374 protein-coding genes, 20 tRNA genes, 1 other RNA gene, 1 pseudogene, 1 CRISPR repeat array, 2 riboswitches and 1 other annotated feature (2 of these 400 only partly in view) are annotated in these 461,373 nt (G+C 41.8%); of the genes and pseudogenes, 70 read left to right on the forward strand and 326 right to left on the reverse strand.

All coding sequences use genetic code 11. The features are described 5' to 3' along the window. The 9 genes from PYS60_RS03900 to yihA all read right to left on the reverse strand — a co-directional run. Window positions 1-388: the 5' portion of a site-2 protease family protein gene (locus PYS60_RS03900; RefSeq protein WP_315567859.1), read on the reverse strand. It extends 347 nt beyond the left edge of the window; only the first 388 of its 735 coding nucleotides appear in the window; its start codon is at window positions 386-388; its stop codon lies beyond the left edge, outside the window. Window positions 389-424: 36 nt separating this feature from the next. After that, the gene (gene ileS, locus PYS60_RS03905; RefSeq protein WP_315567860.1) at window positions 425-3,571 is read right to left on the reverse strand and encodes an isoleucine--tRNA ligase; all 3,147 of its coding nucleotides are present in this window, start codon (window positions 3,569-3,571) and stop codon (window positions 425-427) included. A 100-nt stretch (window positions 3,572-3,671) separates the two neighbouring features. After that, window positions 3,672-4,070, reverse strand: coding sequence for a methylglyoxal synthase (locus tag PYS60_RS03910; RefSeq protein ID WP_315567861.1), 399 nt, complete (start codon window positions 4,068-4,070; stop codon window positions 3,672-3,674). A gap of 168 nt (window positions 4,071-4,238) precedes the next feature. Next, a complete protein-coding gene (gene radC / locus PYS60_RS03915) occupies window positions 4,239-4,940 on the reverse strand; it encodes a RadC family protein (protein ID WP_315567862.1) in 702 nt (233 codons plus the stop codon). Window positions 4,941-5,109: 169 nt separating this feature from the next. Continuing rightward, window positions 5,110-6,510 (reverse strand): asparagine--tRNA ligase, encoded by a 1,401-nt coding sequence (asnS, locus tag PYS60_RS03920; protein WP_315567863.1) that lies wholly within the window; start codon window positions 6,508-6,510, stop codon window positions 5,110-5,112. Window positions 6,511-6,545: 35 nt separating this feature from the next. Continuing rightward, window positions 6,546-7,073 carry an SEC-C metal-binding domain-containing protein gene (locus tag PYS60_RS03925; RefSeq protein ID WP_315567864.1) on the reverse strand — a complete coding sequence of 176 codons (528 nt, stop codon included), beginning with the start codon at window positions 7,071-7,073 and terminating at the stop codon, window positions 6,546-6,548. Window positions 7,074-7,118: 45 nt separating this feature from the next. Continuing rightward, entirely contained in the window at window positions 7,119-8,192 is a 1,074-nt protein-coding gene (holA, locus tag PYS60_RS03930) for a DNA polymerase III subunit delta (protein WP_315567865.1), read from the reverse strand. A 50-nt stretch (window positions 8,193-8,242) separates the two neighbouring features. Beyond that, window positions 8,243-10,018: a ComEC/Rec2 family competence protein gene (locus PYS60_RS03935; protein WP_315567867.1), complete on the reverse strand. Its 1,776-nt coding sequence runs from the start codon at window positions 10,016-10,018 to the stop codon at window positions 8,243-8,245. Window positions 10,019-10,096: 78 nt separating this feature from the next. Continuing rightward, window positions 10,097-10,711, reverse strand: coding sequence for a ribosome biogenesis GTP-binding protein YihA/YsxC (yihA, locus tag PYS60_RS03940; RefSeq protein ID WP_315567868.1), 615 nt, complete (start codon window positions 10,709-10,711; stop codon window positions 10,097-10,099). A 176-nt stretch (window positions 10,712-10,887) separates the two neighbouring features. Between yihA and PYS60_RS03945 the strand changes: the two genes are divergently transcribed. Both PYS60_RS03945 and prs read left to right on the forward strand, forming a co-directional pair. Further along, complete coding sequence (locus PYS60_RS03945) at window positions 10,888-12,105, forward strand: ribose-phosphate pyrophosphokinase (RefSeq protein WP_315567870.1); 1,218 nt, start codon at window positions 10,888-10,890, stop codon at window positions 12,103-12,105. Between the two features lie 15 nt (window positions 12,106-12,120). Further along, window positions 12,121-13,344 (forward strand): ribose-phosphate diphosphokinase, encoded by a 1,224-nt coding sequence (gene prs, locus PYS60_RS03950; RefSeq protein ID WP_315567872.1) that lies wholly within the window; start codon window positions 12,121-12,123, stop codon window positions 13,342-13,344. A gap of 58 nt (window positions 13,345-13,402) precedes the next feature. On the opposite strand, the gene PYS60_RS03955 is transcribed toward prs, so the two are convergent. From PYS60_RS03955 to PYS60_RS04010, 12 genes are all read right to left on the reverse strand, one after another. Next, on the reverse strand, window positions 13,403-13,843 hold the full coding sequence (locus PYS60_RS03955) for a hypothetical protein (protein ID WP_315567873.1): 441 nt from the start codon (window positions 13,841-13,843) through the stop codon (window positions 13,403-13,405). A gap of 197 nt (window positions 13,844-14,040) precedes the next feature. Beyond that, window positions 14,041-15,687, reverse strand: coding sequence for a DUF4091 domain-containing protein (locus PYS60_RS03960; RefSeq protein ID WP_315567875.1), 1,647 nt, complete (start codon window positions 15,685-15,687; stop codon window positions 14,041-14,043). A gap of 30 nt (window positions 15,688-15,717) precedes the next feature. After that, window positions 15,718-17,223 carry a glycoside hydrolase family 31 protein gene (locus PYS60_RS03965; protein ID WP_315567876.1) on the reverse strand — a complete coding sequence of 502 codons (1,506 nt, stop codon included), beginning with the start codon at window positions 17,221-17,223 and terminating at the stop codon, window positions 15,718-15,720. Between the two features lie 62 nt (window positions 17,224-17,285). Beyond that, complete coding sequence (locus tag PYS60_RS03970; RefSeq protein ID WP_315567878.1) at window positions 17,286-18,119, reverse strand: carbohydrate ABC transporter permease; 834 nt, start codon at window positions 18,117-18,119, stop codon at window positions 17,286-17,288. Next, window positions 18,116-19,015, reverse strand: coding sequence for a carbohydrate ABC transporter permease (locus PYS60_RS03975; protein WP_315567880.1), 900 nt, complete (start codon window positions 19,013-19,015; stop codon window positions 18,116-18,118). The genes PYS60_RS03970 and PYS60_RS03975 overlap by 4 nt, the downstream gene beginning before the upstream one ends. Before the next feature lie 97 nt (window positions 19,016-19,112). Next, entirely contained in the window at window positions 19,113-20,426 is a 1,314-nt protein-coding gene (locus tag PYS60_RS03980; protein ID WP_315567882.1) for an ABC transporter substrate-binding protein, read from the reverse strand. Window positions 20,427-20,556: 130 nt separating this feature from the next. After that, complete coding sequence (locus PYS60_RS03985; RefSeq protein WP_315567884.1) at window positions 20,557-21,906, reverse strand: glycoside hydrolase family 16 protein; 1,350 nt, start codon at window positions 21,904-21,906, stop codon at window positions 20,557-20,559. A 128-nt stretch (window positions 21,907-22,034) separates the two neighbouring features. Continuing rightward, on the reverse strand, window positions 22,035-22,448 hold the full coding sequence (locus PYS60_RS03990) for an EamA family transporter (protein WP_315567886.1): 414 nt from the start codon (window positions 22,446-22,448) through the stop codon (window positions 22,035-22,037). A gap of 9 nt (window positions 22,449-22,457) precedes the next feature. Further along, on the reverse strand, window positions 22,458-23,270 hold the full coding sequence (locus tag PYS60_RS03995) for a CPBP family intramembrane glutamic endopeptidase (protein WP_315567887.1): 813 nt from the start codon (window positions 23,268-23,270) through the stop codon (window positions 22,458-22,460). 551 nt (window positions 23,271-23,821) lie between these two features. Further along, entirely contained in the window at window positions 23,822-25,246 is a 1,425-nt protein-coding gene (locus PYS60_RS04000) for an SEFIR domain-containing protein (protein WP_315567888.1), read from the reverse strand. Window positions 25,247-25,307: 61 nt separating this feature from the next. Next, window positions 25,308-27,290, reverse strand: a complete 1,983-nt coding sequence (locus PYS60_RS04005; protein WP_315567889.1) for an AlwI family type II restriction endonuclease — start codon at window positions 27,288-27,290, stop codon at window positions 25,308-25,310. Further along, window positions 27,291-29,561, reverse strand: coding sequence for a Dam family site-specific DNA-(adenine-N6)-methyltransferase (locus PYS60_RS04010; RefSeq protein ID WP_315567891.1), 2,271 nt, complete (start codon window positions 29,559-29,561; stop codon window positions 27,291-27,293). It lies immediately after the preceding gene. 363 nt (window positions 29,562-29,924) lie between these two features. On the opposite strand from PYS60_RS04010, the gene PYS60_RS04015 reads away from it, so the two are divergent. Continuing rightward, window positions 29,925-30,299 carry a DUF2513 domain-containing protein gene (locus PYS60_RS04015; RefSeq protein WP_315567893.1) on the forward strand — a complete coding sequence of 125 codons (375 nt, stop codon included), beginning with the start codon at window positions 29,925-29,927 and terminating at the stop codon, window positions 30,297-30,299. 160 nt (window positions 30,300-30,459) lie between these two features. Here PYS60_RS04015 and guaA read toward each other — a convergent pair whose 3' ends face one another. Further along, a complete protein-coding gene (gene guaA / locus PYS60_RS04020; protein ID WP_315570834.1) occupies window positions 30,460-32,001 on the reverse strand; it encodes a glutamine-hydrolyzing GMP synthase in 1,542 nt (513 codons plus the stop codon). Window positions 32,002-32,136: 135 nt separating this feature from the next. Between guaA and PYS60_RS04025 the strand changes: the two genes are divergently transcribed. Together PYS60_RS04025 and PYS60_RS04030 are read left to right on the forward strand one after the other, a co-directional pair. Next, window positions 32,137-33,054, forward strand: a complete 918-nt coding sequence (locus PYS60_RS04025; RefSeq protein ID WP_315567894.1) for an undecaprenyl-diphosphate phosphatase — start codon at window positions 32,137-32,139, stop codon at window positions 33,052-33,054. Between the two features lie 81 nt (window positions 33,055-33,135). Beyond that, window positions 33,136-33,672, forward strand: coding sequence for a hypothetical protein (locus tag PYS60_RS04030; RefSeq protein WP_315567896.1), 537 nt, complete (start codon window positions 33,136-33,138; stop codon window positions 33,670-33,672). A gap of 798 nt (window positions 33,673-34,470) precedes the next feature. On the opposite strand, the gene PYS60_RS04035 is transcribed toward PYS60_RS04030, so the two are convergent. Further along, a complete protein-coding gene (locus tag PYS60_RS04035) occupies window positions 34,471-34,680 on the reverse strand; it encodes a hypothetical protein (protein WP_315567900.1) in 210 nt (69 codons plus the stop codon). A gap of 265 nt (window positions 34,681-34,945) precedes the next feature. Here PYS60_RS04035 and PYS60_RS04040 point away from each other — a divergent pair, with 265 nt between their 5' ends. Next, entirely contained in the window at window positions 34,946-35,143 is a 198-nt protein-coding gene (locus PYS60_RS04040) for a large ribosomal subunit protein bL28 (RefSeq protein ID WP_288798645.1), read from the forward strand. A gap of 159 nt (window positions 35,144-35,302) precedes the next feature. Here the strand turns inward: PYS60_RS04040 and PYS60_RS04045 are convergent, their stop codons facing one another. Further along, window positions 35,303-36,613 (reverse strand): NCS2 family permease, encoded by a 1,311-nt coding sequence (locus tag PYS60_RS04045; RefSeq protein WP_315570836.1) that lies wholly within the window; start codon window positions 36,611-36,613, stop codon window positions 35,303-35,305. Window positions 36,614-37,175: 562 nt separating this feature from the next. On the opposite strand from PYS60_RS04045, the gene PYS60_RS04050 reads away from it, so the two are divergent. Continuing rightward, window positions 37,176-37,248 (forward strand) — tRNA-Pro (locus PYS60_RS04050). A 124-nt stretch (window positions 37,249-37,372) separates the two neighbouring features. Here PYS60_RS04050 and PYS60_RS04055 read toward each other — a convergent pair. Then, complete coding sequence (locus PYS60_RS04055; RefSeq protein WP_315567901.1) at window positions 37,373-39,553, reverse strand: helix-turn-helix transcriptional regulator; 2,181 nt, start codon at window positions 39,551-39,553, stop codon at window positions 37,373-37,375. Window positions 39,554-39,828: 275 nt separating this feature from the next. Between PYS60_RS04055 and PYS60_RS04060 the strand changes: the two genes are divergently transcribed. The 5 genes from PYS60_RS04060 to PYS60_RS04080 all read left to right on the forward strand — a co-directional run bounded on the left by PYS60_RS04060 (window position 39,829) and on the right by PYS60_RS04080 (window position 45,273). Continuing rightward, the gene (locus PYS60_RS04060) at window positions 39,829-40,872 is read left to right on the forward strand and encodes an ABC transporter substrate-binding protein (protein ID WP_288798652.1); all 1,044 of its coding nucleotides are present in this window, start codon (window positions 39,829-39,831) and stop codon (window positions 40,870-40,872) included. Window positions 40,873-40,949: 77 nt separating this feature from the next. Then, window positions 40,950-42,044 (forward strand): ABC transporter ATP-binding protein, encoded by a 1,095-nt coding sequence (locus PYS60_RS04065; protein ID WP_315567903.1) that lies wholly within the window; start codon window positions 40,950-40,952, stop codon window positions 42,042-42,044. A gap of 9 nt (window positions 42,045-42,053) precedes the next feature. Then, window positions 42,054-43,796: an ABC transporter permease gene (locus PYS60_RS04070; protein ID WP_315567905.1), complete on the forward strand. Its 1,743-nt coding sequence runs from the start codon at window positions 42,054-42,056 to the stop codon at window positions 43,794-43,796. Then, window positions 43,796-44,935, forward strand: coding sequence for an ABC transporter ATP-binding protein (locus PYS60_RS04075; protein ID WP_315567908.1), 1,140 nt, complete (start codon window positions 43,796-43,798; stop codon window positions 44,933-44,935). The genes PYS60_RS04070 and PYS60_RS04075 overlap by 1 nt, the downstream gene beginning before the upstream one ends. A 98-nt stretch (window positions 44,936-45,033) precedes the next feature. Then, complete coding sequence (locus PYS60_RS04080) at window positions 45,034-45,273, forward strand: transposase (protein WP_315567909.1); 240 nt, start codon at window positions 45,034-45,036, stop codon at window positions 45,271-45,273. Window positions 45,274-45,395: 122 nt separating this feature from the next. Here PYS60_RS04080 and PYS60_RS04085 read toward each other — a convergent pair whose 3' ends face one another. The 25 genes from PYS60_RS04085 to PYS60_RS04205 form a co-directional block, all read right to left on the reverse strand. Further along, on the reverse strand, window positions 45,396-46,346 hold the full coding sequence (locus PYS60_RS04085; protein WP_315567910.1) for a TPM domain-containing protein: 951 nt from the start codon (window positions 46,344-46,346) through the stop codon (window positions 45,396-45,398). Between the two features lie 20 nt (window positions 46,347-46,366). After that, a complete protein-coding gene (locus tag PYS60_RS04090) occupies window positions 46,367-46,930 on the reverse strand; it encodes a LemA family protein (protein WP_315567911.1) in 564 nt (187 codons plus the stop codon). A 58-nt stretch (window positions 46,931-46,988) separates the two neighbouring features. Next, window positions 46,989-47,399 (reverse strand): holo-ACP synthase, encoded by a 411-nt coding sequence (gene acpS / locus PYS60_RS04095; RefSeq protein WP_315567918.1) that lies wholly within the window; start codon window positions 47,397-47,399, stop codon window positions 46,989-46,991. A 97-nt stretch (window positions 47,400-47,496) separates the two neighbouring features. Continuing rightward, the gene (locus tag PYS60_RS04100) at window positions 47,497-48,576 is read right to left on the reverse strand and encodes a P-loop NTPase family protein (RefSeq protein WP_315567919.1); all 1,080 of its coding nucleotides are present in this window, start codon (window positions 48,574-48,576) and stop codon (window positions 47,497-47,499) included. Between the two features lie 15 nt (window positions 48,577-48,591). Beyond that, on the reverse strand, window positions 48,592-49,749 hold the full coding sequence (locus PYS60_RS04105; protein ID WP_315567922.1) for a DnaD domain-containing protein: 1,158 nt from the start codon (window positions 49,747-49,749) through the stop codon (window positions 48,592-48,594). A gap of 256 nt (window positions 49,750-50,005) precedes the next feature. Further along, window positions 50,006-50,290, reverse strand: a complete 285-nt coding sequence (locus tag PYS60_RS04110; RefSeq protein ID WP_315567923.1) for a hypothetical protein — start codon at window positions 50,288-50,290, stop codon at window positions 50,006-50,008. 4 nt (window positions 50,291-50,294) lie between these two features. Next, window positions 50,295-50,825, reverse strand: coding sequence for a hypothetical protein (locus PYS60_RS04115; RefSeq protein ID WP_315567925.1), 531 nt, complete (start codon window positions 50,823-50,825; stop codon window positions 50,295-50,297). 431 nt (window positions 50,826-51,256) lie between these two features. Continuing rightward, window positions 51,257-51,409: a hypothetical protein gene (locus PYS60_RS04120; RefSeq protein ID WP_315567927.1), complete on the reverse strand. Its 153-nt coding sequence runs from the start codon at window positions 51,407-51,409 to the stop codon at window positions 51,257-51,259. 527 nt (window positions 51,410-51,936) lie between these two features. Further along, window positions 51,937-53,721, reverse strand: coding sequence for a pyruvate oxidase (spxB, locus tag PYS60_RS04125; RefSeq protein ID WP_315567929.1), 1,785 nt, complete (start codon window positions 53,719-53,721; stop codon window positions 51,937-51,939). Between the two features lie 220 nt (window positions 53,722-53,941). Then, entirely contained in the window at window positions 53,942-54,655 is a 714-nt protein-coding gene (locus PYS60_RS04130) for a Spy0128 family protein (RefSeq protein WP_315567930.1), read from the reverse strand. After that, a complete protein-coding gene (srtB, locus tag PYS60_RS04135; protein WP_315567932.1) occupies window positions 54,642-55,688 on the reverse strand; it encodes a class B sortase in 1,047 nt (348 codons plus the stop codon). The genes PYS60_RS04130 and srtB overlap by 14 nt, the downstream gene beginning before the upstream one ends. 16 nt (window positions 55,689-55,704) lie before the next feature. Continuing rightward, window positions 55,705-56,919, reverse strand: a complete 1,215-nt coding sequence (locus PYS60_RS04140; protein ID WP_315567934.1) for a QVPTGV class sortase B protein-sorting domain-containing protein — start codon at window positions 56,917-56,919, stop codon at window positions 55,705-55,707. Window positions 56,920-56,954: 35 nt separating this feature from the next. Then, entirely contained in the window at window positions 56,955-57,497 is a 543-nt protein-coding gene (gene lepB, locus PYS60_RS04145; protein ID WP_315570838.1) for a signal peptidase I, read from the reverse strand. Next, on the reverse strand, window positions 57,497-59,605 hold the full coding sequence (locus tag PYS60_RS04150) for a hypothetical protein (protein WP_315567936.1): 2,109 nt from the start codon (window positions 59,603-59,605) through the stop codon (window positions 57,497-57,499). Before PYS60_RS04150 ends, lepB begins: the two co-directional genes overlap by 1 nt. A 191-nt stretch (window positions 59,606-59,796) precedes the next feature. Then, window positions 59,797-60,169, reverse strand: a transfer-messenger RNA (tmRNA) gene (gene ssrA, locus PYS60_RS04155). Between the two features lie 70 nt (window positions 60,170-60,239). After that, window positions 60,240-61,592 (reverse strand): amidohydrolase family protein, encoded by a 1,353-nt coding sequence (locus PYS60_RS04160; RefSeq protein ID WP_315567937.1) that lies wholly within the window; start codon window positions 61,590-61,592, stop codon window positions 60,240-60,242. A gap of 8 nt (window positions 61,593-61,600) precedes the next feature. Further along, a complete protein-coding gene (gene secA, locus PYS60_RS04165) occupies window positions 61,601-64,516 on the reverse strand; it encodes a preprotein translocase subunit SecA (RefSeq protein WP_315570840.1) in 2,916 nt (971 codons plus the stop codon). Window positions 64,517-64,660: 144 nt separating this feature from the next. Beyond that, complete coding sequence (locus tag PYS60_RS04170; protein ID WP_315567939.1) at window positions 64,661-67,546, reverse strand: hypothetical protein; 2,886 nt, start codon at window positions 67,544-67,546, stop codon at window positions 64,661-64,663. A gap of 59 nt (window positions 67,547-67,605) precedes the next feature. Then, a complete protein-coding gene (locus PYS60_RS04175) occupies window positions 67,606-68,655 on the reverse strand; it encodes a hypothetical protein (protein WP_315567940.1) in 1,050 nt (349 codons plus the stop codon). 1 nt (window position 68,656) lies between these two features. Beyond that, window positions 68,657-70,180, reverse strand: a complete 1,524-nt coding sequence (locus tag PYS60_RS04180) for a DUF5702 domain-containing protein (RefSeq protein ID WP_315567941.1) — start codon at window positions 70,178-70,180, stop codon at window positions 68,657-68,659. 1 nt (window position 70,181) lies between these two features. Continuing rightward, window positions 70,182-70,508, reverse strand: coding sequence for a hypothetical protein (locus PYS60_RS04185; RefSeq protein ID WP_315567942.1), 327 nt, complete (start codon window positions 70,506-70,508; stop codon window positions 70,182-70,184). A 246-nt stretch (window positions 70,509-70,754) separates the two neighbouring features. Beyond that, on the reverse strand, window positions 70,755-73,169 hold the full coding sequence (gene pheT / locus PYS60_RS04190; protein WP_315567943.1) for a phenylalanine--tRNA ligase subunit beta: 2,415 nt from the start codon (window positions 73,167-73,169) through the stop codon (window positions 70,755-70,757). Window positions 73,170-73,184: 15 nt separating this feature from the next. Next, window positions 73,185-74,219 (reverse strand): phenylalanine--tRNA ligase subunit alpha, encoded by a 1,035-nt coding sequence (gene pheS, locus PYS60_RS04195; RefSeq protein ID WP_315567944.1) that lies wholly within the window; start codon window positions 74,217-74,219, stop codon window positions 73,185-73,187. A 112-nt stretch (window positions 74,220-74,331) separates the two neighbouring features. Next, the gene (gene pip / locus PYS60_RS04200) at window positions 74,332-75,279 is read right to left on the reverse strand and encodes a prolyl aminopeptidase (RefSeq protein ID WP_315567946.1); all 948 of its coding nucleotides are present in this window, start codon (window positions 75,277-75,279) and stop codon (window positions 74,332-74,334) included. Window positions 75,280-75,318: 39 nt separating this feature from the next. Beyond that, entirely contained in the window at window positions 75,319-77,277 is a 1,959-nt protein-coding gene (locus PYS60_RS04205; RefSeq protein WP_315567947.1) for a transketolase family protein, read from the reverse strand. Window positions 77,278-77,446: 169 nt separating this feature from the next. On the opposite strand from PYS60_RS04205, the gene PYS60_RS04210 reads away from it, so the two are divergent. Further along, window positions 77,447-77,851: a pyridoxamine 5'-phosphate oxidase family protein gene (locus PYS60_RS04210; protein ID WP_315567949.1), complete on the forward strand. Its 405-nt coding sequence runs from the start codon at window positions 77,447-77,449 to the stop codon at window positions 77,849-77,851. A 124-nt stretch (window positions 77,852-77,975) separates the two neighbouring features. Here PYS60_RS04210 and PYS60_RS04215 read toward each other — a convergent pair whose 3' ends face one another. Beyond that, complete coding sequence (locus PYS60_RS04215) at window positions 77,976-79,670, reverse strand: C39 family peptidase (RefSeq protein WP_315567951.1); 1,695 nt, start codon at window positions 79,668-79,670, stop codon at window positions 77,976-77,978. A 171-nt stretch (window positions 79,671-79,841) separates the two neighbouring features. Then, window positions 79,842-79,914 (reverse strand) — tRNA-Thr (locus PYS60_RS04220). A 191-nt stretch (window positions 79,915-80,105) separates the two neighbouring features. Here PYS60_RS04220 and PYS60_RS04225 point away from each other — a divergent pair. The 5 genes from PYS60_RS04225 to PYS60_RS04245 all read left to right on the forward strand — a co-directional run bounded on the left by PYS60_RS04225 (window position 80,106) and on the right by PYS60_RS04245 (window position 84,395). Then, complete coding sequence (locus PYS60_RS04225) at window positions 80,106-81,035, forward strand: ATP-binding cassette domain-containing protein (RefSeq protein ID WP_315567952.1); 930 nt, start codon at window positions 80,106-80,108, stop codon at window positions 81,033-81,035. 85 nt (window positions 81,036-81,120) lie between these two features. After that, on the forward strand, window positions 81,121-81,900 hold the full coding sequence (locus tag PYS60_RS04230; protein ID WP_315567953.1) for a hypothetical protein: 780 nt from the start codon (window positions 81,121-81,123) through the stop codon (window positions 81,898-81,900). Between the two features lie 2 nt (window positions 81,901-81,902). Further along, entirely contained in the window at window positions 81,903-82,901 is a 999-nt protein-coding gene (locus PYS60_RS04235; RefSeq protein ID WP_315567954.1) for a sensor histidine kinase, read from the forward strand. Further along, the gene (locus PYS60_RS04240; protein WP_315567955.1) at window positions 82,894-83,568 is read left to right on the forward strand and encodes a response regulator transcription factor; all 675 of its coding nucleotides are present in this window, start codon (window positions 82,894-82,896) and stop codon (window positions 83,566-83,568) included. The genes PYS60_RS04235 and PYS60_RS04240 overlap by 8 nt, the downstream gene beginning before the upstream one ends. Before the next feature lie 53 nt (window positions 83,569-83,621). Beyond that, window positions 83,622-84,395, forward strand: a complete 774-nt coding sequence (locus PYS60_RS04245) for a Crp/Fnr family transcriptional regulator (protein ID WP_315567956.1) — start codon at window positions 83,622-83,624, stop codon at window positions 84,393-84,395. Between the two features lie 82 nt (window positions 84,396-84,477). Here the strand turns inward: PYS60_RS04245 and PYS60_RS04250 are convergent, their stop codons facing one another. After that, window positions 84,478-85,398 carry a carbon-nitrogen hydrolase family protein gene (locus PYS60_RS04250; RefSeq protein ID WP_315567957.1) on the reverse strand — a complete coding sequence of 307 codons (921 nt, stop codon included), beginning with the start codon at window positions 85,396-85,398 and terminating at the stop codon, window positions 84,478-84,480. Between the two features lie 52 nt (window positions 85,399-85,450). On the opposite strand from PYS60_RS04250, the gene PYS60_RS04255 reads away from it, so the two are divergent. Then, window positions 85,451-86,884 carry a C69 family dipeptidase gene (locus tag PYS60_RS04255; protein ID WP_315567958.1) on the forward strand — a complete coding sequence of 478 codons (1,434 nt, stop codon included), beginning with the start codon at window positions 85,451-85,453 and terminating at the stop codon, window positions 86,882-86,884. Window positions 86,885-87,028: 144 nt separating this feature from the next. Here PYS60_RS04255 and nagB read toward each other — a convergent pair whose 3' ends face one another. The 8 genes from nagB to PYS60_RS04295 form a co-directional block, all read right to left on the reverse strand. Continuing rightward, window positions 87,029-87,730 carry a glucosamine-6-phosphate deaminase gene (nagB, locus tag PYS60_RS04260; RefSeq protein WP_315567959.1) on the reverse strand — a complete coding sequence of 234 codons (702 nt, stop codon included), beginning with the start codon at window positions 87,728-87,730 and terminating at the stop codon, window positions 87,029-87,031. 77 nt (window positions 87,731-87,807) lie between these two features. Next, the gene (locus PYS60_RS04265; RefSeq protein WP_315567960.1) at window positions 87,808-88,596 is read right to left on the reverse strand and encodes a type III pantothenate kinase; all 789 of its coding nucleotides are present in this window, start codon (window positions 88,594-88,596) and stop codon (window positions 87,808-87,810) included. Window positions 88,597-88,598: 2 nt separating this feature from the next. Next, window positions 88,599-89,876 (reverse strand): bifunctional phosphopantothenoylcysteine decarboxylase/phosphopantothenate--cysteine ligase CoaBC, encoded by a 1,278-nt coding sequence (gene coaBC, locus PYS60_RS04270; RefSeq protein ID WP_315567962.1) that lies wholly within the window; start codon window positions 89,874-89,876, stop codon window positions 88,599-88,601. 31 nt (window positions 89,877-89,907) lie between these two features. After that, a complete protein-coding gene (locus tag PYS60_RS04275; protein WP_315567963.1) occupies window positions 89,908-90,537 on the reverse strand; it encodes an ECF transporter S component in 630 nt (209 codons plus the stop codon). A 211-nt stretch (window positions 90,538-90,748) separates the two neighbouring features. Next, window positions 90,749-91,735 carry a GMP reductase gene (locus PYS60_RS04280; RefSeq protein ID WP_315567965.1) on the reverse strand — a complete coding sequence of 329 codons (987 nt, stop codon included), beginning with the start codon at window positions 91,733-91,735 and terminating at the stop codon, window positions 90,749-90,751. 66 nt (window positions 91,736-91,801) lie between these two features. Beyond that, on the reverse strand, window positions 91,802-92,740 hold the full coding sequence (locus PYS60_RS04285; protein ID WP_315567967.1) for a nucleoside hydrolase: 939 nt from the start codon (window positions 92,738-92,740) through the stop codon (window positions 91,802-91,804). An 18-nt stretch (window positions 92,741-92,758) separates the two neighbouring features. Beyond that, window positions 92,759-93,754, reverse strand: coding sequence for a nucleoside hydrolase (locus PYS60_RS04290; protein WP_315567968.1), 996 nt, complete (start codon window positions 93,752-93,754; stop codon window positions 92,759-92,761). 92 nt (window positions 93,755-93,846) lie between these two features. Next, a complete protein-coding gene (locus PYS60_RS04295; protein WP_315567969.1) occupies window positions 93,847-94,752 on the reverse strand; it encodes a ribokinase in 906 nt (301 codons plus the stop codon). Window positions 94,753-95,007: 255 nt separating this feature from the next. Between PYS60_RS04295 and PYS60_RS04300 the strand changes: the two genes are divergently transcribed. Together PYS60_RS04300 and PYS60_RS04305 are read left to right on the forward strand one after the other, a co-directional pair. Next, window positions 95,008-95,607: an N-acetyltransferase gene (locus PYS60_RS04300; protein WP_315567970.1), complete on the forward strand. Its 600-nt coding sequence runs from the start codon at window positions 95,008-95,010 to the stop codon at window positions 95,605-95,607. A 213-nt stretch (window positions 95,608-95,820) separates the two neighbouring features. Further along, window positions 95,821-97,470, forward strand: coding sequence for a phospho-sugar mutase (locus PYS60_RS04305; RefSeq protein WP_315567971.1), 1,650 nt, complete (start codon window positions 95,821-95,823; stop codon window positions 97,468-97,470). A 3-nt stretch (window positions 97,471-97,473) separates the two neighbouring features. On the opposite strand, the gene PYS60_RS04310 is transcribed toward PYS60_RS04305, so the two are convergent. The 6 genes from PYS60_RS04310 to PYS60_RS04335 all read right to left on the reverse strand — a co-directional run bounded on the left by PYS60_RS04310 (window position 97,474) and on the right by PYS60_RS04335 (window position 105,855). Further along, window positions 97,474-99,444: a radical SAM protein gene (locus tag PYS60_RS04310; RefSeq protein WP_315567972.1), complete on the reverse strand. Its 1,971-nt coding sequence runs from the start codon at window positions 99,442-99,444 to the stop codon at window positions 97,474-97,476. Between the two features lies 1 nt (window position 99,445). Further along, the gene (locus PYS60_RS04315) at window positions 99,446-100,687 is read right to left on the reverse strand and encodes a DUF3810 domain-containing protein (RefSeq protein WP_315567973.1); all 1,242 of its coding nucleotides are present in this window, start codon (window positions 100,685-100,687) and stop codon (window positions 99,446-99,448) included. Between the two features lie 92 nt (window positions 100,688-100,779). Then, entirely contained in the window at window positions 100,780-101,886 is a 1,107-nt protein-coding gene (locus PYS60_RS04320; RefSeq protein ID WP_315567974.1) for a glycosyltransferase family 2 protein, read from the reverse strand. Window positions 101,887-101,900: 14 nt separating this feature from the next. Then, window positions 101,901-102,332 carry a cell division protein SepF gene (locus tag PYS60_RS04325; protein WP_315567976.1) on the reverse strand — a complete coding sequence of 144 codons (432 nt, stop codon included), beginning with the start codon at window positions 102,330-102,332 and terminating at the stop codon, window positions 101,901-101,903. A 30-nt stretch (window positions 102,333-102,362) separates the two neighbouring features. Continuing rightward, complete coding sequence (locus tag PYS60_RS04330; protein ID WP_315567978.1) at window positions 102,363-104,495, reverse strand: HlyD family efflux transporter periplasmic adaptor subunit; 2,133 nt, start codon at window positions 104,493-104,495, stop codon at window positions 102,363-102,365. A gap of 79 nt (window positions 104,496-104,574) precedes the next feature. Then, window positions 104,575-105,855: a methionine gamma-lyase family protein gene (locus PYS60_RS04335; protein WP_390866555.1), complete on the reverse strand. Its 1,281-nt coding sequence runs from the start codon at window positions 105,853-105,855 to the stop codon at window positions 104,575-104,577. Between the two features lie 235 nt (window positions 105,856-106,090). Between PYS60_RS04335 and PYS60_RS04340 the strand changes: the two genes are divergently transcribed. Next, window positions 106,091-106,174, forward strand: a tRNA-Leu gene (locus tag PYS60_RS04340). Window positions 106,175-106,571: 397 nt separating this feature from the next. On the opposite strand, the gene glnA is transcribed toward PYS60_RS04340, so the two are convergent. From glnA to PYS60_RS04420, 16 genes are all read right to left on the reverse strand, one after another. Beyond that, window positions 106,572-107,909, reverse strand: a complete 1,338-nt coding sequence (glnA, locus tag PYS60_RS04345; protein WP_315567982.1) for a type I glutamate--ammonia ligase — start codon at window positions 107,907-107,909, stop codon at window positions 106,572-106,574. A gap of 103 nt (window positions 107,910-108,012) precedes the next feature. Further along, entirely contained in the window at window positions 108,013-109,263 is a 1,251-nt protein-coding gene (locus PYS60_RS04350; RefSeq protein WP_315567983.1) for a hypothetical protein, read from the reverse strand. Window positions 109,264-109,406: 143 nt separating this feature from the next. Further along, complete coding sequence (locus tag PYS60_RS04355) at window positions 109,407-110,396, reverse strand: tRNA (adenine(22)-N(1))-methyltransferase TrmK (protein ID WP_315567985.1); 990 nt, start codon at window positions 110,394-110,396, stop codon at window positions 109,407-109,409. Between the two features lie 10 nt (window positions 110,397-110,406). Next, entirely contained in the window at window positions 110,407-111,558 is a 1,152-nt protein-coding gene (gene rpoD, locus PYS60_RS04360; protein WP_390866556.1) for an RNA polymerase sigma factor RpoD, read from the reverse strand. Window positions 111,559-112,044: 486 nt separating this feature from the next. Beyond that, window positions 112,045-113,916, reverse strand: a complete 1,872-nt coding sequence (gene dnaG / locus PYS60_RS04365; RefSeq protein ID WP_315567987.1) for a DNA primase — start codon at window positions 113,914-113,916, stop codon at window positions 112,045-112,047. A 60-nt stretch (window positions 113,917-113,976) separates the two neighbouring features. After that, window positions 113,977-115,470: a thioether cross-link-forming SCIFF peptide maturase gene (gene scfB / locus PYS60_RS04370; protein WP_315567989.1), complete on the reverse strand. Its 1,494-nt coding sequence runs from the start codon at window positions 115,468-115,470 to the stop codon at window positions 113,977-113,979. Window positions 115,471-115,609: 139 nt separating this feature from the next. Next, the gene (gene scfA / locus PYS60_RS04375; protein ID WP_315567990.1) at window positions 115,610-115,756 is read right to left on the reverse strand and encodes a six-cysteine ranthipeptide SCIFF; all 147 of its coding nucleotides are present in this window, start codon (window positions 115,754-115,756) and stop codon (window positions 115,610-115,612) included. A gap of 17 nt (window positions 115,757-115,773) precedes the next feature. Next, window positions 115,774-116,121 (reverse strand): preprotein translocase subunit YajC, encoded by a 348-nt coding sequence (yajC, locus tag PYS60_RS04380; RefSeq protein ID WP_315567991.1) that lies wholly within the window; start codon window positions 116,119-116,121, stop codon window positions 115,774-115,776. A 120-nt stretch (window positions 116,122-116,241) separates the two neighbouring features. Further along, a complete protein-coding gene (tgt, locus tag PYS60_RS04385; RefSeq protein WP_315567993.1) occupies window positions 116,242-117,429 on the reverse strand; it encodes a tRNA guanosine(34) transglycosylase Tgt in 1,188 nt (395 codons plus the stop codon). 13 nt (window positions 117,430-117,442) lie between these two features. Then, on the reverse strand, window positions 117,443-118,495 hold the full coding sequence (gene queA, locus PYS60_RS04390; RefSeq protein WP_315567994.1) for a tRNA preQ1(34) S-adenosylmethionine ribosyltransferase-isomerase QueA: 1,053 nt from the start codon (window positions 118,493-118,495) through the stop codon (window positions 117,443-117,445). A 114-nt stretch (window positions 118,496-118,609) separates the two neighbouring features. Beyond that, complete coding sequence (trmFO, locus tag PYS60_RS04395; protein ID WP_315567995.1) at window positions 118,610-120,034, reverse strand: methylenetetrahydrofolate--tRNA-(uracil(54)-C(5))-methyltransferase (FADH(2)-oxidizing) TrmFO; 1,425 nt, start codon at window positions 120,032-120,034, stop codon at window positions 118,610-118,612. After that, window positions 120,031-122,304 carry a type I DNA topoisomerase gene (gene topA / locus PYS60_RS04400; RefSeq protein WP_315567996.1) on the reverse strand — a complete coding sequence of 758 codons (2,274 nt, stop codon included), beginning with the start codon at window positions 122,302-122,304 and terminating at the stop codon, window positions 120,031-120,033. Before topA ends, trmFO begins: the two co-directional genes overlap by 4 nt. A 168-nt stretch (window positions 122,305-122,472) precedes the next feature. Then, window positions 122,473-123,789: a DNA-processing protein DprA gene (gene dprA / locus PYS60_RS04405; protein WP_315567998.1), complete on the reverse strand. Its 1,317-nt coding sequence runs from the start codon at window positions 123,787-123,789 to the stop codon at window positions 122,473-122,475. Beyond that, the gene (locus PYS60_RS04410; RefSeq protein ID WP_315567999.1) at window positions 123,776-125,494 is read right to left on the reverse strand and encodes a magnesium chelatase domain-containing protein; all 1,719 of its coding nucleotides are present in this window, start codon (window positions 125,492-125,494) and stop codon (window positions 123,776-123,778) included. Before PYS60_RS04410 ends, dprA begins: the two co-directional genes overlap by 14 nt. A gap of 278 nt (window positions 125,495-125,772) precedes the next feature. Next, entirely contained in the window at window positions 125,773-126,870 is a 1,098-nt protein-coding gene (ychF, locus tag PYS60_RS04415; RefSeq protein WP_315568000.1) for a redox-regulated ATPase YchF, read from the reverse strand. A gap of 113 nt (window positions 126,871-126,983) precedes the next feature. Continuing rightward, window positions 126,984-127,057: transfer RNA gene (locus PYS60_RS04420), tRNA-Arg, on the reverse strand. A gap of 166 nt (window positions 127,058-127,223) precedes the next feature. On the opposite strand from PYS60_RS04420, the gene ung reads away from it, so the two are divergent. Further along, window positions 127,224-127,868 (forward strand): uracil-DNA glycosylase, encoded by a 645-nt coding sequence (gene ung / locus PYS60_RS04425; RefSeq protein ID WP_315568002.1) that lies wholly within the window; start codon window positions 127,224-127,226, stop codon window positions 127,866-127,868. A 51-nt stretch (window positions 127,869-127,919) separates the two neighbouring features. Here the strand turns inward: ung and PYS60_RS04430 are convergent, their stop codons facing one another. Both PYS60_RS04430 and PYS60_RS04435 read right to left on the reverse strand, forming a co-directional pair. Beyond that, window positions 127,920-128,537 (reverse strand): serine hydrolase, encoded by a 618-nt coding sequence (locus PYS60_RS04430; RefSeq protein ID WP_315568003.1) that lies wholly within the window; start codon window positions 128,535-128,537, stop codon window positions 127,920-127,922. A 470-nt stretch (window positions 128,538-129,007) separates the two neighbouring features. Further along, window positions 129,008-129,796, reverse strand: a complete 789-nt coding sequence (locus tag PYS60_RS04435; protein WP_315568004.1) for a hypothetical protein — start codon at window positions 129,794-129,796, stop codon at window positions 129,008-129,010. Between the two features lie 640 nt (window positions 129,797-130,436). Here PYS60_RS04435 and PYS60_RS04440 point away from each other — a divergent pair. Further along, the gene (locus tag PYS60_RS04440) at window positions 130,437-130,796 is read left to right on the forward strand and encodes a uracil-DNA glycosylase (protein WP_315568005.1); all 360 of its coding nucleotides are present in this window, start codon (window positions 130,437-130,439) and stop codon (window positions 130,794-130,796) included. 8 nt (window positions 130,797-130,804) lie between these two features. Here PYS60_RS04440 and PYS60_RS04445 read toward each other — a convergent pair whose 3' ends face one another. The 36 genes from PYS60_RS04445 to PYS60_RS04620 form a co-directional block, all read right to left on the reverse strand. Next, entirely contained in the window at window positions 130,805-131,770 is a 966-nt protein-coding gene (locus PYS60_RS04445) for a serine hydrolase domain-containing protein (protein ID WP_315568006.1), read from the reverse strand. 55 nt (window positions 131,771-131,825) lie between these two features. Further along, complete coding sequence (locus tag PYS60_RS04450; protein WP_315568007.1) at window positions 131,826-132,626, reverse strand: metal ABC transporter permease; 801 nt, start codon at window positions 132,624-132,626, stop codon at window positions 131,826-131,828. After that, window positions 132,620-133,291 carry a metal ABC transporter ATP-binding protein gene (locus tag PYS60_RS04455; RefSeq protein ID WP_315568008.1) on the reverse strand — a complete coding sequence of 224 codons (672 nt, stop codon included), beginning with the start codon at window positions 133,289-133,291 and terminating at the stop codon, window positions 132,620-132,622. The genes PYS60_RS04450 and PYS60_RS04455 overlap by 7 nt, the downstream gene beginning before the upstream one ends. Further along, entirely contained in the window at window positions 133,272-134,606 is a 1,335-nt protein-coding gene (locus tag PYS60_RS04460; RefSeq protein ID WP_315568009.1) for a metal ABC transporter substrate-binding protein, read from the reverse strand. Before PYS60_RS04460 ends, PYS60_RS04455 begins: the two co-directional genes overlap by 20 nt. Window positions 134,607-134,734: 128 nt before the next feature. Next, complete coding sequence (locus tag PYS60_RS04465; protein ID WP_315568010.1) at window positions 134,735-135,436, reverse strand: ZinT/AdcA family metal-binding protein; 702 nt, start codon at window positions 135,434-135,436, stop codon at window positions 134,735-134,737. A gap of 318 nt (window positions 135,437-135,754) precedes the next feature. Further along, window positions 135,755-138,490: an ATP-dependent Clp protease ATP-binding subunit gene (locus PYS60_RS04470; RefSeq protein WP_315568013.1), complete on the reverse strand. Its 2,736-nt coding sequence runs from the start codon at window positions 138,488-138,490 to the stop codon at window positions 135,755-135,757. A gap of 66 nt (window positions 138,491-138,556) precedes the next feature. Next, entirely contained in the window at window positions 138,557-141,457 is a 2,901-nt protein-coding gene (gene uvrA, locus PYS60_RS04475) for an excinuclease ABC subunit UvrA (RefSeq protein WP_315568014.1), read from the reverse strand. Window positions 141,458-141,504: 47 nt separating this feature from the next. Further along, window positions 141,505-141,930 (reverse strand): Holliday junction resolvase RuvX, encoded by a 426-nt coding sequence (gene ruvX, locus PYS60_RS04480; RefSeq protein ID WP_315568016.1) that lies wholly within the window; start codon window positions 141,928-141,930, stop codon window positions 141,505-141,507. Beyond that, window positions 141,927-142,190 carry an IreB family regulatory phosphoprotein gene (locus PYS60_RS04485; RefSeq protein WP_315568017.1) on the reverse strand — a complete coding sequence of 88 codons (264 nt, stop codon included), beginning with the start codon at window positions 142,188-142,190 and terminating at the stop codon, window positions 141,927-141,929. Before PYS60_RS04485 ends, ruvX begins: the two co-directional genes overlap by 4 nt. 153 nt (window positions 142,191-142,343) lie before the next feature. Beyond that, a complete protein-coding gene (gene mtaB / locus PYS60_RS04490) occupies window positions 142,344-143,768 on the reverse strand; it encodes a tRNA (N(6)-L-threonylcarbamoyladenosine(37)-C(2))-methylthiotransferase MtaB (protein ID WP_315568019.1) in 1,425 nt (474 codons plus the stop codon). 47 nt (window positions 143,769-143,815) lie between these two features. Further along, window positions 143,816-145,552 (reverse strand): ribonuclease R family protein, encoded by a 1,737-nt coding sequence (locus PYS60_RS04495; RefSeq protein WP_315568021.1) that lies wholly within the window; start codon window positions 145,550-145,552, stop codon window positions 143,816-143,818. A gap of 73 nt (window positions 145,553-145,625) precedes the next feature. Then, window positions 145,626-145,856, reverse strand: a complete 231-nt coding sequence (gene secG / locus PYS60_RS04500) for a preprotein translocase subunit SecG (RefSeq protein ID WP_315568023.1) — start codon at window positions 145,854-145,856, stop codon at window positions 145,626-145,628. Between the two features lie 71 nt (window positions 145,857-145,927). Next, a complete protein-coding gene (locus tag PYS60_RS04505; RefSeq protein WP_315568025.1) occupies window positions 145,928-148,732 on the reverse strand; it encodes a cation-translocating P-type ATPase in 2,805 nt (934 codons plus the stop codon). Window positions 148,733-148,857: 125 nt separating this feature from the next. Continuing rightward, window positions 148,858-150,132: a serine--tRNA ligase gene (gene serS / locus PYS60_RS04510; protein ID WP_315568026.1), complete on the reverse strand. Its 1,275-nt coding sequence runs from the start codon at window positions 150,130-150,132 to the stop codon at window positions 148,858-148,860. Between the two features lie 70 nt (window positions 150,133-150,202). After that, entirely contained in the window at window positions 150,203-150,733 is a 531-nt protein-coding gene (locus tag PYS60_RS04515) for a tRNA (cytidine(34)-2'-O)-methyltransferase (RefSeq protein ID WP_315568028.1), read from the reverse strand. A 19-nt stretch (window positions 150,734-150,752) separates the two neighbouring features. After that, a complete protein-coding gene (gene whiA / locus PYS60_RS04520; RefSeq protein WP_315568030.1) occupies window positions 150,753-151,862 on the reverse strand; it encodes a DNA-binding protein WhiA in 1,110 nt (369 codons plus the stop codon). Window positions 151,863-151,867: 5 nt separating this feature from the next. Beyond that, the gene (gene murB, locus PYS60_RS04525) at window positions 151,868-152,983 is read right to left on the reverse strand and encodes a UDP-N-acetylmuramate dehydrogenase (protein ID WP_315568032.1); all 1,116 of its coding nucleotides are present in this window, start codon (window positions 152,981-152,983) and stop codon (window positions 151,868-151,870) included. An 18-nt stretch (window positions 152,984-153,001) separates the two neighbouring features. Continuing rightward, window positions 153,002-153,937, reverse strand: a complete 936-nt coding sequence (gene hprK / locus PYS60_RS04530; RefSeq protein WP_315568034.1) for an HPr(Ser) kinase/phosphatase — start codon at window positions 153,935-153,937, stop codon at window positions 153,002-153,004. A 23-nt stretch (window positions 153,938-153,960) separates the two neighbouring features. Then, window positions 153,961-155,166, reverse strand: a complete 1,206-nt coding sequence (locus PYS60_RS04535) for a hypothetical protein (protein ID WP_315568036.1) — start codon at window positions 155,164-155,166, stop codon at window positions 153,961-153,963. A gap of 142 nt (window positions 155,167-155,308) precedes the next feature. Beyond that, window positions 155,309-160,165, reverse strand: coding sequence for a hypothetical protein (locus PYS60_RS04540; RefSeq protein ID WP_315568038.1), 4,857 nt, complete (start codon window positions 160,163-160,165; stop codon window positions 155,309-155,311). Between the two features lie 213 nt (window positions 160,166-160,378). Beyond that, window positions 160,379-160,450 (reverse strand) — tRNA-Cys (locus PYS60_RS04545). Between the two features lie 16 nt (window positions 160,451-160,466). Next, window positions 160,467-160,538: transfer RNA gene (locus PYS60_RS04550), tRNA-Gly, on the reverse strand. Between the two features lie 48 nt (window positions 160,539-160,586). Next, window positions 160,587-160,658, reverse strand: a tRNA-Glu gene (locus PYS60_RS04555). A 7-nt stretch (window positions 160,659-160,665) separates the two neighbouring features. Continuing rightward, window positions 160,666-160,739, reverse strand: a tRNA-Met gene (locus tag PYS60_RS04560). Window positions 160,740-160,875: 136 nt separating this feature from the next. Beyond that, the gene (gene rplL / locus PYS60_RS04565) at window positions 160,876-161,256 is read right to left on the reverse strand and encodes a 50S ribosomal protein L7/L12 (RefSeq protein WP_315568040.1); all 381 of its coding nucleotides are present in this window, start codon (window positions 161,254-161,256) and stop codon (window positions 160,876-160,878) included. 24 nt (window positions 161,257-161,280) lie between these two features. Then, complete coding sequence (gene rplJ, locus PYS60_RS04570) at window positions 161,281-161,808, reverse strand: 50S ribosomal protein L10 (RefSeq protein WP_315568042.1); 528 nt, start codon at window positions 161,806-161,808, stop codon at window positions 161,281-161,283. Window positions 161,809-161,819: 11 nt separating this feature from the next. Beyond that, window positions 161,820-161,945, reverse strand: a sequence feature (ribosomal protein L10 leader region). Window positions 161,946-162,017: 72 nt separating this feature from the next. Then, window positions 162,018-162,704 (reverse strand): 50S ribosomal protein L1, encoded by a 687-nt coding sequence (gene rplA / locus PYS60_RS04575; protein ID WP_315568044.1) that lies wholly within the window; start codon window positions 162,702-162,704, stop codon window positions 162,018-162,020. A gap of 5 nt (window positions 162,705-162,709) precedes the next feature. Then, a complete protein-coding gene (rplK, locus tag PYS60_RS04580; protein WP_315568046.1) occupies window positions 162,710-163,150 on the reverse strand; it encodes a 50S ribosomal protein L11 in 441 nt (146 codons plus the stop codon). A 61-nt stretch (window positions 163,151-163,211) separates the two neighbouring features. Further along, window positions 163,212-163,850: a transcription termination/antitermination protein NusG gene (gene nusG, locus PYS60_RS04585; RefSeq protein ID WP_315568048.1), complete on the reverse strand. Its 639-nt coding sequence runs from the start codon at window positions 163,848-163,850 to the stop codon at window positions 163,212-163,214. Beyond that, complete coding sequence (gene secE / locus PYS60_RS04590) at window positions 163,847-164,203, reverse strand: preprotein translocase subunit SecE (protein WP_315568049.1); 357 nt, start codon at window positions 164,201-164,203, stop codon at window positions 163,847-163,849. The genes nusG and secE overlap by 4 nt, the downstream gene beginning before the upstream one ends. 22 nt (window positions 164,204-164,225) lie before the next feature. Next, entirely contained in the window at window positions 164,226-164,390 is a 165-nt protein-coding gene (rpmG, locus tag PYS60_RS04595) for a 50S ribosomal protein L33 (protein ID WP_315568050.1), read from the reverse strand. A 121-nt stretch (window positions 164,391-164,511) separates the two neighbouring features. Then, a tRNA-Ser gene (locus tag PYS60_RS04600) sits at window positions 164,512-164,601 on the reverse strand. 93 nt (window positions 164,602-164,694) lie between these two features. After that, on the reverse strand, window positions 164,695-164,961 hold the full coding sequence (locus tag PYS60_RS04605) for a hypothetical protein (RefSeq protein ID WP_315568052.1): 267 nt from the start codon (window positions 164,959-164,961) through the stop codon (window positions 164,695-164,697). 178 nt (window positions 164,962-165,139) lie between these two features. Beyond that, the gene (locus tag PYS60_RS04610; protein WP_315568054.1) at window positions 165,140-165,379 is read right to left on the reverse strand and encodes a hypothetical protein; all 240 of its coding nucleotides are present in this window, start codon (window positions 165,377-165,379) and stop codon (window positions 165,140-165,142) included. Between the two features lie 25 nt (window positions 165,380-165,404). After that, on the reverse strand, window positions 165,405-167,078 hold the full coding sequence (murD, locus tag PYS60_RS04615) for a UDP-N-acetylmuramoyl-L-alanine--D-glutamate ligase (RefSeq protein ID WP_315568055.1): 1,674 nt from the start codon (window positions 167,076-167,078) through the stop codon (window positions 165,405-165,407). Next, window positions 167,071-168,651 (reverse strand): hypothetical protein, encoded by a 1,581-nt coding sequence (locus PYS60_RS04620; RefSeq protein WP_315568056.1) that lies wholly within the window; start codon window positions 168,649-168,651, stop codon window positions 167,071-167,073. The genes murD and PYS60_RS04620 overlap by 8 nt, the downstream gene beginning before the upstream one ends. 232 nt (window positions 168,652-168,883) lie before the next feature. On the opposite strand from PYS60_RS04620, the gene PYS60_RS04625 reads away from it, so the two are divergent. Together PYS60_RS04625 and PYS60_RS04630 are read left to right on the forward strand one after the other, a co-directional pair. Beyond that, window positions 168,884-168,957 (forward strand) — tRNA-Ile (locus PYS60_RS04625). Window positions 168,958-168,974: 17 nt separating this feature from the next. Then, window positions 168,975-169,056: transfer RNA gene (locus PYS60_RS04630), tRNA-Tyr, on the forward strand. Window positions 169,057-169,230: 174 nt separating this feature from the next. On the opposite strand, the gene PYS60_RS04635 is transcribed toward PYS60_RS04630, so the two are convergent. The 14 genes from PYS60_RS04635 to rny all read right to left on the reverse strand — a co-directional run bounded on the left by PYS60_RS04635 (window position 169,231) and on the right by rny (window position 183,812). Further along, window positions 169,231-170,397 carry a hypothetical protein gene (locus tag PYS60_RS04635; RefSeq protein ID WP_315568058.1) on the reverse strand — a complete coding sequence of 389 codons (1,167 nt, stop codon included), beginning with the start codon at window positions 170,395-170,397 and terminating at the stop codon, window positions 169,231-169,233. A 167-nt stretch (window positions 170,398-170,564) separates the two neighbouring features. Continuing rightward, window positions 170,565-170,637: transfer RNA gene (locus PYS60_RS04640), tRNA-Lys, on the reverse strand. Window positions 170,638-170,639: 2 nt separating this feature from the next. Beyond that, a tRNA-Gln gene (locus PYS60_RS04645) sits at window positions 170,640-170,712 on the reverse strand. 7 nt (window positions 170,713-170,719) lie between these two features. Next, a tRNA-His gene (locus PYS60_RS04650) sits at window positions 170,720-170,794 on the reverse strand. 206 nt (window positions 170,795-171,000) lie between these two features. After that, entirely contained in the window at window positions 171,001-173,145 is a 2,145-nt protein-coding gene (locus tag PYS60_RS04655) for a hypothetical protein (RefSeq protein WP_315568060.1), read from the reverse strand. A 161-nt stretch (window positions 173,146-173,306) separates the two neighbouring features. Then, a complete protein-coding gene (gene rsmG, locus PYS60_RS04660) occupies window positions 173,307-174,344 on the reverse strand; it encodes a 16S rRNA (guanine(527)-N(7))-methyltransferase RsmG (RefSeq protein ID WP_315568062.1) in 1,038 nt (345 codons plus the stop codon). Beyond that, entirely contained in the window at window positions 174,319-176,304 is a 1,986-nt protein-coding gene (gene mnmG, locus PYS60_RS04665) for a tRNA uridine-5-carboxymethylaminomethyl(34) synthesis enzyme MnmG (RefSeq protein ID WP_315568064.1), read from the reverse strand. Before mnmG ends, rsmG begins: the two co-directional genes overlap by 26 nt. A gap of 42 nt (window positions 176,305-176,346) precedes the next feature. Next, a complete protein-coding gene (gene mnmE / locus PYS60_RS04670; protein ID WP_315568065.1) occupies window positions 176,347-177,825 on the reverse strand; it encodes a tRNA uridine-5-carboxymethylaminomethyl(34) synthesis GTPase MnmE in 1,479 nt (492 codons plus the stop codon). Window positions 177,826-177,901: 76 nt separating this feature from the next. Then, a complete protein-coding gene (gene jag, locus PYS60_RS04675; RefSeq protein WP_315568066.1) occupies window positions 177,902-178,681 on the reverse strand; it encodes an RNA-binding cell elongation regulator Jag/EloR in 780 nt (259 codons plus the stop codon). A 34-nt stretch (window positions 178,682-178,715) separates the two neighbouring features. Continuing rightward, entirely contained in the window at window positions 178,716-179,747 is a 1,032-nt protein-coding gene (locus PYS60_RS04680; protein ID WP_315568069.1) for a YidC/Oxa1 family membrane protein insertase, read from the reverse strand. Window positions 179,748-179,770: 23 nt separating this feature from the next. Next, on the reverse strand, window positions 179,771-180,148 hold the full coding sequence (gene rnpA / locus PYS60_RS04685) for a ribonuclease P protein component (RefSeq protein ID WP_315568070.1): 378 nt from the start codon (window positions 180,146-180,148) through the stop codon (window positions 179,771-179,773). Window positions 180,149-180,220: 72 nt separating this feature from the next. After that, window positions 180,221-180,358: a 50S ribosomal protein L34 gene (gene rpmH / locus PYS60_RS04690; RefSeq protein ID WP_315568072.1), complete on the reverse strand. Its 138-nt coding sequence runs from the start codon at window positions 180,356-180,358 to the stop codon at window positions 180,221-180,223. Window positions 180,359-180,527: 169 nt separating this feature from the next. Continuing rightward, on the reverse strand, window positions 180,528-181,979 hold the full coding sequence (locus PYS60_RS04695; protein ID WP_390866516.1) for an APC family permease: 1,452 nt from the start codon (window positions 181,977-181,979) through the stop codon (window positions 180,528-180,530). A gap of 276 nt (window positions 181,980-182,255) precedes the next feature. Continuing rightward, complete coding sequence (gene rny, locus PYS60_RS04700) at window positions 182,256-183,812, reverse strand: ribonuclease Y (protein WP_390866517.1); 1,557 nt, start codon at window positions 183,810-183,812, stop codon at window positions 182,256-182,258. 247 nt (window positions 183,813-184,059) lie between these two features. Here rny and PYS60_RS04705 point away from each other — a divergent pair, with 247 nt between their 5' ends. Next, window positions 184,060-185,460 carry a pseudouridine synthase gene (locus PYS60_RS04705; RefSeq protein ID WP_315568074.1) on the forward strand — a complete coding sequence of 467 codons (1,401 nt, stop codon included), beginning with the start codon at window positions 184,060-184,062 and terminating at the stop codon, window positions 185,458-185,460. A gap of 16 nt (window positions 185,461-185,476) precedes the next feature. Here the strand turns inward: PYS60_RS04705 and PYS60_RS04710 are convergent, their stop codons facing one another. From PYS60_RS04710 to PYS60_RS04795, 18 genes are all read right to left on the reverse strand, one after another. Beyond that, complete coding sequence (locus PYS60_RS04710) at window positions 185,477-187,273, reverse strand: DNA repair protein RecN (RefSeq protein WP_315568077.1); 1,797 nt, start codon at window positions 187,271-187,273, stop codon at window positions 185,477-185,479. A 1-nt stretch (window position 187,274) separates the two neighbouring features. Further along, on the reverse strand, window positions 187,275-187,745 hold the full coding sequence (locus PYS60_RS04715) for an arginine repressor (RefSeq protein ID WP_315568078.1): 471 nt from the start codon (window positions 187,743-187,745) through the stop codon (window positions 187,275-187,277). A gap of 10 nt (window positions 187,746-187,755) precedes the next feature. Beyond that, window positions 187,756-188,667, reverse strand: a complete 912-nt coding sequence (locus tag PYS60_RS04720) for an NAD(+)/NADH kinase (protein WP_315568080.1) — start codon at window positions 188,665-188,667, stop codon at window positions 187,756-187,758. Between the two features lie 110 nt (window positions 188,668-188,777). Then, window positions 188,778-190,925: a 1-deoxy-D-xylulose-5-phosphate synthase gene (gene dxs / locus PYS60_RS04725; protein ID WP_315568082.1), complete on the reverse strand. Its 2,148-nt coding sequence runs from the start codon at window positions 190,923-190,925 to the stop codon at window positions 188,778-188,780. A gap of 5 nt (window positions 190,926-190,930) precedes the next feature. Then, window positions 190,931-191,962: a polyprenyl synthetase family protein gene (locus PYS60_RS04730; protein WP_315568083.1), complete on the reverse strand. Its 1,032-nt coding sequence runs from the start codon at window positions 191,960-191,962 to the stop codon at window positions 190,931-190,933. Next, window positions 191,931-192,179 carry an exodeoxyribonuclease VII small subunit gene (gene xseB, locus PYS60_RS04735; protein ID WP_315568085.1) on the reverse strand — a complete coding sequence of 83 codons (249 nt, stop codon included), beginning with the start codon at window positions 192,177-192,179 and terminating at the stop codon, window positions 191,931-191,933. Before xseB ends, PYS60_RS04730 begins: the two co-directional genes overlap by 32 nt. Window positions 192,180-192,182: 3 nt before the next feature. Next, window positions 192,183-193,493, reverse strand: coding sequence for an exodeoxyribonuclease VII large subunit (gene xseA, locus PYS60_RS04740; protein ID WP_315568087.1), 1,311 nt, complete (start codon window positions 193,491-193,493; stop codon window positions 192,183-192,185). 64 nt (window positions 193,494-193,557) lie between these two features. After that, on the reverse strand, window positions 193,558-194,082 hold the full coding sequence (gene nusB / locus PYS60_RS04745; protein ID WP_315568089.1) for a transcription antitermination factor NusB: 525 nt from the start codon (window positions 194,080-194,082) through the stop codon (window positions 193,558-193,560). A 74-nt stretch (window positions 194,083-194,156) separates the two neighbouring features. After that, on the reverse strand, window positions 194,157-194,393 hold the full coding sequence (locus PYS60_RS04750) for a DUF2273 domain-containing protein (protein WP_315568090.1): 237 nt from the start codon (window positions 194,391-194,393) through the stop codon (window positions 194,157-194,159). Between the two features lie 17 nt (window positions 194,394-194,410). Beyond that, on the reverse strand, window positions 194,411-194,968 hold the full coding sequence (locus PYS60_RS04755) for an Asp23/Gls24 family envelope stress response protein (protein WP_315568092.1): 558 nt from the start codon (window positions 194,966-194,968) through the stop codon (window positions 194,411-194,413). Between the two features lie 18 nt (window positions 194,969-194,986). Beyond that, the gene (locus PYS60_RS04760; protein ID WP_315568094.1) at window positions 194,987-195,394 is read right to left on the reverse strand and encodes an Asp23/Gls24 family envelope stress response protein; all 408 of its coding nucleotides are present in this window, start codon (window positions 195,392-195,394) and stop codon (window positions 194,987-194,989) included. 101 nt (window positions 195,395-195,495) lie between these two features. Further along, window positions 195,496-196,053, reverse strand: a complete 558-nt coding sequence (gene efp, locus PYS60_RS04765) for an elongation factor P (protein WP_315568096.1) — start codon at window positions 196,051-196,053, stop codon at window positions 195,496-195,498. A gap of 82 nt (window positions 196,054-196,135) precedes the next feature. Next, window positions 196,136-196,732, reverse strand: coding sequence for a YqeG family HAD IIIA-type phosphatase (locus tag PYS60_RS04770; protein WP_315568098.1), 597 nt, complete (start codon window positions 196,730-196,732; stop codon window positions 196,136-196,138). 52 nt (window positions 196,733-196,784) lie between these two features. Continuing rightward, window positions 196,785-197,774: a hypothetical protein gene (locus PYS60_RS04775; protein ID WP_315568099.1), complete on the reverse strand. Its 990-nt coding sequence runs from the start codon at window positions 197,772-197,774 to the stop codon at window positions 196,785-196,787. Between the two features lie 227 nt (window positions 197,775-198,001). Then, window positions 198,002-198,074: transfer RNA gene (locus tag PYS60_RS04780), tRNA-Phe, on the reverse strand. A gap of 29 nt (window positions 198,075-198,103) precedes the next feature. Continuing rightward, window positions 198,104-198,177 (reverse strand) — tRNA-Asp (locus tag PYS60_RS04785). 148 nt (window positions 198,178-198,325) lie between these two features. Continuing rightward, on the reverse strand, window positions 198,326-200,452 hold the full coding sequence (gene pulA, locus PYS60_RS04790) for a type I pullulanase (protein WP_315568100.1): 2,127 nt from the start codon (window positions 200,450-200,452) through the stop codon (window positions 198,326-198,328). A 150-nt stretch (window positions 200,453-200,602) separates the two neighbouring features. Beyond that, entirely contained in the window at window positions 200,603-203,017 is a 2,415-nt protein-coding gene (locus PYS60_RS04795; protein WP_315568101.1) for a glycogen/starch/alpha-glucan phosphorylase, read from the reverse strand. A 226-nt stretch (window positions 203,018-203,243) separates the two neighbouring features. On the opposite strand from PYS60_RS04795, the gene PYS60_RS04800 reads away from it, so the two are divergent. Together PYS60_RS04800 and PYS60_RS04805 are read left to right on the forward strand one after the other, a co-directional pair. After that, a tRNA-Leu gene (locus tag PYS60_RS04800) sits at window positions 203,244-203,325 on the forward strand. Window positions 203,326-203,333: 8 nt separating this feature from the next. Continuing rightward, a tRNA-Val gene (locus tag PYS60_RS04805) sits at window positions 203,334-203,406 on the forward strand. 181 nt (window positions 203,407-203,587) lie between these two features. Here PYS60_RS04805 and PYS60_RS04810 read toward each other — a convergent pair. The 12 genes from PYS60_RS04810 to PYS60_RS04865 form a co-directional block, all read right to left on the reverse strand. Then, the gene (locus tag PYS60_RS04810) at window positions 203,588-204,541 is read right to left on the reverse strand and encodes an Abi family protein (protein ID WP_315568103.1); all 954 of its coding nucleotides are present in this window, start codon (window positions 204,539-204,541) and stop codon (window positions 203,588-203,590) included. 336 nt (window positions 204,542-204,877) lie between these two features. After that, a complete protein-coding gene (locus PYS60_RS04815; RefSeq protein WP_315568105.1) occupies window positions 204,878-205,738 on the reverse strand; it encodes a sugar ABC transporter permease in 861 nt (286 codons plus the stop codon). After that, entirely contained in the window at window positions 205,735-207,141 is a 1,407-nt protein-coding gene (locus PYS60_RS04820; protein ID WP_315568107.1) for a carbohydrate ABC transporter permease, read from the reverse strand. The genes PYS60_RS04815 and PYS60_RS04820 overlap by 4 nt, the downstream gene beginning before the upstream one ends. 57 nt (window positions 207,142-207,198) lie before the next feature. Then, window positions 207,199-208,482 carry an extracellular solute-binding protein gene (locus tag PYS60_RS04825; RefSeq protein ID WP_315568108.1) on the reverse strand — a complete coding sequence of 428 codons (1,284 nt, stop codon included), beginning with the start codon at window positions 208,480-208,482 and terminating at the stop codon, window positions 207,199-207,201. Window positions 208,483-208,675: 193 nt separating this feature from the next. Then, complete coding sequence (locus PYS60_RS04830; RefSeq protein WP_315568109.1) at window positions 208,676-211,537, reverse strand: FtsX-like permease family protein; 2,862 nt, start codon at window positions 211,535-211,537, stop codon at window positions 208,676-208,678. Further along, on the reverse strand, window positions 211,537-212,256 hold the full coding sequence (locus PYS60_RS04835; protein ID WP_315568111.1) for an ABC transporter ATP-binding protein: 720 nt from the start codon (window positions 212,254-212,256) through the stop codon (window positions 211,537-211,539). Before PYS60_RS04835 ends, PYS60_RS04830 begins: the two co-directional genes overlap by 1 nt. Before the next feature lie 161 nt (window positions 212,257-212,417). Further along, window positions 212,418-212,984 carry a hypothetical protein gene (locus tag PYS60_RS04840; protein ID WP_315568113.1) on the reverse strand — a complete coding sequence of 189 codons (567 nt, stop codon included), beginning with the start codon at window positions 212,982-212,984 and terminating at the stop codon, window positions 212,418-212,420. Continuing rightward, on the reverse strand, window positions 212,960-214,075 hold the full coding sequence (locus PYS60_RS04845; RefSeq protein WP_315568115.1) for a papain-like cysteine protease family protein: 1,116 nt from the start codon (window positions 214,073-214,075) through the stop codon (window positions 212,960-212,962). The genes PYS60_RS04840 and PYS60_RS04845 overlap by 25 nt, the downstream gene beginning before the upstream one ends. A gap of 354 nt (window positions 214,076-214,429) precedes the next feature. Further along, entirely contained in the window at window positions 214,430-215,728 is a 1,299-nt protein-coding gene (gene purB, locus PYS60_RS04850) for an adenylosuccinate lyase (protein ID WP_315568117.1), read from the reverse strand. Continuing rightward, on the reverse strand, window positions 215,725-217,020 hold the full coding sequence (locus PYS60_RS04855; RefSeq protein ID WP_315568119.1) for an adenylosuccinate synthase: 1,296 nt from the start codon (window positions 217,018-217,020) through the stop codon (window positions 215,725-215,727). The genes purB and PYS60_RS04855 overlap by 4 nt, the downstream gene beginning before the upstream one ends. Before the next feature lie 184 nt (window positions 217,021-217,204). Beyond that, complete coding sequence (locus PYS60_RS04860; RefSeq protein ID WP_315568121.1) at window positions 217,205-217,630, reverse strand: flavodoxin domain-containing protein; 426 nt, start codon at window positions 217,628-217,630, stop codon at window positions 217,205-217,207. Between the two features lie 63 nt (window positions 217,631-217,693). Beyond that, window positions 217,694-217,775: transfer RNA gene (locus PYS60_RS04865), tRNA-Leu, on the reverse strand. A gap of 247 nt (window positions 217,776-218,022) precedes the next feature. Between PYS60_RS04865 and PYS60_RS04870 the strand changes: the two genes are divergently transcribed. Continuing rightward, window positions 218,023-220,137 carry an ATP-dependent DNA helicase gene (locus tag PYS60_RS04870; protein ID WP_315568123.1) on the forward strand — a complete coding sequence of 705 codons (2,115 nt, stop codon included), beginning with the start codon at window positions 218,023-218,025 and terminating at the stop codon, window positions 220,135-220,137. 1 nt (window position 220,138) lies between these two features. Here PYS60_RS04870 and PYS60_RS04875 read toward each other — a convergent pair whose 3' ends face one another. The 9 genes from PYS60_RS04875 to tpiA all read right to left on the reverse strand — a co-directional run bounded on the left by PYS60_RS04875 (window position 220,139) and on the right by tpiA (window position 235,959). Continuing rightward, complete coding sequence (locus PYS60_RS04875) at window positions 220,139-221,752, reverse strand: peptide chain release factor 3 (RefSeq protein WP_390866519.1); 1,614 nt, start codon at window positions 221,750-221,752, stop codon at window positions 220,139-220,141. A 47-nt stretch (window positions 221,753-221,799) separates the two neighbouring features. After that, complete coding sequence (locus PYS60_RS04880; RefSeq protein WP_315568125.1) at window positions 221,800-223,602, reverse strand: DUF815 domain-containing protein; 1,803 nt, start codon at window positions 223,600-223,602, stop codon at window positions 221,800-221,802. Between the two features lie 123 nt (window positions 223,603-223,725). Then, on the reverse strand, window positions 223,726-225,240 hold the full coding sequence (locus PYS60_RS04885; RefSeq protein WP_315568127.1) for a putative glycoside hydrolase: 1,515 nt from the start codon (window positions 225,238-225,240) through the stop codon (window positions 223,726-223,728). Window positions 225,241-225,244: 4 nt separating this feature from the next. Continuing rightward, a complete protein-coding gene (locus PYS60_RS04890) occupies window positions 225,245-226,624 on the reverse strand; it encodes a hypothetical protein (protein ID WP_315568128.1) in 1,380 nt (459 codons plus the stop codon). A gap of 22 nt (window positions 226,625-226,646) precedes the next feature. Continuing rightward, window positions 226,647-228,281: a coiled-coil domain-containing protein gene (locus tag PYS60_RS04895; RefSeq protein ID WP_315568129.1), complete on the reverse strand. Its 1,635-nt coding sequence runs from the start codon at window positions 228,279-228,281 to the stop codon at window positions 226,647-226,649. Window positions 228,282-228,403: 122 nt separating this feature from the next. Beyond that, complete coding sequence (locus PYS60_RS04900) at window positions 228,404-229,156, reverse strand: GntR family transcriptional regulator (RefSeq protein ID WP_315568131.1); 753 nt, start codon at window positions 229,154-229,156, stop codon at window positions 228,404-228,406. Between the two features lie 137 nt (window positions 229,157-229,293). Then, window positions 229,294-229,959: a GntR family transcriptional regulator gene (locus PYS60_RS04905; protein ID WP_315568133.1), complete on the reverse strand. Its 666-nt coding sequence runs from the start codon at window positions 229,957-229,959 to the stop codon at window positions 229,294-229,296. Between the two features lie 117 nt (window positions 229,960-230,076). Further along, on the reverse strand, window positions 230,077-233,715 hold the full coding sequence (gene nifJ, locus PYS60_RS04910) for a pyruvate:ferredoxin (flavodoxin) oxidoreductase (RefSeq protein ID WP_315568135.1): 3,639 nt from the start codon (window positions 233,713-233,715) through the stop codon (window positions 230,077-230,079). Window positions 233,716-234,006: 291 nt separating this feature from the next. Further along, window positions 234,007-235,959 (reverse strand): triose-phosphate isomerase, encoded by a 1,953-nt coding sequence (gene tpiA / locus PYS60_RS04915; RefSeq protein WP_315568137.1) that lies wholly within the window; start codon window positions 235,957-235,959, stop codon window positions 234,007-234,009. A 198-nt stretch (window positions 235,960-236,157) separates the two neighbouring features. Here tpiA and PYS60_RS04920 point away from each other — a divergent pair, with 198 nt between their 5' ends. Together PYS60_RS04920 and PYS60_RS04925 are read left to right on the forward strand one after the other, a co-directional pair. Further along, window positions 236,158-236,808 (forward strand): hypothetical protein, encoded by a 651-nt coding sequence (locus PYS60_RS04920; protein WP_315568139.1) that lies wholly within the window; start codon window positions 236,158-236,160, stop codon window positions 236,806-236,808. Between the two features lie 87 nt (window positions 236,809-236,895). After that, complete coding sequence (locus PYS60_RS04925; RefSeq protein ID WP_315568140.1) at window positions 236,896-237,627, forward strand: lysophospholipid acyltransferase family protein; 732 nt, start codon at window positions 236,896-236,898, stop codon at window positions 237,625-237,627. Between the two features lie 17 nt (window positions 237,628-237,644). Here PYS60_RS04925 and PYS60_RS04930 read toward each other — a convergent pair whose 3' ends face one another. The 16 genes from PYS60_RS04930 to trmB form a co-directional block, all read right to left on the reverse strand. Beyond that, entirely contained in the window at window positions 237,645-238,226 is a 582-nt protein-coding gene (locus tag PYS60_RS04930; RefSeq protein WP_315568141.1) for a GNAT family N-acetyltransferase, read from the reverse strand. Window positions 238,227-238,241: 15 nt separating this feature from the next. After that, the gene (gene tsaB, locus PYS60_RS04935) at window positions 238,242-238,964 is read right to left on the reverse strand and encodes a tRNA (adenosine(37)-N6)-threonylcarbamoyltransferase complex dimerization subunit type 1 TsaB (RefSeq protein ID WP_315568142.1); all 723 of its coding nucleotides are present in this window, start codon (window positions 238,962-238,964) and stop codon (window positions 238,242-238,244) included. Further along, complete coding sequence (gene tsaE, locus PYS60_RS04940; RefSeq protein WP_315568144.1) at window positions 238,961-239,515, reverse strand: tRNA (adenosine(37)-N6)-threonylcarbamoyltransferase complex ATPase subunit type 1 TsaE; 555 nt, start codon at window positions 239,513-239,515, stop codon at window positions 238,961-238,963. The genes tsaB and tsaE overlap by 4 nt, the downstream gene beginning before the upstream one ends. A gap of 1 nt (window position 239,516) precedes the next feature. After that, on the reverse strand, window positions 239,517-242,582 hold the full coding sequence (locus tag PYS60_RS04945; RefSeq protein WP_315568146.1) for a YfhO family protein: 3,066 nt from the start codon (window positions 242,580-242,582) through the stop codon (window positions 239,517-239,519). Window positions 242,583-242,588: 6 nt separating this feature from the next. Beyond that, window positions 242,589-243,617 carry a 16S rRNA (cytidine(1402)-2'-O)-methyltransferase gene (gene rsmI / locus PYS60_RS04950; RefSeq protein WP_315568148.1) on the reverse strand — a complete coding sequence of 343 codons (1,029 nt, stop codon included), beginning with the start codon at window positions 243,615-243,617 and terminating at the stop codon, window positions 242,589-242,591. 63 nt (window positions 243,618-243,680) lie between these two features. Further along, on the reverse strand, window positions 243,681-244,736 hold the full coding sequence (locus PYS60_RS04955) for a PSP1 domain-containing protein (RefSeq protein WP_315568149.1): 1,056 nt from the start codon (window positions 244,734-244,736) through the stop codon (window positions 243,681-243,683). A gap of 48 nt (window positions 244,737-244,784) precedes the next feature. Continuing rightward, a complete protein-coding gene (locus PYS60_RS04960) occupies window positions 244,785-245,735 on the reverse strand; it encodes a hypothetical protein (RefSeq protein WP_315568151.1) in 951 nt (316 codons plus the stop codon). Window positions 245,736-245,743: 8 nt separating this feature from the next. Continuing rightward, a complete protein-coding gene (locus tag PYS60_RS04965; protein WP_315568153.1) occupies window positions 245,744-246,100 on the reverse strand; it encodes a cyclic-di-AMP receptor in 357 nt (118 codons plus the stop codon). 89 nt (window positions 246,101-246,189) lie between these two features. Next, window positions 246,190-246,834, reverse strand: a complete 645-nt coding sequence (tmk, locus tag PYS60_RS04970) for a dTMP kinase (protein ID WP_315568155.1) — start codon at window positions 246,832-246,834, stop codon at window positions 246,190-246,192. A gap of 18 nt (window positions 246,835-246,852) precedes the next feature. Continuing rightward, window positions 246,853-247,275 (reverse strand): hypothetical protein, encoded by a 423-nt coding sequence (locus PYS60_RS04975; RefSeq protein ID WP_315568157.1) that lies wholly within the window; start codon window positions 247,273-247,275, stop codon window positions 246,853-246,855. Window positions 247,276-247,323: 48 nt separating this feature from the next. Continuing rightward, window positions 247,324-248,268 carry a hypothetical protein gene (locus tag PYS60_RS04980; RefSeq protein ID WP_315568159.1) on the reverse strand — a complete coding sequence of 315 codons (945 nt, stop codon included), beginning with the start codon at window positions 248,266-248,268 and terminating at the stop codon, window positions 247,324-247,326. A gap of 104 nt (window positions 248,269-248,372) precedes the next feature. Next, window positions 248,373-248,948 carry an energy-coupled thiamine transporter ThiT gene (locus tag PYS60_RS04985; RefSeq protein ID WP_315568160.1) on the reverse strand — a complete coding sequence of 192 codons (576 nt, stop codon included), beginning with the start codon at window positions 248,946-248,948 and terminating at the stop codon, window positions 248,373-248,375. Between the two features lie 98 nt (window positions 248,949-249,046). After that, window positions 249,047-249,143: riboswitch (TPP riboswitch) on the reverse strand. A 163-nt stretch (window positions 249,144-249,306) separates the two neighbouring features. Then, window positions 249,307-251,166, reverse strand: a complete 1,860-nt coding sequence (gene proS, locus PYS60_RS04990) for a proline--tRNA ligase (RefSeq protein ID WP_315568162.1) — start codon at window positions 251,164-251,166, stop codon at window positions 249,307-249,309. 102 nt (window positions 251,167-251,268) lie between these two features. Then, window positions 251,269-251,691: a 30S ribosomal protein S9 gene (gene rpsI / locus PYS60_RS04995; RefSeq protein ID WP_315568164.1), complete on the reverse strand. Its 423-nt coding sequence runs from the start codon at window positions 251,689-251,691 to the stop codon at window positions 251,269-251,271. A 16-nt stretch (window positions 251,692-251,707) separates the two neighbouring features. Continuing rightward, entirely contained in the window at window positions 251,708-252,136 is a 429-nt protein-coding gene (rplM, locus tag PYS60_RS05000) for a 50S ribosomal protein L13 (protein WP_315568165.1), read from the reverse strand. Between the two features lie 138 nt (window positions 252,137-252,274). Continuing rightward, window positions 252,275-253,102 (reverse strand): tRNA (guanosine(46)-N7)-methyltransferase TrmB, encoded by an 828-nt coding sequence (gene trmB / locus PYS60_RS05005; RefSeq protein WP_315568167.1) that lies wholly within the window; start codon window positions 253,100-253,102, stop codon window positions 252,275-252,277. Between the two features lie 819 nt (window positions 253,103-253,921). Here trmB and PYS60_RS05010 point away from each other — a divergent pair. Beyond that, window positions 253,922-253,993 (forward strand) — tRNA-Arg (locus tag PYS60_RS05010). Window positions 253,994-254,176: 183 nt separating this feature from the next. Here the strand turns inward: PYS60_RS05010 and PYS60_RS05015 are convergent. The 4 genes from PYS60_RS05015 to PYS60_RS05030 all read right to left on the reverse strand — a co-directional run bounded on the left by PYS60_RS05015 (window position 254,177) and on the right by PYS60_RS05030 (window position 258,702). Next, window positions 254,177-256,180: a prolipoprotein diacylglyceryl transferase gene (locus tag PYS60_RS05015; protein ID WP_315568169.1), complete on the reverse strand. Its 2,004-nt coding sequence runs from the start codon at window positions 256,178-256,180 to the stop codon at window positions 254,177-254,179. 94 nt (window positions 256,181-256,274) lie between these two features. Next, window positions 256,275-257,075, reverse strand: coding sequence for a metal ABC transporter permease (locus PYS60_RS05020; RefSeq protein WP_315568171.1), 801 nt, complete (start codon window positions 257,073-257,075; stop codon window positions 256,275-256,277). Further along, on the reverse strand, window positions 257,072-257,749 hold the full coding sequence (locus tag PYS60_RS05025; RefSeq protein WP_315568172.1) for a metal ABC transporter ATP-binding protein: 678 nt from the start codon (window positions 257,747-257,749) through the stop codon (window positions 257,072-257,074). The genes PYS60_RS05020 and PYS60_RS05025 overlap by 4 nt, the downstream gene beginning before the upstream one ends. A 23-nt stretch (window positions 257,750-257,772) precedes the next feature. Continuing rightward, on the reverse strand, window positions 257,773-258,702 hold the full coding sequence (locus PYS60_RS05030; protein WP_315568174.1) for a metal ABC transporter solute-binding protein, Zn/Mn family: 930 nt from the start codon (window positions 258,700-258,702) through the stop codon (window positions 257,773-257,775). A gap of 290 nt (window positions 258,703-258,992) precedes the next feature. Here PYS60_RS05030 and PYS60_RS05035 point away from each other — a divergent pair, with 290 nt between their 5' ends. After that, on the forward strand, window positions 258,993-259,778 hold the full coding sequence (locus PYS60_RS05035; RefSeq protein ID WP_315568175.1) for a TrmH family RNA methyltransferase: 786 nt from the start codon (window positions 258,993-258,995) through the stop codon (window positions 259,776-259,778). Between the two features lie 34 nt (window positions 259,779-259,812). Here the strand turns inward: PYS60_RS05035 and PYS60_RS05040 are convergent, their stop codons facing one another. From PYS60_RS05040 to PYS60_RS05070, 7 genes are all read right to left on the reverse strand, one after another. After that, window positions 259,813-260,424, reverse strand: a complete 612-nt coding sequence (locus PYS60_RS05040) for an inorganic diphosphatase (protein WP_315568176.1) — start codon at window positions 260,422-260,424, stop codon at window positions 259,813-259,815. 85 nt (window positions 260,425-260,509) lie between these two features. Beyond that, complete coding sequence (locus PYS60_RS05045; RefSeq protein WP_315568177.1) at window positions 260,510-261,031, reverse strand: dihydrofolate reductase; 522 nt, start codon at window positions 261,029-261,031, stop codon at window positions 260,510-260,512. A gap of 44 nt (window positions 261,032-261,075) precedes the next feature. Beyond that, complete coding sequence (thyA, locus tag PYS60_RS05050; protein ID WP_315568178.1) at window positions 261,076-261,909, reverse strand: thymidylate synthase; 834 nt, start codon at window positions 261,907-261,909, stop codon at window positions 261,076-261,078. A gap of 99 nt (window positions 261,910-262,008) precedes the next feature. Then, window positions 262,009-263,490, reverse strand: a complete 1,482-nt coding sequence (locus PYS60_RS05055) for a DUF1846 domain-containing protein (RefSeq protein ID WP_315568179.1) — start codon at window positions 263,488-263,490, stop codon at window positions 262,009-262,011. A 98-nt stretch (window positions 263,491-263,588) separates the two neighbouring features. Next, window positions 263,589-267,215, reverse strand: a complete 3,627-nt coding sequence (gene mfd / locus PYS60_RS05060) for a transcription-repair coupling factor (protein ID WP_315568180.1) — start codon at window positions 267,213-267,215, stop codon at window positions 263,589-263,591. After that, a complete protein-coding gene (pth, locus tag PYS60_RS05065; protein ID WP_315568181.1) occupies window positions 267,215-267,847 on the reverse strand; it encodes an aminoacyl-tRNA hydrolase in 633 nt (210 codons plus the stop codon). Before pth ends, mfd begins: the two co-directional genes overlap by 1 nt. After that, window positions 267,841-269,115: an NTP transferase domain-containing protein gene (locus tag PYS60_RS05070; RefSeq protein ID WP_315570850.1), complete on the reverse strand. Its 1,275-nt coding sequence runs from the start codon at window positions 269,113-269,115 to the stop codon at window positions 267,841-267,843. The genes pth and PYS60_RS05070 overlap by 7 nt, the downstream gene beginning before the upstream one ends. A gap of 319 nt (window positions 269,116-269,434) precedes the next feature. On the opposite strand from PYS60_RS05070, the gene PYS60_RS05075 reads away from it, so the two are divergent. Continuing rightward, a complete protein-coding gene (locus tag PYS60_RS05075; RefSeq protein ID WP_315568183.1) occupies window positions 269,435-270,964 on the forward strand; it encodes an LTA synthase family protein in 1,530 nt (509 codons plus the stop codon). 13 nt (window positions 270,965-270,977) lie between these two features. On the opposite strand, the gene PYS60_RS05080 is transcribed toward PYS60_RS05075, so the two are convergent. The 5 genes from PYS60_RS05080 to PYS60_RS05100 all read right to left on the reverse strand — a co-directional run bounded on the left by PYS60_RS05080 (window position 270,978) and on the right by PYS60_RS05100 (window position 275,841). Continuing rightward, complete coding sequence (locus PYS60_RS05080) at window positions 270,978-272,405, reverse strand: metal ABC transporter permease (RefSeq protein WP_315568185.1); 1,428 nt, start codon at window positions 272,403-272,405, stop codon at window positions 270,978-270,980. Window position 272,406: 1 nt separating this feature from the next. Next, entirely contained in the window at window positions 272,407-273,135 is a 729-nt protein-coding gene (locus PYS60_RS05085; RefSeq protein ID WP_315568187.1) for an ATP-binding cassette domain-containing protein, read from the reverse strand. A gap of 2 nt (window positions 273,136-273,137) precedes the next feature. Further along, window positions 273,138-274,469 carry a metal ABC transporter substrate-binding protein gene (locus tag PYS60_RS05090; protein ID WP_315568189.1) on the reverse strand — a complete coding sequence of 444 codons (1,332 nt, stop codon included), beginning with the start codon at window positions 274,467-274,469 and terminating at the stop codon, window positions 273,138-273,140. Between the two features lie 27 nt (window positions 274,470-274,496). Continuing rightward, entirely contained in the window at window positions 274,497-274,916 is a 420-nt protein-coding gene (locus PYS60_RS05095; protein ID WP_315568190.1) for a Fur family transcriptional regulator, read from the reverse strand. Window positions 274,917-275,091: 175 nt separating this feature from the next. Next, window positions 275,092-275,841 carry a YoaK family protein gene (locus PYS60_RS05100; protein WP_315568193.1) on the reverse strand — a complete coding sequence of 250 codons (750 nt, stop codon included), beginning with the start codon at window positions 275,839-275,841 and terminating at the stop codon, window positions 275,092-275,094. A 244-nt stretch (window positions 275,842-276,085) separates the two neighbouring features. Between PYS60_RS05100 and PYS60_RS05105 the strand changes: the two genes are divergently transcribed. Further along, on the forward strand, window positions 276,086-277,666 hold the full coding sequence (locus PYS60_RS05105; protein WP_315568194.1) for an aminotransferase class V-fold PLP-dependent enzyme: 1,581 nt from the start codon (window positions 276,086-276,088) through the stop codon (window positions 277,664-277,666). A 101-nt stretch (window positions 277,667-277,767) separates the two neighbouring features. Here PYS60_RS05105 and PYS60_RS05110 read toward each other — a convergent pair whose 3' ends face one another. The 3 genes from PYS60_RS05110 to PYS60_RS05120 form a co-directional block, all read right to left on the reverse strand. Continuing rightward, window positions 277,768-279,228, reverse strand: a complete 1,461-nt coding sequence (locus PYS60_RS05110) for a leucyl aminopeptidase (protein WP_315568196.1) — start codon at window positions 279,226-279,228, stop codon at window positions 277,768-277,770. A 156-nt stretch (window positions 279,229-279,384) separates the two neighbouring features. Next, window positions 279,385-281,037 (reverse strand): ATP-binding cassette domain-containing protein, encoded by a 1,653-nt coding sequence (locus tag PYS60_RS05115; protein ID WP_315568198.1) that lies wholly within the window; start codon window positions 281,035-281,037, stop codon window positions 279,385-279,387. A 170-nt stretch (window positions 281,038-281,207) separates the two neighbouring features. Beyond that, window positions 281,208-282,695, reverse strand: coding sequence for a carbon starvation CstA family protein (locus tag PYS60_RS05120; RefSeq protein ID WP_315568199.1), 1,488 nt, complete (start codon window positions 282,693-282,695; stop codon window positions 281,208-281,210). Window positions 282,696-283,118: 423 nt separating this feature from the next. Here PYS60_RS05120 and tyrS point away from each other — a divergent pair, with 423 nt between their 5' ends. The 3 genes from tyrS to PYS60_RS05135 all read left to right on the forward strand — a co-directional run bounded on the left by tyrS (window position 283,119) and on the right by PYS60_RS05135 (window position 285,604). Further along, the gene (gene tyrS, locus PYS60_RS05125; RefSeq protein WP_315568201.1) at window positions 283,119-284,396 is read left to right on the forward strand and encodes a tyrosine--tRNA ligase; all 1,278 of its coding nucleotides are present in this window, start codon (window positions 283,119-283,121) and stop codon (window positions 284,394-284,396) included. A gap of 180 nt (window positions 284,397-284,576) precedes the next feature. Beyond that, window positions 284,577-284,996, forward strand: coding sequence for a hypothetical protein (locus PYS60_RS05130; RefSeq protein WP_315568202.1), 420 nt, complete (start codon window positions 284,577-284,579; stop codon window positions 284,994-284,996). Window positions 284,997-285,124: 128 nt separating this feature from the next. Next, window positions 285,125-285,604, forward strand: a complete 480-nt coding sequence (locus PYS60_RS05135; protein ID WP_315568203.1) for a DUF4364 family protein — start codon at window positions 285,125-285,127, stop codon at window positions 285,602-285,604. 18 nt (window positions 285,605-285,622) lie between these two features. On the opposite strand, the gene PYS60_RS05140 is transcribed toward PYS60_RS05135, so the two are convergent. The 5 genes from PYS60_RS05140 to rplU all read right to left on the reverse strand — a co-directional run bounded on the left by PYS60_RS05140 (window position 285,623) and on the right by rplU (window position 288,385). Then, window positions 285,623-285,922 carry a YhbY family RNA-binding protein gene (locus PYS60_RS05140; RefSeq protein WP_315568204.1) on the reverse strand — a complete coding sequence of 100 codons (300 nt, stop codon included), beginning with the start codon at window positions 285,920-285,922 and terminating at the stop codon, window positions 285,623-285,625. A 21-nt stretch (window positions 285,923-285,943) separates the two neighbouring features. Next, window positions 285,944-287,221: a GTPase ObgE gene (obgE, locus tag PYS60_RS05145; RefSeq protein ID WP_315568206.1), complete on the reverse strand. Its 1,278-nt coding sequence runs from the start codon at window positions 287,219-287,221 to the stop codon at window positions 285,944-285,946. Window positions 287,222-287,320: 99 nt separating this feature from the next. Continuing rightward, a complete protein-coding gene (gene rpmA / locus PYS60_RS05150) occupies window positions 287,321-287,605 on the reverse strand; it encodes a 50S ribosomal protein L27 (protein WP_315570852.1) in 285 nt (94 codons plus the stop codon). 7 nt (window positions 287,606-287,612) lie between these two features. Beyond that, complete coding sequence (locus tag PYS60_RS05155) at window positions 287,613-288,065, reverse strand: ribosomal-processing cysteine protease Prp (protein ID WP_315568207.1); 453 nt, start codon at window positions 288,063-288,065, stop codon at window positions 287,613-287,615. Between the two features lie 14 nt (window positions 288,066-288,079). Further along, complete coding sequence (gene rplU / locus PYS60_RS05160) at window positions 288,080-288,385, reverse strand: 50S ribosomal protein L21 (RefSeq protein ID WP_315568209.1); 306 nt, start codon at window positions 288,383-288,385, stop codon at window positions 288,080-288,082. 228 nt (window positions 288,386-288,613) lie between these two features. On the opposite strand from rplU, the gene PYS60_RS05165 reads away from it, so the two are divergent. Beyond that, on the forward strand, window positions 288,614-288,937 hold the full coding sequence (locus PYS60_RS05165; RefSeq protein WP_315568210.1) for a hypothetical protein: 324 nt from the start codon (window positions 288,614-288,616) through the stop codon (window positions 288,935-288,937). A gap of 281 nt (window positions 288,938-289,218) precedes the next feature. Here the strand turns inward: PYS60_RS05165 and PYS60_RS05170 are convergent, their stop codons facing one another. The 10 genes from PYS60_RS05170 to PYS60_RS05215 form a co-directional block, all read right to left on the reverse strand. Next, complete coding sequence (locus PYS60_RS05170; protein WP_315568212.1) at window positions 289,219-289,659, reverse strand: hypothetical protein; 441 nt, start codon at window positions 289,657-289,659, stop codon at window positions 289,219-289,221. Further along, complete coding sequence (locus PYS60_RS05175) at window positions 289,660-290,340, reverse strand: hypothetical protein (RefSeq protein ID WP_315568213.1); 681 nt, start codon at window positions 290,338-290,340, stop codon at window positions 289,660-289,662. It abuts the gene before it with no gap. 214 nt (window positions 290,341-290,554) lie between these two features. Beyond that, on the reverse strand, window positions 290,555-290,713 hold the full coding sequence (locus PYS60_RS05180) for a hypothetical protein (protein ID WP_315568215.1): 159 nt from the start codon (window positions 290,711-290,713) through the stop codon (window positions 290,555-290,557). 620 nt (window positions 290,714-291,333) lie between these two features. Beyond that, entirely contained in the window at window positions 291,334-292,665 is a 1,332-nt protein-coding gene (locus PYS60_RS05185) for a sensor histidine kinase (RefSeq protein ID WP_315568217.1), read from the reverse strand. Further along, window positions 292,662-293,330 (reverse strand): response regulator transcription factor, encoded by a 669-nt coding sequence (locus PYS60_RS05190; RefSeq protein ID WP_315568218.1) that lies wholly within the window; start codon window positions 293,328-293,330, stop codon window positions 292,662-292,664. The genes PYS60_RS05185 and PYS60_RS05190 overlap by 4 nt, the downstream gene beginning before the upstream one ends. 29 nt (window positions 293,331-293,359) lie before the next feature. Next, complete coding sequence (gene phoU, locus PYS60_RS05195) at window positions 293,360-294,025, reverse strand: phosphate signaling complex protein PhoU (protein WP_315568219.1); 666 nt, start codon at window positions 294,023-294,025, stop codon at window positions 293,360-293,362. 34 nt (window positions 294,026-294,059) lie between these two features. Continuing rightward, on the reverse strand, window positions 294,060-294,818 hold the full coding sequence (gene pstB / locus PYS60_RS05200; RefSeq protein WP_315568221.1) for a phosphate ABC transporter ATP-binding protein PstB: 759 nt from the start codon (window positions 294,816-294,818) through the stop codon (window positions 294,060-294,062). Between the two features lie 4 nt (window positions 294,819-294,822). Further along, the gene (pstA, locus tag PYS60_RS05205; protein WP_315568223.1) at window positions 294,823-295,689 is read right to left on the reverse strand and encodes a phosphate ABC transporter permease PstA; all 867 of its coding nucleotides are present in this window, start codon (window positions 295,687-295,689) and stop codon (window positions 294,823-294,825) included. Further along, window positions 295,686-296,579 carry a phosphate ABC transporter permease subunit PstC gene (gene pstC / locus PYS60_RS05210; RefSeq protein WP_315568224.1) on the reverse strand — a complete coding sequence of 298 codons (894 nt, stop codon included), beginning with the start codon at window positions 296,577-296,579 and terminating at the stop codon, window positions 295,686-295,688. The genes pstA and pstC overlap by 4 nt, the downstream gene beginning before the upstream one ends. A gap of 13 nt (window positions 296,580-296,592) precedes the next feature. Next, window positions 296,593-297,429, reverse strand: coding sequence for a phosphate ABC transporter substrate-binding protein (locus PYS60_RS05215; RefSeq protein WP_315568226.1), 837 nt, complete (start codon window positions 297,427-297,429; stop codon window positions 296,593-296,595). Between the two features lie 223 nt (window positions 297,430-297,652). Here PYS60_RS05215 and PYS60_RS05220 point away from each other — a divergent pair, with 223 nt between their 5' ends. After that, complete coding sequence (locus PYS60_RS05220) at window positions 297,653-299,104, forward strand: leucine-rich repeat domain-containing protein (protein WP_315568228.1); 1,452 nt, start codon at window positions 297,653-297,655, stop codon at window positions 299,102-299,104. A 193-nt stretch (window positions 299,105-299,297) separates the two neighbouring features. Further along, entirely contained in the window at window positions 299,298-300,911 is a 1,614-nt protein-coding gene (locus PYS60_RS05225; RefSeq protein WP_315568230.1) for a CTP synthase, read from the forward strand. Between the two features lie 95 nt (window positions 300,912-301,006). On the opposite strand, the gene PYS60_RS05230 is transcribed toward PYS60_RS05225, so the two are convergent. The 4 genes from PYS60_RS05230 to PYS60_RS05245 form a co-directional block, all read right to left on the reverse strand. Then, window positions 301,007-301,957: a DUF7916 family protein gene (locus tag PYS60_RS05230; RefSeq protein ID WP_315568231.1), complete on the reverse strand. Its 951-nt coding sequence runs from the start codon at window positions 301,955-301,957 to the stop codon at window positions 301,007-301,009. A 17-nt stretch (window positions 301,958-301,974) separates the two neighbouring features. Further along, window positions 301,975-302,550, reverse strand: a complete 576-nt coding sequence (locus tag PYS60_RS05235) for a xanthine phosphoribosyltransferase (RefSeq protein ID WP_315568233.1) — start codon at window positions 302,548-302,550, stop codon at window positions 301,975-301,977. A 74-nt stretch (window positions 302,551-302,624) separates the two neighbouring features. Next, the gene (locus PYS60_RS05240) at window positions 302,625-303,767 is read right to left on the reverse strand and encodes a class II fructose-bisphosphate aldolase (protein WP_315568235.1); all 1,143 of its coding nucleotides are present in this window, start codon (window positions 303,765-303,767) and stop codon (window positions 302,625-302,627) included. A gap of 108 nt (window positions 303,768-303,875) precedes the next feature. After that, window positions 303,876-305,888: an ABC transporter permease gene (locus PYS60_RS05245; RefSeq protein WP_315568237.1), complete on the reverse strand. Its 2,013-nt coding sequence runs from the start codon at window positions 305,886-305,888 to the stop codon at window positions 303,876-303,878. A gap of 307 nt (window positions 305,889-306,195) precedes the next feature. On the opposite strand from PYS60_RS05245, the gene nadE reads away from it, so the two are divergent. Beyond that, a complete protein-coding gene (nadE, locus tag PYS60_RS05250) occupies window positions 306,196-308,280 on the forward strand; it encodes an NAD(+) synthase (RefSeq protein WP_315568239.1) in 2,085 nt (694 codons plus the stop codon). Between the two features lie 23 nt (window positions 308,281-308,303). Here the strand turns inward: nadE and PYS60_RS05255 are convergent, their stop codons facing one another. Together PYS60_RS05255 and PYS60_RS05260 are read right to left on the reverse strand one after the other, a co-directional pair. Then, window positions 308,304-309,737, reverse strand: a complete 1,434-nt coding sequence (locus PYS60_RS05255; RefSeq protein WP_315568241.1) for a hypothetical protein — start codon at window positions 309,735-309,737, stop codon at window positions 308,304-308,306. A 24-nt stretch (window positions 309,738-309,761) separates the two neighbouring features. Beyond that, complete coding sequence (locus PYS60_RS05260) at window positions 309,762-310,814, reverse strand: asparaginase (RefSeq protein ID WP_315568243.1); 1,053 nt, start codon at window positions 310,812-310,814, stop codon at window positions 309,762-309,764. Between the two features lie 144 nt (window positions 310,815-310,958). Between PYS60_RS05260 and PYS60_RS05265 the strand changes: the two genes are divergently transcribed. The 3 genes from PYS60_RS05265 (at window position 310,959) to PYS60_RS05275 (ending at window position 315,074) form a co-directional block, all read left to right on the forward strand. Beyond that, a complete protein-coding gene (locus PYS60_RS05265; protein ID WP_315568244.1) occupies window positions 310,959-312,056 on the forward strand; it encodes a mechanosensitive ion channel family protein in 1,098 nt (365 codons plus the stop codon). A gap of 255 nt (window positions 312,057-312,311) precedes the next feature. Then, window positions 312,312-313,670, forward strand: coding sequence for a uracil-xanthine permease family protein (locus tag PYS60_RS05270; protein ID WP_315568245.1), 1,359 nt, complete (start codon window positions 312,312-312,314; stop codon window positions 313,668-313,670). Window positions 313,671-313,740: 70 nt separating this feature from the next. Continuing rightward, window positions 313,741-313,810, forward strand: a riboswitch (Fluoride riboswitch). A 49-nt stretch (window positions 313,811-313,859) separates the two neighbouring features. Continuing rightward, on the forward strand, window positions 313,860-315,074 hold the full coding sequence (locus PYS60_RS05275) for a cation:proton antiporter domain-containing protein (protein WP_315568246.1): 1,215 nt from the start codon (window positions 313,860-313,862) through the stop codon (window positions 315,072-315,074). 18 nt (window positions 315,075-315,092) lie between these two features. Here the strand turns inward: PYS60_RS05275 and PYS60_RS05280 are convergent, their stop codons facing one another. The 5 genes from PYS60_RS05280 to PYS60_RS05300 all read right to left on the reverse strand — a co-directional run bounded on the left by PYS60_RS05280 (window position 315,093) and on the right by PYS60_RS05300 (window position 319,508). Continuing rightward, window positions 315,093-315,257, reverse strand: a complete 165-nt coding sequence (locus tag PYS60_RS05280) for a hypothetical protein (protein WP_390866520.1) — start codon at window positions 315,255-315,257, stop codon at window positions 315,093-315,095. Between the two features lie 80 nt (window positions 315,258-315,337). Next, on the reverse strand, window positions 315,338-316,510 hold the full coding sequence (locus PYS60_RS05285; RefSeq protein WP_315568248.1) for a DUF819 family protein: 1,173 nt from the start codon (window positions 316,508-316,510) through the stop codon (window positions 315,338-315,340). A 68-nt stretch (window positions 316,511-316,578) separates the two neighbouring features. Continuing rightward, window positions 316,579-317,211 (reverse strand): hypothetical protein, encoded by a 633-nt coding sequence (locus PYS60_RS05290; RefSeq protein ID WP_315568250.1) that lies wholly within the window; start codon window positions 317,209-317,211, stop codon window positions 316,579-316,581. An 11-nt stretch (window positions 317,212-317,222) separates the two neighbouring features. Further along, window positions 317,223-317,777, reverse strand: a complete 555-nt coding sequence (locus PYS60_RS05295; RefSeq protein ID WP_315568251.1) for an LOG family protein — start codon at window positions 317,775-317,777, stop codon at window positions 317,223-317,225. A 99-nt stretch (window positions 317,778-317,876) separates the two neighbouring features. Continuing rightward, window positions 317,877-319,508 (reverse strand): DUF438 domain-containing protein, encoded by a 1,632-nt coding sequence (locus tag PYS60_RS05300; RefSeq protein ID WP_315568253.1) that lies wholly within the window; start codon window positions 319,506-319,508, stop codon window positions 317,877-317,879. A gap of 242 nt (window positions 319,509-319,750) precedes the next feature. Between PYS60_RS05300 and PYS60_RS05305 the strand changes: the two genes are divergently transcribed. Further along, window positions 319,751-320,971, forward strand: a complete 1,221-nt coding sequence (locus PYS60_RS05305) for an arginine deiminase (RefSeq protein WP_315568254.1) — start codon at window positions 319,751-319,753, stop codon at window positions 320,969-320,971. A 111-nt stretch (window positions 320,972-321,082) separates the two neighbouring features. Here PYS60_RS05305 and PYS60_RS05310 read toward each other — a convergent pair whose 3' ends face one another. The 8 genes from PYS60_RS05310 to PYS60_RS05345 form a co-directional block, all read right to left on the reverse strand. Continuing rightward, on the reverse strand, window positions 321,083-321,892 hold the full coding sequence (locus PYS60_RS05310; protein ID WP_315568255.1) for a Cof-type HAD-IIB family hydrolase: 810 nt from the start codon (window positions 321,890-321,892) through the stop codon (window positions 321,083-321,085). Between the two features lie 21 nt (window positions 321,893-321,913). Then, window positions 321,914-323,272 (reverse strand): sensor histidine kinase, encoded by a 1,359-nt coding sequence (locus PYS60_RS05315; protein ID WP_315568257.1) that lies wholly within the window; start codon window positions 323,270-323,272, stop codon window positions 321,914-321,916. 4 nt (window positions 323,273-323,276) lie between these two features. Next, a complete protein-coding gene (locus PYS60_RS05320; RefSeq protein WP_315568258.1) occupies window positions 323,277-323,933 on the reverse strand; it encodes a response regulator transcription factor in 657 nt (218 codons plus the stop codon). 139 nt (window positions 323,934-324,072) lie between these two features. Then, a complete protein-coding gene (locus tag PYS60_RS05325; RefSeq protein WP_315568259.1) occupies window positions 324,073-325,446 on the reverse strand; it encodes an ABC transporter permease in 1,374 nt (457 codons plus the stop codon). Window positions 325,447-325,457: 11 nt separating this feature from the next. After that, on the reverse strand, window positions 325,458-326,102 hold the full coding sequence (locus PYS60_RS05330; protein WP_315568261.1) for an ATP-binding cassette domain-containing protein: 645 nt from the start codon (window positions 326,100-326,102) through the stop codon (window positions 325,458-325,460). Between the two features lie 13 nt (window positions 326,103-326,115). Next, window positions 326,116-327,447, reverse strand: coding sequence for an ABC transporter permease (locus PYS60_RS05335; protein WP_315568262.1), 1,332 nt, complete (start codon window positions 327,445-327,447; stop codon window positions 326,116-326,118). A 175-nt stretch (window positions 327,448-327,622) separates the two neighbouring features. After that, entirely contained in the window at window positions 327,623-328,192 is a 570-nt protein-coding gene (locus PYS60_RS05340; protein WP_315568264.1) for a TetR/AcrR family transcriptional regulator, read from the reverse strand. A gap of 70 nt (window positions 328,193-328,262) precedes the next feature. After that, entirely contained in the window at window positions 328,263-328,685 is a 423-nt protein-coding gene (locus tag PYS60_RS05345; RefSeq protein ID WP_315568266.1) for a bis(5'-nucleosyl)-tetraphosphatase, read from the reverse strand. A 548-nt stretch (window positions 328,686-329,233) separates the two neighbouring features. On the opposite strand from PYS60_RS05345, the gene PYS60_RS05350 reads away from it, so the two are divergent. Both PYS60_RS05350 and PYS60_RS05355 read left to right on the forward strand, forming a co-directional pair. Next, window positions 329,234-330,394: an RNA-guided endonuclease InsQ/TnpB family protein gene (locus PYS60_RS05350; protein ID WP_390866557.1), complete on the forward strand. Its 1,161-nt coding sequence runs from the start codon at window positions 329,234-329,236 to the stop codon at window positions 330,392-330,394. A gap of 192 nt (window positions 330,395-330,586) precedes the next feature. Further along, window positions 330,587-331,441: an NAD(P)-dependent oxidoreductase gene (locus tag PYS60_RS05355; RefSeq protein WP_315568269.1), complete on the forward strand. Its 855-nt coding sequence runs from the start codon at window positions 330,587-330,589 to the stop codon at window positions 331,439-331,441. A 301-nt stretch (window positions 331,442-331,742) separates the two neighbouring features. Here the strand turns inward: PYS60_RS05355 and PYS60_RS05360 are convergent, their stop codons facing one another. From PYS60_RS05360 to PYS60_RS05390, 7 genes are all read right to left on the reverse strand, one after another. Continuing rightward, a complete protein-coding gene (locus PYS60_RS05360; protein ID WP_315568270.1) occupies window positions 331,743-332,177 on the reverse strand; it encodes an RbsD/FucU family protein in 435 nt (144 codons plus the stop codon). A gap of 12 nt (window positions 332,178-332,189) precedes the next feature. After that, complete coding sequence (locus PYS60_RS05365) at window positions 332,190-333,338, reverse strand: ABC transporter substrate-binding protein (RefSeq protein ID WP_390866521.1); 1,149 nt, start codon at window positions 333,336-333,338, stop codon at window positions 332,190-332,192. Window positions 333,339-333,431: 93 nt separating this feature from the next. Next, the gene (locus PYS60_RS05370) at window positions 333,432-334,412 is read right to left on the reverse strand and encodes an ABC transporter permease (RefSeq protein ID WP_315568272.1); all 981 of its coding nucleotides are present in this window, start codon (window positions 334,410-334,412) and stop codon (window positions 333,432-333,434) included. Window positions 334,413-334,416: 4 nt separating this feature from the next. Next, window positions 334,417-335,916: a sugar ABC transporter ATP-binding protein gene (locus PYS60_RS05375; protein ID WP_315568274.1), complete on the reverse strand. Its 1,500-nt coding sequence runs from the start codon at window positions 335,914-335,916 to the stop codon at window positions 334,417-334,419. A 27-nt stretch (window positions 335,917-335,943) separates the two neighbouring features. Beyond that, entirely contained in the window at window positions 335,944-336,594 is a 651-nt protein-coding gene (locus tag PYS60_RS05380) for an L-fuculose-phosphate aldolase (protein ID WP_315568276.1), read from the reverse strand. Between the two features lie 71 nt (window positions 336,595-336,665). Further along, a complete protein-coding gene (locus tag PYS60_RS05385) occupies window positions 336,666-338,447 on the reverse strand; it encodes an L-fucose isomerase (RefSeq protein ID WP_315568277.1) in 1,782 nt (593 codons plus the stop codon). A 46-nt stretch (window positions 338,448-338,493) separates the two neighbouring features. Continuing rightward, the gene (locus PYS60_RS05390) at window positions 338,494-339,960 is read right to left on the reverse strand and encodes a rhamnulokinase (RefSeq protein ID WP_315568279.1); all 1,467 of its coding nucleotides are present in this window, start codon (window positions 339,958-339,960) and stop codon (window positions 338,494-338,496) included. Between the two features lie 284 nt (window positions 339,961-340,244). Here PYS60_RS05390 and PYS60_RS05395 point away from each other — a divergent pair, with 284 nt between their 5' ends. Next, the gene (locus PYS60_RS05395) at window positions 340,245-341,003 is read left to right on the forward strand and encodes a DeoR/GlpR family DNA-binding transcription regulator (RefSeq protein ID WP_315568281.1); all 759 of its coding nucleotides are present in this window, start codon (window positions 340,245-340,247) and stop codon (window positions 341,001-341,003) included. 369 nt (window positions 341,004-341,372) lie between these two features. Here PYS60_RS05395 and PYS60_RS05400 read toward each other — a convergent pair whose 3' ends face one another. From PYS60_RS05400 to PYS60_RS05440, 9 genes are all read right to left on the reverse strand, one after another. Further along, a complete protein-coding gene (locus PYS60_RS05400) occupies window positions 341,373-342,236 on the reverse strand; it encodes an ROK family protein (RefSeq protein ID WP_315568282.1) in 864 nt (287 codons plus the stop codon). A gap of 24 nt (window positions 342,237-342,260) precedes the next feature. Continuing rightward, complete coding sequence (locus tag PYS60_RS05405; protein ID WP_315568284.1) at window positions 342,261-343,514, reverse strand: alpha-L-fucosidase; 1,254 nt, start codon at window positions 343,512-343,514, stop codon at window positions 342,261-342,263. A gap of 72 nt (window positions 343,515-343,586) precedes the next feature. Beyond that, window positions 343,587-344,495, reverse strand: a complete 909-nt coding sequence (locus PYS60_RS05410) for a carbohydrate ABC transporter permease (protein ID WP_315568285.1) — start codon at window positions 344,493-344,495, stop codon at window positions 343,587-343,589. Between the two features lie 10 nt (window positions 344,496-344,505). Further along, on the reverse strand, window positions 344,506-345,315 hold the full coding sequence (locus tag PYS60_RS05415; RefSeq protein ID WP_315568287.1) for an ABC transporter permease: 810 nt from the start codon (window positions 345,313-345,315) through the stop codon (window positions 344,506-344,508). 186 nt (window positions 345,316-345,501) lie between these two features. Continuing rightward, window positions 345,502-347,181, reverse strand: a complete 1,680-nt coding sequence (locus tag PYS60_RS05420; protein WP_315568288.1) for an extracellular solute-binding protein — start codon at window positions 347,179-347,181, stop codon at window positions 345,502-345,504. A 309-nt stretch (window positions 347,182-347,490) separates the two neighbouring features. Further along, a complete protein-coding gene (locus PYS60_RS05425; protein WP_315568290.1) occupies window positions 347,491-348,618 on the reverse strand; it encodes a M20/M25/M40 family metallo-hydrolase in 1,128 nt (375 codons plus the stop codon). A 32-nt stretch (window positions 348,619-348,650) separates the two neighbouring features. After that, a complete protein-coding gene (locus PYS60_RS05430) occupies window positions 348,651-349,319 on the reverse strand; it encodes a hypothetical protein (RefSeq protein ID WP_315568291.1) in 669 nt (222 codons plus the stop codon). Window positions 349,320-349,331: 12 nt separating this feature from the next. Continuing rightward, a complete protein-coding gene (locus PYS60_RS05435) occupies window positions 349,332-350,033 on the reverse strand; it encodes a DUF5058 family protein (protein ID WP_315568293.1) in 702 nt (233 codons plus the stop codon). A 96-nt stretch (window positions 350,034-350,129) separates the two neighbouring features. After that, window positions 350,130-351,332 (reverse strand): M20 metallopeptidase family protein, encoded by a 1,203-nt coding sequence (locus PYS60_RS05440; RefSeq protein ID WP_315568294.1) that lies wholly within the window; start codon window positions 351,330-351,332, stop codon window positions 350,130-350,132. A gap of 204 nt (window positions 351,333-351,536) precedes the next feature. Between PYS60_RS05440 and PYS60_RS05445 the strand changes: the two genes are divergently transcribed. Further along, a complete protein-coding gene (locus PYS60_RS05445) occupies window positions 351,537-352,742 on the forward strand; it encodes a MarR family transcriptional regulator (RefSeq protein ID WP_315568296.1) in 1,206 nt (401 codons plus the stop codon). A gap of 99 nt (window positions 352,743-352,841) precedes the next feature. Here the strand turns inward: PYS60_RS05445 and PYS60_RS05450 are convergent, their stop codons facing one another. The 5 genes from PYS60_RS05450 to PYS60_RS05470 form a co-directional block, all read right to left on the reverse strand. Next, window positions 352,842-356,843, reverse strand: a complete 4,002-nt coding sequence (locus tag PYS60_RS05450) for a prealbumin-like fold domain-containing protein (RefSeq protein ID WP_315568297.1) — start codon at window positions 356,841-356,843, stop codon at window positions 352,842-352,844. 244 nt (window positions 356,844-357,087) lie between these two features. Beyond that, window positions 357,088-358,827: a glycoside hydrolase family 13 protein gene (locus PYS60_RS05455; protein ID WP_315568299.1), complete on the reverse strand. Its 1,740-nt coding sequence runs from the start codon at window positions 358,825-358,827 to the stop codon at window positions 357,088-357,090. Between the two features lie 27 nt (window positions 358,828-358,854). Further along, on the reverse strand, window positions 358,855-359,691 hold the full coding sequence (locus PYS60_RS05460) for a sugar ABC transporter permease (protein WP_315568300.1): 837 nt from the start codon (window positions 359,689-359,691) through the stop codon (window positions 358,855-358,857). Next, window positions 359,692-360,588, reverse strand: coding sequence for a carbohydrate ABC transporter permease (locus tag PYS60_RS05465; protein ID WP_315568302.1), 897 nt, complete (start codon window positions 360,586-360,588; stop codon window positions 359,692-359,694). A gap of 75 nt (window positions 360,589-360,663) precedes the next feature. After that, window positions 360,664-361,923 (reverse strand): extracellular solute-binding protein, encoded by a 1,260-nt coding sequence (locus tag PYS60_RS05470; RefSeq protein WP_315568304.1) that lies wholly within the window; start codon window positions 361,921-361,923, stop codon window positions 360,664-360,666. Between the two features lie 225 nt (window positions 361,924-362,148). Here PYS60_RS05470 and PYS60_RS05475 point away from each other — a divergent pair, with 225 nt between their 5' ends. Together PYS60_RS05475 and PYS60_RS05480 are read left to right on the forward strand one after the other, a co-directional pair. Next, window positions 362,149-363,147 carry a LacI family DNA-binding transcriptional regulator gene (locus tag PYS60_RS05475; protein WP_315568305.1) on the forward strand — a complete coding sequence of 333 codons (999 nt, stop codon included), beginning with the start codon at window positions 362,149-362,151 and terminating at the stop codon, window positions 363,145-363,147. A gap of 143 nt (window positions 363,148-363,290) precedes the next feature. Next, window positions 363,291-364,844: an ABC-F family ATP-binding cassette domain-containing protein gene (locus tag PYS60_RS05480; RefSeq protein ID WP_315568306.1), complete on the forward strand. Its 1,554-nt coding sequence runs from the start codon at window positions 363,291-363,293 to the stop codon at window positions 364,842-364,844. A 100-nt stretch (window positions 364,845-364,944) separates the two neighbouring features. Here PYS60_RS05480 and PYS60_RS05485 read toward each other — a convergent pair whose 3' ends face one another. Continuing rightward, on the reverse strand, window positions 364,945-367,317 hold the full coding sequence (locus PYS60_RS05485) for a hypothetical protein (protein ID WP_315568308.1): 2,373 nt from the start codon (window positions 367,315-367,317) through the stop codon (window positions 364,945-364,947). Between the two features lie 270 nt (window positions 367,318-367,587). On the opposite strand from PYS60_RS05485, the gene PYS60_RS05490 reads away from it, so the two are divergent. The 3 genes from PYS60_RS05490 to PYS60_RS05500 all read left to right on the forward strand — a co-directional run bounded on the left by PYS60_RS05490 (window position 367,588) and on the right by PYS60_RS05500 (window position 371,135). Next, a complete protein-coding gene (locus PYS60_RS05490; protein WP_315568309.1) occupies window positions 367,588-368,784 on the forward strand; it encodes an MFS transporter in 1,197 nt (398 codons plus the stop codon). Window positions 368,785-368,858: 74 nt separating this feature from the next. Then, window positions 368,859-370,169: a ClC family H(+)/Cl(-) exchange transporter gene (locus PYS60_RS05495; protein WP_315568311.1), complete on the forward strand. Its 1,311-nt coding sequence runs from the start codon at window positions 368,859-368,861 to the stop codon at window positions 370,167-370,169. 57 nt (window positions 370,170-370,226) lie between these two features. Beyond that, a complete protein-coding gene (locus tag PYS60_RS05500; RefSeq protein ID WP_315568313.1) occupies window positions 370,227-371,135 on the forward strand; it encodes an ROK family protein in 909 nt (302 codons plus the stop codon). A gap of 210 nt (window positions 371,136-371,345) precedes the next feature. Here PYS60_RS05500 and PYS60_RS05505 read toward each other — a convergent pair whose 3' ends face one another. The 11 genes from PYS60_RS05505 to PYS60_RS05555 all read right to left on the reverse strand — a co-directional run bounded on the left by PYS60_RS05505 (window position 371,346) and on the right by PYS60_RS05555 (window position 388,343). Beyond that, window positions 371,346-373,088 carry an ABC transporter permease gene (locus PYS60_RS05505; protein WP_315568314.1) on the reverse strand — a complete coding sequence of 581 codons (1,743 nt, stop codon included), beginning with the start codon at window positions 373,086-373,088 and terminating at the stop codon, window positions 371,346-371,348. Then, window positions 373,085-374,113 carry an ABC transporter ATP-binding protein gene (locus PYS60_RS05510; protein WP_315568316.1) on the reverse strand — a complete coding sequence of 343 codons (1,029 nt, stop codon included), beginning with the start codon at window positions 374,111-374,113 and terminating at the stop codon, window positions 373,085-373,087. Before PYS60_RS05510 ends, PYS60_RS05505 begins: the two co-directional genes overlap by 4 nt. A gap of 59 nt (window positions 374,114-374,172) precedes the next feature. After that, a complete protein-coding gene (locus PYS60_RS05515) occupies window positions 374,173-375,261 on the reverse strand; it encodes an extracellular solute-binding protein (protein WP_315568318.1) in 1,089 nt (362 codons plus the stop codon). A gap of 221 nt (window positions 375,262-375,482) precedes the next feature. Then, on the reverse strand, window positions 375,483-376,889 hold the full coding sequence (locus tag PYS60_RS05520; protein ID WP_315568320.1) for an extracellular solute-binding protein: 1,407 nt from the start codon (window positions 376,887-376,889) through the stop codon (window positions 375,483-375,485). A gap of 221 nt (window positions 376,890-377,110) precedes the next feature. Continuing rightward, window positions 377,111-378,493: a hypothetical protein gene (locus PYS60_RS05525; protein WP_315568322.1), complete on the reverse strand. Its 1,383-nt coding sequence runs from the start codon at window positions 378,491-378,493 to the stop codon at window positions 377,111-377,113. A gap of 311 nt (window positions 378,494-378,804) precedes the next feature. Then, window positions 378,805-379,671 (reverse strand): nucleotidyl transferase AbiEii/AbiGii toxin family protein, encoded by an 867-nt coding sequence (locus tag PYS60_RS05530; RefSeq protein WP_315568323.1) that lies wholly within the window; start codon window positions 379,669-379,671, stop codon window positions 378,805-378,807. Next, window positions 379,671-380,264 (reverse strand): type IV toxin-antitoxin system AbiEi family antitoxin domain-containing protein, encoded by a 594-nt coding sequence (locus PYS60_RS05535; protein WP_315568324.1) that lies wholly within the window; start codon window positions 380,262-380,264, stop codon window positions 379,671-379,673. The genes PYS60_RS05530 and PYS60_RS05535 overlap by 1 nt, the downstream gene beginning before the upstream one ends. Window positions 380,265-380,671: 407 nt before the next feature. After that, window positions 380,672-381,934, reverse strand: coding sequence for a GntP family permease (locus tag PYS60_RS05540; RefSeq protein ID WP_315568326.1), 1,263 nt, complete (start codon window positions 381,932-381,934; stop codon window positions 380,672-380,674). An 8-nt stretch (window positions 381,935-381,942) separates the two neighbouring features. Further along, on the reverse strand, window positions 381,943-383,079 hold the full coding sequence (locus PYS60_RS05545; protein ID WP_315568327.1) for a glycerate kinase: 1,137 nt from the start codon (window positions 383,077-383,079) through the stop codon (window positions 381,943-381,945). 291 nt (window positions 383,080-383,370) lie between these two features. Continuing rightward, complete coding sequence (locus PYS60_RS05550; RefSeq protein ID WP_315568329.1) at window positions 383,371-387,756, reverse strand: G5 domain-containing protein; 4,386 nt, start codon at window positions 387,754-387,756, stop codon at window positions 383,371-383,373. A gap of 344 nt (window positions 387,757-388,100) precedes the next feature. Beyond that, a complete protein-coding gene (locus PYS60_RS05555) occupies window positions 388,101-388,343 on the reverse strand; it encodes a type II toxin-antitoxin system Phd/YefM family antitoxin (protein ID WP_315568330.1) in 243 nt (80 codons plus the stop codon). A gap of 253 nt (window positions 388,344-388,596) precedes the next feature. On the opposite strand from PYS60_RS05555, the gene PYS60_RS05560 reads away from it, so the two are divergent. Continuing rightward, window positions 388,597-389,322 (forward strand): MerR family transcriptional regulator, encoded by a 726-nt coding sequence (locus tag PYS60_RS05560; protein ID WP_315568332.1) that lies wholly within the window; start codon window positions 388,597-388,599, stop codon window positions 389,320-389,322. Window positions 389,323-389,792: 470 nt separating this feature from the next. On the opposite strand, the gene PYS60_RS05565 is transcribed toward PYS60_RS05560, so the two are convergent. Next, the gene (locus PYS60_RS05565) at window positions 389,793-390,179 is read right to left on the reverse strand and encodes a heavy metal-binding domain-containing protein (protein ID WP_315568333.1); all 387 of its coding nucleotides are present in this window, start codon (window positions 390,177-390,179) and stop codon (window positions 389,793-389,795) included. Window positions 390,180-390,850: 671 nt separating this feature from the next. Between PYS60_RS05565 and PYS60_RS05570 the strand changes: the two genes are divergently transcribed. Next, window positions 390,851-391,483, forward strand: coding sequence for a helix-turn-helix domain-containing protein (locus PYS60_RS05570; RefSeq protein ID WP_315568334.1), 633 nt, complete (start codon window positions 390,851-390,853; stop codon window positions 391,481-391,483). 307 nt (window positions 391,484-391,790) lie between these two features. Here the strand turns inward: PYS60_RS05570 and PYS60_RS05575 are convergent, their stop codons facing one another. The 3 genes from PYS60_RS05575 to PYS60_RS05585 all read right to left on the reverse strand — a co-directional run bounded on the left by PYS60_RS05575 (window position 391,791) and on the right by PYS60_RS05585 (window position 392,988). Continuing rightward, a complete protein-coding gene (locus PYS60_RS05575) occupies window positions 391,791-392,117 on the reverse strand; it encodes a type II toxin-antitoxin system RelE/ParE family toxin (protein WP_035512692.1) in 327 nt (108 codons plus the stop codon). Further along, the gene (locus PYS60_RS05580) at window positions 392,114-392,419 is read right to left on the reverse strand and encodes a type II toxin-antitoxin system RelB/DinJ family antitoxin (protein WP_315568336.1); all 306 of its coding nucleotides are present in this window, start codon (window positions 392,417-392,419) and stop codon (window positions 392,114-392,116) included. The genes PYS60_RS05575 and PYS60_RS05580 overlap by 4 nt, the downstream gene beginning before the upstream one ends. A 311-nt stretch (window positions 392,420-392,730) precedes the next feature. Next, complete coding sequence (locus PYS60_RS05585) at window positions 392,731-392,988, reverse strand: type II toxin-antitoxin system RelB/DinJ family antitoxin (RefSeq protein WP_315570856.1); 258 nt, start codon at window positions 392,986-392,988, stop codon at window positions 392,731-392,733. 175 nt (window positions 392,989-393,163) lie between these two features. Between PYS60_RS05585 and PYS60_RS05590 the strand changes: the two genes are divergently transcribed. After that, the gene (locus PYS60_RS05590; RefSeq protein WP_315568338.1) at window positions 393,164-394,378 is read left to right on the forward strand and encodes an ATP-binding protein; all 1,215 of its coding nucleotides are present in this window, start codon (window positions 393,164-393,166) and stop codon (window positions 394,376-394,378) included. Window positions 394,379-394,676: 298 nt separating this feature from the next. After that, complete coding sequence (locus PYS60_RS05595) at window positions 394,677-395,795, forward strand: CdaR family transcriptional regulator (protein ID WP_315568340.1); 1,119 nt, start codon at window positions 394,677-394,679, stop codon at window positions 395,793-395,795. A 288-nt stretch (window positions 395,796-396,083) separates the two neighbouring features. On the opposite strand, the gene PYS60_RS05600 is transcribed toward PYS60_RS05595, so the two are convergent. The 9 genes from PYS60_RS05600 to cas9 form a co-directional block, all read right to left on the reverse strand. Beyond that, window positions 396,084-396,980, reverse strand: a complete 897-nt coding sequence (locus PYS60_RS05600; protein WP_315568341.1) for a DMT family transporter — start codon at window positions 396,978-396,980, stop codon at window positions 396,084-396,086. Window positions 396,981-397,168: 188 nt separating this feature from the next. Then, on the reverse strand, window positions 397,169-397,792 hold the full coding sequence (locus tag PYS60_RS05605) for an NUDIX hydrolase N-terminal domain-containing protein (RefSeq protein WP_315568343.1): 624 nt from the start codon (window positions 397,790-397,792) through the stop codon (window positions 397,169-397,171). Between the two features lie 508 nt (window positions 397,793-398,300). Next, complete coding sequence (locus tag PYS60_RS05610; RefSeq protein WP_315568344.1) at window positions 398,301-398,828, reverse strand: hypothetical protein; 528 nt, start codon at window positions 398,826-398,828, stop codon at window positions 398,301-398,303. Window positions 398,829-399,470: 642 nt separating this feature from the next. Then, window positions 399,471-399,983 (reverse strand): hypothetical protein, encoded by a 513-nt coding sequence (locus PYS60_RS05615; RefSeq protein WP_315568346.1) that lies wholly within the window; start codon window positions 399,981-399,983, stop codon window positions 399,471-399,473. A gap of 120 nt (window positions 399,984-400,103) precedes the next feature. Continuing rightward, window positions 400,104-400,811 (reverse strand): hypothetical protein, encoded by a 708-nt coding sequence (locus PYS60_RS05620; RefSeq protein WP_315568347.1) that lies wholly within the window; start codon window positions 400,809-400,811, stop codon window positions 400,104-400,106. A 1,024-nt stretch (window positions 400,812-401,835) separates the two neighbouring features. Continuing rightward, window positions 401,836-402,597: a CRISPR direct-repeat array (repeat unit 36 nt; unit sequence GTTTTAGTTCCATTCAAAACAACACTACTCTAAAAC). Between the two features lie 90 nt (window positions 402,598-402,687). After that, window positions 402,688-403,347, reverse strand: coding sequence for a type II-A CRISPR-associated protein Csn2 (csn2, locus tag PYS60_RS05625; RefSeq protein WP_315568348.1), 660 nt, complete (start codon window positions 403,345-403,347; stop codon window positions 402,688-402,690). Beyond that, a complete protein-coding gene (gene cas2, locus PYS60_RS05630; RefSeq protein WP_315568350.1) occupies window positions 403,340-403,660 on the reverse strand; it encodes a CRISPR-associated endonuclease Cas2 in 321 nt (106 codons plus the stop codon). The genes csn2 and cas2 overlap by 8 nt, the downstream gene beginning before the upstream one ends. Window positions 403,661-403,664: 4 nt before the next feature. Further along, window positions 403,665-404,537: a type II CRISPR-associated endonuclease Cas1 gene (gene cas1 / locus PYS60_RS05635; protein WP_315568351.1), complete on the reverse strand. Its 873-nt coding sequence runs from the start codon at window positions 404,535-404,537 to the stop codon at window positions 403,665-403,667. Then, window positions 404,537-408,586, reverse strand: a complete 4,050-nt coding sequence (gene cas9 / locus PYS60_RS05640) for a type II CRISPR RNA-guided endonuclease Cas9 (protein ID WP_315568352.1) — start codon at window positions 408,584-408,586, stop codon at window positions 404,537-404,539. The genes cas1 and cas9 overlap by 1 nt, the downstream gene beginning before the upstream one ends. Window positions 408,587-408,913: 327 nt before the next feature. Here cas9 and PYS60_RS05645 point away from each other — a divergent pair. Next, window positions 408,914-409,105, forward strand: a pseudogene (locus PYS60_RS05645) (type I restriction enzyme endonuclease domain-containing protein); the annotation flags it as partial. A gap of 210 nt (window positions 409,106-409,315) precedes the next feature. On the opposite strand, the gene PYS60_RS05650 reads toward PYS60_RS05645, so the two are convergent. From PYS60_RS05650 to alsB, 10 genes are all read right to left on the reverse strand, one after another. Continuing rightward, on the reverse strand, window positions 409,316-409,918 hold the full coding sequence (locus PYS60_RS05650; RefSeq protein ID WP_315568353.1) for a hypothetical protein: 603 nt from the start codon (window positions 409,916-409,918) through the stop codon (window positions 409,316-409,318). A gap of 590 nt (window positions 409,919-410,508) precedes the next feature. Beyond that, a complete protein-coding gene (locus PYS60_RS05655; protein ID WP_315568355.1) occupies window positions 410,509-412,758 on the reverse strand; it encodes a S8 family peptidase in 2,250 nt (749 codons plus the stop codon). Between the two features lie 6 nt (window positions 412,759-412,764). Beyond that, window positions 412,765-413,802 carry an ATP-binding protein gene (locus PYS60_RS05660; protein WP_315568356.1) on the reverse strand — a complete coding sequence of 346 codons (1,038 nt, stop codon included), beginning with the start codon at window positions 413,800-413,802 and terminating at the stop codon, window positions 412,765-412,767. A 265-nt stretch (window positions 413,803-414,067) separates the two neighbouring features. Then, window positions 414,068-414,256 carry a hypothetical protein gene (locus PYS60_RS05665; RefSeq protein WP_315568358.1) on the reverse strand — a complete coding sequence of 63 codons (189 nt, stop codon included), beginning with the start codon at window positions 414,254-414,256 and terminating at the stop codon, window positions 414,068-414,070. Window positions 414,257-414,552: 296 nt separating this feature from the next. After that, window positions 414,553-415,011: a ribose 5-phosphate isomerase B gene (gene rpiB / locus PYS60_RS05670; RefSeq protein ID WP_315568360.1), complete on the reverse strand. Its 459-nt coding sequence runs from the start codon at window positions 415,009-415,011 to the stop codon at window positions 414,553-414,555. Window positions 415,012-415,026: 15 nt separating this feature from the next. Further along, complete coding sequence (alsK, locus tag PYS60_RS05675; RefSeq protein WP_315568362.1) at window positions 415,027-415,953, reverse strand: allose kinase; 927 nt, start codon at window positions 415,951-415,953, stop codon at window positions 415,027-415,029. 17 nt (window positions 415,954-415,970) lie between these two features. After that, window positions 415,971-416,654: a D-allulose 6-phosphate 3-epimerase gene (gene alsE / locus PYS60_RS05680; protein WP_315568364.1), complete on the reverse strand. Its 684-nt coding sequence runs from the start codon at window positions 416,652-416,654 to the stop codon at window positions 415,971-415,973. A 26-nt stretch (window positions 416,655-416,680) separates the two neighbouring features. After that, on the reverse strand, window positions 416,681-417,661 hold the full coding sequence (gene alsC / locus PYS60_RS05685) for a D-allose ABC transporter permease (RefSeq protein ID WP_315568365.1): 981 nt from the start codon (window positions 417,659-417,661) through the stop codon (window positions 416,681-416,683). Window positions 417,662-417,670: 9 nt separating this feature from the next. Next, window positions 417,671-419,188: a sugar ABC transporter ATP-binding protein gene (locus PYS60_RS05690; RefSeq protein WP_315568367.1), complete on the reverse strand. Its 1,518-nt coding sequence runs from the start codon at window positions 419,186-419,188 to the stop codon at window positions 417,671-417,673. Window positions 419,189-419,271: 83 nt separating this feature from the next. Then, window positions 419,272-420,291, reverse strand: a complete 1,020-nt coding sequence (gene alsB, locus PYS60_RS05695) for a D-allose transporter substrate-binding protein (RefSeq protein WP_315568369.1) — start codon at window positions 420,289-420,291, stop codon at window positions 419,272-419,274. Between the two features lie 217 nt (window positions 420,292-420,508). Between alsB and PYS60_RS05700 the strand changes: the two genes are divergently transcribed. After that, complete coding sequence (locus PYS60_RS05700; RefSeq protein ID WP_315568371.1) at window positions 420,509-421,501, forward strand: LacI family DNA-binding transcriptional regulator; 993 nt, start codon at window positions 420,509-420,511, stop codon at window positions 421,499-421,501. 62 nt (window positions 421,502-421,563) lie between these two features. Here PYS60_RS05700 and lsrF read toward each other — a convergent pair whose 3' ends face one another. The 5 genes from lsrF to PYS60_RS05725 are packed head-to-tail and all read right to left on the reverse strand — an operon-like array spanning window position 421,564 to window position 427,199. Beyond that, the gene (gene lsrF, locus PYS60_RS05705; protein ID WP_315568372.1) at window positions 421,564-422,436 is read right to left on the reverse strand and encodes a 3-hydroxy-5-phosphonooxypentane-2,4-dione thiolase; all 873 of its coding nucleotides are present in this window, start codon (window positions 422,434-422,436) and stop codon (window positions 421,564-421,566) included. A 35-nt stretch (window positions 422,437-422,471) separates the two neighbouring features. Continuing rightward, window positions 422,472-423,629, reverse strand: coding sequence for a substrate-binding domain-containing protein (locus PYS60_RS05710; protein ID WP_315568374.1), 1,158 nt, complete (start codon window positions 423,627-423,629; stop codon window positions 422,472-422,474). A 19-nt stretch (window positions 423,630-423,648) separates the two neighbouring features. Then, complete coding sequence (locus PYS60_RS05715; protein ID WP_315568375.1) at window positions 423,649-424,653, reverse strand: ABC transporter permease; 1,005 nt, start codon at window positions 424,651-424,653, stop codon at window positions 423,649-423,651. After that, the gene (locus PYS60_RS05720; RefSeq protein WP_315568377.1) at window positions 424,653-425,651 is read right to left on the reverse strand and encodes an ABC transporter permease; all 999 of its coding nucleotides are present in this window, start codon (window positions 425,649-425,651) and stop codon (window positions 424,653-424,655) included. Before PYS60_RS05720 ends, PYS60_RS05715 begins: the two co-directional genes overlap by 1 nt. 9 nt (window positions 425,652-425,660) lie before the next feature. Then, window positions 425,661-427,199 (reverse strand): sugar ABC transporter ATP-binding protein, encoded by a 1,539-nt coding sequence (locus tag PYS60_RS05725; RefSeq protein WP_315568378.1) that lies wholly within the window; start codon window positions 427,197-427,199, stop codon window positions 425,661-425,663. Between the two features lie 265 nt (window positions 427,200-427,464). Here PYS60_RS05725 and PYS60_RS05730 point away from each other — a divergent pair, with 265 nt between their 5' ends. The 3 genes from PYS60_RS05730 to PYS60_RS05740 are packed head-to-tail and all read left to right on the forward strand — an operon-like array spanning window position 427,465 to window position 430,392. Continuing rightward, entirely contained in the window at window positions 427,465-428,391 is a 927-nt protein-coding gene (locus tag PYS60_RS05730) for a sugar-binding transcriptional regulator (protein ID WP_315568380.1), read from the forward strand. An 11-nt stretch (window positions 428,392-428,402) separates the two neighbouring features. Continuing rightward, window positions 428,403-429,983 (forward strand): autoinducer-2 kinase, encoded by a 1,581-nt coding sequence (gene lsrK, locus PYS60_RS05735; RefSeq protein WP_315568382.1) that lies wholly within the window; start codon window positions 428,403-428,405, stop codon window positions 429,981-429,983. Between the two features lie 52 nt (window positions 429,984-430,035). After that, on the forward strand, window positions 430,036-430,392 hold the full coding sequence (locus PYS60_RS05740; RefSeq protein WP_315568383.1) for a cupin domain-containing protein: 357 nt from the start codon (window positions 430,036-430,038) through the stop codon (window positions 430,390-430,392). Window positions 430,393-430,575: 183 nt separating this feature from the next. Here PYS60_RS05740 and PYS60_RS05745 read toward each other — a convergent pair whose 3' ends face one another. The 4 genes from PYS60_RS05745 to PYS60_RS05760 form a co-directional block, all read right to left on the reverse strand. Then, entirely contained in the window at window positions 430,576-431,967 is a 1,392-nt protein-coding gene (locus PYS60_RS05745) for an APC family permease (protein WP_315568384.1), read from the reverse strand. A 17-nt stretch (window positions 431,968-431,984) separates the two neighbouring features. After that, window positions 431,985-432,719: a gamma-glutamyl-gamma-aminobutyrate hydrolase family protein gene (locus tag PYS60_RS05750; protein ID WP_315568385.1), complete on the reverse strand. Its 735-nt coding sequence runs from the start codon at window positions 432,717-432,719 to the stop codon at window positions 431,985-431,987. Next, the gene (locus tag PYS60_RS05755; protein ID WP_315568387.1) at window positions 432,716-433,003 is read right to left on the reverse strand and encodes a hypothetical protein; all 288 of its coding nucleotides are present in this window, start codon (window positions 433,001-433,003) and stop codon (window positions 432,716-432,718) included. The genes PYS60_RS05750 and PYS60_RS05755 overlap by 4 nt, the downstream gene beginning before the upstream one ends. Window positions 433,004-433,412: 409 nt before the next feature. Then, the gene (locus PYS60_RS05760; protein WP_315568388.1) at window positions 433,413-433,661 is read right to left on the reverse strand and encodes a type II toxin-antitoxin system Phd/YefM family antitoxin; all 249 of its coding nucleotides are present in this window, start codon (window positions 433,659-433,661) and stop codon (window positions 433,413-433,415) included. Window positions 433,662-433,839: 178 nt separating this feature from the next. Between PYS60_RS05760 and relB the strand changes: the two genes are divergently transcribed. Both relB and PYS60_RS05770 read left to right on the forward strand, forming a co-directional pair. Further along, window positions 433,840-434,064 carry a type II toxin-antitoxin system RelB family antitoxin gene (relB, locus tag PYS60_RS05765; RefSeq protein WP_315568390.1) on the forward strand — a complete coding sequence of 75 codons (225 nt, stop codon included), beginning with the start codon at window positions 433,840-433,842 and terminating at the stop codon, window positions 434,062-434,064. Beyond that, complete coding sequence (locus tag PYS60_RS05770; protein ID WP_315568392.1) at window positions 434,061-434,333, forward strand: type II toxin-antitoxin system RelE family toxin; 273 nt, start codon at window positions 434,061-434,063, stop codon at window positions 434,331-434,333. The genes relB and PYS60_RS05770 overlap by 4 nt, the downstream gene beginning before the upstream one ends. Window positions 434,334-434,394: 61 nt before the next feature. Here the strand turns inward: PYS60_RS05770 and PYS60_RS05775 are convergent, their stop codons facing one another. The 5 genes from PYS60_RS05775 to PYS60_RS05795 all read right to left on the reverse strand — a co-directional run bounded on the left by PYS60_RS05775 (window position 434,395) and on the right by PYS60_RS05795 (window position 439,885). Beyond that, window positions 434,395-434,559: a hypothetical protein gene (locus tag PYS60_RS05775; protein ID WP_315568394.1), complete on the reverse strand. Its 165-nt coding sequence runs from the start codon at window positions 434,557-434,559 to the stop codon at window positions 434,395-434,397. Next, entirely contained in the window at window positions 434,560-436,788 is a 2,229-nt protein-coding gene (locus tag PYS60_RS05780) for an alpha-galactosidase (RefSeq protein ID WP_315568395.1), read from the reverse strand. It lies immediately after the preceding gene. Between the two features lie 47 nt (window positions 436,789-436,835). After that, complete coding sequence (locus PYS60_RS05785; RefSeq protein ID WP_390866524.1) at window positions 436,836-437,684, reverse strand: carbohydrate ABC transporter permease; 849 nt, start codon at window positions 437,682-437,684, stop codon at window positions 436,836-436,838. Then, window positions 437,674-438,324 carry a carbohydrate ABC transporter permease gene (locus PYS60_RS05790; protein WP_315568397.1) on the reverse strand — a complete coding sequence of 217 codons (651 nt, stop codon included), beginning with the start codon at window positions 438,322-438,324 and terminating at the stop codon, window positions 437,674-437,676. Before PYS60_RS05790 ends, PYS60_RS05785 begins: the two co-directional genes overlap by 11 nt. A 301-nt stretch (window positions 438,325-438,625) precedes the next feature. Then, window positions 438,626-439,885, reverse strand: coding sequence for an ABC transporter substrate-binding protein (locus PYS60_RS05795; RefSeq protein ID WP_288798993.1), 1,260 nt, complete (start codon window positions 439,883-439,885; stop codon window positions 438,626-438,628). Between the two features lie 266 nt (window positions 439,886-440,151). Between PYS60_RS05795 and PYS60_RS05800 the strand changes: the two genes are divergently transcribed. Continuing rightward, the gene (locus PYS60_RS05800; protein ID WP_315568399.1) at window positions 440,152-441,042 is read left to right on the forward strand and encodes an AraC family transcriptional regulator; all 891 of its coding nucleotides are present in this window, start codon (window positions 440,152-440,154) and stop codon (window positions 441,040-441,042) included. Window positions 441,043-441,163: 121 nt separating this feature from the next. Here PYS60_RS05800 and PYS60_RS05805 read toward each other — a convergent pair whose 3' ends face one another. The 5 genes from PYS60_RS05805 to PYS60_RS05825 all read right to left on the reverse strand — a co-directional run bounded on the left by PYS60_RS05805 (window position 441,164) and on the right by PYS60_RS05825 (window position 445,740). Beyond that, window positions 441,164-441,460, reverse strand: a complete 297-nt coding sequence (locus PYS60_RS05805) for a M20/M25/M40 family metallo-hydrolase (RefSeq protein ID WP_315568400.1) — start codon at window positions 441,458-441,460, stop codon at window positions 441,164-441,166. A gap of 233 nt (window positions 441,461-441,693) precedes the next feature. Next, window positions 441,694-442,935: an SLC13 family permease gene (locus PYS60_RS05810; RefSeq protein ID WP_315568402.1), complete on the reverse strand. Its 1,242-nt coding sequence runs from the start codon at window positions 442,933-442,935 to the stop codon at window positions 441,694-441,696. A gap of 46 nt (window positions 442,936-442,981) precedes the next feature. Then, window positions 442,982-444,010, reverse strand: a complete 1,029-nt coding sequence (locus PYS60_RS05815; protein WP_315568404.1) for a uroporphyrinogen decarboxylase family protein — start codon at window positions 444,008-444,010, stop codon at window positions 442,982-442,984. A gap of 13 nt (window positions 444,011-444,023) precedes the next feature. Next, window positions 444,024-445,163, reverse strand: coding sequence for a trans-sulfuration enzyme family protein (locus PYS60_RS05820; RefSeq protein ID WP_315568406.1), 1,140 nt, complete (start codon window positions 445,161-445,163; stop codon window positions 444,024-444,026). A 196-nt stretch (window positions 445,164-445,359) separates the two neighbouring features. Then, entirely contained in the window at window positions 445,360-445,740 is a 381-nt protein-coding gene (locus PYS60_RS05825; RefSeq protein WP_315568408.1) for a RidA family protein, read from the reverse strand. A 532-nt stretch (window positions 445,741-446,272) separates the two neighbouring features. Between PYS60_RS05825 and PYS60_RS05830 the strand changes: the two genes are divergently transcribed. After that, window positions 446,273-446,911, forward strand: coding sequence for a helix-turn-helix transcriptional regulator (locus PYS60_RS05830; protein ID WP_315568409.1), 639 nt, complete (start codon window positions 446,273-446,275; stop codon window positions 446,909-446,911). Window positions 446,912-447,059: 148 nt separating this feature from the next. On the opposite strand, the gene PYS60_RS05835 is transcribed toward PYS60_RS05830, so the two are convergent. The 4 genes from PYS60_RS05835 to PYS60_RS05850 form a co-directional block, all read right to left on the reverse strand. Then, window positions 447,060-452,441: an InlB B-repeat-containing protein gene (locus PYS60_RS05835; RefSeq protein WP_315568410.1), complete on the reverse strand. Its 5,382-nt coding sequence runs from the start codon at window positions 452,439-452,441 to the stop codon at window positions 447,060-447,062. Between the two features lie 41 nt (window positions 452,442-452,482). After that, a complete protein-coding gene (locus tag PYS60_RS05840) occupies window positions 452,483-454,084 on the reverse strand; it encodes a potassium/proton antiporter (RefSeq protein WP_315568412.1) in 1,602 nt (533 codons plus the stop codon). An 18-nt stretch (window positions 454,085-454,102) separates the two neighbouring features. Further along, window positions 454,103-455,290, reverse strand: a complete 1,188-nt coding sequence (locus tag PYS60_RS05845) for an amidohydrolase (protein WP_315568414.1) — start codon at window positions 455,288-455,290, stop codon at window positions 454,103-454,105. A gap of 316 nt (window positions 455,291-455,606) precedes the next feature. Further along, the gene (locus PYS60_RS05850) at window positions 455,607-456,263 is read right to left on the reverse strand and encodes a hypothetical protein (RefSeq protein ID WP_315568415.1); all 657 of its coding nucleotides are present in this window, start codon (window positions 456,261-456,263) and stop codon (window positions 455,607-455,609) included. A gap of 252 nt (window positions 456,264-456,515) precedes the next feature. Here PYS60_RS05850 and PYS60_RS05855 point away from each other — a divergent pair, with 252 nt between their 5' ends. Then, window positions 456,516-457,607 carry a hypothetical protein gene (locus tag PYS60_RS05855; RefSeq protein WP_315568416.1) on the forward strand — a complete coding sequence of 364 codons (1,092 nt, stop codon included), beginning with the start codon at window positions 456,516-456,518 and terminating at the stop codon, window positions 457,605-457,607. A gap of 116 nt (window positions 457,608-457,723) precedes the next feature. Here the strand turns inward: PYS60_RS05855 and pyrE are convergent, their stop codons facing one another. The 4 genes from pyrE to PYS60_RS05875 all read right to left on the reverse strand — a co-directional run. After that, complete coding sequence (pyrE, locus tag PYS60_RS05860; RefSeq protein WP_315568417.1) at window positions 457,724-458,308, reverse strand: orotate phosphoribosyltransferase; 585 nt, start codon at window positions 458,306-458,308, stop codon at window positions 457,724-457,726. Window positions 458,309-458,500: 192 nt separating this feature from the next. Continuing rightward, window positions 458,501-459,652, reverse strand: a complete 1,152-nt coding sequence (locus PYS60_RS05865; protein ID WP_390866558.1) for an RNA-guided endonuclease InsQ/TnpB family protein — start codon at window positions 459,650-459,652, stop codon at window positions 458,501-458,503. 222 nt (window positions 459,653-459,874) lie between these two features. Further along, complete coding sequence (locus PYS60_RS05870) at window positions 459,875-460,774, reverse strand: dihydroorotate dehydrogenase (RefSeq protein WP_315568420.1); 900 nt, start codon at window positions 460,772-460,774, stop codon at window positions 459,875-459,877. Next, window positions 460,771-461,373, reverse strand: the 3' portion of a protein-coding gene (locus tag PYS60_RS05875; protein ID WP_315568421.1) for a dihydroorotate dehydrogenase electron transfer subunit. 189 nt of this gene lie beyond the right edge of the window; 603 of the gene's 792 nt are visible here — the last part of the coding sequence; its start codon lies beyond the right edge, outside the window; it ends in the stop codon at window positions 460,771-460,773. Before PYS60_RS05875 ends, PYS60_RS05870 begins: the two co-directional genes overlap by 4 nt.

Genomic DNA, 461,373 nt, shown 5'->3' on the forward strand with positions numbered 1-461,373 from the left:
CTAAGCAAAAATTGACAAATATACCGGCTAACGATACAACCAAATTCGCCCCTCGACGATTATACTTCGGCGAAAAATTAGCCGGATTAATCGGTACGGGCTTAGCCCAGCCTACAGGCGCAAACATAATCATAAGTAAACCAAAAGGATCAAAATGAGCCAGGGGGTTCAAAGTTAAACGTCCGGCATTATAAGCAGTCATATCACCGTAGTGATATGCTGCCAAGCCGTGACCGAGCTCATGTAAAACAATTGAGATTATCAATACGAATATTCTACAAGCCGTATCCAACATACCGCCTGTATGAAATACCGTACCCATAAACAAAGGCAAAATAAGCCATGCCGAATAATGGTGCGTAAACGGTAGGTTGTAATTATCTCTCATAAAATCTCCTATATGTTAGTCTCGTTTGCTTTGCAGCTAATTGGGCATTACCTCAATATCCAAGCTGACAAGATGACCGTTAAGATCGAATTTCTCCTTTAAATCGGAAGTATTGTCCTGTTGCAGTACAGACGCTTGAATTTCAAACATAATCTGCTGCCGGTACGTTTGCAACATCGCTTCTACTTCGTTGTCGGAATTATATAACAGCTTAATTTTGTCCGTTACATTATAATCGCGTTGTTTACGCAAATTCTGCACTTTGGAAACAAACTCACGATACAAACCGGCCTGCAGCAATTCCGGGGTCAAATGCAAGTCCAGTGAAACGGTCATATTCCCTTCACTTACAGTAGCATAATCAGCTTTTTGCTTTGTTTCAATCAACAAATCATCTTTTCCGAGTTCTTCTTCTTTCCCGTTAACGAGTAACAATATTTTCCCGTTCTTTTGTAATTCCGCATAAGCTTCACTACCGTTCAAAGAAGCCAGAGCCTGCTTCACTTCGTTCAAATTTTTACCGAAGCGACGACCTAAAGTTCTTAACTGCGGCTTAAAAGCATAATCAATAAAAGATGTCGCATCCTGACTGAAAACAATATTACGGATGTTCAACTCATCTTCAATTTGCTCGATAGCCGCTTTACTGACAGACGTATCATGCAAACCGACAACAGTCATACTTGACAAAGGTTGACGATTTTTAACTTTTGAGATATTACGTGCAGCACGACCGAGATTAACCAGCTGTCGTACCAGTTGCATTTCTTGTTCCAATTCGGAGTCGATCAAATTTTCGTCCGCCTCAGGATAAGTTGCCAAATGTACTGATTCAGGGTATGTTCCTTCTTCTTTCGGAGCATACAGAACATGCCAGATTTCGTCAGCCAGGAAAGGCGTAAACGGTGCCAGCAGACGACTTAATGTCTGCAATACTGTGAATAAAGTCTGATATGCAGCCAATTTCGACTCATCTTCAGCACTGGCCCAGAAACGTCCGCGATTACGTCTGACGTACCAGTTACTCAATTCATCGACATATTCCTGAATCAATCTTGTTGCCGGCGTCAATTGATATTCATCCATCAACTTATTGACTTTTTTCACCAACGTATTCAGTCTGCTGATAGCCCAACGGTCAATTGCCGGTAAATCGGTGATTTTTTTCACATTAAAAGGATTGTACTGATCAATCTCCGCATACAAAGCATAAAATGCAACTGTATTCCACAGGGTGCTCATAAATTTACCTTGTAATTCCGTCACAGTCTCCAAACTGAATCTGCTCGGTAACCAAGGATTGGAATTGGCATAAAAATACCAACGTACGGCATCCGCTCCCGGTCCGTCCAAAATAGATTGCGGCGCTACAACGTTACCTTTATGTTTACTCATTTTTATACCGTCTTTATCCAGCACCAGGCCTAAACAAATGACGTTTTTATAAGGACTTTGATCCCACAATAAGGTGGCAATAGCCAACAAAGAATAAAACCAACCGCGCGTCTGATCCTGAGCTTCGGAAATAAAATCAGCCGGAAAGTGTTCTTCAAAGAACTCTTTATTTTCAAACGGATAGTGGTACTGCGCGAAGAACATCGCACCGGAATCGAACCAAGTATCTATAACTTCCTTAACTCGGGTCATCTCCCGGCCGCATTCCTGACAACGTAATTTTATCTCATCAATGAAAGGTTTATGCAATTCTATGTCATCCGGACAGGAAACGGCAAGCTTTTTCAGCTCTGCAATGCTGCCGACACAATAGCGATGATGGGCGGGACATTCCCAAATAGGCAAAGGTGTACCCCAATAACGCTCTCTCGACAAAGCCCAGTCTATGACATTCTCCAGGAAATTACCGAAACGACCATCTCTGACATTTTCCGGCAACCAGTTAACACGAGAATTATTTTGCAACAATTTCTCTTTAACTTTAGTCATAGCGATAAACCAACCGCTGCGAGCATAATAAATTAAAGGAGTATCACAACGCCAACAATGCGGATAATTATGCTCAAAAGGCAGGACCTGATACAACAGACCGTTTTTACGCAAATCGTTAATAATCATTTCATCCGCTTTTTTACAGAATACACCCGCATAAGGGCCGCATTCAGAGGTTAATTGACCTTTAAGATCAACAAATTGAATTGTCGGTAAATCGGACATCCGACCGATTTGCGCATCATCTTCACCGAAAGCAGGAGCAATATGGACTATACCTGTACCGTCGGTAACAGTAACATAATCACCCAAAACCACATACCAGGCTTTTTTACCGGTAGACGCAACAAAATCGCGGGCGAAATCAAAAAGCGGCTCGTATTCGATGCCGGCCAAGTCTTTGCCGCTGTATCGTTGACAAATCTTATATTGCTGATCGCCTAAAACAGCAGCAAGTCTCGCTTCTGCTAAATATAAATACTCTTCTCCCGTTTGGACTTTAACATAATCAATTTCGGGATTGACACACAAAGCGGCATTGGAAGGTAAAGTCCAGGGAGTGGTTGTCCACGCCAGAATATAAGTGTTATCTTCTCCTTTAACTTTAAAACGCACAAATACGGAATTTTCTTTCACATCTTTATATCCCTGTGCCACCTCATGACTTGACAAAGATGTTCCGCAGCGAGGACAATAGGGCAATATTTTATGACCTTTATATAAAAGTCCCTTTTGCCATATTTGTTGCAAAAGCCACCATTCAGATTCGATGTAATAATTATGATAATTTATGTACGGATGTTCCATATCCGCAGAATAAGCTACTCTCTCGGACATGTGTTGCCACTCGTCTTTATAGCGCCAAACACTTTCTTTACACTTCTGAATAAAATCAGCTACACCGTAAGCCTCTATTTGACTTTTACCGTCAAGATTAAGTTCTTTTTCAACTTCCAGTTCAACCGGCAATCCGTGCGTATCCCAACCGGCTTTGAAAGCAACATTATACCCCTGCATCCTTTTGCGCCGTGGAATGCAATCCTTAATAGAGCGCGTCAAAATGTGACCGATATGCGGTTTACCGTTGGCTGTTGGCGGGCCGTCATATACCGTAAAATGAGGTCCTGTAGGATTTAATGCTTGAATTTTTTCCGCCAATTTTTGCTCTTGCCAGATTGCTAAGCGTTTTTCTTCTCTCTTAGCAAAAGACATATCGGCACTTAATTTTGGATACATAGCTATACCTTCCTCTAAATAAATATCTAAGCAGTTATTATAAAAAAAAGCTGAGCAAATGTCTATTTGCTCAGCCGGTAAAATACAAAAAAGTAAATACTCAATGCACCAATTCACGCCAATCCAAATCGCCGCGGTCTATAGCCAAAATTAAAATTTCGGCCGTAGCAATGTTAGACGCATAAGGAATAGTATTAACATCGCAAATATCAAGTAAACTTCTGCTATATTTATTGTATTCCGTACTTTGCTGTCTCGTATCGCGCAAATGAATAACCGCATCAATTTCGTTATAACCGACTCGTTGTGTTATTTGCCCCAATCCTCCGACTAAATCACTGGGAACCCCCGTGACATTCAACCCGACATTCTCCTCCAATAACCGAGCCAAATTCAAAGTAGACAAGAGTTGGTGCCGTTTCAACAATTGTTTATACGCTATACAGAAGTTAATTAATAATTCATTCTTGCGATTATCCGCCAACAGAACTATTCTCACTCTCTCTACCTCACAATCATTATTTGTGTACAGAATAAGCCTATTGACTTGTTAATTCAACTAACAAAACGCCGAAATTTAGCAAAAATTTTATACAAATTGCACAAATCTGCCCCGGCTGTCCAATTTTCGCACTGAAAAGCAAATAAAAAACACTTTCACCGAAATCTACGGTAAAACAAACAGCTCACCGAAATCCGATCGCATACTCGTATAACCCTTCGAAGTTACAACTAAATGGTCATGCAAAATAACGTCAATCTGTGCCAAACTTAGAACCAATCTGCGAGTAGCACATTTATCCGCCTCGCTCGGTGCAGCATCACCGCTTGGATGATTGTGCACAATTATAGCACTGTGACAATTGTAACGCAAAGCCTGACGTAGAATATCATGATTTTCAAATTTCACGCTATACAGCGAACCATCTTTGATTACACACTCACGCAGGAGCGAATTATGACAATCAAGCAAAAGCAGCAACAATCTTTCCGTTGTTAAAGAGGTAATATGCCAAACATATTTATAAACAGCTTCCGGCGAAGATAAGTTCCGTATAGACGGCTGCGTGTCGGCACTGTTAATTCTCTTGGCCAGCTCAATACAGGCACACAATCTTGCGGCTTTTGCCGTACCTATACCTTTAATTTCACGAAAATCCTGACTTTCCAAAGATGCTAATTGACGCAAATTTCTCCCGATCATTTCATGTCTCAGCAAATCTTCGGCTAAATCCAAACTAGATTTTCCCTTGTGACCGTTTTGCAATATAATTGCCAGCAATTCTTCGGTAGTCAGCTTGGAAGCTCCGTTGATCATCAGTTTCTCATAAGGTCTTTCGCATTCGAGCATTGCAGATTCACTAAACATTTTGTATTCACCTCCTACAAAATATTATGCAGAAACAGACAGCTCTCGAAATAACCGTTTTTCGACAAAAATACAAAATTTATTCGTTAAAAATCCCTTCTTACTTTTAGACTTTTAAGCAGGAAGGGATTAAATTACAAACGATCAGAAATTAATTCAATTATTAAAATCAATACATGGCATTACCGGCTGTACGCGGGAAAAGTTCCACATCTCTAATATTGGCAACTCCCGTCAAATACATCAGGATACGTTCAAAGCCCAAGCCGTAACCTGCATGCGGTGCCGAACCGTAACGCCGCAACTCGTTGTACCAGGCATATTCCTCGACATTCAAGCCTTTTTGTGCATACGCCTGCAAAAGCTTCTCCATTCTCTCTTCACGTTGCGAACCGCCGACAATTTCACCTACACCGGGAACCAGACAATCAAATGCCGCCACGGTCTTACCGTCGTCATTTTGGCGCATATAGAAGGCCTTAATAGCTGCAGGATAGTCGGTAACGAATACCGGTGACTTGAAAACTTCTTCAGCTAAATAACGCTCGTGTTCCGTTTGAATATCGCTTCCCCAAGTAACGGGATACTTAAATTTACGCTTGGATTTTTGCAGCAAATCAATAGCTTCCGTATAAGTAACACGGGCAAAATCGCTATTAAGTACATGATTAAGGCGTTCGATTAATTCTTTATCCACAAACTTATTCAGCATTGCAATTTCTGAAGGGCAACGTGTTAAAACCTGCTTGATAATGTGTTTCAGCATCGCTTCCGCCAGATTCATCGCATCGTTAATATCGGCAAAACTGATTTCAGGTTCAATCATCCAAAATTCAGCGGCATGACGTGTGGTATTGGAATTTTCCGCTCTGAAAGTCGGACCGAAAGTATAGACATTTTTGAAGCACTGGGCAAAAGCCTCCGCATGCAGTTGACCTGTAACTGTTAAAAAAGTTTTTTTGGCAAAAAAGTCCTGACTGTAATCAACTTCACCTGTCGCAGTTTTGGGAACATTGTTCAAATCCAACGTCGTAACTTGAAACATTTCTCCCGCACCTTCAGCATCATTTGAGGTGATTACCGGAGTGTGCACATAGAGGAAATCACGATTATGGAAAAATTCGTGAATCGCGTAAGCCGCTTCACTTCTGATACGGAAAATCGCCTGCAAAAGGTTCGTCCGCATTCGTAAATGCGGAATTGTCCTTAAATATTCCACCGTATGACGCTTAGGTTGCAAAGGGAAATCAGCCGGACAATCACCTACCAGAATCAACTCCGTAACTTGCATTTCCAAGGGCTGCTTAGCTGCCGGAGTCAGAACGATCTTTCCCTTAGCCGTATAAGCTGTACCTGTACCTTGATGTACCAGTTCATCATAATTTGAAACATTGTCACGATTAACCACTAACTGTAAAGGTTCCTGATAACTGCCGTCCTGCAAAGAAATAAAAGCGAAGGCTTTCTGATCACGAATAGTTTTAGCCCAACCGCTTACTACTACCTCTTTATCTGCAAAATCGGCCGGTTGTAACATTAATTGTTTAATCTCAACATTATACTTCAGCATATAATAAACCTCCCGGGTAAATGCTGCACTGAAATTTACATTTCTTTGTCGTGCTTATGCATACAACAATTTTTATATTTTTTGCCTGAATTACAGTAGCAGGGATCATTTCTGCCGATTTTGTCGCTTACGGCAATATTGTCGCGGCGATAATTTTTGGCAATTTCTTCACGTTCGGCTGCCGGGATCACGTTGTCCCACGCGTCCAATTTGTAAAGCCAGTTAGCTTTAGCAGCATGCATATTATAGTAAAGTTTTCGGTAATCAATCTGCAAATCAAGTTCAGTTGTTTCTGTCAAACTCTTCATATCGACAGCTTGTTGCAAGCTTGTATTGATACCCTCGATAAATCCTGCAAAAATATCAAGTTTCTTGCCGAAACCCAATTTGCTGCACAACTCATTTACTGTGCCCTTGGTGAATTTACCGTTATCAGGATATGCAGACAAAATCTGCTCGTAAGCTTTTTGTTCCAGCTCATAGTATTCTTTCATGTAGCTTTGATACTTACCCATATCGCTGATATCTTCACTTTTTTTCGTCCACTCATCATAAAAAGACATATATCTACCTCGATAATCAATAGTGCTTAAATATTAAGCGTATTTTCAATTTTCTGCAAATTTAATCGGCAAATCCGTTTGAAAAATTTTCGCCAGCAAAAAATCAAGGACGGCATCTTCCGCTAAAATTCCATTTTTGTAGGCAAAATCGCAATCGGCGCAAAACATAATTAATTGTTGCAAATCCTGATTGGCAAACATTCCCGCCTGTTCCTGCAGTTTACGCAACTTCCAGGCATTTATACCGCCGGTTGCATTATTCTTCACCAGGAATAATTCCCGCATATGCCGGGCAATCAGTAATAAGATTACCGGAACCGGCTCCCTGTTCCGACGTAAAGCATTAAGTTTGCTCAGTGCCGCCGATAAATTTTTGTTTCCCAAAGCATCAAGGAAATCAAATACATTAGCCTGCAAATCAGCTTGTAATAATGAATCAATCGTTTTCACATCAATCGTGGTGACCCTATTAGCTGTACAATACAATTGCAATTTGTTGATTTCACTTTGTAAGCGCGCCAGACTGTTTTCACATCTCGAAGGTAATGAATTTAAAGCATCACGAGTAATTGACAAGTTTCTTTGTGTCAAACTCTTCTGTACCCAAGCTGTTAAAGTCGCTTCATCAAGTAATTCAAAATTATATAACCCGACGCCGGACAGTTTCTGCCAAGCTTTGGTCTGTTTCAATCTCACGTCAATTTTATCTTCTATAAACAGGCACAGAAGCGGGCAGTCCGATTGCAGTAATTCTACGAACTCGGCAAAATGTTTTTGTTGCTCATTCGTCAAAGCTCGGGCGAATAAATCGGACTTCTTAACCAGCATAATGCGCCGTTCCAGGAAAAACGGCGGCATGCGACATTCACTCAAAAAGCTCGGCCAATCGAGATTACTCAGATTATTATCGCAATCAAACACATGAACATCCGGCTGCTCACGCCAATCTTCCGGTAATTTCAGAAATTTTCTCAATTCCTGCCGAAAAGTTTGTACAAGGAAGGTTTCCGGCCCGCTTAATACATACGCCGTTTTCACATTGCCGCTATGAAGTTCCTGCAACGCCTGCTTGTATATAACCAAACTGTCTGTACAATTATTTTTACTTTTCCTAATCATGTTTTAAGTCTACCATATTCTTGTGTAATTTAGTGCTATTTCCCCGACAATTATGCGCAAAAAGCCAATGAGAAAATCAAACCGCCGAAGGTAATTATCAGATAGCGCAGCCAATGCTCTTTCTCAGCTCTTATTGTACTTTTCAGATAATAACGATAATAAGTGAAAAGCAGCAGAACTAAAGCGGCTGCAATAATATATTTTCGTTCCGGCAGAGATAAAGTGAAAGAATTCACCCAATGTAAATTCAATCTTAAGTAGTGCAACAAATGTTGAAAAATTGCAGGTATAAAATAAAGATTTTGCCGGCAAAAAACAAAAAGCAGCAAATAAATTAAGGACAGCATCTGAAACAGCAGGCATAACAGCGTCATTTGCGGCAGAATTATTATATTTCCCAAAATGAAAGCCAACGTAAGTTTACTCTCCAATAATCCGCAATAAGAATATACAGTTTGTACACAAGCTAAGCAGAAAAGTGAAGCAATTAATTTGTTGAATAACGGTTGCAGGCAATCCCGCACAGCGCGCGGCGAAAAGATCACAGTCAAATCTTTCTCCCGTAGCTTGCGGGAATCTTCTTCCTCTGTTTTTTTATTTTGTATTTTCTGCCAATACGGCAAAAACAGGTAAATACTCAAACAGGCTGTCAGACTGAGGTGAAAGCTGAAATTATTAATAAGGTAAGGTCGCCACAGCATCAGTAAACCGTTGCCGTAAAAAAGTAATCTTATTCTACTGTAATTGCGTCGGCAAACTTTAGTAACTTCAGCCAGACACAGTTGAATTACGGCTCGCCAAAATGCTACTTGCGTCCAATAAAAGCAGGCAAATAAAGTTAATATTAAAGTTGTCAGTATTCTTCTTTGACTCCAGCGAATATTAACAGCTTCCACGATTAAGCATATTACTAATAATACGAGATGAGCATGTTGACCGGAAGCAACTAAAACATGGATTATTCCGGCCTGCTTGAATGCCGTTTTATCGCCCTTAGATAAATAAGTACCCTCAGCCCAACATACAGCCTGCAAAAGTCCGGCATCGGCAGATGATAAGGAATGTGCGAGTAATTTGTACCAAGCAGTATGAAAATTTTGCAAGCGATAAACTGCCTGTTTTAATCGCCAATAAAAAGGTAGTCTTTTTTGTATTTTGCTGATTTTTCTAACGGATATTTTGGCATAAATTCCCTGCCCGGCTAAATAATCTTTCTCGGCAAATTTGAAGGTGTTTTGCGGAATACTCATTTTACCGTTAAGCCGAAGTAAGGTCCCGGCAGCTATATCTTCCTGTCTTTTCCCTTGTATCAGGTCAACGGGTAAATCCAGTTTTAGCCGTAAACCGTCGAGACTTTCAGCCTGAACCGTGTAAAGTCTGCCCGCCTCGTTTAATAAATTTTCAGTTACCACGTCTATTTCCGTCTCATAATCCGTGTTTTCACTTGCCGCTTGGAAATTGGATACATACATGCGATAAATTTTTTGTTGTTTCCAATAATTGTTTTGATATAGGAAAGATAAAATCAGAAATACGGCTATATTGCCGGCAATACTGATAACAAAATTGTTTTTTTCCGTTCGTTTCTGCTCTCTTCCGGTGCAAGGTCTTTGCCGCTGCCGATAAGCAAATAAACTCATCGCAACTGATAAGGTCAGAATTAATGAAGCTGATAATAAACTTATTTTCGAGTTTCCGCTCCGAATAAAAGTCCGTGTCAGTTCATAATATGCAATCAGAGCAAAAAGCAGAGGGATACGCACCGCTTTCATATATAAAGCAGTACAATAATCTATAAAAATTTTCCATCCGCCTGCATTCCACATGTCGCAATTATAGAGAAAATGCCGGCAGATAAAGTTCCTGAATTCGAACAAAAATTCAAATTAATTCGTTAATTCAACTTACAAATTACAATCGGCTACAATCTTTCTGATGTAGCTTAATAACGGTTCCAAGGTTTCTTTTTGTAAGGAAGAAACAATAAACAGAGCCTGCTGCTGCGCATAATCGGGCAATACACGTCTTATTGCCTGTAAAGCTTTTTGCTGTTCGGCTCGACTGAGTTTGTCCGCTTTATTAAGTAAAATTGCATAAGGCAAGCCCTTAAAATCCAACCATTGCAGCATTGCCATGTCCATATTTGTCGGCAAATGGCGAATATCCAAAAGGACTAAAATACAGGCAAACGGTCGTTCCGATTCTAAATAATTATCGGTAAGTGAAGAAAACTCCGCCTGCTTGTCCCGACCGGCAGCACTATATCCGTATCCGGGCAGATCAGTCAGATAAAATTTCACTTCCATATCATTAACTTGAAAATAATTTACCGCTTGTGTTTTTCCCTGCTTCCGGCTCACTTTAGCTAAAGAATTTCTACCTGTTAAAGCATTAATCAGACTGGATTTACCCGCATTCGATCTGCCTGCCAAAACAATTTCCGGCAACAAAGGCATATCAGCTTCTTCCAATTTATAAACCGACTTGACAAATTGACACTTTTCCAAAACCTTCAGCATATATCTTCTCTCTGCTACAAAATAAAACTTATCTCAATCAATGATAACATATTTACTCTCCCTGAATCAGGGCGGAATTGCGAATTTTTATCAATTTTAAGTTTTTTTACTCGTTGTTCCATGCAATCTGGGCTATAATATAAGCATTATGTTGAGAACATAAAGGAGTTAACGGCATGCCGGAAGAAAAAGCAAAAGCAAAGCAGTACTTTACTTATGATCAATACGGAGACAATATTATGGTTCCTGTCGGTCCCTTGATTGTTATTCCGATTGGTGCATCAAAATTTTGTGAACAGGTAAATGCTTGGTTGTATGATCGCAGACAAGCTTACTTTACCGGTGGAGCTAACCGGGAAATTTTGCAGGAACCGGGTTTTTTAAGAGAAAACTACTTAATGCTTCCCCGTAATTTACGTTTGGAAACCGGTGAAGGCAGAATTCACCTGATCAATACCGTTCGCGGACATGATGTTTTTATTGTTTGCGATGTTATGAACTATTCGGAAACCTATGAATTCTACGGTTCCGAGAAGGCTATTACGCCGGATGAACATTATCAGGATTTGAAGAGAATTATTCTGGCCTGTTCCGGTAAAGCTCGCAGAATTAACGTAATTATGCCTTTCCTGTATGAGAGCAGACAGCATCGTAAAAACGGCAGAGAATCTTTGGATGCAGCTTATATGCTGGAAGAGCTGCAAAATTTAGGCGTAAATAATGTTATTACTTTTGATGCGCACGATCCGAGAGTTGCTAACGCCGTGCCGCTTCTCAGTTTTGAAAGTATTCCCACTACCTACCAAACTTTGAAACGTTTGTGTAAATCCTATCCTGATTTAGAGTTCAAGCGTGATAAACTGATGATCATCAGTCCGGATGAAGGCGGTGTCGATCGTGCTATGTATTACGCTTCGATGCTCGGCTTGGATTTTGCCGCTTTCTATAAGCGCCGTGATTACAGTCAGGTCGTTAACGGTCGCAATCCTATTATTGCCCACGAATTTTTAGGTGATAACGTCGAAAATATGGATATTCTGATCGTCGACGATATGATTTCCAGCGGTGATTCCATGTTGGATATAGGTAGAGAATTGAAGAAAAGAAAGGCCGGAAGAATTTTCTGTGCAGCAACTTTCGGACTCTTCACTTCCGGTTTGGAAAGATTTGATCAAGCACATGCTGAAGGAATATGTGATGCGGTATTAACAAGCAATCTTATTTATTTGCCGCCCGAATTGTTGGCTAAGCCCTGGTTCTGTCAGGTAGATTGCAGTAAATTTGTCGCACTTTTGATTGACGCTTTGAACCACGATTCTTCCTTAGGAGCTTTGGTGGATCAGACGCAAAAAATTGATCGTCTTCTGGCAAAATACAATAAAAAAGCCAACTGAGTATAAGGAGCATTTATGTCACTTTTATTTGATGATGATAATTATTCCCTTTATAACCAAAACCGCAGCGTCCGTATGGGTGTAGTCGGACCTTTGGCCTTGATTGCCACTCGCGGCAATGAATCTTACGTTAATAAAGTTAATGATGAACTGTACAGAATAAGACGTAAACAAGTAGAAGAAAGACCGGAAGTCTTATTAACGGCACCCGGTTTTCTACGTAAAGATTATCAGACTGAAACCAAGTTTGTCCGTTTTTCTTCCGGTGAAGCTAAATGCAGTATTGAACAAACTTTGCGCGGACATGATGTTTTCATTATTGCCGATGTTCTGAATCACGGTGTTACTTACAATATGCGCGGGTTGACTGTTCCTATGTCTCCTGATGAACATTTACAGGATATCAAGCGCGCTATTTTGGCAATCGGCAACAAAGCTCAGCGTATAAACGTCGTAATGCCGTATCTTTATCAGTCAAAGCAAGTTTTGCGTTTGAGCCGTGCCGCTCTGGATTGTGCTCAGATGTTGAAAGAGTTGATTAATCTCAATGTGCATTCGATTATTACTTTTGAACCGCACGAGCCGCGTATTGAAAATGCTATTCCGCAAATAGGCTTGGAACGTATTCCCTGTTCGTATTTACTTTTAAGAACACTTTTGGAAGGTGAAAGTAATTTATCTGTTGATAAAAAGGATTTGGCGATTATCAGTCCGGATGAAGCTGCGATGAAACGCGGTATATTCTACTCCTCTATTTTAGGCGTCCAAATGTCCACTTTCTATCGGCAAAGAGATTATACCGGCGGTAAAAATAACAAAAACGGTGATTATCCGGTTTCTAAATATCGTTTCTTAGGTGAAAATCTTGCCGGTAAAAATGTTTTAATCGTCGATGATATGATTATCAGCGGTGAAACAATGTTGAAAACGGCTTACCGCCTGCGGCAGGAGCAAAAAGTCAAAGATATTTACTGTTTGGCGACCTTCCCGATTATGACCAAAGGTGTCAAGGACTTTTGTCAGGCTTATAAAGATGGCGTAATCAAAGGATTGTACAGTACCGACTTGATTTATCACACACCGGAACTGAAGGAGCAGATCTGGTATCACGAGGCTGATACGACCAAATTCGTCGCTTCTCTGATTGACTGTATTAATCATAATGCTTCAATCTCCAAGCTGATCGATCAAACAGCTTCCATTAACGAATTATTGGAAAAGCGACGCCATAAAATTTAATTATTCATCAATTGACTGTTAGAGGTGCTTACATCGCAATTTCGTTGTAAGCACTTTTTTAACCGTTATTTCTTTTGCTGCCTCTTATGCAAACAATTTGCATATAATTGAATCCGAAAATTATTCCGGCCAAAAGTAAAGCTGTCCCCAAACCTGTATAGAAAAAAGCAATAAAGCGTTGCGGGACTGCAGAATTTGCTCGCAAAACTATACCTAAGGTCATCATTATTGCCATAATACTAAAAGATTTAACATCAAAAAATTTAAGGAAGAATTGTTTTTCTCCGGTCAATTCTCCGATTCTCTTCGTATGCTTTTGCACAAGCTTGGAAAAAATCAGAAAATAAAACAGAATGAATATCAGCGCACTCAATGTATAATTCTCCCAGGTTAGATAGTCGGTATAAGCAATAATTCCCAAACGCATTATATTGATACCGGCAATGCTCCAAACCGAACAAGCTAATAATAAGAGCGTTTGTTTTTTTACTTTCAACATATTTTTCCTCCGTCTACGAATATCCCTGTTTCCTGTCACACCTTAATTTCCCGCAAAATTGATTCTACGGCTAAATTGAACAACTGCAGCCGTTTAGACGCTATAAAATATCATAACGTCGAGTAAATCGAACTTTGTTCAATTTCAATTATAAAAGTTGTCGCCCCGCTGTCAAGCGAAACGGCACTTAAATAATTTCAGTTTTTCTGTTCCAGCGCTTGTAATAATTGCTCATATAAATCGGCAATTTTATGCGGATCGGATTCATAAGTACAGTTATTCGTAAAGGCCTGATCCAACAGTTTACGAAACACAAACGGATCTTTCAGTTCCAGTAATTGGAACAAAGCTACATCTTCCACACCCCGCCTTTGCGCCTCTAAACGCATACTGATATTAACTTCATTTACAGTCGGATAAACAATAAAAGCGTCTCCACAAGGAAAATTAGTCCCAATACCGGTATGATTAGGACAACTTGTAGCTTGAAAAGGATCCATATTATCCGGGAACTGATTTAAGCCCCAATGTAAAAAGCCGCTCAAATGATTTTTGGCACAACCCCAAAATAGTAAACGATTTCTAATTAAGGGCGAATCCAAAAAACGGTTCAACCAGTAACCTTCCGGACCGCAACAAACATATACCCAGACTTTTTCACCTAAACTGATTAATTGATCAAATTCCTTTTTTTGTCGTTCATAACCGACAGTTCCCGGGACCCAAATATCAATACCGCCGCGAAAAGCAGCCGAATCAACCGCTTCAATAATTTCTACTCCGGGCAAATACTTGCGCAAAATAGAGGCTGCTAAATAATATTGGCGTCTACGCGCCTGCAAACAGTTTTCATCCCGATAATGAATATCCGGTTCATCGTGAATATGAAAGAAAATATTCTCCGTCCAACCGTGTTTATGCAAATAAGCTGCTAAAGCTTGAACAAATCGTACTGTAAATTTATAGCCTTCCAAGCTGTCAAAATTTAAATTTTCAGCTAAAGCACACTTAAAATCAGCTGTATACATATCGGGCAACTTATTCGGCAAATTACCGCGATCTAAAAGAACACCCATTTCTAAATTGACCAAACCGCGTTGCAAAAAGACTTTGATGCGTTCAGTTAAATGCTCAAAATTAAAAAGACACTTTTCCCGATCAACTACACATTGCTCATCGAACTGCAAATAAAATGTATTTTGATGCAAACGGCGCATAACTCGGGCATATTTATCTAAAATCGCCAAATAAGCTTGAGTGTTTTGTTCTACCTTATGCATGCGGACAATCGCCTTTTCAGAAAACCAGTTAGTAAAATTGAACGTATTTTCAGGCACTGTAACGTTATAAACTCGCACCTCCAAATGAAGTTCATAATGCAAATTTTCAGCTTCTGCTACTAATTTCAGCGGATAAGTACCGGCTGTAAGGCCATTTTCAACTTTAAGACAAATGTATACCGCCGCCCTGCCGTCTGCACAAGCGATTCTGCCGTCAGGACTTTTAAGTAAGCAATCATAAACCTTAAAAGGAGCCAAACGGGTAGCATAATCCGGCTTTTTTTCAAGTTTGTCGGTTAAAACCATTGCTCCGCCCTGCTTTTCCCCGTCTCCCGTATTGTATTCAACCGGAATTGCCCGCATTTGATAATATTCCACGGTAAAATCGGCGCTTGCAACCCGGAATTGCACGAATTTTTCAGCAGAAGGCAGAATAATTTGCAGCGAAGAATAGTTATTCAAAGCCATGGCTAAATGCATTTCAGTCGGTAAAGGTCCGAGTTTACTGTCCGGATAAAGAAATACATCAGCAGCACTTACTAAACCTATATTATTTTTTTCCATAATTTTTCTCGCAATTTCAACTCTAAAATTTCAACTTTGATAAGACAATCTTTCCAGAATACATAGATGACGATAATCAGCCGGCAAAACAATATTTTGACAGCCTTCATACACAGTTGCATCATAACGCCATTTACCGGGAGGTAATGTTAAGCGAATTTCTTTCTGATTCGGCTTATCCGTCGGGGCAATCAAATACTTATCGCCCAACATAAAATAATTTGTGACTTTACCTAATCCGGCATTGGGAAAAACATACTCCAGCAACCTTAAAACAGGTTCTTTCGTCACTCTTGCTCGAGCAATAAGTTGTGCCAGATAAGGCCACAATTCACGCCTTTGATCTAATAATTCAAGGACTGAACGGTTAGTCTCCGTCCCCAAAATTTCTGCCGGCAAAAGTGAAAATTGTACATTAGGAAATAATATGGCGATTTGACAATGCGCTAAAAACAAGGCGCGATCATGTTTGATGCCGGACTGTAAATCTTTAATTTCGCCGCCACCGATCATATCTGCCGCTATAAAAGGATGTCCGCCCAAACCTAAGGCTAAAGCCGCCGGTACCAGAGACTGTACCCCGTTTTCCCCGAAACTGTGACGTTTATCTGCCAAACGCTCAAACAAGTTCAATCCGGCGCCGTTAAACTCCGCCCTAAGCTCGTTGTAATTGTAACTTGAGGCGAATTCCGCCCATAAGTAACTTTGCTTATCCGGTTCATGTTCCGCTAAATAGTACATACTATCACCGCCGTCGAACTTAAAGCCGTCAACACCCAGCGCCTGTAAGCGCTCCAATTTTGTTCTTAAATATTCAATTGCTTCACGCTTACGCAAATCCAAGCAGGCTGAACTTTCATTCCACCATTGCAAAGAATAAATTTCGGAGTTTCGCCGTAACAATAAATCTTTTTGCAGGCAATCAGCATATGCAGTCGTATTAAAGCTGACATACGGACAAAGCCAAAGCATCACTTTAAAGCCTAAAGCATGTAATTGCTGCAGCAATAATTCCGGTTGGGGAAATTTTTTCCGGTCAAATTGCCAACTGCCATATGTATCACACCATTTGTCATCAATAATAATTGTTCCCTCGGGTAAACCGGAAGCAATAATTTTTCGAGCATAATCAAGGACTTTTTCAGCGGTTACCTCAAAAGGTGCATACATCCATGTATTATAAATCGGATATTCGAACAAATAATCGGCAACTGTTATGGGAGCGGCAGCAAAAAAATTTTTTACTGCATATAAATAGGCTCCGCGTAAATCTTTTTGCCCGCTGACAAACTTTAAATCAGCATCATCGCCGGCTGTTACTTCAATCTCGCCGCAATGGAAACGAATTCTGAAGCCTGCGGCAGCATAAATCAGACGTCCTTTACTGCTAAGCAGTAAAGGCTGCATCTGATTCGGTGTAGGATTATTTTCTAAAGTAAGTACGCAATCACTTTCCTCAGTATAAGGCATTTGTAAGCCGTAAGAACTGACAGCCGGGTACCATAATTCTTCCGGCAAGAATTCAATATTATGCATAACTTATCCTTTCAATTGCAAGTATAATTAGCCCCAACCAACTGTAAGAACTGTATCACAATTTAACCCTTAACCGACCCTTGAGTAACTCCGTTTATAATCAGGCGTTGCATCAATATATAGATAATAGTCAATGGTAAAATACCTAATATCAGCATCGGGAACAAACTTGCCCAATCTGTAGAAAATTGTCCGACATTACGATACACTTCCTGCAGAATAACATCTTTGGAACGTGAATGTAAAAACAAGGAAGGATTCAAATAGTCGTTCCAAGTTCCAAGCATAACAATAATACTGACAGTAGCAATAATAGGTTTCAGGAGCGGTATAACAATTCTGAACAGAACGGCATATACACCGCAACCGTCAATACGCGCAGCTTCTTCAATCTCTTTGGGAATAGCGGCAACGATAAATGACTTTATTAAAAAAATTGAGCTTATAGTACTGGAAGCAGCTCCAATCAAAATAACCGAAAAAAGATTATTAACCAAGCCTAAAGCACTTATCATCCGATACAAACCCGACAATCCCATCTGTACCGGTATCATCATACCTATCAGGAAAAACAAATAAATACCGTTGTTAAATTTACTTTCACGTCTGGCCAACGTATAGGCTGCAAAAACACTGACTGTAACATTGATTAAAACAGTCATAACAGCAATAAATACAGTATTGAACAAAGCCCGAGGAAATTGCATCTTATAAAAGGCTTTAACATAGCCGGCAAAACTGAAAGATGTCGGTAAAGCTAAAGGATGCGCTGCAACCTCCGCTCCGGTCTTGAACGTTGAAACTACCAAGTAATATACCGGTATCATCCATAAAACAATCAAAATAAACAGAAATACAAAAATAATCCTGTTGACAAATTTCTCGCGTTTCATCATGACACCTCTCTTTCCCACTTTTTAAGCAGGCCTAACAATATTAAGGTAAACAGCATGACAATCAAGAAGAAAACGACACCGAAAGCCGCTGCCAGACTATAATTACCATCGTTAAAACCGAATTGAATCATAGCACTGATAATTGTTTGAGTAGAATATCCCGGACCGCCTCCGGTCATAGCATGCACAATATCAAATACCTTTAATCCGCCAATCAAAGAACTGATAGTAACAACCGTAACTCCGGGATACAGCAAAGGTAATGTAATACGACGGAATATTTGCAGAGAATCGGCACCGTCTATTTTGGCAGCTTCTATCATATCTTCCGGAATAGTTTGCAAATTAGCTAAATAAATTACAACTGCCCAACCGACCCACTGCCAAACTTGCGTAAAAATAATAGACGCAAAACCGTTCTTGCTGCTGAGAAAACCTATGGGATTCAAGCCGATTTTTAATAATAGTTGATTTATTAATCCTGTATCACTCGGGCCTAAAATCACTTGCCACAAAAATCCCATTACTAAAGGCGAAAACATAGCCGGCAAAAAGAAAGCGGCGCGGAAAAAATTTGACCCTTTAATTTTACGATTCAACAACACTGCTAAAGGAATAGCGATCAACGACTGAAAAAAAGTCATAAAAAAGGCGTACTTAATAGAATTTAATAAAGCCAATCTTAATTCAGCCATTTTCAGAACCGTTAAATAATTTCTAAAACCGACTATCACATAATCAATAACATGGAAGCGATTATAATTGGTAATACTGAAATAAAAAGTACTGAAAAAAGGCACTACTACAAATAACACATAGAGTATCAAAGCCGGTAACAGCAAAGCTTCAATCAGCAATTTTTCTTTGAAAGTCCGCGAGAATAATTTCTTATGCATCTTACTTCCTCTTTATTCAAAAAAGAAGGTATTATCTACCTTCTTTTCTAAAATTAATTAATGAATTAAAGTTAAATGTTCAATTCGGACCGAAAGACTACTTCTTTTGTGCCATAATCTCTTCAACTTTTTGATCCATTTGTTTCATGACATCGGCAACACTGCCGTTACCTTGAACAACTTCCTGTAAGCCTTTACCCAACACTTCGTTGTAATCAGCTTTCCAAACAAACCACGGGCAGTAAACGCTACCTTTGTTCAAAACTTCTTTAACACCGCTGAACTCTTCAGGCAACTTAATATTTGCGCCTTCCAGGAACGAACCGCTACCCGGTGAACCGGCGCATAAAGCTTGCTGGCCTTCAGGTGTAGCCATCAATTCAAGGACTTTCAACGCGGCTTCTTTATGCTTGGAGTTAGCATTAACACCGTAAGTTACACCCGGACCGCCAATCAAGTATTCATTACCTGCTTTTGTGCCGACAAAAGGCATCATATCAAATTTCAAATTGGGATTAGCTTCTTTGATGGCCTTAACTGACCAAGGACCTGACTCCCACATAGCCGCTTTACCTTGAGCAAATTGTTTCAAAGCCGTATCATAATCAACTTGCAACATCTCCGGCACAATATAACCGCCTTTGATATACTTATCTGCCCAAATTTTAACGATTTTTTCCAATTCGGAACCGCTGAATTTAGCTTTGCCTTCACGAATTTGTACGTCAAAGTCACGGCCGGCGTCAGTTTGTAAGTAATCTACGGTTGCTAAACCTAACGGGCTTTTAGCCAAAGGTTCCCAAGACTTGTTACCCCAAGCTTGCGGTACAACACCTGCAGCTTTGAGTTTTTTATGTACTTCCATCATTTCATCAAATGTCTTCGGAATAGCTATACCATGTTTCTTGAAAATTTCTTTGTTATAAAAGATGCCTTCAAACCATGAAATACCCGGTACACCGTAAACTTTTCCCTGATAAGAAATAGCATTAAGAGCTGCTTTGGAATATTTTTTTATGAAAGGTTTATCAGTCAAATCCAGCAAATAACCGGCACGGATATGTTCCGTCAATTCGCCGGAAGGCATAATATCAGGGCCTTCTCCGGCTTGTAATTGAGTTGCCAGTGTTCCCTTAAATTGATCAACTGAGACAAAGTTAAATTCAATTTCGATATTAGGCAATTTTTCTTTAGCCAGTTTCAAGAAATCTGCTACTGTCTCTTCCTTGTTCCAGTACATCATCCGTAACTTAACTTTTTCGGAACTGCCGGTTTTAGACTCTGTTTTGCCTGCAGCTGTCTGTTTGTTATCAACTTTCTTAGAATTGGAATCAGTTGACTTTTGGGGACCTGCACAACCGACGAGCATCGCAGTTGCCAGTATTATTCCTGCTAATTTCTGCATTTTCATAAAGAATACCTCCATGTATGACTTATTCTATCATAAATATTATGCAAAATAAACACCTTAACCGCTGATTTCAATTCAAAGTTTGTGCAATTTGTATAATACAGTCTTATTTCTTATTCATCTTTTATTTTTATGAAAATTGCAATTCATTTATAGCAAAATGTTTCCATTGCAAATTAGCCGCTAAAACCTTAACCCTAACATGTTTGCTCCTAATTTTATGAGCAAACTTAAATTCCAGGCATTCAGTTTCGCCGTCATTTTTCAACCAATTAAACCCCTTAATTTGACCGATTTCTTTCCACATTCCGGTAGCAGCATCAAAATATTCTATCTGTAAATCTTTTACTCCCTGTCCTTGACCGTAACGAGTATATAATTTCATCTTTTCCAACGTTTGCGTTTGCTTGAAATCTGCATAAATAGTTGCAGGAAATTCAGGATTATCCGCACTTTGCAAAGTAGTAGCAAAATTATTATCATTCAAATGTCCCGGTTGATGATACCAATTCCAAGTAAAATCTCCGCCGAAAATAGCACTAAAGCTCGGAACTTTTTGAGCTGAAATTTCAGCCGATTTTTCCTCTGCTAGATCAGCCGCAACCATCTCATCTGTTTTGTAGACTCTAAAATAATCAATATCAAAGCTCTTGGGATACGGCTGTTTTTCATCTACCGCTCCCTGCCAGGAAAATAATCCGCCCCAAGATTGATATATTCCCAACAACGTATACATCTTATAATCGGGTGATTGCTTGGAACTGCGTACCTTTTTTCCGTCAAAATACCAATTCATACCATTTTTAGTCCACTCGAAACCGTAAATATGGTAATCTCTGCTGACATCCGTATTAACCCAATAATTAAGGCTTTGTTTTTTTATCACAGTATCATACCACGGATGAATGGTAACCCAAACTTTGCTTTTAGCCGGATGAATATCTTTTCCCAAAATTTCAAAAATATCAACTTCTGCCGATTTATCATATTGCCTCTGATCACCAATCATCCACCAGGCACTATGTATACCTCCGCCGCTTTGAGCTTTGGCTCTTAATTCAAAGTAACCGTATTTGGTTGCATAATTGTCCACAGCCGGGAAATGATTGCTTATAGGAAGAGAGCTATCCCAAATATGTAAGCCGTCTTTCATCCCGGTTTGAATACTGCTTATTTGTTGTTTGGTGCCCGGACGCCAGCCCGGCTGATTTTGATCAATCAACAATTTAATGTGTCCATCTGCAATTATATAATTTGCCTTTACTAAATTTAATTGTGACCAATGAGGCAAATAAATATCACTGAATAATGATTGATCTAATTGATTCTCATTAAATTCAGCTTGCTTAACTAAATGCCATTTTTCAGCACCTTCCGGCAAAAAAGGATGTTCTTCTGTCGCCGAAATATTTCCGGCCCAAGAAAATAAAATGATACCTGTCAACAATAATCCTGCTAATTCAGCTCCGATACTTTTCATGAAATCTACCTTTTACACAAATTTATAAGTAAAAAGTAGCATGATTTGCAGCGTATTGTCAATAAAAATTATAGAACGTGCTCTTACCGCGTTCTGCCTCCACCTTTGCCGGCCCCCTACACCTCGCTTCAAAGTATAAGCAAAAACGTGCCGGCAATTATTAAAGCACAGGCTAATAATGATTTGCCGCTGAATGGCTCGTGCAAAAAAAGGAAAGCTAAAATCAAAGTAATAACAATGCTCAACTTATCTATCGGCACAACTTTCGCTGCTTCTCCCATTTGCAAAGCCCGATAATAACATAACCATGAGGCGCCTGTAGCTAAGCCGGAAAGAATAAGAAATAACCAACTTTTAGTGCTTATTGCCTGTATTCCGCTCTGTGCTCCGGTAATAAAAACCATCACCCAAGCCATAATCAATACCACAATTGTCCTAATTGCCGTCGCCAAATTAGAATTAACACCGTTAATACCGACTTTGGCCAAAATAGCCGTTAACGCAGCGAAGATTGCTGATAATAAGGCAAATATAAACCACATAAATTCAGCTTAAGCCGTCCTTCCGGTTAAATATTCCTTGTCCGCTTGCCGAAGTGTCCTTAATGAATAAATCCCTGTTATTAAAAAAATCAGATAGATAGCGATGCCGATTGCGCTTAAGCCCTGATCAAAGATCGGTACCATCGCAATAGCGTTATTTGTCATGTGAACTAAGATCGAGGCCTTGATTGACCGGGTTTTATAATATACATATGCCAGAACCAGCCCTATAAAAAAAGTGTTTGCTGTTTGTACGATATTAAAATGATAATAGGCGAAGACGATGGCCGTTAAAATTATGCACGACTTTGCCGAAACGTACTTCGTCAATTTCTCAAATAGAAAACCTCTAAATAAAAGTTCCTCAACTATAGGAGCACCTATGATTGTGACAAAAAGGACCACGGCTTGACCCCAAATCGTATCTGCCGCCAGTACTTTCTCTAACGAATCGATAGCGTCCATTACCACTTCACTGCCTTTGAAAGCTGCAACAATACAATTAGTGAAGAGCAAGCCGAAGCCGGCAACCCCAACTCCTATTCCGCTGATAAGCAAAGGATTTTTGATCTTTTCGTCTTTTATAAACGGCTCCGCGCTTTTCCTGTTTTTTATGTTTATATAAATGTATAATATTACAAATTTAACTATCTGAGCTGCCAACAAACCGTAAACTGTATCTTTGATATCTGCTAAATCCCCTTTTAATTTCACTATTAAAATCACAGTTCCGGCTCCTGCTGCAGCATCTATAACTACATTTATAAATAAAAAAGCCACTATTAGAAGGAAGGACTTAAATCTTCTTTTGAATTTTTCCATAGCTCCACCGTTATTCCAAGTCTCTATAATTATTCTTAAGATGCGTAAAACTTCTACGCCGAGAAGTTTTATTTTCTCTCAATGGTTACAATAGCATATTTTTTTCTATTTTTGCTTGTTCTTATCCTCGATTTTATGATTTTTTAATTTTTAGTATAAAAATAGTATCAAAAAGATACCACGGTAATGATAACCTCTGTATTAGTTCAAGGCATAAAAAGACCGCAGCTTGAAACTACGGTCTAGTTTTCATCCAATCATAAACTCGGTTACAGTTTCTAACGCCTTATAACCGTCCAATTTATAAAAGTTATTAATTTTTGGAGTAAATCCCCCACGCCGGGAAGTGTTATTCCCACTCAACATGTTCATTGATATTGTTTTGTATAAATGGCATAAAATCAAGTTTTTTATTGTCGGATTTAGCCTTATTATCCAATTTATTTCTGTTTCTCCGATTTTTTGCAAGCATATTGCAAGCACAAAGCTATTACTTAGTATTCCAATAACCTGTCTTGTTTAGTATTATCTATATGCTATACACAGTAAGGCTAATTTCTTGTTCCCAACTCTTCTGTCTTCATATAATTCCAGAAATTTTTTGCCTTTTCAAAACAACTATTATAACGATACTCCTTCAAGTCTCCATTATGGAACTTTTCCTCCACGCTCTTGTATTGTTTCTTAAACGCATCAATTGATTCAAAATCAAGAATGAACAACAGGTTTTCCAAATATTCCTTTGACACCAACCTTTTTGAATAAGTTGCAAATAGTCCCCTATACTCATCGGTATTATAAACATATGTTAAGGGAAACCATGCCCAGTTTTTATCATAATTTGAAATCAAAAGTGACGCACTGTGACAAAGCAAATCTCCCGAAACAAACTCCTCTTTATTGCATATTTCTACATTAATATTTTCAATCCATAGTTCTGCAGTTCCACAATAATAATTCTTATCATCTCTTTTACATACTGCGTTATTCAAAACATCGTTATAGCAATAAAAGCAGTTATAACTATCAGCGTCCTGATTAAAATTTGAAGTGCCTGCAAAATATGTCTTATTCAGAAGATATCTCAAAGCTTCATTTGCATTCTTTTTAAGATAATACGATACTGAATATATGAAACCCTCATGCACAAACGTCCCTTTCAAGTTGGCATAATTTATTTGCAGTCTTCGTATTTCATACATTAATTCTTCTAGAAATTTCGCTATATGTTTATACCCCTCCTGAACATATTCAGAACTTTTAACTAGAATAAGAAATTCGTCTCTGAAGGGTATTAGTTCAAGATAGCATGTAATAACATCTTTTTTGGTATAATCATATTCCAAAATCTGTTTTTTTAGTTCTTCCAGATTCTCAGCAAACTTATTTTTCTTTAAGGTTTCACTTGCCGATCCCCGAAAAAAATTGCTTGTCACTCTGGACTTATATGACACTTTAGGTATCTCCTCTAACCAAACTGGCGGTTTTCCTAATTCTGGCTCCTTATATGTGTCTATCCCATATAGTGTACGCACCATTCTCCGATACTCAGTATCATAAGTATCTGGCGACGATAAATCAAAGTGCAAAAGTCCCCTTAAATACTGTGGCTTACACACGTTGCCTTCATCATCTCTCTCGAATACAATCGGTATGAATTTTCTCTGTTCTACCTTGTTGTATACTTCCGATGATATAATCTGTGTTTCTGTACCTACGCCACCGGCTCTTTCATTTGCTTTCTTTGCATAAATTGGATCTATAAGAATCAGTACATTGGTAATACTCTCATCTAAAACACTTTTTTCCATGAATTTAAAGGTATCATTGCCTTCTTTTAGCTGCCATTTATCAAAAATAACATCTACACCATCTCCTTTAAGATTTGCAGCTAAAGCAATAACCTTCTCATCATGTTCCTTTGATCCCCAAGCATATGAAATAAAAATCTTAGGATGTTCAATTCTATTCTTCATCTGTATCAATTCCCATTTATTTCTTTCAAAATAAGTATTCTTTATCACTATTTTATAATCACTATGCTTTATACTCCTCAGTAGCCTCTCTTATCATCCCATCATGCCAATTTACCGTTTCTAATGGCATTTCATGGTACTTATCAAATACTTCATACAGATACTTATATTTAACTTTTTTCTCAATTATCTTCTTGAGAGAATCTGTATCCATTGAAATAATCTTCATACCTGTGATAGTTTCTTCATCTCTAGTATATGGAATTATCTTTCTATACCTAAAATCCGAGATCACATTTTTATCTAAGTATGTGCTTACAAATAGGCTATAATCAAATGGATTATTAAATCTAATTCTATAGTCTCCTAAATGTCTTGAAACAGGCTCCATTTCCATTCTTCTTTGGTTTGTTCCATCTGCAAGGGTTGCTTCAAGTAGCAGAGAATGCTTTGGATAAGAAGTGCATGCCTCATATTCATATATAATATCTGCATAGCCCCCTGCCGCATGTGTCTTTGGCAGCAAATTTGCTTCTAATGATAATTTCATAAAATCTAAAATATTTCCCTGTCTTTCGCTTACCTTGTACCATATAATTCCTAAAATATATTCAAAAATAGTAGGTATTGCAGCCTCATCTGTAACAAGTTCTTCAATTCTCTTATCATCACGTTTTTCAAAACAATTTAGCAACTCTACAAGTACAGCATCATTAAATTTCTTATCAATTAATATATTGAATCTTCTATATCTTTCATCATTTACGTAAGTTGCTGCTTGTTCCGGACTCTTTATGGTGATTCCCAAATCTTTACTTAATACAGCATACACTTTGCTCATGTCTAACTCGAAAGCTCTTGATATAGTTTCTAAAGGAACATCTACACTGAGATTATCATCTCTACTAAAAGTTTCTTTATACAGAACATCAATAATCTCTTTAAAATAGTATTTTGGAATCATGTCCAACTTAACCATTCGATCTTCAAAGATTAGTATATCTGTAACATTGAAATATCTTCTATTTAGATCAAAATAATCAGATAGGGTTGCCATTGCCTTAAAAACATGTAAGTATTTGAAAAATACCTCTTTTAATTCTTTTTCATTTGCACAGTTTAAAAATGGGCATTGATTATTAATTGAAGTTTTCCCATTCTTCCTTATAACTCCTATATTTGTAGTTTTAAAAATTAAATTTCTCCACAATATTCCAGGCTTTTGATTTATATTCTTTGCAGAATTCAGTAGCAATTCATAATCGCTTTTCCCCTCAAGGAATATACTCTTTATAGACTGATATAATTTATAATATGGTTTATCATAATTTCTACTTTTGCGATTCATTCCAATTAAACATATCAAGTTTTCATCAACATCCGAAGTAATAAATTCTTCCCTAGCAAGTTTATAATTGTCCATTTGCATAAGTCTTTTGTAAATTATTTCTTCAAGATTAATTTGTCCTTGTCGATATAATTTTATATCCGAAACAATTTGCTTTGCGCTTTCGTCATCTCTAATTAGCGGAACAAAATAAGTAAATTCCTCGTAGCTTAAAAATTCAAGTTCAGTAAGACATTTTACAACCGCAATAAATGGTCTAACAATCTTCCCGCTTACATCTATATTTGTTTTTAATAGCTGTTTCAGATAAACAAAACTATCCCTGTTAATATTAAATGCATTATCAGTTTCAAAAATTCCGCTACTTGTTATTTTAAGCAACTCTCTTCCTGCTTCTGTAATCAATCTATCCTCTGTGATTAGACCAATATCAACTAAACCGGATGTTTTTTCTCTCGCATCTTTATCTTTTCTTTTCGCATCACCTGTTAAAAAGGCTTTGCTTTTCATAAAGTCATAATATTTTTCTTGCAATTCATTATTCCAATTCCAACTTGATTTTTTTATAACTTCATTATAAAACGCATCAAGAAGCAGCAATTGTGCCTCAATTTTTAAATTTAATTTTGCCGTTCTAAAGCTTGTAGTCCCTATAACCCAGCAAAAACTTTGATATGAAATGTTTATATTAGCCATCTACTCATTCCTCCAATCCACAGAATAGTTAGTAATTAAAACTTCTTCAGATATACTGTTTTTATCTTTTCTATGATAATTACTGTTTGAATAACTTTTATTTAAGTAATTGCAATAATATCCTTTGCTTTCAATCCAGTTATATAAAATATTGTTTCTTTTATTTTTGCTTTCTAAAACATTAGACAACGCAAAACTAAAGCCTTTTTCATTAGCTTGATCTAAAAATTCAAGCAAAGCTTTTTCATCTAAGTCAGTCCACATCCCATTTTCGTTATATGTTGCATTTGTAATTAAATAAGGAGGATCACAATAAATAAAAGTCTCCCGAGAAAAATCATCTAATGAAATATCCCTAAAATTCTTTTTCAAAAACTGAATGTCCTTGCTTTTCAATTCCTCGGAAAATAACACAAGTTTACTTCTCATCTTAGAATTGAAATCTCTCTTTCCAACAGGAAGATTAAACAAACATTTTCGATTAAAGCGAATTTGATTATTAAAAGAGAAAACCATCAATACATATAACATTGAATAATCTGTTTCTCCTGCAACGACCTTAGCATTAAAATCATCTCTTAGCTTGAGAAAGCTTTCCTTATTGTATCCGGCTAATCCTTTACTACTATTACAATCATAATAGGAGTAACCATATAACGCTGTATTGGATAAGTGATATTCATCAATAATCTTATCTATTTGCTTTAATAAAACATCAGTATCGGTGTCTTTTATAAATTTAATTAAGTCCATCAATTTCTCATTTGAATCATTAAAAATAACTTTTGAAGAAGAGGAATTTATCCCAACATTCCCTCCACCAGCAAATAAATCCAAAAATACTTCTTTTTCATTAAATAAAGGTTGCAGCTGTTCCAATAGTTTAAATTTCCCACCAATATAATTAAAAGGGCAGGATATATTCATTTTCTTTTTTTCTTTGCTAAATACTTCGCATAAAAACAATCTTTCTTTATTATCTTGTATATCTGATTTCCCAGTTGAAAAACTCTTATAATCCGATTCAAATACCGTTACTTTTCCCTTTTTGCTAAGAATTTTCATAATATCTTCATCCGATATTTTCGCATTGGATCTATCATTTCCCTTGTCTGACATATTGTTATATGAAAGCAAAATATATTTTGCATCAGCATTTTCAATAAGCTCCTCAAATGCTTTTGTAGCTGCAATCATACAATAATCACTTTTAAGCGAAGTTCTATCCATCTTTCTTGCAACACCATAAACTTTAGGTTTTTTCCATCGTGCCACATTTTCAAGTAAATGATATGCATCACAATATTGTCTTGAGTTATATGGAGGATCTAAGTACAATAAATCTCCCTTAATATTTTTAATTAGTTCATTTGCATCTAGGTTATAACAAACATTATTGGAGTTAATGGATTTTTCGGGCAACAAAACATTCAATACTAAAGTTTTTTCAAAATCGACATTTTTTCTATATGCATCGTAATGTCCAACCGTATTTGCAATCTTATCCATCGCATATAACAAGGATGTAATCAAAATCGCATATTCCTTGAAATTTATTTCCTTGTTTTTATACTTTATCTCAATATCTTCTCTTATATATCCTATTTTGCTGCAATCATCAGCAGAAAAAAAAGTATCTGCAAAATTCTCTCGCATATAGTTCTTTTCTTTTGTTTTTATTTGATTGTATTCATATATTAATTCGATTATTTTTTTATCTGAGTATTTTTCATACCCAAACCACGCATAGTTGGAAATATAATTGCTATACAACAAGTCATTTGTAATAAGCATTTTATCCTTAAAAGTATTAGAGACTGCTCCAGTTCCACTAAATATGTCAATGACAATATTTACACCCTTGCAATTTTCGTCAACTGTCTTTCTTATAAAATCGGAAAGAGAATATTTATTTCCTAAATATCGTCTATTGTTTATGAATGACTGCTTTAATCCTAATTTAGATATTAAAAAATCTGTGTTATCTTTATTTTGTAAACCATCTATATGCAAAAATCTTTTTATAATCTCAACTGTATTTTCATCCCAAAAGTACCTTCCTGTATCACTTCTTGGGATCAAAATATTTTCTTTATCTATCAATTTATATAAATATGACTTAGAAATATCTAATTCTTTTATTACATCAGTAACATTAAGACATGCCATCTTTATTTCTCCTTGCCACATTTTAATCCATTTAGTAGACATTATAGCATATTTCACCCATTTTTTCTGTATTTTTATTGAAAAATCAGATGCTAATTGCATCAAAAAATGAAGAGCATCAAATATATATCGCTATAGTTCCATATCATTACTCATACTATGGCTCTGCTCAACGGTAATGATAAAGAACACTCTTTTAATGCTGACGTATGCAATATCTTAAAAAAGTTGTCTGATAATCTGTTCGACCTATAAGCCTTACTCCATTACAAAAGAACAGTTTGATTCTATGAAAAATAAGTCCGTAGAGTATTACACTCTACCACTTACAGAGAAAGAATTTGAAGAACTTTCAAGAGATGAAATTCTAAAAAAGAGAATTGAGATTTGAAAGAAAATAATTTACTATAAGAACGGAATCGTTAAAATGACAAAATTTTATAACTCATGTAGGAGGTACTAAGTTTGAAAAGAGATATGGACTTATGTAGAAAAATTTTATTTAAAATTGAAGAACAATATATTGATACTGCGTTATTAAATCTTCAACTAGAGAACTACGACAATTTACAAATTGCTTATCATTGTAAAATTTTAAAAGAAGCTGGATTGGTTGATTACTATAATGCTCAGTATGCTGATAACTCATTATACTTTTTTTCAGTTGGTTCATTAACTTGGGAAGGACATGATTTTTTGGATAAAATTAGAGAAGATACTACGTGGAATAATGTCAAGAAGATAATTAAAGATAAAGCTCTGCCATTTACATTAGAAGTTGCTAAAACCATCGCCACAGATTTGTTGGCAGTTTCGATGAAAGCAGCATTAAACTTATAAATGATAAAAAAGCAAAAAGCAACTAAGATTTTTCTCTTAGTTGCTTTTTGTATTCCTTGAAAATTATTATTCAAGTGACTAATTTCTAAAATCTGCAAGCATTTTGCAAGCACAACACTCACTAAACGGCTATTTATAAGGCTTTAGAGCCTGTTTTTTACTATTCCCATTCAATCGTTGCCGGCGGTTTACCGGTAACATCGTAAACGACACGATTAATGCCCTTAACTTCATTGACTATCCGATAACTGACCTTCTCCAACAATTCCCACGGCAAGCGTGCCCATTCACCGGTCATGAAATCATTAGTGATAACAGCACGTAAAGCCACCGTATAATCATAGGTACGCGAATCACCCATAACACCGACTGATTTCAACGGAGTTAAAACGGCAAAATATTGAGAAATAGTTTTGTGCAAATTAAAATTGGCAACCTCTTCTCGGAAAATCGCATCGGCATTACGCAGAATTTCCAACTTCTCTGGCGTAATTTCACCTAAAAGTCTAACGGCTAAGCCGGGACCGGGGAAAGGCTGACGCCAGACAAGATTCTCCGGCATTCCCAAGGCCAGACCGACCTGTCTCACTTCATCTTTGAACAACGTACGCAAAGGCTCGACGATAGCCTTGAACTTAATATTGTCGGGCAAACCTCCGACATTGTGGTGACTCTTGATAACTGCAGCTTTATCGGTGCCGCTTTCGATCACATCCGGATAAATTGTACCCTGTACCAAATAATCTACATCTTGATAATCTTGAGCAACTTCTTCAAATACTCTAATAAATTCTTCACCGATAATTTTCCGTTTCTGCTCCGGATCGGCAACTCCCTGCAGACGAGTCAAAAAACGTTCCGCAGCATCAATACGTCTGACATCCATATCATATGTACGGTGAAAAACCTCTTCGACTTCTTCCGCTTCATTCTTGCGCAATAAACCGTGATCAACAAATATACATGTCAAATTTTTACCGATAGCTTTGTGGACCAGCAAAGCGGCAACGGAAGAATCTACACCGCCGCTGAAAGCACAAAGTACTTTGGCATCGCCTAAAGTTTGCTTAAGTTTTCTGATCATGCTCTCGGCAAAATCGGTCATCTTCCATTTTCCTTGGACATGGCAAACTTCATAAAGGAAATTGTGAATCATATCTTTACCGGCAAGTGTATGTTCCACTTCCGGATGGAATTGCACTCCGTATAAATTGTCTTTCTCGTTATAATACGCAGCTATCGGGCAGGAATCAGAGCTGGCGGCGGCAACGAAATTTTCCGGTAATTCCGCAATTTGGTCACGATGGCTCATCCAAACTTGCGTCGGCGAGGTAATATTATGAAAAATTTTACCGGCTTGTTGAGTTTTAATCTGAATAAAGCGCTTGCCGTATTCTCCTTGCGGAGCTTGCAGGACTTTTCCGCCTTTGACGTGACATATCCACTGGGCGCCGTAACAAATACCCAGAACCGGTATGCCCAAATCCAGGATGTGCGGATCGGCTTCAAAACGATTATGCTCATAAACTGAATTAGGACCGCCGCTTAAGATAATACCGGTATAGTTACCGGCTTTGATATCTTCAGGTTTGGTGTCAGCCGGCAGAATCTCTCCATAAACTCCAGCTTCTCTTACTCTTCTGGCAATTAACTGTTTATATTGCCCGCCTAAATCCAAAATCAGAATTTTTTCCTGCAGCAACTGACCGTCGGTTAAATCCAAATTCAAAATTTGTTTGCTCATCTCAATTCCTTTTCTCACATAAAATTAGATTCAAACTATCTCATATCTGCTATTATATCAAATAGTCGATTTAATTTGAGCAGGGAAAGTACTATGGATTTTATTTATTTAATTAAAATTATTATTTTGAGTATCGTTGAAGGTCTGACGGAATTTTTGCCCGTTTCTTCTACCGGTCATTTGATTATTGCTTCCAATTTATTGAAATTGCCTGATAATCATTTCATGAAATTATTGTTGATTGTTATTCAGCTGGCGGCCATCTTAGCCGTGGTATTACTGTATTTTCATAAGCTTTGGCAGGTTTTTCTGGATTTGTTACGCGGCAAAAAGGCGGCCGTCAATTTTTGGTTAAAATGGATTTTAGCTTCCGTCCCCTTCGTAATTTTAGCTTTAGCTCTGAATAAATATATTGAGCGTTATCTGTTCAATAATTTCACAGTAGCGCTGGCTTTAATCGTCGGCGGATTGTTGTTATATTTCGGAGAAAATTATCAGGTGCAAAATCCCACCGTCAGTAAAATCGACGATATTACTTATAGACAGGCTTTTCTTATCGGCTGCTGGCAATGTTTGGCATTATTCCCCGGTTTTTCCCGTTCAGCTTCTACTATTATCGGCGGCTGGCTTGTCGGTTTAAGGACGAAATTGGCAGCGGAATTCTCCTTTTTTCTCGCTATTCCTCTCATGTTCGGCGCAAGTGCTTACAGCTTCTACAAATTTCACAAAATTCAACAAAATCTGTCTAGTTTAGGTGAAACGCTCTTGGCAGAGAAAGCTGTCGGCTTACCTTTTTTGCACGTCGGGCGGGAGCACTTTGCAGCTATAAACAGTGCAACATGGCAATATATTTATCTCTTTATTGCTTGCGTTGTTTCTTTTATCGTCGCTTTAATTGTAGTTAAGGCATTTTTGAAGTATTTGGCTAAAAACAGTCTGAAGCATATGGCGTTGTACAGAATTACCGTCGGTATAATTTTAGTTTTGTTCTGGTTGGCCAATTTGCGTTAAAGCTGCGTTAAAGCTGCCATTCGCCGTTAATTTAACGTGCCGCTCCGATCAGGGAATTATTCATTATGAAAGGTTGATTTTATGAAATTAATAAAATGTTGTTCTTTGCTTTTGACTGCCGCCCTTTGTTTATCTGTCGTCGCCTGTCATCAATCTGCTGTAAAAAGTAATGTAAGTTGTTCCAAGACTGCCACCCCGCAAACATCTGTCAGTCAGCATAAAACTTTGTCCGTATCTACATCGGCAAAGGTGGACTTCGATAAATTATTGCACGATTTACAGGCTCTGCATCCGGGAACTGCGGGCAGCAGTTTGCAAATTGCCGCAACTACAGTTACTTGGATGAATAAGTTAGCCGTTGACGGCAGCAATGATCAAGAATTGGCAAAAAAATTTTTGCTTTTTGCCCGTTCTCTCAAACAGGATGCGCAAAAAGAATTTATCCGTTCATGGCAATTGCTACGAGATTTTTCCGATCAGATAATAAAAAAGGATAAGACAATTCAGGGATTATGGGAAGATGCCGGTGTTAAACTGCAAGAAAAGTGGATAAACATTAAAGCTTGGCAGAAATTGGTGCGGGCAATTGATGCTGCGGTTAAAGAGTTGACAACATAAACAACTTATGCGGATTTCCTATCACCTTTATTTCTGTTATCTATAATTTCTAAACAAAGCTTATTTAATTCCGTATTTGCTTTAACATTTAATCTATAGCGTATACGTTGGTTATTACTTGTAACAGCAATTTCAATATTCGGCGAAAATTCCAACACTAATCCTAACTATAAAAAACTGACTAATAGTTCTATTTTTAACTCTTAGTCAGTTTTAATTTAATACTTAATTATTTTTTTAAAAATAACAAAAAATATAATTAGGCAGATTATAATAATGAATATCTTAAAATATTTATTATTTATTAACGCATATCTTTTTATAGTATCATGCAAAATTAAAGCCATACACAACGCTAAAAAAAATATTAAATAGTTCCACCATTTCATAGGCTTTTACCTTGGATAACACTTGTATGTTAATATCCAGCTTATTTCTACAATAACACCTTCACCACTCTTATTAGCATTATAATCAACTGTATCAGCTAAGGAATAAGCCCATACGGCTGTTAGTCCTCTGAGGATTAATATTTTTCATACTTAACATCTCCTCTCTTTTTTATATTAACTACTTACAACATAAGCAGTTATATTCTCCATTATCATCTAAATCAAACAACTATTAAGTTCTATAAGGCTTATATTATTGTCTTGAAACTCCCCCTATACGCATTGCTAACTCACTTTGTGCCATCTTTAATTCTTTTCGTCTTTGCTTTATTCTGTTATTCAATCTTTTAGCCCCTATGTTTTTTATAATATAGCATATCTATATAAATTTTGCAATCTATAGATTTCACGAAAATGAGTAAAGTTGGAATCCGAGTAATGGTTTGCCGACATTACCGTGAATAACAGCTGAATTTCCGATATTTTGCAGACTCCTTTTTAATTGCTGCACACGTCTAATGGAAATATTCAAGCGATTAGCCGCACGTTCGTTGGTAATGTTGCCGTCCAAACAGGATTTAAGGACATGTAAACGAGTTAATTCTTTTTGAGACATAGATAATCTTTCCATCCTTGTATTTTAATCTAACTAACTAATTTGTTTCTAATCCTTCCCGGCAATTGTTCGTTACACGGGAGGGTGAAATTTTAATTGGTTAGTTACAGGGGTGAAATTATCACAGATTAATAGCATAAAGAGTTGAATTTAATTGACAATTATAAGTAAATGCGCTAGAATCATCAAGTGTCTATTGTGCAGGAACGAGCTGTACAGAATTAAGCATTCCTTGTGAATAGCTCAATTTGGGAGGTGAAAACCAATGGCAAAATGCAATATTTGTGAAAAGGGTATGAACTTTGGACGTAAGATTTCCATCACACGTTCTCAGGTTTCTCGTCGCGCCTTGGCCCAACAAAAGCCAAATGTTCGCAAGGTACGTGTTATCGAAGGTAATACTCCTAAAACCCGATATGTTTGCACATCATGCTTGCGTAACGGTGCTGTAGTACGTGCTTAGTATCTTAAGTAAAAACGGCTTACAGCTTGTGAAAGCTCTATCTCAACGATAGAGCTTTTATTTTTCTCTTCTTCCCGCTGTAAAATTTGCAATAAATAAAATAAAAGCCTCTTTCACAGAGAAAGAGGCTGCATTTACAGACGGATACCGTCAATAACATTAACCCAATAAAGGTTGCAGTAAGGGCCAGAAAATTCTGACGGCAAAAAGTAAAGATAAGATATACATCAGCAGCGAAACTTCTTTGCCTTTACCGGACAGGACTTTCAAAACGACATAGGAAATCATACCGAATGAAATACCCTCGGCAATAGAATAGGAAAAAGGCATCATCAGCATCGTAATGTAGGCCGGAATTGATTCAGTAAAATCGGAAAAATTAATTTCTTTAATCGGTGTCAACATGAACAAGCCGACAATTACCAAAGCTGAGGCTGTGGCTTGCGGCGGTACGATAGAAATCAAAGGGAAAAAGAATAAAGAAACTACAAACCAGAAAGCTGTTGAAACGGAAGTTAAACCGGTACGACCGCCATCTGCAACGCCGGCTGCCGATTCCACGAAAGTTGTAATTGTACTTGTACCGCACAGAGCACCGACAGTTGTACCGGCAGCATCAGCAAATAAAGCATTTCCGACTTTGGGTAATCTTCCCTTTTCATCTATCAATCCGGCTTTAGTAGCCACACCGGCCAGCGTACCTACTGTATCGAAAATATCAACAAAAAGGAATGTAAACATTACGCTGAACATTTCCCATGTGAAAACGTGTTCCCATTGTAACTGCAGGGCTACCGGAGCCATGCTCGGCGGCAAAGAGAAAATACTTGTCGGCAACTGTACAACACCTAAAATCAAGGCCAATACAGTTGAACTGACAATACCGGCAAATAAAGCGCCTTTGATATTTTTAGCTGTCAATAAAGCGGCAACAAGTAAGCCAAAGAAAAAGACGGCTGATTGCGGCGTTAATAAATTGCCTAAACCTAAAACCGTCCCTTTGCCCGTACCTACTATTCCGGCTGAATTCAAACCGATTAGTGCTATAAAAAGTCCTATTCCGCACGACACTGCTTTTTTCAACGTTATAGGAATAGCTTCAAAGATGAATTCGCGTACTTTGAATAGTGACAGCAGCAAGAAAATAATTCCTTCCAGGAAGACTGCCGTTAATGCAAAGCGCCAATCTTTCCCCATGCCTAAGCAAATGGAATAAGTAAAGAATGCGTTCAGTCCCATGCCCGGAGCTAAGGCGAAAGGTAAATTCGCCATAAGTGCCATCATCAAAGTTGCGACAACGGAAGCGATAATTGTTGCGGTAAAGACTCCGCCCTTATCCATACCCGTTGCTGACAACATATTAGGATTAACAATGAGGATATAGCTCATCGTCATAAAGGTTGTAAGACCGGCTACAAGTTCGGTCCTTACGGATGTGTTTCGAGCCTTAAGTTGAAAAAATTTATCCAACCGGCTTTCATTAGTCACATTATTCATCGAAAACCTCCTATGTATGATGAAAATTAATCGCAAATTTATTCTAGCATAGGCACCTAATCACACTTCCCTCTTTCGAAACTATTATGGAAGTTAGTGTTCTTTTACCAAAATTAAGTAATTTTATCTCCTGTTTTTCGTCGCTTTTTTGTCTTTTTATCAGTTTACAGGCTTTTAGCTGTGTAAATAGGCAATTTTTTTGTCTGTTTATGTCTCAAGCTGCTGATTTGTTATCGTTATTGAGGATAAATCGCTCCTTTTGTTGTTTTGTTCTCGGGTGTAGAATAATTCGGCGTTTGCTCTGATTTTCTTCTTATTTTATAATTAATTTTGTACACCCTTTTGCACTTGGCTTGCAATTGGCAGTTTTATGTTCTTTATTATCCGCTTTCAAGCAGTCTTGCAAATGGTATTTGCAAAAGCTGTAAAGTGCAATAAGGCTGATAAATTAAATAAATTTCTTGCATTTTAACAACAAAGTCACGAATTCGGGCTTTGCAAGTGACGTAATATATGTTAAAATACTTCTTGCTGTCGGGGTGTAGCGCAGGTGGTAGCGCGCATGGTTCGGGACTATGAGGCCGGAGGTTCGAATCCTCTCACTCCGATAAATTAAGCGATCGGCTGTAAAGTCGGTCGCTTTTTTGCTATATTGTCTGTATTTTGCACTAATTCTTCAATAGCAAAAGATGCTGCCATTTTGCCGGTAACAACTTGTCCGAAAGTTTTTATTCAGGGTTTTGTTCCCGTGTTTTGTTCATTTTTCCAATTGTCATCCTTAAACTCACCCGGCGTTATGCCATAGAACTTTTTGAAAAGAGCATAAAAATACGAACTATTTTCAATACCTATTTTTTCGCATATTTGTTTGTTTATAAGATCGGTGTTTTTGAGCAAATAGGCCGCTTGTTGCAATCTTTCACGTGTTATATAAGCACTAATCGTTATATTTCTTGCCTCTTTAAATAATTTACCCAAATATGTCGGATTAAGATTGAAATGTCCGGCTACCATTTTCAAAGAAAGATTATAATCGCTTAAATTGTCTTTTATGTATCTCTCAACTTGTTGAGATAATTCCTGCACTTGATCTAAATGCTGCATCTGCTTAGCTTCACGATAATCAATAAGATACGGTAAAAATAATTTTTCCAAATCCTGGGCTCCAAAATCAGTCTCCAACAATTCATTCAGAGCGGATGACAAAATTTTATCTGCAATATTCGACCTTTTTTCCAATTGTGCTGCCAAATTCTGCCATACATATATCATTGCTGCCCATCTTAAATCTGTATTATTGTTATTAAATTCCTGCCATAATTCAGCTATACTTTTTTCCTTGCTGCAAACACCTGATAAAAGAGTAGAAACTGACACTAAATTGTGCGTGTCTTTGCTTAAACGTTTTAAGTCTTTTTCTTGGCGCAAATAACAGGTTTTAATGCGATTCAATTGTTGCATCTCAATAAGATGGGCCGCCGACTTGGCTAAATCAATTGAATTATTAATATTACCAACCAGTATTGTAGGAAATTTTGCCAATACATGTTCTATTTCCTTTGGTATTTTATAGTTGTTATGATTACTTACAGCTAGGGCAACAGCGGCATCCGTTGCATCTACTTTATCAGACTGAATAAGAATAAAAGATTGTTTGCTGAAATTTATAGACACCATGTGTTCGTTGCAACTACTTAAAACTGAATAAATATTTTTATTTTCCTGTATATTTGGCAGTAACAGCAAAAAGCAATAATCTTCGGTAAACGGTAATTGCAATTTTTGTGCTTCCTCAACAAATTGAAAATCACTGTTTTTCTCAAACTCTCCTGTTAATAATAATTGCAGAAACTGCTGTTGTCGCATTTTTCTCAGAATACAGGCAGGACTTAGGTTTTTATGCTCACCTAACGATACTTCTTCTACCGCTTCTGCAAAAGGATTAATCACATAATGCCACAAGCATATGTGTAAAAGTATAAATGTAAATAGAATTAGTATTGCCAACTTTATTGTTCTTTTTTTCAAAGCGATTACATCGGCGAACAAATCTTGTTCCGGTAAATAATAAGTCAGTTGTAAATCTAAAATGTTATTGTAAGTTTTGTAGCATAAATAAGCGTTATTAAAAATCACTTGCCGACCAAAAACATTTTCTGCCAGTTTTAAATTATCTTTACTGACAGCTTTTTCAAAATTCTTATTGTTTTGAAATTTATTACCATAAATAATGATTGTTTTATCGTCGCTGTTCTTAATACAGACAGCTTGAAACGGATTAGATTTGATAATATTTTTTAAATATTGCATATCAACATTTACCATTAAAGCTGCATCATCCTCCAACATTGTAAACGTAAAAACATAATCGCATTTATTGTTTCCTGCTTGATGTTTAGGTCGCAAAGCTGCTAAGATCCGCCTGTGCTCAACGGCAGTGCTGTTCTTCAATTTACGCAATAATTCGACAGCTTCTGTATCTTGGAAATCTTGCAATTTTTCCCTTGCTGAAAAATTATCATCACTTGAAAGTACGCCATAGTGTCGACTATAAACATAAGCTGAAATCAAATTTTCCGCACCTGTAACAAAGGCGTTCAATTCCCGCATTGCCATAATCTTATCAATAGGAGAAATGGCATCATAGTGTCTGAGTTTAATATTTAGAGGTGAATTGAATAATTGTAAAATAGAATTAGTTATTTGGCGGTTATAAGAAGCCAACAAATTATCCTGTTGTTGAATAATTTCCTTATATAATCTTTCTTCTCTTTCTCTTCTTATATAGCCGAATTGCATATAATTAAATATAGCTATTCCTAAAATTACAGCATAATTTAAGACAAGAAACAGTGCGAAACCGATAAGTACTACTCTTTTCCTTATAGTGCTTAAGTGTGACTTCATATTCATAGTCAGTTATTACTCCTTGTCGGTTAATTATCCCGCTTAATCGAATTCGGGCTTAAATAAAAATTTTCTTCTTTAATATTATGAAACAAAATTATACAAAAAACTTAGTGCAAAAGTGTGTAAATTTAGGAAATAAGCATAAATATTAGAATTTTGCACTCGTTAATTTAGGGCAAATTGACTATACTGAGGCCAATTCAGTTGGATTTTTTGTGTGAATAGCACAAAAGTAGCTCTCAACTACAATTATGCTCATTATGAGTAAGGAGGCATTTATGAAACCCAAAAAGTTAATCGCTTTAGCGTTGTTAACAACTTTATGTATAGGCACATTGTACAGTTGCAGTAACGGATCAAATACTAAAGTCGAAAACAATACTGAACAGAAACAGAACACAAAAAAAGTTATGCTTTACTCTTCTTTAAAAGAAAAGCAGCTGGCCGCAATTAAAAATGCTTTTATGAAAAAGCATCCGGAAATTGCGATGGATTATTATGCTGCAGGTACCGGTAAAGTTTTGACTAAAATTGCTACCGAGCAGCAATCAGGGCAGATAGCAAGCGATTTAATTTGGGTAGGTGATCCTTCCAATTATCTGACTTTTAAAGAAAAAGGCATGTTGGAAAGCTATAAATCTAAAGAAGCTTCTAATATCGCCGATAAATTCAAAGATAAAGACAATACGTTTATTGGTGCACGTCTAGTTGTTATGGGCTTTTCCTACAACAGTAATTCTGTTAAGGGTGATATGATTCCCAAATCTTGGAACGATTTAATTAAGCCGGAATTCAAAGGACAATTAGTTATGTCGGATCCGGCAGAAGCAGGAACAACTATGTATGCCATTTCAGCTTTAGCTAATCATAAAGACTACGGCTGGCAATATTTTGAAAAGTTGAAAGCTAATAAGATGGAACTGGAATCAGGCACAACTTCAACAATTAACAAAGTCGGTTCCGGTGCTTACAAGGTTTGCGTCGGCGTCGATTATGTTACAAGGACTTTGGAAAAACAAGGTTCTCCGATTAAATTCTCTTATCCCGAGAAAGATTTAATTGTAGTTTCCTCTCCTATTGCCATTCTTAAAGGTGCTCCGCACATGGAAGAAGCTAAGTTGCTTTATGATTTTATTTTGTCGGAAGAAGGCCAAAAGATTCTGGCCGATACACAAGCTACACCTGTCCGTAACGGCCTGTCTGTAGGTGACGGCGCCCTTGATGCTGCTGAAATAGCACAAAGAATGTTGGATATTGACGATCAAAGTGTATCTAAGCAAAAACAGGAAATTTTGGATAAATTCGATAAATTATTCAAATAATAATTTGTTTAATCCGAGCCTGATATATCTTCAGGCTCTTTTTATACTTTGAATCAAAATTAGGAAAGGTTAAATTTATGGCATCTGTCAGTTTTGAAAACGTCAGCTTCAATTATGGCGATAAAACAATTTTTCATAATCTTTCATTAAATGTGAAGGATGGAGAAATTATGGGTATTGTCGGGCCTTCAAGTTGTGGCAAAACGACATTAATTCGCTGCTTGGCCGGTTTATTAAATCCCACAGCGGGAGAAATAAAAATAGATGAGCAGGTTGTTTTCAGCAAAAGTAAGCGTATTTGTATTAAACCCGAAAAAAGGAATATAGGTATGGTATTCCAGGATTACGCTGTCTGGCCGCATATGTCGGTCCGGAAAAATATTGAATATCCGCTTATTAAACACAAAATTAAAGCCGATACAAGAAGCAAAATAATAGAACACGCCCTACAACAGGTAAGAATGCAGTCTTATGCCAACTATATGCCTGTGCAGCTTTCAGGTGGTCAGCAACAACGTGTGGCTATTGCCAGAGCTTTGGTCGGATCAAGAGATTTGATTATAATGGATGAACCGATTACCAATCTTGATGCTAAATTAAGAGAGGAAATGATCGGTGAAATCAGGCAAATTCAAAGAGATTCGGGAACAACAATTATTTACATAACCCATGATCAGGAAGCTGCTTTGAAATTATGTGATCGCATAGCTATTATGCAGAAAGACGGACAAATTGTTCAAATTGCCGGTGATGAAGAAATTATTAAAAAGCCGGCTAACCGTTTTGTTTTCGAATTTATCGGTGTTTCCAATTTTATTCCCTTAAAGATGACAGCAGATAAAGTCTATATTCTTAACGGTCAACAAGAAATTCTATGGAAAGACGCACCGATGGACAAAATTAAAAATCAATGTCAATCATCGCTCATAGATATGGGAATAAGGCCGCTTGATATTATTTTTGACACTGAATCGGAAATCAAAGCTGTAATTAAAAGTGCTGTCTTCCTGGGCAATCAATTCAACTATTTTGTGCAATTGGGCAATTTGGAATTACGTGTACAACTAAATGCTCTGGATGCTATTAAGCAAAAGGTATATCAGGAAGGCGATTTTGTAGGTTTGCGGTTTTGCCAAGCAGTTTATTATGCTGCAGCCGTAAAAACTGACTAGGAGAAATATATGAAAAATTTTTTGAGATCTATTAAAGCATCATTACATCGCTCCGATCTTGATAAAATAGAAGGTCGACGTTTCAGCTTGGATATGGTTTTAACCCTGTTAAGCTTTGTCTTTTTATTCATTGTTGTTGTTCTACCGATGGCAATGATCATAATCAACGTATTTTTCAGTGGTGGAAAATTTGATTTATCAATGTTCCTCAGGGTTATTATTGATAAAGAAAATATTAAAGCTATGCTCAACACTTTAATTATCGCATTAGCTGTTACTGCCTCCGGTACAATAGTAGGTTTATTTTTCGCTTGGTTGTTGGGACGCAGTGATATTCCATTAAAATCGCTGATGCGTTCTTTATTCAGCATTCCTTATATGTTTCCGCCATTTTTCGGCGCTATGGCCTGGGATTTGCTTTTATCCCCGCGTGGCGGCTATTTTAATACCTGGTATATGCAATTTACCGGCGCCGATACAGCTTTATTCAACATAAATTCTCTGGGTGGTATTATCTTTGTTGAGATGTCATATTATTTTCCCTTTGTCTTTATGCAAGTTGTCAGTGCTTTAGAAAGAATGGATCCGACTTTGGAGGAATCTGCGCGTATAGCCGGAGCTAAACAAGGATATGTAATTGCAAAAATTACTTTACCATTGGTTAAACCTGCTATTGCCTCCGGAGCTCTGCTGATTTTGACTTCTTCCCTGTCTCATTTCGGTGTACCTTCAATTTTAGGTTTTTCGCAAAAAATTTATACCTTACCTACACGAATTTACGACTTAATTAATCGTTCTTCCGGTGATTTTCAAGGTATCAGAGAGGGAGCGGCTTTATCAGTCTTATTAGTTGCTGTCGTAATGCTGGCTTTGGTTTTGCAAAAACAGGTCTTAAAAGCCGGAAGTTACGATATTATCAAAGGTAAATCCATGCGACCTATGCTTATTAAATTACGCGGCAGCAAATGGCCTTTATTGCTTATTGCTATGTCTTTTCTATTGGTTGTTGTTGTCATTCCTTTAATTATGATTTTCCTGGTCGGTATGCTGAAAGCTTACGGTCTGCCGTTAACTTTAGCCAATTTTACTTTGTCCAATTACAAAGAAGTGTTGTTTAACAATAAGATGGTTTCAGATTCCATCACCAACTCCCTTATTCTTTCTATTTCGGCCGGCGTTATTTGTATGACCTTAGGTGTTATGATCGCCTATGTCATTACTAAAATTAAGCCTCGCGGTAAAACCGTTCTGGAAATAATTTCCGTTCTACCTTATTCTATCCCCGGCATAGTTTTGGCTATCGGTGTTATTCTAGCTTGGTCAGGTAAATTGTATTTCAATTTCTATAATACTATTTGGATTATATTAATTGCTTATCTTGCCCGTTATTTAGCCTTCTCTATGAAAAGTGCTTCTGCTTCTTTACAACAAGTGCACTATTCCCTCGAGGATGCTGCACGAAATTGCGGCGCCAGTCATTTTGAAGCACTGACCGATATTACTTTGCCTTTAATAAGACCGGCAATGGTTTCGGGCTTCTTCTTAATTTTCTTACCGGCAATGCGTGAATTAACTACCTCCGTACTCCTGTACGGTCCTTTTACCAGGACATTGGGTGTCGCTATTTATTCTCTTAAGAGTGACGGTTATATCGTACAAGCTTCCGCTTTGGCCGGTGTGGCTATCATTATTATTTTCATTTGCAACGCTATCGTGCGCTACATTACCAAAGATCGTAGAGGTAACAACTAATGGCAAAAGAAATTATTTTAAAAAATGTCAGCAAGCAATTTACAACTAAAAGTTTAGGAACTGTTACAGCCGTTGAAAACTTCAATTTGGAAATTGAAGAAGGCGAATGTTTTGCCTTTTTAGGTCCTTCAGGTTGTGGTAAGACAACTACTTTGCGAATGATAGCCGGTTTTGAAGATTTATCGGATGGAGAAATTTCGCTATCAGGGAGAGTTGTTTCCAGCAAAGAAAAGCATTTGTATATTCCGCCTGAGGAAAGAAAATTGGGGATGGTTTTCCAAGCCTTTGCCGTCTGGCCACATATGAACGTCTTTGAAAATGTCGCTTTTCCTCTACGAGTGCAAAAAAGGCCGCAGGCAGAAATTAATGAACGGGTCAAAGAAGCTCTTAAACATACCGGTCTTGACGGTTCAGCGAATGAATATCCCTCCAATTTATCAGGAGGACAACAGCAACGAATCGCTCTTGCACGAGCTATTGTAACCAATCCTAAAATTATGCTTTTGGATGAACCCTTGTCCAATCTGGATCCTCAATTAAGAGAAAGTATGCGTTTTGAAATTAAAGCTTTGCAGAAAAAGTTTAATTTTACGATTATTTTTGTGACGCACGACCAAGCGGAAGCTATGGCTTTATCGGACAGGATGTTGGTTATGGATATGGGCAAAGTTGAACAAATCGGTACACCAACTGAATTGTATAATAAGCCGATTAATAGATTTGTCCATTCTTTTTTAGGTGAATCGAGCTTTATAAAAGTTAATGTTGCAGGTAATGATTTAAATGTTGAAGGTGATCGACAATTGTTACATTTACCAATTGATCCGCTTATGTTGAAAAAAGGTCAAAGTAAAGGACATTTGCTTTTAGCGACAAGGCCCAATACTATTGCATTGCTCTCGCCTGAACAGGGAGATGCCGTTTCAGGATGTCTCCATGGAACAATTGAACAGCGGATATTCTTAACCAACTTTACTGAATATATTGTCAAAGTCGGTACAGAAAAATTGAAAGTGCAAACTCCACATCGCATCGAATTTATGCCCGGTGATTGTTGCTGTCTGGATCTGCCACAAGCTATGTGGTATGAAGACGATGATCAACAGGAAGCGATAAGAAATCAGAGACAAATAATTTAATTTTCAAAAGTGATTAAATAAAAGCGACCATACATATAAGGTTGTACCGACCCCCAAAAGTTAGACCAAAATCTAAAGATTGGGAGGTCGGTATTTTTATGGCAAAACATAGTTTCGAATTCAAGAAGAAAATTGTTTTAGAATATTTGGATGGGAAAGGTGGGTTAAAATATCTTTCTAAAAAATATGGACTTGGCTCTGACTCACAGTTACGCAAATGGATTAATGCATACAAAGAGTTTGGCGATGTTGCGATTATCTCTCATAAAACTTACTATTTGTCTTTCAGCAAGAAGCCGCTTATTTTATTCAGCAAAATATTCTACCCCATGGTATAGCTACTTGGGTAATTAGCCGCTTCTGCTTTTTAGTTAAAATTTTCAGACCTTCGCCGCTTGCTATAAATCTATAAAGCTATAAATAAAGGGAATTCAGCTTCCAACAATCCGGCTTTTCCACTTCATCTGCTTGCGCCGCCGCCGCTGAACCCGCCGCCGCCACCGCTGAAACCGCCACCGCTGAAGCCTCCGCCGCCGCTACTTCGACCCATCCCCTCCAAAACGGCTGAAACAAGGCCTATCAGACCACCTTGATTACGGGCATAGCGGCTACGATACGGCGAGCCGAATAAAATGCAATAAATCAGCATCTTCACCGTCATATTCCGACTTGCAGCCGCCGACTTCAAGCAGCGGAATATAACTGCACAGATAACAAGTATGCCCAAAAATTTCAGGCAAGCTAAAAGCCACTGCAACCACAGCGGCTGCTTATTGTAGATAACCTCAGGCGCAGGAAAAGTCAAATCTTCCTGCAAGGCCTTACCGCCGTGCCTGAAATCAGCCATGGGGGCATTAAATTTCAAACTTGCCGGTAAATGCAAATTATAATAACGATAAAGCTCACGGCAGACAGCATTAAAACCGGCAAGTGCAGCCTTGTCCCATTGACGCTTATCCTTATATTTGACAACATAATCATCCAATATTCTTCCGGCTTTGCCGTCATTAATTACACCTTCTAAGCCTTTACCGACTTCCAAACGTACATGCGGCTCGCCGGTAGTAAACAACAAAAGAATACCGTTATTCAAATTTCGATCGCCAATCTGCCACTTATTAGCAATATTGATACTATATTTTTCCAAGCTGTCATTTTGCGTATCCGGTACGGAAACTACAACTACCTGTGCTCGAGTTTGCTTGTACAGCTCCAGTGCTTCCGAGACAATATGCTTAATTGTCGTATCATGCCAAACATGGCTATAATCGGCAGCATAGAACAACTTGGTCGCTTGCGGATAAACAGTTTGCTCGCGGCGATAGGATCTAAGAAAGAATACCGAAACACAAATTGCGCTCAGTACAATCGCAATTATCAACGTACGTAAACGCCGCATCAGCACTTGCATAATACTGTTCTCCCGATTTCTTATTTAGAAAAATCAACTTGCGGTGTTTGAGCCGCCTGCTTATCCGCCTGATAATACTGTACGGTTTTGAAACCGAAAATTTTGGCAAAAATTATGTTCGGGAATGTTTGCACCGACATATTGTTGATCTTGGCTGCCTTATTATATTCATCCCGGGCATAAGCTAAACGGTTTTCTGTGCCGGCCAACTCGTCCATTAATTGTGTGAATAATTTATCGCTTTTAAGTTGCGGATAATTCTCAACAACAGCTAACAAAGAACCCAATGCCTGTTTAATCTCACCGTCAGCCTGTGCTTTTTCCGGCATGGATTTGGCTTGCAGTAATTTCTCCCGTGCTTCATCAACCCGAGCAAAAACTGCTTCTTCATGTTTTGTATAGCCTTTAACACTTTTAACTAAATTAGGAATTAAATCGCTTCTTCTCTGTAACTGCGTATCAATGCTCGCCGCTTTTTCAGTAACAATTTGACTTTTACCTACCAGTGAATTATACGAAAAAACGCCTGCCAAGAGCAGAACAACCACTACAGCTGCAATTGTTGTTTTCAACTTTTTATTCATAAGTACCTCTTCCACTTCACTGCACCAATTTTCACCGAAAGCAGTTATTTGTATTATTTTACCACTCAAGCACAACTTGAGCTACCGCATATTCGCTTGTATCGCTCAAACTTAAGCTGATATTCAATTTACTTTCAGCTTGATAATTCGGTAAAGAATGCGCCTGTAATAAACAAGTGTAAAAATCGCTCGTTAAGTCAAAAACTACATCGCCTCTTTCATTGCTGCGCACTTGTATATATTTCCAGGACATTCCTGCCTGCAAGCCTAATTTAACTGCCTTGAGTAAAGCTTCTTTGGCGGCGAATCGTTTAGCCAGAAAGCTAATTTTTTTCGCCGGCAAATTTATCGCCTGCCAGATTGCAAGTTCATTTGCACCTAAAACTTTTTGAGCCAACGCCTCGCCTACACGCATATAAGCGCGCTGGATATCTCTTATTTCCACTAAATCAATACCGCAACTGATCATCTTCGCCTCGTCTTATTCTCCGCTATTTTTATATTTCAGCAATCTTATAAAATTCTGTCGCAAAAATACTTGTTAACAGCTTAAATTCTGCTTAAGCTTAATGAAATAATCTCAAATCATTAGTCTTAAAAGACACCGGTTCGGTATCCTGAAACAAGCGAGAAAAGATTCTTTCACCGTAAGCTTCCTGCAACTCATTCGGGCTATAATTGGTAGTAACAATTAAGTGTTGTCGCTGCGGCACGTTATTTAAAAAGCTCAATAAATGCTTGGGTGATACGGTATTAATGCTCAAATCGTCAATAACAATTAAATCTGCCTGTTGCATAACGGCAAAGCAGGTATTGTTGTAATCTTTTTGTCTGCTGTCGGGATTGAAAGAAGCTGCCAGCAAATCTCTTTTGACATACAAGTCCCCCAATTTTTCTGAATCCAGATAAAGCGCCAATATGGCCTCTTGCATTAAATAAGACGCAATTTTAGCCGCATAATAACTTTTGCCGGAGCCGGCAACTCCATATAAAATAATGTTGTGTTTCAAATTGTGCTTGGACGAAGATGAAGACAAAGCTAAAGGCGAAGGCGAAATCGAAGAATTGGCAGTTTCAGCAAGAATTGCCTGCGCAAATTTGGCGGCATATTTGTAGTTTGTGCGATAATTAGCTATTTCAGCTTGAAAATCCGCCGGGGAATTGGCTCGGGCATAAATGCTGATATCCGTTTGATCCGGTTGTTGCGCCTTAAAGCTAAGCGGCAGCCGATAAAGTCCCAGTTCCTGCAAATAAGCTGCTAGTTGTGCCGGCAAACAATATTTACAGGCCTGTTTATTCGCTAAAACTCCTGTGTCTTGACAATAAGCACAATAATAAATGCGATAATTATGTTTTTGGCAATAATTCAGCATTTCAGCTTGTAAAAAAGCCTGTAATTCGGCTTCTTTAAGAGCATAAGCTTCTTTAATCCGCTGATATTCCTGATCGGCACTTAAATCTTTATCATCCAGGCCGGCAGTCTTATGCATCGCCTGCAACAAAGAATTGCGCAAGTCAAGTAATTGTGAACGTCGCTTCTTCAACTCATCATTATGCGCATATAAATACTCTTCCAATCCTGATTTACGCACTTCAGCCTGATTGCTGCGTGTCTGATAGATATTTTGCAGGTAGTTCAGTTTCATAGCCAATTCTCACTTTTAATCATAATCTATATTATTTTTCGAGCCTTGCAACAACTTGCGGTAAAAATCATCATCATATTGGCGTTCGGTATATTTATCCTTTTGAATTCGCGATTGAAATCCGGATAAATTGGAATGCCTCCTGCCTGCCTGTTTCATCTTATAAGACTCTTCTCCCTGCTTGATTTCTGCCAAAGTTTTGTACCCGGATTTGTGCCAGCGGGTGATAATAGCATCAAACCAATTCAAAGTCGGATTGGTAGTTTCGCTGCTTTTACTAAGTAAATAAGTGACAATTTCGTCATTATAGCCATACTCATCGTACCATTTATTGATCAGAAGTATTTCCGCCTGTGTTAAGGTTCGTCTTTGTAAAGCCTGTTTAACTAACGGTTCACGTTCTTTAATTTTTTCTTTTCTGCTTACCCAAGCATCATAGGCTGCTGCTGTCAGCACTTGTTCTTTGGCCAATTCCTTAGTTAAATTCAGTACCTGTTCTTTATAAAGTTTATTTTCACTGTGCAATGTTGCAAAAATCAAATAAATCAACTCATTATCAAGTTTGTACTCATAATGCATTTTATCAATAAGGCTAATCCAGGAATAGGAACTGAACCCTACGAGGAAGCTGCGATTAATCGACTGTACCAGCTCATTGTAGCTGTCATCTTCAGGTAAACTTGCAGTCGGCGGTGATATTGGCTGAGGATCTGCACTTGACTCGCAGGCTGCTTCGCCACCTTTATTGCAAGTGAGCAAAAACTGCAACAATTCATAATTATCAGGGTCACAGCCTTTGGCCGGCAACAAATTACTACGATTAATCGCTTCTTTGGCCTGCGGGTTCAAATCGGCTACACCCTGTTGCCAAAGTTTTTCCAACAGACTGAAATTATCATGTACCTCAGGACTGATAAGCCATGTAGTCTGATTATAAAAATTATGTTTCAGCAGCTGTTCGCTTAATAATTCACTTTTTGCCGCTGCTAATTCCTGCTGATATTGGCGCCGATTGACAAATTGATTGGGCGGATCCAACTCAAAGTCATGTTCCTGCAGCTGATAAGAAGATCTCAGCGTACAAGTCAGCAAAAGGTGCAAATATAATTTCCAAGCTAGAGGACTTAGAAGTGGCAAATAATGCTGCATAAACTGATTGGAAAATTGTAACATAAGCTCCTCCTTGCACCTTTGAATACTTATTGTAACACACAAGGCACTTACAGTTAAAAACCGGCACACAATATGTGTCGGTTTCTCGCCTAGATCATTCGCCTTCTGCAAGCTTACTATTATGCGTCCGTGACTTGCAAAATCAAAGCCTTTCCCGCTTGAGCTGATCTGTAATCATCTTTTGTGCTTATACCTTGTAAAATCGCTACATTAGACAAATTGGTTAAGCGAGTTTCTTGAGCATCTGTATTTACAACTAATCTAATTTTATGAAATCAACTACCTCTCCCAGCCACTTTTTTTCAGCCTTTAGAGTTATATCAAATTTATTCAATACGCTAATATCTTCAGAGTTGTATTCTACAATAAACCCTAAATTTTCCGGATCAAATTTTTTTGAAGTATACAGAACAGATATTACTTTGTTATTATTCAAAATTTTTCTAATAGTATAATCGTTATTAGTAAAATACTCAAAAAAAGTTTTATACGCTATATCTTTTTTGGCCAACGGTTTCAATTTATCATTAAATATATACATCCTATTACTGTCCGTGATAATATATATTGTTATTGTGTATATATGAAAAAATTATTTTTTCGTTTTCAAATAAATATTCAGTTGTTTCGTATGTTTTGCAATTCAAAACGCCAATTGCTGATTGTGCCTCTTTTTGAGGAAAATTATTCAAGTCATTATTGCCATAAGTAACCAAATTATTATTATGATCTATCAGTTGTCTACCGGATGAAGTAAAAGCATTTTTAAAATTTACTCTTTTTTCTATTTTTCCACTGTCTTTATCTATAATTGTAATGCCATTTTTTTGGTCATTTTCACTATAAGACTCCACAAAAATTTTGTTGAATTTATCTGCTGCATTATTTAAATATTGATTTTCTAATAAACAGTGCTTTTTTTCACCTTCATAAGAATAAATTATACTACTTAAATATTTGCTATTAACGCTTCCAATGTTAATCGTTTCAATAAGTGTTTTCTCTCCGGTTCTAGTAAACCACGATGCTAAATATTTGTTATTTCTTTGCTCATTTGCATTAGAATATACCTGCATTTCCCCTTCTTTATATAATGTTTATTCAACCTATTAGAAGTTAAAAATAATTTTTCTTCAAAGTAATTAATTGAATTAATGCTATATCCTTTATAATTATAGCTTTTAATGAGCTTTCCATCACTGTTTAAAAACAATAACTTTGAATATGGTTCTCTAGCTCTTGAAAGTGAAACTATATACTTAGAATTTTCTATATCTATTTTTTATTTTCATTGATATTTTTATTAGAGCAAGCAATCAAGGATAATAGTGTTGCAAAAAGCAACACCATTATCTTAATCATAGAACTAACCTTTATAGAATACATAAAATTCATTCTATCAACTTCATATCCTTGATTTTTCCATTATACCTCCTATTTAATTTTTACCAACAGCAATTACTCTATACATATGCTCAATCGCCGTTCTTACACCTCTTTAAATAACTTACTTATCGCTCTTGTCAACCTGAATAACATCACTCCGATTATTAATGCTTGGTTTATTTATATTAACGCTAAAAAATATAAGTTGTATCAATACCACTACAACAAATATTACTGCAAGTATCATCAAAAATTTTTTTATCTTATCACCCATTGAATTCCTCCTGTTTTAAGTAATACTTCCGATATTAATTTTTTCATGCTCTAATCTCCCTCACGTTGCAATCATACGTGTTCTATCAATTATTAAAGCGTGCTGATTTTATTTAGTCAATATGCACAAAACCTAACGGTAAAGCAAGCGTCTTTCTATTAAATACAGAATATTATTGCAAGCTTAAAGCATTTAGTGTTAACTTTTATTTACTTAAAAATACGCATTTTTCTACTTTTACTACAGTTAAGCAATGCTTTTTATAAAAATACATAAGAAGCTTTAGTAAACACACATTTACACTTTGAGAATTTCTCCGACAAAGAAAAAGCAATTTTCAAATTAATTGTTTCTCGCCGAGATCATTCGCCTTCTGCAAGCTTACTATTATGCGTCCGTGACTTGCAAAATCAAAGCCTTTCCCGCTTGACCGCTTGAGCTGATCTGCTCCGGCTTCAAAGTAAAAAAATCCCGCAACACTTTAACAGTGTTACGGGCAATGCAGCAGTATAGTTGTATAATCTCAATTACTTAATATACTGCGAATTTAAGCCTTCTTCTTCCAAATAGGTGCGGAAAGGCACGAGATTTTGTGCTTCATACTTGTCCTTATAAGCCTGAATTTCTGCGGCACTGTAAAGTTTTTCATCCAACTTCAAAGTTCCCGTCTCTACCGGTAAAGGACGATTCTGCGTGATTTTGCAGTCAACTACAACTGTCTTACCATTTTTCACGGCAGCAACTGCTTCCTGCATAACAGCATCAATTTCTTCAATTCTTCTGACAGTATATCCTAAAGCACCCTGAGCTTTACCAACAAGAGCGTAATCGACGTCAACAAAATCAGTACCGAATGTTGTCCGGTTGGTATCTTCATACTTATTCTTGATAAACGCGTACTCGTTATTAGAAAAGACAATATTTATTACCGGCAAGTTGTAACGCACATTAGTCACAACATCAGGATAAGTCATAGAGAAAGCGCCGTCACCCATCAAATTCCACACCTGCCGTTCAGGATAGGTATGTTTAGCGGCAATACCGCCGGGCAGAGCAATACCCATGGTAGCAAATAAAGGTGAGGTACGCCACATGTTTTTCGGAGTCATATGTAAGTGTCTGACTGATGTTTGGGTAGAATTGCCGACATCAACTGAGAAAATAGCGTCTTCTTCGGCATACTTGTTAATTGCGTTATAAACTTGATAGAACTGCAAAGGACCGCTTGTTTTACCTTCCAACTTGTCCATATACTCGCGCCAGTTCTGCACATTTTTCAAGTTGGCACGCCACCAGGCATTTTCTTCTACAGTCGGCATAAGCTTCAGGAAAGCTGTCAAAGCTTCGCCTGCATCGCCTAAAATCGCTACATCACAGGCATGACGTTTACCGAGCATGGCAGGATTATTATCTACCTGAATGAAATGTTTGATGTTGCGGAAAGTTCTATCAGCTTCGGCAAAGGGGAAATTACAACCGATAAATAGTACTGTGTCGGCTTCTAAAATAGCTTCATTCGCCGGTTTCCAGCCGACTCGATAAGCTGAACCTAAATGGGCCTTAAAATTCCATTCGATTGTCTCATAATTTTTACCGGTGGTAATTACCGGTGCTTTGATTTTTTCAGCTAAAGCCTGTACTTTATCTCCGTGGCCCACTGTACCGACACCAACGTAAATTACAGGACGTTTCGCCTGTTTCAGCAATTCTACGGCGTCAGAAACATCTTTTTCATCTAAAGGAGCTGATTTGTAAGCACGGTAATTATGACCGGAAGTATAGAACTCATCGATTCCTATTTCCTGATACCCGAAATCAGTCGGTACTTCGATAACCGCAACGCCGCGTTTGCTTATAGCCTGTCTGGCAGCCTCGTCCATTAATTTCGGCAATTGTTCGGCATAAGCTACCCGTTTGTTGAAGACGGCAATATGGTCAAACATCGGATTTTGGTTAAGCTCCTGGAAAGCATCCAAATTAAGTTCACGATGCGGCCTTGAGCCTAAGATTGCTATTACCGGGGTATTATCCATAGCAGCGTCATATAAACCGTTAATTAAATGTGAAGCACCCGGTCCGCCGGAACCTACACAAACTGCCAACTTGCCTCGCCACTTACTTTGCATCACTGCCGCCATTGCGCCGACTTCTTCATGCTTGACCTGAATAAATTCGATTCTGTCTTTTTCCGCCTCCAAGGCGTCCATAAAAGAACTCAATGTACCTGAAGGTATTCCGTAAATTGTATCTACTCCCCAGCCTTCCAACACACGCAAAGCTGCTACGGCAATTTTGACCTTTTCTTTTGCCATACCGATTCTCCTTGAATAAAATATTGTACCGACTAGTTAGTATGGAAATAATATATTATATTTTTTCTTTTTATGTCGCGGTTAAAATGATGCTAATCATTTTTTCGCACGCCTATATCGCCGCAATAGACTCAAAGATGACTGCAAGCACAAAAATACCCTCCTCAGCAGTTATCTGATGAAGAGGGTCCATTATTTGCTGTGAAAGTGCCGTCAGCACTTAATCATCAACTTTTTGAGCTTCAGCTTCTCTCTTTCTGTAAAGCAAAAATAAGAATAAACCTGAAATGATGAGCACGACGCCGACATATTCATAGACGGAACGGATATTACCTGTTTTGGATAACAATCCGATTTTTTTCGCGATGCTTTGAATGGCCGGTTCTTGCTTATCCGTAGAATTATCCTCATTATCGCCAATGCTGCCGCTTCCTCCGGGATTGGGCATTTCATAATGATTATGGTAAGTCAGCTGATCCGTTTTCTGCTTATCCTGATTCAAAATCATGGAAACTTCAGCTTCCAACCCCCTTACAGTATTGACAACTCTAATTGTAATTGTGTATACGGAAAAATCCTGTTGCACATATTTGTTATCGCTCGGCAACTGTCTAAGTTCATAAACATATGTCCCGACTTGAGAAAATCGTAAGTCAAGGCTGCGTTCCTCATCTCCGTACAGACCGAAAATATATTCCTGTCGGGCATTCTCCGGTAAAGGAGCTGCGGGGCTTTCCTTGCTTGGACTTAAAGCATAATTGAATACTTCATGCGGTTTGCTGTAATCGCTGTTAATCGAGATAATTTGACGTACTTTAAGAGAATTGTTCAAGCCGACAGCAGCAGCTTCAGGCAGACAAAGGTCGGTCAACCAAAGTTGCAGACATAAAAGCAGACACATTAAATAACGCAATTTTCGTTTATCTTGCTTCATTCAACTTTTTCTCCTTTCGTCGTTGTTGCTCTCTCCGGCAAATTGCGGATATGATCAGAGCCGCTCCGAGCAATAGCCAAATTCCCAGCACTGCCGGTAAAAGGTCTTTGCTTTTAACTTTGCTCAAATAGCGGGAAAAGTTATTGCCTTTTTTGACCTTACCGGTATTAAATGTATTCACTTGTGTTTGATCTGTCAACTGTCCTACTAATATATGACGACCGTTTGTGATGGAAAAATCGCAAGTGTCCATAATCAGCAGATGCGGTTTCTGTCGGCTGTCCAATTCACGTTTGTATGTAGCTTTGGCGTAAATGTAGTCCAACAGTTCCTGCGGATTCGTCAAGGCTTTAGCAGGTGATAAGACCATTTGATCCGTCCCTACGGTTCGGAAAAAAGCGATAAATTCAATACCCAGGCTCGGTAATTTCTCGCGTTGCAAAAGGCCGTATTTGTGCGTTTGGAAAAATTTCTCATCCTGAAATAATTCCAGATCGCCGAACATTTTTCGCTCCGCCATGTAATGGCCGTAAAGTATATTCTTGGCATCGCTGAAATCACGAGTGTTGCGATTATCCAAAAATATGCTGCCGGCGGTGGAAAAAGTGCCCAGAACCGTTTTGTTCAGATACTCCGAGTTATCTTTTCCCTGTACTACCGGATAGTCTATTTCAGTGCCGTAAACTTCCAACCAGGCGCAAACATCCGGATTAAGTTGTTGCAACTCGTTGAAAGACAGCTTGCTCGTGCTGTCCGGTTTATACATGGCATATTCTTCACTATCGGCGATGCTCATCACTTGATTGGTATCCCAGAAAGCATACATACCGATGAAGAGGGCGGCCAGAGATATTAACAGGATAAAATAATCTAAAACGCCGGAGGCTTTTCTGATTAGTCTGATTTGCCGTTTTTGTTTTTCTGTTAATCGAGGTTTAACAGGCGCAGCAGCCTGAGAGTCCGTTAAGGGCATTTTCAGGCTGCAATCGTCTGCCGTGGCAGTATGTAAGGGCGGCAAAGCGCTTTTCTTCATGCTGCACTCCTTTTAATTAAGCTTCCAAATCGTCGTGTTTACGGTTTTTCACAAAGAAGACGATACCGGCCAAGGCTACTAAAGCCAAGACAATGAACGGTAAGCTGTTCAATAAGATACCGGTAGGTGTTTGTTGGGTGTTGACGAAGATGATGGAGTTGTCGCCCTTATCACCGATGTTTTTACCTGTATCTTCAATATCAGTTACATTAGTAACAGCAACATTATTCATCTTACTGCCTTCGAGGCTATGCGTATAACCGGCATCTATAGTTTCTTTAGCTTTAACCATTGAACCGAGTAAAACGTTAGCAAAAACAACTCTATCACCGTGATGCAATACCACATCAAAAGGTGTTCCGTAATTTGCTGTTTTTTTATCTCCGGCGACGCCTTGTGCGTTAACAATCTTATAATCGAAAGCTGTATCTGCAGCATTCGATCCGGCAGGCTTACTTACAGTAAAGTTAAAAGTAAACGGTTCATTAGCATTTACCTTACCTGCTTCTCCTGCAACTTTCTTTTTCAAGACAAAACCTTTTTTATCCTCGTTTGTTATGTCCGTACCGGTAGGATTATCATTACCGGCTTTAGGATCATAATTATTGTCAAACTCAAATTTGTTACTTTCATCAGTTGAACCGTCATATTGAGTCTTTTGTTCAGTTACAGCCTGACCCTTATCATCCTTAGTCTTTTTAATTTGGATATTGTCAACAGTAAATTTGTTATCTGCTTTGGTTTTAACAAAAATAGAAACTAAATACTCAGCTTTAGAGCAAACCAAACCTGTTAAAGTTTTCTCTTCTTCGGTAACCTTATAAGTATACTGACCGGCTTCAGTAAAATCAACCCCTTTTAAGGCATCTCCTGTTGTTTGGATGAGCTGAACACCATTTTTCTTAGCATCTTTGTCATCAGCAGCTTCAGTTTCTTTAGCTGCATATTTTACACTCTGATCACCAATAGCAGGACATTTAGCCTTCTGATCTTCTTTTGCGTTGAAGCTGTGTTGCTCAAACTTAAACTTAAACTCCACTTCCGGTGTCTTAACATCAACACTCGGCAAATTAAGAACTTTTTTAATCTTAAGTTCTACTGTCTGTATTGGGTTTTGACGAACAGGCGGCCGCGGACCGGGACCTGCTTGCACCTGAACCAGACATGAGGCTGAGAAACCCAACGCCAGCACCAACGCCAGCGACTTTTTCAAATTAAATGACTTTTTCATTTTTTCTTCCTTCTATCCTTTTATTTTATTTACTATTATATTCCCCGACTACGAATCAGGTTGAATATCTTACCACTAATCTGACTGCGTTTAAGAGCTCCGAAGAGGCGGGAATCAGCAGCCTTATCCCGATTATCGGCCAATACAAAGACTTCATCCGTCCCCAACTGCAAAGGGAAACTCACACCATCTTTGAAAGCCTGCGTCTCCTTGAAAATCTTCGGCTCATATTGACGAGACCCGTTAACTTTCAAACCGTGCTCATCAACATCCACCTTATCTCCCGGCAACGCCACAATTCTGGCCAGTTTCGTCTGCCCTTTGAAATTGTAAACAACAGTATCACCGACAAAATACTTCTTATCCAAGCGATAATAGAAAATCAAATCTCCCGGGTTAACATTCGGAACCATCGCCGTATCATTTACCCGATAAATACCGAACACGAACTTAAACACCAACACCAGCAACAAAAGTATTGTCACCAACTTGAAAAGAAATTTCAAAAGTGCTTGGATAACCGGATCTTTCGCCTGCGGTCGATCCCGTCCCCTCTTACCGCCGATTTTATACAACATCACTCAGCCTCTCTTTCCCTCTGCTTTCGCTGAATTGAACTTGTCAGCAAGCCGGCTCCGGCCAACAGCAACAAGAATTTATATCCGCTGCCATTCGCCGTTGTCTGTACCCCGACAGGAATCTGGGAAATATCACGCTTAACTCTGATATAAACAGTAGCAGAAACATAGATATGATTATCGTTATTATAATCTGGATAACCTCTTACCTTAATAGTATAATCTTTATAATTCTTACCTTCTTTATCCCAATCAATTTTTTCCGTAATCGTGCCTGTAATTACCCAATCGCTTAAGCTGTCGAAAGGGTCCGAAGCATCAAACTTCAAGCCTGCAGGCAGTTTAGGTTTATCAAAAATATAGCCCTCAGGCGTATTAAGCTCTATTTCCTTACCACCTAGAGAAACTTTAATATCTTTAATAGGTTCGTGCTCATTAACCTCCTGATAAGGCGGATCAACTTTCATTTCATAATCTTTCTCCATACCCGGTACCAGCTTGGCGATGTAATCTTCAACATTGTTAAGATAACTTTTAGTCCCGTCTTTCCAGGTAACTTCACAGGCTCCGTTGTCTTTGATCAATATTCTGCTGTTATTTTTGGCTTCTTCCAATTCTTTCGTTGCCCGTTCATATTCTTCTTGGGCAACCAGGAACGGATCACCTTCAGGATAACCGGATTTTCTCGGATCACTACCCTTATTTTTATAGTAAGCCAACGTAGTATTATAAATTTTGTTTAACACTTCTTTTTTTTCATCTACTTTCAAATGCTCCGTATCCTCTACATAAGTCATCGGCGGAGTTTGCAATCTATGCCGGGACGCCCCACCGAAAGGGCCGACAAACATATACCGATGTTGCCAATTAGCCTCAATAGCAGCCCCTCTATCACTCCAGTCTACACCGAAGGGCAACTGCGCCAAATTTTCATAACTTTCATGCTTGGTCACAAACTTGAACACATACTTGCTATTGCGCGCAATTCCTGCGCGCGCCAAAGAATAATATTGGCCGATTTCACCTTTATCAAATTGCCATTTCAAGGATTCAATAACAGGATTGTTGGCACCGGCAGATTTTTCCAAAGGACCATAAACCCATTTTTCAACTATATGCGTGAATTTGTGGGGTTTTTTCAATTTTACTATATTATTAGGATCTCCGTACGCTCCTTTATTATAAAAATCTGAACTTGTTCTATAGCTTTCTATATTATTACTCGACCATTTGGTGGCAATCGGTTTAAAGCTCAAGCCGTCATCGGAATACTCCACACTCTGCACATGACCTTGCTTGCTGGGCAGCCAAAAAGATATTTCAGCGCCTTTGTTCCGACCGTTATTATAAACAGTAACTTTCCAGGTAATTGTTCTATTCTTATAATCAATTACTCTTTCAATATTAAAAGCCTGCTTGGCATTTTCCAATTGTTCCGGACTGCTTCCGGCAAATACAGTATAATTCTTATCCCAAGCAATGCCCGAACCGTAATTTTGGAAATTACCGTTTCCGGAAAAATTCGCCCTGCTTTCACCCGGCTGCTCAGCGGCAAATAACAACATGCGACCATCCCCCTCTGGTAAATAATTATCATTATTTAAGGATGTGCTCGTCAAATCACGTCTGTTTCGCTTCAAATTCCGGTTTTCACCCGCAGCAGTAGAATTTCCCGGCTTCTGCGCCTGCACTTGCTTGTCTTTATCCGTTAATTTGTTGTCGCTAGGGTTAACGTTCGGGACATTACCTAAGTTGCCGCTTGGGTTAGTGCTAGAGTTACTGTTCGGGGTAATGCTCAAATTACCGTCGGAATTACCGCTCAAGTTATCATTCGAGTTACCGCTTGGTGCAGCTTGCCCGCCTATCTGCCCGTCTTGACCGCTAGCACCGATAATCACAGGTTTTGTCTTATCCTGACCGTTATAAGGAGTTTGTGGTGAATCAAGCACAACCGGACGTACTTGCCCTGCTCTATTACCGTTAACGCCCTTAGAACCGTCAGCATCGTTGCCGCCGTTAGCAGCCGCCAAAGAAGTTAAAGGATAGAAAACGGAAGTAAAATAAATTACTCCGCTTAGAAGTGCCGAAATTTTCGTCCTATCTATCATCTTTTAACCTCTTTCGTTCCATTTGACAAGGTTATTATATACAATAATTTATGAATTCAATGTCTTTTTTGTAAAATATATCAGAGAGCAAGTAAATGAAGCACCAAAAAGCACTTTCAGTAAAAATTGCATTTTAATAACAACAAATATAAAACAGCAGAGCCGGGAGCGACTCTGCCGCTACAATTAAACAATGGAGATGACGAGAATCGAACTCGTGTCCAAAATCATCTTAGTCGGAACTTCTCCGGGTGCAGTTCAAACTTTAAAAATTCCCTTCATCAGTTAGACGTTGAACAATCGCTGACAAAAGTAGCTTCATAATAATTTCAAGGGCAAAGCTTAGCTTGAAATGGGAAAATTTAACCTCCGACTTTCAAGGTCTGCTGACTAACACAGATATTCAACTAGCAGATTCATCGAATCTGTGGCCGAGCTTACGCAGCTACAGCTACTCTATTAGTTTTTGCAACTAAATTTTTTGCCCGTTTTTTTAAGAGGCCAACGCGCATCCTCTACCCGCTATTCCAACTTCAACAACCCTGTCGAAGCCTTTACATCCCCAAAAATGAAATGCTATCTTTATTATACTAAACTTTAACTTGATTGCACAAATATTTTCTGACGCCGAATTCTAGTCGACTTGAACATCACTGTGCAAAAAATCGACACACTTAGCCGCCTCGTATTTTATTTTTTCTACATCCAAAGTCAAATATTCTTTCTTGTAATAAACGAATTGCCCCAAAACCATCAACGACTCTACCTGTTCTGTCTGCAACGAATAAACAACGGCAGCGGCCAAATCATTAATCGGGAAAGTATTAACACTGTCAAGATTCACAACCTGAATATCCGCAAGCTCCCCCTCTTTAATTACACCGGCTCCCAGACCTGCAGCCATATAGCCGTTGCAAGTAGCCATCTGCAAAACATCAAAAGCAGTTATAATATCGGCTCTCCGATATTGCCCTTTAGCCAATAAAGCTGCCAATTTCATCTCACTATAAAGATTCAAATTATTATTGCTCGCCGCTCCGTCGCTTCCCAGACAAACTCTAATCTTCTTCTGCAAAAGAGCTTTAATATCGGCAATACCGCTACCCAACTTCAAATTTGAAGTCGGATTATGCACAACCGTCACCTGTCGCTTGGCCAATATCTCACGATCTTCATCCGTCAAAACAACACAATGCGCCGCCACTGTTCCTTTACCCAGCAAACGGAATTCATCCATTTGTTTAACGGGACTTTTGCCGAATCTTTTGAGACAATCGCTATATTCTTTCTGTGTCTCGCACAAATGCATTTGCAAAAGCAATTGCGGATTAGATGCCAAATAATCGGCTGCCTGCGGAAAGAAATCCTCTTGATACAAATAAATGGAATGTATCATATAAGTCAACTTCAGCTGCTCCTGCGGGTAAGTCTGCGCCAAATCCTGCATTTTTGCAATAATATTTTTGTCAATAGAAGCCTTGAAATCCTTATCTCTGACTTTATCATCAATTCCCGGTAAATAACGCAAACCGGCGCGCATGACTTCCGGTATACTCAAATCCGGTCCGGCATACATATCAAAAGTAGCAGCAATACCGTTTTTAATCAATTCTAAGCAAGCTAATTGTGTACCTATTCGATAATCTCGTTCTCTCAACTTGTTTTCCAAAGGAAAAATCGTTTGAAAAAGCCAATCATGTAAGTTTTGGTCATCAGCTGAATTGCGAAACAGCGACATTACTAAATGTGTATGACAATTAATGAAGGCCGGCAAAAGTAATTTTTTGCCGTATCCTTCATATATCTGCATATTTGCAGCGAACTGCAGTTGCAAAGACGACCAACATTTTTCAGCCGCTTCCCTATCTTCCCCGCAATGAATTATCCGACGCTCATGGACAATAACATAAGCATGACGAATTATCCGTTTCTGCGGCTCACTCCCGGGATTAAGCAAATAGAAATCACGAAAATAAGTTGTTTTCACGCCGCACCTTAATCATTATTCCGGCGATCCTGTGCTAAGTGACAATCCTTATATTTTTTGCCGCTGCCGCACCAACAATTTTCATTCCGACCGACTTTACGCTTATCTCTTTTCACAGGTTGCGCCGTACTGTCAGGAATTGCGCTATCTGCTTGAGCTGTTGTTTCAGGTTCGCTTTGCTCTTCTGCCGCTTCTTCATAAGCACCTGAATTTGCTTCTTTATCCTCACTCAGCTCTTGCGTATTTTCCCGTCTTTCCAAAGGATGTTCCGCCGTTATTTGTGCCTGCATCAATAAACGAACTGCATTTTCACGAATCAGATCATTCATCGCCTCGAACATCTCGTAACCCTCTTTGGTATATTCGACCACCGGATCATGTTGTCCGTAACCGCGCATTCCGATAGAATTACGCAAATCATCCATAGCATCAATGTGTTCCATCCAGTGATCATCTATCACCCGCAACAAAATAACGCGTTCCGCTTCCCGCATTAATTCAGGAACAGGTAAAGACGCTTCGCGCTCTTCATAACGCTGCATCGCTTCACCGATCACATCATTAATCAATTCTTCCTTGCTGAAACGCTCCGGATAGAATTTATCGCCGTTTGACAAAGTCAAGCAAACTTCTTCGTTCCCCTCTTTAGTTTCAGCCAAAAGATGAACAATTTCATTCAAGCGGGCAACACTGGGAATTCCGCCGAAAATATAAAGTAACTTATTAGCCAGCGAGCGGAAATCCATATCCTGATAATTCTCAACTCCGTGAGTATAAGAGTTTACTATATCAGTTGCCGTGTTCTTAATCAGCTTGGTAAAAATCGGTTTAAGTTCCTCACCGGCCAAAACTTTACGTCTTAAATCATAGATAATTTCTCTTTGTTTATTCATGACATTATCGTATTCAAAGACTCGGCGACGAATAGCATAGTTACGACCTTCTACCGCTTTTTGAGCATTAGCAATATTACGACTCAAATAATGGGCCTGAATTTCCAGATCTTCTTCCACATTTAAGCGATCGAAAAGATTCTTAATCCAATTGCCTCCGAATAAACGTAAAAGTTCATCTTCCAATGACAAATAAAATTTACTGCGTCCCGGATCACCTTGACGGCCTGCACGTCCGCGCAACTGATTATCAATTCTGCGCGATTCGTGTCGTTCTGTACCTATAATGTACAAACCTCCGGCCTGTACAACTTTTTCGTGTTCAGCTGAAGTTATTTTCTTGAACTGTTCATACAATTCTTTATACTTCTTTCTGATAGCCAAAATTGCCGGCTCATCAGTTTCATTATACGCATTAGCCTGAACAATAAGTTCTTCATCATAGCCTAATTTGCGTAATTCCTGCAAAGCTAAATATTCCGCATTACCGCCTAACAGAATATCGGTACCGCGGCCTGCCATGTTAGTAGCAATAGTAACTTGGCCCAAGCGTCCGGCCTGAGCAATTATCTCAGCTTCTCTGGCATGCTGTTTAGCGTTCAAAACATTATGTTCAATACCTTTAAGTTTAAACATCGCCGAAATTCGTTCGGAACTGTCAACGTTAACCGTACCCACCAGAACAGGCTGGCCCGCTTCCTGCGCTTTCTTGACTTCTTTAACGATAGCCTTTAATTTTCCGTTAATCGTCTTGAATACAGCATCCGGTTCATCAATTCTTGCTAACGGCTTATTCGTCGGAATAGTCACAACATCCAAATTGTAAATCTCTCTAAATTCCTGTTCTTCCGTAGTTGCCGTACCTGTCATACCCGAAAGTTTACTGTACATTCTGAAGAAATTTTGGAAAGTAATTGTCGCTAAAGTCTTACTTTCATTCTTGACCTCGACTCCTTCTTTCGCCTCTATCGCCTGATGCAGACCGTCGGAATAACGTCTGCCGTACATCAAACGACCGGTAAAGTCATCAACAATAATAATCTCATTATCTTGAACAATATATTGCTGATCTCTCTTCATAGTACCATGAGCTTTCAAAGCATTGGTAACATAATGCTGTACATCATAATTGGCTTCATCAGCTAAGTTGGTCAAGCCGAAATATGCTTCCGTTTTCTTGACGCCCTGCGGAGTTAAAACTGCAGTTTGAGCCTTTTCATCTACAACGTAGTCGGCATCTTCCGCATATTCATCCTGCTCCAATTTTTCGTCGGTTTCAGTTAAGTGCAAAGCCTTCATGCCTCGCACCAGGCGATCCGCCCGTTCATACATGTCGGTAGCATCTTCGCCTTGACCTGAAATAATTAAAGGTGTTCTGGCCTCATCGATCAAAATAGAGTCAACTTCATCGACGATGGCAAAATTCAAGTCTCTTTGCACTCTGCGATTTTCATAAACAACCATGTTATCCCGCAGATAATCGAAACCGTACTCATTATTCGTTCCGTAAGTAATATCACTGTTGTATGCTTCCCGCCGTTCGTCATTATCCAAATCATGAACAATCAAACCGACAGTTAAGCCGAGGTAGCGATAAACTTTTCCCATCCACTCGGAGTCACGTTGGGCCAAGTAATCATTAACGGTAACTACATGAACACCTTTACCTGTTAGAGCATTCAAATAAACCGGCAAAGTTGCAACTAAAGTTTTACCTTCACCTGTCTTCATTTCAGCAATTCGTCCCTGATGCAGAACAATACCGCCTATCAATTGTACTCGGTAATGTTTCATCCCTAAAACACGCCATGCCGCTTCACGGCAGGTTGCGAACGCCTCCGGCAGAATATCATCTGTCGTTTCTCCGTGCGCTAAACGTTCTTTGAATTCGCCGGTTTTAGCCTTTAACTCTTCTTCGCTCAATTTGGAATATTCCGGTTCCAAACTTTCAATTTTCTCAACTAGCGGCATTAATCGTTTAATTTCATGATCGCTATGTGTGCCAAAAATCTTTTTAATAATTTCCATAATTCCCTTATGCTGTTGATACAGCGCCATCCATGTAAATATAATTCAACTTGTTAAATATAATTCTTTTGAGCGGCAAGTTCAACTGTTTCAAAGAAAATCTGTAAAAATCACTATTAATTTTCGCTACTTAACTCTTATTTTAGTTTATTTGCCGAAGCTGAAGATTAAAGGTAAAAACATTCTGTGCTTATAACCGGCTTTTTCTCCCGTTCGAGCAATACGATAAGCTTTGAACATACTGTCGCTGCCGCCGTTTTTTAATTTTAAGAATGTTCCTTCGGCCGTTTTTACCACCTCATATTTATTTTGCAGTTCTTCCTGTTTCTTTTGTTGCAAATAAGCTGTGAACTCCGTCCAGGAAACTTGCTGTTCCGGGCTTAAATTTTTGTTGTATTCGGCTAAGGCTGAACGTAATTTTTCTTCGGCACTTAAGTTATCGGCATTTTTATCCTGATAAAGTTCAATGTTTTGACTTAATTTCTCAGTTAATTGCTTCATATTATCCGCTTTCTCCAATAATTCGGCCTGGACATTAATTATTCCTTCAGCTCCCGGATCTGCCAGAGAATTGTCTATGTGTAATTTTGCCAATTCAACTCCCCGATAGTAAAAGCGATAATCTCCATCCGGCAGGTTATTTAACAACAACTCACCATTGTCATCTGTATATACGCTTGTCAATTCACCGTTCGGTTCATAATAATAATCACCTTTAATTATCGTAAATTTCGGCTGTTTTCCGTCATTTGCCAACAATGAAAGAGGTAATTTGCTCAGAGCCTGTTTGTTGTCGGAGCGGACAAATTTAAGCAAGCTGCTGTTTTTCCCCGGTTTTGTCTGCATGTTTTCAGCAAAGCTCAATTTCGGCACATTTTTAGCCGTTGTCGCCTGTGTACTTTCCTGTTCGACAGTTTTCTTTACCTTTGTTGTTTCAGCAGGAGATTTTCCTTGCTCCGATTTTTCCGGCATCTTTTCCTGAACGTTGTCCTTGTTTTTCTCTTTATTCTCAGAATTTTCCTTGACGTCTTTCTTATCGTCTTTTTTATCGTCTTTTTTATCGTCTTTTTTATCTTCGCTTTTTTCCTCTTTCTTTTCTTCATCTGTTTTCTTCGCACTGCCGTTCACCGCATTTTCCTCAATCACAATCTTTATCGGCACAACAACTTCCATTTCACCCTTAACGATAGGAGGTACAAATTTTTCCTCAATCACAAACTTTATGCGCTTGTCCATATTCAGATTTTGCAATTCTGCCGGTAAAGCTGCTACCGCTTTTTCCCCGTATTTTAATGACTTTTCCTGATGGGCCAAACATTGCGAATTGTTCAGAACATAATTAAAAACTACCTTAAAGCGCCGTAAACGTAACTTAAGCCTATCGCTTTTCCCCTTCTGCCAATCATCTTCATTAATTATTTCATAACCGGCATATTCCGGTGGCAACTTTATCTGATAATCGCTTTGACCTTCTTTTTCCGCCTTACCTGTAAACAGAAATTTCCCATCTTCGTCATAAGCCTGATATTCTTTGCTTTGTTTGAGTTCATTCGTACTTAAATCGCTCCACGGTACAATTTCAATCAAAGTGTATTTTAACTGCATCGCTTCTTTCACTTTGGGTAAGATAACTTCTTTCTCACTCTGCAATTTGTATTTTGTCTTATTATCTTCCAGAAATTTCAGTTTTATCTCATCGTTGTATTTGTACTTTTCTTCATCTTGATGAATTTTATGCCCGTCTTTACCTAAATAAGTAATAGACACGGGATATTCCCGCCGCACCAGTTCAACAATAACTTCTGCAGCTTGACGATATACTTTATTTTTGTCTTTTAATTCATAGCCTTGCGGTATATCAAGCTTAAGTTGTGCATTAAATTGCAGCTTTTGCTTTTCACTTTTAATCATTTGGCCGTTATCGTCTACATACTTAATTAAGCTATTGATTTTACTCGGCTCCTGACTGATCATACCGGCAGCTTTAACCATTTTCACTCCTACTTTAAAATGTTTTTGTTCATCTTCCAAAGTTACCTGATGCTCCGGCAAGGTTTGCAATAACGCTAATGTATACTTGTTCTTTTCCTGCAATTTTCGGTTAAGTTCAGGTGAAATCTGAAAGTTTTCTTTTTCCCCGTAATGGCGAACAAAAGCTATCGTCAGAATATCTTTAGAATTTTTATCAACATAATCAATATTCAAAGTGATAGGTAATTTTTGCAGTTGTTTTTCCGCTTCTTCCAACTTTTGCTTGATGGCTGCAGTTTCGCTTTTAATACTTTTCAGTTCCATTAAATTTTTCAAATCTTTTTGTGCCTGCTTAATCTTTTCCCAATCTGTCAGCTTCCAGGTGTCCTGTTTTAATAAATTTTGATACTTTTCCTGAAATTCGCTCAATTTAGCTTTTTCCGCCTTTTTTGCCGCTTCTTCCTCTTTTTCCGAATCTTTTCTGACTGCACTTGCTTTTCTGTTTACGGAAAAATAAACATTCAGCGCCGTACTGTAGCTTTCATGTCCGTTCAAACTGAATGTATCCCAGTCGTTAGATCCGTTCATTGTATATTCAGGCGGTAAATAACTGACACTTGCTCTACCTCGAGTCGGATACGTGCTGTTATAAGCATTAACCTGCACTTCTATGGTTCTGCCGGCCCGGGTAGTACCTGAAGTCGTACCTATAGAATAAGATATAATTGCTTCTCCGACATTATCGTTATATTGATCCATAACGTTAAAGCATATATAACAGGTGCTTTTTCTTTCATCCTCCGCGTAATACGCGCTCGAAGCTGCATTCAAATTCGGCCCTAACCCTATTTCCGGCAAATCTAAAGATCGCCGTCTTCTTACCGGTGTTTCCGAATTTTTCCGACTGCGGCGAACAGTTTCCCGCTCGATTGTTGCTGTTTTTTCTTGCTCCGTCAAATTAGCCGTACGACTGCGGGTAACGGCTAAAATATTAGCAGGAAATAATAAATTAACAGTCAAAATTGCTGCTGTTATTGTGCTGATAAATTTTCGTTGTTTCATATTTACCTCTTTTCAATTTTTGTTACTTATTTGCTTTTCTTAATTTGCTGTTTTTAACCTTAATTTTGCTGATCACTGCCTCCTTTCTCTGCCTGATCTTCAGCTACATATTTGTAGCTTTTTTCGTCGGTAATGATTTCATATTCAATTCCGGGATATTGACGTAAAATGTTTTTTACTTTTTTCAAAATTGCCGGGGGCGAATTTTCCGGAACAATCAGTTGTAGACGCCGAATTTTAATTTCAGCAGCTTTAATAGTCGGCCAATTGCCGTTTTGTCCTTGATAGCCGGCGAAGCTCAACAAACTTTGCGCCAAACCGCCGATTCTATTGCTTAGATAGTTGTCATCCTCCAAGTTGGGATTAGTTAAGTCAATACTTTTAATACTGGTAGCCACGCCGCCTGAGAAACGATTAATCGTAGGAAAATTTTTAGGTAAATTGGCATGATATTTACTTTGAAATTCATCTCCCCGTGCAAAATTCCCTTTGCTCCAGATGGTTAAGTTTTTTTCATCCTTATTTTCTCCCGCAGTGGAGCTTTTACCCAAAGTGCCGAGAGGATAAACATTCCACAAAGGTACCACGTAATAAAACTCTCTCTTTTTACGCCAAAGCAGAAGATTATAATCATAAACGGATTTATAGTGTATTTGATGTTTTGCCTCGTTAACACTGATAAAAGCTCGAAAATTAGTAATCAGTCGAGTGTTTAAGTTGCGGCTCCGACCGTTCATTTCTTGGAACAAATTACTTTGGCGGCGTAAAAGATAATTGGCTGAAAGCATCCCGTCAGTAAATTTAAGCAATCTATCTGTAACCTGTGTGGGCAAACGTGCGGTCAACTTCCCGAGTAACTTCTGTTTCATATCCGCTTGCGAAAAACTGCCTGCAGCTGCAACAATAGCTTCCAGTTCCTGACAGGCGCTGTTACCGGCAGTATGCCATAACAATTCATAATTAGCCATTTGCACCAGTAAAACCAAAACAAAGAAAAACAATAATGCACAAGGCAATATAACAGCTGCTTCTATACTGAAACTTCCGGGTTCGCTTTTATGCCTGTATAATTTGACTTTCTTAACTCCATTACAGTATTGCTTGAGCATTTTATTCCCTTTCTTCCCGATATTTCGCCGGCTGCGGGCGTAAAAACGACTGTTTCTGCTTATACTGTCTAAGCTTGCTGAAACGTGAACCGCACCAGGAAATTAAAAGTGAAGTTGTGCAGTAATATTTCCCCGGTTGATTAGCCTGTAGGGCCTGATAAAATCTTTGAAGTTTATGTTCCTGACTGTTAAATAACAAAAACAAACGGGCGTAATCCAAATAATCATGTGGAAATTTGGCCAATTTACCGCTTATACCTCCGGCTTTAACAAAATGTTCCGGCAATAACGGCAAGGTATGTCCGCCCTGCAATTTTTTCAAATCGCTAAATGCTGCACAGGCCGCCGCAACTGCCGTCAGAAAGTTACATATAGCTGTCGCTGAAACCGGAATACCGAATAAAGCTGCAGCCAAAGCAATAATCTCGCCCCAAGCCAGATAAAGACTCTGTTTGACTTTATCGTGCTTAATGGCAAAAAAATGTAAAGCCAGACGAATAGCGAAAATTTCGGTTTGTACCTGATAATAAGCCGCTTTACCGCCGGTAAACGCCATACAGGTTTCCAATTCATAGGGGGAGGAAAAACTGAGACTTTGGAAAAGTTGTCTTCTACCTGTATAATTATGCGAAATTTTATTGTCATTCGGAATACTTTGCTCTTGATTTCTGACAGCACAAGCAAGAAAGGAAATCAAATACTCATCTAAAAGTATGGTATCTGCCAAAGGTACCTGCAATGATTGCAATTTTTGCATAATACCTTCCGCCGCATTGAACATCGCAGCAAATGAACTTACAGTCTGGGAATCCAATTTACTTTCAGCTTGCAAATGACGCATTTGCGCATAACCGTCAAAGCAATAATCCAAAGCTTTCAGCAAACCTTTCTGTAACAGTTTTTGCAAACGATTGCTTTTAGTTTTCTTTTCAGCGTCTTCCGTCTGAGGTGCAGATTTTTCCTGCTTTATTTCATCTTCAGTTTCTGCCATTTTTTTGCGTACATCATCAAGTTGCTCTTTAACACCGTCAGCTGATTTTGCCGCTTCTATACAACTGTTACTATTTCCGAATGCCCCTTTCAAATCTTGAAAACGCTGCTTAAAATTATTAATCAACGCTAAGGGCCAACGCGGCTTCATATACTGCATAATTTCCTGTTTTAAGACATTTGTACTGCTCAAACTGTCAAGTGATTCGGCCTTTGATTTTATGCAATAACTCTGTTGCTGTCTTCGAGTCATATACGTAAATGCATCACTATTATTATCGCTTTCCGTAAATGCCGCCAAAGCATAACGCTCATACAAAGGACGTTTATAACTTGCCAGGACCTGTTGTAATTGCATATTGGCTAAATCAGGTACTGCAGCTTCAAAATAACGTAATCTTGCAGCCGGTAACAAAACAGCTTCCAACGTCATAACACCGGACAAAATTAAGCAAAACAACAAACTGACGCTTCCCTTTTCAAGTTGTCTCGCCTTAGTAGCTATCAAGTTCTTAAAAGTGCAGGAATATTTCATTTCAGGCACCTGCTTTCAAGAATTTTTTCACTTCGGCCGTCTCGTCTTTCAACCAAAAAATAAAATCAATTACATAATTACCGCGGCAATCAACTATGACACATTTAGGATGTCGTTCGGCTAAATTTTTGGCTTTTAATCCCGGTAAAGCAATAATTTCGCTGCTGTAACTCAGCATTTTTTCTTCCTGTCGCTGCTTATCGGCAGCCGTTAAATAAACGCTGTTATAACGATCGCATTGAATATAGCTTATCAATATGCCGGCAAATGTCAGACAACAAAGGATAATTATCAAAGGTAAAATAATCGCTGCTTCCAAACTCTTCATGTTTCATCCTCCTTGGCGTGAAGTATAAAGAGTATTGTTGCTTGCGGAAGAAGAATTTTAGCTGAAAAATTCGCAAAAAATTCGCTTGCATATTACTTTAGTTTTATCACTGCTAAGTCATGCGGCTCAGCCGTAAACTGTCCTTACAGCTCAGCTTAGCAGAAAGCAGAAAAAAGCAGGTCCGTTCCTCGAACCTGCTCTCCTCTTTTCTGTTTTTATGCCGTAGCGGCCAAAACGTCAAAAACTTTACGCTCTCAACGTATATGACTTTTCTTCCGCCTTCTTTATAATTTCAGCGATGTTATCCTTAACGTCTTCTTCTTTCAACGTGCGCTCAGGATGGCGATAAAGCAAGTTAATTGCTACCGATTTTTTACCGCGGGCAACTCTTTCGCCGCTGTAAACGTCAAAGACATCCACTTTGCTTAAATACGAATTGGCGTTCTGTTTGATTACGTCCAGCAAATTGCCGACCGGCTCGCTTAAATCCATTTCAAAGGCCAAGTCCAGACTATATCCCGGGAAACGGCTGATTGGCTGCTGTTTACGAGCGAAAGTAGCTTGTTCCGTCAAGCTCCCGGCTTTGATTTCCATGACTGCAACTTCACATTTGATGCCGAACGATTTCAGTACCTGCTTATCGACATAGGCAATAGTGCCGATTTTATTACCGTCCAGATGGACATAAGCACTGCGATAAGGGTGATACATCGGTAAATCAGCCAAAGGTTGATAGGTGAAGCGTTCAGGCTTAATTCCTAGAGTCTCGGCTGTTTCCTGCAGTAAATTCTTTAACTCGTAGAACATGGAACCGGCTTTAGCCTGCGCATCATTAGAGAATATTGCTGCTATTAATTTGCTTTCATAGGAAGGCAAGCCTTCGGCATCCGGTATGTTGTAATAGCAGTTGGCCAATTCAAACAGTTTGCCGCTGTCGTTGAACTGATTAACGTTACTGCTGATTACTCTTAAGCAGGCCGGCAGCATATCTGTACGCAAACAGGAAGTTTCAGTCGGCGCGTTACTGATTGTTACCTGTTGTAAACGGCGTTGATCGGTGAATCCTAATTTGGCGAATGTGTTGGGCGACTCAAAGCTTAACGTCATCATTTCGTAGAACCCCAAGGCTACACAGACATTCTTAATTTGGCGCTCATATAATTGCTTAGCGGTATATCCACCGGCAATTTGAGATTTCGGCATGCTCGAAGGGATATTATCGTAGCCGTAAAATCTTGCAGCTTCTTCCGCATAATCAGCCATGCATAACAAATCACGGCGCCAGTTGGGAGGCGTAACCGTGAATTTCTCCTGTTCTTCAGTGACTTGGCAGCCGAGTTGTTGTAATATATCTCGAACAAAATCTGCTGTTATTGTCGTTCCCAAGTAAGAATTAATATCTTTAAGGGTAAAAGTTGTCGACGGCAAGGAGAACGGTGCCGGCTTAATTTGCAAAGTTTCGCTGACAACTTCACCTATGCCCAATTGTTCAACTAACTCTAAAGCTCTGTTCAAACCTCTTACAGCTGTATCGGGATCGACAGCTTTATCAAATCGACCTGACGCTTCCGTCCGCAAATGGCAGGCTGCTGCCTGATGGCGTACAGTATCGGGGTCGAAATTGGCCGCTTCAAAGAAAATGCTTGTAGTATCCGCTTTGATTTCGGAGTTTTCGCCGCCCATAACACCGGCCAAAGCTAAAGGCTTGACGGCATCACAAATCAAAAGCATTTTATCGGTTAAAGTTCTTGCAACGCCATCCAAAGTTTGCAACTTTTCCCCGTTTACAGCATAACGGATATTAATCTCTTTTCCCTCTATATCACGCAAATCAAAGGCATGCATCGGTTGACCGATTTCCAACATAACATAATTGGTAATATCGACAATGTTATTTATCGGTGTAATACCCAATGCTGCTAAACGGCGGCGCATCCAAGCAGGTGACGGCGCTATTTTAACATTTTTGACTACCCGACCGCAGTATCTGAGGCAGCCGGTTTCAGCCCGGTTACAGACGGTTAAATAGTTGCTGCTTTTATCTGTCAATGTCCCGATTACTTCATTATAAGGCAGGGGCGTAAACGTTTTTTTCAAAGTTATAGCAGTTTCCCGGGCTAAGCCTTCAACTGAAAGGCAATCGGGACGATTGGAAGTGATTTCAAAGTCCAGAATTTCGTCACCTAAGCCCATATAATTCTGCATAGTTATACCTAATTCCGTAGTCGGCTCTAAAATCCAGACAGCAGAGGGGACAGCTTCCGGATAAACCTTGCTGTTGTAGCCTGTTTCAGCGACACTGCAGAACATGCCTTGAGATAAAACGCCGCGTAATTCGGTATTCTTAATTTTAGTGCCGTCGGCCAAAACAGCTCCGTCGACAGCTACGGGGACTTTGGCGCCGACAAAGACATTTTCGGCGGCCGTAACAATCTGTAAGCGGGTGGAATTGCCCATGTTTACTTGGCATACCCGTAAATGCTCCGAATTTGTATGCGGTGTAATTTCTTCTATCTGTCCGACATATATACCGGAGAAATTACTGCCCGTAACGGAGATTGTTTCCACTTTGGTACCTGTTCTGGTCAGTTTATCCGCCAAAGTACTCAAATTAACATTAATATCAGTAAAATCTCTTAACCACTCTATACTAACTTTCATGTTTCCACCTTATCCTTACTTGAATTGCTCTAAGAAGCGCAGATTATTCTCGGAAAAATAGCGAATGTCCGAGATATCGTAGTGAGCCATACAAACTCTTTCTGCACCGATGCCGAAAGCAAAGCCGCTGTACACTTCAGGATCAATATTGCAATTACGCAATACTTGCGGATGAACCATGCCGGCTCCCAGAACTTCAACGAAGCCCTCGTTTTTACAAGTGGGGCAGCCGCTGCCGTGGCATTTCCAACACGTTACGTCTACTTCACATGAAGGCTCCGTAAAAGGGAAATGATGCGGTCGCAGCCTAATTTCGGTATTTTCACCGAATAAGGCTTTGGCCAGGTGTTTCAGGGTACCGACAAGATTACTCATGCTGATACCTTTATCTACTACCAGTCCTTCTATCTGATGGAATAACGGTGAATGAGTCGCATCGGCAGTATCCGGGCGATAAACCTTACCGGGGCAAATGATATAAATAGGCGGCTGTTGCGCCTGCATAACTCTAATTTGTACCGGCGACGTTTGGGTTCTTAAACAGATTTTATCATCGAGATAATAGGTATCCGATAATTCTCTGGAAGGATGGCCTTCAGGAATATTCAGCAAATCAAAATTATTCTTAACCCATTCTATTTCCGGTCCTTCGGCAATTTTGTAACCCAGTCCGATAAATATACGTTCCATTTCCATAATTGTTTTACTTATCGGATGTAAAGAGCCTAAATGTTCGGCGTGCGGCGGTAAAGTAATATCAATCCGTTCACTTGCCTGCTGTTGGCGATGCGCCTCTGCTTCCAAACGAACTTTCAACTCTTCAAAATTACTCTCCAATTTGCTTCTTAATTCGTTAATTGCTTGTCCGAATTGCGGCCTTAATTCGGCAGCCAGTGTACTTAATGATTTCTGTAACTGCTTAATATCACCGTTTTTGCCGAAAAAAGCTAATCGCAAGCTTTCCAAACCGGCCTGATCATTGACTGTTTGCGCCTTTTCAAAGTATTTGGCGCCGATTTCTTTTAATTTTGCTAAATCAATTTCTGCCATATTTCACCTGCACTTTTATAATAGCTATCATTATACTTCACCCCGCTATTGTCTGCAAAAATGCGCTATCCGGCAAGAAAAAGCCGGACTGTCGTGTCCGGCTGTTTGCAACTTAATTGAGTTTTAATTCATCCATAATTTGAATCAGGCGCTCCCTCGTCTCAGTTTCGGCAGAACTGTGTCCCGCCAGCGTGAACCAAAGTTTTGATCCCGGTAATTGCGTATGCAACGTATATGCGCCTGAGGGACGACAATCCAGATCGTAGCGTCCGTGGACGATATAAACGGGAATATCTTTGATTTTATCGACGTTGCGCAAAATATACTGATCATCGCTGTCAAACAGGTGCCAAAACATTTTGTTGACAAAATAATGGCATTCCAAGCGCGCCAAAGCTACCTGTTCGGGCGTGGCAACGTCCGCCTCGTGCTTCAAAGTAGTAATTCGACTTTCCAGAAAGATAACCGAATACTCCCAGGAACTCCACCTTTCTGCGGCAATAGACTTGAGCGTCTCGTCACTGCCTGTAAAAATGTCATAGTACGCCTTAACCAAATCACCCCGATTTCTCGGCGGAATCAAGTCACGATAATAGGCAAACTGTTCCGGATAATAATAAGATGCTCCGGCCTGACTCAGCCAATAAATATCATCCTGTCTACCTAAGAAAATACCGCGTAAGACCAACGAAAGGCAGCGATTCGGATAGTTAATGGCATAGGTCAAAGCTAAAGTTGAACCGAAAGAGCCGCCGAAAACATGCCATTTATCTATCTGCAGAAATTGCCTGATTTTTTCAATATCCTGTACCAATTCCCACATATTGTTGTCCTTAAGCTCGGCAAAGGGCAAACTTTTACCGCAACCGCGCTGATCGAAAAGAATGATGCGATAATACGACGGATCGAAATAGCGGGCCGAATCGTCGCCGATACAGCCGCCGGGGCCGCCGTGCAGGTAAACTACCGGTATACCGTCATGGTTACCGCGTTCTTCAATATACAATTGATGAATATCGGAAACCTGCAACATCCAGCTTTGATTAATTTTACTGTTCATGTAAACGTTATGTGCCATTAATCTGTCCGTCTTTCTTAATTAGCCTAAAAAATGTTTCTTGACGTATGCAACAATATCCTCTGCCGTCAACTTATAGGCTTTTTGTAACCAGGCCTGTGTTCCTACTTGCCCGAATTCATCATTGACACCGTACTTCTTGAAGCGGACGGCGCAGGAATTTTCAGCTAAGCAGGCAGCCACAGCATCACCTAAGCCCCCGATAACATTATGATTTTCAACTGTCATTATAGCGTTGGAGGTGGAAGCTGCATGTAAAATTGCTTTCACATCTAAAGGCTTCAAGGTCCACATATCAATCACACCGACAGAATAACCTTCTTTTTCCAACATTTGCATCGCAGCGTAAGCTTCACCGACCATCAAACCGCAGGCTATCAGCGTTACGTCTTTACCTGTATGTAAAATATTGGCCTTACCGATGACGAATTTTGCCTCGTCGTTATATATACGTTTGAAAGATTTACGGGTACTTCTGAAATAAGTTAAGCCTTTACGATCTTTAATCTGCAAAAGGGCCTGTTTGAACAATACTCCGTCTGAAATATCCAGAACCGTAGCATGGGGAACGGCTCTATAAAGCGCCAAGTCTTCAAATGGCATATGCGTACCGCCGTTATAAGCGGCACATACACCTTCATCCGAGCCGAATATTCTGACGGAATTGCCTGCATAAGCGACGGAAATAAAAGCATGATCGTAACAGCGACGGGAAGCAAACGGACCGAAAGTATGGCAATAAGGCTTGTATCCGACCAAACTGAGGCCGGCTGCAACACCGATCATATTAGCTTCGCATATACCGCATTCAACAACATTTTCCGGATGTTCCTGCCAGAATTTATAAGCACCGGAAGAATTAATCAAATCGGCATCCAAATACATAATCTTCGGATCGTCTTGCCGCATTTGTCGTAAGACGCTTAAGAAGTTATCTTTATTGGGCACATGATCTGTCCCGTCATAAACAACGGAGAATTCCGGTTCAGCTGCAGAAACACCCGTTTCATACATATTCGCCTGTATTCCGGCTAAATAACTGCGGCAAAATTCTTCACTGTTAGCTTCACTTTCCGCTACTACCCCTTTTACCTCATCCGCTTCTGTGCGATATTGTTGTAATTCGCTCTGTACAGCATGTAATTCCTCGGCTAAATGTTCATAAGCAGCTTGAGCTTCTTCCTGTTTAACCTGAATATGATGGTTCAGTTTCATTTCTTCCAAAGATTTGTAACCTTTGCCTTTAATTGTGTGCAACACTAAGCAATTAGGCTTGGTATTACCGTGAAGATTATCATTTTCAATCTCCGTGATACTATCGGAAATTGCCGTGGCATTGTTACCGTCAGGCAAATTTTTCACATTAAAGCCGAAATCTCTCAGCTGCACAGCTAAATCCAAATGGTTCAAAATATCTTTTGTATCACCGTCAAGCTGTTTGTTATTTTCGTCAATTATAAGATAAAAATTATTCAATTGATGTGCGGCAGCAAACATAATAGCTTCCCAGCATGAACCTTCATCCAATTCGCCGTCACCGACAATGCAGAAAACTTTCTGCTTGCTGCCGGAACGTTTCAAGCCCAATGCTATACCGCAAGCTGCACATATTCCCTGTCCCAGAGAACCGGCTGTCATATCGACACCGGGTGTTTTGGTGCGATCACAGTGACTGGGCAAATTACTTCCGCCCATGTTTAAAGTGTGTAACCAGGAGCGCGGGAAAAAGCCTTTAAGCGCTAAAGTCGCATAAACTGCAGGCCCTGCATGTCCTTTACTTACAACTAAATAATCCCGTTCGGGCCAATCAGGCTGTTGATACCTTACCTGCATCTTTTCTCCATATAAAACGGCTAAAGCGTCAACTATGGAAAGACTGCCGCTTAAATGGCCGAAACCCAAATGCATAATTTCATCCATTAAAGCTAATCTGATTTGTAATGCCAACTCACGTAATTGTAAGTCTTTTTTCCTACTCATTGATCGTACCTCTTCTTTTAGGACATTTGCCTTTAGTATACCGCAAAACAGCCTAATTACTCAAAAAAGCTGTCGACTGCTTTAAATTACAAATTTGTGCCGACAAGCAGCTTTTCTTTACCTTTTATGAGAATAAAATTATATAATATAAGAAGATGGAGGTGTAATTATGGCTAATTTTACTGAAGCTATGAAAGAAATGATTGGTGAACAATTATGTATGATTGCTACTTGTTCAGCAGATAACTTACCGAATATCGGTCCCAAGCGTTCCGGTAGAGTTTACAGCGATAATCAAATTATTTGGAACGAAAATACAAATAAGCAAATTATCAAGGATATTAAGAACGGTTCCAAAGTTGCAATTGCCGTTGTAGATCGTGCTAAAGTCAAGGGTTTCCGTTTTGTCGGTACAGCGGAAATTTTCGAAGAAGGTTCCAAGCCTTTTGCCGATTGTGAGGCGGCTGCTCCCGGTCTGAAGATGGGTAAGCCGAAATTGGCAGTTGTTTTTACATGTGAAAAAATTTATCTTTTAGACTCAGGTGCTCACGCCGGCGAATTAATTGCCGAATAATTGCTGCATAAGTCACATGAGCAAACTTAAAATCCGCCCTTCTTCCGGAAAGGCGGATTTTTTAGTGCACTAAAGTACAAAAGCCGCAAACGAATCTCAGCGCTTCTTTACCGCTCGCTTAAGATTATTTACGGGATATGGACCAGCAGGCGCGGGAATTTTGCCGTTGCAGCAAACTGATGGGCCAAACTTGAGATGTATGATACGGACTTACGGGGTCGTATACAATGAAATCACCGTTATCGTTATAGCCGACAATTGAAATATAGTGACCGCCACCGGTAAAATTACCTTTACCGACATTCAGAACAATTAAATTACCGGCGTCAATTATCCGCCGAAAGTTGTCATAAAGAATCGGTGTTCCCTCCGCTCGGAGATTGAATTTTTCGGCCGCCTGCGGAATAAAAGCCGTATCCGTTCCGTCGTGAACCGTATTCATATCAATGGATAATTGGGCTACAACATCAGGTAATAATTTCGCATCATGCTTAAAGTAAGAAAGCACGCTTGCCATACAAGTTACACCGCAACCGTAAGTGCCGATCACACTTCCGCCATAAGGCTTGTAACCCCATCTGGCATCCCATTGGCAATAATAAGGTACAGGCAGGACTTTACCGTAAGGTAACAAATATGAACCTAAACTGCTGCTTCCCGGCTTACTCGGCAGATCCAAACGTTTTTGCGGTGAATCGTCTTTTAGAGACAAATAATTATAAACAAAGTCGAAAGCCTCATTTTTGGCTGCTAATAGCAACATATTGGGCGGCAGCTGTCCCTGTGCTGCTCTCAATTCGGCAACACGCTGATCTGCTTCCTGCAAAATGTCAAGATTATGTTCCATATTCTCTTTGGAGGATTGCAAACTTAAATTAATCATGCGTTGAGCCTGATCTGCAGAAAGTTTAACACCGCCGGCATAAGTTTCTTCTCCGCCTCTGGAAATCGCTGCAGACGCAGCAGCCTGCGGCGGCAAATCCGTAATCCCGTTCTTATTGCCGTCCGCTTGCGTATCGGCGGCAGTAATTTCGGTATTTTTTGTATCCTTGGAAATATTGCCGCTTGTTGCCGGCATTTTAAGGTTTGAAAGCTTAGTCGTCACCTTGACTTTCGGGTTGAAAACACTGAATGTCGTATTGGAATTACGGGATTTAGGCAGCAGGAAACGATACAAAGATATTAAAGCAAATACGAAAATGACCAGAACAACAATACCGGCGAAACTTTTGCGTTTATGACGTTGTTTTTGTGCCGCTTTAAGCATGGCTCGGCGCGTGTTGCGCGCTTCATTTTCATATTCCGGCTCTCCCGGGTAAGCCGGTGTTTCCCGATAGTTGTACGAATTTTGCGGATAATTATAAGAATCATATGCTCCGCCGGCCGAATCATTTTCGGCATAATCGGATGTATACTCGTCCGCTTCTCTTTCTTCGCGACTGTTAGTGCTGTATAACGTGCTGATTAGCGGACGGCGATAAGTCGGTTTAATGATTTCCGGTTCAGGCACAGGCTCCGGGGTAAAATAATTGTCCGTTTGCGCAAAATCTGTCTGCCGGCGGCCTGAATGAGCAGCTTTCGTCAGCGCATAAGCTTCCGCCTGTTCTCTTGTCATCGGTACATAATAAGTTGTTGTGCCGGCTTCTTCAGCAAGACTGTCTTGGTAAGCATCCGTCCGTTGCCGAGCGAAATAAGCGGAATCTGTCGAGTTTACAGGCGGTACCTGATGGCGATACACTTGACCGTTTCGGTTGGGCAAATATGTTCCGGCTGTTTCTTCCGGCCTAAGCGGTGGATGTTTGTCGTTTTGAAAATCCATAAATACCTCGTTTATATCTTAACTTTAAGCCTGCTTTAAGGCTGCTTTGAGCCTGCGAAAGTGTTATTGCAATTATACACTGCATCGATTCTCTTCCCGTTTGTTCCTATAATGTTATCTCCCGGCGTTTACAAGTTGAAAGCGATAATTCGGGCAAAGGGTATAAAAAAGAGCCACTAACCGGGATCGAACCGGTGACCTCATCCTTACCATGGATGCGCTCTACCTACTGAGCTATAGTGGCAACGAAAAAAATTATAGCGAAAGTAAAAGAAAAAAGCAAATTATCGCCGCCAAGCGAAAATATGCTGTAATCTTAAAGCGCTTATCTTTTGCGTTCTTTAATATTAATTAATGCTTTTAGCGCTCAGATAAAGTAAACTGTTATTAATCAAAAATAAGCGGCAACATACGGCAACATACGGCAAAGAAATTATGGACAATAAAATTTTACATCTGAAGAATATAAGCAAAACTTTCAAGAAAGTTAAGGCTCTCAATCAAATTAATTTAACAGTAAACAACGGTGATACTTTGGCCTTAATCGGCAACAACGGCAGCGGTAAAAGTACACTTTTGAATATTATCACAGGCCTCTATTATCCGGATCAGGATAACGGTTTTCTTGAAATTTACGGAGAAAAATCACCTGCGGCTTTACCCTTGGCCAGAAGACATATAGCGTATGTCGGCAATAATTATTTTCATCCTTTACTCAGCGCGAAACAGAACTTACAATTAACGGCGCAATTACAAGCAAACGATAATTACGTTGAAATGAACAATTTACTGCATTACTTCGAACTGTTTCCTTATTTTGAGCGCCCGATTAACAGTTTATCCTTGGGTATTCAGCAGAAGTTTCGGCTGGTAGCGGCATTAATGGCTGAGAAATCACTAATTATATTGGATGAACCTTTCGTTTATATAGATCCCCTGAGTTGTCAAAAATTACTGGAATTACTGCTGCAAAAGCAGGAAAAAGAAAACTTAACTTATATTATTTCGTCGCACAATTTACATTTGATAGATAAACTTGCCAATCGTTTCTGCTTTATTAATGCCGGAGAAATAAAAAATGAAATCAGCTTAAGCGAGTTACGCCGGCGGCAAAGTAATACTTACAATTTGGATACTGATAATAACCGCATAGCCTTAGTCTTACTGCAGGATATAAGCGGTATTACCAATCTGTCTTTGAACAAAGATAAAAGTTTGACTTTCAGCGCGTTGAACTTGGACTTAAAGCAATTAAATCGCCTTTTGGCAGAGCACGATTTGTACATTAAGTCTCTTTATCGCCGTCAATTTGATTTGAACGATTACTTTCAAGAAATTATGAAAGGGGAAAATTATAATGATTAATTGCCTGAAATTCTTTCACCGAAGTTATTTTTCAGCGCGTAATCAAAAGCGCATTCTGATAAGCATTATTTTGCTAAGTGTACTAATGGAATTTATACTTTATAATTATAATTCGATTGATAATTGTACGATGATTTTTGCCGATAATATCAAGTTGACGTTAGAAAATTTCGAGCATTATCGTCTCTATCTGATTCAGTTCTTAACCAACATCGTTTTGCCGCTTTGTCAGCTATTATATATCGGCTGTTTTATTATTTGTCGGAGCTATAAATTCAATCTGTTGAAATCTTTACGTCTGCAGGGATACAGTAATTGTACAATTATCGCTTCGCTTTACTTGTATGCCGTCAGTTTCGCAATAATTACAATTCTGGGCTTCGCAGCTCTGGAGTTGGGCAGTTTTGCGCTTTTAAGCGGTCAATTAAGTCGTGATTACCTGTTTATCTTTATTTGCGGCACAATTCGTTGTTGTTTAATTGCTGTCGCCCATATTGCCCTTATGCTCTTTTTTGCCGTCCTTTTACACGGTAACTATTTTTCTCTCTTACCGCAAATTATTATTTTAGGCAACTCATATTCCAATATATTCAACTGGTTCGAGCCTTTGCTCAGATTTAACAAGTTTAATACTCCCCTGCTGAATTTTTTGCATCTGATAAATTTTACCGAATGGAACAATTTCGATTTTGTTTTTGCCCCGTCTACTCTAAATTATAGCCCGGACAATTTCGCTGTTATTAATTATGAAATTAATTTTCCTTTCAGCATTGGCGGACAAATTTTCCAATCTCTGATTATTTTGTGCATAAGCGGATTATTGTTCGCTTTCGCTTCCAAAGTTTTTCAAAAGCAGGATTTGTAATTATGGCGTATCTATTTATTGTTGTTCTATGTTTAATCATTATTTTGCTTGCAGCTTGTATTATTTATGAAAATACACAAGTCAAAATTTTACGCCGCTCTTTGCAGCTGCAGGAAAATAATCAGGTAAATTGGCAAAACGCTGCCGCTCCGCTGCTGCCGCAAAACAAACTGTTATGTCGTGATTTGATGACATATTTCCGTAATTTGGCAATGTTACGGGAAAAATTACGGCAAAAAAACGCTGAGCAAAAAAATTTAATTGCTTCTATCAGTCATGATTTTCAAACACCTTTGGCCGCTATTTTAGGCTCTTTGGAAATCATCGAACAATTGCCGGCCAATGACGAAAGCTTCAAACGCTCGATACATTTTCTGAATATCATTAAACAGCAAAGCCAAACTTTAAGTGAAGAAATTAAAAGTTTCTATGCTTTAGCTTTACTGGAAAGCGGCGACTTCAAGCCTAATATTACTCAAGTCAATTTATATGACATACTCAGTAACGAAATTGCTTCCCGAGTCAACGAGCTGGAAGCTAAATTTCACGACAATGTGACAGTTGAACTGGATGAGACGGTGCCGTCTTTGCAACAATCCGAACTTACCTGCCACAGAATCATCAGTAATCTCCTGAAAAATTCGCTTGATCACGGGGAACGGGAGATTAAAATTAAACTTGAGGTTGTAAATGACAAACAGCTGTTACACATTGCCAACATCTGGCATAATCCGGGTATTAAGGATTTAAATATCCTCTTCAGTCGCAGTTTCCGCGTTGACAGTGCCAGACAGCAACTACAACAAAGTCCCCATGCCGGATTAGGTATGAGCATTGTCAAAGACTTATGCGAACGCTTCAATATTGCATGGAAAATTTATGAAACGGCAGTCAATAACGAAAACTCTCCTGCCTGCACGCCGGAAGCTGCTGCAAATAAAGAAGCTTATTTGAATATTGACTTATTATTCAGTAATTATCGAGGTGAAGAAAATGATTAAAATTCTTATTGCTGAAGATGATTTTGCAATCAACGAAATCTTGACTCATATAGTCAACGAGTTGAAAAGTGATTACCCGGATTTAGAATGTCAAAGCTGTTTTGCCGGCAGTGAAGCGCAAAAGTTATTACAGAATCAGACATTCGACGTTGTTTTGTTGGATTTGATGTTGCCGTTCATCTCGGGTTATGAGCTTTTACCGCAATTTTTGGCACGTGGAACAAGCGTTCTGATTATTACCGCTAAAAATGATATTGCGACACTGGTAAATGTCTTAAATAACGGTGCTGCCGATTATATAGCCAAGCCTTTTCGCCGCGAAGAAGTGTTGGCCCGTTTAAGAAAATTGCTGCTGCAAAAATTCCCGGATGTAAGCAGTATCCTGCGCTATAAAAATATTACTTTGAATAACTATCATCAGACTGTAACGGTCGATGATAATCAAGTAAAGCTGACTAAAATAGAGTTTAAGCTGCTGGCTTTTTTCCTGAACGAACCGCAACGGGTTTTTACCAAAAAACAGATTTATGAAAATGTCTGGGGACAGGAGTTTATGCAGGATCAGACACTTAATGTTCACTTATCCAACGTTCGCAACAAACTTAAAATCGCCGGTTTTCCGGCAAGTTTCAAAGTTATTTGGGGCGTAGGCTGGCGTTTTGAATAAATTTTTGTTCGGCTTCTTGCTATTTGACCGTCATAAATGCTAATCTATAACAAATGAAAGTGAGACAGCCTATGAAACAATTTCCCAGTTGGCAAGCTTCAATGAATCGTTTGCCGAAATCTGCACCCCTTTTGCTCCCTATTCGCGGCGGCGGTTTAGTTAACAGTGATAAAATTGCAGTTTTAAGAGATCTTCCTGCTGCCGATCAGGCCGCCTTGGCTAAAGAAATCGACGTGTTCAGTTTGAACAGGGGTGATTATTGTTTTCGCAGCGGTGATGCGGCTAATGTGTTCTACATTCTGATCGAAGGTCGTTGCAAAATTTTTAATTTTACCTCCGATGCCCGTGAACAGATTCTCTACATTTATACTGCCGGTGATTTCATCGGCGGACTCAATTTGTTGAAAGATCATAAGTATCTTTATACCGGTCAGGCTGTAGAAAATTGTCTGGTAGCTGCTATCAGCAAAGACAGTTTTATGAAGTACTGTTATCACCAGGAAGCTATTTTACGTCTGATTATTGATAAGTGTTACGACCGTATCAGGTGGGCGGAAAATCTTATAAGTTGTCTGGTCTCAAATTCCGCCGATGCCAAAGTAGCCAGCGTTTTGCTGCGTTTAAGCGAGTCTTACGGCGAGCAGACGCCTAAAGGTATGGTCCTGCGTTTGACCATCAGCCGGGAAGAAATGGGTTCTTACGCCGGTTTGGCGAGGGAAACTATGAGTCGTAAATTAAATCAGTTCTCCGATGAAGGTTTGATTGAATTTGTCGGACCGAAGTCAATTTGTATTTTGGATGTGGAACGACTGAAAAAGATGATCTGAGTCTCATCTCGGACGTAAGTTTTGCTGCTGCCGAAAATTCTGCATTTTAAACTGCAAGTCTTCGGCAATCGGCAGCGATTGCTTAAATTTCCACGGCCAGAATGCCGTAGCAATTCGGCTCCAGCTGTTCCAGTTTATTGTTGGGAATTTGCCCTAAAGCTCCTCCCTTAACCGAATTATCTTCAATATAATAACTGTTATCCAACAAAACCGTTGTATCAAGTTTATCGGCCAGCGGTAAAAATTTTTTGCTGACGAAATTAGCCCATTCATCATTTTTAATATCCAGGGATGTCGGACAGTAAACCCAATCAGGCTCCAAATCTCTGCAAGCTCGAACAATCTCTTTATTCTCCCAATCCCGCCCGATCAGCAAGACAACCTGTTTACCGCCGAAATAACCGCAACTTAAAGCCTCACCTTTACTGAAATTGACCTCCGGCACAGCTTGCTTCGTTAAAGCAGCTTCATCTTCCAGTTCTTTGACAAATTCCGTCTCTTCTTCAAACAGCAGCTTATTCGGCTCCAACAAATCCAGATCAATTTTTTCTACCGGTAAATCGGCCGGTAAAGACTTGGTTTTTTCTTGCCACTGTTGCGTTAATTGTCGTTGGCGGAATCGAATTTTGCCCTCCCGGTTAATCAGAATATAGCTGTCGTATATGGCATTTTTTCCGTCCTTTTCGTAATAACCGAAGCCTACTCCGACACAATAACGTTCACACAACTTTTTGATTTTCCCTATCAGACGACAATTTTCTCTAAAAGCGATTTTTACAGCTTCCGCTTTGTCATTGTTCAAAGAATATATTCCTTGTAAGTATGTTTGCGGGAAAAGCAATAAATCGTAATTCTCCGCCGTTTGCTGCATTAATAATTGTTCCATTTGGCACAAGGCCTGAAACGGCTTTTTAATAAAACTGCGACAAACTACAATTCCGACTTTCATGCTTATTCTCTTTCCGCTGTTTTCGCTGTAGTAATTTTCTTTTATACGGCTCATTGTAGCACAGATATGCGTTATACTATACACATCATCTTTTAAGGAGTAATTTATGAATCAATCTCGTAGTTCATGTACAACATTAATTGTCGGAAAAAAAGCCAGCATCGACGGCACATTGATGATTGCCCGAAATGAAGATCATCATGACACAATAGATCCGAAAATCTTTACCGTTCAAGCTGAAAGTCTGCAAAAAAATCGTACCTATCATTCCGTTCACACGAATGTAACTGTCAATTTGCCGGAAAAAGCGCTGCGTGTTACTTACGTGCCGCAAGCTGATCCTTCTGTTGAAGGCGAATATGGTCAGGCCAGTATCAACAGCGTCCATGTTGCTATGAGCGCTACTGAAAGCGTATACGGCAATCCCAGAGTTTTGGCCTATGATCCTTTGGTAAAATCCGGTATTGCGGAAGATGCTATTAATCATGTGGTTGCACCTTTTATTCATTCTGCGCGTGAAGGCGTCGAATTTCTCGGTAAGCTGATTAAAGAATACGGCTCGGCTGAGGGTAACGGCATTCTTTTCGCCGACAAAGATGAAGCTTGGTATATGGAGATCCCTTGCGGCCATCATTATGTGGCTGTCAGAATCCCGGATGATTGTTATGCCGTAGCTCCCAATCAGGTCTCTATTGAGGAAATTGATTTTACGGATAAGGATAATTACATCTGGTCCGACGGTATTCAGGAATTTGTGCAGGAGCATAAATTGAATCCGGATAAAGACAGCTTTGTTTTCCGCCACATCTTCGGTACTTCCAACGTCAAAGATCGTGTTTATAACACTCCGCGCGCTTGGTTTATTCATTCTTATTTGGACAAAGAATTTTTTGATGAACCGACTTCCTCTTACCTGCCCTTTATCAATAAAGCCGATCGCCTGTTAAGCGTGGAAGATGTCGCTTATTGCTTAAGCTCACACTATAACGAAACGGAATTTGATCCTATCGGTCATCTGGGAACTGAACAAACACGCAAGCGTTTCCGTGCCGTTTCCCTTTCCCGGACGCAGGAATCGCACATTTTACAAATAGATCCGCGAGTTAAAGACGGGACTCAAAGCATTCAATGGTTGTCTTTCGCCACCAATGCTTTTACACCTTATGTGCCGTTCTTCGCTAACGTCAACGATACACCGGAAGCTTATAAGTATTCACCGAAAAAATTGGATACTAAATCGGCTTATTGGCTTTTTAAGCTTTTAAGTTATGTAGTTGAAAGTCATTATGATGCCTTCGCCGATAAGGACAATGCTTATCTTTATGAAATGCAAAGTTATTCCCGCCGCCGCATTTTGGAAGTCAGACAAAATGTGGAAAAGCAAAAGTTGCAAGGGGATGCTTTAACCGCCTACTTAACTGAAGCTAATAAGGCTACAGCCGACTATGTTTTGCAAAAAACTAATGATTTACTGACCGAGCTTTTGCAACAAAGTCTGGGCTATTCCAAAATGAGCTTTACGATGGATAAAAATCTTTAAAGGCCGTCTTTAGAAGCCTTCTTTAAAGCCGCCGACAGTAATACTGTTTAGGCAAGTTTGTCACTGAAAGCGGCAAAAATAAGCCCCTTATTCGCTGAAATAAGGGGTTTTTCTTCAAAAGAATAGTATGATTCCGCCGGATAATTACAGTAAAGACGCTGCCTCTTCATCAATAATTACTGTAACTCGCGGATGCTTCTGCAAAGCACTCGCCGGAACATCTTCACTTACCGGGCCTTCAAGCAGTTTCTTAATAATCGGCGCCTTGGCTGCACCGTAAGCTAATAAAATGATTTGTTTACTGCGCATAATCGACTGTATTCCCATTGTTAAAGCTTTAGTCGGAACATCTTCCACCCGCTCGAAAAAGCGTTTATTGGCATTGATTGTCGACTCCGTTAAATTCGTAACATGCGTAAGAGAAGCAAAAGAGGTCTTGGGCTCATTAAAGCCGATATGGCCGTTCAAACCGATACCTAAAATCTGAACATCAATCGGATGTGCCTGTAATTTTGCTTCATAGGCAGCCGCTTCCGCCTCCAAATCGCCGGCCAAGCCATTTTCAATAAAATGCTGTTTGAACTTCTTATATTTGAATAAATGTTCCTGCATAAAGTAATAATAACTTTGCGAATTATCCTTGGAAAGTCCTACGTATTCATCCAAGTTAAAAGCTGTAATATTGGAAAAATCCAAATCGCTTTCAACCATTGCCCGATATAAAGTTTCCGGGGTACTGCCTGTTGCCAGGCCCAAAGTTTTAGCGCCGGCAGCAATAGCTTCCTTAATAATTCCGAAAGCCGCAACTCCTCCGGCTACAGGATCCTTAACTTTGATAATATTCATTTATTTACCTCTTTTCCGCACTGATGATAATGCTAGTTTAACATAAATAGCGGCAGTATTTGCAGCGAAATAAATCGTCAAAGCGGTAAATCGCCTTTAATTTTTTTCGTTTTTTTATAAATTACTTTCATACCCTTAAAAGCAATATCCGGATCATATACATCAATCAGGTCCGTGGAATTGGCTATCAGTCTACCTAAACCGCCTGTAGCAATAACTTTCGGTTCGTCCTGCAATTCTTTTTTCATGGATTTAATAATATATTCCACCGCACCGATGTAGCCGTAAACTATGCCCACCTGCATACCGCAGACTGTATTACTTACCAAAACCGAATCCAATTTGGCAATTTCCACTTCCGGTAACTTGGCGGTGGAATCGGTTAAAGCCCGGGAAGATATTTCCAAGCCTGGCATAATAACCGTATATTTGAAGATACCGGCAGCATCGACGTAATCAAAAGTAGTAGCCGTACCGAAATCTATAACCAGACAACTGCGCTGATATAATTCATGGCAGGCGGCAACATTGGTTATTCTGTCAGCCCCTACTTCTTTCGGATTATCCGAGCGTACCTCCACTCCCGTTTTGCTTCCCGGTCCGACAATAATCGGCTTAACATCAAAATATTTCATTAAACTTGAGGTTAATGCGTACATACATTTGGGGACGACGGAACTGATGATAGCATCATTGACATCTTGCGGCTTCACCTGGCGTGAGGCCAGCAAATCCAGCAATAATATTCCTAACTCATCTGAAGTCCTTTCGGTTCTGGAATTAATCCGGAAAGAAGCATATAATTCTTCGCCGCGAAATACACCGACTAAAATATTGGTGTTACCGACATCTATGGTCATAAGCATAATTAAAGTTCTCCTTGTGTTACAGTTGTCCGGCTATTAGATTCAGTTTGCTTTTGCCGATACAGTTCCTGACAGGCACGCAATATATGTAGCGCCAAATCTTCTTTACTTTGCAGAGGTAAACTTAATTCTTTGCCGGGCCACAATATTGTCGCGACATTGGTAGAGGCGGCAAAGCCCGCACCCTTAGTTGTCAAATCGTTAGCCACAAGTAAATCGCAATTTTTAGCTTGCATTTTTTGGCGCGCATTTGTCAGCAAATTTTCAGTTTCCATCGCAAAACCGCAAAGCACCTGTTCTTTTTGTTTGTGTTCACCGGCCCATTTAAGAATGTCCGGGTTTTTCACAAGCTTCAAAGTTAAAGTTTCCGCCTGCTTCTTAATTTTAGAGCTTGCAATATTTTCAACCCGATAATCGGCCACGGCAGCCGCTTTAATCAAAATTTGGCTGAGCGGCCACTTATCTTGTACCGCCGCCAGCATTTCCTGCGCGCTTTTGACCGGAAAATAATTGACTCCTGCCGGAATTTCCAAGTTTACAGGGCCACTTATTAAGTTGACCTCAGCTCCGTATTGCAAAGCTTTACTTGCCAAAGCGTACCCCATTTTACCGCTTGAATGATTCGTGATAAAACGGACCGGGTCTATGGCTTCCTGCGTCGGACCTGCAGTTACGGTTATTGTCAATCCCGTTAAATTCAAGTCCTTATCAAGCTCGGAATCAGCGACTGTTGTTCCGCTTCCGGCGGCCAGAATTTTTTCTATTTCAGCCATGATAACCGGGATATCAGGTAACTTGCCCTTGCCTGTATCACCGCAGGCTAAGAGACCGGAAGCGGCCTGTAAAATTTGAAAATTACGTTTTTGCAGTAAAGCAATGTTCGTCTGCGTAATCGGATTTTCCAACATATAAGTATTCATCGCCGGGCAAAGTAAAACCGGACAGCGACGAGCTAAAATTGTCGTCGATGCTAAATCATCCGCCAAACCGTAAGTTATCTTAGCCATTAAATTCGCCGTCAAAGGTGCAACCACAATCAAGTCCGCCCATTTAGCTAAATTTATATGGTTAACTTGGGTATAATCTTCTGTCGCTGCAAACATTTCAGTTAAGCAGGGATTATGCGTTAACGTGGCAAAAGTTACCGGCGTAACAAACTCACTTGCATTTTTCGTCAAAATAACCTTAACTTCATATTTTTTCGCTAAATCACTGCATAGTTGACATGCCTTGAAACAGGCGATACCGCCGCTGACAATTAACAAAATTTTAGCTTTCATCTCGTCTCCTCTAAAGTCACCACTTTGTTTTTTATTCTAAACCTTTTCGGCTGAAATGCGCACTGCCGGCAGCTACAAATATTGCCAGCAACAATTCCATCAAGCCGTTGACGGCAATAACTGTGCCGATAACTGTAAAAAGCGTCATCGGAGCTGAATTACGCACTTGGGCATATGGCTGAGCGAAAAAGAAATAAATACTGCTCATGACTAAAATCGTATGAATAAAAGTCATGCAACCGGCTGCTATTCCGGCTGCCAAAAGACGATTCTTGAACAACTTATACAACAGACGAAACAAAAGTGCCGTACCTAATCCCAAAATCAGGCGCGGACCCATAGCTGTCCACAAACTGGCAAGGTTACCGTGAATGTCGCCTAAACTGTAAAAAGGTGAAAAGACAAAGCTGGTAATAGTCGGATTAAAAGTATTTTTCAATAAACTTAAAAGTCCGAAGGTAAATCCGACGCTTAAGCCGGCCTTACTTCCCAACATAATTGCCGCCATAATTACAGGCAAGTGTAAGGTTGTGGCATTAACAGGACCGACGGGGACAAAACCCAACGGGGTTAAAAACAAAAGCAGCTCCAAGCTGATGAAAATAGCCGTCAATGCCAAATTTTTAACACGGGCATGATTGCGGCTTTGCAAATTTTCCATAAATACCTCCTATCGCTCTTTCCTGTGAAAGATGCAATGTTGTAATTTATATTTTGATTTTAAGCACATTTTTGCAAAAATTCCGTGACCTGAGACAACATAAAAGCGGAATAATGCACTTATTCCGCTTCTACCTGCAGCTCAATTGAGTTTTCTCTTAAAACTGATAATCCTACAATCAGAAAGATTAAAGGCTGAGAAAATCTGCGTATTAATAATCGCCGTTAAATATGGAATTCTTGACAATCGCATAATCAACCAGTTTCAAAGCGTTGACCGTACGGCCGCCGGCATATGATATGGACGATTGTAAATCCTGCTGCATTTCCGCCAACGTATCCATAATACTGCCCTTCAAAGGCAAGTAAATGCGCTTACCTTCAACATTCTCATGTACACCTTTTTGAAATTCCGAAGCCGAACCGTAATAAGGTTTATACAATTTACCGTCACGCTCAATTATTTCTCCCGGGCTTTCCTGATGACCTGAGAAAAGTGAGCCGATCATAACCATTGTTGCCCCGAAACGAATAGACTTGGCTATATCGCCGTGCTGTCTGATACCTCCGTCTGCAATAATCGGTTTATTAGCCGCTTTTCTGCACCAATTCAAAGCCGATAACTGCCAGCCGCCTGTACCGAAACCGGTCTTTAACTTAGTTATACAGACTTTTCCCGGTCCTATACCGACTTTTGTCGCATCCGCTCCGGCATTTTCCAAATCTCTTACAGCCTCCGGTGTCGCCACATTTCCGGCAATCACGAAAGTTTCCGGGAAATTCTGTTTCAAATACTTAATCATGTTAATAACAGCGTCGGAATGTCCATGCGCAATATCAATTGTAATAAATTCCGGCTGCAAATTAGCTGCCAGAAGTTCAGCCAGGAAATCATATTCCGCTCTTTTCACGCCGATGCTGATGGAAGCATACAAACCGCGCTGTTGCATGTCTTTAACGAAAGCGGCGCGAGTTTCCGGGGCAAAGCGATGCATAATATAGAAATAATTGTTCTCAGCCAACAATATCGCCAATTTCTCATCAATTACCGTTTGCATGTTGGAAGGTACTACAGGCATCTTAAAAGTAAAATTGCCCAGTTTCACCGAAGTATCGCACTCCTTGCGACTCTTGACTACACATTTTGCAGGAATCAACTGAATATCTTCATAATCGAAAATATTAAAGCTGTTAATCATCTCTCTACCTCCTGAAATAGTAAGAATAAACCTTAGTTATTATACACGATTTTCTTACAAATTTACCTATACATAACTTTGCAAAAGCTCGCTCAACGTCCGAACAAAATCAGCTCTCAGCACATCAGTCGCTACCATTACATGTCGATCGGCGAAATGATAATCGCTATAAAGATCACAAACCGTTTTCCCCATAGTTAATTGCCCTTGTGTCTCCACAAAAACACCGGCCAATTTTGTTGTGAACAAATCCGGGTAAGCTAAGGCCATAATCGGACAAACATCATGCAGGACCATGCCGCCGGCAAAATCCGGTTCATAATACTTACGGGCAAGCGCTGTCGATTCTCGCAAAAAATTACTGATCGCCGTATCTGAAGCAGTCAATTGCTGAAATTCCTCACAAGTCATATAAGCTTGCATGGTGACATCCAAACCGAACATGGTCAAAGGAATACCGGATTGAAAAACAATCTCGGCTGCCTGCGGATCGGAATAAATATTAAACTCGGCACAAGGTGTCACATTACCGCCGTAAACAGCACCTCCCATCAAATAGATACCGGCAAACAGGCTTCTGACTTCAGGGAACTCCAAAATCAGACGCGCAATGTTCGTCAACGGACCTAAGGCCACTACAACTAATTGCCTCCCATATTTACTGACTGCTCTTCTCAGAGCCTGAGAAACACTTTCTTCCATATAAGGCGCTGAACTTGGCGGCAAGTTAACTCCGCCCAGGCCGTTATCTCCATGTACATACTCAGCCGTTTTACAAGCATACATCAACGGACCTGAAGCTCCCCGATAAACCGGTATATCTTCTCTATCCGCCAAAGCCAAAACATCACGAGCATTTCTCAAAGTATTGGTTAATGTCGTGTTGCCGTGCACGGCCGATACTCCCACTATATTAATCGTCTCAATGCGACAAGCTGTCAACAAAGCTACAGCATCATCAACACCGGTATCCGTATCAATCCAAATCGCTTTATTCTCCAACATTTAATCTACCTCGTACAATCAGATGTTCGCCTCACATATATGTCGCAGCAAAGCGACAAGTTCTGTCCGTTCGACTGCCAAAACGGTTCTAACCTCAGTTTCCTTACGGGCAATTTTAAGTTTATCCAATGACAGCTCAGCTAAAGTACATTCCTCATCTTCCGCACCGAAACAGGCGATAGAATTACCTAAACAATACTTGGCCGCCGTTTCTATTTCAACTTCCGCCAAACGAGCTTGAAATATTTCCGGTCGCAATAATACTGAAAGTGCGCAGCTTGCCGGTAAAGCTAACTTATCCGCATAAAAATCAAATATCGGCTGCAGCGGGCTTTTTAATTGTTGGAAACTTTTAAGTTCTTCTGCTGTCAGTGTCGATTGATCTTTAATATCAATCGGCAGCCAAATTATCGGTATTTGGGCAGAAAACACCAATGCTGCCGCTTCATAATCTTCGTAAAAATTATATTCCGCCGCCGCTGTCGCATTGTTTCTTTTCAATGCCCCGCCCAGTATCACAAATTGTTCTATCTGACTTTTTAATTCCGGATAGATTAACAATAATGTGGCAATATTAGTCAACGGGCCGGTTGCTATAACTGTCATCGGCTTTTTTGCCTTCTTCAAAGTTTCAGCCATCAAAGTAACTGCCGAAAGCGGCGATAAATTTGGCGATTGTTGCTCATCGTTGCTGAAACTGCTCATCGAAGCTGCATCGGCCCTGACCTTAGACGCTGCTGCCAGAGATTCCAATCCCGTATTTTCGGCATCTTTATCAACAATTAATTTAGCTAACAAAGGCTGACTGCCGCCTTGAGCCAGCGGCGCTGTAATATGATATATTTTCGCTAATTTCTCGGCATATTCCGTTACCTGCGCCGAGCTGTAAGCTCCTGCTACCGTCGTTATCGCTCGAATTTCAAGCTCGGACGACAATTGTGCCAAACCCCAGGCGACAGATGTATCATACCTGAGATCACCGTCTAAAATAACTTCAATTGTTTTCTGCGCCATGCTCCCGTTTCCTTCTGCTTGTTTCTATATTACTTCGGATTCAGTATCAATCTGAACCGCTTTCCTAATAATTATACTTCAGAGATCCGCACTTAATTGTTCTGAGATTGCACAAATTTTTCTACTTCAGCAAAATTTGGAATCGACCCGGCAGCTCCTATATGCGTTACCGCTAAAGCTGCTGCCGCACTTGCCTGTTCCAGGGCTGCAGCAATATCTTCACCTTTAAGTAATGCCGCTAAAAAATAGCCTGTAAATGTATCCCCGGCAGCCGTTGTATCCACCGCTTTAACCTTATACGCCGGACAGCTGTAAATTTTTTCCGGAGATATATAGATTGCTCCTTCCGCTCCTAAAGTAAGCAAACAATCCGTGTCGGAATATTTTTTCCTCAGTGCACTGATTAACTGTCGAGGCGAATTATCATCACAACCGGTCAAACCTTTTGCTTCCGTTTCGTTCAGAATCAAGCAATTAACAGCCCCTAAATTCATTTTTTTCAAAGAATCGGTCAACGGCGAAGGATTGAGAACAATATAAAGTCCGGCCGCCCGAGCTGCAGAAAGAGCATAAGCCAAATTGGACGTCTCGTTTTGCAACAGAACCATATCGCCCGCCTGTAAACGTTTCAAGCTGTTGTCTATCTGCTCCGGTGTGATGCTGTTATTACTGCCGGGATAAACGATAATGCAATTTTGTCCCTGCTCGTCAACTTGAATTAAAGCCTGACCGTTAGCTCCGTCAACTTGCTTAATATCAGTAACGTCAACACCTTCATTCTCTAAGGCAGCACGTAAGAATTCACCGTCACAACCTATGGCGCCGGTATGTATTACTGTCGCTCCTGCTCGAGCAAGCGCAATTGACTGATTCAAGCCTTTACCACCGGCACTTGTTCTTAATTCATTGGCTCTGACAGTTTCGCCCGCCTGAACAAATTTATCAACATATAATGTACGGTCCAAATTCAGAGAGCCGATATTCAATATTTTCCGCACGTCCGACCTCCTGCCAATCTTACAGGCGTTATAGTGTTTCATCACTACAAATAGTATAATATTCAGGCAATATAAGAGGCAAGCTCTAATCCTTATAAACATAAGTAATCAGCCGGAAAGTTTGTCGGTAAGTCTACGAAAGGCAGTCCGACGGAACGCAGCAAGTTAAACGCAGCAGCTGAGCCGGCGGAAAATCTGCTTGGATTAGCAGGCAGAAAATCTGCGGAGAAAGCGGCCCGGAAATTGGCCTGAAAATTGGCCGAGAAATTGCTCCGAAAATTGGTCCAAGGAACGACGAAAGGGAAAATAATTAATATGAAGCAAAATTGTCACAATTTGGAATTTCGTCCGGCGCAAAATAACGATTCAGCGCAAATTTCACAACTATATGAACAGGCTCGAATATTCATGCGCCAACACAATAATCCGACGCAATGGCAAGGCTATCCCTCGGAAGAAATAATCTTACAAGATATAGCTCACCGGCAGCTCTACCTGATCTTTTCGCCGTTAAATAGATCCGTCTTGGCCGGGGCCTTCGTTTTGCAGTTCGGAGAAGAAGTAAATTACCGGGAAATTAACGGTAAATGGCACTATTCTTTACCTTATGCCACCTTGCACAGAGTTGCTTCCGGCGGAATTTTTCCCGGAATTTTCAATGATATTGTCGCTTTTTCCCGGAAACGTTGTAATGAAATAATGGAACAGGCGTATCTGCGGATTGATACCCATAAAGACAATTTACCGATGCAAGCTGCTCTTAGCCGTTCGAATTTTCAGTACTGCGGTATAATCAAAGTAGCTGACGGCAGCGAAAGATTAGCCTATGATTTGCTGTTTCCTCCTGTTTCTTAATTTTCAGCAACAACTTCTTAAAGTTGAAATTTGAAAATAAAAGAAGTCTTCAATCTCTGCGACACAGTAAGCCACAACGCAAATCATCATGCATAAGCTGCCGCCGGGTTGACCGTAGAAAAGCAAATAATTATATAATATTGAATATACAACAGCTAAGTGCTTAATTTAAAAGCCGGGGCAACTATAAGCAGAAGCGAAAGAGGTGTTTTTATGATTAAATTCGGTACAGCAGGTTTACGCGGACTTATGCAGCCGGGCGAAGACGGTCTGAATGACTATACGGTAGCTTTGGCAACATTGGGAATTTCCCGCTATTTGAAACAAACATGCGGCAAAGGAAAAATTATTTTTGCTTATGATACCCGCCATCACTCACGTGAATATGCTTATCTGGCAGCCGGAATTTTACAAAAAGAAGGTCATCAGGCTCTGATTTTCCCGTCCTATGCGCCTACTCCGATTCTGGCATACAGTATTCGTCCTCTGCACGCTGATTTGGGAATAGTGCTGACAGCATCACATAATCCTAAAGAATACAACGGATACAAAGTCTACGGCTCCGACGGTATACAAATCAATGAAGCAACAGCTGCGCAAATTGCTTCTAATATGGAGGAAGAAAAATATAATACCGCTTATTTCATTAATTCCGCCTGTTTGCCTAATTTATCGGCAGAATTACCTGCACCGGAAACAATAACGCCTACTATTGTACCTTCTTACATTCACGATATTCAAAGTCTTTGGCAACGAAAGATGAACGAAGAAGAAACGTGTAAAATGGCGGCAGCGCAACACAATCTGAAAATTGTCTATACACCGGTCCACGGAACCGGTGCCGCATATTTTCTGCCTCTGCTGCAACATAGTTCTTTCGCCGATATCATAATTGTGAAAGAACAGGCTGAACCTGATCCTGATTTCCCGACTGCTCCCAAGCCTAATCCCGAATATCCGGAAGTACTGCTGCCGGCAATTAAACAAGCTGAAGCAGTAAATGCCGACATTGTTTTAGTTACAGACCCCGATGCCGATCGCTGTGCTCTTGCTCTGCCTGATACTACCGGTGAATGGCACCAACTGAGCGGCAACGAAACAGGTGCTTTATTGTCGGCAATTTTAATTGATAATGCCCGCAGCTGTCAACGCCGCTTAAATTCTGACGATTATCTCGTAAAAAGTGTAGTTACCGATGATTTCGGCGCCGCTATTGCTAAAGCTAACGGCCTAAGTGTCTGCGAATCTTTGACCGGATTTAAAAACATTTGCGGTACTATACCTAAGCTCCGTGCCCAAGGCAAACGCTATTTCTTCGGTTACGAAGAAAGTGTCGGCTATTCATACCCTGATTTCGTACGGGATAAAGACGGATTGGCTTCATGTTATTTATTAGCTATGGCGGCAGCTTATGTTTCGACAAACGGCTGCACTTTATGGCAATATTTCAACGATCTGCAAAAGCGCTACGGTTATTATGTTTCTGCACCCTTCAATATAGTAAACACTGCTTCGGACGGCAATGAACAAATACAGAAAACAGTTAATGAATTCCGCACTAACTCACCTTTGCTGTTAGCCGGAGGCAAATTATTGCAAATATCCGATTACCTTGACGGCAGCATTAAAATTTTTGCTCAGGACGGTACAAGTGTGCAGCAAAAAGATGTGCTTAAGTTACCGAAACAGAATCTTGTAAAATTTTTCTATGACAACAATTTAACCTTGTCCGTACGGCCTTCCGGTACCGAGCCGAAACTCAAATTTTATCTGGACGCCTGTGCCTCTACTCGCGAAACAGCAGTTGAATTATTGCAAAAAGCCGGTAATGAAATTCGTAACTTGTTGAAGCAACAAAAATAATTATTAATCATGCTGAAAAAACTTTTGCAACAACACGGCTTTTTCGCAGCTGTGTTCCCGGCTGTTAGCTAAATAACTGGCAACAGAACGCGCGTTGCTGAAACGTTCAACTTTACCGTTACTGACGAATTTGCTCATAGCACAACAGCCGAATCCTAAAACGGAGGTCTGATCGAGCATCATTAAAACATTATAAAGATTACCCATAACGAGGCTTTCGGCCTCGGCGGCCGAACGGATTTTGGCAAAACCGGTGTTTTCCAAGGCTGAAACTGCATCTTTTTGGCGATACATATAATAGGGCAAATATCCGGCACGAATTAAAGTATTTTGTGCCGTAGTCAGTGTTTTATGTAATTCGCTTTGTACGAACTCCAACTGATTAAGATTACCGGCAAAAGTTCGCAGCAACGAGTCGTTACGAATATTATCCGGAACAGATTTTTCAGCCTGTCTTAATTGCCCCAACCAGGATTTACGCTTAAAAGCTAAAGTATGGATAGTTATGTTTTCCGGATTCAGTTTCATAGCGCAATCCAAGGAATGTAACATATCCTGTGCTTTTTCTCCCGGCAAGCCGAATATCAGATCCATATTACAAACGGGAAATTTTTCCGCTTTCACCAGCTGCATTACCTGCAAAATATCGTCCGCATAAGCCGGTCGTCCCAAATGTTTTAAGGTTTCCGGATTGAAAGTCTGCGGATTGACACATATATGATTAAACCCTGCCTGTCTAACGATTTTCAATTTAGCTGCCGTTATCGTATCCGCTCTGCCGGCTTCAAAAGTTTTTTCGGCGATGTTCTGAAAATTAGGTAAAGTTTGCAAGAATTCAAGCAAGCGCTTCAAATTGTTTTCATCCAAGGCCGAAGGTGTTCCGCCACCGATATACAAAGTTTGAATATTCCCGTTAATCAGCGGCCAAAGTCTACTGATTTCCTCTATCAGCGAAGTGATATAGTCCGTAATCAATTTCGTCTCGGCTTTTATGCCGTCTCTGGGGGCAAAAGAGCAATAAGCACAGCGGGTAAAGCAAAAAGGAATACCGATATAAACCGATAGTTGTTTGCCCTCATGTCTACCGTAGCTTTTCTGCAAACTGCTTTCCAACAGCCGATTTTCATTACAAGCTGTAAGAGTAACTAAAGCTGCTTTATCACTGCTTAAATTATAAATTACCTGCAAATACTTTTCTGTTAATTGCCATAGTTTGCTGTCATTATAAGCCTTAAGCGGCAAACGTAAGCTGCTTAATTGCTTAAAATCGCTTTCTGTGAAATCAGGCTTGTTGCACAGAGTGGATAATTGCATATAATATTCCTTTGTCCGCTCGTTCTCTTCCGCAAAGAGACCTGAAACTGATTTTTTACCCTGCAATTTCGCTTGCCAAAGATGACGCCAATTATAAATTGTTTGATAAATTTCGCCGGCGATATATGTCGGGCGAATACCTGTCAAACTGCCCCAAGGAAAACGCAAATTTTCAATTAAACACAACAAATCATAGAGTTGCTTTTTGAGCAAACGGCTGACTTGCAATAAATTGAATAATAAGTGCTGCTCGATTTCCTGTTCTATCAGAGCTTTATTTTTCTGTTGCTCGTAATAGTTAATTAATTCAGGCCATTGAAAGTTCAATTCCTTTTTTTGCGCTTGTAATTTTTCGCTTATCTTATCGCCGATTTTAAGGACCGTAGATACCTGCTTAAATGTTTCATTCTGAAATAATATTTCAGTTAAACAGGTCGGTGAACTTAAATTTTCTCTGCCCGCATTAACTTGACTGATTATTACGACTTTTTCATTTTGCGCCGCTGCCGACTGCAACAAGCGGGAATTTGCCGGTAAATCGACATTCAGCGAGGTTTCATTAATAGTGCTGATGCCATAAAACAGGCGCAATATATCCTGCAAATTATAAAATTCCTGATGGCCAAGAAGTTCAAGTTGTAAGTTCAGTCGATTAGACATATTATTTTCTTTCTTTCAGTTGTTCATTAAAATATGCGATAAGTAACTTGCTCACTTCATCATAAGAGACAATGCCGCGCGCATCACCGTTAGCTCTAATAAAAGTATCATTAAGGTTTTGACTTTTTTGAGATATAGGTCGTCTGCTGTATCGCTGATAATAATCGTTGGCCGCTTTAACATCTTTTTTAGCCTGCGGCGGTAACTGACGATAAAGTTGTAAAAAGACAGTTTTATCGGCTTTATAAAGGTCATTGGCCAGATAAATCCAGGCGTTCAAATAAGCTGCATAAACAGCTCTCTCATCATCACTTGAACTTAACGTTAAAAATGCCAGAAAGTTCGCTTCATCTTCATGTGCAAAAAAGCGTTGATGCGCCAATTCATGGGCCGCACTGAAAAGCGTAAAAGGCGCAGCTTGAGCGACATTAACATTAGCCTCCAGTAATAAAGGCATATACATGCCGTTGGTTAAAGTATATGACCAATAATGCGACATACTCACAGCTTTTACTTTCAATGTCTGACCTGCTAAAAATTCATATTTTCGCGCTGCAAGACGATAAGCATTAACGGCTAAATTAAATAATTTCTCATCCGAATCAGGAAAAATAATCTTTTTATCTTCCATAATTATTTTCCGGCTGGCGGACCGGTCTAACGAGGCTTTACCGGCATCTACGGCCGACTCCAAGTGACAAAGTTTATTCAACTTTTCTACCACAATTTCACTTGCCTGTTTTAAGTCTTTTTTTTGCCAATGCTGCGTATCATAATGTAATTTATCGGCCAGAGTCTCACGCTCAAAGTTATAACCGTGAAACAGCAAATAGGACGAGAAAGCATACGAAAAAAGAAAGAGTATTACTAATAAAAGACGTCCCGTATAACGACAATAATTGAGATTATGTTCCTGCCATTTGCGAATATAAGAGCGATTGAACAAATGAAACAGCGCAAGCCAAGAGGCAGCAAAACGAATTATTGTATAAATCAACCAATAAATTAATTTATATGCCAAAACCAAGGGCAAAAGCCATGCTAAAAGTTCTGTCAACGAAAAAGGCAGTAAATTAGTAATGAATCGTATCGGCCAGGCAATAAACGGTGTCACGTCCGTTGCCAAAAATTCGAAAAATTCCGTGTCACCTCTTTTGAAAACAAGCAAGCAGAATAAAAACAACGGTACAGCAATTATGACCGCCAGCTTAGTAACAAATAAAAAGTATTTTCGATATGACACGAGTCTTCCTTTCCGAGCAACAATTAAACTTTATCATTAAATCCGACTTGCAATAATCTGTTTCGAATCGGAATTATAATTTGATACCTATCTTAATTAAACTTAAAGATTTTTTTCACTACATGATAGAACATGCCGATCGCCTTATTTCCCAGAGGTAAATTAAGCAGAACATTAGGCAAAGAGCGTCTGACCGCTGCATACATTTTTTTGTCGAAAGTTTGTAAAAAGTACCATAAATCGCGAATTTTCTCTTTTGCTTCCGGTGTATCAATCATAATCAGATGAACTACACTTACCGTATACATTGCTGCCAAATAGTGCATCAAATATTGGCGTATCTTCTGATTTTCCTTTCCCGGAAGATCACTGTACAAATGGTATGCCTGCGTTAAAAGCTTGGTAACTCTAATTTGCTGATCAATCCTTTTAATGAAATTATTTTCATTAACCGACTGATCGTCCCGTCCAACTTCATAGTGATACAATTCTACCGGCAAATAGTAAATTTGGCGGCAGTAAGGTAAGGGTATATAAGCCAACAAATTATCGACGTAAAAGCAATGTTCCGGCAATACCAAAGAGGCATCATGTAAAATTTGGCGGCGATAAATCATCGAATGCATCGTCAAATAAGTACCCTGCGTAAACGATTTACTTTCATGAAATTGGAAGAATTTTTCAACCGGTACCTGTCTCTTCAGGGAAATCCGATTTTTACCTTCTTCGATATTTTCATAAGTATAATCAACTAACAAAAGATCGGGTAAAGGACTGCTTGAATCCTGCAAAAAAGCTTTTCTCATTGCTTTCAATTTGTCCAAAGTAAGTGTCAAAGCCTGAGGATTCAACCAATCATCAGCATCCAATACGTAATAGTACATCCCGACGCCATGTTGCATACCGTAATTAACGCCGGAACCGTGACCGCCGTTTTCCTTATTCACAACTTTAAACATCTCAGGATATTTGTCGACATACTGTTGCGCAATTTCAGCAGTATTATCTTTCGAACCGTCATTAACAATAATTACTTCCAAAGATTCTTTAGCAGCTTGGTCAAGTTCTGTAAAAGGCTCCAAAGACCGCGGTAAAAATTTAGCAGCATTATATGCCGGTACGGCAATAGTCAAGATTTTATTGTCCACCAATTCTGTTTGAATGTCTGTAATCTTAAATTCTCTACCTTCTTTTTCCATAAGTTCCTCTCTTCTTATTGCTGTTGCATACCGCCGGAATTATTTCTGTCAGTACGATAAGTTACAGTCTTGGGCATCAACAAATAAATTTCCCGGCTTATTTTTGTGAAATTACCTTCCAAAACAAAAGCAACACCGGAAATAAAGTCCAAGCTTCTCTGGAAATCGGAAGCATTCATATTGCTCAAATCACAAACTACCGACGCCCCCCGTTTGAAATGGAACGCTATTTCCTGCGCACCTGCGATATCTTTAGCCTCTACCAAAACGATTTCTCCGTTAGTAGGCAAATTCCGCAGATAAGCAGCAGCTTGCGGATTGACGGAAGTCGCAGGTACCCGGCGCACAGACTCGCGCTGTCCGTCGGCGGCAGCTGCCTCATAATTATCATTATACTCACCGTCTTCATCGCTAACCGGTTTTAAGATGTTCTTGAAAAAAGCCATAATTTGTCTCCTTTGTATTTATACTGCTAATTATGTTACTTGTTGCCCGGCTTTTACCTGGCGCGGATTCAACACAATAATTGCTCCGTCCTTAATTACCGTTTCTTTTTCATTCAGTCCTTGAATAATAGCATTTTGTTCATTGCTCTCCAAGACTCTGACTTGTTCTTTCTCAATGAATCCTGCCTTGACCACATAAATATAAGCTGTACTTTCACGATTAACATTATCATAAAGTAAAGCTGCTTTAGGAATAATCAAGCCACTATGTGTCGCTTTAATCAAATTAGCTTTGATTGCTACTTTATCAAGCAGACTTTCAACATTTCTATCACACTTCAAAAGTAACAGAACACCCGAAGCATCCGGTGTAACGCGCAGAAGATTACACTTTTCGATAACTTGACCTAAACCGGCTACTTCCAATTTATAATTATTATTTACAGTAAAATCGCTGGTTTTAGCATTGGCAACCTGCAAAAGAAAATACTGGTAACGCGTGTCAATCAAACGAATAATGGGCAACTTTTCTTTAATCTTCGTCCCGTTAGTCGAAACTGAAGGTTTCGCAGCATTATAATAATTTATAAACTGATCATAACTCATACTTTGAATTGTTTCCGTGTTAACGTCAATAGCCAGTGGATTAATCTTATAGGAAATCAATCCGGCTGTCGGAGTTTCAATTATTCTGGCTTTTTCTTTAAGTTCATGCGCCAAAACTTTTTGCTCCGTACGTAAATTTTCAATCACCGGATCAGCCAAATTCATTTGTTTCAATGAAAAATTCCGTTCCTGCATCAATGGTTGTAAATTATAAACGTATGTATTGAGATGCGACAAAACATTATGACTTAAATCATGCCGTAAAAGATTAATTGTCGGCAACATGGAGCTGTCGGATTTACTGAATAACTGATTCGCCTGCAAATTTCGTCCTTGTTTCAACATAGTTAAAATCTGTTCTGAAATTTGCTGTTCAATATTATCATTCTTACTCTTAATATCACTGATATCAACTGTCACTATATTGGCAACTTCCTGTTCGGCAGCTACCAAACTGCCTTCAGCTTTAATCGCCTGCAATTCGCCGGCAACAGGAGCATACAAAACTCGCTCTTCCCGCGCAACAAAGCCGAAAGACGAATATTTTTGTTCCAAATCGCCGTTCTTCAATATATACAAATGAATTTTAGCCCTTGTTTGTTGCATAATAACTCCGGCAACTGCCAAAGTCAGCAACAACAAACTGCAAGTGAAACAAAAAACAGTTATACGTCTGCGTCTTTTTTCCTGCTTCTGTAATTTAGCAATGGAAACATCCAAATCACGATTAATTTGTTCTAAATTTTTCTTATTAATGTCATTTGTTACTGCGGATCCTATACGGTCTTTTTTATTAAATGAAGGCAAAAGACTGATCAAAGTTCCCAAAACTATCTCATAAAAATTATGCAGAAAAGATTCTTTTTTCGCCTGTTGCAGCTTCTTCAGCTGCTTCTGCTCCGGTCTCTGTTCTGCAACATTGTATTTTTGCATCACAGACTGAGGATTATACGCCGGATAAGTATCTTTAACAGCGGAAGTACGTTTATTATTTGCCGCTTTTCTTTTTTTGAAAAAAGAAAGCGATTTTATCAACGGCATTTCCGCCTTATGTTTACCGGATTTATTTCTTTTATTTAAAGCAGTTCCGACAGCAGCCAATAAGCCCGTTATTTTTAACTTTTTATTAGTAGAAGTCAAGTTCTTTCGTTCGCTCTTTAATGTCCCGTCCGGCATTAAAATCCGTTCATCTGCGAAAGGTCCATTTTGCAAAGGCGCAGGCATGGACGCGCCGCCTGAATTTCTCCTGTTTTTCAAGTTTGCTAAATTACTTTTGTGATATGCAAAATTCGGGTCATCGGTCGTTATAGCCTGCATTCCCTGCTGAAATTCTTTCTCCAAATTGGCGAAAGAATTATTATTTTTCATGCGTTGGCGCAGCAAAGCAAAGCTGCTGTTGCCGCTTTGCTCATAATAATAGTTATCCAACCTGGCCTCATCCTGCTTTTCTACATTTTCAGCAATTTGTTGTTGTTTTTTACTCAACTTTTTACTCAAATTGTCCGCCAGATGCTTTACCGGTAGTAAATTGCTTAAACTAAATTTTTTACCTGCCATCCCTATCACTCAAATCATCAATTAAATATGTTAAGTATAACATTATTCTGCTGCAACTTGCTTAAGAAAGCTGAAATAATCATGTATTTTGTAATTCCTGCGTCGCCAACAAAGCTGCAAGTTTAACATTTTCATAAACAACTCCTCCCTGCATATAAGCAGTATAAGGTGCTTTTATCGGGCCGTCAGCACTTAATTCCAAAGAAGAACCTTGAACAAAAGCACCGCAAGCCATAATCACATCGGCATCATATCCGGGCATAGCCCACGGTACCGGCTTAAAATGGCTGTCAATCGGTGAAGCTGCCTGAATTGACTGACAAAATTTAATCAAACTTTCAGCATCATTGAATTCCAATAATTGCACAATATCTGAGCGTATACCCAAAGCTTCAGGTTGTGAAATAACATTATGCCGCGAAAACCATAATGCCGAAAACTCCAAGCCTTTCAAGCACTCTGCTACAACATGCGGGGCAAAATAGAATCCCTGGATAATATTACGATTATAACCCAGACTCGGGCCTACTTCTCCGCCAATTCCGGGAGCTGTCAAACGACATTGTGCCTTTTCCACCAAGTCCCCTCTGCCGGCAACATATCCGCCGGAAGGTGCCAAGCTGCCGCCGGGATTCTTAATTAATGATCCGGCTATCAAATCAGCGCCTACTTGCGTCGGCTCCATAATTTCCGTAAATTCGCCGTAACAATTATCGACAAAAACTATAACTTCAGGCTTATATTTTTTTATTGCTCTAATTACCGGTTCCAACTCACTGATTGTAAAAGCATTGCGTCTTTGATAACCGCGCGAACGCTGCAAATGAACTAATTTAGTTTTATCATTAATATTAGCTAAAATAGCCGGAATATCAGGTTTGCCGTCCGCTGTTAATTCAACTTGCCGATAGCTTACCCCGAAATCTTTAAGTGAACCTGCATCGGCCGCACTATCATCACCTATACCGATAACACTGTCCAATGTATCATACGGCTTGCCGAAAGCTGCGAGCATTTCATCACCCGGCCGCAGACAGGCATATAAAGCTACAGCTATAGCTTGGGTTCCGGCGCTGATACTTAAACGTACTAAAGCCTTCTCCGCTCCGAAAACCTCAGCATAAATCTTTTCAATTTTTTCTCTCCCCGAGTCATTGTAACCGTAACCGGTGGTAGCAGCAAAATCAGTTTCAGCAAATTTATATTTCTGCATTGCCTTTAACACTTTAAGTTGATTGAATATTTTGTTTGATTCTATTCTGGCAAAACTCGCTGCTAAATCTTTTTCTACATGTAACGCTTCTTCTACTAATTTAGGCGATATATTCCAAGCGCTGTATGCTCTTTTCTCAAGTTCCAATTTATAATTTTCTATATTGAAATTTTCCATAATCTCTCCTGTTTCGCTTCAACCGATTTTCAGTATCATATTGTCGAAGCGATGAAATACAGCTAATAATTATAAAGGTTAATGTCTGATTGAGCAAAAATATTATATCAGTCGAAATCTCGGGTGCCTTATAACAGTAAAAATAAAAAGCAAATCATATTGACGAAGTCCGAAAAAACATTTATTATTCTGTTATTACAGTTTTGCGGTCGTGGCGAAATTGGTAGACGCGCAGCGTTGAGGTCGCTGTGGAGTAACATCCTTGCAAGTTCGAGTCTTGTCGACCGCATTTAAGCTACTTACTTTCAAGTAGCTTTTTTTCATATTTCGACGTCATTAAATTTCCTATTATGTAAGTACCCGCATAAGTATCTTTCTATAAATTTCAAGGTGCTTGGCTGAATGCTTCTTCCTTCGATGCGACTGCTTCCCGTGTCCTTCTTAGCCTCTTTTTATGCAACGAGCAAGTTAAGATAGTAAGTCGCCGTCAGCCTGCAAATTTGCTTATGAAGCAAGTTTAACAGAGGCAAGGACAAGGTAAAGCCGAATTTTCGTACAAAAATTCAAAATAAATTCGCCGCATTAAACAGTTGCAGCAAGTTGCAGCAAATTAAGTTACGCAAAAAAAAGCAAAGTCGCTTGTAATAGCGCTTTGCTGATTTATTGGCTTAAATCCATCCAACCATTTAATAGTCAATATAGTGTTCTAATTCCCAACGGGAAACACTCTGTGTATATTTGGCCCATTCCAACTCTTTCGACTCGATAAAGCGCCGAGTCAAATGCTCACCTAAGGCTTCCTGGATCAATTTGTCTTCCTTAAAAGCTTTGATTGCATTATGTAAAGTTGACGGTAAAGGTTGAATTCCGGCGGCCAGTCGTTCAGTTTCCGTCATTTCGAAAACATTGCCGCTGATAGGAGGCATCGGCATTTTGGCCTGTTTAATTCCGTCCAAACCGGCTTTTAATGTTGCAGCCAGCAACAAATAGGGGTTGGCTGTCGGATCGGCCGAACGTAATTCCAACCTTGTTGTCAGTTCACCGGCTGAAGGTATACGGACCAAAGGTGAACGATTTTTCAAAGACCAGGAAATATACACAGGTGCTTCAAATCCGGGAATTAGACGTTTATATGAATTAACTGTAGGATTACCGACAGCTGTTATCGCCCGAGCATGCGTCAATATGCCGTTTAAGAAATACAAAGCGGTATCCGAAAGCCCGTTTTCAGCCGCAGCATCGTAAAAAACGTTCTTGCCGCCTTGGAATAAAGACATATTGGTATGCATACCGTTACCTGCTTCACCTTGAAGCGGTTTAGCCATGAACGTGGCACATAATCCGTGTTTTTTCGCTACTGTCCGAACAACCAATTTGAATAACTGTACTCTATCGGCAGTGGTTAAAGCATCATCGAATTTGAAATCTATTTCTTGTTGACCGTTACCTACTTCATGGTGAGCAGCCTCAACTTCAAAGTCCATGTCTTCCAGAGTTTCAACAATTTCTCTCCGGCACTTGGCACCTTCATCACTGTCTGTCATATCGAAATAAGACGCATGGTCACAAGCTTCTGTCGTCCAATTACCGTTTTCATTCAATTTGAATAAGTGAAATTCAGCTTCAAAGCCGATATCAAAATCACTGTAACCGAATTCTCGCATTTCAGCCAAAACACGTTGAAGATTGTTACGCGGATCGCCTGCAAAAGGTGTTCCGTCAACATTATGCACACTGCAGGTCAAACGACCGATTTTGCCTGATGCTCCATCCTGCCACGGCATAACTATCCATGTCGACAAATCAGGATACAATACCATATCACTTTCTTCGATTCTCACAAAACCGTCAATTGATGAACCGTCGAAACGAATCTCATTAGTCAAAACCTTTTCCAATTGACTTGTCGGGACTTCGACGTTTTTCATTGTTCCGTTAATATCAGTAAATGCCAAGCGCAAAAATCTAATATTATTTTCTCTGACGCTGTTTCTGATATTTTCTGCTGTAATTTGCTTACTCATACTCACTAACCTCACGGTAAATTCAATGAAATTAATAATAATCAAGTAATGTGATATCGTCAACATTTATTACCGTAACTCTGGAATATAGTAAAACAAAATTTTATTCCTTCCGGGTCTTGGAATTTCTAAAATCTAAAGTGAAAATTCGCAATATTGAGCGTTTTTTGTTGTATCCGACAAGATAAAAGAACTGATTATTACTGTGCAATGTATATATTTCCGCCGGCTCAGTCTTTAATTCCGGTAATTTTAAATTATGATAAGTTTCGGTTGACAGATTATAAAGTGTCAGCTTATTATTTCGCAGCACTAATAATAGATTATTTCCTAATTTATACTCACTGATGTTATGCTTCTCTTGATTACTTTCTACTGATTGAGCTCTTAAACGCATTAAATGTAAAGGTTTATTTTGTAAAATCCATAAACTGTCTACGCTGTGCCAAACCGTAAAATCCTGATTAATTTGAATTTGTGATAATTTAAGCTCATAAGGTACTTGAACTTCTATTTTGTTTTCGTGCTCTAATGTTTCAAGTGTTAATTTGCTTCTCGGTATAATTAACGAACTATCCGGATTTTCGGGGTTAGCTAACTTAATAGGCGGCAAAACTTCAGTATCAATTAAATATCCTTGCATGATATTTTTATTAGTTACAGCAATTTTTGTCAGACGTTCCTGCTTAACATAGAATTTATAGAAACATGTCTCTAAATAAGAGATGCTATCGAATCTGTATTTATCAGCCTTTATGTATATTGTGTCATTTACTAAATATGCTGTGAGTTTATAATCAAATTCTTTATTATCGGTGCCGGGAAAAACAAGCACAGGTTTATCCGATTTTTCTAAAGATAATAAATTGAGTTGTTCGCCTTGCTCGGGAGCATTGCGACTTGCACTACTTCGGCGATAAGTGCTGAACAGCAAATACTTCTCGCTTACCTGCAACTTTTTTATTGCCATATATTCCGAACCTGAGGCAGTATAAAGTAAAGTATCTTCTTTACTTATGAGGTTATAACAACGAATAGTGGTTTGATATTTGTCAACAAAGTCCACCTTTTTGCCTTTACCGCTTTGATCAGTCAGTATAGAAGCATAATCTAAAACATAATATAACTTATCATCAAATAAACAATAATCGCTTGCTTCCGCCCCTTCGGGTAATGTTAAAGTATAAGCTTTAAGTTTATTCTTAACATCGTCTTCAGTCTTCTGCGTAAATTGTTGAAATTTTATATTCTCCGCTGTACAAAAATTTTGGCGACTGATTTTTGCTTTATTTTGGCAGGAAAGCGTAGTTGCAAATAATAACACACTCACTAACGAACTGAATAGGCGTTTCATTTTATCTACTCCTTATCAAACTGTCAAATAAAATGCGATAATTTATAATTTTATTTTATATAACGTCTTTCAAGTTGTCAATCAAATATCTTTATATATTTTAGCGAATATCATTGTACATTTTATCCAAAAATATAGGCTCTTTAATCACTAAAAGAACGAAATATACTCTGCCAGAAAGCTTGCTCTTCTCTCGGGGCGTGACAAACTTTAGTACTTAAATAGCGATATTTTGTTTCATAAAAGCGTAACAGCAAGGCGGCATATTTTCTCTTGCCGGCACATGAACAAGCGGCCAATTCTCGCCGAGAAATTACCGGCAGACTTTCCGGCGCAGCTTTTTTCGCAGCAAAAGTGATGTCGGCTTGTAAACCGAGGGCAAGTAAAGATAACAAGTAGCTCCATTCTTTATTTTTTCTTTCACTCTCAGTCAGAGCAATTGCTTCCCGCCATATTAACTGTAAATCAGTGTGAATCGGTGAATGTGGAGGTAAATTAGCTTGCCATCTTGATAATTTCTCCCAAAAATTTTTATCGTCCAAAATTGTTCCACCGGTACGTTCTATGTAAAACTTGCGCAAATCTGAAAGAGGAATTTGCTGCAAATCCAAAGCTCGGTACGGTTGATTTACGATTAATATTATTTCCTGTACTCGTCCTTTGTCTTCCACCAAAACTTCGCCCAAAACGGCAAAATCATGCAGCCATAAAGCTAATTTCAGTTTAGCATTCAGCTGCATCGGTTGCGCAATAATAAATAAAGGCGTACGTTCATGGTAGTCATCGGCTGCTATTCTGGGATCTGCTGCTAAAATGCGCCAAATACTTTCTCCGCTCAGCCCGGCGATAACTACGCTGTCATAATTCTGCAAATTGCTATGTTCTTTTATGCCGTCCGATAAAAAGCACTTGACATTAGTTAAGTGCAACTGAGCTATTAAATCGTCGGCACGTCTTAACGGTTGAGCAGCAATATCGGAAGCATATACCGACTTATGCGGAAAATAAGAAGCATAAGCAGCTGCCACCAAGCCGTGATCACACGCCAAATCGTGCAAACCGGTACTCGGTAAGAGCCTTAAGATTTGCACGATTAAATCCAAGCGCGGATCCAAATGCCTATTCAACGCCATATATTTACAATCAATCCATATAGCCCCGTAAATGTTTGGAGCGATTGGGATGGCGCAATTTACGTAAAGCTTTAGCTTCTATTTGACGAATGCGTTCTCTTGTAACATCAAATTCTTTGCCGACTTCCTCCAGAGTTCTGGTTCTACCGTCATCCAAACCGAAACGGAGGCGCAAAACTTTTTCTTCTCTCGGAGTTAATGTCGATAATACTTCACCCAATTGCTCTTTCAACAGGGAAAATGCCGTCTGATGTTCCGGTGAAGGTGCATCATCGTCGGGAATGAAATCACCCAAATGGCTGTCTTCCTCTTCACCGATCGGTTTCTCCAACGATACAGGCTCTTGCGAAATTTTCATAATTTCACGAACTTTATCCTCTTTAATTTCAAGGACTTTAGCCAATTCCTCCACTTCCGGTTCTCTACCCAGCTCCTGCAGCAAAGTTCTTTGAGCCCGAACCAACTTATTAATAGTTTCTACCATATGCACAGGAATACGAATAGTACGAGCCTGATCGGCAATAGCACGAGTAATCGCCTGACGGATCCACCAAGTTGCATATGTACTGAACTTAAAGCCCTTGGTATAATCGAACTTCTCAACAGCTTTTAACAGACCGAGGTTACCTTCCTGAATCAAGTCCAGGAAACTCATACCTCGACCGACATAACGTTTCGCAATTGATACAACCAGGCGTAAATTTGCCTCACACAGATGATCTCTGGCTTCAATATCGCCTTCCTGCATCCTCTGAGCTAACTCTTTTTCGCCTTCAGCGGTCAACAAATCGACTTTGCCGATTTCTTTCAAATACATACGCACCGGATCATCAACGCCGATAATATCGTAAATAGCAGATTTGTCTTTGTCGTCTTCTTCCAGATCTTCGATATCCGCATCTTCTTCGCTAATTTCAATATTGCGTTCGTTCAATTCTTCCAGCAAAGCTTCACTGTCTTCCGGTTCCAACTCATATAATTCGATTTGCTCATTGATTTCACGCATCGAAACGTGATTATCATTATTTTTAGCAATTTCGGTCAAATTTTCCAAAATTGTCGCTTTGGCATCATGACTGGCTAAATGTTTACAAGCCAACAAAGCTTTTTTACGTTCGTCATCCGTTGCTTCCAACAAATCCTCATCGTCTTCTCCCCGCATCACCGTATCATCTATGTTGGAAAGCGAATTAAAGTCTATGTCGGTATCGACATCAGCATCCTCATCTGTAATATTGCCGTCAAATTCCGGTTCTTCTTCCTCATTGGTTTTGTCATCTGCGGAATAATCGTCATCCAACAGGGCTTCTGTATCTTCTTCCTCTATTTTCGCATTTTTTTCGTTTTTGCTTTTCTTAGCAGTTTTTACGCTTGATTTTGTAACTTTAGCAGACTTGGTAGCCTTGGAAGCTGATTTTTTCTTGTTATCAACCAAGTTCTCCTCATTTTGTGTCTTATCATTCTCTGAACTTACAGTTGTTGTTTTTTTCACCATAAAGCACCTGCTTTCGCTATTTGTTTACGCTTATATTTGCCTATAAACATACATGGTTAATTATACCACAATCCCGGTTTTTATTTATTTTGCTTATTTCTTGACGGTATCCGGCAATAGGTCGCTGTCCGTCGCATCGTATATCACAATATATCAACGTTTCAATTCCCAGAATTTGCGGCTCAAACTTTGATATTGCTGCCGTAACTTATCTTTTTCCGCTTCGGAGCTGAAATCATCATTACGCAAACGCCAGGAAATATAATTAATTCGTCGTTTTAATTCATATCGTTGTAATTCCGATAAATTGTGGCTTAAGCTCTCTTGGCTCAGCTTACTGTCTTTTATCGAAGATTCCTGCAAAAACAAACGAGTGATTTGATCTTTATCCTTCAACGAAACAGCTGAATTACTTAAAATATTAAGTAAAGTCGGAGCATCAAAAGTATTTTTCATTAAAGCTTGCCGGCATTGAAGCCAAAGTGCTTGTATCTCTTTGACATTCTGCAAACAATTATCAATCGCCGCCGCAAAATTTTGATAAAGTGAATTATCATTGCAAAGCAACCATAAAATATTAACAAAGGCCGGCGGAATAGCCATACTCGGCTCATTAACCGGAGGCTGTTGCTTAACTTCCGGTAAAATTACTTTAGCTGCTTCAGGTCTTTCCATTTCTCGAGTTTCATAACGTAAACTGCGCTGATACTGTTGAAATTCCTGAGTATTCTTATAATATTTCACTTCATCGGCAATCGTCGACTCATCATAAGAGGCAACTAACTTACAAACTTCCTTCAAAGCTCTGGCATATTCCAAAGGACTGTTAATTGCTGCCAAAATTCTGATAGCTGCCTGAAAAAATACCGACTCATCAAAAGAACCGTCAGCCTGTTCGGCTTGAGCGAAAGCCGTATTTAAGCGCCAGTTCAAAGCCGGTTCCGCCTGTAAAATTAAATTGTTAAAAGCCTCAATCCCAAACTTTTTCACAAATTCATCCGGATCTTTAGCCTGCTTAACTTTTAAGACTTTAGGGCTTAATCCTTGTAACTCCAGGCGTTGCAGACTCAAATATGTCGCTTTTTGTCCGGCAGCATCGCTGTCCAGGCACATTATCACCTGTCTGTCCAAAAGCTTTAATAAACGCACCTGTTTATGTGTAAGGGCCGTACCCAGACAGGCTACAACATTATGGTAACCGCGACTTAATAGGCTTATAGCATCCATATAACCTTCTACAACCAGAATTTCAGGCGCATTAAATTTCTTAGCAAAATTATAAGCGTACAAATGCTCACCTTTAGTATATATAGGCGTTTCAGGCGAATTAATATACTTCGGCTTGCTGTCATCAAGTACCCGTCCACCGAAAGCAATTACCCGGCCATAGCGATCCATGATCGGAAAAATTAAACGTCGACGAAAAAGATCATATAAACTGTTGTTCTTAATCCGCACCAAACCGGAAGCCAGCATTTCCTTTTCGCTGAATCCCGATTTTTGTAAATATTTTACCAGCAAATCACGTTGATCCAAAGCTGCGCCCAAGCCGTAATTTCCGCAAGCTGTCGCACTCAACTCTCTTGTACGCAAATAATTAACCATCTCGGCAGCAGCCGGACTTCTTAAAGCCGCATAATAAAATTTTGCCGCCGAATTAGCCAGCAGGAATTGTCTTTTCTGTTCCTGATAATGTTCCTGTTCTTTAGTATTTCTACGAGACGACGAAGCTTGCCAATCAATGTGTAAACGCTTGGCTAAAAACTCCAAAGCTTCCTTCCACTCCAAATGTTCTATGTCCCGGATAAACGCTACACAATCGCCGCCTTTGTGGCAACCGAAGCAATAATATATCTGCTTGGTCGCCGAAACACTGAACGAAGGAGTTTTCTCGTGATGAAAAGGACAAATACCGAAGTAATTGTTCGAACTTTTTTTTTGCAAGCTGACATATTCACTGACCAAATCGACAATGTCAATCTGATCTTTTACTTGCTGATATATATCATCTTTCGTGTATTCCACCACCGTTAAACTCCTCGTTAAAAGGTACAATAACCCCCATCTGCCGGCTGCGTGGGAATATCAACAATGCGGACCGGCTGCACTTTCCGTATCACAACCGCCACCGCAACCGCTGCCGCAAACTGCTACATCGGCAATATCCGGCTGAATGGTAGCCTGCAAGCCGCCGCGTTCTTTAGCTTTAATCCACAAAGAACATTCCAAGCGTTTCTGTTCCATAATGCAACCTATTTTATAGTTCTTATGTAAATCGCTGTTCTGGTGCCAGTTATTGGCCGGACAACCGCCGCCGCAATGATAACGTGACCAACAACCTAAACACTCTTTGGAATTAAGCGTAAAAAGGTCTTTGAATTTTGCCTGTACTTTTTTGTCAAGCTCATCCGGTTCCGTATCATTCACATTGCCCATTATGTATTCTTCTTCTCCCACAAATTGGTGGCAGGGATAGATAGTTCCGTTAGGTGTTACGGCAATATACTCAGTTCCGACGCCGCAGCCTTTATAACGTTTGAAAGCACAGGCACCGCCTTCAAGCTGCACGTTGAAATGGAAGAAACGATAAGGATGCTCACCGTTTTTGGTGTTTTGATAGTGAACTGCCAATTTTTCGTATTCATCCAGGATTTTCGGGATATCACTGTTGCGCAGGCGGAAATCATCCGTCGGTTTAGCTACAACAGGTTCCATACTGATCTGACGCAAATCCAAGTTGGCCAAATGCTTCACATCTTCGCTGAAGTCGGTGTTGTAATGCGTAAAAGTACCGCGCACATAATACTCTTTATTGCCGCGATCCTGTACGAACTTTTTAATTTTCGGCATAACATGGGCATACGAACCGTGTCCGCCGACAGCCGGGCGCAATCTGTCCTGAATTTCCGGGCGACCGTCAATTGAAAGCACGCAATTCTTCATGTGCTCATTAATGAATTTTGTTCGTTCGTCATTAAGCAATAAAGCGTTGGTGGTTACCGTCATACGAATCTTTTTATTATGCTTCGGACCTTCTTCTTCACAGTACAAAGTCAAAGCTTTGAGAACTTTCCAGTTCATCAACGGTTCACCGCCGAAAAAGTCTATATCCAAATTACGACGCGGACCTGAAGCCTTAATCAAAAAATCAACCGCTTTTTTACCTGTTTCAAAAGATAACATATCCCGATGGCCGGTAGCATAATCGCCGCAGGAAGCAAAGCAATATTGACAGCGCAAATTACAGTCGTGGCTGACGTGCAGACACATGGATTTAATTTTCGGCGCAGCCGGATAAAGTTGTTCAGGCTTAATTTCCGCCGTCTTGGCGCCGATATGACCGCTTTCAATAAAAGGCAAAAGTTCCTGCCAGCATTTTTCCAGTTCATCTTTATTCAAGTTATTCATTACTGCCAGCAAATGTCGTTCATCCTCGGCTAAGGTCGGAGGATTGTTGCAATTTACCAACTCCGCTACCGCCTTTAATAATACCCAGGCGTACTCATCACAACAAACCAAAGCTTGGGTTTCAGCATCATATACGAGCTTATCTCCCTGCATTTCAAAACAATGTAACATGTTCTCTCCTCAGCCTTACCGGCATAAAATATAATATTTCAAATAACAATCAGCAAAAAGCTTCCTTATGAGCTCCTTACTGTGAAAAGAAAGAGCCGCAAAACGGCTCTTTGAAAAGTTCTTACAATTACCGTTTTTATTATTCGGCAATACGTTCACAAGGTTGGTTACCTACCGTACAACTTGTCTTACATGCCGACTGACATGAAGTTTGGCATTCGCCGCAAGCTGCACCTACAGCATAAAGCTTGGTTGAACCCTTACTAATCATGGTAAAATGTGTCATTCTACAGCCTCCTCAACTTACTTTTTCTTCTCGGACTTGGCCGCTTGAGCTGTGGTCGGCTGTTGCATAAGATTTATGGCATCACGCCGAAATGTCACCATAGTTTGGGCGACGCTGCTGGCAATAGTGATATCATCGTCTTTAATATTAACGATTTTACCGACTAAGCCGCCGATTGTAATAACCTGATCTCCGACTTTCAGCTTGGAACGCTCCAACTTCTGTCGTTTCTCCGATCGTCTTTGCGGTAAAATCATCACCACATAAAGAACAACCAACATAATAACGCTGAAAGCAACCGTAGCGAGCGTCCCGCCCATCGGCGATTCTGCGGCCAAAACAACATTCCGTGCAGCATTAAGCATAAACAAAAACCCCTTGATCAAACTATTTACTATATTTTAGCTGAAATGACTTGCACTAGCAAGTAAACATAACAGCATTTTTGTGACTCGAGCGGCGGCAGCTACCGTTAATAGCGGTAATCATCTGTTTTTGGTAAAACCTTGTTTATCGCCGTAATTGGAATTGCTGTAAAATTCCGTTCTGAAGTCGAGCGCCGCATCGGCAAAAATCGCCGCCCGTAACTTGGCGGTAAAATTCTGCAGGAATTGCAGATTATGCCACGACATGAGCCTCAAGCCGAAAATTTCCCGGCATTTCAACAAATGGCGAATATAAGCACGGGTATAATTTTTACAGGCATAACAATTACAATCAACTTCAATAGGCTCAAATGCGGCTGCATTTTTCGCATCTCTGATAATTTCCCGACCATGCCACGTTAAAGCCGAACCGTTACGTCCTATTCTTGTAGGTAAAACACAGTCGAACATATCTATACCGCGTAAAGTTCCTTCCAAAATATAATCCGGCGTACCGACTCCCATGAGATAATGCGGCTTATTTTCAGGCAAATAAGGTCTGACGGCATCGAGCATAGCATTCATCAAAGCCGGCGGTTCACCGATACTTAAACCTCCGATAGAATAACCGGGTAAGTCAAAAGCTGTAATTTCTTTAGCAGCCTGTACTCTCAAATCGGCAAACATTCCGCCTTGAATAATACCGAACAAAGCCTGTTTCTGCGGGTTCTGATGGGCCTTGACACATCGCTCCAGCCACCTTGCAGTTCGCTCCATGGAATCTTCTATATAAGCTCGGTCGGCATCATACGGCGCACACTCATCAAAAGCCATTATTATATCGGCTCCCAATTTATTTTCAATCGTGATAGCTTTTTCCGGCGACAGAAACTGAGCCGATCCGTCCAATTCCGAGCGGAAATAAACGCCTTCTTCTTTTATATGGCGTAAATCGCTCAAGCTCCAGACTTGGAAGCCGCCGCTATCAGTTAAAATGGCACCTTTCCAATTCATAAACTTATGTAAACCGCCTGCTGCCTGTACAATATCTTCGCCCGGGCGCATCCACAGATGGTAGGTGTTGGCAAGTATAATACGTGACCCCATATTCCATATTTCTTCCGGTGCCATACATTTCACTGTCGCCTGCGTACCTACCGGCATAAAAGTCGGCGTTTCTATATCTCCGTGCGGAGTATGCAAGATACCTGCACGAGCGCCGCTTTGACGGCAAACATGTTGCAACTCGAACCATACGGGATATTTTTCAGCTAATTCCTGTGTTGTCAGATCTTTGCTCAGCATCATTACCTCTCAATGTTTATTTATTTTTAAAATCGTGCATGTCCTGACGATGAATCAACATTGCATCACCGAAACTATAAAAGCGATAACGTTCTTTAATAGCATGATCATATGCTGCGAAAATTTCCGCTTTTCCGGCCAAAGCCGATACCAGCATCATCAAAGTCGATTCCGGCAGATGGAAGTTGGTAATCATCCCGTCAACAATTTTGAAACGATATCCGGGATAAATAAAAATACTTGTATCTCCGTGTTGGGCCCGTACTTTGCCCTGTTCATCGGCAACTGTTTCCAACACCCGACAGGATGTGGTTCCGACAGCAATAGTTCTGCCGCCGGCTGCCTTACGGGCATTAATAATTTCGGCAGTTTTTTCCGGCATAACGTAATATTCCGTATGCATATGATGCTCTTCCACATTTTCAACTTTGACCGGTCTGAATGTACCTAAACCGACATGCAAAGTCAAATAAACCGGTAAAATATCCATATCTGCCAATTTTTGCAATAATTCTTTGGTAAAATGCAAACCGGCAGTCGGAGCTGCAGCGGAACCTTCTTCTTTAGCATAAACAGTCTGATAACGATTCTGATCCTTTAATTTCTCGTGAATATAAGGAGGCAGCGGCATAGTTCCTGCTTTATCCAATATTTCTTCCCAGACTCCCTGAAATTCAAAATGGACAATTCTGGAGCCGTCATCACTGTAATCCAAAATTTCGGCACTTAATTCTCCCGGAAGAAAAGTAATTTTACTACCTACTTTCAAGCGCCGGCCGGGATTAACAAGGCATTGCCAGTCAGTGGCATTAATACGTTTGAGAAGCAGGACTTCTACCGGCCTTTGCATGCCTGCACGCGTTCCTATCAATCTGGCCGGCATTACCTTCGTATCATTCAAGACCAACGTATCTCCCGGACGTAAAAATTCCGGTAAATTATAAAAATGGCTGTCACGCAGTTCATTCAAGTCATCCACTACCAGAAGTCTTGACTCATCACGCCTTTCCGTCGGGCTTTGTGCAATCAATTCCAACGGTAAATCATAGGCAAAATCACTTGTTTTCACACTAATTTCCTCGGTTCTTCCAACATTAACCTTCTATATCCTAATTAAGTTTTACTTAAGAATAGTACTTTATTATAGCGCAACTTCATAAACACCGTATGTATATCAACGCTTTTATTCCGCTGTCCCTGCTTCTCTTTCTGCCACCAAAGCTTTTTTCCAGGCAGCCAATGCACAATTCTGTCGCTTGGCCATACTTGAATTTGCCGGAAAATACGGTTGAATTTCTTCTTGCAAATATTTGCTTAAGTGCTCCAAACTCAAAGCGGAATAAGACATGCCCTTAAGTTTCTTATCCCGATAAGTTTGAGCAAGCGCCGGCAAGATTCCCATATTTGCCGTCATCGGTTGGAAATCTTTCTGCTCATGCGTAACATAAGAAATCAAAGATCCCAACATCGTTACAGGCGGTAATGGCGGATTTTTTTTGCCCTGTAAACGCATATAAACCGAAATTGCCGCCCAAATACCGGAGCTTATTGCCGGAACATAACCTTCCATCCCCGTTATTTGCCCGGCAAAAAAGAGGTAAGGCAAATTCTTAGTTGATAAATCAGGCTGCAAAAAAGCCGGACTATGCAGATAAGTATTACGATGCATTACTCCGTAACGGGAAAATTCAGCTTGTTTTAACGCCGGGATCAAAGAGAATACCCGTTTTTGTTCCGACCATTTCAACTGCGTTTGAAAGCCGACCATGTTATATAAAGTCCGTGCAGAATTATCCTGTCTTAATTGCACACAGGCATACGGTCTTTTGCCGGTATGCGGGTCAATTAAGCCTACCGGTTTGAGCGGCCCGAACAGCAAAGACTTATAACCGGTCAAAGCTATCTGTTCTACCGGCATACAACCTTGAAACAACAATTTCTTTTCAAAGTCGTGCACCTCTGCCCTTTCAGCATTGACTAAAGCATCATAGAAGATATCATACTCTTCTTTAGTCATCGGACAATTTAGGTAGGCCGCTTCACCTCTTTCGTACCGTGACATGTAAAAGGCTCGTTCCATGTCCAGCGAATCTTTTTCAACTAAGGGTGCCTGAGCGTCAAAGAAATACGCCTGTGCTGTATCGTTGCCCGCTTTTTTCAACGAAAGCTGCAAATTATCTAAAAATTTTCCGTCACTCAGCGGACCGGTCGCTACTATTTGATAATCATGTTCTGTAAGTTCTGTTGCTTTTTCAGAACGTAAATTAATCAGTTTTTCCTGTTTTATCGCTTCAGTTACTGCAGCTGAAAAAGCCGTACGATCAACAGCTAAAGCCCCGCCTGCTTCCACTTGGCAATTTTGGGCAATTTCCAATAATCTTGAGCCTAAGGCCGTCGCTTCCGCTTTAAGCATGCCGGAGGCTACATACGGTCTTTTGGCTTTCAAAGAATTGGAACAAACAAGTTCCGCCAAATAATTGCTTGTATAAACAACTTTCGGCGAAGTAAACTTTTCTTCGATCAAGTCTACTGTAACTCCCAGTTCAGCCAAAGTTAAAGCTGCTTCACATCCGGCTAAACCGCCGCCGTAGATAATTACTTCACTCATTCGTCAGCCTCTGATTTCTCTTTTTCATCTTTTTCACTCTTAGCAGTTTTGGCTTTAGTTTTCGTCTTAGTTTTCGGCTTTTTTTCTCGCGCTGTTGTCTTTTTATTTTCAGTTGCATCAGTTTCGGAAGTTTCATTAACTTCGGACTGAGCTTTTTTATTTTTCTTGGCACGAGAAGGACAATTTTCGTTGGAGCATATCACGCTCTTTTGCCGACGATAAATTCTTTCTTCCTTATATGCCCCGCAAAGTTCACATTTTTCGGCAAGCGGTAAATTCCAGCTGATAAACGCACAATTGGGGTCAAGCGATTTATCGCAAACATAGAATATTTTTCGCCGCTTATGTGATTTCATGGAAATTACAGGTGATGAACACAAAGGACACAAAGCAGCTGTTTTAGTGTATACATTGTGGGTATATTGACATTCCGGGAAGCGTTCGCAAGCGATAAATTGTCCGAATCTGCCGTCTTTGTAAACCAAATCTCCTTTTTGACATTCCGGACATTTTTCTCCTGTTTTCTTGACGGCAAGTTCAACTTTCGCCAAATTTTCCTTCGCGTTCTCAATATCCCGGCTGAAAGGTGCGTAAAATTCTCGCAAAACCTGCACATAATCTTTTTTGCCCGCTTCTACCTGATCCAAATCATCTTCCATCTCTTTAGTGAAAGAAATATCCACGATTTTAGCAAAATTACTTTCTAAAAAAGATGTAACGACCGTGCCTAATTCTGTCGGCTGCAGATTGCGCTCTACCTTTTCGGCGTAACCTCTATCCATAATTGTTCTGATCGTCGGCGCATAAGTTGAAGGTCTGCCGATACCTTTTTCTTCCATTAATTTAATCAAAGAAGCTTCTGTATAGCGTTTAGGCGGAGCGGTAAATTTTTGCTCCTTTTTTAATTTACGAATATTCAGTTCTTCTCCTTCAGTTAAAGCCGGCAAAAGATTGTCTTTTACTCCTTCAGTCTGATTCTCTTCCACATTGCGACTGTTGAATGCCGCTAAAAAGCCTTCTTTCAACAATCTTTCACCCTTAGCCTTGAATATATACGTGTCATTTACCGCAATATCTAATTTTTCTGTAGAATAAAGGGCCGGCAACATTTGTGATGCCAAAAACTTTTGAAATATCATTTTATAAAGCTGAAATTGCTCATTTGTTAAACCTGATTGTACTTTTTCCGGTGTCAATTCAAAATGAGTCGGCCTGATAGCCTCATGGGCATCCTGGCTGGCACCTTTGTTTTTGTAATAATTAGGTTTGGCGGGTAAAGCTGCTTCACCGAATTCGCTTGCAATCAGATTACGTGCCGCACTTAAAGCTTCCTCCGATATCCGCACCGAGTCGGTACGAATGTAACTTATTAATGAAGTCTGACCGATACCTTTAATTTCAACGCCTTCATACAGTTGTTGTGCTACTTTCATGGTCCTTGAGGAACTGAAGCCTAAACGCCAGGAAGCTTCCTGTTGTAAGGTGGAAGTTGTATAAGGTGGCGAAGGCTGACGTTTACGCTCACCTTTTTTGATTGCAACAACTTCGGCTTTTTTGCCCTGCAAATCGTTAAATACAGCTAAAGCTGCCGATTCATCGGCCAATTTATCTTTGACCTGCTTGCCGTTTAAGGATTTTCCGTAATATTCCGCCGTCAAAGCATTCCCGCTCCCATTAACGAATTCTCCGGTAATCAACCAATATTCTTCCGGTACAAAAGCGGCAATTTCCCGCTCTTTGTCAACTAAAATTTTAGTTGCTACGGATTGTACTCTACCTGCAGACAAACCTTTACGTATTTTTTGCCATAAAACCGGACTTAATTCATAACCTACCAATCTGTCCAGTATGCGTCTGGCCTGTTGAGCATTAACCAGATTAACATTTAAGGTCCGTGGCTTTTGTACGGCCTGTCTTACCGCATTTTGAGTAATTTCATTGAACGTTACTCGAACCGGCGCCTGTTCTTCAATATTTAAGACTTTCTCCAAATGCCAACCGATAGCTTCTCCTTCCCGATCAGGGTCGGTAGCAATAAAAACGCAATCGGCTTTTTCGGCTTTAGATTTCAGGTCGCTGATAACTTTTTCTTTGCCGCGCATATTGATATAACGCGGTTTAAAATCGTGCTTAATATCTACGCCCAAGCTCATAGACGGCAAATCACGAATATGGCCTACGGAAGCAGCTATAACATATTCATCGCCCAAATAACGATTAATAGTTTTGGCTTTGGCGGGTGACTCTACAATTAACAACTTTTTTCCCATGTTCTTATCCTCATTACGTGCAGCAATTAATCCTAAAGCAGCATACTACCATTAATTCAGTATATTTGACAAATAGACGAAGATAATTTATCACCATTAGCGAGTTTTGTCATGACTTTAAGGTTGTTACGCCGAATTTTTTCGCAAAAAACTCATGTCGCAGGCGCTCTAAGTGAGATAATAGCGTAATCCCGTCATTTTTATCTTACCTGTCAGTTTCATTTTCTCTAATGTTATCAAAAAGTCCTCCAAATTAATTTTTTGTGTTTGCGAACAGACCCGATACAACTCCTCCTGTACCATACCGTTGTTTAATTGTAATTTTTGCTGAATTTCAGCTGCTAATTTGTCGGCAAACAATTTTTCATCCGCCTCTGCCGGCGCGTTTTTTTCTTGCGGCTCAACAACAATTTTATTTTGTATTTTCATTTCCAATTTATACGATGTATAGCGACAACTTGCCTGTAAATGTTCCAATAATGACTCGGGCGATAAATAAGGCGGACAGCCTTCGGCTATCAGATTGTTACAGCCACAACTGAAAGCTTGATTTACAGCTCCCGGGACTGCTAAAACTTCTCTTCCCTGATCCGAAGCAAAATTAGCCGTAATTAAGCTGCCGCTGCTTTTGGCCGCCTCAACAATTAAAGTCACTTGGCACAGTCCGCTTATTAAGCGATTGCGGGCAGCAAAATATTGCGGTTTAGCCTTTTCCCATGGCAAAAATTCACTGATAGCCGCTCCCCGTAAAATGATTTCCTGTAAAATATCCCGGTGTTTTACGGGATAGCACTCCCCGCAACCGTTAGGCAAAACGGCTATCGGCGTCAAATTAGCCGCTAAAGTATAGCGGTGCGCCGTAATATCACAGCCGTATGCCAAACCGCTGACAATATTAATTTTATAAAATGACAGATACGTTATCAGCTCTTTAATAACCCTCTCGCCGTAGGGTGTCATTTTCCTTGAACCTACTATCGCCAATCCCGGCACTGTACTATGTAAACTCGTTATATTACCCGCGTAGAAAATACACGCCGGTGCTGCTGAAATTTCTTTTAACAGCGGCGGAAAAGTAGGTTCAAAATCCATAACAAAATGTAAGTCTGCCGTCAAATAGCTGCTGTTATTGTTCAGAATACGAATAATATAATGAAAAATAGTTTCAGCTGCAGCAAATCGTTCTTTCGCTTTGTAAAGTAAATTAAGCCGACTGAATGTCGCTCTTTTTTGCCATTCCGCTTCATAATAAAGCAGAACCGAATCGGTAAAACGTAAGCACCAATTTTGCAGAAGTTCCGCTTTTGCCGGGCGCATATCCGGACAATTTTTGATTAATATTGTTAAATTACGCCGAGATATTTGTAATACTTGTGCTAAAAGGCAAAGATATGTACCGGCAACAAAATTCAGGCAATGTAATTCATCGGCTGCCGCTTGTAAATTCCAATCAGGATTGCTATTAATCACATTAAGCGCATTCACGTTGTATTTCCTCCGGTATTTCAATATATGCCGCCGCTTCAATAAAATTCTGTATGTTACATTCTCGTCCCTGAAAATCGGCTAAAGTTAAAGCCAGCGCTCGTAAGTACAGTAAGCGTCGAAATGAAAGGTGACGCGCATAATGCATTGTGTTGATAAAATCCTGCATTTCTGTTGTCAAAACCTGTATTTTGCTCAGTTCTGCCAAATTCAATTGCGCATTCAAACAATATCTGTGACACAAAGAATAATTACGTTCTCTTTGAAAGTTACGACACTTTTGAATATTATCCCGCATCTTTTCCGCCAGCAGAATTTTATCGTGTTTTGACTTATTAAGTGCCGTCTTGTCATCAACAGCTTCAGCTAAGGAATTCGGCGGCAGAATATTAAGTACAGGTAATTCTTCCCGGCGTACAAGGCAAATCATACTCAAACGATCCCACAAGGCTCCGCCTATGTGCTGATTAAATTGTTTAACCCGATATTCCGAACAGTGACAGGCGGCTAGCCACGGTTCGAACAAGTTGCCGCAAGGGCAGGGATTCATGTCACATAAGAGCTGACAGAAAGGTTGTAAGTGGACGTCTGACGGTACAGCGGATGTATCTGTAAAATTATTATCACCTGTATAGGTGAGATTTCTTTGCCAAAATTCTTCCAGACACAAAAGACTTTTGCTGCGAAATTTATTAAGTTCGCTGAGAAATAACAAGCCGCTTTTAAATTTCAGCAATTTGCCGCTTTGCCTTTGACCGTTCCATAACTGCCCGGGCAAGCTGAGGCAACCGACATCCAATAATATTTGTTCCAAGTCACGCAACTCCCGATTATAAGTTTGCCAAACCTGTTTAAGCTCATTTTCTAAAAAATAAACGGCACTATGTAATAATTCCGTTTTACCCGAACCGTTAGAACCGATAAATAGTAAAGGATGACCGCCGGCTAAAGCTATATGCAAACTGCGTTTACTGAAATCCATATTTTTCAATTCTACATAATTATCCAAAGCAATTTGTGCCTGTCGTTCTAAAGAAAGCAGCATACTTCTTTGCCGACTGTCAATTTCTTCTTGCTGATAATCCGGCAGATTTATGCTGCTGCGGGCAAGGCTCGCATTATTCCCGTTATTGGCAATGACAGCGGATAAGTTATGTAAATCTTTTAACTGACTTATACTGAAATAATCACAATTTTTAATGTTCTGCCAATATTCTTCCTTCATATCTGCCGGCAAATAGCATTTTATTTTAGGAAAGTCGGCTAATTTATAAATGTAATCCAATATAATCTTAATTTGTTGCTTATCCGCCTCATATTGCCGATAAGAAAGCAAATCACCGGTATCATTTACCTGACCGCTCAAGCTTAATTCACCGTAACTTAAACAAACAGAGGGCAATTCAATTTGTTTACTGGCAGCCAATATAGCTAAAGCAATAGGCAAATCAAATGTACTTCCCTGTTTCAATTGCGCAACCGGACTTAAATTAACAATAATCTTACCGGACGGGAAACGAAAATCAGCTGCTCTGATAGCAAACTTCACTCGTAATCTTGCTTCTTTGACGGTACTGTCCGCTCCGCCGATAATCCTAAAATCATTAATTCCGCCGCTTAAACAAACGGATATATTACATAATTGCAGTTCCTGTTGATGATTGCGAAATAAACTAAAAATATTGACATGTTGACTCTGACCCATATTAGCTTCCTATCTTTGTATTCATTCCGTCCAAAACAAAGAGCTTGAACGGAACTGTCTTCAGCATAGGGGATAATAAGGTGCATGGCAGTAGAATTTTTATTCAAAAATTCAAATTAATTCCTCGAATCGCTTTCTCAATTTACTTGCGAAAATTTGCCTGAGAATTTTATGCTACACGCTGAAATAAAACAACAAGTCACGGTGAACCGAAGCGGCAAAAAAAATGCTGCCCGTATTTCGGCGCAGCACCTTTATGTTCCGTCATATTAATAAAATCAAACATTGAAGCGGAAAAGAACAACATCGCCGTCCCGCATAATGTATTCTTTACCTTCAGATCTGACCAGACCTTTTTCTTTAGCTTTAGCTAAAGATCCGGCAGCCAATAAATCGGCATAATTGACAACTTCAGCCCGAATGAAGCCTCTTTCAAAATCGGAGTGAATTTTTCCCGCTGCTTTGGGGGCAGTACAACCGATGGGAATAGTCCAGGCACGAACTTCCTTCGGTCCGGCTGTCAAATAGGACATTAAACCCAAAAGTTTATATCCGGCTTTGATAATTCTGGCCAAGCCGCTTTGCTTCAAACCGAGATCTTCCAAGAACATAGCTTTGTCTTCGTCCGGCAGAGACGCAATTTCCGCTTCGATTTCAGCTGAAATAACTAAAGCTTCCGCCTTTTCCGCCTTGGCACGTTCACTTACCGCTTTGACAAATTTATTATTTTCTGCAGTTGCATGAATATCATCTTCGCTTACGTTGGCGACAAACAAGATCGGTTTGGCTGACAATAAGTACAATTCCTGCCAATAATCAGCTTCACTTTCATCACTGACAAAAGAGCGGGCCGAATGATTATCGTTCAGCCAGGAAAGTAAACGTTCCAGGAAATCCAACTCTTTGGCGGCTTCTTTGTTCCCGCCTTTGCAAAGTTTCTCAATTTTGGCAATTCTCTTGGTTAAAAATTCGATATCGGAAAGTATAAGTTCAGTTTCAATAATATCAATGTCTCGGGCCGGATCGGGGCTGCCGTTTACATGTACAATATTCTCATTTTCAAAGCAGCGAACGACCTGCAAAATCGCATCACATTCACGAATATGTGAAAGAAACTTATTACCTAATCCTTCACCTTTGCTGGCTCCGGCTACCAAACCGGCTATATCGACAAATTCCACTATCGCCGGTGTACATTTTTCGGCATTATATAATTTGACTAACGGTTCCAAACGTTCATCCGGCACGTTAACAATACCGATATTCGGTTCAATTGTACAAAACGGGTAATTCGCCGCTTCTGCTCCTGCCTGTGTTATTGCGTTAAATAAAGTACTTTTACCGACATTGGGTAATCCGACAATACCAATTTTCATTTCTTTCTCCCTTGTTCTGCAGTTTAATGCGCAAAGCGGATACTTAACCGGTTATTTGGGCTTCAATTCTGCTGATCAATTCTTGCCGCTCAGGGCAAATTTAAGTAATTTAATGTTCCCGAGGTGATTCGAACACCCGGCCTACCGCTTAGGAGGCGGTCGCTCTATCCGGCTGAGCTACGAGAACATTTACTGTCATATTATAAATTGAATTTCATATTATTGCCAGATTGCACTTGTGCCCTTTATTTGTTTATCGGTCAAGCACATGCTATTATGAAAAAGTCGGTTTGAAGCTGCAGCAACAGGCAGCTTGTATTATTTGAATCGACAATTCAGCGGAGGCGATACTGATGTCCAATAAATGGTTCGATATTATCAGCAAGGAAATGCAACAACCTTATTTTGCCGATTTAGCTGCTTTTGTTAAAGCGGAAAGAGCTAATTATACAGTTTACCCGCCGGCGGATAAGGTTTTTAACAGTTTTAATTTGTGCCCTTTCGACAAAGTCAAGGTTGTCATTGTCGGCCAGGATCCTTATCATCAGCCGCATCAGGCTATGGGTTTAAGTTTTTCTGTAAATAAGGGTGTGAAAATTCCACCGTCTTTGCAAAATATTTTTCAGGAACAAAAGCAATCACCGTCAAGCGGCGATTTGACACCTTGGGCCCGGCAGGGCGTGTTCCTGTTGAATCGGATTCTGACGGTCAGAGAAAATCAACCTCTAAGTCATCAAAATAAAGGCTGGGAGATTTTTACAAGTCATATTTTAGCGGAGCTTTATGCTGTTAATCGACCGTTGGTTTTTATGCTTTGGGGGAAGCAGGCTCAAAGTCTGATGCCCGAAGTTAAGCGGGCTGATCATTTGTTTTTGTGTACCAGTCATCCCAGTCCTTTGGCAGTTTATCGCGGTTTTCACGGTTGCGGCCACTTCGAGCTGGCTAATAAGTTTTTGCAGGAGCACGGTTTGACGGCAATTGATTGGCTGCTTCCCTGATCTGATCGCCTTAGCAAGAGCTTTTGCTCGCTCATCCTGCTTCCAGGCCAATCAATTTGTAATCAGCTCGTAAAGATATTTTTTCAAAGGCCTTGTTGCCGTACTTTCGCTGTTGACCGCCAAAGTACGAGCTTTTTTAGGGTTAACCAGCAAATATTGCCCGTGTTTGCCGTCAGCGCTGTAAGTGCCGTCGGCATATATACGAAATCCGTAACCGTAAGCTGTAGTTGCAGAAATATCGACATGTTTTTCGCAAGTAGCCCGCTTAATGGCATTGCGCGCCAACAGACTGCCGTCGTTTTTGCGTAAAATTTCACCCCAGGAACTCAATTGAGCCGTTGTCAAAAATAAGTCGCTCGCCCCGAATTCATAGCCGGAAGGATCCTGCAACCACTTAACTTTTTCCACCCCGACAGCTTGAAAAACAGCTTGAAGTTGACGACTCAGGCGCTGCTGCAATTGAACTTGTAAGAGTACAGATGCAAGATAGTAGGCTGCATTAGTATATAAAAAAGCAGTTCCCGGGCTTTGAGCAAAAGGCAAATGCAGGCAATAATCCAACCAGTTAAAACATTTTTTCTGCCGTAATTGCTCTCTTTCCTCGCTGAACATATGAGGTTCTGCAAAACCGCTTTGCATAGATAAAAGATCATGTACAAGTTCTTGCATGCCATCCTATCTTATTTATTGCTCCAAAATTTCTAGCAATATTATAGGCAAGATCTACATCACAAGAACTATTCCACATCCCCTTTTTTTCATAACACTTATCGTGCGTTTTGCACTGTGCATCTAATATATCTATCGGACTTTTGCCATTATTACCTTATTTTTCTGCCCTGTACATTTCATTATATGCCAATCCAATTTTAATAACTTCTTCACTTTCGTTATTTCGTCAAAGTCATTAAATACTAAACTACCTTGTTTATCGAGAACAACAGTAGATTTTTATAAGCAGAAAGGCGACAAAAAATATCGCCTTTCAATTATTGATTAGATATTATGACTAACCATTTTCCTCTTACCTAAATATTTTAAATAATAAAGGAACACACAAAATAGCTATTGCTCCTAATATACAAACACAAAATACAAATATCGCTTTCTTTTTTTCATCTGACATAACCGAATACCTCCTATAGTTTGAAACAAGCAACTATTGCACCAATGTCAGCTGCTCCTAAAACACATACACCTCCTATGCATGCTGCACAAACTGCACCTCCTACCGGTTCAGCAAGACATGCCGCAGTACAAGTTCCAGCTATTAAGTATGCCACCGTTCCATTAACTCCCAACAACGCTGCAATACAACCTACTTTATCATACCAACTTTTATTGTATTGTTCTGCACCTATATCCTTTAACCCTCGTATACCTTCTCTTATCTGTCCATTATTAATGTAGTCAATATCTGTTTGCTTATGTTCTATTAATTTTCCATTTTGATAGTTATCAATGATAAACTTATCAAGTTTATCATTATTATAAATTAATGTTTCAGTATATCCCTCAAAAGTATCATTTTCATTAAACATTATGTTTAAGTTACTTAAAAGACTATATTCCCCTCCAACCGAAACATTAACCGATGTATAATATTTTCCATCAATATTTGACTTAACAACATTTATTTCGTTGAAGTTTAAATTATCTATTCCTCCTTTTATTACAATATTTTTATTATAGATTTCATTTTTTGCTAATTCAATGTAAAAGTCTTTTAGTTCCATATCCTTTACATCGTAACTCTTTGAGGCTATTTCTGATATATTTCTAAAGTTAGATGCAATTTCATTTGTAATGGTGTAGCTTTTATTATTAACATCTTCACTTGCATACACTGGAACTATATTAGTTAAAGTACTAAATAATATCGCAAACGCTAATAAGCCTAAAAATGTTTTTTTACAATAATTTTTCATTTTAATATCTCTCCTTTTGATATATTTTTTGTATAAGCATTCATAAGAAACTTAATAACTAAAATTTCTTATACTGAATAATCTCCATTCTTATATCTCTGAGGATTAATATTTTTCATACCGAACACCACCTTTATCAGATTTTCAGTTTACCATTCTCCCCTACAATTATAAGCTACCAATGCTAACTGCCCGGCAGTTGCCACTAAATTGGCTTAGGTACTGTGAATCCAACCATCATCACAAATGCCAATAACACCGATACCATTTTTTCATTTTTCCCATTGCGTAGCCCTCCTTTACTTTGTTTAACCAAAGAGCTGTTTCTTTGATTTATATTTATATTTTACAATTTTACACAAACAAAATCAAGGAATAATCAATTTCCAATTTTTACTTATTTTTTTTATTAATGCAAAAACAAAAATGATAGGTGCAAAAATATAAGCAATCGGCATAATAATCTTTGAATTTATCCCTATAACATCAATTTTTTAAGATAATACTTTCCCTGAAATTGGAAATGTAATTACTGCTAGTCCAAAAGAAATACTTAAACCTATAAACCATCCGGCAAAAGGGTTTATTCTGAAATACTCCGTCATGCAAGAAGTAATATGCTGCGAAAAACGAGACGGGGGTGCGGACAAGCGGCGATTTGACACCTTGGGCCCGGCAGGGCGTGTTCCTGTTGAATCGGATTCTGACGGTCAGGGAAAATCAACCTCTAAGTCATCAAAATAAAGGCTGGGAGATTTTTACAAGTCATATTTTAGCGGAGCTTTATGCTGTTAATCGACCGTTGGTTTTTATGCTTTGGGGGAAGCAGGCTCAAAGTCTGATGCCCGAAGTTAAGCGGGCTGATCATTTGTTTTTGTGTACCAGTCATCCCAGTCCTTTGGCAGTTTATCGCGGTTTTCACGGTTGCGGCCACTTCGAGCTGGCTAATAAGTTTTTGCAGGAGCACGGTTTGACGGCCATTGATTGGCGACTTCCCTGATCGGCCAATTAAGTTGTAATCAGCTCGTAAAGATATTTTTTCAAAGGCCTTGTTGCCGTACTTTCGCTGTTGACCGCCAAAGTACGAGCTTTTTCAGGGTTAACCAGCAAATATTGCCCGTGTTTGCCGTCAGCGCTGTAAGTGCCGTCAACATATATACGAAATCCGTAACCGTAAGCTGTAGTTGCAGAAATATCGACATGTTTTTCACAAGTAGCCCGCTTAATAGCATTGCGTGCCAACAAACTGCCGTCATTTTTGCGTAAAATTTCACCCCAGGAACTCAATTGAGCCGTTGTCAAAAATAAGTCGCTCGCCCCGAATTCATAGCCGGAAGGATCCTGCAACCACTTAACTTTTTCCACCCCGACAGCTTGAAAAACAGCTTGAAGTTGACGACTCAGGCGCTGCTGCAATTGAACTTGTAAGAGTACAGATGCAAGATAGTAGGCTGCATTAGTATATAAAAAAGCAGTTCCCGGGCTTTGAGCAAAAGGCAAATGCAGGCAATAATCCAACCAGTTAAAACATTTTTTCTGCCGTAATTGCTCTCTTTCCTCGCTGAACATATGAGCTTCTGCAAAACCGCTTTGCATAGATAAAAGATCATGTACAGTCAGCTGCCGTAACGCGAGCGATTCAGGGATATCAGCTTGCGGTTTTTCCAAATCGGCCGCCTGCAATCTTTTAGAAAATTCCGGTATCTTCGTCTGCAGCAAAATATCTTTTACTAAGTCATAAACATTAGTCTGTAAATCCCAAACACCGTTTTCTACGGCTTGCAGACAGGCAATGGCCGTAAAACTTTTCGCCACGGAATATTGGTTAAAATAGCGCTCGGCTTCCTGTTGCCAAGCGTCAATTATCTCACCGTTTTCCCGCAAAATCAGATTACGCACACCTAAAGCGCTCAAAGTTTTAATATCCACTTGAATTTCTCCTGCCGTCGGATTAAAAGCAATAAAAATAGGCATAGTCGCAAAATTGATAAAATTTCGCAACTACGCCTAATTTAACAAACTTTTGCCTTCAATGCAAAATCAACCTGATTTTCTTATATAAGCCGACAAGTAACATTCCTATTATCGCCAAGATAACAATCGCTCCGCCGGTCGGTACATCATAGTAATAAGAGAAGATAATTCCGCACATCGTATAAATTACGCCTAAAATTACGGCCATGATAAAAGTTCCCTTATAACTGCAACTGACAATCAAAGCTGTAGCCACCGGCAAAACCAGAATTGACAAAACCAACAAAGCGCCGACGATTTTACAACTTAAGGCAATGGTTATCGCTGCCAAAAATGTGAATATCGTGTTGACCAAACGAACGTTAACACCGGCCAAGCGGGCCAAATCGGTATCAATAGCAATATCGAGCAGAGCAGCATAATAAATTATGCTGACAGCAACAACTAAAACGAAAACGACCAGCACACCGATTACATCTTGTAAAGTTACAGCCGAAATACTGCCGAACAAGTAACTGTCGAAAGTATTACCGCCGGGAGCAAATTTTGACAAAACGGCGGCAATACCTAAACCGGCGCTGGTAATAACCGCTGTAGCCATATCACCGTAATGCGGAAACTTTTGTCTAATATACTCAATGCAGAAGGCACCGATTAAACAAACAATAATTACGCCCCAAACAGGCTCGAATCCTAAAATCAGTCCCATAGCCACACCGGATAAAGAAGCGTGAGACAGAGCATCTCCTATCATACTGGTTTTACGGTTAACCATGACAATACCGATCATCGGAATAATAATGGACAGGCACAGACCGGCAATTAAAGCATGGCGCATAAATGCAAATTCTAACATTTTATTAAGCCTCCCTCAGTCATTTTATAAGACGCACTCAACGGCAAATATTCTTTGATCAGGTCCATCTCGTGCGTAACGATCAATATAGTAGTTTTTTTCTCTTTATTGGTACGAGCAACTAATTCCAGAAAATTAATTTTACTATTTTGATCGACACCGGCTGTCGGCTCATCCAGAATTAATAATTGCGGTTCATTAATCATCGCTCGAGCAATTAATGTCCGTTGTTTGAAGCCGCCTGAAAGGCGATTATAAGGTACATGCAAGTAATGCTCCAAACCCATCTCGCACAAAATATCTTCGGCTTTTTTCCTCAAAGCTGCTGAAGGAATCTTAAAGAAACCGAATTGCCGATACAAATTCAGAACGACAATCTCTGTACAGGTAATCGGAAAAGTTATCCCGTTGAAACTTTGAACTTGCGGTACATAACCGACAGCAGCAAAATTTTTGAACTTGCTGATATTTTCATCCAACAAATAAATTTCACCGCAAGCGGGTTTCAATTGTCCCAGAAGCAATTTCAAAAGTGTGCTTTTACCGCTGCCGTTTTCTCCGTGAATAGCAACTATTTCACCTTTTTCTTCTTGAAAATTTATATTTTTCAGAATTAAATCCTGATTATAGCCGAAGCTGACATTCTTAATTTTTATCTGACTCATTTTCTTCTCCACCTAACGCTACATAAAGCTTGTGCAAATTTTGCGCCATTATTCGAGTATAAGCGCCTGTTTCATTCTTTTTGCCCGGCTGGACATATTCCATACTCGTGAGGTCCACAAATTTACCGTTGCCGATTTCGGCAGCTAAAGTTTTAGCTTCTTTCGGCGGTTGATTGGTCTCATAGAATATGGTATTAATCTTCTTTTCCTTGCAGTAATTAATCGCTTTGCGAATAGTTTTCAAACTGGGCGATTCCGTGGAAATCAAGCCTTGCAAAGGATATTGCTGCAGTCCGTACTCTCTGGCCAAATATTCCCAGGCATAGTGAGTTACTAAAAATTCTTTATGCTCCAAGGCCTTAAATTTCTCCGCATAATGGGCCTGAATATCGGTCAATTTATCAATAGCTTGAAAGCGCCGTTTACCATATAAAGTTTTGTTATCCGGATAAGCGTTTTGCAAAACATCATAAATATAATTGAGATAAAATTTGGCATTATTCAATGAGAGCCATGAATGCGGATCATAGGTTATTTTATCCTGACCGGAAGTGGAACTTGTTAAAACATCTTCCTTTTCCAAAAGTTTTTTCGACTTGGTTTGTAAAGTATACGGCAGCAGTCTTTCAGATATTCTGTCGGAAACTACGTACCATTCCCCGCTTTCAGGGACTTTGAAATAAACTCGGCCGCTGACATGTCCCATTTCCAAGGCATAAACAGTATTTTCCCGGACGGCAATTTCACTTTCCTGCGGTGTTAATTTGCCCTTTTGGTCCATTGTTTTTTTAGCTGCTGCAATCGCATCTTTAAGACTTTGCTCAGGCTTTTTTTTGACAAAACAGACACGCATGATATCTTCATGGGTATGACCGAATTCAAATTTATAAACTTCATCAGCCGATATATTAATTTTGGTCATATATTGAAAATCACCCATAGCCGCCGCGCCGCGATAGGTTATCAGGCGAATTTTGTCCGACAAAGTTACAACTTTCAGATTCGGTAAATTATGTTTGACCTTATCTACCCAATGTTCCATATTCGCACCATTGACAAATAGAATATCGGCGTGGGAAAGGTCTTTCATATTTTTCGCTGTCGGTTCCCACATATGCGGATCGACATTGGCCGGCATAAAGGAGCGAACATCCAGAGTATCTCCCGCCACTTGCTTCACTAAATCATAAATCGGGAAAAATGACGTATATACCAACGGTTTCTTTTCATTTTCTTTGTTAGAAGTACCGTGACAGGCAGCAAGTAAACAGCATGATACAAGCCCCGCCAGGCAACGCAATAATTTTTTTCTCATGTGAAAATTCTCTATATTTTAGCCTGCAATGCCGCAATAAAGCAGCAAAGTCGGGCCCGTTATAATTTGCAAATGCAACAAAAGCCCGCATAATGCGAGCTTCTGTCACAAGCTGTTATAACCGAACATTAATGAGTTACTTCAGTAATAACTTGAGCCATAGTACTGGAATCTTTAGCCATTACCGGCCACCAGCTGTCCATCTTCAGCATTTCGTCGACGCTCTTGCCGTAACGGATATGGAAGTGAGTAATTTCATTCTCACCGTGTACCGGCATCATCAACAACAGAGGATGTTTGGCTTTCTTGTCTTTGGCTTCAAAGACTGCCCATTGTGAATGTTCTTCACCCTCTTTACCTACCTGCTTAAGCTCTTTGAAAGTATATTCAACTTTCTCAATTGCCTTGCCCTTGTTGGAAGCGAAGTTATCCAGGAAAGTAATGCTGTTATCATCAATCTTCATGCCTAACCACTCGACATGGCATTCTTTCGATTTTTCTTTCTTGAACTCATCGAAGCTCTTCTTCAGCTCTTTGGCCTTAGCTTCCATCGCCTTCTTAACTTCCGGCACCGTGTAATAACCTTCGATGCTGTTCCAGGTACCTGCCCAGTCTTTCAAAGACATTTTCTCGGCTTTGGCGGCTGCCTTAGTCTCTTTTGTATCTTTTTTGGATTCCTTCGTGTCCTTCTTGGACTCTTTGGTATCCTTCTTAGCTGCGCTTGTAGCCTTGCTTGCTACGTCCTTAGTGGGTTTCTTACTGTCGGAGCACGAAACCAATAAACCCATTGCCAATAATAATGACAATGCTGCTGTCAAATGCTTTTTCATATAAAAGCCCTTTCTATTGTCGCAAATGCCTAAATTCAGGCAAATGCAATAAATAAATTTATGAAACGGCAACATTATAAGCTAAATTATTCCTCAATGCAAGATTTGCAAATAATATTCATTTGCAAAATGACACTTTGTCATCTTCGCCTCAAGTGTTCAATATTTTCGGACCGGAGAGAAGGATAAAGTAACTTATGCCTCTGAATATAGTTACAGTTTGCAAATTTGCAAATTTATACGCAATTGACATTTGCAGGCAAAATCGGGACAAAAAAAAGACTTACCCCGTCAAATGAACGAAGTAAGCCTGTATTTCTAATATTCAGTTGCCGGCGGCAGCTCGACAGTTCCGTTCAGGAAGCGTAATTTTCCGGCCCAGGCCTGCAGACACTTCTTATCTGTCGTACACAAAGTGCTGTAATCGGCGCAGGCAGCTTCCGCCTCCTGCGGGACTTCCACCGTTAAATCATGGACATTTACCAATTTTTCCTGCAAATAATAATCGGCCAAACGGTTCTCCACATAAGCCGTCAAAGTTTTCCTAAGCGGTCGGGCGCCGTAACGTTCATCATAACCCAAAGCCGCCAATAAATTCTGCGCTTTGTCGGATAAAACAATTTGCAGTTTTTTACTTTGCAAAGCCTGATTCAACTCCCGCAACATCAATGCGATAATTTGCCGAATTTCCTTAATCTGCAAATGGCGGAAAATAATAATTTCGTCCACACGATTAAGGAATTCCGGGCGGAAATGTTCCTGTAAAGCCGTCTGAACCTGCTGTTCCAAAGAATCATAGCTGTCTGCACCGAAACCGATTTTAGCTTGTTTAAAGCCCGTTCCGGCGTTACTGGTCATCACAATTATCGTATTACGGAAATTAACCGTACGCCCCTGGCTGTCCGTCAAACGTCCTTCATCCAAAATCTGCAGCAAAATATTGAAGACATCTTTGTGCGCTTTTTCAATTTCATCCAGAAGAATGACACTGTAAGGATTACGCCTTACTTTTTCCGTCAGCTGACCGGCATCTTCATAACCGACATAACCGGGAGGCGAACCTATCATTTTAGAAACGGTATGAGATTCCATATATTCCGACATATCCAATCTGATATAAGCATCCTTGCGTCCGAACATGCAGGCAGCCAAAGTTTTGACCAATTCGGTTTTGCCGACACCTGTCGGGCCGACAAAAATAAATGATATCGGTTTTTCCGCGCTGCTCAGACCTAAGCGTTGCCGTTTAATAGCTTGAGCTAAAGCAACTATAGCTTCATGTTGACCGATAACCTTCTCTTCCAGGCGGGAGGCCAAATGCAAGAGCCGTTCACTGTCACTCTCACTGATTTCTTTCACGGGAATTCCTGTCCACTGCTCAATAACAGCCGCTATATCGCTGAATTTAATGGCCGTACGGGTCAAATGACTCTCACTGTCCCGAATAATCTCCTCTTCCTGCGCCAAATTGGCTTTTAAGCCCGCCAAAGCGGCATACATTTTGTTCAAGCTCTTGGCCAAATCTGCTTGTGCCTGTTCCGCCGTCTCATCTTCTGCTGTATTCAATCGGCTCTTATTGGAGTTTTGCACTTCCCCGGCATTGGCAATCAAATCTTCTGTCGCTTTAATTTGTGCTTTCAGACTTTTTGCCTTTTTCCAAGCTCTTTGATAAATATTCAAATATTTGTTATGTAAATTAGCCTGTGAACCGGCCTCGTCCAAAATATCGATCGCTTTATCCGGGAAAAAACGGTTCGTAATGTAACGTTCCGCCAAGTCATATGTCGCTTGAATCACTTGATCTGAATAAGTGACATAATGATAATCCTGCAAATAATCACGCTTATCATACAGCATCGCCAAAGTATCCGCTTTATTCGGTTCTTTGACAATTATCGGCTGAAAGCGACGTTCCAAAGCCGTATCTTTTTCAATTGATTTCCGATATTCCGCCAAAGTAGTTGAACCGATAATTCGCAACTCACCTCGAGCTAAAGCCGGTTTCAGAATGTTGGCGGCATTCATTGCGCCCTCCGAATTGCCGGCGCCCATGATATTATGCAGCTCATCAATTACCAATATGATTTTGCCTAAGCTCTTAACCTCATCCACAACACCCTTCAGTCTATTTTCAAACTGACCGCGAAATTGTGTACCGGCGACCAATGAAGTCATATCCAACAGGTAAACGGTAAAATCCGCCAGCTTTCCCGGCACCTCACCTTTAACGATTGCTTCGGCCAAACCTTCAGCTAAAGCCGTTTTACCGACACCCGGTTCACCTAAAAGTACCGGATTATTTTTATTTCTACGATTTAATATTTGTATTAAACGGGCTAATTCCGTCTTTCGCCCGATCAGATGGTCAATTTTACCGGCCTTAACTTCTTCATTCAGATTCAAGGCGTACTTCGGTAAAAATTTTAATTTCCCGCTCGTTTCGGCACTGCCGGACTGCTTTTCTTCCGCCATAAAAGGTAAATCGGCGAACATGGAATTGGAATCGCCGGCAGCATCGTCAGCTTCTTCCGCCGCAGCGGCAAAGTTATCATCTTTATCGTCCTTAAATTTTTCTGCCGGAGAAGTAATCGCCGGCTTGTCCGGAATTTTATCTAAAATTGCAGCGGCATCTTTCTCCAGTTTTTTCGCTAAAGCGGCCGTATTTCCGACAGGATCGGCTTCTTCTTTCTTACCGTCTTTTTTGCGATCGGTTTTTTCTCCGCCATGGGAAAAATATTCCTGGATTTGATTGAATACCTCTTCCGGCGAACTGTTACCGAAAGTTTCCTCCATAGCGGCACTGATATCACCGTCAGGGAACATTTCCTGCGCATCTTTCATTTTAGTATTGTACATATCAGCATTTTCCGGCGTAATTCCCATAGTTTCAAAGGCTTTTTGCAATTCTTTATCCTTATTGACAAAGCCTTCCTTAAAAGCACAGCTTATGCACAGCTTCATCGATTTGCCCGGTCTGATAACATGCATAACAGCTACATTCTCATGGCAGATATCACACGGCTCTATTTTGCCGAAAGCATTAAAAGGATTCATTTTCGCCTCTTTCGTTTTGCACTTATTATTCGTTGCTCATTCAATTTTTCTCATTATAACTTAAAATCAGGCTTTGACACCATCATTTGCGGCAGCTTTAATCATTTTAGCTAAATACTCTCCCGTATATGAATTTTTATCAGCCATAACTTCCTCCGGAGTTCCCGTCGCTATGACTTGACCGCCGTTAATTCCGCCTTCAGGACCTAAATCAATAATATAATCGGCTACTTTAATTACATCCAGATTATGTTCGATTACCAGTACTGTATTACCTTGGTCAACTAATTTTTGCAATATATTAATTAAGCGGGCCACGTCGTCGATATGTAAACCGGTTGTCGGTTCGTCCAGAATGTAAAAGGTAGAACCGGTTGATTTTTTCGCCAGTTCTGCCGCCAATTTAACCCGTTGAGCTTCACCGCCGGAGAGCAACGTGGAATTATGCCCCAAGCTCAAATAACCCAAGCCTACATCAATTAAAGCCTGCAATTTTCCGGTAATTGCCGGATAAGCGGCAAAAAAATCGTAAGCTGTCGCAATATCCATTTCCAGGACATCCGCTATGTTTTTTCCGTTGACCTGAACTTCCAAAGTATTCGATTGATAACGTTTACCGTGGCAAACATCACAATCCACATAAACATCCGGCAAAAAGTTCATGGAAATGCATTTGACGCCGTCACCCTTGCACGCCTCGCAGCGACCGCCGCTGACGTTAAAGCTGAATCTTCCGGCTTTATATCCTCTGGCCCGGGCCAAAGGCATCGCGGCGAATAATTCGCGAATGCGGTCGAATACGCCGGTATAAGTTGCCGGATTGCTTCGAGGTGTGCGCCCGATAGGCGATTGGTCAATATTGATGACTTTATCTATATTTTCACAATTATTTATTGCCTGTAAATTCGCCGGCATTAAAGTTGATTTGTTTAATTTAGCCTGTAAAGCCGGCAACAGCGTACTGTTGATTAAACTGGATTTACCTGAGCCTGACACTCCCGTTACAGCAATAAATTTACCCAAAGGAAATTCCACCGTGACATCGCGCAGATTATGACAGGAAGCTTTAACAATCTGCAGAAATTTCCCGTTGCCGCGACGTTTTACCGGATTATAAGGAATGAACTTTTTACCGGACAAATAAGCCCCGGTCAAAGATGCGGGATTTTGCATGACCTCCTCCGGTGTACCCTGCGCCACAATCCGACCGCCGTTTTTCCCCGCTCCCGGTCCCAAATCTACCAGATAATCGGATTTGAGCATAGTTTCCTCGTCGTGTTCAACTACAATTACCGTATTTCCTAAATCTTTCAAACGCTGTAAGCTTTTAAGCAAACGGGTATTGTCTCGTTGATGCAAGCCGATGGACGGTTCATCCAGAATGTAAATAACACCGGTCAAACCGGCTCCGATTTGGGTGGCCAAGCGGATTCTTTGCGCTTCACCGCCGCTTAAAGTCATAGCGGCACGCGATAAAGTCAAATAAGAAAGTCCTACTTCCAGCATGAACGACAGGCGATTCAATATAGCTTCCAACAATTTATCGGCAATTTTATTTTCATTGGCACTTAACGTCTTTTTACTGTCAGCCAAAAAAGTGTAAAGCTCATTCAGCGGCAGCGCACATAATTCAGCTATATTTTTGTCACAATAATAAACGGAAAGTGCCTGTTCGTTCAGGCGTTGACCGTGGCATTTCGGACAAAGCGTTTCCCGCATTATAGGTTCATAAATGGCTGTAATTTCCGAACTGTTGATGTTTTCCCAATAGCGACGATTGAGGCTGTTGATAATGCCTTCGAAACTCCGTTGATTGGAAGCGGTTTTGAAGTGAAATTTCGATGTATCGACCGGTATCAGCTCGTTATTGTTACCATAAAGCACTAAATTTCTGGTTTCCGGTGCAAGCTCCTGCCAAGGTTTGTCCAAATCTATTTTGTAATAATCGGCCAGAGCCTGTAAAAGGGCCGTGCCGTAATTATTGCCGTAATTCCAACCGGGCGCCTGTATAGCACCGGCCTTCAAAGACCGTTCCGGATGGGCGACAACCGCCTGTTGATCGACACTTTTGAACGAACCTAAACCTTTACATTCCGGGCAGGCGCCTTGAGGATTGTTGAAAGAAAAAAGGCGTTGTTCAATCTTGCCGATACTTATATGACAGGTCGGGCAAGCATTAATTGTGGAAAATAATGTTCCAAGATCTGCTTGACTGAATGAGGCTAAAGTTGCCGTCGTTGCAGAATTGCTCAAATTTTTCACGAACAGAATACCGTTCGCCAATTTCAAAGCATTTTCAACAGAGGCAGCCACCCGGGCCAAATCACCGTAACGCAAAATAATGCGGTCGACAACAACGGCAATTGTATGTTTTTTTTGCTTATCCAAATTAACCGGGCTGTCGTCAAGGTCGTAAATTTGACCGTCGATAAAGAAACGTACGTAACCTTTTTCGTGGTAATCATTTAACAGTTTTTTATACTCGCCTTTAGCGCCTAAAACCAACGGAGCCAAAATCAACAAACGACTGCCCTCTTCGTACTGCCTGATTGCCTGTAAAATTTCATCCGGAGATAAATGGGAAATAGGCTGTCGACAACGCGGACAGTGGGCCTTGCCCAAACGTGCGAATAAAAGTCTGAGATAATCGTACACTTCCGTTACTGTTCCGACGGTGGAACGCGGATTATGTGAATTGGTTTTTTGATCAATGGCAACTGTAGGGCTCAAACCGCTGATCGACTGGACATCAGGTTTATGGCTCTGTCCGAGGAACATTCTGGCATAAGTTGACAATGATTCAACATACCTTCTTTGTCCTTCCGCGAAAATTGTATCAAAAGCCAAGGACGATTTACCAGAACCGCTCAAACCGGTCATAACTATTAATTTTTCCCGGGGCAAATCGATGTCTATATTTTGTAAATTATGTTCCTTAGCTCCGCGAATTTTCAGAAATTTCTGCATACTTCGCCTCCTCGCTCAATTTTAACTATTTGGAAACGAAAAACAATTCAGCGTCGGCTGTCCAAATAATTCTGTAATATTATCTCCGCCGCTATTTGATCAACAACCTGCCGCTTAGCCTGACTGTTACGCTTTTTGGCACTGGCATTCAAAATTTGATGGGCAATGACCGTCGTGAAACGTTCATCGAAATAAGTTAAAGGCAGTCCGGCGGCCGCCTGTAATGTTGTACCGAATTCCCGTGCTGCAATTTCGCTTTCCGATACCTTGCCGTCGGTTCTCCTGGGTAAACCGACCACTATCTCGCTTACTTCCTGAAGTTTAATAAGATCAAGTAATTCCTCAATTATTTGCGGTAAAGCTCCCTGTTTATTCGGAATTGTACGAATACCGCGGGCAAATAGACCCATCGGATCGCTTATGGCCACACCGATTCGTACCGAACCGTAATCAATACCTAAAACTCTGCTCATCTCTTACTGCGCAGCTGTTCACAATACATGCGCACTATAACTTCCAACAGTTCATCCCGTTCCATGCGACGAATAACGGCCCGAGCGCCTCGATGATTGGTAATATAAGTCGGATCACCCGAAAGAAAATATCCTACCAATTGGTTAATCGGATTATAACCTTTCTCTTCTAAAGCCAGAAGCACCTCTTGCATGATCTGCTCAGCTTCACTGTTCTTATCCAAGCGTAAATCAAAACGGGCTGTATTGTTGTTGGTCATACTTCACTCCTTTGGAGAAATTACAATATATTACAACATTATATCATGTTTCATATATTTTTCCTGTTATTTCTCAATTGTAAACGACGTAATCTTAACCGCTGTTTCGGCTGCAAAAACTGTTTCCGCATAACCGGTTCGAAAAGGCAAAAATCAAACAATTTTACCGAACAAATTATCGCCGTCATAACTGAAAATAACAACTTTGACCAAATCGTTGCAGCGATATAAGTCAACTTGCTGCTGTGAAGTAAAAAACACACGCACGGGCAAGTAGTTGAAGCTGTAGCCGTTCATTTCTTTTACTACATCAGGCAGCTGATAAAACTGTCGTTGCATGTTGTTAAGGCATTGCTCAGGTGCAATTGCCGCTTCCAGCAAAACCTCATGTTCCCGACCGATTTCCGTCTTTGCCCGGGCACGCCATAATTCGTTATTCAACTTAATAAACTCTTTGGTCCGAGCACGTTTCAAAGTGTTATCCAATTGATTGGGCAAGCTGTCGGCAACAGTGCCGGCTCGCCGGCTGAAGGGGAAAACATGCAAATGCGTAAAGCCCTTGGCCGCTACATAGCGCATACTTTCCTGATGTTCTTCATAAGTTTCACCCGGAAAGCCGGCGATAATATCGGTAGTTAGGTTCAAATCCTTATACAAATTTTTCAATAAATCAATGGCGCGACTGTATTCTCCGGTCGTATATCGACGACGCATCCGTCTTAAAACCGTATCTGATCCGCTTTGGAGCGACAAGTGGAAATGCGGGGTTAAATGTTGTAAATCGGCAATATCGGCAATAAATTTCTTATTTATTAAACGCGGTTCCAAAGAGCCTAAGCGCAGCCTTTGCAAACCCGGCAGGAGATCAATTGCACGCAAAACATCTATTAAACTGAGATTAATCCCGCTTTTGCGCCAATCAAGGCCATATGATGATATATGAATACCGGTTAAAACAATTTCTTTAAAGCCGTTGGCCAGAAGCATTGTTGCTTCTTCCACAATTTTATCCAAAGGTCGACTTCTAACCGGACCTCGAGCCAAAGGAATGGCGCAATAAGAGCAGTTAAGTTGGCAGCCGTCCTGAATTTTAATGAAAGCACGGGTTTCATGTTGTTTACGGACAATACCGTAGTCGGAAAAAGTACAACTCGCCTGTTTTACCGGAATTAAAACGGTAGGATAAGTCACTCCTTTTTGCTCTAAAAAATCCCGATACTGCCGATAAACCAATTGAGCGGCATTATTTTTGTCGTCATTGCCTATTCCCATATGGGCACCCAAAGTGTCTTGGGCTAAATCAACTTGACAACCGACAGCAACCACATAAGCTGCCGGATTGTTTTTCAGGCATTTATGAACCATCTGCCGTGATTTACGGGCAGCTTCCTGCGTCACACCGCAAGTATTAATGATATACACCTGCGGTAAACTCTCTCCGTCTTCAATCAAGTCCTGATCTTCCCACCCGTAACTTTGCAGCTGCTGGCTGATGGCATCCGACTCATAACGATTTACCCGACAGCCTAAAGTGATAATCTTAAAAATTATTCTTGCTGTTGTTCCTTGTTCCTGCACACCCGTTTCTCCCGTAAAACTTCTCTATTCCTTGTAGTTATCCTATTTTAACGCAACTTACGCTGTTTTGGCGCCTTCTTTGCGCCCTTAACTTTGGCTTTGGATTTAGCTTTGGCTTTAGTGGACTTGGATGCGCTCCTGCTTAACTCCTTCTTGGTTTTAATGATTGCTTTTTTTAACGCTTTCTTCGACTTGTTCTTTACCGGTTTTTTGCCTAAATAAGGGTCGAGCGGTATAAAATCAATTAAATAACTTTCCAAATTAACAGCAGACAACTCGACTTTCAGCGACTCGCCCAAACGCAAAACTGTATGTGAACGCATACCTACAGCTTGCATTTTTTCCGGCAGAAAAACAAAATGATCCGCCAGATTCTTGAAAGCCAAAAAGCCTTCAATCGCATTATCCAAACTCAAAAACAAACCGTGCTGGACAAAGCCGCTGATTTTAGCGTTATAATTCGCTCCGATAAAATTATGCATATATTCTGCCGACAGCATCGCATCGACATCTCTTTCCATGACTATAGCATTACGCTCCTGTTCGGAAATATAGCTGCAGGTTTCTGCTAAATGTTTAGCCAGACGCCGATTGCTGCGATTATGCCAATAATTTTTCAAAGCTCTATGTGTCAAAAGGTCACTGTAGCGTCTGATAGGTGAGGTAAAATGACAGTAATCCGCCAAAGCCAAGCCGAAATGCCCGGCAGGCTCTTTTTGGTAAACAGCTTTAGCCTGACTGCGCAAAAGCATCGTTTGCAAGGTGGTGAAAGCCGGATGTTCTTCATTCAACTCTAAAAATCTGCTGACATCCTTCGGCTGCAGCCGTGTAAGATTGTTGAAATGACGCGGCATTTTAGCGTTCAGACTGCGAGCTAAAGTTAAGAAAGCGGTAAATTTATCCGCCTCCGGTAAGCCGTGGGTTCGATAAACAATCGGTATTTCGTGTTCTTGCGCATAAGCGGCGACAAATTCATTGGCCGCAATCATAAATTCTTCTATCAGGCGATTGGCCCAGGTTATTTCATGTTTACCGGCAAAAACAGGTTGATGTTGCTCATTGAATTCAAAGCTCAATTCCGGCAAATCGAACATAATCGAACCTTTTTGCTGCCGTCTGCGCGCCAATTCGGCCGCCAACTTTTTGGCAAGGCAAATCATCGGCGCCAGCTGTCTGTATTTCTTCGGCATATTTTGTAATTGTCCGGCGCTTAATTTTTCGTAAGCTAAATCGTCTTCCAACTCTCCTTGACCGAAATAATTATAAAGGTCGGTATAAACGGCCCGAAGATCGCTCCTGATCACCGACTCATAGACATCGCCGCCGCGGAAATTACCGTCCGCGTCATAAATCAGTTCAACTGTCAACGTCAATTTATCCGTATCCGGATTCAATGAACACAAATCATCCGACAAGCGGTGCGGCAACATCGGCAAGACCGTTTCACCTAAATAATAACTGTTGCCCCGAGCATAAGCTTCCCGATCAAGCGCCGTATTGGCGCGTACATAATGGCTGACATCGGCAATATGCACGAACAGATGCCGCCAGGCATTACTATCCGTCGTCAAAGAAACAGCATCGTCCAAATCCTTAGCTTCCCGACCGTCAACAGTCATAGTCGGTAAATCTCTTAAATCTCGCCGATTACAGGCAAACATTCTAGTTAACGCTCCGTGATTGACCCCTCGCGGCAACGCTTCACTTTCACTTTGACACTCTGCGGGAAATTCCACCTGTTTCTGCATGAAATCCCTAATAAATTCTATTCTTGTTTTTAACAATTTTTTCTCCTTGTAATAAAAAAGGCAGCCGCTGATACGACCGCCTCTATCTTCAAATCTTCTTCGTGTTATGTTATTGAATAATAAAATTCAAAACAACAGTCAAGACAATTAAAACTCCGACAAGTACAGTTGTCACTTTCTTCAGCAACGAATCCATACTGCGTCCTTTGTTATGACCGAAGAATGTATCTGCGCCGCCGCCAATAATTCCTAAACCTGTACTGCTACCTTCCTGCATCATAACCAGCGCAACTAAAGCTACACAAATAATAACATCTAAAACTGCAATTACGTAGACCATTCTCCAACTCCTTCAAAAAGCATGTCTAAAAAAGCAAACCAATTATAGCAAACAATTCTGTCAAAATCAAATTAACGTCTGCTGCTCAGTTTTCGCGTCGAGCGATGATACAACAACTTGAATATTTCACCGGCCGCAAAAGGTACTAACGACAGCACAATGACAACGATCCAATCCTGCACCGTCAAAGAAACGGTATCAAAAATCGGTCGCAGGAACGGTACATACAGCACAACCAGCAACAGCAAGAAAGATAAGAGCGTCGAACGCACCATTACCTTATTGCTGAACAAACCGATGCTGAAAACGGAAAAATGTTCCGAACGGCAACTGAAAGCACGAAGTAACTCCGCACAAATCAAAGTTGTAAAAGCCATCGTACGCGCTCCGCTTGCCGGCATATGCCCCGGCAAAGCCAACCAATCAAACTCTTTGGCAATCTGTTTCACGCCGTCTGTCAGAATAAAGTCAGGATAAATATATCTGCCGTATGTAAAAGCGGCAAATACGCAAATAAAAATTGCACTTGCCTGAACCACAATCGACCAGGCCATTTCTTTATCCAGAATTTTAGCCTTTCTCGCTCTGGGAGGTGCCAACATAATATCACGCTCGCCTTTTTCCTGGCCCAAAGCTAAAGCGGGGAAGGAATCGGTAACTAAATTCAACCAGAGTAATTGAATCGGTTCCAAAGGAATCATCTCCGGTCCCAAAATCATCAGACTTAAGAAAATAACCAGAATTTCTCCGATATTACATGACAGCAGGAAACCGACAAACTTACGGATATTGGCATAAATAATTCGCCCTTCTTCTACGGCGGCAACAATAGTTGCAAAATTATCATCAGTCAGGATCATACCGGCAGCTCCCTTGGCTACTTCCGTCCCGGTAATTCCCATAGCAACGCCGATATCAGCCTGCTTCAAAGCCGGCGCATCATTAACACCGTCTCCGGTCATAGCACAAATAGCATCCTGCTTCCGTAAAGCCTCGACAATTTTCACCTTATGTTCGGGCGAAACACGAGCATAAACCGCTGTTGTCCCAACTTTGGCTGCCAATTCCTCATCACTCATATTACTGAGTTCAGTCCCGGTCAAAACAGCCTCGTCTTCATTCTCACCTACCAAGCCCAAATCACGAGCAATAGCCACGGCAGTATCTTTATAATCACCGGTAATCATCTTCACCTTGATACCGGCTTCCTTACACACCTCTATCGCTTCTTTGGCTTCTTTTCTGGCCGGATCGATCATACCGGTCAGGCCGACGAAAATCATTTTATCTTCAGCGGCAAAATCAACTGTTTCAGTTTCCTTGTAAGCATAAGCCAGAACGCGCAAGGCCTGCTTCGCCAAATAGGAATTTTTTTGCAAAATTTCCGCCCGTCTTGCCGGTGTCAATTCCCGCACGCCCGTAGCAGTCAGTTCCGCCGTACAATGCTGCAAAACAATATCAGGCGCACCTTTGGTCAATGACAAAGAATTATTTTCCGAGTCGCGGCAAAAAATCGACATCATTTTGCGGCCGGAGTCGAAGGGCAATTTACCGGTAATATCAATTTCATTTTCCAAAGAGCTTTTACTATATCCCAATTTACCGCTTAAAGTTAATAAGGCACCCTCCGTCGGATCCCCGATAACCTTATATATTCCCGCCTGCAAATCCAAAGCCGCTTCATTACATAATGTAGCTATTTCCAACAGACGCCGGAAAGGACTTGACAAATTTTCAGCAGTTAAAACAGTATTATCAGCTGTTTTAACCTCACCGCTCGGGGTATAGCCGTTACCCGTAACACTGTATAATTCTTCCCCGACATAAACCTGTGTAACTGTCATGGCATTTTGCGTTAAAGTACCTGTTTTATCGGAGCAAATAACATTAACCGAGCCTAAAGTTTCAACCGCCAACAGGCGTTTGACTATGGCATTCTTTTTGGCCATCCGATTCATACCCAAAGCCAGAACAATCGTCACAACAGCCGGTAACCCTTCCGGGATTGCAGCCACAGCTAAAGATACAGCGGTCATAAACAAATTGAAAGGTTCACCGCCTTGAATTAAGCCGACCAGGAAAGTAATAATAGTAATAGCTATGCAGGCTATGCCCAAAACTTTGCCCAATTGGTTGATGCCGACTTGTAACGGCGTCATTTGTTCGGAAATATCGGCCAATTTATTAGCGATAAAACCGATTTGTGTATTTTCACCCGTAGCAACGACCAAGGCCTCCGCCTGCCCGTAAGTCACAGCTGTAGTTGAAAAAAGCATATTTTTGCGATCGCCCAGTTGCAGCGGCTCCTGACTTATAAAGTCGGCATTTTTGTCGACAGGTACCGACTCACCTGTTAAAGCCGCTTCTTCCACTTTCAAATTGGAAGCCGAAAGCAAGCGTAAATCCGCCGGCACAATATCACCGGCTTCCAGGCGCACAATATCGCCGCGGACCAACTTGGCAGCATCTATCTGCTGCAGCTTGCCGTCACGCACAACTTTAGCCGATTGCGACGTCAGCTTTTTCAACGCCATAACCGCTTTTTCCGCCTTACCTTCCTGCAAAACGCCCAAAACGGCATTAACAACAACAATGGCAATAATAATCAAAGATTCCAGTAAATCACCGGTAAAGCCGGATATTAAAGAAGCAACAATTAAGATAATAACTGTAAAATCTTCAAACTGGGCTAATATTTTTCGCCAAAACGGTTCCTGCGGTGCTTCCTTCAAACTGTTTTCACCCTCAGCCTGAAGGCGGGAATTCACCTGTTCAAGTGTCAAGCCGTTTTTCGCATCCGTATCCAAAAGTTGTAAAAGTTCACTCCGCTCAGCTTGATAATAACGCATTTCTTCTTTTTTAATCTTATCTTCCATTGTTCTCTCTTTCTTCTACTGCCTAAAAAAAATCCTACATCGTCGCTACTGTTGCCTTTATTGGGGCTTATTATGCCTGAATTTAAGGAATAGGAACAAACAAATGTAAGATTTTTCCGGTAATCTTAACCTAAAACAGTTTTGCCGTGCAAATATTTCTGCAACACTTCCGGCACCCGCACTTTACCGTCGGCTGTCTGATATTGCTCCAAAATAGCAGGGAAAACTCTACTTGTGGCCAAACCGGAACCGTTTAAGGTATGAACAAACTCAATCTTACCTGTTTTGCTGTCCCGATAGCGCATATTTCCTCTGCGAGCCTGATAATCCCTGGCGTTGGATACGGACGAAATTTCCTTATAGTCATTCATCGACGGAATCCAAATTTCAATATCGTAAGTTCTGGCCATCGAAGCGCTGCAATCACCTGCTGCCAACTTGCTCAGGCGATAATGCAATCCCAAGCCCTCAACCAACTTACAAGCTTTACCTACCAGCTCCTCGAAAGCGGCATCCGACCCGTCTTTGGTCGTATACTGGAACATTTCAACTTTATTGAACTGGTGACCGCGAATCATACCGCGCTCTTCCGCCCGATAGCTGCCGGCTTCCCGCCGATAACAAGGTGTATAAGCGAAGAAACGCTTAGGCAATTCTTTTTCATCCAGAATCTCATCCCGATACAAATTAACTAATGCCGTTTCCGCTGTCGGTAACATAAAATTACTGCGTTCTTCAGCATGATCCAACCAGTAAACGTCATCAATAAATTTCGGGAACTGCCCGGCCGTGTAACCGCTGGCGTAATTCAACATATGAGGCGGCAAAATCATGGTATAACCGTCGGCTATATGCTGTTCCACAAAATAATTCAGCAAAGCCCATTCCAATAAAGCACCGTCACCTGTATAAACCCAAGATCCTGAACCTGCCATTTTGGCACCGCGATTATAATCAATCAGATGCAACTTCTCGGCAATATCCACATGATGCAACGGTTGGAAATCAAATTCCGGTTTCTTACCCCACATAGAGATAACTTTATTATTTTCCTTCCCGCCGCCTACCAGGTCATCATCCGGTAAATTGGGCAACGATTGCAGGAAAGTTGTCTGTTTCTCATTTATTCGGGCTAAATCAGCATCCAAACGCTTAACCTCTTCGGCAACATTTTTCATTTCAGCTAATTGTTGACCGACATCTTCACCGTTTTTCTTCATAAGCGGGATTTGAGCGGAAACCTTATTGCGCAAAGCTTTCAATTCTTCCGTTTTTTGAATCAAAGCTCGACGTTCCTTATCAAGTTTAAGAAATTCCGTGAAATCGACGTTACAACCTTTTTTTGCCAATTTCTGGCTGACTAAATCCGTTTGCTGACGAATTAATTGAATGTCTAACATACTGGCTCCTTATCTTTCCAAAAGTTTCAATCTTAATTATACCAACATTTTAATCGCAATTATAGGCATTTCAGTCTCCTCGACCGGTAACTTCACCTATTTTCAGCAAATTCGGGAAATTCTGTTGCCGCATATATTCATAAGCTAAAATTGCCGCCGCGTTGGACAAATTAAGGCATCTGGCTTCCGGCAGCATCGGAATACGCAGGCTCCTTTCAGGATGAGCCAACAAAAGCGACTCGGGCAAACCGTGAGTTTCCCGGCCGAATAGAATTAAAGTATGCGGCGGATAATGTACTTCAGTATAGCAAAGTTTAGCTTTGGACGAAGTATAATAAATACCGCCGTCAGGATAGCGCTCCAAAAAATCATGGAATAAATCATCCAAATGATCCCATAAGGTTAAATCCAATCTGAACCAATAATCCAAACCGGAGCGTTTAATCCGCTTATCATCAATTACAAAGCCTAATTTCCCGACCAAATGCAACTTCGCTCCGAGGGCGACGCAGGTCCGGGCTATATTTCCTGTATTTCCCGGTATTTCCGGTTCCAACAAAGCTATTTCCAATGAATTATTCTGCTTAACTTTTTCTTCCACTTTTCTTCCGTTCTTTCTACTAATCTATAGTTTGCTGTAAGCTGTCTTTGGCGGCTGCCGTTGCTAAATTATGCAACTTTCGCAAACGATAATACAAACCGTTACGCGAATATTTGATTGTGCTGAAATCCTGCAACTCTTTCAAAGAACATTCCGGGTTATCCAGACGTAATTGAGCTACAAATTTCAAGTCTTCACTCAAGCTGTCCCATAAAGCTGAATTTTGCAAGGTCATAATTTCTTTGACCTGTTCAATGGCAACATTAACAGTTTTACTGAGGTTGTAATTATCACAATTCACCACCCGATTGACATCACCGCGTAAGTGCCGATTAATCCTGATATTTTCGTATTCCAACAATTTTTGCTGAATACCGATAAACAGCAAAAAACTGCCTATTGCATCTCCGGAACGTAAAACCAGCTTCGAGGGCACAATCTTCTTTCTTTTTTTACGCGGGTGCCTACTTTTGCGAACTTTAACCAAATTAATTTCAACCAGAAGTTCATGTAACAGTTCATAAACTGAACAACGACGACAAATAAATTCCAATTGATAAGTCAAGCTTGGATCGGCCAAGGAGGCTGCAGCTAAAAATAAAGCTTGCAGAATTGAACGTTTTTCCGCCGCTTCCAGGTTTTTGGCGTAAAAATGAAAGCCGTAAGTATCCGGGTCGAAGGCGAAATAGCTTCTGAGAAAATCGGTTATTTGCCTTTTTTCTTTACTGCGCCTAATTAACAACGTAACACTGCTCTTGTTGCATTGTCTATCCGGTTTAATTTGGAAAATTTGCTCAAACAGTAAGAGCAGAACTTCTTCCAAAGTTTTATTGCGCACGCACAAGCTGATATAAAAAGGCTTGAAAATTGCCTGGGTCAGGAGAATTATAAACAGCACAAATTCATCGGCATAACCTATTTCATCCGTTTTTTCAGTACCGCGACGCCCATAAGTAAATTCGGTCTGCAAACGGTTATATAAATTCTGTTTACGAAATTCCGCCAATTTAATCGGATGTTGCAAAAGCCTGTTTTTCATCGCCTGCAGAATTTCCTGTTTCGCGCTTTGGGAAAAAGTTAAATTGAGCTCCTCTCCCTGTTCAGCTGATTTATCTATAACTTCCGGCATAAAAATCAGTCCTCAAAATCCTGCTCGGTGAAATCACCTATATATCTGACTTCGGTAGCTAATGTGACACCGTATAACGATTGCACCGTTTCCTGTATCTTATGAATGAGCCGACAAATATCACGGGACTGACAATCTGTAGCAACATTAACAATAAATCCGGCATGCAGATCCGAAACCATCGCTCCGCCGATTCTGAAGCCCTTGAGCTTGGCATCGCTGATAAGTTTACCGGCATAATACCCCTCCGGTCGCTTAAAAATCGAACCGGCGCTGGGATAATTGAGCGGTTGCAAACTCTCTCTTTTAATTGTTAAATCCTTAATTACAGCAGCAATATCCTGCTTATTCGCTTTTTGCACAAGATAAGTAACACCTAAAATCACTGCGCCCTGCATCGCCGGACTCATAAAATAACTGGAACGATATTGCAAATCCAAATACCCGGGACGCAATTCTATAATATTGCAATCCGGACTCAAATAACGCACGCCCAACAGGCAATCTGCAACCGTACCGCCGTAAGCGCCGGCATTCATGTACGTCGTACCGCCCACAGTTCCGGGGATACCGCAGGCAAACTCCAAACCGCTGTAAGAATTTTGCGCCGCCAATTGGACCGTCCGTTTCAAAGTCTGACCCGCCTGCACATGAATCAGCGCATAGCTTTGCCACTCTTCCTCCGACAAATGCTCTTTTCCTTGCAACGCCTTGTGCCTCTGAATTTCTTCAATATAAGGGTAATCCCAAGTACGATAATCAGGCGACAGCGCCGTCTTGGCAAAGCGGTCACCCAAATAAATAACCAGAGCATTAACACCGTTATCTGAAAGCAATAAATTACATCCCTGCCCCAGTAAAACTATAGGTAAATTCAATTGCTCCGTCTGCAAAAAGCGATAGAGCCGCATTAATTCACTTTCCGAAGTTACCTCATAAAACAGGGCTGCCTGACCGCCGACGGCGAAATTACAGTAAGGTTTCAAAGGAACCTGCCGTCTGATAGCCGGAAAAGCCGCCGCTAATTTGGAAAATGCCGCCTGCTCCCGCGCCTTATTGAACATAACTCTCTGTTCCGTCGCTGTCTGCAGCGCCGCAATTTCTTGTTGAAACAAACTCATATCTACCTCATTTTTGACCTAAATCAATACAGTCTTATCTTCCGTATTACCGAACAAACGAGTAAGCAAAGCTTCGGCAGCGTTATATCCCATTTGTTTTTGCCGAAAATTAATCGCCGCCACTTCAGCAATAATGGCCAAGTTACGGCCGGGACGCACAGGAATGGTAATAGACGGAACTTTAATTCCTAAAATATCTGTATATTCTTCTTTAGTTCCCAAACGCTCATATACTTTATTCTCATCCCATAATTCCAAATTAATAACGAAATTAATCGTATCCTGAATTTTAACGGAAGACACACCGTAAAGCTCTTTCACATCCATGATTCCCAAGCCTCTGATTTCAATCAAATGCCGAATCATCTCAGGCGCCTGACCCAACAAAGTTGTATCGCTGACACGTTTAACTTCCACCAGATCATCAGCGATCAAACGATGACCGCGCTTAACAATCTCCATTGCAGTTTCCGACTTACCGACACCGCTTTCACCTAAGATCAGAATACCCTCACCGTAAATTTCAACTAAAACTCCGTGTAAAGTCGTATGCGGTGCCAATTCCAGATTAAGGAACTTAATCAAAGCACTGATTAAATCACTGGTCGCCTGCGGTGTACGTAAAAGAGGTACATTGTAACGCTTGGAAGCTACCAACATTTCAGTCGAAACCTCCAAATCTCGAGAAATAATCAGAGCCGGAATACCGCGGGCAAACAAATTGGACAAACGCACCAGACGTTCTTTCGGCGCGCACTGATCGAGATAAGCCATTTCCATATTACCTATAAGCTGCAAACGATTAGCTCCGAAATGATCGAAAAATCCCGTCAATTGCAGTCCCGGTCGCGTAACATCCGCAACTTGGATAATAACTTCATCCAAACTTGTATAGCTGGTAATAACTTCCAACTTAAATTCGTCAATAATTCGTTTCAAACTTACTGAAGGCATAAACTCCCCGCCTTTACCCGTACTCAACACTCGCGCTCAACTGGCAAAGAATAATGTGTTAATACTCTCAGCCAGTCACGCAAATCTTCGGACTCCAAAATTTCAGTCGCTGTATAATTAGACTGTAAGTAGTCACGCAGGCGTCGGGCCAAAGTTAAACTACCACAATCAATAATCAGTTCCGCTATATACATATTACCACTATTCGTGCTGACTGTTAGATCAAAAATTTGCGAAAAATTGCGAATAAATCCTGTCAGCTCGGAAGTAGGAGGCAAATTAACAGCCGACTCGGCATCTATAGGTCCGCTTTGCGCTTCAACCAAACTGCCGTAAGCTGTAAAAAGTAATTGAATTTCAGCAAGTAAGCGTTCATCTTGCAGTAAAACATTCTTGGACGCCGTCTGTTTGAGTCGACCTAAAACCGTTTCTGTCAGCTTCTCCAAAAGCTGAATATGTTCCGCGGCTAAAAATGCAGTTAGACGCAATAAAACCTGACTCAAACTGTCGTTTTTCTCGGCAATCTCCCCGAATTTCGGCAAAAGTCGAGCATATTGTTCGGAAAGGATCCGCCGCACGGAATGTAAATTTTCTGCACTTACCGCCTGATAGACCAAATTAAGCGGCTCTTGTCGCCGATTAAAAATAAGGTCCGCTAATTCGACTAAGAAACGGGTACAATTATAATCCGCCTGTGCTTGTAAGACTTCTTGCTTAAACTGCCAATTAGTTGCCGCCGCCTGCGCCGACAAATCAGCCATCAGCGCCCGATATTCCTGCTTAAGTTTTTCAGAAGCAGTCGTATCGCTCGGCACCTGAGCCAGTAAATTAAGGAATTCTTCCGGAATACGCGAACGTAAGTCCTGCAATTTCGCTGTACTGCACGCTTCAAAATCCGCCACGCAACCGTAAAAATCAGGCAAAGGTAAATTGTAAGCCGTCTGCAAAAAAGCAGATATACAAGCAGGATGATTGGCAACTGCAATAAGCAGCTGCGGCGGCAAATATGCAAAATTCTGATAAGCTGAAAAATACGGCAATAATTGTTCGGGCACCTCGGACAACAATCGGCAATAATTATATTCCGATAATTTATAGCTGAGACAATCTGCCGGCACCGCCTTCTCCATCAACTCGTTCAAAGCCTGCTCTTCCGCTGCCTGTAAAACCAAACAATGCAACAGCACCTGAGAAAGAGTCCTGTTATCTACTTCTAAAATTTTATTCACGCTCATTTCTCCCTACCGGATCATTTCTTCAATTTTACTAAAAATTAAGTTCAACGGCAAAGCAAAAATACACCGGGAATCAACCGTCTTGCAGTCAACTCCCGGTGCTTACAGGTCAACAATTATGACTATTGCTTATCATTTATTGGCGACGTCTTTTGAAACGGCTCAAAGCAAGGGCTACAGCCGACATACATGCTCCGAAAATTCCGAACATATCAGCACTTTCACCCGTTTTCGTAACTACGCCGCGATGATTTCTGCCGGCAGGTTTGGAACTGAGTTCAACCAACTTGGCAATAGATACGTATTCAATATTACCGTCACGGAAACGCACAATTAACTTCTGCAGTGCCGCATCAAAAGTAACATGATCAATATTCTTGTCACGATTATAAGCTTCCAGCAATTCCGCCGCTTTATCGCCTTCTTCTTGACTTACATCATCGACATCCTCAACTTCCACTTTGCTTGTAGGAATATCCAAGTTGTAATTGTCATTTCCCAGAATAATCTGCGGATTGACCGGCGATTTGTCAGCCTGGCGCACAAGGTCGATCAACTTCACTTCCAGCTTATTGCCCTTCACGGTAATTACCGCTTTAGCTGTCGCTTTTTCAATAACAATCTGATCCGCCTGCAACTGTTTATTCAATTCCAACAGCTTATCTTTAATTTTTTGCTCTTCCTGCTCCGTCAGATTATTGAAATCATTGATATCTTCTACCGGAACTTTATCCTTCTCATCCGGCAAAATAATTCCCTGCAATTCGGCCCGCGCTTTAGCCAGAACGGAACGGGCATTTTCCAAAGACTCGGCTGTTGCAGCCTGATCTTTAATAACAGTAAGAGCTTCATTCAGAGCCTTGTCGAAAGCATCTTTCTTCGCCTTGTCCGGCTCGTTCGTATAAGTCTGCTGTTTCTTAGTTTCCTGTGAAAGGGCGATTTCAGCCTCTAAAGCCTTACGTAAACGGGCATCGAGATTATTTACAGCTTGAATAAGGTTATCCGCCAATTCATCCACTTTACTCTTGGCACCTGGAACTGCACTGTCTTCCGCTACCTGACTGTCCTGTTCAATTTGCTCATCCGTCTTCTTCAGCTCTTCTTCAGCCGCTTTAATAGCAGCGTCCAACTTGGCAATAGCCGTTTGAGAAGATTCGTTCTTATCATCTTCCTTCGCCTTTTTCGCCTTTTCCAGTTGTTCCTGCAAATAAGCCTTCGGTTCACGCTTCAATTTATCACTCAAAGCAACCAGCCGCTTAATTAAGTTTTCCACTTCGCTGCTTTCTTTCGCCGGGCCACCTGCAGCAATTAACTGCTGCGCTTCTTTGAGCTCATCTTTGTTTTGTAACTCGGGGATTTTAGCTGCTTCAGCTGCCACTTTTGCAAGTTCGGCCATCAGACGATCCAAACGTTTACCTTCATTAAGAGTTGCGGCAAATTCTTCATCTGTGGCAGATCCGTCCAAATCAAGTTTCAATTTGGCTTTTTGAGCGTCATTAAGATGCGTAAGCTTGTCTATCTCGGCTTTGGCCGCTTCTCTTTGCTTATACTTCTGCGCCACCGCCACGATAACTTCACAATCTTCCGCATTCTTGGCTTTCTCCAAATCCTGCAGATACTTCTGTTTTGCTTCAGCCGGCAAATTCATTTTTTCAATTTCATCTTTTGCTTTGGCTTTGGCATCTGCTAAACCTTGCTGTTCCTGCGCCTCATAATTTTGTTTGGCTTTGTTGTTGGCCTCTTCTACAGCCTGATCAACTTCCTCATCGGTTTTGGCCGCCGTAATTTTTTGTTCGGCTGCATTCTTATCATTCGGATTTAAATCTTTGTCAAGCAATTTTTTCGCCGCTTCTTTATGCTTATTAAGATTGTCGGTCTGAGCAGCTTCGACAACCTTGTTAATATCATCTGCAGTTGCCGCCTTATCGACATTCTCTTTGGCTTTTTGCTTTTCTTCATCCGTCAAATAATTCAGTTTGTTGATCTTTTCTTTGGCTTCCTGCCGCGCTTTGTTTAGTGCTTCCTGCCTTTCGTCATTCTTGGTCTTGGCCTCATCCGTCTGCGCCGCAATTTGTTCAGCCGTTTGTGCCTGATCAATCTTGGAACAGTAATCTTTTTTCTCCTCTTCCGTCAAATTCGGCAAAGCATTGACAAAATCTTTCGCTGCCTGCTGTTGTTGCTGCAAATTATCCGCCGCCTGCGTCTTTTTCGCATTTTCGTTATCCTTGGCGTTAGCGTCTTTCAAAACATTTTCAATATTTTCGCCGTTATTGATTTTGTCTTTGAAAGTTTTCTTTTCTTCCGGTGTTAAATGCTTGAGATCATCAATTTTTTTGATAGCGTCATTTTTCTTTTGTTCGCCATCTTTTTTCTGCTTATTCTCCGCATTTTTACCGGTTGCTTCCTGAATAATCGTTTCAATAGCATCAGCGCTTTGGGCTTCTTTGATTCTTTTTTTGTAATTTTCTTTTTCGGTCGGGCTTAAATTATCCAAACCGTTAATGGTCTTTTCAGCCTCTGCTTTCTTTTTCTCAAGATTGCCTTGGCCTTTTTCCTTCTCGGCTTTTTCATTAGCCTTGGTATTGGCTTCATTTAACTTATTATTGATCTCGTCCGTGCTATGGGCATTTTTAATATCATCTTTGATTTTTGCACCGTCTTCCGGACTGATTTCACCATTTTTGATCATGTCATCAATAATTTTCTCAGCCTCTTCTTTTTCACCGTTTTGCGGCTCAACTTGCGGGTTTTGCTGTGCCTGCGTGAAGAGCTTATCTTTGCTGAACTTCAGCAGCTCCGGGAATTGATCCCGTCCGGCAGCAGCTGAAACAACCAAGTTACCGTTTTGCTGAGCAAATTTGATAATATGCGGAATTGCCATCCCGTTTTGATCGAAATTAAAGTTTCCGGTAGCATCTTTTTTCGTGAAAATATCAAAGCCGTGAGTTGTATCCAGATTATTACTGCCGTCCAATTTAACAACATTGAAAACCGGGTCGTTCTCCACCTGCTCGAACTTCTTGCCGGTAAAAGCGGCATTGTCGAAATTATCGTAAATAAAGCGCTTAATAGCCTTTTCGAAATCGGCATTTGTCGGTGCTTGCGGGTTAGTTACGGGAACTTTGGTAATTACATAAGTCAAATCAAAATCGGCACTGCCGTCCTGACTTTTAACATTTTTCTTTTCCTGCGTCTGATCTTCCTGAGCCGGAGCTGTTCCGCCGGCAGATTTTTGATAAACCAGCTGCTTACCCGGAATTGTCGCCGTCGAACCGTCTTTATAAGTAAAAGTTGCGGTACCGTCGGCTGCCACTTTAATCGGGTCCTGGGCTGCCAATTGATCTTTAATGGCAGCATTAGCTGTAGTTAAAGCTGCCTGTAACTTACTAATTTCATCTGCTTCCAACTTAGCAGCATCTTTCACTTCCTGCCGTTGACAACGCTTGGGCTGATATTGCTCCGCCAACTTCGGTAATTCATAAATTAAACTGTCGGCCGGAATAGTATCTTTAGAACCGTCTTTGTAATTAATTGTGGCAATGCCTGTGTTTTTATCGACAGATATAGCATCGACGAAATTATCTCCCAGAGCATCCCTAAACGTTTGACCGTCAACTGTATAACTAAAGTTGGCGTCTAGAATATTGGAAGTAACATGTTTAGCTTCCTGTTCTTCCAAGCTCTTAATATTCTTGACCCCGACACGTTTACACGGTTTCGGCTCGAATTTCTCAGCTAAAGTCTGCTTCTTTACGACCAGATTTTCGCCTTTAATTTCATCTTTGGAACCGTCTTTATAAGTAATCGTCACCGTACCGTCTGCAGCAACACTGACCGCCTTATCGGCATCACCGTCTTTGAACAGCTCTTTCTTTTGGAACAATTCAGCATTAGCATCAAATACAGCGCTCTTAACTTTCTTAATTTCATCTTCATCCAATTTCTGCAAATCGGCAACTTCCGTCCGCTTAGGCACTACCGGTTCAACCGTATCGGCAATAGCGGATTTTTTCTTAACCAATAAAATACCCGGAATAGAATCTTTCGAATCGTCCGTATAAGTGATAGTCAACTTGCCGTCTTTGCCGACATTAATTTCCTTCACGTTCTTCTTATACTCTTCTGTCTGGGCAGCATTGAAGGCCTTTTTAACCGCCTCAACTTCATCTGCCGTCAAATCCTTCGGATTATTAACCTCGGTCAACGCCGGATAAGCAGGCGTCAAAGTATCTGTAAGCGGCGGCTTCTCCGGAATAACCTTGTCACTGCCTAAATTGAAGTGATGGTTACGGGCAATCTGATACATACCGCCCAGGAAATGCAATTTTTTATTTTTGTCCTTATCCTTAACTTTAGCAATAAATGTGTAACTAGTATCAACACTACCTAAAGGCTGCCAGTCACTCAGGAGATATTGCACTTCATTTTTATAATCATTATATGTAGCATTATATGAGGCATCGTTTTTATCATAAGATGTATCGGTAAATTCCTTGAATGCCTGCTCAAACTTCTTGTCACCCTTCTTAACCAGGAAACGGCTGTAACCTGTATGCCAATCAGCTAAGCTGAAACTTTTATATGAGTCATTCTCATTACCTTTACGCTCACGTTCGATGGAAATAGATTCCGGCTTTACCAATTCCAAATTTTCCGGAATAGTAAACCATCTGAAATTACGCACATACCACCAATCACGACTGGCATTCATGTGATAAGTAACTTTAACGTACTCTCCGTAAGGGTCTTCCTTAAACTCATTCTCAGCATAGGTACCATAATTGTACTCTACGCTTACATACTTATTGACACTGTAAGACTTACCGTGACGGGCATATTTCAGATAATCACCTTCAATTGCACCATCGGCATAAACATAAGGAGTCATTGTATAAGAACCCCAAACTAAAGCGGCACTCAAGGTAGTAGCCAAGAGGCGCCGTAAAAAAGCCGGGTTTAACATCACCGGACTTACATTCTTGAATTTACGCATATAACTTCTTCCTTTTGTAATAGCTGAACGCTAGTATGTAAAGATTAGTATACCTTATGCGCATATATATTTAGAAGTTTTTATCATTGAATTCAGGAAAGTGCACAAAACTGACGTCATGTCATTGTGTATGTTACTATAAAATTACAGAAACAAGACAAGCTTAAGAGTCGAAAATCAGCAATAAAAAAGAGCGCTTATGCGCTCTTCTGAAGGCACCAATCAGATTTGAACTGATGCATAAAGGTTTTGCAGACCTCTGCCTTACCGCTTGGCTATGGTGCCAAAAAAGCTCCGAGAAAGCGGGATACGAGATTCGAACTCGCGACTTTCACCTTGGCAAGGTGACACTCTACCACTGAGTTAATCCCGCATGAATCGGAGCTTAATTAGCATATCACTCATGCTTATTATTGTCAAGTGACCCGTAGCAGAATTGAACTGCTGTCTTCGCCGTGAAAGGGCAATGTCTTAACCTCTTGACCAACGGGCCGAAAAAATAGCGGTAGTAGGATTCGAACCAACGACACTCCGGGTATGAACCGAATGCTCTAGCCAACTGAGCTATACCGCCGGATTACTTCGAATCACTAAAGTCTTAGCAACTTGAAGTGCTTTGCTATTGTAACACGCAATTTTGTCATTTGTCAATAGCTTTTTTCTTAATTTACGAAAAAAACTGCCGCAAAATTGCGGCAGTTAAAAATGAATTACTTCAATTCAACTTCGCCGCCGGCTTCTTTAATCTTAGCAGCAATTTCATCAGCTTCAGCCTTTTCGACATTCTCTTTCAAAGTCTTAGGTGCACCGTCTACCAAGTCCTTAGAATCCTTCAAGCCCAAACCTGTAATAGCCTGAACAGCCTTGATAACCTTAATCTTAGCAGCACCGGCTGACTTCAAGATAACTGTATATTCGCTCTTCTCTTCTTCTTGAGCGCCACCTTGAGCACCGCCTGCAGGAGCAGCAACTGCAACAGCAGAAGCTGAAACACCGAATTCTTCTTCGATAGCCTTAACCAACTCATTGAGTTCCAAGACTGTCATTGCTTTAACTTCGTCTAAAATCTTTGTAATTTTTTCGCTTGCCATATTATCCTCCTTAGTAAAATATAATTAGGCATTAGCAGCGGGAGCAGACTCAGCCGCTTCGCCGTTCTTCTCGCTTACAGCCTTCAAAGCAACAGCCAATTTAGTAATCGGGCTGTTCAAAGTGTAAGCCAATTGTGTACGCAAAGTATTCATATCCGGGATATCAGCCAAAGCCTTAACACCGTTGCTGTCCAAAACCACACCGGCATTGGCACCGCCTTTGAGTACTGGTAACTTAAATTTCTCATTAAATTGTTTGAGTAAACGTGCCGGAGCAACTGCATCAGTCTTACTGACAGCAAAAGCTGTCGGACCTTGCAAATATTCGGCCAAGCCTTCCAAACCGGCTTCTTTGGCGGCAATCTTAGCTAAACGATTCTTAAAGACATGATAAGATACACCATTTTCACGTAATGCTTTACGTAATTCCGTATCCTGTTCAACTGTCAATCCGCGGTAATCTGCTAAAACGATAGTCTCAGCACCTTGAAACAAATCTTTCAACTTGTTAACTACTGCCTGTTTACTTTCAAAAACTTTCGAACTGGGCATTATTGATCCTCCTTTACACAAAAAAATCTCTTACCAAAGCAGCAAGAGAGAGGAAGCAAATCACTATGTAACGCTACCTCAGCAGGATATTAAGCGCAGAGCGCACCGGCTATCTTTGGTATAACTACGATAATTTAACATAAAACAAAGAAGAAAGCAAGTACCAACTCACTTTCTTCTTTAACGATTTTACAATTAAATGCTGAAAATCAGATGTTACCGGAAACTCTGATGCCCGGGCCCATAGTAGCAGCCAAAACAGCGCTCTTAATGTATTGACCCTTAGCAGCAGCCGGCTTAGCTTTCCAAACAGCACCCATCAAAGCTTTGTAATTAGCTTCCAACTGCTCAGCAGTAAAGGAAGCCTTACCGATCGGGCAGTGAATAATATTTGCCTTGTCCAAACGGAATTCGATTTTACCGGCCTTAGATTCCTTAACAGCCTTAGCAACATCCGGTGTAACCGTACCTGCTTTGGGGTTAGGCATCAAGCCTTTAGGTCCTAAAACACGACCCAAACGTCCGACCACACCCATCATATCCGGGCTGGCGATAACAACATCGAAATCGAACCAGTTTTCTTTCTGAATTTTCTCAGCCAACTCCATACCGCCGGCATAATCGGCACCGGCTGCAGTTGCAGCTTCTTTCAATTTGTCGTTGCAGAAAACCAGGACTCTGATCTTTTTACCTGTACCGTTGGGCAAAACTACTGCACCGCGGACCTGTTGATCGGCATGTCTGGAATCGACACCCAAGCGAATGTGCAATTCAATTGATTCATCAAATTTACTTGTTGCAGTCTCTTTGAGCAATTTCATAGCCTCAGTCGAAGTATAGACTTTGGAAAGCTCAACTTTTTTAGCTGCCTCTAAATATCTCTTACCACGTTTCATGAAGCTTACTCCTTATCCGGCTTGCCGTTGACGACAATACCCATGCTGCGAGCCGTACCGGCAATCATGCTGGCACATGACTCAAGATTTGCGGCGTTAGTATCAACGATTTTAATCTTTGCCAATTCCAAGCATTGATCCCAAGTCATAGTCGCTACTTTTGTCTTGTTCGGAACACCTGAACCGCTCTTAATCTTGCACTCACGACGCAATAAAGATGCTACCGGCGGTTTCTTTGTTACAAAAGTAAATGTATGATCCGCATAAACGGTGATAACGACCGGAATTGCCATACCTGCATCAGCTTGTGTTGCAGCGTTAAAATCTTTAACGAACTGGGCGATATTCAAACCATGTTGACCCAGTGCTGGTCCTACCGGTGGCGCAGCAGTTGCTTTGCCCGCTTCAATTTGCAGCTTGACATAAGCTGTAATTTTCTTGGCCATAATAGCCACCTCCCAAAATATTTTACATACCGCCGAAAGCGGTTGTTATCTAATTAATTAATCAAACGGCTAAAACCTGAGTGAATTCCAACTCAACCGGTGTTTCCCGGCCGAACATGGAAACCATAACCACAACTTTTTTCTTCTCGTGATTGATCTCCTGGACCGTACCGATAAAGCCTTCAAGCGGTCCGTGAATAACTTTGATCGGATCGCCGACTTTGTAATCGACGATAGGATCCCAATCCGACTCGACGCCGACAATAGCCAATTCTTCCGCTGTCAGCGGGATAGGATCGCCGTCAGGACCGACAAAGCCCGTAACGCCGCGCGTATTGCGGACAATATACCAAAGTTCATCACTCATAACCATCTTCAACAGAACATATCCGGGGTAAACTTTGCGCTCATAGACGTGACGTTTACCGTCTTTAATCTCAACCTGCTCTTCAGTAGGTACGGAAACTTCCTGAATCAGATCTTCCAAGCCACGGTTCTGAATTACCTGTGTCAAAGTAGCTTTAACTTTGTTCTCGTAGCCTGAATAAGTATGAACTACATACCACTGTGCTTCCGGCTTTTTGTCGGTCACAGTCGCCGTCTCATTCTCGGCAGCCGGCACAGCAGTTGCATTTGTGCTCTCAGTCTGCTCCGTTTGTTCTTCTTTATTCAAAGCTTGATCCATGCTCATCTCCATCATTTCGTTGTCGCCTTAGCTGTCGTAGCCTGCGGCGCTTGACTTGTCGTTTGAGGTTCGGAAACTTTAACAGTACCTGTCGGTCTTGTATCTTTGCCGACATGTGCCTGAGCAGCAGGACGTTTCACAGGGTCGTTGAAACCGGTGAAATTAAGTACCAGCTGCATACAACTGTCCACCACGAAAATAAGTAAGCCCGATATGAAGCACAATACCAACACCGTTATTAAAGACTGTTGGAAGCTCTTCTTCGTCGGCCATACTACAAGTTTAAGCTCTGTATAAATGCCTAAGAAAAACTTCTTAAATCTGTCAAAAAATGTTGTTTTCTTCTGCTTGTCTGTATTCTTAGCCATCTTAGCTCCTTAAAATTCAGACTTATTTAGTCTCTTTATGAGTTGTGTGCTTTCTGCAGAAACGGCAGTACTTCTTCAATTCCAAGCGGTCCTTAGTGTTGGACTTGTTCTTCTTGGTTGAATAATTGCGTTGCTTACAATCTTCACAAGCTAAAATAATTTTGTCTCTTACTGCTGCTTTAGCCATGATTATCCCTCCGAAATTTTTTCATAAAAAATAAAGCCCTTACAGGCGTTATCCAAATATAGCACTAATTGCGATATAAGTCAAACAAAAAATGCCGTCACTTAAACACGACGGCAATATACGGAGAGCAAGGGATTCGAACCCTCGTTACGCCTTTTGAACGTAAACACGATTTCCAATCGTGCGCCTTCGACCGCTCGGCCAACTCTCCAGAAATAAATCGAACGTATAGTAAGTTAGCATAGCTCAAGAAAAAAAGCAAGTGCCCGAAATAAATCGGGCACCCGCTTAATCATAGAACTGCTTATTTTTCGCTCTCGTCTGCGGCTTTTTCACCGAACAAATTCAAACGGAACAAATAAGACTCATCTTCGACATTGTCGCAAACAATCTTGGCTTCTGCCAGCTTACCGCCTTCAATCAAGCGTACCAAGCCGATCATTTGGCTTAATTTACTCTTTAAATTGAATTTGTCTCCCTCATCATTAATCAGGTAGACATTACCGCGGCAATTGTCCAAAGCACGCATAAATTCCTGCACATCAATATCGCTCATTAAGAATTCTCTCATATTCCACCTCTTAATTATCAATAGTAAATTATCTCATATACACCATTTTAACCTATTCTTCGGCTATGTCAACAAAATCTCGCAAAAAGAGGCGCTTTTTTACATTTTGCCAATTATTATCGGAAAAATTAGGGCTAAAAGTAGATTTTTTCCGCCCTTGTGTTCAATATGCACTAATTTATTCGGCACTATGCATATAATAACGTAACCAGGCGACAGCTATAATCAACAGGAATAAAATTCCTAAAATTAAAAAGAGTAAATGATAGTTATTACCGGTCAGCAAAAGTAGAATGCCGATGAAGGCAACTATAAGCAATACACCCAGTAAAAAAAGGCCTAAGGCACTGTGCAGCACTGTTGTAATTATTTTAGCAATATCGGCAGTTAAACTGCGTTTTTTAGTTCTTCTTGGCATACAACCTCCTTCAATTTCCGCAAAATCACTTCGTCTCGGCACCACTTGCCGGCGCCTGCCGTTTAATCTCGGCGACGAAGCATCTACCCCGTTCTTCAAAATTTTTGTATGTATTATAGCTGGCTGCTGCCGGCGAAAGCAAAATGCCCTTACCCGGTGCTGTAATTTTATAGGCCAGATTCACAGCTTCCGCCATATCCTTTGCCTGATAATAACGTTTCAACTCCGCGGCACTTGCACCGACAGCCAATTGCGCCGTTAAGGTATGACCGGTAGTCGGCAAGCCGATAACATTGTACTCATGCTGCTTAAGGAAATCGTACAACTCGGTATAATCCAAGCCCCGATCCAAACCGCCCAATATTATCGTGCGGCACTGCGGTAATGCGGTCAACGCTTTTATTGCCGCCAAAGGAATTGTACAGATAGAATCATTATAAACAGGATGACTGCCGTATGTACCGACATATTGCAGACGATGCTCCAAACCGGTAAATTCCCGCAGGCAGCTGATAATATGCTCCTTTTGTTCCTTCTGAAATTCCGCCCAAAGCTCCGGCAACGCCAAGCTGCCGCCGCCTGCAATTTTTTGCTCGCAATAATAGGCAAAAGTTGCCATCACCGCTAAAACACTGTCCAGTTTCATATGCAAGATCTGCAATTGAGCGGAAAATTGCAAAGTGCACTTATTCCATGAATTTTCCTCAAACGCAGCAACATTCGACTGCTCAGCGTTTTCGGAACAATTTTCTAAAGAAATACCGCTAAACGTCAATTCGTTTTTTTCGGCGGAAAAAGTAAAAATATAGGCCTTCTTTTTTAATTCCTGTCGTGGCAATACATCATAATATTTTTGTAAATTCGCCAAATCGTTCTGATTACGACACAAGTAAAAAACATATTGTTCTTGCTGTAAAACCGGTACGGCACGTTGCAGTAAATTATCTTCATATGCCGGCAAAATCACCCATTGACGCCCTGCAGGTTGTCTGATCAGATTAATTTTGGATTGATAATATTCTTCCAGGTTGTGATAATGATCCAAATGCTCCGGATACAAGTTTGTCAACAAAGCAACTTTAGCAGTGTGCGTTGTAAATTCCAACTGATGACAGGAAAGTTCCAAGGCGGCAACATCTTTGCCCAAATCAAAAATCCGACTGAAAGCAGCTATGCCTATATTGCCCAACAACGCCGATTTCTGTTCAGCGCAATCAAGCAAATGGTAAAGCAGCGAAGTAGTTGTTGATTTACCTTTAGTCCCGGTAACAGCTACCGTTTGCTGACAGTATATTTGCAAAAACAAGTCAACCTGACAGGTTATTTCCGTTTGCGGCGCAATTTGCAGGCGCGGAGCGGAAAATGAGTTTTCTGCTGTCGCTTTTGCTTCATAGACATAATTTTTACAACTGATTCCCGGGCTTTTAAGCACAAGATCAAACTGTGATAAGTCAGGCGGATAAGCCGCCGCGCTGTAACTACTTACAGCTATACCGTAAGCTTCGGCTTTTTCCAAGCATTCCGCACATGGTTCGGGATTAAGGTCACTAACGGCTAACGTTTCAAGTTCCAGTTGCCGGAAGTTAGCGGCAAAAAAATCGAAGCTGGCCTTGCCCTCTCTCCCCAGTCCCCAGATAAGAACTTTTTTACCGGCAAAACGGCTATGTAAAGCAGCAACAATTGTTTCTTTATTATTCATGCTCATCCTCTAAGTTTTTCATTTTATTTTGTAATATTTCTTGAAATTCCGGGTTTAAGAACGGTGCCGGCTGTAATTTTTGCAAATCAGGTCCTGCATAAACATACTCTCCGCCCGTAAATGTAAGCAAGCTGCAACGTCCGGCAGCTATCCAAGTAGCTGCAGCCTGTAAAAGGCAGGGTAACTGTTGTTCGGTGCGATGATAGCGATTCAAAAGTTTGCAAACGGCATACGCCACTTCTTCTACCGTCCCGACGCATTCAAACGGTTTTACCGGGGTGACACCCAATAATCCGGCCATATCCGGCAATAAATTTTCATTTTGCAAAATATCGGCGCCAAAGGCTGTCCGCATTTCCTGCGGTGTTAAATATACTGCCAGAATCAGGCTGACGAACAAACATTTCGGGCAATTATTACACCACTTGTTGGCCTGTTCTTTGGAACCTAAGTTGCAGGAGCGGAAATAAGGCAAATAGGCTTTATAATGGGCAAAAATCCGAGCAATAGCTATTTCCTGTAAAGGTCGAAGAAAACTGAAATACTCCGCCGCTGCGCCCAGATACAGGCAACTGTACGTGCGGAAAGAGCTTTCAAAGGCTGCCGTTTTGGAATACTGATGATTGATTTCCGTGCCGGCAACAGTAGCGGCGTTACTGGAAGCTTCATTGGACAAGGCTACATACGGTATGCCTGTCAGATAAGCGGCAAACAGGCTGTAAAAAGCTACTATGCCCGAGAAAGGTGTATGGCCGTTCCAAAAATTCAGTTGATTTAAAGTGACTATTTTCCGGTCCAGACGGCGTTGCACAAACAGGCAATGTTCCTCATCTATTCCAGCCAAAGCAATAGAATCTCTGCTTGCCTGCGTGGGATTAATCGCAAAAGCGTAACGTTCTTTTTCCCGTAAAAGTTCCAACGTCACAACGGAATCCTTGCCGCCGCCGACAGGAATAAGTACTTTTCTCGCATCTGAAGTCGCTTTTCCGTTATCAACAGGCTCAGTCAAAGCGAAGTGCGTCAAAGAGGTGACTTTGTGCCAGGAAGAATCAGGGAGATTCAAAGGGCAGGAAATTTCAACCTGCTCCGTCAACGAATAAGTCCACAATTCTGCGGGATTTATCGAGATATTATTGCGATAAAGGAACTCCCCCAAGCCGTTAAAATACCAGTCCTGCCAAGAGGCTGCAGCTGTTGCGGGAATAGGGACTAAAGAGCAGACATAACGCAAAGGGCAGACGCTTTTCCAATAAGAAATGCTCTCCATCAAGCCTATTTGAAATAAAAATGTTTCTATTGCCGTAATGTCGTTAATTCTTAATCGGTCTGCGACTTTATGCGGCACAGTTATGGTGCAAGTGGGCAAAAAATCTGTTAAAGTCGGTAAAGAAAAATGCCATTGACAAGTGATTTCCCATGCCTTTTCCGTGTGATTAATCTTATAAATAAAGTCATGGTAAACAAACAGGGGAAAAATCCGACGCAATGCCAAAAATTTGCTATTGCCGGTCAGATGCAGAGCCTCCGCCGTTATCGGACTTAAATTCATCGCCTCTCCCTGTAATTGCTCCATAAAACTACTCTCCTACCTTCAGCGCGTTTGTCAAAATTCATTATAGTTCAATTGTTCCGCCTGTCAAAATTCAACGTCCATCTCCCGCCTTGAAGTCTGCACCTTTCAGGACATTTTCATTTGTGTTATACCGGGACATTATCATTTTTGACTCATAAAATTTTTCTGCTCGGCGAAAAAAGTGTTGACAGGGAGCTGCGCTTTTGCTAACATATCACTTGTCGCTATCAGCGGGCCTTTAGCTCAGTCGGTTAGAGCAGCCGGCTCATAACCGGTCGGTCCTGGGTTCGAGTCCCTGAGGGCCCATTCACAATTTTATATTTGGGGAAGTTCCCGAGTGGCCAAAGGGGGCAGACTGTAAATCTGTTGTCTACGACTTCGATGGTTCGAATCCGTCCTTCCCCATAGTTAATGAGACTCACTTTATGTGAGTCTTTTTCTTTGCCTTTTTTCTTTCACAATCACAATTTAATTAGTCAAATTTGCCGCTTCCGTTTTTACTCCGCAAAAAAACGGCTCCAATGTCAAGCATCGAAGCCGTTAGCGCTGTACTTATTTTTACGGACCGTTTCGCCGTTTTTACGGACGCGGAATATATATAACCTGTTTATCGCGCAAATAGACAACATTCTTTCTTACTGTCAGTTTATTGGCACTGATAATCAAATCAATATAGTAATCGGGATTAACGGCAAAATTCTCATATTCTCCGGCATAAGCACTTTGAGCAATAGCATAAATATTATCACTGATTTTTACAGCATAATACTTGCCGACAGTCGGAACTTTGCTGTCAGCCTTGGGTGAAGAAGAATTTTGCACCAAATTATTCGGCACTTTGCGCGGTACAAACTTTTTAGTCCCGCTGACAACAGGCTGCGTCTTTCCAGGTTTAGTGCTCGGCTTCAGTTTATCCGTCTTTTTCGGCGCTGCAGTTGTCGTCTTAGCTTTACTTGCGGCAACTGTTTCCGTCACTTTGACTGTTGTTTCCTCAGGCTGCTTATCTGTCGACGTTTGCGCCGGCTCATTCAACGATTCCGTACTGCCCGCTATTTTGTTCAAAAGATCGGTAAAATGTTCTCCTTCTTCCTGTAAAGCCTGTTTAACATGCGCTTGTAATACGGAAACATCAGTCAAACTCAATTGTATTTTTTCGGAACGTAAACCGGGTAAACTCAAACCCGAGGCCGGAACTTTTTGCAATTGCATACTTTCCTTCACTTTTTCCAAATTGCCCTTACCGGCGGCTAAACACGTGCCCAGCTCCTTTTTCAATTCGTTGTAAGCTGTCATATCGGCCGGACTTTGGAGAATTTGTTTAACTGAATTTCGGACTTTGGAATCTGCGGTATTGAGCTCTTTATAGAATAACGGTATAACGCTCGCTGCCGTCAAATGTTCCACCTCGAGCGCTTGCTGATCGGACGTATCGGCAGTATCAGGCATCTGCAAGCTGCTGAAGTTTTGCACGGATTGTGCCAAAGCAGCCTGCACCACAGCCTGTGCTTCACCTGTCGGCTTACCGTACAAAACTTCTTTCGTTTCTGCGTCAAGGTAAGCTGCCGCCTGAGAATTGTTCGTATTATAAGTGTTGATAAAATCGGAATAAAGAGCGGCATTTCTTTGTGAGCGGTAGATAAAAGCTGCTGCATATGCCGTTAAAACGATAATTAAAGCTATGATAGCCGCCAACAGCTTTTTCAAGCCGCTGATACGGATACGATTCAAGATTTGATCAAAACTCATGTGTCAACCTCTTTATTCCACATTTTGCTTTATATTAGCAGTTCAAGCTCGAAAATTAAAGTCAAACTTTGTAACAGTCGGAGTAACAATTCAGGTTCTCAGTTTTACGTGCTGCCTGTAATTATTTTCGGGCAAAGAAAAAGCACCGTATTCCTACGGTGCTTAAGTGACCCATGAGGGACTTGAACCCTCGGCCCCTTGATTAAAAGTCAAGTGCTCTACCAACTGAGCTAATGGATCGACAGGGATGGCAGGACTCGAACCTGCGCATGCGGGAATCAAAACCCCGTGCCGTAACCGCTTGGCTACATCCCTAAATAAGGGTGAGATATGGGAGTCGAACCCATGGCCTCCAGAGCCACAATCTGGCGCTATAACCAAACTTAGCTAATCCCACCGTATATTCGTGTGACAATTAGCAATTGTAGCACTTAGTCATCTCAATGTCAAGCAACAAAGCTAAGTCCAACCGAAGCTTTTACATTATAACCAAACTTTTTCATCTTGGCAAGTGCCATATATTAGTTGTGGCAAATAATTATGAGTCACAAATTATAATGTCCCGGTATAGTACCCCCAAGCGGTTTTTACTCTACTTAAGGCTTAATTTCTTACTGTTTTTCTGCCGCTGAACAGCAATAAGCTCAACAGTCCGACTGCGACCAGATAAAGGCTCAATTTCCCGCTCGTTTCCGGTTTGTTGCCGACTGCAATCTGACGGGTCACTGTAATTTTAAGAGTCTGCTCACACTTAAATTCCTTCCCGCTTGTTGTTTTACCTGTAACTGTAATCTGATACGTTTTTGCACCTTTGCTGTCCAGTTCCTGTTGCAAGGAATTGTCTTTAATAATGCCGCTGATTGTACCGGCAGCCAGCACTTTCCTGTTATTGGGATCGGGAGCAGCGGGCGTGAATTTTAAGCCTATTTTTGCTAATTCCGTTTGCCAAGCCTGATCAAACGCAAAAGTCGGTAAGTTTTCCTCTTTTTGGCTTGTGACGGTAATTTTAATCTGATTTATTTCCTGCCCCTCGTATACTGTCTGTTCAGGCGGCTGCGCTTCCATTTGCACATCAGCCGGCGGATAATCTATCTTATAATTCTGAAATAATGAGGTAGGTGTAAAGGTAATTTTCTGTGTCGGAAATAGCTGCATATCGGCGGGAATATTGTACTTTTGCCGCATCTCCTGCTCTTTGGCTTGAATAGCCTTGTCTACCTGATGTTTAACGATCTTCATATAATCTCCGGACGCCGGCTTGGAGGTATCAGTTTCAAAGTTCTCATTAACCCGGGAATCGTAGCATGCCGGTAATTGCAATGTTTCTGTTTTGTCTTTATAGGTTATTGTGATTTCTTTGTAATATTTAGCTTTGGCTCCCAGCTCCAGCAGATCCGGATTATCCGTAACCACCAGATTTTTCAGAATGTAATCATTTTTCGTTTGCTCTTCCGTTTGACCGAACAGGTTGGGATCCTTCAGACTCAACTTGTTTATCAGTTTTGTTCTACCTTTTTCTGTTTTAGTATTTTTAGATGCAATCAAAGCATTTACATGCCTTGTTATATTTCTCTTTGTATATTCAAAGTCAACCTTCCAATTATTCGCCACCAACACGCCTCTGAAGCCGGCAAAAGTATTTTGCAAGTTCGTTATACTGTAAAGACTACCACCCTTATAGTACAAATTCAGATTGCTGAAATTAAGCACGAAGTCATCCGTTCCCGCATTTTGAAACATAGATTCCATATAAACGATGTTGAAGTTGGACTGCCATTTACTGAAATCCGTATAACCTGTAAGGCTCTCCATTCCTTGGAAGTAACTTCCAAAGTCAGTATTATGATTTGTTTGAAATTTCCATTTGCTTAACTCTTTAATGTCCTTAATTTCCGTAGCGTTTTTCAGTAAGGCGTAGGCAGATGTCATAAACCTGACATTAACATCGCCGATGTTGCCCAAAGAGGCGAGTTGGTTATTTTTTAAGAAAGAATGTGCCTGGATGTCACGCGGCACTTTTCCTCGAGTTAATTCTTTGTAAAAATATATTCTTCCTTCAAAGTGCAAAGTATATCCCGGATGTTCAGCAATAAACTTTTCGATAGCTTCAGCCTCAGCATTTCTAGCTGAAAAAAATTCATAATAATCTTTGTCTGCCTTTGTTGCATTACCATGTGCTATATCATCATCCTTAACTTCTTTTCCGGGATCTAAACACGTTATAAAGCCTTCCTTGGCGCCGTTTTTCGGACGGATAATTACCAGTTTGGCAGCATCATCAGCAATCGCCTCACAGCCCTGCATCTTCATCACATCTGCCTCTTCCAGCTTATCGCGCCAAGGCGGCAAAGCGTCGCCGGTGAGAGCTTGCGGTGTATTTAAGTTGATTTGAGCCGAGCGCTGTTGCTGCAAAGCCTTTTCCGGCAGCGGCCGCGGCAAATAGTGATCGTTCTTTTTTTCTTCATTACTTGCAACTTCCGGCTTGTTCGCAGCTTCCTTAACAGTTGCAGGTTCAAGCTTCTTCTCAAGCGGCGTCAAGCCGGCCGTTGCCCTGTCCGGCTTTGCTGCACCTTCGGCCGGCAAAGCGGTCGAATTTGAAGCTTCTGCCACATCAGGCTGCAAAGTTGAATCTGCGGCCGAAGCAGCCGTTAAAGAGGCGGTATCCGCCGCGGCAACCTGTTGTAAAATAACTGAAGAAAAAAGCAAAAATGCTGCAAGAGCAACTGCCGTTACACGCTTAATAAACACTGTTCAAACCTGTTCTTTCCTAGCATCTAAATTTTATCTCTATAGTAATCATTTTCATAAGCAATAATGTATATTATTCAACATTTAGATTAAAAAAATGTAAACTTAGAAGTCGATACGCACAAAAGAAGCATTTACAGAAATCCGGTATTTTAACAGCCTTAAGACAGCTCTTGCGCAATCTCCAACATTCGGGTGCGCGGCAAATTATGCAGGCGCGGGTAAGTCGAAGCGACGCTTGCAACTTGGCGATATGCCATAATCTGTCTAGGGAAATTCGCTTGAGCTGCAGGCGGCAAAGAATAAACAGCGGGCGGCAAACTTAAAGCCCCAAGTAAATTGCGCAATTTGGCAGCTGAAAGCTCCGGTTCATTGGTGGTCTTAAGACAAAAACAAAAACTACCGATTTTAACTAACGGCAAACTGTATTCCAGCAAAGTCGGTAACGAGGAAACTGCCCGAGCAACAACAAAATTATAGCTGTGCCGCGCCTGACTGTGCGCATAGTCTTCTACCCTTTGCCAGAGCAGATTACAAGGCAATTGCAAATCCCGGCAGACGAAATCCAGAAAAGCTAATTTTTTTCTAACCGTATCCAATAAATCACAAGTTAATTCCGGCAACAATATTGCCAAAATAATCCCCGGAATACCGGCGCCTGTCCCTATGTCCAGCAATTTCCCCGCAGCTGAGGAGTTCAACGCCTCTTTTATTCTGCCTGCCAACATAAAGCTGTCGAAAATGTCACTCGTTACAATGTCTTGCGCTTTTTTTATCCGGCTGAGATTCAAATGTTGATTAACTGCAAGGCGTAAATAATAATACCGTAAAATTTTTTCATATTGTGACTTGGTCAGGCGCAACTTACAGCGAGAGGCAAGCAGCGTAATCACATCGGCCGCCAAGGAGGGATATTTCTCGCCCGTCATAGCCAAATTGCTGCTGAAATCCGTCGCTTGCAATTCATGCTCGAGCTCAATATAAGATGTCCGGGCAAAAATCCGGGCATAAAGTTGGGTCCCGAAATTCTCGTCTTTCTCCGCCTGCTCCTGCACTTCCTTATCAGTCAGCTGCAGCAGAGCACAAGCCAACTGCCTGACTACAGCGACAGTTTCCGTATAATCCTCTATGCTGATATTAAAAGGTCGCAGCAATTCCTGATAATTTATAGCTTTATTGCTTTTCCTGTTTTCTTTCACGACGATAACCTTCCAAATATACGACCAAAACAGATATATCGGCAGGCGACACACCTGAGATTCTACTTGCCTGACCCAAATTTTTCGGCCGCTGTTCCTGCAATTTCTGTCTTGCTTCCAAGCGTAAACCGTGCAGACTGCTGTAATCAAGATCCGGCGGCAACAAACGGGACTCCATTTTGACAAAACGGGCAATTCTTTCCTGTTCAATTTTGATATAACCGGCATATTTAAGTTGTGTTTCAACGGCAAAAATTATTTCCGGAGCTAAAGCCGGACGCTCGGAATCATAGGCCGCCGTTACATTGTAATTAAATTGCGGTCGACGTAATAATTCATCAAGATGACAAGTTTGCGTTAAATCCGGCAAATTCAAAGATTGCAGATAAGCATGGGCCTCCTGCGGTTTCACGCTAACTCCCTGTAAGCGTTTCAGCTCCGTTGCAACGGCTTCGACTTTAGCTGAATATTTTTCATACCGCTCTCTACTGATTAAATGCGCCTTGTATGCTATATCGCTCAGACGCATATCGGCATTATCCTGTCTTAAAGACAAACGATATTCCGTCCGGGAAGTCATCATCCGGTAAGGCTCTTTCGTTCCTTTGGTAACCAAATCGTCGATAAGTACACCGATATAAGCCTGATTACGCTGTAAAATCAAAGCTTCTTCGCCCCTTACCGCTAATGCCGCATTGGCACCGGCAATAAGTCCCTGACACGCAGCTTCTTCGTAACCGGAACTGCCGTTTGTTTGACCGGCGAAATACAAACCGGCGACCTTTTTGCTCTCCAAAGTCAGCTGCAATTCCAGCGGATCTATCAAATCGTACTCAATTGCATACGCCGTACGGGTAATTTCCGCCTTTTCCAAGCCGGCTATACTGTGCAATACCTGAATTTGCACATCTTCCGGTAAAGAACTCGATAAGCCGGATATATACAATTCTCTTGTATCCAGTCCTGTAGGTTCAATAAACAATTGATGGCGTTCTTTATCGGCAAACTTCATCACTTTATCTTCTATTGACGGGCAATAACGTGTACCGGTACCGCTGATAAGGCCGCTGAATAAAGGTGAACGACTGATGTTATTTCTGATAATCGTATGCGTGGTGGGATTGGTATAAGTCACAAAACAGCTTTGTTGTTTTTCTTTAGCTAAAGGGTGGGCGATATACGAGGCTGTTGCATAACTGGGAGTATTAAGGAAACTGAAGGAGAAAGGTTCAGCATCGCCTTTTTGTTCTTCCATACCGCTGAAATCACATGATCTTTTATGGATACGGACCGGGGTACCTGTCTTGAAACGTTGCATTCGGATACCTAAGGCGGCAATATTGCCGCTGAGGTATTCTGAATAAGCCAAGCTGTCGGGGCCTTGATGATATTTTTCCTGACCGACTATAATCTCCGAATTCAAATAGGTACCGGTGGTTATAATTACTTTTTGAGCCAAATAAGCAGCATGGAAACGGGAAACTATACCGAGAATTTTCTTCCCTTTGTCTGTTTGACACCACAACAAATCGACAATTTCCGCTTGTTTAATAAACAAATTATCAATGTCTTCCAAGCGTAATTTCATATAACGTTGGTAGGCTTTGCGATCAATTTGCGCCCGCGGACTGTAAACTGCCGGGCCCTTGGAAGTGTTGAGCATCCGAAAATGAATGCCGTTCTTATCCGCAGCTTCTCCCATCAAGCCGCCCAACGCATCAATTTCCCGGACCAATTGTCCTTTGGCCGTTCCGCCGATGTGGGGGTTGCAGGGCATGTTGGCCAAACCGTCCATGGATAAGGTAAATAATCCTACTTTATCCACCGATTTACAAGCCGCATAAGCTGCCTCTATACCGGCATGACCGGCACCGACTACAGCTACATCGAATCGATCCGCAATAAAAATATCCGCCGCCTGCAGTTCTGCTGCAATATTATTTATATCCAAAATCCGCATACCATGCTCCTTTACCTCATCGGTGCTGACTGCTGCTTTTCGCTATTTTCCGACACAGAAACGGCTGAATATCGTCTCAATCACCGCTTCATCCGGTTTTTGACCGGTAATAAGTGCCAACTTTTCTAAACAAGCCTGCAACATTTGATCCAAAATATCTAAAGGCGGCAGCGAACCGCCTGCTGCTTCGTCCAACTTTTGCAATATTGCGTCAATTTCACCCAATCCCTGATATTGCCGCAGCGAACTCACTTTAACGTTTTGTTGTAAGGACTGATCGCCCAAGCTGAGATAATAATCATATAAGCTTGTCAAAATTTGCATTATCTCCGTCCGATTATATACGGAACAGGGCAAAACCGGATAATTCACGGCATATTGTTGCTTAATTTCACGCAAAAGTGGCTTGCAGACGGATAAATCCTGCTTGGTAACCACGAAAAACAACTTAATGCCTTTAGCTTGCAATTCCTGCAATAATTTAGTTGCCGGTAAATTACCCTGTACGTAAGTTTCCCATTCCGGCGCCGACGTACTTGCATTGTCAACGGATAAGGCTGTATCGGTAGGTTCTCCCACCAGCCACAGAACAACATCGGCCTCAAATGCACTTTTGAAGCTGCGCTTAATGCCCTCTTTCTCCACCTTATCGGAACTTTTACGAATGCCGGCGGTATCTTTGAATTGGTACAAAATTCCTTTGTAACTTGTCTCCGCTTCTAAAACGTCACGTGTAGTGCCGGCAATATCCGTTACAATCGCCTTATCTTCATCAAGTATCGCATTGAGCAGACTCGACTTACCGGCATTGGGTGCACCTAATATTGCAATTTTTAAGCCTTCTTTAATTATTTTACCCTGGTTATAACCGGCCAGCAGAACTTGAAGTTGACGGCGAAGTTCGCCTGTTCTCCGCTTATATTCCGCCGCACTTATGTCATATTCGGGATATTCGGGAAATTCAATGGCCATTTGACATTTAGCCTCAAAATCCAGTAAATCGCTGTTGATTTTGCTGTATTGTCTGCCCAAAGCACCCGACAGCTGCTGCAAAGCCAACTTTTGCGCCTGTTTTTCCTCCGCTTGCAACAGATCCGCCAAACCTTCAGCTTCCGTCAAAGTAAATTTGCCGTTTAAAAAAGCACGTTTACTGAACTCACCTTTGGTCGCCAAACGACAACCGGCATGCTGACAGGCTTCCAGCAGTCTTGTACGACTGACACTGTTACCGTGACAGGAAATTTCGACCATCTCTTCCCCGGTATACGAATGCGGCTCTTTGTAGCGCAAAAGTACAACTTCATCAACAGTTTCCTGCGTCAAAGGATCAATCACGTGACCGTACGCCGCCTGATAACCGTTCAAAGCAACAACTTTGCGCGTGCTGTTATTACTGCCGATAGGACCGAAACGGAATATTTTATCGGCCAACTGCGCAGCTCCCTGACCGGAAATACGCAAGACAGCCAGCGCTGCTGTACCGGGCGCGGTAGCAAAAGCACAAATAAGCTCATCATTCATTAAAATGTACTCCTAAAATTAAACTGCCAAAACAGGAAGTTCCGGCAGTTTCAAAGGTCAATATAATCAGTTGCAATTATCTTGCCGTATTCTCTGTATCATTATCGTCCAAATCGGCCAACTCTTCCGGCAACGGCATATTAGGTTGATAATCCTCACTCAAATCAATTACAACATAACGATTGGGCTCTTCGCCTTCGCTATAAGTCAAGATACCCTTGATGCCGGCCAAAGCTTCATGAATAACCCGGCGGTCCAACGAACGCATCGGATTCAGCTCATAAGCGTTGCCGTTAAGTAACGAACGTTTAGCTGTTTTTTTGGCCAGTAAAATCAAAGTATTTTTACGTTTTTCAAAATAATCGCCGATATCCAGAATAACCCGTTTGTCACAACCTGCTTGATGGACAACCAGAGAAGTCAAATATTGTAATGAACGTAAAGTTTCACCGCGGCGACCGATCAGAATACCGCAATCCTCACCGGAAATATTAAAATGCAGCGTATCTTCCGACTCCTGACATTTCAAGACATTAGCAACATGCATGTTGGATAAAATATCCCGTAAAAACTTTTCGGCAGCGGCAATAGCAGCTTGAGTATCAGCGACAGTTGCCTCAGTTTTCTCGTGCTCTTCTTCCCCGACAACCTCTGCATTCTCACACGTCTCAGCCTGCTGTTTATCCTTTTCCGTCAGACGGACAACAGCCGCTTTTCTGCCGATACCCAGAAACGAACCGGCTTCAGGTTGTTGCAAAACGGTAACTTCGACTGCATCTCTGGTTAAATTGAGTTCCTGTAAGCCGTTACTTACAGCTTCTTCTACAGTCTTACCCTTGACTTCAATACTTCTCATATTTTCTCCTTTATTAGGACTACCTAAAATAAATTTACTTTTTTAACTTATGTAACTCCGCTTTCACTTCATCTCTGGTTTTCAAAGATGTGCTGTCGGCTTGAGCCATTAAACGCTCATACGGGCGCGTATAAATTATGTAGAACAAATACGTTTGCAACATCATCATCAGGTTACCGACAATCCAGTATAAGGTCATAGCCGTCGGCATCCACATGGAAAACATCAGCATCATCAGCGGCATTGTAATCAAAAGCGAACGATTCATAGTATTGGCGGTGTTATTCTCGGCGGAACGTGCCGGATTGACCTTGGCCAAATCATTGGCTTCTTTGGTCTTAGCCATCATCGGATTCAGGCGTTGAGAGAGAATTTGCGGAAAAATAGAAGTTATCAAGTTCAAAAGGACAATGATCAGAATAGGCAGCCAAACTTTGCTGTCCGGTCCGAAGTAGACTGTTATATCCCACTTGGGAATCAAGCCCAGATCAATTCCGAAGAAATTCAGACTGATTAAATCCTGCGTTTTCATTAAGCCCTGATTGACCAAATCGGCTAAAACAGCCGGACTGTTATGCAAGGCATTAATCAATCCAATATTATCTGTCTCAATATTTTTAGCCACAGCTTCCGTAATCAAACCTTTTGTGGCTACGAAATCAGCAATTTTATGCAGAGAATCTATGGAAATGGAGCTGAGATAGGTAAACGGGGCAATAACGACACGATAAATCGGCCACATCAATAAAATGCTCAAGAACATAAAGCCCATACCGCCGGTCATGGAAACTCCGTTTTCTTTGTACAAATTCATCATTTCCTGCTGGTAACGCATTTTATCTTTGCCGCAACTGCGCTGCAATTCCGCCAACTTGGGTTGTAAGGCTCGTTGGCGCAAAGAATTCTTGTGTTGTTTGACATTAAAAGGCATCAACAATATACGGACAGCTATACCGTAAATAAGAATAGCTATACCGTAGTTACCGGTAAGATTGTACAAGCCGCGCAAAACTGCACCGAAAAAGATATACAGCGGCTCCAATAGCAACGCTTGTGAAAGCATCATTCAAATTCTCCTTGTTACATAAACTAACGTCTAATTTTAGCATGAAGTGACAAATTTTGTAAGATAGCAGCTAAATCGGCGATATATTTTTCACTTGAAAATTTTTCCGCCCGATGTTTAGCCACCAGAACGATATCAATAGGTGCGGTAAATTGTTGTTTCAGCAAGTTAAAGTTAGCCTGATAAGCCAGACGCAAACGTCGCTTATAGTAGTTACGCCACACGGCATTGGGAGTTTGTTTGACGCAAGTGACGCCTAAGCGTACATCGCCGTATTTTTTCGGGAAAATATAACAATTCAAATATTTGCCGATATACAATTGTCCTTTTTTCATAGTTTTGGAAAAACTATAAGGAGCTTTCAAGCGATTGTTGCGGCGCAAACGAGCTAATGCCATCATTTCATCATCCTCATACTATAAAAAAAGGCTACCCCAAGCAGCCCTTTTTCACAAAATAGAAAACTAAAGTAATTACGCAGATAAGACTTTGCGTCCCTTCTGTCTGCGACGGCGCAAAACTTCACGGCCCGAAGCAGTTCTCATGCGTTTACGGAAACCATGTTCACGGCTTCTTTGTTTCTTTTTGGGTTGAAACGTTCTTTTACTCATCGAAGTTTCCTCCTTAATAAATTGCAAGCAGTAAGAATTTTAGCCTGTTTTACGACTATTGTCAAATTCACCTGCTTGTTATATGCGCTGTTTCCGCTGTCCCGGAACAAAAGGCTTAAGCTACAGGTAAACAGGCCGAGCTTAAGCCTCATATTTTAGTTAATAGCTGTCAATTTTGCAGCTTTTCCCGCTGCTTCTTGGCGATATAGGGCATAATCAGGCCTAAACCGATCAGAACGAAGGGCGTTAAAACATTCAGAATCATTATATAAATATTATTGTTATGCATACCCAAAATACAGAACAAGGCAGTAACGCCGAAGCACCAGGCGCCCAAAATCTTACCGATAAGAGCGTTTTTAGTCATAACATATTCCGCTTTCTGATTCAGCAGCCGTTTCAGACCGAAATAGGCCAGGAAGACCCACAAATAACGCAAAGGCATGCAAACGGAATTCAATTTAATCAGGAAACTTACCATGTCATTGACACCGCCGATACCGAAAAGAGGGATAATCAACAAAATTAAGACAATAATCGTAATCATTATTGTACCGTTGGTATAAGTGCCGTGTTTATTCTGTTTTTTCAAGTTCGCCGGTATGAATTGTTCATCGGAAGATTCAATCAAAATCCGCAAAGGTGCATCAATTGACAGGATCATAACGGCAAAATTGGTTATAGCAATCGACAAAGCATAAATTTTCACGAAAATATCACCCACACCGTACCAATTACCCAGTTGCTGGAAAGCTTGATAAGCGCCGTTGGTAACCATATCTTTCGGCGGATTTAAAGGATCGAACATCAAAGCTAAAGCAATGGTACCGATAACGGCACAGACTACAACCATTATTGTCATGAAAATTATACTCTTGGGGAAATCTTTACCCGGTTTGTCCATTTTATTGACATAAGGGGAAATTTTCTCACAACCTCCGACTGCAAAAATTAAAATAGAAAAGCTGGCAAAATAGCCGAAATTGAAGTCGGGAATGTAGGAAGCTAAATCTTGCGGGATGGCATTAACCGTAATTTCCGTGCCTCTGATCGCCGGCGCACTGACTGCCATCAAAATAAACATGAATGACAAAACTATACTGACCATGCCGGCAACGGAGCAGAAATGTTTGACCATTTTAACTCCGAATTGAGCAAAAGCAAGTACACAAAGAAAAATAATGATACAAACAATTTGCACATGAACAATATTGTACGTCGACAAACGCTTATCTCCATAAATCGCCCAACTGGCTGCAATTACGACATTAAGCGGTTTTTGGGAAATATAGGGCATATGAACTACCCAATAGGTCCAACCGGCATAATATGCCAGACGTTTGGAGAAAGTTTTTTCAATCCAGGCTGAAACGCCTGCTCCCGACTCTTTGAAAGTTGAACCCAACTCACCGACAATCAATGAATACGGAATGAAATAGAGTACAAATACTATTACCCAGCTTACAATGGATTTAACTCCGTTAAAGTAGGCATAACCGTTAACAACGTTACCGAAACCCCAAACGGTCATGAAAGCCATCAAAGTGATTGCTTTCCAGGTCATGTTGGTAGTTTCTTTGGTAAGCGGAACTTTAGTTACTTGGGAACTTGAAGTGTCCATAAAATCCTCCCTGCTGCATCTTAGCAAATTTTCTTGTCAAATTGACAAGAAATAAAGCTTTTTAGCTGCTCTATTTATACAAATTTTAGCATATTGACAATAATATTTGATTAATTAAAGATGTTTTTAGCTAATATGACAAATTTTTCCGCTATTTTCACCGCCCCAATCGAACTTAATTGTTTTTTACTCTGCTTAGGCCAATCACCCGCAGCGACGAACAGGCAAAAAAATCCCCCGCAGTTGCTGGAACTGCAGGGATTTTAGCGATTACATTTAACGCGCGTAATCAATCGCTCGTGTTTCACGAATCATGCTTACCTTTATTTGACCCGGATAAGCCAATTCTTCTTCGATCTTCTGACAAATCTCATGCGCCTTCAACGCCATCTCGGCATCGTCGACCAACTCGGGATTGACAATAACACGAATTTCACGTCCGGCCTGAATAGCGTAAGCTTTAGCCACGCCGTCAAAAGATTCCGTCAGCTTCTCCAACTTCTCAATTCTCTTGACATAAGTTTCCAAGTTCTCACGTCTTGCACCCGGTCTTGCCGCCGAAACGGCATCAGCCGCCATAACAAGAACCGCAATTTCACTCTTAGCTTCACAATCGCCGTGATGTGAGGCTATTGCGTTTACAACAACTTCCGGTTCCTTATATTTTTTCGCAATTTCAACGCCCAATTCAACATGTGTACCTTCAATTTCAAAGTCACATGACTTGCCTATATCATGCAATAAGCCCGCACGTTTCGCCATTTCACTGTCCAAGCCCAAATCAGCCGCCATCATCCCGGCAATCTTGGAAACTTCAATACAGTGTTGCAAAACGTTTTGACCGTAACTTGTACGATATTTCAAACGTCCCAAATAATGTCGCACTTCCGGTGCCATACCGATGATTCCCGTCTCAAAAGCAGCCTCATCACCCGCTTTGACAATCATCTGGTCTATCTCTTTGGTCGCTTTTTCAAACATTTCTTCAATCCTGGTCGGATGAATACGACCGTCCTGAATTAATTTTTCCAAAGTCATTTTGGCAATCTCGCGTCTAACCGGATTAAAGCAGGAAAGAACAACCGCTCCCGGTGTATCGTCAATTATGATATCAACACCCGTAACAGCCTCAAAAGCACGAATATTACGGCCCTCACGCCCGATAATACGTCCTTTCATCTCATCACTCGGCAAATCGACAACGGACACTGTAGTCTCGGAAACAAAGTCCGAGGCAAAACGTTGAATAGCCGTAACCACGATGGAACGGGCTTCCGCTTCCGCTTTTTCCTTCGTTTCATCTTCCATCCGCTTGTACATTATCGCCATATCGCGATAATAGCGTTTCTCGGCTATGCTGAGCACCTGCTGCTTGGCTTCTTCCAGACTGAGTGAAGCAACTTCCTGTAAAGCTACCTCTCTTTCGGCCTCCAAAGCCTGTAATTTCGCTTCTCTTTCGCTTAATTGTTTATCACGCGAATCAAGTTGAATCACCCTCTGCGCATTCTGTTCCAACTTACGATCAAGATTATTCTCTTTCTGCTCCAAACGGTTACGCTCTTTGCTGAAATTCTCTTTTTCACTGCGAATTTCCTGATCCAACTGCAATTTAGCCTTGTGTACTTCTTCCTTAACCTGCATGAGATAGTCACGTTTGACTTTCTCACCCTGGCGCTTAGCTTCTTCGATAATCTCATTTGCATTTCTGTTCGCTTCAGTTTCTTCTGCCTGTAAAGCTTGTCGAATCTTACTAAATTTCGAGTTAAAGAGGAAGTATGCTATTCCGAAGCCTACAATAAGGCCGACTGCAGCTATTAATAATATTTGCCACATTCTGAACACCTCCATATTCAATTGTCAAAGTTCATTTATTCTTACAATAAGTCATAAAGTTCCGCTGAAAACCTGCACGGAAATAAAATTCCCGTCCCGGCAAAGCGAAACAGTTTAATCAACTATCGCTTATAAAATAAAACAACAAAACTATGGTAATATAAAAAGACTTTTTATTCAACTGTAAACCTATAATTTACGTCACATAGGTCTTTAAATTTATGAGAATTATAAAGAGGTTCTATTTATGGTGTTGGAGCTTGTTTTTTCCGAAGCGGACAGCGGTTTACGTGCCGTCGATGCTTTACGCCGCCATTATAACTTTTCCAATCGGCGGATCAAGCAAATTAAATTTCACGGATATTTCAAATTAAATCAGCAAACTGAACTTCTTACAGTCACGGTCAAAGCCGGAGATGTTGCTGAGATTGTTGACGATATATCGGAGCTTAAGCCTTTAACGCTCAAAGAAGGTGCCGCACAATATGTTATTTTTCAAAATCGCTGGTTTGTCGCTTGTAATAAACCGGCCGGCATGTTGACTCATCCCAATTTTCATCAGCCGGAAAATTCATTAAGTAAAAAAATCAGCGACTCGGAAGTTCATTTAATTAATCGTTTGGACAAAGACAGCTCCGGACTTGTATTACTGGCAAGCAATGCTTACGCCCACGCGCTTTTTGCCGCTTTGCCGGAAGAAAAATATTATCTTACCTGTGTTTACGGGCGGGTGGAAGCTGTGAATGCGGGAGAAGAATTTTTGCCGAAAGATGCAATTTTACAAGTTGAAGAGATCCTCGCCTCCGGTTTGCTGCCTGAACTTGAAGGTGCTGCCCGAACGGCTTACATCGCTTATCCTATTTGTCGACGTGAAGGTTCAATTATAGAAAGAAGAATCAGCAGTGATAAAGGGAAAAATTGTCTAACTTTTTATCGTGTCCTCGGATATAATCCGGAAATTAATGTCTCCCTGCTGCTTTGCCGTATCGTTACCGGTCGTACGCACCAAATCCGTTTACACTGCTTAAGTATCGGTCATCCTTTGCTCGGAGAAACTCTGTACGATTTGAGGGCGCTGGCGGAAATGGCTAAGTTGCCGCTGGCTGAACGGCATGTATCTTTCAAAAAAGAAATAGGAGCGGAAGAACAGTTAAAATTGGATGAATTAAGGTTCAGCGACAATCCTTTAAGCACTTGTGCCTACCGCCGGCTTTTAAGCAATTTACTTGAGCTGCCACCTGCTGATCTTAGTAGCGCTGCTATTCTCACAGCGCCGCTATATCGGCAATATTGTGAATTGAATCAGCTTTGTCAACGTCAGTTTCTCCACTCCTGGTGCTTAAAATTCGCTGACCCTCTCCCGCAGGCGCAAACGCCGACTTCTGCCACCCCTGTAACCGCTTCTTATTGCCTCTTTGCCCCGCCGGCTGAAGATATGCAAAATTTTCTCAACTGCAATTTCCCGCAGCAGGCCGCCGCTTTGAACGCTTTTCAAAAGACTCATTTTCAAATCGCGCCTGCGGACGAAACGACAAATCTGCAAACTGTAACAGCGGCTGAAAGTCTCCGACAAAAAGCGCAGGACTTAGCTTTAAACGGCCGGCCGCTACCGGATTTAAAGCGCTACTATGAAAAATATAAATCCTGATTCATCTCGCTGCCGTCTACGCTTGGACCTGCAACGCGTCGTGTCTTAAAGCCTTGGCCAACTTGACAGCTTCCTGCATGTCGCTCTCGCCCGCCAACAAACGGGTCAGCTCGGCCACAATTTCACTTTCGTCCAGATGTTTTACACAACTTGCTGTAGTATTGGCCTCTCGGTCACTGCTTTTATATACCTGATATACATTATCCGCCTGTGCTACAATTGTCGCCTGGTGACTTATACAAATCACTTGATGCGTCCGGCTCAACTTTTTCAAAGCGCCGGCTACAGCTTGAGCAGCAGCCCCGGATATTCCTTGATCAATTTCATCAAACAGCAATAACGGAACTTTATAGATATCTGCCAAAATTACTTTCAGAGCCAGAAATATTCTTGAACTTTCGCCGCCGGAAGCAATTCTCGCCAAGGGCTTCAATTCTCCGCCCAAATTGGCTGCCAGCAGAAATTCCGCCCGATCATAACCGTCTGCCTGTAATTTATTGGCATCCGCCGTAATATTTACAGCAAAGCGTAAATCCGGTAAGGCTAATTCTCCTGCCACCTTGCAAACTGCTGCTTCCAATTTCCCGGCAGCTTGCCGACGTTTTTCGTGTAATTCTGCCGCTACAGCGCTCATCGTCGTCCATAATTCCGTCGTTTCTTCGACCAGTTTTATGCGGCTTTCTTCCGTATCGTTCAACAGCCGGATTTTTTCCTGCAATTTAACGCCGTAAGTACGAACTTCAGCCAAATTTCCGGTTTGAGGCGCATATTTTTCCACTAAACTCTGTAAAACGTTCAGGCGTTTGTCAATACGCATCACTTCCTGTTCGTTATACGGCAAGTTATGCAGATAATGCGTGATTTCCAGCTCCAGATTATTCATTTCTTCTGTTAAGCGACTGCATTCCTGACTTAAAGTTTGCAACTTCGGACTAATTTGTGCCGCTTTATCCAAAGCTTGCCGACAGCGTAAAAGTTCCTTGGCGATACTGCCGCTGTAAGAGTTTTCCGAGTCACCGCCGAAGTCCGAGTTCAAAGCTTGTTCGGCTGTCTGTAAATACTGCAGCAAGTTCTCCAATTGTTGATATTTTTGCCGGCGTTTATATAAATCGTCGATTTCAGAATCAGAAAAGTCCGCCTGTTCGATTTCATTCACTATGTCCTGCATCTTCCGTAAAGCACTTTCCCGTTTCGCCGGATCGGCTATCAGATGCTGCAGTGCTCTTTTTTTCTCCTGATAACAGCTGTACAGTTCCTGTAAACGGGTTTTTAAGTCCTTAACTTCCGGCCCGGCGTAATTATCCAGAAAAATAAGATGTTTGTTCGGATCGGCTAAATCCTGTTGCTCGTTCTGGCTGTGAATATCTGCAAGGTAAGTTCCCAATTTGCGCAAGTAGCTCAAATTCGTAAGTTCATTATTAATATAGATTCGATTCCGCATAGCGGCATTCAATTTCCGGGTAATAATTAACTCCGCCTCCGCAAAATCGCTTACAGTCGTCGAAGCTGCCGCTGTATCTGTCTCCATGTCCATGTCCGTGTCCGCAGCAGTGTCGGCGACGCAAAATTCCTGCAAAATCTCAGGCGGTAGATAACGCTCAACTTGCGTAAATTGCGCACTTACTTTCAACTCTTTATCTTTTCGGCCCAATAAATCGCTGCTCAGACGGCTGCCTGTAATCGCCTTGACCGCAGTCAGAAGTAAAGATTTGCCGGCTCCTGTTTCACCGCTGATGCAAGTCAGGCCCGGATAAAAATCGAGGCTGCAATTTTTAATTAAAGCAAGATTATCAACTTCCAAATGACTTAACATCTTACGCCTCCTTATCCGCCAGTAAATCGGCCCGCAAATAAGAAGTAATCGCCTCGGCATCCTTACGCTCGAAACACAACAGCCAAACCTGGTCGGCATCAGCTATGGCTCCGGCAATACCGCTTAATTGAATACGTAACAGATAATCTTTCATAATCCCGGCATATCCGGGCAAGAAATGTAAAACAATCAAACAATCTGCACTTATCACCCGCACGCAAACTGTCCGAAAAAGCAATTTGAGCGCCTGCAAATCCGTATTATCGGCAGGCGGCAAAGGTAAATTATATATTTGCCCGCCGGCGGCATCTCTGGTTTTACTGACCCCCATCTCCGCCAAGTCACGCGATAAAGTTACCTGGCTGATTACAACTCCGCTTTCCTTGAGCAGGTCAACTAATTGTTTCTGAGAACTTATATTGTTACATTGAATCAATTCTGCAATTTTTGCTTGCCGCACATATTTTCTCATGCTTTCCCCCTCAATGCGTCTTCAATTTTTCTTCTAAATCGGCCACAAAGCTGTCACTGCTGAAAGTGATGAGATTAACCGAATGAACGGAACGTTTAATATTCAAATTAACCGTCGGCGCAATCTCACCTACAACTTTACCGTCAATTACCAAGCACAAATTTTCTTTTTGATCTTGAGGAAAAGACAATTGCACTTCACCCGAGCTGTTGACAATATAGCTGCGATTATGCAACGTATGCGGGCAAATGGGGCTTATTTCCAACACTTCAGCCTGCGGATCGATAATTGCTCCGCCGGCAGCCAAAGCATAAGCAGTCGAGCCTGAAGGCGTACAGACAATAATTCCGTCAGCCGGAATTATATCGGCCAAAGTATGATTAACTTCCAAGCGGAACTTGGCAATACTGCTGACATTTTTCCGATTAAGCACCAGATCGTTGAAAACCGTATAAGTTTTCAACAGTTTATCGGCTTGAAAAACTTCACAATTAAGCAGCAAACGCGGGCTGAGTTCACATGCGCCCTTAATGATAGCCTGTAATTTTTCGGCGTAATCATACTGCGTCATTGCTGCCAAAAATCCCAAACGGCCCAATTTCAACCCGACTAAAGGTAAATTATGTTGTAAAGCTCGTCCGACTGTTTCCAAAAAAGTACCGTCACCGCCGACTGCAACATAAAAAGCGGCCGTCGGGAAAGCAAAAGGCAGATTGTCTTCTCGCCAAAATTGCGGCATGGACTCGTTGGTGAGCAAACGCGCGGTAATCTCTGTTAATGTTGTTGCATCTTTAGCATCCAGTATTACCCGTATTCCCTGCTCGGATAAAAAGCGGCTGAGTTTCACCGTATAAACCAAATCAGGATCTTTCACACTGTTAACGTAAAGAACAGCATACTCCGGTACTTGTAGTCTCAGCATTTCTACCTCCAATTATTTATTAGCGCCTTTACAAGCATAATCTGCAGTCTGTCGGCGCAAACGTCGAAGCTGTTTCCGCTTTACCCCGACACGACCCCGACACATAATAATTATACTTGTAATTCGCGGGCGATGCTCTCGCTGTCCAAGCCGTAATCGGCCAACAATTCCTCAACCTTGCCCTGTTCTATCACCTTCAAAGGTAAATTACGCAACAGAAGCGGACAATTATAATGACATACTGACGCCAAAGGCGAAGCACCGCAACTTTCTTCCAAAATAATAATTTTGCCGGCAGCCGCTAAAATTCGCTGCAAAGCACTTGCCGGTATCTGCATATCCCTGATGCAGCGGCTGTAATTAAAGCAATCGACAACTGTTACAGTTTGTTTGATACCCTGTGTATGCAGACGCCGCCATACAGCTTCTATCGCCGTTGCCGTCAGCCGACTTGAAGTCAGCACCACCACCGCACCTTCCTTTATCACCGGCGCAGCAGCCGCAATATCAAAGGAAGAAAGCAACAGATGTACATAATCACAGGAAAGTTCCACTAAATCCGCCTGTAATTCTTTACCGTTCTCCGGTAATTTGCAATCCTGAATCGCATAATCCTGCACTTCGAAACCTATCCCGTTGTTTAGCGGCGTAAACGTATAAACTGCAGCCGTTGTCCCCGTCAAGCTGTAATCTTCCACCTTCATATCCTCGTAAAAAGCAGCCGGCAAACAACAAAGCCCGCGATAATACCGCAAAGCCAGCGCTCTTTCCGATTCATTCCGCAAAGCTGCCGTCAAAAATGCCTTAAGAATATGCGGCTGGGAAACATTTATAATATCCAAATTAGGTAAAGAAGCTAAGAAAGGTAAACTATATATTCCCTGGTGAGTCGCCCCGTCTTCTCCTACCAGACCGGCCCGATCAATAGCCAAAATTAAAGGCAATTTCTGTAAACAGACATCATGCACGACAGCATCCAGTGCCCGTTGCAAAAAAGTGTCATAAATAGCGCAAACGGTTTTTATACCCTGACTTACCAAACCGGCGCCGTAACAAACAGCATGCTGTTCCGCAATTCCCACATCATAAAAACGCTGCGGATATCGGGCGGCAAAGTCATTCAATCCCGTTCCTTGCGCCATCGCTGCCGTTATACAGACAAAGTCGGCTTCAGTTGCCGCCTCCATTATTGTTTGCGAAAAAATGGCCGTAAAAGGCAGCGACTTGAGCGCATCTTGCCCGAATTTAACTGTTTTTGCTTTTAGCAGGGGCGTCGGCAAGCCTAACTCATTCTGTAACCTGTAATCATGCGCTTTGACGCCATGATAAGTTACCGGATCTTTGACCGCAAGCTCAAGTCCGTGCCCTTTTTCGGTCAAGACATGGAAAAGTGCCGCCTGTTTGAGCGTTTTCAAAGCCTGCAGGTTCGATTCGAGTAAATGATAATCATGTCCGTCTGTCGGGCCGTAATAACGGCAACCGTAACGCTCGCAAAAAAATTCTCTTTGCTGCCCCAATTTTGAACGTAAAAAAGCTTTCAAGCTCTTACCGCAACGTAAGAGGGCGCGACCGATTTTTCCTTTATTTTGTAAAGAAGTTTTCAGGCGCTGTTTCAAATTCAAATATTTACCGCTTAAGCGCAAACGGCTTAATTCTTTAGCCACGAAGCCAACGTTTTTATCGATGGACATAGCGTTGTCATTGAGAATAATCAACAAATTCGGCTCCAAAGTGGCAATATTGTTCAAAGCTTCCCACGCCATGCCGCCTGTTAAAGCGCCATCCCCGATAACAGCGATAACTTTGGCATCACTATGTTTAAGTTTGAGCGCCGCGGCCATACCTAAAGCAGCCGAAATTGAAGTTGTCGCATGTCCGGTAGCAAAATGATCATACGGGCTTTCTTGCGGCTTAGGGAAACCGGACAATCCGTTTTTCTCTCGTAAATTAGCAAAATCCAAAGCTCTACCGGTAAGAATTTTCCAAGCATAGCTTTGATGCCCGACATCCCAAATCAAACGATCCCGGCTGAAATCGAAAGTCCGCAGCAAAGCTACCGTTAACTCGACAACCCCTAAATTACTTGCCAAATGACCGCCGTGCAAAGCCACCTGCTCCGTAATAAAGTCACGCAATTCCCGACACAACTCGGAAATTTGCGTCTCGGAAAAGCAACGCAAATACTCCTGCTGCTGATTAACTGCCATAATCAAAGGATATCTTTTACCGACATAAGCGGCAAAATCCAGCTTATTCATAATGTTTATTGCTTCCGTCCCTCCAAAGTCCGCAACAAAAATCCGACAGCCTCAAGGGCTCGACTTTCCCGCCCGAGCAAACGGGAAATAGTTTTAAGTCCGTTTTGCACGGCTGCCAGCAATTCTTTTTGTCGCTCGACCAGATCGTCTTCATCGACAAACTGTAAAATATTCTTCGCCGTTCCTACTTCATTCCGATCCAAATAGTCATCCTGCAACTGAAAAAGCAGGCCCCAATTTCCGGCCAACTTTTCCAAATGCAACATTATTTCGTTATCAACTTCTGCAAATAATATTGCCGGTATAACAATAGAAGCTTGCAACAAAGCGGCAGTTTTACCCGCTATACAAGTTAAATAATCGGCTAAACTGTCCTGCTGTAACGGCACACCCAAGTCCAAAACCTGCCCGCCGACCATGCCGTTTGCTCCGGCTGAATCACCTAAACGCAAGCGCGCTCTTTCTACCCGCCGATACAAGGCCGGACTTAAATCAGCTTCTCCGGCTCCGGCTGAACGTAAAGCCATAGTCAACAACGCATCTCCGACCAGAACTGCCGTCGCTTCACCGAATTTTTTCTGGACGCTTAACTTTCCGCGCCGATAAGCGGCATTATCCATAGCCGGCAAATCATCGTGTACCAGGCTGTAACAATGAATCAATTCCAACGCCGCCGCAAAATTCCAGGCCAATTGCCACTTGTTGTAAAGCTCCGCCTTATCTGTCTGTAATTTCGCCGAATCATCCGAACGGTTCGGACAAAATAAAGGCAAAGTTTCGCCTGTTTGACCTTCCAGCCAAAAAAGTGACCACAGCAGGCACAATAAAGGTCTGATGCGCTTACCGCCGTCCAGTGTGCTGTACTTCATTGCTGCCGTAAATTCAGCATAAACAGCACGTGAAGCTTGAACTGCAGCGGTATTCAGTGAAGCGGCAGCCGACGAAATCTGCAAATACGACGTCAAACTGTAAGAATTAAGTTGTTGCGCCAAAACCTGTTCAATACTATTTTGTAAAGTCGTTATCATCTCCGACATTGAAATCACTTTCCTCATTTCCCACAAGTTGCTTGATTTTACCGGCAGCTTCAGTCAGTTTCTTTTCACAAACGGCGCTCAGTTCCGTTCCTTGCTTAAACAAAGATACCGCCTCATCCAAAGTCGTTTCTTTCGCTTCCAACTTGCTTACAACCGTCTCCAACTGTTTCAATGCCTGTTCAAAGGTGAGTTCTTTATCCGTTGTCTCTGTTGCCATAATTTACTCCTTTCCCCGCTGCCCATATGCATCGACGGGATTCAAATGTTTATCCTGTACCAGACAGGTCAAGGAACCGTCAGCCAATTGCACAATAATATCTTTGCCGATTTCCGCATCCTGTGCCTGCAATAACTTTTGACCGTTGCTCTTACTGATATAAGCATAACCTCTTTGCAAATGCAAAAGCGGATTTAATGCGAATAGACGTTGGTAGAGCGAAATATAAGAACGTTCAGTCTGCTGCTGTTTATCGTTGACCGCCTGCTCCAAACGTCTTTGCCAACGGCGAAATATTTCACTCTCCCTCTGCAAAGGTAAAGTTAAGCTGTCCGTCATCCGTCTTTTCAGCTTATCAATTATTTCAAAATGTTCCGCCAACCACAATTGCGGCCGGAACAGATAACGGGATTGACGTAAATGCTGATATTTTGTCGCGCTTAACTGCAGCTTGGCCCGTAAAATTGCATTTTGTCGCTGACGTAAATTGTTGATTCGCTGTAAATACTCTTTTTGCTCCGGGAAAACCATCTCGGCCGCATGCGAAGGGGTTGCAGCTCGCTTATCGGCAACAAAATCGGCGATTGTAAAATCAACTTCGTGGCCTACGGCTGAGACTACCGGCACTTTAGCCCGATAAATTTCTCTAGCCAACTGTTCGTCGTTGAAACACCACAAATCTTCCATCGAACCGCCGCCGCGACCGATAATAATTACCGAAATATCATCTCTCTGCCTGATCGCCTTTAACGCCGCAATCATTTCCGCTGCCGCCTTATCGCCTTGAACATTACAAGGAAACAATAAAATATCCAAATTAGGATAACGCCGCCGTCCGACTTTAATAATATCGCGAATAACTGCACCGCTTGCAGACGTCACGACAGCAACTCTGCCGGGCAGAAGCGGTAAAGGTCGTTTATGCTCAGCGGCAAACAGGCCTTCATCTTCCAACCTTTTTTTCAGCTGCAGATAAGCCTGATATAAATTGCCCTGTCCCTCCGGCGTCACGCTGAGGATATAAATCTGAAACTTACCGTCCCGACTGTAAAAACCGGCTCGGGCCAGACAAACAACTTTCAGGCCGTCGACTAATTTACAAGTTAAACTCTTGGCCATTTGGGCATACATGACACAACTGACCTGAGCCTCACTGTCTTTCAGGCTGAAATAATGATGACCGGAAGCAGAGTAGTATTTATGTCCGGAAATTTCACCCCGAATATAAAACTGCTGCAAACTTCGGTTATTAGCAATATACTTCTCCATAAAAGCATTCAATTGCTGAACGCTGACAATAATTTTCTCACTCATATTGCTAGACTAACATAAAAAAACGAAAATAACAGAAAAATTTTCGCACAAAAATTCAAAATTGTTACGCTTCTTCATTTTCCGCGTATTTATAGCTGAGCGTATCGGTTATTTCCGCTTCCGGAATAGCACGCAGCTGCGCAATTTCCTTGATATGCGCTTTAACGACATTACCCAGAACGGCATTAACATAAGCCTTGGATTTCAAATCACTGTAGGATTTAATCAATTCGACAGCTTCGTTCAGAACAACGCTCACCGGTACTTCCCGGCGGTACAAAAGTTCATAAACTGCTAAGCGCAGAATAACTTTATCAATCTTCGGTAAACGGGAAATTTTCCAACCGATCAGATGCGGTTCGTACACGGCATCCAACTCCTGCTTTTTCGCATTAACAGCTTGAGCAATCCGCACGGACTCCTCCTGCTCGGCAACGTCCCATTTAATATCGTACAACTGTTGCATTGCCAGTTCACCCGCTTGCGCCAAATCCAAAAAAGCTGCACTTTGAGCTTCGATATGATCACTTTGGAATTCAAACTGGTACAACAACTGGAAACTCATTTCCCTCACATATCTTAAACTCATATCCGTTCATCCTTTATTATTAATGTCAAAATTCACTAAGAAATAATTATAATGCAAATGCGCCGAAAGACAAATCAATAATGCTTTCCCGGAGGAAACAATTTATCCAACAGAGCTTTTAACTGTTCTTCATCACTGAAATAGCGGGTACCGATATAATAACCGACAAAGGTCAGAATAAACAGCATTAAGGTTCTGCCGACCCCGAAAATATAACAAAACAGGGTTACTACGAAAGCGAGGCAGGCCCCGATAACACCGGCATCCCGACCTCTGATTTTATCCAACAGAATAACTAAGTAATTTTTCATAAGCCTCATCTTCCATTTTAAGCTCGATTGTCAAGGGCCGTACCGGCAACTTCCACTTTATTCACCCGTACAACTACAGTTTTTACACTCAAGCCGGTGTAACGCTCAATATCTTTTTTCACCCGTTCCTGAATTTTCAACATATATGTCGGGATATCAACCTCGGCATAAACCGTACAGTCCAAAGTTAAACTTAAATTGCCTTTTTTGTCGCTTACCGCCTTGGCTTTAGCGGATTTAATACCGGCCTGCGCCGACTTGCAGGCATTCATGGCAATCGCTTCAATCGCCATAACATCAATATTAATATTACCTATTTCCGTATTCTGAACTAATTGCTTGCTCATTCTACCGTTGGCCCGGGCATATAAGAAAAGATAAACAGCTTCAGCCAGCGTAAAGAGAAAAATCAAAGTTAAGATTATTCTTACCGTTAATTGCTGCCCGAACAAATTGCTGCCGGTCAAAGTCAACAGAAAGCTTTTACCGGTATGAACTGTTACTAATGCCAGACAACTGTAAAGTGCTACAAGAACACTGAAAGTCATAATTATAATCTGTTTTGATTTTTGCATTATCTATCTCCTTCAAGCTTACACCATCCGTTTGGAAAGGCTGACATCCTTAACATGGACATTTACCTGTTCCACAACCAAATCGGTATAACGCTCTACCTCATTTTTAACATTTTCCTGAATTTGCCACGCCACATCCGGAATGGAATAGCCATAATAAATAACCGGATAAACAGTAATAACAAGAGCCTGATTCTTGTCGACATACATAACTTCAACTCCGCTACCTGTATGGTCAATTCCCAAAGATTCCTTAAAATGAGCAATCAAACTGTATTCCAGGCTCTTAACTCCGGCAATTTTCAGGGAAGCTTCAGCAGCATATTCGGCAATAAAGCCCAAAGAAAGGGCACGTTCCCCGACATTGCGGCTGTAAATATTACCATTTTCCGCTGCTAAATTCTCGTCGGTATACCTTTCACTCATCTCTATAAGCTCGCCTTCTATTATATATCAGACAGTTGCCGGTCTGCTGTGCAAAACGTAAAAAGCCGCTATCCCGGCAGACAGCGGCTTGTATAAACCGATTAAGCTCTTTCCATATATTCGCCTGTACGGGTATCAACTCGAACTTTTTCGCCTTCATTAATGAACAGCGGAACTTTAATCGTTGCGCCGGTCTCCAACTTGGCTGCTTTCGTCGCATTGGTTGCCGTATCACCTCTGACACCCGGCTCCGTCTCAACAATTTCAAGCTCGACAAATAACGGCGGTTCAACGGAAAGAATGGTATCTTCCCAGGAAACGACACGACAAACCGTATTTTCCTTGATGAACTTCATCGCTTCTCCTACAACTTCATCCGTAAAAGGGAATTGTTCATAAGTTTCAGTATCCATAAAGTAATGGAAATCACCGTCGCTGTACAAATACTCCATGTCACGCCGTACTAATGTACCTTCTTCAAACTTTTCACTCGGGTTGAAAGAACGCTCAACTACCGAACCGGTCTTCAAATTACGATAAGTTGTACGCACAAAGGCTGAACCTTTACCCGGCTTAACATGTTGGAACTCGACAACTGTATAGATTGCCCCGTCCATAACAAAGGTGGTACCGTTTCTAAAATCACCTGCTGAAATCATTAACTTTCCTCCATCACACCCAAAAGCTCATGGGTATGTTCAACTATCTGGTTTTATAAATTAAAAAGAAATTTCTCTCATTTTAACGCATATTTGTCTTTTTTTCGAGTAAAATCAAATCGAAATATGTATCCAAGTGATAAAATCTCTTAATAAATACCTCCAAAAAGCGTTTGACATAAATATGCCACAACTCTTTACGTGCTATTTTGTCAACTAAAACACTGTGTACCGTCGCCTGATTGGCCGCCCACACGTCCGTCAACAACTGATCTCCGACCACTATTATGCTTGTCAGGTCTATCTTCTGCTCCCGGCAATAGCGCAACAAAGTGTCAGCCTGCGGTTTATTGGCACGGTAGACTGCCGGAATTCCCAACTCCTTTGCAATTTGGCTCAAGCGCCGCACGCCGGCATTGGAATAAAGTACCGGTTCTACATCCTGTTTCTTCAACACTTTTACTAATTCTACCGCAGTAATATCTGCATGTCGACTACCATGCGGCATTAAAGTGTTGTCTATGTCGATGAAAACGTATTTATAGCCGAGCCGGCGATAGTCGGAAAAGGGAATGTCCCGAACTTTATTGTAGTAAGCTGAGGGCAAAAAAGATGATATTCCACTTTTATTTTCCGCTAAATTAAGGCTGCATCTTTTATTAATGTAGTGCTGCGGCATAACATTTCACCTCTCCCTGCTGTTATTCTGCTGACGTTACCTGAACAACTGTTCAGCGTTGACTGTACACGCCTTTGATTTCCGGCTCCGGTAATCTCGGCTGAAAATTGTTTTTGGCTTGAGAATTGCACGACATCGCCAGTAACAAATAATGATACGGCAGCTTATCTCCCTGCCTCCGACAAGCTAAAACCTGTAAGCTCAGCTGATCCATACCGTCACCTAAAAGCGCGATACGATACCGTTCGTTATTTCGAATTGTCGCAATAAAATAATCCGCCAACTCCGCAATCCCGGCATGATTGGCCTTGGAATAAGATAATATCACGGCATTTTCTACACCGGTATTCAATTTATCGGCCGGCAAAAAGCTGAAATTATAGATAGCCTGGCGCAGCAAATTCATGGTCAAATCAGGATTGGCAAAATAAGGTACCAGACCGACTTTGTCCCTTTCATCATCAATAAAGCGTAACAGCTGGGCTTCTACCGTATCCATACGTCTGATATCGACAATCGTCCTGGTCGGTAAATTCAGCGTTTTTTGCTGTAATTTCTTATCCTGAGCATAAGAGCGCAAAATCTCGGTAATTCGGTTATTTTCCTCCATAATCTCACTTTTGCTTTTGCCGTTATGCGGCACGATATTGGTAGGAATAGGCATTTTTTCATTATCCGTAAGTTTTTCAGGTAGTTTTTCGTTCCGGGTCGACTTAGGCAAGTTTGAGGTTTCCGGCAAACGGTTCGCTTGATTCTGCAAGTCCGGCTGTAAAGGAAGCAGCGGCATATCAACAGGCTTGGTGACCTTGGCTGTTGTCGGTATAGTCTGCAACGGTTTTCGGCTCCTGTCTGCTTCCCGGACGGTAATTCCCCGGTTGGCGGGATTCTTGCGGAAAAGAGAAAAGGGAGCTGTCCCGGGCGACAATTTCTGTTTAGCGACATTGCTCGCAGCATTGCAGGCCGTCAACATAAAGTATAAAAAAGTAAAGCTCAACAACAAAGCCGACGAAACGAATCTCAAAGATACTTTATTTATGCGCATTGTTGCTCCTTACCCATTACAGATTTAATTAAACTGCAAATTAACTGAAATATATTAGCACATTTGAATTGGTAAAACAATGACCTCTTCCCGAAAAACGGGTCAAGTCAAAGGCAAGCTGCGGCGGCGGACCGACAGCGATAAATTATTTTTATGTTGCATTTCCAAGTCAAAAAGCTGTAAGCGGAAAAAGGCAAAAAAAATCCGAGTTGTTGAAACTCGGAAAGTGCCCAGAGTCGGAATCGAACCAACGACACGGGGATTTTCAGTCCCCTGCTCTGCCGACTGAGCTATCTGGGCAAAAAAAGCGATCTGATGATCGCTCTAAGCGACGCAGACGGGCCTCGAACCCGTGACCTCCAGCGTGACAGGCTGGCATTCTAACCAACTGAACTACTGCGCCATTCGTGACCCTGAGGTCAAACGCTTAATTATAATAGTTTATGTACAGAGTTTTGTCAATAGGATATTTTCCGTATTTGTAAATTTTGTCCGCTTATCGCCGCTCACAAGCACTCATCGGCCACGACCGCAACCGTTGAGCGTACAAACTATTCCTGCAAAACCAATACCGTTGCCGGCGGAATTTTCAGCTCACCTTTAACCGGAACATCCTGAAGTTTGTCGGCAAAAATCAAGTGCCGTTCTCCCGGCAGCTGATATTTATACTCATAGCAAGTAGGATTAATAAAAATAAGCAAATCATTAATCTGATACAACAAAATATCGTAATATTCCGTAAAATGACAGGAACGGGCAACGGCCGTATTGGATGGCAGGCGAAACTCCTTGTACCGGCGGCGCAATTTAACGAGCTCCTTAAAATAATTGACGACATCATAATTTTTAATCGCATCATACCAATTTATAGCATTAACCTTATCGCCGGCATTATATGTATTATCAGCTCCGCCTTTACTACGCATAAATTCCTGGCCGCAGTGAATAAAAGGTACACCTTGAGAAATCATAATTAAAGCCAGACAGAACTTGGTCCGCTGTTTCCGCCAAAAAGTATCCAAGTTTTCACAACGTACCATTTTATCGTAAAAAGTCATATTATCATGGCATTCTATGTAGTTAACGGACTGACTCAAACTGCGCAATTTGCCGTTCATACAGGAGCCGAGCAACAGGTCTTTCGCAAGTTGGACTTTACTGACATCGCCCAGGCCGTAGCCGATATCCATGATTTGATCCAAAGAAGTCTTACCTTTGATCGTATCGCGATAGCAATCATTAAAAAATCCGATTTCGGGCATTTTATAATTATGGTACATCATGGCTTTCTTATCATCCGGCAAAACCGTCGGCATATTCCAACCTTCGCCGTAAAGCATAAAATCAGGCTTGATTTTTTTGACCATAAACGCTATTTCGTTCATCGTCGTAATATCCAGCAGGCCCATTAAGTCGAAGCGTAAACCGTCAATATCAAATATTTTCACGTAGCGCACACACATATCAACGATATATTTGCGCAACATTTTCGCCTCACTACGCAATTCATTGCCGCAGAAAGAGCCGTTGGATAAATATTCTTCGTCAAAATAGCGATAATTGTAATACGGGACTAATTTTTCCCAAGCATAATCATCGGCATGGCCGACGTGATTAAAAACAACGTCCAAATTGACCCGCAAATCGTGCTGATGATAAACATTCACCAATCTGCGTAAATCGTTAACACGGGCATAAGGCGTATCTTTCGCCAAATAAGAACCCTCAACAACGTTATATTGTTTCGGATCATAGCCCCAGTTGTAACTGGTATAATAATCCGCTTCCTTATACGAATCGAAGTCCAGAACCGGCATTAACTGAACGTGGGTCACACCCAAACTGCAAAGATAAGCAAAAGCTGTTTCCCGCCCGTAGATTCCGGTATTACTTTCAATCATGCCCGACAGCTTGCCGCGATCATGAACTTGAGATGTAGGATCCATCGTAAAATCACGCACACTCAATTCATAGATCACAGCATCCTGGTAATTGGCAATTTTACTTTGCGGCCGATAAATATTGTGCAAAAATTTGGCGGGATTCAGGACAACGGAAGCCGAAGCATCCGCCAAGCAGGAATAACTGTAAGGATCAATCGCTGTAGTATGCTCACCATTGAAATTCAATTCATAAACGTAAGCCATTAAATCTAAATCGCCTTGAACGGTAACGGTGTAAACACCTTTATTCCCCCGCTCCATTATATAAAAGTCGTCATGACCGTCGGTGTTTTTAGACAACAGCTTACCTGATTTTAATTGTAATTGTTCCGCCCGACCCAAAATATGCAAACTGACCTGATTGGCTGTCGGTGCCCATACCTTGAACGTCGTAGAAGTTTTGGTATACTGCGGTCCCAAATCATCGCCCTGATAGGCGAACATCCGGTCGAACTGCTCCGTCGCCACGATATGACGCCATTTAGCTGCCGGAAAATAATGCTGTTCGCTTTGAGACTTGTACATCAGGCGATAAACTTCACCATATTTACAAGGTCGCGGCAAAGTTGTCTTAACCATATAAGCATCACTTGATTCTTTAACAATCTGAAAAGTGGCGGCAATCTCGCTGTTATCACGATATAAGTGTAAATAACTCAAGCAACCGACATCAACAGGCTTAAATATTTTGAACTGCAATAACGTGTAATCGTCAATATAGGCTTCTATGCGCATACAAATCCTTCTCGAATCATAACTAATGCTTTTATAATAGCAAGGCGATACAGCCTTAAGCGACTGTATCAGCCTCAAGTTCAAATCAATAATGTTGTTTTTCTTTTGCTTCAAGCGCCGGTAAATTACCGGGCGCTAATTCGGCACATATTAATGCAAATCCGAGTTATCAATCTGTTTGATATGCCAAATATCTTTGACATAATCCTTAATTGTCCGGTCGGAGGAGAAATATGCACTCTTGGCAATATTAACCAGGCAGAGTCTTGCCCAGACAGACGGATCGGAATAAAGCTCATTAATATGCTCATGCGCCTTGACATAAGCGGCAAAATCGGCCAAAACGAAATACTCATCATTGCGGATAATCAAATCATTGTAAATATCAATGAAATCATCAGCTTCCGGACTGAAAGTCCGATCAATCAAAGAGTTGACCGCCTGCATAATGCGCGGGTCGTTTTTATAATAATCGACACTGACATAATGACTGCGCAAGTCTTCAATCTCATTGTCTCTTAAGCCGAAAATCTCACAATTTTCCATACCGACGCGCTCGGAAATCTCGACATTGGCTCCATCCATCGTTCCCAGAGTAATTGCACCGTTCATCATGAACTTCATGTTGCCGGTACCGCTGGCTTCCTTACCGGCTGTAGAAATTTGTTCCGACACGTCGCTGGCATTCATCAAGTATTCCGCCACCGTTACACGATAGTTGGGAATAAAGACCACTTTAATAAATTTGGCTGCCTGCGGATCATTATCAATTTTTTGCGCTACACAATTAATTAACTTAATAATCTTTTTCGCCAGAACATAGGCCGGAGCGGCTTTGGCGCCGAAGAGGAAAGTCGTTTTGGGCATAGTAAAATTCGGCTCGGTTTTAATTCGATGATACAGATAGATAACATGCAGGATGTTCATCAGTTGCCGTTTGTAAGCATGCAAACGTTTAGCCTGAGTATCAAAAATCGAATTCGGGTCAACATCAATGTTGTAATTATCTTTTAAGAAGCGGCAAAGTTCCAACTTACGGGTATATTTGACTTTCATAAAATCTTTCTGCAACTTCTTATCATCAACAAATTGCAGCAATTTCTCGATCTGACTGAAATCGGTTTGGAATTCCGGGCCGATTTTCTTCGTCAACAATTCCGTCAACTCCGGGTTGGAATAAAGCAACCATCTTCTTTGGGTAATACCATTAGTTTTATTGTTGAATTTTTCCGGCATAAAATTGAAGAAATCACGGAAAAGATCATCTACCAGAATCTGTGTATGCAACTTGGCAACGCCGTTGACACTGAAAGAACCGACGATACTTAAATGTGCCATTCTGACTTGATTATCATGAATGATCGCCATTCTTTCAACTAAATCACGGTCATGTGATTTCTCAAAAACAGTTTCCCGGAAACGTCTGTCTATTTCTTCAATAATAGAATATACACGCGGCAGAAGTGTACGAATGTACTCAACCGGCCACTTCTCGAGCGCTTCCGACATAACGGTATGATTAGTGTAAGCGAACACTTTGCTGACAATCGACCAGGCTTTGTCCCATTCATAACCGTAATCATCCAACATTATACGCATCAACTCGGCAATACTCATAGCCGGATGGGTATCATTCAATTGAATGCAAACCTTATCCGCCAAATTATCGAGTGACGGATTCTTCTGTAAATGGTTCTTGACAATGCTGCCCAAACCGGCCGCGATGAAGAAATACTCCTGCTTAATACGGATGTATTTACCTTCAACCGTACTGTCGTCCGGATAAACATTCAGGCAAATTTGATTAACTTCGTTCAAATATTTGATAAAGTCCTGATTAGCCGGTAAATTGTCCGACGCTTCGGCCGACCACATCCGTAAAATATTGGTGCAATTGGTATTAGCTCCGACGACAGGCATATCATAAGGAACAGCCAGAACTTCCTGTGCATCGACATGTTCGAAGTTCAAGCGGCCTGTTTCATAATTCATCGTAACTTTAACATGACCGTAGAATTTAACTTTAACAGCCTCATCCGGATGTCTTGTTTCCCAGCCGTTGCCGTTACGTAACCACTGATCAGGCACTTCCACCTGCTCATTATTGACAATAAGTTGCTTAAATAAGCCGTATTGATAACGAATGGTATTACCGTTACCGGGCAAACGCAATGTTGCCAGCGAATCAAGGAAGCAGGCAGCTAAGCGGCCCAAACCGCCGTTACCCAAACCGGCATCGCCTTCGATATCCTCCAGTTTGTTCAAATCAATACCGAAATCCGCCAAACCGGATTGTACTAACTTGTATAAACCTAAATTCATCAAATTATTAGTCAATAAACGACCCAATAAAAATTCCAAGCTGAAATAATACATCTTCTTCTGGGAAGTTTTTTGTAAGTAATTGTTGGTCTTATAAACATTGGAATTAGCATGTGCCTTAATCATTCCGACTAAAGTCAAAAACTTCTCGACATCGGTTGCCTGTTCAATGGATTTACCGAAGTTGTTCTGCATAGCTTCGATATAAGCGTTCTTAAAGCTCTCTTTCGTATCAAAAAACATGGGCTATCCCCTTTTCAAATAATTGAGTCAGGTCGTAATAAAACAAGTTATACCACCATCCCTTTTTGTCATCTATGAATGTAACACATATGAACTTAAGATTAAAGGGGTAGAAGCTATTGCTTGATAATTATCACAAATTATTTCTTGCAAAATTAGCAGAAATAGCAAAATTGCCTATTGACAATACCAAACGTTTGTCGTATTATACTTCCTGTTCACACCTGCTGGCGTGATGGAATTGGTAGACGTACTGGACTCAAAATCCAGCGGGGCGACCCGTGCCGGTTCGACTCCGGCCGCCAGCATTTTTCCCGGAAGATTAGCTCAGCTGGGAGAGCACCTGCCTTACAAGCAGGGGGTCGTCGGTTCGAGCCCGGCATCTTCCATAGATTTTATTTCTTATATTGAACAACCTCGCGGTTGTTTTTTTTGCTTTTTTCTTATCTTCCCTTCCCGTTCTCAACTGTTCACGGGGCAAACACCAATCCGCGCCGAAAAGTCGTTTTTACCGTATTAATCGAAATTAATCAAAGGCTTTAACTATTCATCTTGTCGTGACAGGAGTAACTATTTCAACAGTTGTAAATCCTGAAGGTCAATTCCCATAATATTCAAAATCTCGGAAAAACTTACCGAGTGAAAGGCTTTTCTGTATTTTTCAAGTAATTTAGTAAGTTCTGAATAGAACTTCTGAAAATACTTCTTATCAAGCAATAGTTTTAAATATAAGATCGCCACTATAATACGAGAGTTATCATAATGCTCAAATTTGAAATGTTTAGCAACATTTGCAACTTTCACATTTCTAAAATTGGAATTATACAATCGTTCGTCATGAGCACATTTATTTCTAACTAAGTTAATAATCTTTAATGCAGAAGCTAAATCAGCACCGGATATTCGCAAAACGTTATTAGACACGTACTGTTTTACATATTTATCATAATAAAATTTTGCTATCACATTCTTATCCGCATCAATTAATATATCATAAAGGTGAGCCAGATTACCTATAGTAAGATAGTTTACTAAAACCCATAAAGGTACGGCACCATACTCTTCTATGTAATGCTTGATAGCACCTTCTTTATCGACCTTGTCATGGATGGTTTTTGTGAGAATAGCAATCTGTTGCAGAACTTTTTTCGGATTATTCTCAACATAGTTTTTAATTTCCAAATAAGAGTTAGGCTTAGGATATTTCCTGCAGAATTCATGTGATATGACCGTTTTAAATGAATTTTCGAATATTAGAACATATTTGAGAAATATAAATCTCAATTCACGGTCAAACAAAAACAATGCTTTTAACTCGTTAAAATGAGTTCCTTTGCGATACTGCTCCGATATTATCGGTTTATTATCATCGGTTCTTTCCAAGAATAAATCTTTATATCCGTTGATAATATTATAATAGTTTTCTGTTTCTAAGAATCTTTTAGGCTGACCGTTAGTGGGAACTTCAAGGCCTCGACTTCGTAGTATTGCTAATTGCTGATTGAATGTTTTATACTCTTTCACTCCGCACACCTCAAAAAAAATGGCCAGGGCACCGTATGCTTCCTGACCTAATCCTATGCTTAAAGTTTATTCTGTAAGTTTTGGTTTGTCAAGATACTATTAATCTATTTTGCTATTAATCTGTGATAATTTCACCCCTGTAACAACAGATTAATTCCGGGCTGTTAATTCTAAAAGTTAGTTGAATACTTACTTGCAGTTACACAAGTTAGTAAACCGTTTTTGAGGGCTTTTTTCTTATCTTCCCTTCCCGTTCTCGGCGACGTCGCCTGATACAAAAAAAGGACCGGCGAAAGCCGATCCTTAAATTGCGTTATATTGTCGTGCTGCAGACAATCAGCCTTTGGCACCGCCTGCCGTCACGCCGCCGACATAATACTTCTGCATGGAAATAAACAGCAAAGTAATCGGTATGGCCACGATGACCGCTCCGGCACAAAACTCCGTAAAATAGTTATAAATATTTTCTCGAGTCAGCATCTGATACAAGCCTAACGCTACTGTGTACTTGCTATAGGCATCTTTCATGATAACGGATACGAAAATAAAATCGACCCACGGTCCGATGAAAGAACACAAAATAGTGTAGATAACAACAGGCTTACTCATAGGTAAGATAATGTACCAGAAAACCTGATTCTTTGTACAGCCGTCGACCAGAGCCGCTTCATCGATGCTCTTGGGCACAGTGTCAAAGAAACCTTTAACAATGTAATAACCCATAGCCGCACCGCCGCTGTAAACCAGAACCAAAGCCGCCAAACTTTGCGTCAAGCCGAAAGCTTTCAAGATATGATAAATAGCAATCATACTCATAAAGCCGGGGAACATGCCCAAAACCAGAATAATATTCATCAACGGTTTACGAGCTTTAAAACGCAAACGGCTGAATGCATAACCGGTCAACAGGACCAAAATGGTACTGATGATGCAGGTAAACACGGCAACAATAAAGGTATTAAGAAACCACTGTGGGAAATTGAACAGTTTTGTATCGGTGAACAGCCGCACATAATTATCCAAAGTCCAACCTTTCGGCACAATATATGAAATAAACGCACCCTTTTCCTCACGGAAGCTCTGCATAACCAGCCAAACGACCGGCAGGACCCACAAAACTGACAAAACCAGCAGAAAAACGTGAGTCAGAATGCCGTAGAGTAAACGGGAAGTTTTAACTGATGAAGTCGTCTTCATTGGAACTGTTCCTCCTCTTTTACCGCCTTAGCGTTGTTATATGCAATTAAGCTGACAACAGCCGTGATTACAAAGATAATGATACCGATGGTACTGGCCAAAGCGTAGTTCTTTTCCGATACGGTCAACTTGTATAACCAAGTAACCAGCAAATCGGTTTCACCCGCCTGATACAGACCCAAGGTTTTCGGATCGCCTCCGGTCAAGAGGTAAATAACGTTGAAGTTATTGATGTTACCGACAAATTGAGTAATCAAATACGGTGTGGTTACCTGCAACATATAGGGCATTGTAATGGACGTGAACTGCTTTACCGGACTTGCGCCGTCGATTAAAGAGGCTTCATACAAGTTCTGCGGAATATTCATCAAGATACCGGTACAAATAAGCATCGTATACGGAATACCTACCCACAAGTTAACGACAATAACCGTAATCTTGGCAATCAAACCGTCAGTCAAGAACGGAATATAATGCTTGATCCAACCAAGTTGCAGAAGCAAACCGTTCAACGGACCTTCATCGAGCAAAAATTTCGACAAAAGCATCAAAGAAACGAATTGCGGGACAGCTATAGTAATAACGAAAAGCGTCCGCCACAGTTTCTGGAATTTGACTCTTTTTTGGTTAATAATAATAGCCAATATAATACCGAGGATGTAGTTCAGGAAAGTGGCGAAGAACGCCCAAACAATCGTCCAAACGAACAACTTTTGGAAGGTATGCGCCCACAAGGGGTTACCTACAAAAATTTGTTGGAAGTTATCCAATCCTACCCACGTAAACAGATTTCCCGGCGGCTGATGGTTTTTATTGAAGTTGGTGAAAGCCATCAAAATCATGAAGAGCAACGGTAAAACCGTAAACATGAAAGTTAAAATTGTCGGTAAAGTCAAAACCGTAATATGAAAACGTTCATTAAACAGCGCCTTTACTTCTTCATGGAAAGTCTCGGGGCGTTGACCTGCAGCCAATAACTTCTGATTCTCATACGCATGTTTCACGTTGGCATAGTGTAAAGCGATAAATGCAATCCACATAATGACAGCTAAAACACCGAAGAGCAAAATCAGCATGGAGTTATGTCCCGGCACAACATCATAAATTTCCGTAGCTTCATTGTATACTTCAACTTGAGCTTGCGTACCCAAGGAAGATAATAGCTTCAAATAATATATTCCGTCTTTGAGCATATAGCCGAAGAATGCCAATTCTAAGACCAAATACACCAGGCCGTGCACAATCTGATGATTGAGAAAGCTGCCGGCACCCATGACGATATAGGAAAGCCTAGTTTTATAATCACCCTTTACGAAGAAGGTGACATAGTTAATAAAAAAAGCAGCGATGGCGTGGAAAAAATTTGCCGTACCTGCTTTTACATGGTTTAACCAATTGCTCATACCGTCCCCTTTATCAAAAAAAGAGGCGAGCTTAATAAGCCCACCTCTCTTGAACTATTACTTAGTAGCAGGTTGCTGAATTTGTTTGACCATTTCGTCCAACAATTTCTTAACACTCTCTGTGCTCTTATCCAACATAGCTTTACCGAAAGCACCGGCCGGGTTCCAGTAAGAACCTAAAACATTGTTTTGAGAAACAGAGAACTTCTGTTGTGCCATCAAAGCGGACAAAGCGACATCCTTCTTAACAGCTTCACTTTGTTGAACTTTGAGGTTGGCAGGGCCTGTACCGCGCATCTGGAAACGTTTGGCTTGAGACTCTTCGCTTGTCAGGAACATAGCCAAATCCATAGCTTCAGCCTTGTGCTTGGAGTGAGAGTTGATACCGTAGCCCTTATAACCGGCGAAAGAACCCATTTGTACTTTCTTACCGGCAGCTGTGAAGGTCGGCAATTTAGCAGCAGCATAACCGTCGCCCAAAATCTTCTTCAAGTCGGCAGCGTTCCAAGTACCGGAAACAGCAGCGCACAATGTGCCCTTAGTGAATCCTTCCTTCATAGCGTTGTCATCACCTGTAGCAAACGCAGGGCTGGCAGCGAAAGCCTTGATAGCTTCACCGGCTGCAACACCGTTGGCATCGTTGAAGTTAACTTTCTGGACACCCTTGTCGTCAACTTCGAACTTACCGCCGTTACCTACGAAGAAAGAAGCGATGTACCAACCGTTGGCAATGTCCATATGGACTTTCTTCTTAGCTTTGGCAGCCTTGGCCAACATTGTATCCAAATCCTTGACATCGTCAGCGCTTAAAACACGCTTATCATAGTACATGAAGTAACCGTTATCGGCAGCAAACGGGAAAGCGTAAAGATCCTTACCGATTGAGAAAGCATCAGCGCCTGTCTCCTGTTTTGTGATGTATTCAAGATCATTCTTACGTGAAACTTTAGTCAAAGCACCGGCCTTAACCAACTCTTTGACCTGATCGTTCGGCATAGCGAAAACGTCTGCAGCTGCATCCAAATCTTCCAAAACTTTGGTTTGAGCATCAGGCTCACCGACAACGCTGACTTGGATATCGAACTTCTTATCCTTGTGTGCAGCCTCGAAAGCCTTAACGCGCTCGTTCAGGAATTCCTGATCATCCTGTGAGCCCCAAAGTTTCAAAGAGATAGCGCCGGCAGCCGGTTTCTTATCATCTTTTTGCTTTTCTGTTGCTTTACCGGCAGTAGCCTTATTGGACTCAGCCGGTTTCTTGCTGTCTGTTCCTGTCTTAGGAGCACAAGCAACCATTCCCAGCATCATTGTGCCGGCAACTAAAAGTGAAAATAACTTTTTCATTTAATCTCCCCTTTCAATCTTACGATTGGTGTAGTATTTACTACTTATTTACTTAATACCTTACATTATTTCTCTAAAAAAATCAAGGAAAAGGAGGTACAAATAATATCTTTTAGTGCAAACTGCACAAAAATTGTAATTTTTTGTCCGGAATTACAATTTGTCCTTATTTGATATTACTATCATCCGGCTGCTATTCGCACCCCAAATTTTTAATAATATCCGACTTCGTTGCCGCTTTGACCGGGAAGTAGGCAGCTAAAGTGACAAAAATCAGAATCAGGAAAATAACTGTTACTACTTCCAATGGCGGAACCACAAAGTTATAACTGATATTTATACCGAAATCCAACGGCAGAACATACAAACCGAAGGCAGCAAAAGCCAAGCCTATAATGATACCGACAATCAGCGAAGTCACGCTTAAGCTGTAGGCTTCCAATAAAATCATCTGCCGCACCGATTTTTTATCCAAACCGACTGCCCGGAGTAAAGCTGTTTCCCGTTTTCTACTCCAAACGGCTAAATTCAAAGTGTTGGCCACGCCGATCAGGGCAACCAGAGAAACAATAGATATCAGCAGGATTAAAATCAGGCGCATCGACCACAATACAATATTTAACATGCTGAGTAAAACTAATGCTCCCTGAATGTTCATCTGACTGTTCAAAGTCAGACTCTCGAATTCTTTCAGCAATTTGTAGCTGTCGAATAAACCTTTTTTCACGCCGGCGACCAGCATAACATTCTGCTTTTTAACATTGCATTTCTTACTGATCATCTCGGCAGCATCAGGACTGATATAAGCGGATATATTAAATAAGTTTGTCATAAAAGGACTTGATTCGGAATTAATTAAACGCAATTTGAATTCAAAAGTCTGCTCACCGTAGCGCAGCTGAACTTTTTGTCCGTCGCTGAACTTACCGTCCAAATTTTTTGCCGGTGTATAAACGGCTATTTCCCCCGATTTCAACGTAAAATTGCGGCGGGAGATTGTCCCTAAATCCGGTAAAGCCAGAATTTTACCGTCAGCTTCTTTTTTCTCGATTTTCCGTTCTCCGATAATAAACGCATCCGGCTGCGGCAGCGCTGCTAAAAGCAAAGATTTATCGACGCCTGCAACTTGAGTTAAATTTTCCCAAACTTCCGGTTTTACCTCATTTTCTTTTCCATTATACTGTTGCACAATTACATCGATCGGGCAAAGTTTTTTGACACTGTCAGTGATTGTGCTTTGTAAAGAAGCACCGCCGACGATAGTTGTAATAATCATTATTATGCCCATAAATAAGGCTGCCATCGTCGCTCCGCTGCGTTCCCGGTTACGACGCAAATTCATCGACGCCAATTTTACTACAGCCGATTTCGGGCCCCACTTCTGCAAAATTCCGGCCGTCAATAAAGGCAAATATCTTTTACCGATATAAACTGCGAAAATCAAATACAAAACAGCTCCGAGAAACAGGCAGGGAACAGCATACGCAGCCTCTTGCGTTAATTTATGTTCCGCATTGTAACTGTTACGGAAATAGACTGCTGCAGCAAAATTCAAAGTCGCAGCTACAGCTACTAAAAACATGACAAACTTACTCAGACGGCCCGTTTTACTTTTCCGCTGCTGCCATTGCAGAAGGTTTTCATTAAAAGCGGCAATCGGCGGAACTTTGTTATTTTCTTTCGCCGGTTTTAAGCTTCCCCAAGCGGTAATCAATGTGCCGGTCAAAACTGTAATAACGGCAGCTTTATAGCCGAATAAATTCCAGGCATGTTGATAAGAACCGATAATCTCCAGTTTGACCATAAGTAGTAAGCTGAGAGCGTAAGCGATAAATACGCTGATTAAAGAACTGAATAATCCCAGTATTAAGCATTCAAGAATACTGTATCGTACCAATTTACGGTAAGAAGCACCGACACAACGCAGCAGCGCAATTTCCCGCCGTCTCCGACTTAATATAACATTAAAGGTGGACGTGATGATTATATAGCAAACAAACATTGTCAACAGCGGGAAGGTCAATAAGGCGATATTCAAGCCACGTTTAATGACTTTGGAGGAACCGCCAACCGCCTGCTTGAATTCCTCTGCTGAAAAAAGGCTCCAATTCCGCGGCAACAATTTATTTTTTTCCAAATATTGCTGCAGCAAAAGTTTTACCTGCTGCTTATTCACGCCGTTCTGTAATTGAATTCGCCACGTTCTTACATTACTCAAATCTTCTTTGAATAAATTACGCCAAGCGGCGGGAGAGACATAATACAAAGGTGCTCCTTGTGCTCGATGATAAGCATCTTGCGGAACAATTCCGACCACTTTAAACGCTTTTTCGCTTTTTTTCTGTTTTAAGTTAACTGTATCGCCGATATGACAATGCAAATGTGCCGCCGTGTCGGCCGTAAGCAGAATTTCATTTTCCGACTGCGGAGCTCGGCCTTCTTTGATTGCGGGATTATATAAAGTTTTTTCAGTCATATAAGCCCCCAACATACCGCTTGTGCCGTATTTAGCATTATCAGCTTGAACAACGCCGTAATACAGAGGATAAACCGCCTTAATTTGCGGTATTTCTCTGATTATTTCCGGACGCAATTTATCTAATTCGTAATTTTCCGTGAGGTACTTTAATAAATTTTTCTGCACAATTTGCTGATATAAGTTCTCCCGCTTTTCCGGCTTATTTGCATTCTTGCCGGCTTCTTTATCTTGAACGTGCTTAAAATCAGCTATCAAGTTGCTTAAATGTTTTTGTAAAAGTTCTTTATCCTCCTGCTGCAATTCTGAAATTTCAGCAATTCTGGCTTTTTTCGCCTGCCAATAATCAGGAATCTCTACTGTAATATTTTTGTTTTTCTGTCCAATTAAAGTCTCGTCCAGCAAAAGTAGATCCGCTCCCTGAGTTTTAACATAATTTTTCGAGTTCATAATAAAGGTCATCGTATTGCCGGCGAATAAAGAACACAGCATAAATATACAACTGATACCGATTGCCGATGCCGTTGCTATATACTGTTTTTTATTATTTTTTAAATATGAGCGTACTAAAAAATTCATCAAATCACCTCTTGCAGGAAGGCCATCTCGGGACGGTAGACATCGTTGGCAATTTCGCCGTCGCTTATAACAATTACTCTGTCGGCTGTAGCGGCAACTTTGCGATCGTGAGTTACGACAACAACAGTTTGCTGCAATTCATCAACAGCTTGGCGCAATATTGTCATTACTTCCTGCCCGCTTTTACTGTCTAAATTACCTGTCGGTTCGTCACACACCAACAACGCCGGCTGCATAATTAAAGCTCGAGCTATGGCAACTCTTTGTTGTTGGCCGCCTGATAATTCCGCCGGTAAGTGACGCAAACGGGTTTGCAAACCTAAAGTTGCAGCAACTTGTCTAACCTTTTCCCAATTCTGTTTTTTACCTGCCAGCAGTAAAGGCAACATGATATTCTCTTCTACATTCAAATTCGGTAATAAGTTAAAGGCTTGGAAGACAAAACCTACTTGTTGTAAGCGAAATTTTGTCAATTGGGCATCGTTCATTAAGTTCAACGCCTGATCGGCAACATTAACGGTGCCGGAACTGACGCTGTCCAAGCCGACCAGACAATGCAACAGAGTTGATTTGCCGGATCCCGACGCTCCCACGATGGCGGTAAATTCACCTTTTTTTAATCTTAAACTGACATTATTCAAAGCAATAACTCTACTGTTGTTTTCTCCGTAAACTTTGCTGACATTTGTTAATACTGCCAAATCTTCGCTCGTTTTCATAAGTCCTCCTACATTAAGACGTTTTATATACATTTAATTTAGCAATTATAAAAGCTGAAAGTCTTAATTGAGTATTAAGTTTTCAGCTCGGGGTAAAAGTTGCGAATTAGCAGTTTAAAAAAGATAAATAAAGCGGTGAAGTTCTTTTCACCGCTCCGTTCTTACTTGTTCGCTGTTGCCGGCTGCTTGAATTTCAAGGCAATTTGCAGGTGGTAGTTAATATGCCGTTCGTTAACGGGTTTCTTGTTTTCAGAACAGTTGTAGTAATAGAAGTGTAAAACTGTATCTTTGGCTTCAGTTAAAGTCATGTTATAAACTAAAACACATGGAGACCCTCCGTCAAGCTTCTCTCTTACTGCAAAGCATTCTCTTTTCAAGGAATAATTTTTAATACACTCCTGTTGATTAGGAAATGTCCATATAAAAACCACAGGTTTAGCAAGTATGATTTCCCAGTCGACAGTTGCTTTATCCACCTCCACGGTAACAGTCTCATTAACTGTTTCGGCATTATGCGGAGTTTTCCGAGCATCTGAACTTTTGAAAATAGGTAAATCGTATTTTTTACCGTTTATCAACAGCACATTACTATCAGGATAACCGGGGCGATGACAAGGAAACTTTTTCCAAGAAGGGCCTTCGCTGAAGATAAAAATCGCAGCTATTGCTATTAAAACAATTATCACCGGACAGATAATTTTTATTAGAATTCGATTGTGTTTTCCCATGAAAAACTATCTCCATCAAGTACATAAGTAAAATTGCCGGAATCATCAAGTGTTACACTCTCACGCCTACCCCCATTCGGTTCCAGTAAAATTAACACTCGATCGCCACCATAATTACTGTCCCACTCTTCAAAACCTATCAAGCCAACTGAATGGCCCTCATTTCCTACAAGACGTAGATGCATCGGATCACCACTGTTAATATTGCTTTTAACTCTACCAAATCCTATTACACCCATATAAGATGGATACACGCCCCAATGATTATAGGCATTTTTCATATCATCCCAACCTCCACCGTGATTCCAAGAATCTCCATAAATATAACGGGCAACATCAATATCTGACAAACTTGTCCCTTTGTAATAATTAATAATTGCTGCACACGTTGCTGCCCAACAAGTTTCACCTTGCTGAGAAACTCCGGCAATCGACAGGACATTAGATTCATACGGCGGTACCGGAGCCAACAACATACCGGCACTTCTTTCAGAACTTTTAACGGCAGTCTTCAAATCTTTTAAGCTTAATGCCGTATTTGTTGCTACCTCATAATCACCAACGCTTCTTACGGCATAATTTGTTTCAGACGGATTAAGAGCATATATAACTTTAGCAGTCTTACCGTCATAAGCGTACAAATTAACACTATCAGTAAACAAAGTATATTGAGTCTTTCCCTCTAAAAACAACTTTTCCAATTCTCGGGAAAAGGCAACACTCAAAATAGAGTTGTATTTACCGGCGCTTTTACTTACTTGTAAAATAGCAATTATTTTTTCTCTATCTACTACCGGATAATAGGCGGCAGATTGATGATTTTCTATATTATAAATCTCAAAAGCTTGTCCCAAGTAGCAATTATTGGAGACTTTTAATTCTTCAGCAGTATTCAGAGCGTGCAAATGCTTCGGTAAAATCCTCAAAGCATATTCGTTAACTTCTGCAGCTACAGGATTGCTTTTAATAGTTACTCCATTATCGGCAGCACTTGAAAACACAAAACTGCCGCACGCAATAACAAACGCCAATACTGTTGTCGTCAATTTGCGCAAACTAGAAAAACATTTTGTTATGTCTGATTTTTTCATACATAACCCTCCTTAATCTTTATTTTCTTCCTCAGGAAGAATATCTGTACTTAATTTATAAACACCCCACTCCTAAGTGTCAACATCAGCAGGATTGTTAAGATAAAAAATCTCCAATTTATACAATTGTAAATTTTATATTTTGTTATTTTGCACAAATAATACCTAACGCAATCCGATTAAAAGCCTAAATCATCGGCTGTTAAAGGAAGAGCAGAAATTTTTGCCGCTCATTTCCCTTGGAAAATTTAACCATTAGTAAACGGCTGTAAACAAAAGTTTACAAAGAAAAATCGTTAAAGAAAAAGCGTGCCCGAATACAGACACGCTCTAAAAAGTAAGCGCTTGCCGCAACTATTGCAACAATCCTACCTGCCGAAAAATATCGTCCACATATCTAAGATGATAACGGTAATCAAAAGCATCGGCAATCTCAGATTCCGGCAACAGCTTCGGAATTTCACTCGCCTCCACCAAATCGCGGAATTGCAAATGTTCATTCCAGGACTTGGCCGTCAGCTTTTGCACCGAATCATAAGCCTGCTCACGGGTTAAACCGGCCTTATCAATCAATTTCAACAACAATCTTTGCGAATAAATCAAACCGTATGTTCGTTTCATATTTTCCGCCATAGTTTCCGGGAAAACGTCCAAATTGCTCAAAATCCGATTGAAGCGTTGTAACATATAATCCAAAGCGATAGTTGTATCAGGTAAAATTATCCGTTCCGCTGCCGAATGGGATATATCCCGCTCATGCCACAGAGGCACATCTTCATAAGCCGTCAACATATGGCCGCGAATAACTCGAGCCATCCCGCAGAGATTTTCCGAACCTATAGGATTACGCTTATGCGGCATAGCCGAGGAACCTTTCTGTCCGGGATTAAAATGCTCTTCCACTTCATGAATTTCCGAACGTTGCAAGGAGCGAATTTCCGTCGCGAAATTCTCAATACTTGTAGCGATGAGTGCCAATGTTGCCAGATATTCGGCATGTAAATCACGCGGTAAAATCTGGCTGGTTATCGGTTGCCGCTGCAAACCCAACTGCCGTAAAACACTTACTTCAATTGCCGGCGGAACATTAGCATATGTCCCGACAGCTCCTGAAATTTTACCGCTTTCCACAGCAGATGCGGCGTGTTCGAAACGTTCAATATCACGAACAATTTCCACATACCATCTGGCCAGTTTCAAGCCGAAAGTTGTCGGTTCCGCCTGAACTCCGTGTGTTCTCCCCATCATGACGGTATCTTTATACTTCAAAGCTTGAGACGCAATAGTTTCTTTAAGTTGGAGCAAGTCGCTGCGCAATATAGCATCAGCCTGTTTCAAAAGCAGACCCTGTGCCGTATCGACAACGTCGGTAGAAGTCAAACCGTAATGCACCCATTTTTTCTCTTCGCCTAAGCTTTCGGAAACTGCACGGGTAAAAGCGACAACATCGTGGCGGGTAACGGCTTCCAATTCCGCCACCCGTTCACAAGTAAAAGTCGCATTCTGTTCGATCTTGGCAGCATCGGCCGCCGGTACTTCTCCCAGCTCGCACCAAGCCTTGGTTGCTGCAATTTCTACAGCCAACCAAGCGCGATAACGATTTTCATCTGTCCAAATTCGGCCCATTTGCGGGCGTGTATATCTCTCTATCATGCCTTAAATTCCCACGGATCCTGCAATACTATTGTCTGATGGCGATCAGCCCCTACAGAAACTGTAACTAACGGTACTTGCACAAGCTCGGATAAGCGTTGTAAATACTTGCGGGCATTTAACGGTAAATCTTCCCACTTACGCACTTGGGTGATATCTTCACTCCAACCGGGTAATTCCTCATAAACCGGTTGACATCTCTGCAATTCTTTCAGACTTGCCGGATAGTAATCAATTTTTTGTCCGTCCAACTCATAAGCGACGGCCAATTTTACCGTTTTCAATCCGGAAAAAACGTCCAACAGATTCAAGCTCAGGGCATCAATACCGGCAACTCGACGCGCATGTCTTAAAGCAACTGTATCAAACCACCCTACACGTCTGGGTCTACCTGTTACAGTGCCGTATTCGTGTCCCGTTTCTCTGATATAATTACCAACTTCATCGTGTAACTCCGTCGGGAAAGGACCGGCGCCCACTCTCGTTGTATAAGCTTTACAAATTCCGACAACCGTATCAATCTTATGCGGACCGACGCCTGCACCGGTGGCAAAACCGCCTGTAATAGTATTGGAAGATGTAACGAAAGGATATGTACCGTGATCAATATCCAGCATCACACCCTGAGCCCCCTCGAACAAAACTCGATTATTCCGCTCGATAGCATCATTGACAACAACGGAAGTATCTTTAACATACTTTTTCAGTTTTTGTCCCATTTCCCAATACTTTTTATATATTTCATCGAAATCCAACGGTTCTTTACCGTAAACCGAAGTAAATAAAGCATTTTTTTCCTGTAAGTTGAAGCGCAATTTTTCAGCAAAGGTATCTTCTTCCAGTAAATCGCACATTCTGATGCCGATACGGGAGGCTTTATCCATATAAGTCGGGCCGATACCGTTTTTGGTTGTGCCGACTTTGTTGGCGCCTTTGGCTTCTTCCTGATAGACATCCTGTAATATATTGTAAGGCATAATTACATGTGCCCGATTGGAAATTGCCAGTTTATCGGTATTAATACCGTTTTCTTCCAAATATTGGATTTCTTTCAGCAAAACTTCCGGATTAATCACCACGCCGCTACCGATAACAGCTTCTTTTTTGGATTCAAAGATACCTGAAGGTATCAAGCGCATCTTGAAAACTTTACCACCGAAAGCGATTGTATGGCCGGCATTATTACCGCCGTTCGATCTGACGGTCATATCAGCCGACTGACTCAAATAATCCGTCATTTTTCCTTTGCCTTCATCGCCCCATTGGCTACCGACAACTGCAATTACTGTCATTAGTATCACCTCATAAATCTCATAGATTAAAATACTATATAAAGTGTACCACCTGCCGAACATTAGTCAATCTGCTTTTACTTTTATTTGTAAGATTTTCAGCAGGCGAAAGATTAAGGGCGATAGCAAAAAAAAGCCGCTTCTTCGAAGAAACGGCTCTTAAAAGTCGACAAGCAATTATCCATTATGACTTCAACAAGTCTTCCGCCAGTTCAGCCAGCTCCTCTTCTGCATCCGCATCGGGCGACTCCAGACAAGCGTAAGGCTGATGCACTTCACGGCAACCTAATTCCTGCATTTTTTCCGACCAGGCTTGCAAATATTCACCGTCTCCCCAGCCGAAAGTTCCGCAAAGGAAAATATCGCGTTGTTGCAACTTGTCGCCCAGATTCTCGATAAACGGTAACATGTCGCTGTCGTTTACTTCTTCCGTACCGCAGGCGGGGGAAGCGAAAACCAGAATATCACCTTGTAAGAATTCATTAGCATCCGTTTCGTTGACCGGAGCAATATAGACTTCTGCGCCGGCATTAAGCAAAGCTGTCTCCAAGCTGCGGGCCAAGTTCTCGGTATTACCTGTTTCACTGTAATAAGTAATGCTGATTTTCATAGTCACCTCTCAAATTATTAAAATTAAAATTAAATGCCGCTCTTCTGAGAAATAAAGAAAAAATGCGGATAACAGGACTCGAACCTGCATGACTTTCATCACTAATACCTGAAACTAGCGTGTCTACCAATTCCACCATATCCGCATTATATACAAGGCACCTGCTTACAATCTCACGGGCAATTTCCTTAATTATAGCGGAAAAATCGGCGCCCGCCGACGAAGTTCGTGCAACATGTCACATATTTTAGCATAATTAACATTTTTCTGCACTACCCTGTGAAATATAATTCGGCATCACTGCAGTTAATCGTCCGGCGATAATTTTTAGTTATAATAAGTTGTAGTCGCTTAAAATTATTTTTCTATTTAGGCAAAATTCGAGGTGAAAGATGGCCGACAATATTAACGGTGACAATTTCAAAGAATGTTATCGCCGCCATATAGCAGACCGGGATGCCGGCTTAAAGCATTTAAAATTTCCTTTTGCCTCCTTACGTCCGGGGCAGGCGGAAGTTATGCAGGAAGTAAGTAAATGTCTCGTAAACGGTACAACTTATTTACTTAATGCCCCGACCGGTTTCGGCAAAACACAAGTTTGTTTATTGCCGGCTTTATCCTGTTTAGGTAAACACCTGATTAAACGCATTTATTACTTCACCAATCAGGAAGCCCAAAGAGTTTTACCGGTTAAATTATTACAGCAACTTAATACCTGCAACGAATTACATCTTTGGTCTCTGACCATGTACAGTGTGCAGAAATCCTGCTCGCATCATGACTTTTGTTATTTTTCCGTCAATAAAAAACTGCTGCAGGAAATAGCGCAGAATTATCTCAGAACGTGTAAAGAACACATTGATTTCGAGCAGGTACAGACTTTAGCTGCAAATTATAATGTTTGTCCTTATCTTCTGCAAAACAAGTTGGCGGAATATATGGACCTGGTAATTTTGGATTACAACTATCTTTTAGATCCGCTGCAAACCTTGGCCTGTTTCAAAAGTGATAAAGAAAAATATGCTTTATTGTTGGATGAAGCGCACAATTTACGTCGGCGGGGAGAAAATATTTTTCACTGTCAAATTAATCTCAACACATTTGTCGCTTATCGGCGGAGATTGCAAAAATTACAGGCCGCTTCCTCTGCGGCGAATGCGAAAAATTTAAGCGAACTGATCGGACGTTTGGATTTATTGTTGGATTTTTGTCGAAAAATTGCTCAACTGCTGCAGCAAAAAGATATTGATCGCAACAAGTTGTCCGCTTGCTTGGAGATTTCTCCGGAAAATTCTCTTTTAAGTCAAGATTCAAGTCGGGAAAAACAGGTAATAAACTTTTACAGTCGTCAGCCTTTGCCGCAATTCAATCAGCTGTTTTTAAATTTTTGGCAGTTATGGCAGGAGTTTTGGCAAAGTGAAAAAAATGTTTTTGCCGAAAATTGGGGAGAATTAAGGAAGTTTCAAGATGAAATCGCTAAATTTAAGCGTTTGCAATTTCTGATCACTAATTACTGCCCCGGTTTTATTAATATTTTCAGTTACCTGACAAACGCCAAGGGCCACACTTTACTTTTCACCATTCATTGCCTCGATGCTATGCCGTTAATCAAGGCTGCTTTGCCTGCAAATTCCGCCAAGATTTTTTTCTCGGCGACGCTTTTGCCGCCCGACTATTACAAAAAGATGTTGTGTTCCGCTGCCGAACGCTGTATTTATCACGCCGCCCCTTCACCTTTTGACCCGGCTAAAAGAAGGGTTGCTCTGCTGGCTTATGCCGACTTGAGTTACAGCAACCGGCAAAGCAATTATGAATTAGTTGCCAAGTCGCTCTTGGCTTATCTTAAAATTGTCGGCGGCCACCTGCTGGTATTTGCACCTTCTTATCGTTATGCAGAAATTTTAGCTCAACGAATTAAATTAATCTTACCGCAAAACATGCGCTTAATTGTGCAAACTGCCAATACCGCTGCCGTGAAGGAACAATTTCTCAGGACTTTACAGGACAGAACTGACCCCTCCCCGTTATTGGCGCTGGCCGTTATGCAGGGAAGTTTCAGCGAAGGTTTGGATTTGCCGCACAAAAGTATCACAGCTATTGCAATTATCAGTGTGAACTATCCTGCAAAATCCGACCTTTTAAGTTTGGCGCAGGAATATTATCAATCGGCTTACAATACTGCCGGTCAAAATATTAACGACGAATACGACAATCAGATACTGGCTGCCGATTATTATGAAAATACGCCTGAAAATACAACAAAATTACCCAATCTCAGTCCGGCTTATCTTTTTACGCAATTATATCCGGGATTCAGTAAAATTCTGCAGGCTTGCGGCCGTTTAATCCGAAGTGAAGAAGACGAGGGCGACTTACTTTTACTGGATGCACGTTTTACGCAACCGCAATTTCAAGATTTGTTAAAAGAAGCTTTCGGCAGTTACGCCGTTCTCGACAGTCTGGCGGAATATGTTGCCTGGCTGCGCAATCTGCCGAAATCTAATTAAATCAGTGTTTTTCTCTGATGCTGAGAAGTTTCAAACCGGGATTTTTTTCTAAAGCCCAGTTCTGTGCCCAATTGCTTTCGAATAACAAAACCGGCTGTTCATCCTGATCCAGAACTTTCATAGTTGTGGAAGTTAAATTCAATTCATCCAAGTCAACTGCTTCCTGACTTTGATCGACCCAACCGGCAATATGATAATTCAATAATTGTCTGTTAATGGCAACGTTATACTCGTTCTGCAGGCGAACTTCCAGAACGTCCAGCTGCAAGATACCGACAACACCGCAAATATAAGTTTCCGTACCGATGCCGTATTCTTTATAAATTTGGATTGCCCCCTCCTGCGCCAACTGTTCCATGCCGCTGACAAAAGCCTTACGTTTCATAGAATCTTTGGGGCTGATACGGGCGAAGTGTTCTGCCGGGAAAACTGGGATATCACCGAAGGTGAAGTTGCGGTTTTTCTCGGTTAAAGTATCGGCGATCCGGTAATTGCCCGGATCAAAAACACCTATAATATCGCCGGCATAAGCTTCGGTAACGGATTTGTGTTCCTGCGCCATAAATTGTTGCGGTTGCACAATACGCAAGATTTTGCCGTTGCGTTGCAGTTTTACTTCCATATTGGGAGTAAATTGACCGGAACAGATGCGCATAAAAGCTATGCGGTCCCGATGTCCCGGATTCATATTCGCCTGAATCTTAAAGACGAAAGCGGAAAATTCCGGAGAATTCGGTTCAATCATACCGGCACTGCTCATCTTCGGCTGCGGCGAAGGTGCCAATTCCAGAAAGCTTTGTAAGAAGGTTTCAACACCGAAATTTGTTATGGCACTGCCGAAATAAAGCGGTGTAAGTAAGCCCTGATTGATCCGACTTTGCTCAAATTCTTCGCCTACTTCATCCAGCAATTCGATATCCTGTCGTAATTCCGAACAATAATTCTCGCCGATAGTAGCGACCAATTGTTCATCGTTCAAATCAGCGACTGTAATTTGAGCCTTTTTCGCTCCGTGATCCTGACCTTTACGATACAATTCCACCTGTCGACTGAGACGATTGTAAACACCTTGGAAATCACCGTGAATGCCTATAGGCCAATTCATAACATAAGACTTAATGCCTAAAACTTTTTCAATTTCATCAATCAATTCCAAAGGCGGTTTCGACGCACGATCCATCTTATTTATGAAAGTAAAAATCGGAATGTGTCTCAAACGACAGACTTTGAAAAGTTTAATTGTCTGCGGTTCAACGCCCTTAGCACCGTCAATCAGCATCACGGCAGCATCAGCTGCACATAAAGTTCTGTATGTGTCTTCGGAAAAGTCCTGGTGACCGGGAGTATCCAAAATATTAATACAGTAATTATTGTATTCAAACTGCATAACGGAGCTTGTAACTGAAATACCGCGCTGTTTCTCAATTTCCATCCAATCGCTGGTAGCATGAGTCGACGCTTTACGAGCTTTAACGCTGCCGGCCTGATGAATTGCGCCCCCGTAAAGCAAAAGTTTTTCGGTCATTGTGGTTTTACCGGCATCCGGGTGGGAAATAATCGCAAAGGTTCTGCGACGTTTAACTTCTTTTTCTATTGCCATAAATCTTTCTTCCATTCGTTAACTATTTAAGTTTGACTTCAATTCTGTTGAATTAAGGCAAATCAGGGTGTCGGCGTATCGCTTGTCATGTTCGTTGGTGTGTCCATCGGCGTATCCTTTGTCAAATTTGTTGTTGTCTCCGCTGTCGGGTCGATAATATGTTTGAATTGTAAACGTGTAATAATCGGTCTGACCTCTTCGCTGCGTTCAGGGCGGCGAATATTAGGTAACGGGCGTTCTGCAGCTGTTTCCGGCTGCTGTGCGTATTGTTCGTTTTCCGGCTGTTCTTCTGCTTGTTCTTCTGTAAGTTCTTCCGGCCTTGTTTTCGCCTGCATTTCCGGCTGCTGTTCCGCTTGCTCTTCCGGCTGTTCTTCCGGCTGTGCGGGGACGGAATTTTCGGCACCAACTGCAGTATCTGCAAGTTCGGCGGCAGGTTCTGCGACTTTCTCCGTGCTTTCCTCTATCGGTAAATTACTTGCCGTTGCAATTTCGGTTGACTCTGCAAGCTCGGCGATTTTTTGCTTAGCTTGTACCTTATCATAAGTCATTGTCAACTGATCGTTTTGCATACAGCGCCAAACTTCGAGGAAATCTCGTGCCACATCCAGGTCAAACGCCTTCTTTTGTTTAGCATATGTCAGCGCCGCCTGCGTCAAGTTCTGATCGTTAACCTCAAAGCCGGCTACTTTGGCAAAAGCATAAACAGCTGCCAAATACTCTTCCTGATTGGGTAATTTGAATTCCATCTGTAGTTTGAAATATTTATGCAACAAAGGTATTTTTTCTTTAATTTCGCTTAAATCGCCATCATAGCTGGCATAAATAAGGCAATTGGACGGTAAAGAATAATCAGCTGCCGCACTGAACAGGCGCAAACGTCTATCAAATTCCGTACTAGTTCCCGCGCTTCCCAAACGTAACAGCGCAAGCACAATCTTTAAGTTGCCGGCAGAATTAGCTTGGAGGAATTGCAAAAGTTTAGCGAAATCAATCTCCTTATCTGCAGCCTCCGGGCACAATTCCAAATAACGATAGCCGGCTTTGACGAATTGCTCCGGCAAAAGACGCAGAGTTGTAGTCTTACCTAAGCAGGCGGGGCCTGTGAGTAGGACATTGTTCCGTTCGCCGTGCACAATAAATCTTGCAGTATTTTCAATTACTTTCACGCAAATGCCGTTATAATCGAAAAACTCGTAATCTTTCGGATAAAACTCCGGTTTGAGCGCTTTAATTTCGCCGGCAAAATAAGCTGCCGGGTAACGACAAAATATCCCGGAGCCGGCTGTTTCATGGAACTTTCTCAAGCGCGGCAGCATAGCAACAAAAGCTTCCCGCTTTTCCAAAGCAAAAATCAAAGACTTGTACATCAAGCACCAGGTGTTGGAACTGCCGTCATCTTTACCTACGGCATCTAAATTGTTGACTTCGTTGAAAAACAGGGGTAAACGGGAAACTAACGGCAGCAGTTCCTCATGTGCGGTCAGAATATAAAGTGAGCGCAGATAATCTCGCAAAACTTCCGCACTGATTGTACAAATAGCTTGAATGCACTCCAAATCCGTCAATATAGCATCAGAAATATAATTGGAAGCAGCTACGGGATTTTGCGTAAAAGTGTTGCAATCGCATAATAGTTTTTCAATTAAAAATCCCGGCAAACTGACATCGGCGCGCTCTTTGGCCAAGGCGGCAAAAAATTCACAATAAGCTTCTATCAGGCGACCGTCAGGGTCATCAGCTTGTGAAAGTAAATCCAACAGGTGTTGCAAACTACGGCCAACGGGATTCGCAAAAATACCCTTGTACACTGTTATCAATTTATAACTTTGAGCAAATAAACGAATTGACTCCCGCGTGTATTCCATGTAATTTACCTCGATTTTTACTTAGCTAATACGTCAACGTAAATTCTAAGCAATAAAGCTCGTACTTGCATTGCATTATCATAAAATTAAAATTACATTTTCCTGACATTATAATCGGCAAAATCAATTCCCGCTCGCAGAGCTTGTCGCAGTCGGCTGCTCGTCCGGAGTTACTTCACCGGCCAAAGAGGTGAAAATTTCCCGGCTGTAATGCGCCTCACCGTTCCATAAAATATATTCATCCAAGCCCGAATCATTCAAAGCTTTGATTTGTTTGGCAATTTCCGCCGGTGTATATTTATGCCAATAATTACGCGGTAAGTACCCGGCAGTAAAAGCCTGCAGATACGGGCGATAAAAAGTGCTTCCCTGTTTTGAAAAATTGCTCAAATAATAGTTGGCTGTGGCACTGATAACACCATAAGGATCCAAATCCGGGGCTTTAAAAAGCTGACCGTTAATTTCCGTGCCCACGCCGTTGCCGCTCCAAGGCGAGGCATTGGCATAATCGGACGGGAACAAAATGGGTGTTATGCTGTCCAAGCCGCAACTGGAAAACATCCGATAGCTTTGACCGCTGCTGAGCTCACCTTGCTTACTGTGGACATCGAAAAGCGAGGCGGATAACGGAACGCCCAGTTTATCCGACAGTTCAACTCGCATAAATTCCAGGAAACGGGCGATAGCTGCCGGTTTATCGGGTAAATCTTCTTTTTCGCCATAATAAACGTTGCCCACTTCATTGGCGGCGACACCGAAAGGAAAGCGCACCTGGTCCAATAAAAGCTCATCGCAGCCCAAGTCAACCGCTTCATAACAGCAATCACGAATATAACGCCAGACATTGATATTGTACGGATTGACGAAAGATGCTTCGCCCTCGTTCGACCAGTTAATTACGCGATTTTCTTTGTCTTTTACGGCAAATTCCGGATAATTACGGGCCAAAAGCGTGTCACGGAAGCAGGAAATTTTGCCGATGACTCTAATTCCCTGATCCTTCAATTTTTGAATGCGTTGGGCCAATTCATCGTTGCCGACAATACTGACGCCGGCTTTTCGGGCAATAATATTTTCAGTCGGATAATGAAAATAAGAATCGGATTTAACATTAATCACAACACTGTTAATCTCGGTATTTTTCACTAAAGAGATAATCTCGCTTAAGTTATCGCCGTTGCCGATATAAACGCCTTTAACTTTGTAATGGCGCAGCAGTTTAAGGTGATTAATCGGAGGTAAAGGTCCGAAAAACTTATCAACTTTAACCTGTTCCTCCCGCGTATAAGCCGCCAAGCTGTCACCGTATTTGGCTGTAACGCCGCTACCTGCTTCTTTGGCCTCCTCGGCTGCCGAAATACCGGATTTATTGCGCAGCGGGCTTTTAGCCGCCCGGCTGTAATTCGGTTGAGAAATTTTTGGTAAGTCGGCTTCCAATTCCGCCCCGCTTTGGATACGCTTCGGCCCCTGTTCGCTGACTTTTACGGCAGCCGAACCGTTCACATCTGTCGGCCCGCAAGGTTCTGAAACTCCGGCAGTTCCTGTCGACTTCGGCAGCTGATTTTTGGGCATAGAACAGGCAGTCAAAAAAGCAAATGTTACAACTGACACTAATAAGAGTTTGGCCGGAATTCGCATATATTTACCTGCCGCTCCGATTATTGTTTGCAGTTGTAGTTTCCGTCCAGGCCTGCAAAACCTTTTTTGTACCCGCCTGCGTCTTTTTAGCCGTCCGCTGCAAGGCGAAATCCAAAAGCATCTGACTTACTTTCAAATCCCCGTCTGCCAACGGTAAAGAAATGATGCCTTTCAAATTCCGATTGTTCAGCGCATCTGAAGCCAGACGCACACCCAAAGGCGGGGTTGCCAAATAAGTTTCCGGCAAGTCGCGCGCCAACATATTGCGGACTGTCGCGTTATCATAATAAAGTATTTGTTCAGTATTTTTACTATCATCAATTAACAAAAAGTCATGAAAACGCAAGGCTAAAATTTCGCTGTTCAAATCGGCAGCATCCATAACATCATCCAGATAATTGAACAAAAAAGCGCGTTTTACGGCATTATTCAAGCAATGAATACTGATTTTGTCCTCTACCAGCCAACGTTGATATTGACGCCAAACCGCCGGTTGAATAAGCGGTTTAATACGGCGGTTGAAATCGTCCTGTGCCAGCACCTGTTCCAATTGCCGGAACAAAAAGTTTTTCGATTTGGCCGCCGACTGGTCCAAATTAATAAGACGTGAAACTATTTCACCGGCAACCTCATTGACCATCAAAGGCAAATGTAAAAATAACATTCTCGATTCCTTGACATACCAAGTCCAATCAACCATCAGGAAAAAGTAGCCTAATACAGTGGCTGCGAAAGTACCTTTACTTTGAATGGCATAACGGCGGAAAAATTCCGTCAAATTGCTGCAAGTCTGCTTGATTAACAATTCCTTCTCCAACAAACGGACACATTGTTGAACAAATATCCGATCCGAAAGTTCCAAAGAGCATTTGTCCGCCAATAATTCTTGCGCAAACGGCGGTCTTTCTTCTCCGCGACCCTGCAAATAGCGATAAACCAGACTCAAAGTCAACTGCATATCACTATTGGGAAAAGCGTGCTGCCAGATAACAAAGCCGATGATGAAAGTATAGTAACTGGCGCGATATAAGGCCATATTACGTAAAATCTGTTTTTCTTCTTTATACAATGGTTCACTGAAAGCGGCATAAATCAAGCCGACCTGCTGCGTATTCAACTGATTGGTAAAATTCGCCAGTTGATTGGTTGACAAGCGCGCCAGCTGATCCAGAAAGGCATTGACGGAACTGCGATCAATTTGAGCCGGAATTTCTTCAATCAGCAAGTGCGTCCGGCGCACAATCTGCAAAGCGTCCTGCAAACGCAACTTATTAAGCGGATGTTGCTCTTTTTCGTCAAGCTCCTGTTGTTCGCCGCCCGCCATCCAGGCACTCAATTCCGTTCCCTGTGTGTTTTTGCTGTTTTCCTGCTTATTTTCCGACATTGCTTCCCTGCCGCCTTACCCATTAAACCTGCTGATTATTCTTAGGAATACCGGTATCCGCACGCAAACTGTTGCTGATACTTTGAGCACTATCTTTTATCTCCGTGGTCGTATTAGCTAAACGCAAGCTGATTTCCGCCAGGCTCTCGTCAAATTCATTCAAGGTGTTCTTAACACCGGCTGACAGCTGATAAGAGAACTGATTGACGGAACGATTAAGACTTTCATTCAAACCGGCCAGGCTGTCGTTAATTTGAGCACTTTGGCGACTTAAAGTATCGGCATTATGCGCCATTTCCTGAGACAACTGATGCAAATCCGACAACAGACGGTTGTTAGAATCTTCCAGGCTCTGAACATTATTGCGCGTATTATTATTTTCATTAACCAAAGCCGACAGCAGATTATTCATTTCGGTCGAGAAGACCTGCAGTTCACTGCTTAAATTATTCAGTCGATCGGCAAGTTGGTTCTGCTCACCGTTATAAATGTTTTCAAAATTACTTGTCGTCGCTGCAATGCTTTTGATAGCTTCACTATTGGCCTGCATATCATCTTGCCATTGCTGTCTGACTTCGGCTAATTGTTGCAAAGCCAGCTGCGTATTTTGTTGCAATTCCAGCTGATCGGCTTTAGCCTGGGCTAAATTATCCAAAGCAATATCCACTTGACTTGATCCTGCCTGCAGGCTTTGAGTCAATTTATCCATTTCCGTGTAAAAGCCCTGTAGACGCTCCGTCAAATTGCGACTGACTGCTGCCGTAAAATTATCTGCCAGCTCAGCCATACCTTTACTTTGTTTATCAGCCAGATTCTCCGCCAAGTCTACCAGCGCATCGGAAGCTTTTTTATAAGCCGGCGCGATCTCATTCAGCATAACTTCTCTGATATTGGCACTTATTTCTTCCGCCAGTTCTTTATGGCTCAATTTATCTACGCTCTCAGCCAGATAAGCTACCGATTCGTTCATTTCCCGATCATAGCGCACGAAAGAGTCCACCAGAACAGCTGTACCGGCCAATTCTTCAAATACCGGAATCCGCCGCATGGTTACTTCTACAAGATAATTAATAGCCTGCTGCAACTTGTAGCGATTACGCTGAACTGTAATTGCCAGCAGCAAAGCCATGAACGCGCCCAACAGCAAAGGCAAGCTGCTGACGCTCAGGACAACGGAACTTTGTTCGCTGCTGATAAAAGAGAAACCGGAAAGCCAGAAAATTGCCGACAACAGGGAGGATACCGCAATAATTTGCAACGGAATTTCATAAGTAAATAAAGTATACTGTTTAGCCGTTAACAAGTTATCGAAGTTATAAACATTACTCGGTTTCGTAATCCACTTACCGTGATACAATCTCTCGGAATCATCTTCCAGTTGTTTGGTAGCACTGTCCAACAAATCAAAACCTTGTTGGGTCACAATCTGACTCAACAATTTCAAATTGGCAATATCGCATGACTTAATTTCCGTCACATTATGGGCTACCGCTCGCAAACTGCCGTGTAGGGAGCTGTAAGTCCGACGCATTTTGGCCAAGTAATGTAACGCCAAGGTCACAATCATCAACACCACCAGCAATACAAAAAAGCTGAAACTCAAAACCGGCAAATTACTGCTGCCGGCAATATAAAACGGTAACAAAGCTGCTGCCATATTATTCCTCCTAGAAAGTGTTGCCATGAATAGGCTCTGAACCTTAATTATAAATTAATCGGGCAAATTTTTCATAAGAATAAATTTCTTTTTGACTTCTTTTTAAAAACATTGTTGACATCTTAGACGATATTTTCTTCGCTCAGATTCTTCTCCGCCTGTTCTTGCGCCAAAGCCTTAATTTCACTGAAAGTTTCCGCCTCGAAAATACTTGTGCTCTTGGAGGAATTAGGAAGAAAATTGATGATATTTTCACTTATCCGGTCTAAATAATTTTTAATCGCCTGTTCGATTAAATCGCGCTTTCTGGTCCGCATCGCCTTAACTATAAGACAACGATCTTTTATCGTATCCAGACATTGCGGCATGCTTTTACGAAAATATAAAATTTTAAAGCCTTCCAAGTAACCGAATATAATATTCTGCAAAGATGCCAATCTGCTCATCCCGGAAAAGAAGGAAATTTTGGTATTAAAATCACGCGCTACCGCATGCAGTTTCACCGTATCGGCCTTTTCTTCCAAAACCCTGATTGCCTCTTCATTCATACGTTCAAGTTCCAGAAAATCTTCTTCCTGCATATTCAATGAAGCCTGATAGGCGGCCAGCGTGTCAAAAACCAGCCTGATAGCATAAATTTCCGTTATGTCCTGCCGACAAACAATATTGGAATAATAACCGACATTCCGGTTATAACCGAGCAGACCTTCTTTGTGTAAAGCTTTTAAGGCATTATGTACGGGCGTACGTGAAACAAAGAGAGTTTTAGCTAAAAGATTTTCATTAATTTTTTCGCCCAAAGGATAGACGCCGTCCAAAACGTCTTTTTTAATCGCTTTATATATTCGTGTCGATAACAAATCCTTAGTGCCCATAAATTAACCTTATAGCTTTCATACTATTCAATCCGACGGATTCAAACTGAACTGTCAGCAATACAATTAAGATAAATTTAGCACATAAATAGCTTATATTTCTGTAAAATTTGCTAACAAACTGTAAATTGCTCCTTTTAATTCTCATTTTTTGAAAATTGTTGCAACAGATAGTCACGATAATCCAGCCAACGCTGCTCGACAATACGATAAATCGCCGCATGATCAAGCTGCCGCATCGCCGCCAGCAAATTATCATTATATTGCCAAAAAGCTCTGTCATTACGTTCCATATTATTAATAAACCAAGCTTTATAGTCATGTAAATAATTACTCAGCAGCTCCTGAAAACGGGGTAAACGCTGCATGCCGGCAGACTGCTGAATAATAGCGCAAAATTCCTCATTCAGGCAATAAAGACAATTATAGTCGCCTTCGTGTTCCGAAATCGCCCGAATTTCCGCATTAATTTCCTGCAATTTTTGCCAATTGCCCTCACTCATGTTGCAAGCGGCCCGATAGCACTGCAAGGCTTCCAAAGCTATTCTGATAGCGAAAACTTCGATTATGTCCTCTCTTTTACTACCGGCGACAAAATAACCGACATATTTATTATAGCCGAGCAGGCCCTCATTATATGCCCGTTGCAAAGCCTGCCGGACGGGAGTACGGGAAACAAACAAAGTATCGGCAACCTTCTGCTCGTTAATCTGCTTATCAGGTTTCCAGGTACCGTTGCTTATATTAGATCTGATGTACTTATAAATACTGTCCGACAACAGTTTTCGTTTGTCAAATTTCATAATTTCCGCTGTTATTCATTACTTTTTGTTAGAGATACTTCTATTAGTATTATAAATGATTGGAAGTACAATAAATTTGTAGCGGCGGTAAAAATGCATTTCGACCTATTAATGTTTTTAGAGCGATTTTTCTGCTTCCTTTTGCCAGAAATCCGCCGGTACGGTTTCATATTCTTTACTTTTACGCAAATAAGAAAGATAGCGTCTTTGTGCATCGTGTTCCGCCCGGGCGATGAACGCATCCACTTCAGCCGGCTGATATTTCTGCAACAGAGAACTGTAGCGTCCCTCCTGCATTAAAAACTCCTTAAATCCGCCCTTGGGCTGCTTGGAATCCAATTGGAACGGATTTTTGCCGTTATGTTCGCGCGTCGGGTCATAGCGATAAAGATGCCAATATCCGGATTCCACCGCCATTTTCTCTATTTGTTGGGCATAGCGCAGACCGCCTTTGATTTGATGTTCAATACAGGGCGAATAAGCAATAACGAGTGACGGTCCGTTATACTTTTCCGCTTCGACCAAAGCTTTCAATGTTTGTGCCTGATTAGCCCCCATAGCAATTTGCGCAACATACACATAGCCGTAATTCATGGCCATCATGCCTAAATCTTTCTTGGCAATAGCTTTACCGCCGGCGGCAAATTGTGCAATTGCAGCTGTCGGCGTCGCTTTGGAAGCCTGACCGCCGGTGTTGGAATAAACTTCCGTATCCAAAACCAGAATATTAACATTTTCGCCGGTAGAAATAACATGATCCAAACCGCCGTAGCCGATATCATACGCCCAACCGTCGCCGCCGATAATCCAATTGGAACGCTTGCTGAAATAATCTTTGTACTCCAACAGGCGGGCAATAATATTTTGCACTTCCGGCAGCGGCAACAGTTTCTGCCAACGCTCCAGCAAAGCTTGCAAAGCGGCCGCCCGTTCAAGGGTTCCCTCCGTCTCTGCCAGATTTTCCTGCCACTCTTTAATTATGTTGCAATCTTCCGCTTCTACTTGCAAATTCTCAGCCTGTACAAGGTCAAGCAGTTGATTCAGCAAATTATTAATTCTTTGCTGTAACTGTTTGGCCGCTAAATACAGACCGAAGCCGTTCTCGGCATTATCTTCAAACAAAGAATTCGTCCACGCCGGGCCGCGACCGCAACTGTCCTTACAATAAGATTGACTGGGAACAGCGCCGCCGTAAATAGACGAGCAGCCGGTAGCATTGGAAATAATCATTTTATCTCCGAAAAGTTGGGTCAATAACTTTATATAAGGGGTTTCGCCGCAGCCGGCACAAGCTCCCGAAAATTCGAAATAGGGTTGGTTGAATTGTGAACCTTTAACAACAGTGGCCTTCATCGGATTGGGTTTACGCGGTAACTTAATAAGATAATCCCACTGTCCGGCTGCCTCCGGCATGTTCGTCAAATCTTCCATCACCAAAGCTTTTTTCGGTGCCGGGCAAGTTTCTACACAGGCAGCACAACCGGTGCAATCAAGCGGTGAAACCTGAATACGATAGCGATAGTTATTATAAGGTCTGGTTCCGGCAACCGTCTTAAGATCGCCCTTTCCCGCCGCTTCCTCTTCCGTTAAGAGAAAAGGACGAATAACGGCATGCGGGCAAACAAGGGAACATTGGTTGCACTGAATACAATTTTCCGCGATCCATCTTGGAGCCTGTAAAGACACTTCTCTTTTTTCGAATTTAGTTGTACCTTGAGGAAAATTGCCCCATTTATAAGGCATAAAAGCGGAAACAGGCAAGTAATCGCCCTTCTGCCGATTCATCATTTCCGCAACATCGTTCATGAATTTCGCTTCATCGCTGTCACCGTAAAGATCCCAAGCCCGACTGCCCAGATTATTGGTAACGCCGTCCAAAGGGCAATTAGCCCAGGAATCAGGGACATCCACAAGCTCGGCTGCTTCCAAGCCGGCTTTAACGGCACGCAAATTCATCTGCACAATCTCTTCGCCCTTCATCTTATAAAAAGAAGCGACATATTCCTGCAAATATGCAGCCGCCTGCTCCAAAGGCAGCACCTTCGCTACAGCAAAAAAAGCTGCCTGCAAAACTGTATTCGTCCTTTTGCCCAAGCCTACTTCTTTAGCCAATTTATAGGCGTCAATTAAATAGAATTTAATATTTTTCTCAGCAATCTTACGTTTATATGCCGCCGGCAGAAAGCGCTCCAGGTCGGCTGCCGTCCAAATAGAATTCAAAAGGAAACTGCCGCCGGGTTTCAAATCGTCCAGCATATCATACTTGAAAACATATGATTGTTGCGAGCAGGAAACGAAATCGGCGCTGTTAACCAAATAAGGCTGATTAATTGCCTGCCGGCCGAAACGCAAATCGGAAATAGTCAGACCGCCTGATTTCTTGGAATCATAGGAAAAATAAGCCTGCACGGCCAAATCTGTCTGATCACCGATAATTTTAATTGTATTCTTGTTCGCTCCGACCGTACCGTCCGAACCCATACCCCAAAAGCGGCAGGAAACCGTGCCTTTTTCGGTTGTGTCGATATGTTGCGAACGGGGCAGTGAAAGGTGCGTTACATCGTCATTGATAGCCAGGGTAAATTCCGGCTTGCACTCCGGGCTTTGCATATTCCGATAAAGAGCGAAAATATCATCCGGAGTTGTATCTTTGGAAGCTAAACCGTAACGGCCGCCGATAATTTTCGGTGCCTTCGCCTCACCGCTGAATGCCGCCATAACATCCAGCTTCAAAGGTTCATTGTTCGCTCCCGGTTCTTTCGTGCGATCCAAAACGGCTAAGCAGCGACAACTTGCGGGTACAGCTGCTCTTAATTTGGCATGGACGAACGGCCGATACAAGTGAACTTGCACCAGGCCCAAATCGTTGGAACCGTTTTTTTGCAAATAATTTATAGTATCTTTGATTGTCTCACAAATTGAGCCCATGGCGACAATAACATACTTGGCATCCGCCGCTCCGTAATAATTGAACAGTTGGTAATTTTTCCCCGTCAAAGCGTTAATTGTCCGCATTTCCGTCTCTACAGTCTGCGGCAAAGCGGCATAAACGGAATTGCAGGCTTCTCGGGCCTGAAAAAATATATCGCCGTTCTGATTGGAGCCGTAAAGCCACGGATTGTTGGGCGACAATGAGCGGGCCCGAAATTGCCTGAGCGCCTCCCTATCGACCAATCCCGGCAAAATATCGTCCGGCAGAATCGCAATTTTCTGAATTTCATGCGAAGTACGAAAGCCGTCAAAAAAGTGCATAAAAGGCATTGATTGTTTAATTGCCGCCAAATGGGTAACTAAAGCCAAATCATAAGCTTCCTGTACGGAAGCTGAACAAATTTGCGCAAAACCGGTAGTTCTCGCCGCCATTACATCCGAATGGTCGCCGAAAATAGACAAAGCGTGTGTAGCAATTGTTCTGGCCGCCACATGCATAACAACGGGCAACATCTCACCGGCAATTTTGAACATATCCGGCAGCATCAAAAGTAAGCCTTGAGAGGCGGTAAAAGTGGTAGCCAACGTCCCGCCGGAGGCAGCGCCATGTAAAACACCGCTTGCGCCTCCTTCAGATTGCATCTCAATCACGTTCACTGTCTGGTGAAAAATATTCAGTTTGTTCTGTTTCGACCACTTATCAACGTAATCGGCCATCGGGGAAGAAGGCGTTATCGGATAAATGCCGGCAATCTCCGTAAAAGGATAAGCGGCCAATGCCGTCGCCTGATTACCGTCTACAGTTACGAACTTCTTATTTTCCATCTCCACCTCAATAAAAAAGAACCGACAACGACCAATAAACTTAGGTCAAGTCGGCTCTTTTTTAAGAACAAAACTCTATACTAATATCTTCTATTTACAACTATTCAATTAAGTTGATACGCTGTTTACCACAACTTGGACTATTATTATAGTCTTTTATACGAACTTAGTCAAAAATTATGTCAAGCGCCGCCGGGCATTTATTTCTAAGCCGCCATATCTTCCGCTCCGGCAAAAAACAGGCGGAAGATCTACATCTCCCGCCCGCTTATCGCTTATTCGGACAATCAATTACTTGGCACTCTTGGCAATTACAGCGAAATCGGCAGCTTTCAAAGAAGCACCGCCGACCAGACCGCCGTCAATATCTTTTTGACCGAACAGTCCGGCTGCATTAGCGGCATTAACGGAACCGCCGTACAAAATCCGCAAGCTGTCAGCTGTCTCACGGCTATACAACTTGGCAACTTCGTCCCGAATGAAAGCGCAAACTTCCTCCGCCTGTGCATCGGTTGCTGTCTTACCCGTACCGATAGCCCAAATAGGTTCATAGGCGACAGTGAGGAAATGCAAATCAGACTCAGGTACACCGGCCAAAGCGGCTTTAATCTGGTGACCAATCTTAGTAAATGTTTGTTGAGCTTCCCGTTCCGCTAAAGTTTCACCGCAGCAGAGAATGGGTCTTAAGCCCCAATGACGGCAAGCTTTAATTTTTTGATTAACAGTTTCATCTGTCTCGGCAAAATATTCTCTCCGCTCGCTATGGCCTAAAATAACGTACTTGACACCCATCCGTGCCAACCACTCCGGGCTGACTTCACCGGTGTAAGCGCCCTTATCGGCAAAATGACAATTCTGAGCGGCAATTCTGATATCAGTTCCGGCTACAGTATCCAAAGCCTTGGCCAAAGCTGTGAAAGGAACGCCCAGAACCACTTCGCTGTTTTCTTCACCTTTTAATTCGGCTTGCAGGTCTGTAATCAATTTTTCCGCCTGTTTCGGCACGCCCTGATTCATCTTCCAGTTACCGGCAGCCATAATTGTGCGCGGATTCTTATCATCCAGGCAGGCTACACCCGGTAAAGTCTTACCTTCGAGGAATTCCAGTGAGGCGCCGCCGCCTGTAGAAATATGTGTAACTTTGTCGGCAAAGCCCAATTGTTCAATAGCTGCAGCCGAATCGCCGCCACCGATAATAGAAACGGCACCTGAATCTGCCACGGCCTTGGCTACCGCTTTGGTACCGACAGCAAATTTGGCAAACTCAAAGACTCCCATCGGTCCGTTCCAGACAACAGTCTTGGCATCCTTAACTGCATCGCAGAATTGTTTAATTGTCTCCGGTCCGATATCCAAGCCTTCCATATCATCAGGAATGTTCATCGTATCGACAACCTCAGATTCCGTATCGGCAGTAAAATCATGACCGGCCATCGTATCTACCGGTAAGAGCAGCTTCACGCCCTTGGCCTCGGCCGCCTGCAAAATTTCTTTAGCTAATTCCACCTTATCTTCTTCCAACAAAGACTTACCGACTTTACCGCCGCGAGCAACAGCAAAAGTATAAGCCATACCGCCGCCGATAATTAAAGTATCTACTTTTTGAATTAAGTTTTGGATAACACCGATTTTATCGGAAACTTTAGCACCACCTAAGATTGCTACAAACGGGCGTTTCGGATTTTGTAAAGCCTGGCCCATTACTTCCAATTCTTTTTGAATCAATAAACCGGAAACGGCCGGTAAATAATTGGCAACGCCGGCAGTAGAAGCATGTGCGCGGTGGGCACTGCCGAAAGCATCATTAACATAAACATCTGCCAAACTTGCAAGTTCACGCGCGAAAGCCGGGTCATTCTTTTTCTCTTTCGGATCGAAACGGATATTTTCCAACAGGAGGATCTGTCCTGCTTTTAAGTCAGCTGCTTTGGCCTTGGCATCCTCACCCAGAGTATCTTTGGCCATAATAACTTTTTGACCCAATAATTCACTTAAACGTTCGGCAACCGGAGCCAAGCTGAATTTAGGATCAACTCCCTTCGGACGGCCTAAGTGCGAAGTCAAAATCAATGCTGCGCCGTTAGCCAGCAAAGTTTTAATTGTCGGCAAAGCTGCTTTAATACGTTTATCATCGGTAATTTCACCGGTTTTCTTGTCCTGCGGTACGTTAAAATCCACGCGTACCAGAACTTTTTTGCCTTTTACACAAATATCGGCAATATTCTTCTTCTGCATTCCAGCCATAAATAAACTCCTTTGATTAATCCGTCGAAGGACGGATAAACTTTCTCTGCTAATATTTTATAACCTTTTATCATTCAGTTCCAGTCTTTTCAGCAAATATCTCCGAACTGTGCAAATGTCTAATTTTTCTTAGAAGATTGCACAAATAGATATTTTTGACTATTATGTTGTTAATTCTTTATATAGGTGGTATAAATTATGCTTTCGCGTTTTCTTACTTTATTACAATTATCGACCGCCAATCCTGCTGCCGACAGTCAGGAAATTGTCCGCCACATCACACTGTTAATCTTATTTGTCGTCGCTGTTGTGCTGCTGTTCTGGGGCAAAAAACTTCTGCATGTCATTCTTTTTCTTTTCGGTCTGACAGGCGGTTTGGCCATCGCTATCGGGACCAACAATTTTTTCTTTCATCTTCAAGGTGTCAGTCTGGCCGTTTACACCGTCGTTTTGGCTTTGACCGGCGCTGTAATATTGTCTTTCGCTTTAACTTTTTCTTTCTTTCTGGCCGGTAACACGCTCGCTTTTTTTGCTTTTAACAGTTGTAAGTCTCTTTTACCGGTAAGTTGCCGGGAAACTTGGTGTCTGATTGTTTTCTGTCTGTTGTGCGGTATTTTGGCGACAGCTTTGAAGGAGCAGGCTATTGCCCTGTTTTCCGCATTCGGCGGCAGTTTAATAATTTTAGATGTTCTGTTTTCCTTGATTTTTCAACAGGATGCTTTGCTGTTTTTACAGGGAGGATTCGGTATTTTGGATACAGCTACGGCCCTGATCGCTCTTTTATTGTTGGTTTTATTGACGGTTGTCGGTACCATGTATCAGTTGGGGAAAATAAAAGTTCGCTCGTAACGGATAATAAAGCTGATTTTGTTCAACGTTTTTTGTTATAATTGATAGATATTATCACATAAGATAAGTTAAAGGAGTTGTTCCAGCATGACTAACCTGCCACATGCCGGCGAAAAAGTGTATAAACGCAATTTTTTCTTTCGCGCTTTGCAAAAATTTTTCATTATGTGTCTTAAGCACAAAGTTGACATGGAATACGTCGGGACGGAGAACATTCCGACTGATACTTCATATGTGATGGTTTGCAATCATGAGACGATTGTAGACGGGTTACTGGTACAGGGAGCTTTGACCAATAAACAGTTGGCCAATTTTCATTGCCTTGCCGGCTCCGATCTTGCTTATAATTACGGTCTGATAGGTAAGTTGGCACTTTATATAGGCCAGGCCGTGCCTATTGATCGTCACGGCAATCCGCTTAAAGGTCTATATAAAGCTAAAGATATTTTGGAGCAAGGTAATAAAGGTCTCTTAATTTTTCCTGAAGGCACACGTTCTTTTGACGGGCATTTAAGTCCGATGCACGGCGGTGCGGCATTACTGGTCAGGAACACTTCCGTCCCTTTGATTCCGGTATTTATTGACGGCGCTTATGAATTTTTCAATCGTTATTACTCCTGGCCGCATTATCGTGATGCCGTCAGCCGGCAGAAACTCAAAATCAGAATCAGTTTCGGGCGCCCACTGGATATAAGTTCCTGCCGCAGAACTAAGGAAATTACAGCTTTATATGCTGCCTGGTTCGACGATGCTTTTGCCCATAAAGTTATAAAACGTAATTTCGACCTGATTCCGAAATCTGAACCAAAAAGCAAGTAGTACGGCTTAATTCAACTTTAATGCCGGAGAACTTTTTGCAGGCAATATGCCGCTTCTCCCTGATAATCCCAGTTTGTGCTGCGGTTGAAAGGCGCTTGGCGGTAAAATCCGGCTATCTTTCTTATTTGCACAAATCCGTTGCGTTGATAACAATTACAGGCGGATTTATTGCTGCTGCGAACTTCCAAATTAATATATTGCCAATTAACTTCAGCGGCAAATTTATTCTCTAAATATCTTAAGGTTTCCGGCTCAATTTCGCACCGGGCGGCGGCCAAATATGCCGTTAACTTATGCTGTAAAATCGCTGCCGGCAAATTGAGCAGTAAAGATGCCAAACCACGCCGCCGATATTCCTCCCTGACTCCGATATTGAAAATATCTATAAAATCGTAGGAACTCTGCCAATGTAACAGCGCGACCGGAAGCGCATTTTCCTCTTCCGTTTGGGCGAACAACAACAAAATTTGCTGCAGCTTCGACTGTAACGCCGTTTGTAAAGTTTGACGTGACCAAGCATCCGGCAAAACAGCCGCTTCAAAAGCATAAACAGCATCTAAATCCTGCAAAGTAGCAACTTTCAGTGTGTACTCAAGCATGCTTACTGCCGCCTTTTATTTTTTCAGCTGTCTTTGTCTTTCAGCTTGAGATAAGGCCAAATAATTGGGCACCAACTCATTGTACGGCAACAGCTTCGCCCTTTGCTCCTGTATTTGCAAGGCTGCCACTTTTGCCGCCTGTACTGCGCTCAATTCCGTTATTTGCCAATTTACGGCTGTAAACTCGGGCTGAAAAGTCGCAGCATATTTATCAGCCCATTCCGGTTTGCCGGTGGAGATGAATTTTATTTTCTTTACAGTTTGCGGCAACTTAACCTGTAATTGCTCTTTAATAGACGCAAAAGCTGTCGCCTGCGCCGGAATAACTATTTTGCCGGCGACTTCAACCTGCAGGTAAACTCTTTCATTTCGGGCATCCAAGCAAGGAATCAGGCAGGTATCTTCCGGCAAATCCATAACTGCCGCGGCCAAAGTGCTGAGTGAACTTACAGCTATACAAGGCTTATTCTGACTGTAAGCCCAAGTTTTCACCAAAGTTACTCCGATTCTTAAGCCGGTAAAAGAACCGGGTCCGTTAACAGCAACAAAGTAATCAATATCTTTCAAAGTTAATTGCGCCGCCTGCAGGCAATTTTCCGCCAGGACCTGGCTTGTCTCGGAATGGGTCAAAGCGACATTCAAATAATTTGCCGCCAATAAAGTTGTTGTTTTGTCCGTAACTTGCAGAAGCGCGCAACTTGTAGCCTGCATGCTTGTATCAATTGCCAATATATTCATATTTCTCTCCGTTTTGCCTTTAATTCTTCACTCAATTTTACTAAATTTTGCCCCCGCTCCTGCCGTTGTTGCCACAAAGTTGTCGGTATGACTATTTCCAACAATCGCTTAGTATTGACGATTTCCGTACAGGTGTCACTGTCCGCATAAGTAAAGCGTAAAAAAATAGTAGAGGGCGGCAAAATATCGCTGATAAGATCGCCCCACTCGACAATACATAAAGCCTGACCGAAATAATCGTCCAGAGCCGAAGCGATAAAATTGGCGGAATTTTCCAAGCGATAAGTGTCAAAGTGATAAACTATCGGAACAGCCGGTTGTACATCTTTGTAAGGTTCACTATATTCGTGTAATAAATTGAACGAAGGACTGGTAACGCTATCGGCCAAGCCCAAGGATCGCACCAAAGCAGCAGTAAAAGTGGTTTTACCGGCACCTAAATCGCCGCTTAAGCTCAAGCAGTCATCCGCTTGCAAAAAAGGCGCCAAAGCCTGCGCAACTTTGTCTAAAGCCGCAACGCTTGTTACATAAAAAGTAAAAGATACTGCCATGTCATTCCTCCCGTTTCTTTCCGTTTCGTTGTCTATACACTATGTAGATATATATTATAGTTAAAAAAATGCCACTGATTGTTACAGCTGCGCCGGCCGTGAATTTCGGCGGCACATAATATAAATTAATTTTGTCGTTCATTTGGAGCGAAGACGGTAAAGCGAAGGCTAAGAAAGCGCCGCTTTCTTTTTGCTCCGGTTTTTGCGCATTCAGCCACGAAAAAGCCGGCAAAGTCTCTCCCCCCGCCTGTAAACGCCAACCGCTGTCATATGGGATGGTTGTATACAAATACAACTGTTTTTCCGCTGCCGGCGCGGTTTTCAGTTCCGCCAAATCAGCCTGCAGGAAAGCTGAACTTTCGGCCTCAAAATGCAAGGTAGCGGCCATTTTTTCCTGCCACAGACGTCGGACTTCTTTATTCATGGAAGCTGCCGTAATCTCAGCTTTACCGTTATGTTCCTTGTAAGCAAACTGCAGTTCCACCGTATCTCCTTTTTGTAATTGCGGCAGCTGAACAGCTTCCGGATAACCGAATTCATGCGTAACTTTCGTTTGACCGTTAATTGCACAGGTAAAATACAGCGTTTCATCACTGTCAACATATATACTTAAGTCTTCTTCATCTTCTGTCGCCTGATAGGTCAAAATCGTACAGGCCTTGTCTTCTTCGACCGGGATGGAGCTGTGATAAGCGGCAGAAAAATCCTTGGTTTTAAAATTATCGCCCGCAGTCAGATGATAGCTGTGGTCGGCAGACGTAATTTCACTGAATTGTTGCCGACTCAATTGCAAAGGTACAGCTTCAAACAAAGCCGGCACCGCATTTTCCCCTTTCAAGTGCCAGTCATCCGTGATATTGCTGTCGGGCAGAAGTCGTTTCACCAGCCGATTATAGTTAAGATAAGGTTGTTTATCATCCAGATAAAAATCTTTTAAGTCTTTCGCCCAGACAAAAGCCTGCCCGGCAGCAGCCGGGTTACGGCGCAACTTGATATTATCTTTATCCGGCCGTTCTTCCGGCGTCAACTGTAAAGTATCCCAATCAACCTCCGGCCAATGTTTATAGATATCGCCGGCGCTCCAAAGATATTGCACCCCGAACAATTCGGCCCAGAAATTCAAAGGTTTCTGTAATTTATAAGAATTGATATTATTGCCGTTTATTCCCATTTTGCGCATACTTACAGCTGTCTGACAATTGGAGGTGGAAGAAAAGATACTGACACCGTTGTAATTGTATAAAGCGCCGTCATTTATAGTTTTACCGTCCTGTACTTCCATGCGGAACAACTGCTTGCCGTATTGTTGCTGCAAAGCACGGGAAGCTGCTCTTTTCCAAGTAAAATCTTCCACATAAGCTTGATTGGAGGGAAAATATTCATTCTCATTCAAATCGGATAATTGTCTTACCGTGTTGAAAAGCAATTCGGCGATCAGGGCGCAAGTTAAAAGGATAAAAGCCGATTGCCGCAAATACGGGATAAGTTTATAAAAAGTCGGGGTAACGACAAAACCGGCGCCTGTGCTTCGTCCGAGCTTAATCTGCGGTAAATTAATTGCCCGCAATTCCGCCTGTCTATGCCTTTTCCCCACCAAATATTGGGATAAAGTTAAAAGTAAGGCAGCCAACAGATATACCAGGCTGAAACTCATATTGGCGGTAAGGAACAAGTTCTGCTCGGCATCGGCATAATTCAGCAAGGCAAAATTGCCGGCACACAGTACCGTAAACCAAACAGCCCCGATTAAAAGATATTTACTCCATCTTTTTTGGAAATCATATGTGCATTCAAAAATTGTCTGGACCATTAAAAAGCAGAAAACAAAGGCAAAGCGATGCGGTAACTGATTCGGATAGTGCAAACCGTGCCAAATAAAGTTCAAAATATTGTTACTGAAGCTGACGCCGATAAAAACTAAGAGCAGCGCTTTCGGTAAGATTGCCGCCGGTTTTTTGGCCAAATGATAAATCAGCAAAGCTATGCCTACTAAAGCCAGACAACCGACATAAATATTCGGTTCACCGGCTCGAATTTTCACATTGCCGCCGGCCATCAGGCGATTGATAATATCGGTTAAAGAAAGTTCAAACTTACAGGCGTCGGGGAAATGATCGCCGGCAGCCGAAGAAAGATGAAAGCCGGCCCAAACAGGATAAAGAACAAAGGCTGCAATCATGCCGCTGAAAACGGAAAGGCTGCTGAAATCAAGCAAAGAAACAATAATATTTTTATAAATGCGTTGGCAAATTCCCGTCATTTTCTCAAAGTTACGTCGATACTGCCATTCGTCAATACAAACAACCACACTGTACAAAGCTATAAATAGGCAGACGAAAATAGCCGTGTAGTAATTAACTATTATCGTATAACTTAGAGTAAGTACGTACAAAATCAGCTTTCTTTCCCGGAAGATTTTGCTTAATCCTAAAGCCACAAGCGGCAGCATAAAAACAGCATCCAGCCACATTATATTCCACAAGTAAGCCATAACGAAACCGGACCAGGCGTAAAAAGAAGAGGCAAAAAACAGGACAAAATTCTCCCGCTTCTTTATGCCCTTTTTTTGATAGCAACTTTGCCAATAAAGTAAATTATCCTTCTGTGCCGGTGCCAGCGCCATTAATTTTCGGGCCTGTAAAAGCGGGCGTTTGATGTAATAGTAGCGCAAAAAAGCACACATGGTTAAAGCCGCTGTAATTATTTTAGCAATAATTATCAAATAGAATCCGAAAGGCAAAGAATCGGCCGGTAAAAGCAACAGCAGCAAATTAAACGGCGACAAAGCGTAATAGGCAATTAAGGTCCAAAAATTGACACCCAGACCGACGGAAAAGGACATAAACAAGTTCTGCCAATGCAACAACTTATCGCGCAAAGCTGCCAAAAACGGAGCATATTGATAATACGAATCAACCGTTAAAATCATGCGGTCGCCTGCCGGATACAAGCGCAAGGCTATGGTCACAAATACTGCCAAAGCTAAATTAAAGCATAACAGATAAGCATAAATTAAACCGGGGCGTTTCCAGGTTGAATGACAAAAACTCCTGATCTTCTGCAACATAAATCCTCACTCGTTCGGTTCGACAATCTCTTTCAATATAAGCAACAAGCGGTAAATATCCTGTTGTTTGTATTGATTATAACGAGAACACAGGTCTTTGGCGTTAAGTTTAATCTTCATACCGGTAAAATAATTATAGACGGCTGTCGTCATTAATTCTTCATCCTGCTCCCAATTCGTCCCGAGATTTAAAGCCGCCGCCGCTTTACACCAAGCTTTCTTTATAGTCGCAAAATCCGGCAGCTGATGTTCCTGACAATATTTACAAATTTCTTCCCGCCGGAAATCCGTGCCGTTATTCTCCTCCGGCAAGCCTGCAGCTTTATCGGCGGCTGCAAAAACCAAAACACATTCGCCTTTCGGTTCCCGGGCGCTAACAAGGTTCAGCAATTCCGAAACTGTCGTTCTGGTATAATTTTCATAACGTTTAGTCAATTCTCTGGCCAAACAAACCGGCCGTGCACCTAAATTATATGCCGGATAGTTGTCTATAAGCTCCTGCAGCAAAGATGCTATTCTGTGCGGCGACTCATGCACAATTACAGTTTGCCCGGCGGCAGCGATTTTTTGCAAAGCTGCCTGTCTCTCTTTACCTTTGCGCGGCAGAAATCCCAAGAAAGTGAAAGCTGTCGGATTCAGCGAACTTCCCAATAAGGCCGTTAATGCCGCATTGGCGCCGGGAACAACACATAAGTTATACCCCGCAGCTGTAACTTCTTTTGCTACCATACTGCCCGGGTCTGAAACTAAAGGCAAGCCCGCATCGCTGACCAAAGCAACTTTAGCTTTATGCTGCAGCAATTGCAACAAATAGGGAATTCGCGCCTGTTCGTTGTATGAATGTAAGGAAAAAAGCGGCCGTTTAATCCCATAATAGCTTAAAAGTAAAGCTGTATTGCGCGTATCTTCACAGGCAATATAATCACAGTTCGCTAAAACGGCCAGGGCACGCAAAGTTATATCGGCGACATTACCGATAGGAACTGCCACCAGGTACAATGTCCCTCCGGTTAATTCACCAACCGTTTTAAGCATAATAGAGGAAAGTACCTCATTAAATTGCTGTTGTTCGTGCTCTACGTCGGAAAATGCCATAGTTTAATATTCGTTTCCCTGATAAACCTGCACTACCGAGTAGGATTTGCCGGCTAAATAAATGCTTTCATTATTTTCCTTTTTATGCGCACAACAGGGCTGCGCCTTATCCGTACGGCAGCAGCAGGGCGCAACCTTCGGCTTTTCCCGCTCCGCCGCTTGAGAACTTTTATTTTCCTGCGCCTGAGCAAGGGCCGACTTCTGCAGTTTTTCCGCTTCTTTGACCGCCAACATGTACGACTTGTCCTTAATTTCGTCAATACTCACAACTTGCCACGGATCGCTGTCTTTAGCTGAATCCAACCTGATTTGAACAATTTCCCTTTGCAAATTTACCGATTTAACTACGCCCTTACCGTAAACGGTATTAAGTGTATAGCCTAAATGCGGTAATCTTACGGAAGCTTCATCGTACCAATTCTGTTCATATTGCAGACAGCAGAGCAAGCGGCCGCAACTTCCCTGCGATTTGCTGGAATTAATTGCAAGATTCTGTTCTTTCGCCATCTTGATTGTCACTTGCGGAAAGGCTTCCAAATGTCTGACGCAACAGGCTACCTGACCGCAAACACCGATGCCGCCTTTAATTTTCGCCTTTTCCCGGGCGCCCACCTGCCGTAATTCAATGCGCATATGATAGCGGTAGGCCAAACATTTCACCAGCTCACGGAAATCAAGCCGTTCCGGTGCTTCAAAATAAAAAATGAATTTATTATCAGCCGCAGATAAATGAGTTTGCAAAAAATGCATATCCATCTCCAGCCGTTCGGCGTTTACAGCGGCAAAATGAAGTGCTTCTTTTTCGAACAGGACTTTGTCGGCCTGCTGTTTTTGATCCTCCGCCGTAGCCAAGCGAACAAAAGTATAATAATTTCCGCGTAAGTAGCGTTCCGGCATATCCATCGCCGTACGATCAATTTCGGCGAAAAAATCCACGCCTTCCTGCCGACAAATAATCGGAGTTTTTACTCTTAATTCGGCCGAGCTGATTTTCTGCTCCACCAAACAATTATAGATACGACCGTTACCTTCTATTTTAACACCGAGTACCTTTACCATAGTTGTTAATCCTTTATGTTCATCGCTAATATTCAGTTTATTTGTTAATTATAGCACCTTTGCCAGCTCCGGCAAAAACGCCTGCATTTGAATTTCGAAACTGCCGTTGGCCTGTAAGCGGGCAACACATTTTTGCCAAGCGATAAAAACCGGGCGGCAGGATGGGCGGCGCAAGCTCGTTTTATAAAGAAAAAACGACCAGATTCGCCATAAATACGGCTGTTTATCTTTGTCTTTATACGCTCCCAGTTCCGTTAAAATTTCAGACAATAATAAGGCCGGACTGCACTTAAGCGCTCGCAGAAAAATTTCCTGCAGATCATTGTAATAACGCAAAAAAGCTTCATCGTGCAGAAGTTGCAAATAAAAGCCGGGGTTTCCCTGACTGAATTCCGCCAAACGCTTTAATTCGGCAGCATCCTGTCGTCCGTCTGCCGGCAAAGTTGCCGTGAATTGCTGTAAATCTTCCTGACTTAAATGCGGCAGATTGAATATCTGCGTTCTCGACTGCACAGTCGGTAAAACCTGAGTAAGATTATTGGCTAAAAGAATGTAAAAATTACCGGCAGCACCCGACTCCAAAGTTTTAAGCAGCAGATTCTGAGCTTGCGGGCTGACAGCGTACAATTCCAGCAAAAAAACGCGTCTGCTGCCTAAAAGCGGTTGTAAATTAACTTGCTCGTCCGTAAAATTCCTAAGCTGTTCCATGGTAATCTGTTTCTGACCGGCCTGTAACGTCAATTCAACATAGTCCGGATGCGACTGCGCATGAAAGTAGTTGCAGGAAGCACATTTATGGCAGGCATAATTATTACAGGGCTGCCGACAAAGCAAAATTTCGGCCAAAGCTCGAGCCACCGTATGTTTACCCAGACCTTCTTCGCCTTGGAGCAGAAGCGAAACATTGTTACCTGTTTGTACCAGGCGCAATAAAGAATCCTTCAGTTCCCGGCGTCCGACTAAATTCTCCAAATATAAATTACCGTGCTGCTCTACCATGTAAATTTTTACATTTTCTCAAAATATTCCACCGGCGTCACAAATACTGTCGCTCCGCTCAAAGTCACTTCTACCGGCATCGGCAAATATGTAGCACCCGGCAAAGCGGAAGCAACATTCGGATTGATCGCCACACTGCGGGTGGAAGAATTTTTCCGGATAATATCCAGAACCTGCTTAACTTTGTCCGCCGGCACAACTGTAATCAAAGTCGTATTGCCGGAGCGTAGGAAACCGCCTGTAGAATTGAGTTTGGTTACGCTGAAATTATGGTTATTCAATTCCGACAATAAGCGCGGGCTGTCCTCATCATGAACAATAGAATAAACCAATTTCATTTCCGTTTTATTCGTTTCATCCGTCATAGTTAAATCCTCCCCGAGCCTCCGGGCAATAAAATTTATTTAATTCTAACACAAATCCGCTCGGGTCACATACGCCGCTGTGCTTGCGCTTATCGTTGCAGCTGTTCAAGAAGCTGCGAAAAATCGGCTTTTATTTGTGCCTGCACGGTAGGCACGGCAGCTGTTGCATCCAAAAGTAAATAACGCGTTTCCTGTTTCTGTAAATGCAAATAAACACTGCGTACGCGGCGCCAAAATTCTTCATCGGCAATCAAGTCCAGGCGATCTTCGGCCGCCTTACCCGTCTGTTGCAGGCGCTGCACGGCCACTGCTCGCGGCAAATCAAGATAATAAGTCCGATCAATTACCAAATCGCCCAAAATATTGCGACAAAGACTATTAACTAAATCAGCATCAAGGCCGCGACCGCCGCCTTGATAAGCGAGCGTACTGTCGATGAAGCGATCCATAATAACGATTTTTCCCGCCGCCAAAGCAGGTTTTATTTTTTCAGCGATAATTTCGGCTCTGGCCGCAGAAAACAGCAACAGTTCCGCCAAATCGTTAATTTTCAAATCCGCTCGGGTACTTTTAAGCAAAGTTCTGATTTCTTCGCCTAAAACAGTTCCGCCCGGCTCTCTTAAATAAACATAAGGCAAATGCAGTTGCTGCAAATATTGCTGAAACAAATTAATTTGCGTCGTTTTTCCGGCCCCGTCAAGGCCTTCAAAAGTTATCAACAATGAATTTTTCATAAATGCGCACGTCTCGCCTCAAACCAGGCTGACTTCAGTTGTCCTTAATTCCGCTAAGGCCAATTCAATCTCTTTTTGCAATCTTGTACAATCCTGGGCAATATCGGCAGCTGTCTCGCTGACACGTTCCCGGTTTTTGCCGAATCGACGATTCTTGTTCAGCTTATCTTTTCTGACCGGCGCCTCATTGCTAAGCTGTTGCGTATTATCCCGACCGACAGCACGAGCTTCAGGATAGCGCAATTCCCGTTTCTTGCTCAGTCCCTGTTGGGCGGCATCGCTACCGTTATTAAGTGCTGCTCGCCGTTTTCGGCTTTCGGCACTGAACGGTTTCTTTTCCGTTTCGCTCTTATTTTCCGACCGGTTGGTCTTATCTTTGTTGCGGCGACGATTATAGACAGGCTGTCCACCCTTACTGAAATCGTTGAATTCTCTCACCATAAATAATTTTCCTTTCGCCTGCTGCACCCGGCAGCGCCTGTTCAGCGTCTAAGCATTATAATTAAAATTCCACGGACGATAAAATCTTTCCAGAACTTCACCGTAAAGTTCTTCTACCCGTAAACCGTTTATAATCAGCTCATCCTTCAATTCTCCGAAGCTGAAATCGTAATTAAAGCAATACATAAATTTATCATGGGCATAACCGGAGGCAATCACTTTAGTTGCTTTTACATCCTGAATTTTCTTGCCTTTATTGCTTTTCCCCGTTTTATTATTGTCTTTAACGGCTTCGGTTTTTACAAATGTAGCGGCCGGAATCCCCAACTGCGCCAATTTATCAACCTTTAAAGGTAATACCGAGCTTTCAAAATATATAGCCTGCAATTCAGGAATATTCAATTGTTTGATCTTAGCTGTGCAATCCAAAATCGCCTTGCTCATATCTTCCCGGCTCTTAATTTTACCGTTGAAACGAATCAACAGGCGGGCCTCGGGACGAACTTCTTTTTCATGTTTTCCCGGGTAAAAGACTTGAATGGAATAGCGTGAAACATACGGATGAAATTCATGCTGCAGCAACTTACCGGCCTGATCGTTGACGGCTTTTGCCGCCTTTTGCTCTTTGTAATTGTCACTATATTGACTGTCAGGTTCCCACAGATCGGAATTTTGCCCGTCTGAGGTTGCTTGAGCGTCGTGTTTAACAGCCGGCTTACGCAGACGATAAGTGGATTTAGCCAAAAAGTCGACTTTATCCTGCATATCATGAACAGATAATTCATAGCGTAAAGGGAACAGACGGACAATCGGCTTGGCCAAAACGAACTTATTGTTCGGGTACGTTTTATTCAAATATGCTCTAAATCCGCTATTAATTCCGGCCTGTACCGCCTGTAAACCTAAAAACAGCACCAGCACCACTATTGAGGTAATAATTAATCGTCGATAACGCTGCATCTTTTCACTCCCATGTATAACTTCGATTATCATACCACAAATCGGAGTATTTCAACCGCTTTCAATCTGACGGTATATAAATTTTGCCCTGTCACCGCTAATTACGGACAACAGGGCAATTGAAGCTTGGCAGCCGTCTATTTTTTCAGGCGGTTCAAAGCCGGTTGTAAGAGAATAATACCCAAAATAGCCAACAGCGTGTTCACGATGCCGTAAGGGATATTATAAGCTGCCGAAGCGATGAAAGCTACCGACCAGCTCTTACCTGCCATATAGAAGAAAACTCCTGAAAAAATGGCAAAGAGGATCCGGACACAGCCGGCGATTAAACAGCAAAGGACATTGGCAATATTAACTCTTTGGCTGTTAAAAACCGGAAATTTCCGATTAAGCGTACAGGCAAAGCCGGCCAAGCCCAAGCTGCCGTAGGCCAGAATATAATCCAACAGAACTTGAACTACATTAACAAAATAAGGATTAATAATAAAATCAAGGAAGCCGAATATTGCGCCGACCAACATGCCCTTGCCCACGCCGTGCCGAACGGCAAAAACAAACAAAGGTAAATAACCGAACAAATTAATCGAACCGCCTGCAGGCATTTGATACAACTTCAACCGACTCAGCACAAGAGCCAATGCCAACATAACTGCGCCTTCAACCAGAACATATATCTGCTTGCTGCCGACTTTTTTACTGCTTTCTTCAGGCATAAAAACCTCTTTCTCCCAATCCTTTTATATTAATCAACCGCTGAAATACGGGAAAAGCAAAAATGAAACGGCAAAATCGCAAAAACAGAACGGCAAAATAAACAGCCGTTATGATTCCCTCCGCCGGCATTATCCGGATCAGGTAATGATGGTCCTTGCGTCTCAGCTGTCTCAACAGCTCCCATACCATAACGATTAATTCAGGATTAATGTCTAAATTATAGCACCTGCATGAAAGTTTAACAGGCAAACTGAGAGAAGAAACGGCAATAAATTTAACCGCAAGCAAATTTAGCCGTAAAATTTATAAAGCCGGCGGTCACAAGTGCCGCCGGCCGATTTCCCCGCGCTGGAGATTTCAGCCTAAAATACGGCTGACAAAATCGGAAATTTCCGTAATTTTAACCATTTGCACATCCTGCAAATCGCTCGGAACATCCGTACCGTTAAGCTTCACTTCCACCAAGCCGTCGGCAATACTGCGGCCGACAGTAATTCGGCAATAAGCTCCGACCAGCTCCATATCGTTAAACTTAACACCGACACGTTCTTTCCGATCATCCAGAACAATGTCGTAACGGCGAGCGTCCAAACTGTCATAAATTTTTTCGGCCACCTGCATCTGTTCCGCATTGGTATTATTGACAACCACGATTGCCACTTGAATCGGCGCTAAATGTTTCGGCCACAGTAAGCCCTTTTCCGTATGTTGCTGTTCAACCATGGCAGCTAAAGTTCGACCGATGCCGATGCCGTAGCAGCCCATTTCCACATATTGCCGCTGATTATTCTCATCGACGTAAGTTAAATTCAGAGCCTTGGCATATTTACTACCGAGTTTGAAAGTGTTGCCGACTTCAATGCCGTGCTTGAATTCCACTTTTCCTTTACCGTTGACGCAAGTATCACCGGCAGCAATATTACGCACATCGGCAATTGTTACGCGTCCGCTGACGTAAGGCAAACTCGCCTGTAAAGTCTGTTTTTGTTCCAAATTCAAGTGCCGGAAATCAGCAAGCGCCATTTCCGTCTGCAATTCTGTTAAGGCCTTTTGCAAATCGACAATTTTCGTCCAATGACAATGAATCAGGTGATGTCCGTCCTGATTGGCACCCACAACGAAATCATCCAGACAAGCTGCTTCCTGATCGACAACAAGCGGTAAATTCAAGTCGAAGGGACCGACAGAACCGACATTGGCACCGGTGAGCTCTTTAACCTTTTCTTCGTCCGCTAAATTCAGATTAACAGCGTGTAAAAGCTTTTGTAACTTCGTTTCATTCACCGCCCGATCGCCGCGGACAAGCACGGCAACATACTTTGTTTGCTCACTTTCAGCGGAATTATAGGCATAAATTAAGCTCTTGACAATTGAAGTCGGCAATATACCGTAACGTTCCTGCAATTCGTCGATAGTATGACCGTCAGGTGTGGACAATAAAGTGAAATCGTCTCCCGGCAATGTGCACACCGGCAAGTTGTCAGTTTCTGCAAGGCATTCTGCTACTTCCAAATTGGAAGCATAAGCCGATTGCGGTTCATAAACGACAATATCTTCACCGATAGAACAAATAGCCTGGAATTCTTCCGACAACAAGCCGCCCATCACTCCCGTATCGGCCCGTACAATAGCATAATGTAAGCCGACGCGGTCGAAAATCCGTTTGTAAGCGTCAAACATCTCCTTGTATTGCACATCCAGGCCCTCTAAATCCCGCGCAAAAGTGTAGGAATCTTTCATCACGAATTGCCGCACCCGAATCAAGCCGAAACGCGGTCTGGGTTCATCCCGGAACTTAGTTTGAATTTGATACAGCGACAAGGGTAAATCTTTGTATGAATTTACCGCCTGTTTGCAGGCTTCCGTGAATAATTCCTCATGTGTCGGACCCAAAACATAATCTTTGCCGTAACGATCATGCAACTGAAAAATCGACGGTCCGAAATTTTCCAAACGGCCGCTGGCAGCATAAACTTCGCTGGGAATCAAAACCGGCATCACCAGCTCCTGACTGCCGATAGCATCCATTTCTTCGCGCACTATATTCTCAATTTTTTGGCAAATACGATGTCCCAAAGGTAAAAGAGTATAAATACCGGCGCCCACTTTTTTTATATAGCCGGCTCGCACCAGAAGATTGCCGCTGACAGAATCTTCGTCCCGCACAGCCTCTCTTAAAGTCGGAAAATAGGCCTGACTTAATTTTAATTTACCCATATATATCTCCTCTAAGTCCGATTATAGTTAAATAACGGTAAAATATTAAAAAAGACCACAGCTTCGGGGCCATGGTCCTTTGCAAGCAACAACACCCGAAGCTTAACGCTTGGAGAATTGCGGTGCTTTACGAGCTTTTTTCAAGCCGTACTTCTTACGTTCTTTCATACGGGAATCACGAGTCAGGAAACCTGCACGTTTCAAAGGTGTATGGAAAGTAGCGTCGTCATTGGAGCATAAGGCTCTGGCAATACCGTGACGGATAGCACCGGCTTGACCGGAAATACCGCCGCCGGTAACTTCAGCGATAACATCAAATTTTGTCGCTGTATCTGTTGTTTCCAACGGTTGGCGAATAATCAGCTTCAATGTATCCAAGCCGAAATAATCATCGATGTCCTTACCGTTAACTGTAATTTTACCTTCACCGGCAATTAAACGGACCTTGGCTACCGCATTCTTACGGCGACCGGTACCATAATAATAAACTTGGCCATTCGGGGCCTTCAATGTCTTTGCAATCATGATTTACCTCCCCAAATTATAACTTCAGTTCTTCCGGCTTCTGGGCCTGTTGCTCATGTTCGGCGCCGGCATAAACCTTCAACTTACGATACATCTGACGTCCCAACTTGGTGTGCGGCAACATACCTTTAACTGCCAATTCAACCGGCTGTGTCGGATGTTTTTTAATAAAATCGGCATAACGTACGCATTTCAAGCCGCCCGGATAATTCGAGTGATGACGATATTCTTTTTGTTGCCATTTATCACCGGTCATTGAAATTTTCTCGGCATTAATCACGATTACATAATCGCCGCAATCGACATTCGGTGTGAAAATAGGCTTGTCCTTACCGATTAAAACGGCGGCAACTTTGGCTGCTAAACGACCTAAAGTCTGACCTTCAGCATCCACAACATACCACTTACGCTTTAATTCCAAAGGTTTAGCAACAACAGTTTTCATTCCTAAATCCTCCATAGATATTATTCATCTTTACGCTTTTTCAAATAACGCTCTGCTAGAATAACACATTTATCGTCAATGTCAAGCGTATTTTCGCCGTTTTCGGCTTATTATTTATATTTTTCCTGTTTTTTCTCTTTAATTCTCCTGTAATCGCCCTTTTTCTTCTTCATCTTTTTTATTTTGGTGATAAGCAGAAGCGCGGGAACGGAAAATTTCGCAATTTTGCAAATCCCGATTAATCTCTTCCTCCTGTCTCAAAGGTGAGTCGGGTGCCTGATAATAAGCTTGCAAACGTCTAATCTCCGCCTCTTCGCCTTTACGGGCAATCAGCTGATAAATCGCCAAACCGTCCTGCCGGAATTTCTCCTCATATTCCGTGCTGATACCGGTAACGTCCTCTTCTTTACTTATGTTTTCCTTAGCGAAGGTCAACGTAAAGCCCATATATTGCAAATAAATTTTAGAAGCGTTGAAAAAATCATAGTTATCGGTTTTGAGATAAATCTCTCCGCCGACAGCTAAAATCCGCAAATAGCTTGCTAAAAATTCCGGGTAGGTCAAGCGCCGCTTGTGGTGCGCTCTTTTGGGCCAGGGCGTTGAAAAATTCAAATAAATTCGTGCGACTTCGTCCGGCGCAAATATTTGTTCCAAATGTTCCGCCGTCCCGTAAATTAAAGTCAGCGGAGCTGCAGATTCTGCAGTTCGGCGTTGTTCTTCACTCTTTTTAACGGCGAAACATAAAGCGTTAATTTCGCTGTCCATCCCGATCAGTCCGATATTCTCCTGCGTGCGAGCTAAGCCGGTAATAAATTTGCCTTTGCCGCAACCGATTTCCAAATAAATTTTCTGCCGCTGCAAAATTTCTCGCCACTTGCCCCGATTTTTCGCGGCTTCTGCTGTTGTTAAGCAGATATTGCTCTCCTGTATTGCTGTTTCAGCCCATTTTTTCTTTCTGACGCGCATAATTTCATCCTTGTTGTAAATTTTATCTTAACATGCACCAGTTTAGCATAGTATCGCTTTTCCGACATTATTATTATTGCGCCGCTGCCGCTCGCTCAAAGTTGCTAACTGCATACATTTGCAACTGTAAGTCCATTAAAGGCAAGTTATCTAAAAATAGCGTGCTTTTTTGTTCAATTTGTAGATTATTTATTGATAGTTGAAGTTTTTATAACTTTAAAAATGTTCATTATGTTAAAATAAAGATATCAAATTAAGCATTTGTGGGAGGGCTTACCTTATGAATCTGCTAATGTATAAAATGGATCCTAAGGAAAATTTCAAATCACACCTTTCTGTATTTGTTTTTCTTATAATATTGAGTGGTTTGGAATTAGCACTTGTTAAAGAGCGAAAAACGCTCTGGATACCTCTCGTGTGGTCACTGATTACCTTACTTATTGCTTACAAAGCCAGAAATTTGTCCGAAACGAAAGAAATTGAACGAGCATATTTATTAGGTTCATTTTGTCCTTCAATTCTACAAGTTATATTAATATGGCCATTGTATTTCTATTTCTATCCTCGTATGTTCAATCTCCATTTAACTCTGATGGCAAATATTCCGTTCTTTCTCGTGCCGTTGCTTGTCTATTTACATCGCAAGCATAGGCTCAAACTGAATAAATTGCCTAACTAATCTAATCTATTCAAGCTGTCTAAATAAGTACTGATCTTATGCGGCAGCTTGAATTATTATCGTGTTTATTTTAATCGGCGTATTTGAACTAATACATTCCGTTTGAAATAAAGTCGCCATACCTATATAATAACTATGATGTCCCGTTGGCCTAACGGATAAGGCAACAGTTTCCGGAGCTGTTGATATGGGTTCGATTCCTATACGGGACGTATATCACCTGTATGTCGCTTTCGATATACAGGTTTTTTTGTGTCCTTTTCCGGTGATATAGCGGTGGGCGATGTAACAGCAGCGTCGACGGCAAAAGCAAAGCCTCCTTATTTGGGTAAAGAGGCTTCGTTTGTTATTAGTTAGTTATAAGTTCGCTTTGTTTTATTCAGTTGCGAGGCGACTTATTTTCTGTCGGCCGGGATTGCTGCAACTTGCGAATTGTTCTTGTCCGCTTGCTTTTCAGCGGCCGTATTCACCGGCTTAGTAGATTGGTCGGCAGCTTTCTTCTCAGCCTTCTTATCAGTTTCTTTGGCAACTTCTTCGGCAGTTTCCTTGGCCTGCTTCTTGCTGCTGCCCTCAGGTTGTTGGGTAGAACCCTTATCAGGCTGCTTTTCAGCTGCCTTATTTAGCTGTTTATCGGACGAATTGTCGGCTTTCTTGTCGGCTTTCTTGTCAGCTTGTGCGCTGCTTCCGCCCGGTTGGACGGCGGCTTTCTTGTCGGCTTCCTTATCCGGCTTATTCTTCTTGTCCTCGGTCACAGCTGCAGTTGACTTACCTGTATCTGCCGTCGTGCCGGCGCCGTCGCTATCTGTATCCTCATTTTCTTTAGGCTCCACCGGTTTTAATTGCGGCATAACATAGCCTTCTTTCGGGCTGACTTTGCCGTTTTTGACTTCCAAATCGTGACTGCTGACTTTTATGTCCTGATCATCTTTGTGGATATAGAAATCAGGTCCAATATTCATAACATCGCTACCATCAACGCCGTAGTATTCTTCGAGATATTTTTTCATCCAATCGACGCTCTGATCATCGACAATTCCTTCCTGCTTTTTGATTTCTTCTTCATAATCGCCGACGATTATATCTTCGTAGATTAAGCTCGGGTCTTCATAAGCAATACCGCCGGTTCCGTCGGCCCGATAAATATGCCAGTGGTTCCCGTGCTGCAACGACTTGACAATACGTTTGGGGTCATTGGGGTCCTGTTTGATTTTTTTCCGAGGAACATTCGGCTTAATATTTTGCGGATCGCCGTGCTTGCCTTGGAAGGTGCCGATTGTTACACCCGGACAATATTTTTTGATATCTTCATCCGTCGCTCCGTGGCCGACAACATACTCTTTACCGTTTTTGTCATATACATGGTAATGATCGTCGTGCTTCAAAATCGTCACAATGCCTTTACCCGGCAATTCACTGGCATAAATAACATCAACGAACTTCAAACCCGGAACACTCGGTTCTTCCGAAGTTGTAGAAGAGCTGTCCGTTTGTCCGCTGCCGCTGCCGGTGCCTGAAGCATTGTAATCAGGAGAATTATGCTCATAATCACTGCCGGAACCGGAACCTTCTTCACTACTATAATCCGGTGCAGCCTGCGGAACATTGTAATTACCGCTGCTACCGCTATTCGGCTTTATCGGATTAACCGGACAGTTTTTACCGGTGTAAATACCGAAAGAAGCATGCGGATACATGGATCTGGGGTCGCTGTAAGTAACTAATTCCCGCCCGTCGGCTGTATAGCAATGATAATGATCACCGTGTTGTAAAATTGCCACGATTTCATTGCGATTCGCCCTACGGCCTGAAGCTGAAGGACCCGCCTCGCTTCCGTCGCCTGCGAAAATGCCGGAAGTTTCTTCACCCATAACACCGCTCTCGCCGTCTGCAGTTTCCCGGTGCTGATGTTTATGTTTCGCATGATCGGCATGTGTTCCGACGTATTGCGTGATTTTAATGTTCGGGAAAGCCGCCTGCGGGTTATCATGCGTAATATACTCTGTTCCGTCGGCCGTATAACAATGGTAGTGATCTCCATGTTGTTTGATCGCGACAATATTCAATTTTCTCAATTGATTCAAAGTTACGACGCTGACAAATTCCAACTCATCTTCTCCTGCAGTTTGAGCATTAGGATCAGAATAAGTAATTCTCTCCCGGCCGTCCTTGGTGAAAACATGCCAGTGATCTCCGTGTTTAATCACTTTAACAATATCTTCCTTTTTGATCTCGCTGTCCACCAGAACTTCAGTCGTGCTGTCTTTCTGATAATTAGTTGCTTTTTCTACAAAAGTTGTCTTCGCCTCCGTCACTGCCGGCACGGTTCTTTTCGGACCGCTGCAAGCTGCCAACAATGAAGCTGTAATTAAAACACTTAAAATAATTTTTGCCGGACGCATATAGTCATCTCCTTTGATTTTTCATAATTTATATTAATGACTCAGAGTTTTATTCTGAGGAATTTTTCAAATTAAAAACTTGCAAAAAACTTAATCAGGCTCGCCGTCTGTACTTAACCGCCATCACTGCCAACAGAACGATAACTGCAATCAAAACGATAACCGAACCGGGTTTCAGGTCAAAATAATAAGAACAGATCAAGCCGATATAAACATAGGCTGCAGATAATGCTATTGAAATGAACAAAGTCTGTTTATACGTTTTGCTGAATTGCATCGCACAAATGACGGGCAAAACCAGAAGCGAGGAAACAATCAGGGAACCGATTGTTTTAGCGGCGATGGAAATAGTAATCGCGCCCAACAGTGTAAAAATAAAATTCAGCCAACGACTCTTTATTCCCAGAATTTCCGCCGCTTTGCTGTCAAAGACCAGTAAATACAGCTGTTTGTAAATAACGGTGTATACGATTACTACCAGCGCTGAAACTGCTAAAACGAGGTAAAATTCGGCATCGCTGATGGTTACGATCGAACCGAACAGATACGAGCTGATCGCATTGCCGCTTGTATAGCTTGTAAATATACCGGCCAGACCTATAGCCGCCGAGAGAATTATTACGGTCGAAATTTCCTGATAGGCTTTAAGTTTAGCGGCTATCGTTTCAATACCCAAACCGGCGATCACGCAGGCTGCAACCGCGAAAAACAGCGGGTTAATTCCTACCAACAAACCCAAAGCCACGCCGGCCAGAGAAGCGTGCGCCAAGGTATCACCCATCATGGAGAGACGTTTCAAAAGTACAGTCAATCCGATACACGGCAGGATAACGGCTAAAAGTGTACCGACTATAAAAGCTCTTTGCAGAAACTCGTATTCAAATATTGCACTCATAAGTCCGACTCCTCCACATTTTGAGCTTTGGCAAGTGCCACTTCCTGCAAACTGCCGTTTTTCAAGCGTAAAACCCTATCCGTATATTCCAGAACATCCGTCAAATTATGAGTTACCAATAATACAGTACAGCCCTGAAGCGTCAACTCTTTCAGCTTTTGCATCAACGATTTGGCGAAGCAACGGTCAATTGCAGCTGTCGGTTCATCCAGAATTATCAATTTTGCTTCTTTGACCAAAGCCAACATCAAGGCTACCTTTTGTAACTGGCCTCCCGATAACTGACTCAGTTGCAGATTCGCCTGTTCAACCAAATCAACTTGCTGCAAATAAGGTTGCAAATCAACTTTCTTGTGCAAATAAGCCAAGTGAATTTTGAGTGCCTCTTTTACCGTTGTCGGAAAATTGCGATAAGAGGAAAAGGAGTTTTGGGAAATATAAGCTAAGTCGCGGTAATGCCGATCTTGGCAAATATCGTCCCCGAACAATTCGATTGTCCCGCTTTGCGGCGACAAGTTGCCCAACAACAGATTCAGCAGGGTGCTTTTGCCGCTGCCGTTAGCACCGATAATTGTCAATAACTCGCCTTTTTTTACTGTCAGACAAAGTTGTTTAAGTACGGTTTTACTTTCATAAGCAAAATCTATTTTCTCGGCTGAAATTACCGGCACCATCACAGTTTTCCTTTCTCTTTCTCTTACTCGCTCAGGACTTTCTCCAACTCCCGCAAATTACGTCGCATCAATTCAATATAACCGAGTTTGGCTTCTTCTTCCGTCAAATTCTCCAATGTATATATAGTTCCTGTCTTTGTGCCGGTATTTTTCGCCAAAGTTTCAGCAACTTTCGGGGTAGCTTTACCCTCGAACAGAATTGTTTTTATTCCGTGCTCTTTGACGAAATCGGCAATTTTCTTCAGTTGGGCTGCTGTCGGCTCATCTTCCGGGGAAATTCCGGTTACAGCTATCTGTTTCAGGCCATAATCACGGGCCAAGTAATTGAAGGCCGCATGCGAAACTATAAAGCATTTGTCCTTTTTCTTAATACCGCTCAGAACTTTAGTAAACTCGTCGTCCAGAGCTTTAAATTCTTTGAGCGATTTTTGCAGATTCTGCTCATAATAAGCCTTGTTGGCCGGGTCAATAACCGACAATTTACGGCAAATTGTATCCAACTGTTCCATCGCATTCTTGACACTCAACCAAGTATGAGGGTTAACTGCATCGTGGTTGGCACTCGCCAAATCGCTCGCCGCTTCCAATAAAGTTAAGCCCTGCGATAAGTTCAGAAATTTTTCTTTATTTTTAACTGCAGCTTCAACGTCTTTGATGAAACCTTCCATATTGGCGCCGTTATAAACAATTAAATCTGCTTTGTTCAAGGCCGCCATATCACTGGATTTAAGTTCGAAGCTGTGCGGTTCTTCGTTGCTTTTGATCAGCATTTTCACATTCATTTTGTCGCCGACAATGCGTTTAGTTAAGTCATAGACGGGATAAAATGTTGTATAGATCAACTTTTTACCGTTCTGTTCTGTCGGCGCTTTGTCTTTAGTTTGACAGGCGACAAGACCGAACAATAGACTTAAACTCAAAACTAAACTTAAAGTCTTAACTAATTTTCGCATTTTCACTTTCACTCCTGTTGTTTGCCCTGTTTTGATCATTGAAGCTGAAATAAGGGCTTTTGTTTTCCAAGCAAGTCAAGCTGTATTCGGCTTCTTCAATTTTGCAAACGATTTTCAATTTCAATTACACTATTATTCTATTAGATTTTGTGAGTTTGTCAATAGGAATTGGAAAATATTCAGCCGGAAATATAACTTACAGGACGGCAAGCCTATCCGGGATAACCTTCACCGGTCATAATATTGCTATAATATCTTTAATTCGGAAATGAATTGTACTGGAGAAAAACATGGCTTACAAACTCTATCATAAAGATGCCGATTATTCCTATGTCCTCGGCCCTTTTCCCGCCTTTGAATGTCTCAAATGGCGTCCCGACCTGCTGCTGGCTGCTTACTATGATCCGGCCTTCAGGGAAATCGACAAATTTTGTAAATTGGCTGAAAAATCAGGCATTAAATCTGAAGCTGCCCCGAAACTGATCAATAAATTGGCCCACGGGCAAAAAGAACCTTATGTTGCCGTAATTTATCGTAAAGACGGTTTTTTCCGTTCACTTTCTCCCGCTGCCGACCATATAGTCCTGCACAGTATTGCCAACAGCGGCAACCTCGGGACAATTTTGCGCTCGGCCTTGGCTTTCAACTTTGCCGACATCGCTTTAATCGGCAATTGTGTCAGCTGTTTTCTGCCGGAAATAGCGAAAGCCAGCATGGGAGCGATGTTCGCTTTGAATATTGAGTATTTCCCCACAATGAGCGATTATCTCCGCCGATACTGTGCAAGCGAAAATAAACGGCAACTTTTCAGTTTCTGTCTGAGCCCGACTGCCGTTAATTTAAGCGCTATTGCAACGCAATTCAAGCAAGATGAACCGCGCAGTTTAATTTTCGGTAACGAAGGTCAGGGTTTAGCTCCCGAATTTGAAAGAGAGCCTTATACGCCCGTCATCATCGAGCAAAGTCCGGCTGTCGATTCTTTGAATTTGGCAATCGCCGCTTCAATCGCCATGTATAACGTCAAAAAATACCCGCTCAATCCGGCGATGACCGATCAAGCGGGCAAAATAAAATAGCAGATATAAGTTACCGGCACAAGTGCCCGGAACTTTATTTGTTTGTCTTATGTTCTACTTCGGGTAAATTTTCATCCAAAGCCGTTTCCTGCTGCAACATTTTGGCCGTAAATTCCTTACCACGGAAATGTACCTGATAGCGCTCCATGCAATCGCTGATAATATCACGGGCAACTTTGGCGCCCATGGCCTCACTGGTTGTCGTGGACTTGTGTTCCAGACTCTTATAGACTTCAAAGAAATGGATAATCTCACTCGCTACATGACTCGGCAATTCGCTGATTTCATGATACGGAGAATAGTTCGGGTCATGGTCCGGTACGGCAATTATTTTATCGTCAATTTCATCCTGATCGATCATGCGAATAACACCGATCGGATGACAATCAACCATTACCAAAGGATCCAGCTGAACCTGACTGAGAATCAGAACATCCAACGGGTCGCCGTCCTGAGCATAAGTTAGAGGAATAAAGCCGTAGTTGGCCGGATAGTGCGTTGATGTAAACAGAACGCGATCCAGGCGCAATAAACCCGTTTTTTTATCCAACTCGTACTTGTTTTTGGATCCACTCGGAATTTCTACTACACCGACAAATTGTTCGGGTTTGATTTTATCCGCTGCAATGTCATGCCAAATATTCATAATACCTCGTAATGTCAATTAAAATTTATCCCGTACGAATTTTTCTTTCGCCGGAAGCTGATTGACCGGTTATCATTAATTTTAATTACCGACGAACATAAGTGCAATAACGATAATTCAAGCCGCTTTTGCCGTCAAAATGCATTTCGCTCGCCGTTTGCAGGCAAAAATCTCTGCGAAAGTCGGGGAAATATACATCAACCTGCGCAAAAGCATGGTCAATCTCCGTCAATTCCAGGCAATCGGAATAGGGTAAAAGCTGGCGATAAACGGAAGCCCCGCCGATAACGAAATTCCGCAAATCCGTATTTACGCTTTCCAAATAAGCGAACAATTCCGCTAAAGAATGACAAATTTTAACGCTATAAGCTGAACTTTCCGGATAATCTATCTCACTGTCCGTTAAAATGATATTTTCCCGCTCCGGCAAAGGTGCCGCCTGCGGAAAGGTCAACAAAGTATTTTTGCCGTAGATAACTCGTTGATGCTGAGTTAAAGCTTTGAAATGTTGCAAATCTTCTTTAATTCTGACCAATAAATCACCCTTATTGCCCAGACCGAAATTGCTGTCGATCGCCGCCACCGGCGTCAAATGATAATTACGCATCCTGCTTTCCTTCCGTTTCCAACCTTTTCCAAGCTTTGCCGAACTCAAACAGCTACCGGAATACCTTTAATTTGCGGATTGTGTTCATAGTCGCTCAACTTGAAGCTGTCAACGCTGAAATCGTCAAAGTTCTTCACGGCCGGATCAATTTCCAATTTCGGTGCCTTGAATGTCGGACGTTTAATTAATTCTTCAACCAAAGGAATATGCCGATCGTAAATATGCGCATCGGCAATAACATGCACCAATTCTCCTACTTCCAAGCCCGCATCGATTGCCAGCATATGTAACAAAACGGCGTATTGCACGACATTCCAATTGTTCGCAACCAGAATATCGTTGGAGCGTTGGTTTAAAATACCGCACAACTTATGGTCAACAACATTAAAAGTCATGGAGTAGGCGCAGGGATATAAGTTCATCGCATGCAAATCGGCAAAATTATAAATATTGGTCATTATGCGACGAGATTGCGGGTTATGACGCAAATCATAGCGAACTTTATCAACCTGATTCATCAAGCCTTCGGGGAATTCATATTTTTGGGCCAATTGATAACCGTAAGCCTTGCCTATGCTGCCGTCACTGTCGGCCCAGGCATCCCAAATATGAGAATGTAAATCATGCACATTATTGGAACGGCGTTGCCATATCCAGAGCAATTCGTCCACACAATTTTTGAAAGGTACCGGTCTTAATGTTAAAGCCGGAAATTCCTGACTTAAATCGTAGCGATTGACTACACCGAAAACTTTTTTCGTATAAGCGCTGCTGCCGTCATCCGCCCACTTGGGACGAACCTTAGCACTTGTATCCATATATCCGTCTTCCAATATTGTTTTACATGTTTTGATAAATAAATCATCTGCCCGTGCCATTTTTCTGCTACCTCTTGCTGAACTTGATTTTATCACTTATTTTGCTGCCTGCATCTACCCATTCCGTCCGGCGGCATTAGGCAGTCGGCGACATTCTTATTAATGATACAATTTTTTCGTGCGAAATTGCGCTTCGTTTGTCACATTAATTCCCAGCTTATGTAAAATATTTCTGTCCATCGCCCCCGGAATAACCGTTGAATGAGCTTCCGTATTCCGCAATTGCGGCAATAATTGTAAGGCCCGGCGGCTGACTTGATTGGAAGCGGCGGAAATTGCCAGAGCCAATAAAACTTCATCAACATGCAGCATCGGGTTATTATTGCCCAGACAACCGGTTTTCAATTCGGCCACCGGTTCAATAACCTCCGGCGAAATTAAAGGAATCTCGTCCGCAATATTACCTAAGACTTTCAAGGCATTCAACAGACAGGCTGCCGGCGCATCCAATAAACTTGTCCGCCGCCCGCAAACTATCGTCCCATCGGCCAGTTCTATAGCCATAGCATTGGTTTTGGCTGTCTCGGCTTTATCTAATGCAGCCTGAACAACTTTTCTGTCCGCTGCAGAAGTGCCGGCTTGTGATAACAGCAACTTGATTTTAGCCAGAGATTCCGGCGCCAAATTGCCGCGCATTACTGCTTCCGCCGTTTGATAATAACGCCGAATTATTTCATCCCGACCGGCTTTACGGCACAACTCATCATCATTGATGCAAAAACCTGCCTGATTAACGCCCATATCTGTCGGCGATTTATAAGGACAATTGCCGGAAATTCGCTCCATTATGGCTTTCAGAACCGGAAAAATCTCAACATCACGATTATAGTTGACGGCAGTTTTGCCATAAGCTTCCAGATGCAAAGGATCAATCATATTTACATCGTTAAGATCGACTGTCGCCGCCTCGTAAGCCAAATTAACCGGATGTTTCAAAGGTAAATTCCAGACGGGAAAGGTTTCAAACTTGGCATACCCGGCTTTTACACCCTGCTGAAATTCCTGATAAAGTTGAGATAAGCAGGTGGCCATTTTGCCTGAACCGGGGCCGGGAGCTGTGACAATCACCAAAGGTCTTTGCGTGACGATATACTCATTTTTGCCATAACCGGCGTCGCTGACGATTTTTTGCACATCATTCGGGTAACCGGCAATTTTATAATGCACATAAGATTTAATTCCCTGCTTTTGCAAAAGCGTGCGAAATTTCAAAGCGGCGCTCTGATTTTCATATTGAGTAATTACAACTGAACCTACATATAAACCGACAGATCGGAAAGCATCAATCAGGCGCAAAACTTCCACATCGTATGTAATGCCCAAATCGCCGCGCAGTTTATTTTTGGCTATGTCGGCCGCATTAATCGCAATGATTATTTCTGCCTGCTCCTTCAGTTTCAGCAACATCTTAAGTTTACTGTCGGGCTTAAATCCGGGCAAAACCCTGGCAGCATGTTCATCGTCGAACAATTTACCGCCGAATTCAAGATACAACTTGTTATCGAATGCGGCAATACGTTCTTTAATATAAGTTGATTGCAGTTCCAAATATTTCTGATTGTCAAATGCAGGTTTAGCCATTTTTCCGTCTCCCTTAACAGCAAAATTTTATGTGACCTGTAGAATGTGCACCTTGAATATAACTGAAAATAAGGTTGCCGACAAGCGGCGGCGGAAGTTTAATTTTCCTGCATGCGCCGCAATAAATTACGCAGGAGAATCAGACGATTCTGTTCACTGACGCCGTGCAAACCGCTGATTTCTATAAAAGGCTGATTGGCTGCAACAAAGTGCAGTTGCCGTTGTAAAGTTTTATCCTGCATCAGTAGACTTATTTTTTGCATATTCAGGGCGCTGTCTGTAGACAAGATTAAATCGATTTTATTAAATTGACTCTCCACCGCTTTAACATGCAAAGAATTCAGGCTGCTGCGCACAAAAGCAATATCCAGTAAATTCCGGACATTAGGGCTGACATCACCGAAGCGGTCCAGGATTTCATCTGTCAAGTCAAGATATTCCGCAAACGAATTTATTCTGCCGATACGGCGATACAAATCCAGGCGTTCACTGTCAACCGGCACCAGCTCCCGTTCAATATAAGCGCTGACTTTCAGGTTAACTTGACAATTCAAGCTGTTCAAATAAGCCTGATCTTCCGGCTCCGCCTGCTGCCGGGTGATTTTCAACGGCACTTCAGTTTTTTCGCTTTTTTCAGCTTTTACGGTCTGAATTTCTTCTTCCAGCATCCGGCAATACATATCATAGCCGACAGCGGCAATTTGTCCGTGCTGCTCCGCACCTATGAGATTACCCGCGCCTCTGACTTCCAAATCCTGTAAAGCTATTTTCATGCCGGAACCCAGTTCCGTAAATTCGCTGATTGCCTTGATCCGCTTGGCCGCATCTGCCGTTAAAATCCGTTCCGGTCTATAAGTTATATAAGCATATGCCTGTTTGGTCGAGCGGCCTACTCGTCCCTTTATCTGGTATAATTGCGCCAGTCCCAGACGATCGGCATCTGTAACTATCAAAGTATTAACGTTGGGCATATCAATCCCGGATTCGATGATTGTTGTACACAATAATACGTCAAAGGCATGATTGATGAAATCGAAGATTACCTCCTCCAGTTGCCCCTCCGGCATTTTCCCGTGCGCGACATTGAAAGTTACCTGCGGCATAATCTGCTGCAGATGCTCCTGTAATTTATAGATAGTATGCGTATTATTATGTAGGAAAAAAACCTGGCCGCCGCGCATTTTTTCGCGTAAAATTGCAGCTTTCAACAAGTCTTCGTCATATTCCAACACATAAGTTCTGACAGCTTTACGATTTTCCGGCGCTTCCTGTAAAAGCGAAATGTTTCTGATACCGGAAAGGGCCATATGTAAGGTTCTGGGAATAGGCGTAGCCGACAAAGTCAAAACATCTACGGTCGGATAGGCCGCTTTCAGCTGCTCTTTGTGGTCAACGCCGAAGCGCTGCTCTTCATCAACTACCAACAAACCGAGATTCTGAAATTTCACATCCTTACTCAACAATCTGTGCGTACCGAAAACAATTTGACATTCTCCCGTTTGCAAGTGACTTAAAACCTTTTTCTGCATTAAAGGCGGGCTGAAACGGCTGAGCAGGCCGACTTCTATCCCGAATTCTGCAACCCGTTTGCAAAAATTATCATAATGCTGTTCAACTAAAACCGTAGTGGGAGCGATAAAAGCTACCTGTTTGCCGGCCAATATTGCTTTGAAGCAGGCACGAAAAGCAACTTCGGTTTTGCCGAAGCCGACATCGCCGCAAATAATTCTATCCATAACCTGCGCTTTACACATATCGTTTTCCACTTCCTGCATCGCCTGCAGTTGATCATCGGTTTCAATATAGGGAAAACCGGCGGCAAATTCCGCTTCCATCCGACTGTTTTTCGGGAAAGCGAAGCCTTTAATCTGCAAACGTTCGGCATATAAATTCAACAAGTCGGTAGCTAATTTACGAATCTGACGGCGGGAACGTTCTTTCAGTTTTTCCCAGTCGCTGCCGCCGAAGCGGGACAGCTTGGGCGCTTTATCCTGAGAACCGATGTATTTTTGCAGTTGGTTAATTGCCGACATAGGTAGATACAGGGCGGCGGAATCGGCATATTCCAAATACAGATAATCGCCTTTGACGCCGTCATTGACGACAGTTTTAATGCCGCGATAAATACCGATACCGTGAATATCATGAACCACATAATCGCCGCTGTGCAAATCATTGAAAAAGTCTATAATTCGCCGCTTGTCATCATTTTTCCGTCTAACGGTATTTGTCCGGAAACGCTTGGTACTCAACTCGTTATTGCCGAAAACCATCAATTTTGCCGCCGGATAATTAAATCCCTGCCGCAAATTCCCGACTTTCACCTGCCATAAAATCCTGTCGTTTTCCTCTTGCAGGTAAGTTGCCGCAGCCTGCGCCTGTTTCTCGGTCGGCGCAAAAGCGTAAAATTGATAAGCCTTTTGCCGATAACCGTCAAGGTCGGCAATTTTATCTACAAGGCTGCGATTTTTCTCTCCGACTTTCAGACTTTCAGCTTCACGGCCGCCGATTGTAATATTTACCGGCTCAATACCGTTTTTCAGGATATTAGCTGCCGTAGCGAAAACTGCTAAAGTCACTATTTTTCTTTGTTTTTGTAAATTGGCAACGACATTTTCCGCCGTCGGTAAAGTTTCGGCCCACCAGGAGGGACATTTACCTTCCTGCTCAAAGCTTTGCCAATCGAGCAGACTTTGTTTGGCGTAGGCCTCCGCCGCCTTTTTCAGTAAATTAAATTCATCCATAACCAAGCAGCAGCCCCATTGTTCCAGATAAGCGAAAAGGTCGTTCTTCTCCGGATACAATAAAGGCAAATAGGCCTCTATGCCGGCAAAATAGCAGTGATTCCGGCACTTATCCGCTGCCGTTTGCATTAAAGCTATCTGTTCCGACAAAAATTGCCGTTCCGCCTCAGTTCCCCGGCCGCTTGCCTGCTTAATTTTTAATTTACGCTCGAAACTTGCCGCTTTATCCTGCGCCAACTCGGTTAATTTATCCCAATCGGCCTCATTCAAAGCAAAGGAACGCACGGGATTAATCATACTGGAATTCAACTGTTGTACCGCCCGGGCGCTTGCCAAATCGAAAAGTTTAATTTGATCCAGCTCGATATCGAAGAAAGAAAGGCGCAGGCCCTGACCGGCTGCTGCCGTTTTCGGCGTAACCAGGTCGATAATATCACCGTGACAAGCAAACTCTCCTGCCACCACGGCCCGTTCCCGCCGCTGATAACCCAAGGCCTGCAACTTTTGCTGCAAGTGCATAAGATTAAACTCGGCGCCCGCTTGTAAATGCAACGCCATATTGCAATAAACGTCAGGCGGCAAGAAGTGATCGAAAAAGGTTCTGATTTCAGTTAAAATTATGCAAGTCCGCTCTGCTTTCAAAGCCTGCATAATATTATCCAGCTCCGCTGCCTGTCTTTGAGTTTCCGCCGAATCGGCACTTTCAGCCGGCATATAATCCGGTTCCCGATGATGCAGACAATAAACACTATCCGGTAAATAAGTAGTTAATGCCGCCTGCCATTCCTGCAGCGCATAATCATTTTCCAACACCACCAACAGCGCTTGCTTGCTTTTTACGGCTAAGGCCGCCGTCAAATAACATTTTTGTGCATCAAAAGTCCCGTAAACATTGAATAATGCCTCAGGGGCTGCTAAACCTGTGCTTAATTTGACAAATGCCGGATCATTCAGGGCCTGCTCAAGCAGCTGTGACATCATTACTTTAACTCCCTTTTGGCCGAATAAGCCTCTCTTTGCGCCAATTTCTTCAAAGTGGTCAAATTATGCGCATGCAAATCACCGACAGCTTTGGCAGCATTGCCGCTATCCGCCTTGGCGATAAAAGTTTTAATGCGTTCGGCCAGTTCCGGTAATTGCTGCCGCTTAGCCGGCGGAATTTTGCTTAAAACAAAATCAACAATACTCATATAGTCCGGAATCGGACCGGCTCCGACTCTCAAGCGCGGGAAATTCTCACTTTTGAGTGCCCGTACAATCGATTTCATCCCGTTATGCGTTCCCGCTCCGCCTTTATCACGATAGCGCAAATCGCCGAACGGTAATTCGAAGTCATCATAAATTACCAAAAGCTGCTCCGGTTTCAATTTGAAATAGGCGCAGGCTTCCTGCACGGCCACACCCGAATTATTCATATAAGTTGTCGGCTTCATAAGATATACGGTTCTGCCGTCCTGCTTATAATGTGCAAAAAAGGCCTGAAATTTGATCTGACTTAAGCTTACCCCCGCCTGCGCAGCTACGGCATCGAGCATATAAAAGCCTAAATTATGCCACGTATCTTCATATTCCCGACCGATATTACCTAAACCGACAATTAATCTATCTACCATTTATATTTCCTATTCTCTAATTCCTGTCGCTCCTGTAACTTTTGGCTGCGATAATCTTTAATTATCGTCCCGCTTTTAAATTCCTGCAATTTTTCCGCCTGCACAAAAGCCAGCGAAGAATGATCATGAACGATAACATTATCGGCCAACTGCGAATTTTTCAGCAAAGTAAAACTTTCAACCCGGCAATTATCACCCAGAACCGACTGGCGGATTTCCGTAAACGGTTCAATTAAATTATCCTGCCCCAACTTACACTCCTGCAAAACGGCTCTCTCTATTTTCGTATTTTCCCCGATAAAAGCCGATTGCAACGAACTGAAAGCTCCGATTCGACAATTATTGCTTATTTGCGTACCTTGGGTCAGCACCACTTGCGGTCCGATTACGGAATCCGAACCGATACTGACATTATAGTCGATAATACAGCTGTCGGGGTCGATAATAGTTACGCCCCGGTTCATATGATAAGCGCAAATTCTTTGATTCATCAAATACGCCGCATCATCAAGTTCCGGCCTGGTCTTAACACCCAAAACTTCCAAGGAATTGGCGGGAATAGCTTTTACCTGATGGCCGTCGGCAAGCAGCAGACGAATAATATCGCTCAATTCATAAGTCTTATCGTTGCCCATCCTTGCCCCTATTTTACCTAAGGCCGACAGGAGTAGGCTGGTATCGAAACAATAAATACCGCTGGAAACTTCGACGGTCTCTTTTAATTTTTGCGGTGTCAGATAACGACTTCTGGTCAAAGGACCGGAGGCGGCATCGAAAAAATCGCTGATCAAATTACAGGTAGGCGCCGCTTTCAGGCCGATAATCCTGTGATCGGCGGAACGAATAACTTCTTCATAAGTCAAGTTGGCCGCCTTGGGAATTTCGGCGGAAATAAAAGCGCAGGCACAATCGGAAAAATTATTAACCAAATTAATCAAAGTCTGCGGCCGAATCAAAGGTATATCAGCCGGACAGACAAGCACTTCTCCCTTGACCCCTTCCAGGAAACTGGCGGCTTTAGCCGTCGCATGTCCCGTACCTAAAGGCCGATTTTGCAACATATAAATCATATTTTCGCCGACGGTTTTCCGAATTTCAGCCTGTTGATAACCGACGACATAGACCTGATCCTGTGCTCCTGCTTTGGTCAAAGCTTCTTTAACCCATAAAATCATCGGTTTACCCGCTACCGGTTGTAACAGTTTGCTGATCCGCGAATCCATTCTCGAACTTGTACCGGCAGCCAGAACCAAGGCTCCTTTTAACATCTTTCTCACCCCTTCCTGCTCACTCTGATTCTATAATAACTTCCCGTTTTTCCGTTGGCGTTAAATAATTGTGAAGTCTGTATCAACGTCCGTCGACAAACAGTTATCCACAAATTGTTACTTTTTTCTACATGGAATTTCTCCTAAAAAGCGGGCAATAAGCCTACTTATGCACGGAAATTATCCACATTTCCACATTTTCCTTCGAAAAGCAACTGTCAACACAGCAGCAGAAAACGACAAAAGTTACGCCGGGGCTCTCGATTTTTTACGCAAAAAGCATTAAAATAAGGTGAATTTTATCGAAGAGGAAACGACCATGAACATTAAGAAAATTTGTCGAAGTTTTTTATTACTTATCGCCGTTATTTTTTATTTCGGTATTCTTAACCTCGGATTTTGTCCTGTTTATATGCACAATGTTTTCGGCCAGGTTCCTCCCGACGCTCTGGTCAACCAATTTTTCAACGCCCAATCCGGAACGCCGACTGCCTATTACATCAAGTACACAATTTTCGCTTTCATTCCGGCTCTGATTGTCCTGCTGCTGACAATCTACGCTTTCCGGCGTTATAAACAGCCGCAGCATCGTAAAATTCGGACTTGTCTGCACGTTCTGGTTGTTATCGTTATGCTACTTGCATTCACTAATTTTGAACGTTATACGCACGTAACCCGTCATTTTTGGTACAATTTTTACGATAATCCGTTAATCGAAAATAATTATGTCGATACTAAAAATGTAGCTTTGACTTTTCCGGCAAAGAAACAAAATTTAATCTACATCTGGTCCGAATCCATGGAATCCTCTTATCAGGATCCGGCGAGCGGCGGTTGTATGAAGGAAAATTTAATCCCGGAACTGACCCGGCTGGCAAAAGATAACTATTCTTTCTCCGTTAATAAAGATTTAGGCGGTTTTTCGCCTGTGCAAACGGCAACTTATACCCTCGGTTCCATGGTGGCGCAAATGAGCGGCTTACCTTATATCGTCCCCTTCCGTCAACCGAACGACACGCCGCCGGGAGCTTTTTTGCCGGGCGCTTACAATTTGGGCGATATTCTGGCCAAAGAAGGTTATAAAAATGTCTTTTATTCCGGCGCTTCCGCCAAATTCGGCCGACAGGAAAACTGGTTCTTACAGCACGGCGATTATGAAGTTTGCGACTTGAATTGGTTTAAGCGTACCGGTAAAGTTCCGGAGGATTATATGAAATTTTGGGGAATTGAAGATATTAAGCTGTTCGCCTTCGCCAAAGAACGCTTAACGGAATTGGCAAAATCTTCTCAACCTTTTAATTTTCAGTTGGAATTAATGGATACGCACGGGCCGGAAGGTTGGCCTACTGCCGGCTATACAGCCTCCAAGTATCCGGATGATCAGTATGCCAACGTTTTAATCGGGGCTTCTAAAATGATTAATGAATTCGTCGATTGGATTAAAGCTCAACCTTTTTATAAAGACACGACAATAATTATCGTCGGTGACCATTTCACCATGGCTCCCGATTATCATCGCCATTATTTACCGAATTTAAGGCCTTCGGTTTATAACTGTATCATCAATCCCCGTTTGACAACAGCAGAGAAAAACGAGTTTCAAAGGCAAAAAGAGGCCATTACTATGGATATGTTCCCGACAACTTTAGCCGCTTTGGGCGTCAAAATTCCGGGCAATCGTCTGGCACTTGGCACCAACTTGTTCAGTGCGGAAGCGCCGTTGGCACAGCGTGTCGGTTTGGCGGCCATCAATGAAGCTTTCTCACAAAACTCAAAATTCTATTGCAATAAGTTCCTGCATAAAGATTGGTTGAAGCAACCGGTAGAAGAGGAAGAAACGCAAGATTAGTTAATGGCAATCGTTAATGTATGACTCGGCTCAAACCGTAAGGTCTGCCCGTCTCAATCTTACTCAATTCCAAATAAAGATAATCAATCGAGTTTTCACGACTGACTTTGAGTTTGCCTTCGACATATAACCAATCGTTCTCTTTTAACTTGTCGACCTCATAGTCGGCCGGGAAAACGACTTCAAATCCCGGCATGCCGTCATAGGCACAACAGCCGGGACCGTAACGGATAACGAAATAGCGCGGCTTATTGGCTTTTTTATCCTCTAAAATGACAAAAATACCTTCCATCGCTATTGTTTTGTCCGTATATTGCTTGTAATTGGCATAGATTTCATTGGTTAAAAGGACAAATTGTTTTTCCGGAATCGGCAGATATTCACTGCCGTCGGCCGCCTGACCTGAAGCCAGATGTTCCGTGCGCAATTCGTTTTTACTGTCCGCCCCCAAGCGTCTGCCGCGCGCCTCACCGTTCGCCTGCATCTTAGCGCCCTGTTCCTTTTTCTCGGCGGCATAATAATCCGTCAGCACCTTGTTCTGCCGTCCGCTGTCGGCACAGGCACTTAAATTAAGCAGCAAACCGGCAACTATTACAAGCAAGGCCGTATGCCGCCGCTTACGGCTGTGCAGCAAACTCAGGCTGCCGCGAAGCAGGAGATAAATTAAGGCTTGAACTGTGACAATTGCCGCGCCTGAAGGTAAAGAGAAAGCGTAAGAAATTGCCATGCCGCCGGCAAAGCTGCCTAAAGCCAGTAAAACACTCAGGCAATAAGACATGCGCAGGCTGCGGGTAATCAGATTCGCACTTAGAGGCGGTAAAATCAGTAAGGCCGAAAGTAAAAGGGTCCCCAGCAATTTTAAACCGGCAGCCAAAAGGAAACTTAAAAGCAAAGTAACTATAAGATTGACAGTCGGCGGTAAAAGTCGAGTTTGGCGATAAAAGCCGCTGTCCAATTGCCAGGCGAAAATATAAGGATGCAGGTGAATAAAAGTGAACAAAATAATCAGACACATAAAAATGATAGCAAGCATCTCACCGCCGTTAACAATAAGAACCGAACCGAACATAAAATTGCAAATATCCAAACTCATACCGCTGACATAAGCAATCAGGCAAATCCCGGCAGCTAAAGCGACATTAGCCGTTAAAACGAGAATTGCATCCTTCGGCTGTTTCTTCGTCGTCGCTTGCGGCTGCTGCACCAAAACAAATGAACTCAGAGCTACCAGCGGCAAACTACAGATAAATGAAGGTAAATTAAACACATAAGCAACAGCTGTCCCCAAAAAAGCAATGTTGGAAAGCGTATAAGACAATATTGCCATTTTTTTACTGAGTAACAAGTTTCCCAGTAAAGCAGCGCAAATAACCAAAAGCGACCCTGTAAGCAAAGCCCGCCGGACAAAATCATATTGTAAAACTTGCAAGAATTCCGTCATTTTACACCTCCGCCGTCAATTGCCGATTCTGCAGCTTAATTTTGTTATAAGCGGCAAATAAGCTCGGATCTTCATGGCTTACAAGCAGCAATAAACAGGTCGGCGCCAAAAATTCCTGCAAAATTTCCGGCAAAAGCTCCGCCGACTTTCTGTCCATAAAAGCTGTCGGTTCATCCAATAAGTACACATCAGCCTCCGCCAATATCGCTCGTATTAACAATAACTTCTGATACTGTCCCTGGGATAATTCTTTCAACTGGCGCTGATAACAGGCACTTAAATCCAAACGTTCCGTCAACTTGGACAAGCGTTCCCGGAAATAAGCGACAGAATTTCCGCCCGTCTCAACTTCTTGCCGTTTGCGCCCGAATAAGTCTTTTATCCTTGAAAATTTTCGCTGTCTGCTGTCTCGGAGGATGCGCAGTTGCACTATATTTCGACAAAATTCTTCAACTGTGAAATTTAAGGACGAATTAACGGTATTCAGCGGTGTAACTGCAGCCAATTTCAATTGTTCAAGCTGCGGCCGGCGATAAATAATTTTCCCGCCTGTCGGGCGTAAATTTCGAGCCAGAAGTTGCAACAAAGTGCTCTTGCCCACGCCGTTTTGCCCGCTCAGCAAATAACGTTTACCTTCCGCAAAAGTAAAATCTACTTGTTGCAAAATCGGTATTTCCATCGCTCTTTCAGCTTTGTTATAAGCAAAATCAACTTTTTCCAGTTGAATCATATTTATTCCCCTTCATTGCCGGAAGTCCGTGCTTCAGGCTGCAAATTCAACTGCACTGAATCATAGAGCCGATTGCAGGCCAACTGTACCAGACTTAAATTTTCCCGTAACAAATCATACATTGAAATTCCGGCCTGTAATTCCTTTAAGCTCACTTTATGACCGCTGCGCCACAAAGCAATATAGTTTATCGGGCGATCGTCCGTCGCCGCGTCTTTTATCCTCGAAGGCTCAGCTTTTTCCTGCGGCCCGTTACAAGGGCAGTCCGCTGCCGCCACACTTGGGTCAATTGCCCTATATTCCGGACAGAAGCGGGCATCGATGCGGCATTGGGAATGCAGCAATGCTGCCGCCTGTCGAGCTGTAATACTGTAGGAATCGGCAGCAACCACAGCAGCTAATTTCGGCCGGGCATATTCCGTATAAAAAATTATCCTGCTGCCTGTTTCCTTAACTTTATTTTGTAAATTCAACAAAGTTTTCATCGACGGATCTTGACTCAAAGCGCAATTATTGAATGCGGCATAATGCTTAAGCTGATAATCGTGACAAAAATAACGTAAAGGGAAACGGTCAGCAAAAATTAAAGTTTTCAACGGCGCCCGCTCGATAATTCGTTGATAATCCGCATCCAGATTCCGCCAAAGTTGCAAACGTTCCTGCAGCTGTTTGGTAATAAACTTATGAAAGTCCTCCGCATAAGCGGGAAACTTTGCCTCTACCAGACTTTGCAGGCGCCGACTCAAAGCTGTCAGCAGTTTCACCTGGTTTTTACAGGAAAGCCAAACATGTTCATCATAAAGCTGCTCCGCTTCATCCTTGGAAGCAGGCTGTCCGCTCACATTTCCGGTAAGCGGCAGCAGGTCAACATGCTGTGTCAATTGCCAAAATTTTCCGGCATCTTCGTTTTGTAATTCGGTTTTTAAGCGACGCAGGGAATAGTCGGCGCTCAGGCCGATACTTATAATTAAATCGGCACGCTTCATCTGATTAACATCTTGCAAAGACGGTTCATAGCTGTGTAAATCGCCGCCGCTGCCCAGCAGCTGTAAGTTAAAATACAGAGGTAAAGGCGGATTTTGGCCTTTTTGCAAGTTGCCGGCAGCGTCAAGGCGGCTGAACAACAAACTGTAAGCCAAATCATAGGCCGGAAAAGCTGTCGCCAACAAGTTTACCGTGCCGCAAATTTTACTTTCAGACGGTTCAGGCTGCGCCAAATAATTCTTACCGCCGCTGAAACTTCCCCCGCGGCAGGCAACAAGACTGAACGTCAGAGACAGAAGCAAGCTTAAAGCTGCCTGCATCCGCCTTCTATAACCGAATAATAATCGCACTGCTGTTCACCTCAAGCCTCAGGCGAATTATTTTTCCGTCCGCCTGCTTTGACAATATTTACACAAACCATAAATGAATGTCATTTCAAAATCAACTTGAAAGCCGTGTTCGTTAAAAATATGTTGCGTTATTTCAACAGTCCGGTCGCATGTCATATGTTCCAAGCGCCCGCAAGCGGTGCATTTCAAATGGAAATGTACTTCAATATTTTCCTGTTCCGGTACATAACGATAATAAGCCGATTTTTCATTGGGCAAAAAATATTTCTCTACCAGTCCTTCATGATATAAGGCCTCCAGATGACGATAACAGGTAGTCAAACTGGCCTGTAAATTTTTTTTAGCTAAAACAGCCGCCAGTTGCATACCGGTCATCGGCTCGTGATTTTGCCGCAAATAATTCAGAATCGCTTCCCTTTGTTTAGTTTTATATTTGAATATAGCCATAATTATCTTTCACTGTAATTTTTATTCTATCTCGAACCGAATCAAACGAATCGGGGGCAATCGCACTTCAGTTGTTTTCAATTATAGCACAATTTGCAAAAGTCATTTTCCGATTGTCCGGACAGTACAGCTCACAGCCGGCTTGCAAAAGCCCCGCTTAGGGAAATTTTCCGCTTTACAGGAACATCAGTAAGGCGACAATTATCAAAATTACAACGGAGAACAGTAATGCCGCCGCTCCGAAATAAGCAATCAGAATACTTTCAATAACCGCTCCCAAAGCGAAAAACAGAATAATCGCATAATAAACAATTGCCTGAATTAAATATTTACCCTCACCGGTTTTCCAATAACGGTCAAGATAATACGTGCCGCTGCGCATATTACCGATACACATAGTCGTCGCGATAGAACGACCGCTTAAAGCCCGAAAACTTTCAACCTGCAGACCGCAGGCGAAGGAGCTCAACATATTTGCCAAAAAATTCAGATTCAAAGGCATTATACAGGCCAAACTTAAAGCAATAATTTCCAAAAGGACGGTACATTGCCGCCAATGCCAGCTGGGATTAAGTTCTTCCAGAATTTGCGGCCAATTATCAAGATATTCCCGATTCACATAGTGCCTGATCCAATCGGCCAATATAATACCGGCAACAAAAGCCAAAATCGGAGTAGCATAACGTCCTGCCAGCTTCCACTCTCTGCCGGCCAAATGCACCGCCATCAATAACACATTGCCCGTTTGTGCATTTGCGAAAACTTTACCCCGAAACAAATAGGAATAGGCATCCATACTACCGCCTGAAAGCGCCAAGAGTAAATATAAACCGAAGGCGTCCGACATCTGCTGCTGTTCCGGCGAATTACTTTGCAAAGCACTTTGCCAAAATTTTCTTGTCCAAAAATTCTGCTTGTCCTTCATCTCTTTGCCTGTCCGTATCACCAAAATACCTAATATATCTGATTATATACCCTCTGCAAGCAAGAAAAAAGTCTGAATCTCCGGATTTTTTTGCCAATTAAACCTAAGCGGGCAGCTTGATATGATTTACAAAAATTTCACATTGAAGGACCTTTTCTTGTCATTCAACGCTTTCAAAAACGTGATTTAAGTCTATAATGAACTAGCTGAAAATTTTATCTGAAAGGGGGATCGTCCAACACTTATGAACGACGAAAACCAAGAACAAAGAGCTGAAAAAGCAGCTCTACGATCACCTCTATTAATGCATTTGCGCAACGGTAAACACCGTGAGCGCATTTCCTTTGCTTTGCCGGGTAATAACAACGGCCTGCTTTACCCGGAATTCCTCAAACGTGACTATTTAGCTTTTGATTTGACCGAACTGCCGGTAACCGAGGATCTTAATGATCCGGGTGCAGCTTTGCAGGCGGCCGAGGCTAATGCTGCCGCCTGTTACGGGGCAGCGGATGCTATTTTCGTCACTTTGGGATCTTCCGTCGCCATTAAAGCCGTTATCGGCGGTGCCTGCGGACGGCAGGGAACGCTTTTAACCGCTTTGGATGTGCATAAATCGGCGCTGCAGGCTGCGGAACTGCTTGATTTGGGCCTGTTGTTTCTGAACTTGGATGTTATTGAAAATCCTGAAAAGTTACACGATTTATTGCAAAAATATCCGGAAGTTGAAGCTGTTTATCTGACTACTCCCGATTTTTACGGCCATTGTTACGACATTTCCAAAATTGCCCGTGTTCTGGAAAAAACTAAGGTTCTTTTGATTGTTGACAGTGCTCACGGTGCTCATTTTCCTTTCGGTAAAGAGCTCATGCCGGCCGGTGCTATTGAACAGGGAGCGGACCTTGTAGTCTGTTCGGCACACAAGACTTTACCTGCACCTACCCCTACCTCCATTATTCTGATCGGCAAAAAGTTACAGGAAAAGCGACCTGATCTTGACAGTCGCAAAATCAGAAAAATCGCCGCTACTTTCACCTCCACCAGTCCACCTTTAATGCTCGGAGTCGGCCTCGATTACGCTATTTCTTACATGGATCTTTACGGTTATAGTGCCACTTCCGAACTTTTGCAGTTAGTTGATAAATTCATTTCGCAATTACCTGCCGGCTTGAAGCGGGTGGAAATCGGCATCAGCAGTGACAGCAAAGATTTACCGGCTAATCGGAAATCAACGACAAGACCTTTGCATGACCCGCTTAGAATCGTTATCGACTGCGCCGACGTTTGCCCCGGACCTGTGATTGTAAAAGACCTGATGGCTAACAAAATCAATCCGGAAATGGCCGATTTGTGCCGTTTCGTCTTAATTCCTCACTTCGGTCAAACTTGGAGCGATTTTTCCCGGACTTTGGAAGTTCTCAACAAGTTATGCGCAAAATATCGCCAAACTTCTTGGCCGGAAGATTTGCGGACGGAAAATTTGCGGCGTCTGGATCGTCACTATCGCCATCGTTTAACAGTTCCCTCCTTCAGTACCAAGCCGTATCATCCGGCTGCCTGCCTCAATTTAGCTTGGCATTTGGATACAAAGTGGGTGGAAATCGACCAAGCCTGTAATCGGCACGTCGCCGAAGCTCTCATCCCCTATCCGCCGGGAATTCCCCTTTTATGGCCGGGCGATACCCTGAAACTTGAGGATATTGAGCTTTTCAAATCGCTGATCGGGCATTCACTCAATGTCCACGGGACACAAATTAAAGACAATAAAATTTACGTTCCGATTTTGGCTTCCGCCGCCGACGATTTTGAAAGCACTTTAGAATATTAAAATTGCCAAGTTGCAGCGTTACAAAAAAACGAAACAATAAAACCCTTGCCGCCTGAAAAACAGGAGCAAGGGTTTTTACTTATATTGAAATTGTACCGGAATCAGTGACGGCAAACGGAATTGGAACCGGCCTCCTGCTTAGCTAAGAAATAAAAAGTCTTAACCATGGTACCGGTAGCAAACAAAGGCAAATATCCGGCCGCTTGGGACAAATAAGCCGTACCGGCTATATCCAGATGCAACCAGGGAATATTTCCGGCTACAAATTCCCGCACGAACAAACCGGCTGTAATCGTACCGCCCAATCTGCCGCCGACATTCTTAATATCGGCCCTTTTACTCTTATTCATATCCTTGAAGCGTTGAGAAACGGGCAAACGCCAAATCTTCTCATCTGCTCTTTGCGCCGCCTTAACCAGCTCGGCATAAAAATCGTCACTGTCGCTCACAACGCCCGTATATTCTTCGCCCAAAGCCACCAGACAGGCCCCGGTCAAAGTAGCAATATCAATAACTTTAGTAACATGGCAACGGGAAGTCACATAATTAACTGAATCGGCCAAAGTAACCCGGCCTTCCGCGTCGGTATTGGCCACTTCAATTGTTTTGCCCGCCAAAGAACCGATAATATCTCCCGGTTTATAAGAGCTGCCTGAAAGCATATTTTCACAAAGCGCTGTCGCTCCGACCACATTAACAGGCAACTTCTGTTCGGCTATCGCATACATGGCGCCGATAACGGTTGCTCCGCCGGTCATATCCGTAAACATCGTGGACATACCTTCAGTCGACTTAATCGAATAACCGCCGGCATCATAACAGATACCCTTACCCACTAAACCTAAGCGTTCCTCGCTCGCCGGATTACCTTCATAAGTCATCAGCAAAAATTTCGCTTCTCTATCCGAACCTTGCGCTACAGCCAAAAAAGCCTGCATGCCTAAAGCCGCACACTCCGCCTGACTTAAAACTTCCACTTTCACGCCGACTTTTTCCAGTTTTTCCCGAGCAAATTCGCAAACTTTCTCCGGATACATAACATTAGCCGGTTGATTGGCCAAATATTGAGTCATCTCAATACCGCTCATAATATCCCGCATTTCTTGCAAAAGGCTCTGCAACTTCGGCACCTTTTCCGCCGGCACGCTTAAATCCACCTGCAAAGGGAGCTGCTCTTCTTTATTTGTCAAATAATCGTCAAATTGATGTTCTGCCCGCCAAAAGCCTTCGAAGACTGCCTGAGCCGTCAAACCGAGGCACAAATTATCCGGCGCCAATTCCAGCTTAATTGCCTGCAGCCGATGCTTACGGGCACAAAGACCAATTTTAAAAGCCAACAGGCGATAATCATCCACCGTCAACGGCTCCTGCGTCGTTGTTCCGGCGACAAATTTCTCCGTCGCACCGTTAAAATTCGGTTGATAATAAGTTTCGCCGAGTTTGCCGTCAAAGCAGGCACAAGCTTGTAACTTCCGCCCCTCCTGACAAACTTCAAGATGTTGCTTATTTACAAGCTCCACGCTCAGGCCCTGATTTTGATTGAATGTAAAAGTTGTAGTCATGTCAAACCTTCCCGGATGTTTTTCTTCCATTCTAAAGCATTCCTGCCCGAAAGCCAACTGCCCGACGCCAAGTACTGCTATTAATCTTTATGAAGCGCCAATTGAAGCGCCAATTGGAATATCTGATAAATTCCGCTCGTCGGTGCCGACAGCGTTTTATTCTAAAACTATTTCTTCCGCCCCCGGTATAAGCTCAGCGGCATGTGATATAACTGCAATAATTTTGTTTTGTTTTTTCTCTAACAACAGATCATTCAACTGCGTCATAACGTTCACCGCCAAATTATTATACGGCTCATCCAACAAAATCATTTCCGCCTCGGGCTTCAGCAAAGTCACTATAATGCGCAAAAGCTGTCTTTCACCGCCGGACAGTTCCAATAAGCTTTTGTCAACAACCTCAGTCCACGGGGTATTATTAAGCTTCGTAAAAAGGCGTCCGATCTCACACAATACGTTCTGAGAGGTATCTGCAGCCTCTGAAAGATAAATTTGGGCATATGTTCCGACTGAAATATCATAAACAGCTTCATTTTGAAGCAATACGGCAATTTTTTTCGCACGCAGCAAATTAAAATTAATTTCTTCAGCCCGTGTCCGATTGTAAATAATCTCACCGGAATCAGGTTCCGTGTACAAGCCTAAAAGATACATAAACAGCGTTGATTTGCCTATGCCGTTTTTGCCGCGCAGCTCATAAATATGTCCCCGTTTGAAATGCAGATTAAGATTCTTACTGAACAGCAATTTATTCGTTCCTAAGGACTTAATGTTAAAATCCTTTAATTCCAAATCATCTATATTCGTACAGTTTTCGCAGCCGACAACATCATCTGCAAGTTCGTATAATTCAAGCATTCTCATCTTAGCTGCCAGATAAGCCTGATAACTGACTGCCAGTGCAAAAATACCTTCTATATTCTGCCATAACAAACTTAAGTACTGCATAATTGTCGTAAGCAGGCCGATTGTTAACTTACCGGCTGAAACATAGATACCGCCTACAATAAGAATAAATATCTGGGCGAAAAAATTCAGGACAATCTGACCGCCGGAAACTAAATATTTCAGCTTAAAGTTTCTAAAAACAAGCGAAAACAAATGATTTTGTGAGCATATCAAATGATTCTGTTCAAAAGAGCGATTTTCTTTTGCTTTTATTTCTGCAAGGCGTTCATACACGGAATTACAGTCGTTATAAAACTTATTATGCGCCTCACTCAAAATATAAAAAATGTTATACAAAGAATTCTTAAAAAACTTATACAGTACGACATAGATAATCACGATCAAAAATATTAACAAGCTGACTTGCGGCTGAATATAGAATATCGTGAAAATTAATACAAGCAGCGAAAAAGCCATATTTATCATCTGTGGAATTTTCAGCAAAATAAAATCAAGTATACATTCAATATCCTGCTGTACACGGTTGTGCAAATAGCTACCTTCAAAATCGGCAAGCGAGGTCAACTTCTTTCCCAGCAAAGCCTGAATAAAATTAATTTGTGCTGAAGCGCTTTTGTAGGGAAGCAGATAATATTCAAAATAACTTAAAATGTAGGAAAGAACCATCCGAACAAGGAAAAGCCCGATAATAACAGCCGCCCACTTAAGCACAGAATTGACGAAGCTGCCGTCTACCATACTATTAATAATCCGTCCTTCGGCATAGGGCAAAAAGATACTCACGGCACTAACTGCAAGCAAAGATAAAAGCTGAACTGCAAAAAACAGCTTATATTTAACTTTCAGCTTTTTCAGTAAATCTATCGTTTTTTTCCTTAAACAACTCGCTTTATTTGCCACACTAAAACCCCCGTTTTTAATTTGCGACTATAATATCAAATACTTTTGTAGTTGTCAACGCAGATATATCAGCACGGTACAGCCCGATGCTTAAGCTCCCCTACATTTCAGCATAAAAAAACCGCCTCACCCGAAGATGAAGCGGTTAATTAAAGTCCTAATTTCGTCAATTATTCCTTGATGAATTTATCTTCAGCTTTGCACTTGGCTTGAGCTTTGAAGAAAGCGGCAGTTACCACGATAGCTACAACAGCGGCGATAACGATACCGATTATTCTTGCGACTTCCGGTCCTAAAGGACGCATCAAAGCACCCAATCCTTCCGGAGCCAAAATAATGTAATCGACACAAACCAAAGTCATGAAGATAGCCGGAACCAAAGTAATCCAATATCTGCGTTGACGCTTCATCAACCAAACTGAAGACGACCACAGACCGAACATAGCCAAAGTCTGGTTAGACCAAGCGAAATAACGCCAAATAATACTGAAGTCGACTTGGGCCAGAATAATACCGATGACAAAGAGCGGTATAGCAATCATGAAACGATTCTTCACACTCTTCTGATCCATATGTAAAATATCGGCAATAACCAAACGAGCACCGCGGAAAGCCGTATCACCTGAAGTAATAGGAGCTGCAACAACACCTAAGACAGCCAGAACAGATCCAAGTCCACCTAAAGTCATCTGCGCTACTTTATTAACAACTTGCGGAGCCGTACCTGCAGCAGCCAAACCTTGTAACTGGCTTTGCAGACCCAAACCGGCTTTCGGGAAGAGGGTAATAGCGGCAGCTGCCCAAATAGTAGCAACAATACCTTCACCGATCATTGCCAGATAGAAGACACGACCGCCGTCGGATTCTTTCTTGATACAACGACCGATAATCGGCGACTGTGTAGCATGGAAACCACTGATAGCGCCGCAGGCGATGGAGATGCAGAGGAACGGGAAAATATCCAATGTTTTATGATAGTTGAGCTGTTTGAAAACTTCCGTAATTTCAGGAGTGTAATACTTGCCGGTGATATTACCGTAAATCAAAACTACAGAAATACCTACCGCCATAAAGAACAGGCACAAACCGAAAATCGGGTACAATCTTGCAATAATCTTGTCGACGGACATAACTGTTGCCAAGAGGTAATAGAACAAAATAATGACCAACAAAACTCTCAAATCAACAGCGCCGCGTAATAATGTATGCAAAATTTCAGCCGGGGAACGCCAGAAGACGACTGCCACCAAAACCAACAGTACTAAGGACAAAATACGCAAAACATATTTAGCAACCGTACCCAAGTTTTTACCGACAATCTCACCGACTGTAGCGCCATCCTGTCTGACCGACAGCATGCCGGAGAAATAATCGTGAACTGCACCGCCGAAAATACAACCGAATGTGATCCACACAAAGGCCATCGGACCGAATGCAACACCGGCGATAGCACCGAAAATCGGGCCTGTACCGACGACATTCAAGAACTGAATGAACAATGACTTAAATGCACCCAAAGGTACATAGTCAACACCGTCCGGCATTCTGATAGCGGGAGTTTTGCGGGAATCATCCGCGCCGAAAACTCTCTCTACATACTTACCGTAGAATAAATAACCTAGGATCAAAATAACCAGAGATCCAATAAAGGTAAACATAAAGAGCCTCCTAAAATGCTAATCCCAACAGTCTCAAACTGTTTTATGTATAAATTAGCACAATTTGCGAAAAATCAAAGAAAAAACGGCTTTTATCGAATAATTTCGTCTTTTTAATAATTTTTTGCATAATAATTTGTGCAAAATGTAGAATTATTGCAAAAATACTTGCATTTCAATGTGCAACATATACACAAAATGGGGAAAGAGGAATTATTTACTTCTTATTATACACCTTTCACACAACACTGACGCACTGTCACAAACAATTAACTTTCAAGGACCTTCAACGGGACTTACCGCAGGCAGCACACTTCCGGATTTTTCCTCCGACTATTTGCGCGATTTTTATTAAACTCCCCCAAATTCGGCATAATGTGGTATAATTTCGGTCATCATAAATTTTGAAAGAGGTTGGTTAATATGATAACTAAAGAAGAACAGCGACAAATTCGTGAACACAGCTTATCTTTAGCCAAGAAGATAATTGCCGGGCGCAATGTCTTCGACGTTCTGCAGGAACGCGGCTATATTATGCAATGTACAAATGTTGACAGTGTCAGAGAATATTTAGGCACTTCCGGACGTTATCTGTATACCGGCTTTGATCCGACTGCAGACAGTCTTCATATCGGGCATTTTCTCCCTATCATGGTTATGGCTTATGCCCATGCTGCCGGACATCATCCGATTGCTTTAATGGGCGGCGGAACGGGAATGATCGGCGATCCTTCAGGTCGAACCGATTTGCGCAAGGTTCTCACGGAAGAAACCGTGGCCCGCAATGTAGAATGTATTCAGCAACAAATGGGGATTTTGCTCGACTTTGACGACAATGGTGCCGTTTTAGTCAATAACGCCGATTGGCTGCTGAATCTTAACTATATTTCTTTCTTGAGAGATGTAGGTTCACAATTTTCCGTTAACAAAATGTTGACGGCGGAATGTTATAAGCGGAGAATGGAAAAGGGCTTAACTTTCCTGGAATTCAACTATATGTTGTTACAGGCTTACGATTTTCTCAGCCTCTATCGGCGTTATGATTTACGCCTGGAACTGGGTGGTGATGATCAATGGTCCAACATTCTGGCCGGCATCGACCTTGTAAGGCGCAAAGAGCAGCAGGAAGTATTCGGCTGTACCTTCACCCTCTTAACTAATTCGGAAGGCGTAAAAATGGGCAAAACTGCCAACGGTGCCGTTTGGATTAACGAAGACAAGTTCAGTGTATTCGATTTTTACCAATACTGGCGTAATGTCGGCGATCAGGATGTTCTGCATTTCCTGAAGCTCTTAACTTTCACCCCTTTGGATGAAATTAAATCTTATGAAAGTCTGAGCGGTGCGGAATTGAATCCGATTAAAGAGCTTCTGGCCTTCCGCTTGACAGAAATTATCCACGGCACAGCCAAGGCTGAAGCAGCCCGCGCCAAAGCCAAGGACCTGTTCACAGGTAATGCCGCCTCCGGGGCCACCGTTTATGAAGTACAAAATCCGGATTTGAGCATTTTGGATATTCTGCTGCAGTGCAAATTGGTTCCGTCCAAGAGTGAAGGTCGACGTTTGTTCCAACAAGGCGGTATTTCCGTTGATGATACCGTATGTACCGATATTAACGCCAAGTTCGATAAAGACAAATTGGCTTCCGGCATCATGGTTCGACGTGGCAAGAAAAATTTCTACCGCTTCATCAGCAAATAAAAGCGGCTGCAATTCGGCTGTTACAGTCAGTACAATCTTGTATGAAATAACGCAAAAAATCTCTATTTTGTGCAAAATGATACATTTATGTTGGCTTACAGCCGCCGATATTGTATAATATAGACAACAAAAGAGTTTACCTTAATCGGTGACCAATCAGAAACAAGGGAGATTATATTTATGCTCAAATTAATTGTCGGTGTTAAAGGTAGCGGCAAAACCAGTCGCTTGGTTGATGAATTGAACACGCATGCTCGCGATGCTGAGCGCAATGTTATTTGTATAGAGCGCGGCAATCGTTTGGATTTGTTAGTTAAGCATCACATTCGTCTGATTGATATCAGCGAGTATCCTGTTAATTCCCTTGACCAACTGTTAAGTTTTATCGCCGGTATGAACGCCCGTGATTATGATATCACCCACATTTTTATCGACAGCATCTGCAAAGTTGCCGGTGTTAAGATTACTGAAGTCAATTTGACTGAATTTGTTGAGAAATTAGCTGCCTTATCCGATCAGACCAACACCACAATCTACGGCATTGTCACGACCGATATAACAACTTTGGATCCGTCTTTGAAAAAATATGTAGTGGAATAAGCTGCAAATTCGGGCCTAGAAGCGATCGCCGAGCTCAATTGAAATTGAGTAAAGCGGTCGTTTTTTAATATGAGGCAAATTAAGTTATAATTAAATAAAAGGATTTCAAAGAAAGGCGAATGTGCAACATGGCGGAAGATAACAAGCAAGATAAGCCCAAAACGAATAATCCGGCGTTGGCTTATGAAAATATCGCCTTTGACAGCCGCAAGTTCCTGGCTGCCGATACCGCTGCCGCTGTCGACAAACAACACAAGCCCGAACAGGAAGCCGACGTTAACGCCACCGCTTCTTTAAGCGCTGAAGACAAAAGCGAATTTTATCTTGCCGATAAGAAATTGATAATTCTTCGAATTCTGCAGGATTTGCCGAATCTCGACAACAGCGAACTGTGTAACTTATGCCTGAGCAGCATTTATTTAGATTATTTCACTTATGCCGACTGTCTGGCGGAATTATGCAACAGCGGCCTGATTGCAAAAAATGCCGGCAAATATCGGTTGACAAATGCCGGTCAAAACGTTCTACGCAGTTTATACGCCACTTTGCCGAAAGCAGCGCGTTCAACTTTAGAGGAAATTATCCGCAACGCCAAGCTGTCTCGCTAGTGCCGTAAGTAATTATCACTACTTAAAACTTATGGATTTTCCTTTTTTGGCAAGTTCCGCTGAATGGCGATAGAGCACAATTTTACGGCCCAACGCGATAACTACTTCCGCCTGCACCGCCGCGGCGATATCCTGTGCCAATTCTCTAATATCGCAAGCCAAGGAGCGCATCACATTCAGCTTAATCAATTCCGTATTGCGCAACATCCCGTCAACCTGTGCAATATTTTCTGCTGCCAGGCCGGCTTTGCCGATTTGACAATTGGCTGTTAAATCATGGGATAATTTAATTAAATAGGCTCTTTCTTTACTTGTCATAACTACTTCTTTCTTTTTAAGTTAAGGAATATATTCAAATTCCAAATCTTCCATAATTACCGTGTCGCCTTCTTTTATACCGGCGGCAATTAAGGCTGCATTAACCCCGCGTTTTTCCAGCATTTTCTGGAAATAGCTCATGGACTGAGTATCATCGAAATTAATGGAACGCAAGAAGCGATCAAGCCAGGGCGCTTCAACATGATAGCCATAATCGTCATGCCGTACACGCACATTTTGTTGATCCAGATTATAAACTTTCTCAACTTCCGTTTCCTCTTCCGGCAGAACCGCTTTGACAGTCGGCATTTTCTTCAACTCTCTATTCATCGCATACAAAGCTTCTTTTGTCCCCGACTGAATCGGCGCACAAATCGGCAGAACCGTATTATACCCTGCCGTCTGTAATTTTTTCGTTAAAGCGGCAATCTGTTCACTTGTCGCCAAATCCGTTTTATTCAGTAAAACAATTTGCGGCCGGTCTTTTAAGTCACTTCTGTATTTGACCAGTTCCTCGTTAATAATTTGGAAATCCTGCCACGGATCGCGGCCCTCGGAGCCTGAAGCATCCAGGACATGAACGAACAGACGAGTCCGTTCGATATGTTTCAAAAACTGATCACCTAAGCCCAATCCTTCGCTCGCACCTTCGATCAAGCCGGGAATATCGGCCAGGACAAAGCTTTCTTCTCCTACTTGTGCGATTCCCAGCTGCGGCTCCAAAGTCGTGAAATGATAATCGGCAATTTTCGGTTTTGCTTTGGTTAGAACCGACAGCAACGTCGATTTGCCGACATTCGGCATCCCGATTAAAGCGACATCGGCCAGGAGTTTAAGCTCCAATTGGATATTACGTTCTTCGCCCCGCGCACCGGCTTTGGCAAAGTTCGGCGATTGTCTGGTCGCAGTAGCATAGGCAGTATTACCTACTCCGCCGCGGCCGCCTTCCGCCGCCATCACTTTTTGGCCGTCCCGCACAATATCGGCAATTACATGCAGATCGTCGGCATCTTTGACAATTGTTCCCAAAGGTACACGAATATAAAGGTCTTGCCCTTTCGCTCCGAAGCACTTGCCTTTACCGCCCATTTCGCCGTTCATCGCCACATAGCGGCGCTTATAGCGGAAATCCTGTAAAGTTCGTAAATTGGCATCTCCGACGAAGTAAACATGACCGCCACGGCCGCCGTTACCGCCGTCCGGACCACCTTTGGGGATGTATTTGCCGCGATAAAAAGAAATTCTGCCGTCGCCCCCGTCACCTGAGCGGATCATAATTTTAGCTTCATCAATAAACATAGGTCCTCACAATATACTTTCAAATTAATTCACATAGACAGGATATGAAAAAAGAGCCTGTTTCCGGGCAGGCTCTTCTTACTTCTTCAGGTGTTGCAATTAAGCTTCAACCGGATAAACGCTGACCTTAGTATGGTTGCGTCCCGAACGCTCATAAGCGACCTTACCTTCAGCTTTAGCAAATAATGTATCATCACTGCCGCGACCGACATTGGTCCCCGGATAAATCTTGGTACCGCGTTGTCTGACTAAGATATTGCCTGCCAAAACAAACTGTCCGTCACCGCGTTTGGCACCCAAACGTTTGGAATGAGATTCACGGCCGTTACGTGATGAACCGACACCTTTTTTAGATGATAATAATTGTAAATTCAAATTCAAAATCATGTTGCTACCTCTTTCTGTTGGAATTAACGGTAATTACTTGTATATAATTACCGGCTTTAGCTTGTTCACTCCACTCTATCTGCTCCAGACCCAAGCAAAAACTGCGTAACAGAACTTGACTCAGCAATAATTGTTTCGCCGACAATTCGGATAAGGGAGGTAATTCGCACATTATATCGCCGCTTGCTAAGCGATACTGTAATGTTGTAATCTCCGCCAAATCGTCCAATGACGTTATGCAGGTTGCTGCCAGTGTTGTAACTGCAGCGCATATTATGTCCTGCCCGTACTCAGCCTGATCCGCATGGCCGCTTATACTGAATGATTTAATCAAAGTATCTGCAGCCGGCAAATAAGCTTTTCCGGCAGTAGCGAACAGGAAACTGATTTCCGCTACCTGCGTCGGCGTAATTTTGCTTTCAAAGATCGTTTGTAACTCAAGTTCAACTTGAATCATCTCATCACCGCAACTTAAAGTGTGATGTTCTCGATATGCAGACGTGTGTAAGGTTGACGATGACCTTGTTTACGCTTACTTCTCTTCTTCGGGGTATAGCGCATAACATAAATCTTCTTGTTTCTACCTTGCTTAACTACTGAAGCAACAACCTTAGCGTTCCGTAATTGATCCTGTAAATGTAAACCGTTCTCATCGGAAACAGCCAATACCGGTAATTCTACATTCTTGCCGGCTTCCGCTTCCAACTTCTCCACAAATACATCTTCACCTACAGCAACTTTATACTGTTTGCCACCTGTTGCAATAATTGCGTACATGTTATTTCCTCCTGTCTTTTTCAACAGACTCGCTGCCTGAGGCTCTTAGTTCACTAAGTATTAGTTGCCTGTTACATGCGGTCAATCTCTTGGATGATAACATTTAATCGCAGCATTTGCAAGGGCTTTGTATTAGTTCAAAAAGAAACCGGATTTAAGACTGCAAGAAAAAGCAGATTTCCGTTAAAATAAATAAAGAATAAATATTTCAGATAGGAAATCTGCTATATGTTATTTTACACGGAAATTTATCAAACTGCCGGTGTAATGCCGGAAAAAGATTTAGTTAATTTACGCAAAAAGGAAGTCGTAAAATTACGCTTGGAAAGCCTGAAATTCCGGAACGAATACGGTTTAAGAGCGGCAATAGCACATGCGAATGTATCAAGATCAACTCTATATGCTTGGCGTAAGAGCTTCACAGTCGGCAAAAAAGAAAGTAAACAAAGGCCGTTCAGTTTAAAAAATTTAGATCCGCAAACTACCGGACCTAAGCACTGCAGAGGACGAAAATGGGAGTATGTGCTAGAATACCTTAAACGGATTTCTTAAGTCCGGAATGTATTGAACTAATACACCGATATTGCAAAAAAGTCTGAAGTCGCTTAGCATTAAGCCTTTTAACTATAAACCTCGCTAAGCCCTAGCCTTGCACAAAATGTACGAAAACGCTGCAACAGGCTGCAAGTACAGTAAAAATCAGCAAAACGTTATCTTGATTCAGTGCGATTTGCAAAGAAGAAGGACCACTGATTCTGTATTATTTCTAAAAAACTCAGTCTCCGTTTTTATACCTCTGAGGATTGTTGTAACTCATCAATACCACCCCCTAATCAGTTATTGCTGTTAAATGTTTTTCTTTTATTTTTGAATTTAATTATTACAAAGACCAAAAATTCAATTATTACAAAAACAAAAATTGATCCAATAATACAGCCTACCCATATTAAAAAACCACGAGAACTACTTAATTCACATTTTGTTTTTGCACTCATATCTTTCGTAATCCTCAGCATAGATTGTTTTCGAAGATACTCACCTAAAAACTCACCTAAAAACAATCCACAAACATTTCCTAAAGCCATTGAATATCCTAACTTCTTTTTAACCAAAGTCAGCAAAATTGCAATTAGCCCTAATCCAATGTAAAAAAACTTGTTATGCTCTATCCATTGAAATAAATAATGCGAATTAGTTAATATTCCCAAAAAAGCATATGCAAAAATCCAAGAAAATAACGGAATTAAAAAACTTGTTTTTTTATTTCTATTCATTTAATTCACCCAATATTTCGTTGCTGAGATCCATACTGAACCGGAATTAACTTTATAAAAAATGTCAATAGTATTATCCCAACCATTTACAATTCTCATATAATCACCACCACTATTATACTGTCTATATCCTACTGCGAGTATCCAATGCCAATTAAAAATACCATCAGCTAAAAGAACCACTTGTATTTCATCGTTGTCTGCTGCCGATTTCATATTACTAAAATCATCTACAGAAGATGATGATAGAGAGTATCCTCTGTCTTTGAAATATTGCTTTGTTCCCTCGGCAATCATCATAACCGGTCCGTTTCCTATAATTTTATGAACTGCTTTAAAAGTATCTATTTCGCTGTTGTTGATTTTTAAATTATTATATCCTCTATTAGCATAATATAAGGCAATATTTGTAGCCGCTGTAGCACCACAATGCTTATCTGCCAAGTGCGATGTATCAGACATGGTTATCCAACTTGTTGAAGATGCACTTGTAATTGTTTGAGATGAATATGTTCCTGATGGCATATCTCCCCAATCGATAAATCCATAGTCTCCATCTCCTCTAGTAGTTCTATTACCTTTTATCATTTCCGATTTTTTTACGGTAATTTCGTCATGCAATTTTAAATCCGTTTCTAATAATTCCGGATAAAAATCATAAAGATTTTTTTCACTTTTCAAACTTCTTTCAACATAATTGTTGGAGTAAATATCAACCGGGTTATTATAAATCACTTTCTGTTTATCATTAACAATTTTTTAATATCTTTTTTGTCCCCTCGCCCATATTCGATCAACGACGGATTCAATTTGTTATTATTTACAACAGCATAACCTGTTGGATTGAAAGAAACATAAAAAGCTATTAAATTTTCATCACTATCAAATAAAGGAACTATTTTTTTACTTTTGATCCACTCGGTAAAATATCATCTTCAGGATTATCTGAATTCAATTTTATAGCAGCTGCAAAAGCTATATCAAATTCGTTCATATTTTTATCTAAATCAACATCATTATTATTTTCTTTAGCAAAAACGCTAACACTCATCATTAATATAAATGCCAAACCTAACGATATAATTTTTTCATAATTAAAGCCCTCCCTCTGTTTTAGTAATATTACTATAAGGCATTTTTAAGCTCATTTTTATTGTGAAACTCAAAAACTTTATCGCCATTTTTATACCTCTGAGGATTATTGTAGTTCATCAATACCACCTCCTAATCAAATAATACGGCCAAATAATTAAGTTGTTTTTAAGCAGTTCTGACACTTGTACGTTTCTTCTCCCTCCAAGTCAAAAACCTGATATATACAAACACCTAAAACATTTGCAATCTCACTTGCCACTTTTAATGACGGTGACTCAGATTCTCCGTTTTTTCAATACCTACCCAAAGGCTTATATATTGCCTTGTTATATTCAATTCTTCAACTAATTCTTGCTGTGTTATTCTTTTATTCTATTTTTAATATTATGGGAATCTCATTCTTTTAGTTAAGTATACCGCTTATGATAAAGTTTTGCAAGTATATATTTCATTTTTTGCTATTAATCTATGATAATTTCACCCCTGTAACTAACCAATTAAAATTTCACCCTCCCGTGTAACGAACAATTGCCGGGAAATTTCCGCCGTTCTGCCGATCGGCTGAGCAGGGCAACATTTTTAGCAAGAAAAAACAATTGTAAAGCTTGTACCGACACCCGGTGTACTATCGAGTATAATTTCGGCAGAGTGCAATTCAACGATATGTTTGACTATTGCCAGACCTAAGCCCGTACCGCCGGTTGCCTTGGAGCGGCTCTTATCTACACGATAAAAACGTTGGAAAATTTTGCCCTGTTCCGTTGCCGGAATACCTATGCCGTTATCTTTGACAAGCAACTTCTGTCTGCCTTTATCAGTGCCGACTTTTATCAACACATATCCGCCCGGTGAATTGTAGAAAATGGCATTAACAACTAAATTATCTACCAATTCCTTCAACATTTCCCGATTGCCGTGCACAATACATTTTTCCAATTGCAAATTCAGCTTAATTTTATGTTGTTCGGCGTTAAGTTGCAGGGTATTCAGAGATTCCTCGACAATTTCCGCCAAATCCACCTCGTTAAATAAGGATTCGCGCTCACTGCGATCTAATGCCGCCAAGCGAATAATATCGTTAATAAGTCTAAGGAGGCGAGCAGCACACTTTTGTATTTCATGATAAAAATGCATTTTTTGTTCCGGCGCGACCATGTTTGCCGCCAATAATTCAGCATATCCGGAAATAGCTGTCAGCGGCGTTTTTAATTCGTGCGAAACATTGGCCGTGAAATCCTGCCTGTCTTTGGCTGCTGCCAATATTTCCATATGTTGAGTTCTGATAATATCACTGAACGGCGCTAATTCTTTGTAAGGGGCCTGAAAATCTTTATCAGTTATGTTCCGCGCCATGGCTTCAATCGGTTTAATCAGCTGAGTTGTCAGCATATGTGATAAAGCGATGCAGACAAGCAGAATCAGCAGCAAAATAAGTGCAATTATCGGTATGACCGAGATAATAATTCTACCTATGCTTTCATATTCTGCGGCTAAACGTAAAATCGTGCCGTCAGCTAAGCGCAAAGCATAATAAAAAGTGTCCTTATTTAACGTACTGGAATATCGAACAGCTTGACCTTCGCCTGTCCTGCAGGCCGCTTTAACCTCTTGTCGATCAGCATGATTGCCGAGTCGGGCCGCTGCAAAATCATTGTCGAATAATACTCTGCCGTCGGTACCTATCCAGGTTATGCGTAATGATTGGCACAAATCTTTAAGTTCATTACACCGTTCAACATGCTCAGGATCGGTAAATAAGTCACTGCTTTGCAAAAGTTGAGCATTCAGGCGCAAGTCCTTTTTCACTTGTACTTGCAGCAGACGATAATACACGCTGATCATAGCAATGACAGTAGCTGCAATTGCCAGAATAGCAATACCGATTAGCCGCAAATTGATTTTCTGTTTCATTTGATAACGTAGCCCACATTTCTAACTGTACAAATTCGGCCGCCGTAGCTGCCCAGCTTTTGTCGCAATGTTTTTATATGCATATCGAGAGTGCGTGAGTTCAACTCATGCTCAGTTCCCCAAACCTTATCCATCAAAGTATCGCGGCTTAAAACAATGCCTTTGTTAGCCAAAAGAAAATAGATCAATTCAAATTCTTTATAAGTCAAATCGACCAACTTACCGGCGATCGCAAGTTCGCGTTTGGCACTATTAACAGTCAAATCATCCAGCTGCAGTTCAACAGCCGACTTTTTCTGTGTCCGGCGTAACAAAGCCTTAACCCGAGCCAGTAATTCCAGGACTGAAAACGGTTTTTTGATATAATCATCCGCCCCGTTTTCCATACCTTTGGCCAAATCAAGATCACTTGTTTTAGCTGTCACCATAATTACCGGCAAACTTGCTGTCGCTGCCTCTCTTCGCAGCTTTTTTAAGATGGCATCTCCCGGCTCATCAGGCAGCATAATATCAAGCACACAAAGTTCCGGCTGTAATTTTTCCAATTGGCGATAAAAATCAGTTGCACAGGCAAATTCCCATACTTGGTGTCCGGCGTTCAACAGCGCAAATTTCTCAATCTCACGAATATTATCATCATCCTCTACGATATAAATAAGCGCCATTTTTTCACCTCTTCACCTCTTTTGTTTTATTATACCTGATCGGTATCGGCATCGACAGATTCAGTGGTTTGTAAAGCGTAAATTACCCATTCGGCAATATTAGTGGTATGATCCCCGATTCTTTCCAAATATTTAGCTACCAGCAATAAGTCGGCGGCGTCTTCGCCTTCTGTCTGCCGATTAGCAATTGAGCGGATAATATCAGCCTTAGTAACGTTAAACAATTCATCTACCACGTCATCGTAAGCAATAACATCATGCGCCATGGCAATATTTCGGGTAACATAAGCCTCGATACCGGCGTTCAACATCAGCATCGTTTCCGTGGCCATTTTACTGATATGCGGAAATAGATCAATCCGACTGTTTTGGCCGAGCAAAATCGTCATTTCAGAAATATCGGCAGCATGATCGCCGATGCGTTCCATATCCGTGACCATTTTCAAAGCCGCCGTCACCAACCTCAAGTCTTTGGCCACCGGTTGTTGCTGAATTAAAAGGTCAAAGCAAATATTTTCAATTTGCTTTTGCAAATGATTGATAATTGTATCAGCTTGCATAATTTGCTTCGCCGATTCCACATCTTTCCCGACTAAAGCTTTAATCGCCAAGGTGATTGATTGTGTAACCTTCTCGCCCATTTCAACAATTTTATTATTTAATGTCTGCAATTGCTCTGTAAATTTACTGCGCATAATCTGCCTCGTATCTTTTTTCACTTTATTTGTCTCAGCCGAAACGACCTGTAATGTAGTCTTCCGTCCGCTTGTCCTGCGGATAGGTAAAGATGTGTTTTGTCTTACCGTATTCCACAATTTCACCGCTTAAGAAAAAGGCTGTATAGTCCGAAACCCGTACAGCTTGTTGCATATTATGGGTCACAACCGCTACCGTATACTTTTGCTTCAATGTTTGCATGAGTTCTTCTATTTTGGCGGTCGAAATCGGATCAAGTGCCGATGTCGGTTCGTCCATTAAAATGATTTCCGGATCAACCGCTAAGGCTCTTGCAATGCAAAGGCGCTGCTGCTGACCGCCTGATAAACCGGAAGCGGAGGTATGCAATCTGTCTTTGACCTCTGTCCAAAGCGCCGCTCCCTGTAAGCTCTTTTCTACAATCTCATTAAGTTGTCGCTTGTCTTTAATTCCATGTACCCGCGGTCCATAGGCTACATTATCAAAAATGCTCATGGGAAAGGGATTGGCTTGCTGAAACACCATGCCGACTTTTTTACGCAAATTGCTCAAGTCGATGTTTGAGTTATAGATATTGACTCCGTTTATCAGCACTTGACCGGTAATTTTAACATTAGCAATCAGATCATTCAGACGATTTAAGGTCTTGAGAAAGGTCGATTTGCCGCAACCTGACGGACCGATAAAAGCAGTGATACTTTTTTCAGGAATGGTAATATTCACCTGTTTCAGCGCCTGAACGGCACCATAATATAAATTCAAATTATGTACAGATATTTTATCAGTTTGCATTTCATCATACCTTTCGTTTGCTAATTAAGTGTTTAAGCAGAATTTTTATTAATAAATTACTTGCCAAACTGAGACATAACAAAACTGCTGCTATCCCGAAGGCCGTAGTAAAATCGCCTTCAGCGGTAGCGGATAAATACATTTGTATGGTCAGCGTCCCTCCCGATTGCCAAGGCTTATGCAACAGAGCCGCTAAATTTTTAGGTAAAAATTTGGCACTGCCGGCTGTAAATAATAAGGCCGCCGATTCACCGATAATACGTCCGACGGCTAAAATAATGCCTGTTAAAATACCCGGAAGAGCAGCGGGTAATAAAACTGTCCGTATCATATGCCATTTGCCGCTGCCTAAAGCAATTGCCGCACTGCGATACATAGCCGGTACTGCTTTCAATGCTTCCTGGGTATTTCTCGTCAGCAAAGGTAAAATCATCAAAATCAGGGTCAGCGCACCGGTTAATAAAGAATAACCCAGTCCTAATTTTTCTCCGAAAAACAGCATTCCGAAGAGGCCGAAGATAATCGAGGGTATACCGGCCAATGTTTCCGTGGCAAATTCAATTAACGCAACTACCTTGCCCCGTTCGGCATATTCATTAAGATAAATCGCACTACCTATACCTAACGGCACGGCTATTACCATAGTTAAAATAATAATCAGACAGGTATTGACAATATTCCCGGCTATACCGACTTTTCCCGTCAGTACACTTTTTACACCGGTCAGAAATTCCCACGTAACTGTCTTGCTGCCGCGCCAAAATACATAGAGAATTATTCCCGCCAACAGGAAAACGGTAAAGGCTGCACAGAGATAAACTAATATACGCAACAGATAATCCTTCTGTTTTCGACCGTTGAGCGCTGTCATACATTCACCTTTTTCCTTGCTCGCAACAAAGCAAAATTCACTAATAAAATAAATACATAAAGAATAAGACCGACTGTAAACAGTACCCGGCGATGCAAACCGGAAGCATAACTCATTTCGCTGACTAATTGTGTAGTTAAAGTACGTACCGAATTAAAGGGCAGGGGGAAATTAACAGTGCCTCCGGCGACCATATTAATTGCCATCGCTTCACCCAAGGCTCGACCTGTCCCTAAGACAATTCCGGTTAAAATCCCGGATTTTGCAGCCGGAATTACAACCCGAAATATTGTCTGTTCTTCGCTTGAACCCAAGGCCAAGGCTGCTGCACGTAAATTTGCCGATACTGAGCGTAAAGAAGCGGTACTGACACTAATTACAGTGGGCAAAATCATAATTGCTAAGACAATTACAGCTGCCAATAAATTTGCTCCGCCGGTAAATTGATGCGTTTTATCACCGGCAAAGCAGACTTTTTCCAGTTTGTATAAGCACGGATTAAGCAGAATCATGCCCAAAAGACCATATATAACTGACGGCACGGCAGCCAGCAGTTCCACAGCATCGGCAACGATTGCCGCCAACATTTTATTAGCCATTTCGGTTAAAAAGACAGCCGTCAACAAAGCAATAGGCACAGCGATTACTACAGATAAGCATGTAGCGAGCAACGAAGTTAAAATTATATATTGCACACCGTAGGCAGGCTGCGCTGCAGTCGGCTGCCAGACTGATTGTCCCAGCAAATTACCGATACCGACTTCCTTAAAGGCCGGGATGCCTTTCAGCAGGAGATAAATACTTATTGCCATAACTGCAAATATAGCCATTGTCGCACAGAGCAGACAGACTGCAGCTGCCGAGCGTTCAATAATTTTTTCTTTACGCATTATCTGCTCCTACTTACTCCGGAATAATCAAACCGACTTTTTTAATAATTTCTTTACCGGCGGGCGATTGTACATATTTGAACCAAGCTTGTACCGCCTCATTCTGAGCGCTTATTTCACCTTTTGTCGCCATAACAAAAGGCCTTTGCAATTTGTATTTGCCGGCCGAAATCTCCGCTTCCGTCGCCGAGACACCATCCAATTTGAGACTGTTCACCGTTTTGTCAACAACATCCAATGACACATAACCGATAGCTCCCGGCGTTGCTGCCGTTTTTGCTAATACCGCTCCGGTAGAATCCAGCTCCTGCGCGTATTTGCAATTATTTTTAATTTTGAGAATTTCTTCAAAAGCATCTCTCGTACCTGAGGCCGCCTCCCGTCCGAGAACTATAATTTGCTCATCCTTACCGCCTAATTCCTGCCAATTTTTTATTTCACCCTTATAGATTTTTACTAACTGTTCAGTTGTAATATTTTTGACGGGATTTTCTTTATTTGAAATCACGGCAATACCGTCAATGGCCACAATATTTTCTACCAAACCTGCAGATTTTTCAGCTGCTTTCAAAGGCCGGGAAGCATTACCGATTTTAACTGAACCGGCGGATAAAGCCTCCAAACCGGCGCCTGAGCCTGTATATTCAACCGTGACTGTCAGCTGCGGATTGGCAGTCATAAAGCTGTCTACCAGCGCATCACATAATTTCTGCATTGAAGTTGAACCGGCCAATGTTACAGTGCCGTTTACACTTTTGCTCTTCCCGGAGCTTGCAGATTTGCTGCAGGCGGTGGTTGAACCGGCCACAAGTCCTAAAATCAGTAGGATGCTGATCAATGTTTTTTTCATACATTATCCTCTTTCTCAAAAACGTTGTGCAAAGTTTTTTGTTTTGCAGTTTTAGGATAAGCAGTCTATGTAAAGTCTGAACTTCGCCTTATGTAAAGTACAGGTAAAATTATCGGGCGGAAATTGCGCCAGTCAGACAACTTCTTGCCAAAATGTGACTTAAACTCTGGACCGTTCTGTAAACATAAGTTAACATAAGCGAATTACATTTTTAGGAGTATTTATGCTGCATAAATCATTAAAACTTAAAGTTTTTCCCCTGCTGACCGGCATTTCACTTTTCTGCCTGTCACTTAATTTTTCTCCGCTTACACCACAGGTAGCTGCCGCCGCAACACCGGTAGAACTGAACGAGACAAATTTCCCGGACCCTATTTTCCGCGACTATCTCAAAGAAACCTTTGACTTTAATCGCAACAATATAGTTGACGTTAGCGAAATGAAGTTTGCTAAAAAAATCATGCCGAACGAAGATCTTCGTCCTCAAATTAAAAGCGTCAAAGGCATCGAATTGTTTCCTGAACTTGATACTTTGAATATTAATGACAGTCTGATTGACACTATTGATATCAGTCAAAATCCGCAGCTTAAAGCCTTGGATATCAGCGATACCGGCGTCAGCAGTTTGGATGTCACCCATAATCCTGATTTAAAAATCCTGAAATTAGAACGCACAAAAGTAAATAAAATCGATTTGACGCATAATCCGAATTTGCAGCATCTTTATTGTCTCGTCGCTCCCGTTACCGAACTTGATTTAAGTCAAAATCCCGAATTACAATTTTTAGATTGTAGCGGCACTTCTATAAGTAAGTTGGACCTCAGTCATAATCCGAAATTGCATTCCGTTCATTGCAACAACACGAAAATTACCGCCCTTGACCTCAGTCATAATCCTGATTTGGTAAGTTTGTTCTGTGAATATAATGCCATCAGCGCTCTGGATTTACATGCCAATACGAAATTGGGGAACTTACGTTGTCATTACATGAATTTAGCCGAATTGGACTTAAGCGCCAATTCGAATATCAATGATAATAATCGTTATTATCGCCAAACTTTACCGCAAAAAATGCAGGCAACATTAAAAGACGGCGCTTATACTTTTGATTTACGCGCTGCCGGCATAGATATTACCAAGATTAAAAATTTAGGAATTATTCCGGCAAACAGCCCGCATTTTGAAAACGAGCCGAATGAAGCTGCTGTCCTCAATAATTTGCCTCAAGGTGTTACTTATGCGAAAGATAGCGGTATTTTAACTGTAAGTGAAGCGGCGGCGAAGAATTTAGCCAAAGTTACTTACTTAAGAGATGTTAACAATCCGCTTTACACGCTGCCTATGGATGTAAGTATTAACCTCGAATATATTAATCCCCAAAAGAAGCCCCAACCGCAGAACCCCCAGCCGCAGCCCCAACCTCAACCTGAACAGCCTGAGCCGAAAACAAAACCGACGGCAGAACAGAATCTACCACTTGCCTTTGACCCTTCGACGCAAGCTGCAGGCAGTCAGATATCTACCGGCGCACCCAAAGTTCAGCGCAATAATTTACAGAAAGACAAATTCCAAGTTGCCAAAACAGGTGAACTTGCAAGCCAAGGCAGCGGCATCATCTGCTTAATTTCTTTGGCGGCGCTTGCTTTCGCCGAATTAAACAAAAGAGCAAATTAATAGTAGGTTATAAGCTCACAATATTTGCATTTAAGGCGCTTTTTTGCTTGACCCTCCGCTTGCTTTGCGCTATCATAACAAAATAATTGTTGAAAATGTTGCAGACGTAGAAGCTCCTATTCTCTCTTTAGGTAATAGGAGCTTTTGGTGTGTATTTGCCGAAACTGAAATTACAGAAAGGTAAGGTTTAAGGATGGCTAAGAATACCAAATATATTTTCGTAACAGGCGGGGTGGTCTCGTCCATAGGTAAGGGCTTAGTTGCCGCTTCTTTGGGCAGATTGCTCAAGAACAAAGGATTGAAGGTAACAATGCAGAAATTCGATCCTTACATCAACGTTGATCCGGGCACCATGTCCCCTTATCAACACGGTGAAGTTTATGTCCTGAATGACGGTACCGAAACGGATTTGGACTTAGGTCACTACGAACGCTTTGTCGATGTGCGCTTAAATAAATTTTCCAATGTAACTACCGGTAAGATTTATTCCGAAGTTATCGCCAAAGAACGGCGGGGCGACTATTTAGGTTCAACAGTCCAAGTTATTCCGCATATTACCAATGCCATCAAAGAAAAAATCTTACGTGCCGGTGAGTCTAAAAATGCTGATGTTGTCATTACGGAAATCGGCGGCACGGTCGGAGATATTGAGTCACAACCGTTTATCGAAGCTATCAGGCAATGGAAAAAAGACGCCGGCCCCGATAATACCTGCTACATTCACACAACCCTCCTGCCTTATCTGCACGCGGCCGGAGAATTAAAAACCAAACCGACGCAGCACTCGGTGAAAGAATTGCACTCGCTCGGTATTCAACCTAATCTGCTGGTTGTCAGAACAGAGCATCCGATGCCGGAAGGCATGCGCGAGAAGTTGTCCGTATTTTGCGATGTAGAACCGGAAAATATTATTGAAAATCGGGATGTCGATACAATTTACTCGTTGCCGTTGGACTTACAGGCACAACATTTTGACGATAAAGTATGCAAAATTTTAAACTTGGAAGGTCTGCCGCAAGCTGATATGACTTTCTGGTCCGATTTATCCAAACGCGTATTCAATCTTAAGCATAAGGTTAATATTGCACTGGTCGGTAAGTACGTTTCTTTACAGGACGCTTATTTGTCCGTAGCTGAAGCTTTGAAGCACGCCGGCTATCAACACGATGCGGAAATTCATATTGATTGGGTACCGGCAGAGGAAATTACAGCGGCTAATGTCGCTTCCCGTCTGGCTCAGGCTGACGGTATTCTCGTACCCGGAGGTTTCGGAGTGCGCGGAATTGAAGGTAAAATTCAGGCCATCCGTTATGCCCGGGAAAATAACATTCCTTTCATGGGTATCTGTTTGGGTATGCAGTTGGCAAGTATCGAGTTCGCCCGCAACGTCTGCGGTTTGAGCGATGCCAATTCGACGGAAATGGATGCAGAGACTCACGCTCCCGTTATCTCGCTCATGGCTAATCAGGAAGATATTAATGAAATGGGCGGTACGCAACGTTTGGGTGCTTATCCTTGTGTCTTAACAGCCGGCACTTTGGCTTCCAAGCTCTATCAAACAGCTGAAATTACCGAGCGGCATCGTCATCGTTACGAATTCAACAACGCTTTTAGAGATACTTTAGCCGAACACGGCATGGTTTTCTCCGGCACTTCTCCTAACGGACAATTAGTGGAAATTATCGAATTGAAAAATCATCCTTTCTTTATTGCCAGCCAGTTCCATCCGGAATTCTTGTCCCGACCGAATCATCCGCATCCCATTTTCTTAGGCTTTGTGCAGGCTGCATTGGCTAATAAAAAATAAAGGCATGCGATTAGATTAATCGTTGTAATTAAAGAGAAAGACCATATCGAGCAGATATGGTCTTTTTTGTGTGTTCTAACAGCAGCTTGCAGCTTTCAGCGACGTAACGACTGACTCATTCTGAAATAAGTATGTCTTTTGCCGCGAATAGCCAAAGATAGTGTCAATAAATTCTCAGGATCGGGCATCCGGCCGAACGATCCGTCCCCTAAATGGTGGATATCGAAGCCGCAGCGCTTATTAGCCAGCGCAATTTCTCTGATAGTTTGCGCATCGGCACTTTCCTGACTGGTACCGACAACGGCCATCGTCAAAGCGCCTTTAGCCTTAATTTTACGCACCAGAGCGGTTAATTCCGCTTCCCCGACTCCCGGCACTGTCCCGGCTGCCGGTAACAAAATAACATCAGCCCCCGCATCGACAAAGTCCAATACGGCCTGCTCATCCACAACTTTTTCCGCTAAACCGGCAGCGTGCATCTTACCGACAAAAACCAAGCCGGAAAAATATTGCTTCGCCAATTTGACCGCTGCCTTCAGTGAGCTGTTACTGACACCTGTTCCGGGATTACCGGTTAAACAGATAAAATCAGCGCCCTGCTTTTCTGCTGCCTGCAACGTTTCCCGGCTGACTTGCCGGCCCGGCGGCAAGGTAATTAAATCGCTCATCATCCTGAGCTCCTCCGGCCCCGGCACCGTCCCCATCGCCTCCATCGCCGATGCACATCCAACTTGCGCATCGACCGGCTCCAAATTAATGCCTAACGGCATGGACGTCAATTCTTTGAGATAAGCAATCGGATTGCTGCAATTTTCCAAACCTGAAACGAAACGAGTGTTCACATCATACTCATTCAGGATAACCATATCGGCGGCAAAAGCCCGCATAACCTCGGCATTACTGACTCCGGCCAACAAAGGCGCTGCCGTCACCACCGTTTCACCGACGATAATACGTCCTTCACTGGCTAAAATCGCCTGTTTCAGCTCAGCCCCGGCCAATGCTGCAATTTCACTACTGTACGCACTTAATAATCTTTTAGTCACTTAAACCTCATGCTCTCCTAATCGGCAAAAACAATTTTACCGTCAGCGATGGCCTTAATACGGGCCAAGGATTCCAAATGATAACCGGCTTTTCTCAACTTATCGCCGCCGCCCTGGAAGGACTTTTCAATCACGGCACACAAGCCGACAACTTCACACTGCGCCTGCCGACAAAGACTGATCAGCCCCTGCATAGCTTCTCCATGAGCCAGAAAGTCATCGATAATCAGGATTTTCTCCCCGGGCTGCAAATATTTACGGGAAACAACAACTTCCGATACTGTTCCCTTGGTAAACGATTTGACCGCAGCTTTATAAAAGTCATCCGTCATGGTATTCGGTTTAGCTTTCTTCGCATAAACCAAAGGAATATTGCCGTACTCCATCGCCGTCACGGTAGCAATGGCAATTCCGGATGCTTCAATAGTCAAGATTTTATCAACCTTGTCGTTTTTGAAGCGCTGATGAATTTCACGGCCGATTGCCTGAAATAAGTTCACATCCAATTGTTGATTCAAAAAAGAATCAACCTTGACGATTTCCGTCCCGATAACGGTGCCATCTTTAATAATACGGTCTTTTAGTAATTGCATAAGCTCTTCCTTATCTAATAATTAAAAAAGTCGCTGCTTTTCACAGCGACTTTTAAGTTTTTATCAATGACTGATCAATAAGTCTTCTTCAATTCTTCCAAGCTCAAAGCTTCGACATATTGTGCCTTATGATAGCTGCCGAAAGATACAACCAATTGGCAAAGTACTTCCTGGATAGCATCCTCAACCTTTTGCATTACAACTTGAACTTCCGGTTCATTTGTTTCGCCGGTCATGACAACATCGAGAATAGGTGTCAAATAAAGGCGCGGATCGAAAGCCTTGGTGTTGGCCTGCATCAATTCATAAATAGCCTTAACTTTAGGATTTTGCAAAACTTCCGGATGTTTCACCCAAAGTTCGCGCAAGTTACGGGTTGTAGCCATACGGATATCAGTATCGACATTGATCTTGTTAATACCGCCGGCCTTAACTACTGCCTGTAATTGATCCAAAGGAATACCGCCTGAACCGTTGATTGTACCGCCCAATTCATTAATTTCAGCGACAACTTCCTGCGGCACGGTAGATGAACCGTGAGAAACGAGAGAAGCGACCAAGTTGGAGCGCATCAGGCACTCATTAACAGCGATCGGAACTTCTTTCCGTAAAACAATGTTCTTGCCCTTAACAGCACCATGTGCCGTACCGTAGCTGATAGCCAAAGCATCGACACCTGTACGACGAACGAACTCTACAGCATCCAAAGGATTGGTATAAGTTGAGTTTGCAGCCTTAACATGGTCTTCCTGACCGGCAATAACGCCGATTTCACCTTCGACACTGACGCCGAAAGGATGAGCATAATCGACAACTTTTTTAGTAATTTCGACGTTCTCTTCGAAAGGTAAAGAAGAACAGTCAATCATAACTGAAGTGTAACCGGCATCAACAGCAGCTTTACAAACTTCAAAACTGCGGCCGTGATCCAAGTGTAAAACAACCGGAACTGTAGCATTATCGCCGTAACGATGAGCCAATTCCACCAATTGCTTCATGCCCTTTTTCTTGTCTTCCAATGTAGCATTCATGAAGTCCGCTCTACCGCCCATAAAAGCGTTGGCAGCTTCTGCACCTTGCAAGATAGCCGGGCTACGCATAATCTCATGAATTCTGATAGCTGCTTTAACCTGAGCAGCGGAGTTTACATTGAAGCCACCGTAAGCGAAATTACGTTCACGCGCAACTTTAAGTAATGGTTTAAGTGATGTCAGCATTTTAACCTCCAAATATAAGGGATAAATATCTTATCCGCTTATCTATACACACTTATTGTACTATTATTCCCGACAAGTTCAAGTTATCGCCGAGTTTAACATTTACTATTAAATTAAAATAGCCAAAATTACCGGCAGCAGACTGACCAGACAGGAAGCGATTAAAGCGACCAAATCTGCCTGTTTGCTGAATTTAAGACTGCCTTGTCCTCGTAGAGTTTTATCGGTAAACAGCACGATGAACACGAAGCAGAGCGTCTGAAAGATGTTGACCAGACCATCGGAAAAGAGTCCGAAAATCAAGTAAGCCGGAATGAAAACCGAACGCAAGAGCAAAACTGCCGCAACGCTGTTCAAAACCGCCATAAACGGACGTTTCTTGTAACTGGAATAATTGCCCAAAGCGAAGATGCCGATTAACAGCGCAATATGCAAAACTGTTGTCAAAACCGTCATCAGCAAAGTGTACCAAACGCTTTCACCGCCCATCGAGGTGAGCCAGCCGATATTTTTAGATGCTGTCGAACCGTAAATTAAAGATAAAATAAAGTACAGCACGCTGACAGGAACAAAGGCCATTGATTTCGACTGATTGATGAGGCGACATGAGTCTTCCGGGAAATTAGTGAACAGGTTCCTTGCTATTTCCAATAAGTCCTGACCTGATGTCAATAAAGCTCCCACCAGTCCCGTATCGTTGTTCAAAGCCTTCATATAAGCCGGCGGAATGTTCTCTTTGCCGTTAGCCGTTTCTGTTACATTTTCACTGTCCGGCTGTAAATTCGGCTGTGAATTTCGTTGTAAGTCCGGACGTTTAATATTCGGTGTTTGATTGTTTTCGGGCAAATTCTCGGCAACGGAATTATAGTTGTCCGTCTGCGGCATCATTCCCGGCAAATCCGGCATTTTATCAGGATCCGGGATACGGGGCATACGCTCCATGTTATCTTCCGTCATCGATCCGGGTTGATAAAAGCCGCCGACCGGTTGGTATTCGGAGTTTTCCAAGCCGTCGGTAAAATTATCGGCCACATAAGGGAACGGCGCAGCTTGCGGCATCTGTTGCATCTGCGGCATTTGTTCTACCTGCGGCATCTGTTGTACCTGCGGCATTTGTTGCACCTGCGGCATTTGTTGCACCTGCGGCATCTGTTGCACTTGCGGCATCTGTTGCACTTGCGGTATTGACGTCATCGGAGCTTGATTATTCTGCTCAGCTTCAGCCATTTGTACCGGTCGATTAATCGGAGTCCGGTTTGAGACCTGATTAATGCGGTCAAGTTGGTTGGACTGATTAAACATATCATGATTGAACTCGGAAGCATTGCTGCCGTCCGTTGCCTGAGCATAATTAGGCAAAGCCGCCTGTCTGCGCAATGTAGCCTGTCTGGCAGCAAACAATCTGGCGTTATTAGCGCCATTATCTATATCCGGGCGTCGCTTGGGTGAGCTTTGTTCTTCCCACAAACGGAAAGCATCCTCTCTGGCCCGAGCCAACTCCAAAGCCTCTTTATCCTGTGTGTTTTCCGCCGGGCGTGCTGTCCGTTCCTGAGGCAAACTGCCCTGATTATCCGTCACTGCTACCTCCGGATTGAGCGGTTGCCGGCGTGTTAAATGCACAATATTACTCCGATAATCCTTGCCGTTGCCCGAATCCTGTTCCGAATCGCTGTCAAGCGAATCAGGCTGTTCCGCTTGTCTGCTTGCTGTCTGCGCTTCAAGGTGCTTAATAATACCGGGCGCAAAGCTGCGTAAGCCGCCTGCAGTTGTCCCGTTTCCCTGTGCAGCGTCAGAAGTTGCAGCCGATGTCATCGGTGCGGAACTTGCAAGCGGTGCGGCCGGCGCAGACTGAGCAGCCGGCGTGGCTTTATGTGTAAAATTAAGCAAAGTCTGTCGCAATCCCCGGACTTCACCTTCGCCTGACCGGAGGCGATTATCTTCTATAGGCTGAAAACGCTTGGTAGCCGAATCTGTCGGCGCAGCTGTTGTATCGTAGGTATCTTCGACTCGACGAATAGGTAATTTGGCTGCCTGCGGCTCTCTTTGTAAACCCGGTACCGAAGTCTTTCTAATACCGGCAGAAGCAGCCGGCGTTATATCATTTTCATTGTAGCTTTCCATATGCACTCCACACATCACACAGATAAGATAGTGTTTTTTTCATGCCTCTTATATTACACGAAAGTTACACGGGCAACAAGTTATTTTTCAAATTAAAAGCAGATTTTTCCGTCATCGTAACCTCCTGTTTTCCCGAAAAGTCGGGATATAAAACAATTTACATCAAAGCAGAAATAATATTTATCATCTTTTATTGTAATGAAAAAATAATATTTTTCGTTCAGCGAGCTGCCGCATCCGTTCCCGTCCGACTTTGTTATAATATTAAGTTATCATGTGAGTGAAAGGATATGAAAGGATTTAATATATGCAACAATCAGAACAGGGAAAATTATTTTTGAATTGTCAATTAATTTCTCCGGCCTGCAAACCGGGAAATATCGCCTTTAATAGTAAATTAATCATCGCCACGGCCGAAAAAGCTATCGCGGAAAAACGGGCTCTGGCCGTTATGCCGGCTTTGGCTTTAACCGGCGGTTATCTGGAAGATTTACACAATTCCGGCGATATCATCGATCAGGTTCAACATTATTTACAAGACATACTGTTAGCCTCTATCACCTGGCCGACCAATTTTGTTTGTATCTTCGGTACTCCTATTATTACACCGACGGCCCAATATAACGGAGTTGTAGCTATTTGTCACGGTAAAATCGTCGCTACCGCCGCTCAATCGCAGCCAAGCGGCCGTGAGTCGGCGCATTTTGCGCAAGTCTCCGCTGCTGCCGCAGCTTTGCCGGCCTCAAACATCTTTTTGTTGCCGATTTTCGGACCTTATAATCCTTTAAGAATAGAACTTGCAGTCGGTGATGATATTTTCAGTTATCAGCCGGCTGCCTGTAAAGCAAATGTATTAATTCACGTCGCCGATGCTCCCTATAATTACGCTTATGCCGCCAAATTGCAAAAGACTGCCGCCACCTTGGCCGAGAATGCGAAACTGGCTCTAATAAGCGTTAACAGCGGCGCTTTCAGTGCTTCCGACAATTATTTGATGCAGGCAGCTTACAGTGCTTATGAGGGTGATTTGTGTCTGGCAGAAGAAACTCCGGATATCAGCGATTATTTCACGGAAAACTGCTATGCCGACGATAGAAGTGCGGATTACTTGGCCAAGGCCGCTACTCTTTCTTATAAGCATTCCTTAACCTGTTCGTTCTCCGTCCCCCGCCTGCAAGCCTTCTTAAGCTCTAAGGGTGAAGTTCCGGCAGAGACTTGCGCCTGTGACGCTTATTTCGATTTGCATGCACCTGTAAATCGGCTCTTCAATCCGGCACCGTATCTTTTTCAAAGTTATGCCGCTTTGCAGTCCGTTAATTTCCGCGGTTTTGCTCCCTGCTATTCTCAGTCTGCCGATCAGACTGATTTTTACGGCAATTTATGGAGATTGTCAGGTTTGAGTCTGCTCAAGCGTCTGCGTCTGACCCGTTCCCGGGCTTTGGTGCTCGGTTTGTCCGGCGGTTTGGATTCGACGGTTGCCGTTTTATCCTGCTATGCCGCCTGCTTACTCGGTCAGTTACCGACTGATTATATTTATGCCGTGAAATTGCCCGGTTTCGGCAGTAGCGGCGATACTTGCAAACAAGCTGACGATTTGGTTAAAGCTTTAGGGCTGCGTGATTTAACTATCAATATTACAGCAGCCTGTAAACAGCATTTCAGCGATATTGAGCAACCGGCAGGCTGTTATGATGTGGCTTTTGAAAATGCTCAGGCTCGAGAGCGGACACAAATTCTCATGGATAAGGCGAATCAGGTGCACGGCTTTGTGGTCGGGACGGGAGATTTAAGCGAAGAGTGCCTTGGTTTTTGTACTTATAACGGCGATCAGATGAGTATGTTCAATCCTAATATCGGCATTCCCAAGAGCATGATGCCGCCTTTGTTGGCAGCTTTCCCCTCCTGGTTAAAGCAATTTAAGACAAGTGTTTCTTCTACAGCTTTGCAGGCAGCTTTGGAGGCTATCTCCGCGCACGCTATCAGTCCGGAGCTTCTACCTTTAGATGCCGAGGGACAACAGCAGCAAGCGACACAAAAGCAAGTCGGTTCTTATGTTCTGCATGATTTCTTCTTTTATCACTTGGCGGATGCGAATTATTGTACAGACGATTTGCTGACTTTGGCTTATTTAACTTTTTCCCCGGAGAATATTGCCGCACTTGAAAAAAGCGCCTTATCTTTCGCACCTTATTCCAATGTTTTCGCCTGTCGAACTTTCAGTAAGGAAGAAATTAAAGCGACGTTGGCTATTTTCAGCAAGCGTTATATCAGTCAGCAATTTAAGCGTCTGCCTGCACCGGCCGGCTTGAATTTTACGCCCTTCAACTTGACTTCTTCTTGGAAAATTCCGGCAGATTTAGCCTGCAATCCTTTTTTCCATCAGAAATATTAGTAGCGGAGTTGTTTCAAAGACATTTAAAGACGTTTAAGGACATAGGCTGTTAAAGCTTCTTTATCGTTGAGTACAAGGCCTTCAAGTACTGCTGCGTGCAGCTGCTTGAGGGCTTTATTGATCTCCGCCCCCTGCAGTTCCGGCCGATTTTTTCTTAAATCCGCTCCGTTGAACTGCAAATCTTTCAAGCTCCAACAGGTATGTGTCTGCAAGTAATTCTGCCAACTTTTCAAACAGCTGTCCGGAACAACAACGAGGGTAAGTGCGAAAAGCAAGCCGACAGTTACAGTTTCTACGCCATATTCGAGTAACATTTGTCCCCAGGGATAAGTTGCCGTCTGTTCGTTCACATCGGAGACATTAACGGCTTTGCTGATCGTCTGCAATTTTTCCGGTGTTAAAATTTCCAGGCAAATTCCAAGGAAATGCCGCCTTAAGTTGGAAAAGCACAAAATTCGGGCAATTTCCTTGGCGGATAAAGCGTTCGCCGCCGGTGTGCGTAAAAATGTCGCCCAAGCGAAAGTTGTCAGCATTTCCTGCTGATAATTGCGCCAATTTTCCTCAACTTTATCAGGATCAGCCTGTTTGTCGACAAAATAATCGCGCAAAACACGCAAGCCTGCAGAAGTATAAGGAGCCATTTCCGCCAAATGGCGGGCAATAAGCGGCCTGTTGTCGTGCTGACAGCGAAATTCTCTCAATACTTTGGATGTACAGGCAGGCAGCAATTTCTCAGTCGGCGGCAAATTTAATTGCGGGCAACTGTAATTTACTAAATCCGGGTAAGCGAGCAAGACTTTAACGGCAGCAGCGCCATTAAACAATTTATCCAATTCCGTCGTCACTCTTTCCGTCGAAACATATGCCAAATCAGGCAGCATTTTCCGAATGGCGGCGGCTGTTGTCGGCGCGATATCAAAACGTAAAACGGCAGCAAAACGTAAGGCGCGTAAAATTCTCAAAGCATCTTCCTGAAAGCGCTGTTCAGGCACATTAACGGCGCGGATAAGCCTTTTTTCCAAATCAGCCAAGCCGTCATACAAATCAACCAGCCCGCTTGTCGGAGACCAAGCTAAAGCATTAACGGTAAAATCCCGGCGGGCCAAATCTTCCTCCAACCCGGAAGCAAACGTTATGCTGTCAGGATGCCGATGGTCGCTGTAAACCGTTTCCAGCCGATAAGTAGTAATTTCGTAAGTTTGCCCGTCGATTAAAACCGTCACCGTTCCGTGTTTAATTCCCGTTTCAATCACTCTGTAATTTTGAAAAACCCGCTCCACTTCTTCCGGCTTGGCGGAAGTTGTAAAATCGTAATCATGTAAAGGCAGGCCTAAAAGCACATCCCGCAAGGAACCGCCGACCAGATAACAGGTATAACCGGCTGCCAGCAGTTGGCGGAAAATCAAAACGGCTGCCGCATTCAAATGCTTGCTTATATCCTGATTAATTGCTCTCATATTGCCTCCTGCTTCTCCCCCTGATTAACTTGGCGGTAAATTAATTTCACCGGCTAAATTCCGGCGGAAGCAGCTGCGGACAAATTTCAGGCGTTCACTGCCCGTTAAATTAAGTTTGGCCGCCTGACCCAAAATGTAATAAAGTTTCGTCACTGCCGCTTCCGTCACCATATCGAAAGCTTCAATTGCGCCTAAATCCAGCAATTTCCGACCGACTTCATAAACTTTCAGACTTGATTGCTCATACAGGCATTGACTGGTTACCACGACAGCGATGTGCGCGCGCAGGAGTTTTTCAATCCGTTCCAACATATTGGCATGCAAAAAATTAATGCCGCCGATGCCGAAGGCTTCCAAAAGTACCGCCTTATAGCCTAAACCCGGTAAGCAATCCAAAAGTTCCGGATTAAATGCCGGTGTTAATTTCAAAAGGAAGGCTGCCGGTAACAATTCCAAGCGTAATGTACAAGGCTCGTCCGCCTGCCGTAATTTTTGCACCGACTGCAAAACCTGCTGATTGAAACATAAACCGGCGGAGTTGATTTTCGCTAAAGGCGGGCAATTAATGCTTTCAAAGGCCTGAAAGTCCAAGGTTCTGACTTTGGCGGCTCTTGTTCCGAGTATGACCTGCCGATTAAACGCCAAAAACACGCCCGGGACACCTGAAGCGGCCATAGCCAATGCGGTTTGTAAATTATCATGGGCGTCACTTAATGGGACATCTACCGGGAATTGTGAACCGGTCAAAACTACCGGCAGATTAATATTTCCCAGCATATAAGCCAAAGCTGACGATGTATAAGCCATCGTGTCCGTCCCGTGCGTCACGACAATGCCGGCAAAATTATTTCGTTCTTCATATATGGCCCGGGCTATCAGCTGCCATTCGGGGATTTGAATATTAGAACTGTCCAACTGCAGGATATCCCGCATCGTCAAATCGTAGTAATTATGTAAAAGCGAGTTGGCGCCCAAAATTTGCGAAATTCCGTAACGCGGGGCCAAGCCGTCATTAGTGGGAGCGGAAGCTATCGTTCCCCCGGTTGCTAAAATCAAAATTCGTTTTTTACTGTTCATAAAATTATTTCTCTTTGAAATCACATTATGGTATGCTTTATCTATTATTGCATATATTAAAAAAAATTGCTTTAAGCTGCCTGCGAATGCTGCAGTAAACGCAAGCGCGAGCGGAATTGAGAAAGCGGAAAGGCGTTGTACTTTATGTATCTGATTGCTGTCCATTGGCTGTCTTGGCTGAAATTTTTAGAGGCTAAGGACAATATGCTGCCTTTAATTGCCTTTTATCTTTTATTGTTGCTGCTTTTTCTGGTTAAAGGTCAACGTTTTCTCCATTTTCTGTGGCGCAAAATCGAGCAGAAATTTCAGGTAATCGCCACACTTACCGCTTCTTACAAGTTAAGTTTAATTTTTGCCTGTTACCTTTTAATTTTGTTGTATCTGATTCAGCTTTTCTGCAAAATTTTAGGCGCAGATTTGCCTTTTTGGCCGACTTTACGGAAGATTCTGAGCAGCAGCAGTGAAATTTGCTTTTATTATTTAATTTATATTTTGATTGATGCGGTTCATGCTGTTAAACTGGAGCAAATATCCCACAGGCCGGAAAAAGCGACGTATGCCGGAGTGCTCAATAATCCTTCTTTTCTGAATTATGCTGCCATTGCCGTGAAGATTCTGGTTTTTGTCGTCGGCGCAATTTCCATTTTGTCTCTTTGGGTTTACAACATTAACGGTTTGCTGGCCAGCTTGAGCTTGGGCGGCCTGGCAATCTCTTTGGCGGCGAAAGATACCATCAGTAATCTATTTGCTTCTTTGGCCCTGATGCTGGATCGGCCTTTTGAACTGGGCGACTGGATCAAAATCGGTGAACATGAGGGGATTGTAACCAAAGTCGGTATCCGTTCCACCCGCATCAAAGCTCTGGATGAAACAATTTTCACGTTGCCCAATTCTCTCGTTGCCCAATCCGCCATCAACACAGCCGGGCAGCGGACCAGAAGACGGTTGGAGCTGACTTTCAGTTTCACTTATGCCAGTCAATTACCGGAAATTAAAGAATTCTGCCGCCGCTATGACGCTTATCTGGCTGAGAATTATGCGAAATTCGGCAAGCATAAAGTTTACCTTTCCCAACTGGCTGATTCCGCTTTGATTATTACGGCCGATTTTTATGCCGAAAGAGAATACGATGTGATGGTCCGGACCAGAGCTGAAGCTTTATATAAGGCCATGGCACTGGCCGACAAGCTGCATTTGGACTTCGCTTTCCCCAGTGTCAGTGTTTACGAGATGAAAAATTGATTGGGCGCTTAATTTGTTAATTTGACAAATTGCAGTTCCGGAAGGGACAGATTTTCGCCGCTTTTTTGTCTATAGAAAGCAAATTTTCCCCTGTTTACCGCCCTAAAGCAGCAGATATTTGGTAAATTTATCCCGTCCGACTTCTCTAACTTTCTCAGTTCGTCAGAATTCGACTTGCATTTTCTTCACTTCTAGTTCATAATACCTTCAATTTGCGTAGTAATTTAACCTACAGCATTGATTCAGGAGGTTTGCATGGCAACTTTGAGTAAAGTCAAAATCGGTGATGAACCGATTCGCGACATTAGCGTCTTACCGAAAAGCAAGATACTTTTATTAGGTTTCCAACATACATTCGCGATGTTCGGAGCCACTGTTTTAGTTCCGATTCTGACGGGATTGAACATTAACACGGCATTACTGATGGCCGGTGCGGGAACTTTAATCTTTCATTTGTTCACGAAAGGTAAGGTTCCCGCTTTTTTAGGCTCCTCGTTCGCTTTTATCGGCGGTTATAATTTAGTCGCCCCGTTAGTTAACGGTAAAGCCGACAGTCATCAAATTGCTTTAGCTTCAGGCGGTGTCTTTGTCGCCGGTTTGGTCTATTTGGTTTTGGCCGGCTTGATCAAGGCTTTCGGCACCCGCAAAGTTATGCGTTTCTTCCCGCCTGTGGTTACCGGTCCGATTATCATCGCTATCGGTTTAACCCTCTCTCCTTCCGCTGTCGGCAGTGCTTCCAAGAATTGGTTATTGGCTATTGTCGCTATCGCCGTGGTGGTAATTTGTAACATTTGGGCCAAGGGCATGTTGAAAATCATTCCGATTATTATGGGTATCGGCGTTTCCTATATTCTGGCTGTCTTAACCAATAATGTCGACTTTTCCGCCTTTCAACATATTCAATGGTTGGCTTTGCCGGTTGAACCGAGCAAGTTTATGGCTTTTGATTTGAGTGCCATCTTAACGATTGTGCCGATTTCTTTGGCGACAATGATGGAGCATATCGGTGATATTTCAGCTATCAGCGCGACAACCGGAGAAAATTACATTGCCGATCCGGGCTTGCACAGAACTTTAATGGGTGACGGTATTGCCACTTCGTTCTCCGCTATTTTCGGCGGTCCTGCCAATACTACTTACGGTGAAAATACCGGTGTTCTGGTATTAACAAGAGTTTACGATCCGAAAATCGTCCGGATTGCTGCCGTTATTGCCATTGTTCTGGGTTGTTTCCCCGTCCTGAGTACTTTTATTCAAACCATTCCCGGTGCTATCATCGGCGGTGTTTCCCTGATTCTTTACGGCATGATTTCCGCTATCGGTGTTCGTAACCTGGTAGAAAGTCAGGTAGATTTCACCAAATCAAGAAACTTAATCGTGGCTGCAACCATTTTAGTTGTTTCTCTCGGTTTCAAAAACGGTTTAACTTTCAATATCTCCTCCGTCACAATTACTTTGTCGAGTATTGCGCTGGCTGCTATTTTGGGTATTGTGTTGAATTCCATTCTGCCCGGTAAAGATTATATCTTCACGGTTGATCAGCCGAAAGATACCGGTGTTAACTTCTCCGGTGTCGATACGACGGAAAAAGGTAAAGGCGGCGAAGAAGCTTAATTCGTCCGCAATTATCGTGCTTCTTAAAACCTTCAGGTTCATAGAACTTGGAGGTTTTTTGTTGTATAATGTTCCTAATGGGAATGAAGTTCTCCCAAGGGAAACCTGAACCGCTTTAAGCTGATGACTTCTGCGAATTTTGTTGGTCGCAGGAAGTTGTCGTTTTCCTGCGGCAGGAGGGAGAATTTGATGTTAACATCATTGTCATTTATTTTCTTGGGCGGCTTAGCCGCAGCTGCACTTTGTCGCAAACTTAATTTACCCGGACTTATAGGTATGTTGTTCACCGGTATTGTTTTAGGTCCGTATGTACTTAATTTGTTTGATGCGAAAATTTTAAATATTTCCGGTGATTTACGCCAATTAGCCTTGCTGATTATTCTGCTCAAAGCCGGTTTTTCTTTAAATTCGGCGGACTTAAAAAAAGTCGGTTTGCCGGCAATTTTACTATCTTTTGTTCCGGCCACCTGCGAAATTGCCGCTTATACGCTCTTCGCTCCCCTGTTGTTGCATATTAATATACAGGAAGCTGCCCTGATGGGTAGTGTTTTGGGCGCCGTTTCTCCGGCTGTCGTTGTTCCGCGCATGGTGCAATATATGGAAAAAGGTTTGGGTACAAACAAGGGGATCCCGGCTATGATTATCGCCGGCTCCTCGTGCGACGATATATTCGTCATTGTTTTATTCAGCTGTTTTCTCAGTATGCTCCAAGGCCGAAGTTCCGACTTCAGCAAGCTGCTTAATGTACCCCTTGCCATCGTCTTAGGTATTATTGCCGGCATAATCTGCGCTTATCTCCTGCACGCTGTTTTTCAGTACTTGAAGCGGCGGCAGCGTTCTCTGCGTAACAGCCTGAAGCTCATTATTATTCTCGGTCTATCTTTGCTATTGTTAGCTGTAGAAAAAGAACTGCAGGGAATAATTGCCTTTTCCGGTCTTTTAGCAATTATCAGTATGGCTGTGACCCTCAAGCAACGTACTCAAGCTCAACTGTCTGCCGATTTAGCTGCTAAATTGGGGAAGCTTTGGTTGGCGGCCGAGCTGATTTTATTTGTTCTTGTCGGTGCAGCCGTCGATATAAAATACACCTTAAATGCCGGTTTAGCTGCAGTTCTGCTGATTTTCCTGACACTTATAATTCGCACTGTCGGGGTCTTCATCTGCTTATGGCCAAGCAAACTCCTCTTGCGGGAAAAGTTTTTCTGCGCTTTGGCTTATCTGCCCAAGGCAACAGTTCAGGCTGCTATCGGTTCCGTTCCGGCAGCTTGCGGTTTGGCCTGCGGTCCGATTATCTTATCTGTTGCCGTTCTGGCGATTCTGATCACTGCGCCTCTGGGGGCTTTTTGTATGGATTATTTTTCTCCAAAGTTGCTTACGCTATCTGAAGGCAGCACGCAAGAGTGAATCTGAAGGAATGTTAATTTATAGCGTTTTTTGCTTATCATTGATTCTGCTCCTTACATGCTCAAAGACATCAACCTTAGAAAGGCGCACAGAAGATTCGGCAGCAATCCTATCTGCTTCATCAAGCTTTCTTTCTATATCATCGGTAAGGGATGCGTATTGTTCCAAGCTCATAATAACCATTGTTCCTTAATCGTTTTTTGTAAAAAATACCTGTTTTCAGAGTTTGTCAGGCGACACAAAAGCTGCCGCCTGACGCCCGCTTACAGCAAATTGCCGACAATTGTCCCGAGATAATTGCCGATAATATAGCCGAATAAGCCGACAAAAATACCGGGGCCGATTAAAGAGTTCCACCCTTGCGAAATAGCCATGGCGGAAGCTGTAGCCGGGCCGCCGATATTGGCATTGGAAGCAATAATAGCCTCTTCCAGACTGAAATGGAAAATTTTGGCGCCGACGAAAGAAAAAAGCATATTACAGCAAACCATAATAAAGCAGAAAAGCAATAATAACGGTGCCGTTTTAATGATTAAAGGTAAGCTGGCCGGGACGCCGATAACGACGAAGAAAATGGAAATTAAGAAATTACCGACCACATCGGCGCCTTTAATACGTTCGCAAAAACGCGGAAAGGCCGTGGCCAACAACATGGTAGCAGTTGTAATAATTAAATATGAATTACCTAATAACTGCCGCACTAAATTGCTGCAAAAATTGTCTGCCGGAATCACGGCGGCAAAGTAGTCGGCGGCACTATTGCTGACGGCAACAATCGCAGCGGAAACGGCAAACAAATAAGCCAAATCCACCGGCGTCAAACCGGCTTGAGCTTTTTCTGCCTTTTTCGCCGTCTCAACCTGCGGCAAATGGTGAAAATGTTTTTGGAAAAAGCCTAAGCGCGGGATGGTCACCAGAATAATAAAATATAGTGCCATATTGAAGTTATCCGCAACTGTCGTCGCGGAAACTAAAGTTTTGTCAAGCTTGAAGACTTGGGCTAAAGCGACGAAATTAACGCCGCCGCCGATATAAGAGCCGGTCATCATCCCGGCAATTTCTCTCAAATTAGGGATGAGGCCTGCTAAAAGAGCATGTGCCGCCACAGCTCCGACAATAGTTCCCAGCGCCCCGATACCGAAAAGAATTAAGCTGCGCCCCGATTCTCGGAAAATACGCCGTAAATTACTTTGAAAAAGCAACATCGGTATGGACAAAGGAATCACATATGTCCAAATGTTATCGTAAACAGGCGATTCCAAAGGTAAGATGCGTAAATTGGTTAAGATGGCAGCGCCTAACAAGCCGATAACGGCAGCTGAAAGTTTTTGGGCCCAATTGTAGCGTTGTTCCAATTTTAAGGCTACAGCTGTAACAATTAAAAGGAATCCCCAAATAAGCCAAGTTTGTTCTGAATTAATTAAGGTTGTCGGCATAATAATGTGACCTTCCTGAAATAAGAGTAATTTTGCCCATTATAAATGCCTTTTGTTACGCTGATATGTCAAGCTTTTTTGCTCTCGGCCTCTGTATGCGTTGTCTCCCCGGCCGTTTCGTTCGACTCCGGCTCAGCAGCGGCGACTTTCGGTTCTTCAGTGGCGGCCGCTTTCGTTGCTTGCGTTTCGGCAGCAGCCGGTTCCTGCTCGGATGTGACGACTTCCGGATTTTTCAGCTCTTTCGGCTCGGCAGCGACGGCTTTCAGTTCTTCAGTGGCGACGGGTTTCGTTGCTCGTGTTTCGGCAGCAGCGACTTTCGACTCGGATGCGGCGGCAACTTTCGGCTCTTCTTGCTTCTGCTCCGAAGCAGGCTGCTCGGTTGCCGTTGCAGTCGCTTGCGTCACTTGCACATCAGCACTGTCTGCTGCGGCCTTCGGCTTGCTGTCCTTAGCGGCTTTTTCTCTTTTAGCCTCTTTTTTTTCAGCAATAGACGCCTTCATCGTTTGAATTAATGTGGACAAATCCATCTCGTGCACTCTACTGTCGCTGTTCCTGCCGCCGGCAACCTTCAAATAAATCGAGAAAATATTCAAGGTATTCTCAGGCTCTTTACCTTCCCAAAGTTGCATCTGAATCTTGCCCAAAAGCAGGACCAAATAAATAACCAGCATAAAGCCGAAAATTATAGCTAAAATATGCATGCGTTCCTCCGTTAAAATTCCGCCACTACATGATAAGTGTTGATATATTCGGCTATCTCGTTCAGGCTGTCGGAGAATAAAACATTATTTCTTTGCGCCTGCCCCAGATAACCCTCATGTACCATTAAGTCCAGCTGCTGCCTCAAAGGTTCATAATATGAAGCAATGTTGTAAAAAACGCAAGGTTTATCATTCTGCCCGATTTTGGCCCAAGATACGACATCAGCTATTTCTTCCAAAGTTCCTAAACCGCCGGGTAAAGCGATAAAAGCGTCGGCCATATTGATTAAACGTTTCTTGCGTTCCAGCATATCCGGCACTTCGTAAAATTCCGTTAAACCTTTGTGCGCACCTTCATGTTCAATCAGAAAGCCGGGCATAATTCCAATTACTCTGCCCTTGTTCTGCAATACTGTATCGGCCAGCAGACCCATCAAGCCGTCATTACCGCCGCCGTAAATCAGTTGATGACCGTTCGTCGCTATCCATTTACCTAAATTTGCCGTTTTTCGGGCGTAAATCTCTTTCGTGCCCATTTTGGCACCGCAAAATACCGTAATATTCACAATCGCCCCTCCTGCTCGTTTTTTTCTATTATACTTGATTAAATTTATTTGTGGGAATTGACTCCGCAAACTGAGAACGTCCGTTATCTTCTCTCGCCGTCATTTTTGCCTATCGGCGAAATAAGCCCGTAACTTGGCTAACAATTCATTTAGGGGAATTCCCGACCGCTCACTCATATCGCTGACCTTGGCCTTAGGTAGCATAATTCGGGCCAACGGCGTATCCAACGCCCGGAATTTGAAGCTCAGAGTGAATAAATAACTTTTCAAGTTTTTATCCGCCGCCAACAAATCTTTGAGCATCGTCTCGGCGTTAATCTCCTCCGGCACGATTTTCTGCACCTTTTCAGGCGGGACGGCAGCTGCCTGCCCGACGCTAGGCGCAGCAGACGCCTCGTTGTTTGCGGGCGCCGCCTCCTTTTCCCAAGTCAATAAAGTGCGGGAACCCTGTAAAGAGCGAATGTGCGTGCAATCTTGCATCATTTCCAGAATACCGCGAAATTTCCCCGTTTTATCCCGGACAGCCGTATAAAGAATATAAATAAAAACATCCGGCTTATTAATCCAGAATTCCGCCTGTTCCTGTTCGCCGCTTCTGAACTTGGTAATAATTTCCTCCACAATATGGACGCTTTTGCGCGGATGGCAATTTTTCACATTCCGGCCTATAACATTAAGCGAGCGCGGGAAAACCCTTTTAGGCGTGTCATTATAAAATTTAACAATTTCATTCTCATCGACATAGCAAAAATCTACCGGCATATGGCGGAAAAGCAAATTAATTTGTTCCAAAGTCATTTTACCGTTACTGACTTCCAACTCGCCGCCTGCTTGCGGCTGCGGATAATATTTTCCCACCAGGGCCGCTAAATCAGCGGCAAAATTCGAAATGTCGGCGGCAGTGCCCGCATTAGTGCCGGCAGCAGTGCCGGGCGTTGCTGTTGTCGTTTCGGCAGCAGCATCCGGCGGATTGACAGTAATATTGGCAAAACCTATTTCCTGATCGCCGCGGCGCATCAATTCAAATTCCTCCGGGGTAATTAACGCTAAAGATGTCGGATATAAAACCGTCTCTTCTTTTTGCATCAAATCCAAGACATCCGCCACAATATCAGCCTGCAAGCTGATGAATTTTTCCTCGTTCGCCGCTGTCAGCAAACTCATGTTGCCATCCACACTTGTCTCTTCGGCGCTCAGCAGTAATTTATACGCACTGTCGATTTCTTGCCGGACAAAATCGTCCAAGGTCCACATCGTTGTCGTCGGGCGGGTAAAACCCTTGCGTTCCAAAAGCGGATACAGTTGATTCTGTTTGCGTTGTAAATGCTTGCGCCAGGCAGAAAGCGGCTCATACAGGGCCAACCATTGATTTTTAATTGCCGGATATTGCACCAGCTCCTGAATTTGCCCCAATATTTCACGAATTTTGTCATTTTCCCGATAATAACAACTTAAAGGATGCTCCGGCGGTAAATCCGGTCGTTCCCGCACCAGAACGCCGTCGAACAAAGTAATCATTGCCTGAATATCTTCTTTCCGACATTCATCTTCAACTTCCGGCTTCAATTCCTGTTCAATCAGGGCAACTTCATACGGTTGCAGACTTTTAACTTGCAATTGCAGCTGCGCCTGCGCTTGAGCCAAAGTCAACTCGCCCCGATCATAGGCTTCTTTTATTTGAAAAGCCCGTTTCAATTTTTCTGTATCTATATTCGGTAAAAATTCCCGCATCTGTTTCTCCTTCTGCTCCGCCTTCTACACGTCTTCCATCGTCTGAAGCTGTCTGAAACCATGATAATCTTTAGTAAGAAATAGGGCAAATACAGCTTACGTAGCGGAGCGAGTATTTCCTGTTTTGCCGCACTTTTACCGACCGAAATTTAGGCAATGAGCGCAGTTGTTGCGCGCAAACATTCCGCAAATATTCAAATCAAGGTATAATAGAGAATAAGTTTCAGACCGAGGAGGTGTCTATGCCCTTAGTTAATATTAAATCGGAAATTGGTAAATTGCAGGCAGTTATTCTGCATCGGCCGGGACGGGAATTGTTGAATATCACGCCGGAAATCATGGCCGACTTATTGTTTGATGAATTGCCCTTTTTGGACGAAGCGCAGAAAGAACACGATAATTTCGCCGAGATTTTGCAGAAACAGGGTTGTAAAGTTTATTATTTGGAAGACTTGGCGGCGGAATCAATTACAGATGAATCCATCAGGCAGGAATTTATCGACACCTATCTGCAAGAGGCTGATATTGCCGTGCCGCGTGAAATGCATCTTCTGCAGCAGTACCTTTACAGTTTGAATAATTATGACCTGGTATTGAAGATGATGGAAGGTATGCGCAAAAACGAATTGCCGTTGTACAACAAAACGACTTTGGTTGAAATGACGGAGAAACGTTCCTTTTTCGTGACCGAGCCGATGCCGAATTTGTATTTTACCCGTGACCCTTTCGCCTTTGTCGGTAACGGTGTCAGTTTGAATCATATGTGGTCTGTAACCAGACGGCGGGAGACTTTGTTCGGGCGGATGATTTTCCGCTATCATCCTTTATTTCGGCAGGAAAATTTGCCCTTGTGGTACGATCGGCACGACGGTTTGTCGATTGAAGGCGGCGATATTATTGTTTTGTCCGATAAAGTTGTGGCTGTCGGTGTCAGTCAGCGGACAACAGCTGCAGGTGTTATGCGTTTAGCGCACAATTTGCTTACAAGCGGCAGCGGTTACGAGACGGTTCTGGCACTTACAATTCCTAAATCGCACGCTTTTATGCATCTTGATACAGTTTTCACCATGGTTGATCGGGACTTGTTCACCTTGCATCCGCAGGTGGATGAAACTTTGGAGATTTATGCCCTGACTTTGCGCGGGAAAGAAATTCACACCGATTTTCTGGGTAATGATTTGCAGGCAGTTTTGAAGCGTTATTTGCATATTCCGGCCGTAAGATTGATTCGTGAAGGTAAAGGTACGGTAATGGATGCGATCAGGGAGCAGTGGAGCGACGGTTATAATACTTTGGCTATCAGTCCGGGCGAGGCTGTTGTTTACGATCGTAATGTTTATACAAATGAAGAACTGGACCGTTACGGGGTGAAATTACATGTTTTGCGCTCCGGTGAACTTTCACGCGGGCGCGGCGGCCCCCGTTGCATGTCGATGCCTTTAAGACGTCTGAATTTGGATTAAATAAATCGTTCAGGATTGAGCCGTCCGAATTAAGCGACAGCAAATATATGTTAAACGAAGACCGCCTTGAATATCAGGCGGTCTTCTTTACAACCGGCTCAAACTCAACAGTCAATTAATTAAATTCAGCCGTTTAAGTGCCGCGCAAATGCCGTCGGCATCATTACTCAAAGTATGTTTAGGAAATTTCGCCAACAATTCCGGCTCGGCATTGGCCATCAAGTAATATTTGCCCGCCGTCTGCAACATTTCCACGTCATTATAGCTGTCGCCGAAAGCGATAGTATTTTTCAACGGCACATGCAGATAGCGACAAAAGAGCTGCATCGCCCGACCTTTGTTGACACCCTTGTGCATAATTTCCACCAATTTTGCCGAAGACCTGGTGACTGATAATTGCGGGAAAGCCGCCTTAATTGCAGCGGCGATCGCCGTAATTTTTCCGGGAGCGCAAATACACATAATCTTATTAACCGGCAAAGTCGACGGTAAAATTTCCGCCAAATTTCCGTTGATAACTTTCGGCGTCGCCCGCACAATATTCATCTCATTTTTGACCCGCTCGTCAAATTTACGCACATACCATTCGGCCGCCGTGTAAGCATTCCAAGTAAGGTCAAAGTCGTTAATCTCAATAAAATTCACAATTTCCTGCGCTTTAGCGGCACTGAAGCCGACATTTTGCCACACTTCCCCTGCTTCGTTCAAAATCAACGCCCCGCTGTAACAAATCAGCGGACAATTGAACTGATAGCGCTCCAACAAAGGATAAAGTCCCAAAGGGCTGCGTCCTGAAATAATAACAAAAGGTATTCCGACCGCCTGCAAATGTTTAATCGCCCGATAAGTCGGTACGGTAAGTTCATGCTTGCTGTTCAGCAAAGTACCGTCGCAGTCACTGAAAACTATTGTTTTTGCCATATAAGCCTCCGTATCTCAGCATTATACCGCTTTTTCAGACGATATATCACGTTCTTCCGGTTTTAATTGTAATGAGAAACACATGCCGCCTTCAACTTCAGCAAATTGATATTTTATCTTATATGTCTGCAAAATGTTGCGAATTAAATAAAGGCCCAAACCGGTGCTGTGTTCTGACAGTTTTTGCGGCAACAGCGCGAAGGCATCCCGGATATCTTCCTGACTCAAAGGTTGACAGGTATTGAAGACGCACAGGCAGCCGGCGGCAATGTAGATGCGGATTTTGCCCTGCGCAAGCGTGTATTTGACGGCGTTGCTGATCAGATTGGCCAATACCTGGCGGCAAGCTATTTCCGGTAAATAAATACAGGTATCACCGACATCGATCTGTAAATCAAGTTGTTTTTCCTGCACCAGAACTTCATGTTCTTTGACCAATTCCTGCAACAGGGGGGCCAATTCCAGTTTTTCAGTCGGCGGTTTCAGCTCCGCCAATTTGGAAATAACCAAAATTCCGCGAATCATGGCATGCAGGCGATCGACAACGGCAATCGACAGCTGCAGATATTTTTTATGATCTTTGTAGCGTCCGACATCATAAAGCATGTTTTCCAGCATAACTTTCAAACCGGCAAGCGGGGTTTTCAGTTCATGCGAAGTGCTGCGCAGAAAATTAACCTTCATTTTTTCCAAGGTCAACATTTCCTGATTGCGCTGTTCCAGGTCGCTGATTGTGGTCAGCAACTTACGATAAACGCTGTTTATCTGGCGGTTCAAGTCGGCAATTTCATCCTGACCGTTTTCCGGCAAATAGGCGCTTTTATCAAGTTCTTCCATGCGCTTTGTCACCTGCATGCTGCGATAAATCGGGCTGGTTACAATTTTGGCGTAAATATAGGAAGTTATCAGGGCGAATAAAACACAGGCAATTAAAGTGTAAGGCAGGAAGCTGAAGCTCTTGTCTCTGGCCGCCATGTCGACATCTTCGGTGGACATAACCTGCAACAATAATTCCTTGCCGGCAGCTGTATGAATAGTTCTGTCAACAATGAAAACATAATTGCTTTTGCTTTGCCCGGCGAAATTGAATTCCGTCGCCAATTCCGCGTCTTTCTGCTCCTTCGGGTCACGCACCAGCGCCTTAATTGTGTTATTGCGGGAAAAAGCCTCAACTGCCTGTTTGAGCAAATCCTCATCGAAGCCCTCGAATGTCTGGGCGATCAAACCGGCCTGCCGCTGCAGTAATTTCTCCTGATTATCTATGTTGCTGTAATAAAAATGGCTGTAAAAAATAAAATGCATCACGGCAACCAGCGCCAGCATCAGAGAGCAGGTCAGAATAAATATTTTCGGAAAAAGTTTCAAGCGCATTTTACTCATAAGCTCACGATTTCTTCAACATATAGCCGACGTTGCGGACCGTAACGATACAATCCAAGTTCAACTTACGGCGCAATTCTTTGATATAAACATCAATAACCCGGTCATAAGGGATTTCATCTTTTTCCTGCCAAACGTGGTCCAAAATTTGTGCTCTGGTCAAAACCTTATCGCTGTTTTGACAAAGGTATTTCAAGATTTCCAGTTCCTTAGGATTAATCGCCACTTTTTCCCCTTTATACGTCGCTTCATACGCCGAAAAATCCACCTGACAGTCCTTATAAATAAAGACTTCATAGTTGGAATAATAACGCTGCAGCAAAGCTTTAATTCTGGTGCCTAAAAGGGGCAGAGAAAAAGGCTTCTCGATAAATCCGTCCGCCATATGGGCAAAGGCGCTGATTTTATATTCTTCATCGCCGAAGGCTGTCATCATGAGAATGGGAATTTTGCTGGTCGTTCTGATATGGCTCAACAGATCCAAACCGTTCAATTTCGGCAGCATGATATCCAGAAGTATAAGGTTGAACTCTTCCCGTCTGAACAAAGTTAAGGCTTCCAAACCGTCTTTGGCAGCCTTGCACTCATAGCCCATATCACGGATATATTCGCAAACACCTTCCAATATCAGCTCATCATCTTCTACAACTAAAATTCTCATATTCTCTCCCTGAAAAACTGCTTGCCCGGATTGTTACCGTTCAGGTCGCCAATTTCCCGGGCAACACAGTTAAATACTAATTTATACGTTCAAGTGCTGTCAACTGCTATAACTGCTGCAGCGGGGCAGCGGCGAGCTTTTACAGAACATCGCTCAATAATTCTTTCGGACTCTTGTGCAGGATGAAATAACTTGCCAGCAGCAAAGAAATGACAATCACGACAATACTGCCGATAAGTACCGGTACAACATCCTGTGCGCCGATATTTAAAGTTAAAGTTTGCAGAGTTTGATTGAAGCTGTCGCTTTCAGCTCCACCGCCCAAATTGCCGGCGGCCGCCGCCTGTAATAACTGTCTTTGGATACCGCGATTAACCTGCTGCAGAATAAATTTCTGCATATTGTCGCCGATACTCCACGCCACAGCGTAAGCTGCCGGAAGTGCGAAAGTCGCCAACAATAAAAGTTCCATGAAAAATTGGCCGACTATCTGCAATTTATTCATACCCAACGCCAATTTAATTGCCGCTTCCCGTTTCCGTGCCTGTAAGAAAATCAGCAGACAGAGGGAAAGAATAATCATCGCCAGACTGATACTCAAGATGCCCATATTACGGGAAATTTTATTAACGCCGTTAATAGAGGCCTGCAGCGCCGGGAAATTATCGGCACTCTTCAAAAGTTTATAAGCCCGCCAGTCGATGGATAATTTCTGCAAATTACTGAATACCTTATCCAAATCTTCTTCGCCGCGCACAAAAAAGGTGGCGTCCTGATATAAAGCGTTTTCCGGTGTATAACCGTACATAGCCGCCGCTGTTGTTAAATCCGTAATTATCTCATTGGCATAATAATTGGCGGCAAAAGTGACCGCACGCTTATTTTTTCCGCTGAAAAAGCCCTTGATTGTGACTTCGACTGTTTCTTCAGCCTTTTTTTCATTATCCGCATCATAAATATTGGAACGCAACTTGAATTTATCACCGATTTTCCAATTGTTTTTCTTGGCCAGCTCTTCGTGCACCAATACCTGATGCTTATCTGTCGGTTTAAGATGTTCGCCGGCTGTTAAAACATAAGTTTTGCCGACAAATTTCGTCTCTTTCTCCGAATCACCTACCCCGGTAACCATCAAGGCCTTTTCAAAATGTTCCTTCGTTTCTAAAGCTCGACCGCTTACCGGGTCAATATCAATGATTTCATTGTCGACCAGATCGCCGACGGCATTAATGCGCTTGGTTGAAGAAGCAACATATTCCGATTGTTCAATCTTGCTGATATCCTCACCTTTTATGTTGCCGGCACCTCTGGCTGTTCCCTGATTATAATAGCGATTAATTTGCAGCGAAAAACTGTTGGTAATGTTCTTAAAGTTGTTTCTGCCGGCAGCCTTAACGGCGCTGCGTAACGATAAACTCAGCAGGCTCAAGGTTGCCATAACCATAATAATAAGAGCAAGCAATAAAGACTTGAATTTTTGTCTTGTAACGTAAGCAAAGGCATTTTTCCACATAAGCTTCTCCTTTAACGACTTTTATTGCTCAAATGCAAAGTATGATTTTTCAATTCCCAAATTTCATCCGCCGAAGCTGCCACTTCTTTACTGTGCGTAACCACAATCACGCATTTCCCGTGTTTGTCGACCGCTTCCCGCAAGATGGCGATAATGTCGGCGGCAGTCTTGGGGTCAAGATTACCTGTCGGTTCGTCAGCCAGAATAATCGGCGCTTCTGCCGCCAAAGCCCGGGCGATTGCCACTCTTTGCTGTTGACCGCCGGATAATTGCAGAACATTGCGGGTAATTTGCCCTTCATTCAAGCCTAAGCTCAGAAGCAAATCGGCCGATGCCTTTTTATTCACCAATCGGACGTTCTCCAACGGCGTCAAATAATCAATCAAATTATAATTTTGGAAAATCAGACAAACCTGTTTTTTACGATGCTTGGCATAACCGTCCAAACTGATATCCCGTTCATCAAATTTAATTTGCCCTTCATTCGGGCTGTCCAAACCGGCCATAAGTGACAGGAGAGTCGATTTACCTCCGCCTGATTGCCCGACAATGGCATAAAACTTTCCCGCCTCGAAGCGACTGTTGACTTTTTGCAAAACCTGTTCTTTGCTGCCGCGATAACTGTAAGCGACATTTTCCAAACTCAATACACTCATATTTCACTCCTCATTAACTCATTTTTGCTAATATTTCTCTCGGTTTTCTCCGTAAAAAGATGCCCGCCCCGATAATTACGGCGCTAATAATGATGCCAACCAGCAAACTGTAAGAAGCAAGCAGCGTCATAGGCTCGGGCCAACTGCCGACGGCAAAAGTCCACGCTCCGCCCGTGTCTGCCCGACTCATAAGATCGGCTGCCAGTTGTTTTTGCAACCAAGGTCCGCTAACTGCCGCCAACAAAATTGCCGGCAAGCTTAAATACAGCTGTTCCGTAATCAACTGCCGGATTATTCCTTTTCCGTCCCGCCCGACGGCCAACAGTATGCCTATTTCTCGGATGCGATTGCGTAAGCACACTAAAAGGATTAAAGCTGAAACACTTAAGGCGGCAATGATTACACCCAAGGTTAAAAGTCGAACCAACGTTTGTAAGGTCCTGAAAGAATCTTGCGTATCATTGGCCTGTTTTATGACCGGCAAAACCTGATAAGCGGCAGCATCCTCGAGGTAATTGGCGTAATTTTCCTGTAGTTGCCGCAGGAAATTTTTATCTTTGCTCCAAAAATCAACCTGTTTTACAGCTTTAGCGCTTTCTGCCGGCTCTCCCCCGCCGTCCATGTTATAGGACGTAAAAACGGTATTCTCGCTCAAGTCCGACGAAAAGCCTTGAAAGTGTTCTTCTTTAACTCCGGCAAAAATGCCGACCAAGCGATACTTAACGGCAGCCTGCACCTCACCTTGCACCTTTCCCGGCGGCAAGTCGCTTTCTGCTTTTCCCTCCGAATTGGAAACGGTATTTTTTAATTTCCATTCGGACAAAGAAATAGTATCTCCGAGCTTCCACCCGTTCAGCTGTGCCAAAGACTCATGCACCATGATCTCGTTTCTATCCCGACTTTGCAGATGTCGTCCGGCTGTTAACTTGAAACGGCCGCTTAAAAACTCGCTTCGGCGACTGCTGTCATCGACGGCATATACACCCAACAACTTATTAACTTCCGCCTGATTATCCAATTGCACTGTCTGCTTGCCGGCAAAAACCTTGCCCGCACCTGTCGGCAACATTGCCTGACTTACAGCCAGCCGATTAATCAGCTCCAAGTTGAAATTTCGGCGTAACTCATTTAATGTCGCCTCGGAAAAGCGCCGCCCGTCCTTACGACTCAAAGAAGCCGAAGCTTCCGTCACCTGTTCAATTTGCCGCAGCATTTCGCCGATTGTCCGATTAACGGTCAAACAAGTATAAATTGCTGCCAGCGCTATACTTAACACGGCCAGCCACATACACGACTGCTGCTTGCGTCGCCAAATATATAAGGCTGCCTGTTGCCATATTTGCATGATTCAGTCCTCCAATTTCTTACCGGCAAAGCCAGTATATAACTGCGATATGAAACCTTGATGAAAAGCAAAAAAATACCGGCATCTCCGTCAACAGAAGAAATGCCGGCAAATAAAAGCGCCCCACGCACGCCTGCAGCTACTTGAGTAAATCCGCACCTGCAAGACTTATACGTCAAATACGATCTATACCATTCAAAATAAAGTGCACCGTCTCATTGTAATGCTTTAAGAATATATCTCTCGACCACCCTTCCAAATAAAGCCGTTGAATTAAAGAGTGAAATACTGCCCCGATAAATTGCAGACGTTCATTCGTATAAATCAGCATCAACTGCTGCTCGGGGTTCTGCTTGCCCATATACTCCCGCCAGCGCATCTCCAACTGCAAGCTCCAATATAAATAACGATTGCGGAATAAATCGTAATTATTGGCAGAATAAAGCTCCGCCGCCAAGAAATCACCGTAATCATACATCGCCGCCTGCAAATCGACATGCCCGAGTTTGCAGAATTTCAGGAAATTCAGATGAATATTATGGAAGCGCCTTAATAGAATATAGAAATAACTCTCTTCCAGGCTGTCGAAATACTGATAAAAGCTGCCCCTCGACAAGCCTACCAACTCAACAACATCCTTGACCGTCGCCTGCTCCAGCGTGTGCTTTTGAAACTCCTGCTCCAAAGCGCTGATGATTTTTTCCCGCTTGATATTGCTCAAATTAAAAAAAGTTTGTTTCGGCACAAAATCCGCTCCTTTTCTTATCTTGATGTATTCACAATATTATTTTATAACAAAATTTCGATTTTTTCGGCTAATTCGGCGCTTTTCGCTGCAAATAGCGCTCCGCCAGCTGTAAAACGGCTCTGATCCCCGGAAATTCCAGGCGCTTATAAGCCGCATTATAAGGCAGCAACTCAATTTGGCTGATTTCCGCCGCCTGCGGTACCAATTTCTGCTGACTGTATTCCGCTAAAAAATAGACTACCTGTTTTTTTATGTTGTTGTTATGCGGCAGCAGATATTCATCGACATAGCGAAATCCTTTGATGAATTCAGGTTCCAGACCTGTTTCTTCTTTGATTTCTCTGCCTGCTGTCATCAATTCCGTTTCTTCTCCCTCGACATGGCCCTTGGGGAAGCCGTGGTGGCCGTCAAGCTGGCGAACTATCACATAGTGGCGTTGACCGTTGATGAGCGTAAATACTACCGCTCCGCATGATTTTTCCTCCAACATTTTCTTTTCCCCTCTCGTTCGATTTAATTGATTATAGCATAAGATAATTGGATTTTTGTAACAATTAATTACAATTATATTATGCCGGTAACGGAGCGAATTTCAGATTGCGGCTTGCGGCTTGCGGAGGCGGGCTTGCGGAGGCGGAGGCGGGCTGAGGTGGACTGCATGCCGGGGCCGGGTGAGCTGAGTTGAATCAGGCCGGGCCGGGGTGCTTGCCCGGATCGAAGCGGGACTGCATGCCGGGTCGAAGCGTTAAATATGTAAATTCTGTAATATGGCGCGATGTTTTTGGCAAAATTAGTCCTATTATTATAATTAATAGCTTATAATTTACTTATCGGATATTTTAGGAGGCAACCTTAAGCAATCAAAACCATTGTTAATGGTGATTAAACACGTTAAAATATACTCACAGAGGATATTGCCGTGAACACATCTAATATCACTAATTACAAAAAATGATAATCGTCAGATTGTTATTTATGCCGGAGTATCTACAAGAAACTTTCGTAAGTATAGAAAACAAATAGAAGGGGATGAAAAAATTGCTAAAGAGCTTCAAAACGGAAATAAATCCGACAGTCGAGCAAAAAATCAAGATTAACAAGACTATCGGCACTTGTAGATACGTTTACAACTTCTATCTTGATCATAACAAAGCTTTATACGATAAAGGCGAAAAGTTTATGACCGGCAAGAGCTTTAGCGTCTGGCTCAATAATGAGTACATTCCTAATAACCCTGAAAAAGTATGGATTAAAGAAGTGTATGCAAAAGCTGTAAAAAAGTCTATTGAAGATGGATATACTGCATTTACAAGATTTTTTAAACATCAAAGTGCTTTTCCTAATTTCAAAAAGAAAGGTAAATCTGATGTAAAAATGTATTTCGTAAAGAACAATCCTAAAGATTGCAGCTGCGAGAGACATAGGTTGAACATCCCTACTTTAGGTTGGGTACGCATTAAAGAAAAAGGCTATATACCGACAACTAAAGACGGCTGGAAAATCAAAAGCGGTACAGTATCCATCAAAGCAGGCAGATATTATGTGTCGGCTCTTGTGGAAATTCCCGCCGCTAAGGCCGCTAAGATTGCTGATAATAGCAATGACGGCATAGGAATTGACCTTGGATTGAAAGACTTGGCGATTGTTTCTAATGGTAAAACCTATAAAAACATCAACAAGTCGGCAAGAGTTAAAAAGTTAGAAAAGAAATTGCGCAGAGAACAAAGATGTCTCTCACGCAAGTATGAGAATTTAAAGAAAGGAGAGTCCACTCAAAAGAATATACAAAAGCAAAAGCTTAAAGTGCAAAGAGTTTATCATAAAATGGATAATATCCGTACTGACTATATCAACAAATCAATAGCCGAGATAGTGAAAGCCAAGCCGTCTTATATAACTATTGAAGATTTGAATGTATCAGGAATGATGAAGAACAGACATCTATCCAAAGCCGTTGCATCACAAAAGTTCTATGAATTTAGAACTAAGCTTAAAGCTAAGTGTGATGAAAAGGGTATTGAATTAAGAGTCGTAGACAGATGGTATCCATCGTCCAAAACATGTCACTGCTGTGGAGCTGTCAAGAAAGATTTGAAGCTTTCAGATAGAATATACCGTTGTGATTGTGGCTATGTCGAGGATAGGGATTTTAATGCTGCACTTAATTTAAGAGATGCTTTAACTTACGAGGTTGCATAATGAAAGCAAACGTAAGTATGTACTGCGGGCTATCGCAGGAATTTACGACTGTGGAGTGTACATGAGCTTGTGAGTAGCGTATTGTTTACAATCGCCAAAGCATACACGTTGAAGCAGTAAGAAGTATCCGCAAGGACTTCAATTTCTCGATGTGTTTGAGTATATTTCAACACATTTTGAGTGGCAGGGCTTATGCAAATAGCTTTTATCGGTACCGGTGTCATGGGACAAGGAATGGTACGTAATTTATTAAAGAATAATTTTTCGGTTGGCGTTTTCAACCGCACATATGCTAAGGCCAAGGTTTTGGAGGCAGACGGCGCTGTTGTCTACTCCAACTTATCCACCTGTATAGAAGATGCGGATGTAATTATCACGATGTTAGGGTATCCGATTGACGTCCAGAATACTTATAAAAAAGTTATACCTTCAGCACGCAAAAATGCTTTATTAATCGATATGACCACTTCTTCTCCTATTTTGGCGCAAAATCTGGCAGTCCAAGCGGAAATGGCCGATTTGCGAATGCTGGATGCTCCTGTTTCCGGCGGCGATGTGGGGGCAAGGAACGGTAAATTGACAATCATGGTCGGCGGCAAGGAAAAAGATTACGAAAGCGCTTTACCGCTGTTTCAGGCTATGGGTGAAACTATTACTTACATCGGACAGGCCGGCAGCGGCCAACATTGTAAGATGGCTAATCAAATTGCTATTGCCGGTGCTATTGCCGGTGTCATGGAATCTTTAGCTTATGTTAAGAAAAACAACTTGCCGTTGGAACCGGTGCTGAATGCTATTTCCGGCGGGTCGGCTGCTTCTTTCCAACTTGATTACTGTTCTAAAAAGATTATGGCGCAAAATTATGCGCCGGGCTTTTTCGTCAAGCATTTTATTAAGGATATGCAGATTGCTCAAACCTGTGCTTTGAAGAATCAGTTGGTTTTGCCGATTTTGCAACAGGTTCTACGAGAATTTAAGACTTTGGCCAAGTTAGGTCTGAGTGATGAAGGGACTCAAGCTCTCTATAAATATTATATTGAATCCTGAGTTCCAGGGATTTAATCGGCCGAAGGTTCGAAAGAGGGCGAGGTTTTGACGGATTTGCGGCGGCCGGGTCGAGGGTTCGAGGGTTCTAGAGTTCCGGGGGCTATTTGGGCTCTGGGGGCGCAAGCAGTGTCTTTAAGGTGACCGGAGCAGCTTGCTCTCGCAGCAATATGCTTTTTGCCCGGCAGCTTCTCTATCTGACAGCGTAAGCAGCAAAAATAAGCGGTCCTTATCCAGCTCCTACAAGGATAAAAGAGCTGTAAGGACCGCTTTTGTGCGATTATGTCATGTCAAGGAAGGGTATTCAAACTACACCTTTTTGTAAAAGTACATTGGCATACAAAGCTTTTTCCGAACTGGTAATAATCAAATAGGCTTGCGCTGCTTCTTCATAAAACTTGAAACGCTCCAAAAATCCTACTACCTTTTCACCACGCTCATCAACTTTTTTCACTTCCGCCTTAACTACATCCCAAATAGGTGTAGGTGCATTATCGCCCGGCACTTTTGCCATTAAACTTACCGGTTGTTCTACATATTGATCAAGCGGCATAACCTGTAATACTGCCTGTAATATTTCCTGAACACCATGTCCGTCTAAGCGGACAACATGAGCATTTTTACCTAACGATTCTGCCGGGAAATTGCCGTCAGCAATTACCAGACGATCTGAATGACCCATTTCACATAAGCGTTTTAACAAATCCGGACTTAAAATTGCCGGAATACCTTTTAACATATTCCCATCTCCTTATTCATATAAGCACGGAGCAATTTTAGGATCCTTCATATTATCGGCGTTGTACCACAAAGCACCTGTATCGACATCCTTAACAGCTTCACCTTTGGCGGCGCTGACTGCCAACTTCACTGCCTGATAACCGATTTGTACCGGATTTTGAGTAACAGCACCGGCAAACAGTTTTGATTTAATAGCTGCCAACAATTTTTTACCTGCATCAAAACCGACTGCGACAACTTTACCTTCACCGATTTTGTCCAAGCCTTCATTTGCTGTAATAATAGCGTTAGCGGCAAATTCGTTGGACCCGTAAATAGCAATCAAATCCGTTTTTTCCAAAATAGCTGCTGCAACAGCTGCTGCATCAACATCTTTAACCTCTGCAGGAATACCCACATCAATTATTACTTTAGCTCCAGCTTTTTCCTTCTTCAAACTATCATGGCCTTCTACAGAAACTTTATCTGCACCGATTAATTCAACCATTTTATCAACAAAGCCTTTAGTACGGGAAACGATGGATTGAGAATTGGATTCTTGCGCTACAACACCAATACGAACAGGCTTGTCACTCTTTAATTTACTCTCAATCATCTTATACATCTCTTTAGCAGCCAATTCACCGGCAGCTTTATTATCAGTAGCCGCGTTACCTTTAACCGCATTCTTCGGAGCATCAGGTACACCTGAGTCAAAGCCGATAATCGGAATACCACTATTCATTGCTGTCTTAATAGAATTCAAAGATGCTTTGGTATCCAATGCAGCCAAGCAAATAGCATTAGGTTTTTTCGCAATTGCAGCATCAAGATACTCTATTTGTTGAGCAATTGCCGACTCATTATCCGGGCCTTGGAAAGTAATATCCACACCGAATTCTTTCGCAGCCTGATTGGCACCTTGTTCAACTGCTTTCCAGAACTGATGCTGGAAGCCTTTAGCAATAACATCAATGTGCATTTTTTTGCCGTCCGTATTTTTTTCTGCGACTTTGTTCGTCGACTTGGACTCAGTCTTTTTAGCTTTATCCTCCTTAGCCTTGGACTCGGTCTTCTTACCTTCCTCCTTAGGCGCACTTTGCTTCTGACAACCTGTTGCCAAACCGGCCATCATCGCTGTTGCTAATACGAGAGCCGTTAAAACTTGCTTGCTCTTCATATGTTTTTCCTCCTTAAAATTATTAGATGAACTTTTGCCATCTTTTAACTTACTTTTTGAAATAATCCGCGTAAATTCGGAACAATCGAACTATTACGCATTCTTACGTTTACGATTGAGAATATCCATGTAAACTGCGAAAATTAAGATAATACCGGTGATGAACAATTGATAATGAGACTGTACACCGATGTAAGGGAAGCCGATCTTAAGTACGGTCATAATCAAAACACCGATAATCGTACCAAAAATGGAGCCTGAGCCGCCGGCTAGTGAAGTACCGCCGATAACCACACCGGCAATCGCATCAAGTTCAAAGCCGTTACCTGTATTCGGCTGAGCGGTTGTGAAAACAGCAACATAAGCAATACCTGCTAAAGCTGCGAAAAGTCCGGCAAAAATATAGGCTAAGCACTCATATTTGGCGACGTTAATTCCGGACAATCTAGTTGCTTCTTTATTGGAGCCAATAGACAGAATATAACGTCCGATACGTGTTTTGTTCAAAATAACACCCATAATAACAGCCAATACGACCATCAAAACGAATCCTGTCGGGAAATTTTTAGGTAAAATGCCATCTTTAGTTACCATAAAAAGCTCTCTGAACCAAGCTCCGGCACTATCACCTTGAGGGAAAGAGATAGTTTTCGTCTTGGAAACAATGGAACCCAAGCCGCGGGAAATCATCATTGAACCTAAAGTGGCAATAAAAGATGGCAGACCGAATTTTGAAACCAAAACACCGTTCAGCAAGCCGAAAAGTCCTCCGACCAACAAAGTAACGATAATCACCAAAGGCATCGGCAATCCCGCTTCCATCAATGTACCGCCGATTAATGCGGCACAAATAGCAACGGTACCAATTGACAGGTCAATACCACCTGTACAAATAACAAATGTTACACCTATGGCCATAAACGAAACATAGTATGCTGATTTAGCAATATTTGTAAATGTTGTGGGCTGCATGAATTTCGGGGTAATTAATGAGAAAGCCACGCAGATAACAATCAACGCCAGTACTACAACTGCCTGCTGATTGGCGAATATTTTCTTCAGTTTACTGTTCATATTCTTAATTCTCCTGGCGATTTGTCGCCGCTTCCATAATATTTTCTTGATTAGCTTCTTCAATATTGAGAATTTTGCTGACCCGACCTTCACACATAACCACTATACGGTCACTCATTCTAAGAACTTCGGGTAATTCGGAAGAGATCATAATAATGGACTTGCCTTTTTTAGCTAAAGTATCCATTAGCTGGTATATTTCACTCTTGGCTCCGACATCAATACCACGTGTCGGCTCATCAAATATCAGGATATTTGAATCTTGGCAAAGCCATTTTGCAATAACTACTTTTTGCTGATTACCGCCGGACAGTTTCTTAACAATCTGGTCGACAGAAGGGGTTTTAGTCCTAAGCTCCCGCGCGAAGTCTTCAGAAACCGTCTTAGTGCGTTTCTTGTCGATAAATAAACCTTTCATAAATTTATCAACAGAAGCCATAACCGTGTTATCTTCCACGCTCTTATCAACAATTAAGCCGTAGCGTTTCCGGTCTTCAGATAAATAACCGATTCCTGCTTTAACCGCATCTTCAGGCGAGTCAATCCGAACTTCTTTATCGTTTATAAAAATCTTACCCGAATCTTTCTTATCAGCTCCAAAAAGCAGACGAGCTGTTTCAGTTCTACCTGATCCCATCAAGCCGGCAATGCCCAAAATTTCGCCTTTACGTAAATTAAAGGAAACATTTTTGACAAATTTACCACGATTCAAGTTCTCACAACGTAAAACTACGGGAGCATCGGGCGGAACACAAGATTTCGTTTTCGGATCAGTATAAACAGTTCGGCCTACCATCAACTTGATAATATCAGCTTTGGTACAATCTTTAGTCTCCAAAGTACCAACATACTCGCCGTCACGCATAACTACTATACGATCGGAAATTGCTCCAATCTCGTCCATACGGTGAGAAATATAAATAATTCCCACACCATCCGCCTTCAAATCGGCAATAACTTTGAATAACTCGGCAATTTCAGCATCAGTCAAGGCTGCTGTCGGTTCATCGAAAATAATTACCCGTGCTTGTTTACTGATTGCTTTGGCGATTTCAACCATTTGCTGTTTACCTACCGTCAAATCACCGATTTTGACTTCCGGATCAATAGCAATGTGCAGCTTGGCAAAAAATTCCTTAGCTTTTTCCACCATCAGCTTGTCATTAATCAAAGCTCCCTGCATAATTTCATGGCCGATGAAAAGATTCTGCGCCACCGTTAAATCGCTCATCATATTTAATTCCTGATGAACAATAGAAATACCGGCTTTTTCCGATTCTCTGGGGCCGTTATACTCAACTTCCTGCCCCATATATTCCACGCTGCCGCCATCACGCTTGTAAATTCCGGTCAATATTTTCATCAACGTTGATTTACCGGCACCATTTTCACCGACTAAGGCTATTACCTCACCTGATTTCAGCTCCAAATCAGCATTTTTTAAGGCTTGGACGCCGGAAAAATATTTTTTAATATTTTTCATTCTGAGTATAACTTCACCCATTGTCTTTCTCCCGTCGCCTGACTCTTATTATTTGCGTACGCTCTTCTTTTGCCCGTAAGTCTTGAATTTTTCCAACATCAAATCCATTTCACTTTCCGGCAAAACTACCGGCTTACCAATAGCCCTTGCTTTGCAATAAATTTCTGCGCAATACTCAATTTCATCAATAATATTGAATGCATTTAATAAATCCTGAGCTCCAGCTAAAATACCATGATTAGCTAAAATAACGGCACGATTGCCCTCCATAGCTTTGGCTGCATTCATCGCCAATTCATGTGTTCCGTATGTGGCATAATCTGCAACTCTAACAGTTTTACCTGCAACGGCAATCATGTAGTGAGTCGGAGGTAATTCCTGACGTAAACAAGCCAGAACCGTGCTCCACATAGTATGAGCATGAATAACGGCGTTAAAATCTCTGGTACGATAAAGATTAAGATGCATTTCCCATTCAGAAGACGGAACTCTTTTGCCTTCAACAACCTTCCCGTCCAAATCCAAAACAACTATATCTTCCGGTTGAATCTCATGGAAGCTAATACCTGAAGGTGTAATAGCAACTAAACCGAGATTACGATCACAGACGCTTAAATTACCGCCTGTTCCTTTGGTCAAATGGGTGTCAAACAATTTGTTACCGTACTCAATTAACTGCAATTTTTCTTTTTCTAACATTTTTAACCTAACCTTTTCTTATGAGCCGGCAAAGCTGTTATACCTTGCCGGCTGGGGGAGTAATAATATATTTAGCGATACATAGGACCGTAATATGCACAAGCACGGAAATCCTGACCTTCCAAGTCTTTTGTACCGAAACCGTTGAATGTATGCGGCCGATAAATTCTATCACGCGAGATATTGTGGAAGACTACCGGGATACGTAACATAGAAGCTAACGTGATTAAACGATCACCTACATGGCCGTAAACTGTTGCGCCATGGTTGGCACCCCACTTTGACATCATTTCATAAACTGTCGGTGCTGTATCTTCATTCAAAATCGGGGCAAACCAGGTTGTAGGCCAAGTTCTATCAGTTCTTTCGTCCAAAATACGATGAATTTCATCATCAATCTTGCAGGTATAGCCTTCAATAACTTGTAAAGTCGGACCTACGCCCTCGATAATATTGCATCTAATCATCGTTGCCGGCATTTCGGCATTTGTTCTGAAGTGAGAAGAATATCCGCCGCCTCTGAAGTACTCATAATTGGCACGGCACCAGTCGGTAGCATTCAGCAAATCTTTAACGTCTTTATCAGTTAAATTCCACCATTCCTTCATGCAACCTTCGCCCTTTTCATTCTTCGCTGCACCTGAACCGTCCAAGCAGCTGGCGCCGGAATTAATTAAGTGAATAATACCGTTTTTCGCTGCACCTGTAAGTTCCTTACCTGTTACTCGTTTAACTGATTCAGGTGACCAATAGGTTCTCACGTCCGAGAAAATCGCAGCTTTATTTGTAACCAGATTACCGAACAACATGGAGATACAGTTCAAAGTATCATTTTCTGTCGCAAATGCCGTCGGAGCTTTTTTACCGTTCCAGTCAAAACTTGTAGCCATAATAGCTTCGGTAAAATCAGCGTTAGGCAACCAGTCTGTCCACATCCTTTGACCCTGGAAACCACCGGCAATAGCGTTTCGTCCCAGAGACTCTTCAATCCAGCCCATTTCTTTCAACTTAGGATTACCGAACAAAATGTCACGTACAACCATTGCATGCTTAATAACAAAATCCCATTGTTCAGCTTCCGGCACAAAACGACTTTTTACAACAATATCGGCCAACTTCTTGCCTTTATTAATGTCCAAGCCTTCCTTACAATTCTCTTTTACCCAAGCTTTTGCCTTTACAAATTCCTCATGGTCATAAATACCCAAATTAATACGGCGCAGAACTTCTGTCATATCAACCCACTCTGTCCGCATACCGAGATATTTCTGTAAGAAATCAACATTAACAGCTGAACCTGCAATACCCATCGCTACTGCACCGATATTGACATAAGATTTATCACGCATAACACCGACAGCAACTGCAGCGCGTGCAAAATCCAAAATTTTCTTTTGTACATCAGGAGTAATGCTCTTATCGCTTTTATCCTGTACTTCCTGACCGTAAATTGAGAATGCCGGCAAACCGCGTTGAGCATAAGCTGCCATAACTGAAGCCAGATAAACCGCACCCGGGCGCTCTGTTCCGTTAATGCCCCAAACAGCCTTGATTGTATTCGGGTTCAAATCAATAGTTTCTGTACCATAGCACCAACAAGGTGTAACGCTTAAAGTTGCTACAACATTTTGTGTAGCAAAATATTCTTCACAAATTGCTGCTTCTTTTGCACCGCCGATTGTACAAGGTGAAATGATGCACTCTACCGCTTCACCATCAGGATAGCGCAAATTAGCTTCAATCAACTTCTTTGCACTTTCCGCCATATTAAGGCATTGCTCTTCCAAAGACTCTCTGACACCGCCCATACGGCCGTCAATAATAGGTCTAATACCAATTCGTGGATGTTTCATAATCGCTCTCCTTATTTTTTATATTTCGGTTGATAACCTCATATACTTAATTAATTTTTTTGTTCTCAGTTCTGTTTGCCATCTGCGGTTGATAAATGACAGTCGGACAAATTTTTCCACTGAGCTCCAAGCCCTGAGCAATATCTTTAATCTCGCCCAAAGTTTTCAGTTGTAATAAAATATTGCCTAAAGCGGATGCTTCATAAGGTCCGGCAATTACCGGTGTTTGCAAAGTATCAGCAATCAGTTGACATAAATAAGTTGATTTTGCACCGCCACCTATAAGATGGACCTTTGACAAACTATTCTGCGTAATTTGCCGAAGTTGCTGTTGCGTTTGCCGATATTGTTCCGCCAAGCTCTGATAAATAACACCAAAGTAATCGAAATCGTCATATTGCCTGTAATCATCCGAACCGGAATTTACTGCCCTGTGGCACAAAGACTCCTTCATCGCGGCGGCAAAATCCGTATCTGCTTGAGCAAAAACACTGTTACCCAAATCAATAGTCAAATAAGTTCCTTGATGCTTCTCAACATGCTCAGTTATCTCGGAAAAAGCAATTTTTCTTGCCATTTTATTTTCTAATTGCTGTTTATATTGCTCCAAAACGTACAAACCGGTTATATTTTGCAAAAGTAAAGTCCGTTCCTGATAGGCAAGTTCATTAGTCAACCCAGCACGATACGCCGCCTGATCGACAAACGCTTTGTCCGTGCTAACTCCTACCAAAGACCAAGTTCCGCAAGAAATAAACATACAATCAGATTCACTCATTGCTCTTGTTACTAAAGCAGCACCCGCAGTATCGTGCCCCAAAACATTAATGACTTTAATATCATAGGCCCGCAGAGCCGGAATAATACTATTAAGAGTTGAACCGCTAACTGTACCTGCCGCTCGAAATGCCGGAATCAAATGTCGATCCAAGCCGAACATATCCAACAGATATTCCGAAATATTTTTATTTCGGGCATCCAACATTGCCGTTGTTGACCAAATACTTTTCTCTCCCAGAATGGCACCACATAAGTAATACTGTACCAGGTCGGGAATCAATAAGATTTTAGCTGCTTGTTTTAATAATTGCGGTTTTTCCGCTCTCAATGCAAGTAACTGATTAAGTGTATTGATAGGCGATACTTGATTGCCGGTTAAACGGAATAATTCTTCATCTGTAAAGTAGCGATGCGAAATCTCCAAACCTTTCAAATGTTTCGGCTCACGATAAGTTATAGGATCAGCCAGTAGCTTACCCTGCGTATCAATCAAACCGAAATCGACACCCCAAGTATCGACGGCAACAGCACTTATTTCAGAAGCATACTTTATAACAGTGTCACTAATAGCCGTAATCAGGCGTGACCATTGCCAACGTAGACAACCGTCGACTTTAACCATCTTATGGGATAAACGCATAACCTCCTGCATTTGCAGTCCGTTGTTATCGACATAAGCCAATATACCGCGAATAGATGTAGCACCCATATCAATTGCTAAAATCTTTTTCATACACTGCTCCTCATAAGATTTTCTCGTACTGCTTATCTTCACCCTTATTAAGGGATCCGTAGCTCCTGCTCAGCAATGAACTTTTCTGAACTCCAGTCAAATCATGTGATTTAAGTCACTTTCGCTTGACCGATTGCACAAGCTTATATGCTTTTTCATGTCAAAAATATAGCATATTGCACGACTTTTGAGAACCGTTGGTGCAAATACTGGTTCTATTTCACTTTAAGTGTCATAATAATTCACATATGTTCACTTTGTTTCAAAAGAAGGAGTTGTAACAAATGTTGACTATCAGACAAAAGAAAATCATTCGTTTATTGGAAGATTTAGGTGGTTCTGCCACCATTGACAATCTTATGACCAAACTTTATATTTCCAAATCTACCTTGCGCCGGGATTTAATTTCCTTGGAAAAAACAAGTGTTGTGCAACGTTTTCACGGCGGTGTGGGCTTGGTAGAAAGTGGAGCTACAGAGTCGCCTATAAGTAAACGCCGTATGCAAAATCTGATTAAAAAGTCTTTTATTGCTCACTTAGCCGGTAAGCTCTTACACGATAATATGGTAATTTTTTTGGATTCTTCCTCAACAGTCAATGAATTATGTCCGTTAATCAGGCACTTTCAAAATATCACAGTCATTACCAACGGCATCAACATCGCTGAACAGCTTAATTTTTATCAAAATATTACTTGTTACATTTGTCCCGGCACCGTCAAGCACAAAAGCCTCTCAATTATCGGCCAATACGCTATCGACTTTATTGGCAACTTCACCGCCGATGCCGTATTTTTGTCATCCAAAGCTATTTTGCCGAACGGTATTTTTGAAGGTGATGATGCTCAAGCTTTAATTAAACGAGCAATGATGCGACAAGCAAAAAAAATTTATCTTTTATGTGACGACACGAAAGAAAGTACAAGCGGTTTTTTCAAATTGGAGGATTACAGAAGAATTGATTTGTTGCTGACTAGTCAGCCTTTGTCACCAACGCTAAGTCAAATTATTAGTGAAGAGGGTTGCAAAATCGTTTACGAATGAGAGTGCGACATAAATAAAAATCGGTATAAACGAAATTTTCGCTTACATCGATTTTTAATGAAAGATTATTGCCAAGCGACAATTTATTGCTTATCTACATCTGTAACACTTTTCCCAAATATAAGCATCAATATTATTGCACTGACAAAGCTGACTATACACGCTATAATCGTTGCTATTACAGTGCGGTCAAAGCCTGTTTGCGGATTAATTACCTGAAGCCAACCAAAAATCCCGTTAGTCCCGTATTATTCGAGCAATGTGATGCTCAATCGAATCCGGCGGCATTTCAATAGTTGTTGTCGATAATTTTACATATAATGTTGACATAAGTAATTCCGATATTTCTTTCTAAGCATGCCGTAAACCTTATTCAAACTTCTCAGTAAAATAATAAGCCGCCCCTAACAAATTGGCATCGTTGCCGTAAGTTGCCGTCCTGATTATCGGCGTAAGCGGCGCTCTTTGGCCATAGTGCATAATCTCCTGCAGCGCTGAATTAATTCTTGCCGTCAAATCAAGTCGGGCCGTAATTCCGCCGCCCAAAACGATAACTTGCGGATCAAGAATATACTGCAAATTGTAAATCCCCAAAGCTAAATAGTGATACATCTGCGCTAAGGCCGCCTCCGCCTCCGCATCATGAGCGTCAGCCAAAGCAAAAACCTCTTCGCCGCTAAGTTGTCGACCTTTTTGCCGGGAAACACGTTCTGCCGTATGGACCGGCGAACCTAAAATAGCCAATTCATTGTGGCCGTCAACCAACATCATACCGAATTCTCCGGCAAAATTATGCGTGCCGGCAATAATTTTACGATCGTACACTATAGTACCGCCGATACCCGTACCGATAACCAGCATCAAGAAATTTTTAACTTGCAACATATCAGGCCGGTTCATCTCGGCCAAACAGGCACAATTGGCATCATTAGCAAAGCTGAGCGGCAAATGCAGCAGTTGCGTCAACTCAGCCACAAAATTCACTTGATGAATGTAGCGTAACGAGCTGGCCCCTTCTACTCTGCCAGTTGCCTGATTGGGAATTCCGGGAACACTGAACGCCAAGCCGCTAATCTGATACTTGGAGCTGTATTTGTTCACCAGGTCCTGCAAACAGACACAAAGCAAATCCCACGTCGGCGGCGTATGACAAATAGCCTTATCCATTAATTTTCCTGCTTGAAAAACAGCACTCTTAATTCCGGTGCCTCCAATATCAATTGCCAGTATCATTTTTCACCTTCCAAACTTACACTTTTACAGCGGATTTTGCCGATAATCAGCCTCTGCCAACGTCAGCTTCAAAGTTAACGCCGGGATATTAGGCAAATTTTTCGGTAAAGTAACAATATAACACGGGTCTCCTTCCAAAGTTGAAGTCTCCCGAAACATCTGTTTTTCATTATACGACTCAGGTAAATTCAACCATTTTGCTTGAACGACATGATTGCAAATATTCGGAATATCAAAAGTACGCCCCTGCAATTTTTCCGGGTTGAAGAAAGTAATATACAGCTGATGGTCTCTTGCCGTGAAGCAGTATTCGTTTATCTCATAAACATACAAGGGCAAAGTGTAAGCTGAATAAACGCTCTCACCCGCTTTTTCCAGATATTCTCCGACTTTATTAAGTTCTGTCAGGCAAGCTGACGGGATTCTGCCATGTCCGTCAGGTCCGATATTCAACAAATAATTGCCGCCGCGCGCTGCAATTTTCAGCAATTTATGGATGGTGGTCGCCGCAGTCTGCCAGTTTTCATCTCCTTTTCTGAAGCCCCAGCTGTCATTCATCGTCCCGGCAACTTCCCACATTTTTTCTATCGGTGCGGCCGGTATTCTATTATCCTGCGTGCTGATATAATCGCCCAAGCCATGGCCGATTCTGCCGCTTATCAAGCATTCGGGTTGTAATTTATGGACAAGTTCGCTTAATTCCCGGCAATGTTGTTGACTCATGTCAATCGGTGTATCGAACCAAATCATGCCGATTTTGCCGTAGTTAGTCAGCAATTCTTCTACCTGCGGCAGACATTTTCCGTAAAAATAGCGGGCAAAATTCTTCTGACTGTTGTAATGATAAGCTCGATAAGCGTCCGGGTCGTCCCAGTCCTGAGCTTGGGAATAATACACACAGAATGTTAAGCCGTATTTTTCACACGCCTCCTGCATTTCCCTAACGAAATCTCTTTTACAGGGGCTGGCCTGCACGGAGTTATAAGAGCTGACTTTGGAATCAAATAAGGCAAATCCCTCATGGTGTTTGGAGGTCAGGCAGATGTAGCGCATACCCCAACTTTTAGCAAGACGGCAAATATTTTCCGCCTGAAATTCCTGCGGGTTGAATTCTCCGGCTAAGCTGCGATATTCTTCTAAAGGGATGTCGGCATTGTTCAATATCCACTCCGCCAAGCCTCTGATTTTTTGGCCTTTATATTCTCCTCCTAAAAGCGAATATAGGCCGAAATGAATGAATAAGCCGAATTTTCCTGTTGTAAACCAATTTTTCTGCATAATATCTCCTGTAGTTGTAATTGTTTCAGTCCTTGTTTATTTCCGTCATCTTAATTAAAAGCAAGATTAATATTAACCCTTAACCGAGCCGATCATCATTCCTTTGACAAAGTGTTTTTGTACTAACGGATAAATCAGCAGCACCGGCAAAGAAGCGACTACAATTGTCGAAAATTTCAACAAATCGGTAATTCCCTGCTTAGCAATCAATTGTTCAACATTTGTAATCATCGTCGGATCTACCGTATTCAAAACTAGAAGTTGACGTAACTTAATCTGCAACGGTTCCAAATTAGGATTATTAATAAACAACATCGCATTAAAATACGAGTTCCACTGCGCCACGCCGTAATACAAAGACAAAACGGCGATAATCGGTTTGGAAAGCGGTAAAACGACACGCCAAAAATAACCGAATGGCGTACAGCCGTCAATAGCAGCAACTTCATACAAATCATTCGGAATCTGATTTTGAATATAGGTACGGGCAATCATCAAATTCCAAACAGAAATAGCATTGGGAATAATCATAGCCCAAATAGTATTGTCCATATGTAAAGCATTAACCAGTAAATAGAGGGGAACAATTCCGCCGCTGACAATCATAGTTATCATAAACAAAACGGATAAAAATCTGCTTGCTTTAAATTCTTTGCGAGATAACGCATAGGCCGCCAACATCGTCATACTGATATTAACCGTTGTACCTAACACTAAATAAATCAAAGAATTCCTGAAACCAATTAAAATCGGTTTGTAAGTCAAAACCGCCTCATAGCCTCTTAAAGTCGGTTTAACCGGCCAAAGGAAGACCTTGCCGCTGATAACCGCTTGCGGATCGCTGAATGACGCAGCTACAACATAAATCAACGGTAAAAGAATAATGACGGTAAGCAAGGTCAATACGCCGTAAATAAAGTAAAGGAACAGACGGTCCCGGAAATTATCTGTAATTTGCGTTTTCTTGTGCTTAAACAGCATATTTACCTCCTTACCAAATCGCCGTATCGGTTAATTTGCGCGAAATCTTATTAACGGCAACGAATAAAATCAAGCTTACCAATGAATTGAATAAACCGACTGCAACACCGTAACTGTAATTTCCTTGCTGTACCGAAACTTTATAAAGATAAGTTGAAATTATCTCTGAAGTTGAAGCATTAACACTGTTACCCATCAAATAGGCTTTTTCAAAGCCGATACTCATAATTGAACCGACATTAAAAATAAGCATCATCACTATAGTCGGAGCAATACTCGGCAAATCGACATGGATTATTCGCTGAAATCTGCCCGCTCCATCAACTAGAGCTGCTTCCTGTAACTCTTTGCTGACGCCGGCCAAGGCGGCGATGTAGATAATTGAGGAATAACCGATATTTTGCCAAATACCTGACCAAACATAAAGATGCGGGAAAATATTAGGGTCACCGAAAAAATTGAGTGCCTTACCGCCGAACATTTTTATAATCTGATTGATAACGCCGCTGCGCATGTCCATTATGCTCATCATCATACCGACCATAACAACCAAAGAAATAAAATACGGAGCATAGGTAATCATCTGTACCGCTTTTTTGAAGCGCTTACAACCAACTTCATTGATGAACACCGCCAAAATTATAGGCAAAGGAAATCCGACAATCAGTGAATAAACACCTAAGCGCAAAGTATTAATAATTGTGCGAAAGCCGTACGGTCCGAACAAAAATTGTCTAAACCATTGCAAGCCGACAAATCTGCTGGCAAAGATACCTTGAGCCGGCGAATAATTCTTGAAAGCTAAAACGATACCCGCCATAGGTACATAGCAAAAAATAATTAACCATAATAAGGGTAAGGCAATAATCAACCAAAACTGCCAATTATAATTCTTACACCGCCGCTTCTGTTCAAGGCGCCGAGATGAATCTCCCGGCGCTTTTCTGAACAATCCGACTGATTTGAGGGATTCTGTATAAGTCATGTAATGCTCCTGCGACATTGCTTATTTTTTTATAGTACGATCATACGCCGTCTGAGATAACTTAATCAAAGTCGGCAAGCCTACCGATTCAAAGCCTTTCACATAATTATCCCAAGCCTGATCATCATCAGGGTTTTGCACGCCGCGAATGAAAGCAGCACGATTTTCTTCCAAATACTTCTTCACATCAACTGTAATTTGATTCAGCTGATCTGTTTCAGCCGCCGTAAATTTCAGTACAGGTAAAACATCATAATCGGTTTTCGGATTTTGGGCATAAGGTTCGCACTTTTCTTTAGTTTCCGTGTAAAGCAATTTTTCCAAACCGGCTGCCGATTTGATATCAACACTGTTATCCGTTGCTTGACCGAAGCGGACTTTCTCAGTAGCAAAATTCAAACCGACATCCTGCCAGTCATGATTTTGCGGATCGGAAGAATACTGATTGATTATTTCGTAAAGTGCTTTACTGCCATCCAAGCCCTTTTTATCCGTCGGATTAAGGCGCCAGTCTTTGTCTTTATCGGCACCGAACTGCATACTTAAATAACCTTCAAGCGTATAAAAATAATCTATCCAACGTAAGGCTGCTGCCGGATTTTTGCAATCTTTAGTTAAAACAAACTTATTCTCAGCAATTCCGTCATAACGGAAATAAGTAGCATGTTGTTTGCCCTCAGGTCCTTTGACCGGAGCCATAACTCGATAGTCGGCATACGCCTGTGGTTTGGAATTGGCATCATAAGCATCGGAAATTGTACCGAAGGGAGCGAAAAGTACAGGTTCTCCCTCATTGTTCATCAATTTACGATAATTGTCAGCTGTCTGTGTAAAAGCACTATCATCAATCAAGCCCTCTTTATATAGGCTGTTCATGTATCGCAAAGCGGCACGATATTCTTTTTTTACAGCGATTGATTCAATTTTCTTATCCGGGCTGATAACAAGTTTACCGGCTTGAACTCCGGGGTCTAAAATGAACGCATTAGTGATCCAATCATAGAATTGGTGTCCCCAACCGTCTATTGATCCGGACATAGGTATTCCTTGCGGATGCGCCTTTTTATAAGCTTGCATAACTTGACGCAAGTCTTCCGTTGTTGTCGGAACTTGCAAATTCAATTCCCGCAAATGGCGCATGTTAACCCACATTTTGTTGCGATACTTGCAATGATAGCAATCGTTAATTGTCGGCAAGCCATATATATGACCGTCGGCTTGTGTGATTTGAGACCACAATTCCGGCTTTTCTTTGACATATGCCATAAAATTGGGCATATTTTCTTTAATCAGCTTTTCCAAAGGCAGAAGCAAGCCCTCGGAAACACCGTATTTACTGACTTTCGGTGTAGAAAATAAAAAAGCATCCGGCAACGGCTTTTTGGACATCATGAGGTTGATTTGTTCATCCGCCGTATCCATATTTACCGTTTGATACGTCCAATTAATATTGGTCTTTTGAGCAATAAATTTACTGAAATCATTACTTGCAAAATCAACAACATTAGGCATTGACAGGCGAACCATAGTCATAGCCAACGGTTTCTCTGCAATGGGATATGTCCCTACTTTGCTTAATTGTACCGCAGCATCCTCCGGTTTCGTCTGTTTATTACCGGTAGAATTACTGCACGCTGTTAAAGTGAAAGCGTAAGCACCCGCTAATAAAAGTGCCAGCATTTTACGGCATAAGTTCTTCATATGTTCCTCCTAACCGATTAAAAGCAAGTCCAATTATTTGCCAAATTCCTCTTGCTTTTTTGCACATTTTTTGTTGTTTAACAACAAAAATAATATAGCATATTGCACTATTTGACGAAACATTTGAAACGTTTTTTGGCTTTTTAAGCTTTTCAGCCCACTATTCTGTTCATTTAATTTCATTTTTGTTCAAAGAGTCAGGCAAAAGCCAAATAAAACATTTTAGACTCAGCATACGACGCAAAGCAAAAAAGGCCGATTGCCGCAGCAACCGACCTATTCATATGATTCAGTATATTCAGCTTGAACTTACTTTTTCCAAAATGCCAACAAAGCCTGACAAGCCGTCAACATTTCCCTAGTATCAATGGCTTCTTCCAATGTATGCGGTTTAATCATACCTACACCTATAATAATCGAATTAAAGCCCTCATAAGCGAAGAAATTGGCATCAGAACCGCCTCCGATAACTTGTAACTCAGCCTCAACACCTATGCGCTTATAAACTTCAATAAACTCCTGCGCAAAAGCACAATTATCAGGAGAGTTTAAAGTCGGATACTGCCATTCCTTAATGAGTTCAAATGTACCGCCATATTTTTTAGCTGTAGCTTTACCGATTTTCTCATACTCCGCCAAATAATTCTCCAGTTTCTCTTCTGAATGTGAGCGCATTTCACCATAAGCTTCCGCATAATCCTGCACCACATTTGTAGGTCCTTGAGCTTTGAATGTCGAAATATTAGCTGTAGTTTCCGAATCAATTCTGGCCGTCTTATACTGCAAAATCGTTTCCGCTAAAATCATAATCGCATTGATACCTTTTTCCGGTTCAATTCCGCCGTGGGACGCTTTGCCGTGCGCAATCAGGCGATAATTCGTCGCTGTCGGTGCTTTATAAGCAACATATTTGGATGGACCGGCATTATCCACAACAATGACACGCTTACTCGGTTGCATATTTTTATAAACTTCAGGCCAGTCAATATTTCTGGCACCGATTAAGCCCGTTTCTTCACCCGGCGTGAAAATCACCCAAATGGTTTCATGCGGATATTGTTTCTGCACAAGATATTTCAAAGAATACAAAACACAGGCAACGCCACCCTTATCATCCGCGCCTAAAGTTGTCGTACCGTCAGTCTTAATAATATCTCCGTCTTCAATTACTTTGACACCCTTATTCGGTTCAACAACATCCAAGTGAACGGAGATTGTAACACCTTCTCCGGGAACTGTTCCGGTCAATTTACAAAAGATGCTCGGGCAATCACCGCCGAATTTTTCATTCGAATGATCAACATAAACTTCCGCGCCCAACTCGCGCATGAATTTAATCACAAAATCGCCCATCGCCTTTTCATGCCGAGCCGGCGAATAAATGTTAACCATCGTTTTGAATAAGTCAACTAACTCCTGTTTGTTCAAATTTTCCATAAAAAACCTCTTTTCTTAAGAAAACTTAGCAATCAGCTATGTTTTTCAATTTCTGCAATCTGAGTTTTGGCAATCATAATCGAGCTGAAAACGGCCGTTAAAGTAACGACAAAGGAAAGATTTCCCGGTAAAAACTGCACCACTTTAGTCATAACCAATGAAATGCCCAAAGCCCATACTGCCGTTTTCCACGATTTCATGGCAAATTGTCCGAAAATTCCGCCGTAGAGAGCCGGAATGATTAAGCCCAAAATTCTCTGCACATTTCCCGGTAAATTGGAAATGATAGTCTGTCCCATAATGGTAGCTAAAAACACGAACAAAATGCCGACATAAACGGATATTGCCATTCCGATAGTACCCATAATCGCACCTTCTCTAGTACCGGTTTTAAAACTTGAAGCTTCGATAGATGTAGCTGCAGCCGGAATACGCATATTAACAGAATTACCGGATAATATCGAAAGATATAAACCTGAAGTCCCGACAATGGGGTAATAAGAAATAGGCTCACTGAAATAAAAAGCGCCTGAAACTGAAATCTGAGAAATTGCACCGGCAATTACAGCTGCCCAACCGGGGAAGAAGCCGAAATATACAGCCATAAGCAGCGGCGGCAATAAACAGGCAACAGCGCCGAGAACCATTGTACTGCGTCCTACTCGAACAATACTACGATTATATTTAGCAAAAGCATCCATTTTCCACCTCCATCAAATTATCAAAGCAGCAACTATGGCCCCGCCGAACATAGCAAAGGTTAACGACCACTGTTTTAACCAGGGAATTTTCTTACCGCAAATTTGACAAACAACCATAATCACCAAACCTAAAATTCCGGCTGCAGTAATTTCCGGCTTTACTGTAATTTTTAAGATACTGTCAACATTGAAATAAGCAAAAGCACCTAACATCGCACCGACACTTACTGCCGGCAACAGTGCCTTTCTACCGCCTGTCAACAAGTTATTCACAGCATCCATCCGATGAGCGAAAAAGAAAGCGAAAATCAGCCATCCCATTACACCTAAAGCCGGTGTCCATAAGGCATTGGCATATACCAAAGGATTCATCTCGGTTGCCAATTCTCCGCCCATTGCCATCGCGCCGAAATTGGCCGCCATCGTTTCATAATTTGTACCTCCAATCACGCTCATTCTCAAAGCGGTAATCGGAGCGCCCAAAGTTACAATTAACGCCCATATGGAACCCACAACGCCCAAGGCCGGACCTACAGAGTTCAAAAAAGCTGTCTTCATTCCTCTTTTTACCTGCTGCTGATCCATTCCGATTTCCTTCGAGCATTTCAATGACCTTTGCAGAATAATCGTCGCTTGAAACAACACAAGCAAAATACCTAATCCGCACACTAAATACATCAAAGGATGGTTAGCATAAAACCACTGATTGTTCATAAAAAACTCCTTCATTTAGCCGTAGCTATATTTTTACCTGCTCCATCTTTCCGTTTTCTCGACGACAATAAACAGACAAGATTTTCAGGCTATTTACTAATGCAAAAAGTCACAAACTGCAGCTAAATAAATAGCCACAGCCGAAGTTAAACTTGACTCAGATACATCAAAGTGAGACGAATGATTGGAATAATAGTGACCTTGAGCATCTGTCAGTGAATTAAGCAGAAAGAAATAAGTTCCCGGTATCTCATCTAAGAAATACGCCATATCATCGCCGCCCATTGTCGGCTTTTCTAAAGTTATTACTTTGTCCGGGAATAATTCCCGCGCCAACTCTTCAATTCTTTGCGTAAATTTCGGGTCATTTTTCAAAATCGGATAGTAACGTTCATACTTAAGTTCTGCCTGTCCCCCGTAAGTTTGAGCAATTCCTTGTGCAATTTCGCCGATTCTTCTTTCAATCAGATCCTGCACTTCGGCTTTCAAACTACGACTGGTCCCTGTCAAAACAACTTTATCGGGAATTATATTCTGTGTAAATCCGCCTACAATTTTGCAAACTGAAACAACTGCTCTTTCTACCGGCGGAATTTCACGTGACACAATTTTTTGTAAAGCTAATATTACCTCTGCCGCAATCACAATCGGATCAATACTTCTGTCAGGATTGGCACCGTGACCGCTTTTACCGATTATGGTCAAAGTAAACTTATCCATGGCTGCCATTAATGCTCCGCTTTTGAATGCGATTTTGCCATTGGGAACACCTTCCAGCAAATTGCCTCCATGTAAGCCGATAACAGCCTGCGGGCGAGGATTTGCCAAAGCACCTTCTTTAATCATGGGCAGCGCACCTCCGGGAATTTCTTCACCCGGCTGGAATAAGAATTTTACCGTGCCGTGGAACAATTCCGGATGTTTCTGCAAAATAACGGCAGTTGTTAGAGCAACGGCCATATGCGTATCATGGCCGCAAGCGTGCATTAATCCCGGATGTTTCGAGGCAAAAGGCAATCCGGTTTCTTCGTTAATCGGCAATCCGTCCATATCAGCTCTGATTGCCAGGCATTTTTCCTGCTGCCGGTCCGAAGCTTTTCGGCCTTTAACTTGGGCAACTACAGCATTGCCGGCCAAAAGAAGCTGATATTCAATTCCGTATTCTTGTAAGACCTTTTGTAAGTACTTACTTGTCTCCGGTAAATTCAGTTCCAACTCCGGTATTTCGTGTAAATCCCGTCTGAATTTTATACACAAACTCTCATATTCTAAAGCTAACGCTCTAACATCAGTTAACATTCAGCCACACTTTCCTTGATAAGCTCTTCTGTAACGTTTTCTTAAAGGCGTCTTTTATATGTCTTTATTACGTCTTTAATTAGAATTATACACAAAGGCTGCTTCTTGTCAATTAAAAATTGTGCATTTTCACAAATATCGTTTTTTCGTTATTCATTAAAGTGCTTTACTGCGGAACACCTTCTTTTTTGTTATAATTCACACATGAGAATATTATTGATAGGAACAAAAAAATCCGTACAGGAAATTAAAGATATGGTAGCCGATTTGGCGGTAGAAATTGTCTGTTGCTATGCCGAAGATACATCCAACATAAAATTTCAGATTGCCTCTTTACCCTCTAATATTGACGGCATCTTCGCTACCGGTAAGGCTGTATACTACGAAGTGATCAATAATTTTCATCCTACCGTCCCTATTTTTTATGCCAAACGTTTGGTCTTGGGTTTCAGTAAATGTATAGTGTCTTATTTACACAGTAAAAATCGTTATGAAAAACCGCTTTTCGATATTATAGACAAGAAGCTGGTAGAATATCTAATTGCCCAATATGAATTGAATTTTAAGCAAACAACTGTCATCGAGTATGATCAACAGGTAAGTGAAAGCAACTATCTTCTATCCTACATTGAGCTTTATAAGCAGGGTAAAGTTGACGTAATTTTTACAGCTTTCGGTTACACTTATGATACATTGAAGAGTTTAAATATTCCCTGTTATCGTATTCCGGTTACGAAATATGATTTGATGGCCGATTTTCAAAAACTGATCCGGGAAATTGAATTGGAAAGTAATAAACATAAAAACATCACGGTCCACAACTTGATTTTTGCTGCCTCTCCTGATGAGCAAGAACGTTTTTTCAACGATTATGCCTCTTTCGTACAAGGTATTTATTTGAATAGTAACGGGCGTCATTTAGTAATAAGTAATTTTTGCTCCAACATCGATCAATTATGTCTTTATCTGCAAAACAGTCTGGATGAAGCGACTAGAAGTAAGCTGAGAATAAGTATTGCCGACGGCAACAATATTCAGAATTGCATTGCCAACTCCATTTACGCTCATTCTTTTACTGATGCTGATTATCCTTTGGCAATTTACACGGAGCGCAAAATTAAGCGCTTGAATTTTTCTGCCGATACGCAGGCAATATCTATTGATATTGTAAGTGAAATTTCCGGAAAAACCGGAATTTTGCGCAAGCATTTATACAAGCTGTTCAATTATTTACAAATTAATAAGCGTGATACGGTCACGGCGGCTGAATTAGCTGAGATTTTAGGTTTAACCAAACGTTCGGCCAATAGGATTATTAATTCTTTAATTCAAGCGAAATATGCTGATGAAGTGGCAATATACAGTGATTCTATCGGCCGGAGAGAAAAATGTATTAAGCTGCTCTACTAGCCTTTTCCTGCAGTTGCAGTTACAGAATGAAAGAAAAACGGCGCCGGTAATTTTCACCCCGACGCCGCCGATTAAGCGATCAACAAATTAGCTAACAAATTAATGTTTTTTCTTATAGACAAGCGAGAACAGAAGTGCGGCCAAGGTGACCAAGGATAAACTCGAGCCGGCTACTTCGCCTGTCTTGCTGACGGCATGTGCTTTTCTCTTGTTCTCATTATTGGTCACAGTTGTAGTTTCCTGTATCGGCGTGGACTCCCCTGCAGTCGGTGCAGGTCCCGGTTGCGGTGCAGGTCCAGGCCCCGGTTGTGGTGCAGGACCAGGGCCAGGTTGCGGCGCAGGCTGCGGTTCATCGCTCAAACCTATCGGGCTGTCCAACTTACCCGTACCACTTACAGTCGCCGCCTGCAGCTTCAGTTTTCCTTGCTGCAGCGAGAACTTCAAAGGCTCGGAATTCAACTTGTAACCTTTGGGGGCAACAGTTTCCTGCAAAACATAATCACCGTCGGCCAAATCAAAAATGTAAATCCGGCCTGCAGCATTGGTCGTATAATTATGCAAAACTTTATCGCCCTGCTTCAAAACATACTGCGCATCGGCCACCGGAATTGCAGCATCCTTCGCATTCGTTTTCGCAAAGACGAAGAAATTGCCCTTTTTCATATCCGCCCAGGCGGCATAGGTTTTCACATCGGCCGTAACTTGTCCGGTTGCCTTGATCTCTTTTCCGTTAACCAGAGCATTGACCTTATTGGAAATAGTATCGGCAGTCAAATCGGTCGGAACCAACGATGTTTCATATTCAATATGATATGCAATCTTCTTATCGTTTGCAGGTTGCGGCAGAACGAAATGCAACTGATGCTGCTTCCGATCATAAGTGACAACGACTTTGCCCGCGGCCGCTTGGTGCACAAGTTCACAAGCTGTAAACTTGGTCTGATCGTAGCCTGAAGTTTCCAGAGAACTGTTGCAGGTAATTTTGAATTTGCTCAAATCCACTTGTCCGGCGGCATCAACATAGACACCGACATTCTTATCCAAAGTATCAATCAGCTCCACTTTCTCCAAATTCGCCGTGTACGGACGATAATCAATTTTCCAAGTGATGACGGTATTTCCTTTATCCGTTGTCTGCAAAGTCGGTACAGTCTTTTCCAATAACAACATTTTGGCATCGAAATCGCATTTGGCGGTATGGGGCAGCTTGTCGTTGAAGCTTAATTCCACTTCATTGCTCATGGTGCTGCCGTTATCTCCTTGGATTGAATTTTGCAAAAGTTCGGCGAAATCCGCCTCCGGCACCTGCAATTTGTAAACGAGGATATAAGTCTGACTGTTGTAGTTCTTAAATTTCCAAGTTGCAGTATTCGGGGTAAAATCGAGAATTTGGGCTGCCTCGGCGGCGCTCAGGCGTTTGACAGCCTGTGCATCCTCACCGTATTGGTACTGACCGTTGGAGTTATCGTAGAGGCCGCTAAAGAAGAACCTTTGCCCGAGCTTGTAAGCGGATTTTTGCGCCTGATAAAGCACGAAATTCTCTTGATCTTTAATCGGGGCAATCTTCCAACCTGCAGGCAGCTTATCTTTGAGGACAAGTTGACTGAAATCAACATTTTTCAGGCTGTCGGTCGCCAGCGTTTTCTGATAATCGGCAAAGTTTATGCCCATGGCGTTGACTGTCACGCGGAAATAGATAGCGTGATCCTGACAATCCAATAATTTATCCTGAGCAGCACCGGCATTATTGATGCTGCCGACATTTTCAAGATCAACGTTGCGCGGCAAAATCCGCTTGCTGAGAATATCGCCTTCCAGATGGTAACGTTCTTCGCTCGTTTGTATATTTTTGAGAGAAGGGTCGCCGGAGAAAACTACGGTATTTCTCTGATGCAAATATACATCATGGTTATTAGCTTGCATGGACAATTTATGCGCCGTAGAGAATTCGCCCTCCTTGCCGCTGAGCAAATTTTGCAGCTGTGTTTTGAGGGTAAACTCGTGTTTCAAAGCTTTCTGCTCGGATGCTTTGGGACTGATTACCAGAATTTCTCCGACTTTTTTGTCACCGCACTTCAGCGGCACGATTTTGTCCAAATTCAAAGTGGTCGAGGCAAATGAGTTTTTGACATAAGCGATATTCCAGTTAATCGGCCAGCTTAGTTCTACCGGGTCATCACCGTAGTTGTAACTCAAGCGGAAATAAGTGTTCAGCACCTTGCTGTCGAAGCCCTCGGCCTGCAGGCCTTTGGAGCTTTTATAATCCGCTTTTAAGGCGTTGTAATCACCGTAATAGAATATTTCGTAAAATTTGCCGTCCTTGGAAGGGAACATATTGTCGTATTCCAAGTTAATTTTCCAAGGCAATATTCCCTGGCGCAAATCGTCGGCATCAGGATCGTTAATCGTCGTTTTGGTCAAGGTCGGTGCTGCCTGATAAGAGGCGGAGGAGTCGGCGCTGAAGGCGTCCTGCGGTAAAGGTTTGTTCGCCCAGTCTTTCGGGCCGACAGTAACTGTCGCTATGTTCTTCAACAATTCCTGTTCATAGGATTTGTAAAGGCCATCATCCTCATCATCGGCGTTAAGTAAAATCGCTTGGCTCAAATTCACGTCGGGAGCAAACACATGGCTGATCTGCAGGACATATTCGCCCGTCATTTCCGGCAGGAATATACCTGTCGCCTGTAACAGTTTTTTATCTTTCGGTATGGCTATTTGCGGTGCTTTCTCACCTACGTTATAGGCCTGTGTTTTGTCAGGCTGCGCCGGAATCTCGCTGACGGTATTAACAGTCACCGGCTGTAATTCTTCTTTGCCGTTATTGACGACTTTTCTTTGCAGTGTCAATTTGGTTGCTTTCGGTTTCGGCAAGTTCGCTTTGGTGGGAATCAGCAGTGTATCGATAATCCAGGCATTACCGAGCTTTTGCTTGTCTTTGCCAAAATCGACCGTCCAGTTGACAATTTGATCATGCGTATTTTTATCTTCCTCAACTCCTGCCAGTTTCTTGGTCACGGTTAAGTTTCTTTCAACTGTGATGGAAGCTGCGGCGGACGCTACCTGTTCCTGTCCCTGCAATAAAAGCGCCGTATTTTCGACTTTTTTGCTCTTTCCCTGTTTATCCGTCTCGCTCCAAATTATTTGCGTGTTAAATTTGATTTCCGGCTGCCCGGGTGTCGCTGCTTGGGCAGAGTCTGTTTCTGTTAAAGTGTAAGTTAACAATTTGTTCGCGGCATCATAAGTCGGTTTAACTTTTTGGCCGTTTACGGTAAAGGTGTCGGCAATGTAATCGCCTACCTGACTCAAATCTTCTTTGATTGTCAAGCCGGCTAAAGAGACTTGTTTATTATTTTTTTGTCCTTGGGGCGTCAAAGTCCAACTTGCCGTATGTTCATCTACAACTGTACCGCTTTTGTTCATGCTGTATGTTGCTTTCGGCGCGTGCGGGTCTGCCGGCAATTTGACCGGAATATTCTTGTCCAAAACCTGTATATGGTCAACCGGCTCATCCGGTTTATCCGGCTTAGTGTCCGCTGCAAACGGGGCTTCAAAGCTGACTGTCAGTTCCGTCCAGGCGTTTTGTTCATAATTGAACTTGCCTTTAGGGTCGTTTTCCAAGCTTTGGAATTTAATTTTGGCCTTGGTTACGCCGTCATTATCCTTGCTGATAACGATGTTGCCGATAGTTTGCTTGCTGGTGGCTAAATACACCGGAATTGCTTTAGTTGCATCTCCCTTGTAAGAAAAATTCTTACCTAAAACTATTTCGGCATAATCTCCCTCGTCAACCTGCATGGCCGCCGTTTTGCCCTGTTCTTTATAGGCTTCCAAGTTACGGTTGTCGACGATGGCAAAGCTGAAGGCAAACTGCAAATTAAAAGGTTTGGTCCAATCTATTTTGTCGCTTGCAATCTCCGCTCCGCCCTGTTTGAAAACAAACTGCAGGTTCTGCAACTGTTTGCTCTTGTCTTTCGCATCGGCTGTTGCTGTTGCTGCAAGCGGTCGTATGAAAGCTGTGGTTAATATCATTAAAATCGCAATACTGAAAGCGAATGTCTTAAATCCAAGTTTACGCATATACTCTCCGTGTCGATTATACATTTATCTCCCGACTCCCTCACCATATACCTCCGACTTTCGGCTGTCAACAGTTATTTACCGGCTGCAAAGCGTTTAGCGACGAGTAAGGAAAAGCCGCTTCCGAGAAGCGGCTTGATTTTACCAGCTGCATTGATATATGCGTTCTCCCTGCAAACTATTATTTTTCGCAGAAATAGGCCGTATCATTAAATTTAATACTAGCAATCCAAGTCCTAAGCTGACTAGCAGTTTTGAAATTTTTCCTTTATTCATCTTCTTCAATCTCCCAAATTGCATAAGCATATGGCATCATCGTATGTTCGTCCTGATTGTAACCGTAGCTGAATATCGGTGTTTCAGAGGGTAAATTGACAAATTGTTCATTCACACAAGCTGATACATTAAGAGCTACAACTACTTTTTTTCTCCCCCTTGCCCGAGCGAAAACAAAATTACCGGCCGGAGAATAATCAAGGACCTGAAAACTCCCGCTTACTAAGCATTCATTATTTTGACGAATTCGGATCAAATGCTGAAAAAAGTTCCGATCATCAATTATAGCTTTATCCCACGGCATAGCGCCTCGCCACGAGTATTCATCTTCCCCCTGTACCCCCAATTCGTCACCGTAAAACACACAAGGAACTCCGACAGCCGTAAATAAAAAGACTTCCGCCAAATAAAAACGCTCAGGGCAAATACACAAACTTCTGAAACGGCTGACATCATGACTATCCAACAAATTTAATTGACCTTGAACGATAGGAAAAGGATAACGCCAATTCATTTTTATTAATCTGCTGTTAAATTCGGCCGCATCTATTTTACCGCTTGCGAAAAAGTCACGACAATGTCTGCGAAAATCATAATTCATAGTTGAATCGAACATATCACCTTGCAGCCAGCATGCAGCATCTTCCCAAATTTCGGCAATTAAAACACTGTCAGACTTGGCTTTTTTAGCTACTTTTCGAAATGCTCGCCAAAAGTCCTTATCCAATTCATTAGCAACATCCAAACGCCACCCGTCTACATCAAATTCTTCAATCCAATAACGACAAACATCCAAAAAATAATTACGAACTTCCGGATTGGAACTATTCAATTTCGGCATTTTCGGCTCATAAGCAAAGCAGGAATATTGCGGTTTCTCGCCGCTTTCCGGTCGCCTTACCGGGAACTGCAAATTATAAAACCAGTCTTTATAACGTGAATTTTCACCATTTTTGACAACATCATCAAAAGCGAAAAAATACCAACTGCAATGATTGAAAACACCATCTATAATTATGTGCATTCCTCGTGCATGTACAGCTTGTACAAGTTCTCTAAAATCGGCATCAGTGCCCAGATTAGGAGATACATGATAATAATCAAGCAAGTCATAGCGATGATATTCTGCTGCCGTAAAAATAGGATTCAGATACAAACAGTTAAAACCCAACTCGGTAATATAATCGATATTTGCAATTATTCCTCTTATCGTACCGCCCAAACGGGAATGTAATGTTTGTCCGGTCTTTTGGTCAAAAAAGGATTTAGCTTGACAGCTCAGATTTCTTGCAGAATCGGCAAAACTATCAGGAAATATATTATAAACAACAGCTTTCTTCAACCATGCCGGCACATCGCTTATTTCTTCTCGCCGTATAAAAGGGTACTGATAAAACTCACTGCGCTCAGTCGGTATAGTTTTTGCCATAATGTCCGCATACAAATACAACGTTTCCTTTGCCGATTCCAAGGAAAAATAATAACATACTCGATCATATTCACTATTTATCGTGGTTTCATAATAATCGAAGTAATCATCACTTGCTACTTTTTCCATATTTTGGGGACGAAATCGTACTTGAGGATGCGGGTCAACTCGATCTCCGTAAAATAAAGTACATCTTTTTAAGTTATTTCTTGCTGCCTGCAGTCTGATTGTTAAGCAATATTCTGCCGGTGCATAAGCAAATTCCGATAGCGGTCTATGCCGTACGGCCTGTCTATTAATCATCTTCTTATCCCTTTCATTTTTATTAAATCAGCCTTTAACTCCGCCGCTTGCCAAGCCGGACACTACATGTTTCTGAATATAAAAGAAAACAAACAGAACAGGTATTGAAGTTAAAATTGCAGCAGCTGAAAACAACGGCCAGTTTCTGGAATAATCAGTTGCCTGTAAGGAAAAAAGACCGAGTGCCAAAGTATAATTAGCTTCACCTGTAATAAAAATTGTAGCGAAAATATATTCATTCCAAGCCGTAATAAATACAAGAACTGAGGTAACTATTATATTGGGCATAGCAAGTGGTAAAATAATTTTCTCAATTAACTTTAGATCATTAGCGCCGTCAATCCTTGCCGCTTCTTCCATGTCAATTGATATACTATCGAAATAACCTTTCATGCTCCAAAAAGCAAAAATTGCTATTGTTCCGCAATAAATCAGCACTAAGCCTGTCATTGTATTAATAAGATGCATAATCTTCATCATCCGATAAATGGCAAACATAGAAAGAATTGTCGGGAAAGCATTTAATAACAGCAACAAATTTCCCAGTTGTGTTTTACCTTTAAATTTATAGCGGGAAAAAGAATAAGCAGCCGGAATGGTAATTCCCATCGTCAATATAACTGTTAAAAAACTGAGAGTAATTGAATTTTTCAGCCAGGAAAGGAAAGGCTTATCTTTGATAATTGCAATATAATTCGCAATAGTCAACTGTTTGGGGAATAAACTGAATTCACTGGAAAATAAGCTGTTGGAACCGTTAATTGAAACTGAAAAAGCATATACAATCGGCACTAAGGTAACAACGCACATCAACAGCAGAAAAATATTAACCATCCACAATTTTAAGCGACGATACTTGAACATTTATGCCACCTCCTTCTTTTTATTGGTAATTTTCTGCATTGCAAAATACAGAATTATGATTATTAATGATACTAAGCCTGTAATGGCTGCTGAAAAGCCGTAATTGCTCGTGATAAAGGCTTTGTCATAAACATAAGTAATAATGGTGTTTATGTCTGCTCCTGTCTTGGAACCGGTTTGCATAGTCATCAAATAGACAATATCGAATTGTTTGAAGTTGGTAAAAGCCGTCATAATAATAACCGGAGACAGAATCGGTAAAATAATCGGTGCAGTAATAGAGAAATGCATTTTCCAAAAACTTGCCCCGTCAAGTTTAGCTCCCTCGTAAATGCTGCGATCGACACTTTGAATCGCTGCATCAATCATCGTAAACATATACGGTAAGCCCAACCATAAATTAACAACTAAACAACTTATAAAAGCATTAGTATTACTCGATAAGAAATTTATCGGCGGTAATCCGAACGCTTTGACAATTTGATTAAGGAAGCCGAATTCAGTATTGAACATACCCATTCGCCAGAGCAGAATAGAAACATAACCGGGCATTGCCCAGGGAAAAATCAACAAAGTTTTATAAACACGTTTTAAGTTCAAGCCTTCCGCATTCAGAGCTAAAGCAATCATAAAGCCCAAGAACAGCATCAAAGCAAGATTCAAAGCTGTCCACAATAAAGTCCGCAATACAGCCGGCACAAATCCCGAGTCCAGCTTGAATAAGGCTTTAGCATAATTTGCGCCTCCGACAAAGTGAAAATTCTGCCAATGATAAACGCTCATATTGGTGAAAGAAATATATATTGTATAAGCAAGCGGGAAAACAACCAACAATAAAATAAAAACCAGAAAGGGCAGCTGATGTATCCATGGCTTAAATTTATTTATCTTCTGCATTTTTACCTCCACTATACATTAACCTTTTAAAAACCGACAAGTATAAAAGGGGACTATACTTGTCGGTCCGATTAATTACTTCATATTTGCAATTTGCTCTGTTGCCTGTTTTTGATATTTTTCACAAGAACCGGCTACATCCTTTCCGTTTTTGTTGATTTCAGCCAACAAACCGTCTGTTGCTCCCCACATTACATCCATTTCCGGGATATTAGGCATAGGAACTAAGGTCTTGGCCATTTCACGTAAAGTGGAAATCATCTCATTTTTGCCAACTTCTGCATCTTTATAAGCTTGACTGTTTGCCGGCGCACAGTTGGCAACTTTGGCCAAGGCAATACCGACTTCCGGATTAATCGCTGCTGCCAAAACTTCTTTAACTGCTGCCGTTTTATTTTCGGCCGCCTGTTTTACAACCTGTAAGCCTTGAACACCCGAGAACGGTTTCAAAGGTTCGCCGTTAGGTAATTTCGGCATCGGCGCTATACCGTAATTCAATTTAGCGGCTTTTAATCCCGGAATCAGCCAAGGTCCGCCGATGATACTTGCCGATTTACCCTCTGTAAACAAAGTAGTCACGGTATTATACTCGCCGTCTGCAGGCATATATTTCACGAATTGTTTGTGATATTCCAAGGCTTTTTGTGTCTCAGGTAAATTTAATCCCGGTTTCTTTTCCGAATTTATCATATATCCGCCGAAACCGTGTAACCACGGGGCAATACAGTAAGATGTCGAGTGTTGTTCAACAAATACATATTTATTGTCTTTAGTTTCCGCTTTTGCTGCGGCCAATAATTCATCTGTCGTCTTAGGCGGATTTTTCATCAGATCTTTATTATAGATAAAGAGCAAAGATTCAAAATACAGCGGCAATTGATATTTTTCCTTTTTGTATGTACCGGCTGCTAAGGTCATAGGAATTAAGTCTTTCATTTGATCGTCACTTATCAGCTTATTCACCGGTTCAATAATACCCATTTCCGCAAAAACACCGACTTTATCATGGGCCCATAAGAACATATCGGGCGCCGACTTGGGATCATTGCTGACTAATTTCAATGAATCGGATAAATTTTCTTTACGTTCCAATTTCACCTTTGTATTTTTCAACAATGAATTAAGCTTCTTTTCTAAAGTGTCTGCAATTGAAGCATCTGCTGAATGCCATACTGTAATCGTCGTTTTTTCAGCTTTTGCAGGCTCGGACTTTCCCGCCGCAGTAGATTTAACCGGCTTTTTCCCCGAATCATTTTTTTCTTCCTGTTTCGCACAGGATGTTAAGCCGCCCAAAGTTAATGCGGCTACCACAAATAAACTTAAAAGTTTTTTCATTCTGCACCTCTTCTAACTGCATAAATTAAGAAAACGTTTTTCATCAGCTAATTTCGCTCTATTTACGCAATTATGCCAACAATCACTTAACAACTTTTAATTTATGCAATATAATTATCTATACATTCATCTTAGAAAATCGGTACAAATTATGCAATATAACAACATGCACAATTTATAAAAACGTTTTCCGAATAAAAGATAATAGAAATGGCGGTTTTTCGTATGACAATAAAAGATATTGCGCAATTGGCAGGGGTATCTATTTCTACGGTCAGCAAAGTATTGAATAACAAACTATATGTTGCTCCGCAAACTCGTCGGCATGTGCAGGATGTAATTAAAAGATATAACTATCAGGCTAATTCTACTGCCAGAAATTTAGCTCAAAGCAAAACACATGACATAGCTTATTTAGACAAATTTATCCGTAATATTCCTTTTGAAAATCCGCATATGTTCAACATTCTGCTCGGCGCTGAAAACAAGCTGCAAAATAAAAATTATCGTATTTCTTTGGTAAATTTGGCAAGCAAGAAGACTGTCAATCAAATTTTGGAAGCCCAATTAGCAATTAAACAATTTGACGGTATATTAATTAATAGTGCCTGTATGAACCCGAAAATCGAAAAAATTATTTTACGTTATGATTTGCCGGCTGTCTGTATAGGCAAACTGGAATTTGACAGTATGCTGTCATGGATAGATACCAATCATCGCCACAGTGTAGCCAAGGCTGTTAATTTTCTCAAGCACAAAGGTTATCACGCCTTATGCTTCATGGGCGGAATGCTTGGCGATAAAATCAGCGATGAACGTATTCAAGGCTTCAAGCAGGCTTTGCTGCAATATAATGATAATAAGTCCAGCCAAATTATTTATAATAAGCCGAATGTACAGAGCATTTACTCTTGCACTATGCAATTAATGCAAAGTCGGAAAAAGCCCGATGCAATTGTTTGCAACAACAGCTTAATTGCCTATGCCGTAATCACTTGTCTCAATGATTTGAAGCTTACGATGCCGAATGATGTTGCCGTTTTGACTTTTGATGACTATCCATATTCACAATTAATTGTCCCGACCCCGAGTGTAATAGAAATTGATTTGTACGAATTAGGGAAACAAGCAGCCTCCATGCTGATTCATAAAATCAAAAATCCCGCGCAATTATTGCAGACATATACTACTCTTCCACAAATTATCGAGCGTGGTACTACTTAAGCCTCCCCCTCCCGCTCCCGCGCTTAATGCAAAAATCACTGCAGGATGTTAATATTACTAATTATTTGCAGCCGCTTGGCGTGCGTGCGCCGGCAAGTCAGCAATAGCAGCAGCAAGAGCAACAAGTATACAAGAGGTAATTTATGAGCATTTTACAAGTCAGCGATGTCAGCATGTCTTTCGCCGGCAGAACAATATTGGACAACGTATCTTTTCGTCTCCTGAATGGCGAACACGTCGCTTTAGTCGGGGCCAACGGCGAAGGCAAAAGTACCTTTCTCAACATTATTACCGGCCAAGCGCTGCCGGATGCGGGCAAAATCACCTGGTGCAATCGTATTACCAGAGGTTACCTGGACCAATACGCCCTCTTGGACGGAGAACAGACAATTAATGACGTCCTGGCCTCCGCTTTCAGCGATTTTTACGCTCTGGAAAAGGAAATGCTGCACGATTATGAGCTGATGGCGGAAACTTCCGGAGCGGAATTGGAGCGGCTTTTACAAGATGTCGGCGAAATTCAGGAAACTTTGGAACATAGCGGCTTTTATACGCTTGATGCTAAAATTAAAGAGGTGGCTAACGGTTTGGGGCTCAGCAGCTTGGGGCTTGAGCACAAAATTGCCGAATTAAGCGGCGGGCAGCGGACCAAAGTTCTTCTGGCCAAATTGTTGCTGCAAAATCCTAAGATTCTGATTTTGGACGAGCCGACCAACTTCCTGGATGAGGAACATGTCGCCTGGTTGACTTCTTTTTTGCAGAATTATCCGCATGCTTTTATTCTTGTTTCCCATGATGTCCCCTTTCTCAACGCTGTCGTCAATGTTATTTATCACGTCAATCAGGGGCAATTTAAGCGCTATGTCGGCGACTATGATAATTTTCTGCGTCTTTCGGCGCTGGAGCAGGCGAAGCAGGAGCAGGCGTATGTCCGCCAGCAAAAGGAAATCAGTCAGCTGAAAGATTTTATAGCTCGCAATAAAGCGCGAATTTCTACCCGCAATATGGCGCAATCGCGGCAGAAGAAGTTGGATAAGATGGCTTTGGTGGATAAACCGAAAGAGCAAATTAAGCCGGTGTTTAATTTTCAGTCGGCCCGAACGCCGGGAAAAGTTGTGCTTAAGTTGCAGGATTTGGTTATCGGCTATACCACGCCGCTGACTAAGCCTTTGAATTTACAAATTGAGCGGAATGAGAAGATTGCTGTTAAAGGGACTAACGGTCTGGGGAAGACGACACTTTTGCGCACGCTGGCCGGGGACCTTGCGCCTTTGAGCGGAACGGTGGAAATGGACCAGTTCTGTCAGCCGGGTTTTTTCGCGCAGGAAGATAACGGGAACGAAAACAGTGCTTTGGACGAGCTTTGGGCCGTTTATCCGCACGCTTCCAATCAGGAGGTGCGCGGGATGCTGGCCGCCTGCGGTTTGACGAAAAATCATATTGAAACGATGATGTTCGCTTTAAGCGGCGGGGAAAAGGCGAAGGTGCGGTTGGCGAAGATTATGTATCGGCCGTTTAATTTGTTGTTTCTGGATGAGCCGACCAATCATTTGGATGTGGCGGCGAAAGAGGAGCTCAAGCGGGCTTTGCAGGCTTATAAGGGGACGGTGATTCTGGTGTCGCACGAGCCTGAGTTTTATAACGATATTGTTTCTAAGGTTTGGAATATCGAGGATTATACGACTAAGATTGTTTAAGTAATTTGAAGGCTTTGAGGGCAAGGGCGGCCGGCCCTCGTTTCGAGGGCTTGGTTATCCGGCGGCTTTTTCTGCTGTGTTCCTCATTGCCTTTGTTTCTTTATTTTTTCGCTAAGCTGCGGCCTGTAAGTATCACGCTCAAGGCGCCCGCCAATATTAAGTAGGCACTTAAAGTCGAGCTTGTTTCCGGTTTGTTGCCGACCGGGATATTAGGAAGGACCTGAATTTCAGCCTTTTGGGTTAATACGCCGGAGCTGCCGTCTGCATATTCTGCCGTGCCGCTTATTGTCAGATAAACGTAATATTCTTCTTTGCCGTCGACTTTCTTCTTCGTTACCTTGCTGTCATCGCATTGGATCGTGCCGCTGATAGTAGCTACAGGCTGTGTTAATACTTGTAAAAGCGGTGAGCCGTTGAAGCCTACGGCTAACGGGAAAAAGTGCAGCCAAGCGCTGTTAAGCAAGTTGTTGCCGGCTGCAAGCAGTTTAAGCCCCTGCGGTAACTGCTGCTCGAGTGCTGCCTTATCCAGGTGGAAACGCTGCAATTTTTTATTGTCGGCATAAATAAAGTTGATGTTAATTTTTTCAATCGGCGCATTCTCGCATACGACTTGTTTCTGCGGGGAAACCATTAATTCATTAATTTTAATAGGTAGACGATATTCCTGAAATAAGGACGTAGGTGTGGAGCTGATCGCCTTAGTCGGCACGGCCTCTAAGGGGAAATTATCGGGTAAGCCGCACTTTCGCTTGATTTCCGCCACTTTGGCGCGAATCGCCTCATCCACCTGATATTTAACAATTTTCATGTAATCGGCGGAAGCCGGTTGATTTTGGTCGCAAGCTCCTGTTGCCGTGATGCGGGAATCGTATATTGCCGGCAGTTCCAGTTCTTCTTTTTGGTCCAAGTAAGATATGGTGATTTTTTTGTAATACTTGGAATTCTTTTTGATTTTAAGGAGCTCAGGGTTGTCCGTTACGACCAGACTGCTCAGGCTATAGCCTTTTTCGGCATCTTTTTTCTTTACGCCGAAGAGCTGATCCGGACTGCGGAACTCAGAACGCTGATTAAATAAAAGGGAATTTACTGTCTTTATTTTTTTCTTTCCGGTCCTACTACCCACCCATTCATAAGTTTTTTCATGTTCCCAGTTATTAGCTATTAAAACGCCCTTAAAGTCTTTAAAAGCCCGCCCTACAAAGCAACTAGAGAATAATTTACCGCTTTTATAAAACAACTTCTTATTGCTGAAATTAAGCACGAAATCATCCGTGCCCGCACCTTCAAACATACCGGCCATTGCTCTAATATATTTATCAGTTCCTGCCTGAAAATTGCTGAAATCCGCATAGCCGGTAAGAGCTTTCATATACTTAAAAGCCTCCCACATTGATAAATTTTTTGAACACTTTAATTTTGCCAGGGGGCTGATATCTTTAATATTTTTACTATTCGGCAAAAAAGAATCTAAATTGCTTAAGAATTTTGCATTAACATCAGCAATATTTCCTAGAGACGCTAAGGTAGAACCTCCTCCTTTAACTTTGTAACGGTCTTTAATAAAGTGTCCGTATTTTGGTATTTCTAGATCTATCATAACAGGTATTTCATCTATAGAATGCATGTAGCCAGTAGGATTGCAATTTAAAAAATTAAATTTAAATCCTTGATCCGCATATGGCGTAAGCATCCCGTAAAAATAAATTCTTTTTTCAAATTTAAGCGTATAACCTTCTGTAGAGCTAATGACTTCCAACATAGCCATCGCGTCATTTAAAACCTTTTGGCAAAATTTATCAGTAAAATCACCTGGAGATATACCACTCGAATAAGGGCTAGGAAATGAAGTAATAACCCCCTCTTTCGCCCCGTTCTTCGGCCGAATAATTATCTGCTTGTGCTCATGATCGGCTATGGCCTCACAGCCGGCCATCTGCATCACAGCTTCCTCATCAAGCTTCTCCCGCCACGGCGGCAAATCATCATCCGCTAAAGCCGCCCCGGCAGCTTGGACCTTCGAGGGCACCTTTACCTTAGCCTCACTCGAATCGTTCTTTTTTTCTTCATTGGCTACAGGCGGAGCGGCAACACTTGGCTGCTGTGCTTCCGGCTTTTTCTGCTCTGCCTCAGGCGACACAGCTTGCTTCGGTTCTTGGCTAAGCCCTGCCTCTGCTTTAGGCCCGGCCGGTGATGGTGGCACACTCGGCTGCTTATTATCGTCACTAGGCACAGCAGGCGGCGCACTTGGCTGCTTATTATCGTCACTTGGCACAGGAGGCGGCGTACTTGTCTGCTTACCACCATTCGCACCCGGCTGCTTGTTATCAGCACTTGGCCCAACCTGCGGCACAACCGCCGGCGGCGCAGGAGCCGGAGCGACAGAAGAAGCGGCCATAACCGTTTTTAACGGGAAAAACAACGAAAGAACAAAAAGTAAGCTTAAAGAAACAGCCAACGCACGCCTAATAAACATCAGCATCCGCTCCTTTGTAATTATTAAATTTGTTACATATACGACCATTCTATCTTTGCAAGCAGTTTATTTATTAACAAATTGTAAAAGTGTGATATAAATGGAGCCAAGCCGGAACCGAAATACAATTTTTCAGCAAGTTGCACTTATTTCCCCGCTCGCCCGCTAAAGCGGCGCCGGAAACAGCATCTCGCCCAAGGGCACGGCCGCCTGCTGCAATTCTGCTATAATTCTGCTGTAAAGAACAGGAAAGTGGGAAATTCAGTCGATATGGCTTTTATTCTCTTATTCATCATCTATCTGGCCTTCATCAGCCTTGGTCTACCCGATGCCTTATTAGGCGCAGCCTGGCCTTTAATGTACAAAGAATTTGCCGTCCCTGTATCTTATGCCGGCATAATCGCCATGATTATCTCCGCCTGCACAATCATTTCCAGTTTTCAAAGCGACCGCTTAACCCGGAAATTCGGCACCGGTAAAATCACGACAATAAGTGTATTCCTGACAGCCGTTGCTCTTTTCGGTTTCGGCTTGAGCCACAATTACTATCTGCTTGCCCTCTTCGCTTTACCTTACGGCTTAGGTGCCGGCAGCGTGGACGCCTCTTTGAACAACTATGTCGCCTTACACTACCGCAGCTCCCATATGAGCTGGCTGCACTGCATGTGGGGCGTCGGGGCCTCTTTGGGACCGTATATACTGGGTTTTGCTTTGCATAAAAACTTACCTTGGAACGACGGCTATCTTATCGTCGGCTCTATCCAGACACTGCTTTGCCTTTGCCTCCTTTTGACCTTACCTTTATGGAAAAAACACGCATCCGGGCAAACTGCCTGTAAGCAGCCTAGCACTTCCGCCGCCTGCTCTCGGACTTTCGGCTTCAAAGATTTGTGGCGTTTACCCGGCGCCAAGGCAGTTTTACTGACGTTCTTCTGTTACAGTGCCCTGGAGCATTCCGCCGCCTTGTGGGGCAGCAGCTATCTGGTCTTACATTGCCAACTTGACGCCGCTTTAGCCGCGCAATACGCTAACAGATTTTTCCTCGGCATCACTTGCGGCCGGCTTATAAGCGGCTTCATCGCCTTCAAACTGAAAGATGCGTCGTTGATTCGTTGGGGACAGGGGCTGATTGCCGTCGCTCTTGTCATTCTGGCAACAACAAATAACGGCCAAATCGCCTTAATCGGCTTGACTATTCTCGGCTTCGGCTGCGCTCCGATTTACCCTTCTGTAATTCACTCTACCCCGGCCAATTTCGGCGCGGACAAATCCCAGGCGCTTATCGGTATCCAGATGGGCTGCGCCTATATCGGCAGTACTTTGATGCCTCCGCTTTTCGGCTTAATTGCCAATTATTGCACAAGCAAAGTTTTCCCTTATTTTCTCGCTTTCTTCCTGCTGATCATGGTCTTGGCGCATGAATCGGCACTGCTGCAAGTCAAGCACAAGTTACCTGTAAAACATTGACAAATAAATTATAATGAATATGTATTTTGTGCCCGGGAACGTCATTTCCGGGTATTCTGTTGCGGAGAATGACAATGAAACTTATGAAACAAGATGAAATACTCACATGGGGCGAATTGTGTTTGTTCGCTTTAACCGGTATCCTCACCGGCCTGATAATAACTGCTTACAAATCGGGCTTGAAAATTTTAAGCGGCCTAATGCGACAACTTTTGACTTTTACGCAGAACAATCCTTTATATTCCTGGCTCTTTGTCTTAGCCTTGCTACTTATCGGCTTAATTGTCTACATGTTGACCTTACATGACCCTGACAGCTTAGGCTCGGGCATCCCCGTCCTTTACGCCTTAATTGACCGCAAAAAAAAGAACAAATGGCAACGCACCCTGCCGCTGCGCTTTATCACCAGTTTACTGACTGTCGGCTCCGGTTTAACTTTGGGACGTGAAGGCCCTTCAGTGCAAATGGGCGGCCTGGTCGGGCAAGGCGTCCGCGAACTTTATGCCAAAGAAGCCGAACCGCGTTATTTCATAGGGGCAGGAGCAGGGGCCGCTTTGGCCGTCGCTTTCAACGCGCCTTTCGCCGGTATTTGTTTCAGCTTGGAAGAAATGATTAAACGCTTCAACAAAAAAGCTGTTTGCGGCAGTATCGTCACCGTGTTCTTCGCCGTCATCGCCTCCGACTGTCTGCTGCCGAATGTGCCGCTGCTGCAAGCTGTGCCGAAATTTCAGCTTTTGAGTTTGCGGCAATATTTCATCGTCGCTCTCATCGGTATTTTGGCCGGGCTTTCAGGTTGCCTGTTCAACTTCTTGATTCTTAACAGCAATTTCCTTTATCGCTACCTGCCCCGGCAATTCGTCCTGCCTTTCACCTTAATCGCTCTCCTGATTCTTTGCGACCCGCGGCTGTTCGGCGTCGGCGAGAATATGTTGGAATATTCGTTAAAAGAAAATGTCGGCTTGACAACTTTAATCTACTTTTACCTCATGAAACTGCTGCTTTTGGCCTTGGCTTTCGGCATTAACGTCCCCGGTGGCACCCTGGTTCCACTCTTGGTCAGCGGCGCCCTTTTAGGAAACATTTACGGCACTTTACTGGCAAACTTGGGGCAGATTGACAACAGCATGATTTTTTTCTTCGTCCTTTTAGGCATGTGCGGACACTTTGCCGCCATCGTCAGAACACCTTTAACAGCGATTATTCTGGTTTGGGAAATCAGCGGCGGGGCTTTGGCTTATATGCTCTGTCTGGTTTTAGTCAGTCTTTTGGCTTACATGACAGCGGAATTTCTCCGTGTCCCGCCTTTCTATGAATATCTTTATGACAAAATGCTGCAGTCTTTGCCGGCAAAAGGTGAAGCTCCCGCATCGACGCTTAAATCTTGATTTTTATGCTAAAATGACGCTGTAAAGGCTCATTTCAGCTTTCACGGAGGTACTACTATGTACGGATTAATTGAAGCCGGCGGCACAAAGTTCGTTTTGGCGCAGGCGGATGCGCAAGGAAATTTACACAATATTACAACTATACCGACTCAAACGCCGGATTTGACTTTGCCGCAAATTTATAATTATTTTCGTAAGGTTAAATTGCACGGTCTGAGTTTGGCCTGCTTCGGACCTTTGGAATTGAATCGTGATTTGCCGACTTACGGCTATATAACCGACACCCCGAAAGTTGCCTGGCGCAATTGTCCGATTGTGCCGAACTTGGCCGAACAGCTGCCGATTGACAGTTTGATTTTCGATACGGATGTGAATTTCGCCGCTTTAGGTGAATATTATTTCGGTCGCGGTGAAGGTTCCCGCTCGACCTTATATTTAACGGTAGGCACCGGGGTTGGCGGCGGTTTTGTGCAGGACGGCAACATCTTCAAAGGTGTAAGTCATCCGGAGATGGGGCATGTTTTGGTTAAACCTTGTCCGGGCGACGATTTTGCCGGCTGCTGTCCCTATCATCACAACTGTTTGGAAGGGATGGCCTCAGGTCCGGCTATTATGCACCGTTACGGCTGTCAGGCGACGGAGCTGGGAACCAATCATGTCGTTTGGTCCTATATCGCCGATTATTTGGCGCAGGCACTGCTGACGTACACTGTTGTTTTGCGCCCGGAAAGAATTTGTCTGGGCGGCGGCGTCATGCAAAATCCCGCGCTTTTGCCTCAAGTGCAGGAGCGTTTCACGGCCTATGCCGGCAATTATCTGCCGTTGCCGCCGGCAGCAACATATATCACCTTACCGAAGTTAAACGGTCGTTCCGCCCTTTATGGTTGTTTAGCGGGCCTTTTGCCGGCTGAGAAAATCAGCAATTTACAGGCACAATTGGCCAAAGCTGCCAAAGCGAACGAATAATTATCCGGCTCCGGTAGGTGTCGCTTGCGCTGTTTCCGGCTGTTATCGCCGGCCGTTGTCACTTGCTACGGCACCTGATTGCCCGTACTGAACAGTAGCAATTGGCCGTCTCGCTTCTAAAAAAAAGAACCGCCTTCTCCTGCACTTGCTTGAGAAAAGCGGTTTTAATTTTACATCGCATCTTACATCGCAGCCGAATGCGGCCAGCCTCTAAAACTCCGTTACGCCGCCTTTTTGCAGCTGTTTCTTCGAACCTCGTCCGTATACAAGATAGAGAATAATCACGTTAAAAACCACCAAAATAACGGAATACACAAGGTTTATCGCTCTGGCATCAACCGTCGCTGCCGGATCGGAATTGGAACGAATCAAAATACCGATAGTCTCCTGATTAGGCTGATACAGGAAAGTCGACATATTATACTCGGCCAAATTCAAAGTAAAATTCAAAGCAATCAAAGCCAGAACCACCGGCATCAACGCCGGCAGAATAATCCGCCTGAAAGTCCGAAAACTCGAAGCTCCCAAATTTCGGGACGCATCTTCCAAATTATGATCGAAAGAATAATAAGCACTCTTCAAATAACGCAACGTTTTCGGCAACAAAATCACTAAATAAGCAACCGGCACAATCCACTGCTGCCCCACAACCATTTGCCCCAAAAGCAGCGGGCTGGCATGGTCATAAGCCAAAATATAGCCTAAAGCAATCATAATCGTCGGCACCAGCCACGGAATATAATAAATATACTCAATTGTCTGCGCAAAAGCATTCTGCTTCTGTCTCATAATCCAGCGCACCAACAACAGCATAAACAAAACCGACGCCACCGCCGCAATACCGGCATAACAAATACTCCGCAACAACGGCACATAACCTTTAACATCACTTAAAATCTTAATATAGTGCGCCAACGTAAAGTGCGCAAAAGAAAACTTCTGCTCCGCAATCGCTTTAGTATCCTGGAAAGAAAAGAGCACGACGAAAAACATCGGCATCGTATAAATAGCGAACAAAATCCAAGCAATCACATTAGTCAAAACCCTTAAATAAGGATTGTTGATTTTCTGTTTCACCAAGCGCGTCTTCGTCTTGGCCGTCGATAAATAATTGCCCTTCCGCTCATTCAAAGTCAACGAAAAAAGCAGAATCATCTGCGAAACACCCAAAATCACGGACAACAACGCAGCAATATCGCGCGACGCCGGCCGCCCCGAAAAAGTCAAAATCATCGGTGCAATCGTCTGAAACTCTTTCCCGCCGACCATCAACGGCGCCGAAAAAGCACCCAGACCGATAGCAAACGTCATAACAATCAAAGTCAAAAACACCGGCTTCAGCGTCGGCAAAACCACCTGCCGCAAAATCTTCCACTGACCGGCCCCCAAATTCTTGGCCGCATCAATTGTATTATTATCCACTTCCCTAATTGCACTTGAAAGAAAAATCAAATGATTGGAAGTAAAAGAAAATGTCATCACCAACAAAACCGCCGGGAAACCGACGAACCAACCGCGATTCAAAGACGGAAACAGACGCGCCAAATAAGTGGTAATCACGCCTTCCTGCCCGTAAAGATTAATCCAACCGTTAGCAATCAACAAACCGGAAAAAGCCAAAGTCGAAATATAACCCAAGCGCAAAATTTTCGCGCCTTTCAAATCGAAATACTCCGTAATCAGAACCAAAAACGTCCCGACGAAATTAACCGTAAAAGTAAGAACAACAGCCAAAACAAACGAATTTTCAATCGACTTCAAAGCCCTTTGCGAAGTCATAATCTTGCCGAACGCCCGCCAGGAAAACTGACCGTTAACATAAAACGTCTGCACCAGAACGCCCCACAAAGGATAAATCATAAAAGCAACAGCAAACCAAATAACGGCAATTAAAAAAATTGCTTGCCCCAACTGCCGACGTTTACCTTGGATAATGTCGCTCATGCCGCTCATTGCTTCTTCTCCTCATACTCCAAAATATGCTCGAGATTAATATACACTTCAATCCGATCCTGAACCTTAAAACTGAAATTACCGTCTTTTTTATTAATCATCTTCAACTTTTGCCCGTAAACATCAAGATAAACCGTACTGAACGTCCCCTGATAAACTTCCGCCAGCACCACAGCCGGCAACTTAACACACTTCTTCCCGTCAGGCAGCTGATAAACTTTAATTTTCTCCGGGCGAATATAATGCCGCTTACTCAAATCGAACTTCGATCCGCTTTGCTCATTAATCTTCTCCATCAGCGCCGGCGGCAAAAGATTGGAATCACCGATAAACGTACAAACAAACTCGGTAGCCGAATGATCATAAATCTCCTCCGGCGTCCCCACCTGCTCAATAAACCCGTTATTAAAAACAGCAATATGATCCGACAGCTCCAACGCCTCTTCCTGATCGTGCGTCACATATATAGCCGTCATCCCCGCTTCCCGCTGAATAGCCTTAAGCTCCGAGCGCAACTGCTTCCGCAACTTCGCATCCAAATTCGACAAAGGCTCATCAAAAAGCACCACCGACGGCTTACGCGCCAAAGCCCGGGCAATCGCCACCCTTTGCTGCTGCCCGCCGGAAAGCTCCGAAACATTGCGTTTCAACTGATTTTCCGCCAAATCAACCAGCGTCGCCAACTCCAGCACCCGCTCATTAATCTTACTTTTGGGCATCTTATCAACAGTCAAACCGTAAGCAATATTGTCAAAAACCGTCATCGTCGGAAACAACGCATACGACTGAAAAACCATGCCTAAGCCGCGTCTCTCAACCGGAACACCCGTAATATCCTCATCATTAATAAAAATCCGGCCGTTACTCGGATTAATAAAACCGGCAATCGCCCTCAAAGTAGTTGTTTTACCACAGCCTGACGGTCCGAGAAAAGTAAAAAATTCGCCCTTATTCACCGTGATATTCAAATTGTCGACGGCGACAAACTGACCGTAATTAATGCGCAGATCCTTAATTTTCAACATAATTGCACCTTATTAAAACAAAGGGGAAGAAAATTCTTCCCCGTTTTGGTCTTACTGAATTACTTCAAAATTTCCAATTCAACCTTTTCGACCCATTCATCAATGTGTTGATTGATGAACTTCCAGTCAACTTTCATCGGCTTGGTAGCCTTCATAATCTCCTGCAATCTCGGATCGGCAGCTTCCTGCGCCTTCGGATTGACCGGGAAAGTACCGAACTTCGCCGTCCACTCTTTCTGAGCCTCAGCACTGCCGAACCAGTCAACAAACTGCTTGGCCTTGCTGTAATCATGATCCTTACCTTTATTGACGATACCGATTTGCTCACAAACCGAGAAAACGCCCTCTTTCGGATTAATAGGAACAGCCTTGAAATCGAACTTTTTCTCCGATTTCGGTACAGCAGTGGAGAAGAAATACATGATGGGCACCTTACCCGTTGCAAAGTTCTTCACATAATCCTCACCCTTAGGCGGCATATAACCGTGCTCGTAGAACTTCTTCAACTGATTCCAGCCCTCATCGGAAATACCGTTCTTGCTCTTATCATCACGATACTTCAAAAGAATACTCATCGCAGCCTTCTGATCCGTACCGCCGCTGATAGCCTGCGACAGACGATATTTTTTCACGAACTTTTCATTGTTAATCAAATCATCCCAGTCCTTGGGCGCATCCTTGATATATTTCGGATTATACATTAAATAAATACGCACTTCCAAAACCGGCGAGAACAAGCCGTTACCCTGAACATATTCTTTCGGAATATCTTTCAACCACTTCGGCTCATATTTTTCCAACAGTCCCTGGTCGGCCAACTTGGTGAAATAACCTTCATCCATACCCAGAGCAATATCAGCCTGCGGTGCTTTTTTCTCAGCTACCAGACGATTGTAAACCTCACCGCCGGGAACTTTCACAAACTTCAAATCAATTCCCATCGCCTTAGCTTTTTCTGTCAACCAGGCATCACGGCCGTCCTGTACCGTGTTGGAATAAATGACCAACTCACTCGTCTTGGCCGGTTTTCCGCTATCCTTCTTCTGACTGTCAGCCGGTTTTCCGGTAGCGCTGCTGCAAGCAGTTAAACCGATTGTCAAAGCGCTGAAAGCAGCCAATAACTTGATGGCTTTATTCTTTAACATCATGGCAATTTGTCCTTTCTAAAAACAAACATTCATCTAGTCATAGAAGATTATAACATATGACAAATGTAAAGTGGGGCGCGCAACACATGGTCTTTTTTCCTGTTAACGACGACGCGTTCACAATTTACGACATATAGAGCGACGCGTTCACTTTTTTTCCTTGAGTGCGACGACGCGTTCACAATTTACTGCCTGTAGAGCGACGCGTTCACTTTTTTCGCCTATTTTTTCCTTCGAGCTACAAGTCCGGCAAATAAAATAGTCAGACCGTTGAGTATACCGGGGATTTGCCTCAATTCACCTGTTTTGACTACACGATGTTTCGGCGTCGGTTCTGTTACTGTAGTCGTTACTGTAGGCGCAGGCGAAGTTTCAGTCTGCTTTGGGGTCGGTACAGGATTGGGTGTCGGGGTTGGTGTCGGGTTCGGCTCGGGATTAGGTCCGGGGTTTGGTCCGGGATTGGGTTCAGCATCCGGGCATAAAGTTATAACGGCGGCCGCCTGATCACAAGCATCTTCATCAACACCGTTCAATTTATAAGACATTGCCGGATTCTTTTTAAGTTGGAAGGTTTCTATGTACCAATCGAAAAAGGATTTAGCATAAGGTTTTTGCTTGGCGTCAACATCGGCGCCTATAAGTGTCTTGGAATTAATTTCTTTAGTTACAGCACATTGGGCACAACCTGTAAGTCCATCTTTTGTGTTTTGGGCTAATAACGCTCGGTTAATTGCTGCATCACTGAGTGAATATTTGGGTAAAGCTCCTCTTACCGCTTCGGAATAATCTGTTAACATTTGCGAATCATTGTAGCCGCCTTCCGAATGGTCGATGGAAACTGCATCAGCCTTGAAATCGAACTTTTTCTCCGATTTCGGTACAGCAGTGGAGAAGAAATACATGATGGGCACCTTACCCGTTGCAAAGTTCTTCACATAATCCTCACCCTTAGGCGGCATATAACCGTGCTCGTAGAACTTCTTCAACTGATTCCAGCCCTCATCGGAAATACCGTTCTTGCTCTTATCATCACGATACTTCAAAAGAATACTCATCGCAGCCTTCTGATCCGTACCGCCGCTGATAGCCTGCGACAGACGATATTTTTTCACGAACTTTTCATTGTTAATCAAATCATCCCAGTCCTTGGGCGCATCCTTGATATATTTCGGATTATACATTAAATAAATACGCACTTCCAAAACCGGCGAGAACAAGCCGTTACCCTGAACATATTCTTTCGGAATATCTTTCAACCACTTCGGCTCATATTTTTCCAACAGTCCCTGGTCGGCCAACTTGGTGAAATAACCTTCATCCATACCCAGAGCAATATCAGCCTGCGGTGCTTTTTTCTCAGCTACCAGACGATTGTAAACCTCACCGCCGGGAACTTTCACAAACTTCAAATCAATTCCCATCGCCTTAGCTTTTTCTGTCAACCAGGCATCACGGCCGTCCTGTACCGTGTTGGAATAAATGACCAACTCACTCGTCTTGGCCGGTTTTCCGCTATCCTTCTTCTGACTGTCAGCCGGTTTTCCGGTAGCGCTGCTGCAAGCAGTTAAACCGATTGTCAAAGCGCTGAAAGCAGCCAATAACTTGATGGCTTTATTCTTTAACATCATGGCAATTTGTCCTTTCTAAAAACAAACATTCATCTAGTCATAGAAGATTATAACATATGACAAATGTAAAGTGGGGCGCGCAACACATGGTCTTTTTTCCTGTTAACGACGACGCGTTCACAATTTACGACATATAGAGCGACGCGTTCACTTTTTTTCCTTGAGTGCGACGACGCGTTCACAATTTACTGCCTGTAGAGCGACGCGTTCACTTTTTTCGCCTATTTTTTCCTTCGAGCTACAAGTCCGGCAAATAAAATAGTCAGACCGTTGAGTATACCGGGGATTTGCCTCAATTCACCTGTTTTGACTACACGATGTTTCGGCGTCGGTTCTGTTACTGTAGTCGTTACTGTAGGCGCAGGCGAAGTTTCAGTCTGCTTTGGGGTCGGTACAGGATTGGGTGTCGGGGTTGGTGTCGGGTTCGGCTCGGGATTAGGTCCGGGGTTTGGTCCGGGATTGGGTTCAGCATCCGGGCATAAAGTTATAACGGCGGCCGCCTGATCACAAGCATCTTCATCAACACCGTTCAATTTATAAGACATTGCCGGATTCTTTTTAAGTTGGAAGGTTTCTATGTACCAATCGAAAAAGGATTTAGCATAAGGTTTTTGCTTGGCGTCAACATCGGCGCCTATAAGTGTCTTGGAATTAATTTCTTTAGTTACAGCACATTGGGCACAACCTGTAAGTCCATCTTTTGTGTTTTGGGCTAATAACGCTCGGTTAATTGCTGCATCACTGAGTGAATATTTGGGTAAAGCTCCTCTTACCGCTTCGGAATAATCTGTTAACATTTGCGAATCATTGTAGCCGCCTTCCGAATGGTCGATGGAAACTGCATTAGTTACTCTGATAGGCAGGACGGTAAGTTCAGACTCGGTTTTGACGTCACCTTCCAATTTCAATGTAAATACACCATCTTCATTTATTGTAAAACTGTACTCGTCATACAGTTCGTGATTGGTCATATTATTGCTTATATCACTGTAGTAAAGGTAGGAAACTTGCCCCTCTTCCGTATTTACATAAGAAGAGCTTTTGAAAACACCCAAATTAGGATTTTGTAAGTTGGAACTCAATTGTCCGCCGTAAGCAGGCGGGTTTGCCTTATCCCCTTGAGTATAAACAATCTTGCCTGCAGCATCGACAAAATTTCCTGCAGCATCAATTTTAAGTTCAACTATATTAAGTTCTTTATTCACAGCCTGTACCGGAACTTCCGGTGCAGCTGTCATGCTTACATTTGCAGGGGAATTTTGTAATATTTGCTCGTATTTTTCCCGATCGGGGACGCTTACTAAAGTCAGCTTAACATTTTGCAGTACTTTAGGGACAAAAATTACCGTTTTTTGGATATTTACGCCTTCGCTGCTTAAAAGTTTACTGCTCTGTATTGTGTAAGAAAGATGGGCTATATCACCGATTTTTTTCACGCAAGTAGTGCCGGCATTGCAATTAACTGCGCCATTAGTTACTGATACGATTCCACCGCCGCCGATAGCCGCTCCGGTTGTTTGCTTGTTAAGGCAAGTTACAGATAACAATGATAATGTTATTGCCGCTGCAACTAAGATGTTCCTTAAGTGTTGTGCTTTTTTCATAAGTACCTACTTTCAGTTACGCGCCGGAATTCGGTTTTGTCGGCCGTTAAATATTAACATTCTAACATATCAAATTCTTTTTTGCTGCTTCCTGCCGGGGCGCGCAACACATGGTCTTTTTTCCTGTTAACGACGACGCGTTCACAATTTATGACATGTAGAGCGACGCGTTCACTTTTTTTCCTTGAGTATGACGACGCATTCACAAATTTCTACCTGAGCTAAAGTATAAAAGGCATCCGAAGATGAAAAGGGATTTGTGTCTTTTGATATTGTACTTATACTAGTCTTTTCTTGTTTTTGTATCTGCTTTATTTTTCTAAAACAGACGGTTTTTCAACATTTAATTTAGCTTTTACAGATAATTCCCTAACAGACCGCATAATATCATTCCACGTGTATGTACCGGCATATCTAAATTTTTTCTGATAGGTATTCCACATTTTTTTCATATCATCACTGTATTTCACCGCTTTTAATACATTCTCCGCATTTTCTAAAAGGTTTAAGCTTCCTCGTTTCTTGGCGGTTCTTTCTAACGCCAGCCCTAATGTATCATCATCTATTCTTTGTGATTGTAAAAGCAAATTAATATCATAGAAATCTCTCATTCTGGTATTGGTTATAGATCTCGAAATTACAGTTTCCAATTTTTCTGCTAAAACAGTTTCAACAGGATAAGTCATAATCGGAATTGTTCGGTCTTCAAACATCAGCTTATAGGAATACGATATTTCTCTTGGGGTAATCACATCTCCTGTAGAAATATCAATTTTTAAAGGAATAACCGCTCCATCTAAAACCGCATCCATGCTAAAGCGTATTCCTGAATATTCTGCTTCATCCATAATCTCCGATACTTTCTTGATTCTGAATTTCAAATTATCCTCTAAGTCTATGTTTGAAATTTCTGTAATCATACGCTCCATCTCAGTTGCTGTTACAGAAACGCCTTTGATAGTCGTATCAATATCCATCGTAGCTCTTGCCTCTATTCCCACAAAAGCTGATACCAACATTCCTCCCTTTAGGATAAAACTACTATTATATTTGGACTTAGATACTCTCTCCAAGAAACGCTCCATCATATGCTTTCTAATCAACACATAGGGCTCTATCCCTACTTCTTTTGACAGGTTTCGTATTAAATCTTTTAATTGCATTGATGAATGAATCATTATAGTAACACTTCCAAATACTTGCTTAATAAATGGTTGACACGAAGTTTTTGTGCATATTCCATAAGAAGGTGCAAATTCTTATCCTTACGCTTAATATAGCGTTTCATCGCATCTCGAAAAACTTGAATTTCAATTTGCGAACGGCTACGAATCAGATCACAAACAGTACGCTCGGGATTGTAGATTAAAATTTCATTTCCAAAAGGTGTTTTTATTTTCACTGTCCCAAGTTCAAAAAATTCTTTTTTGATAGAATATATTTTAAGTCCCGCTTCTCTTAAGTTAGTAGCATTATATCCACTTTTTACCGTAACGGTGTATTGTAACGGCTCTTGATCTGTCATATCAAGTAAAAACAAGGCTGTATCGTGAGAAAAGATGATTTTAGGGCAACGAAGCTGCAACAAATACATTTCATCTTTCCACACATCTGAAGAACAGTAAACTCCCTGTGAGGTACGCTCATAATTATATTCCTCCACAAATTTTGCCAAAGTTGTTTTAGAAATACCTTTACTGACAACTTCTGATGTTCTTAAAACTCCATTGTTTGCAGTTGAAATTTCCATAATCTGTTCTAATCGGTTCATTGCATTAAATTGTTTCCTTCCACGCTCTTATCATACGTTATATAAGCGCAAAAGTAAATAATTATAATATATAAATTTTACAGTGGGGCGCGCAACACATGGTCTTTTTTCCTGTTAACGACGACGCGTTCACAATTTATGACATGTAGAGCGACGCGTTCACTTTTTTTCCTTGAGTGCGACGACGCGTTCACAATTTACTGCCTGTAGAGCGACGCGTTCACTTTTTTGCTGGGGCATGAAAAAGCGGCATAAACTACATTGGTAGCTTACACCGCCTTTTGTCGGGATTAGCAGCGAAGAATCGGGCTCAAGTCGAAGCTCCGGGAATTCTTCGCAAATTCTCCGCGACGCCTCCGCAAATTCTCCGAGACTTCTCCGCAAATTCTCTGCAAATCCGCAGGGAATTAAACAAGATAAATAATTGTAGCCACAACGGTTGAAACCAAACCGATCAGAGCCTCATAAGGGATGAGCTGCAATCTTTGCTTAATCGACATTTTCACCGAGCCGCCTGTAGCGTGGAAGAAAGAGCCGTGCGGCAGAGAATCCAGGACCGTAGCGCCGGCGTGCAACATAGCTGCGGCATTAAGGGGAGTAACATTCGCAGCTGTCAGAGCTTGTGCAAAGGTACGACCGGCAATAGTGGAACCGGCGGTGGTTGAAGCGGTGGCGGCTGCCATCAGGATACCGGAAACAGGGGCCAAAACGAAAGCCGGCAGATGCAGCAAACCGATTAAATTGATCATATCAGCTTGCAAATTGGAGTGAGAAATTATGCCGGCAATTGTACCGGTACCGATTAACAAAGCACAAACGCCGATGACTTTGCTGAAACCGTATTGAGAATAAGCAGCTACATGCTTAAATTCTTTGGTCACCAACAGGCAGACGAAGCCGCCGACAGGTAAAGCAATCAACGGGTCGACCACCACGTTGAACAACGGGCGCAAGGCAAGAAGCACAATAACTACAACCGGACCGATAATAGATTGCAAGAACGACGGCAACTTTTTGTCGGCATTCATTTCCAAGTCTTCTTCGGTCACATAATCGTGGAATTTATTTTTAATAGCGTTGGTTAATAAAGCGACGAAAATCAAGGCGCAAATTGCCGGGATAATGTTGACGGCCATCAAGCTGTTCAAGCTTAAATGGAAGGCTTCACTTGTAGCAATGGTGTTGGGGTTCGGGCTGATAATGTTACCGGCTTTGCCGCCGCCGATCATCGCCAACAAAATTGCCGACTTGCTCAGGTTCGCTTTTTTCGCTACGGCCAAGGCTACCGGGGCTGTTGTGATGACGGCAATATCAATGAAGACACCGACTGCACAAATAATCATGGTTGAAATGGCGATTGCCGGCAAGGCGTTTTTGCTGCCCAATTTTTTGACAATCGTGTCGGCAATTTTGGCTGCCGCACCGGTTTTGACCAGACAGCCTGCCAGAATACCGCTGGCCATAATTCTTAAGACGGCGCTCATCATTGTCGCCGATCCGTTAATCATCGCCGATACTGTCTGTACCAAGCTGCCGCCGCCTATTAGTCCGCCGACTAAGGCACCGATGACTAAGGAATATGTAGCATGATAATTTTTGACAATTAAGACTATCGCTACTACCAATCCGATAACTGCACCTAAGGTGCTGAACATCGCTGAGTTATCCATAATAACTACTACCTCCACAAATTAATTAAATTTATTACTTGACTGACAGCTCTACTTAAATTGGCTTTGGCTTTTTCTTCCGACAAAGCTTCTTCTAAAGTTGTTAATTGGTCAAGTATCGGGAAAAAGGCGTCTATTCCGGCCTGATTGACACTAACGGCGTCATTGTCCACCACTCCGGCAAAAGCAATTACCTTTTTTCCATATTTTTTGGCAAATTTCGCTACACCTACAGGCGTCTTGCCCATGGCTGTCTGGAAGTCCATTTTGCCTTCGCCTGTGATGACCAGATCAGCCTGCTCGATATAATTTTTCGCCTGAATCAGTTGCAGTATCAGTTCTATGCCCGATTGTAAATTACCGTGCAGATAATTTTTGAAAGCATAGCCGAGGCCGCCGGCTGCTCCGACACCCGGATAAATGTTGTCGGCGCTCGGGATGACGGTTTGGGTTACTTGGTGGTAATGCAGCAGGTTACGTTCGATGATTTCCACTTCTTCCGCACTTGCGCCCTTTTGCGGGGCAAAGACACGGGCTGAGCCGCGTTCGCCGTTCAAAGGGTTGTCAACGTCGCAGGCTATGTCGAAGGTGCATTGGGCCAAGCGCTCATCTGCCTTGCTGATGTCGATGCTGACCAGTTGGCTTAAGCCGGAGTTGCCGGCCGGGATTTCCTTTTGTTGATAATTCAGGAATCGATAGCCTAAAGCCTGCAGCATGCCCACGCCGCCGTCATTGGTGGCTGAACCGCCGATGCCGATTATGAAATGGCGGATGCCTTTGTTCAAAGCGTCAATAATCATCTCGCCCACGCCGTAGGTGGAAGCCTTCAACGGTGCCAAACGGTTTTGGATCAACGTAATGCCCGAAGCCTGACTCATTTCCATAATGGCGCTCTTTCCGTCCGGCGCAATGACATAAGTAGCTTGCGTTTTTTCAAATAGGGGGTTATTCACAGTTACCTGCACACTTTGATGATTCGGGAAAGATTGAAAAGCGAATACCGTTCCTTCTCCACCGTCTGCTACCGGCAAAACTGTAATTTCATCGGCAGGGTTGATTTTTTTTATTGCCTCTTTGACCGTGCAACCGGCGGTATAAGAGGAGATGCTGCCTTTGAAAGAATCCATCATAATTAAAACATTCATTTTATCGCCTCAGATTTTTTAATTTATCTTTAGTATAGGTGCGGCGCCTGAAATGTTACAATGTGTTTTGAAACAAATTATTTGTCTCTCGGCGTTATTAAATTGGTCTATATGCCAACGGAAAGTCAAAGGGTTAAACGGTAGCGTGACGGGGATTCAAACCGGGGCGCAAGGTTGGCTCAAAGTGTGCTTGGCAGATCAGGACCGCAAGTTCGGCTGATTTCATGTAAAAAAGCCGCCGATTCAATTCGGCGGCTTGCTGCGCTGAGTTTCAACGGTCAAAGGACCGGATCACTTGTCTTCTTTCTTTTTCTTGTGTAAGCCTGTGACAAAGCCGGCAATTGCCAGGCCGATGCCTGCCAACATGTTGGCAAATGAGGGTGTTTCGCCTGTCTTTGCTACTATATGTCCCCCGGCTCTGCCTGACTTTTCACTTGTAGTCGATTCACTCGGCTCGTTTGTCGCTGTCGGCGCGGGCGAAGTTTCTTCCCAAACAGTCGGCGTCGGTGTAGACGGTTGAGGCTGCGGTGTCGGCGGCGTTACGGGGTTCTTCGTATAAACCGCATACACAGTCAAATCATTGTTTACAACAGTATCAGCGTTAAACGCTGTACCGGTGCCATCCTGCTTAGTATTCCACTCTTTAAAAGTAAAACCTTCTTCAACAGGAGCAGCAGGCATGGAAGCAGCCGCTACTTTCTTACCCGTTTCTACTTTAACCGTAGATAACAGGCTTCCATCTTTCTTATTAAATGTAACTGTTTTTTGATTCTGTGCCGGCGGCTCAGGTGCAGGCGGAGTCACAGTATTTTTCGTATAAATCGCATACACGGTCAAATCATTATCTACAGGCGTTGTACCGGTAAATGGTGTACCTTGACCATTCTTTTGCGTATTCCACTCTTTGAAAGTAAAACCGTCTTTCGTCGGATTTTCCGGCATAGATTGGTCGGTAAAACCGTCAGTTGCAATCGCTTTACCCTTTTCAACCTTAACGCTCGTAATCTGACTGTCATCGCTATTCTTGAAAGTTACCGTCTTTTGTAACTGATCAGCCGGTGTCACATTTCCCCAAGGCATCGAGGTGTGCTTTTTCGGATTGGTTAATTTTCCTGTATTCGGATCGACATCGTACGTAGTAGTAATGGTCTTATCGCCCTCATGCGTAACCTGCTTGTTACCGACGCGCACCACATGGTCTGTCGGATCGACCTTTTTTTCTTGAGTGCTTTCAACGTCTGCGCTAAGACCGGTAGCTTTATCTACTTTATACGTGGTTATAACCGTCTTGGAACCGTCCTTACCGGCAGTTTTGTCTTCTTTTGCTTCATAAGCAAGCGTGTCATCCGCAACATAGGTAGTCTTAAATTTAATAACCTCAGTTTCGGTTTTCACGTTACCGACTTTGATGACTTTGTCTTTAGCGGGCGTTGTTGTTTTGCTTTCGCTGGACTGAACAGTATTCGTCAATCCTGTATTCTCATCAACTTTATAAATTGTAGTTGTGGTTTTAGTTCCCTTGGCGCCTTCGGTCGGCTGCTCTTTCTTATAATCGAGGGTACCGTCGGCCTGATAGCTTACGCCCGGTTGAATCTCCTCAGTCTCAACTTTCTTATTGCCGACTTTGGTTACACCGTTTACGGCTGCCTTAATTTCGACTTGCGGTTCACCTTCGACCCATTTGCCGTTTTCCACTTTACCTGTCGGAGTTGTTATCTTCTCCCCGTCTTTAGGGTCACTTTCTTTCTGTGTTTGGCCGTAAGGCAGTGATTCATCGGCTACATAAGTCATTTTAGCCTTTAAAACTTCAGAGACTGCTGCTCCGCCTGCAATATCGGTCCACGGACGCGAGGTTTCCACCGTCGGATCACTTAAAGTGCCGTCATTCGGGTTGACTTTGTAAGTCTTAGTCGTGGTTGAACCGTCGTTGTTTTTGATAACTTCTTTGTTGCCGACTTGTATAACTTCATTAACCGGTTCCGTGCACAAGCCTTTTTTCGCCTCAACTTCCGACGTTAAGCCGGTTTTAGCGTCTACCTTGTAAGTCAAAGTAACTTCTTCTTTGCCGTTTTGTCCGGCTGTTTTTGTTTGCTGTTTTTGGTAAGTAAGATCCGGATTTCCCTCGTAAGTTTTCTTGCAAGGAATGTCGCTTGTCTTTTTCTCAACGTTACCGATTTTGATAACTTTGTCCTTGGCCTTGACAGTATTTACAGTCGGCGTGCCTTCAACTTCATCTGTAAGTCCGGTGTCCGGATTAACCTTGTAGATAGTTGTCGTAGTTTGGGTGCCCTTGGTGCCTTCTGTCGTCTGCTCCTGCTTGTAAGCGAGCGAGCTGTCGGCTTGATAGATTACACCAGGCTGAATATCCTCAGTCTTAACTTCCTTATTGCCGACTTTAGTTACACCGTTTACAGCTGCCTTAATTTCGACTTTCGGGTCACCTTCGACCCATTTGCCGTTTTCCACCTTACCTGTCGGAGTAGTGATCTTCTCCCCATCTTTAGGGTCACTTACTTTCTGAGTTTGGCCATAAGGCAGTGATTCATCGGCAACATAAGTCATTTTAGCCTTTAAAACTTCAGAGACTGACGCGCCACCTGCGATATTGGTCCACGGGCGTGCCGTTACTACTGTCGGATCACTTAAAGTACCGTCGTCGGGGTTAACTTTGTAAGTCTTAGTCGTGGTTGAGCCGTCGTTGTTTTGAATAACTTCTTTGTTACCGACTTGTACAACCTCATTAACAGGCTTGGTGCACGAACCCTTTTTCGCTTCAACTTCCTGAGTTAAGCCGGTCTTAGCGTCTACCTTGTAAGTTAAGGTAACTTCTTCTTTACCGTTTTTACCGGCAGTTTTAGTTTTCTGTTCTTTGTAGGTAAGAGCCTCATTCCCCTCATAAGTTTTCTTGCAAGGAATGTCGCTTGTCTTTTTCTCAACATTGCCGACTTTGATGACTTTGTCTTTAGCGGGCGTTGTTGTTTTGCTTTCGCTTGACTGAACAGTATTCGTCAGTCCCGTATTCTCATCAACTTTATAAATTGTAGTTGTAGTTTTAGTTCCCTTGGTGCCTTCTGTCGGCTGCTCTTTCTTATAATCGAGGGTGCCGTCGGCCTCATACTTGGTATCGGGCTGAATTTCCTCGGTTTTAACTTCCTTATTGCCTACGCGGGCTTTACCATCCACAGCCTTCGTTATTTCTTTTTCTGATGTGGCATCAGGATCCCAAGCGCCGTCCTTCATTGCGCCGGTTATGACTTGTTTTTTACCGTCTTGAGGTTGAGTATCATATTCAACTTTCTTGTATTCCAATTTTGGATCAGCGGTGTACGTTGTCTTAGCTTTTGTTACTTCTTCTTTTACAAGACCAAGGTAGTAATCCTGGAAAAGTTCAATCGGTGACTTAGCGTCCTTAAGGTCGTGAACCGGCACAGGAATTACATTCTCAGGTAATTTAAGGCTAGGATTTTGGTCGCGCAAGTCCTTTACAGCCTGTTTAATAGCATCGTCAATCTGCGGTCTGACGACTTGCATAGGGTCGTTGGAAGCGGCCTTGCTTGCATCGGGTTTGCCATCTGCGTCGATGCGGGAATCGTAAACAGCCGGAAGCTCAAGCTCTGCCGACTTTTCGGTACCGTTCACTTTGTATATGACTTTGACTTTTTTGTAGAACTTGTACTTCTCAGTCTTATTCTTTTCAAGAATCGTCGGGTTGTCGGTAATGAGCAAGTGCCAGCTAGGGCCGGTGTATGCAGAACCGTTCCAGTGCGTAAGAATAGAGCTTGTGCTATTAATCAATTTTTGAATCGGATTGCTCGACCCATTCGGATCCGCAACCGTCCAATTATTGGCCACCAGCACGCCGCGGAAAGAATTGAACATGTTGGTAACATCAGCTGCATTCTTAAAGTTTTTATTGCTGAAATCCAGGATAAAGTTATCGTTGCCGACGCCCGAGAACATCAAATTAAGCTTATCGGTATTGGATACGTTCCAGCGCGAAAGATCAATCTTGCCTTCAAGCTGACTGGCCAGATTAAACATCTTTTCCATACTTTCAATCTTCGACGTATCCCAGTTCTCTATGCCCTTAATATAGTGCAGATGATCGGCAGCCTTATTATAATTTTGCATAAAGAATTTGGCCAAATCCTTGGCAAATTTAATGCTCAAATTATCCGTAATATTAATGGTTTTGACGTGGGCTTGGTAAAACAAAGTATCGTTGGCAGAGGCATTGGTAGAACCGTAAATATACACTCGCTTATCGAAGCGTACCGGCACATCACCACTGGTGTCATCAAAGATAAGTACGTTTCTTATTGCTTCAAAATCGTCTTTTTTGTTAGCGATCGAATAGGAAATAACGCCCTCGTTCGCCCCGTTCTTAGGCCGAATAACGAATTCATGCTTTGCTTGATCAAAATAGGCCTCGCAGCCTGCCATCTGCTCTGCTTCTTCTTTGGTTAAGCTTGTGCGCACCGGCGGAAGTTCGCCTGCCTGAGCATTGTTGGCGCTTACAGCTTGTGCACCTGCAACACCTGCAGTACTGCTTGCATAGGCAACTTGAGGAAGGGCGTTTACACTTACACCGACAGAAGTTGCACAGATACCGACGCTTATAATTACCGGTAAAACTGCTTTTGCTTTCTTCTTACTTCGTTTCATAATTGCTCCCATAAAACAAAATATAAAAATAAAGGAGAATGCCGCCGGAGGGTAATTAAAATCCGATTACGGCATTACAACCCCGAAATTTCCCGCCAAGCGAGAAACCTATAATTTTCTTTATACAACAGTAAATGCACAGTAGGATAACATCATTGTGTCTTTTTTCTTCTTTGTTCTTTAATATTTTGTGTATTGTTAATTTTTTCAGGCGTGGGCAGGAAGCTGTAAAGGTCATTTTCATCTGCCTTGCCTGATGTAACTTGAGTTTTTAGTGCAGAATCTACCTGAAGAAGCACCGCTAGTTTCAATAAGAGTTTAGTGAAGTTTAATCACCGGTTCTCGTGTTAGATGCTTCATTTAGCTAATTCCTCATAGACTTTTTTGTTCTTTTTGATGAACATGGCGGATAAAGCCATGACCTCATCATCAGCTGGAGCAGAAACCTCTTCGGCTTTAGGGAACTCTAAAATCACATAGCGCGGAGAGTTGTTTTTTAGTATTACAGCTGAGCCGTATTTATCGACAAGACGAGCAACCTTTGAGAAGTTTTGATTGGCTTCAGAAATTGAAATCAGCGTATCTGTATTTACATTCATAACGATAGCCTCCTTTTAAGAGGATTATACCCTATATTTTAGGATGAATCAATCCTAAGCATTTCAAATCTACGTCATAACTATTAACTCAGAAAAGATGTGACAGGTGTCAATCGGAAGTCATGGTTTGCCGATTGAGGCTGTATAAATACAACAGTCTTAGATTGAGCATTAGACGGCAACGCTAGCAAAAAATACTTGACTATGACGTTGCGTAATACTTTATTCTAGTGATAAGGAAGGAGGTGAGATAGTGAAAACAGTGAATGAAGTCAGCAAGATGGCAGGAATTAGTATTCGTACTCTTCAGTATTACGACAAAATCGGTGTGTTAAAACCGTCCGCTTATTCGGAGTCAGGATATAGGTTGTATGGTGATGAGGATCTAAAGGTACTACAATCCATTTTGCTGTTTAAAGCTTTGGAATTTCCGCTCAAAGAAATTAAAGAAATAATAACCAGTGAGCATTTCGACAAAGATTTAGCGCTGGAACAACAAATCAAATTATTAATCCTGAAAAAAGAGCATTTGGAAAATTTAATTCTTTTTGCAAAGGGATTAAAAGCATTAGGAGGTAACTATATGAACTTTACAGCATTTGACACAAGCAAAATTGATGAGTATGCCAAACAGGCAAAAGAGTATTGGGGAGATACACCGGAATTCAAGGAATTTGAAGCTCAAGGACAAAGGAGAAACAGCGAGGAAACAAAAATGCTCCATCACCAACTCATGCTGATTTTTGCAGAATTTGGCAAGGTAAAATCACAACCCAGCGATTCAGTTGAAGTTCAGGCTTTGGTAAAGAAACTGCAGGACTTTATTACAGCTAATTTCTATAAGTGTTCGAATGAGATTTTAGCCGGACTTGGCAAGATGTATGCTTCCGGTGGTGATTTTACGAAAAATATAGATGCGTTTGCAGGCGAAGGGACATCAGTATTTGTCAAAAAGGCAATCGAATATTATTGCAAGTAAGTTTTATAATCGACTTATTGATTAAAAACACCTAATTAACTAATGTAGTGCTCCCAAAAGTTGGACCAAAAATCTAACTTTTGGGGATCATTACAAAAAGGTGCTTTAATTTTCTACCAGAATAAAAAATTGTTTTGTAGAAAATAGATTCTCAAACTTTTTAATGATAGCTTTTTCTATCGTTAAAAAGTGCACCCAATATCTATAGTGTGCACTCAAAAAAATGTAGTTATACTCGGAGTTCTTTCAATCCACGTGGAGACAGTCTGTTTGATGTCAAGAAAAGATAAATAAGTGCCAGAAAACGGCTTCCTTATATGGAAACATCAATTGACAAATCAGAGCTGTATTCAGAGAATGTGCAGCTTATTGCTAGGGATGGAAAAATTTATTATTTGCCAGAAACAGAAGCAGAATAAAGCAAAAGAACCCTCCCAGCCATCATGGTCAGGAGAGTTTCAATATACTAATTATTTTAATTTTACGGCTGTCCCATACATCTGAAGATAGAAATATGCAAATCCATTTGTATCCATATCTATATCTTGCCTCATAGCAATAATAGCATCAGCCCCAACCATTTCGGCTCTTTTCTTTAATTCCTCTGTTGCAATAAAAAAGGCACTTTCAAAATCTGACTGACCAACAGACCATTCACCATATAGGAATCCCCAGTCGGCTCTATCTGCTGACATTGTTCCTTTATTTTTCATGTGTTTGATTTCACTAACGTATTTTTTCCTTAAATTGCTTAACGCACTTCCGAATAGTCCTTTGTTAGACACCTGAAAGTACACAGGGCCAAGAATTTCATAATCCTGTTTTAAGTCACCTGTTGTGACGATTACATTGCTCATTACGACACCTCCATAAAAAGATGCATCAATTATATATACATATATATATAACGTCAATAAGGAGTTGGAAATCAGGGAGAAATATAGCATTTTTTACAAAAGAAACCTCCCGGCCATCATAGTCAGGAGTGTTTCGTGCATCTATGGAGTTATGCATCAACATTGATGCTGACACCGGATTTCAGTTCAAGCATAAAGAAAAAGTGGACCAGTTACCATATACAGTCGAGGTCTAGTCTGCGATATGGATAACCACATATGAGAAAATAATTCTACTACAGAAATGAGTTGATATGTTTCCGTAGACAAATGGGCTATCGCGGAATATCCCGATTATGCTGTTATCAATCAGGGCATTTCGAGCCACGTGGAGAGTGTCGTATTGATGACAAAGGCTGATTAGCAGCTGTTGTTGCGCGCTTGGATTTTGTACGTTCTCTGTTGGTTTTGTATAAATTTCTTTTGAACCAGCTATTTTCACATAATTACGTGTGCGTGTGCCAAGAAAATGCCATGTTACGATTCGTAACGCTTGTGTTCTCGTTCGTTCCTTTTCTATTCATATGTTGCTCGTTAGCATGTAATTACGCAGTGCGATTATTAATTGCATTACGAGCAAAACAAATAATCGTTAAGAACGAAAACTCATAGCCAATGAAAGGAGTTATACGATGTTGTTAGGAGAAAAAATTAGAAATGCGCGCGTGGAAGCGGGTTTAACTCAGGAAGAACTTGCTGAAATGATTATGGTTTCGCGTGCTGCGATAGCGAAGTGGGAAGGCGGTCGCGGTCTGCCGGATGTTGCAAATTTGAAGGTGATTGCGGATGCGCTGGGTGTTACTGTCGACTATTTGTTGGATAAAGACAATGCTATTGATTTGTCAATCATTAAGAAGCCTATTGATTTAGCGAAGTATGGTCTTAATGCAAAATTGGGTGTTCGTAAAAAAATCAAGATGAAGGACCAAATTATTCGCGATGAATATCCGGACGCTGAAATTATTATGCTCACGGTGACGAAGTTTATTCCAAATTCGTCTGAAAAGTTTATGGATAATTTTATCGGGTTTATTACTACTTTGTTCGGTGATATTCCTTTGTTTGATACGTTTGCATTCGGTAAAGCGGTAGAGAGTATTGGCAGTGAACAGTATTACTTGGTGAATAAAAAAGAGAAGCAATTTTTTGTGCTGATAACGGATGAGCATATTATTAGCAGAATGATGCGAGTAAAGTTCACTGATAAGAAGATGTGTATTGGGGATAAGGAATTTACGCAAGTTGGTAAGTTGCGTGATAAGTAAGAACCGGTAGTTTGCCGGGAATTGGTCAGAAGAATGTGGTTTTCGGTTTTGATTTCCGCATTCTCCTGATTTTTATTTTCCGGGTTTTGTACATGCTTTTAGTGTTTTTACATGGCAGTTGATCATAAGAAATGAAATTCGATTTTTACACACATATAAAAATGCATTTTCTTTGCATCCGGCCAGTCTACTGAAATTTTTTGACGTATGCGTCAAAAAATTTCATTGGCACCAAACCATGATTTTGACCATATAAAACGTTACATTGGGCGTTTAGAAAGATATGTCACATATTGTCGAATTTCCATTATTTGTTGTTGATAATATTTTCGATGTTTCTGCCTGCATAAAAGATACGAACAACCGTCACGCTACATTTATCCTCATCTACGAGGTAAAAAGCTGTGTAGTTATCTATGGGAACCCTGCGTATTCCCATAGAATGCCATGGCTCCCACTCTACAAGCGGATGGCGCATAGGCATAGTGTTAAGAGAACGGATAGTTTTTCTAATGCGACTCACCTGTTTTTCAGCTGTTTTAGGAACTTGCAAAGTAAAGCGGATATACTCGTATAATTCGCTAAGATCAAGGAACGCTTGCGGAGAATAGATTATGTTATAAGTTGTACTCATGCACCATATTCCTTTGCAAAGAACTGATCTACTTCATCTGCACTATAAGATTTGCCGGATCTTAGAGAGTCTAAGCCTTTCTGCAATTCCTTATCCAACTCATCTCTTGTTAAGTTGCCTAAAGCAGTAGGTTTATTTACCGGCAGGCGAAGTTCAAAGGGCATGCCTTTTTGTAAAACGATTTGACTATAAAGCATTTGAATCGCAGAAGACGGTGTTATGCCAAGCCGGTTCAAAATGTTTTCAGCATTTTCTTTAAGTGTGGTGTCGATTCGTGCATATACAACATTGGTATTTGCCATGATATTCACACTCCTTTCTGTCTTCATTTTACAAGTGATAGCAAGCAATTGCAAGCCGACGAAAGCAATATATTTATTTCAGCGAGATAATCCATCTCAAACCTTTTAATGCTAGCTTTTCTATCGTTAAAAAGCGCACCCAGTATCCATAGTGTGCACTCAAAAAAGTGTAGCTATACTAGGAGTTCTCTCAATCCACATAGAGAGTGTCGTATTGATGTCAAAGGTGGATTAGGTGGATGTATTTTAAGCTTCCGACTTTGCTACATATTAAATAAATCAGGAAGTTGCTTGAAGTTTAAGCATATAACCTAATCCTCGGCATTGAGGGCTTTGAGCAGCTCATCTGTAGTGTTATAGGATGTTGCTTGAATTTTACCTGACATGATATCGCGTGCTTCTTGCATCGCGGCCAGTGTTTCAGCATTAAACTTCGGAACTTCTACTTTAAAAGGAAGACCGCCGTGTAAAATGCACTGGCGTAAGAAGATGTTTACGGCACTTGACATATCGATGCCGAGTTCGCTAAACAGTTCATTTGCTTCTGCTTTGATACAGTTGGTATACATTGTCAAGCAACAAAATTTGGCAAGTTCCTCATAGACTTTTTTGTTCTTTTTGATGAACATGTCGGATAAAGCTGTCATTTCATCAGTTATAACTTATAAATCATAGTTTTCAATATTAAATATCACTTATAAGTGTGATAAACTGTGATTAGTTAAGAAATGAGGGTGAAGTTTTATGATTAAGCGCGAACTGTATATGAGTCGTATTCGTCCATTTATTGGAACTGATTTGATTAAGGTTATGACCGGTATCCGCCGATGCGGAAAGTCGGTTATGCTGAAACTGATTCAGCAGGAGCTTACAGAAACCGGTATTAGTTCGACGCAGTTTATTTCAATCAACTTTGAAGATATGTGCTATTCCCATCTTCTAAGCGCTCAGGCATTGAATGACGAGATTGTCAAACGGGCAAAAGAGATTGGCGGCAAGGTTTATCTTTTTTTCGATGAGATTCAGGAGGTTAAAGACTGGGAAAAGTGCATCAATTCTCTACGTGTTTCTCTGGATTGTGATATTTACATTACCGGATCGAATGCAAAGTTGCTATCCGGCAAGCTTGCGACTTATTTGGGCGGTAGATATGTGGAGTTTGTGCTATATCCTTTCTCCTTCGGGGAGTTTATAGAGCTGTATCGCTCGGTCAAGCCCGATGCGTCAAATCAGCAGTGTTTTCAAGAATACTTGCTTGCCGGCGGCATGCCTTATCTTGCAAATCTACATTATGCAGATGCGCCGTCTAAGCAGTATCTTCATGATTTGTTTAATTCGGTTCAGCTTAAGGATATTGTGAAACGTAATAAAATTCGTGATGTTGATTTGCTTGAACGAATCATTGCTTACGTGATTGCTAATGTTGGAACGACTTTTTCTGCAACGTCTCTTGCCAAGTTTTTGAAAAACGAGCATCGGACTGTCGCTCCGGAAACAATCCTGAATTATATAAAATACTGCTGCGACGCGTACTTATTCTATCAGGTGAAAAGAGAGGATTTGCAAGGCAAGCAAGTGCTTTCTTCTAATGAAAAATATTATATTGCTGATCATGGTATCCGCGAGGCTATCTTCGGCGGCAATATGCGAGATATTAATCTCATTTTGGAGAATATCGTATATTTGGAATTGCTTCGCCGTGGTTATGAAGTGACTGTTGGCAGAATGGGTGACAAGGAAATTGATTTTGTATGCAGCCGGCGCGGTGAAAAGTTGTATGTTCAGGTCACTTATTTGCTGGCTTCAGAGGAAACGGTGAGCCGCGAGTTTGGAGTGTATGACGCTATTCGCGATAATTTCCCGAAATATGTTGTTTCTCTCGATGAGTTTGATATGAGCCGAAATGGCATTAATCACAGAAACATTCGTGATTTTCTTTTATCTGATAAGTGGAAATGAAAAAGTCCGGTTCCGGTTGTGGATATCGGTTAGTCGTTGATTTCCCTTTTAACCATACGCTATACGCTTCCTTAAAGTCTTCCATAACAGCCGGTGTTTCAGCATTAAACTTCGGGACTTCTACTTTAAAAGGAGCGCCGCCGAAAAGAGTACACAGACTCGAAGCTGCCGGACCGGCGTCCTTTACCGCAATTGACCTGCTCCCTTTGCCAACTCACCCCTATGCATATTGAACTAATTACAAAAACGACGCACCGTCAGCAAAGAACATGTTACAATGAAACGCAGGGACAGAATTATGAAAATAAGTAAACACACAGCACAATTAATCGTTGACGAATTACGGGAAGTAATCAACGAACATATCAATTTTATCAGCACAGACGGAATCATCATCTATTCCACCGATACCAAGCGCATCGCCACCTTCCATCAGGCGGGCCTGCTCTGCGTCAAAGAAAACCGCACCGTCGCCGTCACGAATGATGACGAATACGCCGGCTCCAAAAAAGGAATCAACATGCCTTTGACTTTTAACGGCGAAATCATCGCGGCCATCGGCATAACGGGAGAAATTACCGTAGTCAACAAATACGGCGCCATCATCAAAAAAATGACCGAAATCCTGCTGAAAGAAACTTATGCCCAAAAAATTCTGAAGCAAAAGCGGGAACGCGTGAAATATTACCTGGAAAATCTAATCAGCAAAAATGAACACGATTTGGCCGACGGCACCCGCCTCCCGGGGCAAACACTCCCCGAAGGCAATCCTTCCATCTACGACAAATTCATCTGTATCGGCAAAATCGGCAGCGGCGACATCGCAATCGAACAAATTGACAAGCTCTATGAAATCTTGGAGAACAACTTGGAAGCAAGCTGCCTTTTTTCCGTCTTCTTCAACGAAATAATTATTTACAGCTATCAGAATACTTCCGCAACTTTATCGGCACTTTTAAATAGCTGTTGTGCGGAAATTGCGGACAAAATCGGCTACGATTTCAGTTTCGGCGTCAGCGAAAAATTCAGCGACCTGCAAGCAGCCGGCAGGATGTACAAGGAAGCTGAGATTGCCTGGCGCTGGGGGCATTTGGCGCAATTGGACAGCAATATTTTCCATTATCGGCATTTTGATATTGAGCTGTTGTTAAGTTCCGTGCCGGAGGAGACTTTGAAGCAGTACAAAAAAATTATTCTCGGCCGCCTGGCTGATAAGTCGGAATACGATTTCTACGCTAATTTGTTGAAAATTTATGTGCAATGCAACTGTTCCCTCTCTGCTTGCGCCGAAAAGCTCTTTATTCACAAAAACACGGTGCAGTATCGTTTGACCAAGTTGCATCAGCTGACGGGCTTCAATCCGCAAAATATCATGGATTTGATTAAGCTCTATCTGGCTTTCGCTATTAATATTTGAACAAGCACATCGCCGCTCATGCACGGCACTGCACGCGGCACCCGGATTTTGCCTTTTTTAGAGGCGCTTTTTTTGGAGGGCTGCTTTGGGTGGACGCCTTGTTGGGCAGTTTGGGGAGGCGCTTTTGGAGAGGCCGCTTGTGGAGCGTCTTTGGGGTGACTTTTCGGGGCGCCTTTAGGAGCCGTCCGGGGGTGCTTGGGGCCGCCTTGAGGAGCTTGCCTTGAGGAGCCCGCCTTTTAAGCACTTTTATTAAACGCTTTTATCAGGCGCCCTTCTTAGGCATCCTCCTTAGACGCTTTTCTTAGGCGACTGCGCAATTTTTCCTTCCCAATAGCATTTCAAAACCGCCGTCAAAATAATAATCACATAACCGATTAAACTGTACGTATCCGGAATTTCCTGCAGAAAAATGAAGCCCAACAAAGCCGCGAAAATCACCTGACTGTAATCGAAAACGGAAATCTCTTTCGCCGGCGCATATGTATAAGCCTTAGTCACAAAGACTTGACCGATAACCGCACAAAAGCCGGCCAGCAGCAAATTTGCCGTCTGCGGCCAAGTCATCGGCTGATAATGACAAATAACAGCCGGAGAAATTGCCAGAACCGAGAACAAAGAAAAGCTGAAAATAATCAACGGGCCCGGCACGCCGCCGACGCCCAACTTGCGCACCAAAGTATAAGCGGAACCTGCGCAGAAACCACCGAACAGTCCTACCATCGCCGGCAAACTCACAAGCCCGGCTGACGGCTTAACCACAAAAACGGCTCCGAGCAAAGCCACAAAAATACTCAGCACGGCAATTTTATTCGGCTTTTCGTGCAACCAGATTACCGACATCAGAATGGCGAAAAAAGGCGACATTTTCTGCAAAATGCTGGCATCACCCAAGTACAGGTTCTGAATAGCCCAGAAATTCGCAACAAAACCGATGGTGCCGAAAGTACAGCGCCAGAACATCGTCCAACGATTTTTCGGTGCCAAATAAAACTTTTCCCGGCTCCTAAGCAGCAGCAAAAAGGAAACTATCATCGTGATTAAGTTCCGAAATACCGCTTTTTGCAGTACCGGTACGTCCCCTGCCTGTTTGACAAAAAATGCCATGGTCGCAAAGCCGAAAGCGGATATTATGATTGCTGCTATGCCTTTGCTGTAAGATTTGGTTAAATTATTTTTCTCCTGCATAAATTTCTCGCATTCTCTCGTTGTCTTCTAATTATAGTTGTTTTCTCGCAAGCGTGCCGAACTTTTGCTAAACCTTCCGTCATATTTTGTGAGGAAAACAGGTTTTTCCGCAAACGCGGCTGAACTTTGAGTGGTTGGGCACGGCGGCGGGACGGAGCGGAAGCGCAGGAATGAGCGGAGTTTATCTGCTATTCGAAGCGAGTTTGCCAATTTTTGTCAGCTTGCGCCTCGAAACACAATTTAATTTGCTCAACGCACGTTTTGTTTACGCTTAAAGGCGGCAAGTTATCGAGGCTGAAATAATCGGTGGCGATTGTCTCGCTGTTAGCTTGGAAATGGCCTCCCGTTTTGTGGCAGAGAAAGAAAACTTTCAGCACGCCGTAAGGGAATATTTTGCTGCTGTGCTTTTGTAAGTCCTGCAAAGCTATTACTTTTTCTACCGTCACATCTATTCCCGCTTCTTCTTTGGCCTCTTTGATGCAATTTTCCATTGTGGACAATTCCGCTTCGCACCAGCCTCCCGGCAAAGCCCAACGGCCGTCACTTTCCTGTACCAGCAGGATTTTATCGGCTTGGAAAACTGCCGCTCTGGTGTCAATTTTCGGGGTTTGGTAGCCTGTTTCGTTGCAAAAAAGGTCTTTGACTTTGGCTAATGGCAAATCGCTCTTGTAGGCCATCATGTCTGCTGCAATGTCTCTAATTTCCTGATAGCGTTCCAATTCGAATTTTTCTTTGCTGTATGTTAAGCCGGCCTGGGCCAAGCTTTGCAATCTGCGTGCCCAATTAATTACTATATCTTCCGATTTACTCATTTGTTGTCCTCTCAGCGGCGCGTCTCTTTTTGGGGGCAGATAGCGCTTGGGGGCCGAGGCTCCGGGGCCGGGTTTGAACAGCGCTCATAGGGTGGACCTGTGCTGTGCAGGCGGTGCTATTTGCGTTGGGAGAACTCGATAACATTCGTACAAACTTAGAAGTGTTCGTGCCCGGCAGCGCTCTTCCGGCGCCTCGCATCCTTTTAAGAAACTCGCTTTTGCCGCTTCTTTCTTCAAAAACATATTCTGGCACTTTGCTGCTGTTTAAGCAAGAGAGTTGTATTAGTTTGCTATTAATCTGTGATAATTTCACCCCCGCGTATGCGGGAAACACGTATAAAATATACTCCTGTATGCTGATAAAGAAAAAATTCAAAATCTTAGGCAGTGTGCGAAGCTCCAATTGCTTCGGGCTTTCCGTTCAGATTTTGAATTCAATAAAATGCTACCTCGCAGTCGCGTGTTTGTCAAATAAACTTCAGGGAAAAATAAGCTAAGTTAGCTTAACTTAATCTTCTTTTTTTACGAATTCTATCATACAATCGTATTCATCATCTTCACCATCAAATTCCATTTCGCGTTCAATAAACCAATCCTCCCGCTGCCTATAAATATAATAACTTATTAAGGCCATGATTAAAAAGTTAAAAATTATATTGGCTCCCGTATTTTTTAGAAATAGCAAAAAAGGCTCTTTTGTTACCATCATTGACAAAAGAATATAGACTATGAAGGCGTTAACGAAAGAACATATAGCATTGAGAATTTTCCCAATTAGCAGAGACTTTCTTCGAATAAAGAAAAGTAGAATGTAATACACGAAAGCAGCTAAGCAAGCGAAAAGTAAATCCCAAAAGAATATTGCCCATGGGCCTTCAGCAATAACCTTTGAAATATAGAGATGACTTATCACCGCACCTATTGAAAAAGCGAAAAAAGCATCAAATAAAAGGAATGCTCCTTTGATTGCTCCTTTGATGAATTTTACTAAGAAATAGACAGCAAATACAGTCAAAATAAATACCAAAATTACCATAATTATTCTACCTCACAATCTTATAAGCTTAACGCTTAACACTTAGCTCTTAAAGCTTAACACTTTGATAAAGATAAACCTTACCGTTAGCGTTAGTATAGCATATTTTGATTCGATTGTCTTACTATCTTTTATATTTTTGGTGCTATAACAGGAGCGCACTTGCGTATGAGGGAAAGAGTTGCCGGAAGTACCTTGTGAAACGTCGGCACAAGGATCACCCCCGCGGATGCGGGAAATACTGAAAAAAGTGGCACTGAGGCACAGTACCACTCTAAAAAAGAAAAAAGAAAGGAAAGCAAGCCTTGCACGGCTTGCAAGGTAAAAGCAGTAAATGCTTTGCGCTCATATTACAACAACTTTTTGTTCTTTGCAAAATGAATTTTATGTATAAGCCTAAAGTACAAATAACGGCAAAACGCATCAAAAACCTTTTTAGCCCTAATAACAAGAATCACGCCCACGTATGCGGGAAACACGTATAAAATATACTCCTGTATGCTGATAAAGAAAAATTCAAAATCCTAGGCAGGGTGCGAAGCTCCAATTGCTTCGGGCTTTCCATTCGGATTTTGAATTCAATAAAATACTACCTCACAGTCGTGTGTTTGTCAAAGAAACTTCAGGGAAAAATAAGCTAAGTTAACTTAACTTAATCTTTTTTCTTACTATTATGTAATCATATTCTTCATCATCCAATTCCATTTCACGTTCAATAAACCAATCCTCACGTTGCTTATAAATATAATAACTTATTAAAATGATGAGTAAAAAATTGAATATGATATTGGCTCCCGTATTTTTTAGAAACAGCAAAAAAGGCTCTTTCGTTACCATCATTGACAAAAGAATATAGACTAGGAAGGCGTTAAAGAAAGAACATATAGCATTGAGAATTTTTCCGATTAACAGAAACTTTTTTCGAGTAAAAAAAAGTAGATTGTAATACAATAAAGCAGCTAAGCAAGAGAAAAGTAAATCCCAAAAGAATATTGCCCATGGACCTTCAGCAATGACATGTGAAATATATAGATGACTTATCGCAGCACCTATTGAAAAAGCAAAAAAGCAATCAAATAAAAGTAACGCTCCCTTGATAATTTTCACCAATAAATAGACAGCAATTATAATCAAAATCAATGCAAGAGTTATCATAATATTCAATCTCACAATCTTAATTTTTTTGATAAAGCTAAGCTATACCATGGATATTAGTATACCATTTTTCATGTTATAATATTTGCATCTATACAGAGTAGCAAGCACCACATATGGCTAGCCTATCTTGAAAAGCATTATCATAATTTGCATTTCTTCTACGCTTCGAATACTTCTTTGATTATCACTTCTTTTAAGGCTGAAATCATCGCCCAATACGTTGGATCGTCCTCGCTCTCTATGTTCCATGCCTTCATCCAATTCGGCTTCTCTAATTTCATAAATCTGCTTGCTCGCCTCTGAATTTCCATCAAGTGAGATAGCAGTTTCTTCTCCATGTATAGATCCACTAACATCTCGTATAGGCTCTCCTCCTCGCTCTCTGAAAGGTAATCCAACCTCATGAATGCGTAAATCGGGTTCGGAAATTCCTTCATAAAGCTCGTTTCTTCCTCCAAGCTGTTTAGCGTATTCTCCCTGATTTTCTCCACTATTTCGTCCGTACTCTCCAGTCCGCTGAACTCGTGCGGTTGTGGATTTTTTATTTCTTCCTCTAGTAGCTCCTCGAAGTACACCATTTTCTTCTACCTCCTCGGACTTTTCTTTTATATTATTATATCTCAATCTTTTACCTGTTGCAACTTCTTTTTGAAGCTCTATCTCTTTGCTTTTTAGAAAGGTCAGATTAATAATATTTTCGCTAATATCCGATACACATTTACCAATGCTCACTAAAGATATACTGTCAAGTCTTTGAAGATTTTTTCTTAAAAGCTCATAGTCCATCGGATAACCTAAATTAAATCTTGCAGCTACAGCATACATTGAAAGTTTTACATCCTCACTCAGTCTACCCTTCCCGGCAATAAAAAAGCCTTATAGAAAAACTCTATAAGGCTTAATTGAATAAGAGCTTTAACGTGTTTCGAGCCTAGCGGCATCCCCGCCCACGCTTCGGTCTACCTTAGCTCACAAGGTAGTGCGGTTTCGCTGTCACTGATATTTCTGACCCCTCAGCTCAGGGTAGAGGTACGCACGACCCCAAGATCTCCTGCTTCTGTTTACATCAATTCTACGATAATTAAATCATATTTTTGACGTGGACTTTAGTGTACATTTATAATCACCTACACTTTGGTTTACCTTAGCCCAAAAAGGTAATGCGTTTTCCGATAACTGATATTTCTGACCCCTCAGCTCAGGGTAGAGGTACGTATAACCCCAAGATCTCCTACTTCTGTTGTAATCTTACTTTACCACAAAATTTGCTTTTCAGCATCTCATTCTTCTCGACAATTGTTCGTTATCCGAGAAATGAAATTATCATAGATTAATAGCACTTTGGATTTTTTCTTTGTGCGTAAATAAAACTAAGTTTTGATTAAGAGCCTTCTTCAACATATTCATATATAAGAATTCGTCCGGCATTTGTTGATAATGTCAAAAAGTAGGTTTTCGTATATTTCACTCCCCAAATAACTTTTGATTATTTGCTTCTTAGCCCGCATATACTTGCCTACCGCTAACCTACAAACGGTAAAGTGTTTCTCCGTCACTGATATTTCTGACCCCTCAGCTCAGGGTAGAGGTACAACATAACCCCAAGATCTCTTACTTCTGTTCACATACCTCGTACTTATTTCCAAGGTTACTTACAGTATATCATATGCAAAAATAAATTATTTCAGCAGTTTAGCGGATTATTTATATCTGATTTTTCCGCAAAACAAGCGGCTCCGGCTCTTGCAACGCCATTTTTCCGCCTGGACGAGTATATCAGGCATTTGGAATAACAAATGCAAGGATCACCCCGCGTAGGCGGGAAACACTTGTCGAGTCAACTTTACGTGTTTTAGTTCCATTAAAAATAACACTACTCTAAAACTTCAAAAAACACTGAGTCACCCCTGCGTCTGTTTTAGTTCCATTAAAAATAACACTACTCTAAAACGCAGCTTAAAAGAAAACATCTGTTGCGGCGGTTTTAGTTCCATTCAAAATAACACTACTCTAAAACGATAATAGGTTCAACATAGCCGAACTGTTCGTTTTAGTTCCATTCAAAATAACACTACTCTAAAACTTCAAAAACACTGAGTCACCCCTGCTTTTGGTTTTAGTTCCATTCAAAACAACACTACTCTAAAACTTTCATTGTTTTCTTTTGCAGAAAATTTAAGTTTTAGTTCCATTCAAAACAACACTACTCTAAAACATGATGTTAGAGAGATGGGAAGAGTAACTTGTTTTAGTTCCATTCAAAACAACACTACTCTAAAACCACGATATGGTGTTGTATAAGATGATGACAGTTTTAGTTCCATTCAAAACAACACTACTCTAAAACTAAAAAAGCTTAGTTCTGAGTTCATAATCTGTTTTAGTTCCATTCAAAACAACACTACTCTAAAACAACCTGCAAAGTAAGTGACCCGAGCAAACCGTTTTAGTTCCATTCAAAACAACACTACTCTAAAACCCGAGTGCGGCAAAGGCGACAAGCTAAGCTGTTTTAGTTCCATTCAAAACAACACTACTCTAAAACTTAGAAATGAGGCGATAGCAATAGCAAGATGTTTTAGTTCCATTCAAAACAACACTACTCTAAAACCTCGCAGGCCCAAACGCCAGCGCTCCAAGTACTATTAACTTGAATGGAACTAAACAATAAATTTTCAAGGTTACGAATATATTATACCATCTATTTAAGCAAAAACAAATCGTCATCAAGGTAAATTCCCCTAAATTCAGGGACTTTTCGTGGTTCTAAAAAAAGAATATCCAAGCCATTAAGCGCAATATATTTCTCCAGCTCTTTGATTTCAGCAGTTGTAAAATAGGCCAAACAATTTACAAACACTAATAAATATTTCTTCTGCCAATAAGAATAAACAGAAATAATTTCTTGAATTTTACCAAATACCGTCTCTTCCCGTGCTGCACATTGAACCTCGAAAAACTTAAATATACTCGTTAATTCCGGCACCCGGCTTGTTAAATCCAACTCATGCTCCAATAATTCTTCTTGCAACAAACTATCTAATTCAAATAGAATTTGCTCAATTTTCGCCTTCAATTCAACATTTACTTTAATTTGCCGCTGCAAATCTTCATATATTTTCTTCAACAAAGATACAGAATTTATTTTGTAATTCCAAACATCACTTATTAAAACCACGTTATTAGGCGCAACGTCTTTTTGATCGCTGTAAAATAACTTTAACTCATCGGTCTCAGCTAAATTATATTTATAAAAATCTTCCACCAAGCGAACATAAGCCCTTGTATTTTCAACTGCCAACACTGTCATACCTTTTATGCTTATAGGTTCTTCCAAAAAGTAATAGTTCAAATTAAGCATTTTCATCTCCCAAAATAACGACGCGCTTATTGGAATTAGCCACACTTTTGTCAGTCTCACCACACAAATAAATCATTCGTGCATACTGCTTTTCCGTAACGCTTAAAGCTGTAACTAATCCCTCAGGCGGCTTAGCCTTCTCTAGCCTATTGATAAGCAGATTCTTGCTCGTATCATTTAAAAATATTTTACTGTATACAGAAAACTGGTGCATAATGAATCCTTCCTGTATTAAAAACTTTCTAAAATCGCGATAAGCTCGGCGTTCTTTAGCTGTAACAGTAGGTAAATCGAACATTATTAACAAGCGCATATATCTAAAACTCATAAGTAAATATGGGAATATTTTCCTCAACACCATTTAAAAATTTAATGAAATTACGTACGTACTCTCTAACAATATTAGTTAAATAACACTGTTGCCCGTTATAAAGATAAGTTTCCTCAAACACCGAGAGGAGTTTTGGCTTAAGCAAGCAGAAACTTTCTTCTTTATTTGCAAAGACTATCACATCAATTAAAACCCGAAACGGCTCCATCAAATCACTCGCCAAGTTATAAGGATTAAATTGATTACTGTGCTGTAAGCCTAATTGTAATGCACAACCACAAACTGCAATTTCGCGTGCAAACAACGACAAAATCAAGCTATAGCCGAAATTAAGAGCAGCATTAAGATCGTTGTTTAATTGCCGGGAAAATTGATTGCCGTATAAAGTGGCAAAGTACATTCTCGCTGCATGTGCTTCACAATTAGTAACATCATTAGTCGTAAGAACCTCCTGATATTGCTTAACATTAGCGGCAGCCTCTTGATATCCTGCTTTTAGCAAAAATGAGGACTGATTAGATATCTTTTGTTTAAGAATAGCAATCCAAGCTGCCTCTTTCCTCTCTTGTGCCCAAGATAACTGTTGCCTTAAAGCCAATGAACTGTCGTAACGTGCGCAAAACGGTGTTAATCCGGCTATAGGTAAAGCTTTTTCATCGCAAAAAATTACAGCGATTTTCCAATCAACTAGGCATTTAAGCAACATTGTCGTAATACTTATATTGGTCGTCTCCAAAATAAGACTATCTATTTCAGAGAGATGAATTTGTTCGCTGCGTTCCGCACTCTGATAAAGCAAATGATTATTGCGATAACTTAATTTAGAATGGTTTCGCACCACTACTGTTCGCCACCCCATTAATTTTTCTCCTCTTCTAGCTGTGGAAACGGATCATATATTACCTCTTTTAAGCCACTCAAAGATTGAAAAATTATTCTAAAGCCATTTGTTTGTGATGTAGGCATGCTATTGTAACGTACTCGGTTGCTAGCAGGCTTGTTCTTAGCATTGTTCTTGCTCTTTTCCCCAAGCTTTTTGCAAAACATTGTGCTTAAAATACTGATAGACTTCGCTGCTGTTGTCAATTTCAGCAAATCTATTGTTATATATATAACATCTTTGAAATCTTCTTTCTGATAGTCATAGGCGTTGGCGTTGACCAAATCCTTAGCTTTATTGCTCAACTCTGTACAAATAGATGTCAACAAATCGCGTTTTTGTGACTTAACCAACTTATATTTTTCCAAAAACTCTAAGATACTTTTGTACAAATTATCCAACTGATTCACCTGTTTTTTGAACATTTCCCACAAATACTCATCAACTTCAAATTTTTCTTTTCCTTGGTTATCATCATATATTTTAGATATGCAATAAAGTAATTCCAAGAATTGGGGAAGGAGGACAAATTGTCTGGCATTATGCATTTCTCTCTCGCCGCTTAAATAAAATCTTGGACAATCTTTCCAGCGTAAAGCAGAATTTTTATTGGCATATTCAAATAGCGTATTATATGGTAAAGCTTTTTCTATAACTTTCACTTTCTTACCTTTACCACTTTTCGCCTCCAGATATTGCTGTGGATTTTGCTCATAGATTTTTCTATCTACAATTGGAATTGACTCCAGCTCCAATTTATCGCTTTCTTCATCTTTAACTAAAGCAAAATAAGCATTATTCGTACTCTTGTATCCTCCATACAGTTTTACATTCATGTCCTTTTTTATAGGTATTCTTTTTTCTTTTTCGGTTGATGACTTAGAATATATCGTTTCATCCCAAAATTTGCCACTGGCAAAAGCAGGATGCTTTACAACATTTACTTGACTTTCATTCAATACTTTTATCAAGTTACCCCTATTACTTTCAAGCGACTTTATAAGCTTGTTAATAGTATCTATTTCTTCTTGCTTTTTATCTGAAGCACCCTGCTTAGAATCTTTGTAATAGCATTTATAAGCGTACTTAGACGCATTATTAAGTTTTAAAACAGCAACACCATTCAAATAGGCATCCTGAGCATGATGCATATCGTTCAGTTCTCTAATTTTGTACAAATTTAACTCATTCCGAATATTGCTGACTAATTTAGCATTGGGCATAAAAATTTTTGTGTTTTTAGCACCGTTAAGATCAAATTTAGTGTGCAAATAATCTGCTAAATTCTTGGTAATTTGGCGGGTCTCAACCAATTGTCTTTGGGCGAAATTTTCTTCTTCTCGCTTGCAAAATGCAGGATTAGTAAGCAAATCATATTTTCTTTTGCTCATAAATCCTCTTTGAAGTAGTACTTGCCACAACGGCTTGTTTTGATTTATGATTTTTTCATCAAGCCTTTCAGCCCCTTTATTTTGGTTATTAGCAGTATGGGTTAATACTCTATTATCCAAGGAATTATCCTTAATTTTACAGCGAGGCATTATATGATCAATTTGATAATCATTACCAGTTAAGAGCTTACCAAAGTTTATGTCTTCCCCACTATACAGGTCCTTGCCTTCCTGCAAAAAGTATAAGTAGAGCTTATCGTTGAGCAAGTAACTGGGATTTTTTTCATAGTTTTTCAAATTTTTTTCTAATTGTTCGGGCACCATTTCTTTTGCTTTTTTCAAGCCCTGTAAAATTTTACTTACTTTAGAATAACGAGAATCTGTCTTGACTGTATCTTGATGTTCCCGGGCCATTTCAATTACGACAGTTTTCGGATAGCGGCCCATTACCTTTTTAATCTCATCTATAAGCTTATCGCACAGACGTAAACCACGCTTAACATTAGCACTGACACACAAGGAATTCAGCCATTCTTCCCGACTTAATTGCTGATTATCCAACAACTTTGCATCAGCTATTTCTTTGGCAAAAGGCAATTTTTCATCGCTAATTAATTGCATAAAATTATGCTTGCCTTCCAATAATAGGTCAATAATGTTTTTTCCTTCGTTTGTTGTTCTAATATCATAGATAAGTTTTTTTGACAAATTTCCCCAGCCTTTATAATGTTTAGCCACCAATTTGTCAGCAACTTCATCTTTTATTCCTGCTTCCTTACAAGCTTCTTTAATTTTTTCTTTTCTAATATCTCGGTCCTCAAAGACTGTTAAATATTGAATTATCTTTTCTATAACTTCTAATTTGCCTGTATTGTCCTCTACTTTCAGGAAATCATCATCTATACCGGCATTTTTCAAATCAATATAAGTTGAATATTGCGAATTAAACTTTCCGTCAACACCTCTGATTTCCGGCTTGCTATTTTTGGTTAAATTCAAGTTCTTATTGATAAAACTTTGTAGTTTTTTCTCCGATACTTCCTTATATTGACAAAATAGCCCCTGTATTATTTTTTCTTTGCAGTCTTTATCAAAATAGCGCAATTTATCTTCATCGTTTTTATAACGAACTTTAGTTAATTCATTCAAAATACAAAACTTCTGGTAAATCAAGCTTGCTTTCGGCAAAACACGTTCATTAGGCAAGTATGTATCTTTGCCTACCAATTTATCGATGAAAGCTTGGGCCGTTTTTTCTTTATTAATAGTTTCATTTAAGTTCCATGGAGTTATTTCTTGCTTTATTTGACCGGATTGCTCTTCTTTTACAAGCCAAGCAAAACGACTTTTATTTTTGTTTGCTTGTATTAGCGGTCCAACATAATAAGGTATTTTGCAAGCTAACAATTGCAATATTTTATCTTCATTTTTCTCTAAAAAATGATAGTGCTTTTTTTGCTTTTCTAATATTTCTTTCATTTCCAACCACTGCACCTGATAAGGTATACATGCGTTATCTTTGCAACGTTGTTTTTGTTTATCCAGCTCATTATAGTGAGCAACTTTGGCAGCAGAGAATAACGCCGTTGCCGTTGTAGATGCAGCATGTTGTGGATTAAGCTTTAAAATGTCGATTAATCTGAGGTTAAAAAATAAAGCTTTCGCAGGAATTAACAATTCACTCCATATGCAATTGCTTAATTTCTCCATTTCTATTTCAGCGTCGTCCTTATCAAAAGACAGCTCTATTTTTTCATCGCCTAACGAAAATTTTTCTTTTTTACCTAAAATAAGATTATTTAACTGTTTAAGAATATTTACTGCTTCCTCGATATTTTCTCCTTCTTGTTTACTCAAAGACTCAACAACTTCATCAAATATATCTTTTCGCTTTTTTGCGTCGATTATATTAACATCAAAATCTTTTTCCACTGTAACTTCTTGGAGATTAAACTTGTCACAAAAGCTCCGTAAAAATTCGTTGTATTTTTTACCAATTTGCAAAATGTCTTCTGTTGAAAAATTTTTCGGATCACCAGGCAGCAAAAAGTGTCCTCGATATTTCAAAATATGCGACAATGCCAGAAAAACCAAACGCAAATCAGCTTTATCATCCTTTTCAATTAAAGCTTTACGCAGGTGGTAAATTGTGGGATAGTCCTTATGATATTGCTTCTCTTGCAATTTATCACTAAAAATAGGATATTTATAGCGTTCAGCTTGTTCTTCATCCTTAAAGACATCCGTATCCGACTTGTTTAAGAAACTCTTGTCTAATTTATCAAAAAAGTCAGGGTCAATGTTTTTAATTTCCGGTTCAAATATTCGGCGTAGTTCTCTTAAGCGCCATTTTCTTCGACGTAATCTTCTTCTGGACGCTCTTTTAATTCTTGCACTTTTAGCAGGAGTCTCTTTTGTTCTTTTATTATCTAGAGCTTTTTCATATAATAAGCTCCCCCAAAGGTCTCGTTTTTTCCAGCTTATAATTTTGCCGTCAGTATAGTTGTACACCGCCATTCTTTTCTTAAACAAGCGCATGTCCGATCTAATTACTGCCCAACCGATAGAATTGGTTCCAATATCCAACGCCAAAGTATAATCCTTGTTTTCACATTTTTCTTGTTCTACTTGTTCCATAAGTGCACCTCAGAGAAATATAATGTCCGGCTAATATTGTTGTATTGCATTCTTGCGAATCAATGTTATAATTATAGCGTAGTTCCATTCAAAATAACACTACAATAAAATAAGGTCAGCTTTATAAAGCTGGAACCGTAATCTTGCCGGTCTAATCAACCGGTTGCTGGAATTTCCAGTTATTTAAGACTCAACGAGAAGATTTTCTTGTTGGGTTTTTTATTTGCAAAAGGGCAGATACGCAAGCGGGGAGTTATGTTTGATCAAAAAGAAACTGAATTAAGGTGTATTATTGTCAATGACGAATGCAAATAACTTGCTAAAAAGGTTAAAGAAATCATTGATGCGAAGTATGCCTTTGCTGATTGGCTTAACAACCAAAATATCCACAATCAATTGAAGTTGAATATCAAAATTTGTTTGATTAAAAACGGTTATCCGCCACAGTATAGTCCTGAAGTGTTCACAAAGGTGATAGAGCAGGTAGAAAATTTTGAAGAACACGCACGTGAACTTTAGCAGCTGTTATTTGTATAACTAATCCGTTGTATTTATTGTACTGTTTTCAATCTCACATGATAGTCTCTACTAATCTATGCTAATTTCACACTACCACTGTATTTTTTCTTCAACTCTGAAAGGTAGATAAAACGATGCTATATTCAGCGCTAAACAAAGGAAATCAGCTGCACTAAGGACGTAACAATCGATTTTGAGCTCGACATATTTTTATCCTCGATTGGCATTGCTAATTCTCACATCTTTATCAAGATTATCGATTGCTATTTTCAAATCAACAACGCTTCTTTTTAATTCATCCTCTTTAGAAATATAATTTAGAAAGCTTTTGTACTCTAAAAAATTGATTTCAACTTTTTCAGTATAAACTCTGCTTTTTCTGATTTTAGTATACTTATAATCTATGCTTATCTTCTTTTTTTTGAAATCTTTTATAATGTTAAAAACGTTTACATCTAACGATATAACCCACTTTTGTTCCGGAAAAACGCAAATATTTGTTGATACTTTACTCTTTAAAGCTTCTTGTTTTTCTGCATTTAATTGCCCAATAAACTCTTCATCAAAAATAAGACTTTTAATTTCTAAAGGAACGGTACCTACATTTCTAATAACAATACAAGCTAAAGATGAACGAATTAATTCAAATGATATTTGCATATAAGGGCGAATTTTCTCGCATCGCTCTTTTAGTAATAAAAAAATTGTAATCCAAGAACAGATCAACAGCAAAGCCGATATAAACGTATCCCAAGGGAAACATGTATAATGTCGCTCAAGAGCTACTACTAATCTTTCTAACAATTGCTCCATGCATATAACTCCTTATCTTAATTTTAGTTAATCAGAATCATTAATCGTGCTACAAGAACACTATCTTTTATACATTTACACTGTCACATATTTCATAGCTGTTTCAAAATAGAACTTAAAACCAAGTTATCGCAGCTCAAATAAATTAATAGCCATTAGAACACTAAGCAAATTATATCACAAAGTCATATTCAGCGCTAAACAAAGAAATAAAAGCTCGCTCTCAAGCTCATAGGTCGGATAAAGACCATTTCCCCGCTTAAGTTCATTATTTATGCCTTTTTTTCGAGCCATATATTTCATTTTTCGGAACATTTTCATTTGTGCTTGACAGAAACACCTACCTGCTCTTGACATGCAATTTCACATGAATTATATAATAAATAACTGCTAAGTAGTTGGAATAGCAAACATCTGGGCTCATTAGCAGGAAATTATATCACAGGAAATCTTATTTACAGAGATTTATTCACACACTCACTTCATGCAATGCGCACTATGTAGGCTTTCTTATGTTCCCGCTTAAAGGCTTTCAGTCGGTTTTCTTTTTAATTCTTTACTGAACACTCCTTTCTATCATCTTCGAATATTTATTCAAATTCAACTTCTTCTTCTGCAATATTATAAATATCAATTCTATTTTCAACATCAATTCTATTCACTAACCAGCCTCTAAATAAACACTGTTGTATAAACTCTTGTATTCTATTTACACCATTTACTTCTTTAAGTGTTACTACTAATCCAAATTTAAGATTTTCTCCATCGCCTGTATTTAGACGTTCTTTTGTTTTAACACTTACACCCCATAATCCATTATCTTGCTTTGGCTTTTTTTGTCTACCTGTAGGGGTCTTTATATTTTCTCGAATGTGCTTTACATTATCCCATTTTCTATACAATTTACGTGCAGTACCTTCGTACAGTAATAATAGCCCTTCATCTGATTGTTTGTTATCATTAATCGAATAAATTTTTTCTTTTCCACGCTTAGTTTTGCCCAATTTTCCAAAGTGAATATCCATCTCTGTGTTGGTATAATCGACACCTTGATTTCTCGAGCAGTTAGGGAAATAACATAACGTGGCTTTTGATACAAATGGCTGTTTCCCTTTATCCTCTGGTACGGGAATATTATAATTATATGTGTCAAATTTTTCTGAAATACCATTTATCATAAATTTTATTTCATCATCTGGTGTTTTTACAATATCATTAATATTTACAGGAACTATTCCATATCCTATCAATTGAGGACTATATATATTATCACTCCAACCTGCTGCAGAGTCAATTATTAATGCCTTTGCTAATTCTCTAGTTAGCCCCAATACTTGTATTAAATATGCAAGTTTTCTTGCAATCCATGGTGCGGCAAATGACGTTCCAGAAACAAGTGTTTCTCCCTTTGGAGAACAAGTTCTTATTTTTTTAGTATTATCTCCTCCATAATAACTTACATCTGGTTTATTAAAAAATGACAATACCAAACCTTCTCTTGAATATGTTGCAGGTTTATCATCGAATCCAACTGAATTAACCACTACCGAATTAATAGAATCAGCTGGTGCTCCAATTTTTCTTATATTCGAATTATCTGGCTTATTTGTCCCGGCTACAACGAAAATAACATCATTTTCATATTGAATTTTATCTAAAATAGCTGCTTCTGGAGATATAAAATTATCATTTATTTCCATAAAAGATCCTAACGACAAATTCCATACTTTAACATCTCTATTGGCTACTACAATTTCTTTGATTGCTCTTAATACAGTAAATGAACTAAATGCGCCACTAGTTGCAACTCCAAAATGCTTTACTCTAAAACGTCCACATCCGTCATTTAGATCAGGATTTATATTAGCCCCATCAACCACTATTGATGTTACCATTGTTCCGTGATTATAATCTTCTCGAGATAATGGAATTTCATCATCAAGCATGTTTTTAAACTCAACCCATTCGGAAAAGTATACTTCTTTATCGAACATAGTGTCTATAACCCCAATAATTGGCTCATTACTTGGTTTGGGAATAGACATTACTAAATTTTCTCCTTCTCTGATATCGTCTTTTTCCAAAATAGAAATATCACTCACCGCCATAGAAATCAAATAGGGGGCTTTAGACTTCAATAAATTATACTGATCAGGAGTAAGTAAAAGTGTGGTTTCATCAATGCTTCTGACACTTGAGAAATCTATATTTAATTGATTCATTATATCTGCAGTTTTAGTGCCAGTATCATAAATAGTTATAATAGCATTTTCTTGCAAATCACTGGTATCTCTTTCAACTCCAAACTTTTCTAAATAATAAGCATCTACAACAATACTAACAAATCTACTTTTAGAAATTCCTGATTCACCAGCATTACAAAAAAGGTAATTAAACTTATTAAGATTAATTTCAGAAATATTATTATAAGTTATTTGATTACCAAAATTGTCTTTTATTATAGAAATAACCCTTTCAATATTTCTCGTCGCATCTAATATGGTTTTTTGACTCACGCAATGAGTAATAATGTGTTTTTTTATTTCACCTGTTGTAAATTTTGCCCCGACAACAGAATTATTGTTTTTCTTACTTCCACTTTCTAGTATTCCTTTTATCCTATTACTTTTTGCCACAACATCTGTATAGTAAGCACTTATCAGTGGTTTTATTAACAACTTTTCCTTTTCCCAAAAGGCATTAACTCCTGTCAAATCCCTTTTTAAATTATTTAAACGCTCAACGGTAACAAATTTATCTTTAGGAATATTAGACGGTCCGGGTTTATTTCCAGAATCCTTTTGTTCGAATCTGCCTTTTAATTGAAGAATTTCATTCATTGTAAATTACTCCTTTAATTCTCTTGATACTTGACTTTTCGAAACACCTGTCAAAATTTCTATTTCTCTAACAGTAAATCCTTGATTTTGAAGTTTTTTCAAATTCCTATCTTCATCACTAGAAGCAAATGCATATAACCTTCTTAGATAGTCAAACTCATCATTCGGATTACTAAATGCTAACGATGTCTTAATAATATTCTTTATATCTCCAGGATATGGTATGACTTGCATCAAAGAAATAATTTTTCTGAACAAGCGTATATTTCTCGTAGCATTTTTGAATTTCGATAAATAGTATTTTAATATTACTTCTGATATATCAACCAATTCTTCTCTTGAATATCTATTGAAGTCTATAACAGAATCAAATCTTCGTACTAGAGCTTTATCAAAGTGATTATATAAGTTAGTTGTTGCTATCAACAAAATTTTATCATTTAAACTTTCTAAGCCTTTTAATACTGAAGTTGTAGCTCTTCCCATTTCTCTTAGGTCTTTTGAGTCTGTTCTATCCAGTGCTAAAGCATCAATTTCATCAAATAGTACAACAGCTTTCTCAGGAATAAGCAAATTATTGATTTCATCAAATAGTTGTGCAATATTTTTCCCCGTTTGACCTAATTTACTATCTATTAAAAGAGCAAAATCTACTATAAAAAGCTCTCTTTCCAATATTCGTGCTATATGTTTTACCGTTTCTGTTTTGCCAGTACCTGGTGCTCCTTGAAATAAAAATTTATTTACGCCTATTCCGTGCTCAGTTGCATTTACTATGCCTAAAACATCCGATTTTATTTCCTCAGGTAATGGCAATGGTTCTCCTCCATTTACTTCTACTTTTCTAACAAATTTTAAATCGGCTTCGTTTATTTGCGGAACAAAAGTATTTGCATTAGAAAGAAGTGCCATTATGTATTCCGACAATTGATAATCTCCCAATTTATCAAATTCGTTTGCAATTTGATAAGCTTCATTTCTAAACCCCGAGTCATTACTTTCAGCATAGTATTTTATTAAATTAATGATATTTGCTTTTTTCATTTTTTGTCACCTTGCATGCCCAATTTTTATATTTACATTTTATCACATCTGGGACAACATTTTAAGAATTGGGACGAAATTTAGTATTTTTATTTTTGTATAATTTTACATTAATATGCTATTGGAAAACTAATATAAACTAAAACATCATCAGCATCCATTCAAATAAGTTGTATTAATTTAATACATTCCGGATTTAGGAAATCCGTTTAAAATATTCTAGCACATCCTCGGAAGGGGTAGAGCAAAATGAGATCGTTAGTTGTTATAAAACGCTAAATAATCGTCTATTTGTCTTGTCGTTGACATGTGCTATTGCCGCTCTTAAACCGTATTCGTTCCGGAATTTCAGGCTTTCCAAGCGTAATTTTACGACTTCTTTTTTGCGTAAATTAACTAAATCTTTTTCCGGCATTACACTGGCAGTTTGATAAATTTCCGTGTAAAATAACATATAGTAGATTTCCTATCTAAATATTTTGTCTTTATTTATTTTAACGGAAATCTGCTTTTTCTTGCAGTATTAAATTCGGTTTCCTTTTTTAACTAATACAGAAATCTTCCGGCTGAGAATTGACTATTAATTCAGGATAATTTTGCTCCACTGTCTTTAATAATATACACGAGGGAGCTTAGACCTGCTCAGAACTTTTCAACAAGAAATGACTATACTCGCCTGATTTTTAAGGTAGAAAAAGGCGGAGCTCCTAAAAGCTCCGCCTCCAAGGAGAGAAACACTCTGTCAAAATATTAAAGTTCCGTCAATGTTCCCGAATTTTCAATTTCACTTAACATTTGAACTCTTTTGGCGTGACGGCCGCCTTCGTACTCGGCTTCCAACCAAGCATCTATAATCATTTTTGCTAATTCTATTCCCACGACTCTGGCTCCAAATGCTAAAACATTTGTATTATTATGTTTTTTCGACAATTGAGCTGTATATGGTTCACTGCAAACACAAGCTCTAATACCCTTAACTTTGTTAGCTGCTAATGAAATTCCTACCCCTGTTCCGCAAATCAGAATACCGGCATCAGCTTCACCTTCAACAATTTTCTTTGCCGCTTTATAACCGCTCACCGGATAATCACAACGCTCTTTACCGAAAGTCCCGACATCTACAACTTGAATGTTTTTATCCGCTAAATACTCTTTAATTTCTTCTTTGTAATCATAACCGACATGATCACTGCCAATAACTATTTTCATAAGTCACCTCTCATATTATCTATAATTTACATCTTTTAATCGTTTATAAGCATATATTCCTGCGCCGATAACACCGTTAATTTGAGTCGGATGCGAATACTTAAGCAGCATATTTTTTTCAGGATAAGGCTTTCTTGTAGAAGCATGAATTTCTCTTTCAAAGTCTGAAAAAGGAAAATATCCGTCCATAAGCAATCCGCCGCCGAGAATAATGCATTCCGGATCAAAAATATTTGCCTGTAACGCAACTGTTTGTGCCATTCCTTTAATGAAATTGCATACTTCCGGCGTGTTACTCTTTTTCAAGAAAATTTCATTTAACTCGGTTTGCGGAAAATTTGCATTTCTCAACTGTACCAATGCTAAACCGGAAATTACCGTTTCCAAGCAACCGATATTTCCGCAAGTGCATTTATTACGGTTGCCATATACAGGTAAATGACCCAATTCCGAAGCTACACCGTTATGTCCCGTCAGTATTTTTCCGTTTATCATCACAGCATTGCCTACACCTGTGCCGAAATAGATACCGCAAACATCTTGATAATCATTAATATCAAGTTCGTTCATATCGTACAAAAGCAAATTATTAGTATCTTTATTTACGTACACTGTACAATTCAATTCTCTTTCCAACAAGTCTACTGCGTCGAAATTATCACTTATATTTTTGATATTCGGCGTCTGAATAACTGTTTTTTTATCACGACTTATAGTAGAAGGAAATCCTATGGAAACAGCAAGTAAATTCATGTCCTTTAAATTTCTCAGAAGATAAGCTTTAATAAAGTTGCTTATATTTATAGATGCATTTAAATCTTTACTAAAAACTTTTTCTGTAGGAAATATCTCAAATTCAAGGACCTGCAAATCTTCGGTGATTAATCCTATCCTGCAATTCGTTCCGCCTACGTCCATTCCCAATACAACATTTTGTGTCACTGATTCTTCCTCCATATTTATAATTTTACACCCGTTTCCTCCATAAATATTTCCTTTGCTTTTTTACATGCTTTTCTTAAATCCGGGTCTAAGGAAAATAAACCTGAACTTCCCAAAACATAGCCGTCCGCTCCGGCAAGATGTAATTTCCCGAACGTGTTTTTATTACATGAACCGTCAATCATTATCTTAAAATTCAGGTTATTCATTTCTCTAAATTTTTTTGCTTCTCTTATTTTATCCAACATTTCCGGAATAAAAGGTTGACCTGCAAATCCTACATCTACAGTCATTATTGTCAAGTAATCTATTTTACCGAGATATTCTCGACAATATGTTAACGGGGTTGCAGGATTCAACGTAACTCCCGCTTTACATCCTTTTCCTTTAATTTTATTTATTATTCTGAATGCATCACTATTTATAGTTTCAGCGTGCGGACTGATAATTTGTGCGCCGGCAGCAGCGCAGGAATCGATCCAATCATTGGGCGTAGTTGTCATAAGATGTATATCCATAGGCTTTTTAGCAATAGCTCCTATTGCTTTCACTATATCCGGGCTTAATGTTATATTTTTACAAAAGTGGCCATCCATAATGTCCATATGATAACCGTCAAACTCTTCATTTAATACCTCTATTTGAGCGGCAATATTTAAAAAATCCATACACATTAAACTTATTTTGAAAAATGGTTTCATAATAATTTTTCCTTTCCGATAATAAACTAATTTTTACGACTTGCGCCGAAAAATCTGTCAAGAGTAACAGCTATTATTAACAGACATCCCATTGCCAATTGTTGATAATAACTTGAAACACCGCACATATTTAAGCCGTTATTAATTACACCGATAATTAATCCGCCGATCACAACTTTAGGAATTTTACCTACACCTCCGAAAAATGATGCTCCGCCGATTATTACAGCCTCTATTGCGAATGTTTCATAACCGGTCCCGGCATTAGGTTCAGCAGCAGCTAATCTGGCAATATTGACCATTCCTGCCATTGATGCACATAAACCGGAAATTATAAAAGCAATAACTGTATGTTTACTTACCGTAATGCCCGCATACCAGGCAGCTTGAGGATTTCCGCCGATTGCATATAAATTTCTGCCGCATTGCGTTTTCTTAGTAAAATACGTCAATACTATGGCGGTTATGAGTGCAATCAATACCGGAGCGGAAATAAAGCCTACACTTCCACCTACAGTTCTGCTGAATGTTATAGGCAAATTTGATACTGCCCTTGCGCTTGTAATTATATAAACTATACTTCTTAAAATAGCTTGTGTACCTAAAGTTATAATAAACGGCGGCAACCCTGTAGTTGTTACCAAAAGTCCGTTAACCAATCCCACAAACACACCTAAAACTACTATACCTATGATAATTGCCGCTAACGGATGCATTCCGAAATCCGACATAAGCTTAGCACAAACAGCACCCGACAAGGCCATAATAGAACTGACACTAAGATCAATACCGCCTAACAAGATGGCAAAAAATTCTCCTAAGCCGAGTAAAATCGTAATGGAACTTTGCTCTAAAATTTTCAGCATATTACTACCTGTAAAGAAACTGCTGAAACGCATAATGCCGAAAACCAGAGTCATAATAATTAATATTGAAATAGTACTGTACCTATCCCAAAATTCTCCAAAACCTTTTTTCTTCTTTTTGTTCACGCTTTCGCTGCTCATATTTTTCTCCTATATTATTTCTTTTGTAGCTGCTTTTACCAATTTTTCTTCTGAAGCTTCATTTATAGGAAATTCTTCAGTTATCTCCCCGCCCCGCATCACAATTATTCGATCGCACAGTCCTAATAATTCAGGCATTTCACTGGAAACAACAATTATTCCTATACCTTCATCCGCCAATTTTCGCAACAATTTATAAATTTCACTCTTAGTTCCGACATCGATTCCCTTAGTCGGTTCATCAAAAATAAGCACTTTCATTCCTGCTGCAATCCATTTGCCGATAATTACCTTTTGTTGGTTGCCGCCTGAAAGATTGGCAGTTAGCTGTTCTGCATCAGCCCATTTAATTTGTAACGTTTTTCTTTCTTCTTCAGCCATTAAATTTTCACGCCGGTCATCAGTTTTGCCCCAGATCCCGTCAGCTTTAGATAATTTAAGCTGATTAGCTATAGAAATATTTTTTCTATTGCTGAAATTGCCGAAAAATCCGGTTTCTCTTCGATTTTCTGTAAGCATACCTATGCCCTGCTTTAATGCTGTATAAGGATTTTTTATAGTCAATTTTTTACCATATAAAATAACTTCACCGCTGACAATCGGAGCTGCTCCGAACACCGCATCCATCAATTCACTTCTGCCGGCTCCGACCAAGCCGGAGAATCCCAATATTTCTCTTTTTCTCAGTCTGAACGACACGTTATTTACTTTTTTATCTTTTCTTGTCAAAGATCTAACTTCAAAAATTGTTTCTCCGAAAACTGCCTCTGCATTCTGATAATTTTTCTTTATATCTCTACCGACCATCAATCTTGTCATATCATCTGTTGATAAGTCTTTTACGGGATATGTACCGACATAATTGCCGTCTTTCAAAATCGTAATTCGATCACCTATTTCTTTTATTTCTGAAAGCTTATGTGAAATAAAAACGATTCCTTTGCCTTCTTTTTTCAGTTTCCGAATAATTGCAAACAGTTTTTTTACCTCTTCTTCCGTTAACGATGACGTAGGCTCATCCATAACAATTACCTTGGCATTGAATGATACTGCTTTGGCAATTTCAACCATTTGTTTTTCGCCTATACCCAATTCTCCCAAAAGTGTTGTCGGTTTGTATGCTTGTAAATTAACCTGTTCAAGCAGAGCACTTGTTTCATGATTAAGTTTTTCATAATCAATATCGCTGATTAGACCTATTTTATGTAGCGGTAAACGCCCCATAAAAATATTTTCTCTAATATCCAGCCAATTAACTACACTCAATTCCTGATAAATTATGCTTATCCCTCCCATTGCTGAAATATGAGGTGTAAGTCTTTTATAAACTTTTCCATTCAATTCTATGGTTCCGCTGTCAGGTTGATATACGCCACTTAAAACTTTCATCAAAGTTGACTTACCTGCACCGTTTTCTCCTAATAAAACATGAACTTCGCCGGCTTTAACTTCAAAATTTATTCTATTTAAAGCGGTAACTCCGCGAAAAGTTTTTGTTATGTCCTGCATTGAAACAACAGTTTCCACGACTCTTCTCCTTACATAAATGTACCGAGATTCAAAATACTGCAGGCGGGTTATACCGCCCGCAGTAAGTGTTTAATCAATTCTTATTTAAGAAATTTCTTAGCATTATCTTTAGTAATCAAAACCGCTTTAATACCGATTTGTTGGATTTCTTTATTCGCTGTAATTCCTTTTTTAACAGCTGCAATCATTTCTTCCAAGGCTCTTGCGCCGACTTCTTTAGGATTTTGTGCAACAGTTGCCGCTAATATACCGTCCGCTACTGCTTTTATAGCGTCATCGTTACCATCTGTTCCACATACTTTAATGTCTTTACCGGACTTTTTCACAGCTTCAACAACACCCATAGCCATTGTATCGTTGCAGCAGTAAATAGCTTTCACATTTGGATGTGCACTTATAATATTAGTTGCAACGTCCATAGCTTTGGTCCTATCCCAATCAGCCGGTTGACTGTCAACAATTTTAGCACCTGCTTTTTCAAAAGCTGCTTTAGCTCCGTCTCTCCGCTGCTCTCCGGATAATGCTCCTGCCTTACCTTCAACAATTGCAACTTCTATTTCATTTTTACCCACTTGCTTCAAAAGTTCCTGAGCACCTGTTTTTCCAACTTCTTTGTTATCTGTAGCAACGTATGAATACAACGAGCCGCCCAATGCACTCAACGCTTTTGTATCGATTTTCTCATCAACATCCACAAATATAATTCCTTTTTTACAGCCTTCCGCTATGGCATTATTTAAGTTCACATCTGATATAGGGGCCACACCTATAGCTTTATATTTTCCCGTACTGATAAAATTTTCCAAAACTTGGACTTGTCCTTCTACATCATCCTCTGTATTTCCTGATTGAATATCAACAGTAACACCTAACTCTTTAGCTTTTGTCTCAATACCGGATTTCATATCCTGCCAGAATTGACTTGACTGAGTTTTCAAAACAACAGCATACTTTTCTGCGCCCTGCATAACAGCAGCAGTAGTGGTAGCACCGGTCTTTTCCTTGGATTTTCCGGAATCTTTTTTCAAACTACAGGCAACTAATGATGTTGCAAGTGTTGCTGCAAATAATACTAAAAACATTCTTTTTAACCGTTTCATAAATCGCCTCCGCAATCTTGAGTAAATTAGAGTAAACATTTACTCTTGTTTTTCCTTAGCATATTTCTCACTCATTATAATGTCAAAGAATTTATGCACATTTCTATATAATATTGAGTAAACTTAAGAGTAAATTATGCAAAATGTCATTTTTATTTTGCGCAATATCGTATTACAATTATTCCTATCGAGGTGAAAAATGACTAAAAACATAAACATGAAGGAAATTGCTAAACTTGCAGGCGTATCCATCGCCACAGTTTCACGTATAATCAATCAAAACGGACGTTTTTCTCAAGCTACCGAAGAAAGAGTCAATCAAATAATTAAAGAATACAATTACAGTATTGACAGCTCCCCTTCTAATATCTGGAAAGCGCAAAAATGCAATATAGGAATAATTGTGCCTGATATTACCAATCCTCACTTCTCTGCATTGATTCTGCAAATGCAAATGGCTCTTTTTTATAGCGGATATTCCACCATAATCTGCAATACTAACGAATCGGAAATACTGGAGCAGAAACATGTTAAGACACTGAAAGCTCAAAACGTAGCCGGAGTAATACTAATTTCCGGCAACAGATATCACGCCGCGTTACGTAAATATCCGGTAGTTTATGTTGATCGTCCTCACCTTGGAGATGACGATGATGCAGTAATAATAGAATCGGATAACGAATATGGCGGTTATATAGTCGCAAACGAAATTTTACGTGCAGGCTGTAAAAATATAATTTTTCTCATGTCTAAAATAAAAGATATAAACCAAAGATTAAGATACAACGGATATTTACGAGCGTTGAAAGAACACGGAATGCAGGAAAGAATAGAGTATATTCAAAATACCGAAAATGTTTCAATATATGCGGGTAAAGCCTCTATTACATCAATCATCCAAAAAAAATTATCTTTTGACGGCATTATCGCCACAACCGACACATTAGCAGCAGGTGCATACCTGGCTTTAAGAGAATACGGTATAAAAGTTCCCGAGCAAGTAAAACTTGCCGGCTTTGACGATTGTATGATTGCCGACATATGCGGCACAGGAATCACCAGCGTTAAACAAGATGTAGCCAATATGGCGAGTATTGCGGTAGATATGCTGCTTAGGCAAATAAACGGTGAAAAGATCTCAACAACCAAAAGACAGCTTACACTCACGCTTTCCCGTCGTTCATCCACCGACAGCAGCCCTTTAAAATAACAAAAGGGCAGACAAGCTACACTCGTCTGCCCTTTCAGGGGAGTAATAATTAAACGAAGTTATCAGTTGTTAAGATAGTAATCGTAGGCTTGAGCGGCATTATAGCCCTCGTGCACGATTAAGCTGATTGCCTTAGCCATAGCATGCGGTTTTTCACTTTGGAAAATATTTCTGCCCATGTCCAAACCGTGTGCACCTTCAGAAATTGCCCTATAGGCCAAATCCAAAGCATCTTTTTCAGCTAACTTTTTGCCGCCGGCGACGACGATCGGCACCGGGCAAGCGGCAACAACTTCTTCAAAGTTTTCACAGTAATAAGTTTTAATGATGTTAGCGCCTAATTCAGCCAACATACGAGTAGCCAATTTGAAGAATCTTGATGTTCTTTCCATTTGCTTACCTACCGCTACAACACCCATAACCGGGACGGAATAGCGATAACCCAAGTTGACGCATTTGGATAAATTATCCAAGCTGCTCAATTGTCCGTCAGCTCCGATAAAAGTTTGTACAGCCAAGCAATCGGCGTTCATACGGATAGAATCTTCAATATCAACCGCTACCACTTCATGCGATAAATCATCATTGAGAATGGATGAACCGGAACTTACCCTTAAAGCAATTGCGTTGTTGAAGCTCGGTGAAACACAGGAGCGTAAAGCACCTCTTGTGCCCATGAATACATCGACAGTATCCGCTAATTGCGGAATAAGTAAATCCAAACGTTCCAGACCTGAAGTTGAACCCATAAAGTACCCGTGGTCAAATGCGAACATTACAGTGTTCTTGCTCTTGGGATTAAATATTCTGGCTAAATGTTTTTGCATACCCCAGTCCAAAGCATTGGCGCCCTTCACAAAAAAAGCTTTATTATTCGCAAATTCCTCATTCAAGTGATAATTCTTTGCTACTTTCATTCCGTCTAAATCTGCCATTTTTCCTCCTACAGTTTTATTATCTTTTCAGAAAATCAGAAATTATACTTATCTACATTGCTCTTGTTGAAAACAACACGTTCCGGCAACAAGACCACACCGTGGTTTTTAGCTTCCGTTTTTGCACCGGGTGTCAAGCAGTCATTCGGCTTGATTTCAATTTCACCGATTCCCGGAACTGTTAATTTGTCGCCCAATTTAACCTCATTACCTGCGGCTAAATATGCTGCCATATAGCATCCTAATGCGCCTTGAACTTGGCAATCCCACAAGCCCCACTGTTCGATTATATCAGCCTTGCAATAATCTTTAATTGAGTTAGGTGAAGCGAAACCGGTAATTGTAATATCTTTCTTAGTCTTTTTAGCATTTTGTGCCGCCTTACATTGTCCCGGCAGTGCGGTGGAGTCATTGCAAATTATCAAATCGATATCAGGATGTGCTTCTAAAATTGAAGCGCCGATGCTTACAGCTTTTTCTGCATCCTGTTCTGAATAATAGTTACCCGGGGCAACATTTTCCCATTCCGGATAGTTCTTTTTGATATATTCTTCGCCGGCTACCTGCCATGAATTCTGGTCGGCAACTGTTGCTTGGGAGTAGTGCCAACAATATTTTATTTTTTTCTTGGCATCTTTGCCTCTTTTCTTGAGAGAATCGGCGCCCATCTCAACCAACATTTTTCCGAGAATTTCAGGTGTTCCTTGTGAAACCATCAAAGTTCTTGATGACGGTGTAACATCTGAATCCCATGTAACAACAGTAATTCCTTTTTCTTTGGCTTCTTTCAAAGCAGCATCCAATCCTGTAACGTCAACGGATGAAACGCAAATTGCATCTGCACCGGTAGCTATAGCATTATTAATAACCTGCACCTGATCGGCAACACTGGCATTGGCACTGCCCTGGTAGTCCACGGTAAATCCCTGTTCTTTGGCAAACTTTTGTGCTCCCGCATTGGCCGATTCAAAGAAAGCATTACCGGTCAACTTGGGCACAAAAACAACAGTCTTGCCTTTGATATCCTTAGTCGCCTTTTTGGCTTCCTTGTCCTGCTTACCGGCAGCTGCCGGAGCGGAAGATTCAGCCGGTTTCTGCTTTGCAGGCTTATTGTTCTCCTTGGGGGTAGAGCAGGCAGTTATGCAAAGTGTCATCAGTAAAACACTCAGACCGACAGATAAAAGTTTTTTCATATAAACCTCCATAAATCAATTAATTAGCTTTTGTGCTAAAAAATTTTAATTTTCTAAAATTGAATTGACCCTTAAATAAAGATCTGGCAACTATAATAATTAAAAGCAATAATCCTAAAGGAATATCCAAATATTGATTATTAACTTTGAAACACAGCGGTAGGCCGAAGCGCATTAAACCTATAACAACTGAAGCCAGCGCCGTACCGATGACGCTTCCCTTACCGCCGGTGCTTAATGTTCCGCCCAACACAACTGAGGTGATAATCGGCAAAGTGAATGTCGAACCTATATCGCTCTTACTCGTGCCGATATATGAGGTCAATATTATTCCGGCAATTGCTGCACTTATAGCAGCCAGAATATAAGTACTCATAATAACCAATCGAGTATTGATACCGCAAAATCTTGCCGTGTTCTCATTAACGCCCACCAGGAATATCTTGCGCCCGTATTTAGTTTTTTCCAAAACAATGTACAGTAATATCGTAAGAATAATAAATACAATCAGCTGTGAGGGAATAAACCCGAAGAGCCTGAATTTACTGAAAGAAAGGAAAGATGCAGGAAATCCGCTGATGCCTTTGTAGCTGGCGCTGCCCGATATGTTGGAAATCGCCAAAGCCAAGCCCGAATATAAAAAGCCTCCGCCTAAGGTGACAATCATCGCCTGTACCTTGATATAAGCTACAATAAATCCGGATAAAGCACCGCACAATGCTGCTAAAACTACTGCCAATAAAGAGGAAATCCAAATGTTAATTCCGAAAGATTGCCACAGTACACCTAAAGTTATAGAAGTTAATCCGACAATCGAACCTACTTGAATATCTATGCCTCCGGTTATCATAACTAAAGTAACAAACAAAGAAATTATACATATAGAGATAATATCATTGACACTTCCCAATAAAATTCGGGGCATTAAAAATTTGGGATTAGCTAGACCGAATATAACAAACTCAGCTAAGATGACTGCCAGCAGTACAAATTCCCATCTACCCATCTTATCTTTATTCATCATCAGCGACCCTCTTTCTTATTTTCTTGTAACATGAATTTATAGCGTTTCAATTTGAATGCTTCTCTTTTTTGCAAAAGCGCATCTATAACGACCAACGATATTAATAAAATTCCTGTAATCGTATTATCGAAGTTGGACGACAATCCGATAAAGACCAATATTCTATTAACTGAAGACATTATTACCGCACCGATAGCCGCACCCAGGATGCTGCCTTGGCCGCCGATCAGGCTGACGCCGCCGATTACGCAAGCTGCAATAGCTTTCATTTCATAAGCATTGCCTGCCAACGGGGTAATAAATCCGATTCTGGAGGAATAAATAACACCGGCAACAGCAGCAAATACTCCGCACAAAACATATGCCAGAAGTTTAATTCGGGCAGCTTTTATTCCAACCAGCAAAGCACCGTTATAATTATCGCCGACAGCTATGAACTGCCTTCCTCTTTTGGTTTTTTTAACCAGCAAATCCAACACGAAAACCAGCAGCACGGCCAGTAAGTAAAATGTTGTCAACTCACTGAATATTTTCATCTGTGAATATGCGGTAAAATCGGCCGGTAAATTTTCCACCCACGATCCTTTGGTATACACATATATAAGGCCGCGACCGATACCGTTTGTTGCTAGCGTTAAAATCAAAGAAGCTATATGACGATAAGCCACCAAATATCCGTTAACCAGCCCGACAATCAAGCCTATAACAACAGCCGCAATAACAGCTACAGGCAAGCTGAAACCGTCCCTTAACAAACTGCTCGAAACGGCCGCACTAAGTCCCAAAGTCATTCCGACCGAAACATCAATTTCGCCCGTAAAAATCACGAAAGCTATTCCGACTGAAAGCAGAGTAAAAACTACGCTGTCATTAAAGCAATTCATTACGCTGGTGATGCTTAGAAACTCCGGGTTGATAACACCTACAATTAACAACATACCGATTAAACAAGCCAGACTACGTAATTCCACAAATTTACCAATTGATTTTTTCAGCATAAACAACCTCTACTTAACACCGAATGATGCAGCCATTAATTTTTCGGGAGTTATTTCCGTACGCTGCAAAGTTTCCAGAATTCTCCCTTGGCAAATAACTACCGCTCTGGTCGATAAAGCAACAATTTCTTCCATATCGGATGATATAAGCATCACAGCTACTCCTGCTTTGCGCAATTCCCCGATTATTCGATATATATCCGCCCGTGCTCCGGCATCAATACCTCTTGTCGGTTCATCCAAAATAACCAATTTCGGTTTAGTCGATAACGCACGTGCAATCATAATCTTTTGTTGATTACCGCCTGATAAGTCTCCAACTTCCTGCTCTTGCGAGCTGATTTTAATTCTGAATTTTCGGACATAATAATCGGTTAATTCCTTCTCCGCCTGTTCATCTACAAAAGCACCCTTCTTTTTTTCCAACAGGAGAAAAGAGGAGCACAAGTTATTAAGCACCGATCTTATTTTGAACAGGCCGTTGACGCTGCGATCTTCAGTAACATAATTAATTCCCGCCAACAATATCTCTTTAGTGGATAAATTCGTAATATCTCTATTCTCTAAAAGGCACTTACCGGAAACTGCTTTTTCCAAGCCGAATATGCCGATTGCAAGTTCAGTGCGACCTGCGCCTACAACGCCCGCAACGCCTAATATTTCACCGGGATAAATTTTAAGGTTGATATCCGAAAATCCGTAGCCCGTATAATTTTGAAGTTCCAAAACAGGCTTTTGGCGATAAATCTCTTCATCTGCCGAATTATCCGCATCTTCTTCGCTATTACCGAAAGCAGTTAGATTTTGTTCCTGCACCTTATTCTCCGGATTATCAGGCAAAAGCCCCTTTATAAGATCTTTTTCAGTAAAATCGGCGACCTTACCGGAAACAGTAATGACTCCGTCACGCATAATGTCAATGGTATCGGCAATACGGAATATTTCTCCCAGACGATGGGTAATATAAATAATAGCTTTTCCATTACGTTTTAATTCATCGATTATCGAATACAGCGTTTCGACTTCATCAAAAGTTAAAGCTCCGGTAGGTTCATCTAAAATCAGCACATTAGCGTCCCGAATCAAAGCCCGCATCAATTCAACAATCTGTTGTTTGGCCACAGATAACCCTTCCGCCAAAGAATTCAAATTAATCGACCACTTATATTTATGCAGAAGTTCATCGACACGGCGATTCAATTCTTTCCGATTACCTTTGATGCCTATAAGTATATTTTCCAATATAGTCATATGCGGAAAGAGCAACGGTTCCTGCGGAACCATATAAATACCCGTTGCCAAAGAATCTCCGGCTGAAGAAATATTAACAGTTCGTCCGTTAACCTTAACTTCACCCAAGTCAGCCTTGTATAAACCCATTATTATCTTCATCAGAGTAGATTTACCTGCTCCGTTGCCGCCAATCAAAGCTAACACTTTGCCTTTTTGAGCGGACAGATCAATTCCCTTCAGCACTTTGTTACTGCCGAAAGATTTAACTACTCCTTTGACTTCCAAAATAATTTGGTCGCTTTTTTCAGCTTCCATGTTTCACATACCGCCTATTCGTTATTTTTGTTACACCGCATTACATTTGTTAACTAGAATAATATCTGCCATGTGTCATTTTGTCAACTACAGCAATTGCAAAAAGCCAAACAAAAGTCAATTTGCACAAAAATAGTGTGCTTTTTCAACAATTATACTTAAATAAAAAGCTCTTAGTTTATAACAATTGTTTCTATTGAAAACATTTGACATGAAGCTTTATCCTACTTATAATAATTACATCAGCCATTCAGGAGTTAAATTTATGGACGAAAATAACAGCATGACTTATGAAGAAATATTAATGACCAAAGTATCCTGGTGTTACTATATTGAAGGATTAACCCAACAAGCGATTGCCGAAAGACTTGGTCTTCAGCGTATTAAAGTCGTTAAAATTCTTGAGCAGGCACGCAAATACGGTGTTGTTCAATTTAATTTTTGGCCCAACAACACCAAGCGGATGGAATTGGAGCAGGATTTGATTAAAAAGTTCAATTTGAAGGATGTAATTATAATTCCTACTCCCGGCAAAAAAAGTGAAATAAACGAATCTATTGCACGCGCCGCTTCCATGTATATTTTTAATAGACTCCCGTCTGACGGTTATATAAACATCGGCTACGGTGATACTCCGGGTAAAGTTCTGAACAACTTGGCCAGCATGACAGAAAACACATTAAAATGCATTTCTTTGACCGGCGGCGTTAATTACTATCTTCCTGATACCCGTTCAACAGTTTTCAATGCCAAATTACATCTGATACCGGCACCGTTAATTATATCTTCGGAAGAAATGGCAACTGCTATAAAAAACGAAAGTTCAATTCAAACCATAAATAAAATGATTAAATTATCAGGTTTGTCGGTAGTCGGTATCGGCGGCATGAACGACGAAGCTACAATCCTCTCTTCCAACATTCTGAATAAAGATGACTTTACCATGCTGAGACGCCAAGGAGCTGTCGGAGATTTACTTTGTCACTTCATTAACGCTGAGGGAAAAACGGTCGACTCATCTATTGATAAACGTTTGATTTCAACTTCGTTGAATGAATTAAAAAAGCTGAACAATGTTATAGGTGTTGCCGGCGGCTTGGAAAAAGTCGAAGCAATTAAGGGTGTACTTAAAGGTCAATATATTGATGTTCTTATTTCTGATGAAGCTACCGGAAATGAACTCTTACAATAAAGGAGTATTTTATGAAATATTTAATGGCTCTGGACGCCGGTACCGGAAGTATTCGTGCCGTCATATTTAACGAATTCGGCGAACAAATATCCGAGGCACAAATAGAGTGGTCGCACAAAGCTGATCCCCGTTTCCCGGGCAGCATGGATTTCGATTATACGGAAAATTGGAAATCCTGCAAGAAATGTATTATCTCAGCTTTAGCCGATGCCAAGATAAATTCCGAAGATTTATTGGCAATTTCAACAAGCTGCATGCGCGAAGGCATCGTTTTATATGATAAATTCGGGAAAGAAATTTGGTCCTGTGCCAATATTGATGCCAGAAGCACCCGCACGGCAGTTGAACTGGTGCAAAACAATCCGACTCTGCAAAAACAGGTATACCTAAGAACAGGTCAAACTTACGCTTTATCTGCCATTCCCCGTCTTCTTTTCATCAAGCAGCACCAACCTGATATTTACGCTCAAACTGCTCATCTCGGTATGTTCAATGACTGGATGAGTTACAAACTTAGCGGTAAATTAGTTATCGAACCGACTAACGGTTCAACCTTAGGTTTAATAAATCTGCAAACAAGAAAATGGGACGACCTGATAATTAGTAAATTCGACCTCCCCTCTGCCATTCTTCCGGAAATCAAAGAACCGGGCAGTATAATAGGTACCATCAAAAAGGATTTAGCTGCGGAACTTAAACTCTCACCTAAGACTGCAATCGTAGTCGGCGCCGGTGATGCTCAATTAGGTTGTTTGGGTGTCGGCGCTTCTTCCGTCAATGATGCAGTTATCTTAGGCGGAAGTTTCTGGCAATATGAATTCAACACAGATAAAGCCGTTTTAGATCCGAATGCGAGAGTAAGGATGAATTGCTACATCAAACCTGATTTATGGCAATATGAAGCAATAGCTTTTCAACCCGGGCTGATTATCAAATGGTTCAAGAACGCTTTCGTCCTACCCTTAGAAAAACTTGGTCAAAAAAAGGATATGAATATTTATGCTTATTTAGATCAGGGCGCCGGCGAAATACCTGCCGGTTCGTATAATATGTTTGCAATTTTTTCAGATATTATGAATTTTATAGACTGGCGTCATGCCGCCTGTTCATTTATAAACTTCAAACCGGATGCCGAAAAATTCAACATTTTCACTTTTTACCGTTCCTTGCTGGAAAATGCCTGTATGGTAAGCAAAGGACATATAGAAGAAATCAGTGAACTGACAGGCTATCAACCTAAGGCTTTAATATTCGCCAACGGTTCCAGTCAAAGCGACTTATGCTGTCAAATTCTGGCAGATGTTACCGGCTTGGAAGTTAGACGTCCAATAGTAAGAGAAGCTTCAGCCTTGGGAGCAGCTTTAATTGCCGGCTACGGCGTCGGATTATATCCCGATCTTCAGGAAACTTGCCGAAAACTCATTAAATTCGACAGAACTTTCTATCCTGCGGCAGCTGCGAACAAAGTATATGAATCAGCTTTCAAACAGTGGAAGCTAATATATAAAAAAGAGTTGGAATTAAGCGATGCCGGAATAACTGATTATATGTGGTGTGCGCCGGGTGCCGATCGCACTGATTCCGATAATTAGCTCGATGCTACGCACAAATCAAAAGACTATTTTATTAATATAAGGAGATATTATGTTTAAATTAAATGATAGCGAAAAAGAATATCGCTTCAAAACAAGCGGGCCGAAATATTTAATGGAAGGTCCCAATATGAAGTTTGCCATTGTCCGTTTTAAACCCGGTGAAGATTTTCCGGCTCATTATCACGAAAAGATGGAAGAAAATTTTTACATCATGGAAGGTGAAATAGACATATACATTAACGGTCATCTAAACCACTTAGTTACGGGTGATTTTATCCATGTTGAACCGGGTGAAGTTCATTATTGTATAAATCGCGGTCAGAAACCGATGCGCATGATTTCAACACTGGCGCCATATGTACCTGTAGATAAGGTCGAAGTACCGGACTACCCTATTTACGACTAAAAATTTTATACTTGAAAGCCTCAAAACATCAAAAGCTCCTTAAGTAGTTTGTGCCGCGAACCTTTCGGTCCGAAACAAAGCACAAACTGCTGCAGAGCTTTTATTCATACATGGCAGGCAGCGATTAAAGTGCTAATGTTCTTAGCCTTTTAAGCTCGCCGCCTGTTTCCCGTTTCCTTAGCGTTACCTCTTCGCCTGACGTTGCCTGTTATACAGATACAAGGCCGCCGGACTGACAATCATACCGACAATCATCGCTGCAATTGCCAACGTATTCGGCACTCTGGCGCCTGCAACTTCAACGGTAAATTGCCCTACCCAATTGAACTTTACAAGCAAAAGGACTGTCAGCAACAAAGAAACAAACGGAGCTGCAACATCCGTAACAAAATTTTTGCAAGCCGGCTCCACCTTTTCCCGACATTTACCGTAATAGAAAGCGATCAAAGCCAAAGGCACGACGATAAATTGGGCAAAGCGAACAATGGCACTGATAATCATAATCGAGCCCATATTGTACGAAAAAGAAAAGGGAATCAAAATTGCAATTACGACAGTAATAATCGTTGACGTAACCGGGAAGCCGCGATTAGTACGTTTGGTAAAAAGCGCCGGAACTTGCCCCTGCTTCGCCATCGCCTCAAGAATCCGGGGTGTATGGAAAGAAGCTGCCACATTTATTCCGAACATGGAAATCAAGGCACCGTACAAGATAATATTCTTGATAATCGGATTATCGAACAAGGGAATCAAAGCGATAACTTCTTTCGTAGTAGCTAATTTAACCGGATCAAGCATCATCCCGACTACAACTATCGCAATATAAATAATAGCGACAATCAAAATACCTAAAGGAATGGCGCGCGGCAAATTCTTTTCCGGTTTTTCCATATCTTCCGAACCGGATGCTACACTTTCAAAGCCGGTAAAAGCGTAAAAAGCGGCAACTGTAGCCATAACGAATTCCGAAGCACTCAAGCTTCCCTTTTGTGCAATTTCCAATTGATAAACTGCCGTAAAGTTATTCCGGCCGCCAAAAATAACGAGCAAGGCCCCGGCGACGATGCACACGATTAATGCTGATAATTTAGCTAAAGTCGAAAGGTTGCTGACAAATTCCAGTACCGCCGGTCCCATGACATTGATGATGAACAAAACTGCCATCAGGGAGAAAAATCCCAGGGTTAAAAGTTTTAAGTCATTTTTGGGCAAGCCGAATATAGAGAAAACTGTACGCACCACGCCGGTTGCCATAACGCCCCAAGCGATGGCTGCTGAAAAATAGCGGGTAATGCCGATATACAAGCCCGTGTTTTCGCCAAAGGCAGCCTTACTGTAAGCATAGGCAGCCCCGCCGGCTTTGACATACTTGGCAGCAGCTGCAAAGGTTATGGCCAGTACAGCGGCAAAAAAAGCGGCACAAAAATACACAAGCGGTGCCAGTGCTCCGGATTTGTTAACAACGGATCCGGGCGATAGAAAAATGCCGGAGCCGATAATCGAATTGATTGTCAGTAAAACAATCGAATAAAAACCGAATTTTTTGGTCGTGGTAGTCGTGGTCGTGGTAGTCATACAATACCTCTTTTTAATTATTTATTTGTCCGCGCTTCGGCAATTAAACGCGCAAAGACCTTGTTCATCTGCTTTTCGGTTCGATGCAGCATCTCAGGATGCCACTGAACTGTCAGCAAAAATTTATAATCCTGGCTCTCTAAAGCTTCAATTACGCCGTCTTTGGCTCTGGCTGTAACTTTAAAGCTCGGTGCAACTTCATGTACCACTTGGTGGTGGAAGGAATTGACTTCCAGCTCTTCACATTGGAAAATATCGAAGAGTTTCGTGCCTTTCTGCAACTTGACATAATGGCTCGGCACCTGCCAATCAGTCACTTGGTTATGCTTGATATAAGAACCGGGCGCCAGGGAAAGGTCCTGATACAGGCTCCCGCCGAAATAAACATTAATTACCTGCATGCCGCGACAAATTCCCAAAATCGGAATGTCTTTCTTTAATGCGAGCTGCAACAATTTAAAATCGAATTTATCCCGTCTGTAACAGGTTCGTCCGAGTAATTTGTGCGGTTCTTCTCCGTAAAATTGCGGGCAAACATCTTGGCCGCCGCTTAAAATCAAGGCATCAATATGCGCAACTTGTTCTCTGATTATTTCTTCCTCGCTGTTGACGGGTATTATATACGGGACGCCGCCGTTTTGAATGACTGAATCGACATAATCGTCGTTGGCATACGCCCGTTCATAGCCGGCAAATGCCGCGTCAGTCTCCGCCACAATAGAACCTGAAATTCCTACAATCGGTTTACTCATATAATCCTCCTGCTGTAAATGTAATTTTCTAAGTTTAACACGTCTTTTGTCAGCTGTTCAAAGTTAGTGCCGGAATTGCCGTTATCGCCGGAGATGGCGGTATCGCCGGAATTGCCGTTAATACCGGAATTGGCGGAATTGGCGCGGGTGTGTGGGCGGGCGCACAGGTAGGCGGGCGGCAGGCTTATAGCGCCTTGCGTACAGCTTGCGGCTGTACGACGGGCTTGCAGCGTGCGGGCGTGCAGGAACGATAAAAAATTATCATCTAATAAAAATATTATCACATATTTAAGCACTTTATACAATATACATTCTGCTTTTTGCTTATTTTTGTACAATTTGCACAATCACGTTGTGTAATATATACAATTATCAATTTTCCATAAGCTCGCTTCAGGTACAGGTGCTTCTCCAACTTTTCAGGCAAAAAAAGCTTCTCAGCATTAAGATAAGAAACTTTTCAGATAAATTGGGGGCCTTTTTCCAGCGGCTTCCAGCGACTAAAGTTAACTAATCCTCTTGATATTCAAGCAAAGCAGCTGTTTGGCTAACGTGGCTTCGACAGCCTTTGATTGAAGTGCACTACTCTAAAACTGTAAGTCCCCTCTTAATTTGCGCTTTGGTAGCTAAGGCTGCTTCTTTGAGCTTTGGAATATCTTTCAAAGATTTTTTAGTATAGACAATCTGATACATCTACCAAATGGCCTCAGTTTCAGGTACGCAATCAGAAACACCTGTGTTCAATCCGTCTATGATTTTTTCACGCATAACGGAATTTGAAGATACTTTAAGAGTTTCTACAAGTTCGTTATAATCATCTGCGCTTAAAATAACAGCATTACCATTTTTGGTGCTGATATTGATGGGCTCGTTAAATTTTATAGCTTGGTCAAGCAGCGAAAAGAGATTTTTGCGAAAGCTTGTTGCAGTTGTATTCATCATATAAATCACCTCATGCACATTATAGCGTACGTTTATAAGCTATCAATAATTTGAACGTAGTGAAAGATTTTTAGAGAATTCAACTCAGGGAGCTAATCTTGGAGGTTGAGGGCTTCGCCCTTGATAAATCGTGTAGAATGCAATACAATTGTATTACAAAAGAAAGGAAGCGATGTTTATGGCAACAATCAGTTTACGAGTTCCGGAGAATGAACTGAACATTTTCAAGGCCTACGCAAGGCTCAACAACGCAAGCCTGTCTGAAGTTATTAGAGCTACTATGCTCGACCATATTGAGAATGAGTATGACCTTAAAGTGTTTGAGGAGTACGAAGCTGAAAGAGCAAACGGTACATTGAAAACAAGACCTATCAATCAGCTTTGGGAAGAATTAGGGTTATGAAATATCGGATAATAACAACAGACAAGTTTGATAAAGCATTCAAAAAATTAGATAGGCAAACACAAAAGATAATCAAGACTTGGATTGAGAAGAACCTTGTTGGATGTGAAAATCCCCGTGTTCACGGGAAGGGATTGACAGCCAACAGAAGTGGGCAATGGAGGTACCGAGTAGGTGATTATCGCATACTGGCAGACATACAAGATAACGAGCTTGTATTGGTGTTTGTTGATGTGGGACACAGAAGCAGAATTTATTTAGCTGAGTAAAAATTGAGTTTGACTTTCTTGTCAAGCTCAATTTTCCATGCCATATAATTTTTCCATTTCCTCAAACGAAAAGGTGGCGAAAATTAAGAGCGAAAGCGGAGCTGAATTTTTGACATATCCCCCCTCCCCCGTAAAAAGGCAGAGCGCCGAAACGCACTGCCTCCAAGGGGAACACATATTTCAATTCGCTGTTAACGCCGAAGAATTTCAGCTTTAACAGCAGCATTCAATTAATAATCTCAGCTAACAAACAAACTGCGTCATGCTCACAAGCAGGTTGCTGCAAAACAGTGCCGGCAAGCATAAGATCCTGACCATAAAACTGTCCGAGCACTCGCTTGCCTGAAGCGATATACTCAGTAACTTGATATCTTGCCTCTTTTTTCAAGCCTTTCCATAAAACCGTTTTACTCATGGCGGATGTAGGCAATTCGAGATAAACACTGACTAATAAAGCTTGAGTGGCATCAGCTGCTGCAAATTCCCAAGCAGCCATTTGCGGTACTGTAAGGCGATAATATATACCGGTTCGAATCAGGGCCTCATGTTTTTTGTAGAAGGAAATTTGTTGCTTAATTGTTTGTTTTTCTTCTGCGTTTAATTTGCTTAAATCCAACTCATAGCCGAAGGCACCCTGCATCGCCACAAGGCCGCGAGTAAATAGCGGTGTAATACGATGATTTTGGTGATTAGGTACAGCGGATACATGGGCGGAGATAGTAGATACGGGGTAGATGCTTGCAGTACCGGCTTGAATTTTCAGGCGTTCGACAGCATCCGTGTCGTCGCTTGTCCAAATTTGCGGTTGATAGTAAAGCATGCCCAAGTCGAATCGCCCGCCACCGCCGCTGCAGCCTTCGAGTAAGAGCTTGGGGTACTTGGTCACAAGGTAATCCAGCACTCGATACACGCCTAATACATATAGGTGTGCCTGCTTACCTTGCTCTGCCGATCTCAAAGTACCGCTATACCAGTCGCAGATCGAGCGGTTCATATCCCATTTAATATATTTTATCGGTGCTTGACTTAAAATTGAATCTATACAGTTTATTAAATAATCCTGCACTTCCGGATTGGCAAAGTCTAAGACCAGTTGGCCGCGCGAAACGTTAGGTTTTCTTGCCGGTATTTGAATTGCCCATTCGGGATGTTTGCGATACAAATCGCTATCTTCATTCACCATTTCCGGTTCAATCCAAATGCCGAAATCCAGGCCGATTTTATTAATTTCTCGTACTAAATCGGCTAAATTACCGCCAAGTTTCTGTTCGTTCGTCGTCCAGTCTCCCAAACCTGCCGTGTCATCGTTTCTCTTGCCGAACCAGCCGTCATCCAAAACAAACAAATCCAAATTAAGTTCTTTGGCAATCCCGGCTAATTCTAAGAGTTTTTCTTTCGTAAAATCAAAGTAAGTTGCTTCCCAGTTGTTGATTAAAACCGGACGTTTGACCAGGGAAGAATTTGGAGGCAATAAGTTTTGCTTAATGGCTGTATGCAAATTTTGACTTACACCGTTTATACCTGAACAGCTATAAGTTAACGCTACTTCCGGCGATTGCAAACTTTCGCCGCTATTCAACGGCCAATTAAGAATTTGTTTGTCCATCCCGACGACTATTCTGGTTTGGCCGATTTGATCTTTTTCGCAATCGAAATAAAATCCGCCGCTGTATACCAGCGCTATAGCATAAGCTTCTCCTTGATTTTCCGTAGTTTCCGGCTTTTTTAATATCGCTGCAGGATTATGTTGATGACTGGAGGTTCCACGTGAACTTGTGATGCTGAAGATTCCCTGCTTAAGCGGCGTTTCCGTGATTTGCCTCTCAAGGTTATGTCGGCCGGCAAAATGAACTAAATTATAATCTCCCCGTATAAAATCCAAAGTTGCTGACGATAAATTGTTTATACTCAGCAACTGTTCCGTTCGGTTAATTACTTTGCTGCTCCGCGTGATTAAGTCGCTATCCGGATACACTGAATAATATAATTCAACATATAATTCAGAATATTTATCTTTCAATATTACTACCAGTGTTTCAACATTGTTTGCATTGCGAAAAGAAGGCAAACCGGGCAGCGTATTTTTGCCTTGATAAATCCGATGAGAATAGTAGCGCAGATCCGTTCCTCTGCTGCCGTTCGGCCATTTGATTTGCAAGCCTGTGACTCTAAAGTCTCCTGTACCTTCTTGCGGATATTCTTGCGGTAATGTATCAAAAGAATAGGCTCTGTTAGCGGCTGCATCTGCCGGATTACCTGAAAAGCTGTGATTGGAGTAATCGATTAAATAGGACAAATCTCTGCCGCTTGGTTTGGCCCCGTACCAAGTATGTAACAAGCTACCGTACTTATCTATTTTCATTTGGTAACCGGTATTTTGGGTGTATAAAGTTATTGTTCCATCTTGCGGATTATACACTATATTGCGGAATGATTGGGAATTTACTGCATTCATTTTTGCCTCCTACGCTATGCTGGGAATAATTCAACTTTATTTTGAGCTTATTTGCCACCGGTTCTGGCGATACTCGCCATGAATTTCCGCTGGAATAAGATATATACTGCGATCATCGGTATGCTGGCCAATAATGCAGCTGCCATCAAATCAGGATATTTTGTAGCAAACTGACCTTGCATTTTAGCCAGCGCAGGTGCTAACGTCAAAATATTTTTCTTGGAAGCGACAACCATCGGCCACATCAAATCCTTATAGGCAAATAAAGCTGTGAATATGGTCAGAGCAATCAATGTCGGTTTGGTCAAAGGCGCCATGACGAAAAGGAATCTTTGGCCGATGTTACAACCGTCTAAGATTGCTGCTTCTTCCAATTCTTTCGGTAAGTTGCGATAAACTTGCCTTAACAGGAAGGTGCCGAAGGCTGTAACTAATCCCGGGAAAACTAACGAAAGCATCGTGTTGTTCAGACCCAGACGGCTGACCATGGCATATTGCGGAATGACGAAGATTTGCGACGGTACCATCATTTGCAGCAAAACCAAACTGAATGCGATGTTTTTACCGCGAAATTTCAAGCGACCGAAGGCATATCCCGCCATGCTGGCAGTAACGACGGCACATATGCAACGCCAAAACATAAATAATAGTGTATTGGTGTAAAGTAAGATCCAATCGTAATTATGAAAAACATTCACAAATGCTTCTGTCTGAAATTTTTTCGGGAAAAAGACGAAAGGGTTGATCTGCGTAACTTCCGTTTGAGTCTTAAATGCCGTCAAAAACATCCACAGAAACGGCAGTATCATTACTACGCTTACTAAAATTAAGGTTATATGTAAGATGATTTTCTTGTTTTGTGAAATCAATTTGTAATTTACTTTGTTAGTCATCATAGAACACCCATTTTCTTTCAAATCCACGTTGTAATAGAGTTATAAACAAGACGATTATGAGCAATATAATTGCTATGGTTGAACCGTAACCCCAGTTACCTTCGACAAATGAGTAGCGGAAAAACAGCATAACCAAAGATTGCGTGTTATCTATTGTCGGATTGGTCATATCCATGACCATGTATATGTTATCAAAGACCTGCATGGCTGCAATTATGCGCGTCACCAGAACAAAATAGATAGTCGGTGAAATAATCGGCAAAACCACTTTGTAAAATGTCATAAACTTACTTGCACCGTCTAATTCCGCCGCCTCATAATAGTCTTTAGAAACGTCTTGTAAGGCCGCGAGGAATAAGACCATATTGTAGCCGATTGCCGACCAGATTCCGATAATAGCAACTGAAACCAGGGTAATGCGAGAATCGGTCAGCCAACTGACATTTATATGAAAAATATGATTAATCAAGCCGAATTCCGTGTTATACAGCCATTTCCACACCATGGCTACGGCTGCCGGAGCTGCCACCATCGGCAAGAAAATCACTGTACGGTAAAATCCGCGTAATTTCATTTTTTGGTTCAAAATAAAGGCTAACAGCAAGGAAATTATGATTGAAGCCGGAACTTCCAGCAGCATATAAATAAAAGTGTTTCTTATAGCTTTTAATATTATGACATCGTTAAAGGCCTTTTTATAGTTCGCTAAGCCTATAAATATATTATTAAGTCCAAAGGCGCCTGTCTTGAAAAAAGTTAAATAAATAGTTTGAAATATTGGAATTATATTCAGGATTACCAATCCGATGATTGTTGGCAATATTAACGCCCAACCCCAAACAAATTGTTCCCTAGCTTTTTTCTTAGTTAAAGTTAACATTTCCTCTGCTCCTCCTTTATAAAAAAGGAGGAAGTTACCTTAAAGGTAACTTCCATTATTATTATTTTTCTTCTGCTAAAATGCCGTTCATTTTCTCGGCGAATTGCTTACATGCATCTTCCGGGCTTAATTCCTTGTTATACATTTTTGTCATAAATTCGATTAAGCTGTTCTCCCAAACAACCGTATTCTTGGAATATGGACGGATAACTGTGTCTTTCATCATTTCTAAGTACGGTTTAATATCGAATATCTTGGCGCGTTTTACCCAATTGTCGGATGTGCCCTTGTAAGCAGACATAGTAACGCCTAAATCCGCTTGTTTCAATTGAGCTTCTTTACTACCCAAATATTCGACTAATTGCCAAGCTTCATTCGGTAACTTGGTGTTAGCGGCAATCGCCCAGCCTAAACCATTGTAAATAGATACACGTTTGTTGGTCTTAGCGTCTTTAGGTAATTTAGCAATAGCAAAGTTTTTGGCAATATACTCATTCTTTTCAAAAGCCGGTAACATCCAAGATCCTTGCAAGCTCATGGCTGCTAAGCCGTTTTGCATACAGCCTTCTTCTCTATTTTCAGTAATTATGCTTAGTGGCGGCATTACTTCTTCTACCATTTTTTGCCAGAATTTAATAGCTTCTACTGTTTCAGGTTGGCTAAATCCTGATTTTTTCTTGTCTTCGGTGATAACGGTACCATTTTTGTCGTAAATCAAATTGTAATAACCGGCTTGACAACTATCAGGCTGCATAACGAAGCCATATTTATTGTTTTTCTTGTCGGTAATTTTTTGGGCTGCCTTATACAGGTCATCCCATGTCCAATCATCTGTCGGACATGCTACACCGGCTTTTTCAAACATGGTTTTGTTGTACCACAAGGCAATTGTGTCTACATCTTTCGGTACAGCGTATTGCTTACCGTTAAGAGAATATAAGCCGGCAACATCGGCCGGATAATTTTCCATTTTCACCAACTTAGATTTGGCAATTTTATCTGTCAAGTCCATAAGCAAACCGTTTGCCATATATTTCTGCGATTCGTTGGAGTGCATCCAAAATACATCGGGCAATTGACCGCCGCTGGCGCCTGCTGAAAGTTGTGTCCAGTAATTGCGCCAGTCAACAACGGTTACTTCCGTTTTTATGCCTGTTTTAGCTGTAAAATCTTTCAAAATTTCTTGAATGCCTGGACGTTGGTTCTCATCCCAAATATTTACATTTAATGTTTTAGCTTTCCCTGTTCCGGAACAAGCGGTTATTCCTAAAGCTAATAGCAAGGACATGGAAACAGCACATAACTTTTTTAAGCACTTCATAAGGACCTCCTATGCTTAACTTGTAATCTCTTTTTTATTTTGCTCGAACAGCACATCTGATAAATTGCATAATTTTTCAAGCATTTGCACAATTACAAGCCTTGTTACACCTTGAATGTTATACTAAGTGCATAATACAGAGTATATGTAAATGTATGTTCCATATAAAAATTTGTGCTTATTCCTGTTTCTTCTGCACTTTTTCTATATTATAATAAAGTTGGAATATGGTGGATATTTAGGGAAAAAGAAGGCACTTAGAAGATATGTTAAAGCAGGAAAGTAACCGCATAACTTTTAATTATGCTCGCCAAAATTATAGCGACCTGATATTGTATAATGTCGGTAAAGAGCAATGTCGACCCGGACATAGTTTCGGACCATATATAAGATCACATTTTTTATTTCACTATGTGCACTCCGGCAACGGATTCATCCAAGTTTATTCCAAAAGCGACAAGCTTGTTTGCACGCATCCGGTTTCGGCGCACGAAGGATTTTTGATTATCCCTGATGTGCAAGTAAAATATTTCACTAATGACAATCCCTGGGAATATACTTGGATTGAATTTGACGGTACTTGTTTGCAAAAGTTGCTGCAAGGAAATTATTTTGACATGAATAATCCTGTATACGCTGATTTGTCCAACCAGAACGATGTCTATCCTTTGGAATCGTTGATGCAAGGAATAATGCAGAATGCTTCAGCCTCGTATTTCAAGTTGATCGGTTTCGCCTATTTAATTCTTGATCAGCTGACAAAAACCCAGCCTATTCACGAAGAATTGGAATTCATTACCGCTTCGCCGCAAAGGGAGTATATTAAGCGGGCGGTAGAACTTATGCGTGCTAATTATAAAAAGAACTTAACGATTGAATATGTCGCCGCTTGTCTAAGTTTGAGCAGAAGTTATTTCAGTCATCTTTTCACCGACGAAATTGGCCTTAACCCCTGCACCTACCTCAACAATTTAAGATTGGAGCGTTCCTTGGAATTTCTCAACAATCAAGATGTGCCGATCAAAAGCATCGCTAAGGAAGTCGGCTTTGACAATCCGCTTTATTTTTCGCAGGTCTTCAAAAAGAAATACGGTTTATGCCCGAGCGAATTCCGCAAGCAGTGTTTGCAAAAACAAGCTAATTACTATGACGGCTGATTTTTCGAATCAATCATTAAGCTGATAAACCAATGCAAAACTCCCCGCCAAATGGCAGGGAGTTTAGTTTTGCAGATAGTTCGGACAGCAAAAAGCCTGATAAAGTCTAATAAATTCAGCCTTAACTTAAATACTTTTTCGCATAAGTAACAAAGTATTCTACACCCAGCGGTAAAGCTTTTTCGTCCAAATTGAAATGTTCATCATGTTGGGCAAAATGTCCTGATGCCGGAGCGCATCCCAGCAACATAAAGCAACCGGGAATATGCGTCAAATATTTAGCAAAATCCTCGCCGCCCATGACACGCGGGAAATCGGTAATTAACCCCTCATGGAAAATTTCTCGTGCAACTTCCTGTCCTAATTTCGTAGGCTCTGAATGGTTTACTGTTGCCGGTGTACCGTCGTGATAATCCAAATGAGCGTTATATACAATATATCTTCTACTTTTTGGTAATTTTTATACAATTGGCACAAGATTGCTGTGTAATATATACAATTATCCATTTCCACAAGAGCACTTCCGGAGCGGGTGTTTCTGCAACTTTTCAGGCAAGAAAAAAGCTTCTCATCATTAAGATAAGAAGCTTTCAGATAAATTGGGGAGCCTATTTCCGACGGCTATACTCCGAAATTTTTTCGAGCATAATATCAGATATAGAAGAAATAGCAAAGTAAGGTTGTAGCAATTCCGAAGATTACGCACAGAGGCAACCCGCATTTAACGTAATCCTTTATGGAATAACCACCGGCTTCCATAACAATCAAGTTATTACCCGAACCGAAAGGTGAAGCAAAGGCTGCAGAGGCACAGATACTAACAATCATAGCTCCTGCCAACGGATTAATACCGGCAGCTTCACAGCACATAATGGCTATCGGCAAAACCAAAACTGTCGCAGAAGAATTCATTAAGAATTGAGTTGTTATAATTTGCAAAGCTGCAATGGCAAACAACAGTAAAAGCGGGGGCAAACTTGAAAGATACGGCGCTAAAATACCCACAATATATTTGGCCGCACCGGTCTTAACTAAAGCTGAACTCAGAGGAAAAATTCCGCCGACAAGGAATATAGTGGAAACAGGAGTTACCTTTAAGGCCTCTTTTACCGTTATACATCCGGTTAAAACAACTAAAATTGCACCGAAAACACCGGCAACAGCAATAGGAACAACGCCTGAAGCCATAGCAACGATCGTCAAAACGAAAATAGCGGCACAAATAGGCATCTTTTTATAACGTTTTTCAAATTTATCATTTTCAATAGTTATGCCATCATCCGTATTGGGCAATAATTTAGCACCCCAAAACATCATATATATAATACCGATAATTAACAAAGGAATACCGAATTTAGTATATTCAAAGAACGTAAACTCGCGTAAACCAGCCTCTTTCATAATTCCGTTAGCAACAATATGAGGAGTAGTTCCTGCCAAAGTCAATGTACCGCCTAAAGAAGCGAAAAACGAAAGAGCCAAAAGAAGCTTCGAACGTTTTATTCCGGACTTCTTAGCCATTGAGCTGACAATCGGCATCATGCAGGCTGTAGAACCGGTATCATTTAAGAATCCCGATAAACCGCCGGTAACAATACCTGTTCCCAACAATAAACCTTTTTCATTTTTTCCCAAAAGGCCAATAACTTTTGTACCTAAATAGTCTGCCAGACCGGTTTTGAAAAAAGCCTCGCCGATAATACAAAATACAACTACAAAAACTACTGTCGTATTAGAAAAATCCGCATATGCAGTTTTAGGACTGATAATACCGCATGAAGCTAAAATAGCCGGTATAGCGGCACCTGTAATAATAACAGATATAGGTTGAAAGACCAGTAAAAGTACCGTTAGTACAAATACAATGCAGGTAATAATTGCTGCAATACTCATTTTATCCTCCGAAATTTAATTATTTTTTTATTAATTCAATTGAATTTCAGCGTTCAACTGAATTCCTAAAAGCCTTAATTTCTTCATCCGTAGTTTTTACCGACAAGGAACAATCGGGACATAAAACAAAAGGACGTTTTCCCATTTTTCTTAATGTAGCTGCTGACAGCTCTGCAATTTCCTCAGCCTTATTCTGACCGAAGAGTCTTTCATCACAACCGCCTGCCGGTACAATGTTTTTTATCCATTCTGCTGAATCAGCCAATTTCGGATTACCGTCAGCCGAATCCGCCCAATGCAGGATATCAATCGGATAAGCAACAAAGCGCTCAGGATTAGCATGTATTCCGCAAGTGTGAAGCATAACTTTCATAGGTTTCATAGCTTCAATCAATTGAATGTCATATTTCTTGACATATTTTTCCCACTCAGGCAAAGTCAAATAACCATCTCTTGCTAAAGCGGCTGAACTATAGAAAATACCGTATGTTCCAATCTCTTTCAGTTTTTTCACATAGGCAATTAAAGTATCAGTAATATTCTGCATTGCAAGTGCTGTTTCTTCCGGATATCTTGTAATCGCTTCAACAATACCGCCGGTACGCGAAGTTGCTCTGTATCTACCTGACGGCAACGCTCCGAAAAACATTTCAAAAATCGCACCCGGACAGAATATAGTTTGAAAAACAGGCACATCCGGCAATGCTTTTACAGCAATACTGACACCCTCTGCCGCCTCATCTAAAACAGTAGAGTTATCAATTCGCTTAATTTTTGCCAAATCCGAACCCAATGTTTCATAATCCAACAAGTGTTCCGTACAAGGTGCAACTACATTTTTTCCATAATTATCATAGTCATATTTTTGGCCCCAAACTTCGCAAAACAGTGAAGCACGCGGCTGCAACTTTAAGAAATCCCAATCATATTTTGCTTGAAATTCCAACAACTTATCTGCCCAACGTTTCGCCCCGCTATGTTCATCTTCTGTAAAATGACGCCAAGCTGATACAGGCATTCTATCAGGAGTTTCACCTCTAAAAACTTTTTCCAATCTTTCCTTTTTAGTCAACATTTCCATCCCCTCCTTACTTTAATGCCCGGTCCAAATCGTCGATCAGGTCGGACAAGTCTTCGATGCCGCATGAGAGACGGAAGAGATTATCTGTGACGCCTTCTTTGGCGCGTTCTTCCGGGGTCAGGCAGGCGTGAGACATGGTTGCAGGATGTGACAAAATCGACTCGACGCCGCCCAGACTTACTGCCAGAATGGGGATATGCACCTTACTGACGAATTCATCACAATCATATTTTTCATCTACTACAAATGATAACACAGCTCCACCGTTTGCCGCTTGGCTCATGTGGATTGCGTGACCGACGTGGCTCTTTAAGCCGGGATAGTAGACTTTTTTCACACTCTTTTTAGTTTCGAGGAATTCGGCGATTTTCTGCGCATTATAAACGGATTTTTCCATGCGAATGCCCAGGGTTTTCATGCCGCGCAAAATCAGCCAGGCGTCTTCTACGCCTAAGATGCCGCCGAAATTTTTCTGGTACAGGTACATTTGCTCGTAAATTTTTTGGTCATTGGTGGCAACAACGCCGGCTACTACGTCGCTGTGGCCGTTAATGAATTTGGTGGCACTTTCCAAGACTACGTCTGCACCCAGTTCAAAGGGGCGTTGGTAGAGCGGCGTCATGAAGGTGTTGTCGCAGACTGTGAGTAATTTGTGCTTTTTGGCCAATTCACATACGGCTTTGATATCCGTGACCTTGAGCAAAGGGTTGGAAGGTGTTTCGATGTATATCATGCAGGTGTTCGGTTGGATGTGGGCTTCGATGTCGGCTAAGGATGACATGTCGACAAAGGAGGCTGTGATGCCGAAACGCGGGAGAATGGTGCTGACAAATTGGCAAGTGCCGCCGTAAACTTCCAACGGCAATATGATATGGCTGCCTGTTTTGGCCAGCATTAAGACGTTGGATATGGCTGCCATTCCGGATGAAAATGCTAGTGCATATTTAGATTGGAATAAGTAGGCCATGCCTTCTTCCAAGGCTTTGACGGTCGGGTTGCCGAAGCGGGTGTACATAAATTGTCTGCTTTCGTCATTCAGTTTTGTTTGGCTGAATGTCGATGTCTGGTATTTGGGGATGGATGATGCTCCCGTGTATTTATCTATTACCGGATAATTGTGTAATAAGCCGGTATTAATTCCTGTCATTTTTCTTGCCTCTATTTCTTATTTATTTACGCTTTTCGTTCCCGGCCGATTTTCCGGGGAATGTAGCGTGTTGTTGCTTTCTTGCGCCGTCTGCTGATTCTATTTATCATATAAATTGGTGGTTTTTATGCTTCTGCCATTTATACGATACAGCAAAGCTCCTGTTGTCAACTAACCATCCAAGCGGTCAGCTTCCCTATTTTTCGGCGGCGATTACCGCGATTTCCACTTTGGCGTTCTTCGGTAAGCAGGCTACCTGGTAGGCCATTCTTGCCGGATACGGTGCTTGGAAAAATTTCCCGTACACTTCGTTCATGGCACCGAAATCATTGATGTCGCTCAATAAAACTGTGGCCTGAACAACATTCTGCATTGTCATTCCCGCTTCTTTCAGGATGGCGGCGATGTTCTGCAGGCTTTGAGTCGTTTGGGCTGCGATGCTTGGCGGCATGGTACCCGTTTGAGCGTCGATCGGTAATTGGCCGGAAACATAAACCGTGTTTCCTACTTGTGTTGCTTGCGAATAAGGTCCGATTGCTGCCGGCGCCTTGTCCGAGCTTAATACGTTAATACTCATTAATTCCTCCATATTTTTTATGATGCTAAGCACTGTCTTTTAAATCAGTCACTCAGGTAATCGGGGAGTAAGTTTTTTGGATTAGCTATGCTCTTTACTTTCGTGTTTTCTACTAATTTCTAAGATCGAGTGCTCAGCGGTGATAAAATAATTATCATCTAATAAAAATATTATCACTGTCTTTGTTCATTGTAAACAGGCATTCGGCATATATTCGAGCAAATTTGTGCAGCTTGCACAATTTTATTGTTAATTGCAACAAAGGGGGGTGTTGCGCGCATAGCGTGCTTACGGTGCTAATACAAATATAGTTTATTTTGTCTGAAGATAATATAATAGAAGATGTCGCGCGGCTCGGATGCGGCTCGTGCGCGGCTCGCAAGAACTGTGCACAGCTATCATGCGATTTGCGTGCTGCGGACCGCGTGCTGCTTGCGGACGGCTTGTTTGCATCTTGCGCCGCGATTTGCGACGGCGGCCGGACTTTAATAACTTGCCGGCGGCCGGACTTTAAGAATATGAGGTAGATATAATGACCGATCAGGAACTTTTGGATTGCTATGCGGGATTTTTGCCCTTTTTATCGAAAGTAATGGGCGAGGGTGTGGAAATTGCGCTGCATGATGCAAGGCGTATGCAACAGTCTTTGATTGCAATTGAGAACAGTTTGTCCGGTCGTAAAGTGGGCGATCCGATTACCGATTTGGCCCTTAACTTTTATGAGCGTTTCAACAAGACGGATAAACCTTTTATTCTTGATTATATCGGTAGAGACCATAATAATATTTTCCTCGATTCGACTTATTTTATTCGCAACGATGCCGGCGAGATTATCGGCTTTTTGTGTATCAATAAAGATATGAAAGCGCAAAAAAAGTTGGAGCAGGCGCTTAACAGTTTGCTGACGGCTTTTAATTTGAAGCAGCCGGAACTGAGTTTGTACGAGGAGAGTTTGAAAAGTCAGGTTGACCGTTTGTTGGTGGAACGGGTTGATCAGGCTGTGCAAAAGTATCAAAAGGGCAAGGAACAGCTGGATACGAGTGATAAGGTTGCGATTTTGAAGGAGCTGAAAGAGGCCGGTCTTTTGGATATGAAAAATGCGGTTAACGAGGTGGCGGAGTTGTTGCATGTGTCACCGCCGACAGTTTATCGTTATTTGAAGCAGTGTTGAGTACGGCAGCATGAGCGACGCCGACTGCGGCGCCATTTGCGGCATAAAAAAACGGATGTTCCGATTGGGGCATCCGTTTTTCATTTCATGTAGCTACAAGTTCAAGCGATTGCTTGGCTAACTTGAGTTTCCCTCTACGCTTGCTATCTCAGTTGAAGCGTTTTCTGATATAGCTCAGAACTAAGAGTATCAGGCTGTATGCGCCGGCAAAGTTGCTTGCTCCGGTTGCTGCGCCGGCAGTTTCACCGGTCTTGGCGACAACCCAATGATGGATTTCTTCCTGCGGTTCGACGACGATGCCGGGTTTGCCAAGCGGCGGAACGTATTCTTTGTTGATGATCTCAAAGCCGTCTTTGGCGTTGCCTTGGTAAGTTACGGTGTAGGTTTTGTTGCGGAATTTAACCATGCCGTAATTTTCTCCTGCTTCTTTGACGCCGTATTCATACGGTTTGTCGCCGCGTTTGTAAGCCAGACGTACTTTTTTGAACTTGCTTTGCCAGTTTTGGGCGGCGCTGACGGCTGTTCTATACGGCATCGCTTCGTCATTCAAGGTCAGATAGGCCTGTATTTCGTTGCGGTTGCGTCTGATTTCAGCCTCAGGGTCTGTTTCTGCCGGTTGGTTCGGGTCGTCCGGGTCTGCCGGATTTGCCGGGTCAGCTTGGTCGGCCGGATTCGCCGGATTTGCCGGGTCTGCAGGGTTCGCCGGATCAGCCGGGTTTGCCGGTGTGCCTTGGTTTCCGGGGTCAGCCGGGTTTGCCGGCTTGTTCGGGTTGTCCTGTGTTCCACCTGTTGCAGGGTTCGCAGGATCCGCAGGCTTGTTCGGGTCAGCCGGATTAGCAGGCTTCGCAGGGTCGGTTTTTCCCTGTTTGCCGGGCTTGTTCAAGTCGCCCTCGAATTTCATCTCCACCGGTTTGCCGTCACGGTCCAGCCAGACCTTATGCACTTTAATTTCGCCGAAGGGGACCTGCGTGTTGACGACCGTGTAACCTTTGGTCATATCGCCGTCATATTCCACACTGTACAAAACCTTATTGAGTTCGATAATCTCGTCCTTGACGCCTTTCTCTTGGACCGTGTAATTGAACTCGTTCTTTGCTTCCTCTTCGCCCTGCAAAAACTTACCTTGTTTTTTGAGGCTGTCATATTCGCCCTTAGTGCCCTTCCACTTGGACGGGGAGCGTAAGAGCTCGATAAAGGTGTCAGTCCATTTATTGTCCGGTGTCAATTCCAAATGATTCACGGTTATTGTGTCCTCCGGCTCGTACAGTTCGCCGTCCCGATAAAGCTCCACTTCCGTTTTTGCCAGTTTATCCGGAGTTGTTAATGGTTTAGGTGCAGCCGGGTTTGCCGGGTTTGCCGGAGTTGCCGGGTTGGCCGGATTTGCCGGCGTGTTGCCGTTGCCGGTCGACGTACCCGCGCCATTACCGCCCGGAGTACTTGTCGCACTGCCGTTGCCGTTCGGTGTGCCGTTGCCGGTCGGGGTGCCTGTCGCACCGCCTGTTGCCCCGGCATTTGCTCCTGTAGCGTTACCGTCTGCGGCACCGCCGTTCTCGGCCTCTTGCTCCTGCTTCTTCTTTGCCTCTTCTTCCGCCTTTTTCTGCAGCTCCAACTGCGTATCGTAAGGAACGCCGGTCAGAAGATTCAGGCCGTCTTGATTGCGCCAGATTTTCTCAACCTTGATTTTGCGCACGGGGACAATTTCCGGCAGCGGAATATTCTCATCTTTGAAGCCGTCAACCACATCGACAATGTACTTGCGCCGATTATCTTCCTTAGAATACGGATAATCATCGTTGAAACGCTCATCTTCCGTCAGCTTCACCACCACTCTATGGTAGCCCTTAGGCGTAGCGGCACTTTCACTTTGGCGGCGAATAACCCGATAATCATCATAACGATAATTAATGTGTTTTTTGCCCGTATTGTTAATGCCGATGAAGCGATCATATTTATCCAAGTTGAAATGCACGTTCAGCTGGGCCTGACTTGTCAGCTTATAGCCGTTTATATGCACATAGTTATGCACGTCGTAGTCACGGTTTTCGTTCACAATCTTCTCCGGATTGTAAATTGCATACTCCTGTCCGTCTTCATCCTGACTGAGGTGGTCGGCATAATAAACTCTGTGCCTGAAGGGGCGATAATAGAAATTGAAAACATTCGCACCCTCGCCCGGCTTATCAGAAGCTTTCGGCTTAACGACTTTGAGCGTCTGGAAGTACTTGTTCTTACCCGGATCTTTCAATTCGGCCAGGAACTTTTTGTCCGTCCGCAAAATATAATTTTCGTCCTGAGAAGCCACGGCGGCGACGTAAGAGCCTTCACGCCCGACTTTCCGGTGATTCTTTTTAACCTCGATTTCTTTACCCATTTTGTCGAAGTAATGGTGCAAGTACCAAATGTCGTAAAAGTTATTGGAGAGCCAGATTGCCCGCAAGGTTGATTTTTCGAAAACCTGGTTACCGAAAGCGTAGAGTTCCGGCACGGTATACTTTTTCACAAAAGTTTTGTCTTCATCACCGTTGGCATCGTAGCGCACATGCTCCCAACCTAAGAAGGTGTATCCGTCTCTTTGCGGGACGAAATTCGGGTCTTTGATGGTCGTGCCGTCGGGAACTTTGAAAATTTGTTTGTCGGTCGGCGCAGCGTGCGGTAATTTCTGCACGGATAAGCAGATATCATCCTTCTGACATTCATACAGGCTGTTAGGGTCAATTTCCTGCAAAGTACCGCCGTTAGGGTCAAATGTCATTTCCCAGATATGCGGATCACGCCAGATGGCATAGATATACATATCATAGTCGATCATTTTTTCGTTACTGTCTTTGACCATCTTGACGCCTTTGGTGTCATATGCCCAACCGAAGAATTCGTAATTATTCGGGATTCCTGCCGGTCTTTGGGGTTTGTACTTGTGGTCCAAATCCAAAGCGGCTAACGGCTGATCATAGTAAACCTCAACACTTTGAGAAAAGGCGTTATCATTATATTTGGCAGGATCGGAACACATCTTCAAAGAATGCTTATTGCGCAAATAATGCATCTTCAAAATTCCGTTCTCGTCATATTCCGTTTCCTTACATCCCAGAAAGTGAATCTTGAACTCCGCGTTAGGCGGCAATTCAGGAACAACATCAGGATCATCCGGATCACCCTTAAGCTCATCCAGATCACCCTCATCAAGCTTATCCAATTTTAATGTTTCTTCAGACGAGACGATCGTAAAGCCCTGCAGCTCCGGCGGTGTATAATTATAATCCTCGCTGAAAGTGTCCGATTTTACATAATACATATCCAGATCCGACACAAAGTCATCCTTATTATCGTTACCGGCAACAGCATCAGCAAGTGACTGTTTGTAGAAAACCATATGAACCGGTCCCACTTTACCGCTCTGATTAGAAACATCAAGACCGAAACTGATTGTATATTCATCATATTGTTCGTTGACACCGGGAACAGAACTGTGCCGCAGGAACTCAGCGGTTTTCGGACCGATAAATTTCTTCGTCAGACGATAATGCGGCATATCACGATATTCTCTCTCGCCTGTCTTCATATTGATCGTCCAGCCTAGGGACATATAGTCATCCCATTTACCGTCTGTATCATGTTCCCAGTTCGTCAATTCGCTGTCCAACGGCCACAAGCTCCGTAAAAACTGTCCGAAACGGGCCTTGACTTTGTAGCGTTTGTTGACGCAGTCATATTCCACGCCGTTTTTCCTGAAAGTCGGCTGTATTGTTTCTTCGCCGTTCAAAGTGTAACGCTGCTCGAAGACCAAGGTATATTCCCGGCGGTTATAAATGACGTTGTAGACCGTGTTGCCGGAAGAGTCGATAGTTTTCACTTCCTGCGCTTGGTTCAGATTGGCAACTTTGAACATGTCTTCGCTCAGGTAGTAATAACGTTTGAACTTGTCCTTGTCCTGTAAATCTTCCGGATCAATTCCCGGGAATTGAATCTGTCCTCTTTCATTATCGAAGTTGCGATAGAGCGGGACAGTGCCGACAAGACCGCCTTTGATCAATTTAGCACCGGCATACAGGTAATTATCCTGCCATTTAGCGGGATTCGGATCGTGGTCGGGTTTTTCGATCCAAAATTGCAAGGTGTAATCGGCCTTGGTTGCTTCCTGCCATTCAGCGGTGAAAGTAATTTTCTTGGCCGGCATGGCATTGGCATATTCCACCTTGGTCAAATCGGGAATCAAGTCGCCTGCGGTGTAAAGCTTCTTCGGTTGGCCGCTTGCCTGATCAACTTTGATTTTCCCCGATTCGTCCAGTTCGTAAATATCGCTGTCGCAGCGCCAGCCTTTAAGTGTGGAACCTTTTTTCTCCGGATTTTTAGCGATGGGCGGGATTGTCTGGCCGAAATACAAACGCCGAGCCGGTACACCGCTACCGCCGACAGAGTCGTAGACCACGTCGAAAGCGGCACGTTTGTAACGGACTTCAACGAAGAAATCGGTCGTGTTTTCCGGTACGGTTACTTTTAATTCGACATTTTCGGGGGCAAAGCCGATGCGCTGATCTTCCGGCAAATAAGGCACTGTAATTTCGGCGCCTATATTGCCTTCGGTATAAGTAGTTTTCGTATCATCTTCCAGGAACTTTTCTTTATCGTTCAAGCTTTGGAAAGTATGTTTGATTTTGACTTTCTGTTTGCCTGAAGTGTAGATGAAGTCCTCTGTTTTGTTGTTCTTTGCTTTGATGAAGTTGTAGTCCATCTGCAAATCTTCCTGCGGTTTTTTGTAACCTTGCAGGTCCGGGAAGACGAAGCGATAGCTTACGGGCGGATTGGAATCGTGTTCTCCGACAGTTATTCGGTAAGGTTGATAGAACGGCTGGATTTTATCCAAGCGGTAAGCTTTGAAGTTCATGGTATAGGAATATGTCGGACCTACAGGCGGTTCTTCCAGCTGTTTGTTCGCTTCTTCTACAGTTTCAGGATCGTCACCGGGGATTATGCGGGCATTTTTGGGCAAGTGACGGTTAAGGTAGACTTCCGGTGCTTCTTTTTCGGTGTTGATTTCTTCTTCGTCCTCTTCTTTGCCCTGATCGTCATTGTCCTGCGGTTGGCCCGGGTTTTGGCCCGGCTCGCCCGGAGTTTGACCCGGCTGCCCCGGAGTTTGGCCCGGTTGACCCGGGGTTTGTCCAGGCTGTCCGGGATTTGGAGCCGGTTGGCCCGGAGTTTGGCCCGGCTGACCCGGGGTTTGTCCAGGCTGTCCGGGATTTGGAGCCGGTTGGCCCGGAGTTTGGCCCGGCTGTCCGGGATTTTGGTTAGGCGTTTGCGCGGCATTTTGCCCGGCAGCAGGACTTGCACTTCTATCCTCAGAAGCAGGCTGCACTCGGCCGCCTTGCATGCCGTCAGCATGTAAGCTTGCAGTGATACTGTCATCCTGCAATTGCAACTTGGGCTTGACGGTCGAATTTTCCTCCGCCAGCAATCTATTAAAAGGCAAATAGGTCGTTGCAACCATTGCGATCGCCACAACCAAAGCCTGCCATCTCAAACTGTTCTTAACCATATCCTTATATATCCTTCCAGTATCTTCATATTATATAACATCTACATCGCCGTGTTCTTAATCAAAATGTCATCTTCCTGTATTACTGTATCGCCGCGCGGAATTAAAACCTTTCGGCCGCGTTTGACCAACATAATCAAAGCCGTGGCGCTCGCCGTCTCATTAATCTCCCGCAAAGATTTACCGACAAAATCATGCCCTTTACCGACATTAATTTCACTCAAAGAAATCCCCTTAATCGGAGTCGCCTCCAAAGCAGCTAAAATCAACTTGTCACCGCTATGTAACATTGTTTGCCCGTTAGGCACCGAAATATCGCCGTCTCTCTCCAAATAAACTAAAAGCGTTTGCGGCGGCAGAACCAACTCTGCCACTTTTTTCCCGGCCCACTTATGTTGCGGCGGAATGCGGAACTTAATAAATTCAACAGGCAACTCCTCCGAATAATCTGTAAAAGTTTTCATGACATCAGCTTTCTCGTCCAACATCCGGCAATACTTGGCGACTTGGGGCAAAAATGCGCCCTGCAAAGTCAAAGACAGCAGCACGATAAAGAAGGTCAGATGAAAAATTTCCTGGCCCATAGCTCCCGCCGTCATCACCATAATAGCGAAAACAACCGACGTAGCGCCGCGCAAGCCGGCACAGGAAAGAAGAATAATTTGCCCTAATTTCGGGCGGAACGGGAGAAGCAGCAGACTCAAAGCCGCCGGTCGCACCACTAAAGTCAACAGCAGCATAATTGCCAAAGCGTCGACGGCAACGGCCGCCAATTTCGGGAAAGAGGCCAAAAAGCCCAGCAGGAAGAAAAGCGTAACTTGCGCTAAGCCGGTAAAGCCGTTCCAGAAAGTAACCAAATCTTTTTTCACAATTAACGGATTGTTGCCCAGAGCCAAGCCGCACAAGTAAGTGCACAAAAAGCCGTTACCGCCGAAAGTTGTCGGCAACGCGTAACTGAGCAACGCCACACCCACAGTCAAAATCAAACGGCCGGCATCGCTATCGGGCGCCATTTTACGCAACAAAAAAGTCGATAAGCGACTGCAGATAAAGGCAACGGCCGCCGCGACAAATAACTGCAAAACAATAATTTTAATCAAGCCGAGCGGGGAAAATCCCTCTTTATCCAACAACAAAATAATTAAAGTCAGCATGTACGCCGTCGGGTCGTTACTGCCGCTTTCCACCTCCAGCAGCGAAGCTGTATTGTAGCGCAAATTCAGGCGGCGCGAACGTAAAATGGAAAAGACCGAAGCGGCATCGGTCGAAGCGATAACCGCGCCCATCAATGCTGCCTGCATAAAGTGCCAATGAAATAGGTAATAGCACAAAGCCGCCAGAAAAACTGCCGTCAATATAACGCCGGCACTTGCCAACAGTACCGCTTGCGCCAAAATCGGCCGGCAACGCTTGGCATTCGTGCCGAAGCCGCCGTAAAACATAATAAAAATTAAAGCTAAAGTGCTGATATTGCCGACCAGTTCATAATCGGCCGTCTGATTGCCGAATTGCGTCCCCTGTCCAACTGCCAGACCCAGCAAAATAAAGCCCAACAGTACCGGCATGCCGATCCGAACAAAGAGCTTCTGTAAAAGGACACTGGCGACAAGTAAAGCCGCAACAATCAGAATTAAAAGGTTCAAAACATTCCCCGTTCTAAATTATTTTTGCTGCAAATATTCCCAAGCAACACTGCCGACAGCCAATGCGGCAACTTGTAACGATTTTTCATTTAGCCTGAACTTCGGATGATGGTGCGGATACACTTCACCTTCCGACATTGCGCCGATATAGAAGAAACAAGCGGGTCTTTTGGCTGCAAAATATGCGAAATCCTCCGACGGATTCAAAACGCCGCAATCCTCTATTCCCGTAATCTCCGGTATCAGATCCTGTTCCGCCTGCAAAATACGAACAACTTCGCCGGTGACATTCTTATCATTGACAAGCACCGGATAATCTGTCACATAATCAACTTTAATCGTACAACCATACGCTTCTTCCAGCCCGTGACAAATACGTTTGACCTGCTCTTCAATCAATTGACAGGTATAATCCGACATGGAACGCACATCGCCTTCCAGCGTTACCTGATCTTTAATTATGTTGAATTGACCTTTGCCGTCAAAAGAGCCGACAGTTAATACTGCCGATTGTTTGGACGCTACGCGCCGGGAAATAATACTTTGCAAATTAACTACCAATTCACTGGCAATTAAAATAGCGTCGTTCGCCTCTTCCGGCAAGGAAGCATGGCCGCCTTTGCCGATAACTTGAATGGTGAATTTGGAACGGGCATGCTGGACAGCTCCCGCATGATAGAAAACTTTACCGCAAGGCATGGTGCTCATGAAGTGGCAACCCATAACCGTATCCACACCGTCAAGTACTCCTTCGGCAATCATCCCTTTGGCCCCTCCGGGAGCCATTTCTTCCGCCGGTTGGTGAATAATTAAAACTTTGCCGTTGAAACTGTCTTTCACTCGCGCCAGGCAGGCAGCCACAGTCATCAAATAAGCTGTATGGGCATCATGTCCGCAGGCGTGCATGACGCCTTGATTGACAGAGGCAAAAGGTAGGCCTGTATCTTCCTGTATCGGCAGAGCGTCAAAATCGGCCCGTAAGGCCAAAGTTCTGCCCGGTTTGCCGGAATCAATTAAAACGGTCAGACCGTAATTGTTACGGCAGTGCTGTACCGGCAAGCCCAAATTTTCGTAAAAGCGGGTGATGTATGCCGCCGTTTCTTTTTCTTTGAATGAAAGTTCAGGATGAGCGTGTAAATAGCGGCGTCTGCTGACAGTCGCCTCCTGCTCGTTCCGTAATAGCTGCAATAAATAATCCTTATTCATTAAAACTCCGTTCAATATGCTTTAAGCCTCAAATTATGCCGTAAGCTTCAATGTAGATGCAATTATTTTCGTTCGTCGGTCAGCCGTTTCGCAGCTGAGCAGTTCGCTTTTTTTGCGCTTCCTTGATTTCGCTACTTCGCCGGCAAGCTATAAAAATCCAATTGTATTACGCGATTATAACACATGATTATTTCCCAACTTTTACGCCGGACTATCTAATGTGTAAAGTTATCGTTGTAGCGCCCAAACTTAGGGCTCTATCGAGTCAATTTCTTCGGCCGGCTGTCTGCCGAAAGCGAAGTAACACCGGAAATTTTCAAGTTGCAGAGGCCAATTTGATGCGGCCGGTTTGACAGCAGTAACCGAAAATTGTGCCTAATAATAAGATTATTAAAAAAGCTGCCAAGTATGGCAAAGGCATATCATGTGAATAACCGGCGACAAAAACAACAGCTTTTTTCAGGCTTAAGCGCATAAATAAAGAATAGAAAACAATAAAAATTCCCAGTGTACCGCAACAGGAAGTCATAAGATGCAGCAACAATTGCGGTCGACTGTAAAACACATAAGCGCCAATTAAAGCCAATAACATCAACGGTATGTAAAACGGTACGAAATATACCGGAAAATCCGTCGGCCAAAATCTTCGCAAAAGCAAAAAGGGATAAAAAGCCGTAATTGCGCCTGCTAAAGCATAAGACAAGCGTTTGGCCAATGTACAAAATAATGTAACAAGGATAACTTCCAGCAGAAGGGCGGCGGTCACCAACGAGACATATTTATAGAAAGGCGTGACACCGCTGAGGATAACAGTCATTTGTGCAATTTTCGTCCCCCCGTGCAGACCGATAAGGAAGAGAAACGGGTGTTTAATTTTTTCGCCTGTCAACAATAAAAGTAAAGATGCCGTGAATAAAGCAGCTAAGCCGATGTAGTTGATTAGATTGCTGCTGAAATTAAATGTCGCTGTCATAAGCTTTCCTCCTGCATTTTGCGTCAGCCGTCTTGTAAATAATGATATCATTGTAACTTATGTTTCACAACATATCAACAGCTCTCCCAAATTCCGGCTTGTGCACCTTACTTTACAAGTTGATGTTTTCAGCTTACTAAAATTTATACAGCTAAAAGATAACTAGTTGACAATTACTGCAAGTTTTTATACAATAAATAAAACTTTATTAAGGAGGCTCTCTATGAAAAAGAGACTTTAAGGGAGAACGGAATGCCTAAAATTGAAAAAGCTAAAACAAAGTTAATAATACTAAACGTCCTCTTTATTTTAAGCTGTGCAATTTCTATTCTTGCTTACCGTTACCTGACAAACGTTAATTTATCCGCTCCGAGTTTAAAGCCTAAGCCGGCTTATTATTTGATGAGTTCAAGCATGCTTAATAAAGGTGCTCAACTTTCGCTCATAAGTCGCACAAATGATTTAATCAGCAAAGAAAGGCTGAACTTACAGGATATAAGCAAAGTTGCTTTAACTTCCGGGCGGATTTTGTTTGCCGGCGAGCGGGCAAATAACTTTTTGGAAATTACAGAAAAAGGGCAAAAACAATTCCATCTACTTGATAATCCCGCTTACAGCGGCGTAACAGCCATTTGTTACGGCAAGGACCAATTGATTTCCGTAATGAACGGTAATATGACAAAAGAAGGATATCAAAGCCTTTTGGTTGTTCAAGATTTAGCGGGTAATTTACTTTTCCAAAAGGTAATTCCGCTATTTGCCCAAAAAGCAGTTGTCAACGGGGGAAAAGCATATATTGTCGGGGCTGCCGTTAAAAATGACGGTAATTTTGCCTGCGCCTTAACCGTTGTAGATTTGCAAGCGAAAACGGCTACTACTTACGAGACTGAAGCTGAGCATAAATATAAAGACGTCATAGCCTGTGCCGGAAAGTTATATTGTTTAAGCGGAGATAGGAACGCTATTCATAAAGAAATTCACATTTATGATTCCGAAACATTGAAATTAAACGAAAAAATCTATTTACCGGAAGAAGCTGATACCCTTTTTGAATTCAATGAAAAACTACATCTTTTAATCGGCAACAAAATACAGCCTCTATCTGCTGCCGGCAAGTTGGAAAAAGAACTGTATACATTGCAACCGAACGGTCATTTCGTGCAAGCACATAAACAGGGTGAACATTTATATATACTTTACAAGCAATCGGAGGCCGGAAGTGAAAGTCGAACAATTAAAGTTCAAATTGTTGATTTGCACCTGCGCTACGGCTCCAAAGTCGTGACGGATTACACCTTGGATAATCAGCCGGGGCAATTATTGGTTTTTGCGCCGACACTGTAGTCGACACGGTAAAATTTTCCCGGCAAAAAAATCATCCCGCCTCCTCTCCTTAGCACCGTACTTAGCGATGTAAATTAAGAATAGCGGGATACTTTTTTCACAAGTAACAAACGTACTTAAACTAAAGGCATTTTGCGGCTGCCGGGTTTCACTAACTGCAATTTTCCCTCGGCGCACAAAGGACACTCGCTCGCATCGTAAGCTTGAACTTGTAGACTGATAGCCGGATACAACTTATACGGCGCTTGCAACTTGCCGTTGGTTCTATCAACAATAGAGGCAATACCGACAATTTCCGCTCCCTGTTCTTTTAAGACAGCGATACTCTCCAAAGATGATTTGCCTGTGGTGACAACATCTTCTACAATCAGCACTTTCTCGCCCTTATGTACTTGGAAGCCCCGGCGCAAAGTCATAATATTGTTCTCCCGCTCGGTGAACATAGCGCGCACATCCAAGGCTCTTGCCAGCTCGTAAGCGACAATTATACCGCCCATCGCAGGTCCGACAACACAATCAACCTGCACATTGTCCGCCTGTAACTTACCCTTGATTATTTGGCAGATTGCGGCAATGCGCTCCGGGTACATGCAGACTTTGGCGCACTGAATATAACGATTACTGTGCTTGCCGGAAGACAGTAAAAAATGCCCCTCCAGTAAGCTCTCACTTTTTTTCAACAACTCCAATACTTGTTCCATAATTCCTGCCACTCAAAATGTGTTGAAATATACTCAACCACATCGAGAAATTGAAGTCCTTGCGGATACTTCTTACTGCTTCAACGTGTATGCTTTGGCGATTGTAAACAATGCGCTACTCACAAGTTCTTGTACACTCCACAGTCGTAAATTCCTGCGATAGCCCACAGTACATACTTACGTTTGCTTTCATTATGCAACTTCGTAAGTTAAAGCATCTCTCAGATTAAGTGCTGCATTAAAATCCCTATCCTCGACATAGCCACAATCACAACGGTATATTCTATCTGAAAGCTTCAAATCTTTCTTAATAGCTCCACAGGAGTGACACGTTTTGGACGATGGATACCATCTGTCTACGACTCTTAATTCAATACCCTTTTCATCACACTTTGCTTTAAGCTTAGTTCTAAATTCATAGAACTTTTGTGATGCAACGGCTTTGGATAGATGTCTGTTCTTCATCATTCCTGATACATTCAAATCTTCAATAGTTATATAAGACGGCTTGGCTTTCACTATCTCGGCTATTGATTTGTTGATATAGTCAGTACGGATATTATCCATTTTATGATAAACTCTTTGCACTTTAAGCTTTTGCTTTTGTATATTCTTTTGAGTGGACTCTCCTTTCTTTAAATTCTCATACTTGCGTGAGAGACATCTTTGTTCTCGGCGCAATTTCTTTTCTAACTTTTTAACTCTTGCCGACTTGTTGATATTTTTATAGGTTTTACCATTAGAAACAATCGCCAAGTCTTTCAATCCAAGGTCAATTCCTATACCGTCATTGCTGTTATCAGCAATCTTAGCGGCAGGCATTTCCACAAGAGCCGACACATAATATCTGCCCGCTTTGATGGATACTGTACCGCTTTTGATTTTCCAGCCGTCTTTAGTTGTCGGTATATAGCCTTTTTCTTTAATGCGTACCAAACCTAAAGTTGGTATGTTCAACCTATGTCTCTCGCAGCTGCAATCTTTAGGATTGTTCTTTACGAAATACATTTTTACATCAGATTTACCTTTCTTTTTGAAATTAGGAAAAGCACTTTGATGTTTAAAAAATCTTGTAAATGCAGTACAGCCATCTTCAATAGACTTTTTTACAGCTTTTGCATACACTTCTTTAATCCAGACTTTTTCAGGGTTATTAGGAATGTACTCATTATTGAGCCAGACGCTAAAGCTCTTGCCGGTCATAAACTTTTCACCTTTATCGTATAAAGCTTTGTTATGATCAAGATAGAAGTTGTAAACGTATCTACAAGTGCCGATAGTCTTGTTAATCTTGATTTTTTGCTCGACTGTCGGATTTATTTCCGTTTTGAAGCTCTTCAGCAATTTCCTCATCCCCTTTTATTTGTTTTTTTACTTACGAAAGTTTCTTGTAGATACTTTGGCATAAATAACAATCTGACGATTATCGTTTTTTGTTGTTAGTGATATTAGATGTGTTCATAGCAATATACTCTATAAGTATATTTTAACATGTTTAATCACCCTTAGCAATGGTTTTGATTACTTAAAGTTTCCTCCTCTGCTGCTACTTGCAGCTCTTTTTTGCTATATTATTCCTCTAATTTCACTTAAGTCGGTCAAATGCTCTCTTTGCATATATTCTTCCAGACCGTGAATAATTTTCGGCATGGTCTGTAAATCCAGGAAATTGGCTGTTCCGACTTGAACGGCACAAGCTCCCGCCATGATAAATTCCAAAGCATCCTCATAAGTTCTGATGCCGCCGATCCCGATAATCGGCACGTTTACAGTTTGTGCAACCTCTCTCACCATGCGTAAGGCTATCGGTTTGATGCAGGCTCCCGATAAGCCGGCGGTGATGTTGTCGAACACGGCTTTGCGCCGCTTGACGTCAATCGCCAAAGCGTTGAAAGTGTTAACCAAAGATAGGCAATCGGCTCCTGCTTCTACACAAGTTTGCGCCATCTTTTTGATGTTCTCGGCATTGGGTGAAAGTTTCACCATCAGGATTTTATCCGTATGGGCCCGCACCTGCCGCACAATTTCATAGGCGCTTTCACACTTTATGCCGAAAGCCATGCCGCCTTCTTTGACATTGGGACAGGAAATATTCAATTCGATAATTCTGACGGATGTTTGCTGCAAACGGTCGATGGACAAAAGGTAATCTTCCAAGGCCGCACCGCCGACATTGACGATGATTTCAGCCGAAAATTGTTGCATGAAAGGCAAATCTTCCCGGATGAAAGTCTCGACGGAAGGATTTTGCAGGCCGATGCTGTTCATAATGCCGCTTGCCGTTTCATAGACTCTAATACCGCTGTTGCCGTCCTTGCCGTAATAAGTCAGACCCTTACTTGCTATGCCGCCTAAGACGTTCAAATCGAAGTAATCGGCGTATTCCTGCCCGAAGCCGAAGGTGCCGGAAGCGGCGATAATCGGATTTTTCAACTTAACACCGCAAATATCTACTGCCAAACTCATAAACACACCTCTCTTGCCGCAAAAACCGGGCCTTCTTTGCAGACTCTTTTCATCCCTGCTGTTGTCCGGCAGCTGCAGGCTAAACAGGCACCGATGCCGCAAGCCATGCGATTTTCCAAAGAAAGATACAGTTGGCCTTTGAAAGCTTGCTGCTGTAAGCTGCGCAGCATGACTGTCGGGCCGCAGGCGTAAATATAGTCATAATCTGCCGGCAAAATTTCGGTGATGTAGCCGCGATGGCCGCAAGTTCCGTCATTGGTGGCAATGTGGATATGGTCGACGTATTCTTCCATACCGGTAATACCGTAAATTTCGCTTCTAAATCCGGCGTACAAATCAACTTGTAAATTGTCCTGCAAGTCGGCCGGCAACTTGCTTTTAACAGCTGCCAATTTTTGGCTGAGATAACGAAAGGGAGCGATACCGATACCGCCGGCGACCATCGCTATTTTTATCTTTCGGTGCGGCAAATGCGGTAAATTCAGTTCTTCTTGGAGAAAGCCGTTGCCCAAAGGGCCCAAGATTTCCAAATAATCGCCGCTTTTTTTGAGTGCCAGTTCTTTCGTGCCTTTGCCTACTATTGCATACTGAAAAGTCAA

Source organism: Amygdalobacter indicium (genome assembly GCF_029101545.1).
In the GTDB taxonomy this organism is placed as follows: domain Bacteria; phylum Bacillota; class Clostridia; order Saccharofermentanales; family Fastidiosipilaceae; genus Amygdalobacter; species Amygdalobacter indicium.

What these genes read in the sequence shown, in the direction of transcription:
- ileS (WP_315567860.1), bottom strand. Translation starts at nt 3,571, where the DNA reads ATGTATCCAAAATTAAGTGCCGATATGTCTTTTGCTAAGAGAGAAGAA.
- radC (WP_315567862.1), bottom strand. Translation starts at nt 4,940, where the DNA reads ATGTTTAGTGAATCTGCAATGCTCGAATGCGAAAGACCTTATGAGAAA.
- asnS (WP_315567863.1), bottom strand. Translation starts at nt 6,510, where the DNA reads ATGCTGAAGTATAATGTTGAGATTAAACAATTAATGTTACAACCGGCC.
- PYS60_RS03925 (WP_315567864.1), bottom strand. Translation starts at nt 7,073, where the DNA reads ATGTCTTTTTATGATGAGTGGACGAAAAAAAGTGAAGATATCAGCGAT.
- holA (WP_315567865.1), bottom strand. Translation starts at nt 8,192, where the DNA reads ATGATTAGGAAAAGTAAAAATAATTGTACAGACAGTTTGGTTATATAC.
- PYS60_RS03935 (WP_315567867.1), bottom strand. Translation starts at nt 10,018, where the DNA reads ATGTGGAATGCAGGCGGATGGAAAATTTTTATAGATTATTGTACTGCT.
- yihA (WP_315567868.1), bottom strand. Translation starts at nt 10,711, where the DNA reads ATGCTGAAGGTTTTGGAAAAGTGTCAATTTGTCAAGTCGGTTTATAAA.
- PYS60_RS03945 (WP_315567870.1), top strand. Translation starts at nt 10,888, where the DNA reads ATGCCGGAAGAAAAAGCAAAAGCAAAGCAGTACTTTACTTATGATCAA.
- prs (WP_315567872.1), top strand. Translation starts at nt 12,121, where the DNA reads ATGTCACTTTTATTTGATGATGATAATTATTCCCTTTATAACCAAAAC.
- PYS60_RS03955 (WP_315567873.1), bottom strand. Translation starts at nt 13,843, where the DNA reads ATGTTGAAAGTAAAAAAACAAACGCTCTTATTATTAGCTTGTTCGGTT.
- PYS60_RS03960 (WP_315567875.1), bottom strand. Translation starts at nt 15,687, where the DNA reads ATGGAAAAAAATAATATAGGTTTAGTAAGTGCTGCTGATGTATTTCTT.
- PYS60_RS03965 (WP_315567876.1), bottom strand. Translation starts at nt 17,223, where the DNA reads ATGCATAATATTGAATTCTTGCCGGAAGAATTATGGTACCCGGCTGTC.
- PYS60_RS03970 (WP_315567878.1), bottom strand. Translation starts at nt 18,119, where the DNA reads ATGATGAAACGCGAGAAATTTGTCAACAGGATTATTTTTGTATTTCTG.
- PYS60_RS03975 (WP_315567880.1), bottom strand. Translation starts at nt 19,015, where the DNA reads ATGCATAAGAAATTATTCTCGCGGACTTTCAAAGAAAAATTGCTGATT.
- PYS60_RS03980 (WP_315567882.1), bottom strand. Translation starts at nt 20,426, where the DNA reads ATGAAAATGCAGAAATTAGCAGGAATAATACTGGCAACTGCGATGCTC.
- PYS60_RS03985 (WP_315567884.1), bottom strand. Translation starts at nt 21,906, where the DNA reads ATGAAAAGTATCGGAGCTGAATTAGCAGGATTATTGTTGACAGGTATC.
- PYS60_RS03990 (WP_315567886.1), bottom strand. Translation starts at nt 22,448, where the DNA reads ATGTGGTTTATATTTGCCTTATTATCAGCAATCTTCGCTGCGTTAACG.
- PYS60_RS03995 (WP_315567887.1), bottom strand. Translation starts at nt 23,270, where the DNA reads ATGGAAAAATTCAAAAGAAGATTTAAGTCCTTCCTTCTAATAGTGGCT.
- PYS60_RS04000 (WP_315567888.1), bottom strand. Translation starts at nt 25,246, where the DNA reads ATGAAGAATAGAATTGAACATCCTAAGATTTTTATTTCATATGCTTGG.
- PYS60_RS04005 (WP_315567889.1), bottom strand. Translation starts at nt 27,290, where the DNA reads ATGGCTAATATAAACATTTCATATCAAAGTTTTTGCTGGGTTATAGGG.
- PYS60_RS04010 (WP_315567891.1), bottom strand. Translation starts at nt 29,561, where the DNA reads ATGCAATTAGCATCTGATTTTTCAATAAAAATACAGAAAAAATGGGTG.
- PYS60_RS04025 (WP_315567894.1), top strand. Translation starts at nt 32,137, where the DNA reads ATGGATTTTATTTATTTAATTAAAATTATTATTTTGAGTATCGTTGAA.
- PYS60_RS04030 (WP_315567896.1), top strand. Translation starts at nt 33,136, where the DNA reads ATGAAATTAATAAAATGTTGTTCTTTGCTTTTGACTGCCGCCCTTTGT.
- PYS60_RS04035 (WP_315567900.1), bottom strand. Translation starts at nt 34,680, where the DNA reads ATGTCTCAAAAAGAATTAACTCGTTTACATGTCCTTAAATCCTGTTTG.
- PYS60_RS04040 (WP_288798645.1), top strand. Translation starts at nt 34,946, where the DNA reads ATGGCAAAATGCAATATTTGTGAAAAGGGTATGAACTTTGGACGTAAG.
- PYS60_RS04055 (WP_315567901.1), bottom strand. Translation starts at nt 39,553, where the DNA reads ATGAATATGAAGTCACACTTAAGCACTATAAGGAAAAGAGTAGTACTT.
- PYS60_RS04060 (WP_288798652.1), top strand. Translation starts at nt 39,829, where the DNA reads ATGAAACCCAAAAAGTTAATCGCTTTAGCGTTGTTAACAACTTTATGT.
- PYS60_RS04065 (WP_315567903.1), top strand. Translation starts at nt 40,950, where the DNA reads ATGGCATCTGTCAGTTTTGAAAACGTCAGCTTCAATTATGGCGATAAA.
- PYS60_RS04070 (WP_315567905.1), top strand. Translation starts at nt 42,054, where the DNA reads ATGAAAAATTTTTTGAGATCTATTAAAGCATCATTACATCGCTCCGAT.
- PYS60_RS04075 (WP_315567908.1), top strand. Translation starts at nt 43,796, where the DNA reads ATGGCAAAAGAAATTATTTTAAAAAATGTCAGCAAGCAATTTACAACT.
- PYS60_RS04080 (WP_315567909.1), top strand. Translation starts at nt 45,034, where the DNA reads ATGGCAAAACATAGTTTCGAATTCAAGAAGAAAATTGTTTTAGAATAT.
- PYS60_RS04085 (WP_315567910.1), bottom strand. Translation starts at nt 46,346, where the DNA reads ATGCAAGTGCTGATGCGGCGTTTACGTACGTTGATAATTGCGATTGTA.
- PYS60_RS04090 (WP_315567911.1), bottom strand. Translation starts at nt 46,930, where the DNA reads ATGAATAAAAAGTTGAAAACAACAATTGCAGCTGTAGTGGTTGTTCTG.
- acpS (WP_315567918.1), bottom strand. Translation starts at nt 47,399, where the DNA reads ATGATCAGTTGCGGTATTGATTTAGTGGAAATAAGAGATATCCAGCGC.
- PYS60_RS04100 (WP_315567919.1), bottom strand. Translation starts at nt 48,576, where the DNA reads ATGAAACTGAACTACCTGCAAAATATCTATCAGACACGCAGCAATCAG.
- PYS60_RS04105 (WP_315567922.1), bottom strand. Translation starts at nt 49,749, where the DNA reads ATGTTACAATTTTCCAATCAGTTTATGCAGCATTATTTGCCACTTCTA.
- PYS60_RS04110 (WP_315567923.1), bottom strand. Translation starts at nt 50,290, where the DNA reads ATGTATATATTTAATGATAAATTGAAACCGTTGGCCAAAAAAGATATA.
- PYS60_RS04115 (WP_315567925.1), bottom strand. Translation starts at nt 50,825, where the DNA reads ATGCAGGTATATTCTAATGCAAATGAGCAAAGAAATAACAAATATTTA.
- PYS60_RS04120 (WP_315567927.1), bottom strand. Translation starts at nt 51,409, where the DNA reads ATGGGTGATAAGATAAAAAAATTTTTGATGATACTTGCAGTAATATTT.
- spxB (WP_315567929.1), bottom strand. Translation starts at nt 53,721, where the DNA reads ATGGCAAAAGAAAAGGTCAAAATTGCCGTAGCAGCTTTGCGTGTGTTG.
- PYS60_RS04130 (WP_315567930.1), bottom strand. Translation starts at nt 54,655, where the DNA reads ATGAAGCAAGATAAACGAAAATTGCGTTATTTAATGTGTCTGCTTTTA.
- srtB (WP_315567932.1), bottom strand. Translation starts at nt 55,688, where the DNA reads ATGAAGAAAAGCGCTTTGCCGCCCTTACATACTGCCACGGCAGACGAT.
- PYS60_RS04140 (WP_315567934.1), bottom strand. Translation starts at nt 56,919, where the DNA reads ATGAAAAAGTCATTTAATTTGAAAAAGTCGCTGGCGTTGGTGCTGGCG.
- lepB (WP_315570838.1), bottom strand. Translation starts at nt 57,497, where the DNA reads ATGTTGTATAAAATCGGCGGTAAGAGGGGACGGGATCGACCGCAGGCG.
- PYS60_RS04150 (WP_315567936.1), bottom strand. Translation starts at nt 59,605, where the DNA reads ATGATAGATAGGACGAAAATTTCGGCACTTCTAAGCGGAGTAATTTAT.
- PYS60_RS04170 (WP_315567939.1), bottom strand. Translation starts at nt 67,546, where the DNA reads ATGAAACAACGAAAATTTATCAGCACAATAACAGCAGCAATTTTGACT.
- PYS60_RS04175 (WP_315567940.1), bottom strand. Translation starts at nt 68,655, where the DNA reads ATGCTCAAGCAATACTGTAATGGAGTTAAGAAAGTCAAATTATACAGG.
- PYS60_RS04180 (WP_315567941.1), bottom strand. Translation starts at nt 70,180, where the DNA reads ATGAAATATTCCTGCACTTTTAAGAACTTGATAGCTACTAAGGCGAGA.
- PYS60_RS04185 (WP_315567942.1), bottom strand. Translation starts at nt 70,508, where the DNA reads ATGAAGAGTTTGGAAGCAGCGATTATTTTACCTTTGATAATTATCCTT.
- pheT (WP_315567943.1), bottom strand. Translation starts at nt 73,169, where the DNA reads ATGAAAGTTAGTATAGAGTGGTTAAGAGATTTTACTGATATTAATGTT.
- pheS (WP_315567944.1), bottom strand. Translation starts at nt 74,219, where the DNA reads ATGGCAGAAATTGATTTAGCAAAATTAAAAGAAATCGGCGCCAAATAC.
- pip (WP_315567946.1), bottom strand. Translation starts at nt 75,279, where the DNA reads ATGAACAGTAAAATTAATCAAAGCTGGATGTTGCAGGTTTCCGATATT.
- PYS60_RS04205 (WP_315567947.1), bottom strand. Translation starts at nt 77,277, where the DNA reads ATGAGTAGGAAAAAAGACTTACAATTACGTGAGTTGGCATTACAAATC.
- PYS60_RS04210 (WP_315567949.1), top strand. Translation starts at nt 77,447, where the DNA reads ATGGCTAATTTTACTGAAGCTATGAAAGAAATGATTGGTGAACAATTA.
- PYS60_RS04215 (WP_315567951.1), bottom strand. Translation starts at nt 79,670, where the DNA reads ATGGATTTTCAAAACGACAAACATCCACCGCTTAGGCCGGAAGAAACA.
- PYS60_RS04225 (WP_315567952.1), top strand. Translation starts at nt 80,106, where the DNA reads ATGGACAATAAAATTTTACATCTGAAGAATATAAGCAAAACTTTCAAG.
- PYS60_RS04230 (WP_315567953.1), top strand. Translation starts at nt 81,121, where the DNA reads ATGGAATTTATACTTTATAATTATAATTCGATTGATAATTGTACGATG.
- PYS60_RS04235 (WP_315567954.1), top strand. Translation starts at nt 81,903, where the DNA reads ATGGCGTATCTATTTATTGTTGTTCTATGTTTAATCATTATTTTGCTT.
- PYS60_RS04240 (WP_315567955.1), top strand. Translation starts at nt 82,894, where the DNA reads ATGATTAAAATTCTTATTGCTGAAGATGATTTTGCAATCAACGAAATC.
- PYS60_RS04245 (WP_315567956.1), top strand. Translation starts at nt 83,622, where the DNA reads ATGAAAGTGAGACAGCCTATGAAACAATTTCCCAGTTGGCAAGCTTCA.
- PYS60_RS04250 (WP_315567957.1), bottom strand. Translation starts at nt 85,398, where the DNA reads ATGAGCCGTATAAAAGAAAATTACTACAGCGAAAACAGCGGAAAGAGA.
- PYS60_RS04255 (WP_315567958.1), top strand. Translation starts at nt 85,451, where the DNA reads ATGAATCAATCTCGTAGTTCATGTACAACATTAATTGTCGGAAAAAAA.
- nagB (WP_315567959.1), bottom strand. Translation starts at nt 87,730, where the DNA reads ATGAATATTATCAAAGTTAAGGATCCTGTAGCCGGAGGAGTTGCGGCT.
- PYS60_RS04265 (WP_315567960.1), bottom strand. Translation starts at nt 88,596, where the DNA reads ATGCTTATGACCATAGATGTCGGTAACACCAATATTTTAGTCGGTGTA.
- coaBC (WP_315567962.1), bottom strand. Translation starts at nt 89,876, where the DNA reads ATGAAAGCTAAAATTTTGTTAATTGTCAGCGGCGGTATCGCCTGTTTC.
- PYS60_RS04275 (WP_315567963.1), bottom strand. Translation starts at nt 90,537, where the DNA reads ATGGAAAATTTGCAAAGCCGCAATCATGCCCGTGTTAAAAATTTGGCA.
- PYS60_RS04280 (WP_315567965.1), bottom strand. Translation starts at nt 91,735, where the DNA reads ATGATTAACAGCTTTAATATTTTCGATTATGAAGATATTCAGTTGATT.
- PYS60_RS04285 (WP_315567967.1), bottom strand. Translation starts at nt 92,740, where the DNA reads ATGTTGGAGAATAAAGCGATTTGGATTGATACGGATACCGGTGTTGAT.
- PYS60_RS04290 (WP_315567968.1), bottom strand. Translation starts at nt 93,754, where the DNA reads ATGGCGCAGAAAACAATTGAAGTTATTTTAGACGGTGATCTCAGGTAT.
- PYS60_RS04305 (WP_315567971.1), top strand. Translation starts at nt 95,821, where the DNA reads ATGATTAAATTCGGTACAGCAGGTTTACGCGGACTTATGCAGCCGGGC.
- PYS60_RS04310 (WP_315567972.1), bottom strand. Translation starts at nt 99,444, where the DNA reads ATGTCTAATCGACTGAACTTACAACTTGAACTTCTTGGCCATCAGGAA.
- PYS60_RS04320 (WP_315567974.1), bottom strand. Translation starts at nt 101,886, where the DNA reads ATGGAAAAAGAAGGTAGAGAATTTAAGATTACAGACATTCAAACAGAA.
- PYS60_RS04325 (WP_315567976.1), bottom strand. Translation starts at nt 102,332, where the DNA reads ATGGCTTTTTTCAAGAACATCTTAAAACCGGTTAGCGATGAAGACGGT.
- PYS60_RS04330 (WP_315567978.1), bottom strand. Translation starts at nt 104,495, where the DNA reads ATGGCAGGTAAAAAATTTAGTTTAAGCAATTTACTACCGGTAAAGCAT.
- glnA (WP_315567982.1), bottom strand. Translation starts at nt 107,909, where the DNA reads ATGAGTAAGCAAATTACAGCAGAAAATATCAGAAACAGCGTCAGAGAA.
- PYS60_RS04350 (WP_315567983.1), bottom strand. Translation starts at nt 109,263, where the DNA reads ATGAAACGCCTATTCAGTTCGTTAGTGAGTGTGTTATTATTTGCAACT.
- PYS60_RS04355 (WP_315567985.1), bottom strand. Translation starts at nt 110,396, where the DNA reads ATGGCGTTGAATAGGCATTTGGATCCGCGCTTGGATTTAATCGTGCAA.
- rpoD (WP_390866556.1), bottom strand. Translation starts at nt 111,558, where the DNA reads ATGCGGGGAGAAGACGATGAGGATTTGTTGGAAGCAACGGATGACGAA.
- scfB (WP_315567989.1), bottom strand. Translation starts at nt 115,470, where the DNA reads ATGTTACATTGTTTTGAAATGCAGGGAGATAAGCTCGTATATGATGCT.
- scfA (WP_315567990.1), bottom strand. Translation starts at nt 115,756, where the DNA reads ATGACACATTTTACCATGATTAGTAAGGGTTCAACCAAGCTTTATGCT.
- yajC (WP_315567991.1), bottom strand. Translation starts at nt 116,121, where the DNA reads ATGCTTAATGCTGCACGGAATGTTGTTTTGGCCGCAGAATCGCCGATG.
- tgt (WP_315567993.1), bottom strand. Translation starts at nt 117,429, where the DNA reads ATGATGCTGAGCAAAGATCTGACAACACAGGAATTAGCTGAAAAATAT.
- trmFO (WP_315567995.1), bottom strand. Translation starts at nt 120,034, where the DNA reads ATGAGTGAAGTAATTATCTACGGCGGCGGTTTAGCCGGATGTGAAGCA.
- topA (WP_315567996.1), bottom strand. Translation starts at nt 122,304, where the DNA reads ATGGGAAAAAAGTTGTTAATTGTAGAGTCACCCGCCAAAGCCAAAACT.
- PYS60_RS04410 (WP_315567999.1), bottom strand. Translation starts at nt 125,494, where the DNA reads ATGGGTCAGAGTCAACATGTCAATATTTTTAGTTTATTTCGCAATCAT.
- ychF (WP_315568000.1), bottom strand. Translation starts at nt 126,870, where the DNA reads ATGAAAATTGGTATTGTCGGATTACCCAATGTCGGTAAAAGTACTTTA.
- ung (WP_315568002.1), top strand. Translation starts at nt 127,224, where the DNA reads ATGTCCAATAAATGGTTCGATATTATCAGCAAGGAAATGCAACAACCT.
- PYS60_RS04430 (WP_315568003.1), bottom strand. Translation starts at nt 128,537, where the DNA reads ATGCAAGAACTTGTACATGATCTTTTATCTATGCAAAGCGGTTTTGCA.
- PYS60_RS04435 (WP_315568004.1), bottom strand. Translation starts at nt 129,796, where the DNA reads ATGAAAAATTATTGTAAAAAAACATTTTTAGGCTTATTAGCGTTTGCG.
- PYS60_RS04445 (WP_315568006.1), bottom strand. Translation starts at nt 131,770, where the DNA reads ATGCCTATTTTTATTGCTTTTAATCCGACGGCAGGAGAAATTCAAGTG.
- PYS60_RS04450 (WP_315568007.1), bottom strand. Translation starts at nt 132,626, where the DNA reads ATGTTAGAATTTGCATTTATGCGCCATGCTTTAATTGCCGGTCTGTGC.
- PYS60_RS04455 (WP_315568008.1), bottom strand. Translation starts at nt 133,291, where the DNA reads ATGAGTCAGATAAAAATTAAGAATGTCAGCTTCGGCTATAATCAGGAT.
- PYS60_RS04460 (WP_315568009.1), bottom strand. Translation starts at nt 134,606, where the DNA reads ATGAGAAAAAAATTATTGCGTTGCCTGGCGGGGCTTGTATCATGCTGT.
- PYS60_RS04465 (WP_315568010.1), bottom strand. Translation starts at nt 135,436, where the DNA reads ATGAAAAAGCATTTGACAGCAGCATTGTCATTATTATTGGCAATGGGT.
- PYS60_RS04470 (WP_315568013.1), bottom strand. Translation starts at nt 138,490, where the DNA reads ATGAATCCTTTTAATGCTTTCGGCAAAATAGAGCCGTGTGATATCTGC.
- uvrA (WP_315568014.1), bottom strand. Translation starts at nt 141,457, where the DNA reads ATGCAGAAATTTCTGAAAATTCGCGGAGCTAAGGAACATAATTTACAA.
- ruvX (WP_315568016.1), bottom strand. Translation starts at nt 141,930, where the DNA reads ATGAGCAGAGTTTTAGGTATTGATTACGGTTCGGTACGAATCGGTGTG.
- PYS60_RS04485 (WP_315568017.1), bottom strand. Translation starts at nt 142,190, where the DNA reads ATGACCAACAACAATACAGCCCGTTTTGATTTACGCTTGGATAAGAAC.
- secG (WP_315568023.1), bottom strand. Translation starts at nt 145,856, where the DNA reads ATGGTCTACGTAATTGCAGTTTTAGATGTTATTATTTGTGTAGCTTTA.
- PYS60_RS04505 (WP_315568025.1), bottom strand. Translation starts at nt 148,732, where the DNA reads ATGGAAGATAAGATTAAAAAAGAAGAAATGCGTTATTATCAAGCTGAG.
- serS (WP_315568026.1), bottom strand. Translation starts at nt 150,132, where the DNA reads ATGTTAGACATTCAATTAATTCGTCAGCAAACGGATTTAGTCAGCCAG.
- whiA (WP_315568030.1), bottom strand. Translation starts at nt 151,862, where the DNA reads ATGCCGGAAGTTATAGATAAATCAGCTGAACAGGGAGAGGAGCTCAAT.
- murB (WP_315568032.1), bottom strand. Translation starts at nt 152,983, where the DNA reads ATGAGTTTGTTTCAACAAGAAATTGCGGCGCTGCAGACAGCGACGGAA.
- hprK (WP_315568034.1), bottom strand. Translation starts at nt 153,937, where the DNA reads ATGCCTTCAGTAAGTTTGAAACGAATTATTGACGAATTTAAGTTGGAA.
- PYS60_RS04540 (WP_315568038.1), bottom strand. Translation starts at nt 160,165, where the DNA reads ATGCGTAAATTCAAGAATGTAAGTCCGGTGATGTTAAACCCGGCTTTT.
- rplL (WP_315568040.1), bottom strand. Translation starts at nt 161,256, where the DNA reads ATGGCAAGCGAAAAAATTACAAAGATTTTAGACGAAGTTAAAGCAATG.
- rplJ (WP_315568042.1), bottom strand. Translation starts at nt 161,808, where the DNA reads ATGCCCAGTTCGAAAGTTTTTGAAAGTAAACAGGCAGTAGTTAACAAG.
- rplA (WP_315568044.1), bottom strand. Translation starts at nt 162,704, where the DNA reads ATGAAACGTGGTAAGAGATATTTAGAGGCAGCTAAAAAAGTTGAGCTT.
- rplK (WP_315568046.1), bottom strand. Translation starts at nt 163,150, where the DNA reads ATGGCCAAGAAAATTACAGCTTATGTCAAGCTGCAAATTGAAGCGGGC.
- nusG (WP_315568048.1), bottom strand. Translation starts at nt 163,850, where the DNA reads ATGATGGAGATGAGCATGGATCAAGCTTTGAATAAAGAAGAACAAACG.
- secE (WP_315568049.1), bottom strand. Translation starts at nt 164,203, where the DNA reads ATGGCTAAGAATACAGACAAGCAGAAGAAAACAACATTTTTTGACAGA.
- rpmG (WP_315568050.1), bottom strand. Translation starts at nt 164,390, where the DNA reads ATGGCTAAAGCAGCAGTAAGAGACAAAATTATTTTAGCTTGTGAAGAT.
- PYS60_RS04605 (WP_315568052.1), bottom strand. Translation starts at nt 164,961, where the DNA reads ATGAGAGAATTCTTAATGAGCGATATTGATGTGCAGGAATTTATGCGT.
- PYS60_RS04610 (WP_315568054.1), bottom strand. Translation starts at nt 165,379, where the DNA reads ATGCCAAGAAGAACTAAAAAACGCAGTTTAACTGCCGATATTGCTAAA.
- murD (WP_315568055.1), bottom strand. Translation starts at nt 167,078, where the DNA reads ATGAATAATAAAGAAACAATTGTTGCTGCTTTACATAGCCGTTTTGCC.
- PYS60_RS04620 (WP_315568056.1), bottom strand. Translation starts at nt 168,651, where the DNA reads ATGGAGCAATTACAGGGAGAGGCGATGAATTTAAGTCCGATAACGGCG.
- PYS60_RS04635 (WP_315568058.1), bottom strand. Translation starts at nt 170,397, where the DNA reads ATGAGTTTTGATCAAATCTTGAATCGTATCCGTATCAGCGGCTTGAAA.
- mnmG (WP_315568064.1), bottom strand. Translation starts at nt 176,304, where the DNA reads ATGCGGATTTTGGATATAAATAATATTGCAGCAGAACTGCAGGCGGCG.
- mnmE (WP_315568065.1), bottom strand. Translation starts at nt 177,825, where the DNA reads ATGAATGATGAGCTTATTTGTGCTTTTGCTACCGCGCCCGGTACAGCA.
- jag (WP_315568066.1), bottom strand. Translation starts at nt 178,681, where the DNA reads ATGAGAAGTATTGAAGTCAAGGGTAAGACTGTAGAAGAAGCTGTAAGT.
- PYS60_RS04680 (WP_315568069.1), bottom strand. Translation starts at nt 179,747, where the DNA reads ATGATGCTTTCACAAGCGTTGCTATTGGAGCCGCTGTATATCTTTTTC.
- rnpA (WP_315568070.1), bottom strand. Translation starts at nt 180,148, where the DNA reads ATGATGGCATTAGCTCGTTTGCGCCGCAACAATCGCTTGAAAGCTCCT.
- rpmH (WP_315568072.1), bottom strand. Translation starts at nt 180,358, where the DNA reads ATGAGTAAAAGAACGTTTCAACCCAAAAAGAAACAAAGAAGCCGTGAA.
- PYS60_RS04695 (WP_390866516.1), bottom strand. Translation starts at nt 181,979, where the DNA reads ATGGACACTTCAAGTTCCCAAGTAACTAAAGTTCCGCTTACCAAAGAA.
- rny (WP_390866517.1), bottom strand. Translation starts at nt 183,812, where the DNA reads ATGTGGCAAATATTATTAATAGCTGCAGTCGGCCTTATTGTAGGCTTC.
- PYS60_RS04705 (WP_315568074.1), top strand. Translation starts at nt 184,060, where the DNA reads ATGGTGTTGGAGCTTGTTTTTTCCGAAGCGGACAGCGGTTTACGTGCC.
- PYS60_RS04710 (WP_315568077.1), bottom strand. Translation starts at nt 187,273, where the DNA reads ATGTTAAGTCATTTGGAAGTTGATAATCTTGCTTTAATTAAAAATTGC.
- PYS60_RS04715 (WP_315568078.1), bottom strand. Translation starts at nt 187,745, where the DNA reads ATGAGAAAATATGTGCGGCAAGCAAAAATTGCAGAATTGATTCAATGT.
- PYS60_RS04720 (WP_315568080.1), bottom strand. Translation starts at nt 188,667, where the DNA reads ATGCTGAGACTACAAGTACCGGAGTATGCTGTTCTTTACGTTAACAGT.
- dxs (WP_315568082.1), bottom strand. Translation starts at nt 190,925, where the DNA reads ATGAATAAGCTGGATTTTGCCGCTTATGTCGGTAAAAGATATCCTTTG.
- PYS60_RS04730 (WP_315568083.1), bottom strand. Translation starts at nt 191,962, where the DNA reads ATGTCGGAGATGATAACGACTTTACAAAATAGTATTGAACAGGTTTTG.
- xseB (WP_315568085.1), bottom strand. Translation starts at nt 192,179, where the DNA reads ATGGCAACAGAGACAACGGATAAAGAACTCACCTTTGAACAGGCATTG.
- xseA (WP_315568087.1), bottom strand. Translation starts at nt 193,493, where the DNA reads ATGAGTGAGAAAATTATTGTCAGCGTTCAGCAATTGAATGCTTTTATG.
- nusB (WP_315568089.1), bottom strand. Translation starts at nt 194,082, where the DNA reads ATGAGTTTAAGATATGTGAGGGAAATGAGTTTCCAGTTGTTGTACCAG.
- PYS60_RS04750 (WP_315568090.1), bottom strand. Translation starts at nt 194,393, where the DNA reads ATGAAAAATTACTTAGTTATTCTGTTGGATAAAATCAGAGGTCGGGAT.
- PYS60_RS04755 (WP_315568092.1), bottom strand. Translation starts at nt 194,968, where the DNA reads ATGCAAAAATCAAAACAGATTATAATTATGACTTTCAGTGTTCTTGTA.
- PYS60_RS04760 (WP_315568094.1), bottom strand. Translation starts at nt 195,394, where the DNA reads ATGAGTGAAAGGTATACCGACGAGAATTTAGCAGCGGAAAATGGTAAT.
- efp (WP_315568096.1), bottom strand. Translation starts at nt 196,053, where the DNA reads ATGATTTCAGCAGGTGATTTTAGAAACGGTACCACCTTTGTTATGGAC.
- PYS60_RS04770 (WP_315568098.1), bottom strand. Translation starts at nt 196,732, where the DNA reads ATGCCGCAGCACTACATTAATAAAAGATGCAGCCTTAATTTAGCGGAA.
- PYS60_RS04775 (WP_315568099.1), bottom strand. Translation starts at nt 197,774, where the DNA reads ATGCGCATAAATAAAGTATCTTTGAGATTCGTTTCGTCGGCTTTGTTG.
- pulA (WP_315568100.1), bottom strand. Translation starts at nt 200,452, where the DNA reads ATGCGCATAGAAGCCTATATTGACGATTACACGTTATTGCAGTTCAAA.
- PYS60_RS04795 (WP_315568101.1), bottom strand. Translation starts at nt 203,017, where the DNA reads ATGTTTTTTGATACGAAAGAGAGCTTTAAGAACGCTTATATCGAAGCT.
- PYS60_RS04815 (WP_315568105.1), bottom strand. Translation starts at nt 205,738, where the DNA reads ATGAAGACGACTTCATCAGTTAAAACTTCCCGTTTACTCTACGGCATT.
- PYS60_RS04820 (WP_315568107.1), bottom strand. Translation starts at nt 207,141, where the DNA reads ATGAGCAATTGGTTAAACCATGTAAAAGCAGGTACGGCAAATTTTTTC.
- PYS60_RS04825 (WP_315568108.1), bottom strand. Translation starts at nt 208,482, where the DNA reads ATGAAAAAGTTATTTTCACTTTTAGTTGCCGGCACAATGATGCTGGGA.
- PYS60_RS04830 (WP_315568109.1), bottom strand. Translation starts at nt 211,537, where the DNA reads ATGAATTTTTTAGTACGCTCATATTTAAAAAATAATAAAAAACAGTAT.
- PYS60_RS04835 (WP_315568111.1), bottom strand. Translation starts at nt 212,256, where the DNA reads ATGAAAACGAGCGAAGATTTGGCAGTATTAACAAATGTCAGCAAAGTT.
- PYS60_RS04840 (WP_315568113.1), bottom strand. Translation starts at nt 212,984, where the DNA reads ATGGGAAAACACAATCGAATTCTAATAAAAATTATCTGTCCGGTGATA.
- PYS60_RS04845 (WP_315568115.1), bottom strand. Translation starts at nt 214,075, where the DNA reads ATGAAAAAATCAGACATAACAAAATGTTTTTCTAGTTTGCGCAAATTG.
- purB (WP_315568117.1), bottom strand. Translation starts at nt 215,728, where the DNA reads ATGATAGAGAGATATACACGCCCGCAAATGGGCCGAATTTGGACAGAT.
- PYS60_RS04855 (WP_315568119.1), bottom strand. Translation starts at nt 217,020, where the DNA reads ATGACAGTAATTGCAGTTGTCGGTAGCCAATGGGGCGATGAAGGCAAA.
- PYS60_RS04860 (WP_315568121.1), bottom strand. Translation starts at nt 217,630, where the DNA reads ATGAAAATCAGCATTACTTATTACAGTGAAACAGGTAATACCGAGAAC.
- PYS60_RS04870 (WP_315568123.1), top strand. Translation starts at nt 218,023, where the DNA reads ATGGCCGACAATATTAACGGTGACAATTTCAAAGAATGTTATCGCCGC.
- PYS60_RS04875 (WP_390866519.1), bottom strand. Translation starts at nt 221,752, where the DNA reads ATGGAAGAAAGATTTATGGCAATAGAAAAAGAAGTTAAACGTCGCAGA.
- PYS60_RS04880 (WP_315568125.1), bottom strand. Translation starts at nt 223,602, where the DNA reads ATGGAATACACGCGGGAGTCAATTCGTTTATTTGCTCAAAGTTATAAA.
- PYS60_RS04885 (WP_315568127.1), bottom strand. Translation starts at nt 225,240, where the DNA reads ATGCGAATTCCGGCCAAACTCTTATTAGTGTCAGTTGTAACATTTGCT.
- PYS60_RS04890 (WP_315568128.1), bottom strand. Translation starts at nt 226,624, where the DNA reads ATGTCGGAAAATAAGCAGGAAAACAGCAAAAACACACAGGGAACGGAA.
- PYS60_RS04895 (WP_315568129.1), bottom strand. Translation starts at nt 228,281, where the DNA reads ATGGCAGCAGCTTTGTTACCGTTTTATATTGCCGGCAGCAGTAATTTG.
- PYS60_RS04900 (WP_315568131.1), bottom strand. Translation starts at nt 229,156, where the DNA reads ATGGGCACTAAGGATTTGTTATCGACACGAATATATAAAGCGATTAAA.
- PYS60_RS04905 (WP_315568133.1), bottom strand. Translation starts at nt 229,959, where the DNA reads ATGAAATTTGACAAACGAAAACTGTTGTCGGACAGTATTTATAAGTAC.
- nifJ (WP_315568135.1), bottom strand. Translation starts at nt 233,715, where the DNA reads ATGGAAAATAAGAAGTTCGTAACTGTAGACGGTAATCAGGCGACGGCA.
- tpiA (WP_315568137.1), bottom strand. Translation starts at nt 235,959, where the DNA reads ATGGCTGGAATGCAGAAGAAGAATATTGCCGATATTTGTGTAAAAGGC.
- PYS60_RS04920 (WP_315568139.1), top strand. Translation starts at nt 236,158, where the DNA reads ATGCTTTCGCGTTTTCTTACTTTATTACAATTATCGACCGCCAATCCT.
- PYS60_RS04925 (WP_315568140.1), top strand. Translation starts at nt 236,896, where the DNA reads ATGACTAACCTGCCACATGCCGGCGAAAAAGTGTATAAACGCAATTTT.
- PYS60_RS04930 (WP_315568141.1), bottom strand. Translation starts at nt 238,226, where the DNA reads ATGCTTGAGTACACACTGAAAGTTGCTACTTTGCAGGATTTAGATGCT.
- tsaB (WP_315568142.1), bottom strand. Translation starts at nt 238,964, where the DNA reads ATGAATATATTGGCAATTGATACAAGCATGCAGGCTACAAGTTGCGCG.
- tsaE (WP_315568144.1), bottom strand. Translation starts at nt 239,515, where the DNA reads ATGGCAGTATCTTTTACTTTTTATGTAACAAGCGTTGCGGCTTTAGAC.
- PYS60_RS04945 (WP_315568146.1), bottom strand. Translation starts at nt 242,582, where the DNA reads ATGTTGCAGAAGATCAGGAGTTTTTGTCATTCAACCTGGAAACGCCCC.
- rsmI (WP_315568148.1), bottom strand. Translation starts at nt 243,617, where the DNA reads ATGCTTAAAACGGTTGGTGAATTAACCGGAGGGACATTGTACCTGGTG.
- PYS60_RS04955 (WP_315568149.1), bottom strand. Translation starts at nt 244,736, where the DNA reads ATGGTAAAGGTACTCGGTGTTAAAATAGAAGGTAACGGTCGTATCTAT.
- PYS60_RS04960 (WP_315568151.1), bottom strand. Translation starts at nt 245,735, where the DNA reads ATGGTAGAGCAGCACGGTAATTTATATTTGGAGAATTTAGTCGGACGC.
- PYS60_RS04965 (WP_315568153.1), bottom strand. Translation starts at nt 246,100, where the DNA reads ATGACGGATGAAACGAATAAAACGGAAATGAAATTGGTTTATTCTATT.
- tmk (WP_315568155.1), bottom strand. Translation starts at nt 246,834, where the DNA reads ATGAAAAATTCATTGTTGATAACTTTTGAAGGCCTTGACGGGGCCGGA.
- PYS60_RS04975 (WP_315568157.1), bottom strand. Translation starts at nt 247,275, where the DNA reads ATGGTGAGAGAATTCAACGATTTCAGTAAGGGTGGACAGCCTGTCTAT.
- PYS60_RS04980 (WP_315568159.1), bottom strand. Translation starts at nt 248,268, where the DNA reads ATGATAATCGAAGTTATACATGGGAGTGAAAAGATGCAGCGTTATCGA.
- PYS60_RS04985 (WP_315568160.1), bottom strand. Translation starts at nt 248,948, where the DNA reads ATGCCTGAAGAAAGCAGTAAAAAAGTCGGCAGCAAGCAGATATATGTT.
- proS (WP_315568162.1), bottom strand. Translation starts at nt 251,166, where the DNA reads ATGGGTAAATTAAAATTAAGTCAGGCCTATTTTCCGACTTTAAGAGAG.
- rpsI (WP_315568164.1), bottom strand. Translation starts at nt 251,691, where the DNA reads ATGATTGCAAAGACATTGAAGGCCCCGAATGGCCAAGTTTATTATTAT.
- rplM (WP_315568165.1), bottom strand. Translation starts at nt 252,136, where the DNA reads ATGAAAACTGTTGTTGCTAAACCTTTGGAATTAAAGCGTAAGTGGTAT.
- trmB (WP_315568167.1), bottom strand. Translation starts at nt 253,102, where the DNA reads ATGCGCGTCAGAAAGAAAAAATGGGCTGAAACAGCAATACAGGAGAGC.
- PYS60_RS05015 (WP_315568169.1), bottom strand. Translation starts at nt 256,180, where the DNA reads ATGCGTCCGGCAAAAATTATTTTAAGTGTTTTAATTACAGCTTCATTG.
- PYS60_RS05020 (WP_315568171.1), bottom strand. Translation starts at nt 257,075, where the DNA reads ATGAGTGCAATATTTGAATACGAGTTTCTGCAAAGAGCTTTTATAGTC.
- PYS60_RS05025 (WP_315568172.1), bottom strand. Translation starts at nt 257,749, where the DNA reads ATGGTGCCGGTAATTTCAGCCGAGAAAATAGATTTTGCTTATGAAAGT.
- PYS60_RS05030 (WP_315568174.1), bottom strand. Translation starts at nt 258,702, where the DNA reads ATGCGAAAATTAGTTAAGACTTTAAGTTTAGTTTTGAGTTTAAGTCTA.
- PYS60_RS05035 (WP_315568175.1), top strand. Translation starts at nt 258,993, where the DNA reads ATGGCTTACAAACTCTATCATAAAGATGCCGATTATTCCTATGTCCTC.
- PYS60_RS05040 (WP_315568176.1), bottom strand. Translation starts at nt 260,424, where the DNA reads ATGAATATTTGGCATGACATTGCAGCGGATAAAATCAAACCCGAACAA.
- PYS60_RS05045 (WP_315568177.1), bottom strand. Translation starts at nt 261,031, where the DNA reads ATGCGTAATTATCATTTGACGCCGGTGGCGGCGATCGACAGCAATTTC.
- thyA (WP_315568178.1), bottom strand. Translation starts at nt 261,909, where the DNA reads ATGGCACGGGCAGATGATTTATTTATCAAAACATGTAAAACAATATTG.
- PYS60_RS05055 (WP_315568179.1), bottom strand. Translation starts at nt 263,490, where the DNA reads ATGGCTAAACCTGCATTTGACAATCAGAAATATTTGGAACTGCAATCA.
- mfd (WP_315568180.1), bottom strand. Translation starts at nt 267,215, where the DNA reads ATGATGTCACAGCTGCTTGAGCAGGCCCTGAATGATCCGGCATTTGTC.
- pth (WP_315568181.1), bottom strand. Translation starts at nt 267,847, where the DNA reads ATGGTAGATAGATTAATTGTCGGTTTAGGTAATATCGGTCGGGAATAT.
- PYS60_RS05070 (WP_315570850.1), bottom strand. Translation starts at nt 269,115, where the DNA reads ATGTTAAAAGGAGCCTTGGTTCTGGCTGCCGGTACAAGTTCGAGAATG.
- PYS60_RS05075 (WP_315568183.1), top strand. Translation starts at nt 269,435, where the DNA reads ATGAACATTAAGAAAATTTGTCGAAGTTTTTTATTACTTATCGCCGTT.
- PYS60_RS05080 (WP_315568185.1), bottom strand. Translation starts at nt 272,405, where the DNA reads ATGACGGAATTCTTGCAAGTTTTACAATATGATTTTGTCCGGCGGGCT.
- PYS60_RS05085 (WP_315568187.1), bottom strand. Translation starts at nt 273,135, where the DNA reads ATGATTCAACTGGAAAAAGTTGATTTTGCTTATAACAAAGCTGAAAGA.
- PYS60_RS05095 (WP_315568190.1), bottom strand. Translation starts at nt 274,916, where the DNA reads ATGGCTATATTCAAATATAAAACTAAACAAAGGGAAGCGATTCTGAAT.
- PYS60_RS05100 (WP_315568193.1), bottom strand. Translation starts at nt 275,841, where the DNA reads ATGAAGGACAAGCAGAATTTTTGGACAAGAAAATTTTGGCAAAGTGCT.
- PYS60_RS05105 (WP_315568194.1), top strand. Translation starts at nt 276,086, where the DNA reads ATGAACGACGAAAACCAAGAACAAAGAGCTGAAAAAGCAGCTCTACGA.
- PYS60_RS05110 (WP_315568196.1), bottom strand. Translation starts at nt 279,228, where the DNA reads ATGACTACAACTTTTACATTCAATCAAAATCAGGGCCTGAGCGTGGAG.
- PYS60_RS05120 (WP_315568199.1), bottom strand. Translation starts at nt 282,695, where the DNA reads ATGTTTACCTTTATTGGATCTCTGGTTATTTTGATCCTAGGTTATTTA.
- tyrS (WP_315568201.1), top strand. Translation starts at nt 283,119, where the DNA reads ATGATAACTAAAGAAGAACAGCGACAAATTCGTGAACACAGCTTATCT.
- PYS60_RS05130 (WP_315568202.1), top strand. Translation starts at nt 284,577, where the DNA reads ATGCTCAAATTAATTGTCGGTGTTAAAGGTAGCGGCAAAACCAGTCGC.
- PYS60_RS05135 (WP_315568203.1), top strand. Translation starts at nt 285,125, where the DNA reads ATGGCGGAAGATAACAAGCAAGATAAGCCCAAAACGAATAATCCGGCG.
- PYS60_RS05140 (WP_315568204.1), bottom strand. Translation starts at nt 285,922, where the DNA reads ATGACAAGTAAAGAAAGAGCCTATTTAATTAAATTATCCCATGATTTA.
- obgE (WP_315568206.1), bottom strand. Translation starts at nt 287,221, where the DNA reads ATGTTTATTGATGAAGCTAAAATTATGATCCGCTCAGGTGACGGGGGC.
- PYS60_RS05155 (WP_315568207.1), bottom strand. Translation starts at nt 288,065, where the DNA reads ATGATTCAAGTTGAACTTGAGTTACAAACGATCTTTGAAAGCAAAATT.
- rplU (WP_315568209.1), bottom strand. Translation starts at nt 288,385, where the DNA reads ATGTACGCAATTATTGCAACAGGTGGCAAACAGTATAAAGTTGCTGTA.
- PYS60_RS05165 (WP_315568210.1), top strand. Translation starts at nt 288,614, where the DNA reads ATGTTATTTTACACGGAAATTTATCAAACTGCCGGTGTAATGCCGGAA.
- PYS60_RS05170 (WP_315568212.1), bottom strand. Translation starts at nt 289,659, where the DNA reads ATGAATAGAAATAAAAAAACAAGTTTTTTAATTCCGTTATTTTCTTGG.
- PYS60_RS05180 (WP_315568215.1), bottom strand. Translation starts at nt 290,713, where the DNA reads ATGATGAGTGTTAGCGTTTTTGCTAAAGAAAATAATAATGATGTTGAT.
- PYS60_RS05185 (WP_315568217.1), bottom strand. Translation starts at nt 292,665, where the DNA reads ATGAAACAGAAAATCAATTTGCGGCTAATCGGTATTGCTATTCTGGCA.
- PYS60_RS05190 (WP_315568218.1), bottom strand. Translation starts at nt 293,330, where the DNA reads ATGGCGCTTATTTATATCGTAGAGGATGATGATAATATTCGTGAGATT.
- phoU (WP_315568219.1), bottom strand. Translation starts at nt 294,025, where the DNA reads ATGCGCAGTAAATTTACAGAGCAATTGCAGACATTAAATAATAAAATT.
- pstB (WP_315568221.1), bottom strand. Translation starts at nt 294,818, where the DNA reads ATGCAAACTGATAAAATATCTGTACATAATTTGAATTTATATTATGGT.
- pstA (WP_315568223.1), bottom strand. Translation starts at nt 295,689, where the DNA reads ATGACAGCGCTCAACGGTCGAAAACAGAAGGATTATCTGTTGCGTATA.
- pstC (WP_315568224.1), bottom strand. Translation starts at nt 296,579, where the DNA reads ATGCGTAAAGAAAAAATTATTGAACGCTCGGCAGCTGCAGTCTGTCTG.
- PYS60_RS05215 (WP_315568226.1), bottom strand. Translation starts at nt 297,429, where the DNA reads ATGAAAAAAACATTGATCAGCATCCTACTGATTTTAGGACTTGTGGCC.
- PYS60_RS05220 (WP_315568228.1), top strand. Translation starts at nt 297,653, where the DNA reads ATGCTGCATAAATCATTAAAACTTAAAGTTTTTCCCCTGCTGACCGGC.
- PYS60_RS05225 (WP_315568230.1), top strand. Translation starts at nt 299,298, where the DNA reads ATGGCTAAGAATACCAAATATATTTTCGTAACAGGCGGGGTGGTCTCG.
- PYS60_RS05235 (WP_315568233.1), bottom strand. Translation starts at nt 302,550, where the DNA reads ATGCAATTACTAAAAGACCGTATTATTAAAGATGGCACCGTTATCGGG.
- PYS60_RS05240 (WP_315568235.1), bottom strand. Translation starts at nt 303,767, where the DNA reads ATGCTGACATCACTTAAACCATTACTTAAAGTTGCGCGTGAACGTAAT.
- PYS60_RS05245 (WP_315568237.1), bottom strand. Translation starts at nt 305,888, where the DNA reads ATGGAAAGCTACAATGAAAATGATATAACGCCGGCTGCTTCTGCCGGT.
- nadE (WP_315568239.1), top strand. Translation starts at nt 306,196, where the DNA reads ATGCAACAATCAGAACAGGGAAAATTATTTTTGAATTGTCAATTAATT.
- PYS60_RS05255 (WP_315568241.1), bottom strand. Translation starts at nt 309,737, where the DNA reads ATGAGAGCAATTAATCAGGATATAAGCAAGCATTTGAATGCGGCAGCC.
- PYS60_RS05260 (WP_315568243.1), bottom strand. Translation starts at nt 310,814, where the DNA reads ATGAACAGTAAAAAACGAATTTTGATTTTAGCAACCGGGGGAACGATA.
- PYS60_RS05265 (WP_315568244.1), top strand. Translation starts at nt 310,959, where the DNA reads ATGTATCTGATTGCTGTCCATTGGCTGTCTTGGCTGAAATTTTTAGAG.
- PYS60_RS05270 (WP_315568245.1), top strand. Translation starts at nt 312,312, where the DNA reads ATGGCAACTTTGAGTAAAGTCAAAATCGGTGATGAACCGATTCGCGAC.
- PYS60_RS05275 (WP_315568246.1), top strand. Translation starts at nt 313,860, where the DNA reads ATGTTAACATCATTGTCATTTATTTTCTTGGGCGGCTTAGCCGCAGCT.
- PYS60_RS05280 (WP_390866520.1), bottom strand. Translation starts at nt 315,257, where the DNA reads ATGGTTATTATGAGCTTGGAACAATACGCATCCCTTACCGATGATATA.
- PYS60_RS05285 (WP_315568248.1), bottom strand. Translation starts at nt 316,510, where the DNA reads ATGCCGACAACCTTAATTAATTCAGAACAAACTTGGCTTATTTGGGGA.
- PYS60_RS05290 (WP_315568250.1), bottom strand. Translation starts at nt 317,211, where the DNA reads ATGCATATTTTAGCTATAATTTTCGGCTTTATGCTGGTTATTTATTTG.
- PYS60_RS05300 (WP_315568253.1), bottom strand. Translation starts at nt 319,508, where the DNA reads ATGCGGGAATTTTTACCGAATATAGATACAGAAAAATTGAAACGGGCT.
- PYS60_RS05305 (WP_315568254.1), top strand. Translation starts at nt 319,751, where the DNA reads ATGCCCTTAGTTAATATTAAATCGGAAATTGGTAAATTGCAGGCAGTT.
- PYS60_RS05310 (WP_315568255.1), bottom strand. Translation starts at nt 321,892, where the DNA reads ATGGCAAAAACAATAGTTTTCAGTGACTGCGACGGTACTTTGCTGAAC.
- PYS60_RS05315 (WP_315568257.1), bottom strand. Translation starts at nt 323,272, where the DNA reads ATGAGTAAAATGCGCTTGAAACTTTTTCCGAAAATATTTATTCTGACC.
- PYS60_RS05320 (WP_315568258.1), bottom strand. Translation starts at nt 323,933, where the DNA reads ATGAGAATTTTAGTTGTAGAAGATGATGAGCTGATATTGGAAGGTGTT.
- PYS60_RS05325 (WP_315568259.1), bottom strand. Translation starts at nt 325,446, where the DNA reads ATGTGGAAAAATGCCTTTGCTTACGTTACAAGACAAAAATTCAAGTCT.
- PYS60_RS05330 (WP_315568261.1), bottom strand. Translation starts at nt 326,102, where the DNA reads ATGAGTGTATTGAGTTTGGAAAATGTCGCTTACAGTTATCGCGGCAGC.
- PYS60_RS05335 (WP_315568262.1), bottom strand. Translation starts at nt 327,447, where the DNA reads ATGCAAATATGGCAACAGGCAGCCTTATATATTTGGCGACGCAAGCAG.
- PYS60_RS05345 (WP_315568266.1), bottom strand. Translation starts at nt 328,685, where the DNA reads ATGTTGGAGGAAAAATCATGCGGAGCGGTAGTATTTACGCTCATCAAC.
- PYS60_RS05355 (WP_315568269.1), top strand. Translation starts at nt 330,587, where the DNA reads ATGCAAATAGCTTTTATCGGTACCGGTGTCATGGGACAAGGAATGGTA.
- PYS60_RS05360 (WP_315568270.1), bottom strand. Translation starts at nt 332,177, where the DNA reads ATGTTAAAAGGTATTCCGGCAATTTTAAGTCCGGATTTGTTAAAACGC.
- PYS60_RS05365 (WP_390866521.1), bottom strand. Translation starts at nt 333,338, where the DNA reads ATGAAGAGCAAGCAAGTTTTAACGGCTCTCGTATTAGCAACAGCGATG.
- PYS60_RS05370 (WP_315568272.1), bottom strand. Translation starts at nt 334,412, where the DNA reads ATGAACAGTAAACTGAAGAAAATATTCGCCAATCAGCAGGCAGTTGTA.
- PYS60_RS05375 (WP_315568274.1), bottom strand. Translation starts at nt 335,916, where the DNA reads ATGGGTGAAGTTATACTCAGAATGAAAAATATTAAAAAATATTTTTCC.
- PYS60_RS05380 (WP_315568276.1), bottom strand. Translation starts at nt 336,594, where the DNA reads ATGTTAGAAAAAGAAAAATTGCAGTTAATTGAGTACGGTAACAAATTG.
- PYS60_RS05385 (WP_315568277.1), bottom strand. Translation starts at nt 338,447, where the DNA reads ATGAAACATCCACGAATTGGTATTAGACCTATTATTGACGGCCGTATG.
- PYS60_RS05390 (WP_315568279.1), bottom strand. Translation starts at nt 339,960, where the DNA reads ATGAAAAAGATTTTAGCAATTGATATGGGTGCTACATCTATTCGCGGT.
- PYS60_RS05395 (WP_315568281.1), top strand. Translation starts at nt 340,245, where the DNA reads ATGTTGACTATCAGACAAAAGAAAATCATTCGTTTATTGGAAGATTTA.
- PYS60_RS05400 (WP_315568282.1), bottom strand. Translation starts at nt 342,236, where the DNA reads ATGATACTGGCAATTGATATTGGAGGCACCGGAATTAAGAGTGCTGTT.
- PYS60_RS05405 (WP_315568284.1), bottom strand. Translation starts at nt 343,514, where the DNA reads ATGCAGAAAAATTGGTTTACAACAGGAAAATTCGGCTTATTCATTCAT.
- PYS60_RS05410 (WP_315568285.1), bottom strand. Translation starts at nt 344,495, where the DNA reads ATGCTGTTTAAGCACAAGAAAACGCAAATTACAGATAATTTCCGGGAC.
- PYS60_RS05415 (WP_315568287.1), bottom strand. Translation starts at nt 345,315, where the DNA reads ATGGCGGGTATCGTTTTAGCTTTCAAGAATTATTCGCCGGCTCAAGGT.
- PYS60_RS05420 (WP_315568288.1), bottom strand. Translation starts at nt 347,181, where the DNA reads ATGAAGAACTTATGCCGTAAAATGCTGGCACTTTTATTAGCGGGTGCT.
- PYS60_RS05425 (WP_315568290.1), bottom strand. Translation starts at nt 348,618, where the DNA reads ATGGAAAATTTGAACAAACAGGAGTTAGTTGACTTATTCAAAACGATG.
- PYS60_RS05430 (WP_315568291.1), bottom strand. Translation starts at nt 349,319, where the DNA reads ATGGATGCTTTTGCTAAATATAATCGTAGTATTGTTCGAGTAGGACGC.
- PYS60_RS05435 (WP_315568293.1), bottom strand. Translation starts at nt 350,033, where the DNA reads ATGAACAATCAGTGGTTTTATGCTAACCATCCTTTGATGTATTTAGTG.
- PYS60_RS05440 (WP_315568294.1), bottom strand. Translation starts at nt 351,332, where the DNA reads ATGTTAACTGATGTTAGAGCGTTAGCTTTAGAATATGAGAGTTTGTGT.
- PYS60_RS05445 (WP_315568296.1), top strand. Translation starts at nt 351,537, where the DNA reads ATGAGAATATTATTGATAGGAACAAAAAAATCCGTACAGGAAATTAAA.
- PYS60_RS05450 (WP_315568297.1), bottom strand. Translation starts at nt 356,843, where the DNA reads ATGTATAATCGACACGGAGAGTATATGCGTAAACTTGGATTTAAGACA.
- PYS60_RS05455 (WP_315568299.1), bottom strand. Translation starts at nt 358,827, where the DNA reads ATGATTAATAGACAGGCCGTACGGCATAGACCGCTATCGGAATTTGCT.
- PYS60_RS05460 (WP_315568300.1), bottom strand. Translation starts at nt 359,691, where the DNA reads ATGTTCAAGTATCGTCGCTTAAAATTGTGGATGGTTAATATTTTTCTG.
- PYS60_RS05465 (WP_315568302.1), bottom strand. Translation starts at nt 360,588, where the DNA reads ATGCAGAAGATAAATAAATTTAAGCCATGGATACATCAGCTGCCCTTT.
- PYS60_RS05470 (WP_315568304.1), bottom strand. Translation starts at nt 361,923, where the DNA reads ATGAAAAAACTTTTAAGTTTATTTGTGGTAGCCGCATTAACTTTGGGC.
- PYS60_RS05475 (WP_315568305.1), top strand. Translation starts at nt 362,149, where the DNA reads ATGACAATAAAAGATATTGCGCAATTGGCAGGGGTATCTATTTCTACG.
- PYS60_RS05480 (WP_315568306.1), top strand. Translation starts at nt 363,291, where the DNA reads ATGAGCATTTTACAAGTCAGCGATGTCAGCATGTCTTTCGCCGGCAGA.
- PYS60_RS05485 (WP_315568308.1), bottom strand. Translation starts at nt 367,317, where the DNA reads ATGTTTATTAGGCGTGCGTTGGCTGTTTCTTTAAGCTTACTTTTTGTT.
- PYS60_RS05490 (WP_315568309.1), top strand. Translation starts at nt 367,588, where the DNA reads ATGGCTTTTATTCTCTTATTCATCATCTATCTGGCCTTCATCAGCCTT.
- PYS60_RS05495 (WP_315568311.1), top strand. Translation starts at nt 368,859, where the DNA reads ATGAAACTTATGAAACAAGATGAAATACTCACATGGGGCGAATTGTGT.
- PYS60_RS05500 (WP_315568313.1), top strand. Translation starts at nt 370,227, where the DNA reads ATGTACGGATTAATTGAAGCCGGCGGCACAAAGTTCGTTTTGGCGCAG.
- PYS60_RS05505 (WP_315568314.1), bottom strand. Translation starts at nt 373,088, where the DNA reads ATGAGCGGCATGAGCGACATTATCCAAGGTAAACGTCGGCAGTTGGGG.
- PYS60_RS05510 (WP_315568316.1), bottom strand. Translation starts at nt 374,113, where the DNA reads ATGTTGAAAATTAAGGATCTGCGCATTAATTACGGTCAGTTTGTCGCC.
- PYS60_RS05515 (WP_315568318.1), bottom strand. Translation starts at nt 375,261, where the DNA reads ATGATGTTAAAGAATAAAGCCATCAAGTTATTGGCTGCTTTCAGCGCT.
- PYS60_RS05520 (WP_315568320.1), bottom strand. Translation starts at nt 376,889, where the DNA reads ATGATGTTAAAGAATAAAGCCATCAAGTTATTGGCTGCTTTCAGCGCT.
- PYS60_RS05525 (WP_315568322.1), bottom strand. Translation starts at nt 378,493, where the DNA reads ATGAAAAAAGCACAACACTTAAGGAACATCTTAGTTGCAGCGGCAATA.
- PYS60_RS05530 (WP_315568323.1), bottom strand. Translation starts at nt 379,671, where the DNA reads ATGATTCATTCATCAATGCAATTAAAAGATTTAATACGAAACCTGTCA.
- PYS60_RS05535 (WP_315568324.1), bottom strand. Translation starts at nt 380,264, where the DNA reads ATGAACCGATTAGAACAGATTATGGAAATTTCAACTGCAAACAATGGA.
- PYS60_RS05540 (WP_315568326.1), bottom strand. Translation starts at nt 381,934, where the DNA reads ATGGATAACTCAGCGATGTTCAGCACCTTAGGTGCAGTTATCGGATTG.
- PYS60_RS05545 (WP_315568327.1), bottom strand. Translation starts at nt 383,079, where the DNA reads ATGAATGTTTTAATTATGATGGATTCTTTCAAAGGCAGCATCTCCTCT.
- PYS60_RS05550 (WP_315568329.1), bottom strand. Translation starts at nt 387,756, where the DNA reads ATGGGAGCAATTATGAAACGAAGTAAGAAGAAAGCAAAAGCAGTTTTA.
- PYS60_RS05555 (WP_315568330.1), bottom strand. Translation starts at nt 388,343, where the DNA reads ATGAATGTAAATACAGATACGCTGATTTCAATTTCTGAAGCCAATCAA.
- PYS60_RS05565 (WP_315568333.1), bottom strand. Translation starts at nt 390,179, where the DNA reads ATGAGCAATGTAATCGTCACAACAGGTGACTTAAAACAGGATTATGAA.
- PYS60_RS05570 (WP_315568334.1), top strand. Translation starts at nt 390,851, where the DNA reads ATGTTGTTAGGAGAAAAAATTAGAAATGCGCGCGTGGAAGCGGGTTTA.
- PYS60_RS05575 (WP_035512692.1), bottom strand. Translation starts at nt 392,117, where the DNA reads ATGAGTACAACTTATAACATAATCTATTCTCCGCAAGCGTTCCTTGAT.
- PYS60_RS05580 (WP_315568336.1), bottom strand. Translation starts at nt 392,419, where the DNA reads ATGGCAAATACCAATGTTGTATATGCACGAATCGACACCACACTTAAA.
- PYS60_RS05585 (WP_315570856.1), bottom strand. Translation starts at nt 392,988, where the DNA reads ATGTATACCAACTGTATCAAAGCAGAAGCAAATGAACTGTTTAGCGAA.
- PYS60_RS05590 (WP_315568338.1), top strand. Translation starts at nt 393,164, where the DNA reads ATGATTAAGCGCGAACTGTATATGAGTCGTATTCGTCCATTTATTGGA.
- PYS60_RS05595 (WP_315568340.1), top strand. Translation starts at nt 394,677, where the DNA reads ATGAAAATAAGTAAACACACAGCACAATTAATCGTTGACGAATTACGG.
- PYS60_RS05600 (WP_315568341.1), bottom strand. Translation starts at nt 396,980, where the DNA reads ATGCAGGAGAAAAATAATTTAACCAAATCTTACAGCAAAGGCATAGCA.
- PYS60_RS05605 (WP_315568343.1), bottom strand. Translation starts at nt 397,792, where the DNA reads ATGAGTAAATCGGAAGATATAGTAATTAATTGGGCACGCAGATTGCAA.
- PYS60_RS05610 (WP_315568344.1), bottom strand. Translation starts at nt 398,828, where the DNA reads ATGGTAATTTTGGTATTTATTTTGACTGTATTTGCTGTCTATTTCTTA.
- PYS60_RS05615 (WP_315568346.1), bottom strand. Translation starts at nt 399,983, where the DNA reads ATGATAACTCTTGCATTGATTTTGATTATAATTGCTGTCTATTTATTG.
- PYS60_RS05620 (WP_315568347.1), bottom strand. Translation starts at nt 400,811, where the DNA reads ATGTATGCTGTAGCTGCAAGATTTAATTTAGGTTATCCGATGGACTAT.
- csn2 (WP_315568348.1), bottom strand. Translation starts at nt 403,347, where the DNA reads ATGCTTAATTTGAACTATTACTTTTTGGAAGAACCTATAAGCATAAAA.
- cas2 (WP_315568350.1), bottom strand. Translation starts at nt 403,660, where the DNA reads ATGCGCTTGTTAATAATGTTCGATTTACCTACTGTTACAGCTAAAGAA.
- cas1 (WP_315568351.1), bottom strand. Translation starts at nt 404,537, where the DNA reads ATGGGGTGGCGAACAGTAGTGGTGCGAAACCATTCTAAATTAAGTTAT.
- cas9 (WP_315568352.1), bottom strand. Translation starts at nt 408,586, where the DNA reads ATGGAACAAGTAGAACAAGAAAAATGTGAAAACAAGGATTATACTTTG.
- PYS60_RS05650 (WP_315568353.1), bottom strand. Translation starts at nt 409,918, where the DNA reads ATGGAGCAATTGTTAGAAAGATTAGTAGTAGCTCTTGAGCGACATTAT.
- PYS60_RS05655 (WP_315568355.1), bottom strand. Translation starts at nt 412,758, where the DNA reads ATGAATGAAATTCTTCAATTAAAAGGCAGATTCGAACAAAAGGATTCT.
- PYS60_RS05660 (WP_315568356.1), bottom strand. Translation starts at nt 413,802, where the DNA reads ATGAAAAAAGCAAATATCATTAATTTAATAAAATACTATGCTGAAAGT.
- PYS60_RS05665 (WP_315568358.1), bottom strand. Translation starts at nt 414,256, where the DNA reads ATGTTATTTTACACGGAAATTTATCAAACTGCCAGTGTAATGCCGGAA.
- rpiB (WP_315568360.1), bottom strand. Translation starts at nt 415,011, where the DNA reads ATGAAAATAGTTATTGGCAGTGATCATGTCGGTTATGATTACAAAGAA.
- alsE (WP_315568364.1), bottom strand. Translation starts at nt 416,654, where the DNA reads ATGAAACCATTTTTCAAAATAAGTTTAATGTGTATGGATTTTTTAAAT.
- alsC (WP_315568365.1), bottom strand. Translation starts at nt 417,661, where the DNA reads ATGAGCAGCGAAAGCGTGAACAAAAAGAAGAAAAAAGGTTTTGGAGAA.
- alsB (WP_315568369.1), bottom strand. Translation starts at nt 420,291, where the DNA reads ATGAAACGGTTAAAAAGAATGTTTTTAGTATTATTTGCAGCAACACTT.
- PYS60_RS05700 (WP_315568371.1), top strand. Translation starts at nt 420,509, where the DNA reads ATGAAGGAAATTGCTAAACTTGCAGGCGTATCCATCGCCACAGTTTCA.
- lsrF (WP_315568372.1), bottom strand. Translation starts at nt 422,436, where the DNA reads ATGGCAGATTTAGACGGAATGAAAGTAGCAAAGAATTATCACTTGAAT.
- PYS60_RS05710 (WP_315568374.1), bottom strand. Translation starts at nt 423,629, where the DNA reads ATGAAAAAACTTTTATCTGTCGGTCTGAGTGTTTTACTGATGACACTT.
- PYS60_RS05715 (WP_315568375.1), bottom strand. Translation starts at nt 424,653, where the DNA reads ATGATGAATAAAGATAAGATGGGTAGATGGGAATTTGTACTGCTGGCA.
- PYS60_RS05720 (WP_315568377.1), bottom strand. Translation starts at nt 425,651, where the DNA reads ATGCTGAAAAAATCAATTGGTAAATTTGTGGAATTACGTAGTCTGGCT.
- PYS60_RS05725 (WP_315568378.1), bottom strand. Translation starts at nt 427,199, where the DNA reads ATGGAAGCTGAAAAAAGCGACCAAATTATTTTGGAAGTCAAAGGAGTA.
- PYS60_RS05730 (WP_315568380.1), top strand. Translation starts at nt 427,465, where the DNA reads ATGGACGAAAATAACAGCATGACTTATGAAGAAATATTAATGACCAAA.
- lsrK (WP_315568382.1), top strand. Translation starts at nt 428,403, where the DNA reads ATGAAATATTTAATGGCTCTGGACGCCGGTACCGGAAGTATTCGTGCC.
- PYS60_RS05740 (WP_315568383.1), top strand. Translation starts at nt 430,036, where the DNA reads ATGTTTAAATTAAATGATAGCGAAAAAGAATATCGCTTCAAAACAAGC.
- PYS60_RS05745 (WP_315568384.1), bottom strand. Translation starts at nt 431,967, where the DNA reads ATGACTACCACGACCACGACTACCACGACCAAAAAATTCGGTTTTTAT.
- PYS60_RS05750 (WP_315568385.1), bottom strand. Translation starts at nt 432,719, where the DNA reads ATGAGTAAACCGATTGTAGGAATTTCAGGTTCTATTGTGGCGGAGACT.
- PYS60_RS05760 (WP_315568388.1), bottom strand. Translation starts at nt 433,661, where the DNA reads ATGATGAATACAACTGCAACAAGCTTTCGCAAAAATCTCTTTTCGCTG.
- relB (WP_315568390.1), top strand. Translation starts at nt 433,840, where the DNA reads ATGGCAACAATCAGTTTACGAGTTCCGGAGAATGAACTGAACATTTTC.
- PYS60_RS05770 (WP_315568392.1), top strand. Translation starts at nt 434,061, where the DNA reads ATGAAATATCGGATAATAACAACAGACAAGTTTGATAAAGCATTCAAA.
- PYS60_RS05775 (WP_315568394.1), bottom strand. Translation starts at nt 434,559, where the DNA reads ATGCTGCTGTTAAAGCTGAAATTCTTCGGCGTTAACAGCGAATTGAAA.
- PYS60_RS05780 (WP_315568395.1), bottom strand. Translation starts at nt 436,788, where the DNA reads ATGAATGCAGTAAATTCCCAATCATTCCGCAATATAGTGTATAATCCG.
- PYS60_RS05785 (WP_390866524.1), bottom strand. Translation starts at nt 437,684, where the DNA reads ATGATGACTAACAAAGTAAATTACAAATTGATTTCACAAAACAAGAAA.
- PYS60_RS05790 (WP_315568397.1), bottom strand. Translation starts at nt 438,324, where the DNA reads ATGCTGCTGGAAGTTCCGGCTTCAATCATAATTTCCTTGCTGTTAGCC.
- PYS60_RS05795 (WP_288798993.1), bottom strand. Translation starts at nt 439,885, where the DNA reads ATGAAGTGCTTAAAAAAGTTATGTGCTGTTTCCATGTCCTTGCTATTA.
- PYS60_RS05800 (WP_315568399.1), top strand. Translation starts at nt 440,152, where the DNA reads ATGTTAAAGCAGGAAAGTAACCGCATAACTTTTAATTATGCTCGCCAA.
- PYS60_RS05810 (WP_315568402.1), bottom strand. Translation starts at nt 442,935, where the DNA reads ATGAGTATTGCAGCAATTATTACCTGCATTGTATTTGTACTAACGGTA.
- PYS60_RS05815 (WP_315568404.1), bottom strand. Translation starts at nt 444,010, where the DNA reads ATGTTGACTAAAAAGGAAAGATTGGAAAAAGTTTTTAGAGGTGAAACT.
- PYS60_RS05820 (WP_315568406.1), bottom strand. Translation starts at nt 445,163, where the DNA reads ATGACAGGAATTAATACCGGCTTATTACACAATTATCCGGTAATAGAT.
- PYS60_RS05825 (WP_315568408.1), bottom strand. Translation starts at nt 445,740, where the DNA reads ATGAGTATTAACGTATTAAGCTCGGACAAGGCGCCGGCAGCAATCGGA.
- PYS60_RS05830 (WP_315568409.1), top strand. Translation starts at nt 446,273, where the DNA reads ATGACCGATCAGGAACTTTTGGATTGCTATGCGGGATTTTTGCCCTTT.
- PYS60_RS05835 (WP_315568410.1), bottom strand. Translation starts at nt 452,441, where the DNA reads ATGGTTAAGAACAGTTTGAGATGGCAGGCTTTGGTTGTGGCGATCGCA.
- PYS60_RS05845 (WP_315568414.1), bottom strand. Translation starts at nt 455,290, where the DNA reads ATGAATAAGGATTATTTATTGCAGCTATTACGGAACGAGCAGGAGGCG.
- PYS60_RS05850 (WP_315568415.1), bottom strand. Translation starts at nt 456,263, where the DNA reads ATGACAGCGACATTTAATTTCAGCAGCAATCTAATCAACTACATCGGC.
- PYS60_RS05855 (WP_315568416.1), top strand. Translation starts at nt 456,516, where the DNA reads ATGCCTAAAATTGAAAAAGCTAAAACAAAGTTAATAATACTAAACGTC.
- pyrE (WP_315568417.1), bottom strand. Translation starts at nt 458,308, where the DNA reads ATGGAACAAGTATTGGAGTTGTTGAAAAAAAGTGAGAGCTTACTGGAG.
- PYS60_RS05870 (WP_315568420.1), bottom strand. Translation starts at nt 460,774, where the DNA reads ATGAGTTTGGCAGTAGATATTTGCGGTGTTAAGTTGAAAAATCCGATT.